The sequence below is a fragment of the Pectobacterium carotovorum genome (assembly GCA_016415585.1).
Lineage (GTDB): Bacteria > Pseudomonadota > Gammaproteobacteria > Enterobacterales > Enterobacteriaceae > Pectobacterium > Pectobacterium carotovorum_K.
The window spans coordinates 2,133,838-2,595,210 of sequence record CP066552.1 but is presented as its reverse complement, the minus strand read 5'-3'; the positions used below and the strand labels follow the sequence as shown (position 1 = coordinate 2,595,210).

The 461,373-nt window shown below is 51.9% G+C and carries 366 protein-coding genes, 2 tRNA genes, 15 pseudogenes and 1 other annotated feature (2 of these 384 cut by a window edge); of the genes and pseudogenes, 185 read left to right on the top strand and 198 right to left on the bottom strand.

Translation table 11 applies throughout. The features are described from left to right. On the bottom strand, positions 1-1,221 hold the 5' portion of the coding sequence (cls, locus tag JFY74_11365; GenBank protein QQG26744.1) for a cardiolipin synthase. Its footprint begins 240 nt before the window's first position; the window shows 1,221 of its 1,461 coding nt (coding positions 1-1,221); it begins with the start codon at positions 1,219-1,221; the stop codon falls past the left edge of the window. A 601-nt stretch (positions 1,222-1,822) separates the two neighbouring features. Here cls and JFY74_11360 point away from each other — a divergent pair. From JFY74_11360 to JFY74_11335, 6 genes are all read left to right on the top strand, one after another. Then, complete coding sequence (locus JFY74_11360) at positions 1,823-2,677, top strand: N-acetylmuramoyl-L-alanine amidase (GenBank protein QQG30525.1); 855 nt, start codon at positions 1,823-1,825, stop codon at positions 2,675-2,677. 404 nt (positions 2,678-3,081) lie between these two features. Continuing rightward, the gene (locus JFY74_11355; protein ID QQG26743.1) at positions 3,082-4,104 is read left to right on the top strand and encodes a methionine ABC transporter ATP-binding protein; all 1,023 of its coding nucleotides are present in this window, start codon (positions 3,082-3,084) and stop codon (positions 4,102-4,104) included. After that, a complete protein-coding gene (locus tag JFY74_11350) occupies positions 4,097-4,756 on the top strand; it encodes an ABC transporter permease (GenBank protein ID QQG26742.1) in 660 nt (219 codons plus the stop codon). Before JFY74_11355 ends, JFY74_11350 begins: the two co-directional genes overlap by 8 nt. A gap of 41 nt (positions 4,757-4,797) precedes the next feature. Further along, entirely contained in the window at positions 4,798-5,910 is a 1,113-nt protein-coding gene (gene menC, locus JFY74_11345; GenBank protein ID QQG26741.1) for an o-succinylbenzoate synthase, read from the top strand. A 277-nt stretch (positions 5,911-6,187) separates the two neighbouring features. Next, on the top strand, positions 6,188-6,997 hold the full coding sequence (locus JFY74_11340; GenBank protein ID QQG26740.1) for a metal ABC transporter substrate-binding protein: 810 nt from the start codon (positions 6,188-6,190) through the stop codon (positions 6,995-6,997). A 193-nt stretch (positions 6,998-7,190) separates the two neighbouring features. Further along, positions 7,191-7,481 (top strand): lipoprotein, encoded by a 291-nt coding sequence (locus tag JFY74_11335; protein QQG26739.1) that lies wholly within the window; start codon positions 7,191-7,193, stop codon positions 7,479-7,481. Positions 7,482-7,657: 176 nt separating this feature from the next. Here the strand turns inward: JFY74_11335 and JFY74_11330 are convergent, their stop codons facing one another. Beyond that, complete coding sequence (locus JFY74_11330; protein ID QQG26738.1) at positions 7,658-9,058, bottom strand: M20 family metallopeptidase; 1,401 nt, start codon at positions 9,056-9,058, stop codon at positions 7,658-7,660. Between the two features lie 143 nt (positions 9,059-9,201). On the opposite strand from JFY74_11330, the gene JFY74_11325 reads away from it, so the two are divergent. Further along, positions 9,202-10,134, top strand: a complete 933-nt coding sequence (locus JFY74_11325) for a LysR family transcriptional regulator (GenBank protein ID QQG30524.1) — start codon at positions 9,202-9,204, stop codon at positions 10,132-10,134. Between the two features lie 126 nt (positions 10,135-10,260). On the opposite strand, the gene sctU is transcribed toward JFY74_11325, so the two are convergent. From sctU to sctW, 11 genes are read right to left on the bottom strand one after another with little or no spacing between them, the layout of a single operon-like run. Beyond that, the gene (gene sctU / locus JFY74_11320; GenBank protein QQG26737.1) at positions 10,261-11,340 is read right to left on the bottom strand and encodes a type III secretion system export apparatus subunit SctU; all 1,080 of its coding nucleotides are present in this window, start codon (positions 11,338-11,340) and stop codon (positions 10,261-10,263) included. A gap of 10 nt (positions 11,341-11,350) precedes the next feature. Further along, positions 11,351-12,154, bottom strand: a complete 804-nt coding sequence (sctT, locus tag JFY74_11315) for a type III secretion system export apparatus subunit SctT (protein QQG26736.1) — start codon at positions 12,152-12,154, stop codon at positions 11,351-11,353. Between the two features lie 6 nt (positions 12,155-12,160). Beyond that, positions 12,161-12,421, bottom strand: a complete 261-nt coding sequence (gene sctS / locus JFY74_11310) for a type III secretion system export apparatus subunit SctS (protein QQG26735.1) — start codon at positions 12,419-12,421, stop codon at positions 12,161-12,163. 7 nt (positions 12,422-12,428) lie between these two features. Continuing rightward, the gene (sctR, locus tag JFY74_11305) at positions 12,429-13,082 is read right to left on the bottom strand and encodes a type III secretion system export apparatus subunit SctR (protein ID QQG26734.1); all 654 of its coding nucleotides are present in this window, start codon (positions 13,080-13,082) and stop codon (positions 12,429-12,431) included. Next, entirely contained in the window at positions 13,079-14,233 is a 1,155-nt protein-coding gene (gene sctQ, locus JFY74_11300; protein QQG26733.1) for a type III secretion system cytoplasmic ring protein SctQ, read from the bottom strand. The genes sctR and sctQ overlap by 4 nt, the downstream gene beginning before the upstream one ends. Next, entirely contained in the window at positions 14,230-14,763 is a 534-nt protein-coding gene (locus tag JFY74_11295; protein ID QQG26732.1) for a type III secretion protein, read from the bottom strand. The genes sctQ and JFY74_11295 overlap by 4 nt, the downstream gene beginning before the upstream one ends. Beyond that, complete coding sequence (locus tag JFY74_11290; protein ID QQG26731.1) at positions 14,760-15,197, bottom strand: type III secretion protein; 438 nt, start codon at positions 15,195-15,197, stop codon at positions 14,760-14,762. The genes JFY74_11295 and JFY74_11290 overlap by 4 nt, the downstream gene beginning before the upstream one ends. Continuing rightward, on the bottom strand, positions 15,187-16,554 hold the full coding sequence (gene sctN, locus JFY74_11285) for a type III secretion system ATPase SctN (GenBank protein QQG26730.1): 1,368 nt from the start codon (positions 16,552-16,554) through the stop codon (positions 15,187-15,189). The genes JFY74_11290 and sctN overlap by 11 nt, the downstream gene beginning before the upstream one ends. Then, the gene (locus JFY74_11280; GenBank protein ID QQG26729.1) at positions 16,554-17,489 is read right to left on the bottom strand and encodes an EscD/YscD/HrpQ family type III secretion system inner membrane ring protein; all 936 of its coding nucleotides are present in this window, start codon (positions 17,487-17,489) and stop codon (positions 16,554-16,556) included. The genes sctN and JFY74_11280 overlap by 1 nt, the downstream gene beginning before the upstream one ends. A gap of 8 nt (positions 17,490-17,497) precedes the next feature. Continuing rightward, positions 17,498-19,600: a type III secretion system export apparatus subunit SctV gene (gene sctV / locus JFY74_11275; protein QQG26728.1), complete on the bottom strand. Its 2,103-nt coding sequence runs from the start codon at positions 19,598-19,600 to the stop codon at positions 17,498-17,500. Next, on the bottom strand, positions 19,597-20,805 hold the full coding sequence (gene sctW / locus JFY74_11270; protein QQG26727.1) for a type III secretion system gatekeeper subunit SctW: 1,209 nt from the start codon (positions 20,803-20,805) through the stop codon (positions 19,597-19,599). Before sctW ends, sctV begins: the two co-directional genes overlap by 4 nt. A 328-nt stretch (positions 20,806-21,133) precedes the next feature. Here sctW and JFY74_11265 point away from each other — a divergent pair, with 328 nt between their 5' ends. The 4 genes from JFY74_11265 to JFY74_11250 all read left to right on the top strand — a co-directional run bounded on the left by JFY74_11265 (position 21,134) and on the right by JFY74_11250 (position 25,522). Beyond that, the gene (locus JFY74_11265; GenBank protein ID QQG26726.1) at positions 21,134-21,679 is read left to right on the top strand and encodes an RNA polymerase sigma factor; all 546 of its coding nucleotides are present in this window, start codon (positions 21,134-21,136) and stop codon (positions 21,677-21,679) included. Positions 21,680-21,920: 241 nt separating this feature from the next. After that, positions 21,921-23,390 carry a PAS domain S-box protein gene (locus JFY74_11260; protein QQG26725.1) on the top strand — a complete coding sequence of 490 codons (1,470 nt, stop codon included), beginning with the start codon at positions 21,921-21,923 and terminating at the stop codon, positions 23,388-23,390. A gap of 36 nt (positions 23,391-23,426) precedes the next feature. Then, on the top strand, positions 23,427-24,068 hold the full coding sequence (locus tag JFY74_11255) for a response regulator transcription factor (protein QQG26724.1): 642 nt from the start codon (positions 23,427-23,429) through the stop codon (positions 24,066-24,068). Between the two features lie 368 nt (positions 24,069-24,436). Further along, a complete protein-coding gene (locus JFY74_11250; protein QQG26723.1) occupies positions 24,437-25,522 on the top strand; it encodes a sigma-54-dependent Fis family transcriptional regulator in 1,086 nt (361 codons plus the stop codon). Positions 25,523-25,599: 77 nt separating this feature from the next. Here JFY74_11250 and JFY74_11245 read toward each other — a convergent pair whose 3' ends face one another. Further along, positions 25,600-27,180, bottom strand: coding sequence for an EAL domain-containing protein (locus JFY74_11245; protein QQG26722.1), 1,581 nt, complete (start codon positions 27,178-27,180; stop codon positions 25,600-25,602). A 345-nt stretch (positions 27,181-27,525) separates the two neighbouring features. On the opposite strand from JFY74_11245, the gene JFY74_11240 reads away from it, so the two are divergent. The 11 genes from JFY74_11240 to JFY74_11190 all read left to right on the top strand — a co-directional run bounded on the left by JFY74_11240 (position 27,526) and on the right by JFY74_11190 (position 34,840). After that, positions 27,526-27,732, top strand: a complete 207-nt coding sequence (locus JFY74_11240; protein QQG26721.1) for an Hrp pili protein HrpA — start codon at positions 27,526-27,528, stop codon at positions 27,730-27,732. 68 nt (positions 27,733-27,800) lie between these two features. Then, the gene (locus tag JFY74_11235) at positions 27,801-28,172 is read left to right on the top strand and encodes an EscI/YscI/HrpB family type III secretion system inner rod protein (GenBank protein QQG26720.1); all 372 of its coding nucleotides are present in this window, start codon (positions 27,801-27,803) and stop codon (positions 28,170-28,172) included. A 6-nt stretch (positions 28,173-28,178) separates the two neighbouring features. Beyond that, positions 28,179-28,946 (top strand): type III secretion inner membrane ring lipoprotein SctJ, encoded by a 768-nt coding sequence (gene sctJ, locus JFY74_11230; GenBank protein QQG26719.1) that lies wholly within the window; start codon positions 28,179-28,181, stop codon positions 28,944-28,946. Then, a complete protein-coding gene (locus JFY74_11225) occupies positions 28,943-29,572 on the top strand; it encodes a type III secretion protein (GenBank protein QQG26718.1) in 630 nt (209 codons plus the stop codon). The genes sctJ and JFY74_11225 overlap by 4 nt, the downstream gene beginning before the upstream one ends. A gap of 37 nt (positions 29,573-29,609) precedes the next feature. After that, positions 29,610-30,209 (top strand): type III secretion system stator protein SctL, encoded by a 600-nt coding sequence (sctL, locus tag JFY74_11220; GenBank protein ID QQG26717.1) that lies wholly within the window; start codon positions 29,610-29,612, stop codon positions 30,207-30,209. 146 nt (positions 30,210-30,355) lie between these two features. Beyond that, entirely contained in the window at positions 30,356-30,580 is a 225-nt protein-coding gene (locus tag JFY74_11215) for a type III secretion protein HrpF (protein ID QQG26716.1), read from the top strand. Beyond that, positions 30,567-31,001, top strand: coding sequence for a type III secretion protein (locus tag JFY74_11210; protein ID QQG26715.1), 435 nt, complete (start codon positions 30,567-30,569; stop codon positions 30,999-31,001). The genes JFY74_11215 and JFY74_11210 overlap by 14 nt, the downstream gene beginning before the upstream one ends. Beyond that, on the top strand, positions 30,994-33,063 hold the full coding sequence (gene sctC / locus JFY74_11205; GenBank protein QQG26714.1) for a type III secretion system outer membrane ring subunit SctC: 2,070 nt from the start codon (positions 30,994-30,996) through the stop codon (positions 33,061-33,063). Before JFY74_11210 ends, sctC begins: the two co-directional genes overlap by 8 nt. 27 nt (positions 33,064-33,090) lie before the next feature. Next, on the top strand, positions 33,091-33,282 hold the full coding sequence (locus JFY74_11200; GenBank protein QQG26713.1) for a type III secretion protein HrpT: 192 nt from the start codon (positions 33,091-33,093) through the stop codon (positions 33,280-33,282). Beyond that, a complete protein-coding gene (locus tag JFY74_11195) occupies positions 33,275-33,622 on the top strand; it encodes a type III secretion protein (GenBank protein ID QQG26712.1) in 348 nt (115 codons plus the stop codon). The genes JFY74_11200 and JFY74_11195 overlap by 8 nt, the downstream gene beginning before the upstream one ends. 141 nt (positions 33,623-33,763) lie before the next feature. Beyond that, complete coding sequence (locus JFY74_11190) at positions 33,764-34,840, top strand: type III secretion protein HrpN (protein ID QQG30523.1); 1,077 nt, start codon at positions 33,764-33,766, stop codon at positions 34,838-34,840. A 187-nt stretch (positions 34,841-35,027) separates the two neighbouring features. Here the strand turns inward: JFY74_11190 and JFY74_11185 are convergent, their stop codons facing one another. From JFY74_11185 to JFY74_11175, 3 genes are all read right to left on the bottom strand, one after another. Beyond that, positions 35,028-35,330, bottom strand: coding sequence for a hypothetical protein (locus tag JFY74_11185; protein ID QQG26711.1), 303 nt, complete (start codon positions 35,328-35,330; stop codon positions 35,028-35,030). A 289-nt stretch (positions 35,331-35,619) separates the two neighbouring features. Then, positions 35,620-35,943 carry a DNA-binding protein gene (locus JFY74_11180; protein QQG26710.1) on the bottom strand — a complete coding sequence of 108 codons (324 nt, stop codon included), beginning with the start codon at positions 35,941-35,943 and terminating at the stop codon, positions 35,620-35,622. Position 35,944: 1 nt separating this feature from the next. Further along, complete coding sequence (locus JFY74_11175; GenBank protein ID QQG26709.1) at positions 35,945-37,411, bottom strand: pectate lyase; 1,467 nt, start codon at positions 37,409-37,411, stop codon at positions 35,945-35,947. 180 nt (positions 37,412-37,591) lie between these two features. Here JFY74_11175 and JFY74_11170 point away from each other — a divergent pair, with 180 nt between their 5' ends. Both JFY74_11170 and JFY74_11165 read left to right on the top strand, forming a co-directional pair. Continuing rightward, the gene (locus tag JFY74_11170) at positions 37,592-42,475 is read left to right on the top strand and encodes an AvrE-family type 3 secretion system effector (GenBank protein QQG26708.1); all 4,884 of its coding nucleotides are present in this window, start codon (positions 37,592-37,594) and stop codon (positions 42,473-42,475) included. A gap of 35 nt (positions 42,476-42,510) precedes the next feature. Next, entirely contained in the window at positions 42,511-42,933 is a 423-nt protein-coding gene (locus tag JFY74_11165; protein QQG26707.1) for a CesT family type III secretion system chaperone, read from the top strand. Positions 42,934-42,953: 20 nt separating this feature from the next. Here the strand turns inward: JFY74_11165 and JFY74_11160 are convergent. Then, positions 42,954-43,037, bottom strand: a pseudogene (locus JFY74_11160) (GntR family transcriptional regulator). A 244-nt stretch (positions 43,038-43,281) separates the two neighbouring features. Here JFY74_11160 and JFY74_11155 point away from each other — a divergent pair. Then, positions 43,282-44,946 carry a ShlB/FhaC/HecB family hemolysin secretion/activation protein gene (locus JFY74_11155; GenBank protein QQG26706.1) on the top strand — a complete coding sequence of 555 codons (1,665 nt, stop codon included), beginning with the start codon at positions 43,282-43,284 and terminating at the stop codon, positions 44,944-44,946. Between the two features lie 69 nt (positions 44,947-45,015). Then, a pseudogene (locus JFY74_11150) lies at positions 45,016-61,584 on the top strand (hemagglutinin repeat-containing protein). A 951-nt stretch (positions 61,585-62,535) separates the two neighbouring features. On the opposite strand, the gene JFY74_11145 reads toward JFY74_11150, so the two are convergent. Next, positions 62,536-62,775 (bottom strand): type I toxin-antitoxin system SymE family toxin, encoded by a 240-nt coding sequence (locus JFY74_11145; protein QQG30522.1) that lies wholly within the window; start codon positions 62,773-62,775, stop codon positions 62,536-62,538. Between JFY74_11145 and JFY74_11140 the strand changes: the two genes are divergently transcribed. Together JFY74_11140 and JFY74_11135 are read left to right on the top strand one after the other, a co-directional pair. Then, complete coding sequence (locus tag JFY74_11140; protein QQG26705.1) at positions 62,738-64,360, top strand: VENN motif pre-toxin domain-containing protein; 1,623 nt, start codon at positions 62,738-62,740, stop codon at positions 64,358-64,360. The two genes, JFY74_11145 and JFY74_11140, sit on opposite strands and share 38 nt — an antisense overlap. Further along, positions 64,357-64,878: a DUF2247 family protein gene (locus JFY74_11135; GenBank protein ID QQG26704.1), complete on the top strand. Its 522-nt coding sequence runs from the start codon at positions 64,357-64,359 to the stop codon at positions 64,876-64,878. Before JFY74_11140 ends, JFY74_11135 begins: the two co-directional genes overlap by 4 nt. 46 nt (positions 64,879-64,924) lie before the next feature. On the opposite strand, the gene JFY74_11130 is transcribed toward JFY74_11135, so the two are convergent. Beyond that, complete coding sequence (locus JFY74_11130; protein ID QQG26703.1) at positions 64,925-65,149, bottom strand: type I toxin-antitoxin system SymE family toxin; 225 nt, start codon at positions 65,147-65,149, stop codon at positions 64,925-64,927. Between the two features lie 232 nt (positions 65,150-65,381). Between JFY74_11130 and JFY74_11125 the strand changes: the two are divergent. From JFY74_11125 to JFY74_11115, 3 genes and pseudogenes are all read left to right on the top strand, one after another. After that, positions 65,382-65,906, top strand: a pseudogene (locus tag JFY74_11125) (tyrosine-type recombinase/integrase). Positions 65,907-65,940: 34 nt separating this feature from the next. Further along, the gene (locus JFY74_11120; GenBank protein QQG26702.1) at positions 65,941-66,210 is read left to right on the top strand and encodes a type II toxin-antitoxin system ParD family antitoxin; all 270 of its coding nucleotides are present in this window, start codon (positions 65,941-65,943) and stop codon (positions 66,208-66,210) included. A gap of 67 nt (positions 66,211-66,277) precedes the next feature. Beyond that, positions 66,278-66,427, top strand: coding sequence for a type II toxin-antitoxin system RelE/ParE family toxin (locus JFY74_11115; GenBank protein QQG30521.1), 150 nt, complete (start codon positions 66,278-66,280; stop codon positions 66,425-66,427). 168 nt (positions 66,428-66,595) lie between these two features. On the opposite strand, the gene JFY74_11110 is transcribed toward JFY74_11115, so the two are convergent. The 3 genes from JFY74_11110 to JFY74_11100 form a co-directional block, all read right to left on the bottom strand. Next, entirely contained in the window at positions 66,596-67,705 is a 1,110-nt protein-coding gene (locus JFY74_11110; protein ID QQG26701.1) for a 4Fe-4S binding protein, read from the bottom strand. Between the two features lie 257 nt (positions 67,706-67,962). Then, a complete protein-coding gene (locus JFY74_11105; protein ID QQG26700.1) occupies positions 67,963-69,633 on the bottom strand; it encodes a Tar ligand binding domain-containing protein in 1,671 nt (556 codons plus the stop codon). 131 nt (positions 69,634-69,764) lie between these two features. Next, positions 69,765-70,061 carry a YciI family protein gene (locus tag JFY74_11100; protein QQG26699.1) on the bottom strand — a complete coding sequence of 99 codons (297 nt, stop codon included), beginning with the start codon at positions 70,059-70,061 and terminating at the stop codon, positions 69,765-69,767. A gap of 263 nt (positions 70,062-70,324) precedes the next feature. Here JFY74_11100 and tonB point away from each other — a divergent pair, with 263 nt between their 5' ends. Then, positions 70,325-71,083 (top strand): TonB system transport protein TonB, encoded by a 759-nt coding sequence (gene tonB / locus JFY74_11095; protein QQG26698.1) that lies wholly within the window; start codon positions 70,325-70,327, stop codon positions 71,081-71,083. Positions 71,084-71,239: 156 nt separating this feature from the next. Here tonB and yciA read toward each other — a convergent pair whose 3' ends face one another. From yciA to JFY74_11080, 3 genes are all read right to left on the bottom strand, one after another. Then, positions 71,240-71,662 (bottom strand): acyl-CoA thioester hydrolase YciA, encoded by a 423-nt coding sequence (yciA, locus tag JFY74_11090; GenBank protein ID QQG26697.1) that lies wholly within the window; start codon positions 71,660-71,662, stop codon positions 71,240-71,242. 19 nt (positions 71,663-71,681) lie between these two features. Then, positions 71,682-72,251 carry a septation protein A gene (locus JFY74_11085; protein ID QQG26696.1) on the bottom strand — a complete coding sequence of 190 codons (570 nt, stop codon included), beginning with the start codon at positions 72,249-72,251 and terminating at the stop codon, positions 71,682-71,684. 199 nt (positions 72,252-72,450) lie between these two features. Then, a complete protein-coding gene (locus JFY74_11080) occupies positions 72,451-73,203 on the bottom strand; it encodes a UPF0259 family protein (GenBank protein ID QQG26695.1) in 753 nt (250 codons plus the stop codon). 349 nt (positions 73,204-73,552) lie between these two features. On the opposite strand from JFY74_11080, the gene ompW reads away from it, so the two are divergent. Beyond that, the gene (gene ompW / locus JFY74_11075) at positions 73,553-74,185 is read left to right on the top strand and encodes an outer membrane protein OmpW (protein ID QQG26694.1); all 633 of its coding nucleotides are present in this window, start codon (positions 73,553-73,555) and stop codon (positions 74,183-74,185) included. A 134-nt stretch (positions 74,186-74,319) separates the two neighbouring features. Here ompW and JFY74_11070 read toward each other — a convergent pair whose 3' ends face one another. From JFY74_11070 to JFY74_11040, 7 genes are all read right to left on the bottom strand, one after another. After that, complete coding sequence (locus JFY74_11070) at positions 74,320-75,039, bottom strand: porin (protein ID QQG26693.1); 720 nt, start codon at positions 75,037-75,039, stop codon at positions 74,320-74,322. 386 nt (positions 75,040-75,425) lie between these two features. Beyond that, complete coding sequence (gene trpA / locus JFY74_11065) at positions 75,426-76,232, bottom strand: tryptophan synthase subunit alpha (GenBank protein QQG26692.1); 807 nt, start codon at positions 76,230-76,232, stop codon at positions 75,426-75,428. Next, positions 76,232-77,425 carry a tryptophan synthase subunit beta gene (gene trpB, locus JFY74_11060; protein QQG30519.1) on the bottom strand — a complete coding sequence of 398 codons (1,194 nt, stop codon included), beginning with the start codon at positions 77,423-77,425 and terminating at the stop codon, positions 76,232-76,234. The genes trpA and trpB overlap by 1 nt, the downstream gene beginning before the upstream one ends. 13 nt (positions 77,426-77,438) lie before the next feature. Continuing rightward, entirely contained in the window at positions 77,439-78,824 is a 1,386-nt protein-coding gene (trpCF, locus tag JFY74_11055) for a bifunctional indole-3-glycerol-phosphate synthase TrpC/phosphoribosylanthranilate isomerase TrpF (GenBank protein ID QQG26691.1), read from the bottom strand. 7 nt (positions 78,825-78,831) lie between these two features. Beyond that, entirely contained in the window at positions 78,832-79,830 is a 999-nt protein-coding gene (gene trpD / locus JFY74_11050) for an anthranilate phosphoribosyltransferase (protein QQG30520.1), read from the bottom strand. Between the two features lie 83 nt (positions 79,831-79,913). After that, on the bottom strand, positions 79,914-80,492 hold the full coding sequence (locus JFY74_11045) for a gamma-glutamyl-gamma-aminobutyrate hydrolase family protein (protein ID QQG26690.1): 579 nt from the start codon (positions 80,490-80,492) through the stop codon (positions 79,914-79,916). Further along, positions 80,492-82,054: an anthranilate synthase component 1 gene (locus JFY74_11040; GenBank protein ID QQG26689.1), complete on the bottom strand. Its 1,563-nt coding sequence runs from the start codon at positions 82,052-82,054 to the stop codon at positions 80,492-80,494. The genes JFY74_11045 and JFY74_11040 overlap by 1 nt, the downstream gene beginning before the upstream one ends. Before the next feature lie 32 nt (positions 82,055-82,086). Continuing rightward, positions 82,087-82,191 (bottom strand) — a sequence feature (Trp leader region). 241 nt (positions 82,192-82,432) lie between these two features. On the opposite strand from JFY74_11040, the gene JFY74_11035 reads away from it, so the two are divergent. The 3 genes from JFY74_11035 to rluB all read left to right on the top strand — a co-directional run bounded on the left by JFY74_11035 (position 82,433) and on the right by rluB (position 85,144). Continuing rightward, entirely contained in the window at positions 82,433-83,317 is an 885-nt protein-coding gene (locus tag JFY74_11035) for a PHP domain-containing protein (GenBank protein ID QQG26688.1), read from the top strand. 142 nt (positions 83,318-83,459) lie between these two features. Beyond that, positions 83,460-84,080, top strand: a complete 621-nt coding sequence (locus JFY74_11030; protein ID QQG26687.1) for a threonylcarbamoyl-AMP synthase — start codon at positions 83,460-83,462, stop codon at positions 84,078-84,080. Between the two features lie 179 nt (positions 84,081-84,259). Then, on the top strand, positions 84,260-85,144 hold the full coding sequence (rluB, locus tag JFY74_11025) for a 23S rRNA pseudouridine(2605) synthase RluB (GenBank protein ID QQG26686.1): 885 nt from the start codon (positions 84,260-84,262) through the stop codon (positions 85,142-85,144). Between the two features lie 80 nt (positions 85,145-85,224). Here the strand turns inward: rluB and cobO are convergent, their stop codons facing one another. Then, complete coding sequence (gene cobO / locus JFY74_11020; protein QQG26685.1) at positions 85,225-85,815, bottom strand: cob(I)yrinic acid a,c-diamide adenosyltransferase; 591 nt, start codon at positions 85,813-85,815, stop codon at positions 85,225-85,227. 18 nt (positions 85,816-85,833) lie between these two features. Beyond that, positions 85,834-86,595: a YciK family oxidoreductase gene (locus JFY74_11015; GenBank protein ID QQG26684.1), complete on the bottom strand. Its 762-nt coding sequence runs from the start codon at positions 86,593-86,595 to the stop codon at positions 85,834-85,836. Positions 86,596-86,953: 358 nt separating this feature from the next. On the opposite strand from JFY74_11015, the gene sohB reads away from it, so the two are divergent. Then, positions 86,954-88,000, top strand: a complete 1,047-nt coding sequence (sohB, locus tag JFY74_11010; protein ID QQG26683.1) for a protease SohB — start codon at positions 86,954-86,956, stop codon at positions 87,998-88,000. A 74-nt stretch (positions 88,001-88,074) separates the two neighbouring features. Here the strand turns inward: sohB and JFY74_11005 are convergent, their stop codons facing one another. Continuing rightward, entirely contained in the window at positions 88,075-88,344 is a 270-nt protein-coding gene (locus JFY74_11005; GenBank protein QQG26682.1) for a YciN family protein, read from the bottom strand. A 368-nt stretch (positions 88,345-88,712) separates the two neighbouring features. On the opposite strand from JFY74_11005, the gene topA reads away from it, so the two are divergent. The 5 genes from topA (at position 88,713) to JFY74_10980 (ending at position 94,772) form a co-directional block, all read left to right on the top strand. Then, complete coding sequence (gene topA / locus JFY74_11000; protein QQG26681.1) at positions 88,713-91,313, top strand: type I DNA topoisomerase; 2,601 nt, start codon at positions 88,713-88,715, stop codon at positions 91,311-91,313. A gap of 379 nt (positions 91,314-91,692) precedes the next feature. After that, the gene (gene cysB, locus JFY74_10995) at positions 91,693-92,667 is read left to right on the top strand and encodes an HTH-type transcriptional regulator CysB (protein ID QQG26680.1); all 975 of its coding nucleotides are present in this window, start codon (positions 91,693-91,695) and stop codon (positions 92,665-92,667) included. Between the two features lie 912 nt (positions 92,668-93,579). Beyond that, the gene (locus JFY74_10990; protein ID QQG26679.1) at positions 93,580-93,732 is read left to right on the top strand and encodes a hypothetical protein; all 153 of its coding nucleotides are present in this window, start codon (positions 93,580-93,582) and stop codon (positions 93,730-93,732) included. A 34-nt stretch (positions 93,733-93,766) separates the two neighbouring features. Then, complete coding sequence (locus tag JFY74_10985) at positions 93,767-94,105, top strand: 2Fe-2S iron-sulfur cluster binding domain-containing protein (GenBank protein ID QQG26678.1); 339 nt, start codon at positions 93,767-93,769, stop codon at positions 94,103-94,105. A 376-nt stretch (positions 94,106-94,481) separates the two neighbouring features. Continuing rightward, complete coding sequence (locus JFY74_10980; protein QQG26677.1) at positions 94,482-94,772, top strand: DUF333 domain-containing protein; 291 nt, start codon at positions 94,482-94,484, stop codon at positions 94,770-94,772. A 33-nt stretch (positions 94,773-94,805) separates the two neighbouring features. Here the strand turns inward: JFY74_10980 and JFY74_10975 are convergent, their stop codons facing one another. From JFY74_10975 to JFY74_10965, 3 genes are all read right to left on the bottom strand, one after another. Further along, on the bottom strand, positions 94,806-95,798 hold the full coding sequence (locus tag JFY74_10975; protein ID QQG26676.1) for a 2-hydroxyacid dehydrogenase: 993 nt from the start codon (positions 95,796-95,798) through the stop codon (positions 94,806-94,808). Positions 95,799-95,917: 119 nt separating this feature from the next. Continuing rightward, on the bottom strand, positions 95,918-97,471 hold the full coding sequence (locus JFY74_10970; GenBank protein QQG26675.1) for a PAS domain-containing protein: 1,554 nt from the start codon (positions 97,469-97,471) through the stop codon (positions 95,918-95,920). 495 nt (positions 97,472-97,966) lie between these two features. Next, positions 97,967-99,520, bottom strand: a complete 1,554-nt coding sequence (locus JFY74_10965; protein QQG26674.1) for a PAS domain-containing protein — start codon at positions 99,518-99,520, stop codon at positions 97,967-97,969. 372 nt (positions 99,521-99,892) lie between these two features. Between JFY74_10965 and JFY74_10960 the strand changes: the two genes are divergently transcribed. Continuing rightward, on the top strand, positions 99,893-102,484 hold the full coding sequence (locus JFY74_10960; GenBank protein ID QQG26673.1) for a YdbH family protein: 2,592 nt from the start codon (positions 99,893-99,895) through the stop codon (positions 102,482-102,484). 15 nt (positions 102,485-102,499) lie between these two features. Next, a complete protein-coding gene (locus JFY74_10955) occupies positions 102,500-102,733 on the top strand; it encodes a YnbE family lipoprotein (GenBank protein QQG26672.1) in 234 nt (77 codons plus the stop codon). A gap of 43 nt (positions 102,734-102,776) precedes the next feature. Here JFY74_10955 and JFY74_10950 read toward each other — a convergent pair whose 3' ends face one another. Continuing rightward, complete coding sequence (locus tag JFY74_10950; protein QQG26671.1) at positions 102,777-103,382, bottom strand: FMN-dependent NADH-azoreductase; 606 nt, start codon at positions 103,380-103,382, stop codon at positions 102,777-102,779. Between the two features lie 305 nt (positions 103,383-103,687). Between JFY74_10950 and hrpA the strand changes: the two genes are divergently transcribed. After that, complete coding sequence (hrpA, locus tag JFY74_10945; protein QQG26670.1) at positions 103,688-107,575, top strand: ATP-dependent RNA helicase HrpA; 3,888 nt, start codon at positions 103,688-103,690, stop codon at positions 107,573-107,575. Between the two features lie 385 nt (positions 107,576-107,960). Further along, positions 107,961-108,194 (top strand): hypothetical protein, encoded by a 234-nt coding sequence (locus tag JFY74_10940; protein QQG30518.1) that lies wholly within the window; start codon positions 107,961-107,963, stop codon positions 108,192-108,194. Positions 108,195-108,284: 90 nt separating this feature from the next. Here JFY74_10940 and JFY74_10935 read toward each other — a convergent pair whose 3' ends face one another. Continuing rightward, positions 108,285-109,139 (bottom strand): glycosyl transferase, encoded by an 855-nt coding sequence (locus JFY74_10935; GenBank protein QQG26669.1) that lies wholly within the window; start codon positions 109,137-109,139, stop codon positions 108,285-108,287. Between the two features lie 490 nt (positions 109,140-109,629). On the opposite strand from JFY74_10935, the pseudogene JFY74_10930 reads away from it, so the two are divergent. Further along, positions 109,630-109,837 (top strand): annotated as a pseudogene (locus JFY74_10930) (Tn3 family transposase). 102 nt (positions 109,838-109,939) lie between these two features. Here JFY74_10930 and JFY74_10925 read toward each other — a convergent pair. From JFY74_10925 to rstA, 5 genes are all read right to left on the bottom strand, one after another. Beyond that, complete coding sequence (locus JFY74_10925; protein ID QQG26668.1) at positions 109,940-111,721, bottom strand: sensor domain-containing phosphodiesterase; 1,782 nt, start codon at positions 111,719-111,721, stop codon at positions 109,940-109,942. 465 nt (positions 111,722-112,186) lie between these two features. Beyond that, positions 112,187-113,038, bottom strand: coding sequence for a serine protease (locus JFY74_10920; GenBank protein ID QQG26667.1), 852 nt, complete (start codon positions 113,036-113,038; stop codon positions 112,187-112,189). Positions 113,039-113,388: 350 nt separating this feature from the next. Next, the gene (gene asr, locus JFY74_10915; protein QQG30517.1) at positions 113,389-113,679 is read right to left on the bottom strand and encodes an acid resistance repetitive basic protein Asr; all 291 of its coding nucleotides are present in this window, start codon (positions 113,677-113,679) and stop codon (positions 113,389-113,391) included. Between the two features lie 178 nt (positions 113,680-113,857). Next, on the bottom strand, positions 113,858-115,171 hold the full coding sequence (gene rstB / locus JFY74_10910; protein ID QQG26666.1) for a two-component system sensor histidine kinase RstB: 1,314 nt from the start codon (positions 115,169-115,171) through the stop codon (positions 113,858-113,860). Then, positions 115,168-115,905 (bottom strand): two-component system response regulator RstA, encoded by a 738-nt coding sequence (gene rstA, locus JFY74_10905; GenBank protein QQG26665.1) that lies wholly within the window; start codon positions 115,903-115,905, stop codon positions 115,168-115,170. Before rstA ends, rstB begins: the two co-directional genes overlap by 4 nt. Before the next feature lie 217 nt (positions 115,906-116,122). On the opposite strand from rstA, the gene JFY74_10900 reads away from it, so the two are divergent. Continuing rightward, complete coding sequence (locus JFY74_10900) at positions 116,123-117,325, top strand: immunity 26/phosphotriesterase HocA family protein (GenBank protein ID QQG26664.1); 1,203 nt, start codon at positions 116,123-116,125, stop codon at positions 117,323-117,325. Between the two features lie 177 nt (positions 117,326-117,502). Here the strand turns inward: JFY74_10900 and folM are convergent, their stop codons facing one another. Continuing rightward, complete coding sequence (folM, locus tag JFY74_10895) at positions 117,503-118,225, bottom strand: dihydromonapterin reductase (protein QQG26663.1); 723 nt, start codon at positions 118,223-118,225, stop codon at positions 117,503-117,505. 852 nt (positions 118,226-119,077) lie between these two features. Between folM and JFY74_10890 the strand changes: the two genes are divergently transcribed. The 4 genes from JFY74_10890 (at position 119,078) to JFY74_10875 (ending at position 125,562) form a co-directional block, all read left to right on the top strand. Then, complete coding sequence (locus JFY74_10890; protein ID QQG26662.1) at positions 119,078-120,712, top strand: apolipoprotein A1/A4/E family protein; 1,635 nt, start codon at positions 119,078-119,080, stop codon at positions 120,710-120,712. A gap of 101 nt (positions 120,713-120,813) precedes the next feature. Beyond that, positions 120,814-122,649, top strand: a complete 1,836-nt coding sequence (locus JFY74_10885; protein QQG26661.1) for a hypothetical protein — start codon at positions 120,814-120,816, stop codon at positions 122,647-122,649. An 11-nt stretch (positions 122,650-122,660) separates the two neighbouring features. After that, a complete protein-coding gene (locus JFY74_10880; GenBank protein ID QQG26660.1) occupies positions 122,661-124,847 on the top strand; it encodes a hypothetical protein in 2,187 nt (728 codons plus the stop codon). A gap of 4 nt (positions 124,848-124,851) precedes the next feature. Then, positions 124,852-125,562, top strand: coding sequence for a hypothetical protein (locus tag JFY74_10875; GenBank protein ID QQG26659.1), 711 nt, complete (start codon positions 124,852-124,854; stop codon positions 125,560-125,562). A 72-nt stretch (positions 125,563-125,634) separates the two neighbouring features. Here JFY74_10875 and dauA read toward each other — a convergent pair whose 3' ends face one another. From dauA to JFY74_10860, 3 genes are all read right to left on the bottom strand, one after another. After that, entirely contained in the window at positions 125,635-127,344 is a 1,710-nt protein-coding gene (dauA, locus tag JFY74_10870; GenBank protein ID QQG26658.1) for a C4-dicarboxylic acid transporter DauA, read from the bottom strand. 163 nt (positions 127,345-127,507) lie between these two features. Continuing rightward, a complete protein-coding gene (chaA, locus tag JFY74_10865; GenBank protein ID QQG26657.1) occupies positions 127,508-128,608 on the bottom strand; it encodes a sodium-potassium/proton antiporter ChaA in 1,101 nt (366 codons plus the stop codon). A gap of 329 nt (positions 128,609-128,937) precedes the next feature. After that, positions 128,938-129,741, bottom strand: a complete 804-nt coding sequence (locus JFY74_10860; GenBank protein ID QQG26656.1) for a siderophore-interacting protein — start codon at positions 129,739-129,741, stop codon at positions 128,938-128,940. 440 nt (positions 129,742-130,181) lie between these two features. On the opposite strand from JFY74_10860, the gene JFY74_10855 reads away from it, so the two are divergent. Continuing rightward, positions 130,182-130,868, top strand: coding sequence for a gamma-glutamylcyclotransferase (locus JFY74_10855; GenBank protein QQG26655.1), 687 nt, complete (start codon positions 130,182-130,184; stop codon positions 130,866-130,868). Positions 130,869-130,944: 76 nt separating this feature from the next. On the opposite strand, the gene JFY74_10850 is transcribed toward JFY74_10855, so the two are convergent. The 4 genes from JFY74_10850 to narX form a co-directional block, all read right to left on the bottom strand. Next, positions 130,945-131,985, bottom strand: a complete 1,041-nt coding sequence (locus tag JFY74_10850) for a DUF481 domain-containing protein (protein ID QQG26654.1) — start codon at positions 131,983-131,985, stop codon at positions 130,945-130,947. 302 nt (positions 131,986-132,287) lie between these two features. Beyond that, positions 132,288-133,562 carry an acyltransferase gene (locus JFY74_10845; protein ID QQG26653.1) on the bottom strand — a complete coding sequence of 425 codons (1,275 nt, stop codon included), beginning with the start codon at positions 133,560-133,562 and terminating at the stop codon, positions 132,288-132,290. Positions 133,563-133,853: 291 nt separating this feature from the next. Further along, a complete protein-coding gene (narL, locus tag JFY74_10840) occupies positions 133,854-134,504 on the bottom strand; it encodes a two-component system response regulator NarL (protein QQG26652.1) in 651 nt (216 codons plus the stop codon). Then, complete coding sequence (narX, locus tag JFY74_10835; GenBank protein QQG30516.1) at positions 134,497-136,305, bottom strand: nitrate/nitrite two-component system sensor histidine kinase NarX; 1,809 nt, start codon at positions 136,303-136,305, stop codon at positions 134,497-134,499. The genes narL and narX overlap by 8 nt, the downstream gene beginning before the upstream one ends. A 336-nt stretch (positions 136,306-136,641) precedes the next feature. On the opposite strand from narX, the gene JFY74_10830 reads away from it, so the two are divergent. The 5 genes from JFY74_10830 to narI all read left to right on the top strand — a co-directional run bounded on the left by JFY74_10830 (position 136,642) and on the right by narI (position 145,504). Further along, positions 136,642-138,030 carry a NarK family nitrate/nitrite MFS transporter gene (locus tag JFY74_10830; GenBank protein QQG26651.1) on the top strand — a complete coding sequence of 463 codons (1,389 nt, stop codon included), beginning with the start codon at positions 136,642-136,644 and terminating at the stop codon, positions 138,028-138,030. Positions 138,031-138,746: 716 nt separating this feature from the next. Continuing rightward, positions 138,747-142,508, top strand: coding sequence for a nitrate reductase subunit alpha (locus JFY74_10825; protein QQG26650.1), 3,762 nt, complete (start codon positions 138,747-138,749; stop codon positions 142,506-142,508). Continuing rightward, positions 142,508-144,088, top strand: coding sequence for a nitrate reductase subunit beta (narH, locus tag JFY74_10820; protein QQG26649.1), 1,581 nt, complete (start codon positions 142,508-142,510; stop codon positions 144,086-144,088). The genes JFY74_10825 and narH overlap by 1 nt, the downstream gene beginning before the upstream one ends. Beyond that, the gene (gene narJ / locus JFY74_10815; GenBank protein QQG26648.1) at positions 144,081-144,800 is read left to right on the top strand and encodes a nitrate reductase molybdenum cofactor assembly chaperone; all 720 of its coding nucleotides are present in this window, start codon (positions 144,081-144,083) and stop codon (positions 144,798-144,800) included. Before narH ends, narJ begins: the two co-directional genes overlap by 8 nt. Positions 144,801-144,826: 26 nt before the next feature. Beyond that, a complete protein-coding gene (narI, locus tag JFY74_10810) occupies positions 144,827-145,504 on the top strand; it encodes a respiratory nitrate reductase subunit gamma (protein ID QQG30515.1) in 678 nt (225 codons plus the stop codon). A gap of 268 nt (positions 145,505-145,772) precedes the next feature. Here the strand turns inward: narI and JFY74_10805 are convergent, their stop codons facing one another. After that, entirely contained in the window at positions 145,773-146,645 is an 873-nt protein-coding gene (locus JFY74_10805) for an EamA family transporter (GenBank protein QQG26647.1), read from the bottom strand. A 62-nt stretch (positions 146,646-146,707) separates the two neighbouring features. On the opposite strand from JFY74_10805, the gene JFY74_10800 reads away from it, so the two are divergent. Further along, on the top strand, positions 146,708-147,235 hold the full coding sequence (locus JFY74_10800; GenBank protein ID QQG26646.1) for a MarR family transcriptional regulator: 528 nt from the start codon (positions 146,708-146,710) through the stop codon (positions 147,233-147,235). 479 nt (positions 147,236-147,714) lie between these two features. On the opposite strand, the gene JFY74_10795 is transcribed toward JFY74_10800, so the two are convergent. Next, positions 147,715-149,199 (bottom strand): PhoPQ-regulated protein, encoded by a 1,485-nt coding sequence (locus JFY74_10795; protein QQG26645.1) that lies wholly within the window; start codon positions 149,197-149,199, stop codon positions 147,715-147,717. Positions 149,200-149,754: 555 nt separating this feature from the next. On the opposite strand from JFY74_10795, the gene JFY74_10790 reads away from it, so the two are divergent. The 4 genes from JFY74_10790 to JFY74_10775 all read left to right on the top strand — a co-directional run bounded on the left by JFY74_10790 (position 149,755) and on the right by JFY74_10775 (position 154,622). After that, positions 149,755-150,042 (top strand): DUF2132 domain-containing protein, encoded by a 288-nt coding sequence (locus JFY74_10790; GenBank protein ID QQG26644.1) that lies wholly within the window; start codon positions 149,755-149,757, stop codon positions 150,040-150,042. 5 nt (positions 150,043-150,047) lie between these two features. Continuing rightward, positions 150,048-151,343, top strand: coding sequence for a glycoside hydrolase family 10 protein (locus JFY74_10785; GenBank protein QQG26643.1), 1,296 nt, complete (start codon positions 150,048-150,050; stop codon positions 151,341-151,343). A gap of 372 nt (positions 151,344-151,715) precedes the next feature. After that, positions 151,716-153,101 carry a diaminobutyrate--2-oxoglutarate transaminase gene (locus tag JFY74_10780; protein ID QQG26642.1) on the top strand — a complete coding sequence of 462 codons (1,386 nt, stop codon included), beginning with the start codon at positions 151,716-151,718 and terminating at the stop codon, positions 153,099-153,101. 9 nt (positions 153,102-153,110) lie between these two features. Next, positions 153,111-154,622: an aspartate aminotransferase family protein gene (locus tag JFY74_10775; protein ID QQG26641.1), complete on the top strand. Its 1,512-nt coding sequence runs from the start codon at positions 153,111-153,113 to the stop codon at positions 154,620-154,622. A gap of 148 nt (positions 154,623-154,770) precedes the next feature. Here the strand turns inward: JFY74_10775 and pptA are convergent, their stop codons facing one another. The 4 genes from pptA to JFY74_10755 form a co-directional block, all read right to left on the bottom strand. Continuing rightward, the gene (gene pptA / locus JFY74_10770) at positions 154,771-155,001 is read right to left on the bottom strand and encodes a tautomerase PptA (protein QQG26640.1); all 231 of its coding nucleotides are present in this window, start codon (positions 154,999-155,001) and stop codon (positions 154,771-154,773) included. A 741-nt stretch (positions 155,002-155,742) separates the two neighbouring features. Continuing rightward, on the bottom strand, positions 155,743-158,832 hold the full coding sequence (locus tag JFY74_10765) for an efflux RND transporter permease subunit (GenBank protein ID QQG26639.1): 3,090 nt from the start codon (positions 158,830-158,832) through the stop codon (positions 155,743-155,745). Further along, complete coding sequence (locus JFY74_10760) at positions 158,829-159,938, bottom strand: efflux RND transporter periplasmic adaptor subunit (protein QQG26638.1); 1,110 nt, start codon at positions 159,936-159,938, stop codon at positions 158,829-158,831. Before JFY74_10760 ends, JFY74_10765 begins: the two co-directional genes overlap by 4 nt. A gap of 75 nt (positions 159,939-160,013) precedes the next feature. After that, entirely contained in the window at positions 160,014-160,628 is a 615-nt protein-coding gene (locus tag JFY74_10755; GenBank protein QQG26637.1) for a TetR/AcrR family transcriptional regulator, read from the bottom strand. A gap of 89 nt (positions 160,629-160,717) precedes the next feature. Here JFY74_10755 and JFY74_10750 point away from each other — a divergent pair, with 89 nt between their 5' ends. The 8 genes and pseudogenes from JFY74_10750 (at position 160,718) to JFY74_10715 (ending at position 169,496) form a co-directional block, all read left to right on the top strand. After that, a complete protein-coding gene (locus JFY74_10750; protein ID QQG26636.1) occupies positions 160,718-162,175 on the top strand; it encodes an efflux transporter outer membrane subunit in 1,458 nt (485 codons plus the stop codon). Between the two features lie 59 nt (positions 162,176-162,234). Further along, positions 162,235-162,585 (top strand): annotated as a pseudogene (locus JFY74_10745) (Tn3 family transposase). A 277-nt stretch (positions 162,586-162,862) separates the two neighbouring features. Next, positions 162,863-164,038 (top strand): histidinol-phosphate aminotransferase family protein, encoded by a 1,176-nt coding sequence (locus JFY74_10740; GenBank protein ID QQG26635.1) that lies wholly within the window; start codon positions 162,863-162,865, stop codon positions 164,036-164,038. A gap of 204 nt (positions 164,039-164,242) precedes the next feature. Then, entirely contained in the window at positions 164,243-164,992 is a 750-nt protein-coding gene (gene ydfG, locus JFY74_10735) for a bifunctional NADP-dependent 3-hydroxy acid dehydrogenase/3-hydroxypropionate dehydrogenase YdfG (protein QQG26634.1), read from the top strand. Between the two features lie 323 nt (positions 164,993-165,315). Next, a complete protein-coding gene (locus JFY74_10730; protein ID QQG26633.1) occupies positions 165,316-167,652 on the top strand; it encodes a hypothetical protein in 2,337 nt (778 codons plus the stop codon). A 318-nt stretch (positions 167,653-167,970) separates the two neighbouring features. Continuing rightward, on the top strand, positions 167,971-168,321 hold the full coding sequence (locus tag JFY74_10725) for a DUF1283 family protein (GenBank protein QQG26632.1): 351 nt from the start codon (positions 167,971-167,973) through the stop codon (positions 168,319-168,321). A gap of 152 nt (positions 168,322-168,473) precedes the next feature. After that, positions 168,474-169,094: a hypothetical protein gene (locus JFY74_10720; GenBank protein QQG26631.1), complete on the top strand. Its 621-nt coding sequence runs from the start codon at positions 168,474-168,476 to the stop codon at positions 169,092-169,094. A 102-nt stretch (positions 169,095-169,196) separates the two neighbouring features. Further along, positions 169,197-169,496, top strand: coding sequence for a DUF1161 domain-containing protein (locus tag JFY74_10715; GenBank protein ID QQG26630.1), 300 nt, complete (start codon positions 169,197-169,199; stop codon positions 169,494-169,496). 62 nt (positions 169,497-169,558) lie between these two features. On the opposite strand, the gene JFY74_10710 is transcribed toward JFY74_10715, so the two are convergent. The 3 genes from JFY74_10710 to JFY74_10700 form a co-directional block, all read right to left on the bottom strand. Then, positions 169,559-171,046: an MFS transporter gene (locus tag JFY74_10710; protein ID QQG26629.1), complete on the bottom strand. Its 1,488-nt coding sequence runs from the start codon at positions 171,044-171,046 to the stop codon at positions 169,559-169,561. Between the two features lie 102 nt (positions 171,047-171,148). Further along, positions 171,149-171,814, bottom strand: a complete 666-nt coding sequence (gene bioD / locus JFY74_10705; GenBank protein QQG26628.1) for an ATP-dependent dethiobiotin synthetase BioD — start codon at positions 171,812-171,814, stop codon at positions 171,149-171,151. Positions 171,815-171,948: 134 nt separating this feature from the next. Continuing rightward, on the bottom strand, positions 171,949-173,166 hold the full coding sequence (locus tag JFY74_10700) for an ROK family protein (GenBank protein ID QQG26627.1): 1,218 nt from the start codon (positions 173,164-173,166) through the stop codon (positions 171,949-171,951). Between the two features lie 708 nt (positions 173,167-173,874). Here JFY74_10700 and JFY74_10695 point away from each other — a divergent pair. Next, positions 173,875-174,543, top strand: coding sequence for a hypothetical protein (locus JFY74_10695; protein ID QQG26626.1), 669 nt, complete (start codon positions 173,875-173,877; stop codon positions 174,541-174,543). A gap of 23 nt (positions 174,544-174,566) precedes the next feature. Here JFY74_10695 and JFY74_10690 read toward each other — a convergent pair whose 3' ends face one another. Continuing rightward, positions 174,567-175,463 (bottom strand): LysR family transcriptional regulator, encoded by an 897-nt coding sequence (locus JFY74_10690; protein ID QQG26625.1) that lies wholly within the window; start codon positions 175,461-175,463, stop codon positions 174,567-174,569. 114 nt (positions 175,464-175,577) lie between these two features. On the opposite strand from JFY74_10690, the gene JFY74_10685 reads away from it, so the two are divergent. Then, entirely contained in the window at positions 175,578-176,846 is a 1,269-nt protein-coding gene (locus tag JFY74_10685) for an MFS transporter (protein QQG26624.1), read from the top strand. Between the two features lie 136 nt (positions 176,847-176,982). On the opposite strand, the gene JFY74_10680 is transcribed toward JFY74_10685, so the two are convergent. Beyond that, positions 176,983-177,447: a hypothetical protein gene (locus tag JFY74_10680; GenBank protein ID QQG26623.1), complete on the bottom strand. Its 465-nt coding sequence runs from the start codon at positions 177,445-177,447 to the stop codon at positions 176,983-176,985. A gap of 294 nt (positions 177,448-177,741) precedes the next feature. Continuing rightward, positions 177,742-179,139: a class II fumarate hydratase gene (gene fumC, locus JFY74_10675; GenBank protein QQG26622.1), complete on the bottom strand. Its 1,398-nt coding sequence runs from the start codon at positions 179,137-179,139 to the stop codon at positions 177,742-177,744. A 239-nt stretch (positions 179,140-179,378) separates the two neighbouring features. Between fumC and manA the strand changes: the two genes are divergently transcribed. The 7 genes from manA (at position 179,379) to add (ending at position 192,277) form a co-directional block, all read left to right on the top strand. Continuing rightward, positions 179,379-180,551, top strand: a complete 1,173-nt coding sequence (gene manA, locus JFY74_10670; protein QQG26621.1) for a mannose-6-phosphate isomerase — start codon at positions 179,379-179,381, stop codon at positions 180,549-180,551. 88 nt (positions 180,552-180,639) lie between these two features. Then, a complete protein-coding gene (locus JFY74_10665) occupies positions 180,640-182,190 on the top strand; it encodes a YdgA family protein (GenBank protein QQG26620.1) in 1,551 nt (516 codons plus the stop codon). A 98-nt stretch (positions 182,191-182,288) separates the two neighbouring features. Continuing rightward, complete coding sequence (locus JFY74_10660) at positions 182,289-183,266, top strand: arsenic resistance protein (protein ID QQG26619.1); 978 nt, start codon at positions 182,289-182,291, stop codon at positions 183,264-183,266. Between the two features lie 332 nt (positions 183,267-183,598). Next, positions 183,599-185,014: a hypothetical protein gene (locus tag JFY74_10655; protein ID QQG26618.1), complete on the top strand. Its 1,416-nt coding sequence runs from the start codon at positions 183,599-183,601 to the stop codon at positions 185,012-185,014. 2 nt (positions 185,015-185,016) lie between these two features. After that, on the top strand, positions 185,017-188,004 hold the full coding sequence (locus JFY74_10650) for a virulence factor SrfB (GenBank protein QQG26617.1): 2,988 nt from the start codon (positions 185,017-185,019) through the stop codon (positions 188,002-188,004). Then, a complete protein-coding gene (locus JFY74_10645; protein ID QQG26616.1) occupies positions 188,001-190,463 on the top strand; it encodes a virulence factor in 2,463 nt (820 codons plus the stop codon). Before JFY74_10650 ends, JFY74_10645 begins: the two co-directional genes overlap by 4 nt. A gap of 797 nt (positions 190,464-191,260) precedes the next feature. Continuing rightward, positions 191,261-192,277: an adenosine deaminase gene (gene add, locus JFY74_10640; GenBank protein ID QQG26615.1), complete on the top strand. Its 1,017-nt coding sequence runs from the start codon at positions 191,261-191,263 to the stop codon at positions 192,275-192,277. A 178-nt stretch (positions 192,278-192,455) separates the two neighbouring features. Here the strand turns inward: add and JFY74_10635 are convergent, their stop codons facing one another. The 11 genes from JFY74_10635 to JFY74_10585 form a co-directional block, all read right to left on the bottom strand. Further along, positions 192,456-196,748 carry a hypothetical protein gene (locus tag JFY74_10635; GenBank protein ID QQG26614.1) on the bottom strand — a complete coding sequence of 1,431 codons (4,293 nt, stop codon included), beginning with the start codon at positions 196,746-196,748 and terminating at the stop codon, positions 192,456-192,458. Between the two features lie 333 nt (positions 196,749-197,081). Then, positions 197,082-198,071, bottom strand: coding sequence for a bile acid:sodium symporter (locus tag JFY74_10630; GenBank protein QQG26613.1), 990 nt, complete (start codon positions 198,069-198,071; stop codon positions 197,082-197,084). 116 nt (positions 198,072-198,187) lie between these two features. Then, positions 198,188-199,234, bottom strand: a complete 1,047-nt coding sequence (locus JFY74_10625; protein ID QQG26612.1) for an oxidoreductase — start codon at positions 199,232-199,234, stop codon at positions 198,188-198,190. Between the two features lie 258 nt (positions 199,235-199,492). Continuing rightward, positions 199,493-200,176 (bottom strand): porin family protein, encoded by a 684-nt coding sequence (locus JFY74_10620; protein QQG26611.1) that lies wholly within the window; start codon positions 200,174-200,176, stop codon positions 199,493-199,495. A gap of 30 nt (positions 200,177-200,206) precedes the next feature. Further along, complete coding sequence (locus tag JFY74_10615; protein ID QQG26610.1) at positions 200,207-200,704, bottom strand: heme-binding protein; 498 nt, start codon at positions 200,702-200,704, stop codon at positions 200,207-200,209. 130 nt (positions 200,705-200,834) lie between these two features. Next, a complete protein-coding gene (locus tag JFY74_10610; protein QQG26609.1) occupies positions 200,835-201,455 on the bottom strand; it encodes a response regulator transcription factor in 621 nt (206 codons plus the stop codon). After that, entirely contained in the window at positions 201,455-202,771 is a 1,317-nt protein-coding gene (locus JFY74_10605) for a sensor histidine kinase (GenBank protein ID QQG26608.1), read from the bottom strand. The genes JFY74_10610 and JFY74_10605 overlap by 1 nt, the downstream gene beginning before the upstream one ends. 238 nt (positions 202,772-203,009) lie before the next feature. After that, positions 203,010-203,942: an arabinose operon transcriptional regulator AraC gene (araC, locus tag JFY74_10600; protein QQG26607.1), complete on the bottom strand. Its 933-nt coding sequence runs from the start codon at positions 203,940-203,942 to the stop codon at positions 203,010-203,012. Between the two features lie 65 nt (positions 203,943-204,007). Continuing rightward, positions 204,008-204,994 (bottom strand): L-arabinose ABC transporter permease AraH, encoded by a 987-nt coding sequence (araH, locus tag JFY74_10595; GenBank protein ID QQG26606.1) that lies wholly within the window; start codon positions 204,992-204,994, stop codon positions 204,008-204,010. An 18-nt stretch (positions 204,995-205,012) separates the two neighbouring features. Continuing rightward, the gene (araG, locus tag JFY74_10590) at positions 205,013-206,536 is read right to left on the bottom strand and encodes an L-arabinose ABC transporter ATP-binding protein AraG (GenBank protein QQG26605.1); all 1,524 of its coding nucleotides are present in this window, start codon (positions 206,534-206,536) and stop codon (positions 205,013-205,015) included. Between the two features lie 111 nt (positions 206,537-206,647). After that, positions 206,648-207,631, bottom strand: a complete 984-nt coding sequence (locus tag JFY74_10585) for an arabinose ABC transporter substrate-binding protein (GenBank protein ID QQG26604.1) — start codon at positions 207,629-207,631, stop codon at positions 206,648-206,650. A gap of 372 nt (positions 207,632-208,003) precedes the next feature. Between JFY74_10585 and JFY74_10580 the strand changes: the two genes are divergently transcribed. The 12 genes from JFY74_10580 to JFY74_10525 all read left to right on the top strand — a co-directional run bounded on the left by JFY74_10580 (position 208,004) and on the right by JFY74_10525 (position 221,366). Further along, a complete protein-coding gene (locus JFY74_10580; protein QQG26603.1) occupies positions 208,004-209,689 on the top strand; it encodes a ribulokinase in 1,686 nt (561 codons plus the stop codon). Positions 209,690-209,726: 37 nt separating this feature from the next. Then, positions 209,727-211,229, top strand: coding sequence for an L-arabinose isomerase (araA, locus tag JFY74_10575; GenBank protein QQG26602.1), 1,503 nt, complete (start codon positions 209,727-209,729; stop codon positions 211,227-211,229). Between the two features lie 288 nt (positions 211,230-211,517). Beyond that, a complete protein-coding gene (ydgT, locus tag JFY74_10570; GenBank protein QQG26601.1) occupies positions 211,518-211,733 on the top strand; it encodes a transcription modulator YdgT in 216 nt (71 codons plus the stop codon). Positions 211,734-211,959: 226 nt separating this feature from the next. Next, on the top strand, positions 211,960-212,541 hold the full coding sequence (gene rsxA / locus JFY74_10565) for an electron transport complex subunit RsxA (protein QQG26600.1): 582 nt from the start codon (positions 211,960-211,962) through the stop codon (positions 212,539-212,541). Beyond that, positions 212,541-213,119, top strand: coding sequence for an electron transport complex subunit RsxB (gene rsxB / locus JFY74_10560; protein QQG26599.1), 579 nt, complete (start codon positions 212,541-212,543; stop codon positions 213,117-213,119). Before rsxA ends, rsxB begins: the two co-directional genes overlap by 1 nt. Next, positions 213,112-215,214 (top strand): electron transport complex subunit RsxC, encoded by a 2,103-nt coding sequence (gene rsxC / locus JFY74_10555; GenBank protein QQG26598.1) that lies wholly within the window; start codon positions 213,112-213,114, stop codon positions 215,212-215,214. The genes rsxB and rsxC overlap by 8 nt, the downstream gene beginning before the upstream one ends. Next, complete coding sequence (gene rsxD, locus JFY74_10550) at positions 215,215-216,270, top strand: electron transport complex subunit RsxD (GenBank protein QQG26597.1); 1,056 nt, start codon at positions 215,215-215,217, stop codon at positions 216,268-216,270. Positions 216,271-216,280: 10 nt separating this feature from the next. Then, complete coding sequence (gene rsxG / locus JFY74_10545) at positions 216,281-216,910, top strand: electron transport complex subunit RsxG (protein QQG26596.1); 630 nt, start codon at positions 216,281-216,283, stop codon at positions 216,908-216,910. Further along, positions 216,907-217,614: an electron transport complex subunit E gene (locus tag JFY74_10540; protein ID QQG26595.1), complete on the top strand. Its 708-nt coding sequence runs from the start codon at positions 216,907-216,909 to the stop codon at positions 217,612-217,614. The genes rsxG and JFY74_10540 overlap by 4 nt, the downstream gene beginning before the upstream one ends. Further along, a complete protein-coding gene (gene nth / locus JFY74_10535; protein ID QQG26594.1) occupies positions 217,611-218,246 on the top strand; it encodes an endonuclease III in 636 nt (211 codons plus the stop codon). The genes JFY74_10540 and nth overlap by 4 nt, the downstream gene beginning before the upstream one ends. A gap of 675 nt (positions 218,247-218,921) precedes the next feature. Next, entirely contained in the window at positions 218,922-220,439 is a 1,518-nt protein-coding gene (gene dtpA, locus JFY74_10530; protein ID QQG26593.1) for a dipeptide/tripeptide permease DtpA, read from the top strand. A gap of 273 nt (positions 220,440-220,712) precedes the next feature. Beyond that, positions 220,713-221,366 (top strand): hypothetical protein, encoded by a 654-nt coding sequence (locus JFY74_10525; protein ID QQG26592.1) that lies wholly within the window; start codon positions 220,713-220,715, stop codon positions 221,364-221,366. A gap of 471 nt (positions 221,367-221,837) precedes the next feature. Here JFY74_10525 and hisN read toward each other — a convergent pair whose 3' ends face one another. The 3 genes from hisN to ascF form a co-directional block, all read right to left on the bottom strand. Further along, the gene (gene hisN, locus JFY74_10520; GenBank protein ID QQG26591.1) at positions 221,838-222,638 is read right to left on the bottom strand and encodes a histidinol-phosphatase; all 801 of its coding nucleotides are present in this window, start codon (positions 222,636-222,638) and stop codon (positions 221,838-221,840) included. A gap of 224 nt (positions 222,639-222,862) precedes the next feature. Beyond that, positions 222,863-224,293 carry a 6-phospho-beta-glucosidase gene (locus JFY74_10515; protein ID QQG30408.1) on the bottom strand — a complete coding sequence of 477 codons (1,431 nt, stop codon included), beginning with the start codon at positions 224,291-224,293 and terminating at the stop codon, positions 222,863-222,865. A gap of 40 nt (positions 224,294-224,333) precedes the next feature. Further along, positions 224,334-225,794 carry a PTS cellobiose/arbutin/salicin transporter subunit IIBC gene (ascF, locus tag JFY74_10510; protein QQG30407.1) on the bottom strand — a complete coding sequence of 487 codons (1,461 nt, stop codon included), beginning with the start codon at positions 225,792-225,794 and terminating at the stop codon, positions 224,334-224,336. A gap of 390 nt (positions 225,795-226,184) precedes the next feature. On the opposite strand from ascF, the gene JFY74_10505 reads away from it, so the two are divergent. Then, positions 226,185-227,210 carry a LacI family DNA-binding transcriptional regulator gene (locus JFY74_10505; protein ID QQG30406.1) on the top strand — a complete coding sequence of 342 codons (1,026 nt, stop codon included), beginning with the start codon at positions 226,185-226,187 and terminating at the stop codon, positions 227,208-227,210. Positions 227,211-227,258: 48 nt separating this feature from the next. On the opposite strand, the gene JFY74_10500 is transcribed toward JFY74_10505, so the two are convergent. From JFY74_10500 to JFY74_10490, 3 genes are all read right to left on the bottom strand, one after another. Continuing rightward, complete coding sequence (locus tag JFY74_10500; GenBank protein ID QQG30405.1) at positions 227,259-229,211, bottom strand: autotransporter domain-containing protein; 1,953 nt, start codon at positions 229,209-229,211, stop codon at positions 227,259-227,261. 825 nt (positions 229,212-230,036) lie between these two features. After that, complete coding sequence (locus JFY74_10495) at positions 230,037-230,543, bottom strand: ClbS/DfsB family four-helix bundle protein (protein QQG30404.1); 507 nt, start codon at positions 230,541-230,543, stop codon at positions 230,037-230,039. A 79-nt stretch (positions 230,544-230,622) separates the two neighbouring features. Then, positions 230,623-231,603 (bottom strand): LLM class flavin-dependent oxidoreductase, encoded by a 981-nt coding sequence (locus JFY74_10490; GenBank protein ID QQG30403.1) that lies wholly within the window; start codon positions 231,601-231,603, stop codon positions 230,623-230,625. A gap of 293 nt (positions 231,604-231,896) precedes the next feature. On the opposite strand from JFY74_10490, the gene JFY74_10485 reads away from it, so the two are divergent. Next, positions 231,897-233,093, top strand: a complete 1,197-nt coding sequence (locus tag JFY74_10485; protein ID QQG30402.1) for a M20 peptidase aminoacylase family protein — start codon at positions 231,897-231,899, stop codon at positions 233,091-233,093. A gap of 197 nt (positions 233,094-233,290) precedes the next feature. On the opposite strand, the gene JFY74_10480 is transcribed toward JFY74_10485, so the two are convergent. Further along, positions 233,291-233,836: a flavin reductase gene (locus JFY74_10480; protein ID QQG30401.1), complete on the bottom strand. Its 546-nt coding sequence runs from the start codon at positions 233,834-233,836 to the stop codon at positions 233,291-233,293. A 320-nt stretch (positions 233,837-234,156) separates the two neighbouring features. Here JFY74_10480 and JFY74_10475 point away from each other — a divergent pair, with 320 nt between their 5' ends. The 6 genes from JFY74_10475 (at position 234,157) to JFY74_10450 (ending at position 240,001) form a co-directional block, all read left to right on the top strand. Further along, positions 234,157-235,485: an LLM class flavin-dependent oxidoreductase gene (locus JFY74_10475; protein ID QQG30400.1), complete on the top strand. Its 1,329-nt coding sequence runs from the start codon at positions 234,157-234,159 to the stop codon at positions 235,483-235,485. Positions 235,486-235,507: 22 nt separating this feature from the next. Continuing rightward, a complete protein-coding gene (locus JFY74_10470; GenBank protein ID QQG30399.1) occupies positions 235,508-236,443 on the top strand; it encodes an ABC transporter substrate-binding protein in 936 nt (311 codons plus the stop codon). A 74-nt stretch (positions 236,444-236,517) separates the two neighbouring features. Then, the gene (locus tag JFY74_10465) at positions 236,518-237,489 is read left to right on the top strand and encodes an ABC transporter substrate-binding protein (GenBank protein ID QQG30398.1); all 972 of its coding nucleotides are present in this window, start codon (positions 236,518-236,520) and stop codon (positions 237,487-237,489) included. An 86-nt stretch (positions 237,490-237,575) separates the two neighbouring features. Then, positions 237,576-238,130 (top strand): GNAT family N-acetyltransferase, encoded by a 555-nt coding sequence (locus JFY74_10460; GenBank protein QQG30397.1) that lies wholly within the window; start codon positions 237,576-237,578, stop codon positions 238,128-238,130. Positions 238,131-238,207: 77 nt separating this feature from the next. Continuing rightward, positions 238,208-239,152: an amino acid ABC transporter permease gene (locus JFY74_10455; GenBank protein QQG30396.1), complete on the top strand. Its 945-nt coding sequence runs from the start codon at positions 238,208-238,210 to the stop codon at positions 239,150-239,152. A gap of 24 nt (positions 239,153-239,176) precedes the next feature. Further along, positions 239,177-240,001: an amino acid ABC transporter ATP-binding protein gene (locus JFY74_10450; protein QQG30395.1), complete on the top strand. Its 825-nt coding sequence runs from the start codon at positions 239,177-239,179 to the stop codon at positions 239,999-240,001. A gap of 34 nt (positions 240,002-240,035) precedes the next feature. Here the strand turns inward: JFY74_10450 and arsC are convergent, their stop codons facing one another. The 12 genes from arsC to JFY74_10390 form a co-directional block, all read right to left on the bottom strand. Continuing rightward, the gene (gene arsC / locus JFY74_10445; GenBank protein QQG30394.1) at positions 240,036-240,461 is read right to left on the bottom strand and encodes a glutaredoxin-dependent arsenate reductase; all 426 of its coding nucleotides are present in this window, start codon (positions 240,459-240,461) and stop codon (positions 240,036-240,038) included. 12 nt (positions 240,462-240,473) lie between these two features. Beyond that, complete coding sequence (locus JFY74_10440) at positions 240,474-241,763, bottom strand: arsenic transporter (GenBank protein QQG30393.1); 1,290 nt, start codon at positions 241,761-241,763, stop codon at positions 240,474-240,476. Between the two features lie 46 nt (positions 241,764-241,809). Continuing rightward, a complete protein-coding gene (locus tag JFY74_10435; GenBank protein QQG30392.1) occupies positions 241,810-242,130 on the bottom strand; it encodes a metalloregulator ArsR/SmtB family transcription factor in 321 nt (106 codons plus the stop codon). Between the two features lie 94 nt (positions 242,131-242,224). Then, the gene (urtE, locus tag JFY74_10430) at positions 242,225-242,923 is read right to left on the bottom strand and encodes an urea ABC transporter ATP-binding subunit UrtE (GenBank protein ID QQG30391.1); all 699 of its coding nucleotides are present in this window, start codon (positions 242,921-242,923) and stop codon (positions 242,225-242,227) included. Between the two features lies 1 nt (position 242,924). Then, positions 242,925-243,713 carry an urea ABC transporter ATP-binding protein UrtD gene (gene urtD, locus JFY74_10425; GenBank protein ID QQG30513.1) on the bottom strand — a complete coding sequence of 263 codons (789 nt, stop codon included), beginning with the start codon at positions 243,711-243,713 and terminating at the stop codon, positions 242,925-242,927. A 61-nt stretch (positions 243,714-243,774) separates the two neighbouring features. Continuing rightward, a complete protein-coding gene (urtC, locus tag JFY74_10420; GenBank protein ID QQG30514.1) occupies positions 243,775-244,851 on the bottom strand; it encodes an urea ABC transporter permease subunit UrtC in 1,077 nt (358 codons plus the stop codon). Between the two features lie 11 nt (positions 244,852-244,862). Then, positions 244,863-246,449: an urea ABC transporter permease subunit UrtB gene (gene urtB, locus JFY74_10415; GenBank protein QQG30390.1), complete on the bottom strand. Its 1,587-nt coding sequence runs from the start codon at positions 246,447-246,449 to the stop codon at positions 244,863-244,865. A gap of 56 nt (positions 246,450-246,505) precedes the next feature. Further along, a complete protein-coding gene (urtA, locus tag JFY74_10410; GenBank protein QQG30389.1) occupies positions 246,506-247,774 on the bottom strand; it encodes an urea ABC transporter substrate-binding protein in 1,269 nt (422 codons plus the stop codon). Further along, complete coding sequence (locus JFY74_10405) at positions 247,771-248,544, bottom strand: GntR family transcriptional regulator (protein QQG30388.1); 774 nt, start codon at positions 248,542-248,544, stop codon at positions 247,771-247,773. Before JFY74_10405 ends, urtA begins: the two co-directional genes overlap by 4 nt. Positions 248,545-248,593: 49 nt before the next feature. Next, the gene (gene uca, locus JFY74_10400; GenBank protein ID QQG30387.1) at positions 248,594-252,208 is read right to left on the bottom strand and encodes an urea carboxylase; all 3,615 of its coding nucleotides are present in this window, start codon (positions 252,206-252,208) and stop codon (positions 248,594-248,596) included. Continuing rightward, positions 252,201-254,003 (bottom strand): allophanate hydrolase, encoded by a 1,803-nt coding sequence (gene atzF, locus JFY74_10395; GenBank protein QQG30386.1) that lies wholly within the window; start codon positions 254,001-254,003, stop codon positions 252,201-252,203. The genes uca (JFY74_10400) and atzF overlap by 8 nt, the downstream gene beginning before the upstream one ends. 191 nt (positions 254,004-254,194) lie before the next feature. After that, positions 254,195-255,202 carry a Gfo/Idh/MocA family oxidoreductase gene (locus JFY74_10390; protein ID QQG30385.1) on the bottom strand — a complete coding sequence of 336 codons (1,008 nt, stop codon included), beginning with the start codon at positions 255,200-255,202 and terminating at the stop codon, positions 254,195-254,197. A gap of 145 nt (positions 255,203-255,347) precedes the next feature. Here JFY74_10390 and JFY74_10385 point away from each other — a divergent pair, with 145 nt between their 5' ends. Further along, complete coding sequence (locus JFY74_10385) at positions 255,348-255,524, top strand: hypothetical protein (protein QQG30384.1); 177 nt, start codon at positions 255,348-255,350, stop codon at positions 255,522-255,524. A gap of 16 nt (positions 255,525-255,540) precedes the next feature. On the opposite strand, the pseudogene JFY74_10380 reads toward JFY74_10385, so the two are convergent. Next, positions 255,541-255,922: pseudogene (locus JFY74_10380) on the bottom strand (type III effector HrpK). 758 nt (positions 255,923-256,680) lie between these two features. Between JFY74_10380 and JFY74_10375 the strand changes: the two are divergent. From JFY74_10375 to JFY74_10365, 3 genes are all read left to right on the top strand, one after another. Next, a complete protein-coding gene (locus JFY74_10375; protein ID QQG30383.1) occupies positions 256,681-257,499 on the top strand; it encodes a porin in 819 nt (272 codons plus the stop codon). A gap of 131 nt (positions 257,500-257,630) precedes the next feature. Next, on the top strand, positions 257,631-258,383 hold the full coding sequence (locus JFY74_10370; protein QQG30382.1) for a porin: 753 nt from the start codon (positions 257,631-257,633) through the stop codon (positions 258,381-258,383). A gap of 110 nt (positions 258,384-258,493) precedes the next feature. Further along, positions 258,494-260,200: a pectate lyase gene (locus tag JFY74_10365; protein ID QQG30381.1), complete on the top strand. Its 1,707-nt coding sequence runs from the start codon at positions 258,494-258,496 to the stop codon at positions 260,198-260,200. A gap of 173 nt (positions 260,201-260,373) precedes the next feature. Here the strand turns inward: JFY74_10365 and JFY74_10360 are convergent, their stop codons facing one another. The 5 genes from JFY74_10360 to JFY74_10340 all read right to left on the bottom strand — a co-directional run bounded on the left by JFY74_10360 (position 260,374) and on the right by JFY74_10340 (position 266,910). Beyond that, positions 260,374-261,936, bottom strand: a complete 1,563-nt coding sequence (locus JFY74_10360; GenBank protein QQG30380.1) for a phosphatidylinositol-specific phospholipase C domain-containing protein — start codon at positions 261,934-261,936, stop codon at positions 260,374-260,376. 198 nt (positions 261,937-262,134) lie between these two features. Continuing rightward, the gene (locus tag JFY74_10355) at positions 262,135-262,824 is read right to left on the bottom strand and encodes a hypothetical protein (GenBank protein ID QQG30379.1); all 690 of its coding nucleotides are present in this window, start codon (positions 262,822-262,824) and stop codon (positions 262,135-262,137) included. A gap of 72 nt (positions 262,825-262,896) precedes the next feature. Continuing rightward, complete coding sequence (locus JFY74_10350; protein ID QQG30378.1) at positions 262,897-264,009, bottom strand: HBL/NHE enterotoxin family protein; 1,113 nt, start codon at positions 264,007-264,009, stop codon at positions 262,897-262,899. A 21-nt stretch (positions 264,010-264,030) separates the two neighbouring features. Beyond that, positions 264,031-265,089 (bottom strand): hypothetical protein, encoded by a 1,059-nt coding sequence (locus JFY74_10345; GenBank protein ID QQG30377.1) that lies wholly within the window; start codon positions 265,087-265,089, stop codon positions 264,031-264,033. A gap of 699 nt (positions 265,090-265,788) precedes the next feature. Then, positions 265,789-266,910, bottom strand: coding sequence for an extracellular solute-binding protein (locus JFY74_10340; protein QQG30376.1), 1,122 nt, complete (start codon positions 266,908-266,910; stop codon positions 265,789-265,791). A 723-nt stretch (positions 266,911-267,633) separates the two neighbouring features. Here JFY74_10340 and JFY74_10335 point away from each other — a divergent pair. Further along, positions 267,634-267,788: pseudogene (locus JFY74_10335) on the top strand (IS3 family transposase). 136 nt (positions 267,789-267,924) lie between these two features. Then, positions 267,925-268,440 (top strand): annotated as a pseudogene (locus tag JFY74_10330) (transposase). Between the two features lie 135 nt (positions 268,441-268,575). On the opposite strand, the gene JFY74_10325 reads toward JFY74_10330, so the two are convergent. From JFY74_10325 to icd, 3 genes are all read right to left on the bottom strand, one after another. Beyond that, positions 268,576-269,454 carry a cell envelope biogenesis protein OmpA gene (locus JFY74_10325; GenBank protein ID QQG30375.1) on the bottom strand — a complete coding sequence of 293 codons (879 nt, stop codon included), beginning with the start codon at positions 269,452-269,454 and terminating at the stop codon, positions 268,576-268,578. Positions 269,455-269,482: 28 nt separating this feature from the next. Then, positions 269,483-269,956, bottom strand: coding sequence for a phage holin family protein (locus JFY74_10320; protein ID QQG30374.1), 474 nt, complete (start codon positions 269,954-269,956; stop codon positions 269,483-269,485). A gap of 327 nt (positions 269,957-270,283) precedes the next feature. Then, a complete protein-coding gene (icd, locus tag JFY74_10315; GenBank protein QQG30373.1) occupies positions 270,284-271,537 on the bottom strand; it encodes an NADP-dependent isocitrate dehydrogenase in 1,254 nt (417 codons plus the stop codon). Between the two features lie 100 nt (positions 271,538-271,637). Here icd and rluE point away from each other — a divergent pair, with 100 nt between their 5' ends. From rluE to JFY74_10275, 8 genes are all read left to right on the top strand, one after another. Next, positions 271,638-272,294, top strand: a complete 657-nt coding sequence (gene rluE / locus JFY74_10310; GenBank protein ID QQG30372.1) for a 23S rRNA pseudouridine(2457) synthase RluE — start codon at positions 271,638-271,640, stop codon at positions 272,292-272,294. Then, complete coding sequence (locus tag JFY74_10305) at positions 272,287-272,733, top strand: NUDIX hydrolase (protein ID QQG30371.1); 447 nt, start codon at positions 272,287-272,289, stop codon at positions 272,731-272,733. Before rluE ends, JFY74_10305 begins: the two co-directional genes overlap by 8 nt. Positions 272,734-272,875: 142 nt before the next feature. After that, positions 272,876-273,982 (top strand): tRNA 2-thiouridine(34) synthase MnmA, encoded by a 1,107-nt coding sequence (gene mnmA / locus JFY74_10300; GenBank protein ID QQG30370.1) that lies wholly within the window; start codon positions 272,876-272,878, stop codon positions 273,980-273,982. 2 nt (positions 273,983-273,984) lie between these two features. Then, positions 273,985-274,623, top strand: a complete 639-nt coding sequence (gene hflD, locus JFY74_10295; protein QQG30369.1) for a high frequency lysogenization protein HflD — start codon at positions 273,985-273,987, stop codon at positions 274,621-274,623. Positions 274,624-274,752: 129 nt separating this feature from the next. Further along, on the top strand, positions 274,753-276,123 hold the full coding sequence (gene purB / locus JFY74_10290) for an adenylosuccinate lyase (protein QQG30368.1): 1,371 nt from the start codon (positions 274,753-274,755) through the stop codon (positions 276,121-276,123). 255 nt (positions 276,124-276,378) lie between these two features. Further along, positions 276,379-277,068 carry a two-component system response regulator PhoP gene (gene phoP, locus JFY74_10285; protein ID QQG30367.1) on the top strand — a complete coding sequence of 230 codons (690 nt, stop codon included), beginning with the start codon at positions 276,379-276,381 and terminating at the stop codon, positions 277,066-277,068. Further along, a complete protein-coding gene (phoQ, locus tag JFY74_10280) occupies positions 277,065-278,519 on the top strand; it encodes a two-component system sensor histidine kinase PhoQ (GenBank protein QQG30366.1) in 1,455 nt (484 codons plus the stop codon). The genes phoP and phoQ overlap by 4 nt, the downstream gene beginning before the upstream one ends. Positions 278,520-278,655: 136 nt before the next feature. Continuing rightward, complete coding sequence (locus JFY74_10275) at positions 278,656-279,777, top strand: cupin domain-containing protein (protein QQG30512.1); 1,122 nt, start codon at positions 278,656-278,658, stop codon at positions 279,775-279,777. A gap of 78 nt (positions 279,778-279,855) precedes the next feature. Here JFY74_10275 and pepT read toward each other — a convergent pair whose 3' ends face one another. After that, positions 279,856-281,088 (bottom strand): peptidase T, encoded by a 1,233-nt coding sequence (gene pepT, locus JFY74_10270; GenBank protein QQG30365.1) that lies wholly within the window; start codon positions 281,086-281,088, stop codon positions 279,856-279,858. Positions 281,089-281,458: 370 nt separating this feature from the next. On the opposite strand from pepT, the gene potA reads away from it, so the two are divergent. The 6 genes from potA (at position 281,459) to JFY74_10240 (ending at position 287,224) form a co-directional block, all read left to right on the top strand. Beyond that, positions 281,459-282,574 (top strand): spermidine/putrescine ABC transporter ATP-binding protein PotA, encoded by a 1,116-nt coding sequence (gene potA / locus JFY74_10265; GenBank protein QQG30364.1) that lies wholly within the window; start codon positions 281,459-281,461, stop codon positions 282,572-282,574. Beyond that, positions 282,558-283,418: a spermidine/putrescine ABC transporter permease PotB gene (gene potB, locus JFY74_10260; protein QQG30363.1), complete on the top strand. Its 861-nt coding sequence runs from the start codon at positions 282,558-282,560 to the stop codon at positions 283,416-283,418. The genes potA and potB overlap by 17 nt, the downstream gene beginning before the upstream one ends. Beyond that, positions 283,415-284,191 carry a spermidine/putrescine ABC transporter permease PotC gene (potC, locus tag JFY74_10255; GenBank protein ID QQG30362.1) on the top strand — a complete coding sequence of 259 codons (777 nt, stop codon included), beginning with the start codon at positions 283,415-283,417 and terminating at the stop codon, positions 284,189-284,191. Before potB ends, potC begins: the two co-directional genes overlap by 4 nt. Positions 284,192-284,424: 233 nt before the next feature. Next, a complete protein-coding gene (gene potD, locus JFY74_10250) occupies positions 284,425-285,468 on the top strand; it encodes a spermidine/putrescine ABC transporter substrate-binding protein PotD (protein QQG30361.1) in 1,044 nt (347 codons plus the stop codon). 212 nt (positions 285,469-285,680) lie between these two features. After that, positions 285,681-286,313, top strand: a complete 633-nt coding sequence (locus JFY74_10245; protein QQG30360.1) for a YbhB/YbcL family Raf kinase inhibitor-like protein — start codon at positions 285,681-285,683, stop codon at positions 286,311-286,313. A gap of 44 nt (positions 286,314-286,357) precedes the next feature. Further along, on the top strand, positions 286,358-287,224 hold the full coding sequence (locus JFY74_10240; protein QQG30359.1) for a helix-turn-helix transcriptional regulator: 867 nt from the start codon (positions 286,358-286,360) through the stop codon (positions 287,222-287,224). Positions 287,225-287,387: 163 nt separating this feature from the next. On the opposite strand, the gene prc is transcribed toward JFY74_10240, so the two are convergent. The 3 genes from prc to JFY74_10225 all read right to left on the bottom strand — a co-directional run bounded on the left by prc (position 287,388) and on the right by JFY74_10225 (position 290,772). Continuing rightward, on the bottom strand, positions 287,388-289,403 hold the full coding sequence (gene prc, locus JFY74_10235) for a carboxy terminal-processing peptidase (GenBank protein QQG30358.1): 2,016 nt from the start codon (positions 289,401-289,403) through the stop codon (positions 287,388-287,390). Positions 289,404-289,422: 19 nt separating this feature from the next. Further along, a complete protein-coding gene (gene proQ, locus JFY74_10230; GenBank protein QQG30357.1) occupies positions 289,423-290,181 on the bottom strand; it encodes an RNA chaperone ProQ in 759 nt (252 codons plus the stop codon). 84 nt (positions 290,182-290,265) lie between these two features. Continuing rightward, the gene (locus JFY74_10225; protein ID QQG30356.1) at positions 290,266-290,772 is read right to left on the bottom strand and encodes a GAF domain-containing protein; all 507 of its coding nucleotides are present in this window, start codon (positions 290,770-290,772) and stop codon (positions 290,266-290,268) included. 570 nt (positions 290,773-291,342) lie between these two features. On the opposite strand from JFY74_10225, the gene yebS reads away from it, so the two are divergent. The 4 genes from yebS (at position 291,343) to JFY74_10205 (ending at position 297,290) form a co-directional block, all read left to right on the top strand. Then, positions 291,343-292,620, top strand: coding sequence for a membrane integrity lipid transport subunit YebS (gene yebS / locus JFY74_10220; GenBank protein QQG30355.1), 1,278 nt, complete (start codon positions 291,343-291,345; stop codon positions 292,618-292,620). Then, positions 292,610-295,249: an MCE family protein gene (locus tag JFY74_10215; GenBank protein QQG30354.1), complete on the top strand. Its 2,640-nt coding sequence runs from the start codon at positions 292,610-292,612 to the stop codon at positions 295,247-295,249. The genes yebS and JFY74_10215 overlap by 11 nt, the downstream gene beginning before the upstream one ends. Positions 295,250-295,393: 144 nt before the next feature. Continuing rightward, positions 295,394-296,848 carry a 16S rRNA (cytosine(1407)-C(5))-methyltransferase RsmF gene (gene rsmF, locus JFY74_10210; protein ID QQG30353.1) on the top strand — a complete coding sequence of 485 codons (1,455 nt, stop codon included), beginning with the start codon at positions 295,394-295,396 and terminating at the stop codon, positions 296,846-296,848. A gap of 250 nt (positions 296,849-297,098) precedes the next feature. Continuing rightward, the gene (locus JFY74_10205) at positions 297,099-297,290 is read left to right on the top strand and encodes a YebW family protein (protein QQG30352.1); all 192 of its coding nucleotides are present in this window, start codon (positions 297,099-297,101) and stop codon (positions 297,288-297,290) included. A 19-nt stretch (positions 297,291-297,309) separates the two neighbouring features. On the opposite strand, the gene JFY74_10200 is transcribed toward JFY74_10205, so the two are convergent. After that, positions 297,310-298,005, bottom strand: a complete 696-nt coding sequence (locus tag JFY74_10200) for an extensin family protein (protein ID QQG30351.1) — start codon at positions 298,003-298,005, stop codon at positions 297,310-297,312. Between the two features lie 39 nt (positions 298,006-298,044). Next, positions 298,045-298,236 (bottom strand): annotated as a pseudogene (locus JFY74_10195) (lactate dehydrogenase). A gap of 285 nt (positions 298,237-298,521) precedes the next feature. Here JFY74_10195 and JFY74_10190 point away from each other — a divergent pair. After that, positions 298,522-299,004, top strand: a complete 483-nt coding sequence (locus tag JFY74_10190) for a hypothetical protein (GenBank protein QQG30350.1) — start codon at positions 298,522-298,524, stop codon at positions 299,002-299,004. Between the two features lie 141 nt (positions 299,005-299,145). Here JFY74_10190 and JFY74_10185 read toward each other — a convergent pair whose 3' ends face one another. The 4 genes and pseudogenes from JFY74_10185 to JFY74_10170 form a co-directional block, all read right to left on the bottom strand. Then, positions 299,146-299,814 carry a hypothetical protein gene (locus tag JFY74_10185; GenBank protein QQG30349.1) on the bottom strand — a complete coding sequence of 223 codons (669 nt, stop codon included), beginning with the start codon at positions 299,812-299,814 and terminating at the stop codon, positions 299,146-299,148. Between the two features lie 77 nt (positions 299,815-299,891). After that, complete coding sequence (locus JFY74_10180; GenBank protein QQG30348.1) at positions 299,892-300,323, bottom strand: hypothetical protein; 432 nt, start codon at positions 300,321-300,323, stop codon at positions 299,892-299,894. A gap of 87 nt (positions 300,324-300,410) precedes the next feature. Beyond that, a pseudogene (locus JFY74_10175) lies at positions 300,411-300,719 on the bottom strand (DUF1364 family protein). 5 nt (positions 300,720-300,724) lie between these two features. Beyond that, positions 300,725-300,992: pseudogene (locus JFY74_10170) on the bottom strand (DUF1367 family protein). A 165-nt stretch (positions 300,993-301,157) separates the two neighbouring features. Between JFY74_10170 and JFY74_10165 the strand changes: the two are divergent. Continuing rightward, a pseudogene (locus tag JFY74_10165) lies at positions 301,158-301,451 on the top strand (tyrosine-type recombinase/integrase). A 400-nt stretch (positions 301,452-301,851) separates the two neighbouring features. Here JFY74_10165 and JFY74_10160 read toward each other — a convergent pair. Next, positions 301,852-301,935 (bottom strand): annotated as a pseudogene (locus tag JFY74_10160) (IS5/IS1182 family transposase). Position 301,936: 1 nt separating this feature from the next. Between JFY74_10160 and JFY74_10155 the strand changes: the two are divergent. Further along, a pseudogene (locus JFY74_10155) lies at positions 301,937-302,131 on the top strand (IS630 family transposase). Between the two features lie 312 nt (positions 302,132-302,443). On the opposite strand, the gene zntB reads toward JFY74_10155, so the two are convergent. Further along, positions 302,444-303,427, bottom strand: a complete 984-nt coding sequence (zntB, locus tag JFY74_10150) for a zinc transporter ZntB (protein ID QQG30347.1) — start codon at positions 303,425-303,427, stop codon at positions 302,444-302,446. Between the two features lie 123 nt (positions 303,428-303,550). Continuing rightward, a complete protein-coding gene (locus JFY74_10145) occupies positions 303,551-305,167 on the bottom strand; it encodes a peptide ABC transporter substrate-binding protein (GenBank protein QQG30346.1) in 1,617 nt (538 codons plus the stop codon). Between the two features lie 165 nt (positions 305,168-305,332). Between JFY74_10145 and mpaA the strand changes: the two genes are divergently transcribed. The 4 genes from mpaA to JFY74_10125 all read left to right on the top strand — a co-directional run bounded on the left by mpaA (position 305,333) and on the right by JFY74_10125 (position 309,905). Then, complete coding sequence (mpaA, locus tag JFY74_10140) at positions 305,333-306,052, top strand: murein tripeptide amidase MpaA (protein ID QQG30345.1); 720 nt, start codon at positions 305,333-305,335, stop codon at positions 306,050-306,052. Positions 306,053-306,131: 79 nt separating this feature from the next. After that, the gene (gene tpx / locus JFY74_10135) at positions 306,132-306,635 is read left to right on the top strand and encodes a thiol peroxidase (GenBank protein QQG30344.1); all 504 of its coding nucleotides are present in this window, start codon (positions 306,132-306,134) and stop codon (positions 306,633-306,635) included. Positions 306,636-306,975: 340 nt separating this feature from the next. Beyond that, positions 306,976-307,758, top strand: coding sequence for a hypothetical protein (locus JFY74_10130; GenBank protein ID QQG30343.1), 783 nt, complete (start codon positions 306,976-306,978; stop codon positions 307,756-307,758). Between the two features lie 26 nt (positions 307,759-307,784). After that, entirely contained in the window at positions 307,785-309,905 is a 2,121-nt protein-coding gene (locus JFY74_10125; protein QQG30342.1) for a calcium-binding protein, read from the top strand. A 55-nt stretch (positions 309,906-309,960) separates the two neighbouring features. Here the strand turns inward: JFY74_10125 and tyrR are convergent, their stop codons facing one another. The 4 genes from tyrR to JFY74_10105 form a co-directional block, all read right to left on the bottom strand. Continuing rightward, the gene (gene tyrR, locus JFY74_10120; protein QQG30341.1) at positions 309,961-311,529 is read right to left on the bottom strand and encodes a transcriptional regulator TyrR; all 1,569 of its coding nucleotides are present in this window, start codon (positions 311,527-311,529) and stop codon (positions 309,961-309,963) included. Positions 311,530-311,665: 136 nt separating this feature from the next. Then, a complete protein-coding gene (locus JFY74_10115; GenBank protein ID QQG30511.1) occupies positions 311,666-313,168 on the bottom strand; it encodes a M20/M25/M40 family metallo-hydrolase in 1,503 nt (500 codons plus the stop codon). Positions 313,169-313,198: 30 nt separating this feature from the next. Further along, positions 313,199-314,242 carry a TIGR01620 family protein gene (locus JFY74_10110; GenBank protein ID QQG30340.1) on the bottom strand — a complete coding sequence of 348 codons (1,044 nt, stop codon included), beginning with the start codon at positions 314,240-314,242 and terminating at the stop codon, positions 313,199-313,201. Beyond that, entirely contained in the window at positions 314,239-315,636 is a 1,398-nt protein-coding gene (locus JFY74_10105; GenBank protein QQG30339.1) for a YcjX family protein, read from the bottom strand. The genes JFY74_10110 and JFY74_10105 overlap by 4 nt, the downstream gene beginning before the upstream one ends. A gap of 345 nt (positions 315,637-315,981) precedes the next feature. Between JFY74_10105 and JFY74_10100 the strand changes: the two genes are divergently transcribed. From JFY74_10100 to JFY74_10065, 8 genes and pseudogenes are all read left to right on the top strand, one after another. Beyond that, positions 315,982-317,724: a ShlB/FhaC/HecB family hemolysin secretion/activation protein gene (locus tag JFY74_10100; GenBank protein QQG30338.1), complete on the top strand. Its 1,743-nt coding sequence runs from the start codon at positions 315,982-315,984 to the stop codon at positions 317,722-317,724. An 11-nt stretch (positions 317,725-317,735) separates the two neighbouring features. Next, entirely contained in the window at positions 317,736-318,251 is a 516-nt protein-coding gene (locus JFY74_10095) for a toxin-activating lysine-acyltransferase (GenBank protein ID QQG30337.1), read from the top strand. 27 nt (positions 318,252-318,278) lie between these two features. Next, positions 318,279-325,058, top strand: a pseudogene (locus JFY74_10090) (hemagglutinin repeat-containing protein). 633 nt (positions 325,059-325,691) lie between these two features. After that, positions 325,692-325,949 (top strand): hypothetical protein, encoded by a 258-nt coding sequence (locus tag JFY74_10085; GenBank protein QQG30336.1) that lies wholly within the window; start codon positions 325,692-325,694, stop codon positions 325,947-325,949. Positions 325,950-326,008: 59 nt separating this feature from the next. Then, positions 326,009-326,494 (top strand): hypothetical protein, encoded by a 486-nt coding sequence (locus tag JFY74_10080; GenBank protein ID QQG30510.1) that lies wholly within the window; start codon positions 326,009-326,011, stop codon positions 326,492-326,494. 41 nt (positions 326,495-326,535) lie between these two features. Beyond that, entirely contained in the window at positions 326,536-326,865 is a 330-nt protein-coding gene (locus JFY74_10075; protein QQG30335.1) for a hypothetical protein, read from the top strand. A 48-nt stretch (positions 326,866-326,913) separates the two neighbouring features. Next, the gene (locus tag JFY74_10070; GenBank protein ID QQG30334.1) at positions 326,914-327,396 is read left to right on the top strand and encodes a hypothetical protein; all 483 of its coding nucleotides are present in this window, start codon (positions 326,914-326,916) and stop codon (positions 327,394-327,396) included. A gap of 208 nt (positions 327,397-327,604) precedes the next feature. Next, complete coding sequence (locus tag JFY74_10065; GenBank protein ID QQG30509.1) at positions 327,605-328,096, top strand: hypothetical protein; 492 nt, start codon at positions 327,605-327,607, stop codon at positions 328,094-328,096. Positions 328,097-328,188: 92 nt separating this feature from the next. On the opposite strand, the gene pspC is transcribed toward JFY74_10065, so the two are convergent. The 3 genes from pspC to pspA all read right to left on the bottom strand — a co-directional run bounded on the left by pspC (position 328,189) and on the right by pspA (position 329,526). Further along, a complete protein-coding gene (pspC, locus tag JFY74_10060; GenBank protein ID QQG30333.1) occupies positions 328,189-328,554 on the bottom strand; it encodes an envelope stress response membrane protein PspC in 366 nt (121 codons plus the stop codon). Beyond that, a complete protein-coding gene (pspB, locus tag JFY74_10055; protein QQG30332.1) occupies positions 328,554-328,778 on the bottom strand; it encodes an envelope stress response membrane protein PspB in 225 nt (74 codons plus the stop codon). The genes pspC and pspB overlap by 1 nt, the downstream gene beginning before the upstream one ends. 82 nt (positions 328,779-328,860) lie before the next feature. Continuing rightward, positions 328,861-329,526, bottom strand: coding sequence for a phage shock protein PspA (gene pspA, locus JFY74_10050; GenBank protein QQG30331.1), 666 nt, complete (start codon positions 329,524-329,526; stop codon positions 328,861-328,863). A 225-nt stretch (positions 329,527-329,751) separates the two neighbouring features. Here pspA and pspF point away from each other — a divergent pair, with 225 nt between their 5' ends. Continuing rightward, entirely contained in the window at positions 329,752-330,741 is a 990-nt protein-coding gene (gene pspF, locus JFY74_10045) for a phage shock protein operon transcriptional activator (GenBank protein QQG30330.1), read from the top strand. 71 nt (positions 330,742-330,812) lie between these two features. Here pspF and JFY74_10040 read toward each other — a convergent pair whose 3' ends face one another. Further along, entirely contained in the window at positions 330,813-332,339 is a 1,527-nt protein-coding gene (locus JFY74_10040; GenBank protein ID QQG30329.1) for a cellulase family glycosylhydrolase, read from the bottom strand. A gap of 536 nt (positions 332,340-332,875) precedes the next feature. On the opposite strand from JFY74_10040, the gene sapA reads away from it, so the two are divergent. From sapA to JFY74_10000, 8 genes are all read left to right on the top strand, one after another. Continuing rightward, positions 332,876-334,564, top strand: a complete 1,689-nt coding sequence (sapA, locus tag JFY74_10035; protein QQG30328.1) for a peptide ABC transporter substrate-binding protein SapA — start codon at positions 332,876-332,878, stop codon at positions 334,562-334,564. Then, positions 334,561-335,526: a peptide ABC transporter permease SapB gene (gene sapB / locus JFY74_10030; GenBank protein QQG30327.1), complete on the top strand. Its 966-nt coding sequence runs from the start codon at positions 334,561-334,563 to the stop codon at positions 335,524-335,526. Before sapA ends, sapB begins: the two co-directional genes overlap by 4 nt. Further along, positions 335,513-336,403, top strand: a complete 891-nt coding sequence (gene sapC, locus JFY74_10025) for a peptide ABC transporter permease SapC (protein ID QQG30326.1) — start codon at positions 335,513-335,515, stop codon at positions 336,401-336,403. Before sapB ends, sapC begins: the two co-directional genes overlap by 14 nt. A 16-nt stretch (positions 336,404-336,419) precedes the next feature. Beyond that, the gene (gene sapD, locus JFY74_10020) at positions 336,420-337,412 is read left to right on the top strand and encodes a peptide ABC transporter ATP-binding protein SapD (protein QQG30325.1); all 993 of its coding nucleotides are present in this window, start codon (positions 336,420-336,422) and stop codon (positions 337,410-337,412) included. After that, entirely contained in the window at positions 337,412-338,227 is an 816-nt protein-coding gene (gene sapF / locus JFY74_10015; protein ID QQG30324.1) for a peptide ABC transporter ATP-binding protein SapF, read from the top strand. The genes sapD and sapF overlap by 1 nt, the downstream gene beginning before the upstream one ends. A 212-nt stretch (positions 338,228-338,439) precedes the next feature. After that, complete coding sequence (fabI, locus tag JFY74_10010; GenBank protein QQG30323.1) at positions 338,440-339,228, top strand: enoyl-ACP reductase FabI; 789 nt, start codon at positions 338,440-338,442, stop codon at positions 339,226-339,228. Positions 339,229-339,537: 309 nt separating this feature from the next. Beyond that, complete coding sequence (locus JFY74_10005) at positions 339,538-340,089, top strand: inclusion body family protein (GenBank protein ID QQG30508.1); 552 nt, start codon at positions 339,538-339,540, stop codon at positions 340,087-340,089. A 395-nt stretch (positions 340,090-340,484) separates the two neighbouring features. After that, complete coding sequence (locus JFY74_10000) at positions 340,485-342,026, top strand: SpoVR family protein (protein ID QQG30322.1); 1,542 nt, start codon at positions 340,485-340,487, stop codon at positions 342,024-342,026. A gap of 87 nt (positions 342,027-342,113) precedes the next feature. Here the strand turns inward: JFY74_10000 and fadR are convergent, their stop codons facing one another. Next, positions 342,114-342,833, bottom strand: a complete 720-nt coding sequence (fadR, locus tag JFY74_09995; protein ID QQG30321.1) for a fatty acid metabolism transcriptional regulator FadR — start codon at positions 342,831-342,833, stop codon at positions 342,114-342,116. 230 nt (positions 342,834-343,063) lie between these two features. Here fadR and nhaB point away from each other — a divergent pair, with 230 nt between their 5' ends. Together nhaB and dsbB are read left to right on the top strand one after the other, a co-directional pair. After that, positions 343,064-344,644, top strand: a complete 1,581-nt coding sequence (gene nhaB, locus JFY74_09990; protein ID QQG30320.1) for a sodium/proton antiporter NhaB — start codon at positions 343,064-343,066, stop codon at positions 344,642-344,644. A 194-nt stretch (positions 344,645-344,838) separates the two neighbouring features. Then, positions 344,839-345,369: a disulfide bond formation protein DsbB gene (gene dsbB / locus JFY74_09985; protein ID QQG30319.1), complete on the top strand. Its 531-nt coding sequence runs from the start codon at positions 344,839-344,841 to the stop codon at positions 345,367-345,369. A 179-nt stretch (positions 345,370-345,548) separates the two neighbouring features. On the opposite strand, the gene JFY74_09980 is transcribed toward dsbB, so the two are convergent. Further along, entirely contained in the window at positions 345,549-345,746 is a 198-nt protein-coding gene (locus tag JFY74_09980) for a DNA polymerase III subunit theta (GenBank protein ID QQG30318.1), read from the bottom strand. Positions 345,747-346,066: 320 nt separating this feature from the next. On the opposite strand from JFY74_09980, the gene mgtS reads away from it, so the two are divergent. Further along, positions 346,067-346,162 carry a protein MgtS gene (mgtS, locus tag JFY74_09975; protein QQG30317.1) on the top strand — a complete coding sequence of 32 codons (96 nt, stop codon included), beginning with the start codon at positions 346,067-346,069 and terminating at the stop codon, positions 346,160-346,162. Positions 346,163-346,279: 117 nt separating this feature from the next. Here the strand turns inward: mgtS and JFY74_09970 are convergent, their stop codons facing one another. Beyond that, positions 346,280-346,726 (bottom strand): YcgN family cysteine cluster protein, encoded by a 447-nt coding sequence (locus tag JFY74_09970; protein ID QQG30316.1) that lies wholly within the window; start codon positions 346,724-346,726, stop codon positions 346,280-346,282. A gap of 117 nt (positions 346,727-346,843) precedes the next feature. Continuing rightward, the gene (locus tag JFY74_09965) at positions 346,844-347,500 is read right to left on the bottom strand and encodes a fumarylacetoacetate hydrolase family protein (protein QQG30315.1); all 657 of its coding nucleotides are present in this window, start codon (positions 347,498-347,500) and stop codon (positions 346,844-346,846) included. A 578-nt stretch (positions 347,501-348,078) separates the two neighbouring features. Between JFY74_09965 and JFY74_09960 the strand changes: the two genes are divergently transcribed. Further along, positions 348,079-348,621 carry an inclusion body family protein gene (locus JFY74_09960; GenBank protein QQG30314.1) on the top strand — a complete coding sequence of 181 codons (543 nt, stop codon included), beginning with the start codon at positions 348,079-348,081 and terminating at the stop codon, positions 348,619-348,621. A gap of 628 nt (positions 348,622-349,249) precedes the next feature. Beyond that, positions 349,250-349,807, top strand: coding sequence for an inclusion body family protein (locus JFY74_09955; protein ID QQG30313.1), 558 nt, complete (start codon positions 349,250-349,252; stop codon positions 349,805-349,807). A gap of 169 nt (positions 349,808-349,976) precedes the next feature. Here the strand turns inward: JFY74_09955 and JFY74_09950 are convergent, their stop codons facing one another. From JFY74_09950 to JFY74_09935, 4 genes are all read right to left on the bottom strand, one after another. Next, positions 349,977-350,957, bottom strand: coding sequence for an FAD:protein FMN transferase (locus tag JFY74_09950; protein ID QQG30312.1), 981 nt, complete (start codon positions 350,955-350,957; stop codon positions 349,977-349,979). A gap of 116 nt (positions 350,958-351,073) precedes the next feature. Next, a complete protein-coding gene (locus tag JFY74_09945) occupies positions 351,074-353,950 on the bottom strand; it encodes a flavocytochrome c (GenBank protein QQG30311.1) in 2,877 nt (958 codons plus the stop codon). A gap of 331 nt (positions 353,951-354,281) precedes the next feature. Next, entirely contained in the window at positions 354,282-356,648 is a 2,367-nt protein-coding gene (locus JFY74_09940; GenBank protein ID QQG30310.1) for a glycoside hydrolase family 31 protein, read from the bottom strand. A 33-nt stretch (positions 356,649-356,681) separates the two neighbouring features. Next, complete coding sequence (locus JFY74_09935) at positions 356,682-357,992, bottom strand: MFS transporter (protein QQG30309.1); 1,311 nt, start codon at positions 357,990-357,992, stop codon at positions 356,682-356,684. 320 nt (positions 357,993-358,312) lie between these two features. On the opposite strand from JFY74_09935, the gene JFY74_09930 reads away from it, so the two are divergent. Further along, entirely contained in the window at positions 358,313-359,383 is a 1,071-nt protein-coding gene (locus JFY74_09930; protein ID QQG30308.1) for a LacI family DNA-binding transcriptional regulator, read from the top strand. A gap of 144 nt (positions 359,384-359,527) precedes the next feature. Here JFY74_09930 and JFY74_09925 read toward each other — a convergent pair whose 3' ends face one another. Further along, the gene (locus JFY74_09925) at positions 359,528-360,424 is read right to left on the bottom strand and encodes a LysR family transcriptional regulator (GenBank protein QQG30307.1); all 897 of its coding nucleotides are present in this window, start codon (positions 360,422-360,424) and stop codon (positions 359,528-359,530) included. A gap of 184 nt (positions 360,425-360,608) precedes the next feature. Between JFY74_09925 and JFY74_09920 the strand changes: the two genes are divergently transcribed. The 3 genes from JFY74_09920 (at position 360,609) to JFY74_09910 (ending at position 366,066) form a co-directional block, all read left to right on the top strand. Next, the gene (locus tag JFY74_09920) at positions 360,609-362,921 is read left to right on the top strand and encodes an FdhF/YdeP family oxidoreductase (GenBank protein QQG30306.1); all 2,313 of its coding nucleotides are present in this window, start codon (positions 360,609-360,611) and stop codon (positions 362,919-362,921) included. A 236-nt stretch (positions 362,922-363,157) separates the two neighbouring features. After that, entirely contained in the window at positions 363,158-365,089 is a 1,932-nt protein-coding gene (locus tag JFY74_09915) for an exoribonuclease II (GenBank protein ID QQG30305.1), read from the top strand. Positions 365,090-365,148: 59 nt separating this feature from the next. After that, positions 365,149-366,066 carry an aldo/keto reductase gene (locus tag JFY74_09910; protein ID QQG30304.1) on the top strand — a complete coding sequence of 306 codons (918 nt, stop codon included), beginning with the start codon at positions 365,149-365,151 and terminating at the stop codon, positions 366,064-366,066. Positions 366,067-366,110: 44 nt separating this feature from the next. Here JFY74_09910 and JFY74_09905 read toward each other — a convergent pair whose 3' ends face one another. Beyond that, positions 366,111-366,614 (bottom strand): Lrp/AsnC family transcriptional regulator, encoded by a 504-nt coding sequence (locus tag JFY74_09905; protein ID QQG30303.1) that lies wholly within the window; start codon positions 366,612-366,614, stop codon positions 366,111-366,113. Positions 366,615-366,685: 71 nt separating this feature from the next. On the opposite strand from JFY74_09905, the gene JFY74_09900 reads away from it, so the two are divergent. After that, positions 366,686-367,867: an MFS transporter gene (locus JFY74_09900; GenBank protein ID QQG30302.1), complete on the top strand. Its 1,182-nt coding sequence runs from the start codon at positions 366,686-366,688 to the stop codon at positions 367,865-367,867. Positions 367,868-368,179: 312 nt separating this feature from the next. Beyond that, positions 368,180-370,243 carry a carbon starvation protein A gene (locus JFY74_09895; protein ID QQG30301.1) on the top strand — a complete coding sequence of 688 codons (2,064 nt, stop codon included), beginning with the start codon at positions 368,180-368,182 and terminating at the stop codon, positions 370,241-370,243. A gap of 183 nt (positions 370,244-370,426) precedes the next feature. Here the strand turns inward: JFY74_09895 and araD are convergent, their stop codons facing one another. Continuing rightward, positions 370,427-371,122, bottom strand: a complete 696-nt coding sequence (gene araD / locus JFY74_09890; protein ID QQG30300.1) for an L-ribulose-5-phosphate 4-epimerase — start codon at positions 371,120-371,122, stop codon at positions 370,427-370,429. A 334-nt stretch (positions 371,123-371,456) separates the two neighbouring features. On the opposite strand from araD, the gene osmB reads away from it, so the two are divergent. Beyond that, positions 371,457-371,672, top strand: a complete 216-nt coding sequence (osmB, locus tag JFY74_09885) for an osmotically-inducible lipoprotein OsmB (GenBank protein QQG30299.1) — start codon at positions 371,457-371,459, stop codon at positions 371,670-371,672. A 51-nt stretch (positions 371,673-371,723) separates the two neighbouring features. On the opposite strand, the gene yciH is transcribed toward osmB, so the two are convergent. The 4 genes from yciH to JFY74_09865 form a co-directional block, all read right to left on the bottom strand. Beyond that, positions 371,724-372,059, bottom strand: coding sequence for a stress response translation initiation inhibitor YciH (gene yciH / locus JFY74_09880; GenBank protein ID QQG30298.1), 336 nt, complete (start codon positions 372,057-372,059; stop codon positions 371,724-371,726). Further along, positions 372,056-372,799 carry an orotidine-5'-phosphate decarboxylase gene (gene pyrF / locus JFY74_09875; GenBank protein ID QQG30297.1) on the bottom strand — a complete coding sequence of 248 codons (744 nt, stop codon included), beginning with the start codon at positions 372,797-372,799 and terminating at the stop codon, positions 372,056-372,058. The genes yciH and pyrF overlap by 4 nt, the downstream gene beginning before the upstream one ends. Before the next feature lie 184 nt (positions 372,800-372,983). After that, complete coding sequence (gene lapB, locus JFY74_09870) at positions 372,984-374,153, bottom strand: lipopolysaccharide assembly protein LapB (protein QQG30296.1); 1,170 nt, start codon at positions 374,151-374,153, stop codon at positions 372,984-372,986. 12 nt (positions 374,154-374,165) lie between these two features. Next, positions 374,166-374,471, bottom strand: coding sequence for a LapA family protein (locus tag JFY74_09865; protein QQG30295.1), 306 nt, complete (start codon positions 374,469-374,471; stop codon positions 374,166-374,168). Between the two features lie 184 nt (positions 374,472-374,655). Here JFY74_09865 and JFY74_09860 point away from each other — a divergent pair, with 184 nt between their 5' ends. Continuing rightward, a complete protein-coding gene (locus tag JFY74_09860) occupies positions 374,656-375,600 on the top strand; it encodes a sugar-binding transcriptional regulator (protein ID QQG30294.1) in 945 nt (314 codons plus the stop codon). 80 nt (positions 375,601-375,680) lie between these two features. Here JFY74_09860 and JFY74_09855 read toward each other — a convergent pair whose 3' ends face one another. The 9 genes from JFY74_09855 to pgpB form a co-directional block, all read right to left on the bottom strand. Further along, complete coding sequence (locus JFY74_09855; protein QQG30293.1) at positions 375,681-376,679, bottom strand: sugar phosphate isomerase/epimerase; 999 nt, start codon at positions 376,677-376,679, stop codon at positions 375,681-375,683. A gap of 116 nt (positions 376,680-376,795) precedes the next feature. Next, a complete protein-coding gene (locus JFY74_09850; protein ID QQG30292.1) occupies positions 376,796-378,286 on the bottom strand; it encodes an FGGY-family carbohydrate kinase in 1,491 nt (496 codons plus the stop codon). 2 nt (positions 378,287-378,288) lie between these two features. Beyond that, positions 378,289-379,233: a transketolase family protein gene (locus JFY74_09845; protein ID QQG30291.1), complete on the bottom strand. Its 945-nt coding sequence runs from the start codon at positions 379,231-379,233 to the stop codon at positions 378,289-378,291. Further along, entirely contained in the window at positions 379,226-380,056 is an 831-nt protein-coding gene (locus JFY74_09840) for a transketolase (protein QQG30290.1), read from the bottom strand. Before JFY74_09840 ends, JFY74_09845 begins: the two co-directional genes overlap by 8 nt. A gap of 170 nt (positions 380,057-380,226) precedes the next feature. Beyond that, positions 380,227-381,324, bottom strand: a complete 1,098-nt coding sequence (locus JFY74_09835) for an ABC transporter permease (protein QQG30289.1) — start codon at positions 381,322-381,324, stop codon at positions 380,227-380,229. A gap of 1 nt (position 381,325) precedes the next feature. Then, entirely contained in the window at positions 381,326-382,879 is a 1,554-nt protein-coding gene (locus JFY74_09830) for a sugar ABC transporter ATP-binding protein (protein QQG30507.1), read from the bottom strand. After that, positions 382,879-383,511 (bottom strand): DUF2291 domain-containing protein, encoded by a 633-nt coding sequence (locus JFY74_09825; GenBank protein ID QQG30288.1) that lies wholly within the window; start codon positions 383,509-383,511, stop codon positions 382,879-382,881. Before JFY74_09825 ends, JFY74_09830 begins: the two co-directional genes overlap by 1 nt. Positions 383,512-383,555: 44 nt before the next feature. Beyond that, entirely contained in the window at positions 383,556-384,497 is a 942-nt protein-coding gene (locus JFY74_09820; GenBank protein QQG30287.1) for a D-ribose ABC transporter substrate-binding protein, read from the bottom strand. Positions 384,498-384,824: 327 nt separating this feature from the next. Continuing rightward, on the bottom strand, positions 384,825-385,601 hold the full coding sequence (pgpB, locus tag JFY74_09815; GenBank protein QQG30286.1) for a phosphatidylglycerophosphatase B: 777 nt from the start codon (positions 385,599-385,601) through the stop codon (positions 384,825-384,827). A gap of 313 nt (positions 385,602-385,914) precedes the next feature. Between pgpB and ribA the strand changes: the two genes are divergently transcribed. Continuing rightward, positions 385,915-386,508, top strand: a complete 594-nt coding sequence (gene ribA, locus JFY74_09810) for a GTP cyclohydrolase II (GenBank protein ID QQG30285.1) — start codon at positions 385,915-385,917, stop codon at positions 386,506-386,508. Between the two features lie 72 nt (positions 386,509-386,580). On the opposite strand, the gene JFY74_09805 is transcribed toward ribA, so the two are convergent. The 3 genes from JFY74_09805 to JFY74_09795 all read right to left on the bottom strand — a co-directional run bounded on the left by JFY74_09805 (position 386,581) and on the right by JFY74_09795 (position 392,779). Next, the gene (locus JFY74_09805; GenBank protein QQG30284.1) at positions 386,581-388,215 is read right to left on the bottom strand and encodes an oligopeptide ABC transporter substrate-binding protein OppA; all 1,635 of its coding nucleotides are present in this window, start codon (positions 388,213-388,215) and stop codon (positions 386,581-386,583) included. 304 nt (positions 388,216-388,519) lie between these two features. Continuing rightward, the gene (gene acnA / locus JFY74_09800) at positions 388,520-391,192 is read right to left on the bottom strand and encodes an aconitate hydratase AcnA (GenBank protein ID QQG30283.1); all 2,673 of its coding nucleotides are present in this window, start codon (positions 391,190-391,192) and stop codon (positions 388,520-388,522) included. Between the two features lie 288 nt (positions 391,193-391,480). Continuing rightward, positions 391,481-392,779 carry a dicarboxylate/amino acid:cation symporter gene (locus JFY74_09795; protein ID QQG30282.1) on the bottom strand — a complete coding sequence of 433 codons (1,299 nt, stop codon included), beginning with the start codon at positions 392,777-392,779 and terminating at the stop codon, positions 391,481-391,483. A gap of 854 nt (positions 392,780-393,633) precedes the next feature. Here JFY74_09795 and gstA point away from each other — a divergent pair. Beyond that, positions 393,634-394,242 carry a glutathione transferase GstA gene (gene gstA / locus JFY74_09790; GenBank protein ID QQG30281.1) on the top strand — a complete coding sequence of 203 codons (609 nt, stop codon included), beginning with the start codon at positions 393,634-393,636 and terminating at the stop codon, positions 394,240-394,242. 38 nt (positions 394,243-394,280) lie between these two features. On the opposite strand, the gene pdxY is transcribed toward gstA, so the two are convergent. The 5 genes from pdxY to anmK all read right to left on the bottom strand — a co-directional run bounded on the left by pdxY (position 394,281) and on the right by anmK (position 398,973). Beyond that, entirely contained in the window at positions 394,281-395,141 is an 861-nt protein-coding gene (gene pdxY, locus JFY74_09785; protein QQG30280.1) for a pyridoxal kinase PdxY, read from the bottom strand. 84 nt (positions 395,142-395,225) lie between these two features. Next, positions 395,226-396,503, bottom strand: coding sequence for a tyrosine--tRNA ligase (tyrS, locus tag JFY74_09780; protein QQG30279.1), 1,278 nt, complete (start codon positions 396,501-396,503; stop codon positions 395,226-395,228). Between the two features lie 153 nt (positions 396,504-396,656). Then, positions 396,657-397,310: a pyridoxamine 5'-phosphate oxidase gene (pdxH, locus tag JFY74_09775; GenBank protein ID QQG30506.1), complete on the bottom strand. Its 654-nt coding sequence runs from the start codon at positions 397,308-397,310 to the stop codon at positions 396,657-396,659. Positions 397,311-397,446: 136 nt separating this feature from the next. Continuing rightward, the gene (locus tag JFY74_09770) at positions 397,447-397,764 is read right to left on the bottom strand and encodes an MliC family protein (GenBank protein QQG30278.1); all 318 of its coding nucleotides are present in this window, start codon (positions 397,762-397,764) and stop codon (positions 397,447-397,449) included. Between the two features lie 96 nt (positions 397,765-397,860). Further along, positions 397,861-398,973, bottom strand: a complete 1,113-nt coding sequence (anmK, locus tag JFY74_09765; protein ID QQG30277.1) for an anhydro-N-acetylmuramic acid kinase — start codon at positions 398,971-398,973, stop codon at positions 397,861-397,863. Positions 398,974-399,317: 344 nt separating this feature from the next. On the opposite strand from anmK, the gene JFY74_09760 reads away from it, so the two are divergent. After that, positions 399,318-399,785 carry a glycine zipper 2TM domain-containing protein gene (locus tag JFY74_09760; protein QQG30276.1) on the top strand — a complete coding sequence of 156 codons (468 nt, stop codon included), beginning with the start codon at positions 399,318-399,320 and terminating at the stop codon, positions 399,783-399,785. 328 nt (positions 399,786-400,113) lie between these two features. Here JFY74_09760 and slyA read toward each other — a convergent pair whose 3' ends face one another. Together slyA and JFY74_09750 are read right to left on the bottom strand one after the other, a co-directional pair. After that, positions 400,114-400,551 (bottom strand): transcriptional regulator SlyA, encoded by a 438-nt coding sequence (slyA, locus tag JFY74_09755; GenBank protein QQG30275.1) that lies wholly within the window; start codon positions 400,549-400,551, stop codon positions 400,114-400,116. A 229-nt stretch (positions 400,552-400,780) separates the two neighbouring features. Further along, positions 400,781-401,020: a DUF1289 domain-containing protein gene (locus JFY74_09750; GenBank protein ID QQG30274.1), complete on the bottom strand. Its 240-nt coding sequence runs from the start codon at positions 401,018-401,020 to the stop codon at positions 400,781-400,783. A 276-nt stretch (positions 401,021-401,296) separates the two neighbouring features. Between JFY74_09750 and gloA the strand changes: the two genes are divergently transcribed. Both gloA and rnt read left to right on the top strand, forming a co-directional pair. After that, positions 401,297-401,704 carry a lactoylglutathione lyase gene (gloA, locus tag JFY74_09745; protein ID QQG30273.1) on the top strand — a complete coding sequence of 136 codons (408 nt, stop codon included), beginning with the start codon at positions 401,297-401,299 and terminating at the stop codon, positions 401,702-401,704. 146 nt (positions 401,705-401,850) lie between these two features. Next, positions 401,851-402,513 carry a ribonuclease T gene (gene rnt / locus JFY74_09740; protein QQG30272.1) on the top strand — a complete coding sequence of 221 codons (663 nt, stop codon included), beginning with the start codon at positions 401,851-401,853 and terminating at the stop codon, positions 402,511-402,513. 103 nt (positions 402,514-402,616) lie between these two features. Here rnt and JFY74_09735 read toward each other — a convergent pair whose 3' ends face one another. Continuing rightward, positions 402,617-402,967, bottom strand: coding sequence for a Grx4 family monothiol glutaredoxin (locus JFY74_09735; GenBank protein ID QQG30271.1), 351 nt, complete (start codon positions 402,965-402,967; stop codon positions 402,617-402,619). A gap of 341 nt (positions 402,968-403,308) precedes the next feature. Between JFY74_09735 and JFY74_09730 the strand changes: the two genes are divergently transcribed. After that, positions 403,309-404,160 (top strand): C40 family peptidase, encoded by an 852-nt coding sequence (locus tag JFY74_09730; GenBank protein ID QQG30270.1) that lies wholly within the window; start codon positions 403,309-403,311, stop codon positions 404,158-404,160. A gap of 217 nt (positions 404,161-404,377) precedes the next feature. On the opposite strand, the gene JFY74_09725 is transcribed toward JFY74_09730, so the two are convergent. Then, positions 404,378-404,467 carry a YnhF family membrane protein gene (locus JFY74_09725; protein QQG30269.1) on the bottom strand — a complete coding sequence of 30 codons (90 nt, stop codon included), beginning with the start codon at positions 404,465-404,467 and terminating at the stop codon, positions 404,378-404,380. 391 nt (positions 404,468-404,858) lie between these two features. Here JFY74_09725 and purR point away from each other — a divergent pair, with 391 nt between their 5' ends. After that, the gene (gene purR / locus JFY74_09720; protein QQG30268.1) at positions 404,859-405,884 is read left to right on the top strand and encodes an HTH-type transcriptional repressor PurR; all 1,026 of its coding nucleotides are present in this window, start codon (positions 404,859-404,861) and stop codon (positions 405,882-405,884) included. Positions 405,885-406,001: 117 nt separating this feature from the next. Here purR and JFY74_09715 read toward each other — a convergent pair whose 3' ends face one another. Further along, positions 406,002-406,637 (bottom strand): riboflavin synthase subunit alpha, encoded by a 636-nt coding sequence (locus tag JFY74_09715; protein ID QQG30267.1) that lies wholly within the window; start codon positions 406,635-406,637, stop codon positions 406,002-406,004. A gap of 242 nt (positions 406,638-406,879) precedes the next feature. On the opposite strand from JFY74_09715, the gene JFY74_09710 reads away from it, so the two are divergent. Both JFY74_09710 and JFY74_09705 read left to right on the top strand, forming a co-directional pair. Then, positions 406,880-408,253, top strand: coding sequence for an MATE family efflux transporter (locus JFY74_09710; protein ID QQG30266.1), 1,374 nt, complete (start codon positions 406,880-406,882; stop codon positions 408,251-408,253). 355 nt (positions 408,254-408,608) lie between these two features. Continuing rightward, positions 408,609-408,685, top strand: a tRNA-Val gene (locus tag JFY74_09705). Between the two features lie 210 nt (positions 408,686-408,895). On the opposite strand, the gene uca (JFY74_09700) is transcribed toward JFY74_09705, so the two are convergent. The 8 genes from uca (JFY74_09700) to JFY74_09665 form a co-directional block, all read right to left on the bottom strand. Beyond that, positions 408,896-412,501: an urea carboxylase gene (gene uca / locus JFY74_09700; protein ID QQG30265.1), complete on the bottom strand. Its 3,606-nt coding sequence runs from the start codon at positions 412,499-412,501 to the stop codon at positions 408,896-408,898. A 108-nt stretch (positions 412,502-412,609) separates the two neighbouring features. After that, positions 412,610-412,753 carry a hypothetical protein gene (locus JFY74_09695; protein ID QQG30264.1) on the bottom strand — a complete coding sequence of 48 codons (144 nt, stop codon included), beginning with the start codon at positions 412,751-412,753 and terminating at the stop codon, positions 412,610-412,612. Beyond that, a complete protein-coding gene (locus JFY74_09690) occupies positions 412,744-413,379 on the bottom strand; it encodes an urea carboxylase-associated family protein (protein ID QQG30263.1) in 636 nt (211 codons plus the stop codon). Before JFY74_09690 ends, JFY74_09695 begins: the two co-directional genes overlap by 10 nt. An 11-nt stretch (positions 413,380-413,390) precedes the next feature. Then, positions 413,391-414,137, bottom strand: a complete 747-nt coding sequence (locus JFY74_09685; GenBank protein QQG30262.1) for an urea carboxylase-associated family protein — start codon at positions 414,135-414,137, stop codon at positions 413,391-413,393. Positions 414,138-414,150: 13 nt separating this feature from the next. Next, positions 414,151-414,942, bottom strand: coding sequence for an ABC transporter ATP-binding protein (locus tag JFY74_09680; protein ID QQG30261.1), 792 nt, complete (start codon positions 414,940-414,942; stop codon positions 414,151-414,153). Next, positions 414,939-415,754 (bottom strand): ABC transporter permease subunit, encoded by an 816-nt coding sequence (locus JFY74_09675; protein ID QQG30260.1) that lies wholly within the window; start codon positions 415,752-415,754, stop codon positions 414,939-414,941. The genes JFY74_09680 and JFY74_09675 overlap by 4 nt, the downstream gene beginning before the upstream one ends. Positions 415,755-415,776: 22 nt before the next feature. Next, on the bottom strand, positions 415,777-416,835 hold the full coding sequence (locus tag JFY74_09670; GenBank protein ID QQG30259.1) for an ABC transporter substrate-binding protein: 1,059 nt from the start codon (positions 416,833-416,835) through the stop codon (positions 415,777-415,779). 366 nt (positions 416,836-417,201) lie between these two features. Further along, the gene (locus JFY74_09665) at positions 417,202-417,615 is read right to left on the bottom strand and encodes a MarR family transcriptional regulator (protein QQG30258.1); all 414 of its coding nucleotides are present in this window, start codon (positions 417,613-417,615) and stop codon (positions 417,202-417,204) included. Positions 417,616-417,696: 81 nt separating this feature from the next. Here JFY74_09665 and JFY74_09660 point away from each other — a divergent pair, with 81 nt between their 5' ends. Beyond that, complete coding sequence (locus JFY74_09660; GenBank protein QQG30257.1) at positions 417,697-417,960, top strand: DUF3861 domain-containing protein; 264 nt, start codon at positions 417,697-417,699, stop codon at positions 417,958-417,960. A 72-nt stretch (positions 417,961-418,032) separates the two neighbouring features. Here JFY74_09660 and katG read toward each other — a convergent pair whose 3' ends face one another. Both katG and JFY74_09650 read right to left on the bottom strand, forming a co-directional pair. Beyond that, positions 418,033-420,207, bottom strand: a complete 2,175-nt coding sequence (katG, locus tag JFY74_09655; GenBank protein ID QQG30256.1) for a catalase/peroxidase HPI — start codon at positions 420,205-420,207, stop codon at positions 418,033-418,035. A 443-nt stretch (positions 420,208-420,650) separates the two neighbouring features. Continuing rightward, positions 420,651-421,916: a metallophosphoesterase gene (locus JFY74_09650; protein QQG30255.1), complete on the bottom strand. Its 1,266-nt coding sequence runs from the start codon at positions 421,914-421,916 to the stop codon at positions 420,651-420,653. 79 nt (positions 421,917-421,995) lie between these two features. On the opposite strand from JFY74_09650, the gene JFY74_09645 reads away from it, so the two are divergent. After that, positions 421,996-422,769 carry a DeoR/GlpR transcriptional regulator gene (locus JFY74_09645; protein QQG30254.1) on the top strand — a complete coding sequence of 258 codons (774 nt, stop codon included), beginning with the start codon at positions 421,996-421,998 and terminating at the stop codon, positions 422,767-422,769. 33 nt (positions 422,770-422,802) lie between these two features. On the opposite strand, the gene JFY74_09640 is transcribed toward JFY74_09645, so the two are convergent. After that, positions 422,803-423,594, bottom strand: a complete 792-nt coding sequence (locus JFY74_09640; protein QQG30253.1) for a Cof-type HAD-IIB family hydrolase — start codon at positions 423,592-423,594, stop codon at positions 422,803-422,805. Between the two features lie 528 nt (positions 423,595-424,122). After that, a complete protein-coding gene (locus tag JFY74_09635) occupies positions 424,123-424,437 on the bottom strand; it encodes a multidrug efflux SMR transporter (protein QQG30252.1) in 315 nt (104 codons plus the stop codon). A gap of 478 nt (positions 424,438-424,915) precedes the next feature. On the opposite strand from JFY74_09635, the gene JFY74_09630 reads away from it, so the two are divergent. From JFY74_09630 to JFY74_09605, 6 genes are all read left to right on the top strand, one after another. Next, positions 424,916-426,211 carry a cation:dicarboxylase symporter family transporter gene (locus tag JFY74_09630; protein ID QQG30251.1) on the top strand — a complete coding sequence of 432 codons (1,296 nt, stop codon included), beginning with the start codon at positions 424,916-424,918 and terminating at the stop codon, positions 426,209-426,211. Positions 426,212-426,456: 245 nt separating this feature from the next. Next, positions 426,457-426,533, top strand: a tRNA-Val gene (locus JFY74_09625). 973 nt (positions 426,534-427,506) lie between these two features. After that, positions 427,507-428,493 (top strand): oxidoreductase, encoded by a 987-nt coding sequence (locus tag JFY74_09620; protein QQG30250.1) that lies wholly within the window; start codon positions 427,507-427,509, stop codon positions 428,491-428,493. Further along, entirely contained in the window at positions 428,490-428,903 is a 414-nt protein-coding gene (locus JFY74_09615) for a hypothetical protein (GenBank protein QQG30249.1), read from the top strand. Before JFY74_09620 ends, JFY74_09615 begins: the two co-directional genes overlap by 4 nt. Positions 428,904-429,043: 140 nt before the next feature. Beyond that, the gene (locus tag JFY74_09610) at positions 429,044-430,039 is read left to right on the top strand and encodes an NADP-dependent oxidoreductase (GenBank protein ID QQG30248.1); all 996 of its coding nucleotides are present in this window, start codon (positions 429,044-429,046) and stop codon (positions 430,037-430,039) included. A gap of 492 nt (positions 430,040-430,531) precedes the next feature. Further along, entirely contained in the window at positions 430,532-431,200 is a 669-nt protein-coding gene (locus JFY74_09605) for a hypothetical protein (protein QQG30247.1), read from the top strand. Between the two features lie 101 nt (positions 431,201-431,301). Here JFY74_09605 and narP read toward each other — a convergent pair whose 3' ends face one another. Beyond that, positions 431,302-431,934 (bottom strand): nitrate/nitrite response regulator protein NarP, encoded by a 633-nt coding sequence (gene narP, locus JFY74_09600; protein QQG30246.1) that lies wholly within the window; start codon positions 431,932-431,934, stop codon positions 431,302-431,304. A gap of 87 nt (positions 431,935-432,021) precedes the next feature. Next, entirely contained in the window at positions 432,022-433,740 is a 1,719-nt protein-coding gene (narQ, locus tag JFY74_09595; GenBank protein ID QQG30505.1) for a nitrate/nitrite two-component system sensor histidine kinase NarQ, read from the bottom strand. Positions 433,741-434,166: 426 nt separating this feature from the next. Between narQ and napF the strand changes: the two genes are divergently transcribed. From napF to napC, 7 genes are read left to right on the top strand one after another with little or no spacing between them, the layout of a single operon-like run. Next, positions 434,167-434,703, top strand: a complete 537-nt coding sequence (napF, locus tag JFY74_09590) for a ferredoxin-type protein NapF (protein QQG30245.1) — start codon at positions 434,167-434,169, stop codon at positions 434,701-434,703. Then, the gene (gene napD / locus JFY74_09585) at positions 434,700-435,020 is read left to right on the top strand and encodes a chaperone NapD (protein QQG30244.1); all 321 of its coding nucleotides are present in this window, start codon (positions 434,700-434,702) and stop codon (positions 435,018-435,020) included. Before napF ends, napD begins: the two co-directional genes overlap by 4 nt. Next, on the top strand, positions 435,017-437,503 hold the full coding sequence (napA, locus tag JFY74_09580; GenBank protein QQG30243.1) for a nitrate reductase catalytic subunit NapA: 2,487 nt from the start codon (positions 435,017-435,019) through the stop codon (positions 437,501-437,503). Before napD ends, napA begins: the two co-directional genes overlap by 4 nt. A 5-nt stretch (positions 437,504-437,508) precedes the next feature. After that, on the top strand, positions 437,509-438,201 hold the full coding sequence (napG, locus tag JFY74_09575) for a ferredoxin-type protein NapG (GenBank protein QQG30242.1): 693 nt from the start codon (positions 437,509-437,511) through the stop codon (positions 438,199-438,201). Next, positions 438,188-439,051, top strand: coding sequence for a quinol dehydrogenase ferredoxin subunit NapH (napH, locus tag JFY74_09570; protein QQG30241.1), 864 nt, complete (start codon positions 438,188-438,190; stop codon positions 439,049-439,051). The genes napG and napH overlap by 14 nt, the downstream gene beginning before the upstream one ends. Beyond that, on the top strand, positions 439,048-439,485 hold the full coding sequence (napB, locus tag JFY74_09565) for a nitrate reductase cytochrome c-type subunit (protein ID QQG30240.1): 438 nt from the start codon (positions 439,048-439,050) through the stop codon (positions 439,483-439,485). The genes napH and napB overlap by 4 nt, the downstream gene beginning before the upstream one ends. Positions 439,486-439,493: 8 nt before the next feature. Beyond that, positions 439,494-440,096, top strand: coding sequence for a cytochrome c-type protein NapC (gene napC / locus JFY74_09560; GenBank protein ID QQG30239.1), 603 nt, complete (start codon positions 439,494-439,496; stop codon positions 440,094-440,096). A gap of 609 nt (positions 440,097-440,705) precedes the next feature. Here the strand turns inward: napC and ccmI are convergent. From ccmI to bglF, 21 genes are all read right to left on the bottom strand, one after another. Continuing rightward, positions 440,706-441,575, bottom strand: coding sequence for a c-type cytochrome biogenesis protein CcmI (gene ccmI / locus JFY74_09555; GenBank protein ID QQG30238.1), 870 nt, complete (start codon positions 441,573-441,575; stop codon positions 440,706-440,708). Next, the gene (locus tag JFY74_09550) at positions 441,572-442,030 is read right to left on the bottom strand and encodes a cytochrome c-type biogenesis protein CcmH (GenBank protein QQG30237.1); all 459 of its coding nucleotides are present in this window, start codon (positions 442,028-442,030) and stop codon (positions 441,572-441,574) included. The genes ccmI and JFY74_09550 overlap by 4 nt, the downstream gene beginning before the upstream one ends. Then, a complete protein-coding gene (locus tag JFY74_09545; protein ID QQG30236.1) occupies positions 442,027-442,584 on the bottom strand; it encodes a DsbE family thiol:disulfide interchange protein in 558 nt (185 codons plus the stop codon). Before JFY74_09545 ends, JFY74_09550 begins: the two co-directional genes overlap by 4 nt. Continuing rightward, positions 442,581-444,536: a heme lyase CcmF/NrfE family subunit gene (locus JFY74_09540; GenBank protein ID QQG30235.1), complete on the bottom strand. Its 1,956-nt coding sequence runs from the start codon at positions 444,534-444,536 to the stop codon at positions 442,581-442,583. Before JFY74_09540 ends, JFY74_09545 begins: the two co-directional genes overlap by 4 nt. Beyond that, a complete protein-coding gene (gene ccmE / locus JFY74_09535) occupies positions 444,533-445,015 on the bottom strand; it encodes a cytochrome c maturation protein CcmE (protein ID QQG30234.1) in 483 nt (160 codons plus the stop codon). Before ccmE ends, JFY74_09540 begins: the two co-directional genes overlap by 4 nt. Further along, positions 445,012-445,233 (bottom strand): heme exporter protein CcmD, encoded by a 222-nt coding sequence (gene ccmD / locus JFY74_09530; GenBank protein QQG30233.1) that lies wholly within the window; start codon positions 445,231-445,233, stop codon positions 445,012-445,014. The genes ccmE and ccmD overlap by 4 nt, the downstream gene beginning before the upstream one ends. Beyond that, on the bottom strand, positions 445,230-445,970 hold the full coding sequence (locus JFY74_09525; GenBank protein ID QQG30232.1) for a heme ABC transporter permease: 741 nt from the start codon (positions 445,968-445,970) through the stop codon (positions 445,230-445,232). Before JFY74_09525 ends, ccmD begins: the two co-directional genes overlap by 4 nt. 68 nt (positions 445,971-446,038) lie before the next feature. Further along, on the bottom strand, positions 446,039-446,695 hold the full coding sequence (gene ccmB / locus JFY74_09520) for a heme exporter protein CcmB (protein ID QQG30231.1): 657 nt from the start codon (positions 446,693-446,695) through the stop codon (positions 446,039-446,041). Beyond that, positions 446,695-447,315, bottom strand: a complete 621-nt coding sequence (ccmA, locus tag JFY74_09515; GenBank protein QQG30230.1) for a cytochrome c biogenesis heme-transporting ATPase CcmA — start codon at positions 447,313-447,315, stop codon at positions 446,695-446,697. Before ccmA ends, ccmB begins: the two co-directional genes overlap by 1 nt. Before the next feature lie 372 nt (positions 447,316-447,687). Beyond that, entirely contained in the window at positions 447,688-448,548 is an 861-nt protein-coding gene (gene nrfG, locus JFY74_09510; GenBank protein ID QQG30229.1) for a heme lyase NrfEFG subunit NrfG, read from the bottom strand. Continuing rightward, on the bottom strand, positions 448,545-448,946 hold the full coding sequence (nrfF, locus tag JFY74_09505) for a heme lyase NrfEFG subunit NrfF (protein ID QQG30228.1): 402 nt from the start codon (positions 448,944-448,946) through the stop codon (positions 448,545-448,547). Before nrfF ends, nrfG begins: the two co-directional genes overlap by 4 nt. Then, positions 448,939-450,813 carry a heme lyase CcmF/NrfE family subunit gene (locus JFY74_09500; protein QQG30227.1) on the bottom strand — a complete coding sequence of 625 codons (1,875 nt, stop codon included), beginning with the start codon at positions 450,811-450,813 and terminating at the stop codon, positions 448,939-448,941. The genes nrfF and JFY74_09500 overlap by 8 nt, the downstream gene beginning before the upstream one ends. Positions 450,814-450,834: 21 nt before the next feature. Beyond that, positions 450,835-451,797, bottom strand: a complete 963-nt coding sequence (nrfD, locus tag JFY74_09495) for a cytochrome c nitrite reductase subunit NrfD (GenBank protein ID QQG30226.1) — start codon at positions 451,795-451,797, stop codon at positions 450,835-450,837. Then, a complete protein-coding gene (nrfC, locus tag JFY74_09490) occupies positions 451,794-452,465 on the bottom strand; it encodes a cytochrome c nitrite reductase Fe-S protein (protein QQG30225.1) in 672 nt (223 codons plus the stop codon). The genes nrfD and nrfC overlap by 4 nt, the downstream gene beginning before the upstream one ends. Beyond that, positions 452,462-453,031 carry a cytochrome c nitrite reductase pentaheme subunit gene (gene nrfB / locus JFY74_09485; protein ID QQG30224.1) on the bottom strand — a complete coding sequence of 190 codons (570 nt, stop codon included), beginning with the start codon at positions 453,029-453,031 and terminating at the stop codon, positions 452,462-452,464. The genes nrfC and nrfB overlap by 4 nt, the downstream gene beginning before the upstream one ends. Positions 453,032-453,079: 48 nt before the next feature. Next, the gene (gene nrfA, locus JFY74_09480; GenBank protein QQG30223.1) at positions 453,080-454,513 is read right to left on the bottom strand and encodes an ammonia-forming nitrite reductase cytochrome c552 subunit; all 1,434 of its coding nucleotides are present in this window, start codon (positions 454,511-454,513) and stop codon (positions 453,080-453,082) included. 439 nt (positions 454,514-454,952) lie between these two features. Next, a complete protein-coding gene (locus JFY74_09475; protein QQG30222.1) occupies positions 454,953-455,966 on the bottom strand; it encodes a nucleoside hydrolase in 1,014 nt (337 codons plus the stop codon). A 106-nt stretch (positions 455,967-456,072) separates the two neighbouring features. Next, a complete protein-coding gene (locus JFY74_09470) occupies positions 456,073-457,257 on the bottom strand; it encodes an esterase family protein (GenBank protein ID QQG30504.1) in 1,185 nt (394 codons plus the stop codon). 69 nt (positions 457,258-457,326) lie between these two features. Beyond that, positions 457,327-458,985: a carbohydrate porin gene (locus tag JFY74_09465; GenBank protein ID QQG30221.1), complete on the bottom strand. Its 1,659-nt coding sequence runs from the start codon at positions 458,983-458,985 to the stop codon at positions 457,327-457,329. Positions 458,986-459,238: 253 nt separating this feature from the next. Then, entirely contained in the window at positions 459,239-460,633 is a 1,395-nt protein-coding gene (locus tag JFY74_09460; protein QQG30220.1) for a glycoside hydrolase family 1 protein, read from the bottom strand. Between the two features lie 35 nt (positions 460,634-460,668). Then, positions 460,669-461,373: the 3' portion of a PTS beta-glucoside transporter subunit IIABC gene (bglF, locus tag JFY74_09455; protein ID QQG30219.1), read on the bottom strand. It continues 1,197 nt past the right edge of the window; the window shows 705 of its 1,902 coding nt (coding positions 1,198-1,902); its start codon lies off the right edge, out of view; the stop codon is at positions 460,669-460,671.

Here is a 461,373-nt window from a genome sequence, read left to right as displayed (position 1 = left end):
GCTTTTGGTGTGCAGCAGTCCGTCTTTGAATTGATAAATCTTTACGCCAGCGTCCAGCAGTTCCGTGAAGAAGGCGCGGCTGGCCCAACCGACTAACACGGAGTCATTCTTATGCGGAACAATAATGCTGACATCGACCCCGCGCTGGGCGGCGGTACAGATGGCGTGAAGTAGATCGTCGCTGGGTACGAAGTAGGGCGTCGTCATGATCAGCTGTTTACGTGCCGAATAGACGGACGTGAGCAGGGCCTGATGAATCATCTCTTCCGGGTAACCGGGACCGGAAGCAATAACCTGAATCGTGTGGCCACTCTCTTGTTCGAACGGCATGACGTTAACATCCGGCGGAGGCGGAAGCAGGCGCTTACCCGTTTCCATTTCCCAATCGCAGCAGTAAATAATTCCCAGAGTCGTTGCTACCGGGCCTTCAATACGCGCCATCAGGTCAATCCATTGCCCGACGCCTGCATCTTGTTTGAAGAAACGAGGATCGACCATATTCATACTACCGGTATAGGCAATACGGCTGTCGATCAGGATTATTTTACGGTGCTGCCGCAGATCCATGCGACGCAGGAAAGCACGGAACAGATTGACTTTCAGAGCTTCAACTACTTCTATACCCGCAGTGCGCATCAGTTTGGGATGATGCTGGCGGAAAAACTGTACGCTGCCGGCAGAGTCCAGCAGAATGCGGCAGTGTACCCCGCGCCGCGCCGCCGCGATAAGGGAAGACGTGACTTGTTCAACCAAGCCGCCGGGTTGCCAGATGTAAAACACCATTTCGATGTTGTTGCGGGCAAGTTCAATATCACGCAATAACGCTTTAATGGTGTCATCAAACGTGGTCAGCAGTTGTAACTGATTGCCTTTAACGCCGCCAACCCCCTGCCGCCTTTCACACAGCTGAAATAACGCGCTGGCGACCTCGCTGTTTTCCGTCGCGAAAATACGGCGATACTCTTTTAATTCGCGCAGCCATTTTGCTGTTGATGGCCACATTTTGCTGGCGCGTTCAGCCCGGCGTTTGCCAAGATGGAGTTCGCCAAATGAAAGGTAAGCGACAATACCGACAATTGGCAGAATATAAATCACCAGTAGCCAGGCCATTGCTGAAGGCACCGCCCGGCGCTTCATCAGAATACGCAAGGTCACACCTGCTATCAGCAGCCAGTAGCTAAAAACCAGTAACCAACTCATTACGGTATAAAATGTTGACATAAAAGCAGCATCGTTCCCTTCTGCAAAGAATTAACAAAGTGTACGCATAGATCTATAAAAGGGGAAATACCTTTCCTCTGAATAGAGTGCTGACCGTGGTAAAACGTAGGCGGGATGTTACTCGAGTCTGCTGAAAAAATACCATACGCTGAACTCGTCATACTTCAAGTTGCCTGTGCGTTGGCAACGCTACTCGGCACACCGGTGTGTGCCTCACCCCGTTGGCAACGCTACTCGGCACACCGGTGTGTGCCTCACCCCGTTGGGGCCGCTGCAAGTAGCGTTCAAACCTGCCTTTGGCTGGACAAATTCGTTCCCGCCGAATTTGTCCTTTCTTGCCGCCTGCCTGAAACGCGAATTATTTAGAGTATATGATTAAAATAAATGAAAAGCATGTTCGCATAACTATCAATTAATGCTTATTTCTGTAACTTATTTGCCTCTGGAAGATTTTACTTCTATACCAAGAGAGCCATAAATTAAAAAAACATGAAAAGAGGGCGATATAATGCCAATAAATAAAATTAGTGCTATTATTTCATGCAAAAATAATGCAAGAAATATTAAAGAGGGAAACATTAGTATCTTATCTAAGAATGAGATGGATGATATTGAAAAGAATATAGCGATAAGCAAGTTGGAAAGTGTTCGACAAGCAGCTGGCGATGTTAAGCTATCTACTCAACCGCTAAATATAGATTATAACTCATACCGATCTGTGAAAGGTTTCAATTCCCGAGTTCGTTTTATAGTTATGCACTACACCGCCTTAAATTTTAAGGACTCGATCAATGCGTTGACTGGAAATAATGTTAGCGCACATTACCTTGTGCCAGACCCGACCGATCGTTCTTATATTGATGATGGCTTCAACAGTATAAGAGTTTTTAATCTGGTTGATGAAAAAGAAAGAGCTTGGCATGCAGGGGACAGTTCATGGGCTAACCGTACAAATATAAATGATACATCAATTGGTATTGAGATAGTTAATTTGGCTTCTGATGATGGACATGGGAATATTACATATCCTTTGTTTAATACGAGCCAGATAGATGCCGTAATAGATCTAAGTTTAAATATCATCCAACGATATCCAGATATCACTCCTGTTAATATAGTCGGCCATTCGGATATTGCCCCTGGCCGTAAGAATGATCCCGGAGCGGCCTTCCCATGGGAAAAACTTTATAATAGCGGGATTGGGGCATGGTTTGAACAAAGTACTAAAGAGAAATATGAATCACAATTTCAGCAGGCAATGCCCTCAGATAGTGAAATTATTTTGAAGTTCAAGGAATATGGTTATGATGTTACAAATGCTGATTCAGAGAAAGGGCTACAAGATCTGGTTAGAGCTTTTCAACTTCATTTTCGCCAGTGCGATTACAGCGGGATTATCGACATTGAAACAACCGCTATTCTTTACGCGTTGGTAGAGAAATATTTTCATAAATAGCCATTTTATCGATAATTTGGCTTTTTCCCGCTTCCCTCAATTTTAAGGGAAGCGTGTTTAGTGCTGAATCAGGAAATAAAGGAAAATGCAGTAAGAAAGATATGATTTCTAAAAAAAAGAAAGGTGATTTGCTTTTTTTATCATTGACGCAAAGCTCATTTCTCTTTATTTTAAACAGACGATAATTTTTCAATATTTTATTGATTTATAAAGATTTAATCTGATTATAACAAAAATGGCAGCCACAAGTAGCCAGGTTATTCCTCAATAAAAAAGGCGTTTATCCTCGAAAGCTATACGACAACAAGAGAGAGGAGCCTTGCCCTTATATCAAACAGGCATACATTTGCGTATGCCGCGCTACATCACTTAAACAGTCGGCAACAGCAGGAGTGAGTCAGGTAATGATTCGGTTAGAAAACGTGAGCGTTGATTTTCCCGCCGGTAAAGAAGCACAGTCCAGGGCGGTAAACAACGTCAACCTGACCATTCAACAGGGTGAAGTTTTTGGGATTGTCGGCACCAGCGGCGCAGGAAAAAGCACGCTGCTGAGGACGATCAATTTGCTGCAACGCCCAACACAAGGGCGTGTATTTCTGAGCGATGCACTGATCAGCGATACTTCTGGCCGTGAGCTGCGCCAGCACCGGCAACGTATCGGGATGATATTCCAGCATTTTAATCTGATGCATACCCGTAATGTGTATGACAACGTGGCGTTCAGCCTGCGTGCCGCGGGTAAGAGTAAAGAAGAAATTGCATCGCGCGTGCCGGAAATTTTGGCGCTGGTCGGGTTGCAGGATAAAGGAACATCTTATCCAGCGCAGCTGAGCGGCGGGCAGAAACAGCGTGTGGGTATCGCCCGCGCCATTGCCAACCATCCCGAAGTACTGCTGTGTGATGAACCGACCTCCGCACTGGATTTGGAAACGTCGGCATCTATTCTGGCGTTATTGAAAAGTATCAATGTCCGGTTAGGTATTACGATCGTACTTATTTCCCACGAAATGAGCGTGATTAAAAGTATTTGTCAGCGCATGGCGGTGATGACGGGCGGAAATATTGTGGAAGAGGGCGACGTCTTTACGATCTTCTCTGCACCGCAGCACGCCTACACCAAACAGCTGGTTAGCCATACCAGTCCAGTCGAATTACCTAAACGCTTTAAGCTGAATAATAAAGGCGTTTTGCTGAAAATACTTTTCGCTGATAATTCGGTAGAACAACCGATATTATCCGACGTAGCTCAGCAGTTTCAGGTCTCGGTCAATATTCTGCACGGCAATATTGAATATATTAACGATCGCGCGCTGGGGCATATTATTGCTCAGATTTCATACCGTGACGATCCTGCGGCGGATAACTTAGCCGCGGCTATTGCTTATATTCGACAGAATACCTTTGGAGTGGAGGTCATCAATGACTGAGTTATTCGGTGAATTAATCTTCGCGTTCGGTGAAACCTTCACGATGGTGTGTATTTCAACGCTCTGTGCGGTGGTATTTGGCTTGCCGTTAGGTATCGCGATTTATGTAACCGATCGCCATTTATTCTGGCAGAACCGTTTTATCTATCTGATCTCCACCATTCTGGTGAATATCATCCGCTCGATCCCGTTTGTGATCCTGCTGGTGCTGCTGTTGCCATTAACGCAGCTACTGCTGGGGAACACTATAGGGCCGGTTGCGGCGGCGGTGCCGATGTCGGTTGCGGCGATTGCGTTTTATGCTCGTCTGGTGGATTCCGCGCTGCGTGAAGTCGATCCGGGCATTGTGGAAGCGGCTGAAGCTTTTGGCGCTAGCCCAACGCGCATCATTGCGACCGTGCTGTTACCGGAAGCGTTGGCAGGATTGCTACGCGGCCTGACGATTACGCTGGTCAGCCTGATTGGCTACTCGGCGATGGCCGGAATTGTTGGCGGCGGCGGTGTCGGCGATCTGGCGATCCGCTTCGGCTATTACCGCTATGAAACCGAAGTGATGGTGGTGACCGTGATTGCGCTGGTGGTGCTGGTACAGGTCGTGCAAACGCTGGGTGATAGGCTATCGCGTCGGGCGAATAAGCGCGAACGCCGCTAAACCACAGCAGGATAAGGTATTCAGGGCAGCAGAGAGATGTCATGAAAATAGACAAAATTGTATTAAGAAAAATGAAAATGGCGCTGAAAACGCCATTTACCACCAGCTTTGCGACGCAGACGGAGAAACACTTCTCCATCGCGGAAGTGCACGCTGGCGGGCAGATTGGTTACGGCGATTGCTCGGCCATTTCGCTGCCGTTTTATAACGAAGAAACCAACGTCACCGCCTGGCATATTATGCGTGACTTCCTGATCCCGATGATTAAACAGGCCGGGGATATTGAGCATCCATCACAGGTGCGCGATATTTTTGCCCCGGTAAAGCGTAATAACTGCGCCAAAGCGGCAATCGAAGGCGGTATTTGGGATGCTTACGCGAAGATAAAAGGCGTACCGCTACACCAATTACTGGGCGGCGTGCGGAATAACGTCGAAGCGGGAGTGAGTATTGGTATTCAGGACACGCCCGATCAATTAGTCAGCGTGGTCGATAATTTCCTGAACGAAGGCTACAAGCGCATCAAAATAAAGATCAAGCCGGGAAAAGATTACGACTATATTGCGGCATTGCGTCAGACGTTTGGTGATATCACGCTGATGGTGGATGCTAATTCCGCTTACACGCTGGACGATATCGATTTCTTTAAACGCATCGATAAATTCAATCTGCTGATGATCGAACAACCGCTGGCGCATGACGATATTATCGACCACCGCAAACTTCAGGCGGCGGTGAATACACCGATCTGTCTGGATGAAAGTATTGCGTCGGTAGAAGATGCCCGTAAGGCGATCGAGCTGGGCAGCGCCAAAATCATCAATATTAAAGTCGCGCGCGTGGGCGGTATTACTGAAACCAAGCTGATTCATGACTACTGTCAGGCCCACAATATTCCGGTGTGGTGCGGCGGTATGCTGGATACGGCGGTCGGTAAAGCGCACAACATTGCGGTGTCTACGTTGCCGAATTTTATCTACGCGCACGATATTCCGCCATCTTCCCGCTACTGGCATGAAGACTTCATGCTGCCGTTTGTCGAATTAGACAAAGACAGCTGTGTTGCGGTGCCAAATAAACCGGGAATCGGCTTCGATATTAACCCTGAACTGTACGAAAAATATTGCTACGGACAGGAAACCTTTTTGTTTTAACTGATTCTTTAATCAGAAACTTTAGTAAGAAGTGTGAGCAGTAAAACGTTATCCAACACCAGGGAATAACGTTATAAAAATAATGAGCGATGCCACGCAGGGCATAAGAGTATGGATTTAGGGAGAAACACGGTGATGAGGTTCCCGCAGGGATGCCTCGTACCGTGGTCGCTCCCGGTATCTCGATCTTAACCGTGGCTACAGACGCCTAACATAACGAAAATGCCGTTAGCAAAACGGCGAATACTGACTAAATCGGACAGACAGGAACGCGACGATGCGATTGAAAAAACTCATTCCACTCATGCTGGCATTGGGCATCTCTCAGGCTTACGCAGCAGATTCAGGCAAAGAAATCACCATCGGCGTCTCGCCGGGGCCGTATGGCGATATGGTCACGAAAGCGATCAAGCCGGAAATGGTGAAAAAAGGCTACGACGTAAAAGTGCGTGAATTCAGCGACTACATCCAGCCGAATCTGGCGCTGTCGAACAACAGTATCGATGCCAACCTGTTCCAAAACCGCCGCTATCTTGATCGTTTCAGCGCGGATAAAGGGCTGAAACTGGCAGAAGTGATCACCGTGCCGACGGCCAGCATGGGTTTTTACTCCAACAAAGTACGCTCGTTGGATGAGCTGAAAGCGGGCGATATCGTGACGCTGCCAAACGATCCATCAAACCTAGCGCGTTCACTGGATTTCCTGCAAAAATACGGCCTGATCAAGATCAATCCAGATATTACGCCGACCAAAGCCTCGCTGCGTGACATCACAGAAAACCCGAAAGGGCTGGTCTTTAAACCGCTGGAAGCCGCACAGCTACCGCGCGCGCTGGGCGGCGTAACCGGTTCGCTGATTAACGCCAACTTCGCGATTTCCGCTGGCCTGAACCTGTCTGACGCCATTCAACTGGATGTGCTGCCGGAAGATCTGAAAAACATGATCGTTGTGCGTGCGGAAGATGCCGACAAACCATTCGCTCAGGATCTGAAAGCGGCCGTTCAATCCCCAGAATTCGCCGCGTTCTTTGAGGACAAAAACTCCATGTTCCACGCGTTCCAGAAGCCGGAATGGATGAAGAAGTAACGCCTTTCAACTCGCCAGTGGCCTATTGCTCCTAGGTCGCTGGCTCCCTCACTTCAAACAAGTATCCGCGCGTAAATTCCCTCCCCGGCAACGTACAGTGCTAATGCAAATATAAAAAAGTTTAAAGTATTGTGATTTTTGGTATAAATGCCATTCTTTGTAAGAATTATTGACATAACACAACGAGGGTTCGATGAAAAAAATACTTTCTACAGCCGTATTGGCGCTGGTATTGACAGGATGTGCTCAACAAACCTTTACAGTAAAGAATGAGTCTGTTGCAACGCCTAAGCAGACAACAACCTCTCATTTCTTCGTCTCTGGGATTGGGCAGGAGAAAACGATTGATGCGGCGGCGATATGCGGCGGTTCTGATAAAGTGGTTCGCACTGAAACACAGGTGACTTTTGTTAATGGTTTACTTGGGTTGCTGACGCTCGGGATTTATACGCCTAGAGAAGCCCGCGTTTATTGCTCACTCTAAACTAAAGCCTATATTTAATAGAATATAAGGCTGTCTTGCGATAAAGCCATCTCCTATCGAGATGGCTTTCTCTCTCTGGTCCGTTGGTTGTTTAGAGGCCATTTGCCTCTTTTGTCGACATAATTTGACTTGTTTGCGACTCACACTGATATGTCGTTTGGTCACGACAGGGAGTGTTACGGTTGCTGAACCAACAGAGGGTTGCCTTGCTCCCCCAGTTCCCAGAATAGGCCAGTCATGATCGCTAACCCTTCTCGGGCGACGGATTTCAGCAGGTGTTCGTTGACCGCGTGCTGGCCGCATGCCGGATAGGAGTGGGGGATCCACAACGTCGGCAGGCCGAGGATATCGGCGAAAACGTCATTAGGCAGCGATCCGCCCAAATTCGGTAATAGCGCAGGCTGTTTACCGCTAATTTGCTGCATCAGTGCCAGCGTCCAGTTCACCAGCGGATCTTCTGGGTTAAAACGTGTCGCTGGAGACGTATTAAGTACCTCAACGCCCACCTGCGTAAAGCCGTGTTGGTCAAGGTGTTGACGCACATGTTGCACCAGATGCTGCCAGTCGGTGCCGACTACAAAACGCAGTTGGCAAATGGCGGTGGCATCAGCGGGAATCGCGTTCACTGGCTTGTGCGGATTGCCGGTAATGAACGACAGTACTTCCAGCGTATTCCAGCCAAATAGCCGTTCGGCAGGCGTGAGACCGTCTTCTCCCCAATTTTCATCAATCGCCGGATCGCCCTCGCTGCCTGCGGGGTCGATGGTGCTGAGAATTTCCCGCAGTGCGGGCGTTAACGGCGGTGGTAGTAGGGTATCGATTTTCATCCGCCCTTGTCCATCCACCAGACTCGCCACGGCGTTCGCCAACTGCGTACCCGGATTGCTCAGCAGCCCGCCCCAGTTGCCAGAGTGGTATGCCCGATCGCGTGCCTGGATGCGCAAACGGAAATTGATGCAGCCGCGAGAGCCGAGGAACAGCGTCGGACGTTCTGCGCTGAGGCGCGGCCCGTCGGAGGCGATAAAGATATCGGCGGCCAGCGCCTGTTTATGCTGGTGGCATAGGTCGGCAAGCCCCGGTGAACCAATTTCTTCGCCCATCTCGAACAGCAGTTTGCAGTTGAAGCCCAGACGCTGCCCACGAGCCTGAAATACCTGTTCCAACGCCATCAGATTGATACTGTGCTGGCCTTTGTTATCGGCGCTGCCGCGCCCGTACCAGCGGTCGCCTTCTTCCACCAATTCCCACGGTTTTAGCCCATCGCGCCAGTTTTCTTCATCACCGAAAACCACGTCGCCGTGGCCATAAGACAGCACGGTCGGCAGATTGGGATCTTCAATACGTTCGGCCAGCAGAAAAGGGGGATGACGTTCGTCCGACGAAGCAATCAGCCTTACGCTGAATCCCATCGCCTGCAATGCGGGCTGGATCTCGCCAGTCAGATAGCGGTTCAGCGCGGAATGGTTACCGACTTTTTGGCTCTCGCTAGCGTAGGCAATACGCCGGGCCAGCGTCTGTTTAAATTCTCCGCGATCGAAACGTTCACAGGCGATACGAATAAGGTCTGCGTTGGTCATGCCTTTCCTTGCTGGATAATGTGCCGAAGTTACCGATATTTAAAGAAAAAACGAGCTTTGCAACAATAATAAAAATTGCAATTAAGCTTTGCTTTTAATATAAACCTGCGAATCCCCCCGCGATGTCTGAAGGGAACGCCGCCATGCACAGCTCCGAGATTCGTTATTTTCTAGTGGTTGCCACCACTGGTTCGCTCAGCGCCGCCAGTCAGCACCTGTTTGTGGCCGTTTCTGCTATCAGCCGGCAAATCCAGCGGCTGGAAGAACGCATCGGCGTGCCGCTTTTCGAACGTCATGCGCGCGGCATGGTTCTGAATGATGCAGGGCGAATTCTGGAAAATCATGTGCGTAAGAGCATGATGGACATGGATGCCGCCGTGGCGGAGATTCAGGGGCTGAAAGCCAGCCGTCGTGCGCTGCTGCGCATCGGTTGCACGGAAGGGATGGCGTTTGATCTGCTGCCGACGCTATTTGCGCGTTTCCGCCAGCACGATCCGGATACCACCTTTGCGCTTAGAGTCGAGTCGGCGATGCAGGTGTCCCAGATGATTCGCAATGGTGAAGTGGATATCGCGCTCCAGTTTGCGCTGGCGCCCGAACAGGGCGTGAATGTGGAACTGGCGCTGCCTGCGCCGCTGATGCTGCTGATGTCTGACGATCACCCGCTGGCGCAGCAGTCTATTCAACTGGCGGATCTGCATCTTTTCCCGCTGGCCTTGCCGGAATCCTCGACCACGCTGCGGCAGTTGTTTGACCTCTCATGCCGCATGAACGGCACCTTTCTGGAACCGACGCTGTGCTGCAACAACTTCACCACGCTGTATTACTATGCGATGAGCACGCCGGGGGCGGTTACCGCCTGTAGCTTCTATTCCGTGATGTATAAATGCTTACAGCAACCGATGCGCTTGAAGCCGCTGAACATCAAGCAGCTTGACCAACGCTCGCTTCAGATTCAAACGCTGGCAGGCAAAGCGCATGCGCCGCAGCAGCAGGCTTTCCTTGATTTTATGATGGCGGAGCTGCGTCAGGGAGAAGCGTATTATCTGAGCCAGATCGCTACCGATGCGGTTTGATGCGGTTCATTGCTGTCGCTGATTAGGAGAAACACGGGGATGAGGTTCCCGCAGGGATGCCTCGCCCCGTGGTCGCTCCGGGTATCTCGATCTTTCCGCGAGCGATTTTACGTCTTTGTTTTACCTTCATTCCATCTCGATAATGTCGCGTTTTTGCTCGTCTTCGAGCTGTCGCAGGACGCGATACACCTGCGCGACGGCTTGAAGCGTTTCGCGCGGAATGTAATGACCCTCCGGCGTGGTGCGATACAGCGTACGGGTCAGCCAGATGAAACGAATCACCGGAATGTCCGCTTTTTGCGCCTGCGCGATGAGATCGCGTGCGGCTTGGTTTTCTCCCTTAAACAAGATGCGCGGTAACGGCGTTTTACCGGGGCGATAGTAGAGCCCCACCGCATAGTGCGTCGGGTTGACCAGCAGCATATCGGCGCCTTCTATGTTGGCTTTGGGACGCGGGGCGGCAGGCTCGTTCATTAGTTCGTGCGCCAGCGATTTGCGGTGGCCTTTCATATGCGGATCGCCTTCGGAATCCTTGTGTTCGTTGCGTAAATCCTCGTGGCTCATCCGCTGCTGCTTGAGAAAGAAATACTTTTGCAGGCCGAAATCCAGTGCGGACAGCACCAGCAACGCTGTCAGCGTGGTGCGGGCAATGCGCGTGAGCAGGGCTTTCACCCCTTGCCAGAAGCCGTGTAGATCGCCATAGGATAATTCGACCAGCGCTTCCAGCTCCGGCACCACCACTTTATAAAAGACTGTACCAATCACCACCGCCTTCAGAATATTGGTCAGCATTTCTACCAGCTTGCGCATCGAAAACATCTGCTTAAACTGGTTGATCGGGTTCAGGCGGTTGAGATCGAGCTTCAGCGCTTCGGGTGCAAACAGTGGACCATACTGGAGCCAGCCGCCGACCACGCGCAGCAGCACGGCAATGGCGGCGGCTAACAGGCAGAGCGTACCGGCCAGCACAGCGGCATCGTGGAACACCTCTTTCGCCACCTGCGCAAACGGGGCATCCAGCCGTTGCAGCGGCAGTTGCACCAGCGTTTGCAGTTTCCCCATCGTGCTGTCTGCCAGCGCCAATACGCATTCCAGCAGGCCGACGCAAATCAGCAACTTGGGCACATCCTGACTTTGCCCGACTTCCCCTTTACGGCGCGCGTCTTCGAGTTTTTTCTCTGTGGGCTCTTCCGTTTTCTCACTCATCAGCTCCGCCTTATTCGCTGTTCGATGCCGTAAAAATCAGCGGGAGCAGGTGTTTGAGATCCGGCAGTCCCTGAAGTCTGTGGTCGCCTAAATATTGCAATATGGGCAGGTAGATGATGAAAAAGGCCATCCCGACCAGACACTTGGCTGGAATAGCGAGGACGAACACCTGAAGCTGCGGGCTATACAGGCTGAGTAACGCAATGCTGAATTCCAACAGCAACAGCAGCGCGACCAGCGGCCCGGCGTACACCACCAGATGAGTGAAGGTGTCGGCCAGCAGGCTGAGATAGACCTCAAACCCTTGTTCGCCCGGCGCGGGCAGCCAGGACAGCACCGGCCAGATCTGGTAGCTGTCCCAAATCAACTGCGTTAGCCCTTTCAGGCCGATACCGATAATCAACAGCAGAATCAGCGTCTGTTTCAGCAGATGGCCGAGCGGCGTGGCATCCGAGCCCAGCGCGGGGTTGAGCTGGCCGCCCATGAGTGCGCCGCGCTGGTTATCGAACAGGGCACCGACGGATTCAAAAAGCCAGAATGGCATAGCCAAAATCAACGCAATGAGAATCCCGACAAGGATCTCTTTCAGCAACAGGCCGGGCAGCATCGGCCAGGACAGCGGCGTCAGCAGAAGCTGCTGTTGCACGATGGGGGCGGGCAGCAGCGTCAGGGAAATCACCACGGCGTTACGTGTCATGCCTTTCAGCACGTTGAGTGAAAAAACCGGCACCAGAATAAAGCAGGGATACAGCCGGGCGATGCCGAGCGTAATGGCGATGATAAAATCGTAAACGTGCTGAATGGTGGCGATCATGCGGATTTATACCCCGGTGTGCGCAATCATGTTGAATGCGGTGATAGCTAACTGCATCAGCTCTACGCCAATCCAGCGCCCGCAGAGCGCCAGCGCCAGCCCGACGGAAATCAGTTTGACGGCAAAGGGCAGCGTCTGGTCCTGCAACTGCATCACTGCTTGTAGCAGCGAAATCAGCACGCCGACGATCACTGCAACCAGCAGCGGCGGCGCAGAGAGCAGCACGACCATCACCATGGCCTGACGGAAAAGCGTGATTATTTCCATCGCGGCCTCACAGGTAGCTGTAAAACAGGCCGTCCAGCAACCGCGTCCAGCCGTTAACCAGCACGAACAGCAGCAGCTTTAACGGCAGCGAGAGCGTCATTGGCGCGACCATCTGCATCCCCAGTGCCAGCAGCACGTTTGAGACAATGAGGTCGATGACGATAAACGGGATATAGATCAGGAAGCCGATTTTGAACCCAGCTTGTAACTCCGACAGCACGAAAGCCGGGATCACCAACAGCAGATTCTGCGTATTCACCTTTTCGGATAGCGACGCAGGCCACATTTGCAGGCTGTTCTCATGCAAGTGGGTGAGGATATCCGGGTCAACGTTGCGTGACATAAACGTTTGCAGCGGCTCCAGCCCGTAGGTCACGCTGGTCTGAAGCGACGTGATGTCGGTCATATCCAGCGGCTTTTCCTGCACGCGTTTGCTGATGTCCTGAAACACCGGTGCCATGACAAATAGCGTTGCCGCGAGCGCGATACCGTACAGCGCCATGTTGGGCGGCACTTGTTGCACCCCGATGGCGTTGCGGGTAATCAGCAGCACAATCGCAATCTTTAGAAAGCAGGTGCAGACAATCATCATCAGCGGAATCAGGGAAAGGGCGCCCAGAAAGAGCGCAAACATCAACGGATCGAACGCGCCGGAGGTCATGGTGCCAGCTCCGGTTCGGCGGCGTATTCTTCGTCCGCTATCGGCAGTTCGTGCGCGGGTGCGGAAAAGCACTGGGTAATCTGTAGCCCTAGTCGGCCTTCCACATCGACCAGATCGCCGCTCGCTAGGGCGATATCACCGTGATACAGCCAGGCTTGCCCCGGCACCACGTCGCGCAGCGTCAGCACGCTACCGCTGGCAAGATGCTGCAATTTCGCCAGCGTCATCGTCAGGCTGCCACAGCGAATATGTAAGGTGACTGGCAGCGGCGGTAAGTTTTCGGTGACGTTGTCACTCGTTGGCGTGTATTCAAGCGCTGACGCATCTGAGTGGGGAGCGGCTAGCATCGTGTCGGTAGCGGGCATTGAGACAGTCTCCATGTCGGTAACGGTAAAGGTGTAAGGGGCGAGCGCCGTGAGCTGTAGCGTACCGCGCAGGCGCAGCGTGCCGGATGACAACGTTCCCTCGCCGGAAGGGGTAAACCACGGGCGGTTGGGCAGAATAAGATCGCCAGTACGCAAACGGCGTAACGCGGACAGCGGCAGCACGGCATCAGCCAGCGTGAGCGGGATAGCAATAGTCATTCCTGCGGGTAGCGCACGGCGTTGGTGGTGCCAGTCGGCACGAGAAAACAGCGCCAGCCAGACGGCATCAGCAGCCTGCATCCGGCTGCATACGGTTATGCCGTTCCAGCTCACGCTGAGCCAGGCAGCATTGTGATTCTGCTCTGTTGAATCCTGTTCTTTCTGCCCACTTTCTTGCTGAGGAAGGCCCAGCGGATAGATTTCCCCGACCAGCGCTCGCAGCACGGGGTTAAGCGACTGGTTGTAGAGCGTCCAGTACCATTCCTGTGCCGCGTCATCGTCTTCTGTTAGGGGCAGCAGCGGGCAATCCGACAGCAGGCTGAGTACAGGAAACGGATCGGCCAGTGAGACATGGCCGATATCGCTCCGCCAACGGCTTGCCTGTGTGGTGAACGAGTCCTCTGCCTGCCCGGGTGCATTCGCCAGTTGAAGGTGCAGGCGGCCAGCCCGTCCGTCGCGGGTAAACGGCAGGGATAGTCCAGTGGTCAGCACCGATCGGATGCGGGCGTGCTGCGCGCACAGGGTCGGCAGCGTCAGCGGTCTGATGTGCTGTAGATTCGGATTCATCGCTCACACTCTCTGGCGTCAAAACGCAGATTTATCGGGCAGTCCAGCGCGCTGGAGAGCGAATGACGGCAGGCTTCACGCCGATCTTTCAACTGGTGGTAGCTTTCCCGGCTGAAACGCAGAGAAATATCCCAGCCGCGCGGCACCAGCGTGGCTAGCCGCGCATCGATATCGCCCAACTGCGGCAGTTGCAGGCTGAAGGCAAACGGCGGGGCGCAGATGTTGTCCATCGCCTCAATCAGCTCACATTGCAGTGGCTGCCACTGTGACGGTGTCACGTTTTGTGGGCTGTCCGGCGCCTCACTCTGCAACGGCGGTGGGGCGTTGATGGGGCCGCCTGGCGCTAAGGCGAAAGGCGCTTCCTGATAGAACGCGTCTTCAAAGCCGTCTGAAAAGGTGAAGGCCTCCCAGAAATCCCTCTGGTGTGGATCGTGCTGTGAATCATCCGCGCGTGAGGATTTGCCGTGCAGCGCGGCCTGCGCGTTCTGCGTCGCCTTGGATTCGGGGGACGCAATCTGTCGGTTATTCATACGTGCTCCTGAGGTAACGTAAGCAGATATTCCAGCTTCTCCACTGCTTTCTGGCATTGGCGAGTGGCGTCTCGGGCGTGATCCACCTGACGCTGCTGGTCGTGGTGTTGCTGCTGTGTGGCCTGCACCTGCTGCGTTTCTGTCGCTATCTCGCTGAGTAAGCGCTGTTCGGCGGCAAGGCGCGTTTTCAGGTTTTCCAGCGTTTGGCATTGCCCCTGGGTTTCTCGGGCAAACTGGTCGCGCTGCGTCTGGCTGGCTTGTTGCAGCGCCTCGACCTGCTGTTGATGATGGCGTTGCTGTTCCGCAATTCGGAGCAACTGCTTTTCTTCCTGCCGCTGCTGATGCTCGCTGCGGCTTAAGCGCTGGCGGCGTATCGGCATCAGCAGGTTCAACACGGTCTGTAACTCTGCATCGCGTTCGGTGTTATGGGGCATAGCGGCTGACTCCGGCGAGCTGTTGTTGAATCACGCCATACGGCATCGGTTCACGCATCGACTGACGCAGAAACTGCGTGATTTCTGCCTGAGCGTTGACGGCGGAATCGGTCAACACGTCATGGCCGGGTTGGTATTCGCCGAGACGGATCAGCATCTCGACCTGCTTGTAAGCTGCCATCAGTCGCCGTACGCCGCCCGCGTTGCGAGTGTGATCGGTATCCACGACGTTACTCATGGTACGGCTCAGGCTGGCCAGCACGTCGATAGCCGGATAGTGCCCCTGTTCAGCCAGTCGTCGGGCGAGCACGATGTGCCCGTCGATCAGCGAACGCACTTCGTCGGCGACCGGATCGTTCATGGAGTCCTGCTCGATCAGCACGGAATAGAGCGCGGTGATGGCACCGTCTTCCGTTTGTCCGGCGCGCTCGACCAGACGCGGCAGCAGCGTATAGACTGACGGCGGTAGCCCGCCGCGCCCCTGCGGTTCCCCGAGCGCTAGACCGATTTCACGCTGGGCGCGGGCGAAACGCGTCAGGGAATCAATAATCAGCAGCACCTGACGGCCTTCGGCACGGTAAGCCTCGGCGATGGCGGTGGCGGTGAACGCCGCGCGGGCGCGTTCCATGCTGCTGCGGTCGGAGGTGGAACACACCAGCACGGTGCGGCTGCGCAGTTCATCGTCCAGCTCGTGATCGAGAAATTCACGCAATTCGCGACCACGTTCGCCAATCAGCCCGAAAACGATGGCGTCGCACGGCGTATTACGCGCCAGCTCGGCCAGCAGCGTGGTTTTACCGCAGCCCGCACCGGCGAAAATGCCGACGCGCTGCCCCTGACCGATAGTTAGCAGGCCATCGACGGCGCGTAATCCGGTGGGGAGCGGCTGGCTGATGCGCGGTCGGGAGGTCGGCGGCGGGGCATCGCCCAGCACCGGCTGCGTGCGTCCCGTGGCATGGCCCGGCTCGACAAATGCGCTCTCGCCGCCGTCTTCCAATGCTCGCCCAAACCCGTCCAGCACGCTGCCCAGCAAACGATCCGACACCTGAATGCAGTGCGGCTGATACAGCGGCGTCACGGCGGCACCCTGAGCGATGCCGTCCAGCGCACCGAGCGCGGAGAGAAAGGTGTTGTCCGGGCTGAACCCTACGACTTCGGCCATCATCTGGCTGTCGTCCTGGCGGGCTACCCAGCACAGATCGCCAATACGCGCCTGCGGCAGGCTGCACTCCAGCAAAATGCCGCTGACGGCCATGACGCGGCCTTTTTTCTCCACGGGCGCGTAGTTCGCCAGATGCTGGCGCTGCTGTGCGACCCACTGGTCGAGCAGCGGAAAAGAAGAAGGTTGTGTCTGCATTACCAGTTCACCGTTATCTGTTGTCTGCCGCTGAATTCAATCTGGTGCTCATCAATTCTCACCAGACGCAGGTTGTCTACCTCATCGCCGATGAAAAAGCGCTGGCCGTCCGCCGTGACGACGTTGGCGCGCGACCCGCTGGTCACCTGAACGATCTGAAACGGCAGTTGCTCCGTTTTCAGCTGCGTGCGGTTATCCACGGACAGCGCGGTTCTATAACGTTGGTGGAGTTGAGCGAGCATCCGTTCCAGCTTTTTTTGATCGTCCGGCGTGACTTGCCCGGTGAGCGTGAGGCGATCTTGATACGCCGCCACTTTCACGGCCGTGCTCAGTTCTCGCTCCTGCAACATAATGCGCAGCGTGCTTTCCAGCTGTGGCAATGTGCCGAGCGGCTTACGGGTATCCTGCGGCGACGGAGCGGCGGGCATCGCGACGCTCTCCTGTAGCTGCCAACTGCCGACCATCACCAGCAGCAACGCGCCAAGCAGCAGATAGCTGGCTTTAGCCCACAGCGGTAGGCGTGTCGAGGGTGCGGGTGTAGGAAGCGGCGCAGCGGTATGAACGGGTGTGTCGTCGATGGGCATATCCGCTGGGGGAACGTGATCTTCCGCCGTCGGAGGGGCTTCGTTATCGTCAGGCCAAGGGGTATCGGCCGCCACAATGCAGAGCCAAATCTGCCCCAGCGCAAACGGCGTGCCTAGCGGCAGAGCGTCAATCTGCTCGACGGTATGGCCTTCCGCATTACACAACGCGCCATCCTGTGCGCTGAGCGCCCAGCCGTCAGCGGTCTTCTCCAACTGGCTGTGATACGGCGCAATGCCGGGATCGTAAAGCACGAGATCGGCGTCATCGGCTGCACCAATGCGCCAGGCGTTTCCGCAGAGCGGCAGCGCCGCACCGCGATGTAAACCAGTCAGCACGCGTAATTCAAACATGATGTTTCCTATGCGCTAAAGGGATCGGGGGAGTCGTACAGATCGAGACGTCCAATGACGTTGATCGACAGGGTGGATTCCAGTTCGGTGAAGGACAGCACCGGAACGTGGTGAAATTCGTCCTGCAACAGCGTGCGCAGCGGGCTGCGTAAATCCTGTGCCACCAGCACCAGACTGCGCTGCGATGAGAGCGGCGGAAACGCCTGCCGCAGCTGACCGAGCAGCGTGGAGGCGTAGTCCTGCGTCAGGGCGAAGAAAGTTTCGTTCTGCGTCTGGCGCAGCGCATCGCGCAGCAGCTCTTCGCTTTCCGGTGTCAGCAGCCAGACGGAAAGGTTGTTTTCGTCGCTGTACTGGTGGCAGATTTGCGATTTAAGCGCTAGACGCACGTAGTCGGTCAGCGCCAGCGTGTCCCGTTCGTGCTGGCCGACTTCAATCAGCGCCTCGGCGATGGGGCGCACCGACCGCAGGGGGACACGTTCGGAAGCCAGCCGTTGCAGCACGCTGGCAAAACGCGAGAGTGGCATGATGCGCTGAAGCTCCTGCGCCAGTTCCGGCTGTTCGCTCTCCAGCCAGGCCAGAATGGATTTGGTTTCCTGCAAACCAATAAACTGTGAACCGGTGCGGTGAATGGCCTGTTCCATGCGCGCCAGAATCAGCTCATCTGACGTCCAGCGCGGCACGTCGTCGGGCTGCTGCGCGACATGTGCCAGCGGCAGCCAGAGCCACTGACTTTCATCCCGTAGCGTGGGGCCGGGCGTGGCGAGGGCGGCATCAGTCGGTTCGACGGCACCGCTGGCAACGGCCAACTGGTCGGTGACAAACGTGGCTTTAACGTAGGGAATCTCGTAGACGCAAAACTGAAATTCATCTTCCGCTAGCCGATCGCTGAATTCGATATCAAAGGACGGCAGCGTAAAGCCAAAACGATAGACCAGCTTGTTACGCAGGCGGCGGATATTCTGTACCAGCGCCGTCGCCGTTGGCTGCCCTTGCCAGACCGGATGAAACAGCAGCAAATAGGCGCGCGTGGGGTTGAAGCGCCGCAGATCCTGATAGCCGTTCTGTTCAGCGGGCATATTGTCCGCTTCCAACTGGTTGGCATCGAGTTGGCCCTGTTGTTTGATGCGCCAGAGCTGAAACAGACCGCTGCCGAGTGAGGCCAGACTGATGGCGACAAACACTAGCGTCGGCATTCCCGGCAGCAGCGCAAAGCCAAACATGCCGATGGAGGAGATGATCCACGCTTTGGGCTGGCTGGTGAGCTGTTCGGCAATTTCGCGGCCAATATTGGCATCCACTTTTTGCCCGTCGGCTGAGACGCGCGTGATGATCATCCCGGCGGTCAGCGAGATCAGCAGGGCCGGAATCTGGGCGATCAGACCGTCGCCGATGGTCAAGACTGAGTAGACGTGCATCGCATCGGAGGCGGCCATGTTGTGTTGCAACACGCCGATGGCGAAGCCGCCGATCATGTTGATGAACACGATCACCAGCGACGCAATGGCATCGCCTTTAACGAACTTCATCGCGCCGTCCATCGCCCCGAATAGCTGGCTTTCTTTTGCCAGATTTTCCCGCCGCTGCCGTGCCTGATGGGCTTCGATTAATCCGGCACGCAGATCGCTGTCGATGGACATCTGTTTACCGGGCATCGCATCAAGCGTGAAGCGCGCTGCCACCTCGGCCACGCGCTCGGAGCCTTTGGTGATCACCAGAAAGTTCACCACCGTCAGAATAAGGAAAATCACCAGACCGACCGCCAGATTCCCGCCCACCACGTAGTTACCGAAGGCTTCGACGATATGGCCACCGTCCTGCTGGAGCAAAATCTGGCGGGTGGTGGAAATGGAGATCGCCAGCCGGAACATGGTGGTCAGCAGCAGCACCGCCGGAAACGTCGAGAAAGCTAGCGGCTTGGGCAGATACATTGCCAGCACGATCAGCAGGGAAGAGACGCAGATATTGAGCGCGATCAGCACATCGATCAGTCCGGTGGGCAGCGGGATGATCATCATGAAGACGATGGACATCACGATGACCGCGCCAACGACCTCCGAACGCTGCATCGCGCTCAGCGCAATGCGGTTCAGCCAGATAATTAACAAATTCATGGCTGCTCCTTATCCGAGTCGCGTGCATCCTGTTTGTGCCGCGATGCGGTATCACGCTGCGTCAGTTCATCATGCTGAGTGCTTTTGGCCTGCTGTTTTTCATATTGAGCGATATCGCCAATCATGCCGCGTATCAGTTGGATCGCCGTTTGCCGGTTTTTACTGTCTCGCCACAGCGGATGCGGCAGGTCGCTGACGAGCGGTAGCAGGGCGCTGAAAAACATCGCCTGATGTTGCACCTGCGTACCGGCCACTTCCCGCCCGAGATTATGCAGGTCGCGGGCATAGGCACCGTTGGCGCTCAGGCCAATCAGGCGGCGGGTTAGCTCCACGGCACCGAGCGTAAAGGCGGGCACTTTGTTCGCTAGCCGAGTGAGCAGCGTCTGGCTGGATGACAGCGTATGGCTCAGGTGGCGGGAATCGTTGAGGTTGCTCAGCATTTTGCTGAGTACGGCTTTCGAAATCGACGGCGTCAGCGAGGCAATATCCGCCGCCAGCGCCCGCTGCAACGTGCGCAGCCCAATGGAAAAGGTCGCGGCGTCAAAGCGTTCCAGCAGGGAATCCAGCAGCGCGCTGGCCGACTGCTGATGTACGATTTTTTGGTAGTACAGCTCGCGCATCGCCTGTTTTTGTTCCGGCTGAGTGCTGAACAGCGCAATGGCCGTTGCCGTATTCAAACCGGCTCGGACTTCCGGCCCTTTCTCCTGATGCAACTGCTGTAGCGCACTTTCTGCCGCCGCCGTCAGCTCGGGCTGTTGGGGAGACTGCTGCTGGATGTGGCGCAGCAGGATATCCCCACGCGCCGGATCGTTGCCTGCGGCTTCCAGCACCGCTTCAAGCGACGGCGAACCTTGCTGCATCAGCAGATCGCGCAGGCGGCTCAGTTGCTGATCGAGCGTACTTTGCGACGGATTTTCCAGCATCCTGAACAATTCGGTCAGTTTCTCAATCCGTTCGACATTGGCGGTCGCGCGCGCGTCCGGTTGCTGGGCGATGTGGCGCCGATTCAGCGATTTGCTTCTTCGCTCAGCTTGCTCGCCAAATGCCATCGCCACTTCCTCCATCGAGGTGGATAACGGCGAACCGGGGGAAGCATGGTGAGAACTTGTCTGCTGCACCGCGGCCTGTGGCACGGGATCGTCATCCACGACGACTGGGCGCGGCAGGGCGCTGTTGGGGGGAAGGACAGTCGGCATTTTGATCATGATGTCATCCTGAATAAATCGACTACGTGTCGTGGTGTGAACGTGCAGCGGTATGAATGTATTGCTGTGTGGACGTAGAAAAGGATGGGTTCCCCGACGTGAAGTCATCGGAGCAGGCCGAATTTGATGGCGGATTGAATTAAATGTCGTTTTACTGATTGCAAGAACTTGCAATTTCACGCCGCTGACGTTGGCAACAAGTGGCGTGATAAAAAGCAAAGTGAAAAATAACTGATTAAAAATCAGTGTGATAAAAATTATTCCGGGCTGGCACAAGGCTTGCTCTTCCGTTTTTGCCAAATGGGGCACAACAACGGAGAGTCAGCAAATGGAAATGTCTACCCTGAAACACATCGAACAGACCCCTTCGCTTTACCCAGCGTTATCTGTCGATTGGGAACAGGTGTTTCGTCAACACGGAAAGAAATTGCATAACTTTATCCGCAAGCGCGTCAGCAACCGTGACGACGTGGAGGATTTACAGCAAATGACCTATCTGGAAGTGCTCAAACATCAGGATAAATTTGCGGGAGCATCGCGGCCGGAAACGTGGGTATTCGGTATTGCCCTCAACCTGGTTCGCAATTATTTCAAGCAGGCACGCCAGCGCGCTCAGGAAATGGGCGATGAGATGCTGGAACATATCGCGATAGATCTCGATCCCGGCGCTATCACCGAAAGCCAGCGGGCATTGAAACGCGCGATGGATGCCATCGTCTCACTGCCTGAAGATACCCGTCAGATGCTGATGCAATTGCTGGATACCGATGCCAGCTATCAGGATCTCGCGTTGCAGTTGGAGATCCCGATCGGTACGGTGCGGTCGCGGCTGTCTCGTGCCCGAAGTGTGATTCGTCAGGCCGTAGAATCCTGACGGCATTTCACGGGACGAAAGGACGCGCCTGCACCCGCCGTTTTTCACTGACTGAGGTGGTAACCGCTTTATTTAATGATGGCGGTTGCCGTTCAGTTCGTGGTCGCACGCCGTGATATCAGGTCGCATTGATGCCGTTGCAGGGTTCCCTGTCCATCTTCTGGAATGTTGAGACGCCGTATTGCGCTACCTGCACGGCGGGTGGCTGCACAACAGTCTTAATTCAAATAAGGAGATGGCAATGATGTTCACCCAACCCTTTCGTTCCGATGAGAAAACCAAAGCCCCCGAGCTTGAACTGGTGGATTTTGCATTTGGCCGCATCAAGGACGCGATTTATATCGTCAATGAAGATCAGCGTTTTTGTTACGTCAATGAAGCAGCCAGCCAGACGCTGGGCTACAGCATTACGGAATTTATGCATTTGAGCGTTGCCGATATCGATCCCGACTGGGTCGCTGAGCATAGCTCGCCCGACTGGTTTCAGAAGTACGCATCGGGCGTCGGCACCACGTTTGAAACCAGGCACCTTACCCGCAATGGCATGGCGATTCCGGTCGAGGTCAATCTCACGCATTTCCAACACAGAGGACGTAGCTACAACATGTGTGTAGTCAGAGATATCAGGGAACGTAGACATATTGAACAGTTGGCTTACGCGCGAGAACAGGAATTTCGCGCGCTGGTTGAGAACACGCCGGATTTGATTATCCGCTTCGATGCCAACCTGAATTGCCTGTACGCCAACCCCGCCAGTCTGAAACATCTGGATTTCACCATAGAGCAACTTCGGGGTCGTATGATTACGGAACTGATGCCCGGTGTGGGCTGTGCGATCCGCATGGAACAGCTGGTGCGGCTGGTTGTCGATACCCGCAGCAGTGCGGAAGGCGAAGTCATGGAAGAACTGGGGAGAGGTGAGCAACGGCATCACCATATTCACCATATTCGCTGCGTGCCCGAGTTCGATCAGCACGGCGCGCTGGTGTCCATTCTGACCGTCGGACGGGACATTACGGCGATTCGCTATGCGGAGAAGAAACTGGCCGATTCGCACATGCAACTACGTTTATTGGCGCGCCAGCGTGAGATTTCACGCGAAGAAGAGCGTAAGCATATCGCTCAGGAAATTCACGATGAGCTGGGGCAGCACCTGACCACGATTCGCATGAGCCTGTCGCTCATGCGTATGTGTTTTGCCAAGGAAAACCCAGAGATGCAGGCGCATTTGCAAAAGCTGATGCAGCTGGCGGACCAAACGATCCAGGTGGTGCGCAACGTTTCGACCCGGCTCAGGCCGAATGTACTGAATATGGGGCTGACGCCTGCACTGGAATGGCTGTGCGACGAATTTAACCGGCATTACAGCGCAACCTGTCTGCTGCGAACGTTGGGAGAACCGTTGGCGCTTAATGACGAAAGCACCACGGCGGCCTTCCGCGTCGCGCAGGAGTCGTTGACTAACGTGGCGCGCTACGCCGCCGCCACACAGGTAATCATTACGCTGGATAACCAGCCGGACTGCGTGGTGCTGTGCACCAAGGACAACGGCAAAGGTTTTGATTCTCGCGCTAAAAATAAAAATGCCTTTGGACTCATGAGCATGAAAGAGCGTGGACGGATGCTGGGAGGTGAAGTGGTTATTGAAAGCGCGCCCGGCAAAGGCACGTTGGTGCAGCTAACGTTTCCTAAAAATGGCTATACCCGCTAACGGCGGGATAAGAATAACAAAAGGAAGAGATGAGCGATGGGCAAACCAATACGTTTAATGATCGCCGACGATCACGTCATCATGCGGGAAGGGCTCAAGCAGATCTTTGCGTTGGATGACTCGCTGAGCGTCGTCGCCGAAGCGGGAAATGGCGCACAGGTGCTGGCGCAGCTGCGCAGCGTGACGCCCGATTTACTGCTGCTGGATATGTCGATGCCCGGTATCAGCGGTGAAGCGCTGATTTCACGCGTGGTGGCGCAATATCCGCGTCTGCCGATTCTGGTGCTCAGCATGTACAGCGAAGCGCAAATTGCGCAGCATGCGCTGAAGAGTGGTGCCAGAGGTTACATCACCAAAGATAAAGACCCGGAAGCGCTGCTAGCAGCGATCCGACGCGTGGCACAGGGCGCTCGCTATATCGACCACACGATTGCCGAGCAACTGGTGTTTTCCAACTACGCGGAGGGCGGCAGAGCCGAGCATGATGTGCTGACGGCCAGAGAGCACCAAATCATGATTATGTTTGCGCAGGGGATGGGCATCAACGCCATCGCCAATGAGTTGGCCATCAGCAACAAAACGGTCAGCACCCACAAGGCACGTCTGATGGAGAAAATGCAGTTCAGCACCAACGTGGAAATTGTGAAGTATGTCGTTAGCAAGAAGCTGATTCCCTAGCGATGGGAATACGCTGTGCGAAAAACAACAGATAAAAGGGATTCAACAGTCGGTGAATCCCTTTTGCTGAAGCTTACGCTTTCCTTACGACATCTTTTCGTTTTCCTGCTAATTGTTTAGGAAGGTAACGGACTGTTTTTGCTTATGTTGATCTTTTTTTGTAGGTATTTCCCTACAAATTCCTCTGGAATTCCTACCTGATGTTCAGCGATGCCTGATGGTTTCATTATTCAATGGCGGTAATGCTTATCATCGTTCTACTGGAGATGCATTGGCCTGCGTTATGCGGAGAAACGCGACAGATGCACGGTAGGGCACCACGTTATGGAAGGCAGTCAGTTAGCCCGTCTGGGCTTCAGGAGTAGTTAATGAGTTATTATTACCGTCAGGACAGACAGCACGCTTCTTCATTAGCGCATTCGTTATCAGAGCATTCACCATTAGCGCCTTCATCATTAGAAAAGCCCTCATTAGAAAAAGCTCGGTCATCAGTAGACTATTTCCCGCCATCGTCGGGACATTCCACACACACAGCAGAGGATATTCATTCATCGCTCTCGCCCATCATCAATGTTATTGCGCCTCTCAATGTCGATATCGTTCTCGAAGGTGAAACTGGCACAGGGAAAGACACACTGGCGAACCGCATTCATCAACTTTCTCGATGCAGTGGCCCTCTGGTCGCGGTGAACTGTGCGGCCGTGCCGGAAAATCTGGCTGAAAGCGAACTGTTTGGTGTGGTCTCGGGCGCTTATACCGGCGCAAATCGTTCCCGCGCTGGCTATCTGGAAAGTGCGGACAAGGGAATTCTGTTTCTGGATGAGATCGACAGTATGCCTATGACGCTGCAGGCCAAGATGCTGCGCGTGTTGGAAAGCCGTGGTGTAAAGCGACTGGGAAGCACCCAGTTCACGCCTGTTGATATGCGCGTGATTGTGGCGACGCAAACGCCGCTGCTGCAACTGGTGGAAAAAGGGCTGTTTCGCCGCGATCTTTATTTCCGTCTGGATACGGTAAAGATTCAACTGCCGACGCTGCGTTCCCGCAGCGATCTTATTCTGCCGCTATTTCAGCGTTTTAGTCAGGAAGCGGCAGTACGCCTGAAAATGACGCTGCCGCCGATGACGGCGGACATTGACGAACAGCTGCTGACCCACAGCTGGCCGGGCAATATCCGCGAGTTGAAAGCTGCGGCGGATCGCTGGGCGCTGGGGCTGTCGCCTTTGGCTGAAATTCAGCCGCTGCTGCACCCGCGTCCTTTGCAACTGAAAGACCGCTTAAAGCGGATTGAAAAATTTCTGATTCAGGATGCGCTGCGCCGCCACGACCACTGTATTGACGATGTGATCGTGGAACTGGGGATCCCCAAGCGGACGCTCTATCACCGCCTGAAAGTGCTGAACGTGACGGCGCGAGAAATGTGCTCAGGGGGCGGAGAAGCCTGTCAGGCATGAGGGCTGAAGATGGCAGGTCTGTTTTGGGGGAGAGGCCTGCCTTCAGGTTACACCGTTTCTATTTACATCGTTTCTGTCTACACCGTTTCTATCGGCGGACACAGATAGTGACGGATGTCCGGTAAATCGTGCAATGCCACCGCCTTACTGAAATACCATCCTTGCATAATCGCCGACGGGCACTGTTGCAGGATGTAGGCGGCTTGCTCGCGCGTTTCCACCCCTTCGATGATCACCGGGACGTCGAGTTTTTTGATCAGAGTAAATAACAGATCGGCCATGGCGGCATTAACCGTGCCTGTGCCGATGGCGTCGACAAAAATCTTGTCGATCTTGATCATATCGAACGGTAAGTGGCTCAGATAATCGAGGTTGGAGTAGCCCGTGCCGAAATCATCAAGCGCGACCTTATAGCCCGAATGTCGTAAGGCCTCAAGGCCGTCTGCCAGCGTCTTATGGGATGTACTCGACCGCTCGGTGAGTTCCAACATAATACGTGTTCTGTCTATCCCCAGTTCGTCACACATTTGCTGTAGGAAGTGATGATAATCGGGCGAAATAATGTCGGAGACGGACAGGTTAATGCTGAGAAGAAAAGGCGTTTCCTGCGTGAGGTACGGCTGCATATCATGCAGCGCCTGACGCGTAATGATGCGGGTTAGCTCGGCTGAGTACCCCATTTTTTCTGCGATGCCGATGAAAAACTCTGGCGATACGTTTTCACCCCGCTCGTTTTTCCAACGCGCTAGCGCCTCTACGCCAATAATGGCGCGCTGTGGCAGGCTGATTAGCGGCTGATAATGCACCTGAAACCGCTGGTGTTTGATTGCACGTTTTAGCTGTGATGGCAAAGCATGGTGCCGATCGTCGTAGAGCTGATAGGACAGCGTAAAACTGGCACCGACTAGCGCACCGACAAAAAACAGCAAAGCGATGATATACCACGGACGATATAGGATTCCTGCGGAATCCAACTGAGCCAGTACACAGATATTCACATTCGACGCGCAGAAAAACGTCTGCCGTTTTCCCATGGCCAGCCATGAATTATCCTGATGTTGCGTCTTCTTGAATGCAGGGAGATCGATGTTGCCAAACGTTTGATAGACGTGATCCAGATTATGCGTTGTCAACATGGCGCTGTAGTCGGCGGGCGGCTGAATAAAATGGCGGAATGCGGCGGCGGCGGTGATGGTGACCACACCGTTGAGGCTTGCCATATCTGCGGTAATTCGCGGGTCAATCACATCTTTCATTGCCGTCCACAGCTGTACGCCATCGGGGGTCGTCAGGTTCGGTGGCAGCAGATAAATCGGTGGGTTAAGGATTCCCCAGCCTGCTGAACAGATAAGATAGTTGTCTTTGATACGCCCAATATCCCGCAGATAAACAGAATAAAAAGAGATCAGGCGCAATTCTTTCAGATCGGCACTGGAGCACGGGGTGTTACCCAGCGTCAGCACTCGGTTAATCGTTTCCCGACCTTCATGAGCGACGTCGGTTCCCTGCTTGAGCACTTCCTGGCTGTAGTTCAGCAGTTGTGTTTGCTCCAGCCTAGCTAGAATCCCTTGCCCAATAAACAGAGCCAGCAATGCGCTGCCAAATGAAATCAAAACAAGTCTGAGCCACAATCCGGTGTTGGTAGTTAAGGTGAGCATAGCGACCATTTGGCAGCGTGACGGGAATAGTACGGCATGGGTTCAGGTATCGCCTCCTTGCCAGTTGCACAGCATAAAAACGTTTCTGAAAATCAGAAACAACGTACGGCCTTTCGGTAAGGTAATAACGCTTTCTATTATTCTAAAAGAAAATCCATCATGACTAACGGTCGGAAACACAGATAAAACTAGGCTAGTTCTTCCTCTCGAATGACATTACAGAAAGAATTTCCTTTTAGTTGGAACTCACTGACCCGCTCTCCCACTTAATGAATGAACAAGATGACTGTATGTACAGCATGACAGTTCACTACCGTAAACATTCATTATATTTGGAGATATATCATGGCTTTAGGACTTTCTCAGGTTGCATCTCAGGCGGCTTCTCAGACTCTGGATACCGCGATGGCCGGTTCTTTGACCCGTGCTGCGGGCGCTCAGGCACAGAAAATTGCGCTGGATACGGAAAACTCCATTCTGGATGGTCAGATGGATTCCGCGTCCAAATCACTGAACTCCGGGCAGAAAGCGGCGAAAGCCATCCAGTTCTGATCGTGATGCAACGAGCCGGAGCTTTGCTCCGGCTTTATTTTTATCCCGTCCGCGATGGAATTCACACCATGAAAATCAACCACGCTACTACGCTGCCCCTGCCGGGGGATGCTCCGCTGGCGGACAACGGTACGTCTTTTTCCTCTTCCGCCACCAATCAGGATGTGTCCTGGTTTAGCGCGGCGCTGTCGTCAGCACCGATGACGGCAGAAAGCGGCAACAGCCAGTGGCTGGGCGCACTGGCGGAAAAATCTCAGGGATTGAACGGCGTTTTTAAATCCGCCGAACGCGATGTAAGCCAGTCGATGCGCTCCAATAATCCAAAGGATGTACTGGATGCGACCCGAACGCTGTCGTCGTTCTATCTGGAAAGTCTGCTGAGCGCCAAACTGGTGGCGAAAAGTGTACAAAGTCTGGAAAAACTCACCAACTTACAGTAGCGGCCTATGAAAATCGATAAGCGAGTGTTTCTTCTGCTGATCGGGCTATTGACCGGCTGCGGCGAGCCGATTGAGCTGAATCGTGGGCTGTCGGAGAACGATGCCAACGAAGCGATTTCGATGCTTGGCCGCTATCAGATCGGCGCGGAGAAACGGGTGGATAAAACTGGCGTCACGCTGGTGATCGATGCAAAAAACATGGAACGTGCCGTCAATATTCTGAATGCGGCGGGTTTACCGAAGCAATCGCGTACCAATCTGGGCGAGGTCTTTCAGAAAAGCGGTGTGATCTCGACGCCGCTGGAAGAGCGCGCCCGCTATATCTACGCTCTGTCGCAGGAAGTGGAGGCGACGCTGGCGCAGATCGACGGCGTGCTGGTGGCGCGGGTGCATGTGGTGCTGCCCGAACGTATTGCTCCCGGCGAGCCGGTTCAGCCAGCCTCGGCGGCGGTGTTTATCAAATACCGTGCCGAGCTGGAGCCCGATGGGATGGAGCAGCGCATCCGTCGTATGGTCGCCAGCAGCATTCCCGGTCTGTCTGGCAAGGATGATAAAGAACTGGCGATCGTCTTTGTTCCGGCAGAACCGTATCAGGACACGATCCCCGTGGTTACGCTGGGGCCGTTTACGCTCACGCCGGATGAGATGCGGCGCTGGCAGTGGAGCACTGGGCTATTTGGCCTAATGCTAGCTGGGCTATTAGGCTGGTGCATTGGTGCGCCTTACCTACGACAATGGCAGCAGAAAAAAGCGAAGGAAGTATCGTCACCATGACCATACAAGCGCAACGCCAACGGCATGAGTCGGGCGACCTCACACCGCTTGCCTGGCTGACCTGGTGGGTAGAGGATTGCTTGTTACAAGCTGATCCCAGTTGGTGGGTCGGGAAGGTGAGGTTGCCCGACTCGCCGCTGCGCCGCGACTGGCTGCATGTGAACACGGTGCAGCTTCATCGTCATTTTTCTCTGCCGTCTGTGTTGCCGCCGGATCCGCTGGCTTCACTGATGCAAATGGGGGCGCTGGATACGGCGCAGCGGGAAACGGTATTGCGGCTGATGGCGCGGGTGTGTCAGCCCGTACGCAATCCTGATCGCTCGGACGCGGAAGGCATATGGTGCGAGCGGCTGGCAAAGGCGCTGCGGCCGGGCTTATGGCTACCGTCAGCGGTCACCTTTTCTGCCTTATCGTCGACGCCAACTGCCACGAGCTATCAGGATGCGCTGACGCTGCTGCGCATTCGCTATGGTGAAACGTGCTGGCCGCGTCTGCGGCTACTTTTTCCTCGCGATTGGCCCGGTGACTGGGAACATCCTTGCCATGTCTCGACGATGTCATTGCCCGCCGCCCGGCTGAATGCACTGTGCGATGCTCTGATTTGGAAGGCATCGACCCCCACATAACCTTCCTTATTTCTATTCATTTTGCTAAGGACGAAGCATGCTGACGACGAAGACGTTTGCGACATTACCCGGCGCGAGTCGGGATGAAACGGTGATTATTCCGGCGGAGCGCGTCGCGGCGCATCGTCGCAGTCGGACACTCTGGGAAGAGGCCAATGCGCAGGCCGAGACGATTGTGGCGCAGGCGCACGACCGTGCCCGAACGCTCTGTGAGCAGGCGGTGGAACACGCAGAAGCGGAATTCTGGCAGCAGGCAAACGCGCTATTACAGGGTGTTCGACAAGACCGAATGGATCTGGAAAAGATCATGATTACGCAAGCCGGACAGCTGCTGCGCGATGCGCTGGCGCAGTTGCTGGATAAAACGCCTGCACCGTCGCGTCATCACGCTTTATTACGGCAACTGCTGAAGCAACAGCAGGGAGAGAGCCGGGGAACGCTGTACTGCCATCCCGCCCAGCTTGCCGATGTGCAGCACTGGCTGGATGCCCATGCGCATCTTGAGTGGCGTCTCGCCAGCGATGACACGCTGGATAGCGATGCTATGAAGCTGATTACGGCGCATGGCGTGATGTCGCTGAGCTGGCGGCAGGCGACGGCGCAGCTCATTCCTCCTGAGTATCCCGCCGCGATGTGAAATCACTGCCTGCTAATGGGAACTGCACGCCGGGATTAACCACTCACTATTGAGTCAATGACGAGAACGTTTAGGTAACGGCCAAAACGTCAGGTCAACGACCCAAACCGTGTTGTGAGGAAATTACCCTATGAGGAGAGCGTGCTATGTCCCTTAACCCCATTCAGCGTCGCCTTGACGCGCACCTGGTCGATTCGCAGCAACAGCTGGATGATATTGCGTTGAATGTTGCCGAAGGCGGAGCCAGTCAGGCAGACAGTTATGCCTTTTTTGAAGCTAGCATGGATTATTCCAACGCCAGCTGGGCGGTCGGGCAACTGTTGAGCGTGAAACACGGCTTGGCAAAGGCCATCATCAATGACTTCAACTGAGTTGGCCGCGATGCTGGAGCGTTGGCTAAACGGCGGGACGCCGACGTTACAGTTGGACATTGACGGCGGCGCGGTGGCACTTGTGCGGCAGTCGTTGGGTGTAGCGTGCAGCGCGGCCATTCCGCTGCGCGCGTTGCCAGATGAACCGATGCTGGCGCGCGCATTACAGCTATCCGATGCCGCCCACGCCCAGTTTCAGGATGACACCGCCATACTGTCGCTTTCACCGCAGGATGAACAGTTCTGGCTCTGGATGCGGCCAGATGCCGATGATGTTATGCAACTGTGCCGCAGCCTGGAAACCTTACTTAACCAACGGGACGTCTGGCTGAGCCTGCTTACGCCGCGTGCGAAAACGCCCGTTTCCGCGCCACTGAATCTGAACACGCTGGCTTTTTTGCAAGGAGAACGACATGCGTAAGGGACTGATACGTCATCGATCGTATAGCATTTTTCTGGCGGTCTATCGCTGGTTTTGCTGGGCGGTAGTGCTGATGGGGATTATCCCGGTGAACGGGATGATTTCACTGGCGCATGCCGCCACACCAGCCGACTGGAACAAGGGCGCGTATGCCTATTCTGCTGAGCAAACGCCGCTGTCTGCGATTTTGACGGATTTTGCCAACAGCCACGGCGTGGATTTGGTGCTGGGCAATATTGCGGACAATGAGGTTACGGCGAAAATTCGGGCGGATAACCCCGCGCTGTTTCTCGACAGGCTGGCACTGGAGCACCGTTTTCAGTGGTTTGTGTATAACAATGCGCTGTATGTCAGCCCGCAGGATGAACAGGCGTCGGTGCGTCTGGAAATCTCCCCCGATGCCGCCCCCGATATCAAACAGGCGCTCAGCGGTATCGGGCTGCTCGATGCACGCTTCGGCTGGGGGGAATTGCCGGAAGAGGGCGTGGTGCTGGTCACCGGTCCGCAGGCATATATCGATCTGATCCGTAATTTCAGCCAGCAGCGGGAAAAGCAGGACGAACGGCGCAAGGTGATGATTTTTCCGTTGCGCTATGCCTCGGTATCTGACCGGACGCTGCAATATCGCGATCAGAAGGTTACGATTCCCGGCGTCGCGACTATTCTCAATGAGTTGATGGATGGTCAGCGTGCGGCACCGGCGGGCGCATCCGGCCCGGTGCCCGTGCAGCCAGATAACGGCATGGAAGCGATGCGGGACAGTACGCGTTCGCTGATGACCCGGCTGGCAACGCGTAACAACCCTGGTCGCAACGGTGAGGCATCAGGCCGCGTGACGCTGAGCGGCAAGATTTCCGCCGATGTGCGTAATAACGCGCTGTTGATTCGGGATGATGAAAAACGCCGGGCGGAGTACCAGCAGCTCGTCGAGCATATCGACGTACCGCAAAATCTGGTCAACATTGATGCCATTATTCTGGATGTGGATCGGACCGCCCTGTCGCGGCTGGAAGCGAACTGGCAGGCACAGCTCGGCAATGTGAGCGCGGGCAGCACGATGATGATGGGGCGGAGTACCCTGTTTGTCAGCGATTTCAAACGCTTCTTCGCCGATATTCAGGCGCTGGAAGGAGAAGGAACAGCCTCCATCGTTGCGAATCCTTCCGTGCTGACGCTGGAAAATCAGCCCGCGATTGTCGATTTCAGCCGGACAGCATTTATCACGGCAACGGGCGAGCGCGTCGCGGACATTCAGCCTGTAACGGCGGGAACCAGCCTGCAAGTGACGCCGCGTGTGATCGGCGAAGGCACGCAGCGCAGCATCCAACTGGTTATCGACATCGAAGACGGTCAGGTGGAGACGGGGCGTGAAGGTGAGGCCTCCGGTGTGAAACGCGGCACCGTCAGCACGCAGGCGCTGATTGGTGAAAACCGCGCGCTGGTGTTGGGCGGTTTTCATGTTGAAGAAAGCGGTGACCGCGATCGTCGCATTCCGATCCTCGGAGATATCCCGCTGCTGGGACAACTGTTTACCTCGACGCGTCATGAAGTCTCGCGCCGTGAGCGCCTGTTTATCCTGACGCCGCATCTGGTCGGCGATCAAACCGATCCCACGCGCTATGTTTCCTCCGCCAATCGCCAGCAGTTGAACGGTGCGATGAACCGCGTCGCACAACGCAACGGTAAAACGGATCTCTACAGCCTGATTGAAGGCGCATTTCGCGATCTTGCCAGCCGCCAGCTTCCCGCCGGATTTCAGGCCGACAGCAAAGGTGCGCGATTGGGAGAGGTGTGCCGCTCGCAGTCGGGCCTGATATACGACAGTTCGCGCTATCAGTGGTACGGCAACGGTCAGGTACGCCTGAGCGTCGGCGTCGTGCGTAACGGCGGCACACAGCCGCAGCGTTTTGATGAAGCCGCCTGTGCCAGTAGCCGCACGTTAGCGGTGGCCGTGTGGCCGAAAACGACGCTGGCACCGGGGGAGTCCAGCGAGGTGTTCCTGGCGTTGCAGCCCGCGCTGACGCCCCAGCCAGCCCGACGTAACCTGCTGACATCTCAGTAGCGATCTCAATTAAAACAGGAAATTGTCATGAATCATAAAGCACTATCCGTCGCGCTGATCGCACTCCTGCTGAGCGCCTGCACTGCCCCGCGGCAGGTCGCCAACTGTGCCTCGGTGACCTGTCGTCCGCAGCCGGAAACGCGGCAATTAATCATCTGGTGGCAGCCCGATTTGCGTAGCGGCCCGGCGGATTACAGCAGGGTCAGCGTGGATGAGTGAGCCAGCGGCGGTATTCGACAATCAGCATGACTTTCTCGCGGCGCAGGAAACGGCGCCGGCCGCTTGTTGGACGGTACAACCGGGCGTCACGCTGTGGTTTACGGCCGTGTCGGCGCGGCAGGCGACACTCACCTTAACGCTGGCTCCCGCGCGACATTACCCCGGAATGCTGCGGCAAATTTTACAACGCCGCTTTCTGGAGGCTGACGCGCTGTTTGCTATTAGCTTGAGCCTGGATGAACAGCAACATCTGCGGTTATGTCGCGCGTTATCCATATTGACTGACTCGGTTGCGGCAATCGATGAACTGTGGCGTTTGGCCGGTCTGCCGCCGCGCTGAACCGTGAAAAAATCATGCGTTTTCGTGCATAAGACGGGAACTGAGTACGCAAGGAAATCACTTAATGGGGGAGTGTCACAATCACGCGGGCTGACCGCACATCATTGGCGCTTTCATAACCCATTTATTCATTGAGGAAACATTATGCTTAATTCTCTTGGTGGCGGAGCTTCTCTGCAAATCACGATCAAAGCGGGTGGTAACGGCGGTTTATTTCCATCTCAGTCTTCACAAAATGGCGGATCGCCATCGCAGTCGGCGTTTGGTGGCCAGCGTAGCAACATCGCAGAACAGCTGTCCGATATCATGACGACCATGATGTTCATGGGCAGCATGATGGGCGGCGGCATGAGCGGTGGCCTTGGGGGTTTAGGCAGCAGCCTGGGCGGACTCGGTGGTGGTTTGCTGGGTGGTGGACTGGGGGGCGGTCTCGGCAGTAGTCTTGGTAGTGGACTGGGCAGTGCGCTCGGCGGCGGATTAGGCGGTGCGCTGGGTGCTGGCATGAATGCTATGAATCCATCGGCCATGATGGGTAGCCTGTTGTTTAGCGCGCTGGAAGATCTGCTGGGCGGTGGGATGTCGCAGCAGCAGCAGGGTGGGCTTTTCGGCAACAAACAGCCGTCGTCGCCGGAAATTTCTGCCTATACCCAAGGCGTTAACGATGCGCTGTCCGCAATTCTGGGCAACGGCCTGAGCCAGACGAAAGGGCAAACGTCACCGCTGCAATTGGGTAATAACGGTCTGCAAGGCTTGAGCGGCGCGGGTGCGTTTAATCAGCTGGGTAGCACGCTGGGGATGAGCGTCGGGCAAAAAGCCGGTTTGCAGGAGTTGAACAACATCAGTACGCACAATGACAGCCCGACGCGTTACTTCGTCGATAAAGAAGACCGTAAGATGGCGAAAGAGATTGGTCAGTTTATGGATCAATATCCTGAAGTCTTCGGCAAGCCGGAATACCAGAAAGATAACTGGCAGACGGCGAAGCAGGATGACAAATCTTGGGCTAAAGCGCTGAGCAAACCGGATGATGACGGCATGACCAAGGGCAGCATGGATAAATTCATGAAGGCGGTTGGCATGATCAAGAGCGCGGTAGCGGGTGATACCGGCAACACTAACCTGCACGCTCGCGGCAACGGCGGCGCGTCGCTGGGTATTGATGCAGCGATGATCGGCGACCGTATCGTCAATATGGGGTTGAAGAAGCTCGCGGATTAAATGGAAAGTGACTGGGCTGGGGAGAAACCCGGCCCTGATTATTGATGAACCCCGCGTATTTATTTTACTCGGGGTTCTTTTTTATTTATAGCAAATGCTGGTGTCGAACGTAATGTTCGTTATCAGGCTACAGCGATTAATACCAAATCCTACATGCCATTGCCTGTTTTTTATTTATAACGAATGGTTATTCATCTTCGGAGTTTTTCCGATCTCTGTACCAAGAATCGATGTCTGGATATCCTGCGTAGTACATGTTGTGTAGTTGTCGTTTGCATTCATCAATAGCCTTCTGTGAAGACAAAATAAGGACATCAGACTGATTGGGGGAAGAGATTTGTACCGCATGATGATTGTTGTGAACGGGGACACTTTTATATCCGTACGCGCCTGCTGAACCGGAAAGTAAATTATGCAGAGCATAAATATACTCCACATCATCATTCTCATTATTGAGCCATTCATCAATATTGTTGGTCGAGTTTTTCAACGCTATTTTCTCCATAAAATGACAACAGATAAACCTTTCTTATGCCAGAACAGTGACTGGCAAGGTGTATTCTCACGCATTCCTGATTGTTTTACGGGGTTCTGTTGATAACTGAAAGGCGTTCTGAGCTAAGCTGTTCGCCGCTGCCTGCAGCGTAAATGTCGCTATTATTTTGCGTGATGCAAAAGACTATAACCTCTGATTTATCGTGCTGCATTAGGCTTGCGGCAAAAAAAGCCAGCACAGGTTTCCCAGGCTGGCTTTTCCCCGGTGCGGTATGGCGCACGTATTACAGTTGACGCACCGCAATAAAACGATCGGCGATCAGGCGGGCGACCCAGAACGAGGTCTGTGCCACGTCGCTATGTAGCCCGTTCTTCGTATGGATGTCGGCCTGATGCAGGAAATCCTGCTCCAGCGAGTCCACAAAGGCATCGAACTCGAACTCACCCCGTCGCAGCGATCCTGACTGGCTGAGTACCGTGTTCAACTGTGTTCTCACTAAATGGATCGCCTGCGTGAACGATTCACGTTGCGCCGGCGTAATGTATCCGCCTTGTCTGGCAAGATCCGCCCAGCGTGTCGGTGCGGGAGAGGTCATCGTGTTTGGCATCTTACTTCACCTGTAAGTTGGCGGAATCCGGCACTTTGTAGTGATTATTGACGTTCGTCAGGTTGATATTGCTGCCTTTGACGTTCAACCCTTCACTGTCGCTTTTCACAAATGAGAACTTGCCGTTTTCTGCGTCAATGTTGCTCAGGTTCAAGTTCCAGTTACCTTGTTGCCCACCGTTGGTGCGGACAAACGTACCGAAATCTTTCGCTTTGAAATTATCGATGGTCAGGTTGGCATCCGCGTTCAACTGGAAAATCTTATCGGAAGCGCCCTGAGCGCTACTGTTGGTGATTTCAACGTTGGCAGGCTTACCAGTATTGGATTTCACCGTCAGCGCATCTTCACCTACGTTGGTCCAATGCACGTTATCAATTTTGGCATCGCCGCGCACGTGTACGCCATCTGCCGCATTGTCACCAAACACCACGTTTTTCAGCGTTGCGCCCGGAGCCAGCTCAAATACCGGCTTCTGGCCTTCAGCCTGACCGCCGTCGCCTAACTTGCTGCCTGCGGTAAAGGTTTTACCACCGCCGTCAAAGACTTCGCCGGGGCCGACTTTTATAGTGTCATTTACCACGGTGGCATCACCGCTGGCCTTTGGGAATGCCACTGGGCCAGCACCTGCTGTTGACGTCGTGGGGGATGCCGCCGAACCGCCATCAACGCCAGTTGGGGCGGCTGTTAGTGGAGCAGACGCGCCGCCGCCGCTACCCCCAACGGGTGAAGACGGCGCTGATGGTGCAGCAGGTGAACCCCCACCGCCAGCAGACGGTGCGGCAGGCGAGCCACCGCCGGATGAAGCCTGCGGTGCACCCACAGACGGCGATCCGCCACCTTGTGACTGTCCTTTTTCTTGCGGCTGGCCGAATTCACCTTTCTGTGAATCCATCAGATTGCCGATCAATTCCAGCAGCGCTTTTAGCAGATCGTTACCGCTCAGTTGGCCACCGCCGTCTGCCGTTGGGCTAATCGCATTATCTAATGCGCTGCCTGCCGAATCTTGCAGTAGAGAACGGCTCAGATCTTCTGGGTTCTGTGTACCGCCTGCGCCACCCGTGCCGGATGAACCTGTCAGCGGTGAGGCACCGCCGTTGCCGCCTGCCGCGCCCGACGAGCCGGAAGAGAGTGGATTACCCGCTTCCTGACCATTTTTGCCCTGAATCAGCGTTTCCAGCAGTTTCATCAGCATATCGGCAGGGCTGCCGTTTTGCCCTAACGCCGAGCTACCGCCGTTGCCCGCACCGCCCTGGCCCAGCGGGCTGCCATCGGTTGAGGATGGCGTATTGCCCTGTGCATTAGGCAAGAGCGCGCTAAGCAATGTGCCCAGCGCCTCCATGAGCTGGCTATCCTGCTGTGCAGAGCGTTGCGAAGCCCCGCTGTTGCTGCCCGAAAGCGGGGAATTAAGACCTGTCGATGACAGTCCTGCGCCGGGTTGTATGCTGAGCGTAATCGTCATATCGGCCATAACATTTCCTTAAAAGTGAAGTGAATAGTGATGAGTCATTAACAGGCTTACGTCTGTTGTGTATTAAGTGAGGGAAGGTGTGATGTGGTTCCCAATCGGGGAAGCGAAAGATGTCGGGAACCAGAAGGGGAAACTGACCACTTAACCGACACGATCACTTCATCATCCTTGGAACCTGTTATGCAGAAAATCCAGCATGTTCAGCCCGGTCTATCCACGTCGGAAATTGCACCTGCCACGTTAGCGAAAACATCGTTATCGCAGGGCACTAGCACCAGCGCGAGCCAGAAAGGTGCGCAGTCCCTGATTCAGCAAGGTTTGCATGATAAAAACAAACCGCCCGAGCTGGAGCAGGGAAATGGCAGTTCAGTGAAGAGCCAGGACTCGCGCTCGACTACCTTGCGCGAGCTCTTTTCATCGGAAGGTGTGAGTCAGGGGTTACCGCGCGCGCCGCGTGATTCGCTGGCATCGGGCGGACCGATCCAGAGCCTGCCGCGTTTTGCCTCCACCGAAGCTGCTGAGATCAAAATAAGCGGCAATCATACCTCTACAGCAGCCGCGAAATCCGATATTACGCTGGACAGCCACGGTAAACTTCAGTTCGGCAAAGGCTTGCCGGAAGCCTTGACCACGCTGCTACAACAGACCATTGGGAAGAATAGCCAGCCGTTCGTGGCCCACCATGAACATCAGGATGCGCAGCAGCACGCGCTAGCCGACAAATCAGGGCGGCTGTTCGTGATTCAAAGTGATGACAATCAACATATTGCGCTTCACAGCAGCGGCCGTAGCGCGATGCCTGCGGGCAAACTGAGTGCAAGTAACGTACAGCTGGAGTCCACGCCGGAACGTATTGCTCTGAAAACAACCGCTGGCGAATCTACGAGTGTGCCGCTATCCGGACGCATGAACCACGAGCTGTTAACTGGTGTCCACCGACAGCCCGATTCAGCGTCAGGCGCGGGTGAGCAACTGCGTCTTCATGACGGCAAGCTCTTTGCGTTGAATACCGAGTTTGGCGTCTGGCAGCAAAGCAGCGATGTCGCCCACAGCCAGTTATCCCGGCAGGGGGATGGTCAGCTGTATGCCGTCAAAGACGACCACACGTTGAGCAATTTGTCGTCGGGGACGGCGTCATCAACCTTCAGCGATAAAATTACGGCGTTTTCTGCCAATCAGAACGGGCAATCTGCCGTGCTGACCGAGCAGGATCACCTTACGCAGTTGCATCTGATGAGCACGCTGGATGCCACGCCGCAGCCGGTGGCTCTTAAGCTGGAAAATGGCGATCCCGTGTTTGCGAAAGCGGTGAGCTTAACCGCTGAACACCTGCTGATTGCCGATAATGACGGCAAACTTTACCACGCACCGCTACCAAAGGCGGGCGAACCGCACGCCACATTGACTCCGGCCAGCACGCCGGAACTGAATGCGGTGCTGGGCGACGACCATCGTATTACCGGATTTGCCCACGATGAACATGGCCAGACGCAGGCGCTTGCCACCGATCGTCAGGGACAAAAGCACGTCGCACCTCTGGGGCAAAATGGGCTGTCGCCAACGCCGGGGTGGAACCTGAGCGACAGTCTGGTGGTGGATAATAAACTGGGGCTGACCACGGCAGCGCCCGAGGCGAAAGACACCTTAGATCTGGGACGACTGGGGCAGATCGGTCTACAGGACGGCAAAGTCCATTTTTACAACGGCAATACCAAAAGCTGGGAGGCATCCAGCGTTGAAGCCAGCCAGCTCAAGCGCGGGCTGGACAATCAGGCTTACACGCTAAAAGACGGTGAAATCAAGCCTCTGTCCATTAACCAGAAGTCAGACACGTTTACGCACGGCGACAACACCGTGTTTGCGCTGCCGCAGGTGCGTATGACGCCGTCTGCGGGCACCGCGCTCCCTGGCATCGACAAGGACGATGGCGTCTCGGCGATGGCAGTGATCAACCGTAATAAATTTATTGCCGTCGATAAGCAGGGCGATCTGCATTTCCACCAGATCAAGCCGGGAACGGATAAGCTCGCAGCGCCACCGCTGGTGCTGCCTAAAAATGGCTTGGCCGGTGAGATACAAGACATCGCGCTGGATCACCAGCAGACGCTCTTTGCCCTGAATAAAGACGGACAGCTTTTCCAACTGCCGAAAACCGACTGGCAAAATGCGGCGAATCACGACAGTGCACAATGGCAGCCGGTGAAGACGCCGGTAGAAGGCAAAGTGAGTTCGTTGGGCACGGACGCACAGCATCATTTGCAGGTTGCGCATGACGACCATGAATTACACACCCAGCAAGGGAACGCGTGGAAAACAACCGTGCCAAAAGGGGAGGCGCCGTTACCCGCAGAGCCTCGTGACGCAGAAACGGTGTTTGGCCGACTGGATGTGGCGACAAAGGGAATGAAGATACCGTTAACCGGGGTAACGGTTAAAGCCGATGTTCAGGTTTTGGGTAAAACGGGTGAAGAGTCGCAGCAGGTTAAAAGCAAACTGTCAGATCTGCTGCGAGCCCATCTGGTCTCATTCACCTTAGACGTGCCGCGGCCATTAAAAACCTTTGCCGACCATGTGCAGCATCAGGTCAGCGGGCGTGAAGGCTTGAAGCCTGTTTATGACATGCAAACCGAATTACTGAAAAAGCTGGATGCCACAACGAGCCAGCCGCAGGGCGCGGCGATGGATCTGGCGAGTAAGCTAGACAAGCTGGATCTGGGGGAAAAAGGGAAACCGCTGATGAACCTGCTAAAACAGTTCCATACCGAACTGGAAAGCAGCTCGGCCAAAGCGGCGCTGCTGATCGGCAGGCAGCAGGGCGTAGTGAACGATAACGGCGTGATGAACACGGAAGGCAAGCCTGCCAGCCTGCATAGCAGAGAAAAAGATCTGGCTCCGGTGCTGCTGGCGGCGATGGAAAGCCATCCGTCATCGAAAACGAGTACCGCTGCGACACTGCTAAAAACCTTCGTAGACAGTAAAACGCCAATAGCCCAAAAGCCGAACAGCGAAGCGTTTGGGCAGCAGCGGGATACCAGCGATGCACTGTCACTGGCGAAAACGCGGTTGGTGCTGGATACCCTGGCGCTGGGGGACTTGCATAAGCTGACGGATCGAATCGGTGCGCTATCCGGCACGTCGCCGGGTGAGGCGGCACTGGCATCGATGATGAAGGAACTTAATGCGATGCGGCAGGGAGATTACGGCGAAAACCCGGTGAAGAAGATGACCGACATGGGGTTCACCAATCATAAGTCGCTGGAGGCGGATTACGATTCGGTTAAAACCTTTATGAAAGCGTTCAGGAAAGAAGACAACGCCGTCAGCGTAACCTCAAAAACCGTGATGCAGGCGGCCAGCCAGACGGACATGATCGATAAAATGAAGTCGACCGTGCTGTCGCTGGATAGCAACGAAAGCATTGCCTTTAACCGAACCTATGGCGGCGGGGCATCCATGTCGTTTGTGGTCAGCGGCACACCGTTGCCTTTCCCTCCGGTGCCGGGCGGCGGCGTCAGCGGCGAACGAAATTACAACCTGAGCTTTTCCCGTGGTGAAAACGGCATCAATGTCGCTTTCGAGCGTTCGGGCGGCATTACCGGGAAAGTGAGCTATTCCGGCGGATATGACGTCAGCGAGTATCTGACAGGAAAAACCTCGGCGCAGATGACACAAAACATTAACAGTAAACATAGTTTTGCACCGGATGTCCGTGCCTCCTTCGGTGTATCCGCCAGCCTGCAGGTCGCACAGCAAAACGCCCTGAACTTTACCCTTAGTGAAGAAGAGCTACCCGGATTTATTGACGGCCTGTCGAGCGGTACCATCAACCCGCTTGCCCTGTTGGATAAAGGGGAACAGCACAGCGTGAAGGCGGGTAAAACGGTCAGCTTCAATCTGGATGGTAATGCAGCGCTGGAACTGCGCGCCGGCATCAACCTGACGGAAAAAGGCGCAGCACCAACCAGCGCCACGTTACGCGGGTCGGTTGGCGTGACGGCGAGTGCCAATGTGCTGTCTGCCACCCGTTCCTCCAGCGTCGCGCAAGGCGAGAAATCCACCACCTATACGGAATCCGACAACCGCCTGCGCTTCATGAATCAGGCTGCGATGGGGGCAAACGCGACGCTCAGCGCCGGAGCCGCCAGAACCACGCCTGAGGGCACTGTCCCGTTCTTCACCTCGGCCAGCATCGGGGTGAATGTGGCGGCAGACTCGCGTACTAACCAATCAATTAGTCTGGGTATGAAGAAAGCCGAGCCGCTGGAGAAAAAGGATATCGACGCGCTGACTAAAACGCTGAACTCTGCCTTTAATGATCCGGCCAGTCAGCTCTTAATCGACGGTGTGAAAAAGATGGCTGAGCCGGACGACCAGCTCGCCATCCTGAATACACATTTTGCGGATAAAACGGCAAAAACCGACGATCAGCATCAGGGATTGATGAATTTGCAAAAACTGAACGTGCGGCAGGATGTCGCACAGCGCGACGGCGCGACGCTGGATAGCGTCAAGCACACGACGTCCTACACCAATCTCAGCAAACTGACGGAAAACGGGCTGTTTCAGGTCATCGGCAACCATTTGTTCTCTTCGTTGCCGCCGAGCAATGCCGATCGTATCAATCAACTGATCGCGGACAACCCAGCGCTGAAGGACATCGTGAGCCGCTTGCAGGATAACGACAGAGCTTCGGTGACAGTCTCGCTGGAACTGAAAGACGATGTGCGGGAAAAGATCGAGAAGGGCATTCAGAACAAGACGCACGGTAAGGATGACGTCATCGCGCTGTTCAAAGACGGCAATAATTTGCGACTCGCCAGCATTGAAGTCTCGAAGGCGGTGAAGAAGAGCGAAGGGTTCAATACTCCGGCGGTCATCATCAACGCGTCAAGCAGCGCGGGCGTCAGTATGAATAAACTGCTCGGCAACGTCAGCTTTAGCTACGGACAGGATCAAACCGTGCCGCAAAGTTACAAACTGAGCGGCGAGATTGCAAAAGCCAATCCTGCTACCGCTAACGCGTTGCAGCAGCTCCAGCAGGAAGGCCTACAGCTTAACGGTTAATTGTCAATAACATGCGGTGATTACAGGAGAACAGGATGACACCCACACAACAGCATATTACTCGGCTATTACGCCATTACGGTGCGCTCAGCCGTACTCAGTTGGGCTTGCAGGACGGCATCTGCGCGCTACGCGAACCTGACGGTCAGGAGGCAGTGGTGTTGGAAGTCCCTGCCAGCAGCGGCGTGCTGCTATTACACAGCGATGTGATGCGCTTTCAGGGGGAGGTTAGCACGGCGGTGTATCAGTTCATGCTGATGCTTAACTTTGAAATGGCGGCGATGAAAGGCTGCTGGCTGGCGCTGGATGAGAATGCGACGCTGCGTTTGTGCACTCAGCACACCGCAGAATCGCTGGACGAACCGAGCTTTACTGCGCTGCTGCCTGCCTTTATCAGCCAGGCCAAAGAGACCCGACTGTTGATTCGCGGCTTATTACCACGGTTCATCGCGGCGTAACGTGATTGAGCCACGGCACGCTATTGGTCGATGGCAATAAAAGCCAGCATCGTTTCGCTGCCATCCAGAATGCCGGATTGGGTGGTCTGCTGAGCGGCGCTGGCTTGGCACTGCGCATCAACGAAGCGATGGGGCGGTGTTTCTTGGGGGAATCGACAAGGAAAGGTCATGGAATACGCAGTATTGTATAACGAGGTGTAACAGACCTAAAATTATTGGTTAAGGAAATATTTAATCGCGACTTAACGCAAATCCATTGTCATAAAAATCATATATTACCTGACATATTGAGCTTGGTAATTAACGGTTCTACTATGCCAAAAAAACTATTATCTCAGGGATGAAACCATGCGTGGTTTTTTCAGGCTGATGCTTATCACGCCTGCGCTATTTTCTTATACCGTATTTTCCGCGCCACTTAATCCGGCAGACAGAATTGATATTCAGCAGCGGCAAGCCGAGGTGATCGATCAATCTCGGCAGCAGCGCGATTCCTTATTGCAATTAAATCAAACACAAGCAACGATAAGTTCAAGCGGTGGAAGTGATGCCGGACACTGCTTTTTCATTAAGGATATTCATTATCACAATAGCTCCCTGCTGCGTGAAAAAGATAAAAATAAGTTAAATAAAGATTATATTAATCGTTGCCTTAATGTTAACGATATAAATAAGCTGATTCATGATGTCAGTAATTGGTATATCGAGCGGGGGTATATCACTAGCCGAGCCTTTATTGCTGAACAAGATCTTTCTGGCGGTGTATTGCAGATCGATATTCTGGAAGGTCGCCTCGAATCTATTAATATTAATAATCAATCGACGTGGGCATTAAAACAGGTTTTTCCGGGGTTGGAAGGTGACATTCTCAATCTTCGGGATATTGAGCAGGGCATGGAACAGCTCAACCGCATGCCGACGCAGCAGGTAAGCATCGAAATTCAGCCCGGCAGCCAGCCTGGCTATTCCATCGTGAACCTTACCAGTAAAAAACAAATTCCGCTGACGGCAAACATCGGTTTTGATAATAGCGGACAGAAAAGTACCGGAGAACGGCAGCTCAGCGGCGGCCTGTGGGCGGATAACGTGCTGGGGCTGGCCGACCAGTGGTTTGTCAACGGCGGGCACAGCAGCGAGTTTCGCGATAGTCGCAATGTCGAGAGCTTACAGGCGGGCGTGTCGCTGCCCTATGGTTACTGGACGCTCAGCTACGACTACTCCCAAAGCCGTTATCGCAACGATTTCATCAACCGGGATTTTGTCTGGCATTCAACCGGCGACAGCCAGACGCACCGCGCCACGCTGTCACGCGTGGTGTTTCGCAACGGCGACATGAAAACCAGCCTCTCGGCGGGCCTGTCGCACCGTATCGGAAAGAACTACCTCAACGATGTCCTGCTGCAATCCAGCAGCCGTAAACTCAGCAGCGCGATTATCGGCATCAACCACAGCCAGAAACTGTGGGGCGGGCTGGCGACGCTCAACCCGGCTTACAGCAGAGGAACGCGCTGGTTCGGCGCGGAAAGCGATGAAGGGAAATCTGATGATGCGCTGCGCGCCGAATTTAACAAGGTGACGCTGGCGGCTAGCTACTACTACCCGATTGCTGACAACCTTCATTATCTCACCAACGTCTACGGCCAGTATTCACCGCAGCGCCTGTATGGCAGCGAACAGGTAACGCTGGGCGGTGAAACCTCCGTGCGCGGTTTCAAAGAGCAGTATCTCTCAGGCAATCGCGGCGGCTACTGGCGCAATGAAGTCAACTGGCGAGCGGCGCAGTTGCCGCTATTGGGCAGTGTCACCCTGACGGCAGCGGTCGACGGCGGGCACCTCTTCTCGCATCAGGCGGACAGTGAATCGGCGGGTACGCTCTGGGGAGCCGCGGTAGGCGTGGGTGTCGCAAACCAATATCTATCACAACAAATCACGGTTGGCTGGCCGTTGGCACATCCCGACTGGCTACAACCGGATAGCGCCGTGGTGTATTACCGCGTTGGGCTTTCTTTTTAATATTCTTTTTCAATTAGTTGTTTTCAATTTTCGTTGTTTATTGTGAGTCGTTAAGACCGGGGATCAGGGATGAAACCAGTAAAAACCACACAGCGCCTGCTGGCGTATACGCTGATCCACCTTATTGCGTTTCAGCCGCTGCTGCCGGCGATGGCCGCGGGCGTGCAGGTCGCGACGGGCAATACCGCGCTGGATCAGGCTGGCAACGGCGTCCCGGTCATCAATATCGCCACGCCAAACAGCGCAGGGATCTCCCACAACCAGTACCGCGATTTTAACGTCGACAAACCGGGCCTGATCCTGAATAACGGCACGGAACAGCTCAATCCGACCCAGCTCGGTGGGCTGATCCAAAACAACCCCAATCTGAAGGGCAAGGCTGCCGACGCCATCATCAACGAAGTGGTCTCCACCAACCGCAGTACGCTGGCGGGCTACCTGGAAGTCGGTGGTAAGCAGGCCAGCGTGATTGTTGCCAACCCGAACGGCATTACCTGCGACGGCTGCGGTTTTATCAACACCCCGCAGGTGACGCTGACCACCGGAAAACCGCAGTTGGACGCGCAGGGAAATCTGCAGCATATCGACGTGAAGCGCGGCGATATCACGCTGACCGGTCAGGGTCTGGACGCGAGCAAGAGTGATTACCTCAGCCTGATAGCCCGCACCGCGCAGATTGATGCCGGGCTGAATGCCAACGATACCCGGATTGTGCTAGGGGCCAATCAGGTTGATGCGACGGGCAAGGTGACGGCACAGGCGGCGGACAGCGGTGTGGCTGGCAGTAATGTGAAAGTCGCGCTGGATACGGGCGCACTGGGTGGCATGTACACCAACCGCATCAAGCTGGTGTCCAGTGAGAAAGGCGTGGGCGTTAACGTCGGCAATCTGAGCGCGCGCAGCGGCGATATCACGCTGTCGGCGAACGGTAAACTCAGCCTAGGCGATGCGGTAGCACAGGGCACGATTCAGGCCGACGCGGACACGCTGGCGCTGCGGGGCAAACAGCAGGCGGGAGAGGCCCTGACGCTGAAAGCCAGACAGGACATCACGTTGCAGGACGCGACGCTGCGTGCTGGACAAAATATCGAGCTGGCATCGGGTGGCGGACTGAAAGCGCAAAACAGCGTCATCAGTGCCGGTGTCGATGCGCAGGGCAAGGTCAAGTCAGCGAATCAATTATCGATAAACAGTGACAGTGTCACTCTTAATGCTACCCAGCTTGCCGCGGGCAAAATGACGGTCGATGCAGGGCAATCGCTGCAGCAGGATGCGCAAAGCGGCCTCAAGGCGGATTCGGTGCTTGAGATGCGCGGGGACACCGTGTCGCTGGCAGGCAGCGCGGGTGCTGAAGACGTGCGACTGGAGGCGAAGACCCTTAGCGGCGCAGGCAGTGCGCAATTTCAGGCGAAGAACAACGCCACGGTGCGCGTGACACAGCAGGGCGACTGGCAGGGGAGCCTGACCGCCGGTAATGCGCTGGCCGTTGACGGCGGACGTCTGGTACAGCGCGGCACGCTGGCAGGGAAGAGCCTCACGCTGACGCTGGATACGCTGGACAACCGCGGCGATATCGCCGCGCTGCAGGAACTGACGTTCAGCGGCAACGCGTTGACGAACAGCGGCACGCTGGCGGCGGCCGAACGGTTGACGGCTAACGCGCAGCGCCTGGACAACAGCGGATTACTCAGCGCCCGGAACGAGGTGAAACTTGAACTGCAAACGGTGCTGAACAATCAGGGCAACATTCTGACCGATAATCAGCTGTTTTTGCTGGCCGACCACCTCACCAACGGTGGCACATTGAAGGCTGCGACGCTGACTGCGCAGGCCACCCGGTTCACCAGTCAGGGCGACGTCACGGCAAACGCACTTGACCTGACCAGCCAGACGACCGAAAACCACGGCGTTATCAACGCCCAACAGATGCTGGCGCTGCACGGTGGCAGTCTGGTGAACCGCGGCACGCTCAGCGCGGGTGAAAAACTGGCGCTGACGCTGGGCGACTCGCTGGATAACCGCGGCCTGATGCAGTCCGGTCACATCCTGCAGGTTACCGCTGACCGTCTCAGCAATGACGGTACGCTTACGGCCCCCGCCTTACAGCTGCACACCGGCACGCTCGCCAATCAGGGCACGCTGCAGGCCGACCACGCGCTGCAGCTTGACGCCACGCGCTCACTGACGCAATCCGCTCGCGGCACGCTGCTGGCGGGCACCGACCTGACGGTGAACGCGGGGCAGGTGGAGACCGATGGCGCGATTCAGGCGCAGCAGTTCCTGCTCAATGCCGAGCGCTGGCTTCATGCGGGCAAAACCAGCCTGACCGGCGACGGACAGATTACCGCTACGCAACTGGACAACCGCGGCAGCCTGCTGGCCACCGGAAACTGGACGATTAACAGCAATACCGCCAGCCAGGCCGGGGTGTTGCAGGGCCATGCACTGGCTATTCAGGCGATGACCCTCACCAGCAGCGGGCAGGCACAGGCGCTCGGCACGGTGAACCTGACTGTCGCTGATACCTTTACCAATAGCGGCGACTGGCTCAGCGGGGAGGCGCTGCGCCTTCAGGCCGGGAAGGCCGAGAACCGGGGCTCGCTGCAGGCGTTAACCCTGACGGCAGACGGTGGGTCTCTCAACAACCGCGGCACGATGAGCGGTATCAATAACCTGTCGCTTTTCCTGAGCGGCAGTCTGGATAACGCTGGTACGCTGCAGGGCAACCTGCTTCGTGCGGAAGCGGCACGCCTTACTAATCAGGGCACGCTTCACGGTAGCGATGCGCTGGCGCTGGCGATAACCGGTAACCTGTCGAATCAGGGTGAGCTGCTGAGCGAGGGCGACAGCACCACATCGGCACACCGGGTTGATAATCAGGGGACCTTGCAGGCGAAAAATGTCGCGTTGCAGGTGAATGAACTGGATAACACGGGGAAAATCCTTGGCGTGTCCTCGCTGGCGCTGACGGCCACCGACAGGCTCATCAACCGGCAAGCGGGGAAACTACTGTCTCAGGGCGTAGCGACGTTAACGGCGGCGGAGGCCGTCAATGCCGGAGAGTGGCAGGCGAAAACCCTGACGCTGGCGGCAGAGAATCTGACCAATGACGGCCAGATCCAGGGGGATGAATCCTTATCTCTGACGCTGCCCACCACTGACGGAAAGGGCACATTGGTTAACCGTGGCACCGTGACGACAGGCGGGGACGCCACGTTGTTCGCGCGCCTGATGGATAACCAGGGCACGCTGTCCAGCCTGGGGCGCACTGAACTGGCTGGCGCGTCGCTGATTAACGACGGCCGTCTGGTGGCGGCAACAGGGCTGACGCTGCACGGCGACTATCAGGGCCGCGGCCTGCTGAATACGGCGGGTACGCTGACACTGCACGGCGACACGCTGGTGAATCACGGGCACTGGGAAAGCCGGGCGCTGTCCCTGCAAGGCCTGACGTTGACCAATCAGGGGACGGTGCTGGGCAATACGGTCGCGATGTCCGTGGAGCACCTGTTTAACCACGGCGACATCACCGGTGTCGATACACTAACGCTGTCGCTCGGCGACAACCTTTACAATACCGGCGCGTTGCGTAGTCGTGCGCTGGGTGTCACGGCAACCGATCTCGATAATCGGGGGGGCATCGTCGGGACGGACGCTTTGCAGCTCACGCTCACTGGTCAGTTGGAGAATGCGGGGGGGATCAGCGGCAGCAACACGCTGGCGGTGACGGCTGGCGACGTCAACCAGCGCGAGAAAGGCACGCTGGAGGGGAAAAACGTCACGCTGGACGCCGCCTCACTGGTCAATCAGGGCAAGATGCTGGGCGTGGATGCGCTGACGCTCGCCATCGTGGGCACGGTCACGAACAGAGGTAATGTGCTGACGCAGGGCAACGGCACGGTTACCGCCCGGCAGGTGGACAATAGCGGTCTGGTGCAGGCCGGGTCCCTCTTGGTTGACGCGGATGAGATCACCAACGCCGGGCAGTTGCTGGGGATGGCGGCGCTGTCCATAACGGCGCAAAACGGGCTGATCAATCAACAAAACGGGACACTGTTTACGCAGGGCGCGGCGGTGTTACAGGCCGCTCGGGCAGAGAACCACGGCGAGTGGCGGGCAGATAACCTGATGCTGCAGGCGGCCAGTTTCACCAACGTGGGACGGGTTCAGGCCGAAGGCGATATCGACATCACGGTCGCGCCTGCGAGCGCTGCGCGCCAGCACGCACTCCTACCGATGGCGCTATCACTGGCGGCAGATGTTCAGCAACTCAACGCGTCATCTTCACGTCAGAGCGGCGGAGCAACAGACGGTGTGCTGGACAACCGCGGCACACTGGTATCTGGAGGCGACACGCAGCTGCGCGCGACGCAGATAACCCATCAGGGCTCACTCGCCAGTAACGGCGCGGCAACCCTTATCGGCGAGACGGTGGAGAATGCCGGAACCGTGCTGGCCGTCACCTCGCTGTCATTGGCGGGCAATTATCAGGGCAGTGGGACGCTGCAGACGGACGGGGCGCTGGACTGGTCCGGCACCACGCTCACCAACCGCGGGCGCTGGCAGGCGAACGCTATCCAACTGCAAGGGCACGCGCTGGAGAATCAGGGCACGCTGCTGGGGCAACGGACAGCGATTACGGCTGACACCTTGTTTAACGGCGGCGAGATTGCCGGCATTGATGCACTGCAACTGACCCTTGCTGACCGCCTGACCAATCAGGGCCAGCTTTATGGCGCGACGCTGGGGCTGTCGGCGACTGACCTGTCCAATCAGGGCGAGATCTCCGGTGACGTGCTGCACCTGACGCTGCAGGAGACGGTGCGCAATAGCGGCCTGATGAGCGGCAGTCAGCGGGTGCAACTTGAGGCGAGTCAGGTCGAACAATTAGGTTCGCTCGAAAGCCGCCAACTACATGTGCAGGCGGGTGCGCTGGACAATCAGGGCACGATGCTGGGCGCGGATGCGCTGACGCTGGCGATCCACACCACGGCGCGTAACAGCGGAAAATGGCTGAGTCAGGGCGACAGCACGCTGACCGCCAACCGACTGGAAAACAGCGGACAATGGCAGGCGAAGACGCTGACGCTGACGGCGGATGACGTCGAGAATACCGGCCAACTGCTGGGACTGTCGGCGCTGACGCTGACGGCGAGAAATACGCTGAGCAATACGCAAACCGGCACGCTGCTCACGCAGGGCCTGGCGGTGCTGAATGCGGCCGAGGTGAGCAACGAAGGCGAATGGCAGGCGGACAGCCTGACGCTGGACGCACAGCAACTGACCAACGTCGGCCATATTCAGGGCGACAAATCACTGAAGATGACGCTGGCAAACGGCGACGTCACCAATCAGGGGACGCTGTGGAGCAAGCTCGGCACTATTGCTGCCCGTACGCTGACCAACGAAGGCACCCTCACCGGCGTTGACGGTCTTCAACTGACGCTGGATGACGCCTTAACCAATCAGGGCACGCTGAACAGCTATCAGCTGACCGCACAGGCCGACAGACTGGACAACCGCGGGAAAATCAACGGCCTCGACCGCCTTGAACTGACAACCGGCAACAGCCTCACCAACCGTGGCACGCTGTACGGGGCGGCAGTGACGCTGAACGCCAGCGACCTGACCAACCACGGCACGCTCACTGGTGTCGACAGCCTGTCTCTGGGGCTGAATGGGACGCTGAATAATACGCGTGACATCGGCAGTAACGCGCTGACCCTCAAGGCCAAGGACGTCGTCAATCAGGGCACCCTGACGGGCGTGAACGGGCTGACGCTGGATCTCGGCAATCAGCTTGATAATCAGGGCGCGCTGAACAGCCAGGCGCTGACCATTGCCGCCCGCGATGTGAACAACGGCGGACAGCTGAACGGCACACGCGACCTGCAGCTGACACTGGACGGTACGTTGACCAACACTGGCGATCTCACCAGCCAGCGGACACATATCACCGCGGCGGACGTGCTCAACCACGGTCAGATGCTGGGCTCGGATGATCTGCAATTCGATCTGCGTAATAAACTGGATAACCGCGGGCTTATCAGCGGCAGCACCACGCTGGGCGTGGTGGCGAACCATATCGACCAGCAGGGCACGCTGGAAGCCCGTAAGCTGAAGGTGGACGCGCAGACGCTGGATAATCAGGGCAAAATGCTGGGCGTGGATGCACTGACGCTGGCGATTGCGGGAACGGCACGCAATCAGGGTAAATGGCTGAGTCAGGGCACCAGCACGCTGACGGCAGATCAGGTTGAGAATCACGGGCAGTGGCAGGCGGGCGATATCACGCTGCAGGCTGCTGACCTGACCAACAGCGGGCAGATTTTTGGTATCAATGCGTTGTCATTGACCGCCGCCAACGGCCTGACGAATCAGCAGAATGGGAAACTCCTGTCGCAGGGTATTGCGGTATTGCGTGCGGCGACGGTGGCAAACGACGGCAACGCGCAGGCGGACCGCCTGACGTTTGAAGCCCAGCAACTGACCAACCGCGGGCGCATTCAGGGTGACAACGGGTTAGCCATCGCGCTGGATCGTACCAACCCCGCCAGCCGGTTAACCAATCAGGGCACGCTGCTCTCCGGCGGCGACAGCTGGCTGAGCGCCAGCCAGCTCGACAATCAGGGCACCGTGTCCGGCGTGGGTAAGCTTACGCTCGACAGCGGTGCGATAAACAATGCGGGCAGCGTGATTGCTGACGGGACGCTGACGCTTGACGGCGACTATCAGGGCACGGGCCTGTTGCATACCGCCGACACCCTGACGTTACGCGGCAATCAGTTGCGCAATAGCGGACGCTGGGAAAGCCGGGCGCTGGCGCTGAACGGTGGTGCGTTCAACAACACCGGCACGGTTATCGGTGAGCGTGGCATCACGCTGGAACTGCGCGATGGCCTGACGGTCGGCGGCACCGGCCAACTACTGACTAACGGTGAGTTATCAGCACGGGCGGGAGCGGTCACTAACGACGGATTCTGGCAGGGCAACACGCTGGCGCTGACGGCGGATGACGTCGGGAATGCCGGACGGCTACTGGGACTGTCGGCGCTGTCGCTGACGGCGAAAAATAAATTGACCAATGCGCAAACCGGCAAGCTGCTCACGCAGGGCGTGGCGGTGCTGAACGCGGCCGAGGCGAGCAACGAGGGCGAGTGGCAGGCGGACAGCCTGACGCTGGACGCACAGCAACTGACCAACGTCGGCCATATTCAGGGCGATACCTCGCTGAAGGCGACGCTGGCAAACGGCGAATTACACAATAAGGGCACGCTGTGGAGCAAGCTCGCCACGGTTGCTGCCCGTACGCTGACCAACGAAGGCACCCTCACCGGCGTTGACGGTCTTCAACTGACGCTGGATGACGCGTTAACCAATCAGGGCACGCTGAACAGCCATCAACTGGCCGCACAGGCCGACAGACTGGACAACCGCGGGAAAATCAACGGCCTCGACCGTCTTGAACTGACAACCAGCAACAGCCTCACCAACCGCGGCACGCTGTACGGGGCGGCGGTGACGCTGAACGCCAGCGATCTGACCAACCACGGCACGCTCACTGGTGTCGACAGCCTGTCTCTGGGGCTGAACGGGACACTGAATAATACGCGTGACATCGGCAGTAACGCGCTGACGCTCAAGGCCAGAGATGTATTCAATCAGGGCACCCTGACGGGCGTGAACGGGCTGATGCTGGATCTCGGCAATCATCTTGATAATCAGGGCGCGCTGAACAGCCACGCGCTTGCCATTACTGCCAATGCCGTGACCAACGGTGGGCTGCTTAACGGTACGCGTAGCCTGCAGTTAACGCTGGGCGGCACCCTGACCAACACTGGTGACCTCACCAGCCAGCGGACAGGTATCACCGCTGAGGACGTGCTGAACCACGGGCAGATACAGGGTTCAGACGATCTGCAACTGAATGTGCGCAACACGCTGGATAACCGCGGACTTATCAGCGGCAGCACCACGCTGGGCGTGGTGGCGAACCATATCGACCAGCAGGGCACGCTGGAAGCGCGGGCGCTGAAGGTGGACGCCCAGACGCTGGATAATCAGGGCAAGATGCTGGGCGTGGATGCACTGACGCTGGCGATTACCGGTACGGCCCGCAATCAGGGCCACTGGCTGAGTCAGGGCAGCAGTACGCTGACGGCGGATCAGGTGGACAATCAGGGGCAGTGGCAGGCGGGCGACATCACGCTGCAGGCGGCTGACCTGACCAACCGTGGACAGATTTTTGGCCTCAATGCCTTGTCATTGACCGCCGCCAACGGCCTGACGAATCAGCAGAATGGGAAACTCCTGTCGCAGGGACTGGCTGTTTTACGCGCGGCGAGCGTGACAAACGACGGCGATGCGCAGGCAGACCGCCTGACATTTGATGCGCAGCAGTTGACCAACCGCGGGCGGATGCAGGGGGATAAAGGATTAACGATCGCGTTGGATCGCGCTAATCCGGTCAGCCTTCTCACCAATCAGGGGACGCTGCTCTCTGGCGGCGACACACAACTGAGCGCCAGCCTGCTCGACAATCAGGGCACCGTGTCCGGCGTGGGTAAGCTGACGCTCGACAGTGGTGCGATAAACAATGCGGGCAGCGTGATTGCTGACGGGGCGCTGACGCTTGACGGCGACTATCAGGGCACGGGTCTGCTGCATACTGCCGATACGCTGACGCTGCGCGGCAACCAGCTGCGCAATAGCGGGCGCTGGGAAAGCCGGGCGCTGGCGCTGGACGGCGGCGCGTTCAACAACACCGGCACGGTTATCGGTGAGCGTGGCATCACGCTGGGACTGCGTGACGGTCTGACGGTCGGCAGCACCGGCCAACTACTGACTAACGGTGCCCTGCAGGCGCAGGCAGGCACGGTCACGAATGACGGGTTCTGGCAGGGCAATACGCTGGCGCTGACGGCGAACAACCTGACAAATGGCGGGTCGCTGCTCGGTCAGGACGGGCTGCGTCTTGATTTACTGAACACCTATCAGGGAAGCGCCCTGTCTCGTTTGCTGAGCGATGGTGACACCGTTATCACGGCCGCCCACCTGACGCAGAGCGGTGAGATAGTCGCGGGTACGCTGAATCTGACCACCGGCACGTTGGATAATGGCGGGCGCGTGCTGGGCAGCAACGGCCTGACGGTCACAAACCGGGATGAACTGATTAACCGTGCCGGGGCGGAACTGCTGACCAACGGCGCGGGCCATCTCGACAGCGGCACGCTGAGCAATGCCGGTACGCTACAGGCTAACGACCTGCAACTACGCGCCCGTGAGATTGACAATCAGGGCCGCATTCAGGGCACCGACGCGCTGCGCCTGCTCGACGTGCTGCGCTATGTCGGCGATAAAAACAGCCAGTTGCTCAGCAAAGGGGCGGCCACGCTCCAGGCTAAACAGGCAGATAACGCTGGGTTATGGCAGGCGGGTACGCTGACGCTGAACGGCGATACATTCAGCAATAGCGGTACCGTCGCGGGGCTGAACAGTCTGTCGCTCAACGGCGACCAGTTACGTAATCAGGGAGAGCTGTTCTCGCAGGGCGCGGTGACGTTAACCGGCACGATGCTGGAGAACGGCGGCACGCTGACGGGCGTCGGTGGCTTTACGCTGCAGCTCACCGATCGCGTCGATAATCTGGCCACGGGGCGATTACTCAGCGGTGGTGTGGGCGAACTCACGACCGGCGCGCTGAGTAATCAGGGGCTGTGGCAATCGGACGAGTTACGGCTGACCGCCCGCGATCTCGATCAGCAGGGCCATCTGCTGGGCGTGCAGCGCGGGACGCTGCAGCTGACCGGTGCCTATCAGGGCGCGCAGGGCAGCCAACTGGTTAGCGGCGGTCAACTGAACCTGACGGCGCATGACATCACTAACCGTGGACAGATGCAGGGCCGCACGTTGACGCTGGGTGCCGATGAACTCACTAATCACGGTACTTTGCGTGGCGATAGTGCGCTTAACACCACCGTCGCCGGCCAGTTCAGCAATGCTGCGCAGGCGCGTTTAAGCAGTGATGGCTCGCTGAGCGTGCAGGCGGCCGCGTTGAATAATCAGGGCGACATCAACGCCGCGACCACTACGCTGACGGGGAGCATCATCACCAACGGCGGTACGGTACAGGGCACCGCCGCGCTGCAACTGGATGGAAAAGAGAAGATTGTCAACCAGCAGGCGGGGCAGTTGCTGTCTGACGGCACCACCACGCTGAACGCGGCGACGGTGGACAATCACGGCTGGCTGCAGGGGCGCGGGCTGGCTGTGAACACGGCGCAGTTGACCCAGCAGGGCAGCCTGATGGCGCAAGATAAGCTGACGCTGAACATTCCGCAGTGGGTGAATCACGGGCTGGTGCAGGCCGGTGAACTGGAGATTATCGCCGACGAGCTGGACAACCACGGCACGCTGCTGGGGCTGACACAGCTGGCGCTGCAGACGCAGCGTCTGACTAACCGTCAGGGTGCGAAACTCTACAGCGCACAGGATCTGCGCCTCAAGACTAATGAACTGCAGCAGGACGGGCAACTGGTGGCGCTGGGCAACCTGAGCGCCGAACTCACCGGGCCGCTGACCTTCACGCAAACCATGGCCGCCGGGCAACAGCTGACGCTGAATGTGGCGGGCGACCTCGACCAGCGCGGGACGTTACAGGGACAATCCGTCCAGTTGAGCAGCACCGGCACGCTGACGAATCAGGGCAATATTCTGGCGGGCGGCGGCGAGTTGCGTGTCAGCGCAAAAGACATCGTACAGCTGGAGGCGGGCAGCATTCAGGCGGGGGGGAACCTGACGCTGATAAGCGACAATACGCTGAATAATAAAGGGCTGATTGGCACCACCGGTGACCTGCTGGTGCAGGCGGGAGGCTTGTTACATAACAGCAGCATGCTGTATGCGGGCGGCAATATGCGCCTGCTGTCGGATTCCCTGACCAACGTGTTCGGCACCATTCTGGCGGGCAACAGCCTGTGGGTGCAACGTGATACACAGGGTAACGCCAGCACGTCGCTGCTCAACAGCTCCGGCACGATTGAAACCCAATCCGGCGATATCACCATTAATACCGGTACGTTGACTAACCAGCGGGAAGGACTGGTGGTGACGGAAACTGAGTTGGCTGGAGATTCGGTGCCTGATTGGGCAGGGAAAACAACGGTGAATATTCCGATCGAGTGGTTTAAACCAGAGGAGTATGGAATAGTAGAAAGGGAGAGATGTTCCTCTCATGGTGAAAATGGAACTGATACTTGCAGAGTATCTTATTCCTATGTTCCATATGAAAAATCTGATATTCAAAGAGTATCAATTACTAATAAATTGATTGAGATAAATGCTGAAGGAAATACAGGTAAAATCAACTCTGGATATAATTTATCAATATTTTCTTTTGTGCTAATAAATCAGGCGTCAGTAATTTCGGCTAAAAAAAATATTGATTTACATGGTGGTGATTTCAATAATAAATCATATCAATCTGGTAGCGTGAATGAATATTTAACCTACATTTATCAACGTAGTAATAGAAATCCAATAATGATGCCTTATATCAGCGCTGAGGCTCGTAAAAAGGCAAACCCATATATCCAATATGGATTATCAGGCACCCCAGTAACCGAAAAAACCGTTGGCGAAAGCTATAACGCATTAATTCAGGCGGGCGGCACCATTACCGCCGATTTCAAACAAGATATCAGTAATACTACATTACAGCCGGGCAGCGGCGGGTTTATGCCTGCCTCCACCAAGCCGGTGCTGGATGCCATCACCACGCTGTCACCGTTGCAGAAGCAGACCACACGTCAGTTGGCCAGCCAGGATTCGTCGTTTAACGCGGGTGCGGTAGACGTCACCAAAGCAGCGAGCGGACAAGCGGCGCTGGCAGGCAATGCCGCAGGGGTGACTGCGACGGGCAAAACGGTGACGGTAACGCAGCAGGTAGGCACTGCATTGCAAACCGGCGCACAGGCGGACAACATCACAACGGCGATCGCGGCTCCGACTGCCACAGGGCCGTTGACGCTGAATACCGGCGACGCCGTGGTGTTATCGCCTTCGACTTCCGGTCACGTGAACAATCCTGATGCGGTCACGCTGACGCAGCAGGTGGGCACCGCGCTGCAAGCGGGCGCACAGGCGGAGAACATCACAGCGGTGATTGCGGCGCCGAATACCACCGGGCCGCTGACGCTGAATACCGGCGACGCCGTGGTGCTACAGCCTTCTGCTTCCGGTCACGTCAGCAACCCTGATACCATTGCGCTGTCGTCGACAGGCCAACGGCCTGATGCTGGGAATAGCCTGACGCCGGTTAACGTGGACAACACGGTGACTGGCGTAACGATAGCGGGCACGGTAGGTAGCCCCGCCACTCTGACCACACCGGGCATGGCGGCGATTGACGCACCGAAGCCGGCGGTCAGTGCAGACACTCTGCCGGGCGGCGCTACGCCTTCTGCGCCACAACTTCTTTCTGCCACAGACCTGCTGAGCGCCATCGGCAACGGGCTGCAAAACCTGAGCACCAACCCGCTTGCCGATTATCCGCTGCCGACGAGCAATAACGGGCTGCTGGTTGTCGATCCGAATGCGGACAGTCGTTACCTGATCCACACCAACCCGAAACTGGAACAGCTGGGGCAGGTGGATAACGCGCTGTTCAGCGATCTGCAAACGCTGCTGGGGCAGCAGCCGTCAACGGTGGTGCCTGTCGAGACGCGCTCACAGTGGACGCAGGCCGATAGGGTGCTGGGGTCGTCCTATCTGCTGGATAAACTGAATCTGGATGCAGACCACGATTATCGCTTCCTCGGGGATGCGGAGTTTGATACCCGCTACATCAGCCAGGCGGTGCTGAAACAGAGCGGGCAGCGTCACCTGAATGGCACCGGCTCCGATCTGGAACAAATGCAGAAGCTGCTCGATAACGCGGCCGCGGCGCAGAAAGGCATGAACCTGCAACTGGGCGTCAGCCTGACGCCGGATCAGGTCGCGAACCTCAGTCAGAGCATGGTCTGGTGGGAAAATATCGAGGTCAACGGGCAAACCGTGCTGGCACCGAAGCTGTATCTGGCGCAGGCGGATAAAAGCAACCTGCAGGGCAGCGCGATTGTCGCGAACAAAGTTGAACTGAACGCGGGCGGCAGCGTCACCAACAGCGGCACGCTCAAGGCCGTTGAATTGCTGGCGATCGCCAGCGGCGACAAGATTGATAACCACGAAGGCGGCTTGATCAAATCAGACGGCGGCCTGAATCTGGTGGCGCTCAACAATATCACCAACAGCGGCAGCCGGATTGAAGGCAGCACGCTGCAGCTCGCCAGCATCAACGGCGACATCATCAACCGAACCGAAAGCCGCAACTTCCAGACCGCACAGCCGACGGCTTCACGCAGCGGCACCGGATCGCTGGTCTTCACTGAACTGGGCAAAACCGCCGAGATCGTCGCGGGCAACAGCCTGACGCTCAGCGCGGGCAAGGATATCCGCAACGTGGCGGCTACGCTCAATGCCGGACAGGACATGGCGCTGAACGCCAAAGGCAATGTCGCGATTGAGGCGCTGACGCTGACCAATAACCGCGTGGATATCGGCTGGGGCAGCAGTAATACCGCGCTGAATACCTCTGTTGCAGGCAGCACCGTCAATGCCGGCGGTGCGCTGAGCGCGGTGGCGGGTCAGGATATTCAGATCGATGCCAGTTCGCTTTCCGGCGGTACGGCGCTGACGCTGGCGGCGGGTAATGATATTCGTCTGACCGCACAGGACACGCTGAAAGAGACGCTGTATCAGGGCGGCAGTACCGCGCAGCGCCGTACGCAGGAGGTGGCAAACAGCCAACTCCTGAGCGGGGGCGATCTGAATCTGGTGGCCGGACGAGATGTGCTGTCGGAAGCGGCCAGCCTGAACGCCAAAGGCAATGCGACACTGGCGGCCGGACGCGATCTCAACCTGCTGTCTGAAACGGAAGAAACCTACAGCGGCAACTGGTGGAACCGTCACGCCGACTGGCAGCAGAATATCACCCAGCAGAGCACCGAGTTAACGGCGGGCAAAGGCCTGAATTTGCAGGCGGGCAGAGATATCAACCTGCAGGCAGCACAGGGCGTGGCGAGCGGCGCGGTGACGGCGCAGGCGGGCAACAACATCAATCTGCTGTCGGCGACGGAAACGCAGCACACCTTCTTTGAAGAAACCACGGTCAAGAAGAAGCGGTTTTCGAAGACGGTGACGCATACCCTGCGGGAAACGTTGCAGACCAATGAAAAAGGCAGTCTGCTGTCGGGTGACAGTGTCACGATGGCGGCCAATCAGGATATCAACCTGCAAGGCTCCTCCGTGGTCGGTGACAAACAGGTCACGCTGCTGGCGAATAATGACGTCAACACCGCTGCCAGCGTAGAGAACTACCAGAACTATGAAGAGTACAGCAAGAAAAAAAGCGGCTTGTTCAGCGGTGGCGGCATTGGCTTTACCATCGGTTCAACCTCGACCAGCCAGAAACTGCGCGATCAGGCGGCGACACAAAGTCAAAGCATCAGCACCCTTGGCAGCACGACCGATTCGGTGACGGTGAAGGCCGGGAACGATGTCACGATCAGCGGCACCGATATGGTGGCCGGAAAAGACATCCTCCTGCAAGGCAATAATGTCACCCTCGATCCGGGCTATGACACGCGCAAACAACAGCAGGAGTTTGAGCAGAAAACCGCGGGTCTGACCGTGGCGCTGTCTGGCGTGGTGGGTTCGGCGCTCAACAGCGCGGTGCAGAGCATTCAGGCGGCAAAAAGTGAAAGTGATGGCCGACTGGCGCTGCTGCAGGGCATGAAAGCCGGGCTGTCTGGGTATCAGGCCTATCAGGGCAGCCAGTCCGAGCTGAACAACAAGGGGGAAGCGTCTTTTGTCGGCGTCAGTATTTCGCTCGGGGCGCAAAACTCACGCTCCAGCCAGACCAGCGAGCAGAAACAGAGCTTTGGTTCGACGCTGAATGCGGCGGGAGATATTGGTATCGAATCGCGTACCGGAGATATCACGGTCGCAGGCAGCCAGCTTAAGGCGGGCGGCGACGTCATGATGAACGCGGCGCAGGATATTCACCTGCTCTCAGCCCGTAACAGCGAGGAGCTCAGTGGTAAAAACAGCAGCAGCGGCGGGAATATTGGCATCAGCCTGGGACTGAGTAACGGGAGTGCGGGGCTCAGCATTTTCGCCAACGTTAATGCGGCGAAAGGGCGGGAAACCGGTACGGGCAATAGCTGGTCAGAAACGACGGTGGATGCGGGTAACCATGTCACGCTGAAAAGCGAACGTGATACGCGACTGATTGGCGCGCAGGTGAACGGCGAGCGTATTGATGTCGATACCGGACGCAATCTGCTGCTGCAAAGTCAGCAGGATAGCGACCGGTATGATTCTAAACAGGTTAGTGGCTCAGCGGGCGGTAGTTTTACCTGGGGCGGCGGGGGCGGTAGCGGCTATATCAGCCTCAGTAAAGACAAGATGCACAGCAATTATGACAGTGTGCAACAACAGACAGGGCTCTTTGCGGGTAAAGACGGATTTGGTATAAAAACCGGTGAGCACACCCAGCTTGACGCCGCGGTAATTGGCTCCACCGCCAGCGCAGAGAAAAATCGGCTGGAAACGGGGACGCTGGGTTGGAGCGGGCTCAACAACAAAGCCGAATTCAAGGTGGAGCACAGCGGCGCAGGTTTTAGCGCCAGTCCATCGATGAGCGGTAGCCTGCTCTCAACGCTGGCGATGAACGTGCCGTCGGCGCTGATGTCGCTGGGTAATAGCGGCAATGCTGCCAGCACCACCTATGCTGCGGTGAGCGACGGCACCTTGTTGTTGCGGGATACGGCGAAACAGGTGCAGGATATCACTACGCTGAGCCGTGACGTTGAGCATGCGAACAACGCGCTCAGCCCGATCTTTAACAAAGAGAAAGAGCAGAAACGCCTGAAACAGGCGCAGCTGATTGGTGAAATCGGCGCGCAGGTGATGGATATCGTACGTACGGAAGGCGAGCTGAAAGCGCAGAAAGCCGCAGAAGCCAAGGGCGACGCCAAAGTCAACCGTCCGCAGGACGGTGATTCGGCGCAGGAATGGGAGGCCTATAAAAAGGCGCTGACGGAATCGCCGACCTACAAAGCCGAGATGCAGAAATACGGCACGGGTAGCGATTTCCAACGAGCGGCACAGGCGGCGACGGCGGCGATTCAGGCACTGGCGGGTGGGGACATCCAGAAAGCGATTGCCAGTGGTGCATCGCCGTATCTGGCACAGTTGGTGAAAGATGTCACGATACCGAAGGATGAAAGCAAAATCACGGCGTCGGATATCGCGGCCAACGCGATGGCGCACGCGGTGGTGGGCGCTGTTGTCGCCCAACTGTCAGGTCAGGATGCGGCTGCGGGGGCGATTGGTGCCTCCAGCGGTGAACTGATCGCCCGCGCTATCATGGCCGATCAATACCCCGGCAAGACGGCGAACGACCTGACGGAAGAGGAAAAACAGTCAGTCAGCGCCCTCTCCACGCTGGCCTCTGGGTTGGTATCCGGTCTGGCAGGCAACAGCACGGCGTCTGCCGCCAGCGGCGCGCAGTCTGGGCGTAATGCGGTGGAGAATAACTTCTTCGGCCCAAATGGCATGCCAAAAGGAATGACTGACGTTGGCATGTCGATGACATCGTTGTACACCAATACCAACTTGCTGGATGAAAACGGTAACGTGCTGAATCCAATAACGGAAGAAGAACGTCAGTATGCGATGCACAAATTGATCACAGGTACGATACCTGAAGGGCAGGATCCTGTCCGAGGACTTTTAATCGCGTGGGGAGCTGGAGCATCTGTGGTTGTCGCGCCGGTATTTTTACCCAGTATGTTGAGTGCTGGCACAATAATTGGCGGCGGAGCCATTAGTGGTACAGCAAATATTAGTAATCAATTAATGGGAAATGGTTCATTTAGCTATACCGATGCGCTGATTGCGACGGGGGCTGGGGCAGTCACACAAGGCAGGGGATTCTGGTTTACAGAAGTTGTGAGTGTTGGCGGTGCTTACGCAGGAGCAAAATTGCAGAATAAAGATCCGTTGACGGCATCCATCGCGGCGGGGATTGGTACGGCGATTGGTGCTGCTGGCGGTAAACTAATAACCTATGGTAATAAGCTAAATCCTATTGTTTCAGATAGAGCTGCGGAATCCGTAGGAGCGGTAGTCGGTGCTTTGAGTTCAGAAGCAGCGACTTCTGAGGCCGAGAACCAAGTAAAGGCAATCAGGAATAATCAAAATGGCAAATAAAGTAGGGATTAAAACTCTTTTGGTTCTAATCACGTCATTCACTGTACTCATTGCTTTAACTATGCTTCTTATTAGATTAGGTATCGCATCTGTATTCTTTCTTAAGGATGGCTTTTTTTACTTTTCGTGGCAGAACGTAGTTATTGACTCTGCTAGAAAAGGCCTATCTGGGGGAGTTCCCTTAGGGATAGGAATCTGGCTTATGTCCCGGCTCAAAGCGAATAAATAAAATACATTCAAAGATCTCGGAACCACCGGGATCATCATTCGTGGTGATCAAAACCTTAGTTCAGTCTCAATGACCAGTCTGCTGTGTTCAACAGTGATAGTGACCCGCGTATCGGTCCCAAATCCCGCGGCTTCCAGCCAGTGGTCAGTAAGGTGCAGGCTGGGGCTGCGGCTGTAATAGCGCGTCATATCATTGCGGTCGGCGTGACGGCGGCTGACATAGCCAGACCCAAAGTACTGCGATGGCACCTTGTTGTTGCGGGATACGGCGAAGCAGGTGCAGGATATCACTACGCTGAGCCGTGACGTTGAACACGCGAACAACGCGCTCAGTCCGATCTTTAACAAAGAGAAAGAGCAGAAACGCCTGAAACAGGCGCAGCTGATTGGTGAAATCGGCGCGCAGGTGATGGATATCGTGCGCACGGAAGGAGAGCTGAAAGCGCAGAAAGCCGCAGAAGCCAAGGGTGACTCCAAAGTCAAACGTCCGGAGGACGGTGATTCGGTCGCGATGTGGGAGGACTATAAAAAGACGCTGACAGAATCGCCGACCTACAAAGCCGAGATGCAGAAATACGGCACGGGCAGTGACTTCCAGCGAGCGGCACAGGCAGCGACGGCGGCGATTCAGGCACTGGCGGGCGGGGACATCCAGAAAGCGATTGCCAGTGGTGCATCACCGTATCTGGCACAGTTGGTGAAAGATGTCACGATACCGAAGGATGAAAGCAAAATCACGGCGTCGGATATCGCAGCCAATGCGATGGCGCACGCGGTGGTGGGGGCTGTGGTCGCCCAGCTGTCAGGTCAGGATGCGGCTGCGGGGGCGATGGGTGCCTCCAGCGGTGAACTGATCGCCCGTGCGATCATGGCTAAAGTATATCCTGGCAAGACGACGAACGACCTGACGGAAGAAGAAAAACAGTCGGTCAGCGCACTTTCCACGCTGGCCTCTGGGCTGGCAAGCAACAGCACGGCGTCTGCCGCCAGCGGCGCGCAGTCTGGGCGTAATGCGGTGGAGAATAATGCGCTGAGTGGAGATAAAGCCCGTCAGTCAGTAAAAGAGAGTGCGGAATGGTGGAAAAATCAGGTACGTGACAAGCTGGGTGAAGGGACAGCCTCTTCAGTTGCGAATGGTATTATTAATGCCATTGCAGATAGCGGAGATGCAACGTTAGGTTCAGCGGATTACGTTGCTGATGCAGCAATGGCGCTGGCCTCTTGCGCAGCGGGTGACGGTTATTGTAGTACGGCGTTGAATGATCTATCAGGGAAGAATCAGGCGGTAGCAGACTCAGTGAAAGCCCTGATGAAGAGCGAAACCTGGTCAGCGGTGGCCGATACGATCAAGCAAGCATCAGAGGGAAATCAGGCTGCGTTGGAAGCGACGGGTGGAATGCTTGCCGGAATTATGTTGCCGGGTAAGAAAGTGCCGGGTGTTGCCGCTGATATAGGAAAAGTCGAATCAGTTAGCGGAAATATTATTAAAAATGATATTTTAGATAACCCAAGAGTGGGAGTTGGCGAAAAAGGTAGCGGTAGTGGAAATAAAGTAGACCAACTGCCTAATAAAGTTGTTACGGATATTGATGGAAAAGAGATCTCTATTTATCCAGATAAAATTAAACCAACGGCTACTCAGGAATTTCCTTCTGTTCCTAAGTCACATGGTTTTAGTGATATTGTAGATAATTATGCGGACTCAGCCGTTAAAACGTCGTTGAATAACGGTGCAACTCTCTATCAGTTAGAAGGTAGCTTAAATGGTGTGCCAGGACGATTTGAGTGGATCCTAGATCCCAAATTAGGTGGAGTTAGTCACCGAATGTTTGTTTCCGGTGGCACAGTTAATGGAGTACCGTCAAAACCATGACAGATAAACTATTTTTAATGGCCAACCAGATGAAGCTGGTCGATTGGGGGATGATTTTCCTTGGTGCTTGCGGGATAGTATCAGGCAAGCTATCTGCTTCAGAAATTAGCAGTTTTGCATGTAATGAACTTGCAAAAACCGATGGCGTGAAAGATATTTTATTGACGGCAATATCTGAAGTGGCTTTTTGTTCTGAGATTACTGATGAGATGATGGATTACTTAAGATTTATATGTGATGAAGAAAATATAGATCTCAAGTTATCCAGCAGGAAATGGAGATACCTTGCGCTATGCCTAACGATGCAGGAATTGCCTGGTGACTGTGTATATGGTCTTCTAAAACTGAATGAGTTTTGGCGATTATGGGGAGAGGATGCAGAAACGCCAAATATAATACAAGGTGTTGGAAATAACATATCACCTACAGAATATTATACTGATGAACAATATAAATTAGTCATTAAGCATCATCAAGAATGGCTGAAAAAAGAAAATCAGGAACTGCTAAATGATTAAAGAGATCCCGGCTTCTAAAACAAGCCGGGATTTTTGTTTTTATCGGTCAGAACCTTAGCTCAGTCTCAATCACCAGCCGCCCGCGCTCAACAGTGACGATAACGGACCGTCCGGTATTAAAACCGAGTTCTTCCAGCCACTTGCCGCTGAGTTTAAGCTGTGGGCTGGGCGGTTTTTTACCGCCGTTGGGGGCGTAACCGACAGTGTAATGCCGTTGTGGCTCTTTTACTTCAGTTGCGCGGGGTTCTGACTTAGAATCGCGTTCAGCCATGATTAACTACCTCACTTAGTGGGTTATGGTGAGCGACCTGACAGTGTTCCCGCACTGGCGGGTCGAGCTAAAATTACGGTTAACTCGGTGTCTTACGTGTGAAACGGTTGGCATCGTGCTTGAGGATCAATGACTCCAGCAGCACTCTGGCCACTTCCTTCTCTTCAGATGAGAACTGACTCACTGCCTCAAACTGCAAGCGCAGCTCATCGTCGGGGTTGCGTTCAGCTTGGAGCTGCCGAAGCTGGATGTCTACAGCGTGGACACCTCAAGAAAACAGGGCAAGGGGAGGAAAGACCGTACCGTTCCCATTGGCAAGCGGGCATTACGTGCAGGCGGTGAGGCCGCAACTGCTGGTCAGTCCGGACATCAGGGCGTTGTTCGTGGCGCTGGACGGGGTAGAAGGTCTGACGGCGAACGGTATCACCCACACGGTAGGCCACTACATCCGGGCATCGGGACTCGCGCCGTGGGGAAGCTGCCACCTGTTCCGTCATGCGATGGCGACGCAGATGCTGGAGAATGGGGCGGATATCCGCGGATACAGGCGATGCTGGGTCATGCGAGTATCGAATCCACGCAGCTTTACACGCAGGTCTCAATCCGTGCGCTGTCAGCGGTGCATGCGAGTGCGAACCCGGCAGAGCGGGAGGCAGAGGAAGAAAGCGGGTTACTGGCTGGCTTGATAGCAGAAGAGGAGGCACATCAGAAAGAAGGGGGTGACGGAACGGGAGAGGAAGAAAATACTAATAGATAATAATAGATATTATCTTGTGTGGTTGGAGGAAATGATGGCAACCAGTATCGCGTTAAGTCCTTACTTCGAGCAATTTATCCGTGAACAAATCGAAAGTGGTCGTTACAACAATGTCAGCGAGGTTATCCGTGCAGGGTTGCGGGCACTGGAGGAGCGAGAGCAGCAGATAAAGCTTGATGCGCTACGGACGGCGGTCGAGTTGGGTGTAAACAACGGAAAGGGCAAGGATGCCGAAGCGGTGTTCGGGCGTCTGTCGCAGAAATACCGACACATGGCAGAAGGTGATAACGCGGAATTAAACTGACCGTATCACCGCTGGCAGAGCAAGATAATCCGGTACGAGCACTACGCTTTACCGTGAGCGTCCGGAGCTGGGGCAATCCATCCGAAGTTGTGCCTATGGACGTTATCTTATCCTATACGGCACGACGGATGTGGAAGTGAGGATCGAGCGTGTCCTGCACGGTGCGCGTGATATCGATAGTCTGTTCTCTGAATCGCTGAACGACCACAAAAGTTAGCCAGTTTTCTGTAAGCGCGCAGGGCAAACGCTAACCCAAGCCGTTCTCTGTACTTAACGTAGCACCCGTTCTTCCGCTTCCACAGTGTCGCCGCTGCTATGATGTAGCGCGGTTGCAGGCGGTAAAGTCCCTGCGGGGCGGTAGCGTGCCGAACTGGTCCTTTTTTCTTTATGGATGACCAATACTTCGGTAGTCGGGAATGAGCCGGAAATACATGTGTTCGGGAATTGGACTGTCCCAGCCGCCGATGTACATCGCGAAGCCGATCATGCCGAAAAGGATGCCAAGCACCAGCGCCGTCATCGCAATACCGGACAGCGCAGTTTGTCTCCATAGCGGTTTGGGTGTTTCGCTGCCTTTTGTCTGTAAACCTGAGGGTGGCGTAAGCGAAAAATGAAGCGTTGATGCCACCGGGCAAGATTCGATGCAGGTCATGCAGGCTGTACATTCCGCCGTTCTCACCTGAATGAGCTTATCCACTGGGATGTTAGATGGGCAGGCTTTAGCGCACTTGCCGCAATCGATACAACTGGTGGCGTTGCGACGAATCTTGAAGGGAGACAGCAGTGAAAACATCCCCAATAGTGCACCGTAAGGGCATAGATAACGGCACCAGAAATGGTGGACGAACAGACTGGCAAACGTGAAGATAAAAACGCAGACCAGTGTAATGGTGCCAATATTACGGAAGAAACCCAGCATCTTGACGTCGGCGATCAGGCCATAGGGCGACATCTGGAACATATAAATGTCCTGTGCTGGCATTGATAAGGCGATATAGAGGAAAAAGCTTAATAATAAGTATTTCAGGCTGCGCAGCGGAATATCCAGCCACTTAGGAAGAATGAAGTGACGGCCAAATATTTTTTTTCCCAATGCACCTACCCACTCGGAAATCGTGCCGATAGGGCACAGCCAGGAACAGAATGATTTCTTCAGCAACAGGCTGATAAAAATAAATGCGACAAGTAATAGCATTGACGCAAGGTGGATAGGAGGAAAATGGCCCGTTTCCCATGTGAATTTAATGTTCATCAATCCAGCAATTGGTAGCCAACCCTCAATACCGCCAGGTCTCGATACATAAAGGCTCGTGCCGCCAGTTTCAAAGTAGCGCACCCAAAAATAGAAAGTGATGCCGATATAAACGTTGATCGCCAGTAGCAGAATTTGCATCGATCTGCGCCAGGTCAGTGTGTTGCGCCTGTCATTCCAGGGAAGTTTACCACCAGTGGTTCCGGGGCGACGTTGCCACCGTTTTCTTGCTTTCTCACTCATTGATCTTAATTGCCCCAATTCATTTTTTCACTTGGCGCTTTCAATACACCGAAGGGATCGTGGGGCAACGGTATCATGCTCAGAATGGTTAAAAATTGATTTATGCATTATAAATACATGTTTATTTTCAGAAGAGGAAAAATAGCATAGCATTCATTACTGTGGTGTAAGTAGCCTTGCGAATATCCAGCGGGTGCACTGAAAGTATTAACATACTTTCAGTGCACCCGCTGGTTTTTGCTGATTTCGGGTATTCCTTATCCCATCACTGGAATGCGCTGCGTCATCTCTCTCTGGTCAAGAATCAGATTATCAGCCTCTTTCGAGGGTAGGATAAACAGTGACACGGAGGTATTTAAGCGTTCCGTTTGTTCCAAGAGTGAGGAGAAGGTGTGCGCAGAGGCTTCAACTTGCCCTGCATTTTCTCTGACGGTATCGTTCAGCGTGCTGAGGCGGGCGGTGACTTCATGAATGCTTTCGTTCTGCTGGTGCGATATTTCCGAGATTTCGCTCAGAAACGTGCCGGTGCCCTTTGCCGTCTGAATGATGTTATGCAGGCTGTCATTCAATTTGTTAACCAGTCGTGTTCCGGTGGTTACGCTATTGTCTGAATCACGAATCAGCACATTAATATTTTGTGCAGAATGGCTGCTTTGCGAAGCCAACGTACCGACTTCCCGTGCGACAACGGCAAAGCCTCGTCCCATCGTCCCAGCTCGAGCCGCTTCAATGGCGGCGTTCAACGACAAAATGTGCGTCTGGAACGCCACGTTTTCTATCATCCCAATGGCTTCTGTCATCTCACGCGTTCTACTTGCAATATCTGACATCGCTGCTTTGACGTCATTCATCATCGTCTCACCCTGTGCGGCGATCTTGCTGGTATCTTCCGCGTGCAAATTAGCCTGTTGAGTATGCTGGGTATTTTGTTCCAGATGCTGGCTAAGCTGAATAATATGTTCTGTGGTGACTTTGAGCTCGTGGGATTGGCGGTTTGCCTGTTCGGAAAGCCGATGGTTATCTGTCGCGACCCGATCAACCTGCGTCACCATGTGGTCAACGCCCTGACGAACCTGATTGACCAAGGTCACCAGACCTTCCTGCATTTGAATGACGCTGGTATTAAGCTGTTCAACTTCGCGTGTACCGCGCGTCTTTGTACTGACCGAATGCGAAAGGTCACCCGCGGCGATCAGTTTTAAATGAGCGATGATGTGCGTCAGCGGACGAATAATGATCCGACTCACGCCAATCCACACGGCGATGGCGATAACCAACAAGAGACCCAGAACCGTAATGAAAATTGTTTTTGCGTTATCGAGAGAGGATAAAAATTGTTGGCCATGCTGTTTTTGCAACGCATCGGTGTCTTGCAAATAGTGTGAATACTTCTGGGTAAAATCGCTTTGATAGGCCTGTACCGGAACGGCAAAGAAAATATCGATCTGATTGGTGGTTTTTATTCCCTCGGCTAGCTCGACGAGCCCAGAATAAAGCTGGCTGTAGCTCTTTTTCAAATCCACAAAAGCCGTCGTGTCTGCTTCAGGTGTCGTAGATGTTTCCAGTTGCTGGTAATGCGCTTGTGCCTGTTTGAGAGACACTTCGGCCTCATCCATCAGGCTGTGCCAGCTACCTTCAGATCCGGTTTCTTTGTCTACCAACAGATAAATGCCCGCGCGGTTGAGCTTGTCGCTGGCATTCATCACTTCCATTCGCGCTTTATCCATTAATGCTTGTTGCTGGCGAAGGCTCTCGTTAGCGGAAATATCCTGCCGAACCTGAGTCATCGTTTGATAAATGACGCCGACGGAAACCAATTGCAGTAAAGAAAATAACCCAATGATCAATAACAATCCGGAGAGAATACTGAGGCGATGACGGCGGCGGATAGTAGCAACTCCGTTTCGCAAAATCGCAGGCATTAACATGATTGCTGACCCTCTGTAAATGAATAGCGGTCAAACTATCACTGTTAAATGACTAAAATATTTCAGCTTTTGGCAGGGAGGTAAGGGGTCATAATTTTCTGGTGCAATCATGACCTATATCAAGGAAACCCTTAAAACACTTTTTTAAATGGCTTCACACTGATGTGTTTATAGACGCCCGCCGCGAGGTAAGGATCGGCGTTAGCCCATGCCGTTGCCTCATCCAGCGATGTGAATTCGGCGATAATCACGGAGCCGCTAAAGCCAGCCTGACCGGGATCGTCGCTGTCGATCGCAGGTAACGGGCCCGCAGTAATCAGTCGGCCCTGATCGCGTAATGCCTGTAAACGGGCAAGATGGTCCGGCCGGACCGACAGGCGTTTTGCTAATGAATCAACATTATCTTCAGCATAAATGACGTAGAGCATAGCGACCTCACAGGTGGGAAGGTACCCTTTTTCGTTTTGGGGCCGGGGTTGAGACCCAGCGGTCAAACGCTATCGGGCAAGAGAAACGTGTTTCTACCATCATACGTGATGTTGTTTGAAGACAATAGTGCGAGGACAATAGGTTGATTTGTCAGAGTAATCCCCCCACGATTTCTGTTTTTTTAACAATTCCACGGGTTGTTATTGAATATGATTGCTATTTGCATTTAAACTTGGGCGGCATAAGAGGATAAAGACAGACTATGCCGCAAAAAAAGTTCTTTTTGACCCGCCGTTACTCATGGCCATTCATACTTTCAGTCGGTTTTCACGGTTCACTGATTGCAGGTTTGCTGTACGCATCATTTAATAATTCAATCGAATTACCGCAGGAATCTAAGCCCATCAGCGTTGTGATGGTGAACCCTGCGGCCTATGAAGCGGCACCTGCTGCTAAATCTGCCCCTGAGCCAGAGCCGGTTAAGCAACCCGAACCTGAGCCGGAACCGATTCCAGAACCGGAGCCATTGCCGCAGCCGGTTCCTATGCCATTACCTGAACCAAAGCCCAAGCCGCCGAAACCTAAACCGGAGCCTAAGCCGGTGAAGAAGGTTGAGCAACCGAAGCCGGTTAAACGTGAACCGACCGTTGAAAAACAGCCGCCTTCGCCGTTTACCAGCACAGAGCCAACGCGCAATGTGACGAATGCGCCAGTGAAGCAGGCTCCAGCACCCGCAGCAAGCACGCAGTCAAGCGGGCCACGTCCGTTGAGTCGCGCACAGCCTCAGTATCCGGCTCGTGCGTTTTCCCTGCGTGTTGAAGGGCGGGTGAAAATGCAGTTTGATGTGGATGAGTCTGGGCGCGTTGACAACGTGCGCGTGCTTTCTGCTGAGCCACGTAATATGTTCGAGCGTGATATCAAACAGGCCATGCGTAAATGGCGTTATGAAGCGGGTAAACCGGGAAAAGATTTGGTTGTGACCATCGTCTTTAAAATTGACGGCGGGGCGGCAGTCGAATAATTCACGCCGATATGAAAAAGAAACGGGGCGCTATCTGTGTAGATAGCGCCCCGTTTTCGTTATGTCTTTATATCTGGTAACGATATATCTGGTAACAATGCATCCGATAATAATTTAGGCACTTGCGCCAGCGAATGCTGAGTCTGATGCCAGACGTTACTCGCTTGGCGTGAAGTTGCTTTTACCAGCAGGCAGTTCACGCGGATGGCCTTCTTCATCTACGGCGACGTAGGTGAATAATGCTTCGGTAGCCCGATAGCGCTGACCAATCGGCTCAGAGGAGACTTTCTTCACCCACACTTCAACATTGACGTTGATAGAGCTACGGCCAGTACGTAAACAACGTGCATAGCAGCAAACCACATCGCCGACGGCGACAGGTTTCAAGAATGACATCCCATCAACCCGTACGGTAACGACACGTCCCTCGGCAATTTCTTTCGCCAAAATCGCGCCGCCGATGTCCATTTGCGACATCAGCCAGCCGCCAAAAATATCCCCGTTCGCATTGGTATCGGCTGGCATTGCCAGCGTGCGGAGAACCAGTTCGCCCTGTGGTAACACGTTTTGTGTGCTCATTGTGTCTATCTCGCTTTGGCTATTGCTGCTGTTCGCTTTTTTCTTCTTCTGACTTTTCCTGATCGTTAGGCAAGTGACGATAGATATAAACGCCACAAATCAGCGTAAACAGCAGCGTCACACCGGTCAGACCAAAGACTTTGAAATTAACCCAAACGTTTTGCGGTAACCAGAAAGCAATATAGATGTTAACCAGTCCACACACCAGAAAGAACATGGCCCAGGCGAAATTCAGTTTCCCCCAGACGGGTTGCGGCAAGGTTAACTCTTTACCCAGCATTTTCTGAATCAGGGTTTGTTTCATTACAAACTGGCTAACCAGCAGGGCAATGGCGAACAAGCCGTAGATGATGGTGACTTTCCACTTGATAAACAGGTCGTTATGGAACACCAGCGTTAGCGAACCGAAAACGACGACCATGGCAAAGGTGACCAGCGTCATTTTCTCTATTTTACGATACATCACCCAGGTGACCACGAGTGACAGCGCCGTTGCCGCAATCAGTGCACCCGATGCGATATAGATGTCATAAAGTTTATAGGCCGCAAAAAAAACGACCAACGGTATAAAATCAAGAAGTTGCTTCATTATGTCAATCCATCACTCAACAGTGTCGTAATCATAACCCGCGAGAGTTATCCGATAGCTCATACCATTATCCTTTATTGTGGAACACCATTCCCGAGATATTGTAATAATTTGCAGAAAATTACGATTGGGTAGATAGCGAACGGGGGTTTGGCAGAACTTATGCCACCAGAGCGGTGGCATAGGCAAAGGGCGGTAATTAGGCGCGCAGCAGCATATAAAGGCGGAACAGATAAATGAGCAGGATCGCGGAGATCAGGTTGCCCAAGCCGTTCAGAACCACGCCGAGCACGGTCGGTGAGGAAATCGGTAACTTCGACACGATCAGCAAAATAGCGATTTTAGCCAGTAGCCACATCACGATGGCAGGTGCGGTTGCACGCAGGTTGCCGTAAGCCAGTTTGGTACTCACTTTAATCGCATTGAAAATCCCGCTTTTTTCCGTAACGACAATCACGGGTGACAAACTCAGCGCAATAGCGAGCAGCACGCCAGGAATGACCAGAAGCATCATGCCAAGCTGGATGAGCAGGGTGCACAGCAAGATCAGGATAAGCAGACGCAGTAAAAAGGGGGCAGAGGCACCAATCGCGCGCAGTGCACTGGTGCGCTGTCCGTCAGAAACCAGCTGGATCAGCATCAGAACCCCGCCCGTCAGCAGCGCATTGCCCACTAACGCAGCAAAGGTGCCTGCTGCCGACATTTTCAGTAACACGGTTTGTTGTTCCGGCGTCATCTGCTGAATCATATCCATCAAGCCAGCTTCGACAGAAGATGACAGATCGCTGCTGGAACTGCTCAGAATCCGTAACTCGTCTCCAGAAGGCGATAGTGCATGATTCAGTATGACAGTAATGAATGCCGTCAACAGTGACATCATTAAGATGCTGATGAACTGGTTGCGGGTGAAATTCATTGTGTCACGGTACAACGTGTTAGCCGTGATAGGCATGCAGGCTCCTTGGAAAAGATAAATCGACAGAGAGAACTTAACTCCCAATTGTAACCTGTTAATTCGCGCTGTGGCACCCCGTCAACGATGCAATGCTGCTTTTCCCTTCACTAAGAAGTCAGCATGACTTGGTTACCAAGAGTGGTTTTCCTTGCCTGCGGTGGCGTATTTTATGCATTGGCGTCATTCTTGATCTGGATCAATTCCATGAATTTTAATCAGTTAGTGATAAATGCTTCAGTTCAATTTGGGCGTAAAATCTTTAAAAGATGTGATCTGGCTTAAAACAAGAATACCCACTTAGGGGTATATTTCGCTCGAAATTTAAACCCTATAAATGGAGTGGGTAATGAAAAAGACATCTTTCTTATTGTTGGCAGCGGCGCTCATGCCTGCATTGGCACAGGCTCATCAAGCGGGTGATTTCATTGTTCGTGCGGGTTCGGCAACGGTGCGCCCTGTCGAAAGCTCGGACAATGTGCTGGGGCTGGGGGAGTTTCAGGTTAATAACAATACTCAATTAGGCCTCACCTTCAGTTATATGGTGACGGATAATATCGGCGTTGAATTACTCGCCGCCACGCCGTTCAAACATAAAGTCGGAACACCTGGTACCGGAACGATTGCGGAAGTGAAACACCTGCCGCCGTCACTGGTTGCGCAGTACTATTTTGGTGATGCTCAAGATAAATTACGTCCTTACTTAGGCGTTGGCCTGAATTACACCCTGTTCTTCGATGAGAAATTTAATGATACGGGTAAAGGGGCTGGGTTGAGCGATTTGAGCCTGAAAAACTCCTGGGGTGTTGCGGCACAAGCGGGCTTGGATTACAACCTGGATAAAAATTGGTTGGTAAATATGTCCGTGTGGTGGATGGATATCGATACGGATGTGAAATTTAAAGCCGGTAACGATCAGCAAAGTATCCATACGAAGATTGACCCGTGGGCATTTATGTTTGGTGTCGGTTATCGTTTCTGATTGCTAGCTTAATTTCTCTCAACGAATAAAAAAACGGCGAAGTAAATAGCTTCGCCGTTTTTATAGACAGGAAATAACAAACCAATAAAGAGAACGCTATTTTATTACAGCAATTATCTAAATGGCGTTAGCCATTAGAAATTGTATTGAACACCAACGCGGTAGCGAGTTTGACGCTCGTCAGTAGTTTTGCTACCAGAAACGTTACCGACTTGAACGTAAGGTGTCCAATTTTTGTCGAATTTATAAGCCAGCTTAACATCGTGGGTCATGTCATAGTTCTCGTTGTCAGCGAGGTAGCCAACAGAACCGGCTTTAGTTTTCTTGTCGTATTCAAATTCGTATTCAATGACAAAATTCGCTGGCAGTTTGTAACCCAATGTACTGGTGATTGTGTAGCCTTTCATATCAGAAGGGGCTGAAGTACCAATGCTGTCACTTTTGCGCAGGTAGGATGCACGGTAGCGCAGGCCATAGTACAGAGAATCTGTGATGTTGGCTGTGCCTTTGATATAAGGACGATAGTTGTTGTCTTTTGAAGAGGAAACCATATTTAAGCCAGCTTCCAAACCAAAGGTTTTATCGAATTTGTACAGGTAGCTAGCGGTGACTTCGGTACCGGTGCTGACCGTTTCGTTAAACGGTTTATTTGGTGTCTTGTCGTTATCAGATTGACCCCATTTAGCTTCCATGGACAAGCCAAAGCCGTTGTCAAAACGGTGTGACATCAGCAGGCGATCTTTATGATCGTTCTTTGCTGTATCTTTCATTTCGTGACGATAGTCAATCGTCACAGCCATGGAGCTTAAGCTGATTAAGGAGGTTACCACCATCGTCAATATTTTAACTTTCATTTTATTATCCCAAGTCAAAGAGAATTATTATTTAAAAACGCGCTGCCACTTTTGTTCAGCGGTTCCATTCTATTTATTATTTCTTACAGTAATGTGAACAAGATCGTTAAAAAGAGATAATTTTAAATGATCTCAGTTCTGTGATTTTCTTCGTGTTTTACTGGAAGGATTTATGCAATTTAAAAAATAAATAGTTACTTGGTTTATTTCTTTGTGATGGGTTTTAATAATTATTTCAATTTGAAAATATTTCTTACAATTATAATAAATTAGACATTAAATAATAATTGCGGATATTTCATTTTAATTAAATAGGAAATATTTTGAAACACTATTAGGCGCGCGATAGAACTTGCGTTAAGCACAAATCGCGCGCCTGAAAAGTGTTATGAACGCGTAGCGGCTTTCATTTCACTCACAAAGGCGTGTAACTCGGACAGCATCACATCAGGCTGGTTCAGATTTTTTTCGATAATCCGTACGATCGCGGAGCCAGAAATAGCCCCCGCTGCGCCTGAGGCTAACGTTTCCCGCACTTGGGCAGGATCGGAGATGCCAAATCCTTGCAAAGGCGGGGCAGCATGATATGCGTTCAGTTTGGCAACCAGATGATTCAGCGGCAGCTGTGCGCGCTTTTCTGCCCCGGTTACACCTGCGCGTGACACTAAATAGGTATAGCCGCGGCCATAAGAGGCGATCTCGCGCAGCAGTTCATCGTCAGCATTGGGCGGACAGATAAAAATGGGGGCAATGCCGTGTCGAAGCGCAGCCGTACGGAATGGGGCTGACTCCACCACTGGCACATCTGCCACCAAAACTGAATCGACGCCAACCTGCGCACAGCGCTGATAAAATTCATCAATGCCGTTGCTGAAGACCAGATTGGCATACATCAGCAGGCCAATCGGGATTTCCGGGTATTTCTGGCGAATCGTCGCCAGCATTTCAAAGCATTGGTCTGGTGTGACGCCTGCGGCAAAGGCGCGCAGATTGGCGTCCTGAATGGTCGGGCCATCCGCCAACGGGTCAGAGAAGGGCACGCCCAGCTCCAACGCATCGGCACCGGCGGCAATCAGCGTGTCGATAATTTTCAGGGATTGCCCGGGAGAGGGATCGCCCAGCGTAACAAATGGAACGAACGCGCCTTCTTTTTTCTCTGACAGACGGTTAAATAACTGTTGATAGCGCTCCATTAGATTTCTCCCCGATCTTTCAAAATATCGTGCACGGTAAAGATGTCTTTATCTCCACGGCCGGACAGGTTGACCACCAGCAGTTGCTCTTTTTCCGGTTCCGCTTTAATCATCTTCAAGGCGTGTGCCAGCGCGTGGGAAGATTCCAGCGCGGGTATAATCCCTTCACCGCGGCAGAGCGCTTTGAAGGCATCCAGCGCTTCGTCATCAGTAATCGAGACATAGTCAGCGCGGCCGATGCTGTTCAGGTAGGCGTGCTGCGGCCCTACGGACGGGAAATCCAGCCCGGCGGAAATCGAGTAGGACTCTTCAATTTGCCCGTCAGACGTTTGCATCATTGGAGACTTCATGCCGAAATAGATACCGAGGCGACCATGTTTTAACGGCGCGCCGTGCTGCCCGGATTCAATGCCCAAGCCGCCAGGCTCAATGCCGATCAGGCGGACGTCAGTATCATCGATGAAATCAGCAAACATCCCAATCGCGTTAGAGCCACCGCCGACGCAGGCGAGTACCGCATCCGGCAAGCGACCTTCTTTTTCCAGAATCTGCGCTTTGGTTTCCTCACCAATCATGCGTTGAAACTCGCGCACGATAGTCGGGTAAGGGTGCGGGCCTGCCGCCGTTCCCAGAAGATAGTGTGCGGTCTCATAGCTGCCAGACCAGTCACGTAGTGCTTCGTTGCAGGCATCTTTCAGCGTAGAAGAACCGCTGTGAACCGGAATCACGTCTGCCCCCATCAGACGCATGCGGAAGACGTTCGGCGACTGGCGCTCAACGTCTTTTGCACCCATATAAACGCGGCATTTCAGGCCAAGCAGGGCGCAAGCCAGCGCCGTCGCGACACCGTGTTGGCCTGCGCCCGTTTCGGCGATGATTTCGCTTTTACCCATGCGCTTAGCCAGTAGAGCCTGTCCGAGCACCTGATTGGTTTTGTGCGCACCGCCGTGCAGTAAATCTTCACGTTTCAGGTACAGCCTGGTTTTCGTCCCCGCGGTCAGGTTTTTACACAAGGTTAACGCTGTTGGGCGACCCGCATAATTTTTCAGCAGATCGGTAAATTCGGCCTGAAATTCAGGATCTTTCTGTGCACTGACGAAAGCCTCTTCCAGCTGGCGTAGCGCCGGGATGAGGATCTGCGGAACAAACTGTCCGCCGAATTCACCGAAGTAAGGATTGAGTAATGTCATAATTTTCCCGTCTGTTTTAGTGTTGCGGCTGACGTAATGTCGCAAAAACCGCAGCAATTTTATGTGAGTCTTTTTTTCCCGGTTCGCTTTCGACCCCGGAATTGAAATCCAGTCCTGCGCAACCTTGCTGTGCCGCTAGTGCACAATTATCGCTATTCAGGCCACCGGCCAACAGCACGTTATCCAATGACTGATTTGCCAGCAGCGACCAATTAAAGGTTTTACCGCTGCCGCCCTGACCGTTGTCAAACACGTAGCGTTCGACGTGGGTAAGGCTGCGCTCTGGCAGCACATCCCCGATGCTCAGCGCTTTCCAAATCTGGCAGGTCGCTGGTAATTGCTGACGTAACCGGTCGATGGTCTGTTGATCTTCATCACCGTGCAGTTGAACGGCCGCTAACCCTAACTGCGTTGTGATAGCAACGATGTGTTCGACGGGCGCATTGCGGAAAACACCGACATAGCGCAGTGGGGCGCCTGTCATAACGTCGGCGGCTTGTTTGGCGTCAACATAACGTGGAGAACTGGCGACGAAGATTAATCCGCCGTAGAGCGCACCCGCTTGATAGGCTGCCTGTGCATCTGCGGCGCGCGTCAGGCCGCAGACCTTGTTTTCTCCCAAAATAGCGTTCTCACCGAGAATAATGCGGCGTACTGCGTCGTTCAGATCCGGCTCGGACATCAGTGAACTGCCGATCAGGAAGCCCTGAGCAAACGCGCTGAGTTCACGAATCTGCGCCTGGCAGTTGATACCGGATTCACTGATCACAGTTACGCCTGCGGGCAGACGCGGCGCAAGCATCCGGGTTCGGTTGAGGTCAATGGAGAGATCGCGCAGGTCGCGGTTGTTGATCCCGACGACGCGCGCTTCGAGCTGAATGGCCCGCAGTAGCTCCTCTTCGTTGCTGACTTCCGTTAACACGCCCAGCTTCAGGCTGTGCGCTACCTCGGCCAGTTGCTGGTACTGCTCATCGTCCAGCACGGACAACATCAGCAAAATGGCATCGGCCTGATAGTAACGCGCCAGATAGATCTGGTAAGGCGAAATAATAAAGTCTTTGCACAACACCGGCTGGTGTACTGCCGCGCTAACCTGCGGCAGGAAAGCAAAATCGCCCTGAAAATACTTCTCGTCGGTTAAAACGGAAATAGCAGACGCGTAATCTTTATAGACCCGAGCTATCGCTACCGGGTCGAAATCATCGCGAATCAATCCTTTCGACGGTGAAGCCTTTTTGCATTCCAGAATAAAGGCGGGTTTATCCTGTTTTAGTGCCTGATAAAAGTCGCGCTGGCTGGGAATGATCTCATGCTGAAAAGAGGCCAGCGGCTGTGCTTTTTCTCGTTCCGCAACCCAGAGCGCTTTATCACGCACAATTTTATGTAATACGGTTTCCTGCATGGTTCCATTATCCTCTGGCGGACAGGGCGATAACGCGCTGATAAGCCTGTCCACTATGAATGACTTCAAGCGCCTGTTGCGCATTCTGGCGCAGATCTTCTTGTCCGAACAATCTCAGGAGCAGCGCAACGTTGGCGGCAACCGCAGCAGCGTGTGCGCGTTCACCTTTACCTTGTAGCAGCGACGCGAGAATGTCACGATTTTCTTCTGGCGTACCGCCTTGTAATGCCGATAGCGGATACGCATCCAGACCGAAATCGCGGTGCGTCAGTTCGTAGGTTTCGATCTCGCCATTGTTTAACTCGGCAACCTGCGTGGGTGCATGAAGCGCGACTTCATCCATCCCGCCGCCGTGTACGACCGCAGCACGCTGGTAGCCCAGCACCTTCAACGTTTCGGCGATAGGGCGAACCAATTCGGGGCTATACACGCCAATCAGCGCCAGCGGTGGGCGTGCTGGGTTAACCAATGGCCCCAGCACGTTGAAGACGGTGCGGGTTTTGAGCTGCTGGCGCACCGGCATGGCATGACGGAAGCCCAGATGGTATTGCGGAGCAAACAGGAAACACACGCCCAGATCGTCCAGCGCCTGACGGGAATCCTGCGCGCTCATATCCAGCTTAATGCCGAAAGCGGAGAGCAAGTCTGAGGAACCGGAGCGGCTGGATACGCTGCGGTTGCCGTGCTTGGCGATTTTCAGGCCACAGCTAGCAGCAACGAAGGCACTGGCCGTCGAAATGTTGATGCTGTTGGTACCGTCACCGCCCGTACCGACGATATCGGCAAATAAATAGTCAGGGCGCGGGAACGGCTGCGCATCGGCCAGCAAGGCCGTGGCGGCACCGGCGATCTCATCGGGATGCTCGCCGCGCACTTTCATGCTAATCAGCGCCGCTGCCAATTGGCTGGCTTCCAGTTCACCGCAGATAATGGCACCAAACAGCGCCTGGCTTTCCTGACGGCTGATGCTTTCCGCACGGTATAATTTTTCCAGTATGTGTTGCATGGTCATGACATCCTGAGCAGTAGACGGTTCCCGGGTCTTAGAAGACTCTTGCGTAGAAGACAGTTGCATAATCGTATCCCTCGTTAAGCGAGCGCCCAGTCCAGCGTTTGTTCCAGCAGTCGAGCGCCGTGTGTGGTCAGGATCGATTCAGGATGGAATTGAAAACCGCAGATGCGATCCGCATCGTTGCGCACGGCCATGACCATCGTGTTGAAGTGTGCGTTAACGGTCAGCGTTGAAGGAATGTTGCTGCCGACCAACGAGTGGTAGCGGGCAACGGGCAATGGATGCGGTAAACCGCTAAACATACCGCTGGCATCGTGGTCGATGGCAGACGCTTTGCCGTGCAGGATTTCACCCGCCTGACCGACATGGCCGCCGTAGGCTTCCACGATGGCCTGATGGCCGAGGCAAATACCGATAATCGGCAGCTGACCGCGTAAACGTTGCAGCAGTTCAGGCATACAACCCGCTTCGGCTGGCGTACCGGGGCCGGGGGAGAGCATCAGGATCGGTTTTTCCATTTGCTGTAACCGCGCGATGATGACGTCGGCAGGCAGATGGTTACGGTAAATCACGACCTGATGACCGCTTGCACGCAGTTGATCCACCAGGTTGTAGGTGAATGAATCGATATTATCGAGCAGCAGGATGTCGGCCATCAGAAAATCTCCTTTGCATGGTGCGCACTAGCAATGGCTCGCAGTACGGCCCGGGCTTTATTACGCGTTTCGTCGGCTTCGGCCTGAGGGTTAGAATCCAGAACCACGCCCGCACCGGCCTGAACGGTGGCAATACCGTCTTCGACATAGGCGGAACGAATGACGATGCAGGTGTCCAGATCGCCGTGCGCGGTGAAGTAGCCGACTGCGCCGCCGTAGCTGCCGCGCCGGGTTTTCTCACTTTCGGCAATCAGCTGCATGGCCCGGACTTTCGGTGCGCCGCTCAGAGTGCCCATATTCATGCAGGCGCGGTAGGCGTGCAGCACATCTAAATCTTCACGCAGTGTGCCCACCACGCGGGAGACCAGATGCATCACAAAGGAATAGCGGTCAACTTTGGTCAGGTCAGCAACGTAACGGCTGCCTGGTTGGCAAATACGGGCCAGATCGTTACGGGCTAAATCTACCAGCATCAAATGCTCAGCCAGCTCTTTATGGTCGGTACGCATTTCTAGTTCAATGCGGCTATCGAGATCGCGATCCAGCGAGCCATCGGCACGGCGACCGCGCGGGCGGGTACCAGCAATGGGGTAGATTTCGATTTGGCGGCTGTCGGCATCGTATTTCAGCGAGCTTTCCGGCGAGGCACCAAACAGCGTGAAATCCTGATCCTGCATGTAAAACATGTAAGGACTGGGATTGCTATCCTTCAGTGTTTGGTAGGCGGCCAGCGGTGAAGGACACGGCAGTGAGAAACGGCGTGACGGCACGACCTGGAAAATTTCACCAATACGGATGGCTTCTTGCATCTGGCTGACGACGTCACCGAAAGCCTCATCGCTCTGGTTGCAGCTCAGCGTCATGTCTTCGATGGGCTGGCGCGGCAGCGCAGGCGCTGGCTGGGTGAGCTGAATTTGCAGCTGTTCCAGACGCTGTTGCAGACGCTGCTTTTCGCTCTGGTTCGACGTAAACAGGCTGGCTTGCAGAGCGGTCACGCGTTTTTGGTGGTCAAGCACCAGCAGCGTTTCTGCCAGATAGAAGCAAAAATCCGGGCAACGCTGCTGCTGGCTCAGAGCGGGGAGTTCTTCAAACCCAGCGACCAAATCGTAGGCGAACAGGCCGCCGAGGAACATGGCTTCACGCTCGTCTGTCGGGCAGGTGACCAGCGTCAGAATCTGGCGTAAGGCATCAAACACGGACAGCGAGCGCAGGCGAGCATCTTCGTCCTGCATCGCATCTGCCAGCGGGAAGGCGAGCTCACGGCCATTCGGACGCGGCTGATTGGTAATTTCTACTGGTAGCGCGGCATCCAGAAGCGGCAGAAGGCTGGCGCCGTTTGCCGTGAGTGCCTGAATGGATACGTGCTGGCCCAGTGCGGTGATGCGCAGCGCGCTATCTACAATCAACAGGCTTTTCAGGTTTTCCTTGCTGTCGATTTCAGCCGACTCTAACAGCAACGTTGCAGGTCTGGCACCGCAGAGCTGATGGAAGATGGCACTGGGGTCGTTACGATAAACGGCCTCGGTACGCAGCAGTTCCAGTTTAGGTTGTGTTGTTTGCATTCTTACTACCCGTCTAATGTTGTGCCCATCAAATAAAAAAGCCCGCTTAGTTAAGCGGGCCTGGGAATATCTGCATGTGTGATAACAGCAATGCGTGATTAGTCCACCCGCGAGAGGGAAGAGCGCCACCAACCATACTTCGTCATTTTCTGCGTTGCCATTATCATCGTCTCGCTATCTGTTGCTGAACATTTTTTGGTACGGACCGATATTTATTACGGACCAATATTGGTGCACCGAACTTGCGTACTAGTTAACTGGTTCGTCGGTGAAATGTCAACACCTTCAATATGATTATTTTATTACTCGGAAAAACGGCGGGCATTACCATTTGCTTCCTATTAATGGCATCATGCGGCTTTCGCATTATTCTTGTTAATGGATAGGCTTGTGCCAGAAGATTCTCAACCGATATCGTCATTTCCACTTTATGATTTGCATAGCCATACCACAGCGTCTGATGGCCTTTTAACGCCGACAGCACTGGTCAGTCGGGCAGTAGACATGCGGGTGAGTGTGCTGGCTATTACCGATCACGACACGACGGCTGGGCTTGACGAAGCGCAGCAGGCGATTGCACAACAAGGGCTGCCGCTGAGATTGATTCCCGGCGTGGAGATCTCCACGCTGTGGGAAAATCATGAGATCCATATTGTCGGGTTGGGCATGGATATTGCGCATCCAGCGTTAACGGGTTTGCTGCAACAGCAGGCAGAGTGTCGGCAGAGTCGGGCGGAACAGATTGCGGCTCGGCTGGAAAAAAACCGTATTCCCGATGCGCTGGCTGGCGCACAGCGTCTGGCGACCGGAGGGCAGATTACGCGGGCGCATTTTGCGCGTTATCTGATCGAACTGGGCATCGCGGCGAATATGAATCAGGTGTTCAAGAAATATCTGGCGAAAGGCAAAATCGGTTACGTGCCACCGCAGTGGTGCACTATCCCGCAAGCGATCGAGGCGATTCATCAATCTGGTGGTGTGTCGGTGTTGGCGCATCCGGGGCGCTACGATTTGACGGCCAAATGGCTAAAGCGCCTATTAGCGACGTTTGCAGAAAGCGGCGGGATCGCAATGGAAGTGGCGCAATGCCAACAGGCCCCGGATGAACGTACGCAGTTGGGGCGCTATGCGCGTGACTTCAACCTGATGGCGTCGCAAGGATCGGATTTCCACCTGCCGTGCGCCTGGATTGAGCTGGGCCGCAAGCTGTGGCTGCCTGCCGATGTCGAGCCAGTCTGGCACCATCCCGTATTGGTCGACTAGCGGTGCAGCATTGCGTAGTGGCATCGCTATCTCATGAAATAACAATCTTTTACCATCAACACGTTCTATAATAACGCTATTGCACGATGACGCGGGTTGGAATGCACAACGCCGCGAAATGTCAGACGTATGAGGTAGGGTTATGAGCCAGTTTTTCTATATTCACCCACAGAATCCGCAGCCGCGATTGATCAATCAATCGGTGGAATTTTTGCATAAGGGTGGGGTGATTGTTTATCCAACGGATTCCGGTTACGCGTTGGGCTGCATGTTGGGCGAAAAGAACGCGCTGGAACGCATCTGCCGGATTCGCGATCTGGGTAGCGATCATAACTTCACGCTGATGTGTCGCGATCTGTCCGAACTGTCGACGTATGCCCATGTTGATAACTCGGCTTTCCGGTTGATTAAAAATAATACGCCCGGTAATTACACGTTTATTCTGAAAGCGACGAAAGAGGTTCCTCGCCGCTTAATGAATGAAAAGCGTAAAACCATCGGCCTGCGCGTGCCGTCCAATCCTATCGCACTGGAGTTGCTGGCTGCGCTGAATGAACCGTTGATGTCGACAACGCTGATGTTGCCGGGAAATGATTTCGCCGAATCCGATCCAGAAGAAATTCAGGAAAGATTGGGAAAACAGGTGGATTTGGTTATTCACGGTGGTTCGCTGGGTCAACAGCCGACGACGGTTATTGACTTGACAGAGTCCGTGCCGCGCGTCGCCCGTGAAGGCACCGGTGATGTCACACCGTTCCTATAAGCGCTGCGACAGGGCTGTAACAATGAGAATACAAATGGCGCGAAGATCGGTATAATCGCGCCAGCATTGAATACGATGAACGATTTTTACGTACACATTATTTTTACGTAACTTGTTGAATTTTATCAGCAGTTATGACTCCCCCCGACGCCTGGGAAGGCGACACTAGAGGTTGCTCAATGAGCGAAAAGTTACAAAAAGTTCTGGCGCGTGCCGGACATGGCTCACGCCGCGAAATTGAAGTTATCATTCAGGCTGGACGCGTCAGCGTTGACGGTAAGATTGCCACTCTGGGCGATCGCGTTGAAGTGACGAAAGCCACCAAAATCCGTATTGATGGCCATGTGGTTACCGTTAAGGAAACCGAAGAGTCTGTGTGCCGCGTACTGATGTACTATAAACCGGAAGGTGAACTGTGCACGCGTAACGATCCTGATGGTCGCCCGACGGTATTTGACCGTCTGCCAAAAATTCAGGGTTCTCGCTGGGTTGCGGTAGGGCGTCTGGACGTGAACACCTCCGGCCTGCTGCTGTTCACGACCGACGGTGAGTTAGCGAACCGCCTGATGCACCCCAGCCGCGAGGTTGAGCGCGAATACGCCGTGCGTGTCTTCGGTGAAGTTGACGACGAAAAGATCAAACAGCTGAGCAAAGGCGTACAGCTGGAAGACGGTCCGGCATCATTCCGCACTATCCGCTATCAGGGCGGTGAAGGTCTGAACCAGTGGTATAACGTGACGCTGACCGAAGGGCGCAACCGTGAAGTTCGCCGTCTGTGGGAAGCGGTTGGCGTGCAGGTTAGCCGCCTGATTCGCGTGCGCTACGGCGACATTACGCTGCCGAAAGGCATTCCACGCGGTGGCTGGACAGAAATGCCGCTGGAACAACTGAACTATCTACGTGAATTAGTGCAGCTTCCGGCAGAAACAGTATCGAAACTGCCAGTTGAGCGCGAGCGCCGCCGGGTGAAGGCAAATCAGATCCGTCGTGCGGTAAAACGTCACAGCCAGATCAACAGTGCTCCGGCACGCCGTACTTCGCCAAAACCTAAGCGCAACGGGTAATACGTTATCCTTACGCTTCACGGGCAGCTTTCGCTGCCCGTTTTCATTTCGCTTTGCTTATCATCAATGAAAACTAATGACTACCAGTCAATACCTTGCTGTGCCTGAATCCCGCTATCAAACGCGTGTTTTACCGGACGCATTTCCGTCACGGTATCCGCCATTTCCAGCAAGTCACGATGGCAACCTCGTCCGGTAATAATGACCGTCTGCCCGGCAGGGCGCTGATTCAAGGCAGTGACAACGTCACTTAAATCCAGATAATCATAGCTAATCATATACGTCAGTTCGTCCAATACGACGAGGTCGAGCTGTGGATCGGCCAGCATACGTTTGCCATGCTGCCAGACGTGTTGTGCCGCTTCGGTATCTGTCTGGCGATTCTGCGTATCCCAGGTAAAGCCTGTCGCCATGACCTGAAATTCCACGCCGTGCTGTTGCAGCAGATTCTTCTCACCGTTTGGCCATTCGCCTTTAATAAACTGGATCACGCCTGCCTGCAATCCGTGGCCTATCGCTCGCGTGACGGTGCCAAAAGCCGCCGTGGTTTTTCCTTTCCCGTTACCAGTGAAGACGATCAGGATACCGCGCGTTTCATTCGCGGCGGCAATACGGGCGTCGACCTTTTCTTTCAGGCGCTGTTGGCGTTGCTGGTGGCGTTCATCGCTCATCGTGCGTGCTCTTCTTTATTATTCGGCTGGACCGGCTTTTCTGCCCGGCTGTGCATCAAAACTCATCCCCGTCTTACGGCGGCTGTCATCGCCCATCAGATAGAGATACAGCGGCATAATATCCGCTGGCGTTTTCAGTCTCATCGGATCTTCGTTAGGGAAGGCTGACGCACGCATTCCTGTACGCGTTCCGCCGGGGTTAATACAGTTCACCCGCAGATTTTGTGAACGATATTCTTCAGCCAGCACTTGCATCAGGCCTTCCGTCGCGAACTTGGAGACGGAATAGGCTCCCCAGCCGGCGCGACCTTCGCGACCCACGCTGGAACTGGTGAAAACCAGAGAAGAGCAAGGTGATTTCAATAACAGCGGCAGCAGCGCCTGCGTCAGCATAAAGGTCGCGTTGACGTTGACCTGCATAACCTGATGCCAGATCTCTGGCGTTTGCTGCACGATAGGGGTGATTTCCCCGAGCAACCCGGCGTTGTGGAGAACGCCATCGAGGTGCGGCACAACCTGCGCCAGTTCGTCAGCCAGTTGAAAGCACTGCGCGGAGGATAAGGCCAGCATATCGCAGACCACAACGTGCGCAGACGTACCGTGTTCTTGCTCGATCTGCTGTTTAACCGACTGAAGTTTACTTTCTGTTCGTCCTAATAAAATAACGTGTGCGCCGTAGCGAGCGTAGGTCAGCGCGGCTTCCCGGCCAATGCCGTCGCCAGCACCGGTGACCAGAATGATACGGTTTTGCAGTAAATCGATTTTAGGCTGGTAATGCACAATGAATTCCTCTTACCGTGGCGCAAAACAGCCACGTTTCAGATATATAGACCTGCCATCGCGTATACGGCATGGCGAGATGCGTCGGTCGTGCCACTCGGAACGTCAGATAACGGCGCATCCGGGCAGGGTGAATGGGGGTGTTATGCCTCAAATATCGACTGTTTTCAATGAGACTGCCTCTATTTATCCCCGTGCTGTTGTAAAAAGCAGCAGTAGGCGTAAAAACCACAGGAATAACATCGCCATATTGCGTGCCATCAGTTAGGTTATAGGAAGGGAATGGCGCACGACGTCAACGCCATGGTTGGTGAATAAACCAACATTAATTAATACGCAGTCAATGAGGACGGTGTTTGTGGAATTACTTTCTCTGTACGGTTTATTCCTGGCTAAGGTACTCACCATCGTGGTGGCTATTGGTGCGTTAGTCGTTTTGGCATTCGGGATGACGCAGCGTAAGCGTCCACATAAAGGTGAGTTGCAGGTCACGAATCTGGGTGAACAATATCAGGAAATGCAGCGCGAAATGCAGACTGCCTGTATGAGCGACACCGAGCGTAAGCTGTTATCCAAACAAGAAAAGAAGAAAGAAAAAGAAACCGCGAAGCAAGATAAACAGCGTGCCAAGCGCGGCGAAGAGAAAAGTGTCAAACCGTGCCTGTACGTACTCGATTTCAACGGCAGTATGGATGCGGGCGAAGTCAGTTCGCTGCGTGAAGAGATCTCCGCCGTACTCGCCGTGGCGAAACCGAAAGATGAAGTATTGCTGCGTCTGGAAAGTCCCGGCGGTGTGGTTCACGGCTATGGATTGGCGGCCTCGCAGTTGCAGCGTCTGCGTCAGGGCGGCGTGCGGTTGACGGTTTCGGTGGATAAAGTGGCTGCCAGCGGCGGATATATGATGGCCTGTGTGGCTGACCGCATCGTAGCGGCACCGTTTGCGATTGTAGGGTCTATTGGCGTTGTGGCACAAATTCCCAACTTCCACCGTTTGCTGAAAAACAAAGACATTGATGTTGAGCTGCACACCGCGGGTGAATTCAAACGTACGCTGACGCTGTTTGGTGAGAACACCGAACAAGGCCGTGAGAAATTCCGTGAAGACCTGAATGTCACACACACGCTGTTTAAGGATTTTGTGCAGCAGATGCGTCCCTCGCTGGATATTGATTCTGTTGCGACGGGAGAGCATTGGTTTGGCACACAGGCGAAAGATTTAGGGTTGGTTGATTCTATCGGCACCAGTGACGATCTGCTGATTGCTGAAATGGCCAGTCATGAAGTATTAAGCGTTCGCTATACGCGCCGTAAACGCTTGTTGGATCGTCTGACTGGCAGCGCAGGGGATACCGCCGAACGAATGATGATGCGTTGGTGGCAGCGTGGTTCGAAGCCTTTGCTGTAATCGCCAATCACTAAGGCATAATGCTCAAATGCCCGCGAATTTTGCGGGCATTTGCATTTAATCAATTAATGTATTTAATCGATCAAATCGTATTTTTCGGATAAAACATGCGCAAGATGTTTGAACATATTAAATACAGCGGTGCTTTTTAAGGTTGGCATTCCATTCTCATCGAGAAAAAATTCACCGCGAAAAACCAGCACACCGTTTTTTTGTTCTACGCTATCAGCCACCATGCCATGTAAATAGTCATCGTGATGTTTAATGATGTCGTTGGCTTCAACTAATAAGCTCTGGCGCTCAATAGGACGCTTTTCTTCGTTAACCTGATGTTCAGGTGACATGATTGTTACTCCTGTACTCGCCCTTGAAAAGGGGGTAGTTGCACTTATCAGCAATGCTGTTTCGAAAATCAACGCAGCTATTTCAAAAACCGACACCGTTATCATCAAAAGCTGCATCAAGAGAAAGGGTACTGCGATACGGTTTCAGCGTAAAGCGTAGATTATGAGGCAAATGGGCTACATTTTAGGGGCTTACCTGCCGATACTTAGTGTGACAGGAAGCGGACAAAACAGGATTGCCATGCTAATTAGGTTGCGTGGCGATATTTATCAGGTAGAGTGTGGGATTTTGCGCAGTCAGTAGAATCCGCTCTGAATGCCCCGAAAAATATCTGATTTTCAGAAGAATTCAGCAGGTAATAGTACATATGGGTAAAGCTCTCGTTATCGTCGAGTCCCCGGCAAAAGCCAAAACGATCAATAAGTATTTAGGCAATGACTACGTGGTGAAGTCCAGCGTCGGTCATGTGCGCGATCTGCCGACGAGTGGCTCAGTCAGTAAAAAGAGCGCGGACTCAACGACTAAAGATAAAACGAAAAAGAAAGTCAAAAAGGATGAGAAATCCGCGCTAGTTAATCGTATGGGCGTCGACCCTTATCATGGCTGGAAAGCCAACTACGAAATACTGCCGGGTAAGGAGAAGGTTGTCTCCGAATTAAAAACGCTGGCGGAAAATGCCGACCACATCTATCTCGCAACCGACCTTGACCGCGAAGGGGAAGCCATTGCCTGGCACCTACGGGAAATCATTGGTGGTGACGATCAGCGTTTCAGCCGCGTGGTGTTTAACGAAATAACGAAAAATGCCATTAAACAGGCATTTGAAAAACCAGACACGTTGAATATTGACCGCGTGAATGCCCAGCAGGCGCGCCGGTTTATGGATCGCGTGGTGGGTTACATGGTTTCCCCGCTGCTGTGGAAAAAAATTGCCCGTGGTCTGTCCGCGGGGCGCGTGCAGTCAGTTGCGGTACGTCTGATTGTCGATCGCGAGCGTGAAATTAAAGCGTTCGTGCCGGAAGAATATTGGGAACTGCACGCTGATTTGCTGGCAGGCAGCGATATTCAACTGCAAATGCAGGTGACGCACCATAACAGCAAGCCGTTTAAACCGGTTAATAAAGAACAAACGCATGCGGCAGTCAGTCTGCTTGAGAACGCGCGCTATGTGGTTGCCGATCGTGAAGATAAACCGACCAGCAGCAAACCGGGCGCGCCGTTCATCACGTCAACGTTACAACAGGCTGCCAGTACACGCCTTGGTTTTGGCGTGAAAAAGACCATGATGATGGCGCAGCGCCTGTATGAAGCGGGCTATATTACCTACATGCGTACTGACTCAACGAACCTGAGCCAGGATGCCTTGTCGATGGTGCGTGGTTATATCGGAGAAGAATTCGGTAAGCGCTATCTGCCTGAATCGGCGAACCTTTACAGCAGTAAAGAAAACTCGCAGGAAGCGCACGAAGCGATTCGTCCTTCCGATGTCGGCGTGTTAGCTGACAACCTGAAAGATATGGAAGCCGATGCGCAGAAGCTGTATCAGCTAATTTGGCGTCAGTTCGTCGCCTGTCAAATGACACCAGCGCAATATGATTCCACTACGTTAATCGTGGAAGCGGCCGATTATCAACTGCGTGCCAAAGGCCGAACGCTGCGTTTCGATGGCTGGACGAAAGTCATGCCTGCCCTGCGTAAAAATGATGAAGATCGCACGTTACCAACCGTGGCGGTGGGCGAGCCGTTGTCGTTGCAGAAACTGCTGCCAGGGCAACACTTTACCAAACCACCTGCGCGTTATAGCGATGCCTCTCTGGTTAAAGAGCTGGAAAAACGTGGGATTGGTCGTCCGTCTACCTACGCGTCTATTATTTCAACCATTCAGGATCGCGGCTACGTTCGAGTGGAGAACCGCCGTTTCTATGCAGAGAAAATGGGGGAAATCGTTACCGATCGACTGGAAGAAAACTTCCGCGAACTGATGAATTACGATTTTACCGCACGGATGGAAAGCCGCCTCGATCAGGTCGCCAATAATCAGGCGGAATGGAAAGCGGTATTGGATGAATTCTTCAACGAATTTAGCCAGCAGTTGGAAAAGGCAGAACAGGATCCTGAAGAAGGCGGTATGCGTCCCAATGCAATGGTGTTAACCAGCATTGACTGCCCAACCTGCTCTCGTCAAATGGGTATCCGTACTGCCAGTACCGGCGTGTTTCTGGGCTGTTCTGGCTATGCACTGTCGCCGAAAGAGCGCTGTAAAACCACGATCAACCTGATACCTGAAGCCGAAGTGCTGAACGTGTTAGAGGGGGACGAAGCTGAAACTAACGCGTTGCGTGCCCGCCGCCGCTGTGAAAAGTGTGGTACGGCGATGGACAGCTATCTGATTGATAATCAGCGTAAGCTGCACGTTTGCGGGAATAACCCAGCCTGTGACGGATATGAGATCGAAGCTGGTGAGTTCCGCATCAAGGGCTATGATGGCCCGATTGTTGAGTGCGAAAAATGTGGCTCCGAGATGCATCTCAAAATGGGACGCTTCGGTAAATACATGGCGTGCACCAGCGAGACATGTAGCAACACGCGTAAGATCCTGCGTAATGGCGATGTGGCGCCACCGAAAGAAGATCCGGTGCCGTTGCCTGAGCTGCCTTGCGAGAAGTCTGATGCCTATTTCGTATTGCGTGATGGCGCGGCAGGGGTCTTTCTTGCGGCCAATACGTTCCCGAAATCTCGCGAAACGCGGGCACCGCTGGTAGAAGAACTGGCGCGATTCAAAGATCGTTTACCGGAAAAACTGCGCTATCTGGCGGATGCGCCGATAGTCGATAAAGATGGCAATAAGACGCAGGTACGTTTCAGCCGTAAGACTAAACAGCAATATGTCTCGTCAGAGAAAGACGGCAAGGCAACGGGTTGGTCAGCGTTTTATATTGATGGCAAATGGGTTGAAGGGAAGAAGTAACCTCTTTCTGTCACCCCGCGCATAACCCGGTTATGTGTAAGACATCGCTAAATCAAGCCAGCCGCAAGGCTGGCTTTTTCGATCGCGGAAAATCTCCAGATAAAACAGGTGCATGAAGATTGTTCTGCGGTAGCATGAGGATTGTTGATCCGTGATAGAGAATCATGCGGTTTACCTCGGTGATAATCGCACGCACCGCGTTCTTTATCGCTGCCGCCACGCAAAAATGGTTATATAAAAATAATTTTTATGATTAAATGACATTAATTGATGGAAATATGCGCCAGACGGTTAAGACGCAATCAAATCAATAAAACGGAACGTCGTCAGAACGTCGTGAGATGCCACGCGCACACTTCAATTGGGAATGGGATAAATTATGAAACTACAACAGCTTCGTTATATTGTTGAAGTTGTTAATCACAACCTGAATGTATCTTCTACCGCAGAAGGGTTGTACACCTCCCAGCCGGGGATCAGTAAACAGGTCCGCATGCTGGAGGATGAGTTGGGCATTCAGATTTTTGCCCGTAGTGGAAAACACCTGACACAGGTGACGCCAGCCGGACAGGAAGTCATCCGCATTGCACGTGAAGTGTTGTCGAAAGTCGATGCTATCAAAGCGGTCGCTGGAGAACATACCTATCCCGATAAAGGGTCGCTGTACGTGGCGACTACCCACACGCAGGCGCGCTACGCGCTGCCAAGCGTCATTAAAGGCTTCATCGATCGCTATCCTCGCGTGTCGCTGCACATGCATCAGGGCTCGCCGACGCAGATTGCTGAGGCCGTTGCGAAAGGATCTGCGGATTTTGCTATTGCGACTGAAGCTTTGCATCTGTACGACGATTTGATCATGTTGCCGTGCTATCACTGGAATCGCGCGGTGGTAGTAAAACCGGATCACCCGCTGGCGTCCAAAACCGATATCTCCATCGAAGAACTGGCCGCTTATCCTATCGTCACCTATACCTTTGGTTTTACGGGGCGCTCCGAACTGGATACCGCGTTTAACCGCGCTGGCCTCACGCCACGTATCGTCTTTACCGCAACGGATGCCGATGTGATTAAGACCTACGTGCGTTTAGGGTTGGGTGTCGGGGTGATTGCGAATATGGCGGTCGATCCGCAGACGGAAACCGATCTGGTGACCATCAACGCGAACAGCATCTTCAGCTACAGCACGACGAAAATTGGCTTCCGTCGCAGCACGTTCCTGCGCAGCTACATGTACGATTTCATCCAGCGATTTGCCCCGCACTTAACGCGTGATGTCGTCGATTCTGCCGTGGCGCTGCGTTCGAATGATGAAATTGAAGCGATGTTTAAAGATGTCTCATTACCCGTGAAATAATGCTACTGATGCAGCATTTGTTGTTATGAAATGAAAACTCCAGCGTATGTCTGGAGTTTTCATTTATATAGCCGTCGGGCTTCAAGCTATTATTTTTTTACGGTAAACCTCTTCAATTTTAGTAATGCGCGCATCGCCGCTCAGCGGCTTATAAATATGAATTTTGACAATTTTTAGTGGTGCTTCTGGTGACGTTACCGTACCTTTGGTCAGGAACGAGTAGTTCACCTGTGTTGCAACAAATAGCGGCGTATAAGCCACACCCACTAAATGTACGGTAGATTTAAAAGTGATTGATCAGCATCATTCAAATCACGGAAAGCAGTCCATCCACCAGCAAGTTGATCTGACATTATTTCACCTCATTTAATTTGATTGATAATCTATCGCTGTATTGCCCTGTTAATATATTCACAGGTCAGTGAAATGAGACTAGGTGATTTAATTTTCTTTAGCAAGGAGGAACGCAATTCTCTTTATATGAATAATGTGAGACCATATCAAAAAAATAAAATAATAATATTTATTATATTTTCAGTGAGTAATGTGTTTAAAGATAAAGCTTATAATCATTGAAATGATCATATGTGTAATTATATATTTTGATATAAATATCAAAAAGCTTATGCAGCAAGCCATCGACTAACCACGTTACGTTCTGAGCGCGGTTTCTTTTCCCCCTCCTCATGATATTGCCATCGAAGACTGTCGTACATTTTTGCCGCCGCTTACTCGCCCGGTAATACAAACCGAGTTGTATTCAGTGTGGGCCAGCAACCGTCTGATTAGTAAAGTTCTTTAAAATAACAAAATAGGTATTAAACGTAATATATCTCTCTCGCTGTGACAGCTGTCATTGGCTGAGTAGAAATGTCCACCATGCTCACGAATCAATTTAATAAAGAGGGAATAATGGAAAAAGAAAGCAATGAACGTTTGAAAAATGAATATATGTCAGAAGACATGAGTAAAAAAGAGGAGGCCGTTGATAAAGAAAATCGCGCCGATGACTCAAATAAAAGACGCCCTGGATGTAATCGCGAGAAGTGTTTTTGCGCACGATGAAGTAAATGTCAATATCTGAAAAAGGATAAAAGTGATGGGATATACTTATACAATTATAGATTTAACCACAGGGGCTGAAATTCAGGCTCCTAATGATGTTTGCATTTTGGATTCACTCGAAGAGGCTGGTGTTGATTCACCTTATTCATGCCGTGCTGGATCATGCTCTTCATGTGCTGCACTACTTATTACCGGTATCGTTGATCAATCAGATGGTTCGTTTCTAAGCGATGAGCAGAAAGTTAGATTTATATTAACCTGTTCAGCATATCCTCAAAGTAACTGTATTATTCGAACAGGGGTAGAATGGCTCCTGGGAGATGAAGAAAAAGCGGACAAAGTCTTCTTTGAAGACTGGCAGAGGTGGAACTGATTCCGGCTTTTTTAAGCTTGGATCTTTAAAATGGCAAAATATGTTCCCTTCATAAAGAAGGGAACATTATCAAAACATGTGGCGTTCCCCAGAACGGCACGCTGTAAAAAATTATGTATATCGACTCTCCCATAAACGCTGCCCAAAACGGGTGTCCAACTTTTGGGGACAGACCATAATGCTTGTGCTTTATCGTTGCCCCACTTCCTATGTAACCCACCATTTCCTTGATCTTTTCCCCGTTTATCCGCATTGAGCCCTGTGTTGTCGGAGCGAGGTGTGATAGATATAGTCCTCGTCTGAAAAGTCTATCCAGTAGGTGTTGATGCCAAACGTGGTGTCAGAACCTTCGCTCCACCCGATCCGAGGCCAAAACATGAAATTATTGCCATGGCTATGTACTGCCGCTGCGCTTCTGCTGGCGGGATGCAGTAATCATAGTGAGAACGCTGCCGCTACCCAGCAAAACACCACGCAAAATGATGACACAAGCACGGTGGTGTTGCTGAAAAGCAGTTCGCCGGTTGACGTCAACTGTACGCTGATTGGTGGAACGATGGCGATCTCCCGGCAGCTTGATGGTGCGAGCGTGGGGGCCTGTCAGTTAGCCAACGGTAAGCGTTGTAGCGAACAATCACTGATGAATGGAAGTTGTCCGGCAGGGTGAGTGTTGCGGCAGTTAGTACTGCCGCAGGAAAACTTAAGATGTAACCAGATTTACACAAGACGCGTTCTGGCTGATGTCTTTGAGGTTTTGTAGCGTAGTTTGGGAAATGCTGATTAGTGCTTCTTCCGTCAGGAACGCCTGATGCCCAGTGAACAGTACGTTGTGGCACGCGGATAAGCGGCGGAAGATGTCGTCCTGAATCACATCGTTGGATTTATCGGCGAAGAAGAGATCGCGCTCGTTTTCATAAACGTCCATGCCCAGCGCGCCAATTTTCTGTTGCTTCAACGCGTCGATAGCGGCCTGCGAGTCGATCAGTCCACCACGGCTGGTATTGACGATCATGACGCCGTTTTTCATTTGTGCAAAGGCCGCCTGATTCAGCAGGTGGTGATTCTCCGGCGTCAGTGGACAGTGCAGGGAGATAACGTCCGCGTTGGCGTACAGCGTTTTTAGATCGACATACTCTGCCCCTAATTCCAAGGCCTGCGGGTTTGGGTAGGGATCGAAGGCCAGCAGCCGCATCCCGAAGCCTTTCAGAATGCGCATCGTGGCGATGCCAATTTTTCCGGTGCCAATAATGCCCGCCGTCCGGTTGTGCATATTGAAGCCAATCAACCCTTCCAGAGAGAAGTTCGCGTCGCGAGTACGCTGATAGGCGCGGTGAATGCGGCGGTTAAGCGTCAGCATCAGGCCGACGGCGTGTTCGGCGACAGCCTCAGGGGAATACGCGGGAACGCGTACTACGCTGATACCCAGCTCCTTAGCGGCTTCCAAATCGACATTGTTAAAGCCCGCACAGCGCAGCGCGAGCGTTTTAATGCCCAACGCTGCCAGTTCGGTCAACACTTCGCGTCCACCGTCATCGTTTACAAAGATGCAGACGGCCTGACAGCCCGCGGCGGTTTTCGCGGTGCGCGATGTCAGCATGAAATCAAAAAACTCCAGCTCATAGCCAAACTGCTGATTGACCTGCTCCAGATATTTACGGTCATACTGCTTAGTGCTGTAAATTGCCAGTTTCATTGATAGTTTCTCCGAAAAATCCTTAGGTTAAGCTATCAGAAAATCGGGCGGTGACAAACCGTTACCTGACTGACAGTAACGGTTTGAAATTGAGAGGCAATAATAGCGTAAGACCGATTTTAGCGAGACGTACTGAAAACCGACACGGCTTCGGACATCGTGGAGATCTGCTGTTCCAGACTGTTAATGGCAGAACTGGAGTGCGTAGCCAAAATGGTGTTCTGGCGCGTCAATTCATCAATGTTGTTCACCGCAGAATTAATCTGCCCCAGTCCTTGCGATTGCTCTTGTGTCGCTAGGCTGATTTGATTCACAAGCTGCGAGACCTGCTGTACCTGAGCCAGAATGTTGTTCATTGACTGACTGGTATGGTTGACCAATTTATCGCTGGTGTGAATGTTCGCGATTGTGGCATCGATAATCGCTGCGATGTCTTTTGCGGCAGCGGCGCTACGCTGCGCCAGAATACGGACTTCCCCCGCGACCACGGCGAAACTCCTGCCCTGTTCTCCGGCGTGAGCGGCCTCTACTGCCGCGTTAAGTGCCAGAATGTTGGTCTGGAACGCCAGATTATCCAGCACGCTGATGATGTCGGTGATCTCTTTGCTGGAACGGGTCATGGTCGCCATGGTATCGGTTACCTGATTAACCGCTTTCTCTCCGGCATTGACAGCCTGATTGGCATCATTCGCACAACGCGTTGCTAACTGTGTGGCAGACGCATTACTTTGGATCGTCGCCGTCAGTTCTTCCATTGATGATGCGGTGGATTGTAAGCTTTGCGCGGTATCTTCACAGCGCTGGCTGAGTGTGTAATTCCCAGAAGCAATCTCGCCGCAGGCGTTTCGTAGTTCAGCCAGCTTGCCGTTAACATCATCGACAAACGTGCGGAAATTCATGCCGGATTGGTTGACGGCGCGTAATAACATGCCAACTTCGTCCACGCGATTAAGTTGAAACGAGTTATCCGCCTGCCCAGATGCGGAATTAATAGCCTGGCGTAGAATCTTTTCCAGTGGTTTTGCCAGATGTTGAACTAATAATTCACTGGTTATTGCCGCGCCAGCGAGTAGTGCCAGAACAAAAGTTAATAGCGGTGTGGTGAGTGGAAGGGTAGCCAATAATAAAAGAAGCGCAAATAGCATGAAAAGGAAAACGTAGCTTCTTATCCGCCACCGTATGGGGATGACGGTAAATAAGCTAAGAAGTTTTAGCGGCCCTTTATAAATCACTAGTCCCTGAAAGAGCCGACGGTTTTTTAATTTATTCTCGTTCATTTGGTGGTAAAGCGCTTCTGCTTGCCGAATCTCTTCCTGTGAAACGCGGGTTCTCACCGACATATATCCTGTGATTTTCCCTTCCTTCATCAGCGGCGTCGTACTGGCTTTTACCCAATAATAGTCGCCACTCTTGCGGCGATTCTTGACGACGGCCGTCCAGATTTTACCTGCCTTCAGCGTTGCCCACATGTCGGCAAACGCCAGTGGGGGCATGTCCGGGTGGCGCACGATATTGTGAGGTTGGTGGAGAATTTCCTCAAAGTCGTAACCACTGGCATCAATAAAATCGTCATTGGCATAAGTGATATGGCTATCGGTAGTGGTAACCGACATTAGCTTTGCTTTTTCATCTAATAAATACTGAATATCACTGACTGGAAAATTCTTACGCATTTATTGATCCTTTTAGTATAAGCAAGCATATCCCCGTCATACTTCAAGCTGCTTGTGCGTTGGCTGCCCTTACTCACCCCAGTCACTTACCTGTGTAAGCTCCCGGGGATTCGCTCAGTTGCCGCCTTCACGCAACTCGAATTATTTAGGGTATAGATGTGATGTTTTTAGATCCATTAGCTAACTGAAAAGCGATTAATGCTATTTAATTAACGGCAATCTTCACGAAATACTTAGCGAGTAGACTTATATATTCTGACTAGTTCCGTCCGTTATTTTTTCTTTAGGAAACCGTTATTTTTTCTTCAGGAAAGTCGTTGCCTAGCCCGACTCGCTGCAAGAGCCTACGCCAGTGACCAAAAAACATTCATTTGCTAAGTATATTATGACTCTGCGAATTTGCACGGTGGGCAATGCAGGTTGAAGTACGGGAAAAATGGCGAGGGGATAAGGCGACGGACGCCCTGATATGAGCGTCCGTGAAGATGAGATTAACTAGCGGGAAAGACTAAAGACAGAAGCTGCTTGTACCATACTTGAGATCTGCTGTTGCAGGTGATCGGTGGCCGAATGTGACTGACTTGCCAGTGCAGTATTCTGATGTGTGAGCTCATCGATGCGGTTTACCGCTTCATTAATTTGATCCAGTCCCTGAGATTGCTCCTGCGTTGCGAGGCTGATCTCATTCATCAAATTGGTGACGTGCTGAACCTGCAGCAGAATATTGCTCATGGATTTATGCGTGTGTGAAACCTGCTGTTCGCCGGTACGAATACTATTCAGCGTTTCATCAATAATGGTCGAGATATCGCTGGAAGAGGAGGCGCTGCGCTGCGCCAACGAACGCACTTCACTGGCGACCACCGCAAAGCTCTTACCCTGTTCTCCGGCATGGGCAGCTTCAACAGCCGCGTTCACGGCCAGAATATTGGTCTGGAACGCGAGATTATCCATCACGCTGACGATATCCGTAATCCGTTCGCTGGAACGGGTGATCGTCTCCATCGTATCAGAGACCTGACTGACAGCCTGCTCACCAGAGTTCACCGCCTGATTCACATCCTGCGTATAGAGTGAGGCCTGAAGCGAGGCTTCCGCATTACTTTTTATTGTTGCAGTAAGCTGTTCCACGGAGGCGGCGGTTTGTTGCAGGCTCTCTTCCGTTTCCTCGCAGCACTGTGCCAACGTATGGTTGCCTTGCGCGATTTCATTACAGGCGTTTTTCAGCTCGCTCAGATTGGTGTTCACATCGTCCACAAAGGTGCGGAAATTCATACCGGACTGGTTTACCGCGCGCATTAACATGCCAATTTCATCCACGCGATTAAGCTGCGTCAGGTTGTCCGCCTGTCCGGCAGCGGAACGCATGGCCTGAGCCAGAATTTGCTCAATAGGACGGGCAACATGGTGCACCAGAAGCTCGCCACTGACAAAACAACAGGCGATGAGCAGTGGAAAGAGTACGGAGGCCAATGCCGTTCCCGCCAGCAGAGAATAGGCGGCGATGAGCGGAATCAGGCTAAAGAGTAGAAAATAGCTGCGGATGCGCCAGCGTAATGGCATGGTTTTAAAAAGACTCAGGATGCGCAATGGCCCGGTATAAATAAGCAGGCCATGATGGAAGGTGCGATATTTCAGTTTACCTTCGTTTGCACTGGCATAGAGTCCCTCAGCCTGACGAATCTCTTCGGGTGAGGCGGCGGTCCGCACAGACATATAACCGGCAATTTCACCGCCTTTTCTCAGCGGCGTGGTGCTGGATTTTACCCAGTAATGGTCGCCATTTTTGCACCGATTTTTCACAATCCCCGTCCAGATATTGCCCGCGCGCAGCGTTTTCCACATATCCGCGAAGGCGGCTGGTGGCATATCCGGGTGTCGGATAAGATTATGGGGCTGCCCCATCAGCTCATCAGTGGTATAGCCGCTGACATCAATAAAATCTTTGTTTGCGTAGGTAATATGGCTTTCTGGCGTGGTGACCGACATGAGTCTGGTTTTTTCAGAAAGAGGGAGCTGGCGGTCGGTTACAGGGGTGTTATTACGCATAAAGCAGTCCTTGATATGCTGTGTCCGAATACTGATTTAACATGAGGCATACCCACGACAATGAATCAGCGGATAGCGGTAATGGTTCAGGTTGCTCATTGCTTTTTTTAAGGCGGTCGGGCAGAAGGAGATAATCCTGATATCCACCCGTAAACGCTTTGTTCATGATGAGATAACGTGATTCATTATAAAATATAACCTCAATTAAACATTTTACCACGAAAGGGTAATGAGTACGTATGCACAATAGTAGTAAATGTGAGTTGAATAGGATTGTTTGTTAACAAAAAGAGCGATTTATGAATGAATAATCGGCGGAGTCATACAGGATGAATTTTTACCGCTATTGAACAGGATGCTTAACTCGCGCTAATGATTAAAAAACGTGCACTTTCAATTGCTTTCCTGTTCGCCGTATTGCTGTTTCTTTCCTGGCGAACACTGTCGCAGTGGCTACCGCACCTTGCCAACATCTGGCTCCCGACGGAGATGTCTTTGACCGTGGATGGGACACCTGGCTGGCAGGGCGGTGGGCTGCATAGCGCGGGATTCCGTCTTACGGCCGGGGAGTGCACGCTCGTTGACGTACGGAATATGACGCTGCGTTGGCATAGCTGGCGATGGCATGTCGATATTGATGCCGTGACGTTAAACAGCGACTGCTTGCAGCATGTGCCCGCAAGCAGCAGCACCGAGCCAGCGATGCTGCTGGCGCAATGGCAGCAGCGATTGCCTGCTGCCGATATTCAGGTGAAGACGTTTACGCTACAGCCTTGGCAGGATTATGCCGGGCAGGTGCGACTCAGCAGCGACGGCAAGCGGCAACAAACGCTGGATTATCAGGGCGATCAACTGGCGTTTAAGGCAGAACTGAACGATAAGCGTCTGACCTTGCATGAGAGCATGCTCGCAACGCCGGCGGGGTTCGTTCGCCTGCAAGTCAGTGGTGAAATGGAACTGGCCGATACGCTGGATGCTGCACCGGTGCAGGGGCGGCTCACCGGAAAACTGGATTCAGGGCAAACGCCGGATCCGCTTTCGCTCCTGCTGGACTGGCATCATCAAGCGGGTGAGCTGGCACTGAATGCGGCGAATGATGATACGCCACTGATATCGCTGCCGTGGCAACTGACGGATGAGATTATTCAGGTGACTAACGGCGTCTGGCGTTGGCCTTATGCCGATCAGCCACTCTCAGGGCAGGTTGCCATAACATTACAGCACTGGCGACAAGGGCTGGATGCCACCACGATTAACGCGCGCTTGAATATGCTGACGCAAGGGCATAATGGCAAGGCGAACGCCGTGCTGGTGTTGGGGCCGGGCAACATCGGCCTGCTCAACAGCGAATTGCGCTTTCAGCTTACCGGGCAGGCGAACTTACCCGCGCTCTCCCTGACGGCGACGCTCCCGGGGGTATTGCAGGGCTCGATTCTCAATCCCGAACTCGCACTTTTACCGGGGGCACTGCTGCGTGCCTGGGGAAAGCCTGCGCCGCAAATTTATCTTGAAGAAGCACGCTGGCCGCTGGCGGGTGTCCGAGTCAGTACGGCGGGCGTGAATGGACGACTACAGGCGATTGTGAAGGCACGGGAAGAATATTGGGGGCGCTTTAGCCTGCACCTTGACGGTCAGGCACAGGATTTCTGGCCGGATCAAGGGCAGTGGCAATGGCGTTATTGGGGCAACGGTCATCTGCCACCGCTCAAAGGGCAGTGGGATGTGGCCGGTCGAGGCCAGTGGCAGGATACTCTGATTGAAGTCAGCCAACTGTCGAGCGGCTTGGATCAGTTGGGCTACGGCATTGTGACGGTGCACCAGCCCCGGCTGACCATTACTGAGCCGATCCGTTGGCAGCGAGCCTGTTCCGGTGAACATTTTCAAGGCGCGCTGCAACTGGCCTCCGAACGGGCACACTTCAGCAACGGGGGCTACTTGCCGCCTTCGTTGCTAACGCTGGCGATGCAGGGGCATAGCCCAGATGATTTCCAACTACAGGGGCAGCTACAGGCTGAAGATATCGGGCCGGTCAGGCTGCGTGGCCGCTGGGATGGTGAACGACTGCGTGGTGGCGCGTGGTGGCCGACACAGCCGCTTAAGGTGTTTCAGCCTCTGCTTTCCCCGCTGTTGAAAATGAACATTCGCGCCGGACAGTTTTACGCGCAGGCGGCATTTTCCGCTGCACGTAAAGAAGGATTCAGCGCGGGCGGACATTGGGTCGTGAAAAATGGCGGACTGTGGCTACAGGATGGTGAAGTTAGCGGCGTCAGCTTTGTCCTGCCTTACCGTTTGAAAGATCAGCGCTGGCAGTTGGGCGTCAAGCAGCCTGTCGCGCTACGAATTGACGTGTTGGATAACCTGTTTCGGATGAGCAATATCCGCGTCGATCTCCAGGGTTTTTACCCGTACAGTGAACGACAGCCGCTGGTTATGTCTCAGGCCGACATGGACGTATTAGATGGGCATATTGGGCTGTCCACGCTGCGTTGGCCACAGCGAGAACCCGCGCTATTCACCGTGAAGAGCGTGGATCTCAGCGAGCTAATGACGGTGCTGAAGCAAAAGCAGTTTGCCCTGTCTGGGCGCGTGAGCGGCACGCTTCCGCTGAATTTTAATCACCCGACCACGCTGATTGAAGGCGGACGAATTACCAATGATGGTTTCCTGACGCTGCGGTTGGATAACCAACTGGCCGATGAGCTAGCGAGTAAAAATCTGGCAGGTGGGGCGGCGATTGGCTGGCTGCGCTATCTGGAGATTGGGCGTTCCTATGCCACGCTTGACCTGACTAATCAGGGCGAACTGACATTGACGTCGCAGGTGCAGGGGAAAAACCCGCAGCTCAGCGCGAAACGTCAGGTGATTCTTAACTATCGCCATCAGGAGAATATCTTCCAGCTATGGCGCAGCTTGCGTTTTGGCGATAACTTGCGGGATACGCTGGAGCAGCAGGCCAATGAATAAATTCAAGGTAGAACAATGAACAAGTGCGAGACATTGCTGGTGGTAGGTTGCACGGTCACTTTCCTGACGGGGTGTGTGCCGCGTATCGAAGTGGCTGCGCCCAAAGAGCCGATCACCATCAATATGAACGTGAAGATCGAGCATGAGATTCACATCAAGGCGGATAAAGAGGCGACGCAACTGCTGGAAAGATCGGATAATGCGGCTGGCGATGAGATAAAGAAAAGCGCGCCGGAAGGCGCGCAATAGTCAAGCCAAGTAAACCAATGGCAAGGTCGGTAATGATGAATCTTTATGCGGTAACTAACTGGGACAGCTGAGTTTTCGCCGTTTCGGTGGCTTTCTGTGCCACATCTGGGCCGTAGCCATAACCTTCTGCAAACACGAACTCAAGGTCAGTCAGACCGAGGAAGCCCAGGAATACACGCAGGTACGGTTCCAGCAGATCGGTTGGTGTGCCTTTATGGATGCCACCACGGCTGGTTAATACGATAGCGCGTTTACCTTTCACCAAACCTTCTGGACCCTGTTCGGTGTAGCGGAACGTTACGCCCGCGCGCGCCACCAGGTCGAAGTAGTTCTTCAACTGGGTCGGAATGTTGAAGTTATACATTGGTGCAGCGATCACGATAACGTCATGTGCTTGCAGTTCGGCGATCAGCTCGTCGGACAGTTTCAGGGCTTCCTGTTGACGAGGAGTCAGGGCGGCATCGGAAGGACGCAGCGCGCCAACTAATTCGCCATCAAGAACCGGAATCGGTTGAGCGGCAAGGTCGCGGACGGTGATACTGTCGTTTGGATGTGCAGACTGCCACTCGGCGGTGAAGTGGTCGGCCAGTTGGTTTGACTGAGAATAACCTGCCAGAATGCTTGATTTCAGAACCAATACTTTGCTCATTGCCAATTCCTTTAGTGATTGAAGTGGGCGACAACATAACGCCCTTTGATGCGTCACATCTTATGCGGTGCTCTGGAAAGTGAAAAGTGCAAATATTCGAGGTCTTTATTCGATTTTTTTGAATAAGACGATGTTTGACTAAGACCGGGCCGGGGCGATTAGAGCCGTCTATGACAATGTGCTACTATCCACGGCTTAAAAATTCAGTACCTTAAAATCAGGTTAGGCTCCATTGAGCCAGATTCGGCGGCGAGCATCGCCCCGGCAGAGACAAGAATTAGAGAAAACGATTAAGGAAGAGCAACGTGAAATCACCTCTCAGTGCATTATCTACGCAGTTAAGTGAGCTAATGCTTCGCGATCGGCAACGCCTGCGCCGCCGTTTACAGGGCGCGGCGAAGGTCAACAGCCCGCAGGCTCAGGCGGCGATCGCTCAGGAAATTGAGGGGGAAATCGCCGCCGCGCGCCAGAAAGTCGAAAACCGACGGGCAAGCTGTCCGGCGATTCACTATCCTGAACAGCTTCCTGTTAGCCAGAAAAAAGACGAGATACTGGAGGCGCTGCGTCATCATCAGGTGATTATCGTCGCCGGTGAGACGGGATCGGGTAAGACCACGCAGCTACCGAAAATCTGCCTCGAACTGGGGCGCGGGGTGCACGGCCTGATCGGCCACACGCAGCCGCGTCGTTTGGCAGCCAGAACCGTTGCTGACCGCATTGCTGCCGAACTGGAAACGCCGCTGGGTGGCAGCGTAGGTTATAAAGTCCGGTTTAACGATCAGGTCGGTGACAATACGCTGGTCAAATTGATGACCGACGGTATTCTGCTGGCTGAAATTCAACAGGATCGCCTGTTGATGCAGTACGACACGCTGATTATCGATGAGGCGCACGAACGCAGCCTGAATATCGATTTCATCATGGGCTATTTGCGCCAGCTGCTGCCAAAGCGTCCTGACTTAAAAGTGATTATTACGTCGGCCACCATCGATCCGCAGCGCTTCTCTCGCCACTTTAATAACGCGCCGATCATTGAAGTGTCCGGCCGGACCTACCCGGTCGATGTGCGGTATCGCCCCGTGGTGGAAGACGCTGATGACAGCGAACGCGATCAGCTACAGGCGATTTTTGATGCGGTCGATGAACTGACGCGCGAAGGGCCGGGGGATATTCTGGTCTTCATGAGCGGTGAACGTGAAATTCGCGATACGGCAGAGGCGTTGACCCGTCTGGACTTGCCGCATACCGAGATCCTCCCGCTGTACGCGCGCCTGTCGAATCAGGAACAGAACCGCGTCTTTCAGTCACATCACGGCCGCCGCATTGTGTTGGCGACCAACGTGGCGGAAACCTCGCTCACCGTGCCGGGGATTCGCTATGTGATCGACCCCGGTACCGCGCGCATCAGCCGCTACAGTTTCCGCACCAAGGTACAGCGTCTGCCGATTGAACCCGTCTCGCAGGCGTCGGCGAATCAGCGTAAAGGACGCTGTGGCCGTGTCGCCGCTGGGGTGTGTATCCGTCTCTATTCTGAACAGGATTTCCTGTCGCGGCCTGAATTTACCGATCCCGAAATTCTTCGCACCAATCTGGCTTCCGTTATTCTGCAAATGACGTCGTTGGGGCTAGGCGATATCGCCGCGTTCCCGTTTGTTGAAGCGCCGGATAAGCGCAATATTCAGGACGGCGTGCGGTTGCTGGAAGAGTTAGGCGCGATTAATCTGGCCGAGAACGGGCATTATCGCCTGACGCCGCAGGGGCAACAGCTGGCGCAATTGCCGATCGATCCGCGTTTGGCGCGAATGGTGCTGGAAGCGCGTAAAACCGGCTGTGTGCGTGAAGTGATGATCATCACCGCTGCGCTGTCGATTCAGGATCCACGCGAAAGGCCGATGGATAAGAAGCAGGCATCGGATGAGAAACACCGTCGTTTTGCCGATAAAGACTCCGATTTTCTGGCTTTCGTCAATCTGTGGGATTACCTGCGTGACCAGCAAAAGGCGCTGTCTTCCAGCCAGTTCCGCCGCCAATGCCGCACGGATTTCCTTAACTATCTGCGCGTGCGTGAATGGCAGGATATCTACACGCAGCTGCGTCAGGTGGTGAAAGAATTGGGGCTGCCGGTCAACAGTGAACCGGCCGATTACCTGAGTATTCACTGCGCGCTGCTCACCGGCTTGTTGTCGCATGTCGGGCAGAAAGATATTGAAAAACAGGAGTTCAGCGGCGCGCGTAACGCACGGTTTGCGATTTTCCCAGGTTCTGGGCTATTCAAAAAGCCGCCTAAGTGGACGATGGTCGCTGAACTGGTGGAAACCAGCCGCCTGTGGGGACGCATTGCCGCGCGTATTGAACCCGAATGGATCGAGCCGCTAGCTCAGCATCTGATTAAGCGGAGCTACAGCGATCCTCACTGGGAGAAAGCGCAGGGCACGGTGATGGCGCAGGAGAAGGTGACGCTATTCGGGCTGCCGATTGTCGCGGCGCGCAAGGTGAACTACAGCCAAATCGATCCGACGCTGGCGCGTGAGATGTTCATCCGCCACGCGCTGGTGGAAGGTGACTGGCAAACGCATCACGCCTTTTTCCGTGCCAACCTCAAACTGTTGGCGGAAGTGGAAGATCTCGAGCATAAATCGCGCCGCCGCGACATTCTGGTGGATGACGAGACGCTGTTTGCTTTCTACGATCAGCGCTTGCCGCACGATGTGGTGTCGTCACGTCATTTTGATACATGGTGGAAAGCCGCCAGCCGGGATAATGCTGACCTGCTTAATTTTGAAAAGAGCATGTTGATTAAAGACGGCGCGGAAAAGGTGAGCGCGCTGGACTACCCGAACTTCTGGCATCAAGGCAGCCTGAAATTACGCTTGTCCTATCAGTTTGAACCGGGTGCAGATGCGGATGGCGTCACGGTACATATTCCGCTGCCTATTCTCAATCAGGTGCGTGAAGAGGGCTTTGAGTGGCAGATTCCCGGTGTGCGCCGCGAACTGACGATCGCGCTGATTAAGTCATTGCCTAAGCCGTTACGTCGTAACTTTGTTCCCGCGCCGAACTATGCCGAAGCGTTTCTGGCCCGTACTACGCCATTAGAGAAAGGACTCTTAGATGCGCTGGAACGTGAGTTGAGGCTGATGACGGGCGTCACGGTACCGCGTGAGGCGTGGCAGTGGGATCAGGTGCCCGATCATCTGAAAATCACATTCCGCGTTATCGATGAGAAGAATCGGACGCAGCGCGAAGGCAAAGACCTGAATGCGTTGAAAGATCAGCTTAAGGATAAAGTGCAGCAAACGCTGTCATCCGTAGTGGATGACGGGCTGGAGCAGCGCGGCCTGCACGTCTGGAGCTTTGGTTCGCTGCCGGACTGTTATGAGCAGAAGCGGGGCGGCTACTCGGTCAAAGCCTATCCTGCATTGGTGGATGAAAAGGATAGCGTGGCGATTCGCCTGTTCGACACACCGCATCAGCAGCAGCAGGTCATGCGGCAAGGGCTGCGCCGTCTGTTACTGCTAAACATTCCGTCGCCGATCAAATATCTGCATGAAAAACTGCCGAACAAGGCGAAACTTGGCCTCTATTTCAACCCGTACGGAAAGGTGTTGGATCTCATCGATGACTGCATCGCTTGCGCAGTGGATAAGCTGATTGAATCATCCGGTGGTCCCGTCTGGCAGGAAGAGGCCTTCCAGCAACTGCATGAAAAAGTGCGTGCGGAGCTGAATGATACGGTGGTTGATATCGCCAAGCAGGTTGAGCAAATCCTGACGGCGGTCTTCACCATTAACAAGCGTCTAAAAGGGCGTGTAGATATGGCGATGGCGCTGGCGTTAAGTGATATCAAGAGCCAGATGAACGGTCTGGTGTTTCGCGGTTTTGTGACCGAAAACGGCTGGCAGCGCCTGCCGGACGTGCTGCGCTATTTGCACGCGATAGAGCGCCGTTTGGAGAAACTGGCGCAGGATGTTCACCGCGATCGGGCGCAGATGCTGAGAGTGGAGCAGGTTCAACAGACCTGGCAGCAGTGGTGGAATAAGCTGCCTGCGGAACGACGTGACGACGACGACGTGAAAGCGGTGCGCTGGATGCTTGAAGAACTGCGCGTCAGCTACTTTGCCCAGCAGCTAGGGACGCCATTTCCGATTTCGGATAAGCGCGTCTTGCAGGCGATGGAGCAGGTTGAAGGGTAATATCGCTCGTATAACATCAGGTCGGTGGCGTGTGCTGCCGACCGCTTGCTGTCATCGATTTGTTTTAGGGATTTGAGGTTCACTCGTGTAAAAAATCACGTTAAGCAATTAACTATCTGAAAAAATTAGTTTTATGGGAGGAGATCCCAACGAAATGAGAACTTATGCTAAGCGCATTTCTCGAACATATTTGGAGATAATAAAGGAAGACCGATTTTGTTTACTCTTTTAATTGATGCCAGTATCGCCTATAGGCAGCACATTCTGCTGAACGGTCAAAAGCAGCAATGAATGCGTTGATTTAATCGGACAGGGGATAATGGCAATTTCGGTTTAGGCATAAAGGCCTTATCTGTGATAGAATACCCTCCGTGAGAAATTAATGATGAAATCAGAAGACACCCTCGATTGGTACCCTGCTCAATTGCCTCCAGTGAAAATCATCCTTGGTGAAGCCGTGCTGGCTGTTGGCAAACAGGGCAGAGCGATTAACACCCGGACGCTGCTTGAATATCTGCAGGTGATGCAGGAAAAGCAAAAAAGAAGAGATAATAAAGTTGCGATGCAGACCGCAATTGATGTGCTCAGAGACAATCAACGTATTAACGGCAGACTTTAATTGGTTTCAGGATCAGCAATGCGAAAATTTACTCTAGCCCCTTTTTCCAGTCACTTACAGTGACTGGTTGCAATGAGATAAAGACTCTCGCTATAGTATAGCGCTAATGGCCGACGGTTTAATACTGCGTTCAAGTATACTGAGAATGTCGCTATCTATATTTTCATCAAATTTTCTGGCAAACAGATTATTACTGTTTATTAGCATCTCTGAATCATCCGTCAGAAAATCACGAGGGCGCAATTTAATATCACTTGACTCAATCCAGTCAATTTCTCTTTTGTCATCGTAATTTATCCTCGGTTTAAATGTGGTATTCATCAATACCGTCTGAAAGAAACCTTCATCCGCAATTAATGTATTACGGTAAAATTCTTTAAAAACCTCCAATTCTGGACTATAAGTAATAAATTCGCAAAAATCCTTACTTAGTATCATCCACTGATTACCTATATATGGTGTAACCCCTTTTAAAAATTCTCTTTTCGATGTAGTAGATATTACTAACTCACCATTTACTTCCTCTACATAATCTTTTATTCTATGCATAGTTTCAGGTCTGATAAAGTTTTGATTGACTACTTTTATAAATTCGCAGCAGTCAAATGAACTAAGATATTCCATTATAAAATCCTGATTTTTTAATGGGAAATCTTGACCGCTTAAATTTATAAAGTAATCCCATGTTGCGCCGCTGGTTACAAGTTTTTCAATACCACGCAACTGGGCATCTACCAAACTGTACCCACCCCATATTGCTTCTTTGCTTTCTAATACTGAAGCATTTTTATAATCACGCAAAAACAAAGATATTTCATCAAAAAGTTTTTTTCCTGCACGTTTATCCACATGTATCACATAATGATTCTTTTTATGATAGATCGATTTGAATAACCGTTTGAATTGGTTTGGATAGCGGTGGATCAAAATAAAATATGCAATCATATTAAACGACCTAAGAATTTCAACTCAAAACACTTATAAAAATGCACCTAAAATATTAGTGCGTGAGAGTGAAATTCATTAAATTAAAATATTATTAACTATAAATAATGCGTAATAGTTACTCTTGGTTAATGGAATTAACCACTTCCTATATTCATTTCATTATCAGATAGTTAATTGTCATTTTTTACACCTCAGTTAAATCTGTGATAGTGAAAATGATATAAATCATTACTAATCTTCTTCACCTCGAAAATAATATCCACAGTGAGGGCAAAGCATCGTTATATTTTTTCTTAATTTATGCATGCTCTGTTGAGCTATACGAGAACATTTAGGACATGTGACATCTACTGATTTGTCACGAAACATCTTAAAGCTATCAAAGATAGACATATCTTTTATCCAGCAGAGACGTTGAATTCCAGTGTACTCTTAAATTTTTCAGATAGCTCATTTTTGTTCTATTTAAGTCTCTTTAGGCGAAAATATCGATGATGAGGATTACCGACGCCGGATACTCACTCAGCTCAATTGGGGAGAAGGACGTCATGCTGTGGCTCGGACTATTTGCTACGGACAACGTAGTGAGATCAGAAAACTCCTGAGGAGGAGCAACTTGAAAGATTATCGCCGCTGATGCATAGCCGTATAAATATGCTGGGCATTATACGTTTTCGTTACCGGAAGATACTTAAAAGGGCGAACTAAGATCATTGAATGTCAATAAAAAAACAATGAATTAACCTCTTAGCGTGGTTTTTACATCATTGAACCTCGAACCCCTTTTAACGATGATGCTATTGAGATGACACACGTGATACGTGGTCATGCAACCAGGTGGTGAACGCATCTGGAGGGATAGGTCGGGAAAAATAGTAACCCTGAACCTCATCACAGCCAAAACTGGCCAGATAGTCGAGTGTTTCCTTATTTTCCACCCCTTCCGCGAGCACAATGTAATTCAGTTTGTGCAGCATGCTGATAATCGATTCCACAATGACGCGGCTTTTGTGGTCAGTTTTTATATCTTTAATCAGCGATTTATCCAGCTTTATCACGGTAGAGGGAATATTGCGTAGATAGCTCAAATTGCTATATCCCGTGCCGAAATCATCGAGGGCGATAGTAAACCCAAGCTGTTGCAGCGTTTGGATAGTGGCGAGTGTTTCTGTGCTTTCGATGATTTCCTGTGTCTCTACACATTCGATGTCAATGTCCTGAGGGGTAAGGCCGTGGTTCTCCAGAATGGTGATAAGGCGCGGAATGAAGTCATTCTCGGAAAAATTTCTGGCAGAAACGTTAATAGACACCGGAAAGTTCAACCCCTCCTGACGCCACTGCTTCACCTGACATGCCGCTTCTCGGGTGACCCAGTCCGTTAACGGGCGCATTAGCGTCGTCCCTTCCGCTAGCGGGATAAACTGGTCGGGATAAATTTCACCTAATTCGGGATGATGCCAGCGAATCAGCGCTTCGGCACCAATAACGGTGTTGGTTTTGATGCTTAATTTCGGCTGATAAACCAAGTAGAGACCAGGCTTATTGTTCTGTAGCACGTCAGCCAGCTCATTGAGCAAGGTAAAGGCGAGTTGCTGCGCCTTATCGGCTTCATGGTTATAAGCAAATTGGCGGATATTTTTGGTGATGGCGGCGCGCAGTGCGCTCATCGATTCACGCAGGATCCGTTGCGGCTCTTTGGCCGGGATCTGAAATTCGGTATAGCCAACGAAAAGCTCAAGTTTGAGTGGGATATGGCTGGTGATACTTTCATGAATTCGTTCGGCACAGGCGTCAAGTTCCGCCAGAACCTGCTCTTTCTTGTCGGCTTTCACCAGCAAGGCGAAACGCCCAACGGCGGCACAGTAAATGTTGTCTGGTGAATTTAAACTGAGACGCAGGAAGACACCGATATCTTTCAACAGGCCTTCTACGGTCGGCATACCCAGCGCACATCCCATTTCATAAGCATAAGAAATGTCGATGGTATCAATCAGAATAAGCAGGTAACTCTCATGAATGTCGGTAATGTGGCTGATGTCATCAATCAGGCGTTGGCGGTTGGGTAGCAGCGTTACCGCATCAATCAGCCCAATGGCATTGCGGTATTCCATTAACACCATCGCAATCGCGGCTAAATCATGCAGTAGACGTAGTTGAATCTTACTGAACATACGTGGAACATAATCGATGACGCAGAGCGTACCGATAGAGTAACCCTCTTTGGTTTTAAGCGGTACGCCAGCGTAAAAACGGATAAACGGTTTGCCCGTTACGTAAGGACTATCGTTAAAACGCTCGTCCTGAATGGCATCGGGGCAGACAAAGGACTGACCCGTTTGTACGGTAAAATGGTCGAATGAACCAATTTTGTCCATATCATCCAGAGGAAAATGGTTTTTCGCTTTAACATGCAGAGATTTGGATCCGGTTAGCGTCACGAGTGCTGTAGGGGTTTCGAGCAGTTGGCAGGCCATTTTCGTGAGCTTATGGAGAATATCATCTTGAGATATATCGGTTTTTTTTAGTTCGTCGAGAGTCTGCATGCGTTTTTTTTCGTCATGGCTCAGATGTTTTAACATGTAGACTCTTCCTTTCCGCAATAATAATCGCGACAACATCAATTTAATTTAACGGCGACACAATAACATAGAGGCTAAAAATTGAGGTAACTTATTATACCACCGTTATCTTTCCCTTAAGCCACTGACTTTTTTGTCTTAAGCCGTGTTTTTGGTTTTCAATGCGTTGCATGAATTTATGATGTTCCCCATTAGCTGTGAGAAAAGATAATCGATTCAGCTGAGAAAATGCTCTGCAAATAAATTGGAATCTAATTATAAAAACGGCATCTTCCATAAGATGAAAATAAAATCCTGATAATTGGCACCTCCACGTAGGGTGCCAATATGGATAATCAACCTATATCTCTGATAAGAATAGAACAGATATTTTTTTATACCATGAAGTGGGTGGGAAGTGGTTAGCGTCAGGCGAACCCTGAACAACGGTGTCCGCCTGACGGTGGGGCTTTTGTGTAGTGGGCGTTAGCGTTGTGTTGGTGAGCTTGGCGTTGGCGAGCTTTGTTTTGCCAATGTTTCCAACTGCTGACGAATGGCAGTAACGGAAACGGCGCGATTATCGGCCTGGCCGCGTTCACTGGCATCGGGAGCGGAGCTTTGAATGCCCATGAGTACCCAACCTGTGGCTGAATTCAGCATTAGCGGAGAGCCGCTATCGCCAGGTAGCGTGTCGCACTGGTGTGCCATAACGGCGGAGTGAACCCAGCCGGTGATCAAGCAGTTTTGATGGCGATAAAGCGCCTCCTGATGATCCTCTGGGTAACCGGCTTGAGTGACGCGCTGGGCGTTGTCCTTCAAAGCCTGCATCAATTCCTGACGACTGCCTTGCCAGAGTGGAAGTGGGCGGATTCCGGGCGGCGTTTGCTTTAACCGAATCAGGGCGTAATCCAACGGTGCTGCGGAAGGAGGAACAATCCATCCCTCGCCGTCGGCTTTCAGTTTTTTTGCGAGCGTTTTATTCGCCAGCGCTTCAATTTCTGTCGTTTCATAACGCCAGCCGTTTTCTGTTGCCAGAAAGCGCAGCGCGACGGGGTTATCTATCTCGCCCTTCGGTGGCGCAACCACGCAATGCCCGGCTGTCAGTGCCAGATGTGGGGAAATCAGCGTTGCGGTACAGAGGTTGCCGCTGGCGGTTTCCAACTGCCCAATCGCTTGCCACGGCCAGACCGCTGTATCAGGAACGATATCCCGATCGTCATGATTGAAAAATAAGATTTGTTGCTGCTTCTGCGCGGTGGTGTCTGTTGGTGAGGATTTTGCCCAACTGAGCGGAGCGATAAATAATAATGAACATAACAACCAGGCTGGTATGCGCATGTTGTGAATAAGCCTTATGATAAAAGTCATCTTGAGGTGCTAAATATAGCGCGTTGAATTAACTATAGATGTATTTGTTGGTGAGGGACTTGATTTTGACGGTCAATACAGTCTGATACAAAAACTCTGCTGATTAAAGAAAAAAACTCAGGGTGATAACGCCACAGAGTAGAACAAGAGATAACATAATCTCAAATGAATAACGCCGTATCATTCTCCTGTCCCTCTATGAAATAAATACCCAGTAGGCCGGGTGTTTGATGGTTGTGTCCTATCGCGGTAAGTCCTTTAGCGCCGTTGCTTACTCCAAGTCACGCCTTCCCAGTGGGGAAGGCGTGTACGATTGTCGATTATGCTGCTGGCGTGGTGGTAGCTGGTTTTGCAGTTTTCGCTTTTTTCACGTGTTTCTTGGCAGCTTGCGCTTTCTGTACAGGGGCTGGTTTAGCTTTCTTCACGTGTTTTTTAGCAGCCTGTGCTTTCTGCGCAGGAGCGGGTTTAGCTTTCTTCACCGATTTTTTATGGTGAACGACTTTAGCCGGAGCAGAAGGTTGCATTGGTGCGTTGGTTACGGTATCCGCGGCAAACGCTACAGAGGACAGACCCAGTGCAGCACCTGCGATCATAACTAATACTTTATTCATCATCATTTCCTCATTGTCTCATTCACGTTTCGTAGCCCTCAGTTGGGCTGGTAGAGAGAGAATAGGAGAAACAGAGGGCGGCTTCAGTGAGTGATTGGTTTCGGCGTGTAACCTAATGTACAAGCCAGCAAAAGTGGGAAAGACAGGGAGAAGCGGCGGAATTACCGCCGTCTCAGTGCTAGTGCTGAATGACGATTGCGGCCTGCGTTGTTGCGGTTTTTACCGGCCAGCAAAAACGGAAACGGGCTCCGCCGAGTGGGCTGTCATCCACGGTAATGCTGCCGTCGTAAGCCCGGGCGATAGCATGAACAATCGCCAGCCCCAGCCCACATCCGCCGCTGCTGTTCTCGATACCCGCTTCCAGACGGACAAACGGTTCAAACACGCTTTCCCGGCTGTCGGGTGGAATACCGGAGCCGTCATCTTCGACTTGCAGACACGCGATGTGCTCTGCGTCGGACGTCAGGCTGATGTGCAGTTGGTTATGGCAGAAGCGTAGTCCATTACCGATCAGGTTATTCAGAACCCGCTCCATCAGGCGCAAATCGAGCGCGCCAATCTGTGCTGAATGGGGGATTTCCAACGAAATGTGCTTATCAGGGTGGATCAGACGGAAATCGTCAACTTTTGCCTGTAGCCACGAAGGAATATCAATATTGGCAAGATGTAATGTCACCTGTGGGCGGTCGAGTCTGGCATACGTCAGCAGTTCGTCAATCAGCGCTTCAAGTTGACCAATATCCCGGTTTAACGCCTGCTGCTCGTCTTCCGTCAGATTGTCGCTCATGGCCAGTCGATAGCGCAGTCTGACCAACGGCGTACGCAGTTCGTGCGCAATATTGTCAATCAGTTGTTTTTTACTGCTGATGAGCTGATTCAGGTTATCCGCCATCCGGTTAAAGGCGACGCCGAGCCGGAACAGGCTTGAGGTACTATCGAAGTGGATGCGTTCCTCCAGATGACCATTCCCTAGACGCTGTGCTGCATTCTCCAGTTTGAGCATGGCCTGCCAGTGTGGCCGCATCCACAAGAAAACCGGCAACGCGAGTGACAGCCCGATGAGCATCACCAGTAGCAAATCCAGCAGCCGCATTTCATGTAGGAAGAACAAATAAGGAATCGGGCCGACGGCGAGAACGTAATGGCTGCGGGGAATGCGTTGGATAAACGTGTATTCATCATCCAGTGCGATAATTTCCCCCTGATTCAAACGCTGTCGATTCTTGGGGCTCAGAGCATATTTGCTCACGGGTTCGATATGCAGTTTGAACGACAGATTTAAATCGAGTTGGCTGATGGTCTTATGCCATTCGCGGGGGGGGATCGCGCGTAGCTCGTTACGAATGAGATAGAGCGAGCTTTTCATCAGATCATCCATGGACTGACGCCCGGCGCGTTCGGCTGTGACTTTATAGACCAGCCCGACCAGTAGCGTCATGACGACAAAGCAAGCGAACAGCAATAGAAAAAACTGGACGAACAGCTTTCTCATAGCGTGACACTCTCCCAGGTATTGGGGGCGAACAGATAGCCTTTATTGCGCACCGTTTTGATACGAAACGGTTCCAATGGGTTGTCGTACAATTTTTTACGCAGGCGGGAAATCGCGACGTCAATACTGCGATCCATGCCGTCATAGGTTACCCCGCGCAGGTTTTTCAGCAGCGCATCCCGATCCATGATGTGGCCTGCATGGGTCGCCAACTGCCAGAGTAGATCGAAATCCGCAGTGGATAACACGATGTGCTCTTGCCCTAATGTCACTTCCCGATTGACGGGATCGATGCAGAGCAGGCCGAAGTGCAGTGATTTATGCACTTGTAACGCGGTGGGCGCGGCTGTTTCTGGCACGGCTTGGGGGACTGTGGTGTATTGTCGCAAATGCAGGCGCAAACGGGCGAGCAAAACGGCGGGCGGCGTGGTTTTCAGAATGTAATCATCAGCACCCATTTCCAGCGCCAGAATATGATTCATATCGCTGTCCAGCGAGGTCAGCAGCACTATCGGGCCGCTGTACTGTGGCCGCAATTCCCGACAGATGGTCATGCCGTCTTTGCCGGGCAGCATAATGTCCAACAGCACAAGGTCAGGCTGCTGTTGTTCAATAAAGGCCAATGCCCGATCGCCTCGAGCCTCAACCTGAACATCAATGTCATGCTTGCCGAGGTAGGCCGCGATCAATTTTCCGACCTCGGTATCATCTTCTATAAAAACAATCTTATGCATGGTATCTACGTCATCCCCATCTTGTTGCTGATAGCATAGCTTGATGATAGGTGATAAACGAGAGATGAAGCGTAAATGGGTGTTAAGTGTTTGTTTATCTGTCCGAATTAGATAAGCTGCAACGCGTACTTTTTTAGGCAAGATTGTGCCTGACTCTCGCTGTTTACCGAAAATGGCGACGACATATCACTGATGATTCCACAGGGAACCGCTGAAGATGAAACCGATTGAACAGATAAACAGCTGGATGCAGGAAGCCTTACGTCCTTACTTCGGGCTGGAACCGTTGTCGTCTGAATGGGATATTATCACCGTGCGTAACGACTATTTCATCTGCTTCGATGGCGACACGGTCCGTAAGCGCATTACCGCCACCGAGTTAAATTATCAGGAAGAAGACGTCATTATTCACACGCGCGAACGTGACGTTATTTTGCCGAGAACCGCGCGCGGTAAAGAAAAGAAGCTGACGTACACCAGCGTTTCCAGCGTGATGGCCGATGGCATTGTGTTTTCTGCGGGCGTCAGAACGCTGAACTCGGGAAGCTACGGTTATATCAACGCCAGCAATTACCGCAACTCAATCGGACTACCGTTGCCAGAATGCCGTCATTTGACCACTAAAGAAGAGATTGTCGACTGGCTGCGATCTTATCGCGAGCGATTGCCGGCGGATTATGCGCACAAACTGGAACGGTTGATGAGTGCGAAAAACCAGCAGCATAAAACGGTTCCGGGCGATATCTTTCGGGTCGAAATAGATTTGCATACCGATGGCTATGTTCTGGTGATTGGTAACCTGCGTCAGATGCAAAAGGACGAACTGTTTGCTGAACACAGCATCTGGAATGATGTGATGACGATGCCGCTGTTTGTTCGACCTTATCTGCTTCGCACAACCGAGCGTAATCTCCCTCTGTCGGAGATCGTGGCATCACCCTTGTCTGAAAAGTGCTCGATTGTTATGGATCACTCGTTTCTGCGCGGTAACTATGAGTATGTGGGATCGAAAACGTTGTCGGAAGACGACATTCTGTTCCCGGTTGGCTATGGCCCAAGCATCAGCGCACAGAAAAGTGGCTATCGCCTGTCATGGGGACCGTGTTCGATCGAGAAAGCCAGTCAGGATACCGCTTTTAAAGCTGGGCGCAGCTATATGAACAATGGGGCTTATAGCAGCGTATCAGCCGAATGCTTTGCCGGTAACGGTTTCCCTGACTACGATAAAACGTTGCACAAACCGGCACATCGTGAAGCGTGGGAACGGGCATTGGCCGAGTTTGGTTTTCCACCTGATACGACCTACGATGCCTTCGCCCAGCGTACTGGCGGGCTGACGCGTGCAGCCTACCTGACGTATGTCGCTAGCAATAAAGCGTACCAGCGTAAGGCGCGAGTGAAGAAAAAAGAGACGAAATAATTCCCGCCATCTCATTGCATGCGCTTTCGGGGGCGTGCATGCCAGTGGGACGGTTCGTTAATGAAAGATTTGGACAACAAGAATAAAGAAAAAAATTATACGTAATCTGCTCACTCATTAAATATATGGGGAAAAAGAAATGGTGTAAGTACCCCGCCATTTCTGTGGTGTGGGGCTTTAGCGCAAAGCCCGACCGCCATCAACCCCCAACGTTTTTCCAGTGACGTAGTTACTGCTGAACAGATAATCCACCAGTCGGACAATTTCCTCTTCACCAGGGGCAATTTTCATCAAGGACTTGTCCAGCGCCTGTTGACGATATCCCTCGTCATCTTGCTCCTTAAATGTGATTAAACTGGGGGCAATGGCGTTTACCTTTACTTCCGGTGCCAGTTTGCGGGCAAAGGAACGCGTCATGTTATCCAGCGCCGCCTTACTGGCAGCATAGGCGATGTGTTTCTCGCTACCTTTTTCTACTACGTAATCCGTCAGATGAATAATGTCGGCACCTGCGATACCTTGCCCACGCAGGCAAGATTCCAACAGTTGATTGAGTAAATAGGGCGTATAGACGTGAATTTGTAGCATATCGGCCAGCGTTTGTTCTGGCGGTGTCGCGGGGCTTTCTGGCTCCCAGCGGCTGGCATTGTGAATGATGGCGCGCAGCTGCGGCGTAAGCGACTGGATTTGCTCCGCAAACGCATAGAGGTTTTCCGTGGTGGAAAAATCGGCGGTCAGGCAAATAGCACCGTTTTGCTGTAGCGCCTCTAGTTCGGGATAAGGCGTGCGATAGCTGATGATGACAGGAATCGACTGAGCCATAAACGAACGCGCCAGTGCCAGCCCAATACGCCGTGCGCCGCCGGTGATTAACACGGGAGCGGAAGAAAAAGTTGCCACAATTAGGTCTCCTCAACACGTTAGTCGAAAGTGGGAACCATGACAATATACCTGAATTAACCACTCTATTCGTCATTCTCCAAATTGCATGTACATTAGCTGTGTACGCGTGAGACTCGCCCCTTTGGCTCCGCTGTGAGCAGTGTGCACTTACCTGAGTATGCTCATCGAGATTTACTTCCTTGCCGCCATAATGAAGCTTTAATTTATACCCATCAGGATAGTGCGCAGCAAACTACTACCGAAGAGGAGAAAAGGAAATATAGAAAAGCCTGCTCTCCATGTGAGCCATGTTGTTTGAACGACACGGATTATTTAGCGGCGCTGTGCAGTTTCATAGATTCGTATCTGCCTATTAATGGCGTTTAGCGCACTCTTGATATTTAGCTGTCGGCCATTTATCACGTTGATTTTTATTCGTATATGGTTACGATATTCTTCTGTATTAATGATGGTTTAAAGTTCAATAAATATAAAAAAGGGGGGCTGTGATGAGAGATTATATTTTCGTATTAAATAATTCAGTTCCTCAAGATGTAGTCAATGCTGGTTGTTATGTTTATGCCTCAATCGGAAGGTCATTTCTCTGAATTGATTCTGTTTGCGGATAATATTGATGGTGATAATGCAAAGAATTCGACGTTATTCTATAATAATAAGCAGCCCCACTATTATTATAGAATAACTTTTAGTTTTCAGAAGTGGCCAAAATATAGGTATATGGTTATCTTGGTGCCTTTCTTAATATTGATGATATTTTCCAGTATTATAGCGCTATAGCGGCAGTAGTAGATAATGATAGTGTTGCTTTTAATTGATTATTTTGGCATAAATTAACGTGAGGAAATATACATGGCTAACAATAGCAAATGGTCGGTGACCAATGAAACTAATAAATCGGTTAATGCAATTAGTTCTTTTGATACAAGTGATTCACCGTCGATGGAAATGATCTATCAAGCATCATTAAGCTATTTGGAGACGTCTGGGAGTGATAATCAAATTGCAGCAAATAGTACGACCGATGTTATGCTTGATACCGACAATCTGATTTATGATGTGGTGTTTTCTCTACCATCGAATGGCTTTCCGGTGGCGGATACAAGCGCGAGCCTACCATTAACTTCGACTTCGGATGTCTATCCTCCTTATAGCATAGCTAGTGATGCACTCGATGCAATGGAAAATACCTATAAATTCTATCAATATATTCAAGCATACCCTACTTCCAATACTGCAACCAACTTCATTAGTGCTTTGAAAAGTCAGCAGAATAATGGTACGCAGACCCAGCCTCCGGCAGAGAATGCTATTGATACTTTCTTTCAGGGAACAAAGCAATTCAAAAATTGTACTTCAGTGACTTATGCAAGTGTTCAGAGTTATATAGGAACTTTTGCTGGCACTTCTGTAGGCTTTAATCCTTCTTATACTTTCTATATGTATCAATCAACATCTGATGATGTGGTGGCCAATGGTCAGGTTATATTTAATTTAAATAATTTAAAAGTGCCATTTGATTTGACTGATAATAATGGTGGTTACAGTATTTTTTATACCGACTCAAGTGGTAAAAATACGAGTCTGACTTACAATAAAGGTCAGTTTGTTTCTGATGTTAATGCAGATTTTCCATCTATTTGTTTGGTCATAAGTTGGGTGTCAAGCAATCAAATTAACAATGGTAATAATTCACCGGATAGCGTAATTCCAATGATGTCAGGGACGATAAATGGAAATCAATCCTGTGGTACGAAAGATAAAAAAGATCTTAGTACGAAAAGCTCAACTAGTTTTTCGACTATTTTTGATTACATAAGTAACAGTGTTGGCTTGTTAATGGGGGTGCACTTTGTTTATGAACTTACTTGGGGTAAACGGAAAGCCAGGCTGGCTAAAGAAAGAGAAAATCAAGAAAAAGAGTTAACAAAAGAGCAGAATGAAGAGATTAATAATAAGTTAGACTCGATTTCTGAACAAATCGCTAAAAACAACCAAGATGTGGCTGATAGAGCACAGTCAGATATTAAGTTTGATAGCGATCTTGATTCTGCTGGCAAAAATATGCAAGCTGCTGCTGATGAGCTGTCATTTCAGCAGCAACGAACTGTTTTACAGGGGCAGATCGATGAATATAGTAACCAGCTTGATAAAATTGCTCAATATGGTGTGAACGATGAAATAGAGGACGTGGCTCAGAAATTACGTTCTGCATCAGAAGAGTTAGCTAATGCTTCAACGCTTCCTGAAATAAAAGAAGTAAGCTCAAGCCTTGAAATTACTTTCAATGAAATAGATTCGAGCCTGAAGTCCATCGTTCAGAATTTAGGTGATGATATTAGTTCGGAAACAATAGATGAAATAAATGCCTCCAATGAAAATCTGAATGATTTGAAAGAACAGCAAGAAGCCATGAACGAGAGACAAGCTGATGAAGAGAGCGGTGATTCTCCTGAAGGACCAGATTTCGATATGAGTGTAATGTGATTCTATTGGAAAGAGAAATGTTTTTCTCTTTCCTTTTCTCCTTTTTTATTTTGTCGGTGTTTTTATTATATATTTAAGGTGGCCATAAAACAGGGGGTGCGATGTCATCTAATAACTTTGTCAATATAAAAAACATGCTTCCATCAAATATTATTGTTTATTCAACAATGGATGCGAAGCCATCTAGCTCAGATAATCTTTCTCCTGAGGATTTAGATCAGATTTATACTAAAACTGGCACGGTTCCTGGGAATGGTTCTGCCAATATTAATATCGAGGCTTTAGTTGCTCGCTTGGTCATTGTCAGAGAAGAAGACCAGTTCCCCGTTGCCCTGTGGGTGCCTGATATCCTTGCGCCTAGTGGAACGCAGACATTTACCGTCACAACGGATATGCAGAATGCTTCTAATCAGGCTTTTGCTTTTTATCAGCAATATACCGCGCAACCTTACTCTCCAACTGCGTTGCAATTTAATGAAATTCTGCTTAATCCAGATAATATTCTGACGCTTAATACACAAATAGAAAATTTTTTCGATAACACACAATATAAAGGCTGTACCTATAATGCTTTTTCGATAGTGACTTTCTGGGCATTAAATTCTCTTTATGCTTGGCCAGGTAAATATTACCTTTATCAAAGCAATAATGATTATGGATTTGTGTTCCCTGATGAGCTTAGTGCGACGGTTGTTATTGCTGATGGTCAGGCAATGTACCAACCGGCGAATGGCTCATCTGAACAAGTACTATCCTATGTAAATGGTAACTTAACAACGAGCGGTGCGACGAAAACTTCTGGCATTGATCTCAGAGGTATTTATCGTGAAATGGCGTGGGAAGGAAAGCCTGATACATTTGGTATGTACTGGCTGGGCACGAATAATGGCAATAAAATTATCGCTCAAACTTATACCGGTCCAACTATTCCCTGGTGGGTTATCTCCTATGATCTAACCTATACCGCCTATCTTGGCTTTCAGGTTTATATGATGGTTGATATGGCTGTCACTATTATGAAAGCGATACCCGGCGGTATGAAATCTCTGGTGAATCAGTCTCAGTCTCTCTACAACAAAATTGCCAATCGGTTTCAAACCAGTAATGAATCCGCCAGTTTTGAGCCGGATGACGCAGAAGATATCGACCCGATTAATGTTGATGTCGATATCGATATCGATGTTGACACGGACATTGACGTGGATACGGATATTGATGTGGTGCAGGACACGGATATTGACGTGGATATCGATGTGGATATTGATGTTGATGTGGTATTTGTCGATGTCGATATAGATGTCGATATAGATGCGGATGTTGACGTGGATGTGGATGTGGATACCGATCAGGATACGAATATTGATGTTGATACGGATACCAGCGTTGATACCGATGTTGATGTGCCTTCCGGTACTGTCGATTCTTCGCTTACCAAAATTGGCAATTGGATAATCAATAAAGGTTTCCAAGCTCTGGCAAAAAATCTGGCCATTATGTTCGCTTTTCAGAGTGCAAGTAAGTTACTTGGTGTTTGGCGTAAAGCAGGTGAAGAAAGCCTCTATAACCAGGCGCCCCAACAAGCCTCATCAACGGGCATGTTGGTTAACTATATGTTCAATGGCAACAACTCAGTAGAAACACGCTGGAAAACATTTGCAGATTGGGTTCAGCAAGGGAATCCAACGGTAGATGAGCAAAATATGCTCGTCGCTAACATTCTAATGACGAAGAACGCTGCGGAAGATTCAGCACTCAAAAATTGGACATGGCCGGAATCCAGCATCGATGATGTCGTCAACCAAATGGTCAATGCGGGTTCGGGGAGCGACCAATATCAGGGTTACATCCTATTATCTAAAGCGACATATGACGATCAATGCCTGCCTATCAAGGTCGCATGTGGTGTCGTCATTCGTTATTTGAAAAAAATTTCCTGAGGAACATGTCTATGCTCGATATTCATCAATCAAAACGTTATCCCCAAAAAGAAGAACGGACACAGGCATGGGAAGATCTAGCTCAGGATATCGCTAAAGCAAATGTGCATAATGGTGGCGTGGTGGCGGGAGGAGCCCCTGGAAAGCTGACTATCATTGGTTCTGGGATCGAGGCAGTGAGTTTTAGTCGTCAGGATGAGAACTTTATTAACACGGCGGACTATGTTTTTTATTGCGTCGCCGATCCTGCCACCGTGGTTTGGATTAAAGAACAGCGGCCTGATGCGTTTGATCTTTATGTCTTCTACGATGACAGTAAGCCCCGCTATGCCACTTACATGCAAATGACCGAGGCCATGTTGCATCACGTTCGCCGTGGTAAGCATGTTGTTGGTATTTATTACGGACACCCTGGCATTTTTGTTTTGTCTACGCACCGAGCTATACAAATTGCACGCAAAGAGGGTCATACCGCTTTCATGCGCCCGGGTATCAGTGCGCTTGACTGTCTGTGTGCCGATCTGGGGGTTGATCCCAGTTCACCTGGCTTACAGACCTATGAAGCGAGTGACATGATGATCCGAGATAAACAACCTGATACCGCAGCACATGTTGTGTTGTGGCAGGTGGGGTTGATCGGTGAACTTGGCTATCGGCGGCTTGGCTATCTCAACAACAACTTCATTCTACTCGTTGACTATCTGAAAGCGTTTTATGGTGAAGATCATACCCTCATTAATTACGTAGCATCGCGCTACCCCGGGATTCCACCAACGATTGAACAATACTGTATTCGTGATTTGTACGACCCAAGTATTCAACAGAAAGTCACCGGCATTTCGACCTTTTACCTGCCGCCAAAAGATATTCGTCCGATTAATCCTGAACGTGCTATCCAGCTGGGCCTTCTGAAACCAGGTCATAAGCCGCTCAATCCTTCCAGCCCGCTGCGCAAAATTGCCGAATATTCTAAAAAAGAGAAACGTGCACTTGACGCACTTGTCGATTTCAAAGTCCCTGCAGGTTACAAATGGCAGGAAGATACCTTAGCGGCGCGCTTTATTGTTGAATTGTTGCAAAACCCCGATTTGCTCAAGCGTTATGAGGCAAACTCATTTGATGCGCTCAGCACCCCCCCTTTTCAAGGAATGGGGGAGCGAGAAATGAAGTTGATGGCGAGCAAAGACCCTGGCATGGTGCAGATTGCAGCAAAAGGTCTCCATAAACGTTCGGCAGGGAACAGAGCGCTACTGGACGATATTGTCCGTCACCCACGCATTGCGCGTCGTATTATAAAAACAAAAAAAATTTCTCAACTCCATGATTTATTTGAACACTATGGCGTGTCTTATAACGAATTACCTCATGATGCGGCACGTGCTGGGCAGCGAACGGCATATGTTTGGAGTGGGATCTATTACGATGCGAATACCCGAACGGTGATATGTATGCTGGCGCCGTTTTCTGGTCATAACAAGATTGCTTTGTATATTAATGGGGACGTGGTACATCGTGCTGATTTCCATAATGGTTGTTTGAGTTGGAAAGCTGGTGGGGGCAACCAGACGGAGGGGATGTTTCGTTTTGCGCGAACCGCTCGGCATCGTACTGTCGCTGTCGGCAGTATTTCCGCAAACGGAAGAGCAGGGTATGCAGGAGGGCGGATTGACGCTGTCGCTCTGATGCCATTTACGGCATCGACAGCAACGCTTGTTGAGCGAGAGGCTATCATGATTGAGCAAATGGCTGACACGTTCATTGGTGCATATTCCTTAAGAAGAAAACAATACGGAACGAGCCAAATCCTGGAAGCCCGTGTAGAAGAGGGTACACTGCTTTTGGATGATAAGCCTATGCTGCTTAGTCGTCGTGAGGGAAACAGTATTATATGGCAGGGTAAGAACACTATCGGGCGATTAACATTTGTTTTTGATCCCTTATCAGGAACGCACCATTGCTTTGGTGTTGATGAAAATGGCAGTAGACTCATCGGAATGAAAAAGTTGGCTGATGGTGTTGTATTGCGGCCAGTGCCTTGGTTTGAGTTAGGTGTACCTGATGCAGAGGCTCGCTACATTACTCAGTTTGCACGTCTTGGGGAGGAGAGCGGTGGCATTCTGTTCTGGGCAAATTGGCAGAAAATTGTGCAGAGTAATCTGGCAATCGTAAAGCTGGTCACGTTGTTAGAAAAGGAGTGAGGCCATGATGAATGGTGTGCTTGACTCGCAAGGCTACCAGGGTGATAAAAAGTTGATGATCCTTCGTTACGACACGCGAGCATTTCCGTTTGCGTGGGCCTTCAGGAAGGAAGCATTTTTTGGCTTGTCGCTTTCGCGGCTGCATGAACATTGCATTCGATCCCATGAAAAAAAAGGGCGTGCTGCGCGCCTTTCTACGGAGGATATGACCTATTTACGTAATCGGATGCGTGCCGTTCCTGAGAATGGGCTATTCTATTTGTTATATCATCGTTTTATAAAAAGCCTTATTGCTTATCATTTCGGCGGGAAAATTATCTATACCGAGCATCCAGAAATGCGTGTCCATCTGGCTGGATTACCGGCCTGTAGCGCATGGCATACGGATGCACAGGTCACAGGTCGCTATGATCAGGTTAACGTTTGGATGCCGTTTGTTGATACCAATGAAAGCTGCTGCCTGTGGGTTGAAACCGATTATGGTCGCAAAGATTTTCGGCCGATTCTTGTTCGCTATGGTGAAGCGTTAATTTTTGATGGAAGCTGTCTAAACCACGGCACGGTAAAAAATGATAGTGATGTTACCCGAGTGAGTCTGGATTTTCGGTTTACCGTGAAAAATCGGCCACTCCCCGTGTTCTTTGAACAACTGATTGCCGAACGCCCCTTAGAGCTATCTGCACGTGCTCCCTCGCTCTACTCCGTCACGGGGTAATCTCCATCCCGGCCATGGGTTACTCTGGATTGTCATGAGCAAATGTCGTTCTGCCCATGACATCATTTGGATTTATTTCATGCTGCGTTGTGCCGTCGTCGCCTCAATCGCCTGCGCTAATGAACCGTAGAAGCTGAGCCGTCCTTCAATCGGATGAACCTTCGCCCGCGCCAGCGTTTTTAGCGGCTGGAACGGAATGTCGGTGATGATGAGCTGTTTACCTTCAGGCAGCGTTTCGCTAAAGCGCAGGAACGCATTGAGTCCGCCTGCATCCAGTACCGGCACCGCATCCCACTGTAAGATGATATTTTGATAGCCTTCGCTGCGCACGGTCAGTTCGTTGAAGATGCGCTCCGCCGCGGCAAAAAACAGCGGGCCGTTAACGCGCAGCACCAGATGATCCGGGATTTTGGTGTCCGGCAGTTCGCTCAGCCGGGTCATCTGCGCGATGCGACGCATGAAGAGCAGGGATGCCAGCACGATACCGACGGTAATCGCGATCACCATATCGAACAGCACGGTCAGCGACATACAGAGCAGCATCACGATAATGTCGTCTTTCGGTCCGTGGCGCAGCAAATCCACTACTTTGTGCGCTTCACTCATGTTCCAGGCGACAATCAACAACAGCGACGCCATTGCCGCCAGCGGCAGATAAGACAGCCACGGCGCCAGTATCAGCAACGCCAGTAACACCAGCAGTGCATGAATCACCGCGGAGATCGGCGAGTTTGCTCCTGCGCGCACGTTGGCTGCGGAGCGGGCAATCGCTGCGGTCGCGGTAATGCCGCCAAAGAACGGTGCGATGATGTTACCGAAGCCCTGACCCATCAGCTCTGCATTAGAATTGTGTTTTTTGCCCGTCATCCCGTCCAGCACAACGGCGCACAGCAGCGACTCAATTGCCCCCAGCATCGCCATCGAGAACGCCGCAGGCAGCAGAGCAGAAATGCTTTGCCAATCCAGCGTCATCGTCTTCCCATCCGGTGACGGAATATCCCACGGCAGAATGAGCTGCGGCAGGATAGGCGGAATCCCTTGCCCTTGCGAACCGTCCGCCAGCATATAGCTGAATCGGGAACCGATGGTGGCCACATTTTCACCAAGCAGCGACATGATCCCCATCACCGCGACGCCTGCCAGCAGCGCAGGCAAGTGGCCGGGCAGGCGAATACCGAGTCTGGGCCAGACGATAAGAACCAGAAGCGTCGTTGCACCAATCAATGTATCCGCAAGATGTAGGGTCGGCAGCGATTGCACCAACGCAGCCACTTTTTCGACGTAATGTTCCGGCACTACTGCCATTTGTAAGCCGAAAAAATCTTTGATTTGCATGGTGCCGATGGTGATAGCGATCCCGGAGGTAAACCCCAGCGTCACCGAAAGCGGAATATATTCAATCAAACGACCGAAGCGGCAGAGCCCCATCAGCAGCAGAAAGACGCCAGACAGCAAGGTGGCAACCAGCAGACCGGATAGTCCGAACTGTTGCGACACCGGATACAAAATGACGACGAAGGCGGCCGTCGGGCCTGAGATGCTGTAGCGTGAGCCGCCGCTGACGGCGATGACAATCCCGGCAATGGCTGACGTATACAGTCCGTACTGCGGAGGAACGCCACTGGCAATGGCCAGTGCCATCGCCAGTGGTATGGCGATAATGCCGACGGTCACGCCAGCGATAATGTCATGGGTAAAACGTTGCAGCGTATATTTTTCGCGCCAGCACGCATCGATCAGCGCGCTGAACGGCCTGACGCCGTTAATTCCGTGCGTTTTCATCTAAGCAGAAACCAAAGTAAGGAAGTAAATCAATATGGCGGGCCTGCCGGTCCGTCGACGACAGCCTTACGATACGCCGGACGCGCTCAGAAGATCCAGATATACATCAAGAGAAGTGAGTTTTGGTGAGGCCGACGCGGCGAAAACCGCGTCGGCAGGGGAATTATAGCGTGATGGTGATCAGATAGGCGGCAAAGAGCGCCAGATGCGCGCTGCCGCTCAACACATTGGTTCTACCGGTAGAGAACGTAATGTGGCACAGCACCAGTACCGACAGCATCACCACAATGTGTGGCATATCCAAACCGAAATTCAGCGTGCGACCGGTCAACATGGCGATGATCGTAACGGTAGGGACCGTCAGTGAAATGGTTGCCAGCACGGAACCGAAAAACAGGTTCATGGCGCGCTGCACCTGATTTTTCAGAACGGCGCGAATCGCTCCCAGCCCTTCAGGAGAGAGGATTAATAACGCGACCAGGAAGCCCGTAAACTGCGTCGGCGCGTTCATTTCTGTCAGCAGCGTTTCCAGCGGCATGGAGTTCGTCTTGGTGACCGCGATAACAGCAACCAGGTGAACCAGCAGCCAGGCAGTGTGCCACAGTGAACTGTGCGCGGACGGTTTACCGTGGTGTGGATCGTCACCGTCCCCTTCGTCTTCATGCTCATACACAAACAGGCTTTGGTGCGTGCGCGTTTGAATCAACAGGAACACGCCGTACATCGCCGCAGAAATAGCGGCAACAATGAGCGATTGCGCTACGCTAAAATTACCACCGGGCAAGGCGCTGGGGAAAACCAGCACAATCACGGCCAATGGGAAGATCGCCATCAGGTACTGCTTGATGCCGCTGAGGTTGACGTACTGTGTGGCGAATTTACGGCCGCCGAGTAAGAGAGCGAAACCGACCAGACCGCCAGTGACAATCACGATAATGGAATAGAGGGTGTCACGCATCAGATCCGGACCCGCGTCACCGGTTGCCATCAGCGCAGAAATCAGGCTGACTTCCAGAATGACGACGGACAGGCTGAGGATCAATGAACCGTAGGGTTCACCCAGACGGTGTGCGAGTACGTCGGCGTGGCGTACTACGCTGAAGGCGCTGAACAGTATCCCGGCTAGCGCGATGGCGTTGATGCCAAGAATGGCGACAAAATTTTGTGAAGTGCCCCACATGTAGAGCACGGCCAGCGCAATAACCGGAAAAATGAGTGAGTATTCGTGATGGCGAGTTTTGACCACCTCAGCATGAGACTTCATTGCGGGAGTTCTCCTTATCCAGAGGAATGATACGGCAAAATATCCCCGTCATATTTCAAGCCCGCCTACTGGCAGCTCAAACTATTTAGGGCATAAAGCAATTTATTGAGGTCGCAAACCCCTTTATTAAAGACGTAGAACAACAATAAACAGCAAAAGGTTACTAAAAAGTAGTTATAACGTAATAAAACGAACAATATGATAACAGATTGTCATGTTGGTGCGGGATGTTTTACGGATTTTTACGCTTTGCGCTTAAATTCACATGAAAAGGGGAGAATCTGCGTGTCTTCTCCCTATCATGATAATATCAAATGTATTTTTTGTGGTTATTCGTCAGGATTATCCATGATATCGTGACGTTTATGATGATAATCCTCTTCATTTAACCCTTCTCGCCAATAAGGCACGGCATACATCTGATTTCGTTCACACCCGCGTTCGCGACGCACGTGGCGACGAAGCTGAACTACGATACGATCCTCACCCGCTAACCAGTAAAACGCATTTTCAGCCGACGGAAGTGACTGAAACTGCTGCAAAAATACATCGGTCACGTCCGTTCCGCCGATAATCCAATGTAGCTGAAGCTGTGCTGGTTTAGCGATATCAAGTTTATCAGCCTCGCTGTCGACACGGATTACCGCATGTCCCGTGGCGTCATCAGGCAGGTTCTCCAGCAGCGCCATGAGCGCAGGGAACGATGACGGATCAGCGGCCAGATAATAAGCGGCCGCTGGCGGCAGCATCGGAAGTGGGCCGCCGGGTTGTGAAATACCGACCCAGTCGCCGGGCTTTGCCTGACGGGCAAAGGTGACGGCAGGCCCGGCGTGTTCATGCAGCGCGAAAACCATATCCAGTTCCGCCTCTTCCGGGCGCAGGGCACGGACGCTATAGGTGCGAACGATGGGGCGGGCTTCGCCTTCTGGCCAGATCGGGCCGCGTTCGCCAATTGCGGGCAGAGCCGGTTTTTGCTGTCCTGCCTGAGGCAAAAAGAGCTTGATGTGTGCACCGTATCGCTCGGTCGGATAATCGCGCAACGCGTCGTGATGGAACGTAATGCAGCGTAAATGAGGGGAAATATCGTGGATGTGTTTAACCTGAACTAAAACAGGCTGACGCGGCGTTGCCATTCAGTGTCTCCGTGGATAGTCGATTCCAAATTAAGGATGATAATAACACGAGATGATAATTATTATCATTTGATGTCTGCCCGTTATTATTCTTGTCGTAGTGGATACTTTTTATTGAAGTCGAGAGCTTTCACGTCAAGCATACGGCTTTCGTCAGGTTCCTGACGTCACAAAAATGAGGTTTGTATCAGGAATACGTCAAGTCTGACGGCGAGTTGCCGATTAGTTGATATAAAAGCTGAATCTTGTGTGACTGAAACATTATCACGAACTTTTTCAGTTTTTGTGACTAGTATCAAACTTGATCGCAAAGCCATAAATGAATAACCTCAGGGTTGATAGTGTTGTAAAATTAAGCAGATGAAGCAGTTAGGTTTTTACACGCAGGGCGAGAGCCGATCTGACGAGCAGCAAAAGAGTAAGGTTGGGGGTAGTCAGTAGTGTTAACACGCGATTTTTTGCAGAAAGCAGATTGTAGAACGTCTTTTGGTTGTATTGAAGAAACCTTACTGCTCACCCCGCAACAGCGGGCTGACTCGTTGGACAGGACGCTGGCGCTCCGGCCAAATAGCTGTCCTGTCTGGGTATTTGGCTACGGTTCGCTTATGTGGAATCCGGTTTTTGACGCCGAAGAAACCTGTCTGGCCACGTTGGCAGGGTGGCAGCGTGCCTTTTGTCTGCGCCTGACCATCGGTCGCGGCACGGTAACGCAGCCGGGGCGGATGCTGGCGCTGAAGCCCGGTGGGCAAACGACGGGGTTGGCTTTCCGACTGCCGGAAACCTCATTGCGTGAAGATCTGGAGCTGTTGTGGAAGCGTGAAATGCTGACGGGATGCTATCGTCCGCTCTGGTGCGAACTGCATCGCAAGAACGGTGCACCGCTGACAGCGCTGGTGTTTGTTTCCGAACCGGAACATCCCCTCAACGAAAATGATACCTGCATTCAGAGCGTTGCCCCGCTGATTGCGCGCGCGAGCGGTCCACTCGGCACCAATGCGCAATATCTGTTTGCACTCGAGCAAGAGCTGAAGAATCACGGAACGGAAGACGAAAGCGTGAGCGAACTGGCGCAGCGGGTGCGTATCCTGCAACAGTCGTGTTCTGCGGCGGCAGGGAACGGGCAATAACGGCGCGCCCGACGAGCGTGAGCGTTGAGGTGAACGACGGGTCGCCGTTCACCCTGAGACGTATGAAGCGACCGAATTACCAGCCGACGCCAACACCCATGGTGTACAGCGTGTCGTCAACATTCCCCTGATTATTTTCGATACGGGTACGTGACACTTTCATCGTCATAGAAGACCAGTCGGTCAGCTTGAAGCGCAGGCCTGCATCCGCCCTCAGGTAGATTGGTGCAGTGCCGTCAAATGAGCGCCCCAATTCACCGTTGGTGAATGCTTCAACCGATTTGCTGAACATATAGCGGTTGTACGCCCACTTTATGCCGCCAGAGTAGAAGTCATCATCACCCTGATCGCGGTACACGAAAGTTTGGGAGTTGACGAGTGAAGTCAGAGAGAACGCGCCTAAGTCGTTATCCCAGAACTGATAACCGGGACCGAGACCGAAGGAACGGTTGATTTTAATGCTTTCAATCCAGTCGCGTTTGTACTGATAACGACCCTGCCAGAACCAGTTCTCATCCACGAATTTATCCAGCGCATATTCGCCAGCCGCATTCTTGGTACTCTCGACTTTATCCTCTTTCGCCAAATGGTAACTGGCATCAAGATTGTGTCGCCACGTATCGTGACGCGCTTTGGTATTCAGCGTCACATCGTAGTTGTCGGTTTCTGTCGAACTTTTCTTGTGCGACATGCCAGCGTCAATGTTGCCTTTCCAGGCTAAATCGGTCACCAGTGGCTTCTGCGCGACGATGGACGTGATTTCGGAAAGTGGCAAGGTTTGTGGGCCAGCGGCTTCGTTAGCCAGCGATGGATTCGCGACGATGGCGCGGTTTTCGCCCGCTTTGATCGTCGGATACAGCACGCCTTTTTCGTAGCGTTCGCCTTGAATCACCAGACCATGGTCGGATTCAAAGGTTTTCACCTTATCCCAGGCTACAGAAATAGAGCCAGCATAATCGGTGTTGATAAAGAGTTTACCGCCGTCAAGCAGCGTGATTTTCCCTGTGAGCTGGTCGCCGTTGGTCAGCCAAATGGTGTCAGCGCGGCTCTGTGTAATGCCAGCAGAGAGGGCGACAACCAAGCTGAGGGAAGAGATTGCATGTTTGGATAGTGTCATTATTGCCAAGTAAACCGTAGTGACAGGTATTGAGATGTCCGTCAAAGACAAAGACGTACAGCCGATGATAACGAACCGGTTTAGTCCGGAACGGCAAACATTAACAGGAATCGTAGTGATGCTCTACCCGAAAACGAAAATTGATTAGAATGTAAATAGTTATAAAAGTGGCTATTGATGATTAACAGCTATAACGCGATATCTGTCACATTTTTGGCTAGCGGAAAGGGGATGAGTCGTGCGGGTATGAGGCTCTCTGACCCTGCTTGTTTCAGGTCAGAGAGCGTGAGCGATAGATGACGCTATGCGGTGCGCTGCGTGCGGGAAGTGTTGTTGCTCAGGAAACGCGCGGTCAGGAACGTCCTTACGCGGAACACGATCCGTTCCTGGAAGAGAACACAAAGCGTCACGGTGCTGAGCAGGAAAATGACATAGCCCGTTATGGACAGCTGCACCTGACCTGCTGCGGTAATGCACTGATCCCAATCGCTGAAGCAAGCCATCGGATTACCGCGCACCAACTGTTCCAGCGTACGGAACAGATTAAAGAGCGGAACGTGTAGCGCAAAGATAGACAGCGAGGCTGCTCCCAGTCGGGGCGACCAGTGCCGCAGCCATTCACTGTTAGGCTCACGTGCCAGCGCACTGAGACAAACCAGACCGACCTGAGCCGGCAGAAGCAAGCCGTTGTGCAGCAAGAAGTACCAATAGGCTTCGCCTTTTGTGAACAGCCAGGTAGCGACAAGGAAATTCACACCGATAAAGAGGGCGAGTGCGTAGCGCTGGCCTTTGGTCAGCGGTGAGCGTTCTTTCTGACGATAATGGCGGAACAGCGCATAGCCCAATATCCCGGCCAGGAATTCCGGCAGGCGGAAGATCGGCCCACGCTGCAACAGCCCGGTGTACGGCATACCGAACTGCTGTTGCCAGATCACCCAAATCGGCGGCAGGAGATATAGCAAGCAGACTATCCCCATCCACAACCACGGATGACGACTATTCAACAGACGTGGAGCCAGCAGTGGGAATGCCAGATAGAAAAAGAACAGTGTAGAAAGCGACCATAACGGGGCATTGAACGTCAGGAAGTAGGGGTTCCATGCCTGCAACATCAGTACCTGCAATAACCCGTTGAACGCCAGTTGTGCATTCGTCATGTAATGTCGCAGCGTTTCGGGGTCAGTTGCGGGATCGTTGGTGTCATAAATGACGAAACGCGCGCTGGCAACTTGTCCTTCCGGCGGCACGGCCAGCCACTGCATCAGCGTGACAACGGCAATCGACGACAGCAGAGCAATGATATGGATGGGATAAAGATTAAAGAAGCGTTTGGCCCAGAACTGGCGAACAGGTTCACGCAGACGTCCGTCTTTGATATAGACATGCGCGAGCAAAAAGCCAGACAGGACAAAGAACGTGCTGGTCGCGAAGAACCCCATGCTGGTGAGTTCGCTCAAGAACGGAATGCGTTCACGCTGTGGGTATACGTGGACTGTGTGATAAATCATCACGTAGCAGCCGAGCAAAAATCGTAACCATTCCAGACCGATAAACCGCTCCTTACTGACCTTTTTCATGTTGTTCCTCAACGTTAAACTCGGTGTAAAAGCCGAAAAATGCGATTACGGTCTAGTTTAGACGAGAGCAACGTCACATTAATTAGGATAATGGCTATAAATGCTGGTGTTGTTTAGCAATCGTTTAGATTTGGCGGGGTGTTTGGTGGTATTTACAACAATTATTTTCATCAGCGCTGTTTTCATTAACTACGGCGGCATCCTCGCTCACGCGAGGATAATCTTGGACAGAAGGGCGCCAGAGCACCTTACCCGTACCGCTGACAATCGCGGTATCTTGTGACGATGTAATTAAATCACTTTTTCTTGTAATACCCAGACAGCCGCTTCAACCCGTGATTTTAACTTCATTTTTTTCAACAAGTGTTTGACGTGAACCTTAACGGTACTTTCGGTAATCGTGAGCTTGCGGGCGATCACTTTATTGGACAACCCCTGGGCTAGCAGCTTCAGAATATCGCGTTCGCGCGGCGTGAGCAGTTGAATGTCTCGGTCACTGCTGTGGCGGCTTTCGCGCAGGCTGGCGGCCAGAATTGGCGTCAATGTTTCACTCAGCACCATTTTCCCTGACGCAGCCTGATGAAGCGCAGCCAGTAAATCTTCCGGCTCCATATCTTTCAGCAGGTAACCATCGGCACCATTTTTCAAGGCATTGACCACATCGTCTTCATGGTTGGATACGCTAAAGACGACAATGCGGCCAGACAGCGATTTTTCCCGCAGACGATTCAAGGTTTCCAAGCCATTCATGCCGGGCATGTTCAAATCGAGCAGAATCAAATCCGGGTCCAGCTGTTCCGCTAGCTCGACGCCCTGTTCGCCGTGACTGGCTTCACCGGCCACCTGTAATTCTGGGTCCATGCTGATGAGTTGCTTAACACCATTCCGCAACATGGGATGGTCGTCAATCAGCAGTAGGGTGGCGGCATCTTCGTTAATCATGAGTTTCTCCTGTTAATGGCAGCCAGTGACGGTATTCGGAGAGGAAGTTGACATTGACTTCAGTGCCCCCCGACGGCCGGCGTCGAACAATGCATTCGCCGTGCAAACCCCGTGCACGGTCGCGCATGATAATAAGTCCATAGTGGTTGGCGCGACTGGCATCATCAGGGATACCGATGCCATTGTCGGCTACGCTGAGTTCGATGTAGCCCTGACGCAGTTGCAGCGTGATATCGACCTGTGTGGCCTGCGCGTGTTTATAAATATTGCTCAGCGCTTCACGCACAATTTGCAGGACGTGAATGCCTTGATGAGCGGAGACCGACTGCGGCGGCAGGCGGTAATGTAATTCGATAGGGTACCCAAGCCGCTTGCTGAATTCATCGACCGACGCCTGCAGCGCGGCAAGTAAACCGGATTCCGACAGTTTCAGCCGGAACGTCGTCAGCAGCTCACGTAGTTGGCGATAGGCAGTATTCAACTCTTCCCGCATTTCCGTCAGCAACTGCTGCGACGCGGGTGGCAAATCGCCGCCCTGCATTTGCAGGCAGCTTACCTGAATTTTCAGGCAGGAGAGGGACTGGGCGATAGAGTCGTGCAGTTCGCGGGCAATCGTGGCGCGTTCTTCCATGAGCATCAACTGCTGCTGATGGTTCGATTGACGCTCCAGCGCCAGCGTGCTGGTCAACTGCTCCAGTAAGGTATTCAGTAACTGATTCTGATCGCGGCTCAGCACGGTGTTGCCCGGCAGTGTGGCTAACACGACGCCATATTGCCCGTGTTTATCGTGCAGATCCCAGCAGTGAGACTCGCCCGGCAGTTCTTCTCGCTTTGCCTGCATACCGCAGCTCTGACAGCTGTTATCCGGGCAGTGATCCGGCTGCGACTGGCTACTATCGCTAAACTGGTGAAATTGTTCCTGATTATTATCTTCATACAGCCGCAGTTGAATATTGCGCAGCGGGGTCAGAGACGGCAGTTCGTTCAGGATCGGCATCAGTCGGCTACACAGCGGTGCCCCGGTATGCAGGCGTCGACTGGCGCGATAAAGGAAAGAAAGCAGATCGTTTTTCTGTTGCAGGTCGGCTGTTTTCTCGGCGACGCGCAGTTCCAGGCTGTGGTACATGGCGGAAAGTTCATCCGACATGCTGTTCAGCACCTGTCCCAGCGTGCTCATTTCATCATGGCCGTTGATGGCAACGCGCTGGGTGAAATCGCCTTGCCCGATAGCTTGTCCCATTGCAACCAGACGTCGCCACGGCCCCAACAGGCGGCGACGCAGGTAAAAGAACGTCGTGACCAGCAGAATAAACATGATACCGATGAAGATGCGCTGCACCAGCGTGACCATCCTCAACCGCTGTTCGGTTTTATGATCGATGGCGGAAACCAGATCGTCGAGCTGTTTCACGAAGCGGGCGACATCCGCTGAGGCATCCGCGGAGTGCGTTGCCTGCCGCAAATGCGGTTGCAGGTTTTCCAGCCAGAAAACGCGCAGTTCAGTGAATTGTTCGCTGAGCCCTTCCCGTCGTACTGCCTGCTGTAGGTCACTGCTGATTTCGTCTTCTTCCAGTTCTCGCAGGTAAATTTCATTCTCGACAGAGAGCGGCACCATCGAGAGCAGGCGGTAACTCTGCATACGCAGCGAACCCGCTTTATTAATGGCGTGCGCGTTCCCTTGGATGCTTTGAGACATCCAACTGGAAACCGACATACCTGCAATACCCAGCAAACCGAGTAGCAGCATCAATAAGGCAACCTGATTGACGAGCGACAGCGGCAGCAGGAAACGTTTCAACATAATAAAGCGACCTCTGCTGGAGGAGTAGAAAACCAGTACCGAGAAGGATAACCCTTTTGGCATTTTTCCCGATCCTACATGATAACCCCATACCCACTAGTGAGTACCACCGAATATCCATGCCATGAAAGGGGATATGACAGTAAGAAAAAATAGAGATATAACAGCTTGAATTATCGTTGCTTATTTTTCTATTTTTATTACTCATTAAGGAGTGTGGTTATTTTTATTCGGTTTTTTTACCTGACAGTGCGTTGATTTGCATCAACTTTACCTGCGGTGTAATCCCTAATGTTGCGCCTTAATTCTACCGCGTTTTTATTTATCGAGGTTTTTATGACGCAGCCTTCATCACCCGAAAAAGTATCGCAAAGCACGCTGATAAGGGAATGGAATCCTGAAGATACAAAATTCTGGCAATCTGGCGGACAACGGATAGCACAGCGTAATCTTTGGATCTCTGTACCCTGCCTGCTGTTGTCGTTTTGTGTCTGGATGATTTTCAGTACCGTAGCCGTTAACCTAAACAAGGTCGGATTTAGTTTTACCACAGACCAGTTATTTTTGCTTACTGCGCTGCCTTCCGTCTCCGGCGCGCTGTTGCGCGTCCCTTACTCCTTCGTTATCCCCATGGTTGGCGGTCGCCGTTGGACGACGTTAAGTACCATCATTCTGGTTATCCCGTGTATCTGGCTCGGGTTTGCCGTACAAAATCCGCAGACGCCTTACAGCGTTTTCGTCACAATTTCTCTGATGTGTGGCTTCGCGGGCGCTAATTTCGCGTCCAGCATGGCGAACATCAGCTTCTTCTTCCCAAAATCACGTCAGGGCAGTGCGTTAGGCATTAACGGCGGACTGGGCAACCTCGGCGTGAGCGTGATGCAGTTGCTGGTGCCAGTGGTGATTTTCCTGCCGATTCTGGGATTCTCTGGCAATGGCGTTGTGCAACCTGATGGCAACCAGATTTGGCTGCATCATGCCGCCTGGATGTGGGTACCATTTTTGGTTATTGCTGCAACCGCTGCCTGGTTTGGTATGAACGATCTGTCGACGGCCAATGCGTCGATACGCAAGCAGTTGCCGGTTTTGAAGCAAATGCACCTGTGGGTACTCAGCTTCCTGTATCTGTCCACATTTGGCTCATTTATCGGTTTTTCGGCAGGCTTCGGCATGCTGTCCAGAACGCAGTTCCCAGACATCGTGATTCTGTACTATGCGTTCTTTGGGCCGCTGCTGGGGGCGTTGGCGCGTCCGGTTGGCGGAATGCTGTCTGACCGCTTTGGCGGTGTAAAAGTTACGCTGATTAACTTCATCCTGATGACGATGTTCTCGGTGCTGTTGTTCCTGTCTCTGCCGAGTGCGAACTCTGCGGGTTCATTCGGAATGTTCTTTGGCATTTTCATGATGCTGTTCCTGACGGCCGGTCTGGGTAGCGGGTCCACGTTCCAAATGATCGCCGTGATTTTCCGTAAATTAACGGCAGATCGCGTGAAAACACAGGGTGGAAGTGATGCGGATGCGCAGCGTGCGGCCGCCACGGATACCGCAGCAGCGCTGGGCTTTATCTCAGCCATTGGTGCTATCGGCGGCTTCTTCATTCCTCAGGCCTTCGGAATGTCGCTTGAGTTAACGGGTTCACCCACCGGTGCGATGAAGGTGTTTGTGGTGTGCTACGTCGTGTGCGTATTGGTGACTTGGCTGTTCTATGCCAGAAAGCAACGCTAAGCGTTGAGTTGACTTGCTTCATTCCTCCCAACTGCCTCCTAGCTACATTTTTATGCCGGCTAAGAGGCGGTTTCGTGCGCTATTAACACTGTTATTTTCATGCTACTCCATAGCGTGCGCCCGACAAAGAGCGCTCAATTGCCGCGCTCCTTGACCTCTGGCTTGTTGGCGCTAATTGTGTCGCTACGCGATACCTTCGGCGTTCGTGACTGCTATTCGGGCCACCCGTGACGCGTTCCCGACGTGGCACGGATTTTCGCCGCTTCCATGCGGCTCACCCGGCAGTCACGCTCACCTCAGCACAATTCTTACGCCGGAAAAAATAAGGACAGAACATTCTGTGATCTTGGGGCTTATCCCCATACTAAAACGTCCATATGTCATCTCTCTTGTTCGAGCAATTTTTCGTCGCCTCCCGACTACTACCTCTAAATAGTCGTGTGTATGAATTCAGTATAAGCACAAAACGAATGGTTTTATTTTTATCTTTTAAAATCATTTAATTACGTAATTTTTTCATAATAATTCTTTGGTGGTAGTTGGCGGTGTACTCCGTTTTTCACAGGGTGACACTCTTGATCGTTATCAAGTTTGGCAACGCGGTTGCTGGATACCCTAGCGCCAACTTGAGCGATGTGTCGTAAGCAAAAACAGATGTCTGCTACGAGCATTTCATAACGACAGGGGCCAGCAGGCTTCGCAGCAGGAGAGTCCGGATGAGCAAATTCCTTGACCGGTTACGTTACTTCAAACAACTGGCCGAACCGTTTTCTGATGGTCATGGCCAGACCCTCAATACCAATCGTGACTGGGAAGACGGCTATCGCAGTCGCTGGCAGCATGACAAAATCGTACGTTCTACCCACGGGGTAAACTGTACCGGTTCATGCAGTTGGAAGATTTATGTGAAAAACGGTCTGGTAACGTGGGAAACGCAGCAGACTGACTACCCGCGTACCCGCCCGGACCTGCCTAACCATGAACCTCGCGGCTGCCCGCGCGGTGCCAGCTATTCCTGGTATCTCTACAGCGCTAACCGCCTGAAATACCCGATGATGCGTAAGCGCCTGATGAAACTGTGGCGTGAAGCGAAACTGACGCACAGCGATCCGGTTGATGCCTGGGCGTCCATCGTCAATGACCCCGAAAAAACCCAATACTACAAACAAATTCGCGGCCGTGGTGGTTTCGTTCGTTCTGACTGGAACGAAGTTAACGAGCTGATTGCTGCCTCTAACGTTTACACCGCCAAAACCTATGGCCCAGACCGCGTGATCGGTTTCTCACCGATTCCTGCAATGTCGATGGTGTCCTACGCGGCGGGTGCGCGTTACCTTTCTCTGCTCGGCGGCGTGTGTCTGAGCTTCTACGACTGGTACTGTGACTTACCACCGGCGTCACCCATGACCTGGGGTGAGCAGACTGACGTACCGGAATCGGCAGACTGGTATAACTCCTCTTACATCATTGCCTGGGGCTCTAACGTTCCGCAAACCCGTACGCCAGATGCCCACTTCTTTACGGAAGTTCGCTACAAAGGCACCAAAACCGTTGCGGTCACGCCGGACTACGCTGAAATCGCCAAGCTGTGCGACCACTGGCTGAACCCGAAACAAGGTACCGACAGCGCCATGGCGCTGGCAATGGGCCACGTTATTCTGAAAGAGTTCCACCTCGACAAACCGAGCCAGTATTTCAGCGAGTACGTTCGTCAATACACGGACTTACCGATGCTGGTGCTGCTGGAGCCGCGTGAAGATGGCTACTACGCGGCGGGTCGTATGCTGCGTGCCTCCGATCTGGTGGACAACCTCGGCCAAGACAACAACCCGCAGTGGAAAACCATCGCGATTGACGATGAAAGCGGCAACCTGACGGCTCCGCAAGGGTCGATCGGCTACCGTTGGGGCGATCAGGGCAAATGGAACCTGGAACAACGCGACGGCGTGAGCGGAGAAGAAGTGAAGCTGCGCTTGAGCCTGTTGGGGTCGCACGACGATGTGGTTGATGTCGGCTTCCCGTATTTTGGCGGCGCGGTCAGCGAACATTTCAACAACGTTGCGCTAGAAGAAATCCTGCTGCACAAACTGCCGGTTAAGCGCCTGACGCTGGCTGACGGTAGCGAAGCGCTGGTTGCCTGCGTGTATGACCTGACAATGGCGAACTACGGCCTGGATCGTGGTCTGGGCGACGACAACTGCGCGCGCGATTACGACGATGTGAAAGCGTACAGCCCAGCCTGGGCTGAGAAAATTACGGGCGTTTCTCGTCAGAACATCATCCGCATTGCGCGTGAATTTGCGGATAACGCCGATAAAACGCACGGTCGTTCCATGATCATCGTCGGTGCCGGTATCAACCACTGGTATCACATGGACATGAACTACCGCGGCATCATCAACATGCTGGTCTTCTGCGGCTGTGTCGGTCAGAGCGGTGGCGGTTGGGCGCACTACGTCGGACAAGAAAAACTGCGTCCGCAAACCGGTTGGACGCCGTTGGCGTTTGGCCTGGACTGGCAGCGTCCGCCTCGTCACATGAACAGTACGTCGTTCTTCTATAACCATTCCAGCCAGTGGCGTTATGAAACCGTCGCGCCGCAGGAATTGCTGTCACCGCTGGCGGATAAATCCCGCTTTACTGGCAGCATGATTGACTTCAACGTGCGTGCCGAACGTATGGGCTGGCTGCCATCTGCACCGCAGTTGAACGTTAACCCGCTGGATATCGCAGAAAAAGCGCGTGCCGCCGGTGTCACGCCGCAGGAATATACCGTTGCCGCGTTGAAATCAGGCGAAATCAAATTTGCCGCTGAACAGCCAGATAGCCCGCAAAACTACCCGCGCAACCTGTTCATCTGGCGTTCTAACCTGCTGGGTTCCTCCGGTAAAGGCCACGAATACATGCTGAAGTACCTTCTGGGTACGGAGCACGGTATTCAAGGGCAAGATTTGGGCACGGCGGGCAGCGTGAAGCCGGAAGAAGTGGAATGGCGCGATCAAGGCGTTGAAGGCAAACTGGATCTGGTGGTGACGCTTGATTTCCGTATGTCCAGCACCTGCCTGTATTCCGACATCGTCCTGCCAACGGCAACCTGGTACGAAAAAGACGACATGAATACCTCGGATATGCATCCGTTTATTCACCCGTTGTCTGCGGCTGTCGATCCGGCGTGGGATTCCAAAAGCGACTGGGAAATCTACAAAGGTATCGCGAAAACCTTCTCCCGCGTCTGTCAGGGACACCTTGGTCAGGAAACCGATCTGGTTACCTTGCCAATCCAACACGATTCCCCAGCAGAAATGGCGCAGCCGTTCGGCGTGGATGACTGGAAAAAAGGCGAATGCGATTTGATTCCGGGCAAAACTGCACCCCACCTGATGATGGTGGAGCGCGATTACCCGAACCTGTACGAGCGTTTCACCTCGCTTGGTCCGTTGATGGACAAGCTGGGCAACGGCGGTAAAGGCATCGGTTGGAACACACAGACCGAAGTCGATTTCCTGAAAAAACTGAACTACACCAAGGCTGACGGTGCGGCGGCAGGTCGTCCGAAGATTGAAACGGCGATCGATGCGGCAGAAGTGATTCTGTCTCTGGCCCCGGAAACCAATGGTCAGGTGGCCGTGAAGGCGTGGGAAGCGCTGAGCAAATTCACCGGTCGTGACCACACGCATCTGGCACTGAATAAAGAAGACGAGAAAATTCGCTTCCGCGATATTCAGGCGCAGCCGCGCAAGATCATCTCCAGCCCGACCTGGTCTGGTTTGGAAGACGAACACGTTTCCTATAACGCCTGTTATACCAACGTTCATGAGCTGATTCCGTGGCGTACGCTGTCTGGCCGCCAACAGCTGTATCAAGACCATGAGTGGATGCGTGCCTTCGGTGAAAGCCTGTTGGTATACCGTCCGCCGGTTGATACCCGTGCGGCTGAGCCGGTGATGAATAAGAAGCCTAACGGCAACCCGGAAAAACCACTGAACTTCCTGACGCCGCACCAGAAATGGGGCATTCACTCCACGTATAGCGACAACCTGTTGATGCTGACGCTGGGTCGCGGTGGTCCGATTATCTGGCTGAGCGAAGACGATGCCAGCGATTTGGGTATTGCGGATAACGACTGGGTAGAAGCGTTTAACGCCAACGGTGCGCTGACGGCGCGTGCGGTTATCAGCCAGCGTGTGCCAGCGGGAATGACCATGATGTACCACGCGCAGGAACGCATTATTAACCTGCCGGGATCGGAAATTACCCAGCAGCGCGGCGGTATTCACAACTCGGTAACCCGTATCACGCCGAAACCGACCCATATGATCGGCGGCTATGCCCAATTGGCTTATGGCTTTAACTACTACGGCACCGTCGGGTCAAACCGTGATGAGTTCGTCGTGGTTCGTAAAATGAAACGCATCGACTGGCTGGATGATGAAGGCCAGGACTATGTACAGAAAGCGGTACAGCAGGAGAAAGCCTGATGAAAATTCGTTCACAAGTGGGCATGGTGCTGAATCTGGACAAATGCATCGGCTGTCACACCTGCTCCGTTAGCTGTAAAAACGTCTGGACCAGCCGTGAAGGGATGGAATACGCCTGGTTCAACAACGTCGAAACCAAACCGGGCGTGGGTTATCCCCATGCCTGGGAAGATCAGGAAAAATGGAAGGGCGGCTGGATCCGTAAAATCAGCGGCAAGCTCGAACCGCGTATGGGTAACCGCATCAGCGTGTTGTCCAAAATCTTTGCTAACCCAGATGTACCGGAAATCGACGACTACTATGAGCCGTTCGACTACGACTACCAGAATCTGCGTAAAGCGCCGGAAGGCAAGCATCAGCCTGTCGCCCGTCCGCGCTCGCTGATTACCGGTCAGCGGATGAAGAAAATCGAGAACGGCCCGAACTGGGAAGACGATCTGGGTGGTGAATTCAGCAAACGCTCCAAGGATAAGAACTTCGATCCTGTCCATTTCAACGAAATGCAGAAAGAGATGTACGGCCAGTTCGAAAACACGTTCATGATGTATTTGCCGCGTCTGTGCGAGCACTGCCTGAACCCAGCGTGTGTGGCGACCTGTCCGAGCGGCGCGATCTACAAACGCGGCGAAGACGGCATCGTCCTGATCGATCAGGACAAGTGTCGCGGCTGGCGTATGTGTTTGACCGGTTGCCCGTACAAGAAGATCTACTTCAACTGGAAGAGCGGCAAATCAGAAAAATGTATTTTCTGCTACCCGCGTATCGAAAGCGGTCAACCGACACTCTGTTCAGAAACCTGCGTCGGACGTATCCGCTATCTGGGCGTATTGCTCTATGATGCAGACCGCATCGAGCAAGCGGCTTCTGTGGAAAACGAGAAAGATCTGTACCAGAGCCAACTGAATGTGTTCCTTGACCCGCACGACCCGAAAGTCATTGAACAAGCGCTGAAAGATGGCATTCCAAACAGCGTCATTGAAGCGGCACAACAGTCGCCGGTGTACAAAATGGCGATGGACTGGAAGCTGGCGCTGCCGCTGCACCCAGAATACCGCACGCTGCCGATGGTGTGGTACGTGCCGCCGTTGTCACCGATTCAGTCTGCCGCGGATGCGGGTCAATTGGCGCACACTGGCGTATTGCCGGACGTCGAAAGCCTGCGTATCCCGGTGCAATATCTGGCGAACCTGCTGACCGCAGGCGATACCGAGCCCGTATTGCTGGCGCTGAAACGTATGCTGGCGATGCGTCACTACAAACGTGCAGAAACCGTAGAAGGCAAAATTGATGCCAGCGCGCTGGAGCAGGTTGGGCTGACTGAAGCGCAGGCGCAGGAAATGTACCGCTATCTGGCGATTGCGAACTACGAAGACCGTTTCGTGATTCCATCAAGCCATCGTGAGCTGGCGCGTGAAGCATTCCCAGAAAGCAAAGGCTGCGGCTTCAGCTTTGGCGATGGTTGCCACGGTAGCGATACCAAATTCAATCTGTTCAACAGCAAACGTATTGATGCCATCGATGTCAGCAGCAAAACGCGTGACATGAACAGCAAAATCATGCGGGAGACGAACCATGATTAGCCTGCGGATTATTGCCCGCCTGCTGGACTATCCCGATAGCGAGCTGTGGGAAAACCGGGCTGAGTTGATCGAAGCGGTAGAGCAGGCTGATGCTTTACCGCTGCGTGAGAGTCATCAGCTCATGCAGTTCATCAACACGCTGTGCGCGCAGGATCTGTTGGACAAACAGGCGGAGTATAGCGGCCTGTTTGACCGCGGTCGGGCGACCTCGCTGCTGCTGTTCGAACACGTTCACGGTGAGTCTCGCGATCGTGGTCAGGCGATGGTCGATCTCATGCAGCAATATCAGGATGCCGGTCTGGCGCTGGATTGCCGTGAGCTGCCGGACTACCTGCCGCTGTATCTTGAGTACCTGTCTCGTCTGGAGCCCGCGCAGAGTCGCACGGGTTTACTCGACATCGCGCCGATTCTGGCGTTGATTGGCGCGCGTTTACAGCAGCGTGACAGCAGCTATGCCACGCTGTTCGATCTGCTGTTGGCGTTGTCCGGTAGCGACCTGAAAAGTGACGATGTCACACATCAGGTGGCTGACGAAGCGCGTGACGACACGCCGCAGGCGCTGGATGCCGTGTGGGAAGAGGAACAGGTTAAGTTCCTCGGCGAAGAAGGCTGCGCATCGGCCCAACAAACGCAACACCAACGCCGCTTCGCTGGCGCGGTGGTGCCGCAATATCTGAATCTTGACGCGACATCGGCGGGAGGGCAACGCTAATGAGTGCAATCACGAACTCTTCATTTATCAACTTCAGTAATGTGTTCTTTTTTGACATCTATCCCTACTTGGCGATGGCTATTTTCCTGATTGGCAGTTGGCTGCGTTATGACTACGGCCAGTACAGCTGGCGCGCAGGTTCGAGCCAAATGCTGGATAAGAAAGGGATGCGTCTGGCGTCTAACCTGTTCCATCTGGGGATTCTGGGCGTCTTTGCCGGGCACTTCCTCGGTATGTTGACGCCGCACTGGATGTACGAAGCCTTCCTGCCAATGGATGTAAAACAGAAAATGGCGATGTTCGGCGGTGGTGCGGCAGGTCTGCTGACGTTTGTCGGTGGCGTGCTGCTGTTAAAACGCCGTCTGACCAACCCACGCATTCGTGCCACGTCCAGCGTTGGCGACATTCTCATTCTGTCTCTGCTGGTGATTCAGGCGGGTTTGGGTCTACTGACCATCCCGTTCTCTGCACAGCATATGGACGGCAGTGAAATGCTAAAACTGGTCGGTTGGGCGCAGAGCGTGGCGTTCTTCCAGGGTGGAGCATCTGAGCATCTGGCGGGTGTTGCGCTGATCTTTAAGCTGCACATCGTGTTGGGTCTGACGCTGTTCGTTCTGTTCCCGTTCTGCCGTCTGGTTCACATCTGGAGCGCACCGGTCGAGTATCTGACGCGTCGCTACCAGTTAGTGCGTAACCGTCGCTAAGTATGATAGAAAATAAGGCTTGCTGATGAAGTACGTGAAGCGGGGATAATGGATAGATCGTAAAGACGCTGCAAGTACCTCCCTGTAAGCTCGAGCCGCGCCATCCCTGGCGCGGACGCTTTACTCTTCTATTCCATTACCCCGTTTTCGTTTTACAAATAGATCAGTCATCAATTTAAAACAGCGGCGTTATGATAACGCTGCTGTTTTAATCGTTTCCTTTTTATCTTTCCCCGCCAACAACGATCGTCATCGGCAGCTCAGTCGATTACTTGCTTCGCGCCGTCGTCCATTGCACGGCGAAGACGCTGGCTAAGACGATCGCCAAACCCAGAAACGCCGTACCGGTCATCGACTGTGAAAGTAACGCCCAGCCCAGCACGACGGCAGTTAACGGACTCAATAATCCCAATGACGCAACGGCAATTGTCGGCAGACGGGTTATGCCACGAAACCACAGCCCATAAGAGATCACAGCACCAGCCAAGCAGAGATAGATATAGGCGGCGTATTGCGACAGCGTTAACGCAGGTAGAGGCGCATCGACTACCCACGCGACGGGGGCCAGCATCAACCCACCGATAAAGAGTTGCCAGCCGGTCAGCGGCAGTACGGGCAAATCAAGTTGCCAGCGACGCGTTAACCAGACTCCCGTCGCCATACAGACCGCACCCAGCAGAGCGGCCGCGACGCCCACGGGCTCAAATGTCGTCTGCGGCGACAGCAGTAAAATAGCCATGCCGCCCACACCGATGATCGCTGACCACAGCGTAGCCAGTCTGGGCGCACGATGATCCACTACCCAGACTAACACCATGACCAACAGCGGCTGGATCGCGCCAAGTACCGCAGCCAGCCCGCCAGGTAAACGGTAAGCGGCGACGAACAGCAGAGCCTGAAAAACGCCGATATTCAGGGCGCTGAGTACGACCACTCGCCACCAGTCTTGCCGGGCGGGAAAACGGCGAGTGAATAAGAGCAGTAGCAGACCCGCAGGCAGCACGCGGATAAGCGCCGCCGTAAAGGGACGATCCGGTGGCAGAATTTCTGATGTCACAATGTAGGTAGATCCCCAAATCGCGGGAGCCAGCGCCGTGAGTATGACGTCACGCCAATAGTGTGGTGAGGATGTAGTGTTCATGACTTTACCTTCAATTCAAGATATCATGATAGTGTTGATTAATTACCTTGAAGTCAAGATAAATGAAAAATCAAACCAGCGAACGCGAATACGATGCGGTAGATGCCATCCTTGAACAGTGGCGGCGCGAACGGCCCGATCTGGATGCCAGCCCCATGGGACCGATTGGACGCCTCAGACGATGTGCTGTACTCATGGATCAGCATCTGGAATCCTGTTTCTCCAGATTCGAGCTGAGCGGTTGGGAGTTTGATATGCTTGCCACGCTGCGGCGTGCTGGTGCACCACATTGCCTTAGTCCGACGGAGCTGTTCTCTGCGCTGATGGTGACGTCAGGCACCATGACTCACCGACTCAAACGTCTTGAAACCCGCGGATTTATCGAACGCGTGCAGAATGAACAGGATGCACGCAGTATGCTCGTGCAACTCACTAGCACGGGGCTTGAACTGATTAATTGCGCGGTTGAAGCACACATTGAGAATGAGCGTCAGGTGTTATCGGTGCTGCCTGCCGAGGTTCTGGCTGCGCTTGACGCTAATCTTGCGATACTGTTGCGAGGGTTGGATAATCATTCTGGGCGTACTTAGCGGGTTATCAACGCGGAAAGGCAATCGCGCATACTGCGAAAATCCGTTCGGTGTATTTGTATGCGAAGGAGTAGGGGCGGGTGTTTAATGGTTTTGTTAGGTGGCTCCGCAGCGGAAAACATTTTTTCTGTCTGTTCTGTGCTTGAGGAATTTTTATGTAAACCTGATCCGCATGATTTCTTTGAAACCTTGTTCAACGATTTAAGCGGCTGATGGTCGAAGACAAGAGAACGTATCAGCGATAACGGATGAAGCCAATCACGCTGGCCAGAACGCCAGATTCAGTCTCCTTGCCCATTGGTTCGCATAATGTACGACTCGTTATGTTGAAAACGATGCCGTCAGAAAGCTTGTGTGTAGAAATTCCCATGAATATATCTGTCCTTTTAGACTTAACGTGAGCGAAGCGTCAACATGACAACATGTAAACCCGGCAGCTATTGCCGCCGGGTTTACAGACGTGAATTGTGGCTGTGACATTACTGCTTCACTGATGCGGGATTCAGTCCCCGGCCAGGAAGAGTCTGACAGACAGCCCCTGTCGACGGCGGCGCTGTTTCCGGATATTTTTCGTCCGGCGTGATGTACACCTGTGTTGTGGCAACATACCCGTCGCTGAAGGTTGCTTCAACGTAGGTCGCCTGCCATCCGCCGTCCGGGGTTGTCAGCGGAATACTGAGTATCTCGCCGCCTGCCGGACTGACGGGAGCTGAACTGTATTTAACATCGCACGCATAGCGAAAATCCCTTGCCGCTGGGTTCTTTGCTGTCCACTGTAAAACTGTTGCAGGCTTCTCTGAAAAACTGACCATCAGTTCTTTTCCCCCATTTCCGCTGCCCTGTACTTTTTCTGTAATTTCAGGCAGCTTTTGCTTCCCCTGAAAACGGTTAACAAAAGTGATCAGCGACTGCTCCGCAACAGACAAAATTCCGTTATGTGTGGAGTTAGGTACAACCCGCAGGGACTTTGAGCCGGGTAACAGGTCATAATAAAAATGACTGTTGTCAGGTACATAGAAATCATCACCGCTGGCATTAATAATATATTTATCAATTTTCAGGCGGTCACCCATATCGGTATTCAGATAAGTCAGAGGATCTTCAAGCGTCATCAGGCTTGCAAATTCATCCGTACCAATCTGCTGGTCAACGCCCTGTTTATAATACGGATAAAAGGCTACTGGCCAGTTTTTTCCGTATGACTGATACATGTGTTCAAGAGACTTTTTAGTATCCAGCAGATCCACAACGAAAGGAACAACGGCATCGACGTCTGGGTCCGACAGCGCTGTCAGCCACGCGGCCCAGCCGCGTTTGGAGGCTCCGGTGACAATAAATTTAGTAATATTCTGTTGTGCCAGTTCTTTCTTCGCCAGCCTGAAGGCCTGCGATACCGACGCCGCCATAGGGATATGAAGGGACGCGTTCTGGTATTTCCGAGTATCACCGATAAACAGTTTCCAGGAATATGCCACGCTGTCATCTTCACCCAGAGGTGTTGTAACTCCCTGATAACTTAGCACCTGATTAGGAACGTTACTGACGGATATAACAACAGTTCGTGTGGCAACCGCAATACGTGAAAGTTCTTCCTCACTGAAGTTTGTGGGCACCACAGGGCTGCCTGAGTCATTATTGTTGCTGCCGTTATTGATAACAACAAGCGCATTTTTCTCTCTGGCTGAATCAGGAATATAGATATGCACCTCGTTCTGCCAGCGTTCCGGGGAAACGACGCCTTGTGGAGACCACACCTGTGAATTCAGGTTATATTTCTGCAGTATAACCCCGGGGAGTTGTTGTTTTTCCAGGAGAGAATAATCGAGAGGAAGTGACGCAAGTGATATCCGGTAATCAGAAATGACATGCGTCAGATTGATATTTTTATTGTTTTCACCCGCAGACAACGCCAAACAACTAGGCGAGATAAACAGCATCGCCATATATAATGTTCTAACTTTCATCAAGAAACTCCTTTTAGAAGGTAAAAAACGCATTCATCATAGGCCACTAACCATCATGGTCATCAGCTTTATTACTGCATGTTAACCTTCGGCCTTATCCCGCAAACGAATAACAGTTTGTCGTGATGTGCCGAATTCCCTTGCAACGGCACCGATGCTTACCCCTGCGTTAAGACTGCAGTTGTCATGGTTTAAACTCGTCGCTTAGTTTAGTGCATTATAGGCAAAAAAGAGTTTTGCGGATGCGGGGAGAAGATTTACTCAGTAGAACGGCCAGTTCCTGCCATTCCTTCCATTGGTGCGCATAATGTATATTATGTTAAATATTGTTTAATGCACAATTACTTCACGAACCAGTCCTCACCACTGAAAATCATGTACGTTGATCGGGATCGCTGACAAGTCATAAGGCCATGTGCCAAGAAATGCATGCTGGTTCATTTCCAATGCGATCGTGTCGCGGCTTGAATCATTGCTGGCCGACCTACTTTCTTGTAACCTTCCCCCTGTTACAGGCTCAATCTGAATAAATATCTAAAACTACCCGGACGTTACATGACAGCTCATACTTCTAAAGATCCTTTGCATGGCGTAACACTTGAAATGCAAGTCAATGCGCTGGTTGCCCGTTTTGGCTGGGTTGAGTTGGGTAAACGGATCAACATCAATTGCTTTAAAAGCGATCCAAGCGTTAAATCCAGTTTAAAGTTTCTGCGTCGGACACCCTGGGCGCGTACCGAAGTTGAAGCACTGTACCTTGATTCTCTGGACGGTTCCGCTCCCGTAAAACCAGATGATAGCGCCGTTGATCCTTGGGCTAATAGCCGCAGAAATAAGAGCTAACCAACGTGAAAAAGCCGGTCGTACTTATTACTGCTGCGCTTCTACTTGTCGGTTGCGCGTCTAAACCACCGAGTTCGCTTGTCACCCCGCTTCCTCCTGCTACACAGCCGCTTCCGGCGAAATCTCAGCAGAATAAGGAACCCATGCGCGGTGTTTGGCTGGCGACAGTCTCCCGCTTGGATTGGCCGCCGATGGCATCCGTCAATGCCAGCAGCCCTGCTAGCCGCATAACTCAACAGCAAGACGCGCTGAAAGGCAAGCTGGATAAATTGAAAAATCTTGGTATCAATACCGTATTTTTCCAGGTTAAGCCTGATGGTACCGCGCTCTGGCCCTCTAAAATATTGCCCTGGTCAGATACGTTAACGGGCAATATTGGTGAGGAGCCGGGCTACGATCCGCTACAGTTCATGCTGGATGAAGCGCACAAACGCGGTATGAAAGTCCATGCCTGGTTTAATCCCTATCGCGTCTCCGTTAACACTAAATCTGCAACCGTGACGGAACTCAATCGCACCCTGTCGCAAAATCCTGCCAGCGTATTTGTGTTGCATCGTGACTGGATTCGCACGGCAGGCGATCGCTTTGTGCTCGACCCAGGTATCCCAGAAGCGCGAAGCTGGATCACCAGTATCGTGGCCGAAGTCGTGGCGCATTACCCTATTGATGGTGTGCAGTTCGATGATTACTTCTATGCCGAATCATCCGGCTCGATGCTTAACGATGGTGAGACTTTTAAGAAATATGGTCAGGGATTTGGCTCAAAGGCGGACTGGAGGCGGCACAATACGCAGTTATTGATTGAGCAGGTGTCGCGCACTATCAAGCAGCTGAAACCCGAGGTTGAATTCGGTGTAAGTCCCGCAGGCGTGTGGCGCAACCGGTCACACGATGCGGCAGGCTCCGACACGCGAGGCGCTGCGGCCTATGATGAGGCTTATGCCGATACTCGGCAATGGGTGCAACAAGGGATGCTGGATTACATCGCTCCACAAATATACTGGCCTTTCGCGCGCGATGCGGCTCGCTACGATGTATTGGCAAAATGGTGGGCAGATGTGGTGAAGCCGACAAAAACGCGCCTTTATATTGGCGTTGCGCTATATAAAGTGGGTGAACCTTCAAAGAATGAGCCGGACTGGACAATAAATGGCGGCGTGCCAGAGCTGAAAAAGCAGCTCGATTTGAACGATTCTATGCCGCAAATTAACGGTACGATTCTGTTCAGAGAGAACTATCTCAATCAGCCACAGACTCAGGAAGCGGTTAATTATCTCAGAAATCGCTGGAACCCGATTTAACCGGGCGCTAACCCGCACTACGTCTACGCCTTTCTCTATTTTTTGCCTACTATTTATTGGGTAAATGTAACCCTAGCTAAAAGTGCTATTTACTCCGCTCGTTACCACCTTTTCAGCGTAAAAATTCTGTCAGATGAGGATTTTTTTTGCTTATTTAATAAGCATGTAAGATGGTCGTGGCATCATGATGAGTAATCAATCATTCAACTAATTGATTTTTATGTGAAAAAATAAAAGTTTCGAAACGAAATAAATCATTGAGTCGGTGACTGAAAAACCCTATATTGACCGCGTTTTTCTTATAGCAGTTGCATGCTTAATTCATTTATTCAACTGTGGTGTCCCAATAACCTCCACGGTTGTAGGAGAGATATGATGACGGATAAAGTCCGTATTGACAGTTTAGGTGCGAATTCATTAAACGGAAACAATGAAACCTATTTGGCAAGACAAGCTGAATTTGAATCGAACGTGAGGAGTTATCCACGCAAATTGCCTCTGGCAATGGCGAAAGCCGAAGGCGTGTGGATCACCGATGTTGAGAATAATCAATATCTTGATTGTCTGGCCGGGGCGGGAACGCTGGCGCTTGGACATAACCATCCTGACGTGCTGCAAAGCATCCAACGTGTCATTACTAGCGGCTTGCCGTTACATACACTTGATCTGACAACGCCGTTGAAAGATCAGTTCTCCGAATATCTGCTTTCCTTATTGCCTGGTCAGGGCAAAGAGTACTGCCTCCAATTTACCGGCCCTTCTGGCGCCGATGCGGTCGAAGCTGCGCTGAAACTGGCAAAAAAATACACCGGTCGTGCTGGTGTGATCAGTTTCTCCGGTGGCTACCACGGCATGACGCATGGCGCGCTGTCGGTAACGGGTAACCTGTCACCGAAAGAAGCGGTCGACGGTATGATGCCTGAAGTCCAGTTTATGCCTTATCCGCATGAGTACCGCTGCCCGCTGGGCATTGGCGGTGAAGCGGGTGTGAAAGCATTAACCTACTACTTTGAAAACCTGATCAATGACGTTGAGAGTGGCGTGCGCAAACCAGCAGCGGTCATTCTGGAAGCGGTTCAGGGTGAAGGCGGCGTTAACCCGGCACCCGTCGAGTGGTTGCAACGCATCCGTAAAGTGACGCAGGAACACGGCATCCTGCTGATCATCGACGAAGTGCAGGCGGGCTTTGCTCGTACTGGTAAATTCTTCGCCTTTGAACACGCTGGCATTGAGCCAGATATCATCGTGATGTCTAAAGCAGTGGGGGGCGGCTTGCCATTAGCCGTTCTGGGTATCAAAAAGCAGTTCGATGCCTGGGCTCCGGGTCACCATACCGGTACCTTCCGCGGTAACCAACTGGCAATGGCAACTGGCCTGACGACGCTGAAGCACCTCAAAGACAATCAGGTAGCCAATAAAGTCGCTGAGCAAGGTGAATGGCTGAAAGCCAAACTGGCTGAGCTGCAAAAACGTTATCCGGTGATCGGCCACATTCGCGGTCTGGGATTAATGATCGGGATTGAGATTGTTAAGCCTAATGAAGCGCAGGATCACATGGGTTGCTACCCGGCTGACGGCGAGCTGTCTGCCCTGTTGCAGAAAAAATGCTTTGAAACGGGCCTGATTTTGGAGCGTGGTGGCCGTCATGGTTGCGTTCTGCGTCTGCTGCCTTCCCTGTTGATCAGCAATGCTGAATTGGAAATCTTCCTGGATAAATTTGAAAACGCCCTGCTGTCTGCTGGCGTGAAGCCAGTCTGAGTGGAGCGAATGACCACGATGTCCCAATTAGTGGAAACAGAAGCAGTGGAAACAAAAATCAACCCGATTCTGGCCTCCTCGGCACAAAGCATTGAGGCCTATCAGGATGCGATTACGCAAAGTAGCCAAGCCGTCATGCAGTGGCTGCAACAGCCTGAGATGTATCAGGGGAAAACTGTTGCTGAACTGCGTGAGCGCATCACGCTGGATTTTAATCCTCAGGGCCTGGGTAACCAGGCCGCTATTGAGCGTGCGATTGAGTACTTTTTGAAAGACAGCCTGTCGGTGCATCATCCGCAGTGCGTCGCTCACCTGCACTGCCCGAGTTTGGTGGTCAGTCAGGCAGCGGAAGTCTTGATTAATGCCACGAACCAGAGCATGGACTCTTGGGATCAAAGCCCGTCTGCGACCATCATCGAGATGAAGCTGATTGAGTGGCTGCGCACTCAGGTAGGCTACCAGTCTGGTGACGCTGGCGTGTTCACCAGTGGTGGCACCCAGAGTAACCTGATGGGTTTGATGCTGGCGCGTGATGCCTTCTTTGCCCGTCAGGGACATTCGATCCAGCAAGATGGATTGGTTGGTAACCTGAAGAAAATTAAAGTGTTCTGTTCTGAAAATGCCCATTTCTCGGTGCAAAAGAACATGGCTTTACTGGGTCTGGGTTATCAATGCGTTACGCTGGTGAAAACCGATCGCTTCGCGCGGATGGATCTGAATGATTTAGCGGAGAAAATGGCGCTGGCCAAGGCTAACGGCGAGCAGATTCTGGCGATTGTGGCGACGGCAGGTACCACTGATGCCGGTGCGATCGATCCTCTGCGGGCGATTGCAACACTGGCGGCAGAACATCAGATTTGGGTACACGTTGATGCAGCTTGGGGCGGTGCACTGCTGTTGTCCGAGAAGTATCGCGATTATCTGGACGGCATTGAGTTGGTGGATTCCATCACGTTGGATTTCCACAAACAATTCTTCCAGACCATCAGCTGCGGCGCTTTCTTGCTGAAAGAAGCTCGTCACTATGAACTGATGCGCTATCAAGCGGCTTACCTGAACTCTGAGTTCGATGAAGCACAGGGCGTCCCTAATCTGGTGTCGAAATCATTGCAGACGACGCGCCGTTTTGATGCGCTGAAACTGTGGATGGGTCTGGAAGCATTAGGCCAACAGCAGTACGCCGCGATCATCGATCACGGCGTCACGCTGGCGCAACAGGTTGCCCAGTATGTGGATGAACATGCCTCACTGGAATTGGTGATGCAGCCACAGCTGGCAAGCGTACTGTTCCGTTTCCGTCCGCAACAGCTGGCGACAGTGGATGATGCGACTATCGCTTTGCTGAACCAACGCATTGGCGATGCACTGCTGGAATCAGGTCGTGCCAACGTAGGCGTCACCGAATTTAACGGTGTTACCTGCCTGAAACTGACGTTGCTGAACCCAACGGTCAGCCTGGACGATGTCAAAGTCCTGCTGGATCTGGTTGAAAGCACGGCACAGCCTCTGCTGACCGCGTAATCCCCCTGCTTTACCGCATGGTAAAAAGCCGATAACACTTAACAGGTTATCGGCTTTTTATTGCTTATAACCCGTGGTGGTCAACCCGCTCCGCTACAGTGGAAAACGTTTCGGAGCAGGCAAATTAATCCATCAGGATGCGGGCGAATTAATACGAGTATCCCGGTTTTTTCGCCAACGTATCCAACTGCGGTTTGATGAATGGATCGTAAACGTCATCTTTCCAGCGCTCTGGCTGAATTTCGTTAAACGCCACAGAAAGCGAGTCGTCGGAAGAACCGAAGTGCTTCTTCAGAACCGTAGCAAGATCTTCCGCGACAACTTTCTTCTCTTCTTCAGACAGGTTTCTTGGGAAGTGTTTGACATCAATATGAGGCATGAAATTGTCCTTTTCAGTGATGAAACAGCACGTTGGTTAAGATAGCTAGTTAGTCAAGATAACCAGTGTTCATGAAGACGGCAATAGGATAGTTCGCCTGATGATAAACAATCCGCTTGAGATAAATTGGCCTAAATTCATCGAAGTGTGTCATTCAGGCCACTGTTGGCGACCGATCCGTTACTGAAATCGCCGCAAAAGGCCTACGGCAATTCAGACTATCTCCGCTTTCTGGCCATGCCTACAGCGATAGCCCTGGCGATAAACCCTTTGTACCGAGTTAGAGCCGTGTGCAGTCTGCTTTTCCCGATATCTTTGAACGATTGTACGCTGCGGTAGAAGCCGACAATCAGGAAACGTGATGTCCCTACTCGGGGTCAGTTTGGATATCGAAAATTATTGTACGTTAAGGTTGTTTTTTGTACTCCTGGGCTGCGGTCAGTAAGATTGACCACGTTGACAGGCAGCTTTGAGCGATGAGCGGAAGTTCGCAGTTTTCTTACAGCCAGATGGGAGTATCACTACTTCGCCGTTTATTAATAAAATGGGAGCAGGTCACCGTTGCGCTCATGGTCACGGATAGCGCACCCGTAAGTGTTTCACCCTCGAACAAATCGTGCGCGATGGCAAGAGCCAGAACTGTGGCGGATACAGGAAAACCACAGACCATCGCCCTGTGACAATGATCTGAGGTGGGACTAAACGGAAATTATACGCTTCAGCCAATGACTCCGGGTCGGCTTACGTTAATGACAGCTTTTCATTCTGCTGTGTACTAGCAGGACGTATCTTGAACCAGATGGCATACATAGCAGGCAGGAACACCAGCGTGATGATAGTGCCACCAAAGGTCCCGCCAATCAGGGTATAGGCCAGCGTTCCCCAGAACACCGAGTGCGTGAGCGGGATAAACGCCAGAATGGCGGCCATCGCCGTCAGCAACACAGGCCGCGCTCGTTGCACCGTCGCCTCCACCACCGCATCGAATTGTGCCAGCCCTGCCTGTTCGTTGTGATGGATCTGCCCTATCAGGATCAAGGTGTTACGCATCAGGATGCCCGACAGCGCAATCAGTCCTACCAGAGCATTAATGCCAAACGGCTGGTTAAACACAAGCAGCGTTGGCACTACCCCAATAAGCCCCAGCGGGGCAGTGAGGAATACCATAACCATCGCCGACATCGACCGCACCTGCAGGATAATAATCAACAGCGTCATGGCGATCATGACAGGGAACAGCGGTGCCATTGCTTTGGTCGCTTTCGCTGATTCTTCAATCGGCCCGGCCTGCTCAATGCGGTATCCTGCCGGAAGTGTATCAATTACAGGCTGTAGCTCTTTCATAACTGCCGTGGACACGTCCGGTGGTTGCAGATTTTCGGCAATGTCTCCCCGCACGGTAATGGTCGGCGTACGATCGCGACGGCGCAGGACAGGATCTTCCATTTGAATCTCAACCTCCCCTATCTGCGACAGCGGAATGCGCTGGCCAGAAGCCCCCCCTAAGGTAAAGCCCGCTATTTTTGCCGGATCGAGACGGATATCCCCCGCCGCGCGCCCCATGACCTGTACCGAACGAATATCTTCACGCACTGCGGTGATAGGAACGCCTGAAAGCAGGAACTGAAGCTGCTGCGCGACCGCATTCGATGTCAACCCCACCGCCTGTAGACGGTCCTGATTGAGGGTGAAATGCAACGCTGGCACCCGCGGCCCCCAGTCGGTGTTGACGGTTCTCATCATCGGGCTGGCCTGCATCACCTTTTCGACCTTGTCTGCGATTTCGCGCAGTATGGTGGGATCCGGCCCCATGACCCGGTAAGCCACCGGATAGGGTGAATACGGACCAAACACCAGTTGGGTTACACGCAAGCGCGCCTCAGGTGCCAGGCCGCTGGCCGCCGCTTCACGCAGTCTGAACTTGAGCGCCTCGCGCGATTCCTCGCTGTCCGTCAGCACGACAATTTTCGCAAACGACGGATCGGGCAGCTCAGGTGCCATGGCCAGATAGAAGCGCGGCGACCCCTGCCCGATATAGGACGTAATGATTTTTGCCTCTTTCTGCTTTCTCAGCCAGGCTTCGATTTTCTCCGTGGTGACACTGGTCTGCTCAATAGAAGTGCCATAAGGCATCTGCACTTCAACCAGTACCTCCGGGCGGTCGGAGGTAGGGAAAAATTGTTTTTTCACCAGCCCCATGCCGAGTATAGTGATCGTAAAGACGGCAATAACGGTACCGGCAACTATCCACTTGCGCGCAATGACGCGGGTCAGTACCCAGCGAAAACGGTTGTAATGACGGGTGTTGTAAATAGCCGCATGCCCGCCCTCCACAGTTTTTATTTTCGGCAGCATTTTTACGCCCAGATAAGGCGTAAAGACCACCGCCACAATCCAGGAAGCAATCAGGGCTATACCGACAATCCAGAACATGTTGCTGGTGTATTCGCCGGCTGTGGACTGGGCAAAACCGTTGGGCATGAATCCGACGGCGGTGACCAGCGTGCCTGCCAGCATCGGGGCCGCCGTATGGCTCCAGGCATAGGCCGAGGCTTTGATGCGGTCGTAGCCTTCTTCCATTTTCACCACCATCATTTCAATGGCGATGATGGCATCATCGACCAGCAACCCGAGCGCCAGGATCAACGAGCCCAGGGTAATACGGTCAAAGTTTTTGCCGGAAGCCTCCATCACTACAAAGACAATCGCCAGCGTCAGTGGCACCGCTGCCGCAACCACCACGCCCACACGCCATCCCATACTGACGAAGCACACCACCATCACTACCAGCAGCGCGACAAAGAATTTGATCATGAACTCGTCAACGGCGGAGCTGATGTTGACTGACTGATCGGTGACTTTGGTCAGGATCATGCCCAGGGGCATGCCCTCATTGATGTTGGCCGTTTCCGCATCCAGCGCCTTACCCAAATCCAGACCATTCCAGCCGTCCCGCATAACGATGCCCAGCAGCAGCGCCGGTTCACCCTGATTGCGGATCAGGAGGGTAGCAGGATCTTCGTAGCCTCGTTCAACGGTTGCCACGTCAGAAAGCTGCAAATTTCTGCCCTGTACCACGATAGGGGTTTCGCGGATTTTCTCCAGTTTGTCAAAGGCACCGTCCAGGCGGATAAAGACCTGCGGTCCTTTGGTGTCAATCGAACCGGCGGGCGTCAGTACGTTCTGGTTGTTGAGGGCTGAGAAAATATCCTGAGGGGAAATGCCCAGCGTGGCCAGTCGGTCATGCGAGAACGAGACATAGATACGTTCAGCCTGCTCGCCGATGATATTGACCTTCTTGACCCCTGGCACATGTAAAAGACGTTGGCGTAACGATTCCGCATCGCGTACCAGCAGCCGCTGTGGCTCTCCTTTCGCCTTCAGCGCAAAAAGTGCAAAGGTCACATCAGAGAATTCATCATTGACCATCGGCCCGATGACGCCTGCTGGCAGGTTTTTGACCTCATCGCCCAGCTTTTTACGCGCCTGATAGAACTCTTCCTGCACCTGTGAGGGCGGCGTGCTGTCCTGCAGCGACAGCATGGTAAAAGCCAGACCGGGACGGGTGTAGGTTTCACTACGGTCATACCACTTGAGCTCCTGCATACGCTTTTCAAGCGGTTCGGCAACCTGATCCTGCATCTCCTGCGCGGTAGCGCCCGGCCAGGCAGAAATAATCGTCATCTGCTTGACCGTAAACGGTGGGTCTTCAGCCCGTCCCAGTTCAAAAAACGAGAGAATGCCCGCAACCGTAATCAGGATAATAAGGAACAGTGTGATTGAGCGCTCACGCACGGCGAGGGCTGAAAGATTGAATCGCCCCCCGCTCATGGCTGGCTCCCGGCGACGCTGGCATCGCTTAGTGCGACCATGCGTACGGCCTCACCGTCATGCAGCAGATGCGCCCCCAGGGCGACCACCTGCTCTCCCGGCTTAAGAGAACCTGTCACCATCGCCGAATCGTCACCCAATCCCTGCACCTGCACGGGCCGCCATGACACTTTGGCGGGTTTACCAGAAATCACCCAGACACCCGGCCCTTTGCCAGGATCATAGATGGCCGCTAAAGGTACCTGCATCACCTGGCCCGGTAATTTATCGTCTGAAATATGCAGCGTAACGGTGGATCCCAGCGGAGCATTCGCCAGTACTCCCTCTAGCACATATCTCGCCTCGAAGGTGCGGGTTAGCGGATCTGCTGCATCGGACAGGAGCCGCAGTTTCGCAGAGACAGTCTGTTTACCGGTACCGTACAACGTTGCTTCGCCCTCGCTTCCGGCTGCCGGGCGTAACGTCTCAGGCAACTGCACGATGGCCTCGCGCTGCCCTGCTCTGGCCAGCCGGACCACCGGCTGCCCGGCACTGACAACCTGACCGGGTTCAGCCAGCGTATCCATGACCACGCCGTCGGCGTCAGCCAGCAGCACGGCGTAGCCCGTGGCGTTTTGCGCCACATTGGCCTGGGCCTGAGCCGCACTGAGTTCCGCTTTGGCCGTATCGGCGGCGGCCTTTATCTGATCGTAGGCCGATGCCGACACTGCGCCTGCAGCGACCAGACCGCGATAGCGCACCTCGTCATCAGTCGCTTGTCTTGCACGGGCCCGTGCCGCCGCGACGGTCTGTTGCTGAGCCTGTGCCTGCAGACTCAGGTCAACCGGATCCAGACGCATCAATGGCTGACCGCGTTTAACGGTCTGGCCGGTATCGACCAGGCGTTCAAGGATTTTGCCCTGCACTCTGAAACCGAGGTCGCTTTGAATCCGGGCGACAACAACGCCGGTAAATGCGCGGGAGGCATCGGCAGCACTCACCACGGTCGCAGACCTGACCAGAGGAGGCTGAGTACGGGGATCGTCGGTGCCGGAAGAGTCGCCGCAGGCCACAAGGGCAAGCGGCAACAGGCAAACAGCAAAGGTGGCAGGATTAAGCCTGAGCATGGGTTCCCTTAATTGAATTAGCAGGACAGTAACCGCATTCTCAGACTAGTGACCAATAATGTCAATAGTCACTATTCAGGGTGACAGACTTCTCAGTATCAGTGAGGACAGGAGCGCCGCAGCCGCCGGTGCCGTTTCCAGATTGTATTGCAACTGTACCGGACTGATGTAAGGCCGCATGACCAGATATATCGCGTGCGCCGCCTCATCCAGCGGCGTTTTTCGTTCAAACTCGCCCGCCTGCCGCCCTTCAACAATGATTTGTTCAATCAGTGTTCTCAGACGCTCTTCATGAGCCTCTGCCGACGGCCACTTATCCCGCGCCGCCACGGCAGCAATGTCATAAAGCTTGCGATCGTGAAAAAACAAATCACTGCCGGCTTCAGTCAGTGCCCTGAATAAACGCCGCAACTTTTCGGAGGCCGACGGGGCATCTGCAATCGCTGAATTGACAATCGCCATGATCATCGCCAGCCGGTTAGTGCAGATCACCTCGCCGATCGCCTGCTTGGAATCGAAAAATTTATAGATGTAGGATTTTGAAAACCCTATTGATTTAGCCAGTTCTGACACTGTGGTTTTCTCGTAACCAAAATGCCCGAAATGCTCTGTGGCAGCGTCAACGACCTGATCACGCACACTGTGATCTGATGGCCCCCTTGGGGGATGTACATTTATGTGTTTAGTCATTTTTCCAGCTTAGCTCAATGAGCCCTGATTGACAACGAGTGACCATTTGGTAATGTAGTCACACTTCAAAACTGACTCAAGGAATATCAATGTTCCCCCTCCGTACTCTTGCACTGGTGGTGAGCAGCGCCTTACTGGCGGGTTGCGCCGTCGGGCCGGATTATCATCGCCCGGATGCCCCCCTTCCTGAACGCTATCAGGCACAGTCTGCCGTCCAGCAGAGAAGCGCCTCCAGACCCGCCAGTTTTGCCGTCTGGTGGGACGGCTTCGGCGATCCCCTGTTAAGTCAGTACGTTACCGACGCCCTCGCGCAGAATCTCGATCTCGCACAGGCCACCGCCCGCATGGCCCAGTCACGCGCCGGACTGGGCGCGGCCACAGCAGCGCTGTTACCTTCAGGGAACGTCAGCGGGCAAGCGGCACGCGCGTATCAGTCGGCCGAAACCCCGCTGGGTCAGGTTCTCAGCGCAACGCCGGATTATAATCGCTACGGCAATAGCTATGAAACCGATCTCAACGCAAGCTGGGAGATTGACGTATTTGGGGGGCTGCGACGCGGGCGTCAGGCTGCACTGGCTGACTATCAGGCTTCCGAAGCGGGCGTCGCCGCAACCCGTCTTGCCGTCGCGGCTCAGACTGCCGATACCTATATCACCCTGCGCGGATTACAAACCCGGCTGTCCATCGCGGAGAAACAGGTCAGTACGCAGCAGGAGCTGCTGGAAAAGGTACAACTCCTGAACGCTAAAGGACTGGCTCCGGCGTATCAGGTTCGCCAGACCGAAGGGGAACTGGCGCAGGTTCAGGCAACCGTACCGGTTCTCCGTACCGGGCTTGATGCGGCGATGAATGCATTAGATGTCATGCTCGGCACGCCTCCCGGCACCCATCGCAGTCAGTTAGCGTTGCCGGGTGCCATACCGCAGGCTCCGCAGATAACCTCAACGGGCACACCTGCCGACCTGTTGCGCCGCAGACCCGATATTATCGTGGCGGAGCGCCATCTCGCGGCGTCGAGTGCACGTATCGGCGTGGCGGTCAGTGAGTATTATCCGAAGTTTTCACTCAGTGCCCTGCTCGGCAGCGCGACGGCTGTGTCGGGCGACAACCTGTTCTCCGGCGGTGCCAGCCAGTCGGCAGCCGTGCTGGGACTGCGCTGGCGGCTCTTCGATTTTGGTCGCATCAACGCCCAGATAGATCAGGCGAAAGGTCAGGAAGCCGAAGCGCTCGCGGCCTATCGCCTGTCGGTATTACGCGCCACCGAAGACGTCGAAAATGCTTTCTCCGCCCTGGTCAATCGTGAAACACAGGCCGCCACGCTGACCCGCGGTGAAACCGCCCTGGCCAGCGCCCGCCAGTCATCTTTTATCGCTTACCGGCAGGGAACGGCAAGCCTGATGGACGTCCTGCACAACGATGAAACCCTGTTACAGGCTTCCGACGCCAGGGCGCAGGCGCAGACAGAATCTGCGCGCGCGGCTGTTGCTACGTTCAGGGCGCTAGGCGGAGGCTGGCAGCCAACAGAAACAAACACCAGGGCACCGTAAGCTGCAGCGAAGATTCACATTCTAATTGCTGACTGATAACCGGGGGACAGATGAAAAGAGGAGAAGCGCGTAACGCGCTGGCGCGTGCGGTATTCCTGCACCGGCTGGGTGAAATCAGGGATCGAAAACCGGAAAATCAGAGCTATCGCGCCAGTGGACTGACGTTGCTGACGGCAGCGATCTCGCTGTGGAATACCGTCTATATGGAAAGAGCGGTCGATGCCCTGAAGCGTAAAGGGCTGAAGATCAACGAGCAACTACTGTCGCATTTGTCGCCGTTAGGCTGGGAGCACATCAATCTGACAGGCGATTATATCTGGAAAAGCAACCGGATACTGTCTTCCGGTAAGTTTCGTCGGCTGAGGCCAGCTAAAGTAGAAAGGTCAAAAAACAACCTTAACGTACAATAATGTTCGATATCCAAACTGACCCCTACTCTCTCATCGAGGGCAAATGCATCATTCCATGCATCATGTGCATAACTAATTCATATCTCTCGATTTAATCACCCAGTGAATAAATCAATTTTTTACCTTTGATCAGTGCGTCAGAAAAGGCGAAATTTCCCGTCATACGGGCATACTTGTCGACCCCTTTGACAGGGGATTAGAAGCTACTCAATGCGATAAATTGGCGTACTTTATGCTTCAGCTCTCTTGCCATTATGCAACTAAGGAGAGTGTTTTGATGAATTTTTTAATCAATGAAAGCGACGTTTTAAACCCGAAACGCAGAGCATTATTAAAACTTTCTGGCGTCCTGCTGGGGATGGCGGCGGTAACAACAGGGTTAAGCTCGCGAGTTTTTGCCGAGACACAGCCTGAGCGCGCAGCCTTTACCGCACCATCGGCCGATAACCCAATCCGCATTAATTTCAATGAAAACCCACTGGGTATGTCACCCAAGGCGCAGGCTGCTGCACGCGATGCCGTCGTGAAAGCTAATCGCTACGCAAAGAATGAGATTTTGATGCTTGGCAACAAACTGGCGGCACATCATCAGGTTGGCGCACCTTCTATTTTGCTGACGGCTGGTTCATCCGAAGGCATCCGGGCAGCAATCGAAGCCTATGCGTCGCTAGATGCACAGCTGGTCATTCCGGAGTTAACCTACGGTGACGGCGAGCATTTTGCCAAAATTGCCGGAATTAAAGTCACGAAAGTCAAAATGCTCGATAACTGGGCGTTCGATATTGAAGGGCTAAAAGCGGCCGTTGCCAGTTACAGCGGCCCTTCCATCGTTTATCTGGTCAACCCCAACAACCCAACGGGTACAATTATACCTGCGGACTTAATCGAACCGTGGATTGCCAGCAAGCCTGCCAATACGATGTTTATTGTCGATGAGGCCTACGCCGAGTTCGTCAATGACCCGCGTTTTCGCTCTATTTCGCCGATGATTACTCAGGGTGCAGAGAACATTATTCTGCTCAAAACCTTCTCAAAAATACATGGTATGCGCGTTGGGTATGCCGTCGCGCATCCAACTGTGATTGCGTTGATGGGAAAATATGTGGCGGGCGAAAAAATCAACTTTAGCGGCGTGGATGCTGCATTGGCGTCGATGAACGATTCGGCATTTATTACCTACAGCAAGAAGAGTAATGATGTGTCGCACCAAATCCTGTTGAAGGCATTGGATGACCTGAAATTGCCTTACTTATCGTCGGAGGGAAATTTTGTTTTCCACCAATTGGTCGTGCCGCTCAAGGATTACCAAAAGCATATGGCAGATGCGAGCGTACTGATCGGTCGTGCATTTCCGCCTGCGGATAACTGGTGTCGTATTTCACTGGGTACACCGCAGGAAATGCAGTGGGTTGCGGACATCATGCGCGAATTCCGTAACAAAAACTGTATTTAATTCTCCGTCATTCCGCTCTTGTCACACCGCGTTAGTGCGACATCCGCCCCTTGATCAGAGGGGCGATACTTCCAAACTGCATTGTTGAAACTGGAGTAACGCTTGACCCACGGGGAATTGCACGGCTAAATGATCGCATGCCTTTCATTATTTATATTGATATCAGGCACAAGCAGAATATGAAAACGGTCAGGGAGAAAGAGCATGATTATTTTTGTTACCGGTGCAACCGCTGGGTTTGGTGAGTCAATTACGCGTAAATTTATTAGCGCAGGCCATAAAGTGATCGCGACGGGTCGCCGCCAGGAACGTCTGGATGCGCTGAAGGCGGAACTGGGCGATGCGCTGTATCCGTTAAAACTGGATGTGCGCGACCGTCAGGCGATTGAACAGGCCGTTGCCACCCTGCCTGCCGAATGGCGGACGATTGATGTGCTGGTGAACAACGCCGGACTGGCGCTGGGTCTTGAGCCTGCGCATAAAGCATCGGTAGATGATTGGGAAAATATGATCGATACCAACAACAAAGGGCTGGTGTTCATGACGCGCGCGCTGCTGCCAGCCATGGTGGAGCGTAATATCGGTCATGTCATCAACATCGGTTCTACCGCAGGAAACTGGCCTTATGCGGGCGGTAACGTGTACGGTGCCAGCAAGGCGTTCGTACAGCAGTTTAGCCTGGGATTACGTGCCGATCTGTCTGGCACCCAAATCCGCGTAACGAATATCGAACCGGGTCTGGTCGGTGGAACCGAGTTCTCGGCCGTGCGTTTCAAAGGTAATGACGACAAAGTCAGTAAAACCTATGACAACACAACGCCGCTGACGGCTGAAGATGTGTCTGAAGCTGTTTTCTGGGTTGCCACGTTGCCAGCACACGTCAACATCAACACGCTGGAAATGATGCCAGTCAGCCAATCTTTTGCTGGGCTAAGCGTACATCGCGAAAGTTGATAACCACCAGATACGAGAATTAAGGGCATGAACGCGGTTTCATGCCTTTCTCTGTCGGTTTATCATTCTTAGCCTAATCTAATAGCTTCGCATAATTGCTACAGCCTGCAGAAACTGACATCTCTGCCTGTGCGGGTTTAGTGCGCTTAATCACTGGAAAAAATATCAAGTTTCATTTTTTATTTTGAACCTCATAACGTTCCCAGTAAGAAAGATTTTTTTATAGAAGAAATACTATTTTTAATAAGCAAGAATCCCTCATGAAGTTAGAAACAAAAAATTGTAACTTACATGTGTAACTAAAACATTAGATGTGGATAAATATGCCAAAAATATTACCAAATTATAATCAACAACGACAAGCTATAGGAAATCATGCAAACTGGCTGGAAAGAAAATATGGGGATAACCAAACACTACATTCACTCGTTAAAAAAATGGCTATGCAGCCAGGGCGCCATGCCGATAATAGAAACAGACAGGACACTACACACGCTGCATTACAATTATTTTCTATTCTTAGTTCCGTGCAAAACAGCACGGTAACGCCTTCATCCCCCTTCAGAAAAGAAGGTGATTTGACAGTTAAAGAGCGAATATTTCCCCCTGATAACATGCTGCAAAAAATAGCTAAAAATAACGTTAGCCTATCATCAGTTACAAATACTATACCTACTATAGGCGGCGGGGGAAATATTAGCAACGATACAGCGTTGATACGACTACCACGCCATGCCATAATCGCCCCTAAAAACATGAAACATCCTTTTCCTCTTAGAATCAGGGAACTTTCAAAAATTTTAAATTTTTCCTGTATAAACGACCTACGTAGTTTATCTTTCCCGCAGGTTTTATCTTTCCTGCAAAATTTAACTTTCCCACAGGTAGTACGCCATATTGGTAAAACCCTCAGAAAACCAACCGAAGAACTCACTGATTTAATTAATAAAATAACTGGTATTGAAAAATCAGGCTGTGTATTACCAAATGAATTTAAAGAAATAAAATACATTGTCGAAAAAATTGATGAAGCTATATCACTTCTAGTTGTTCTTATTCCCGGGGGGAAACATTTCGCCATTGCACAAAATATTGTAGGGCCGCTTCTTGAACTCGCTGCTAATGATTTAGAGGGGAAGGAAACTCCTCCTGAGGAAATAAGTTCTATAATACAGAAAATTATGCAGCAGGCTAAATTCAGCATTATGGAAGTCAGCCGTACGGAAAAAATGAGTCTTAGTATGGAACCGACAGCAGGAAAAAAAATTGGTTTACCTATATTTCATATCAAAAATGGTGTTAATCATATTGATGTGGAAATCAAGGGGAAAGTTTTAAGCACCCCTATCAAAGAGCACAATAGACGTTTTTTTGCTCTAGTTCCTGGAGTGGCAGAAGGTGATGTACAGAAGTATCAAGTTTACTTTAACCATTTTGCAAACAAATGGGAGACGACAGGAAATGGTAAATTTAACCGTTTCAGTAAGCAGGAACGACAGGTTGCACAAAAGTTTTCCATTGGAACGCGTTATCGCTGCTCTTCTGGTATAACGGATAAAACAAAGATATATAGAGCTAATAATAAATTTTCTTCCTATCCTAAAAAATTGAGAGTCATCGAAGTGTATGGTCATCTGGTTCCATATCGGCATGACTCTGCAACAGGCAAATCATTTATCTACGATGCTTCAAAGACTCATAGTGATACTTATGAAGTTGTACTAGCCGAAAATGAATGGCATCTGAAGGCTCCTCTCAAAAAGACAATTAAGGTTGAATCCCTTTATTGCCCTGAATATGATAAGAATCTTAACGTTGCTGTTGTCAGAAAGGTAAAAGGACGAGAAATACTGGCTCAAATAAATATTGATGCCGGTTTTTTTTGGGGCAAGAAATTTTATCGTAATGAAGAAAATAATCTTGAAATCTTGCCAGTTCAGAAAAATAAATCTTTACAAAGGCCAAAAGAGGAAAGAGAGAATGAAATGATTGAAGAAACAGGTTGTATTAGAAAAAAAAGAGGGGCTAATTTGGGTAAGTTTTGCTCGCCATATGATTCCTCCAGTAATAATATAGATTTTGATGATATTAACACTCTAAATATAATTGCTAAAGGAAGCATTGGCACAGTGTATGACATAGGAAATGGATATATTGTAAAAAAATATAAAGGTTATTTCGATAAAAATAACCGTTCAAGAATCCAATCCGCGAAAAATAATGTAAAAGGTTTCAATCGGTACTATGGGCCTAACTCTGCCACCATAATGATTACTCAGCATGCAAATGAAAAATCATCAGTTGCAACAAAATTAATAAAAATTGAAGGGGTTCCATTAAGCGAAGTTAGCGTGGTTTCAGATAAAGAAATACTAAATGCCATGTCGATAAGCATAAAAAAAAATCCACACGAAACCCTTTCCAATTACCTAAGGGACAAAGGAATTGTTCATCATGATATTAATAAAGGTAATATTATATATAACCTTGATCAGGGTTTTTCTGTCATAGATTTTGATTCCGCACACATTTACCCAGAGGGTGAAAAGACTAGCCAATCGCATGCAGATATGATGAAAAATAAATTTTTATCTGTCTTCAAAGATACGGAAAGGGATATAAGGAACCGACTACGAGAACTGGATAGATTAGAGAAATGAATACGCAACAATCTATTGAGCTCTTGAGTACTTAATAGCAGAAATGTGGTCTTCTGATACTGACAGCGTTGTCTTGGTTTTAGCTAATACCATGTTTTTACTATGCAACAGCTATGGGGTAACCAACGGATCGGCCGATTATAGTACCATTGAAGCGAAGGATGTATACTTCTCTCTAATAGGCAACCTTTGGTTTTGCACGAAGCATGAAGGTTACAGGGAACAGCGGTCGCTTTTTGTTGTCTATCGCTTGCCGTGCGCTTTATCGTTCTGCAGCATCGGCGTTTGTTTTTATCATTCGTTCTGTCAAGGTGAAACATGAACCACTACTCTTTTTCCTCTTTGATTCGGGCCTTCATCCCGCTTTCTCTGGTTATCGTTTCCGCGGCCTGGCAGCCTACCGCACTGGCTGATACGCGCCATATCATTGTCGATTCCGGCGACAGCGCGTTATCAAAAGAAACGGCGCGTCAAAGCAAGGAGCAATGGGATTCAACGCGTTCACTGCGTAATAAAGTGAACAACCGCGTTGAGAAAGAATTCGATAAAACTGAAAAAGCCATTGATGGGCGTGAAAAATGCAACGCCAGCTACAACGTCAATGCTTACTGGGAAAACACCACCGATCGCTGCCTCGATCGTCGTACTGGTCGCCCGGTTGCCCCCTGATACTTTACCCATGCCGGAAGGCGTGGGTTTCCCCTTTTTTCTTTGTAGTGCAGCAAATTAGCCTGTATCCGAAGGTGACATCACCGTTACACTCAACGATTATCGCTATATCGTAGCAACACACATTTTTATCCAAAATGGAGTGCATCAGGATGAATATGGATTTAGCTCGATTATTTTCACGTCCTTTTCACATAAAACTGTGGGGCCTGCTCATGATGTGCTTGTTGGTCAGTTCATGCGCAAGCACGTATCCAGAAACGGACAACATCACGCATATCGCCAATAACAACGGGACACTTATCGCTGAGTCCAATACCTACGTTTACAAATTCTCCGACGCAAGAACGCAAAAGGAGTATCGGGACTATTATGCGTTTTATCGCGATTATAAAGACATCATCACGGGTGTGAGGGTCGACTTTTCTCTCCGTAATAATGGTCAAGTCTATGCAAGCTATAAAAACATGATTGATACTCGCCGATTGACCAAAGAGCAGAAAATCGATTTACGTGAGCTCTACGCGGCACAGATTCCCACGACGATGGGAAAAGGCGAAGTGACGTTTAGCGCGCAAGGCACGTTCAGTAAGAAAAAAGGGTCACTGGTCAGCCCGACAGAAAATGGACACTTGCCGCAGCCCATCCCCGTTGTGATCAATAACAGCGATAACTCCGACAAAGAGGTGCTACTTGCTCCTCTCATGGTTCCGGCAGTTATCCTTTTCCCACTATTTATGATGTATGGCTGCGCCACTGGGCCCTGCGTTTAGCTTTCTCCGGCCATCAGCAATGGCCGGGTTTCGCGGCTTTTTCGCGTTATCGTCATCGTTTGATATACTCAAAGAGACTTTTTCAGAGAAAAGGATCAAAAGATGAAAAAAACCGTTATTTTTGGTGCCGCGTTATTCTTGGTTGCTCCGTTGGCTGCACAGGCATCTTGCGAAAGCGTGAAAGCGGATATTACCCAGAAAATCATCGCCAATGGCGTACCAGAATCTGGTTTTACGCTGGATATCGTCCCGAACGATCAGGTGAATCAGGCCGGTGGTCAGGTGGTTGGTCACTGCGAGAGTGATTCTCACAAGATTGTTTACACCCGCCATGCTGAGGGCGACGTCAATACGGAAAGTGCGCCAGTGCCAACAGAAGGCCAGCCGACGACCACGCCGTAGCCCTTCCTCTAGATGTTCTAGCATAGATGTTCAAAAGGCGCTTTCGCGCCTTTTCTTTTGCCTTATTTTTGTCTGGTTTCAGCCTGCCCCGGCCGCTGGCTTGCTGGGATCATTCTGGCGGAAAGCAGCGTGATGGCCGCGATGAGTGCCGAAACGATAAATACCCCGTGGATTGACGAGGCGACTTGCGATGCCAGCGTATCGAGCTGGTTTACGCTCAGCAGGATGCGCTTAGCCGGATCCATGAGCGTCTGGAGTGGATCGCTTACTTCCGGCAATCGCCAGTGCAGACTGATGTTCAGCGTGGCACCAAGGATTGCCGTTCCCAACGCGGAACCCAGCATACGGGTAAACATGGCAGAGGCCGTTGCGATGCCGCGAATGGAGTAGTCCACCGAGTTTTGTATCGATACCAAAAACGTGGTGCTACTCAGCCCCATTCCTGAGCCGATCAAAAATGCTGCGAGCCGTGCCCACATGAGATTACTGTCCGGCTGAACGGTCAGAAGCGTCAGGCTGCCGATAAGTAGCACAATACCGCCGAGCATTGCCGTAAACCGGTAAGACGTCCACAGCATTAACCGCCCGCTTAGCGTGCTGGCCAGCGGCCAGCCAATCGACATCATCGCCAGTATACTGCCTGCTTCCAGCGGTGTTTTACCCATTACGCCCTGAATAAACGTCGGCAAAAAGGCGCTCACGCCCATCATGGCTGCCCCGACGACTAACCCGCCGAGGTTACCGGCGATAATGACCCGATTGCGCCACAGCGCCAGCGGAAACAGCGGCTCCGGCGTACGCTTTTCCTGTCGAACCAGCAGAATGCTGCCCACGGCGGAAATCGCAAGCAGCGGGATCACCCAGTAGCCAAACACCTCAGCCTGTAGCAGCGCCATCAGTAAACTGGCGACGGATACGATCAGATAAAACGCCCCCATCCAGTCCAACTGATGCTGGCGCACGGTATTCATCGTTGGCAGATAACGAGCCAGCAGGAAGATGGAGAACAGCCCAATCGGCACGTTAACCCAGAAGACCAAAGCCCAGTTGAAGTGTTGCACGATAAACGCCCCCAACAGCGGGCCGATAATCGCGGAAAAGCCCCACACGCTGGACAAATAGCCCTGTATTTTGGGGCGTTCGGTTGAGCTGTAAACATCAGCAACAATAGTGAAGGCAATCGGAGTAATCGCGCCCGCCCCCAGTCCTTGCAAGGTGCGGAAGACAATCAGCCAGCCCATCTGCGTCGAAAATCCGCACAGAATCGACCCCAGCAGGAACACGATCATGCCGAAGAAGAATATCTTTTTGCGGCCATACAGATCGGCCAATCGGCCATAAATTGGAATACTGATCGACTGCGTCAGCAAATAACCCGCAAAGACCCAGCCCAATAGGGAAAACCCGCCTAAATCTGCGATGATGGTGGGTAGCGCGGTGGCGACAATCGTCACTTCAATCGCAGCCGTGAACATGGCCAACATACAGGCAATTAAAATCCAATGGCGATGCGGGACAGGTATTTGTTTCTGGTTATTCTCTGTTTTCATTATATTTTCAGGATAAGAAGAAAAACTGCCAGTGAGTATAACAGGTGGCGTGCCGGAGAAAATTTATTCCCGCAGAGAAGCGGGAATAGAAGATGAAAGAAATTAGTAGCTGACGGCAGAAAGATCGATATAAGACGAGAGATCCCGCTGCTCAGCGCGTGGCAAGTAAGGCAGTTCGCCCAGTTGTGGTGCCGGAATTTTTTTCCGCAGAACGTGAATGATTTCTGCGTAATTAGCCAGCCCGGGGTTAATACGGTTAGCGACCCAACCAACCAGCGGTAAACCATCATTGATGATCGCCTGTGCCGTCAGCAGCGCATGGCTGATACAACCCAGTTTGATGCCAACAACCAGCACAACAGGCAGCTGTTCCTGCACCACCCATTCGGAATACGGACGCAGATCATTCATGACAGTCCGCCATCCGCCCGTGCCTTCAACGACTACAATATCAGCGGTTTCGCCCATGTGACGCAGGCCTTGCGTCATCGTGCAGTAATCAATGGTTCCTTCACTGGCGCTGATTTCATCTTCTCGGAGTGCGATGGGGTTAACCATGTTATAGGGCAATTCTAGCGTGGAGGCGGCTTGTAGCAGCAGTGCATCTTTATTACGCAGCCCCGCTTCCGTCTCTTCGCACCCTTTTGCTATCGGTTTGTAGCCCGCAACCGATTTGCCTGCCAGCGCCAGTTTTTGCAGTAGCGCCTTGGATACCACTGTTTTGCCAACGGCGGTATCAGTACCAGTGACAAAAATACGTTTCAACATGGGATAACTCCAGACCACCTGAATACCAAAAAAACAAGCACAGCCAAAATGCTTTCCAAGCATGAAAGTCTAGGCTATGCCTCATCCAGGCAGTTTGCGTTAGCGCAATGTTTTGGTGCTCTACGTCTTTATGGTTACCCCTGTAGCAGTTTAACCAGCAGCGATCCGTTATAAAGCGCGTCTTTTACCAGTGCGGCACCAGGCATCGTGCCCTGATTGTAGAACTGGGTTGCTTCCACCTGAATGTTGTGGCTATAGGGTGGAAATGATTGCTGTTGAATACAGCCTAAAATGGCGGGGTGTAGAATGCTGGCAGCTTTATTCAGAGGGGATCCCACCAGAATTTTATCGGGGTTGAAGAGGTTCACCATGATGGCGACAATGCGGCCTACGTTATGACCGACATCATTAATGATATCTTTGGCTAACTGATCGCCCTTGAGCGCGGCGTCACACAGGCTCTCAACGCTAAGCGGTGAGCCGTGCAGAAGCGAACTCATTGAAGTATTCATACGTTGCTGTGCCAGCTCCAGCATGTTTTCCGTGCTGGCGACGTTTTCCAGACAGCCGTGATTGCCGCAATAGCAACGTTTTCCATAAGGATCGACCTGTGTGTGCCCGATTTCGACCAGATTCCGGCTTCCTGCATGCAGAATGCGTCCGCCGGTAATCACGCCTGCACCGACGTTATGATCGATCACCACCTGAATTACATTTTGGCAATCGCGTGATGCGCCGTATAGCGCTTCGGCCATCGTCCATGCGCAGATATCATGCTGCAAATACACCGGCAACCCCGTACGCTGTTCCAGTGCCGAGCCAATCGCCATTTCCTCAACGTCGTAAAACGGCATCCGGTGAATAATACCTTTGCTGGCATCAATCATCCCCGGTGCGGTGATCGCGATGGCGGTTAGTCGCTCCAACCGTTTTTGATGACGAATAAAAAATAGGTCGATCTCATTCAAAATACGATCAAGCAGCGGCTGCGGCGCTTCTGCGGGAAGTGGGATGTCTTCTTCTACAACCAGTTTACTGCTGAGATCGCGCAGCGCCAATAACAGGGTATTGTGGCTGATGCGTGCAGAAAGATAGTGCCAGGCTTCTGTATCCAGAATCAGGCCGATAGCGGGACGCCCCCTGCTGCCCACATCCTGATATTCAGTTTCCTGTACCAGATGGGCTTCCAGCAGTTCGCGGACGATTTTGGTAATACTGGCAGGCGCGAGCTGAGTGCGTTTAGACAGTTCGATACGTGATATCGGGCCGTACTTATCGATCAGCCGATACGCCGCTCCGGCATTCATTTGTTTGATTTGATCGATGTGTCCTGGTTGACCGTCGGCTATCACAAACCTAGCTCCTACTCATTATATACCCGTCATACTTCAAGCTGCATGTACGTTGGCTACGTTACTCGCTCCACTTGCGTGGACCTTGCCCCGTTGGGGCCGCTGCAAGCAGCGTTCAAATCTGCCTCTGGCAGATTTGTCAGTCACCCGAATCACTTACCTGAGTAAGCTCATCGGGATGAGGGAGAGACATCCTGTCTCTCACCGAAGGCCAGCCGTTGGCTGGTCAAATTCGTTCCCGACGAATTTGTCCTTCCCTTACCGCGTTACGATGCTCATGACTGAGCATCGCCTAAAGGGCTAACGCTTCGCGTTGTTCAAAACGAATACGTTTTGTCCTGCACCCCGGAGGATCTTGGGTATAATGGGCACTGCTGTTGAAAAATTCATCTTTACTACCGCTGCATGACTATTTTTCACGCTGCAAAATAAAAAAACTGCGGGTATGGTGGGGCTTTTCACTAAAGCCGTCAAATATTTGATTCGTTATGTGACATCTCTCACATATTGAAAATATTCTCTTCTCAATATCCGTGAGACATTGCCGTCTATGCCCTACTTCGTAGTAGTCACCCTATAGCCACTTGGCGCGTTGCGAATACTCTTCAATGAAGAGCGAATTATAATAGATACATTAAAAGCCAATGGTTACCATTGATTTTTAATAATTTCCCCAATCCAGAATAGCCGAAAATTTAAAATATTATTATGAAGATCAGTTACACAAAAATACCAACTATCATGAATGTCAACAAATCCACACCTGATAATGGAGTGAAAAAAACATTATTTGGGTTTTTATCCCATTTTAGCAGGGCGAAAAATGTCAATGTCAATGTCAATGTCAATAAACAACCTGCAAAAGTTGCAAAAGTTTTTTCAAACAATCACAACTCAGAGCATCGCTGCATACAACAAACGGGATATGTAAGTCATTTTGGTCCTAGGCAAGAACCGGCTATCTTTATACATGGTTCTTCAGAGGGTAAATTTGCATACTACAAAGGAAATACGGTAAACCATAAAGACATCGAAGGGAATGACCCTTATATTAGTTTAAACGCAACTGAATTTGTCGCTCGCATTAAAAAAGATTTTGGCTTAGACTTACACAGTAATGGAGATAGAAATGCGAAACCATTGCATTTAATTTCCTGCTATTCGGGTGGAGTAAGCCGAGATACATTAGCAGCTGCAATGTCAATTGCAACAAATAGACAAATAATATGCTATGGAAACAAAGAGCCCGTTTTTATGCGTAATGGTTTAAAGAATAACATGGATGAAGATGTCTATATACATGGTGAATATTCAAAGAAAGCATTACCTGAAGTTCGTCATACTCCATACAACATGATAGGGAGTATGAGAAAATAACGTAGGAAAGACGGTTTTAGTTGTTACTTTTCCAGCATCAGCGACATCAGTACTTTCGCAGCAGCACTTTGCGGCTGATGTCGTGCCGTCACCAACCAAACTTCCGTTGTGGCGTCCTCTTCTTCCAGCAGCAAATATTTCACGCCATCGACCCGAATACGCAAAAACGACGCAGGCAAGATGGACACGCCTAATCCCGCGGATACCAACCCAACGATGGTCATCGCCTCGCCCACTTCTTGCGTAATATAGGGGCTGATGCCATAGCGTTTCAGCAGCGTCAGCGTATCATCATACAGCGCGGTTCCAACCGCACGGGAGAAGAAAACAAACGGTTCATTCGCCAGCTGTGTAATGCTGATGGCACGCCCTGCGTCCTGCTGCGCTAACGGATGGGACTCCTGCACGACGGCAATCAGCGGTTCACTCAGCAGCAACTGATGATCCAATGCGTCTGGCAACGGGTTGTTGCGCATAATGCCGATATCAAGCTTACCGTTCAGCAGCGGTTCAATTTGCTGTTTGGTATTAAGCTCCATCATCTGAATATGCACTTCCGGGTAGATTTGGCGAAAACGCAGCAGGCTGCTGGAGATCTTTTTGATAAACGGCGCGGACGACGTAAAACCAATCGTTAATTCCCCAATTTCGCCGCGTTGAATGCGAGATGCGCGTTCGGCCGCTTGATCAACTTGGCTGATAATTGACCAGGCTTCTTTCAGGAACATCTTGCCAGCTGGTGTTAGCTGGACATTACGGTTGTTACGTGCCAGAAGCTTTGCCCCCACCTGCTCCTCCAAAATTTGAATCTGCTGGCTCAGTGGCGGCTGGGAAATGCGTAATCTTTCTGCGGCTCGGCCAAAATGCAGCTCTTCAGCGACCGCAATAAAATAGCGAAGGTGGCGTAATTCAATATTCATATTTTAAACGTATCAATCATGATTATTAATATATTATACAAAACAATATCACTCTTCTATGATCGCTCCATTGTTGTTTTACGCCTGATTTACCTTTTCTGGTAAGGAATTATTGTGAGTAATCTGCCATCTTCTGCACCAAATGGCTGGCCTATTTCTACAGCCGACGATGCGGATGATATTGCCCCTAAGTCTTCTGGTAAAACGCCTTATATCACGCGTGGTACGCCGCAATTTATGCGCGTCACGCTGGCGCTGTTTTCTGCTGGTTTAGCGACGTTTGCCCTGCTGTATTGTGTTCAGCCGCTGCTGCCGGTGCTATCTCAGGATTTCGGTATTTCGCCAGCGACCAGCAGCCTGTCGCTTTCCGTATCGACCGTGATGCTGGCGTTTGGGCTACTGTTCACTGGCCCACTCTCCGACACGATCGGTCGTAAGAATGTGATGGTTGTGTCCTTAATGCTGGCTGCAATTTGCACCATCATTTGCGCATTTATGACCAGTTGGAACGGCGTGTTGATTATGCGAGCGATGATGGGCCTGTCGTTAAGCGGTGTTGCGGCCGTCGCCATGAGCTACCTGAGTGAAGAAATTCACCCCAGCGTGCTGGCGTTTTCGATGGGGTTATATATCAGCGGAAACTCGATTGGCGGCATGAGCGGACGTCTGGTTAGTGGCGTTTTAACGGATTATTTCCCGTGGCGGGTTGCTATCGGCACGATCGGCGTACTGGCGCTCATTGCGGCGATCACGTTCTGGCGTATTCTACCCGAATCACGGCATTTTCGTCCCGGTTCACTGCGCCCGAAAACACTGCTGCTGAATAGCAAACTGCACTGGCGCGATTCAGGTTTACCGCTGCTGTTCCTTGAGGGATTTTTACTGATGGGCGCGTTCGTTACCCTGTTTAACTACATTGGGTATCGGTTGCTGGCTTCGCCTTATTTACTCAGTCAAGCAGTGGTTGGCTTACTTTCCATTGTCTATCTCACAGGGAGTTATAGTTCGCCAAAAGCCGGTGCATTAACGGCTCGCTACGGACGCGGCCCGGTGCTGAGTATTGCGATCCTTTTGATGCTAGCAGGACTGGGAATGACGGCACTGAGCCCGCTATTCTCGATCTTTGGCGGGATGATGCTCTTTACCGCCGGCTTCTTCGCCGCTCACTCGGTAGCCAGCAGTTGGATTGGCCAACGGGCGCGGCGCGCAAAAGGTCAGGCGTCATCAATGTATCTCTTTTCTTACTATCTGGGTTCAAGTCTGGCCGGCACGCTGGGGGGATTCTTCTGGCACGCGTTTGGGTGGATGGGTATCACCGTCTTTTTGAGCGCACTCTTACTGCTCGCGCTGGGAGTGAGTCTGATGCTTAAAAAACGCCTTTAAACGCCCTTCTTACCGGAGTTTACCTACATTCAGGTAAACTCCGCGCTACTCTCTTTATCTTTTACGCTCTCATGGCCTATGACCCTCATAAACTCGCTTACATAGCGCCCTCTACTTTACCGTCAACATAAAAAAATCAATATTTGTAGTCGCTTATCTCAATAGTTAATATTTTCCGAATATCAAACGGAGGTAAATTAAAATCTTTTTTAATTTGATATGCAAAATCGTCTTTATTTAATCGTAAGTAAGAGATTTTTTTACCATTAATGTCTTTGTTATCTACGGTGTTCCCTTTGTAATATAAAAAATTATTATCTCTATCTTTAGATATGATAAGCGCAGGTTCCTGACTGCAACCGAAATGACTCTCATACCTTGTCTTTGTTATGATTCCATTTTTCGAATCATAATTATTTGAAAATACCTTTACAACTTCAGATGGCTTTGTATTGAATTTTATATTGTAATTTCTATTTTTTATTTTAAAAAGTCTTGATAATAAACCACATGATTCTTTTTTATTACTTTCTGGGAGGGATTTAGTGTTAATAACTACAGATTTTTGAGAATGACTAACTGATGCTGATAAATTATTCATAATTTTATTCTCAATACGCTTATTAAATGAACTTAATTATAACTGAAAGGAAAAATAAAAATATCATAATTCGCGATTTTCCTTTATGTTAACTAACAATTAATTGATGCTGAAAAATAATTCATATTTATATTCGTATTTTACTAAATGGTCTATCGTTCGTAAGCACAAACCGAAAGCGGCCGAACTTCGCCTGCTGATACCACATTTGCATCGGTATACCGATGCTCCAGAATGAAAAAGCCTGCTGATAAACACCAGCAGGCTGCGGGATAACGCGCTAATACCGCGCCATTACTTTTTCAGGCTACCAACCATCTCTTCCGGTCGAACCCACTCATCAAACTGCGTTTCCGTCAGATAGTTCAGTTTGAGCGCAGCGGCCTTCAGGGTCAGCCCTTCTTTGTGCGCTTTTTTGGCAATTTCCGCCGCTTTGTCATAACCGATATGCGTGTTCAGCGCAGTCACCAGCATCAGAGATTCGTTCAGCAGTTGAGTGATACGATCGTGGTTTGGCTCGATCCCTACCGCACAGTGCTCATCAAAACTCTTCATACCATCAGCCAGCAGGCGAATCGATTGCAGGAAGTTATGAATCACCATAGGACGATACACATTCAGCTCAAAATTACCGGACGCACCGCCGATGTTCACCGCGACATCGTTACCCATTACCTGACAACACAACATAGTCAGCGCTTCACATTGCGTTGGATTGACCTTGCCCGGCATGATGGAGCTGCCCGGTTCGTTTTCAGGAATACTCAGTTCACCGATGCCACAGCGCGGGCCAGACGCCAGCCAGCGCACGTCATTGGCGATTTTCATCAACGATGCCGCCAGTCCTTTCAAGGCACCGTGTCCGTGAACCAGCGCATCACAGGTTGCCAGTGCTTCGAACTTATTCGGTGACGTTATAAACGGCTGGCCAGTCAATTTCGCCAGTTCTGCTGCCACGCGCACCGCATATTCGGGATGCGTATTTAGCCCTGTACCGACCGCAGTACCACCCAGCGCCAGCTCACAAATGTGCGGGACACTGTTTTCGATATGCTTCAGGTTATGCTGCAACATTGCGGCCCAGCCTGAAATTTCCTGCCCCAGCGTCAGCGGCGTGGCATCCTGTAAATGCGTACGACCGATCTTGACGATATCCTTAAACTGCTCAGCCTTCGACGCCAGCGTGGCGTGCAGCGCTTTCAACTCAGGAATCAGGTGTTCGTTGATCGCGACTACAGCTGCGACGTGCATCGCCGTCGGGAAGACGTCGTTAGAACTCTGACTTTTGTTGACATCATCATTGGGGTGAACCAGCCGATTGTTGCCCCGCTCTCCCCCCAGCAGTTCACTGGCACGGTTCGCCAACACCTCGTTCATATTCATATTGCTTTGCGTGCCAGACCCCGTCTGCCAGATTGCTAACGGGAACTCTCCGGCATGCTGGCCTGCCAACACTTCGTCCGCCGCCTGAATAATCGCATTTCCCCGATCGGCAGGCAGAAGCGTGAGATCCATGTTGACGCGGGCTGCCGCTCGCTTGGTTTGTGCCAGCGCATAAATCAGCGCACGGGGCATTTTCTCTTCAGAAATACGGAAGTGTTCCAGCGATCGTTGCGTTTGTGCGCCCCATAACCGTTCAGCAGGAACATCAATCGGTCCCATTGAGTCTTTTTCACTACGCGTCGTGCTCATTACCTTTCCTCCTTAAAATACACATTCAACTAGTAGAAGACATCGAATCACATCGCTGGGCCTATTCTGATAACACTCACTGGCCTTATCGCGCTTATTGGTCCACTAACACTGTCTGGTATCGCGCTACATAAAACATTACCATGAAGCGAAGAAGATGCAGTGTATTCATAATCACTCAGGTAATTAACAGCCAGCATCACAGAAATTAACAATTAATGTAATAGCAGGGAGCCGACATGCAAAAAATGCTCAATTGCGTCCAGCACTACGCCTGGGGCAGCAAGCACGCCTTAAATGAGCTATATGGCATTGATAACCCTAACGATTTACCGATGGCAGAACTTTGGATGGGCGCCCATCCTAAAAGCAGTTCGGCGATTATTGATGAAAAAGGCAACACCCGCAGCCTGCGAGACGTGATTGCAGAAGACGCGACCGCCCATCTTGGCGCAACGATCGCGCAACGTTTTGGCGAATTGCCCTTTTTGTTTAAGGTCTTGTGCGCGGAACAGCCGCTTTCCATTCAGGTTCACCCCAGTAAATCATCGGCAGAACAAGGCTTTGCGAAAGAGAATGCCGCGAGTATCCCGCTGGATGCGGCCGAAAGAAACTACAAAGACGCCAACCACAAACCGGAATTGGTCTACGCATTAACGCCCTTTCAAGCCATGAATGGGTTCCGAGAATTATCTGAAATTGTGCAGTTGCTGGAGCCGGTTGCCGGTGCACATCCGTCAATCACCGCGTTTTTACAACAGCCCGACGCGAAGAATCTCGCCATGCTGTTCACTAACCTGCTGAGTATGGAAGGTGAGCAAAAATCGCGCGCGCTCGGCGTCTTGAAGGCCGCGCTCAATAGCCAAAATGACGAACCTTGGGCGACCATCCGTGCGATCACACAACACTATTCCGACGACAGCGGATTGTTCTCTCCGCTGCTGCTGAACGTCATTACGCTGCAACCCGGCGAAGCCATGTTCCTGTTTGCGCAAACGCCGCATGCTTATCTGAAAGGCGTGGCATTAGAAGTCATGGCGAATTCGGATAACGTGCTGCGTGCTGGGTTAACGCCGAAATACATTGATATTCCAGAGCTATTGGATAATGTCATGTTCGAAGCCAAACCCGCAAACCAGTTGCTGACGACACCACACCGACAGGGTAATGAACTCAGCTTCCCGATTCCTGTTGAGGATTTTGCTTTTTCGCTGCACGAACTGAGCCAAAGCCCACAGACGCTCAGCCAGAACAGTGCCGCCATTGTATTTTGTATTGACGGCGATGCCGTCCTGCAAAAAAATGAGCAGCGGCTCTCGCTACGTCCGGGAGAGTCCTGCTTCATTTCAGCCAGTGAGTCACCGATAACGGTTGAGGGACAGGGGCGTCTCGCTCGCGTATTTAACCGATAACTTGTTCCATACGCAGCAGTTATCTCTGGGTAAGCTGCCAGCGTTTCGCGTTGAAAACGCGCATTTTTTTACTAAAGGATGAATAAAAATGAAGAAGTCGTTAGTCGCCGTAGGCGTTATTGTTGCTCTGGGTGCAGTCTGGACCGGCGCCTCCTGGTACACCGGCAAACAGATGGCTCAGCAAATTGATGGTTTTACCGATACGCTGAATACCAAGCTCAAGCAAGCCTACCCGAACGCGGGCCTGAAAGTGGTCTATCGCGACTACCAGGGCGGCATTTTCAGCAGTACCCTGGCCTATGTTTTACAGACAGACGGCACAGCAAAAGGGGCGCAGTTCCTTGCGCCTGGCGAAGAACTGGTCTTCAACGAAACCGTGTATCACGGGCCGTTCCCGCTAGCACAGCTCAAGAAATTCAACCTCGCTCCGGCGATGGCATCTGTCCATACCGAGTTGGCCAACACACCCGCCATCAAAGCCTGGTTTGAGCTGACGAAAGATAAGCCGTTCTTTACGGCCGAAACTCGCGTCGCTTACAGCGGTGATACGCAGTCACTCGTTACGCTGGCCCCTATCGACCATCAGACACCAGAACAGAAATTTTCCTTCAGCGGCGCGCAAGCCGTGGTGGATATCGGACACGACCTGCGCAGCAGCAAGCTGGATACCACCATCAGCAGCGTGAAGATGGAAAGGAAAAATGCCTGGGGTCAAACAGAGAACGTCGATCTCACCGATTTCTCCATCAAAGGCACCAATCAAAAAGGCAAATTCGATCTGGATTTAGGCGATGGTAATCTGTCCTTCAAAGCGATGACGTTTACCGTAGAAGGTGGCGAGCCCGTTACGTTGAACGATTTCTCCCTGAAAAGTAGCGCAACGGAAGACGACAAGAATCTGGCAGGCAAAATGGCCGTGACGCTGGGATCGTTAATCATCGGCGACCGCAATCTGGGCTCTGGTAACGTCAGCATGTCCATTTCACAGCTTGATGGCGCGGGCACCAAACAGTTCCTCACCGCCTATCAGGAAAAAGTGCAGAAACTGTTGCAGGATCCGGCCGCTATCGATCCTGACGCTTATCAGCAGGATGTCGCCATGTCTGTTCTGCAATATCTGCCACAGTTGCTGAAAGGCAACCCGAGCATTGCGATTTCCCCGATCAGTTGGAAAAACAGCAAGGGTGAAGGCACGTTCACGCTGGCGCTGGATTTAACCGACCCGTTGCAGAGCACAGATAAAGCGAACGATGCCACCCTGTCGGATGAAGAAAAAATTATTCGTCAGTCGGTCAAAAAACTCGATGCCAAACTCAATGTTCCGCTTGATATGCTGGCAGAGCTAATGATACAAGCAGCACCGAAACCGGCGAACGATGAAGAGCAAAAGCAGCTCGCTGACATGGCGAAACAACAGGTTGAAATGATGGCCCAGATTGGTGAGGGTAACCAACTGAGCGTCACAAAAGACAACGCCATTACCAGTTCACTGCACTATGCCGATGGTCAAATTGATTTCAACGGCAACAAAATAGCGCTGGCTGATTTCATCGCACCGTATTTCTCCGTTCCAACGGAACAAGGTGAAGAGTCTCTGCCTGGCGCACAGGAAGAACCCGTCACACCTCCGGCGCAATAAGTCAGCACATCGTATGACGTGCTAAAACACACGGTGGCCGCACTTGCCGCCACCGTTTTTCCTGCCCTACCTCTCCAGTTTGATTTTGAGATAACACCATGTCCGCGTTGAAGCCCTTCATGGAAGCCCATCAGGCCGCGATCTATTTTGTTGCCGTGATCGCGGCAGTGGCAGCAGCTCTGGCGCTGCCGGGGACAGAGCAACTGGATGTCGTGATTAATCCGGCGCTGGCGCTGATGTTGTTTGTCACGTTTCTGCAAGTGCCGCTGACCACCATCGGAAAAAGCATCACTCAAGTCAGATTCATCGGCGCGTTGCTGACTGCCAACTTCATCGTGATACCCTTGCTGGTCGCGGCGCTGTTGCCCTTTCTCCCCGCCGATCCACTGGTGAAGCTGGGCATCATATTGGTGTTACTCGCACCCTGTATTGACTACGTAGTGACATTTGCATATCTGGGTCGGGCCGATGCCGCCCGCCTGTTGGCCGCAACGCCTATTTTACTGTTGCTGCAAATGCTGGTCTTGCCCTTCTACCTGACGCTATTTCTCGGCCACGACGCCACCGGACTCATCGCCTTTGCGCCCTTTATCGATGCCTTTATCTGGCTGATTGCCGTGCCTTTAGCGCTGGCCGCGCTTCTGCAATCGCTAGCGGCGCGGCGACGCACGATGGCAAAATTTGCGGATACATTAGGCTATCTTCCCGTTCCGGCTACTGCCCTGGTGCTGTTTATCGTCGTTGCTGCGGTCATTCCCCAACTGCGCACCACTTGGGCGTCGGTGTTACTCGCAGTGCCGTTTTACCTGCTCTTCGCGCTGCTGGCACCGCTGCTCGGCTGGTTCACTGGTCGTGCGTTCCGGTTGGATTCAGCTGGCGGGCGCGCCGTGGCCTTTAGCGCCAGCACGCGCAATTCTCTGGTTATTCTGCCGCTGGCGTTGGCAATTCCGGGCGCACTGCCGCTACTGCCTGCCGTGATCGTCAGCCAAACGTTAATAGAATTGCTCAGTGAACTCATTTATATCCGGGTAATCCCTAAGTTGAACGCGCCGGAAATAGAACAAAGAAACCAATAACAGATTATTTTTTCTCAATAAAACGGGCTACATCCAACTGTAGCCCTCACTGCCTTGGGGGAGGCTGACGTCGCACAGTGTCCCTCGTTTCTGTCCGATCGCATTTGAAAAGGTATGCATCCTTTTTGTTAGTATTTTCATCACATTATCTGGACGTCATCTGCTGCACATGCGTAAAATTCCCGTTTCCCACTTTTTCTATTGCCCAAATATTTGTTAGTTTTATCACTTCTTTAAGCGTTTGATTCGCCATCATTCGCACTACAGTATACCCTGTCGCAGATTACATTCTCTTTTCTGCTTTAGGCATCATTACAAAAGGTCTCTTTTGCGTGGCAAAATTATTTTTACGTAGTGGAAGTTTGGATGATTTTCTGGCGCTGGGCGAGAACGGACAGCCAGTTTACGCATCGGCACTTCAATTGCGGGAAACGTTACGTCTCAGAAAACAACAGCAGATTGCCGATTGTCTGGCGATTCCCCAACCCAACGAGCATGGCGATCGTATTGACTGGTATTCGCCAGTTGACGGCAAAGTCACCTCTTGGATTGCCGCCAGCGAAGAAGAACGAGAAAAGGCGCTGGCGTTACTGGAAACCTATCAAACCGCAGTCGCTGACATCAGCCAGCGTGCGCAAAATGCAGAAAAAGCCGGGCAGAAACTTTTCGGTGTCCTGCTGGCAAAAGCGATACAGTTCCCTGGAGCGAACCACGTTTATCTGGTTGATGGCAAACCCGTCTTAACGTTCTGGGGCTTCGTCAATCTCGATAAAAAATCTCGGCTTGATGCATTGGACTGCCTGCGATCGGTCATCAAGGAAACGGAACCGCTTTTTGTTGCACCCGCCCCCGTTGCAAGCGCACCCACACTGCCGTTGGTCGATCCCGTTCCCGAGCCGGAACCACAGCCTATCGTTCAGCCCGAACCTGTCGATGCAACGCCTGCACCTGTTGCCGCTGCGGCAGCCGTGCCTGTTCGCCCACCGTTCTTCCGCCTGTGGTGGCTGCTACCTGCTGCCGCACTGTTAGCGATTTTGTCATTGCAAATACGTGGCTGCGTGTCAGGACAAGACGACAAGCCGACCTCCGATGTAGCCGCGACGGTCAAACCAGAAAAACGCGCCCTGCCTTCTTCTACGCCGGCTGAACCAGCGCCACAGCAAGAAAGCACGCCTGTTCCACCTGTCGCAGAAAAAGAGGTTGTGAAAACCGCTGAGCCATCAGTCGCTACGGCACCGGTTGCTGCTGCGCCTGTAGTAGACGCGGTAAAACCGGAAGCACCTGCGGTCACGGAACCAAAAGAGCCTGTTGCGCCGCCGGCTGAACCCGTTGCCGAGCCAGTGCCAGCGATTCCTGCGGGCAAAGATGATCTCGTCATGCCAGCCGACGCGGTGAAAATCGGTTCCATCAAATTTCTGAACGGCAACTGGCGCGTCATTGTTGATAGCAAAGCGCCGATTACCGGCAGGCCGCCTAGCCTGCGCTACCAGATTCAAAATGGAAAAGGCACGGCACGCATCACTCATGGTGACGGTGTCACGTGTCGCGCTAACGTTGAGGCAGGATTAATGAGCTCTGGCAATCTGATCATCAACAGTCGTTCCGGCGCCCGCTGCTCTGATAATTCTCGTTTCCAAATGCCGGAATTGGTCTGTAAACAAGGTGCCTCCGGCGCTGCGGCAGAGTGTATTGGTCGCTATGACGAAAACACCGTTTTCCCGATGACGATAAAGCGCGAGAGTAAATAATCATGCTGGCGACGATTACCGATTATAAACAACGCATTACGTTGATTCAGGACAGCGGAATTCAGTTTTTGGATTTTGCCTTAAAGCCGCAGTTTTCGGCTGAGCAGCCTAACCGCTATGTGCGTAAAAGTGCCAACGGCCCTCTGCTGCACCTGCTGTATGATGAACAGTCGGATAAATTCCTGCTGCCTTCTGCCACCGGGATGCCGCCGGAAGTGGTGAAGCCTGAGCTGAGCATTTCGCTTGAGCAATCGCTGAAGCTGCTGGAGAACATTTGGCTGCCGCTGCCCTTCTTCCGCTTTAACCCGCCGCGCACCTTCATGGGCGGGCCGGATAACTGGGCGCGGATGCAAATTCTTGCGTTGGATACACCCGATCAGGACGGCAATACGCACCGTATTTGTCTGGCGTTCGATACCAAAACCTACCCGGAAGGCCACGAGTACGAGTCGCTGGCACCTAATGCCAATGACATCAAAACCGGCGGGAGTTTCGCGCTGGCTTATCACAGCGACGAACTAGGTGAATTCCTTGATGAAACCTGGGTCGACGGCTGGCTGCGCGAAGTCTTTGCTCAGCGGGTTAAAGCGCTGGAAAGCCGTGACAGCCACGATATAAAAGTGGCACTCAGAGGGTTTGAATATCAGGCACATTACCTGAATGTGTTGGATATGCTGGGCAACCAGCTCGAAATACCGGAAATTCGGATCAATACCAGCACGCTGCAGGAACCCGCTGTCAACGTTGACCTGATTTTAGACGTCGGTAACTCGCACACCTGCGGCATTTTAGTTGAGGACCATGCAGACGAAAGCAACGGTCTGAAACAGACCTATGAACTGCAGTTGCGCGATCTGAGCGAGCCACATTATCTGTACAACGAACTGTTTGAGAGCCGCGTTGAGTTTTCACAGGCGAAGTTCGGTAAAGACAACTTCTCCGTAGAAAGCGGACGCGATGACGCGTTCATCTGGCCGTCAATCACCCGCGTCGGGCGCGAAGCCAGCCACATGGCGCTGCTGCGTCAGGGAACGGAAGGATCGAGCGGTATTTCCAGCCCGCGCCGCTACCTGTGGGATGAAGAAAGCTATGCGCCAGGCTGGCGTTTCAGCCAGACGGATGCCCATTCGCAAACCGAACCGCTAGCGACAGCCATGCCGTTGACCATCATGCTGAATGATGAAGGTCAGCCGCTCTACAACCAGCCGCTGGAAGAGCGTTTACCGGTGTTTTCACCGCACTACAGCCGCAGTTCGATCATGACCTTCATGCTCTCTGAACTGCTGGCCCAGGCGCTGATGCAGATAAACAGCGCCGCACAGCGCTTGAAGATGATCCACAGCAGCGCGCCACGCCAGTTGCGAAATATCATTCTGACCCTGCCTTCCGCAATGCCGAAACCCGAGCGTGAAATTTTCCGCCGCCGCATGCATGAAGCGATCGCGCTGGTCTGGAAAGCGATGGACTGGCACCCGATGGATGAGGATTTCACCACGGCAGCCGACAAGCAACTGAGTCGGGTTCCGGTGCCTGACGTGCAAATCGAATGGGATGAAGCCACATGCGGGCAAATGGTTTACCTGTATAACGAAGCGCAGGTGAACTTTGGCGGCCGTGCAGAAGATTTCTTCGCCAGCATGGCGCGTCCGGATAAAGAGCTCGATGAGGGCGAACCCGAGGGCAAAACGCTGCGCATTGCCTCAATCGACATCGGTGGCGGCACCACCGACCTCGCGATTACGCAATATCTGCTCGATGACGGCGTTGGCAACAACGTTAAAATCATTCCCCGCCTGCTGTTCCGTGAAGGCTTTAAGGTCGCGGGTGACGATATCTTGCTGGATGTGATTCAGCTTTACATCCTCCCCGCGCTACAGGCCGCGCTGAAAACCGCCGGAATGGCCAGCCCGGATGCGCTGATGGCGAAGCTGTTCGGCAATGAAGGCCGTATGGACGCACAGCTCACGCTGCGTCAGCAGGTCACGCTACAGGTCTTCATCCCAATTGGTCGCGCGATTCTTGAAGCCTATGAGCGCTTTGATCCGTTGGACACCAGCGCCGAGATCGAATCGACCTTCGGCGAATTGCTGGAACAGGCACCAACGGAAAAAGTGCTGGAATACATCAATACGGAAGTGCAGCGCGAGCTACCGGTCAGCGACAAGGTCTTCGATATTTTGCAAGTGCCGCTGATTCTCAAACTGAGCAAGCTGCACGGCGAATTCCTGTCTAACAAGATGAACATCACGCAGAATCTGCGCCTGATGTCTGAAGTGGTGTCGCTGTATTCGTGCGATGTGCTGCTGCTGACCGGTCGCCCTTCGCGTTTCCCCGGTATTCAGGCGCTGTTCCGCCACCTGCAACCGCTGCCGATTAACCGGATGCTGTCGCTGGATGGCTATCACACCAACGACTGGTATCCGTTTAACAAACGCGGGCGCATCGATAACCCGAAATCCACTGCCGCCGTCGGCGCGATGCTGTGCCTGCTAGCGCTCGATCTGCGCCTGCCGGGCTTTTACTTTAAGGTTGGTGATTTCCAGCCTTATTCCACAGTGCGCTACCTCGGCATGATGGACAGCAGCAACGCGCTGACGCTGGATAACGTTTACTACAGCGATATCGATCTGGATGCGCCGGATTTTGAGCTTGATCCGAAACTCAGTTTCCAGGTGCGTGGCTCACTCTGCCTTGGCTTCCGCCAGTTGGACAACGAGCGCTGGCCTGCGTCCTCACTTTATATGCTCTCAATCGTCGATCAGGATTTGGCGCGTAAAGTCGTCGGCAACAGTAAGCTGCGTGTCCGGCTGGCCGTAACGAAAAGCGACGATCAAGACAGCCCCGAACGCTTTGAGATTGCCGATGCGGTGCTGGAAGACGGCACCCGCGTTCCACCACAGCATTTACGACTCAAATTGAACACATTATCCGCTAACGGTTCAGGTGCGACCCATTATTGGATCGATAGTGGGAGTGTATTTAAAAAATGAAACGATTAACGCCCAAACAGCTCTCTACACGACTTCACGGCCAGCTACAGGCCGTCGCGCAAGGTGTTGAACAGGCCATCGACTGGGTTGAAAGTACCCGCCAGAACGCCCCGCGTCTGGATATCGAAGCCGACCGTCTGATCGTCAAACTGCGCCGTAATCACAATAAAGCGCAGCACCTGTCCGACGTGGCGCAGAAAGAGATCGCCATCGGCTTTTTTGGCCTGTCTCAGGCGGGGAAATCCTATCTGATCGCATCGCTGGCCGGGGGCGAAAACGGCAAGCTGGAAACCGCTTTTGAAGGGCAACAGCTGGATTTTATCGATCACATTAATCCGTCCGATCGCGCAACCGCGCTCGTCACGCGCTTTAGCCGGCAGTCGGGCGTGAAGAACAAATCATTTCCCGTTCAGCTGCAACTGCTCAGCGAACTGGATATCGGCAAGATCATGGCCAACGCGTTTTTAAACGATCTCAATCAAGAGACCACGTTTGAAGAGTTGGACGAGCGCCATATTGCCGAACACATTAAAACGCTGTTGATGCACCGTCAGCCAGAACCCGTTGAAGGGATGAGCCGCGATGAAGTCGTCGAACTCTGGGACTATCTCGCGCGTCACGATGTTAAACGGCAAAAACAGCTGGAAGCCCATTTCTGGCCAGTTGCGATTGAATTAGCGCCTTATCTCACCGTTGACGATCGCGCCCAACTCTTTTCCGTACTATGGGGCGAGCTGAATTCGCTGACCACCACCTATCGTCATTTCAGCCACACGCTGCAACATCTGGCCGGTACGCGTAAGCTGTTAGCGCCGCTGCGGATACTGGTGGATGATGAGTTAAATCCGGCAGACGGTCTGATCGACGGTTCTGCGCTGGAACGCTTGCACAGCGCCGACGATCCCGGCGTGCTGGTGCGGCCGGTTCAGAATGGCCGTGCAGGGAAAACGACGGAGCTTTCGCTGGCTGAGTTAACGATGCTGACGGCGGAGCTGCTTATCCCGCTGCATTTGCCGCCTAAGGAAGCGCTGTTCGAGCAGGTTGATGTGCTGGATTTCCCCGGTTTTGGTGAGATCCGTGAAACGCAGGATGAACCATCAGTAAAACGTCAAAATACACAGCATCCACTGGCGCACACGCTATTGCGGGCGAAACGCGCCTATCTGCTGGAGCGCTATACCGATAATCAGGAAATGAACGTACTGATGGTATGCAGCGCAGCAGGCAACCGCGCCGACGTTAAAGTGGTCGGCAAGGCGCTGGATCATTGGGTTAAACAAACGCAGGGCGAAAATGCGCAGGTTCGTAGTCACCGTAAACCGGGGTTGATTTGGGCGGTTACCCGCCACGATCGACGTATTACGCACGGGAAAAACTATGATGCCGCAGTACAGCGCTATGTGGGTAATCCGGGCGACGCTTGGGGAACGATGCTAGCGATGGATAAACGCGGTGTAGCACGCATGGCAACGTGGCTGGGCGCGGAAGTGCACCGGGAAGTAAAACTAGGACGCATTGGCGAACAGCTTAGCGAGCTTCAACGTGAACTCAGCGATAACCTGCTGGGCAACTGGTATCTACCCGTTGATGTTGACGATCCGGCAGAAAAACAGCGCATCGCAGAGACCTTGCTCAAATCGCTCCAGACCCGCACCGGCGTGCACGGAGAGCTGCTGGAACGGCTTCTACCTTCGCGTGATGAGCTGCGCCGTTTATATCTGCAACAGAAAGGGGCAAGCTATGGCGGTTTCCACGCCGATGCCGAAGACCTTTCTGCCCCGTCGGTCAATAGCGATCCTTTTGGTATCGGGATCGAAATCGATCTGTTTGCCGATGAACCGATCGCGATCGATCAGCCTGCACCACCGATGTTGACGATCGACCACAGTTATGAGGCAGATTACGCACACGGCGTTTATCGTTACTGGATTAACTATCTACGTGGCCTGCCGGAAAATGCCCCACTTCTCGATTTGCTAAACGTGCCGAAAGCGACGATCGAGATGCTGGTCGAAGAATTGATTACCGGCAGCATCCGTTTGCGGATCGAAGAGGCGCTGGTCGATATGCTAGTCGATGGTGAACAACTGGGCATCAACCGCGAGAATAAAGCTGACCGTCAGGTTTCGCGTGTGCTAACCATTCTCGGTGACTTCGTTGCCTGGCTCGGCTTCCAGCAGCTTGATGAATCCTTGCGCCCTGCCAGCCGCATTAATCGTGGTCATAAAATTTTCGCTAAACCCGAAAAACAGACGGTCAGCTTTGGGGCTTCACAGCGCTTAACCAAGCTATCGCTGACGCCCACCAACAACACGGCGTTTTATATCTATGACTGGCTGGTTGGCCTGAATGAGATGATTATCCAGAATGCAGGTTACTCCGCTGCACGAGAAGTCAGCGCGGAACAGCGCGAACAGCTGGGCACCATTCTGGCGTTGATTAAACCCGCTGAGAAATAGCGTCCCCCCCGCTGTCGATTCAAGAAAAATGGCGTAACATTGTTACTGGTTTGTGCGCCATATTTTCTTTTTTCTGCACAATACAAGGTTTGGAGGACAAATCAATTAATTTTAAGACTGGCATTAGTTAACTATTGGCGAAGAGAGATACATAGCGTAAATATATAATACTCTCTTTGTGATTTTTAGAACAAAAAAATATCATACCCATTAACATTTCAATATTTATATTGATAGATATCGTATGCTGATTTAATTTCCCCTATAAATATTTAAATAATCAAACATAACCATGTCGAAATAAAAGATATGGGAAATTCAAACCCCATTCTAAATTGAATGGCTATCCGATTTTTTATTAAATAAATAATATAAAAACCAAAGACTTTATTTATCAACGTTCGGATTTATTGATATTAAATTATAAAACATGCTATTAAAATGTCAGTGACAGAAAAAAATGAAAATATTGAAGCAAGGGATAATATCAGGAATGAACGAATATCAAGTCAGTTTACCGTCCTAAGTTGAAAATTTGCAATAACCTTACCACATTTGATGGTGACCGACTTACAACTTTGCCGCTTTCTTAGAAAAAACATCTACCACTCGTTCCGGCAGGGGCTGGAATTTAGACTGTTGAACCGAAAAAGAGGGATACAGAAAGTTAGGTAATTCCAGCGCAGAACTCAGTAATTATACCGAAAACCTGAATTTCAGCGATAATAATTGGCTATTTACCACGATTTCTTTTTATACTGCGCCATATGAAAAACAAGTAGCCAGGCAATAATATTATGATTGATTTACTCCTACCATTAACGGATATACACCGCCATTTGGATGGTAATATCCGCGTTCAGAGTATTCTGGAGCTCGGACACCAGTACGATGTAGCATTACCTGCCCACGATCTTGAAACGCTTCGTCCTCACGTTCAGGTCACCAAGAATGAACCTGACCTTGTGAGCTTTTTACAAAAACTCGACTGGGGCGTGGCTGTGCTCGGTTCACTGGACGCCTGTCGTCGTGTCGCTTATGAGAACGTTGAAGATGCAGTGAAAGCCGGGTTAGATTACGCCGAACTGCGTTTCTCTCCCTATTATATGGCGATGAATCATAAACTTCCGGTTGCTGGCGTGGTGGAAGCGGTAATCGACGGCATTACTGCGGGTTGCCGTGATTTCGGTACCGACATCCGCCTGATTGGCATCATGAGCCGGACATTCGGCACTGAAGCCTGCCAGCAAGAGCTGGATGCCCTACTGTCCCAGCGTGACCACATCGTCGCAATCGATCTGGCTGGCAATGAGCTAGGGCATCCTGGCGCTCTATTCGTTTCCCACTTCCGACAGGCTCGTGATGCTGGTTGGCACATTACGGTTCACGCGGGTGAAGCAGCTGGGCCGGAAAGTATCTGGCAGGCGATCAATCATCTGGGCGCAGAGCGCATCGGACATGGCGTAACCGCCATTATCGATCCTCGCCTGATGACGCATATGGCTGAGCATGGAATCGGCATTGAATCCTGCCTGACCTCTAACATTCAAACCAGTACAGTGGAATCTCTGGATAAACATCCTCTGATCCACTTCCTGCGTTATGACATTCCCGCCACCATCAACACCGACGATCCTGCAGTTCAAGGTATCGAGATCCGTCATGAATATGAGGTCGCCGCACCACTTGCTGGCCTGACAGTGGTTGAAACCCGCAAAGCACAGGAAAACGGCCTGAACATTGCGTTTATCAGCGAGCAGGAAAAGCAGCAACTGCGTGAAAAGGTTCTGCGTAAACGCGGTGCCGTGGAGTAGCGTCAAACCGATAGCGCACGAAAAAACGGCTAACCCTTGTTAGCCGTTTAGATGAAGGCAATTCATATTTTAATAGCGAAAAGATTTAAAGCACCTGAATTTCCTCGCCTGTCAAAATAAATATATCGTTCGTTTCCGTACGGTCGGGCTAAGTTTCAGCCCAGGCCGTGGCACTTATTTAAAGCTCGGAAATCTCTCTGACCATAATGGCTACCGTATCAGGGTTATTCAACAACAATAGTCCCTTAAGATAGGGATCTTTTTTAAAGATGAGTTGAAGATTATGAGACGTTACCAAATTGTCGATCAGAAATTCACGATATGCGGGATGACTTGAGAGATAAATTTTACTTAAATCAATAAATTTTTTATCCATAATATCCCTCGCTATATTCATTTCCAATTGTACGATAGCATTTTTAATCGGTACAAGATTACCAGAGTTATCGGTCTTGATATAAGCATAATCGTGTTTATCCCCCGTCGCATGCGCTGCTTCGTGGATAATGGTATCTTTAATCAGGTTAATATAGTATTTTTTTTCATTCACATTTTCTATTGGATTAGAAATAGTACTAAAATGTTCAGGGATAATAAATGCATTGAGTATTATTCTATCAAGAGGATCGCTAGGCATCGTAACTCCAGCAACTACGCCTCCCTCCATACCGACATTCTCTCTAACATCCCTAACTGCCAAAAGGATATTCTCAGAACTTTTCTCATTTAAAACAGTGCTAATTCGTTCTATTTTTTTATTTATCGTTTTTAAAAAAAATTCGACAGCTTTTTTTCCCGAGATACCCACGTTATTGATAATATAATCACGAACCTTACTTTCTTTTTTGGAAATTGATAATTTTAATGCGCTAATTGCGTCTTTTAAAGCTGTATTACAAACATCAGTAATTGTATTAAACTCTTTTTTTTCCATAGCAGAGCCAAGCGTCAACAATGTTACCTCTCCATTACCAGGAAAATGTTTTCCCATCTCTGAATTCATTACATCATTAACATGATTTAGTGGATAAATAATTTTCTTCCCGCTTTTATTAAAAAGTTTTTCTACCTCTGGAATTTCTTTATAACTTTCCAACCTAGAAGGCAATTTTTCAAAATCATTAAAAGTAATTTTTTTTCCGTTAAAAATATTACTCTGCCATTTTAGCAACTTATTTGATACTTCTGGGGTTATACCCAAAATTAACTCTTGTGCCTCTGAAGGCATGCTCATAAGAAGCTCTTCGGAATCATATTTCTTTACAAGACAAACATCTGCAATAGCAACAGATTCATCAATCTCTCCATTTTCTTTTTTACCACGAATATATATATAAGCTGGGGCTATTTCTGATGAACTATGCGGGGCATCAATAGCATGAAAATAAAGATTATCTTTGTAAAGAAAATATAATTCATGTTCCGATCCTTTCTTTTTATATATTGATGCCATGCCGTCCAATGGTTCAAGTATTTCTTCTGGATTGTCTATTTTGACAGCATGTTCTTTATTTATTTTCAGTCTGTTTTTTAACATTGTAGATTGAGAATAAGGTAAATCACATAAAGGAATAACTTGTCTCTTAGAAAGACAACTTCTATTTTTAGATTCTTTATATTCATGAGCGCCATTTTTAGTTAGGCTCTTTTGCAAATAATATGTATTACTTCTATCATTTTTATATACTACGACAGATTGCCCCATGTATTTATCATCACCGAGATGATAAGCATCATATCCCATCTTTCTTACCTTAACGAGAGAATTTCCTATATTAAAATAGTCTTCGTTTTCAAAATTAATTGCACCAGAGATTCTTGTAGAATGTGACATCTCTTTTATATTTTCATTATTTATGTCTTGTAACAATCCAGTGTCAAATGTTTTAATTTCATTTATTATGGTCTCATCTAAAAAAACTCCGTTCTCAAAAACTTTTGATTGATGATCTATAATTTCCACTCTACTCATGGAAATAATACCATCTTCTCTTCTTCTTACATGGTATTCCCCACCAACCTTATTAGATTTATAATTCGCAAGAGGCAATATATCTAAATCGCCCTCAATATACGATGATCCTGAATTGTCCATTTTCAACAAAAAATATTGATTGTCTATTTTTAAATAATGATTCCCCTCGCTGTCAAATTGAATATCCCTCCCTAATGTCATTGGGCTAACATCACCATGTTTTATATTCTTACTAACTAACTTATTTTTAACATATTCATTTTCTTTTATATATCCTACAATAGCTTCATCCAAGGCTGGTGATGTTTCCCCCTCAAATCTCCACCGTCCACCGTTAAAAACAATTGGAATTAAATGCTCGCCATCTATTTTATTTATATTTTTTTGTACTAAATATCTATAATCACGATCGTTAAATTTAATTTCTTTAACACTCGTAAATTTAATTCCCCTCTCTGTTATAAGAAGAGGGACAAATAACCCATCTTTATTGGCTAAAATCAATGCGTCATTATAAAATTCTGGTGAGCTGTTTTTTATATACGTAATTTCTGATTTATCACCAAGAGCTTTATAGGCATTAGTAATCATTTTATTAATTCTAAAATCAAATTCATGATCAGCCTTTATTACCCAATGATCCGTATAATCTAGGAAATTTTTATCATTTTTATCAAAAAAATGACCATATTTTTGAACAACCTCAACTAATTTAGGTGGCTGTTCGGTTTCAATATATATTTTGCCATTTTTAATTTTAATCCCCTCTAACATTTCTTCTATTTCTTTTACCTCCTCCCCTTTTTCTATTTGTTCAATATGAGATGTAGGTAAAGTTAAAAAAAGCCCAACAAATAACGAATTCATCTCGTCTAAAAGACCTTCCACACTATCTATGTTTATATTTTTCTTATCGATTTGATCAGCAATCAGATTAATTAAATATGCTGCTACTTTACTTCCAGCAAGTAAATTTGCGTAAACAACATTAGTTGAGAATAAAAAATTCATGAATGATTCTATTCCACTTGCAATTTTAAAGATAGTACCGTCATCTTCGCATCCTTTACTTAAGTAACCATACTTAAAAGCGATACTTCCCTCATTAATTACGCTGGCAATAGGACTCATCAATGTCCTGCTTACAACTCTCATTTTATCTGTAAAAGTCAAATTCTCTCTTTCATCATAACATTCTAAAAGATATTCAATTTTCACATCATCAATTTCAGTAGTACTTTCTTTATCTACATGTTCATTATTTTTTGGCAAGTTAACTCTTTTATTTATGTGCACAAATACATTATTTGAGTTATTTTTATTCGTCAACATCCATTCATTTTTATTATTACTTTTATTCAATATTTCTTCCCTTTTTTTTTTGTATGGAAATATATCATCTTGTTTATCAAAATTCGCCACAAAAGTATCTACAAAAACCATATCCTCTTTACCAACATTAGCTGCAATACGCCATAAACCACCCAACACATCTTCTTTCAAAAAATATGCATCCTCATTTGAAATAAGCTTATCTTCTTTCCATTTTATTATAAAACGTTCTAGTCTACGTATATATAACATAAGAAATCTTATGTTTTTTTCTTCGACTGTTCTGTCTTGACTTAAATCAAAATAATCAGCCAACTCATTGTAAATAGTGTGGAGTTCACTTCTAATTTTTTCACAACGCATTGGTTGTAAAATAACATCAATAATATTTTTCTTGATAAGCGAATTATCAATGAAAAGTTCTTTAATATTTCGCTTAGATCGATTCTCGTTTGCACTACCCAAATAATCAACAGTACTATACTTAAGGTCTGGAGTAGGGGGAGTATTTATTATTTTCGGATTTTTTTCATATTCCTCATTTGAAATATCACAAAATTTTAAAGATTTCACTGTCGAAACATCAGTCAATTTATCAATTTCTCTATACTGGTCACTATATCCATTACCTGCATCAGTGCTGTTATACTGGTCATAAAATGGAGGCATGGGCGGTGTCATTTTTGTCGCTATAACGTCACTCACATCGGTGCTTGTACTGTTATTTTTCCGCGCAAAGTACATAGTGGCGCTCCCCGCAGCCCCCCCTAAAAGTAGACCTCCGACAATGGCCTGTTTAGGGGTTAAACGAATACGACACGCTTGTCTGTCGCTGCTTGAATTTGCTTGTGTGATATTTTCACAATTTTTCATTATTTGTTTGCCTTGTAGGCAAACTTTATCGAGCTCTGCGAGTTCTACGTCCTCCTCTTTGCGTAATGATGGTGCCAGGGATGGAAATATCTTCCTCAGATTTGATATAAACCCACCATGATGCTGGGTGTTTTTATTGGTTTTTGTACAAACTGAAAACTGTTCGGATGAAGATGATATTGATGAAATAGCGTTATTCGACAGGCAAGTTTGTTCTTCTTTATCATTTGGAGAAGAATATTGATAACTTTCGCCGATCAAAGGCCGGTGGCTATTGTTAGGTTCAAGCATAATTAAAGACGCCTTTATAAAATTAGAGTAATGGTTTACGTTAATTTATTATTCATATAGAAAATAGTGTTGCTTTATCAAAATCTTTATCGTCAAGGACAAGATAGATATAAAGTGGAAGTGAGTCTATAGAAAAGAGTAAAGTGAGGATTAAAATCATCGTTTATTGATAACAACACAATGCCGTATATTATTATCGATTTTTACCTAGGGAAATATTACGCTAATTTTTAGTGTAGGCAAAAAATTCAAAAATTCGCAATCAAATACCTGCAATCAAAACGCGGCTGCAGAGCAGCCGCAATGATAAACACTATTCTCACCCGAGCGCGCTTAACATTTTTTTTCGTTCAACTGGTTTTCAGATCTCGCATAACGCTGTGCCAACGCAGCGCAGACCATCAGTTGAATTTGGTGGAAAATCATCAGCGGCAGCACCATCGCACCGACAGCCGCGGCAGGGAATAGCACGTTTGCCATTGGAATCCCATTCGCCAAGCTTTTCTTCGAACCGCAGAACACGATGGTGATTTCATCGGCCGTGTTAAAACCCATCTTACGTGCAACCAGCGTATTCACCACCAGCACCATCGCCAGAAGCACTATCGAACAACCGACGACGGCGAGTAATGACCAGACGTTGATCTGCCCCCAAATCCCCTGCACAACCGCCTCGCTAAAGGCGACATACACCACCAAAAGAATCGATGACCGGTCAGTAATATTAATCAGCTTACGGTGACGTTCAACCCACTTGGCAATCAACGGGCGAGACAGATGCCCTATCACGAAAGGCACCATTAACTGCATGATAATAGAGCCAATAGCATGCAGCGTATCCGTTTCTCCCCCTTGAGTATGCATCAGCAAACCGACCAGAATCGGCGAGAGAAACACGCCCAAAATACTGGATGCCGAGGCACTACAAATCGCCGCAGCGACGTTACCTCCGGCCATTGAGGTATAAGCAATGGCCGACTGCACCGTAGCCGGTAGCGCACACAGATAGAGGAACCCCAGATACAAGGTCGGCGTCAGCACCACGGGCGACAGCATACTCATGCCCATTCCCAGCAGCGGAAACAGAATAAACGTGCTGGCAAATACTACCAGATGCAAACGCCAGTGCCCCATGCCAGTAGTAATCGCTTCGCGCGATAGCTTCGCTCCGTGCATAAAGAACAGCAGAGCAATCGCCGCAGTTGTCAGATGCTCAAAGAAAACCTTCACGGAGCCTTCAGCAGGAAGAATCGACGCTGTCACCACCACGAGAATCAGAACCAATAAAAATTTATCAATGCGTAATCGTTGTAACCACCCCATACCCGACACCTTTCTCCTGGCTTGTTATTAGCCGAATGAACACCCTAACAAGACGGGCGATTTAAAATCGCCCGTTTAAACAAACCATTAACTATCTGGAATAAAACACGCTAAATCTAGCTATTTTTCACCGTGACAGCTTTTTTCTGCTCGTGGGAAAGTAGCCCTAGTTCGATCAGTTCCATCACCTGAATCGCCTGATGCACGCTGACGGGGTTGTCGCCTTTACCGAGCAGCGCATCGCGCACGGCAGCATAGTAAGCCGGATAATTACCCGGAATCGTGGCGATCGTTTGCTCCGCCGTTATGCCATCACGCGACAGTGTCAACACGCCATCGTGCTTATCCTGTCCCCAGCCAGCCAGCGGTGGGCGTTCGCCCGTTTTCAGGCGATCTTCCTGTGGGTCAAGACCGTATTTTACAAAGCTGCCGCGTGTGCCATGCACGGTATAGCGGGCAGAAGCCGCCGCCGCCAGCATGCTGGCGTGCAGGACAACCCGACGTTGCGGGTAAATCAGCGTCGCGTGGAAATAATCTATTGCCTTACTCCCAGGTCTCAACCGTGCCATATCCACCTGAATCGCCACCGGCAAGCCAAACAGCTCCAGCGCTTGATCCAACAAGTGCGGCCCAAGATCGTACCAAATCCCGCTCCCTTCACTGCCGTCTTCACGCCAGCGCTGGCGGACCTCGGGGCGGAAGCGATCGAAATGTGACTCCATATACACCACATTTCCTAACGTTCCCGCCGCCAGCAGCTGTTTCAGCGTCAGAAAATCACTGTCCCAACGGCGGTTATGGAAAACAGAAAGCATTTTTCCGACGCGGTCGGCTATAGCGCCCAAATCGTATGCTTGTGACAACGTCACCGTAAAAGGTTTATCGACGACGACATGCTTGCCCGCTTCCAGCGCCTGCTTCGCCAGCGGGAAGTGTGTATCATTGGGGGTAGGAATGACTATGAGGTCAATATCGGGATCGTTAAATAACGCCTGAGGGTCTTTCTCTACTCGCAGATTTGCCCAATCTGCATGCACTTTTTCAGCACTGCTGCTGGACACTGCCACCAGTTCCATACCTGCCGTCCCTGCAATTAACGGCGCGTGGAATGTCTTACTGGCATAGCCATACCCCAGCAGCCCAACACGAATGGTCTCACTCATAACAAACTCTCTTAGCTTATTTTGCTCTGTGATTTCTCACTCAGTATATACCTGTCATCTACCAGAGTGCAGTAAGCGAGTACCATTCAAAATTTTGTCATACTTGTCACTTAACAGAAACATCAGCGTAATGAAGGGTCAACACGCTATCGAGCGCAATATTCTATTTTAGTTGAATTTTTGGTTAATTTTATGAAGATCCCCCGTTTTAAAAAGCGGGGGATTTAGGCGACATGCAGCTCCAAGCATTTAACTTATTTAGAACAGATAACGCGCACCCAAAGTGAATTCATTGGACACCAGACGCGCTTTCATTTGTTCGTCTTTCAAGCCTCGAGCATTGGTAAAGTTGTTGTAGCCGCTTTCGATTTTTCCCATATCAACATAGCGATAACCCAAGTCGATATTAAGATTTTCCAACAGTGCATAGCTAGCCCCCGCACCGATGGCATAGGTGAGGCTGCTATTAGTATTAGAGGCATATTCACGCGCCGTCGTTCCTTGCCAGCCGCCAGCTTTGATTTTACTGACGCCAAGCCCCAGCGTGCCATACAGAGAAATATGATAGCCTAATGAATAATCACGGTAGACATTGAACATCATGCGTTCGACATCGGTTTGCAAGTGATTAAAACTGCTAGAGAACATGGTGGAACCGCTGGTGTATTCTGTTTTTTGCTTAAAAACATACTCTGCCTCTGTTCGCCAACCATTGCCGAACTGATACCCTGCTGCAATGGCAGCTGTGCCCAAATGTTCCTTTTCCTCACCGCTAACAAACTGCCCGACACCAGGACGGCTGCTCGTATCCATTTCTTTAGCCCGCTGTTCGATCTGCAAATATTTCGCCGTAGCGTAATAACCGGCAGGGAAATCGTCAGCCATGACACTGCCAGAGACTAAGATCGGCAGGCATGCCAGTAAAACAGATTTACTATTCATTTATTTCTCGCTAAGAAAAAGTGATCACTATTAATCGGCATTTAGATCGTTCTGATTATTTTTCAATGCATCGAGCGCACACTGTTGATCCAAATTCCCGCCAGGTGCACCACCCACACCAATCGCGCCGATGGTTTCCTCGCCCAATTTCACCGGTACTCCACCAGCCAGCAGCAAAAATCCTGGGATATCACGTAAGTTGGCTGCACCCGCGTTAGCCTGTGCGCTCTTCATGGCATTTTCAGTGGTATTGCGGATTGTGAGCGCGGTAAATGCTTTCAACCGGCTAGCCTCCACAGTATGTGGGCCAGCGTTGTCCATTCGTTTGATAACCAGAGGAACACCAGCGCGATCGACGACGGTCACAGCGACATTATAATTATTCGCGCCGCATGCCTGAATAGCGCTTTGCGCTAGCTTATTTGCCACATCAAAGGAAAGATTTTTTTGGGTTAGAATACCGCTGGCCACGCTGGAGAATGACGTCATACCACCGATTAAAATGGCTACTGAAATTATGCGTTTCATTTGAGTCTTATCCTTAATTTATTCCTTACGGGAACTAAGGATAATAAAAGTCAAAACTTCAACAGACCATTGGTAAAACCACCCATCAAGCTAGGTGGTTTTACCTAAATAACACCCTATTCTGGCAACCTTATTGCTTTTTTAGCAACGCAAGTTCCCCATAGAGACTCATCAATTTAGGCAGTGAATTAACCTCAAGTTTGGCAAATAGATTAGCGCGATGCGCCTCGATAGTTCGCGGTGAAAGCGAAAAGTTCCGCGCAATCTCTTTACTTGAGCACCCCTGCATACTCAGTTCAAAGACGTCATTCTCACGGGTAGTCAATGTGGCGAGCCGATTTTGCATCAATTGCAATTTTTGCAATTGCCTCTGTAATTTCTCTTGCTGTTCCAATGCACACCCAACGACGTCAAACAGTAAATCCGCATCAATCGGTTTGGTTAGAAACTCGAAAGCCCCACTTTTGAAGGCCCGTCTACAGAGATCAACATTGGCGTGGCCTGTCATGATAATCACTGGAATTTCCAGTCCCTGCTGTTTCCATTCATCAAACAGCGCAAGCCCTGTTTTACCAGACATCCTGATGTCCAGTAACATGCAACCCGTTAGCACATGTAATTCCCCCGCGCTCTGCAGGAAGGATTGGGCATTGTCATAAGTTTTCGTCATCCAACCAACAGTACCTAATAGCACGCTAAGCGAGGAACGGATCTCCGGTTCATCATCAATCAAATGGATATACTGTGTCATCATCGCTCCTGAGAAGATATCGGCAACCAGATCTTGAAGCAAGCACCCTGTCCCGTATTGGAGGCCTCTATAGTACCGTTAAGGCGCTGTACTAACGCGTCTGTCAGAGCCATCCCCAGCCCGATTCCGTTGGCACGCGTAGTGAAAAATGGCATGAACACCTGTTGCAAAGCTTGCTCTGATAACCCAATGCCGCCGTCAGTAATGGTTAATGTTATGCCGCTACCTGTTGCACCAGCTTCTAATGTGATCCAAGCCGTGCAGGGGCTGTTACTGAGTTGTGCTTGTAGCGCATTATTGACAATGTTGTGTAAAATTTGTTCTATCCACAGCGGAGGGGCAAACAGCACAGGTAGGTTATCTGGGATGCAGCAACTGATTTTAACCTTTGCGCTACGAATCTCATTGTCCAACAACATCAGTACGCGAACCCAAAGCCGACTCAGCGAAACAGGCTGATAGTCGGCCTGCTCACTGGTCAACTTCTGGCGAAATTGCTGTAGCAACGAATCCGTGCGTTTAATTTGTACTACAGCGGATTCGAGCAACTGTGGCAATGATTTAGTGCGCTGTTGCTGCAATAAGCGTAAAGCTGTCTGGTTATAGCTTAAAATAGCAGTGAGGGGTTGATTAAGCTCATGGACAATACCAGCGGTTAGCTCTCCCAGAGTATTCAGTCGTGTTAGTTCAGTATAATGAGCACGTAAATCAGCAATATCCCGCCGACGTTTATTCGCATAGTATTGGCCGACTAAGTACAGCCCCCCTCCCCAAAACAGCGCAGGGGACGCAATAACAATCCAAGGCAGTACCGCCCAGTTAGGATTATCGCCTACCACGAGCATAAATGGCTGAGACTGGCTGGCAATAACCTTATTCCACTGCCAATAATACGGATGGTTCGCTACGCCCCGTTCGAATAATGGCTTGTTGTTCCACAGTATGGCCAAATGACAGAACGCATTTTTTCCCGCAATATCTCCGATCAGGCTATTAAGATCGATCAACAACGACTGGTTATCGGCATTGATCCAGTAGCGTCCATTTTGCTCGATGACGATCGGGCGCCGCGGCTCAATATTTGAGTGTGGCCGCCAGCGAATGATTTGTGGAAAAATATTCTGCACTTCCCAGCCGTGCCGACTTACTGACAAAAGCGGCATAATCGCGTCATGCTGCGATAATTTCACCGTGACATCGTGGTAAATAATGTGGAAATCGTTACTTTTCTCTTCGTATTGCAGATGCAAAGAATAGGCTATCACTCCGCAGCTAGACAGCAGAGTGAGCAGTAACCAGCCTATAATTTTGCACATACCTAATCTGTATCCTGCGCTACATTTGATGTTCTGGCATGGCGTCAGCACTAGGGGTTATAAGATGAGAGGTGAAACATCAATACAGCATAGCGAGCAGCCACCACGAAGCTCTTACTCATGTAGTTCCCCTTAGCTTATTTTATTTTGTCGTTTCTGACTTCAGTATATATCCGTCATCCGCCAGATTACGGGGAGTAACAACAGCCAGAGGGGATTTGTCTCGTTTTTTGATATATCAGTCGCTTATCACATTCAGTATTCGCTCTCCCCACGTTCCTGGCAGCGTTTTGGCCGCCGGATAGTTGATTTCACTGCTGCGACGACGGAAATCGCTGGGGCTGACGCCGACCCGTTTACGGAACACGCGTGAGAAATACAGCTGGTCGTCATACCCCACCACGCGGCCAATGATGGCGATAGATTCCTGCGTTGTCTGCAATAATAGCTTGGCGCGAATCACGCGCTGATCTTCACGCCAGCGTAGAATATTAATACCCACCTGCTCACGGAACAGATGCGCCAGCCGCGACGGCGACAGGCAAACGTGCCGCGCCACTTCATCAATACGCAGTTCTCCGGCCAGATTGCTGGTAATAAACTGGCAGGCCTCTATCACACGCGGATCCATGATCTTCTGCGGGCTTTGCGGATCTTCTTCCATCGCGCGGAGCAACAGACGCTCCAGCAGATTCATACCCAACTCTTCGGAAAAACGACGTCCGGAACGCTGCGTCTGCTCGATATTGGCAAATAGCCTGTCGAATTCCAGCAGCAGTTGGTTATTCGGCAGGCTCATGCGACCAATGCCGCTGCTTTTGGTATGCCATTCCAGCCAGTCGGCCCAGTAGGCGCGCGGACGAAAATAGACCCAGCGGTGATACCAGCAATCGCTGCTCGGCGATCGACCATAAAAATGCTTCGATTTCGGCGGGAACAACAGCAGGTCACCGGGATTACAGAAAAAGGTCTCATCACCATCAAAGACCTGACCTTGTCCTTTCATGGTGAGGTTAATGATGTAGCCTTTCATCCCATCGGGACGATCGATAAAGAAGTCGAGCGGCCCTTCTGCCAGAATCGGCGTCAGACCTGCCACAAGGTAAGCGTTGAACGAATATCCCGGCAGCAGCGGATTAGGCTGAGATTCATGCGCCATACGGTGATACATCGAGCCTCCGGTACACGCTAATTATGAGAGAAAGCGGCAGAGTTATTCATCTGCCGCACAGGGATTTATACCGTTTTCTTCGCCAGCTGTTTGTAGCGGTCAAAGATAACCGCCGCCAGCAGAATCAGACCGCGCACCACATACTGGGCAAACGGCGAGATATTCAGCAGGTTCATCGCGTTCTCCACCGTACCCAAAATCAGCACGCCAGCCACCACGTAGGAAATTTTACCAATCCCGCCTTTCAGCGACACACCGCCCAGCACACAGGCAGAAATCACGATCAGCTCATACCCGATGGAGGTCATCGGTTGGCCGCTGGTCATGCGCGATGCCAGAATGATCCCTGCCGCCGCCGATACCAGACCGGACAAGGCGAAAATGATGATCTTGGTACGTACAACTGGCACCCCGGCCAGACGCGCCGCCTCTTCATTGCCCCCAATCGCCAGCGTATTACGGCCAAAGGTGGTTTTGTTCAGCAACAGGCCAAACAGAATCATGCAGCCGATAGTGATCCAGATTGGCGCGGGCAAACCCAGCCAGTTGGCATAGCCCAGTTCGAAGAAGCGTTCGTCTTCAATCCCTACCGCTTTACCATCGGAAATGATGTATGCCAGACCACGCGCAATCTGCATCGTCGCCAGCGTGGTGATCAGCGCGTTAATCTTCAAACGGGCAATCACGAAACCGTTGAGCAAGCCGAACGCCACGCCCAGCAGCAGCCCGGCACTGACGCCGATCCACAGGCTTTCACTGATATTGATCACCACCGCCGTCGCCACGCCAGCACAGGCAATGATAGACGCGACCGACAGGTCAAAGTCACCGGAAGCCAGACAGAACAGCATCCCGCAGGCCACCATGCCGGACATGGAGATCGCCAGCCCCAGCCCTTTCATATTGATAAATGAGGCGAAGTTCGGGACGAAAATCGCGCAGCCAAGAAACAGCACGGCAAACACCACCAGCATGCCGTAGTTATCCCAAATGCGGGATAATCCCGCGCCGTTTTTCTTTTTTTCTGAGGTTGCAGACGTAACCGTTGACATTATTTTGCTCCTTCGCGGTCAAGCAACCGCAGATTCGATATCGGGGGTTCGTAACATAGCCAGACTGAGCACCTGCTGCTCTGTGGCATCGGCGTGCAGCAATTCGCCGGAAACGGCACCTTCGCGCATGACGATAATCCGGTCGGCCAGCCCAAGCACTTCTGGTAAATCGCTGGAGGCAAACAGCACCGCGATCCCCTGATTCGCCAGTTCATAGATGACATGATAAATTTCGTGCTTCGCGCCGACGTCGATGCCGCGCGTAGGTTCATCGAGCAAAATGACCTTCATCTCTTCGGACAGCCAGCGGCCAAGAATGGCTTTCTGCTGGTTTCCCCCGGAAAGATTCATAATCAGCTGTTCATCGGACGGCGTTTTGATGTTCAACGCCGCAATGCGCTTCGAGGCGTTATCCGCCTCCCACTGATTATTAATAATAAAACCGGCTTTCAGGCTCTTGCGCCTTGCGCTGATATTGATGTTGTCACGCACCGAGTGCACCGGAATGATGCCGTCCGCCTTGCGATCTTCCGGGCAAAGCATCACGCCCTGGCGAATCGCATCAATCGGAGAATTCACCACCAGCGGTTTGCCATCCAACAGCACCTGGCCGCTGGTGATTTTGGTCGCGCCAAACAGCCCTTTCATCAGTTCGCTGCGGCCAGCCCCCACCAGACCAAATAGCCCGACAATTTCCCCCTGCTTCACGTTCAGGGAAACCGTGGATTTCACGCCCGGCGCTTTTACGTCTTTCAGCGTCAAACGCGCTTCGCCATGCGGACGCGGCGTATAGCCATAGATATCCCCCAGGTTACGCCCTACCATCGCCTGTACCAGCGACTCATGGTTCACCTGCTGCATATCGTCGAACGTGCGCACATAGCGGCCATCTTTAAACACGGTAATGGCATCGCTCAGCGCAAAAATTTCTTCCATCCGGTGCGAAACGTACAAAATGACCCGGCCTTCACTGCGCAATTCCGTAATCACGCGGAAAAGCTGCTCGATTTCACGGGCAGACAGCGAACTGGTCGGCTCATCAAAAGCAATAATTTTGGCATTACGGGCCAGCGCCTTGGCGATTTCTACCATCTGCCACTGCCCGATAGACAGGTATTTCAGCGGGGTATCAGGATCGATATCCAATCCCAAATGCTGCAACTGAAGTTTGGCTTCATAGCGCAGCAGCGAATAGTTCACCATGCCGTATTTATGCGGTAGTTGACCTAAATAGATGTTCTCGGCGACCGTCATTTCCGGCACCAGATGCAGTTCCTGATAAATGATGGCAACGCCCGCATTCAGGGCATCCATCGTGTTGTTAAACTGCACGGGCTTGCCCTGAATATGAATTTCGCCCGCTGACGGTGAATAGTTACCGCTCAGGATCTTTAACAGCGTCGACTTGCCCGCTCCGTTTTCCCCCATCAATGCATGGATCTGGCCGGCATGGCAGGAAAAACTGATATCCGAAAGCGCCTTAACACCGGGAAATTCTTTACCAATCCCATGAAACGACAAATAGGGTGACTGTGCTGTCATGTCTGTTTCCTCATAACGATGCAGGTAGAGCGCGGATAACGTCGATCAGGATAACTTCGACCAGCGTCATGCCGATCGGCGTTATCCGCGTCTTGACGAAATCAGGCGTGATTACATCAGGCCTTTTTTCTCCAGTTCGACCTTAAAGTTGTCACGAGTGATCAGCACCACGTCGGTCACTTCGGTGAATTTCTCAGGCTCCACGCCTTTGGTGACCCAGTCATTCAGCATCTGGATACTCTTGTAACCGTGAATATCCGGGCTCGGCAGCAGTGAACCAAAGAAGCCTGTTGCCTTATCTTTGGACAACTCGCTGACTGCATCCACGCCGTTGATACCGATCCCAATCACGTTTTCCGCTTTAAAGCCCTGACCTTCCGTTGCGCGTACGCCACCCAGCACGGTGTTGTCGTTCATGCCGATAATCAGCCAGTTTTTCACGCCAGGATGCTGAACCAGCATGGAGTTAGCGGCATCAAACGCACCGGGGATATCGTTAGATTTGGTCGGTACTTTGTAGATCTGTTTTTCCGGGAATCCTGCGGTTTTCAGCGCGTCCATGGAGCCAGTCGTACGGCGACGTGCGGTGTCCAGCTCATCAGCGGTAATCGCCATCACGGCGGTTTCCTCTACTTTCCAGCCGCGTTTGTTCATTTCTTTATACAGCTCCTGCCCCTGACGCTCGCCAATTTTGGTGGCCGCCATCATCACCAACGGCACGGTATCCATCGGCTGGCCTTTGGCATTCACGAACTGGTCATCAACCGCGATCACTTTCAGATCGTAGCTGCGCGCTTTCGCCATAATCGCTGGCCCCAACTTCGGATCCGGCGTACAGATAACGAAACCTTTCGCGCCACTGGCCGCCAGACTGTCGATCGCATTTAGGGTTTTTTCACCATCGGGAACCGCGATTTTTATCACATCAAAACCAAGGTCTTTTCCTGCTTTATCAGCGAATTTCCATTCTGTCTGGAACCAGGGTTCTTCCGGCTGTTTAACCAGAAAGCCCAGCTTTAAGTTCTCTGCCATAGCTGATTGTGACATAACAGCAGCCAACCCGATTGCTGCCAGCGCCTTAGTGAATTTATGCATGATGTTCTCCGGTGTAATTATCTTTTCATTCGTCAGCAACGCTGAAACGAGTTCGAGTTCCTGGTAGGGTATTTCCGGTCTGGATAAAGGAAAAACACAGACTTAGCACGATTCCTTTACTCAGTAGCATTCAGACGCTTTATGTTTTAGTCGTTATTCCCGGCAAGAATGTAGAGCTTTATCACAGTCCGGAACAATGACAGGTTTGTGCATACATTTAGCGAATTTAACCAATCATTAACCTTTGACCCGCTTCACAAAATGGCTGCTGGCGACAGAAAAATACATACTTCCAGCTAACCGCTCCTCACCACCTCTCGTTATCCCTGCCATCGTAAACAGCAACGATCTGGGATTAATGAGGAGCAAAGCATGAGTGCGGGTGCTATTACGATTGGTCTCGACTTCGGCAGTGATTCGGTACGCGCCTTAGCCGTTGACTGCCAAAGCGGGCAAGAGCTGGAAACAGAAGTGGTCTACTATCCCCGCTGGCGCGAGGGGAAATATTGTCAGCCTGCCAACAATCAGTTCCGACACCATCCGCTGGACTACATCGAATCGCTGGAGCAGGCGGTTAAGGTCGTGGTTTCCCGCCTGACGGACGAACAGCGGCAGAGCATCATCGGTATTGGCGTGGATTCAACCGGGTCAACCCCCGCGCCGATTGATGAGCAAGGTCAGATCCTGGCGCTACGCCCCGAGTTTGCCGACAACCCCAATGCGATGTTCGTGCTGTGGAAAGACCACACGGCAATAGAAGAAGCAGAAGCCATCAACGCGCTGTGCCGGAGCGGCCAGTTCCCGGATTACACTCGTTATATCGGCGGCGTTTACTCGTCTGAGTGGTTCTGGGCCAAGATCCTGCATGTCTCGCGCGACGATAAAGCTGTGCGTCAGGCCGCCGTTTCCTGGATCGAACTGTGTGACTGGGTGCCCGCCCTGCTTTCCGGCACGCAAGCACCTGCTGATATTCGCCGTGGCCGGTGCAGCGCCGGACACAAATCACTCTGGCACCCGAGCTGGGGCGGATTGCCGCCGAAAGACTTCTTGCACGCACTCGATCCCTGCTTGACCGAGACATTACAGTACCCGCTGTTTACCGATACCTGGACCGCCGAACAGCCAGTCGGCACCATCACCGCCGAGTGGGCACAGCGGCTCGGCATCCCCGAAACGGTCATTCTGGCGGGCGGCGCGTTTGACTGTCACGTTGGCACCGTCGGCGCGGGCGCACAGCCTTATACGCTGGTCAAAGTGATTGGCACTTCTACCTGCGACATTCTGATCGCCGACGACGCACGCATTGCCGATCGCACCATCGCTGGTATCTGTGGGCAAGTCGACGGCAGCGTTGTTCCCGGTTATATCGGTCTCGAAGCCGGGCAGTCCGCTTTTGGTGATATGTACGCCTGGTTTGGACGGCTGCTGGGCTGGTCGTTGCAGGAAGCAGCGAAAGACCATCCTGAACTCAAAACGTCATTACAGGCGATGGAAGCCAAACTGCTGGAGCGACTGACCCACAGTTGGGCAGAGAACCCCACGTTGGATCACCTGCCGGTCGTGCTGGACTGGTTCAACGGTCGCAGAACGCCGTTCGCCAATCAGCGACTCAAAGGCGTGATTACCGATCTCAATCTGGGTACCGATGCCCCCACGCTGTTCGGCGGTTTCATTGCTGCGACGGCCTTTGGCGCACGCGCGATTATGGAGTGCTTTGAAGATCAGGGCGTTCCCGTCGAGAACGTGCTGGCGCTGGGCGGCATCGCGCGGAAATCCCCCGTCATCATGCAAGTGTGTACCGACGTGATGAATCGTCCTTTGCAGATCGTCGCCTCCGATCAGTGCTGTGCACTTGGCGCGGCGATCTTTGCCGCCGTCGCCGCTGGCGTTCACGGCGATATCCCAACGGCACAGCAGCATATGGCCAGTGGCATAGAGCGCACCTTAATGCCGGACAGCCAGCGCGTTGCCCGTTATCAGCAGCTTTATGCGCGCTATCAGCAGTGGTGCCGCCTTGCGGAACCGGCCTATAGCCCAGCGTCTACGGCAAAAAACTAATTTTTATCCCTCTGGGGATCACGTTACAGGAGTCATCATGGATCATTTTAAGCAGCTTGAAGTCTGGTTCGTCATCGGTAGCCAGCATCTCTACGGGCCGGAAACGTTACGTCAGGTAAAAGAGAACGCAGAAAAAGTCGTCGCCGGATTGAATCAACAGGCCAACCTGCCGGTTAAACTGGTGCTGAAACCGCTGGTGAAAACGCCGGACGAAATTCTGGCGCTGTGTCGCGATGCCAACTATCAGGATAACTGTATCGGCCTGCTGACCTGGCTGCATACCTTCTCTCCAGCCAAAATGTGGATCGGCGGCCTGAGCGTACTCAGTAAACCGCTGCTGCAATTCCACACCCAGTTCAATGCCGAAGTGCCGTGGGACACCATGGACATGGATTTCATGAACCTGAACCAGACTGCACACGGTGGACGCGAATTTGGCTTCATCGGCGCACGGATGCGGCAGGCGCATCAGGTCATTGTCGGTCACTGGCAGGATAAGAACGCGCATGTGCGCATCGGTAAGTGGATGCGGGTTGCCGCCGCTATTCAGGAAAGTAAGCAACTGAAGGTAGCACGCTTTGGGGACAACATGCGTGAAGTCGCCGTCACCGAAGGCGATAAAGTCGGCGCGCAGATCCAGTTCGGTTATTCCGTCAGCGCCTGGGGTCTGGGCGATTTAACCGCCGTCGTCGATGCCGTATCCAAAGGCGATATTGATGCCTTGGTAGAAGAGTATGAGGCTAGCTACCAATTGACAGACGCGGTGAAACTCAATGGTGCCAACCGCCAAAACCTGCTGGATGCCGCCCAGATCGAACTCGGAATGAAACGCTTTCTGGAACAAGGTGGTTATCACGCGTTCACCACCGACTTTGAAAACCTGTACGGGTTGAAACAGCTGCCGGGGCTGGCAGTACAGCGTCTAATGCAGCAAGGCTACGGTTTTGGTGGCGAAGGCGACTGGAAAACCGCCGCGCTGCTGCGCATTATGAAAGTGATGGCGGGCGGGCTGTCGGGCGGTACGTCCTTCATGGAGGACTACACCTATAACTTCCAGAACGGTAACGATCTGGTCGTCGGTTCCCACATGCTGGAAGTGTGTCCGACGATTGCAAAAGAGCAGAAACCGATTCTGGATGCGCAATACCTAGGCATTGGCGGAAAAGCCGACCCTGCCCGTTTGATTTTCTCAACGCCGGCTGGGCCGTCCCTCAACGCCAGCGTGATCGACATGGGCGACCGTTTCAGAATGCTGGTTAATCTGGTCGATACCATCGAACAGCCGCGCCCGCTGCCGAAACTGCCGGTTGCCCGTGCCATCTGGAAAGCGCAGCCGTCACTGGAAGTGGCGGCCGAAGCCTGGATTCTGGCTGGCGGTGCGCACCACACCGTCTTTAGTCAGGCGTTGGATCTCGAACACATGCGGCTCTACGCCGAGATGCAGAACATTGAACTGCTGGTGATCGACAACGACACCCGGCTCCACAGCTTCAAAGATGCCCTGCGCTGGAACGACGTGTACTACAAACTTTTTAGTTGATAGACACGATCATTAGGGGCAAATTATGCATTAATCATCTGCATACAATCTGCCCCTCTTACCGTTCTCTAGCCCTCAAAACCTTTCCTCTCTTCTGATTCTCACCTCACCGCCTGATACCTGATGTTGCCTTAAAATCAGCAATTTTTCTCCTGTCAACTCATCATTCATCATCTTCTTTCGTTTGTTAATAACAAATAAACGTACTTTTTCCAGCGCCCTCTAGACAGGCTTTCTTGCTTGCATATAATTAATCGCCTCAGCCACATAACTATTAGATTAATTACCATGACCGCTCATGACTATTTGCTTAAATTCAGAAAAGTCAGCTCAACAGAAAGTCTTGAAAAACTCTTTGACCACCTCAATTATTCTCTGACAGATAGTAAGGAAATCATCAATATGTATCGTGCAGCGGATCATCGGCGGGCTGAGTTAGCATCCGGCGGGCGCTTGTTCGACCTCGGCTGCGTGCCAAAATCCGTCTGGCATCACGTACTATAGTTATCAATAATCACCTGTGAAAAAAGAATAGTTATGCAATAATTTCCTTTCGAGCTATTACTCAGAACGCGCCGCACGCTGTTGTATGATAGCTCAGCCCGTCCCTTATTAAGAGAATCTGATCTTCTTATCCTAGAAGGGGACAGCGATAACCCTACTTTGAGTATGTTGTCGAAAGCCTAACAATGCCTGATAATGATTCGGTTTTTTTTTTCTAGGCACTGTAATGACCGAATACGCATTGCTCTTTGTTAGCATCCTTCTGGTAAATAATTTCGTCTTAGTGAAGTTTCTTGGGCTGTGCCCCTTTATGGGCGTGTCCAAAAAGCTGGAGACGGCGATTGGCATGGGCATGGCGACCACGTTCGTCATGACTGTCGGCTCCATGTTCTCGTGGTTGGTCAACGAATTTATTCTCGTTCCGCTCGATATTCTCTATTTGCGCACCATGGCGTTTATTCTGGTGCTCGCCGTGGTGGTGCAGTTTTCCGAGATGTTCGTGCGCAAAGTCAGCCCTGAGCTATATCGCCTGCTGGGGATCTTCCTGCCGCTGATTACGACCAACTGTGCGGTGCTTGGCGTCGTTCTGCTCAACATCAATCTGTCACACGGTTTCCTGCAATCGACGATTTATGGTTTCGGCGGCGCGGCGGGCTTCTCGCTGGTGATGGTGCTGTTTGCAGCCATTCGGGAACGTCTTGCCGTGTCGGATATTCCCGCGCCCTTCCGAGGCTCGTCTATCGCACTGATCACCGCGGGTCTTATGTCGCTGGCGTTTATGGGCTTTACCGGACTGGTGAAATTCTGATGATCGCTATCTGGATCGCCATTGCAGCACTAAGCGTACTCGCGCTGGCATTCGGCCTGGTGTTGGGTTACGCCTCCCGTCGGTTTGAAGTCGAAAACGATCCGATCGTGGAAGAAGTGGAAGCCATGCTGCCGCAAAGCCAGTGCGGTCAGTGCGGTTACCCTGGCTGTCGGCCTTATGCCGAAGCAGTCGCGCTGAATGGTGAAAGTATTAATAAATGCGGCCCCGGCGGCGAAGCAATGATGCTGAAGCTTGCTGAAAAGCTCAACGTCGATCCGCAGCCGCTAGAAGGCGACGCCGATGTTCAAGCCCCCGCACGCCATGTTGCCTGGATCGATGAAAGCAACTGCATCGGCTGCACCAAGTGCATTCAGGCCTGTCCGGTTGATGCCATCATCGGCAGTACCAAAGCGGTACACACCGTCGTCAGCGATTTGTGCACCGGCTGCGATCTCTGCGTCTCCCCTTGCCCGACGGACTGTATCGAATTACGTCCTATCGCGCCGACTCCCGCTAACTGGAAATGGGATCTCGATACGATTCCAGTACGCGTTATTCAAGTAGAACGACATGCTTAAGCTGTTTTCCGCCTTTAAAAAAGACAGAATCTGGGATTTCGACGGAGGCATTCATCCGCCGGAAATGAAGACGCAGTCCAGCCAGACGCCACTGCGCCAGATTCCGCTGCCAGAACAGTTCATTATTCCGCTCAAGCAGCATCTTGGCCCAGAAGGCGAGATTTGTGTCAGCGTCGGCGATAAAGTCCTGCGCGGTCAACCATTGACGCGGGGAAAAGGCCGCACCTTGCCCGTTCACGCACCGACGTCGGGAACGGTGAATGCGATTCGCCAGCACACGACGGCGCACCCTTCGGGTCTGTCAGAGCTCAGTATCATCATTGTGCCGGATGGCGACGATCGCTGGTGCGAGCGCCAGACTTTTACGGATTATCGCGCACAGAGCACCGACACCCTGCTTGCCCATCTGCATCAGGCTGGCATTGCGGGCTTAGGCGGTGCAGGTTTCCCTACCGCGGCCAAGTTACAAGGCGGGATGCGCGGGATTGAAACCCTGATTATCAACGGCGCAGAGTGTGAACCCTATATCACCGCCGACGATCGACTCATGCAGGAGTGCGCCGAGGAGATTATTCAGGGCGTCGAGATTTTGTCGTTTCTGTTGCAGCCGAAACGCATTCTAATTGGTATCGAAGATAACAAACCGGAAGCTATCAGCGTCCTGCGGCTGGCCTTGGGTAAGCGCAGCGATATGCATCTGCGGGTCATCCCAACCAAATATCCGTCAGGCGGTGCCAAGCAGCTCACCAAGATTCTAACCGGCAAAGAAGTCCCGTTTGGTAAACACTCCGCCGCCATTGGCGTGTTGATGCAGAACGTCGGCACGGCCTTTGCTATCAAACGTGCCGTGATCGACGGCGAACCGCTCACCGAACGCGTGGTGACGCTGACCGGTGAGGCACTGCGTCAGCCCGGCAATGTCTGGGCTCGACTGGGGACACCGGTACGTCACCTGCTCAAACAGGGCGGCTTCCACGTCAATAAGCAGCCGATGGTAGTGATGGGTGGTCCGCTGATGGGCTTTACCCTGCCGTCACTGGATGTCCCTATCGTCAAAATCAGCAACTGCCTGCTCGCACCGTCACATACGGAAATGGAGCCGGTTGCCGAAGAACAATCCTGTATTCGCTGTAGCAAATGTGCCGATGCCTGTCCGGCGGGACTCTTACCGCAGCAGCTTTACTGGTTCAGCCGTGGGCAGGAACACGAAAAAGCCCGCAATCACCATCTTTTTGACTGCATCGAGTGTGGTGCCTGTGCTTACGTCTGCCCCAGCAATATTCCGCTGGTACAGTATTACCGTCAGGAAAAGGCCGAAATTCGGGCCATCGACGAAGAGGCACAGCGTGCCGCGCAAGCCAAAGTACGTTTTGATGCTAAACAGGCCCGTCTGGAACGAGAAAAAGCCGCTCGAGAATTGCGCCATAAACAGGCTGCGGCTGGCGTATCCACCACGGATAAAGATGCCGTTCAGGCGGCGCTGGAACGTGTACGTCGTAAGCAAACCGCCGCAACAGAGGTCGGTTCGTCGATCACGGTAATCCCCGATGCAGAGCCAGATAACAGCGCTGCTATCGCCGCGCGTGCTGCCCGCAAAGCCCTAATACGTGAAGAACAGCTGCGTGAAGAACGGGCACGTGAAAAACAGGCGCAGCAGGAAACGCCTGCGGCCAATGTTCCTTCTGCCGAGCTTGACGACCCACGCAAAGCGGCGGTAGCCGCCGCTCTTGCACGCGTTAAAGCCCGTAAAGCCGCGCAGCAATCTGTAACAAATACGGAAGAACCGGTTTTATCGGCTCCCCCTGACGTGGTGGCAGAACCGATTGCCGTTGTTGAAGTACAAGAGCCAGAAGATCCACGTAAGGCTGCCGTGGCTGCCGCTATCGCGCGCGTTAAAGCCCGTAAAGCAGCGCAGCAGCCTGCAACAAACACGGAGGAGCCTGTTCCGTCGGCTGTCCCTGACGCGGTGGCAGAACCCGTCGCCGTCGTTGAAGTACAAGAGCCGGAAGATCCGCGTAAGGCTGCTGTGGCTGCCGCTATCGCTCGCGTTAAAGCCCGTAAAGCCGCGCAGGCATCGTCATATCAAGAGGAATAAATGGCTTTTAGAATTGCGAGTTCACCGTTCACACATAACCAGCAGCGCACGCAACGCATCATGCTGCTGGTCATTCTGGCCTGTCTGCCGGGTATGCTGGCGCAGTATTACTTCTTTGGCTACGGTAACCTGATTCAGGTCGGGCTGGCATCCGCCACTGCGCTTATCGCAGAAGGCGTGACATTGTCACTGAGAAAATTCGCCGTACGCACCACGCTGGCTGATAATTCCGCCCTACTGACCGCCGTGCTGCTCGGTATCAGCCTGCCGCCGCTAGCCCCCTGGTGGATGGTGGTCATGGCAACTGTCTTCGCTATCATTATCGCCAAACAGCTGTATGGCGGTTTAGGGCAAAACCCGTTTAACCCCGCGATGATTGGCTATGTGGTGCTGCTGATCTCTTTCCCTGTCCAGATGACAAGCTGGCTGCCGCCTGTGCCGCTGCAAACCATTGCCGTCGATTTCCATGATGCGCTAGTGATCATCTTTACCGGAAACACGCCTGACGGGCACACCATACAGCAGTTGATACACAATGTTGATGGCGTCAGTCAGGCCACCCCGCTGGATACGTTTAAAACCAGCCTGCGCTCAGGCCAAACGCCGCAGGACATTCTGCAACAGCCGATGTTTGCCCAATCGCTGTCCGGTATCGGCTGGCAGTGGGTGAATATCGGTTTTCTCATCGGCGGACTGTTTTTGCTGATGCGCGGCACCATTCGCTGGCATATTCCGGTCAGTTTCCTGCTGTCGCTAATGTTCTGCGCCGCGCTAAGCTGGATCATCGCGCCGGAGAAATTTGCGCCACCGCTGCTACACCTGCTGTCCGGTGCCACTATGCTTGGCGCATTTTTCATTGCAACCGATCCCGTTACCGCGTCAACCACGAACCGGGGTCGTCTGATTTTCGGGGCGCTGATTGGGTTACTGGTCTGGTTGATTCGTACCTACGGTGGCTACCCAGATGGCGTCGCGTTTGCCGTTCTGCTGGCAAATATCACCGTGCCGCTGATCGACTATTACACCAAGCCGCGCGCTTACGGCCATCATCGCTAAGGAGCAGACCATGTTTACCACTATGCGCCGCCACGCGATGACACTGGCTCTGTTTGCGGCATTCACGACGGCAATTACAGCCATCGTGAATATGTTAACGGAACCCACAATTTCGCATCAGGCGATGCTGCAACAAAAGATGCTGTTGGATCAGGTCGTTCCCGCCGAGTTATACAATAGTGACATTCAGAAAGAGTGTTACGTTGTCACTAATCCAGCATTGGGGTCGTCAGCACCGCACCGCGTTTTCATCGCTCGTCAGAATGGTGAACCGGTCGCCGCCGCACTGGAAAGTACCGCGCCGGATGGTTATTCTGGAGCGATTCGGCTGCTGGTTGGTGCCGATTTTCACGGTAAGGTACTCGGCGTCCGTGTCACCGAGCATCATGAAACACCGGGGCTGGGTGATAAAATCGAAGTGCGGATTTCTGACTGGATCACTCGGTTTACTGGGCTAATGGTACAGGGCGAGCATGACGCCCGCTGGGCAGTGAAAAAGGAAGGCGGAATGTTTGATCAATTTACCGGCGCAACCATTACGCCACGCGCCGTTATTAATAGCGTAAAACGCAGCGCCCTTTACCTGCAAACGCTGCCATCACAAATCAATACGCTGTCCGCCTGTGGAGAGAACCAATGAGTCAAACCAAAGCACTTTTCGTTGAAGGGTTATGGAAAAACAACTCAGCACTGGTTCAATTGCTGGGCCTGTGTCCCCTGCTGGCTGTGTCATCAACCGCGACTAACGCGCTGGGATTAGGGCTGGCAACCACGCTGGTTCTCACCTGTACCAACATGGCTGTCTCCGCGCTACGCCGCTGGGTACCTGCGGAAATTCGTATTCCCATTTACGTCATGATCATTGCTTCGGTGGTCAGTACCGTGCAGATGTTGATCAACGCCTATGCCTACGGGTTATATCAGTCGCTAGGGATTTTTATTCCGCTGATCGTGACGAACTGTATCGTTATCGGTCGGGCAGAAGCCTTTGCTTCCAAGAATGCGGTTTTCCCTTCCGCTATCGACGGTCTGGCAATGGGGTTAGGAGCAACCAGCGCACTGGTGGTACTCGGTTCTTTGCGTGAGATTCTGGGTAACGGTACGCTATTCGACGGCGCGGATTTGCTGCTAGGCAGTTGGGCTAAGGTTCTCCGCATTGAAGTGGTTCATCTCGATTCCCCGTTCTTGCTGGCGATGCTACCACCAGGTGCCTTTATCGGTCTGGGACTGTTGCTGGCAGCGAAATATTTGATCGATGAGAAAATGAAACAACGCCGAACCCGTGCTGCTGTTGCCGAAGGAAAAACGGCATCGGTGACGGGTGCCGTAGGGGAATCGCTGTGAACAAGGCCAAGCGAATTGAGATCTTAACGCGTCTGCGCGCCAACAATCCCCATCCGACGACGGAGTTAAATTTCAGCACGCCATTTGAGCTGCTCATCGCCGTACTGCTTTCCGCACAGGCAACCGATGTCAGCGTCAATAAAGCAACTGCAAAGCTCTACCCTGTCGCCAACACGCCGGAAGCCCTGCTTGAACTCGGTGTAGACGGTGTTAAAGGCTACATCAAGACGATTGGCCTGTTTAACAGCAAAGCAGAAAACGTCATCAAGACCTGCCGTTTACTGCTGGAAAAACATCAGGGACAAGTTCCAGAAGATCGCGCGGCGCTGGAGGCCTTACCCGGCGTAGGACGGAAAACGGCAAATGTGGTTCTGAATACCGCGTTTGGCTGGCCGACGATTGCCGTTGATACCCATATCTTTCGCGTCAGTAACCGTACAGGGTTTGCTCCGGGTAAAAATGTCGAACAGGTAGAGGAAAAACTGCTGAAAGTCGTTCCGGCAGAATTTAAAGTCGACTGCCATCATTGGTTAATTCTGCATGGTCGTTACACCTGTATTGCCCGTAAACCGCGCTGTGGCTCCTGCCTGATTGAGGATTTATGTGAATTTGGCGAGAAGGTCGACGCCTAATCTGCTGTGGTCTGGAGCGCCAGACCTTCCTTTCTGTTATCCACACTCCGCCTTGTCTTGCGCTCTCTCACTCTCAACGTGACCCGCGTGTTCTCTGCATTTTATTGCTCAGGCAACTCTGCTCTCTGGCGATTTATTCGATGCGTTGTAGCGTATTCTTCTACTAAAAAACCTGTATAAAAATACAAGTAACCACTATTTAAGGCTAATAAATTATTTTTAATAGAAAATTTAGTGATTGAAAGTCACCTCCCGTGATTATGTCGTATTTTATTTTATTGTACGCATTTGATGTATTTTTATACTCACTGCATATCTAGTGATATGCAAAAGATTAAACCGCATATTCATTCATAATTAATGATATTGTCTTGGTTTCAATAAAAAAGCAGATTATATCCCTTTTTGAAAAACCGAATACGAAAAACCGAGATAATCATTCAAAGCGAAAGAGAGTTATGAAATTAAACTCTGCATAACATTTAATTTATGGTTTTATCCCGCCACAAAAACCACTTGTAACAAAATATTTAAAATAACTTGTCTATCCGTAAAATCACGTCACTATAGCGCCGTTTTTACTCCCCATAGCTCGTCAAAAGAGGTTGCAGTTTTACTGCTTCACTTTTGTTATTTTCTCGTTAAAAAACGAGATAAGTAAAATTAGAGGTCTTTGTGTCAACAGCAAACAACAACAGCGAATCCCCCGAAAGCGTCAGCATGAACGCATTCAAACAGCCAAAAGCGTTTTATCTCATCTTTAGCATCGAACTGTGGGAACGTTTTGGTTACTACGGTTTGCAAGGCATCATGGCAGTTTATCTGGTCAAAATGCTGGGCATGTCCGAAACCGACTCCATTACCCTCTTCTCCTCATTCAGCGCGCTGGTCTACGGTTTCGTTGCCATTGGCGGCTGGTTGGGCGATAAAGTCCTCGGTACTAAACGTGTGATCGTGCTGGGTGCCATCGTGCTGGCATTTGGCTACACCATGATTGCCTACTCAGGCCACAGCGTGACATGGGTCTATATCGGCATGGCAACCATCGCCGTCGGTAGTGGGTTGTTTAAGGCGAACCCATCAGCCCTGTTGTCTACCTGCTACGATAAAGATGATCCGCGTCTGGATGGTGCCTTCACCATGTACTATATGTCGGTGAACATCGGTTCCTTCTTCTCAATGCTGGCAACACCATGGCTAGCAGCCCACTATGGCTGGAGCGTAGCCTTTTCCTTGAGCGTGGTCGGCATGATTCTGACACTGGTTAACTTCATGTTCTGTCGGAAATGGGTCAGTGCACACGGTTCTCATGTTGATTTCCAACCGATCAATTTGTCAAAGCTGGCAATGACCCTCGTCGGTATTGTCGCACTAGTCATATTATCAACCTGGCTGCTACATAATCAGGACATTGCTCGTTGGATTCTGACGCTGATTTCGCTGGTCGTTATTGCTATTTTCACCAAAGAGATATGTGCGGTAAACGGCGCTCAACGCAGGAAAATGATCGTTGCACTTCTGTTAATGCTGGAAGCGGTTATCTTCTTTGTATTGTATAGCCAAATGCCAACCTCGCTGAATTTCTTTGCTATTCGCAACGTTGAACACTCCATTTTAGGCTTTACCTTTGAGCCAGAGCAGTATCAGGCGCTCAACCCGTTCTGGATTATGGTTGCCAGCCCGATTCTGGCGGCGGTTTACAACAAAATGGGCGACCAATTGCCGATGGCGCACAAATTTGCGATTGGTATGGCGTTGTGCTCCGGCGCATTTCTGGTGCTGCCGTGGGGTGCCAGCATGGCAAACGACCAGGGTATCGTGTCCGTCAACTGGCTGATTCTCTGCTACGGCTTGCAGAGCATCGGGGAGTTAATGATTTCAGGTCTGGGTCTGGCCATGGTCGCTCAACTGGTGCCACAGCGTCTGATGGGCTTCATTATGGGTGCCTGGTTCCTGACATCAGCCGGAGCTGCGATTATCGCAGGCTACGTCGCGAATATGATGGCCGTGCCTGAGAACGTCGTAGACCCGCACGCGTCTCTTGAGATTTATAGCAATGTCTTCATGCAGATTGGGATTGTAACGGGCGTCATCGCCGTTCTGATGCTGCTGACCGCGCCGAAACTGACGCGTATGACGCAGGATGTCGAGGATACCTCTACGGATGTCGTCACAACCCCCGCCTCTATCTGATAACCAGTCTAAACACCTCACTCAAATGATAATGATAGAAAGCCAGATAGTGTCTGGCTTTCAGACTGCTGAGACAGGGTACTGTCTCACTGCGTTGTATGTTTTGGGTATACTCTACTATTAAATAATCAGAATTTTATATTATTTTCTATTTGAAAAGGTTATTTTTAATGTGTTTTAGAGACATGATAGAGTATTAAAAAGGATCGAGGGTAAATATTTTACATGGAAAAATTAAACCAACTATGATTTATTTTATATAAGGATAAAACAATGTTATCAGTCCAGTTCAATTATTCTTTACCGCAAATTTTAAATCAGCCAGCTCATATTGTAGACTCTATTACTTCGCCTCCGAGTAACGTTTCTCAAAATATAAGAAGCATTCGAAATACTGACATCCATTGTGTAAATGTTTCTCACATGGATACGTCATATGATCATATACCTCATGGTCGTGGACGGAAACTCGAAAGCATAAAAACCTCCTTTAAAAACAACATAAAATCATTAAAAAAACACCATATAAGCATCAATACAAAAACTTATACTCAATTAGGCCCGTCAGGGCAGAAAGAAATAGAAAAAGCTATAGATAAAAGATACCTATCTTTTGAGAATGGCCCCTGGGTTGGAAAAAAAGATGAGAGCGCTTTACGTTTTAATCTTCCAAAATATAAAGGTAATTTCAGAGTCGAACTTGCGCATAGAAATAATTTGAATATGAATACCGATTCTATGTATGAATTTCAGATGAGAGCAAGTTATGCAGCACGTAATGTGATTTTTTTTCAGGTAAAAGAGAGTGGCGGTGATATGAAGACCAATGGCCGAGGAAGGCCTCCAGTATCTCTTCATCTAAAGAATGAGAAAGAAATACATATTGCAATTAACTCGGAAAATGGGAATGTATTTAAAAAAAAATAGCGAATCTTATTTGCCCTCAAGAATGGTATAAATTCAAAATCAGGATAGTCTGGAACAGAAACCATCCGAGTATTCAGGTGGCTGTTAATGGGAAAAATGTGTTTGAGACAAATGTTTCATTTGGCGCACATAATTCTAAAAGCCATTATAGCAAATTTGGTATATATATTCCTCAACAGAAAAACGAAAAAGGGGTGGAAGATACATCACTTCTATTTGATAACATTAAAGAAACTCATCGTACTTTCAACCATAAGACTCGCCACAATAAGTTTAATAAACCATGATTTATTAAATAACAGTATCACGCTATGTATTATTTATGGCGCACGATTAAGAATGTTTTCTGAGTTTACATGCTGTTATTGTGAACTGGGCAAGTCCATTGTCACTTAATTTGATCCAAAATTTGCGCTGATTGCGAGTCGAAATAATTTCGATCGAGTGCCACTACAATTAACAAACCAGCAGCTATGGTCGCGTTCCGTTCAGAATGGCTAACACCTGTTGGTGCAGATCCGGGTTACCGGTTGCGACCACCGTGCCGCCCGCTTCCGCTCGTTGTCCGTTGAGATTGGTAATGATGCCGCCCGCCTGCTCAATAATCGGGATCAGCGCAACAATGTCGTAGGGCTGCAATGCAAATTCTACGCAGATATCAATCTGGCCTGCTGCTAGCATCGCCATCGCATAACACTCGCCGCCGTAGCGCGTCATGAGCGTGCTTTCTGCTAGATCTGCGAAGCAAACCGCGGGGTGCATAGCCAGCACTTCCGGGGCGGTGGTGTGAAGAATCGCCTGTTCGAGCGACACACCTTTGCGCGTGCTTAAACGCTTTTCTCCCTGCCGATCGCTACGCCAGGCTTGTGAACCATCGGCCCAGAAACGCTCTCCGGTGAACGGCTGGCTCATCATCCCCATCACGGCACGTTCATGGTGCAGCAGGCCGATGAGCGTTCCCCACACGGGTAAACCACATAAGAAAGGCCGGGTTCCATCAACCGGATCCAAGACCCAACGCACTGGGCCTTCCCCGCTCAGGCCAAATTCTTCGCCCATAATCGCGTGATCGGGGTAATGACGCGTGATGTGCTCACGGATGACCCGCTCAGCCTCTCGGTCAGCTTCCGTGACCGGATCAAAACGAAAACCCTCTTTCGGCTTCGTATCAATTTGGTTTGCGGTAAGGGCTCGAAAACGCGGTAACGTTTCCTGACTGGCCAGCGTGGCGAGTTCATCAAAAAAGGCAATATCGGGAAGCGACTGACTCATGGTGTTTTACCTTCCTATCGCGTTGGCATGATGACATCGTTGGGCATTGACGATGATAAGCTGCGATGCTCACCATAGCTCGATTATGCGTTATTTATTCGCTCGATTATGCACAAAGTAGTAGACCACCACAATTCACATTCTTCGCATTGTTGGAAAAAAATAGCCCCCAAACGTCTCCGTCAGGGGGCTATCGTAGGAATCGCTGAACAACCTTATTGCCTTTAGTTCAGATCAGATCCGTTGCTGGCGATGACCTTTTTATACCAATAGAACGATTTCTTTTTCTTTCTGGCTAACGTCCCTTCGCCTCGGTCGTCGCGATCGACGTAGATGAAACCATAGCGTTTGCTCATTTCACCGGTAGAAGCAGCGACCAGATCGATGCAGCCCCATGAGGTATAGCCGATGACGGGAATACCGTCACCAATCGCATCCGCCATCGCGCTGATGTGTTCGCGCAGGTAGCTGATGCGATAGTCATCATCAATCTCGCCCTGTGCGTTAATCTCATCCTTCGCACCTAGCCCGTTTTCTACCAAAAACAGCGGCTTCTGGTAGCGGTCATACATCATGTTCATGGTGATACGTAGACCCAGCGGATCGATTCCCCAGCCCCATTCACTTGCCTTGATATGCGGGTTCTTTAACGATTTAACGATATTCGCCGCGCTGCTATTCTGCTCATTCATATCCGCTGAAGCACAGCGGGAGGCGTAATAGCTGAAGGACACAAAATCCACCGTGTTCTTGAGAATCTCATCATCGCCCGGCTCTGACGCAATCGTGATGCCCTTCTCTTTAAACAAACGCCCGGTATACGCCGGATAGGTGCCGCGTGCCTGCACATCAATAAAGAACAGATTCTCTCGATCTTTATTCAGCGCCGCCCAGACATCTTCCGGTTTGCACGACCACGGATAGAAATTGCCGCCAGCCAGCATGCAGCCGACCTGATTTTCCGGGTTAACCTCATGCGCAATTTTCGTCGCCAGCGCGCTCGCCACCAGTTCATGGTGCGCAGCCTGGTATTTCACCTGCTCCTGATTTTCCCCGTCGGCAAACACCAGTCCCGCGCCAGAAAACGGACTATGCAGCAAGATATTGATTTCATTGAACGTCAACCAGTATTTTACCAGCCCGTCGAAGGCTTCAAAACAGGTTCGGGCATAGCGGGCGAAGAACTCCACCATTTTCCGGTTACGCCATGAGCCGTACTCGGTGACCAAATGCATCGGCACATCGAAATGGCACAGCGTCACCAGCGGCTCAATGTTGTACTTCCTGCACTCGGCAAACACATCGCGATAAAAGGCGATGCCGTCCGCGTTGGGCGTCAGCTCATCCCCGTTCGGATAGAGACGGCTCCAGGCGATAGAGGTACGGAACACCGTGAACCCCATTTCCGCCATCAGCGCGATATCTTCCTTATAGCGATGGTAGAAATCGATCGCCTGATGGCTGGGATAAAACTCATCCTCACGCAACGCAAAGCGCGGTTCTTGCCCTAGTTTTACCGGCAGACGATTCACACCGTGGGGAATCATATCCACCGTCGTCAGCCCTTTACCGCCTTCAAGGTACGCGCCTTCTGCCTGATTGGCCGCAATCGCGCCCCCCCATAAGAACCCATTGGGAAATGTTGATGCAGACATACGCTCTTCTCCTTCGTACTTCAGCTAATTAGTGCTTCATTTAATTCGTGTTCACTGCGTGCGGCGGCGCGGAAACCTTGTCGCCCTGTACGCGTTTCTCTTTCGGTTGTTCTTCTACCGGGATGTCTTCAAAGCCCAGCAGCAAGGTGACAAAGAAGGAAATCACGACAGATAGAAGCATGACGCCGAATACCCAGGCAATGCTCATCGGATTGGTCGGATCGAAGAACTGCACGCTGGTAAACAGCCCCGGCGAGGCCATTGAATGGCTTGCCAGACCGCCGATACCGGCAACGGCACCACAGATAAAACCGGTGATTAAACAGGCGATCAGCGGACGCTTCAGACGCAAAGCCACACCGTACAGCGCAGGTTCAGAAATCCCAGCAACAATGGCCGATGCCGCCGCAGCCAGCGCCGTCTGGCGCAGTTCCGGGTTTTTGGTACGCCAGGCGACCGCCAGTGAAGAGCCACCCAGCGACAGGTTTGCACCGATTTCAGACGGCATCACCATGCCTTCTTTGCCCGTCTCGGCGATGGTTTGAATGATAGTCGGAGTAAACACACGGTGCATACCGGTCATCACCAGCAGCGGCCAGATAGCGCCCATGATGGCAACGGACAACCAGCCCAGATAATCATGCACGGTGTACACCACCGCAGAAATTCCGCTACCAATCCAGACCCCAATCGGGCCGATCAGCATGATGGCAATCGGAGAAGCAATCAGCACGATTAACATCGGCTTCAGGAAGTTTTTGGTCACCGCTGGCGTAATGCGGTCTACCCATTTTTCAATGTAAGACAGAATCCAGGTCATACACAGCGCCGGAATCACGGTGTAGGTATACTTCACCGCCGTGACGGTCAGCCCCATAAACACCACCTGCTGACCCTGCGCCGCTTTTGCCATCAGATCGATAAACGTCGGATGCACCAGCACCCCAGCGATAGCAATCGCCAGCGACATGTTGGTTTTGAATTTTACCGCAGCAGACGCCGCCACCATGATCGGCAGGAAGAAGAACGCGCCGTCGCCAATCACGTTCAGAATCGTTATCGTCGATGCGCCCTTCTCAAACAACCCGGTCATATCGAGGATCATGGCAAGCAATTTCACCATCGAGCCGCCGATAATTGCCGGAATGAGCGGTGACATCGTGCCAATCAGCGCATCCAGAATTCCCGCGCCGATGCGTCGCAGCGTAATTTTATTGTTCACTGGTACGGCTTTTTCAGCCTCCGCGCCTTCCGGCAGCAGTTTCACCACTTCGGCGTAGGCCTGAGAAACGGTGTTGCCGATGATGACCTGACACTGGTTATCATTTTTCACGACACCCAACACGCCGCTTATCGCCTTCAATTCGGCCACATTCGCCGCATCATTATCTTTCAGCACAAAGCGCAGACGGGTCATACAGTGCGTCACGGCGGCGATGTTATCAGCACCACCGATGGCATCGACGATCGAACGGGATACAGCCGCATAATTCTTTGACATGGATAGACAATCTCTCGTAATCGCGCACGCTACATCCAATTCAACACACCGCTCAACGAGTCCGAAACGGGAATATCACTTGATGCACGCACATTTATTATTCAATTTCATACAGTTATGAAAGTATTCATGCCGGTATCCCTGCTCCATGCAACGTGATGAAACCCCGATGGGTAACCGGTTCCACATGATAGTGTTTATATATGAATGTAATTTCAATAGATTAATTGTTAATATTTTACTTATGTGACCACGATCGCCATAGAAATGTGATCCTTCTCTCGATCGCACTCGCATTCATCCCCTTGCGGCCAACACACAGGCAACTTGACGTATGACGGAGATAAAGTGTGTAAAATGAGGGGAGTACTCAACGTCTCAGGATGTCTCATGTCGACAATGCAGGAAGTGGCGAAGAAAGCAGGCGTATCAAAAGCGACGGTGTCGCGCGTGCTATCGGGCAAAGGCTATACCAGTGAAGAAACCAAAACGCTGGTTTATCAGGCCATTGAGGAGACGGGATATCGGCCCAATTTACTGGCACGGAATCTGGCGACCAGCAAATCAGCCTGTATTGGTTTGGTGGTGACCAACACACTCTATAACGGCAGCTATTTTAACGAACTGCTGTCACAGGCCGCCAAGAAACTGGAAGACAACGGGCGTCAGTTGATTCTGGTCGATGGCAAACACAGCGCTGATGAAGAAAGAGCCGCGATTCAATTCCTGCTGGGGTTACGCTGTGATGCGATCATCATCTATCCCCGTTTTCTCAACGTGGATGAAATGGACGACATCATCGAGAAGCACAAGCAGCCGATCATGGTGGTCAACCGTAAACTGCGTAAACACCAGAGCCACTGCATCTGCTGCGATCACAAAGGTTCCAGCTATAACGCCACACAGCATCTGATCGCACGCGGCCATAGAGATATCGCTTTTATCACCGGTTCGCTGGATTCGCCGACGGCTATCGAACGCCTTTCCGGCTATAAAGATGCCCTGACGGCAGCCAATATTGCAGTACGGGACGAGCTGATTGTGAGAGGAAAATGGACACCGCGCAGCGGTTCGCTCGCCATTAACGTCCTGCGCGATAACCGGGTATCGTTCAGCGCCGTTCTCGCCAGCAATGACGATATGGCGATTGGCGCGATAAAAGCGCTGGATGAGGCTGGCGTTGCCGTACCGCACGACGTTTCTGTCGTCGGGTTCGACGATATTCCCACCGCCCCGTTTTTGAAACCGTCGCTCTCCAGCGTCAAAGATCCGGTGAGCGATATGATCAACGAAGTGATTAACCGCCTGATCGCGATGCTGGACGGCGGTTATTTCTCGAAAGAAAATCTGTTCTTGTCGGAGTTACAGGTCAGAGATTCCATTCAGAACGGGCCGTACGGTAATCAGTCCGTTTGAATCTGCTACGGGGTCATTTCAGACCCCGTTTTTCACGGCAACACAGACTTAGAATTGCCATTGTACGCCCACGCTGTAGCGCGTTTGATCGCCATCCCGATGACCGAAACGGCTACCAACTTCGGAATACAGATTGAGATTTTCTGCTGCAAGCCACTGTACGCCGACCGTCGCCTGACCAAAATTCTTATCCTGTTCCCCTACCGCAATGCGGCGGTTTGCGCCATCGATGCGATCTTTCACCGTAAAGCTGGAATCAAGCCCATCGGCCAATTCACGCACCCACGCCACTGTGGCATAAGGTTGCAGCGACATTTTATTGCTGAATGCCATATTGCCACGCACGCGCCAGCCCAGAGTGGCTTCCAGCGAATCAACATCCTGTTTTTCATACCGTACGCTAGTCCGCAAGTTGCCTTTATCATCAAACGCATTGATGCGATAACGTGCGTAATCCAGCCCAACAACTGGGCCGGTACGCAAGTCACCCAGCGGGAAATCATAGCCGCCGGTGACGCGAGCACCGATGAACTGCGCTTCGGTGTTACCATCCAGCGTGTTGTCCAACAGAACCGGGCCACCCGCAGATTGCAGATAAACCGAACGGCGTGACGCAATCGCCGCCCGACCCGCAGTCACTTCGCTGCCCAGCCAGGCTGGCCCGCCCTGATTCAGCAAACCGTAGACGCCAGCTTGCCAGGTATCGCTTTCAATATGACCATTCCGTTCAAGTTTATCTTTACTACGCAGCAGGCTCAGACTGCCACCAATCGTGACACCGTCACGTAATTGATAATCCACCAGTGCATAAGCCATCGCTTGACGAGAGCGCTGCTGCGGTGCGCGGTCAAAACCGTTTGACGGCATCACATCGCCCTCAACCCCAATCGCGGTATCCAACGTGCCCGCGCGGCGAGGGGTATTTTGCAGCAGCAACCAGCGTTGATTATGCAAATCACTTAGTGACTGGCGTTGACGTTTCAGGCTCTCTTCCATCGCCTGCTGCATCGCAGCGGCGGAATACGCCGAATGCAGTAAATCGGTATTGGAGATTTCCAGCAACAGCCGTGTCACGAGCCGCGAAACATCTCGCAGGCGCTGCTCGACACGTTCCTGACCCAGCACGCTGGTCAGAAAGGCCTCGTTATCAACGGTAGGGTCATGCCATGTCGCGCCACCCGGCACCGCAGGATTTGTGGTTTGTGTATAGCCGTCCTGATCGCCAATATCCCAGTTGGTCGCCTCCATATAGAGCACAGGAATATCAAACGCTTCATTAAAGCTATCGCCGTCGCTACAGCAGCCGGTTCCTGCAGGATAACTCGCATTCAGTCCTGGATTGGTGAACAGTTCGATACCCAGTTCGTTCGCAATACGCAGCGTCTGTTGACGCAGGTTGGCTAACTCAGGATTCGCCGCGCTGTTATCGCCGGCGTGGGCGTAGAGTTTGTCACCGGTAATCATGCTGTCCATGTTAATCATGGCCTTAAGGCCGCCCGCGGTTCCCTGAGCGATCAATTCATTAACCATCGCGCGCGAGCCGCGCAGCCCTTCCTCTTCCGCGCCAAAAGCGGCAAAGACCAGCGTTTTTTCCGTCTGAATACCGCTAAAATTACGTGCCACTTCCGTCAGGATGGCGGCACCAGATGCGTTGTCGTCTAGACCTTGCAGCGTTGGCCGCCCGAAGAAGGTATCAAAGTGCGCGCCAGTAATAATGTATTCACTGCTCAGTCCAGTATGATAAGCCAGTACGTTTTGTGACGAACGCGTCGTACCACCTGCCGTCCAGGAAAAATCCTGCCTGACCGTGGTATAGCCAGACGCCATACGCTGCGTCATCCAGTCCGCCGCACCAGCAAAATTTGCCGTACCGCGATAGCGCCCCGGATAATCATTAATGAGCGTATCCACTGTCTCTTTCGCATAATCACCGTAATCATAAGCCCAGGCCGGTACACATAAACACACCATCCCTACCGCCACTGCCACTTGCTTAAACATGCACACCACTCCCTTTTCTCATTATTAACATTGGCTATTCTCGCCATTTATCATTCTTAACAACGACGCCAGAGGAACTTTATCCAAATCATGTCTTTGTTAAAGAAAGAAAAATAGCAGCAATATTCATTCCAATGCTATGGCACAGAAGGAAATATGATGAAATATGTCAATAAGCGACAAGATGAAAATGAGTGTTCGTAACCGTGTAGTATTGATTAATCATAGGGTTAAGCATGAATGGCATCGGGTACGGGTAAGTGACTAACAGGGAAGGAAAAAGGATGGAAATGCAGCGAGTTTGGGGAGGATACGTTGATGAAGACGCTTTTATGAAAATAAAAAAGGCAACCTACGCACCGAAAACGATCGTTTACAGTACGTGATTGCCCATTTTTATCCGCTTGATACCGTCTTAAACGTAAACATTAAGCTGGTTATTTGCCGTTGGGCGATTAACCCCATCGGCTATGGGTGGCTTAAAGACCGACCCGCTATTGTCGTACGTCATCCGGGTTCGGGTAGACGCGTCCTGATTAGGGTAACCAGACAGCTGAGACGAGCGGGAAATGCCCTGAACATGATCAGGTTTGTCAGGCATTGAGCTATATGACACTGGATAAACTAGGTTGAGACCAATCATTTTTCTTCCCCCTATTCATCTTCTCTGCCAGTAAAATTTATCTTGCTTATTACTGAGTATAGAACAATCAAGCAGGGGGAATATGTAAGGTTTTGTCTGAAAAAACACCGCTGGTGCGCCACTGACAAAGTGAAAGAGAAGACAAACAATCAGCGCTATCTTTTTTATTTTTTATCAGTGAGTTACTTGTTTTTCTCCCACGCGCGCAGCCGTCCAGCCGCATTTTTATAAGGCGAGGCAGTGTTAAACTGAATCATCCGACCACGCGTCCACTTACCGTACCAACATTCACCATAGAGCTGTGCATCGGTATAGCGCTCCACCAGCGCGATAAGCGCCCGTTTATTCGCGACAAGCCGTGCGACCAGTTCAGACCAATCGGTAATATGAGCGAAGTCCTGATAGAATTTTTGCGCGAGTAAACCAAGCTGATTCCACTGGTAACCCGTCTCGGGGAAATCGATGGGGTTACCCTGCTCTTCGTCCTCATGCCATTTCAGCACCAGATTGCCCCAACCCAGCAAATACGCCACCAGATTGGCCGCACTCATCTGCGTTCCCTGCGCATGCCCTGCCATTTCCGGCGAGAATGCGCGATCGGCGGGAACGGCCTCGATTCGCTTCATTAACAGCACAAACTGACTGTTGATTGCCTTGATCAAGGCTTCCTTGCTTTCTGGTACCGCCATCATCTCCCCCCGACTATTCTGCTATACAGAATCAGGTTACCGATCAAACGGCAGCACCGCCTTGTCATCGCTCACGTTTTCAGCGCTGTGCCAGCAGCCGAATCGATGCCTCACGCTCGCGGGGCGACGTCACGGGCGTATGGATGATGAACTCGTCCACGCCAAAGCGCTGATGGTAGCTTTCCAGACGCTGATGGATATGCTCCGGCGTACCGTAAAGCACATTGCGCGGCTCCTGCACGATACGGAAATCCGTCGCGCCCGCCTGCCGAACGAAGTTATCGGCCTGCTCCTGGCTGCCTACCGTCAGCGGCGGCTTGTTCTCAATGTAAACTTTATAGTTATGCTGCGTGCTGGCCAGCGCCTCCGCATCCTCATGACGTTCAGCGGCAATCACCGACAGTGACAGCAGCGTCTGAGCGCTGGCGGGCTTCAACTCCCGATAGCTCAGGAGAGACTCCGTCAGCAGCGTTTCACTCGCGTTAATGAACCCGGCGAACACAAAATTCCAGCCCAGTGAGGCCGCTAACCGCGCGCTCTCCTGACTGGCACCCAGCAGAAAGCGCTGTGGCGTCTGTTCAGGTAATGGCGTCGCGTTCAGGCGTTCGGCCGTCTCGTCATGACTATCGAGAAAGCGGTTTAGCTGATGTAGCTTCTCCGTAAAGGCAACCCGCTGCGTCTCACCGATTTCCTGCTGTAGCGCCAGCGTCGCCAGCGGCAGCCCGCCCGGTGCTTTGCCGATCCCCAAATCCACACGCCCACCCGCCAGTGCGCTGATCACATGGAAATTCTCCGCAACTTTATACGGACTGTAATGCTGCAACATCACGCCGCCGGAGCCAATACGCAGCGTTGTGGTGTGCGCCAGTAGCCAGGTGATCAAGACCTCGGGAGACGATCCCGCCAATTCATCGGAATTATGATGCTCGGAAACCCAAAAGCGATGATAGCCAAGCGCTTCCGCCACTTTCGCCAGCGACACGGTTTGCGCCAACGCCTGCGCCGCGCTCATTCCTTCGGCGATGGGGCTTTGATCTAATAAACTGAGCTTATATCCCACGATGTTTCCTTATTTTCAGCGGCTATTCGTTAGCGTGCTAGCGCTATTCACAGCAATAAATAGTCATAAAAAAAACAACAGTCATAGCGAAAAACAGAATAAGAAGAATGTTGCATAAAGGTGTAAAAAATAAATATTAATAACAGAATTTGTTAGCAGAAATATTCATAATAAATAAATACAAAAAAGCGCCATCATAAAAAGACATGAAATATAACCAGATGGTATTTATCCATTGCGTTTCTATCGGCTACCTTTAGCATGTTTAAGTTTTGTTAAGGAGGTGTATTGATATGGCTGAATCTATCCCCTGTTGTGATACGTCATTTGAGCAACAGTTAATTAACTGGCGACGGCACTTGCATCAGTACCCGGAATTGTCCAATCAGGAACACCAAACCACCGCGCACATTACCCGCTGGCTACAAGAGAAAGACATCCGCCTGTTGCCCCTTGCCTTAACCACGGGCGTCGTTGCCGAAATCGGTCACGGCAGCGGCCCGACGATTGCGCTGCGGGCCGATATTGATGCGCTGCCGATTGAAGAGTTAGTCGATGTGCCGTTTCGCTCTCAGCACGCGGGCGTCATGCATGCCTGTGGCCATGACTTCCACACCGCCGTGATGCTGGGTGCTGCCTGTTTGTTGAAAAAACGCGAATCTGTCTTACCGGGTAAAGTCAGGCTGTTTTTCCAACCCGCAGAAGAGGTCTCGACTGGTGCCAAACAGTTCATCCGCGCTGGCGCGCTCGCCGATGTCGCCGCTGTTTTCGGCCTGCACAACGCGCCTGAACTCCCCGCAGGCACCTTCGCTACACGCAGCGGCCCGTTTTATGCCAACGTGGATCGCTTCGCCATTCACATTACAGGCAAAGGCGCACACGCGGCCAAACCCGAACAGGGTATCGACAGCATCGTCACCGCCTGCAATATCGTCAATGCGCTGCAAACGCTGCCCAGCCGTAGCTTCAGCTCGCTGGAATCGCTGGTCATCAGCGTCACGCGTATTCAGGGCGGCAACACCTGGAACGTCCTGCCGCAAACGGTAGAGTTGGAAGGGACAGTTCGTACCTACAATGCCGCGATTCGCGCGGAGATACCGGAACGAATAGAGCAGTTGATTGGCGGCATCGCCCTTGCGCTGGGTGCAAAAGCGGAACTGAAATGGTATCCCGGCCCGCCTGCGGTTGTGAACACCAGTGAATGGGCCGATTTCAGCAAGCAAATTGCCCGAGACGCGGGCTATCAGGTAGAAAACGCCGAGCTGCAAATGAGCGGAGAGGACTTTGCGCTGTATCTTCAGGACGTACCGGGCACGTTCGTCAGCATTGGTTCAAACAGCGAATTTGGTTTGCACCATCCTCAGTTCAACCCAGATGAAAGCGCGATTGCGCCAGCCTCTCGCTATTTCGCACAGTTAGCGGAAGCGGCACTGCATCGCCTGAGTACCACGAAAATCACCTCACCACAGGCCGCACTGTCTTCATCGTAATATTTTGATCTACAAATACAATCATCTACAAACACAATCACCTCCGCACGATCAATTCGGCGGAGGTGTATTGATTATATTAATCCGATATTAGGAGAGACACGGGGATGAGGTTCCCGCAGGGACGCCTCACCCCGTGGTTGCTCCGGGTATCTCGATCGTCAAACGATCGGGATTAGGTGAGAAAGCGGTATGGGTTAACCCCGAACAGCATGATAACGACGGGAAAAATACACCAGACCATCAGTGCTTTCGCCCTGCTTAATCGCTAATACCCGGCAAATAAAGATATCGTGCGTCGCCGCGCTCACCACCTCTTCAACCTGACAGTCAAACGCTACCAGCGCGTCCCGCAACACCGGTGAACCCGTGTGTAACACGTCCCACTCCGCCGCTGCAAACCGTTCTTCGGTAGACGACGGGCTCCCAAACAGCGACGACAGCGCTTCATGATGGGCCGCCAGCGTATTGATGCACAAATGCGTATTCGCCTGAAACGTGGGATACACCGACGAACCGCGATTTAGACACACCAGCAGCGTGCCCGGCGAATCACTGACGCTGGACACGGCGGACGCCGTAAAACCAGCCTTACCTGCCGGGCCATCCGTCGTAACGACATTGACCGCCGCGCTCAGCCTTGCCATCGCATCACGAAACGCCTGCCGGTCAACCGTGGCAACCGCCGCAGAGAGAATCGCGTCATTCGCGGTGACGTGTCGTTCAGCTATCAAATCAGACATTAAATACTTCCTTTAGATACGGCGAGAAACATGATTATTAACATCATACTAACAAAACAAGTCATATCATAATCTGAAATTTTTGAATTTCATTATCCATTTTTGTTGTTTTACATCACGCCTCGCCTCATCAATAGTGAAAACACGCTATTAACGTCTTATTAACCTTTCATTGAATACGTGAATGCCTATTGATGGCTTGTTTATTGGCTGACGGTTTATTGATGGACTGTTTTCACTTTCATGGAAGTTCGTTTAATTAACAATAAGTACGCTCAATTAATAATAAGCACATTCAATTAATAAAAAGGTTTCTGACAATGAGTAAAAAACAAACATCTGCAAATCGACAATTAAGACTGGGTTTAATATTACAGGGCGCAGCGGGAAATATGTCCGCATGGCGGCATAAAAACGTCGTACCCGACGCCAGCATTAATTTTGGCTTTGTTTTGGATGCGGTAAAAAAAGCCGAACAAGGGAAATTTGATTTTGTCTTCGTGGCAGACGGCCTGTATATCAATGAAAAATCTATCCCCCACTTTCTCAATCGCTTTGAACCGCTGACACTGCTGTCCGCGCTGGCTACCGTCACCACACATATTGGCCTGGTTGGCACACTCTCGACGTCGTATTCCGAACCGTTTACCACCGCCCGGCAGTTCGCCAGCCTCGACCATCTCAGCAACGGCCGCGCAGGCTGGAACGTGGTGACATCGCCGCTGGAAGGATCGGCGAAAAACTTTTCCCGTCAACAGCACCCGGAACACGCACTGCGCTACCGTATTGCCGATGAGTTCCTTCAGGTGGCGAAAGGCCTGTGGGATTCCTGGGAAGACGATGCCTTTATTCGTGACAAAGCCAGCGGACAATTCTTCGATCCTGAGAAGCTGCACACGCTGAATCATCAGGGAGAATTTTTCTCGGTACAGGGGCCGCTGAATATTGGCCGATCCGCGCAAGGTCGCCCAATTGTGTTTCAGGCTGGCGCGTCTGAAGACGGGCAAAAATTGGCCGCCAAACACGCCGATGCCATCTTCACCCATCAACACACGCTGGAAGACTCACAGCGCTATTACCGCGAAGTGAAACAGAAGCTGGAAGAAAACGGTCGCCGAGCCGATCAATTGCACGTCTTCCAGGGCGTCAGCGTGATTGTCGGTAATGATGCAGAAGACGTAGAGCGCCAGTATCAGGAAACCGCGCAGTTGGTGACGATTGAGGATGCTCTCAATTATCTGGGACGCTATTTTGAACACTATGACTTCTCACAGCACCCGCTGGATGAGCCTTTCCCCGATATCGGCGATCTAGGGAAAAACAGTTTCCGCAGCACCACCGATGAAATCAAACGCAACGCGCAGGAAAAAGGCTTAACGCTACGGCAGGTCGCGCTGGAGGCGGCATCACCGCGTCCTGTATTCAGCGGCACGCCTGAGCAGGTAGCGGATGGTTTACAGCTCTGGTTTGAAAACGGTGCGGCCGACGGCTTCATCATTCAGGGCGGCACGCCGGATACGCTCAACCACTTTGTCGATCGCGTCGTTCCTCTGCTACAACAGCGCGGCCTGTTCCGTCAGGAATATCCCAGCTACACACTGCGGGAAAATCTGGCGCTGGATTATCCGGTGAATCAATTCACGCGCTAGTTCGCGCAACAGGAGATTCACTGTGAAGCGTTCCCCTTTTATCACGGTAACCCGCGTGGCGGCACTATTGAGTGCCACGCTGGTGGCAAACGTGCAGGCGCAAGACGCGGGATTCGTTAGCCGTATCGATCTGAAGGCCAACCAAACGCCTATTCGTACTGATAAAAATGCTGAGGCCATCGCGCAGATTCCGGCTCATTTCAAATTCGTCACGCCGGGTAAGCTGACGATTGCCGTCTCGGCGCTCAGCTCACCGCCGCTGTCGCTGCTGGCTGACGACAACAAAACGCTTATCGGCAGCGATGCCGATATTGCGCGACTGGTAGCCGACGGCCTCGGGCTGGAGCTAAAACTGGTGCCCGCCTCTTGGGAAGACTGGCCGCTGGGCATCACGGCAGGGAAATACGACGCCGCCATTTTTAATATCGCGGTGACGAAACTGCGCAAAGAGAAGTTCGACTTCGCCACGTATCGCATTGATACGCTGGGTTTCTACGTGAAATCGACCAGCAAGATTACGTCAATTAACAAGCCCGAAGACGTCGCTGGTCTGAAAGTGATTGTCGGCTCCGGCACCAATCAGGAAAACATTCTGCTGGGCTGGGATCGGCAAAACCGCGCCAGTGGCCTACCTCCCGTACAGCCCGTTTACGTCACCGACGATGCCGCCGCCAACCTAAGCATCCAGTCCGGACGCGTCGATGCGTTTTTCGGCCCCCATTCTATCGGGGCTTATAAAGCGGCGCTGACGGGCAAGACACGCATGGTAGGTAAAGGCCCGACGGTCGCTTACGTCGCAGTCACCACGCAGAAAGGCAACGGTTTGGCACAGCCAATCAGCACCGCCATCAATGGCGCGATCCACAACGGCAGTTACGCACAGGTTCTGGATCGCTGGGGTGAAGACGATGAAAAAATCACGCAATCCGTGGTGAACCCGCCGGGTATCGGCGATTAAGTAAACGCGACACATTCACAAAAGTGACGGTGTCACGAAAACCATTATAAATAGTCACCTGCAAGGGAAAAAAAATGCAAAAAGAGATCGCATATTCATCCAACTCACATCGCATGCGTCCATCGCGTTTGACAAGGCTACTGACGGGATCGCTGCTGCTCGGGACGCTGTCTGTCACGACCGGCGCACAGGCAGCCATCGACCTGAAAGCCAACCAACAGCCGATCCATGCACCGAAAAATGCGGAGGCGATTGCGCAGATCCCGACTGACTTTACATTCGTTACGCCGGGTAAATTCACCGTCGCCATCGCCGCGCTGGGGTCGTCACCGCCGCTGGCGTTTCTGGCCGACGACAACAAAACCGTGGTGGGCAGCGAGCCGGATATCGCCCGGCTGGTGGCCGACAGTCTCGGGCTGGAACTGAACATCGTTCAAACCTCGTGGGAAGACTGGCCGCTCGGCGTGGCCTCCGGTAAGTATGATGCCGCCATCATCAACATTACCGTCACCAAAGCGCGCAAGGAAAAGTTCGATTTCGCCACCTACCGCATCGACTCGCTCGGCTTCTACGTGAAATCCACCAGTAAGATTCAGTCCATTAAAGAAGCGAAGGACATCACCGGGTTGAAGATTATTGTCGGCTCCGGCACCAATCAGGAAGCGGTGCTGCTGGCGTGGGATAAACAGAATCGCGCTAACGGCCTGCCCGCTTTTCAGCCGGTTTATGTCACGGATGATGCCGCTGCCAACCTGAGCCTGCAATCCGGCCGTTCCGATGCCTATTTCGGCCCCAACGTGATCGGTGCCTACAAAGCAGAGCTGACGGGCAAAGTTAAGCATGTCGGTACGGTCAACGGCGGTTATCCCAACGTCGCCCATATCGCGGTCACCACGCGCAAAGGCAGCGGGCTGGTACAGCCGATTAACACCGCGCTGAACGGCGTAATTAAAAGCGGCGAATACGACAAAGTGCTGAACCGCTGGGGCGAAAGTATCGAACGCATCGATCGTTCAGAAATCAATCCGCCAGGGCTGGGCGATTAATACCGCTCAATGGCTATCGGGACCGCCATGAGCGACACGTCATGGTTACCGATAGCCCGTATACGCTAATGAATCAGGAGTACCCCATGTCCGACGACATTTTCATTGTTACCCAGCCCGAGGATCCCAGCGTGGCCCCGATTATCGACGGCCTGTTCGCGGAATATGAACAGCGCTATGGCGATTTTTTTGGTGAGCGGGAAAGCGATCCACCGGGCATCTACCAGCAGCCGCACGGTATTTTTATTGCGCTGCTGCGTCAGGGCGTACCGATTGCCACCGGTGCGTTTAAACGCTACGACAGCACCACTGCCGAAATTAAGCGGGTATGGACGGATAACTCGCTGCGCCGTCAGGGGCTCGCGGGGAAAGTGATGCAAGAGCTGGAACAACACGCACGGCGATTAGGCTACCAGCATTTTTTCCTGACGACCGGTTTCCGCCAGCCTGAAGCGGTGAGTTTATATCTGAGCCACGGGTATACCCCTCAGTTCGATATCACCGTCGATCCGGTGACCTACAGCATTCCACCTTACGACGGGCGTTTACCGTTTAAGAAAGCCCTGTTCGCCACGGCGACGCCACAGATTGCACGGCAAACGGAAGTCGAGCTTATCACCCGCCATTTGAAAGTGTGTTGACCCTTGCACACGGTAATAGCCCTATGCACTAACAACAAAACGCTATTTTTCAGCATCACATTCAACGGGTATCGATCATGACGCAATCTCTACACACGTCTTCTCAACAACCACCGCTGAGCCAGACACAGGAACCGCCGTTGAACATTGTTCCCGCGCGTTACCCTTTTCGCTTTGCCGGTGCGCTGTTTTCGCTATTTATTTTTGCCGGAATTATTCAGTCAATCGCGCTAAACCCGCGCTGGGAGTGGTCGGTCTTTGCCGAGTGGTTTTTTAATCCGGTGATCCTTGCCGGACTGGGACAAACGCTGCTGTTGACCGCGCTGGGTACGTTGTTCAGTATTTTTTTCGGCACCGCGCTAGCGCTGGCCCGGCTTTCGCCGTCTTATCTGCTTTCCACGCTGTCGTGGCTGTATATCTGGCTGTTCCGATCGCTGCCGCTGATTCTGGTGCTGATCATTCTGTACAATTTCTCGTACCTCTATGACGAACTGGCGCTGGGGATTCCCTTCACCTCCATCGTCTTCCTGAAATATCCGACGATTGATCTTCTGGATCAATTTTCCGTTGCCGTACTTGGCCTGACGCTGGTGCAATCCGCGTATACGGCGGAGATTATTCGCGGCGGTATTCTTGGCGTGGACGCGGGTCAGTTTGAAGCCTCCGCGGCGCTCGGCCTGCCCAGCGGTCGCCGCACCGTACGCATCATTCTGCCGCAGGCGCTGCGTTCGATTCTGCCCACCGGTTTTAACGAGATCATCAGCCTCGCTAAAGGTACCTCAATTGTCTACGTGCTGGCGCTGCCGGAACTGTTTTACACCGTTCAGGTCATCTACAACCGTACGCAGCAGGTCATTCCGCTGCTGATGGTCGCCACCATCTGGTATCTGCTGATCACCACGGTGCTATCCGTCGTCCAATACTACGTGGAACGCTATGTGTCCCGCGGTGCGGTGCGTGAAATGCCGCTAACACCGCGCCAGAAACTCGTCCGTTTCCTGACGCGCAAGCGCGCACGTTAACCCCCCAGATTCTGGAGATTCACCATGTCTGAAGCTATCGATTATTTTGCTCATGCCCGCACCACCGCCCAGCCACAGGCAGAAAATGCACTTGGGCTGATCGAAATCCGTAATGTAGCGAAACATTTCGGTCAGCATAAAGCGCTGGAGGATATCAATCTGACGCTGGCTCCCGGCTCCGTCACCGTGATCCTTGGCCCGTCCGGCTCAGGGAAATCCACGCTGCTGCGCACCATTAACCATCTTGAACGCGTAGACGAAGGATTTATCCGCATCGACGGCGATTACATCGGCTACCGTCGCAAAGGGAATACGCTCTATGAGTTAAAAGAAAAGGAAGTGCTACGCCAGCGCATCAACGTCGGATATGTATTCCAGAATTTTAATCTGTTCCCCCACCTTTCCGTGTTGGAAAACATCATTGAAGCCCCGCTGGCGCATAAGCTGTATTCGCGTCAGGAAGCGGAAGATATTGCCTTTACTCTGCTGGAAAGCGTCGGCCTGCGCCATAAAGCACAGTCTTATCCCCGTCACCTTTCTGGCGGCCAGCAACAGCGCGTCGCCATCGCTCGCGCGCTGGCACTTAAGCCGAAAGTGATGCTGTTTGATGAACCGACGTCCGCGCTCGATCCCGAACTGGTTGGGGAAGTGTTGGATGTCATCAAATCACTGGCCCAATCTGGTGTGACGCTGGTTGTCGTCACACATGAAATCGGCTTTGCGCGCGAAGTCGCTGACCGCGTCGTATTTATGGTAGACGGGAAAATTGTCGAAAGCGGCGATTCCTGGCAGGTGCTGAACCATCCTCGCCACCCGCGAACGATCAACTTTTTGAATAAGGTGCTGTGAGAAAACGCATTGAGCCAGATGACCCCTTCTGGCTCTATTTCACGCGTTGACCCAATTTATCAGTGATTTTTTCACCATCTTCTTTGGTGAATTCGCCTCGCTGCGGATCGGGGAGAATATCCAGCACCTGCTCTGATGGACGACATAGTCGGGTTCCCAACGGAGTAACGACAATCGGACGGTTTATCAGGATCGGATATTGCAACATGAAATCAATGAGCTGTTCGTCAGTAAATCTTTCTTCAGCAAGCCCCAGTTGTGTGTAAGGTTCTACGTTCTTGCGCAGCAAGGTACGAACCGTCATTCCCATGTCGCCAATCAGTGTGACCAATTCATCACGCGAAGGCGGCGTATCAAGATAGTAAATAATCGTGGGTTCTGCGCCGCTATTACGGATCATCTCCAGCGTATTACGCGAAGTGCCGCAGTCGGGGTTGTGGTAAATCGTTATTTTGCTCATATCAATATCTCATTACAACGTGATGGATAGCCGCAGCGCCAGCGCAACCAGCGTGACAAGCAGCACAGGCAGTGTCATGACAATTCCGATACGGAAATAGTATCCCCAACCGATCGTCATGTTTTTCTGTGATAACACATGTAACCAAAGCAGTGTCGCTAGGCTGCCAATAGGCGTAATTTTGGGTCCTAAATCGCAACCAATGACGTTGGCATAAATCATTGCGTCTTTAACAACACCAGATGCGGTGCTGCCGTCGATAGATAAGGCACCAATCAACACGGTGGGCATATTGTTCATGATTGAGGAAAGCAGCGCGGCCATAAAGCCAGTGCCAAGTGTGGCAGTCCACAGTCCTTTCTCCGCAAACAGATTCAGAATACTGGAAAGATATTCCGTTAACCCCGCGTTGCGCAGGCCATAGACCACTAAATACATACCGAGTGAGAAAATTACGATCTGCCATGGCGCACCACGCAGTACCTTACCCGTATTGATGGCATGACCTTTTTTTGCCACTGCGAGCAGAATAGTTGCGCCCACGGCCGCAATAGCACTGACGGGAATCCCCAAAGGTTCGAGGACGAAAAATCCGGTAAGCAGAAGCACCAAAACAATCCAACCCGCTCTGAACGTTGCCAGATCCTTAATGGCACTTGCCGGTACTTTTAACCGAGATACGTCGTAGGTTGCAGGGATATCCTTGCGAAAAAACAGGTGTAACATAATCAACGTCGCGATAATCGCTGCAATATCGACGGGAACCATAACCGATGCATATTCAGCAAACCCAAGGTTGAAAAAATCGGCAGACACAATGTTAACCAGATTAGAAACAATCAGCGGCAGGCTAGCCGTATCAGCAATAAACCCAGCAGCCATAACAAACGCCAACGTCGTACCTTTACTGAACCCCAAAGCCAACAGCATCGCAATCACAATCGGCGTGAGGATCAGCGCGGCGCCGTCGTTGGCAAACAACGCAGAAACGGCAGCGCCCAGTAAGACAATCCAGGTAAACAGCAGACGCCCGCGCCCGTTTCCCCATCGAGATACGTGCAGTGCCGCCCATTCAAAAAATCCTGACTCATCAAGCAGCAGGCTGATGATAATCACCGCAATAAACGTCGCCGTCGCGTTCCAGACAATATTCCAAACAACCGGAATATCGCTGAGGTGAATAACCCCGCAGAACAGCGCGAATACGGCCCCGATGCTGGCACTCCATCCGATACTGAGACCTCTGGGTTGCCAAATCACCAGGATCAAGGTCAGTAAAAATATGATTCCTGCCAATAACATTTCAAACCTCATCATATATGGAAAAAAGAATATACTCCTTCCTATTTCAGCATGAAGAAGAAGCAGATTTAGCCAGACACCGACGCACGTCATCACGCAGGCATTGCCATGCGGTATGAATCGTTTCTGCAGCCCAGGCAGGCATGTGTGGAGACAATCGATAATGAATCCATTTTCCTTCACGGCGGTCTAGAACCAAACCTGACTCACGTAATATCGCCATATGGCGGGAAATTTTAGGCTGAGATTCCGTAGTCGCAGTACAGATATCACAGACGCACAATTCTCCCGCTTCTCTAAGCAGCAAGATGATGGATAGCCGAGTATCATCGGAAAGGATTTTGAAAAGTTGGACGGGCTGTAACATTTTTGGTCCCAACGCACTCAAGATACACATATGATAATTCATATATGTTAACTTTGAAATCACCCAATGGAAAATACAGTAAGGCAAACACGAATCAAATCGCCACCAGCCCTCGCACGCCGTCCTGTTCCATCGTTTCACCCCGTCCGCGCTGGATGATTTCCCCGCGTGACATCACCAGATAGCTGTCGGCCAGCTCGGCGGCGAAGTCGTAAAATTGCTCGACCAGCAGAATTGCCATATCGCCACGCTGTGCCAGTTGGCGAATCACTGCCCCGATCTCTTTAATCACCGACGGCTGTATGCCTTCGGTTGGCTCATCCAGAATCAGCAACTGTGGTTTACAGGCCAGCGCACGACCAATCGCCAATTGCTGCTGTTGCCCGCCGGACAAATCGCCGCCGCGCCGCTGTTTCATCTCATCCAGCACGGGGAAAAGCTGGTAGATCTCATCCGGCACCTGCCGCGCCTGTTTTCCCGGAAAGCGCGATAGTCCCATCAACAGGTTTTCTTCCACCGTCAACCGAGGAAAAATCTCCCGCCCCTGTGGCACGTAGGCAATGCCAGACTGCACGCGCTGATAGGGTTTGCGCGAGTTAATCGCTTCACCCTGCCAGCGAATTGTGCCGGACTTCGCGGGAATCAGCCCCATCAGGCATTTCAGCAGCGTAGTTTTCCCGACGCCGTTGCGCCCTAGCAGACAGGTAATCTCGCCGGGTTTCACCTCAAATGACAGGCCGCGCAAGATGTGGCTGCCGCCGTAATATTGATTCAGTTCAGCAATCTCTAACATGTTAGCGCCCCAGATAAACGTCAATCACCTGTTCATTCGCCTGTACCTCGCGCAGCGATCCTTCCGCCAGCACCTGCCCCTGATGCAGCACGGTGACACGGTCGGCGATGCTCTCGACAAAGCCCATGTCGTGCTCCACGACCATCAGCGAGTGTTTGCCAGCCAGACTGCGGAACAGCTCGGCGGTATAGGCCGTTTCTGCGTCCGTCATCCCGGCGGCGGGTTCATCGAGCAGCAGCAGATGCGGCTCCTGTACCAGTAACATGCCGATTTCCAGAAACTGCTTTTGCCCATGTGATAACAGCCCTGCGGGCCGTTGCCGTTCGTGGCCTAGCCGCAGCAGCGCCAACGTGTCGTCAATCCGGTCACGCTGCTCGCTGTTCAGTCTGGCACGCAGGCTTGCCCACACTGATTTGTCAGTTTTCAGTGCGATTTCAAGGTTTTCAAACACCGTCAGCGCTTCAAACACCGTCGGCTTTTGGAATTTTCGGCCTATTCCCGCACGCGCGATATCTACCGGCGATAGCGTCGTCAGGTCGGTATACTGATCGTAAAACGCTTTGCCGCTATCCGGTCGCGTTTTACCAGTGATGACATCCATCAGCGTGGTTTTCCCTGCGCCGTTTGGGCCAATGATGCAACGCAATTCCCCGACACCAATCTGCAACGAGAGATCGGTGAGCGCACGGAAACCATCAAAGCTCACGTTAATCTTGTCGAGTTGCAGTATCGGATCGGTCTGATGCCGATGGCGATCCGACGGATGCGGCTGCGCGAACTTTGGCTCCATCAATACGGGCTGAGTCGCGACGGTTTGTGCAGGCGCGGGAACCGATGGCCCAGATAAAGACTCAGTCATGTTTCTTCCTCGTCAGCAATCCAATCACGCCACGCGGCAAAAACAGCGTGACGAGAATAAACATCAGCCCCAAAAAGAACAGCCAGTATTCGGGAAAGGCCACGGTAAACCAGCTTTTCGCACCGTTGACGATCCCTGCGCCGAGCAGCGGCCCGACCAGCGTCCCACGCCCACCCAGCGCCACCCAAATAGCGGCTTCGATGGAATTGGTCGGCGACATTTCGCCCGGATTGATGATGCCGACCTGCGGCACATACAGCGCCCCCGCCAGCCCGCACAGCACGGCGGAAAGTGTCCAAACAAACAGTTTGAAGCCTTTCGGATCGTAGCCGCAGAACATCAGACGGTTTTCCGCATCACGTACCGCCGTCAGCACGCGACCAAATTTACTGCGCGCCAGCGCAAATCCCACGAGCAAGCTGGCGATCAACAGCAGCACGGTAGCGACAAATAGCCCAATGCGCGTACCGGTGGCCGTAATAGGGAAACCCAGCAGCGTCGTAAAGCCGGTAAACCCGTTATTGCCGCCAAAGCCGGTTTCGTTACGGAAGAACAGCAGCATCCCGGCGTAGGTCAGTGCCTGCGTCATGATCGAGAAATACACGCCTTTGATTTTGGAGCGGAACGCAAACCAGCCGAACACAAACGCCAGCACGCCCGGTACCAGCACAATCAGGCACAGCGCCCAGACGAAATACTGGGTTCCCGCCCAGAACCACGGTAGTTCCGTCCACGACAGAAATGACATAAATGCAGGCATTCCCTCACCCGCCGCCTGCCGCATCAGGTACATACCCATCGCGTAGCCGCCCAGCGCGAAAAACAGGCCGTGACCGAGCGACAGCAGCCCGGCATAGCCCCACACCAGATCCAACGCAACGGCGACAATCGCATAGCACAGGATTTTGCCGATCAGCGTCAGCGTATAAGTGGAGATCGCCAGAGGATCCTCTGCGGGCAACAGCGCGAGAAACGGCAGGATCAGCAAGGCCAGAAACGCGATCGACCCCAGGCCAAGCATGAGTCGCGGTGCGCGCTGCGTCAGGGTTATCGTCATGGGTTGCGTAATAGATTGCGTCATCAGTCAATCACCCGTCCTTTGAATGCAAACAGCCCCTGTGGCCGTTTCTGAATAAACAGCACGATCAGTACCAGAATGACGATTTTACCCAGCACCGCGCCAATCTGCGGTTCGAGCACTTTGTTGAGAATGCCAAGGCTGAATGCAGCGACCACCGTCCCTGCAAGCTGCCCGACGCCGCCCAGTACGACGACAAGGAATGAATCGATGATGTAGCCCTGTCCCAGCTCCGGCCCGACATTGCCCAGTTGCGACAGCGCTACGCCGCCCAAACCAGCGATGCCGGAGCCCAGCCCGAAGGCCAGCATATCAACGCGGCCGGTCGGCACGCCGCAACAGTCCGCCATCGCCCGGTTTTGCGTCACTGCCCGCACATTCATGCCAAGGCGGGTTTTATTGAGGAGTAACCAGGTGAGCAGCAGCACGCCGAGGACGAACACAATCACCGCGATGCGGTTATACGGCAGCACCAGATTTGGCAGCAGGCGCAGCCCGCCAGACAGCCATGCGGGATTGGCGACTTCCAGATTTTGGGTACCGAACAGCATACGCACCAGTTGGATCAGCATCAGGCTGATACCCCAGGTCGCCAGCAGCGTTTCCAGCGGGCGGCCGTAAAGATGACGAATCACCGTGCGTTCCAGCACCATACCGACGCCAGCGGTGATAAAGAAGGCAACAGGCAGCGCCAGCAGCGGATAATACGCCAGCCAGCTCGGCGCATGCTGGCACAGCGACTGCACCAACCAGGTTGCGTACGCGCCCAGCATCAACATTTCGCCGTGCGCCATGTTGATAACGCCAAGTAGCCCATAGGTGATCGCCAGACCCAGCGCCGCCAGCAACAGGATTGACCCGAGCGACAGCCCGGTAAACGCCTGCCCCAGCAGATCGCCGACGATCAAACTTTGCTTAATCTGATCCAGACTCTCCGCCGCCGCCGCCCGCACGCCGGTATCCGGTTCGTTCTGCATCTGCGTTAACGGCTGTAAGCGCGCCTGCATCTGCGGATCGCCGGTCTGCCCTAAGCGTTTGACCGCCTCAAGGCGCACCCGCGGGTTGGGATCGCTCAATTGCCGATTCGCAATAGCGATATTCAGCGCCTCATGTACCTGCGCATCTTTCTCTACGTTAAGGAGCTGTACCAACAGCGGCAGCTGTTCCGCACTGCTGTCGCTTTGTAGCTGCCGTACCGCATTCAGGCGCGTTGCGGCGTCATCGCTGACGAGTTGATGCGCGGCCAGCGCGGTAGCAACCAGACCGCGCAGGCGGTTATTCATAAACAGTTTTTTGGTCGCACCAACCGGTTCCGCGTTCCCGTCCAGCGGCGTTAATGTGCCCTGCACATCCCTAAACGGCTGCTGGTTCCGATCGAGCACCACCGATTCATCGCGCAGCGCCTGTAAAAGCAGCAAGCGTGCGGGTTCTGGCGCGGCGGCCCATTGTTGCAGCAGTTCAGCCTGCTGCGTGCGGCTGGCGGCGGCGAAATCGGTCGCAGGCCCGGCCTGTACCAGCAGCGGAAACATCAGACACAGCGACAGCACAAACGTAGATAATCGATGACTCATCATCGCAATGTCCGCCATATAAGAGAGGGAGTATCCCCGTCCGATATGCTGGACGGGGCGTGTAGAGACGACGTTTACTGTGCTGCTTTTATTGGATGATCGGGCTTCTTATCGTTACCGGCGATGTACGGGCTCCACGGCTGGGCACGAACCGGCTTATCGGTTTGCCAGACCACGTTGAACTGACCGTTTTCCTCAATTTCGCCAATCATCACCGGCTTGTGCAGGTGGTGGTTGGTCTTGTCCATCGTCAGCGTAAAGCCATCCGGTGCGGCAAAGGTCTGGCCGGCCATCGCGGCGCGCACTTTATCCACGTCCGTAGTACCCGCTTTCTCTACCGCCTGCGCCCACATATGAATGCCGACATAGGTCGCTTCCATCGGATCGTTAGTCACCACCGTGCCCGCGTTCGGCAGGTTTTTCGCTTTGGCATAGGCTTTGTAGGCTTCCACGAAGTCGGCATTGGTGGGGTTATCTACCGACTCAAAGTAGTTCCACGCGGCTAAATGCCCGACCAGCGGTTTGGTGTCGATCCCGCGCAGTTCCTCTTCACCGACAGAGAACGCGACAACCGGCACGTCGGTCGCTTTGATTCCCTGATTCGCCAGCTCTTTATAGAACGGTACGTTGGAATCGCCGTTGATGGTGGAAACCACCGCCGTCTTGCCGCCCGTCGAGAACTTCTTGATGTTGGAAACGATGGTCTGATAATCACTGTGGCCAAACGGCGTATAGACTTCCTCGATATCTTTGTCCTGCACGCCTTTCGAATGCAGGAACGCGCGCAGGATCTTGTTGGCGGTACGCGGATACACATAGTCAGTACCCAACAGGAAGAAACGCTTCGCCGCCCCACCGTCTTCGCTTATCAGATATTCCACGGCTGGGATCGCCTGCTGATTCGGTGCCGCGCCGGTGTAGAACACGTTCGGCGACATCTCTTCGCCTTCATACTGCACCGGATAGAACAGCAGCCCGTTTAACTCTTCAAACACCGGCAGAACCGATTTACGCGATACCGATGTCCAGCAGCCGAACACCACCGCCGCTTTGTCCTGCGTCAGCAGTTGACGCGCCTTCTCGGCAAATAGCGGCCAGTTCGAGGCCGGATCGACCACCACCGGTTCCAGTTTTTTACCCAACACGCCGCCTTTGGCGTTGATTTCATCAATGGTCATCAGCGCCACATCCTTCAGCGGCGTTTCCGAAATCGCCATCGTGCCGGACAGCGAATGCATAATGCCGACTTTGATGGTGTCCGCCGCCTGCACACTCCAGGTCAACCCCATACCAACCACTGTCGCAGAAAGCGCAAAAACTTTTAGCAATGAACGTCTTTTCATTTATTAGCCCTTAAGTCGTGTTGAGTGAGAATGGAATCGTGTGATGCGTCAGGTGAAACAGATGCGGTTGAAACAGATTGAGGCCGCGCCTGTTGTAGCATATGTAAGGTGATCTTTCTGACTTCGGCCTTACTGACGGCGATGTGGTCGGTCAGAATGCGCTGCGCCTCCTCAGTGTGCTGTTGCAATATCGCCAGCAAAATGCGGGCATGTTCTTTATAGGTCGCGTCAATACGATCCTCGCGGGTGAAATCGAGGCGGCGAATAATGCGGATTTTCTCCGTCAGTTCGCTATGAACCCGTGCCATTTCGCTGTTGCCTGCCGCCATCACCAGCCCACGGTGAAACCCTTCGTCGTAGCGGGAGACGATCTTGCCGTCGTCCAGACGCGGTTCCTCAATCCAGAAGCGTTTTAGATCCGCCAATAGCTCGGCGCAGCGCCCCGGCGGCATCCCGCACAGCCGCCGAATAGCTTCGCGCTCCAGCACGATGCGGAAGTCATACAGTTCCTCGAAATATTCGAAATCAAACGGACGGACCTGCCAGCCGCTGCGGAAATAGACTTCGACATAGCCTTCTCGCTCCAGCCAGAACAGCGCCTGACGCACTGGCGTACGGCTGACCGACATCCGTTCGGCAATTTCATTTTCACTAAAGCGGTCGCCCGGCATCAGGCGAAAGTCGAAAATGTCGTTTTTCAGCGTTTGATACACCCGCTCCGCCAGCGCTTCCGGGCGATCTTTGCTGCTCTTTTGTGTGCCTGTTCGCATCGTTTTCTCCGCCTCGCCGTTGATTCAGCTTGTCCTTTTATTCCAGTCTCTATTCCAACCACAGCAAGGCATCACCGGGGCTGACCGGTCGCCCCGGCTGGCAGCCGATGCGTTTCACCCGACCAGACTGCGGCGCGCTAATCGTCAGCTCCATCTTCATGGCTTCGACGATAATCAGCGGCTGTCCGGCTTCGATGGCATCCCCCACGTTCACCAGCACTTTCCAGATGTTGCCGTTCATATCCGCGCTGACCTGAAACGCGTCTTCGTCGCTCTCTACAGGAGCGGCAGAAACCACTTCCTGCGGCGTGCTGTCATCTTCCTGCTGCCACAACGCTACTTCCGTTTCAAACGCCGAGGCCTGACGCTGGCGGAACGCGGTAATATCGTCGGCCTGCTCCGTCAGAAAACGCGAGTGTTCAGCAAAATCAAACTCGGTTTCTTCGATGCGGATCGCCGCGCGTCCTTCGCGGAAGTCATCGCGCAGCGCCGTCAGTTCGGCTTCGCTGACCGGATAAAACCGCACCTGATCGAAGAAGCGCAGCAGCCACGGTTCACCCGCGATGAATTGATCGTTTTTGAGGAATTTGTTCCAGATAGGCAGCGTGCGCCCCACCAGTTGATAGCCGCCCGGCGAGTCCATGCCATAGATGCACATGTACATCCCGCCAATACCCACCGTGCCTTCGGCAGTGAAGGTGCGTGCAGGGTTGTATTTGGAACTCAGCAGACGGTGGCGCGGATCGACCGGCACCGCACAAGGCGCGCCAAGATAAACATCACCCAATCCCAGAATCAGATAGCTGGCATCGAAAATGATGTCGCGCACGTCATCACGGCGTGGTAACCCGTTAATGCGCTGAATGAAATCGACGTTATTCGGCAGCCAGGGCGCGCTCGCACGTACGGTCTCGCGGTAGCGTTCCACCGCGCCGAGCGTGGCGCGGTCTTCAAACGCCATCGGTAAATAGACGATGCGCGACGGCACTTTCATCTGGCTTACGTCGCCAAGCTGACGTTCCAGATGAAGCAGCACGTCCAACAGCGACCGCTGGCGGATAATTCGGCTGTCGTAGCGCACTTGTAGCGAACGCACGCCGGGCGACAGTTCTTCTATTCCCGCCGTCTCAGCAGCGCGGATCGCCACCATCAGCAGATGAATACGCAGCCGCAACGCCAGATCCAGCACGTTATCGCCGTATTCGATCAGAATGTAGTTATCTCCCGCCTGACGATACACGGCGGCTGGAGTGGTCGCCGTAGCGGGTACCGCAGCCAGCACCGTGGCGGAGCCGAATGCCGTTGTCGCCAGCGAGGGAACGTCAAACGCAGGGGCATGCGCCGTACCCAGCGTAGAAACGCAGTCAGACTGCGCCTTTTCCAGCGCCAGCGCTTCATCCGCGCTGATCGGGTGGAAACGAATACGATCGCCCGGCTTAACCTGACCAACTTTCCACAGCTCCGCTTTGGCAATGGTGACCGGGCAGACAAACCCGCCCAGACTCGGCCCGTCCCGCGTGAGGATCACTGGGAAGTCACCGGTAAAATTCACGGCGCCAATTGCGTATTCACAGTCGTGAACGTTGGAAGGATGCAGACCCGCCTCGCCGCCGTTCGCCCGCGTCCAGGTGGGTTTTGGCCCCACCAGACGCACGCCGAGTCGGTTCGAGTTGTAATGCACCTGCCATTCCGCCGCGAAAAATTCATCAATCGCCGCGTGGGTAAAGAAATCCGGCGCGCCGTGCGGGCCGTAGAGCACGCCAATGCGCCATTCGTTGCCATACTGCGGAATCAGCGCGGCGTCCACGGCCTGCGGTGCACTCACAGGCGCGGGTGTGGTGCAGGCGGGCAAGTCGGGTTGAGAAATCGCCAGCATATCTGCCACGCGCAGCGTTCGTCCGGCGTGGCCGCCAAATTCCCCGAGCGCGAAGGTCGAACGACTGCCGAGATACTGCGGCACATCAATACCGTTACGCACCGCCAGATAGGTGCGACAGCCGGACTGCGCGCGCCCCAGCGTCAGCGTTTGTCCGGCCTTTACCGTCAGCGGCTGCCAGTATGGCACCATTTCGCCATCCAGCGTCGCCGGACAATCAGCCCCCGTCAGCGCAATCACCGCCTCGTGGTGGAAACGCAGCGTCGGGCCTTGCAACGTAAACTCCAGCCCTGCCGCAGCTTCATCGTTGCCGACGATACGGTTTGCCAGACGGAATGCGAAATCATCCATCGGGCCAGACGGCGGCACGCCGATATCCCAATAGCCGAGGCGTCCGGGATAGTCCTGCACGCTGCTCCAGGTACCGGGCTGAATCACTTCAATCACCGAGGCAGATGGCGTAAAACTGTCGAGCATCCGCGTCCACACGGTTCCATTACGGAACGCATCGGTAGCGATAATCTGGCGCAGGTAATCAAGGTTAGTGGCAATACCGTGCAAACGCGTGGCATTCAACGCTTGTTGCATCTTCTCCAGCGCCAGTTCACGGGTTTCCGCGTGAACGATCAGCTTGGCGATCATCGGATCGTAATACGCCGACACCTCGGTGCCGGTGCTCACCCAGCCATCAACCCGCACGTCATCGGGAAACGCGACTTCGGTCAGCACGCCGGGGCTAGGCTGAAAGTTTTTCAGCGGATCTTCCACATAAATACGCACCTCAATCGCGGCGCCATGCGGAGCCTGCATCAGTTGCGCCCAGTCCAATGGTTCATCCGCCGCGACGCGCAGCATGCATTCGACCAAATCCAGCCCGGTGACGCACTCCGTCACCGGATGTTCAACCTGTAAACGGGTATTCACTTCGAGGAAAAAGAACGCATCGCGCTCGGCGTCGTAGATATATTCCACCGTTCCCGCGCTGCGATAGCTGACCAGTTCGCCCAGCTTCACGGCGGAGGCCAGCAGCGCCGCGCGCGTGGCGGCTGGCAAATGGGGGGCGGGTGTTTCTTCCACGACCTTCTGGTTGCGCCGCTGCAATGAGCAGTCGCGTTCGCCCAGCGCGACCACGCGACCTTTACCATCGCCAAAAATCTGCACTTCGACGTGACGCGCCCGATCGATGCAACGTTCAAGAAAGACACCTGCATCGCTGAAGAACTGTTCGCCCAAACGACGCACGCTCTCCCACGCAGCGCGTAACGCCACCGAATCTGAACAGCGCGTCAGACCAATGCCGCCACCTCCGGCAGTGCTTTTGAGCATTATCGGATAGCCGATGTCTTCGGCGGCGGCCAGCGCGTCCTCCAACGAGGCCAGCAGCGGCGTTCCCGGCGTCATCGGCACACCAGCGGCAGCGGCTAATTCACGGGCACGGTGTTTCAGGCCAAACTCGCCAATTTGCTGCGCGGTTGGCCCGACAAACGCGATGCCCGCCTTTTCACAGGCGGCGGCAAACGGCAAGCTCTCTGACAGAAAGCCGTAGCCCGGCCAGACAGCCTCGGCCCCTGTCTGCTGTGCGGCAGCCAGTACCTTATCGATACACAGATAGCTGTCGCTGGCCTTCTCGCCGCCAATCGGTATGGCGATGTCTGCGTCTTTCACATGCTGCGCGTTTTTATCCGCATCGGAATACATCGCCACGCTGGTTATTCCCAGACGTTTCAGAGTGCGTATGGCGCGACAGGCAATTTCGCCGCGGTTAGCGATCAGCACGGTCTTAAACATGGGATACCTCCTGACGGGCAAGCCAGTGACGCCAGCCGCCGAATTCGGTGATATCCACGGCATCGCTCAGCGCAGCCGGTTCGCAGATAAAGCCTTTCACCTGTCGCCCGTCGATTAACGTCAGCGTACCCATGCCTAACGGCGCGGGAATTTCTGCGACAAACTCACCAAAGCGTGCCAGCGGGATGTCCCACAGTTCGACGATAATCGCCGCGCCGTCGGTGCTTTTCGCTAAACCGGGCTTGGCCGGTTGCGTGTTTGCCAGTGCATAAAGGCGATAGTTCTCCGACGTGCGCGTCTCTTCTACCCGCACGGCATCGCGGCGGGTCAGTTGGTGATTGAGCGGCATGCCCGTCAGGTGTGCGCCAACAACGGCGAGGCGAACGTGCAATGCCGAAGGCAGCAAAGTGCCTGATACGGCGGGCAGCGCTTTTCCCGTTGCGCCCAGCGTGAGCGCTAATTGCGCCTGCCAGCGCAGGCCGAAGCTGGCTAATGCGCGGTCGTGCCAGGCGGGCGCAATCAACGTGATCCCTGCCGGTAAACCATCAGTACGGAAAGGGGCTGGTAGCGCCAGCGCCGAGAGATCGGCCAGATTGGTAAAGTTGGTGTAAGTGCCCAACTGGGAGTTGTAGCGCACCGGTTCCTGCTTCATCGCCTCACGCGTGTGGATCGTCGGCGAGGTCGGCACGACTAACGCATCGAACGACGCCAGCGTCTGCTGAATCTGTCGCGCCAGTTCGGCACGCAGGTACTCCGCTTTAAAGGCCTCTACCGCGCTGAAACGCTCGCCGCTCGCCACAATGCCGTGCACCACCGGATCCATGTTTTCTGGCTGCTGTAGCATGTCGCCCACCGCAACCGTGCGTTCTGCCACCCAAGGGCCTTGATAAAGCTGATCGGCTAGCTGCGTGAAGATACTGAAATCGATGGGGTGCAGCGTCGCGCCCGTCGCTTCTAATTCGACCAGCGCCTGCTGCCATGCCGCCTGTGCGACAGCGTCGGCAAAAAAGGTCGGGTCGCTGGGGATAGCAAAGCGCGGCTTCGCTGGCAGCGCCGCAGGCGCACTGGCGGGATGACAGCGCGAGTAGGCATCCGTCTCATCGTACCCGCCAGCCAGTTCGGCGACGGTAAACGCATCCTCGACGGTCAGCGCAAACACGGAAATCGTGTCATTCAGGCGACAGGCCGGTACGACACCGCTTGCTGATAGCCACCCTTTCGTCGGCTTCAGGCCGACAATATTGTTAAATCCAGCGGGAACGCGCCCCGATCCGGCAGTATCCGTTCCCAGCGCAAAAGCAACCAGCCCACGCGCCAGCACCGAAGCCGATCCCGAACTGGAACCCCCGCTGATGTATTCGGCGTTAAAGGTATTCGGCACCACACCAAACGGCGAGCGCGTGCCGACCAGACCAGTCGCAAACTGATCGAGGTTGGTTTTGCCTACGACAATCGCCCCTGCCGCTTTCAGTTTGGCAACGGCAGTCGCATCCTTATCAGCCAGATAGGTAAAGGCCGGACACGCCGCGCTCGTCGGTAAGCCCGCGACATCAATATTGTCTTTGACGGCAAAGGGAACGCCGAACAGCGGTAGCGCGTCTGGGTTTTTACGATACTGAGGCAATAGCGCCGCGATCTGCGCCTGAAGGTGTTCAGGTGTCGCCAGCGCGATCCAAGCCGGATCGTCCGGCGACAAGCTGGCGAGCAGCGCGCCCAGTGTCTCGCCCACGCGATCGGCCTGCTGTTGGTAATGCTGTTTCCATTCCTGAAGCGTGAGTCCTGTCATTCTTGGCATGATGTGAATCCCATCTGGTATACAAGATTGAATTCACTAAAGCGAAAACCATGCCAGCTTTTACCCTGTTGATTTTTATGAGATTAGACTGAAGTGCTCAATTTTCATGCACAAAAAGGGAACAACCGTGCGCCATCGCAGAGCACGGTTGCAAAAAAGAGTGGGTCATTGATATACGGATAATACTACTCTCAGGCGATCTTTTTCGCGTCCTGCTGCGCCAAAATTGACAGTTCTGTCGCCTTGAAGATATGCGCTTGCGACATCGCGATTTCGGTACGCTCACGGCAGTCACGAAGAAAATCTGGGAAAAAGGGGCGTTCGACGCTGCCTGCGGGGGTGAAGCGCTGTTCGCCCTTGCCATTCACCAAATAAACGACGTTGCTTTCTCCGCGCGTTAGATCGACATATTTCCTGATTTCGATATAGCCTTCCGTACCCAGTATCGTCAGACGACCGTCGCCCCAGACGCTCAAGCCATCTGGCGTAAACCAGTCACAGCGGAAATAGCCGGTTGCCCCATTGTCGCCCAACAGCATAGCATCGCCAAAATCCTCAAACTCTGGCTGGTGCGGGTGGTGATAATTCGCCGTTTGGCTGGTCACCACTCGCGCGTTGGTATTGCCGGTAAAATAGAGAAACTGTTCAATCTGGTGAATACCGATATCGCAGAGGATCCCACCGTACTGACGCTTCTGATAAAACCAGTCAGGCCGCGCGCCGCGTTCACGGTGTGGGCCAACGCCGATTGTCTGAATCACTCGCCCGATTTCGCCCCGTTGCACCAGTTCACCGGCAAACAGCGCGCTATCCACATTGATTCGTTCATTAAAGTACACGGCAAACTTGCGGCCGGTTTCCGCTACCCGACGTTGGACGGCATCCAACTGCTCCAACGTGGTCAGCGGCGGTTTGGCGGTGAAGAAATCTTTGCCAGCATCCAACGCGCGCAGCGCCAGTTCGGCTCGGTCGCTGGGAATGGCGGCACAGGCAATAAGATCGATAGACGCGTCGGCAATCAGTTGTTCCGCAGAGTCAGCAAAAGGGACGGAGGGGAAAAGAGAGATGAATTTTTCCCGACGATTAATATCGGACTCGAACACGCCAACCAGTTCCGCGCCCGCATCAACCAGCTGCCGACACATGTCATAAATGTGGTTGTGCGCTAATCCAATCGCTGCAAATCGCCTCTTTTTCATCTTCACTTCCGCCGATACCGTCATGCCGAACGATTACAATAAGGCGGAAACCGAGCGGACTAAAGACAAAAGCCGCGTAACGCGTTAGAATTTTTCCTGTTTTTTTAACATATCCACATTTTCCGCAACGTAACTAAAGATAACCATGAAAAGAAAACGTATCCTGATCCCCCTTATCATTCTGATCCTGTTTGTGCTCTATCTGAATCGCGATGCGTTAAATCCGCTTGCGCCGGACTGTAAAAACCTCCCGGCGAATCAACCCAAACCGGAAGAGTGTAAAAAACCCGTGAAAGAAGTTGCACCTGGTTTTGAAATTTAGCTAACGTATCAGCATGGAGTGGGCGGTTTAGTGCTTTTGCCGCCTTTTCGCGTTCATTTTCAGGCAGATCGCTCAATAGTGCCGACCATGTCTCCAATGCCCTGCCGTTACTGTGCGCCGAACTATCGATCGCCTGAAGATCGACGGGCGGTTTGGGTTCCGCAATGAGTGAACGGTCTGCAACGTTCGGCACCGCAGGCAAAACACGAATGAGTGCCGTCGTAGTGCGTTCAGTGGAAACTCGGCGATGCCTCGCCAAAATCGATTGAACGCGAGCCTGACCGCATCGCTGGCGATACGCCCTGCTGTCCACCCGGCCGACTCGCCTCGGTATTATGCTGTGCAGCCGAAGACGCGGCACTTCCCCAACGGCTTCCGCCCTCAATACGATTGATCATTCACGTCCCCATTCTGCTGTTGTCAGGCTTAACAAACGGATCTCCCGCATCATCCGAACACAGAAAGGCCTGCAAATTTGCCGATCGCGGTATGAGTGGAGATGAGTGGCGTAAAACTACGATAAGTTCCTGACAATATTCAGGGGCATTTGATAGTGATTGGCGGCTTATTCATTTTTTATGGAAATCGCTTTCCACAGAATATTCTCGGAATGATGGCGGGAATAAGTCAGATAACAGATTAACGGTTGTTCAATCACATATCATTATCATCACTAACGTTCAAGAGATACTTCCTATGGCCTGACAACCCTGATCTCCGCCACACCTATTCCTGACTCTTACAATAATCAGACGAAATGATTACAAAAAATTTCAAAGAGTAACCAAATGTGTGATCAACATAAATGAAACAACGTTTTCTTTTCACCATAATGCCACTCACCCTAATTATCAAGTCTACTGATAATTAGATGAACCAGTAAATCTCGGGAATTATCAACATTCACTCATCAGCATAAGCCATTTCGCTGATTGAAATACTCATCAGCCACGTCGTATATAAGGAGTCATCGATGCATTGATAGCGAGCTGATTTACCCAGGGAAAAAGCCCTGCCTGACATTATAAATGGCGTCATCATCATTTCTGGTGATTCTATTTTTACGCCCAAAAAATGACATCCACTGTCTGGTTTTAAAGATAGAGACTGCGCTCGTCAATAATATTATTTATTCATCAAAAAAGAGAAAGATAGAATGAAAGTATACACACGTAACCTACTCATCGTTTGTGCCGGATTCACACCTTTCCTCACTCAGGCAGAAACCGACGGCAAAACCACTTTCCAATATGAACATAATTGGAAGACAGAAGACCGCCGCCACTCAGACTCCATTAAGCTCATTCATAAGAAAACCAACGGCTGGTCGTACGAAGTCAAATTCAGTACGTCAGCAGGCGGGAACAGCAACTACGACGTTGCCTATGATGACATGCAGGGCGGCTCTGGCGGCATGGTGATCGGGAAGGACTTCAAGCTAAGCAAGGCCGCCACCTTAACGCCTAGTTTTGAATTCTCCATCGGCAATGCCACCATGATGTATCAACCGGGGCTGAAATATAACTACCGCATTAACAGCGACTGGTCTACTTATGGCCGCTACCGCTATGAATATAAAAAGCCCTCTCGCAGCTCACGCTATTCGACTATTTCCACCTCTGACAAATATGGTTACGCAGGGGAATCTTATTTATCAAAATCCGACACTGGTCGTCATCGTCTGGATGCAGGGGTAACGTATTCTGGCTTGGATAATATTAACCTGACTTACGTCTTTAACTACTACATCGGTGATAACACCACAAAATCGTATAAATATAGCAAGGGTGAATTCACAGAAAGAGAATACGCGGTTTACGATAATGGGAAAACGGATTATGAACATCAGTTCAAAGTTCAATATAAGTTAAACAAACAGCTAACTCCTTACATTGAGTATGATGATATTAGCCAATCCAGCACATCATCAAGCCGTCAAGGGAAAATCAAAGTTGGTTTCAACTACGTTTTCTAAGAAACACAGAATTTTATAAAGGAAATATGCCGTATTTCCTACCATGTTGGTGAAAAAATGAATTCATGAATGAATTTTGTCTATCAGCGCACAGTTTTCATAATTAACGATCAATATTAATGGTGCCCATAATGAAAAAACGCTACCTTGTGGCCGGTATTCTCTTTGCCCAAATTTATGCTATTTCCGCGTCAGCCTCTGATACCAAACTCAGCTATGAACATAGCTGGGGAACCATGAATCGCTATCACGGTGATGAAATTGGTATGCGGCATTTTATGGATAACGGCCTGTACGTTGGCGTTGAGTTGAATTTTTATAATAAGAATAAAGATCTGACCATCGATGATGTCGTCTCGAATTCTTATGCTTTTTATACCGGCTATGCCTACAGCTTAACGCCTGAATTAACCCTGACGCCTAATCTGGAAGCGCGCTTCTATTCCGGCGGCACCAGCGGTGAAGGCACTGTAGGCGACATCGGCGCTAGCCAGAGTTCCGGCGCCCGCTATACGCCAGGTTTGAAACTGACCTGGGCGGTTACTGATAAGACGGATCTTCATGCGCAATATCGCTACGACCTCAGAAAAATCACCCGCAGCAAACGTACCAGCACGGATGATGACACTCACCGTCACCGCTATGAAGCGGGCGTTGCCTACAAAGGTTTCGACAATTTCACGCTGGTGTACACCGCTTACTACTATCACGCGGATTACGTGCTGCAAAACAACAAAAAACATGACTATCAACAGGATTTCGACGTGGCTTACACCATCAACGACAACTGGACAGCCCACGTTGGCGTTGAAGATGTCGCCAGCGGGCGCGATGTGAAATCGCGTGAAGGGAAAGGAAAGGTCGGCTTCACCTATACGTTCTAACAACGACTTACCTTTCTAAAACAGCTTACTGTTGCACCATATTTCTCGGGGATCCTGTTCATCAAGCGGGATCCCTTTATTACAAGCATGAATCATCACAGGTAAATAAAATGAAAAAATTTGCGCTGTCGCTCCTTGCGGGTCTGGTCGCTTTACAGGCCAGCGCCGCGACGCCTGACCGCCTCACCATCGTCAATCAGTATGTGGATAACGTGCTGACCAAAGCCGGCGACCACTATCACGGCCAGTCGCCCACGCCATTACTTGCTGATGGTGTCGATCCTCGCACAGGCAAACAGATGGAGTGGATCTTCCCCGATGGTCGCCACGCCGTGTTATCCAACTTTTCCGCACAGCAGAACCTGATGCGCGTGCTGGTCGGGCTCAGTAACCTGAGCGGCAACCCCAGCTATAAGCAACGTGCCGAAGCGATTGTGAAATACCATTTTCAACATTATCAGGATGAGAGCGGCCTGCTGATTTGGGGCGGCCACCGTTTTGTGGATCTAAAAACGCTGCAACCGGAAGGCCCCAGCGAAAAAGAGATGGTGCATGAGCTGAAAAATGCCTATCCCTACTACGATTTGATGTTCAGCGTCGATAAAGACGCAACCGCACGCTTTATTCGCGGTTTCTGGAATGCGCACGTTTATGACTGGAAGATTATGGAAACCAGTCGCCACGGTAAATACGGGCAAAAAATAGGTGCGCTCTGGCAAAGTCCGTTTGAGCAACAGCCGCCCTTCTTCGCCACCAAAGGCCTCAGCTTCCTGAATGCGGGGAACGATCTGATCTATTCCGCATCACTGCTGTACAAATACAATAAAGAAGACGGCGCGCTGGTCTGGGCAAAACGTCTGGCACAGCAGTACGTGCTGCCACGGGATAAAGCGACCGGACTCGGCGTGTATCAGTTTACGCAGGCGCTGAAGCGCGATGAAACTACCGACGATGCCGATACGCATTCCAAATACGGCGATCGCGCCCAGCGTCAGTTTGGCCCAGAATTCGGCCCCACTGCGCTGGAAGGCAATATGATGCTGAAAGGACGCACCAGCACAATCTATTCCGAAAATGCGCTCATGCAGCTCCAGTTGGGTAAAGATTTAGGGGCGGAAGGCAAAGAACTGCTAACGTGGACAACCGATGGCCTGAAAGCCTTTGCCAAATATGCCTACAATGAGTCAGATAACACATTCCGTCCGATGCTGGCTAACGGCAAAGATCTTTCCAACTACGTTCTGCCGCGTGATGGTTACTACGGCAAAAAAGGTACCGTGATCAAGCCTTATCCTGCGGATAATTCATTCCTGCTTTCCTATGCTCGCGCCTATACCGTGTTACCAGACGCCGAGCTGTGGCGTGTCGCACGCGGCATCGCTCGCGCACAGGGGTTAGGTGAGTTAGGTTCAGCACCGGGTAAAGACGTTAAAGTGGATCTCGCCACCAAGAACAACGATCCTTACGCTCTGTTCGCGCTGCTGGATCTGTATCAGGCTAGCAGAGTGAAAGACTATCTGTCGCTGGCGGAAAAAATAGGCGATAACATTATCAGCACGCGTTATCAAAACGGCTTCTTTATGGCCGAGCCCGACAGACAATATGCCGATGTCGATACCATCGAGCCTTATGCCCTGTTAGCGCTGGAAGCGGCAGTGCGCAATCAGCCACAGTCCATTGCACCGTTCCTGAATGGTGCCGGCTTCACCGAGGGTGGCTACCGTATGGAAGATGGCTCAACTCGCGTGTCCACTCGCGATAACGAGATTTTCCTGTTGAACGTTGGCGAAACCTTGAAACCCAACAACAAGAAATAAGCGTTAATCCTCAACATGCCAATGGTGGTTCGCTGCCATTGGCAACTTACTCATAAAATTGGACACGGTAACTACCTTGAAAGTTATCGATACCAGGTATCCCCGTCGAATTTTCAGCTCTCTATTACTATTTTTGGTTGCCTACAATTCAAATTATTTAGGGTATATATTTATCACAGCTTAAAATAGGCTTGTTTGACTAAATTTCCTGGGTGCCAACAAGCTGTTTTACGACGATTACCACCATCATTTAATGATGTCGCATAAAAATATTCAGCATACCGTCTATTTTTTATAATAAACATATCACCCACTCTAGATATATACCACATGCATGCATCATCAATTTCATTCTGAACTCCAGGTATCCAACTGCATACAGATCTTCTATTATCTGTAACATAATAACTTGCGTACATAAACTCTTTATAGAATGTATTGAATAAATAAACACCTTCATCTGCCTGTATGACTTTCCACCTTCCCTGTGAGACTTGCTGTCCTACTGTTTCCCAACCAACAATCTTTCTCATATTATTAGCATTATTTTTTACAACATCATCAAGTAATGATGAGGCGTAAATATAATTATTATATTCCGTGTTATATATATCAATCAAGTTTGCATTGTTAATGATTGTATGATCGTTAAATTTAACTATCGCATGAACAATATATTTACAGTTATCGGGAAAATCCATCGGAATTATTCCCAAGTAAGGAGTGTCATTAATAGTAAGTTCCGAGTTTATACCAACACCATCCATTAAATACGTATATATTGATTCATTTATATAGTTAGATAACTTGAAATTTGTTTCAAAAATGTCACTGGTTGGATTTATACTCAAGAAAGTAACGAATGTAACATCATCTACCTTTTTATTGGTTGATGTTGCTAAAACCAAATGTGATTCGATTTTTTTGATTTTTTCATTTGGATAGTTAGTGAAGATCTCACCATCACTGTAATCCTCTATCTTCATCTGGTCCCATTGAAGTCCATCTAATCCATTAACTCGAGAAACGATTACCATTTTCTTTCTAACATCGACTAATTTGGGTGTTCTACTCTGTTGCCATATATATTGCTCATACCCTCTAATATTAGAATTAAAGCAATCTCTGAATTCAGAGTCGGTAACTCCACGATAGCTGTTATATTCTTTCTGTATAGATAACAGTATTGTTTCCAATGGATGTTTCTCTAAAAAAATCTTACAAATTGATAGTACATCAGTCAATTTTATGTTTAAATCATATTCTCCATGATACATCCAAATTATACAATCGCTACTGTTCTTGATGCTACAACGAAGATCTAAAAATCGAATACCATTATTAAGTTGGTCTTCTATGCTCCAATTCTGGGTTCTCACCCATCCTTTTTTTACAGCGTTAGTATATGTGTATGTACAACTGTCGTGAGTTCCTGGTATCGACATCTTATTTAATGATGTATTATCTGGAATACTAGACATCCAATCTGTTAGACCCAGATTAAATCCTCCTAAAAATTTCCAATTTGCATTGTTTTCAGGTTTTGTCGGGAAATAGCGATAACCAACTGATGGATTCCCTGAACTCAAAAACTGAAAATAGTACCTATATTCCGGATAATAATAGATATCGCCAAAAAAACCTGCCTCATTCCACATTTTGGGATTTTGATATGAACCTCTTGGATAAATTCCTATGGCACTACATTGAATATTTTGTTTTTCATTATTATTCATTTTTTACCTTTTTATATTATTCTTGAACTCATTAAACGTCTGAAATTACATCTATTTATTGGAGAAGAAACTAATTGGTAAGGTTTTGTGTGCATCACTATTTAAAAAATTTAAACGGTAAGACTAAACCCTAAGAGAACTAAAAACCGCCCAACTTCTGCTATGTTCCTTACCATGCTTGTCAAAGCAGATAGAAAATCAGCTATCCAGTTGATCAATAAAAGATATTATCTCTACAAGATCGGCGTCATCATTATTTATATCATCTTTCATGTTTTCTATTTTTGCATTGAGCGGGGTAAGTATTTGGTTAATATCAATGATATTAACCACGGTTCCATCCAAAATCTTTTCCGTAAAATTCAATCGATTTATCAAATAACCATCACAAAGCCATTCCTCATAAGAATCCGGCCCCATACAAGCCATAATATATACACTAGGATCCATAATAAATGGTGATGAAGAAGGTGCTGACTTAACACAGCCTTCATATTTTTTCGTAAGCAAGTCATATTCATAATTAAGTTTATTAAGTTCTGATTTTATATCTGAAACCCCATGGGTGAGCTCCACTCTAATATCTTTAAGCTTACTATCACATAAATTTATAATGGGGATTTGTTCTTGACAAAACGTCAGAACATAAGATAACAAATTATTATAAACATCCTTTGATCTGTTTTTTTTGTACTCCGAAATTAAATTATTTGAATTGTTTATGAAGTAGATTAATTTGTTAGGCAATGCATTAAGCAAAGGAAATTGATTGATATTATAATCTAAAATCACCATATATGTACCAATATCAGAAAACATTATCTTCAACGAGTATTCTTTCCATTGCTCACAATACTCTTTTAGGCTATTTATTGTATTTCCTGGCATAACTCCCCCATTAATAAATGGATAGTATTAAGTAAGCACCAACATACACGGTGCTTACTTATTAAAATATTATTATGCGGCAGATGCTTTCGTTGCTTGTTCTAACTGGTCAGAAACAGAGGTTGTTTTATCTGTTGTCGGTTGAACTTGCATATACTGGCTTTTAAGAAGCTTAGCAGATTCTTCTATCGGTTGATTCGCCGATTTATAAGCAATAAGATGTTCTGTGAAACTCTCATCACTATCAGCATCGTTAAGATTTTTGTTTAGAATTTCAAGATTTGATGCCAAATCAGTCCATTGCTTTGAGATGTCAACCAGCGCTGTGGCCGCATCATTTGCGTGCTGAACTAAGCTTAGTAGTTGACCATTTACCGCTGTGGCTTGGGAGCTTTCTTGCTTCAAGCTATAGATTTCAGCTAGAAGTGTATTTTTTTGTTTATAGCAGTCAACCAGCGAAATAGTTGATGCTGCCTCCCCTGCAATGCTAGTCCCCACCACTCCCACACCTACCACAATAGCTGCGGTTGCCGCCCCTCCCGTAAATACCTCTGTCGCTGCACCAACACAAACCAAGACTGCACCACCAAGGATGCCGATTGCACTCAGAACTGATCCAGCAGTTAATTCATTAATTCTTTTATCAAGATCGGCGACCTGATTATTCAAATCGGTTATTTCACCTTTGTCTCCCGTAACAGCCGCTTGTACCTTATCGTTAGCACCAGAAAAATCACCAGACGATTTGGTAATATTTTCTCTGAAATCATCACATTGCTTTTTATAGTCTTCAGACTGATTCTGATATACTCCGCATTTTTTATGGATGCTATTTATAGATTCTACAACATCCTCTCTAGCAATAGAGTTGGGATAGAGTTTAATCGTCTCATCCGTGCGGTTAAAAACATCTAAAAGATTGTTCAAAGTGACTAAACATTGATTTTGGACGTTATTTATATAATCATTCGCATGATTGATGGCATCAGCTAAACTATCATTTAGATCTTTCTGTAAACTTTTTAAATGAGGATCAGCACTAAAATCAAATTTAGGCTGCTCGGTTAAGGCTAAACAATAACCGTTTACAATTAGAGCACTACTGACTTGATTATTACTATCGTTAATCTGCTGATCTGCTCTTTGACGCATATCAACGTATTGTAAAACGTGTTGAGTTTTCATATATTTATCCTTTTGTTTAATTTAGTTATTACTTATGTACATTTGATCACTGACATATTTTGCATAAACACTTAAATCAGCCCATAATTTAGATAATGCATTAGAATCACTCTCACTCATATTTAACAAACTATCTTTTAGATCACTATACTTAGAGTAAACATCCAACCACGCTTTTTCTGTATCCTCAGCCTTTGGATGAATCTCTTTATAATAATTATTAAAATCATTTGACTGTAACTCAATCGTTGTTGCCATAGCTATGGCTGCATTTTCCTTTGCAAGGGTTTGGTATAATCTGTCTAATTCAACAATATTTTCATTTATATCATCAAATATTTTTTTAACCTCGACCTCATCAGATCCAATATCTGCAATTATTTTTATATCGTCTGTCGGATCTTTTTTTAGCCCGTTCTCCCCTCTGGAAAGATTACGTTTTTCCACGCTATTATCTTTCATTTTTTTATTTGCCTGAAGTGGCATAACGGCATCTTTCAAATATTTAACGACTATCTTACTAATGTTTTTTCCAATGTCTTTATTTATTTCTAGTATTTTGTCAAGATCTTCTGACATTTTTTCCTGACACTTTTTAATCTCCGCCCTTGTTTTTTCTATTCCGTCAGAACCTTGTAATTCAGATATTCTATTTTGAATGTTATTAGAAAAAAAATTCGTAATATCACTATAATCATTATCAAATTCAGCTGTAACGGTGACAGAGCTCTCGTAGATATCATTGATTTTCTTTATAATAGATGATGCTAATTTAGCGTCATCAGCGATACACTGAAAACCGATTGATATATAATTACTGTTAATTCTAATTAACTGAAGAAAACTTGAAACTTTAGAATAAGAAATATTATTAAAATCATGAGCATAATTTTTAAATGAACTCTGCGTAAATATCAGAGAATTTTTTAAATTCAGATCAGTTACGTAAAGATCCACATTCTCTTGCTCTTCAATCAACAAAGATTGCTTGGTGTTCTTTATTGTCTTACTCATTAACGAAAAAATCGCATTTTTAACCGACTCAAAATCTAAGTCAATAAGATTATTATCTTCACTCATTTCATTCACCATAAACATGATTAAGCATTACCAGAAGGATAAATGCATTAATAATTTCACTGCTATTTATTTATTTTGATTTAATTCTTTTGATAATGGATATTTGAAAGTTCGATATATCTCCTTTAGCCATGAGCTAACCATGAATCAACCCCAGCCCCATATCAGCCACTTTTATTTTACGGAAAAATAAAAACCAACATCCCTAGAGACATTAGTTTCGATTAAATGAGAATGCTTCTGGATATTACCAAACATGGTGAATTAATCAATAGAGCAATAAGACATTTGCTAAATTTTAGGTACAATTATAATGAGGCTGCTAAGTGAAGTGATTTATTAACCGTAAATAGCTTTGAATACTCTGCGGATAATCAAATAAATTAAATGGCCTGTAGCAGTTAATAACTTCATCCTTAACTGTAGTTTCTCGAAAAATCAATAGGTGCTGGCTTCAATCTGCTTGAGAATGGTGATGGTCTGGCACCAGTAAAGCAGGATCTTTTCATAAAGAATCTCCTGTATTCAGATTACGAGAAAGTTCCACTTATAAACACTCTGCTTTTTCGGGGGGATTCCCTCCCCAGCTTTACCATTCACAGAACGAGAGCACCATAACAAAGTGTGATGTTATGCTTATACATAGTGCAATGCTGACCACTATTAATGTGATCAGCATAGGTTAAAGGTTCTCAAGTGCTAGTTAACCAGAGGCACCTCTGGGTTCACACCAAGCCAGCCCGGCGTGGGTTCGCCTTTCGCTTCACCGACATACAGGCTCATCTGTGCGCGGAAGCGCTCGACCGCACCGCGATCGTACATGAAATCAGCAAATGCCTGCGGACGAGTGTTACGGTATTCCCAGATATGTTTGTAACCTACTGGCGGCTCAACGTCGGTGCGCACCGACCACATACGCGAGACCTGAGTCTGCGTTTGCGGATCCAGCACCCAGCTCAGGTACAGCTTGGCACTTTCCGGGTGTTTCGCCTGTTTGAAGATGGCGGCACGTTGCGCCCAGGAGACAAAAGGATCGGACTTCGGCAGCACAAAGCGGGTCACAGCATCGGCTGCTGGCACAAGTGCACCGGAACTGGTAAAGGTCGCGCTGTATTTTCCTGTCGCGATTTCAGCGCCGGGCACGTTGGTGCCGCGCACATAGACGGGATCCTGCTCCTGCAATTTTTTCACAAAATCCCAGCCGTATTTATCCACGACCAGCTTGTACCAGAACAGTACCGCATCGTCGTCGTTCGGATAAGCCAGAATCAAATTGCCTCTCAGGTTGGGACGAAGGTAGTCATTAACTTCACGCGGCCAGGATTTTTCATCCAGAAGCTGGGTATTGACCAAATTACTGAATGCGATGACATAGGCACCGGTCCAGGCACCATCTGCATCACGAAATTCCGGATAAATTTTGTCCCAGCCACGCGCTTTGTAGTTCAGTAGCACACCTTCTTTTTTCCAGCGTGGGAAATTCTGCACCGTTTGCAGTTGCACCACATCAGGAATCAGGGTGCCAGTCGCCAGTTGGTTATCAATACGGGCGTCATGGTATTTGCTGTAATCGACAATCACATTCAGTTTCATGCCGGGAAAACGTGTCTCAAACGCCCGCTTGAAACCAGCCTGCTGTGACTGCACGTCGCCACCAGCATAAACGGTAACCGTACCGCCTTCTCTCAACGCACTCTGATAGATTTGATCCAGCGAGCGCGTCTCAATTTCAACGCCCGCCTGACTTTGCCCGACGCTGAGCCCGGCCATCATGGCCAGCATCAGCACTGTTTTCTTCAGGTACTTCCCAGTGTATTGCATTGTGATTTCCTTCACTTAATGAATAAAACCCGTACCGACAAACGACAGATAGCAGCCGTTAAAACGGCAACGGTCTAACCAGCGGATCGCGAATAAGCGATCCGCTGGATTGGATCGACGATAGGCGATAGGCGATCGTCAAAAGTAAAATCAGAACAAAAGCGCATGAGCCTTCGTCGCTATACATCCTGTTTTTCAAGGCTAAAATCCCTATTCCTACTAGGGATTTTAGCCTCTATTTTACAGGATTAAATAACAACGTATACGAAGAAAAAAAGAACAATATAGTTAAAAATATTGAATGGATAAATCATTGTATTCAGTTCAGTCACGGGATAGATGAAAACATAGGTGGGATATTATTTACCTTATAAATAATTTTAATTTAAATAGTATTATTCGGTAATAATTAAATTTGTAATGACAGCCTAAATTATTACGCATAATTTATTTTTCACCTACACTTTATTTGCAACGTAATACATTTGTGATAGCTGAATTTAATACAGAATCAAACTATTTAATAGGAATATATTTAATTTCAACTCCATTTTTAAAGATAAAAAGATATCTCCTGATGATATAAAAAGCTAGCCAAAGTCTCCTGACAGGTCATATCAGAACACTGGCGCAGAAATGTACTCCGCCCCGGAAGTACAGGATGCACTAAACAGCGCCCCTCAATCTTGTAGTGGCACAGTAAATTTGGCCACCTGATTAAGTTACGCAGGTAAGGACGAGGCCCGGCGACAAATCGGCGGTTATATCCTGAATTACTACAATAGCGTCAGACCTCATCATTACAACGGGGGCTAACACCGGAAGAATCAGAGAACAGATACCATTCTTACTGTAAAACTGTGGCCAGTATTACTTGACCACTACAGAACGACTCTGCTCCGACTGAACAGAAAGGGGGAGCACTGGTTCAGAAGACAGGAACTGAAGGCCAGTAATAAACCGGAATATCTCGGGCCGGGTACATTCGCCCGTGCAGAGTATTCCCGTTGTGACGGTCATTTTTACCTGCATAAAAAAGAGGCGAAAGGCAGAAAGCATCACCATGCCCGCTGCCGTATTAAGCGTAAGTCGCAGGAGCGCGACGGGCGCTCAGCAGCTAAAGACCCCTGGCTTATTTTCAGCAGTACAGATGAATTTAAGCCGCGTGAAGTGATGAAAATTTACAGCCGCAGAATGCAGATTGAACAGAATTTTCGTGACGAGAAAAGCGAACGCTTTGGTTTTGGTCTGCGTGCCAGTCACAGTGGTACGGTAGGACGCCTGTTGGTACTGAGTCTGCTCGCGACGCTGGCAACAGCAGTTCTCTGGCTTTTGGGCTATGAAGCTGAAAATAAAGGACTACACCTGAAATATCAGGCCAACAGCATCAAATCGCGGCGGGTAATCTCGTATATGACGTTAGCGGAGAATGTCCTGCGACACTCTCCGCTAATGTTAAGACGAACGGTGTTGAACACCGTTCTTAACCACCTCGCCAAAACCTATCGAAGTATGGTGTTGGTTTATTAGCGCTGATTTTGTGGGGATCCCTCAGCCAGTAACCCCTTCAAATAATCTTTATCAGTTTTTATAAGCGATCCCGAATATTTGAAAAAATTAATGTAGCATTATCACAGGCACTCAGTGAATGCCTGCTGTAATGCCTTATTTGATAACTGAGTTATCGATAGTCCTAATGGCTGTGCCATCTTGCTGCTTAATGATGTTTAAGTGGATGTTATCAGATTTACGCGCTGCCAAGACGTTAATATCTTTTTCATCATCACAATTGAAATCACCTTGTAGCGATAATGCCATAGCCTTCAAAGAGTCATCGGTAGAGAAAGGGACATACGACACAACGTTATCTTTATTAATGATTTTGACGCCTACTGCTCCAGTGACATCATTCTGATACAGATTGTAAACCTTGCCGTTGCGTGAGTCGGTGTCGACAAATACTTCAGTGCCGAGTGCTTTAGCACTCGTAATAACAATAGAATCAATATCTGAACCGGCTGACCCTGTATAGGATGATAGGCTCGTGTCTACGATTTTTAGATAGGCAAATGAATCTTCTGTCGAATCAATAACGTCAACATCATAGCCAATAACTGAACCACGAGTTGCGACGATACTGTCCGGCTCAGGATTGATCTCAGTAAATACCGCAGTAGCCTTGATCCATAAATTGCCATCATTAGAAACATAAGCATCCCATGATTCGTAAATCCCAACTTCATAAATATAAAAATCAGCGTCTGCTGTGCCACTTTTCTTAATAGCGTACGGAGCAAAACCGACAACCATACTGCCTGCTGAACCAAGAGATAATGACGCATTACCGATACTGTAAACAGTAGGCTCCCCCAAAACCCGCTCTGGCACTTTACGATTTGAGTCTACATTTTTCCCTGGAGTATAACTGATGACCTCTGTAGCAAAACCAACTGCATTGCCTGGGATATCAGGATAGCCTTTATAGGTCTCGGCAAATGCTGAAACCGAAAACAGGCACATTAACGCAATAGCGTATTTTTTCATTTCACTTCCTCTTGATAAAAGATCCCCACTATTGCGAGGAATAAATGGATTCCGTTCTACGTATTCCAGAAAGCTGATTGTTAGCTTGATCAATTGCCGTCAATAGCGGATCAATCCAATAAACAACCTGCGCATATGCCAGTCTGCAACCGGTGGCAGTGGAACCAATACCGGCTGAGTCAGTTCCGTTGGTAATGGAATGCATTGCGCTGGCACGTAAACGGTACGTGTAGCCAAGCAACCGCTCAGTAACATCATCGCTAACGCACTGACGACCGACCGGGTCACATTTGATAATTGTCCTGTAAACAGTCTGCGTTTCATCTGAATTCACTTTAATATTTGTGCTGTGCTGTGCTGTGCTGATCTGATGGGCAATTTCATTGTGGACGTCGTGATATTCCAGAGCGAAAATCACCGCTAGTGTGAAAACTCCGTATAACACCGCCTCCAACATTATTTTTCTCCAACAACCGCCCGTATACGCAACGCGTATCAACAAAAATACTGACTTCTACATTCAAAAAGTCAGAGATAAAAGCGGATCGATATGGGATTAGGGAACTGAGCCAACCTTTCACGAACAGCGATTTCTTTCAGAAAGGCTTTATCGCGATCGAGGGATCGACACTCAGAAACTACCAGGTCACAGATCGAGGAAAATGACTGACAAATATAACGATGACAGAGGTAAGGATTAGGTGATTATCGGCACAAAACTAGCCTAGTTATTGAACGGTTTTGGGGAAACATTTTGGGGAAAGGTTTTTAACACAAAAAATAAGGGGCCAATCGAGGCCCCTATTGTTAACCCATGCTTAACACTGGATTACATGTTATCGATGATGTCTTGCGCAAACTCACTACATTTCCGTAGTTTAGCGCCTTCCATCAGACGTTCGAAATCGTAAGTCACGGTCTTGTTCTTGATCGCGCCTTCAACGCCCTTAACAATCAGGTCAGCCGCTTCGAACCATTGCAGGTGACGCAGCATCATTTCAGCAGACAGAATCACAGAACCTGGGTTCACTTTATCCTGACCTGCATATTTCGGTGCCGTACCGTGCGTGGCTTCAAACAGTGCACATTCGTCACCGATGTTCGCGCCCGGTGCGATACCGATACCGCCAACCTGTGCCGCCAGGGCATCAGAAATGTAGTCACCGTTCAGGTTCATACAGGCGATCACATCGTATTCAGCAGGACGCAGCAGGATTTGTTGCAGGAATGCATCGGCGATCACGTCTTTTACCACGATCTCTTTGCCGGTGTTCGGATTCTTGATTTTCACCCACGGGCCACCATCGATCAGCTCACCGCCGAATTCTTCACGCGCCAACTGGTAACCCCAGTCTTTGAACGCGCCTTCGGTGAATTTCATAATGTTGCCTTTGTGTACCAGCGTGACGGAATCACGGTCGTTGGTGATCGCGTATTCGATAGCGGCGCGAACCAGACGTTTGGTACCTTCTTCGGAACACGGCTTCACGCCGATACCGCACTGCTCAGGGAAACGGATTTTACTAACACCCATTTCTTCACGCAGGAATTTGATCACTTTGTCTGCTTCAGCAGAACCCGCTTTCCACTCGATACCTGCATAGATGTCTTCGGCGTTTTCGCGGAAGATTACCATGTCGGTCAGCTCAGGCTGTTTAACCGGGCTAGGTGTACCTTCGTAGTAGCGTACCGGACGCAGGCAAACATACAGATCCAACTGTTGGCGCAGTGCAACGTTCAGAGAACGAATACCACCGCCGACTGGCGTTGTCAGCGGGCCCTTAATCGCCACACGATATTCACGAATCAAATCCAGCGTTTCTTCCGGCAGCCAGACATCTTTACCGTAGACCTGCGTGGATTTTTCACCCGTGTAGATCTCCATCCAGGAAATCGTGCGCTTGCCTTGATAGGCTTTCTTCACGGCGGCGTCAACGACGTTGATCATGGCTGGCGTTACATCGATACCGATGCCGTCACCTTCGATAAACGGAATGACCGGGTTGTTTGGAACAACCAGTTTACCTTGAGCATCAACCGTGATTTTCTGACCTTCTGTCGGTACAACTACTTTGCTTTCCATTAACCTCTCCTTCGAGCGCAATTTTGTTAATGACTTGTAAGATACGTGTCAATACTACTTGAATATTTAGCCCGCGCCAATCGCAAACCATTTGAGTATAATGCTTTTGTTATCCGCGACTATAAAGATGATGAATAAATTCTCTGTTAAAAATCACAAAGTTAAACGATTCAGCTCACAGCCAGCGAGAAAAAGGCCGCCTGACAACGCGCCGCGCCGCATCGTTTTGTTCAATAAACCCTTCGATGTGCTACCGCAATTCACTGATGAAGCCGGGCGTCGCACGCTGAAAGATTATATTCCGATTAGCGGTATTTATGCCGCCGGGCGTCTGGATCGCGACAGTGAAGGCCTGATGATTCTCACCAATGACGGCAAGCTTCAGGCACAGCTAACCCAGCCAACGAAGAAAGCGGCCAAAATTTACTATGTGCAGGTCGAAGGTATTCCTGACGCCGCCGCACTGACGTGCTTTCGTACGGGCCTGGACCTGAATGACGGTAAAACGCTGCCCGCAGGAGCGGAGATCGTACCGGAACCCAGCTGGCTGTGGCCGCGTAATCCGCCCATACGCGAGCGTAAAAGCATTCCAGACTGCTGGTTAAAAATCACGCTGCATGAAGGTCGTAATCGGCAAGTCCGTCGTATGACAGCGAATATCGGGTATCCTACATTGCGTCTGATTCGATACGGTATGGCCAATCAGACCGTAGAAAACCTGTTACCCGGAGAATGGAAGGAGATAACGGATGTTTAAACCTCATGTGACAGTCGCCTGTGTGGTACAGGCCGAAAACCATTTTCTGGTCGTCGAAGAGTTAATTAACGATAAATTATTGTGGAACCAGCCCGCGGGCCATCTGGAAGCTGACGAGACGTTGATTCAGGCGGCAAGCCGTGAATTGTGGGAAGAAACGGGCATTCAAGCCACGCCGCAAAGCTTCTTGCGTCTGCACCAATGGATCGCGCCCGACAGCACACCGTTTCTGCGCTTTTGCTTCGCGCTCGATTTGCCTACGCGGGTCGAAACTCAGCCGTACGACAACGATATCGAATGCTGCCGCTGGCTGACCGCCGAGGAAATTCTGCATTCGCGCCAGCTTCGTTCACCGCTGGTGGCCGAAAGTATTCGCTGCTATCAGCAGCCAGAGCGCTATTCGTTAACCGTATTGGGTGCGTTCAACTGGCCTTTTTAGACAGAAGTCTGTTTTAAACCTGCCGCGAATGGACTGACTACTTAACGGCAGGAATAGCGATGCAGCCCTCGGCTCAACATGCTAAAATATGCCGCTTGTTTTCGCATCAATGCGTCAGTAAATTTCAGTTCGTGAGACTCCCATGCCAGATAACAGCCAGAAAAAAGTGATTGTCGGTATGTCCGGCGGTGTTGACTCCTCCGTTTCCGCTTACCTGTTACAGCAACAGGGCTATCATGTTGAAGGCCTGTTCATGAAGAACTGGGAAGAGGATGACGACACAGAATATTGCTCAGCGGCCACCGATCTTGCCGATGCGCAGGCCGTTTGCGACAAGCTGGGTATCGAATTACATACCGTCAACTTTGCCGCTGAATATTGGGACAACGTTTTTGAACTCTTCCTTGAAGAATACAAAGCGGGCCGTACCCCCAACCCCGATATCCTGTGCAATAAAGAAATCAAATTCAAAGCCTTCCTGGAATTCGCCGCTGAAGATCTCGGCGCAGACTACATCGCGACAGGCCACTATGTCCGTCGTCACGACGTTGACGGTAAAAGCCGTTTGCTACGCGGCATGGACGGCAACAAAGACCAGAGCTATTTTCTTTATACGCTGAGCCACGAACAGATCGCACAAAGTCTGTTCCCGGTCGGCGAGCTGGAAAAACCGCAGGTGCGTAAAATTGCCGAAGAGCTGGAACTGGCAACCGCGAAAAAAAAAGACTCTACCGGTATTTGCTTCATCGGTGAGCGCAAATTCACCGATTTTCTGGCGCGCTACCTGCCCGCACAGCCGGGTCCGATTCTGTCCGTCGATGACAACAAACCGATGGGGCAGCATCAGGGGCTGATGTACCACACGCTGGGGCAACGCAAAGGTCTGGGTATTGGCGGCGTCAAAGATGGCGGCGAAGATCCTTGGTACGTGGTGGATAAAGATGTCGCCAACAACATTCTGTATGTCGCGCAGGGCCACGAACACCCTCGCCTGATGTCGTACGGTTTAATCGCACAGCAGTTACACTGGGTCGATCGTCAGCCGCTCACCGCTGAATTACGTTGTACGGTGAAAACTCGTTATCGTCAGGCAGATATCCCCTGCACCGTCACGCCACTTGGCGACGATCGCATTACCGTGCGTTTTGATGAGCCCGTCGCAGCCGTGACTCCGGGCCAATCTGCCGTGTTTTATCTGGACGAGGTTTGCCTTGGCGGCGGCATCATCGAAGAACGCTTACAGGAGTAACCGTGGCTAAGAACTATTATGAAATCACGCTAGCGCTAGCGGGCATTTGTCAGTCGGCACACTTAGTCCAACAGTTGGCCCATACAGGGAACTGTAATAACGATGTGCTACATACCTCGCTGAACAGCGTTTTGAATCTCAATCCGGCGTCTACGCTAGCCGTTTACAGTAATGACGAGCAGAACCTGAAAGTTGGGCTGGAAACGCTGCTCGGCATTCTGAATAGCAGCAGCAATAAAGGCGCGGGTGCAGAGCTATCACGCTACGCTTTCAGCCTGATTGCGTTAGAACGCAAGCTGAATGCAAAGTCTGCCGCGCTTGACGAATTGGGCAAACGCATCGGGCAATTGGAGCGTCAACTGGAGCATTTCGAGCTGCTTTCCGAGACGATTGTGAGTGCGCTGGCCGCGATTTATGTGGATGTCATCAGTACGCTGGGGCCACGTATTCAGGTTACCGGTTCGCCGGAAGTGCTGAAAAACAGTCAGGTGCAGGCTAAAGTGCGAGCCGCGCTGCTGGCCGGTATCCGCTCTACGGTTCTCTGGCAACAGATTGGCGGCGGACGCTTGCAGTTGATGTTCTCACGCAGCCAGTTGGTCAAAGAAGCGAAACAGATATTGGCGCGTTGCCCATCCGTTTGATGGTATTCTTGCCGCTATGATCGACGCTGGTGTGAGTAACGCCAGCGTCACGAAATTGATTATTGTTAATAATTCATTGTCCTTATCGAAATTAATCGTTATTGAAACCAATCTCAGGAGTTGCTTGCGATGGAATTATCCTCACTGACCGCCGTTTCCCCTATTGATGGACGCTACGGCGATAAAGTCAGCACGTTGCGCACCATTTTCAGCGAATTCGGTTTGCTGAAATTCCGTGTGCAGGTTGAAGTACGTTGGCTGCAAAAACTGGCAGCCTGTGCAGAGATCCAGGAAGTTCCTGCATTTGATGCTGACGCAAACGCTTTCCTTGATAAAATTGTCGCCGAATTCAGTGAAGAAGATGCGGCTCGCATTAAAACTATCGAGCGTACCACCAACCACGACGTGAAAGCCGTTGAGTACTTCCTGAAAGAAAAAGTGGCCGCGATTCCGGCGCTGCACGCCGTCAACGAGTTCATCCACTTTGCCTGTACGTCAGAAGACATCAATAACCTGTCTCACGCGCTGATGCTGGATACTGCTCGCCGCGACGTCATCCTGCCGCATTGGCGTCAAATCATTGATGTGCTGAAAACGCTGGCACAGGAATATCGCGATATCCCGCTGCTTTCCCGTACACACGGCCAGCCCGCCACACCATCCACTATTGGTAAAGAGTTCGCTAACGTGGCTTACCGTATGGAGCGCCAATATCGCCAACTGCAACAGGTTGAGATTCTGGGTAAAATTAATGGTGCCGTCGGTAACTATAACGCCCATCTGGCTGCCTATCCGGAAGTAGACTGGCATCAGTTCAGCGAAAGTTTTGTCACGTCACTGGGTATTAACTGGAACCCGTACACCACGCAGATCGAACCGCACGATTATATCGCTGAGCTGTTCGACTGCATCGCGCGCTTCAACACGATCCTGATCGACTTTGACCGTGATATTTGGGGCTACATCGCGCTGAACCACTTCAAACAGAAAACCATTGCAGGCGAAATCGGTTCCTCAACCATGCCGCATAAGGTTAACCCGATTGATTTCGAAAACTCGGAAGGTAACCTGGGTCTGGCAAACGCCGTGCTGGCGCATCTGGCTAGCAAACTGCCAGTGTCTCGCTGGCAGCGTGACCTCACCGACTCTACCGTACTGCGCAATTTGGGCGTGGGTGTAGGCTATGCACTGATTGCGTATCAGGCCACGATGAAGGGTATTAGCAAACTGGAAGTGAACCGCGATCGTCTGGCTGACGAACTGGATCACAACTGGGAAGTATTGGCAGAACCCATCCAGACTGTGATGCGCCGCTACGGGATCGAAAAGCCGTACGAGAAGCTGAAAGAACTGACTCGCGGCAAACGCGTTGATGCTGCCGGCATTCAAGAATTTATCGACGGTCTGGCATTACCAGAAGCGGAAAAAATGCGCCTGAAAGCCATGACCCCAGGTAACTATATCGGCCGCGCTATCGAAATGGTTGATGACCTGAAATAACCGTTATCAAGCCCTATCAATACTTCTCTCTGGCGGGGGTCCTTACCCGCCAGTTCTTAGACACATTAACAATTACCTCTCATTTTCACACCGTTTACATTCGGTTTACTCTCTCTGTGGATAATCCAGCGGATAAAATAGACTATTCTCCTTGTATATAACTATTATATACACGGCGAGGAATGCGGAAAAGATATGGTGTAATGAAATCGTTACGATAAACATCACCATTTCTATTCGACAGAGGATATAGCGATGCGGATTTTGGTCGTTGAAGATAATGTATTATTGCGCCACCATTTAACCGTTCAGATGAACGAAATGGGGCATCAGGTTGACGCAGCGTCTGACGCAAAAGAGGCCGATTATTTTTTGAATGAAAATATGCCGGACATCGCCATTGTCGACCTCGGGTTGCCCGATGAAGACGGCATGAGTATGATCCGCCGCTGGCGCGCCCGTCAGGTCAAACTCCCAATTCTGGTACTGACAGCCCGTGAAGGTTGGCAGGACAAGGTGGCGGTGCTGGAAGCGGGGGCAGACGATTACGTGACCAAGCCCTTCCATATGGAAGAAGTCGTGGCGCGCCTGCAGGCACTGATGCGGCGCAACAGCGGGCTGGCATCGCAAGTCATCAGCCTGCCGCCCTTTGAGATCGACTTATCGCGCCGCGAGCTGGTAATCCACGGCGGTCCAATCAAACTCACCGCGTTTGAATACACGATTATCGAGACGTTAATTCGCAACAAAGGAAAAGTCGTCAGCAAAGAGTCGCTGATGTTGCAGCTGTATCCGGATGCAGAACTGCGGGAAAGCCACACCATCGATGTGCTGATGGGACGACTACGCAAGAAAATTCAGCAGGCAGAGGCACCAGATGTCATCACTACCATACGCGGGCAAGGATATCGCTTTGATATAGATACCCCTTCAGGATCAGTATGAGCGATAGGAAGCTACCCTTCTCGCTTCGTATTCGTTTTTTATTAGCGACAGCAGCCATTGTACTGGCACTGTCGCTAGCTTATGGCATCGTTGCTATTATCGGCTATAGCATCAACTTTGATAAAACTTCATTCCGTTTACTGCGCGGTGAAAGTAACCTCTACTACAGTCTTGCACAGTGGCGCGATAACCAGTTGACTATCGTCACGCCCCCCGACATTGACATCAATTTCCCCACGCTGGTGCTGATATACGATGAGCATGGCAATATGCTTTGGCGCGAAAAACATGTTCCCGAGCTGGAAGCACTAATCAAGCCGGAGTGGCTGAATAAGACGGCCTATCACGAACTGGATACCGATACGAATACCAGCAGCGCAGTATTAACGGGTAACACCTTACTACTGGGTAGCCTGCGAGCGCTGAATGGCACGCAGAGCAATGCGTTAACGCACTCCATCGCCGTGAACGTTTATCCAAAAACCGCTCATCTCCCCTCGATCACCATTGTTGTCGTCGATCGCATTCCGCAGGAGCTGCAGCAGGAAGACGTGGTGTGGGAATGGTTCAGCTATGTGTTGATCGCCAACCTTCTGCTGGTACTTCCCCTGCTGTGGCTGGGCGCTCACTGGAGCCTACGTCCTATTCAGCATCTGGTAAAACAGATCGCCGAGCTGGAAAAAGGGACGCGCGATCAACTGGATGAAAACCCGCCGCGCGAATTGTTCAGCCTGGTAAAAAACCTGAATATTCTTCTGAATAACGAACGCCAGCGCTACCATAAGTACCGCACAACGCTCACCGATCTCACACACAGTTTAAAAACACCACTGGCAGTTTTACAGACCACGTTACGTGCGCTGCGAACCGGTAAAGAGATCACTATCGATCAGGCCGAGCCCATTATGCTGTCGCAGATCAGCCGTATCTCGCAGCAGATTGGCTATTATTTGCACCGCGCCTACGTGCGTTCTGAGCACAATTTACTGATACGTGAAGTGCACTCGGTCCCGGCGATGCTAGATGGCCTGTGTTCCGCATTAAACAAGGTATATCAGCGTAAGGGCGTAGTACTGACGCTCGATATTCCGCCTGAGCTGACCTTCGTGGGCGAGAAGAATGATTTTATGGAAGTGCTGGGTAATATTCTTGATAACGCCTGTAAGTACTGCCTAGAGTTTGTCGAAGTCAGCGTGCAATACTCCGATCACAAACTGCACCTGATTATCGATGACGACGGTCCCGGCATCCACGAAAGTAAACGTGAAATCATTTTCCTTCGTGGACAGCGCGCCGACCGTATGCGTCCCGGACAAGGTATCGGACTTGCCGTCGCCGTCGAAATTATCGAACAGTATCAGGGCGAGATCCTTATCAGCGACAGCGCTCTGGGTGGTGCTCGAGTCGAAGCCATTTTCTCCCGCCAGAACCTTAGCCAGAATGAGGGGTGAAAGACAGTACAGCGCGCGATGCTTCCGCTATACTTATCGCAAAAATACTGATTGTTTTAAAATACTGATTGTTCCAAGAAAAATCATGTCTTCAAGAACAGTCATTTCCTCAAAAAACAAGTTTCTGGAAAACAGTATGGACTATCAGCTCAATCTCGACTGGCAGGATTTTTTAGCGAACTACTGGCAAAAGCGTCCGCTCCTGATTAAAGGTGGTTTCACACATTTTATCGACCCGATTTCACCCGACGAACTCGCTGGCTTGGCGTTGGAAAATGAGGTTGATAGCCGTCTGGTCAGCTATCAGAACGGACGCTGGCAGGTAAGCCACGGCCCTTTCGAGAGCTACGATCATCTGGGGGAAAGCAACTGGTCGCTGTTGGTGCAGGCCGTCGATCACTGGCATGAGCCCTCTTCAGCTTTGATGCAGCCCTTTCGACAGTTGCCGGACTGGCGTACCGATGATTTGATGATTTCATTTTCCGTTCCCGGTGGTGGCGTAGGGCCACATCTGGATCAGTATGATGTTTTCATCATTCAGGGTACGGGGCGTCGCCGCTGGCGCATCGGTGAAAAAATACCGATGAAGCAGCACTGCCCGCATCCCGACCTGCTTCAGGTCGATCCGTTTGACGCCATTATTGATGAAGAGCTGGAGCCGGGTGATATCGTCTATATTCCACCGGGTTTCCCGCACGAAGGCTATTCGCTGGAGAACTCGCTGAACTACTCGGTGGGTTTCCGCGCGCCGAATGCTCGCGAGTTGGTGAGCGGCTTTGCGGATTATGTGCTTTCCCGTGAGCTCGGCAGCTATCGCTACAGCGATCCTGATGTACCATCCCGCGATCATATCGCCAGCGTACTGCCGCAAGAGCTGGATGCGCTGCAAAAAATGATGTTGGATTTGGTGCAGCAGCCGGAGCATTTCCAGAACTGGTTTGGCGAATTTATTTCCCAGTCCCGTCACGAGCTCGATCTCTCACCGCCGGAGCCGCCTTATCAGGCTGGCGAAGTGTATGAATATCTGCAACAGGGTGAACCACTGCGTCGTTTAGGTGGCCTGCGTGTCATCTGCGTTGGCGATAGCTGCTTCGTTAACGGGGAAAAAGTGAACAGCACGCACAAGGCAGCGCTGTTTGCGCTGGCTGAGCACCCTGCTATTGGTGCAGAACAGTTGGGCGATGCACTGGAAGATCCCTCTTTCCTCGCGCAGCTTACGGTGCTGATTAATAGCGGTTACTGGTACTTCGCGGATTAAGACCAATCTTGAATACGGGTTAGTACAAAGATAAGGCGGGAATGTCCCGCCTTATTCATCTCTGCAAAATGGAAACACTTACGGCTTCGCGCGCAGCGCCGTCAGTTCAGCAATACGCATAATCACAGACACCGCCTTCTCCATGCCTTCCAACGTGACAAATTCATGTTTGCCATGATAGTTGTAGCCGCCGGTAAACAGATTTGGGCACGGTAGCCCTTGAAATGACAGGTGTGCGCCGTCGGTGCCGCCGCGAATCGGCTTCATATTCGGCTCAATGTCACAATCCCGCATCGCCTGCTGCGCCAACGCAATAATGTGCGGATGCTGCTCAACCTGCTCACGCATGTTGTAATAGGTATCGGTAATCGTGACTTCAATATAGCAATCTGGGTGCAGCCCCGCGCCGACCTTTTCCGCAATATCCAGCATCGTCTGTTTACGCTGTTCAAAGCCGTTGCGGTCAAAATCCCGGACGATGTAATGCAAGTCTGCGCGTTCCACAGAGCCTTTCATGGTGTGAAGGTGGTAGAACCCCTGATAGCCGTCCGTCTGCTCCGGCGATTGACTCTCCGGCACATGCTGGTGATAGCGCGAGGCTAGCGTCAGCGCGTTCACCATCACGCCTTTGGCGCTACCGGGATGCACATTGTTGCCCACGATTTTCACCTGAACCGACGCGGCATTAAAATTCTCATACTCCAACTCGCCGACACCACCGCCATCCACGGTATAGGCCCACTGTGCGTTAAACGCTTTGACATCAAAAAACTGAGCGCCCTTGCCAATTTCTTCATCAGGCGTAAAGGCAACGCGAATATCGCCGTGCGGGAGCTGGCTTTTCTTCAAACGCACCAGCGCGGTCATAATTTCCGCGATCCCCGCTTTATCATCCGCTCCCAGCAGCGTTTTGCCGTCTGTGGTAATCAGCGTGTGCCCCAGTAGCTGGTGTAACACCGGGAACATCACGGGTGACAGCACTTCATCCCCCACGCCCAAAGCAATATCGCCGCCGCGGTAGTTTTCCAGAATCTGCGGATTAACATTCTTGCCGCTAAAATCCGGTGATGTATCCATATGCGAAATAAAGCCGATGGCCGGAACGGGCCAGGCAACGTTTGCCGGAAGCGTCGCCATCAGACAGCCCTGCTTGCTCAGCGCGACTTGCTCAAATCCCAGTTCGAGCAGTTCCTGCTGCAACGCACGCGCCAGTTTCAACTGACCGTCGGTGCTCGGCACCTGCCGAACGCCGGATTTAGACTGCGTATCAAACGAAACGTAATTCAAAAATCTGTCGAGTAATTTATCCATCTTATTTATACCCCCTGAACCCTGAAAGGCATTATGGATAGGGCTACCCCGGTAGATATTGCGTCAGGTCAGTTTTTTCCCGATTTAACAAACCGGCAGACCAGAATTCAGGCCAAAAAGCAGCGACCGTGTCACGAAGAACCTCTAAATCAGGTAACAATCAGGAAACATACACCCTAATTCATTGGCTGAATCACCCTCATTCGTTCACCAATCGGCAGTAAGTGGGTCACACAAGTTGGCGTCAGGCAGCGTTTCCCGTAAAATGCCGCCCTTAACTGCGCACGCTGGCTGAAAGGTGATAACCCTTGGTACGATCGCAACGGAGATACCGTTGATCGGCCAAATCAGGACATAGAGCTATATCTTAATGAAAGAAAACTCCCTGACTGTGCCGGTCGTTGAATTGCTCAACGTCCATAAAGGCTTTGATGGCAAAGACATCATTTCACATTTTAATCTCACCATTAATAACGGTGAGTTTCTGACGATCCTCGGGCCATCCGGCTGCGGCAAAACCACTGTACTACGCTTGATTGCCGGTCTGGAAACGGTCGATAGCGGCAACGTCATGCTGGAAAAGCAGGACATTACCCATCAGCCTGCTGAACAGCGACACGTTAATACCGTATTTCAAAGTTACGCCCTGTTTCCTCATCTCAGCGTGTTTGAGAACGTGGCATTCGGCCTGCGCATGCAGAAAACACCCGCCGAAGAGATTGCGCCACGCGTGATTGAGGCGCTGAAAATGGTGCAACTGGAAGAGCTGGCGCAGCGTCGCCCGCACCAGTTGTCCGGTGGTCAGCAACAGCGCGTTGCCATCGCCCGCGCCGTCGTCAATCAGCCGAAGGTTCTGCTGCTGGATGAATCCTTGTCTGCGCTCGATTATAAGCTGCGCAAGCAGATGCAGAACGAATTGAAAGCGTTGCAACGTAAGCTGGGTATCACCTTTATTTTCGTCACGCACGATCAGGAAGAAGCACTGACCATGTCTGACCGCATCGTAGTGATGCGAGATGGACGCATCGAGCAAGACGGCACACCGCGTGAAATCTACGAAGAGCCAAAAAATCTGTTCGTCGCCAGCTTTATTGGTGAAATCAATATCTTTGATGCCGTGGTGCTGGAGCTGTTGGACGAACAGCGGGTGCGCGCTCAGGTCGAAGGCCACGAATGCGTTATCACCGTCAGCTTTCCGGTCAACGTCGGCCAACACCTCAACGTACTGCTGCGACCGGAAGATTTACGCGTCGAAGAACTTGGCGACGGCATGCAGGCGGAAGGCATGGTGGGCTACGTGCGCGAGCGCAACTATAAAGGCATGACGCTGGAATCCAACATTGAGCTGGAAAACGGCAAGATGGTCATGGTCAACGAGTTTTTTAACGAAGACGATCCCGACTTCGACCATTCGCTCAACCAGAAAGTAGACGTCACTTGGGTGGAAAGTTGGGAGGTAGTCCTGCACGATGAAGAAGTCGCGTAAACGCTTTCAAAACACCATTATTACACTCATCGTTGCCTGGCTGGTGCTGTTTGTTTTCCTGCCCAATTTGATGATCATCGGAACCAGTTTTCTGACGCGCGATGACACCCATTTCGTCAGCCTGGTCTTTACGCTGGAAAACTATACGCGACTGGCCGATCCGCTTTATGCTTCTGTGCTGCTGCATTCGCTGAACATGGCGGTTATCGCCACGCTCTGCTGTCTGCTGCTCGGCTATCCGTTCGCCTTTATTCTGGCACGTTTACCGAAAAAAATTCAGCCGCTGATGCTGTTTCTGCTGATTGTGCCGTTTTGGACCAACTCGCTAATCCGCATTTACGGGCTAAAAATTTTTCTGAGTACACGCGGACATCTGAATGAGTTTCTGCTCTGGACGGGCCTTATCGATACGCCGCTGCGGATTATGTATACCTCTGAAGCGGTGATTCTCGGTCTGATTTACATCCTGCTGCCGTTCATGGTGCTACCGCTCTACTCCAGCATTGAAAAACTCGATAAATCCTACCTTGAAGCCGCACGCGATCTGGGTGCCAATAAGTGGCAAACCTTCATGCGCGTCGTCATCCCGCTGACCATGCCGGGGATTATCGCCGGCTGCCTGCTGGTGCTGCTGCCTGCCATGGGCTTATTCTTTGTTGCCGATCTGATGGGCGGTGCCAAGAATTTGCTGATCGGTAACGTTATTAAAAGCCAGTTCCTCAATATCCGCGACTGGCCGTTTGGTGCCGCCACCAGCATCTGCCTGACGCTGGTCATGGGCGTGCTGCTCTTTATCTATTACCGCACGGCCCGCCTGCTGAATAAAAAAGGAGAGCTGGAATGACCGGACGCTTAATCCGCGGTGGATTTATGTCCATCATTTACGCTTACCTGTACATCCCGATCGTTATTCTGATCGTGAACTCGTTTAATCAGGCGCGTTTCGGCATCAACTGGCAGGGATTTACACTAGACTGGTATCGGCTGCTGATAAACAACGACAGCCTGCTCCAGGCCGCACAGCACTCACTGACGATGGCCGTTTTTTCCGCGACGTTCGCCACGCTGATTGGCTCCCTGACGGCCGTCGCGCTGTATCGCTACCGCTTTCGCGGCAAACCTTTTGTCGGCGGCATGCTGTTCGTGGTGATGATGTCGCCGGATATCGTGATGGCGATTTCACTGCTGGTGCTCTTCATGCTGCTGGGCATATCGCTCGGATTCTGGTCGCTGCTGTTTTCCCACATTACTTTCTGCCTGCCGTTTGTGGTGGTGACCGTCTATTCGCGCCTGAAAGGCTTTGACGTAAGGATGCTGGAAGCCGCGCGCGATTTGGGTGCTAGCGAAGTGATTATTCTGCGCAAAATCATTCTGCCGCTGGCCATGCCGGCCGTGGCCGCCAGTTGGCTGCTCAGCTTTACGCTGTCGATGGATGACGTGGTGGTGTCCTCGTTTGTCACCGGGCCCGCGTATGAGATTCTACCGTTGAAGATTTACTCGATGGTGAAGGTCGGCGTCTCTCCTGAAGTCAACGCGCTGGCAACGATTTTGCTGATTCTGTCGCTCGTGCTGGTGCTCAGTAGCCAGCTGATTTTACGCGACCGCACCGGAAAGTAAGGTGGCGGCAAGCACGATAAATATCGTTTTTTCATATCTGCTTGTAAGGACCTATTCCAGTAGGCGTTATTGGTGCAGCCAGTTTGGACACGGACAGCGCACAGAAACCAGAGCGTACACGTAGTACGTGAGGATTTCGAGCACTGCCCTGGTTCAAAATGGCAAACAAAATAGCCTAATGGGATAGGTTCCAGGCGGGTATTTCCTTTGGGACTCGTAAGGAGGTAAACATAATGAAAAAGTGGCCACACCTACTGGCAGCCTGCGCAATGGCGTTTGGCATCAGCACCGCCAACGCCAACGACAGCAAAACGCTCTATTTCTACAACTGGACCGAATACGTGCCGCCAGGCCTGTTGGAACAGTTCACTAAAGAAACGGGCATCAAGGTGATTTACTCCACCTATGAATCCAACGAGAGTATGTACGCCAAGCTGAAGACCTATAAGGATGGCGCTTACGATTTGGTCGTGCCTTCAACCTATTTCATCTCTAAGATGAGCAAAGAAGGCATGCTGCAAAAGATTGATACCAGCAAGCTCAGCAATTTCCATAATCTCGATCCGAACCTGTTGCACAAATCTTTCGACCCAAATAACGACTACTCCATTCCCTATATTTGGGGCGCAACGGCGATTGGTATTAATCATGAAATGATTGACCCTGCCAGCGTCACCCGTTGGGCCGACCTGTGGGATACCAAGTACAAAAACAGCCTGCTGCTGACGGACGACGCGCGCGAGGTGTTCCAAATCGCCCTGCGTAAACTGGGTTACTCCGCGAATACCACCGACCCCAAAGAGATTGAGGCGGCCTATAAAGAGCTGCAAGCCCTGATGCCGAACGTGCTGACGTTCAACTCAGACAATCCCGGCAACCCGTTCATCGAAGGTGAAGTCAATTTGGGTATGGTGTGGAACGGTTCTGCCTACGTGGCACGTCAGGCAGGTACACCGCTGGATGTCATTTGGCCCAAAGAAGGCGGTATCTTCTGGATGGACAGTCTGGCGATTCCGGCCAACGCCAAAAACGTTGACGGCGCGATGAAGCTGATCGACTTCCTGCTGCGCCCGGAAGTAGCAGCACAGGTCGCGGAAACCATCGGCTATCCAACACCGAATCTGGCAGCGAAAAAATTACTGCCGCCGGAGGTTTCAGGGGACAAAACACTGTACCCAGATGATGAAACCATCGCGAAAGGCGAATGGCAGAACGACGTCGGCAGCGCCAGCACGCTGTATGAAACCTACTTCCAGCAGTTAAAAGCGGGTCGTTAATCGCGCACGCTATCGCGATGCAGATCGGCTAACTCACGGCGGCTTCCCTTATCGGAAGCCGTTTTTTTCATATCGATTAGCGAGCAATAATATCTCAAACCCATCAAATTGACAGCTAAAAGCATTATCCTGACGGCATTAGGAAAATAATTGCGCTCAGCTTCTTCTATAATGATTCCACACCCACCGGAATCACGATAAGGAGCACCACCATGCTGCAACTCTCCAGCCACAGTTTTCAGGACGGCGAAACTATCCCGGGCGAATTTGCCTTTGCCGTACCGGACGCAACTAGCCACATTGCGCTGTCTTCTAACCACAATCCCCATCTTGCCTGGCACGGCGCGCCCGAAGGGACACAGTCTTTCGTATTGATCTGCCACGACCCGGATGTACCCAGCCGCGGTGACGATGTGAATCAGGAAGGCCGCGAAGTGAGCGCCTCTCTGCCGCGTGTCGATTTCTACCATTGGCTATTGCTCGATATTCCAGCCAGCGTCAATGAAATTCCTGCCGCCTCTCATTCCACTGGCATCACGCCACGTGGGAAAGCAGGCCCGGATGCACCGACAGGGCTCCGACACGGCATCAATGATTACACCGCCTGGTTCGCCAGCGATGAGCAGATGAATGGCACCTACTATGGTTATGATGGCCCTTGCCCACCGTGGAACGATGCGATCGTCCACCATTACATCTTCACTCTCTACGCTATCGCGACGCCTGTTTTAGCAATAGAAGGTGAGCTTAATGGAGCGAATGTCCGCGCTGCGCTGGCTAGCGCGCCAGTATTGGCAGAAGCGACACTCACCGGGCTGTATACGCTGAATCCCGCATTGTTGTGATAACAATAAGTTATGATAATGACTTGTTATAAGAATGGCTGGCTATGAGCGTGACCGCTTTACGCCCCGCTTCTCCGTCTCTCATTGTAGAGACGGACTGGCGATTGCCATCAGGCCAGCCGCTGCAACGGTATGGCCTGTGCGCACTCGCTCAGCCCCACTTGCGTACACCGCAGCAGACAACGTGTTTCCATTTCTATGAGGCCACACTTCTGCTGGTTCTTTCTGGCCAATTAACCATTCTTGAGCAGGATACAGCGACGGTTATCGACACATCGTCTCAGCTCTGCCTGATTACACCTGACGCAAGTGCCGATTTGACGAAAATGCCCGGTGGTCACGACTCCGCTTTCCGGTCAATCTTTCTGACATTTTCGCCCACGCTTTTGGCGCGTTTTTATCATCGCTATCCTGATGAATGCGTTCCGACTTATCCTCCGCGCCCCTTCACTACTCTCGCACTGGATGACGATCTCACCCACACATTGCAGTATCTGGTTGAGGGAATTACGAGCAACGTACTTAATGAATCGCGTCTCGAACTGCGGCTGATGGATATGCTGCTTGTGCTGTCGGAACGGGGATACCGCTTTGGCGTACCGCCACAGCCCGGCGTTACCGCTCAGCTACGTACGCTTATCAGCGAAGAGCCGGAGCGCCACTGGACCGCGCAGTCTGCGGGGCGACGACTGGCGATGAGCGAAGCCACGCTGCGCCGGAGGTTATCCGCCGAGCAGACACGCTTTGAAGTGCTGTTGCTGGAGACGCGCATGCAACACGCGATGATGCTGGTACAGACGACATCATGGAGTATGCAGCGTCTGGCCGAAGCCTGCGGGTATAAATCCTCAGCGCGTTTTTCCGAACGGTTTAAAAACCGTTTTGGCTGTTCGCCAACCAAGATCCGTTAATCCGTCATTGACGGTACAGCGCGATCATCCTGTAACACTCAACAACAACCATCGTCAAAAATAACGATCAGGTTCAAAAAAAAGCGCCCTGTTGGAATAAACCCACAAGGCGCTTGATGATCTCAGATGATCAGAACGATTTTAGCGTATTACTTTTTACGCTTTACTCTTTCTGTTCCTGTGCCAAATCGTTAGCGATTTTCACCGTTTCATCCAGATAAGGATCGGGTGCCTGATAGTCCTTCGGCAGATCTTCCAGCGATTTGAGCAGTTTTTTACCTTCTCTCGCCAGTCGATCGTTAATCCGCTTCAGACGCATCGCTTCATCATCGTCATTCTCTTTCTCGCGCTGGGCAAGATTGAGCGACACGAGGTTGCGCTTATCCTTCATCGCGTTGTAGCGGGCAATATCCTGCGCCACATACTGGAATTCAGGATCTTTGGCGATACGCTCCTGATGATGTTCGTTCAGTTTGCTAATCAGTGCCTTCAGATCGCCGCTCTTCGTGTAGTTGGCTGCTTTGATGCTGTCCCACGGTAGCGCGTTGTCTTCAAACTTCTCACCGGTATCTACCGTTTCCGTGCCGGTTGGCATCATCACGTCAGGCGTCACGCCTTTCATCTGCGTGCTGCCGCCGTCAATACGATAGAATTTCTGAATCGTATATTGCACGGAACCCAGCGCTGGCCAGTCAGGACGCAGCATCTGATCGTAAATCCGATTCAGCGAGCGATACTGCTGCACAGTGCCTTTACCAAACGTCGGTTCACCCACGATCAAAGCACGGCCATAATCCTGCATTGCCGCGGCGAAGATCTCAGAAGCGGAAGCACTGAAGCGGTCTACCAGCACCACCAGTGGGCCTTTGTAATACACAATGCCGTCGGTGTCGCTGTCTTCGCGCACTTTGCCATTGTTATCACGCACCTGAACCACCGGGCCGCCAGGGATAAACAGACCAGAAAGCCCTACCGCTTCCGTCAGCGCGCCGCCGCCGTTAGTTCGTAAGTCAATCACAATGCTGCTGACGTTCTGTTTTTCCAGCTTCTGGAGCTGAACTTTCACGTCATCCGTCAGGCCGACATAGAAACCGGGGATATCCAGCACGCCGACTTTATCCTTGCCGACCGTCTTGACGGACATTTTAACCGCCCGGTCTTCAAGGCGAATGCGTTCACGCGTCAGCGTGACAATGCGGGTTTTCGTCCCCTTGCCAGCAGGCAGGATTTCCAGACGTACCTTGCTGCCTTTCGGCCCTTTAATCAGCGCAACGACATCATCCAGACGCCAGCCGATAACATCCACCATCGGTTTGCCGTTTTGGCCTACACCAACCACGCGGTCACCAACGGTAATGCTTTTGCTTTTCGCTGCCGGACCACCGGGCACCATGGAATTGATCATGGTGTAGTCGTCATCCATCTGCAGCACCGCACCAATTCCTTCGAGCGGCAGGCTCATTTCGGTATTGAATTGCTCGGTGTTACGCGGTGACAGGTAGCTGGTGTGCGGGTCAATTTCACGCGCAAAGGCGTTCATGACGAGTTGGAAAACATCTTCGCTGTTGCTCTGCGCCAGACGACGAATCGCAAACTGGTAACGCTTGGTCAGCGTCTCTTTGATGTCTTTATCATCTTTACCGGTCAGCTTCAGGCTGAGCCAGTCATATCTTACCTTGGCATCCCACAGGCGGTTAAGTTCACCCACGTTCTGCGGCCAAGGGGCTTTGCTGCGATCGAGTTCAAACGTCTCATTGCCCGTCAGATCGACCGATTTATCCAGCAGCGACAGTGCATATTGAAAACGCTCAAACCGACGCTTCTGCGCCAGATTGTACAACGCGTACGGAACATCCAGTTGACCGGATTTCAGCGCGTCGCCCAACTGGGCTTTTTGCCCGGAAAATTGTGCCACATCAGAGGCCAACAGCACGTTGTGGCTGTAGTCCAGCATATTGAGGTAGCGGTTAAAAATTTTCTCAGAGAACTGCGCATCCAGCATAAACTGGCGATAGTGCGAACGCAGGAAACGTGAGGCCACCCTGTCGCTAACGGTAGCATGTTGAGGTTCCTGATGTAGCTGAGGAATCTGTTCAACACGCGTAATGTTTTCATTTGCAAAACTAGAGCCCGCCAGCAGTAAGCCTGCGATGGCGGTTATTCTGACTAAGTTGTTCATGCCCAGGTTGGCCTCCGTATCAGAACTGCAAGTGTTCTGCGCGTACAATCATTGCCAATCCAGAAGCCAATTGTACTCTGACTTCGCCTTTGGCAATTTCAAGCACGGTGGCATCCATGGCGTCTTTGCCGGCTCTGACTTTGATTTCCTGACCGATTTGCAGTTTGGAAACATCCGTAACCGCTACCCGTTGAGGCTCATTACTGGCAGGCTTTGCCTGACGAGATTGAGCATTAGCGGATTGCGGAGAAGAGGACTGCGATTGGCCGGAAGAAGGCTGACGTGGTTTACGTGGTGCGCTGTTTTGGGATCCACGGTTTTGGGATGCATTGTTTGAAGCATCACGGCGCGGCGCACGTTTCTGAGCGGGACGAGGGGTACGCGCTGCTTCTGCCGATTCTCCGGCCGCTTCACGTTTTTTCGCCTGTTGCTCAGCACGCTGAGCCTGAACTCGTGCTTTAGCTTCTTCCAACTGCTTACGAGCATGATCGACATGCTGCTGTTCCAACTCACCGCATGGGTTACCATCCAGATCGACACGTTGAGCACCCAATTTTACACCGTACAAATATCGCCAGCTTGAAGTGTACAGACGCAGCGCAGAGCGTAATTGCGTCTTACTGACGTTATCGGACTCCGGCACACGCTCAATAAGATCCTGAAAAATACCGATCTTTAACGGACGAGTTTCACCTTCAGTGGTGAAACAAAGCGGGAACCGCTCTGCCAAAAAGGCAATGACTTCTTTACTACTGTTCAACTTAGGTTGATTTTCCATGAAATTTCCTGATTACAACGGGTTTGCCAACCGGCGCAGGCATGAACAGGCGTCATTATAATGACGCCATCGGCAATTGCCACGTTAACCTTGTCTCAACGTGAGAGAATTGATGAATGTCATCACATCGCTCGCTTCCAGTTGAGCACAAAGTACGCTCACCACGGCCTTCAGCCCTTCTTCATCATCCGCGTCAAAACGCTGATAAAGGGTACTGTCAATATCCAGAACGCCAATCGGTTGCCCGTTAACGACAAGCGGTAGCACAATTTCAGCATTACTCGCGGCATCACAGGCGATATGACCAGGGAACGCATGGACATCATCCACGCGCTGAATGCGATTTTCAGCTATTGCCGCACCGCATACACCTTTGCCAACCGGAATACGCACACAAGCAACCTTGCCCTGAAACGGTCCCAGAAAAAGCGTGTCGTTATCCAACAGGTAAAACCCTGCCCAGTTAACCCCATCCAAACGCTCAAACAGCAGTGCACTGCTGTTTGATAAAATCGTAATAAAACGGTTTTCATCCGCGATAAGCGATGACATATCGCGAATGAGATCCTGATAAAATTCTGGTTTATTCATAACGTATATCGTTGTCTTTTCAAAACAGTGCGAACCATTCCCGCACAGACTGCATTAGCATCGGTTACAGAATGCCATAAGATTAGCGCCTTCGCGCGAAGAATCATCCGCTTTACTGTAACGCTGTCGTGCATATCGTGCTATTTCCACCGACAAAATAATATCGGGTAGAGATCAGAACCTTATTATGAATTTATCATTCGTTAAGCCTTCAGTTACACTAAATCTACCCTAAATAATTCGAGCTTCAGGACAAGCGTTAACGTTTGAACACCACAGAGCGTTAGCCCCTTAGGGCTAGGCCTATTTATAAGCTTTGTTACGAGGCCCGTCGTTGGTAAGAGACAGGATGTTTCTCATTTCATCCCGAGGGGGCTTACTCAGATAAGTATTCGGGTGAGTGACAAATCAGTCAGGCAGATTGAACGCGGCTTACAGTGACCCCACGGAGCAAAAGCCGAGTAATGCAACCAATACACATGCAACTTGATGTATGGCGGGTATAGCAGTGAACACACTATCCATCATGAATATAACGGAACCCAACACCTTCACCGGATCGCAGGAAAGATGAAAATACATAATATAGCCAGCCCTGCGCCGTTTCCCTCTCCGCGACCGCCGTTAATCGATGGCGCGAAAAGTGCGGTATCCACCCTAGATCGCTACCATCGCTGTCCGGAATGCGATGCCTTTTTTGCACTGCCGCCGTTGAAGCGCAACCAGACAGCGAATTGTCCACGTTGCGATGCCAAAGTTAGTTCAGGCAGAGACTGGCCCATATCCAGGCTAGCAGCGATGGCCGTTGCCATGCTGGTACTCATGCCGTTTGCCTTCACTGAACCGTTGATTAGCATTCGCCTGCTGGGCGTCACCATTAATGCCAGCCTGTTTGAAGGCATTTGGCAAATCACTCGTCAGGGGCATCCGCTCACAGCAAGTATGGTCGCCTTCTGCACTGTAGGCGCACCGCTTACGCTCGTTTTTTCTCTGCTCTACCTGTTTTTTGCTCCCCGAATCGGGATGAACCTGCGTCCCATCCTGCTCATGCTAGAACGGCTAAAAGAGTGGATGATGTTGGATATCTATCTGGTCGGCATGGCCGTTGCCGCAATCAAAGTCCGAGAATTCGCGGATGTTCAGGCAGGAATCGGGCTGGTCGCCTTTCTGGCGCTGATGATCTTAAGCCTGCTGACGCTGATTCACTTAAATACCGACCAGCTTTGGCAACGGTTTTATCCGCGCATGAGGCCGTTGATTTCGCCGGATCGCTATCGAATCTGTCTGTCCTGCCATTTCACCAGTTCGCCAGACAATCGGGAGCGCTGCCCTCGTTGCCATATTCCGCTTCGCTTACGCCAGCGGCACAGCCTGCAAAAATCCTGGGCAGCACTGATTGCTTCCATCATTTTACTGTTTCCCGCTAACCTATTGCCCATATCAATTATTTATGTCAACGGCGCACGCACGGAAGACACGATTTTCTCCGGTATTCTTTCGCTCGCGTCAGGCAATGTTCCGGTCGCGCTGGTGGTCTTTATCGCCAGTATTCTGGTGCCGTTTACTAAGGTTATTGTGCTTTTCGGGCTGCTGGTGAGTATCCATCTCCGATCGGAAGGCAACATAATGATGCGCATGAAGATGCTGCGCGTTATCCGTTGGATCGGCCGCTGGTCCATGCTCGATTTATTCGTGATTGCCCTGACAATGTCGCTCGTCAACCGCGATCAACTCCTCGCTTTCACCATGGGGCCTGCTGCTTTTTACTTTGGCGCAGCGGTGATTCTCACTATCCTTGCCGTTGAATGGCTGGATAGCCGACTGATGTGGAATAACAATGCAAGATAATACGTCCAGTACACCAACCGAAGCTACCGTGAAAAGCAAGCGTCGCCTGTCGCCGTTTTGGCTGCTGCCGCTGATTGCGCTGATGATTGCTGGTTGGCTGATTTACACCAACCAACAGGAACGAGGCGCAACGGTCACCATCGATTTTGTCTCCGCTGACGGCATTGTCGCCGGGCGTACGCCCGTGCGCTATCAGGGCGTTGAAGTCGGCACCGTGCAAAATATCAAGCTGAGTGAAGATCTGCGCACCATACAGGTCGAAGCCAGTATCAAAAGCGATATGAAGGAAGCGTTACGCAGCGGCACGCAGTTCTGGCTGGTTACCCCGAAAGCGTCTCTCGCTGGCGTTTCTGGGCTGGATGCACTGGTGGGCGGTAACTACATCGGGATGATGCCCGGTTCTGGCGAGCCGCAAGAGCACTTTTCTGCACTGGATACACAACCCAAATACCGCGTGAATACCGGAGAACTGCTGATTCATCTCCATGCGGACGATCTGGGTTCACTGAATACCGGCTCACTGGTTTACTACCGTAAAATTCCAGTAGGGAAAGTCTACGATTACACGGTTTCTCAGGATCGCCGCGGTGTGATGATTGACGTGCTGGTGGAACGCCGCTTTACCCATCTGGTGAAGAAGAACAGCCGCTTCTGGAATGTGTCCGGCTTTAATGCCGACATCAGCGTCAGCGGCGCAAAAATTGAGATGGAAAATCTGGCGGCGTTGGTGAACGGTGCGATCGCGTTCGATTCGCCGGAAGAGAGCGAGGATGCCGGTGCCGAGCAATCCTACCGCCTCTACCCCGATCTGGCACAGAGCCAGCGCGGTGTGAAAATTACGCTGGATTTACCTTCTGGCGACAGCCTATCCGAAGGCCGCACCCCGCTGATGTATCAGGGACTGGAAGTCGGCACTCTGAGTAAAATCACGCTGAGCCCAGACGATGGCAAGGTCAGCGGGGAGCTCATCATCGATCCTTCCGTGGTTTCGCTGATGCGGGAAGGCACACGTATCGAACTCAGTAAACCTCAGCTTTCGCTCAGCGATCTGAATGTTTCACGTCTGCTGAGCGGCCCAACGCTGACGCTCATTCCCGGTGAAGGCGAACCACGCCAGCATTTTGACGTGCTGGATAGCGGACAACAGCAGCTCACCCAGCCCGGCGCGCTTTCTATTCAGCTCACAGCCGCACAAAGCTATGGCATTGATAGCGGTCAACCCGTGCTGTTGCACGGCGTGCAGGTCGGTCAGGTCGTGAAGCGCACGCTGGACGAACAAGGTGTCAGCTTCCTTTTGGTGATCGAGCCACGATATCGCCAGCTATTACACCGCGACAGCAAATTCATCGTTAACAGCCGCGTGAATGTGAAGATGGGGCTGGATGGGATTCAAGTGCTGGGTGCCAGCGCGCAAGAATGGGTAAGCGGCGGTATTCAGGTTTTACCGGGCAGCAAAGGTGACGTTCAGGCTCGCTATCCGCTGTTCAGCGATCTCGAAAAAGCCGAGGAAGGCATTCGCGGTGCCACGCCTTCTCCGACTCTCACCTTAGTGACCGACAGCCTGCCGGATATTCAGGATGGATCCATCGTGCTGTACCGTAAGTTCCAGGTCGGCGAAATCATGCGGGTACGGCCGAAGGCGGATACCTTTGAGGTTGAGGTTTATATTCGCCCTGAACACCGCAAACTGCTGACGGAAAACAGCGTGTTCTGGGCAGAAGGCGGGGCTCGTGTGCAGTTGAATACGTCGGGCCTGACCGTGCAAGCCTCCCCGCTGAACCGAGCGCTTAAAGGTGCGATCAGTTTTGATAATCTGGAAGGTGCACCGGAAATTAAAGGCGGTAAACGCGTCCTCTACAACAACGAAACGGCGGCGCGCGCCGTGGGGAGCCGCATCATTCTACGTACCTACGATGCCAGCAAACTCGCGCCGGGCATGCCGATCCGCTATCTGGGAATCGATATCGGTCAGTTGGATTCGCTGAAGTTGTCCGATCAGCGTAACGAAGTGCTGGTGCAGGCCGTACTCTACCCTGAATATGTGCGTAATTTCGCTCGCTCCGGGACACGTTTTTCCGTCGTTACGCCAGAAATTTCCGCCGCTGGTGTGAATCATCTGGAAACGCTATTCCAGCCTTATATCAACGTCGAGCCGGGTAACGGCAGCGTAACGCGCAATTTTGAGCTGCAACAGGCCACTATCTCCGACTCTCGCTATCAGGACGGCTTGAATATCAGCGTTGATGCGCCAGAAGCAGGCGCATTGCAGGTCGGTACGCCAGTGCTGTTCCGCGGTATTGAAGTCGGTACGGTAACTGGGCTGTCGCTGGGCACGCTTTCGGATCGTATCGCCGTGTCGCTGCGCATCAGCAAACGCTATCAGCATCTGGTACGCGACAATTCCGTCTTCTGGCTGGCTTCGGGTTACAACCTGGAATTCGGCCTGACGGGGGGCGTCATCAAGAGCGGAACCTTCCAGCAGTTCATTCGCGGCGGTATCGCGTTTGCCACGCCACCCAGCACGCCGCTCGCCCCCAAAGCACAGGAAGGAAAACATTTCCTGCTGAGGAACGAAGAGCCCAAAGAGTGGCGGCAATGGGGTACGGCGATTCCGACACCGAATAATTAACCTCACCACCGGACAGGGCAGCGATCGTTGCCCTGTCGTTTTCACGCGTCGCTTTGCCGTTTTCACATGATGTATGAAGGATCCGTGCTACACTTCGCCGCTTCTTCCCCTCGTTTTACTGAATAACCTGTACGGAACCACGCCGTGGCAAAATTTACCCCAGCCAACCTGCCTGCTGAATTTCTCGACACCATGCGGGACATCATGCCTTCATCGCTTTCGATGGAGGATTTTATTGCCGCCTGCCAGCGTCCGCTGCGTCGGAGCATCCGCGTGAATACGTTAAAAATCAGCGTCGATGCCTTTCTTCAGCTCGTGCAACCCTATGGCTGGCAACTTGAGCCGATTCCCTGGTGTCAGGAAGGTTTCTGGCTGCTGAATGCAGAAGAAGAAAATACGCGGCTAGGCAATACGCTGGAGCACCTGAGCGGACTGCTTTATATTCAGGAAGCCAGCTCCATGCTGCCCGTCAGCGCCCTGTTCCATCGTAACGATGCGCTTGAAACGGTTTTGGACGTCGCGGCTGCGCCGGGCTCCAAGACAACGCAGATTGCGGCGAGACTGAATAATGAAGGGGCTATCATCGCCAATGAGTATTCAGCCAGCCGGGTAAAAGTGTTGCATGCCAACATCAGCCGCTGCGGCGTCAGCAATACCGCGATTACACACTTCGACGGGCGGGTTTTCGGCGCGGCACTGCCGGAGTATTTTGATGCGATTCTGCTGGATGCCCCATGTTCGGGTGAAGGCGTGGTGCGTAAGGATCCGGCGGCGATGAGCCACTGGTCGCAAGAGAGCATTACCGATATTGCTGCCACACAGCGCGACCTGATTCTGAGCGCGTTTCATGCTCTGAAGCCCAGCGGCGTGATGATTTACTCTACCTGTACGCTGAATAGGCACGAAAACCAGCAGGTCTGCCATTGGCTACAGGCGCAGTTTCCTGATGCATGCGAATTTGAATCGTTACACGATCTCTTCGCCGACGCCGAACGCGCCACAACGGAAGAAGGCTTCCTGCACGTCTTCCCACAGATTTATGACAGCGAAGGCTTCTTTGTTGCCCGCTTACGGAAAACCGCCAGCGTGCCGCCCCTGCCGCGTCCGGGTTATAAAGTCGGTAAATTTCCATTTTCTCCGGTTGCCCCCAAAGAGGCTGCGTTACTCGCACAGGCAGCAGGTAAACAGGGTATTCACTGGGATGATACGTTACTTCAACTGTGGCAGCGTGATAGCGAAATCTGGCTCTTCCCTGCGGCGCTAACTTCCGCTTTCGGCAATATCAAATTCTCACGTATTGGCATTAAGCTTGCTGAACGCTTCCCTAAAGGTTTCCGCTGGCAGCATGAAGCGGTTGTCGCGCTGGCCGATCCGAATGCAGACAATGCCTACGCGCTGACCGATCGCATCGCCTGCGAGTGGTTTCAAGGTAAAGACAGTTATCCGGAACCGCTTCCTGCTGCGGATGAGCTGATTTTAACCTACCAGAACACATCTGTCGGTCTGGCAAAACGCATCAGCAGCCGGATAAAAAACAGCCTGCCGCGCGACTTAGTGCGGGATGGCGCAGCCTCCGCCCAGCCTCTTTCTAAAGAATAAATGCGGTTTCTACATCAGGTGGCGATAAAACCACCTGATGAACCGCCCATTCTCTCTTTCCTCACTGATTTTCATCTACAATTATTCCGACGTATATACCCTAAATAATTCGAGTTTCAGGAAGGCGGCAAGAGAGGGAATCCCGATGAGCTTACTCAGGTAAGTGATTCGGGTGACTGAACGCAGCCAACGCACATGCAACTTGAAGTATGACGGGTATAGAGAAAATCGGTAATGTCTGGAGAACAGCATGTTTGCGTTAGTGATATTTGTTTGTTATCTCGGGCATGGCTGTGACGACTTGGTCGTTGGTGCCTACAACACCGAAGCGCAATGTCTGCAAGCGATGGATGAACAGCGCCTGCGCCGCGCGGGTTGCTTCCCCATTGAAGAGTATATTGATGGCTTCTGGATCCCCGCCCAGGAGTACGCTGATTTTTAGTTTTCCCGCCTGAGTATTCTCATCGACACACACCAAAACCGCGCATGCCAAAATGAAAGTGATTAGCGTGTGCGGCATTGTATTCCGGCCCCAGCGAGTTACCGAAAAAACGACAGCTTTCCCTGAATGTGTTACGCAAGTAGCTGCCGCGATCGTCCGCTTCTGACCACTGATTCAGGACGCTAATCTGCCGACCGTCAGAGAGACGAAAAGCAGCAATATCCCATGCGTCCGCCGTCGCATGCTCGCTCAAACGTCCTTCCGGTCGGTGATAAACATTTCGACAGGCATAGCTGCCCATATGGTCGATGCGCGCTAGCGACGTGCCAAGCGACTGCGCCTGCGGCACCGCAATTTGCGAAACAAACATAGTGCTACTCAGCGCCAACGGACAACTGGCAAGAAAACTGGAACTGAGCCTGACCGTACCAAAGCCTTGTATCTGCACGGGTGACGCGACCGGACATTGTCCATTGATGTCATTGGCCTCGGAGAATCGCAGACGCCCGCTCTCCTGCGCCTGCTTTAACACGGTCAAACAGGCTTCAGGATCGTTGGCGACAGACTTCATTTTTAGCCGGGTAATAAACGTAGGCGGGTCATCGACGGACAGCGGAGAAAGGGGATCATAGCCGGGCGGGAGTTGACGTTGGATCCAGGGTGCCAGAGCGACTAACGCCCCCAGTATCACCACAACGATTACCCATCCCCGCATCAGCCCCGTCTCCCGATTATTGTCTTCTCCTGAATAATATTATGCTATTAACGCGAATTCGGCCGGATTCATCCCCAAAGCGATCCCCGCCTCCACGATTTTCTGCCACTCCTGATCGGACAAATCAATACCATCAGCGTTACGTTGCGCCTGCGAAATACGTTCCGGTTCACCAGCGATTAAAATAGGCTGTGTCGGATCGGGAGCCGTTGAATAGAGAACATAGTCCAGTCTCGTATTATTTTTGGGTTCATCCCAAAACAAGCCTCACTACCACACTATGGAGCCACTATCGGGGCACCGTTCCCAATTTTGTGCTCGCCTGCCGATGCCTCTCCCTCCGGTTGTGAATAGAATATAAGCAAATCAAGTGATATACCAATCAGTGCGATTGCTTTAACCATCTGGTGAAGGATCCCCTCAAGCAGTACCATCCCAGCATTGTAAGACGTACACAGACGGCTGACATATAGGGTTGCCTGCTTATCGGGCGTAAACAATATGGATTTTATTTAAATGAAAAAGACATCGCGTTTTCTTCTGGCGCTTGCCGGATTATTGGTTTCCGTTACTGCTTATTCCGCAACGCTCTCTCCAACTCATCCGGAGGAAACTCGGATACCGGCCATCAAACTGATCAATACGCCAGACAATCACTCGGCCTTCGTAACAGGCAGTGTTCCCGCTCTGGAAAAAATTACCGCGCAAAAATTTTGGCTTAGTAATTCCACTGAAGCCTGGGAGATGAACGTTCACCCGGCACCGCGCAAACAATATGTCATCACGCTGAAAGGCACGTTGAAATTTCGGGTCAGCGATGGTTCCACTTTTCTGCTTTCTCCTGGGACTGTCTTGATTGCCGCCGATACGCAGGGGGAAGGGCATAGTTGGGAGATGGTTGAAGGTACCGAGTGGGTCAGGATTTATATTCCGATTGTGGAAGATAGCGATTATTTCACCCCCAGTTCATCGGTTGCAGTGCCACCTAAAACACACTAATTCTTCACAACAAATGGGCGGCAGATCTCTGTCGCCATCTATTGACGAAGCAAGAATACGTAGCGAACAAGGTACACGGCACACAACGCGGGTTTCCAGCTTGGCTTTAGTACCAATAGTATTTAGGGCGTTGATTGAGTTCTATTTCTTAGCCGCCATGACCTTGCCTGCTAGTTCAGCAATAGAATTGACACCATCTAATACCGCTGGAATATTGTCACTACTCATCTGAATAGGATTGAATATTAATTTTTCAAAATCGCTTGGAAACCCAATGATTTTTCCGATACTATCTCCATCAATAAATATTTTCTTAGCCACTTCATTATTGCTCAGTCTAATAATTTTATCGAAATGTTCATTTTTTTGCTTCATGTAGTTTCTGATAAATTCACAAGAGGCAATGCGATGTTCTATTTGAACCAATTGTGTCTTGAACGATTTCACCTCAACATATGCAACTCTTGAAAAATAAAACAAAATAATTTCGAAGGCAATGATAGGTAAAGAATAAAAAATAGCACTTTGTAAGTTAAAGCTAACTAACTGCATATAATATTCGTAATGTGTCCAATCGCATATTTTCATGATAACAGGTGCTATAACATGAATAATAATTGATATAGAAAGAACAACCAGTGGAGTATATATTGCACGCTGCATTAATTTGTCATATCTTTTATTTCCCTCAGTCAATTGACACAATATCCTATCTTTTATTTTCACAAAAGTTTTTGTAAAAACATTAATTTGCGCTGTTGATTCCAAATTATTCAGAACTCTTTCTAGTTTTTCAACCTCACGCTGCAAATTCTTAGCTCTCTTGATTTGAGATGCTAAATCATTTACAACTTTTTCATTTTTAATGACTAAATCATAAGCAGTATCTATTTTTTTCCATCTAAAAAAAACTTAGCACTTTTAAAGAAAAAATCAATCTTGTAGGCTTCATAGCCGATATTTGATTCAGGCAAGAAAAAACTACAAACATAATCCACATGAGACTTATCTGGCCCAACAAATTCATTAATATAATCATAACCACTCCAGAATGAGACCTCCACATAAATGTTTAATATGTTCTTTAAAAACTCATCTATTATTTCACTGGGTATTTCACCTTTAGTTGATGCCTTTAACCTTTCAAGAGAATCATCATTTAATAATTTTTTATTTAAAAGATGGATGTTATATCTTGCATTCTTATTTAAATTAATTTTATCTTTAGAGTAAAGTCTAAAGAAATTTGCAGAAAGACATACAAACAATGATTCTTTTTTATCATCAAACAAACTCTCATTATATGTGGTATTCGTCAATTGATTAGCTTAGAAATATTTTGAAATAATATCATTTCTAATAGAATAAATATTATCATCATCAAATTTATTTTCATTACTCATTATTTAAATCCATTCTAGTTTAAGTAGCAATCTATTTTTTAATGTCAAATACAACGCCTGCAACAAAGCTTCTGCTCCCTCCCCCACCAGTCATATGGCATACGCCCATTAATCACATCATGGCAAAACGAACAACCCTATACTGCAGAAGTCATCACCTTTATACCCCATACCGTGTGTAGGGCTCGGAAGATGACACAATACCGTCGTTTCTGGATTGCCGTTAAAGATGCCAGAGATCTGCAACGTACAAGCCTACCCTCGGGCAGACTCACGTAACGCTTTGTTTCTGAAAGCAGGAGATTTTCTTATCATAATCAAAAGTTCATCAGTTGGCTAACGGCTTGTTCCATTTCATATTGATCAGCAAAATACTGGCTCAACGTCTCATTCCAGATTACGCCAAATACGCCGCGGTAAACCTTGTCGAACTTCTCTTGCCCCATGTTGACGAATGCTATGCTTAAGCGTGCCACCATAAGGATTAGGTGCCAGATCGTAAAATCTGGCTCTTACCATGGCGTGATTCAAGTAAGTATCTTTGGTTTTAACTACCTCTGGGTCAAAACAGCGCTTAAGCTGTGCCGTTGCCCCATCAACATAGTGACCAGCTTTCGGAATACGCCACTCAGTGCCGCCCGTACGAACCAGCTCAGGAACTTTAAAATTGACGCTATCGCCGTCGCCGGAGCCAAAAAGTGCAGCGGCATCACGTCATGACCTTTGATCACGCGCATTGTTGCAACCTGATGCCGTAATGCCAGCAAGACCGATTACATGATTAGCGCTGGCATTAGAAAAAATAACCAACTCGGAACAGTTGAGCTCAATGGGCTAACAAAAGGATTTGTTAAAGCAAGAAAAACATCGGGGATTGAATTAGATGAGAAGCCGCCGACGTTTCATGAAATAAGAAGTCTGGCTGGCAGATTGTATGAGAAGGAACGAGGAAAGAAATTTGCTCAGAAGTTATTGGGGCATAAATCAGCAAAAATGACGGAAAAATATCTGGATACGAGAGGGAAAGATTACGTCTATTTATAAAAGGCCGCATATCGAATTTCGTGGATTTTTCGTGCATTTTCGTGGTCTCTGAAAATAAAACCTTAAAAAACAATAGGTAAAAAAAAGACCGAATACGATTCCTGTATTCGGTCTAGAGAAATGGCTCTTGGGAGAGCCGTGCGCTAAAAGTTGGCATTTATACAAGCTGTACTAGCCCTGTACACTTAAGCTTAGCCAACTTCTTCGCATTTTCCAGCCTCAACCCACTCGCAATCATCACAAATGGAACATATTTCACACTTAATATTAGCCATAAATAAATAACTATTTAACATCAATAGGTAAATCAGCCACTTCATGGTTTAGCGGTCTGGCTAGCACAGGTGAGATGTGCAGAGCTTGATAAGCATATACTGGTGGCGTTCAGGGCGTTCCACTAGCAGCCCGTCCTTAGCACAAAAAATATGGCATCCATAGCCGCACGGCTATCGACGTGTTTACGGTGCCTTCCCTGCAGATAATGAAAATATTATCTGGTTGGGGTCTTGCACAGCGGTACTGGGAAAGTCAGTTATGTGGGCGGTAGCAGCAAAGGTTCTTCATTATTTATCAATATGTTGAAGCACCTGGAAAGCCGATACAGACGAGCCAAAACCATCACAGTGATTGTCGATAATTACATCATTCACAAAAGTCATGAAACGCTACGTTGGTTAAAGAACAACTCGAAGTAATGCCAAAGGCATGTGGCAACGTCGCTCAGGACAAAACAGGAAAGAGTAAGATCGAAGGGCAAAAAAAAGCCGACAAAACTGTCGGCATGGTGTGAATCAATTGTGCTATGCAGTAATTCAAAAAAGGAAGTAAGACAATATGGAGCGCAACGCCCATCGCTTGACGTTGCATTCACCTGCGGGAATGATAGTGCCGCACAACAGGGTAAAAAATGTTGATATTGCTCAATTTACGCGTGGTTTTTTAGCTGTTCACGGCAGTTTGTGATTATCTGCGCACCCGTTCGCTGCGAGTCGTTATAGCCATTTACTGCGTTTTAACCACCATGCAACGCCGCCCACCAATATCACCAACATCAGGCAGAACGTGAAAAAACCAAACGGCGCATCGCCGCCGGGAATTCCCCCTAAGTTGACGCCAAATAAGCCGGTTAAAAACGTCGTTGGCAGAAAAACCATCGCCAAAAGCGACATCGTATAAGTGCGGCGGTTCATCGCTTCGGTCATCAGCGCGGTGATTTCATCCGAAAGCACCGTGGTGCGCGCAATGCTGGCATCCAAATCCTCTAATCCGCGCCCTAACCGATCGGCAATCTCTTGCATTCTACGGCGATCGTCATCCTGTATCCAGGGAAGCTTCTCGCCGGAAATGCGGGAGAAAACATCACGCTGTGGCGTCATATAACGGCGTAACACGATAAGCTGTTTGCGAATCAGCGCCAGCTCACCGCGCGGAGGAATTTTTTGCTCCAGCAAATCCTCCTCCAGATCGATGATTTTCTCATGCAAATCATCAATAAACTCGCTGGTGTGATCGGTCAATGATTCCGCAATGGAAACCAGCCAGCTTCCGCTGTCCGTCGGGCCATTGCCTTCCTTCAGGTCGGTAAGAATTTCGTCGATAGCCAGAATCTTACGACGTCGGGTAGAAATAATCAGCTTGTCGGTAATGAACACCCGAACCGCCACCAGTTGATCTGGCCGCGCATTGGCATTCAGGTTAATGCTGCGCAGCGTGATCAGCGTACCTTCCCCCAAACGCGTGACTCTGGGGCGAGCGCTCTCCCCCGCCAACGCATTGCGTACGCTATCCGGCACCAGCGTCGTTTTATTCAGCCAACGCACGCTGGCGGGCAAGGTAGAATCTAGGTGTAGCCAGCAGGGTTTCTCGCTGTTAACCACATCCTGCTCGCCAATCGGAGTCACGCCCCCCTTTCCATCCAACTGATACGCATGAACCGCACCGCTGTGTTGCAACTCTTTTCCTGCCAAGGATTCCACGTTTTGCCTCCAACGGCCTTTACTATCAGGTCTTTTGCTATCAGTTTTGCACGCTACCGGCCGGAGTGACCATCACGATCGCTCCGGCTTTATCGACACATCATTCGATGGATTAATACGGTACTAATGCTTTTCGATATAAAGCATGTGGCTGTATGCCACGTCTTCGGGATTAGTAATGGGATAGCCTTTCACCCACGGTTTGATCAGGCGTCCGTTGGTATATTGATAGATCGGTGCAATCGGTGCCTCATCCATCAATATCTGCTCTGCGCGATTGTAATCCGCATTCAGCGCCTGTGGGTTAGTCTGGTTGCCAGCTTCATCCAGCACGCGATCGTAATTCGCATTTTTAAAACGCGCGATATTGCCGCTATGGTGCGATGCCAGCAGTGAGAGGAATGTCGACGGCTCGTTGTAGTCCCCCACCCAAGAGGCGCGTACAACATCAAAATTGCCGCTATTGCGGCTGTCGATGTAGGTTTGCCACTCTTGATTGGACAGACGGACGTCAACGCCCAGCGTTTTCTTCCACATGGACGCCACAGCAATCGCGATCTTCTGATGGCTCTCCGATGTGTTGTACAGTAGCGACAATTTCAGCGGATTATTTGAGCCATAGCCTGCGGCCGCCATCAGCGCTTTTGCCTGCGCATCCAGTTCATCCTGCGAATATTGCTGTAACAGGCTTTCCGTCGGTTTGAAGCCTGCCGTAACATCCGGCGTGAAATGCCAGGCTGGTTTTTCCCCTGTGCCCAGAACTTTTTCGGCAATCACTTTACGGTCAATGGCATAAGACAACGCTTTCCGTACACGAACATCATTGGTCGGCGCACGTTGCGTGTTAAACGCATAGTAATACGTGCCAAGCTGATCGGGTGTATAAACCTGACCGGGTAAGTCTTTTAGCAGCTTTTGGTACAAATTTTTAGGAAATGACTCGGTGATATCGATATCCCCAGACAGATAGCGTTTTGTCGCATTCGATTCCTGATTGATGGGAACAAAGGTCACTTTCGTCAGGCGTGTGTTGGCGTTATCCCAATAATATTGATTCTGCGTGAGCACCAGCTTCTCATTCACGACGCGATGATCCAGCTTAAACGCGCCATTCCCGACCAGATTTCCCGGCTTCGTCCAGTCGTTTCCGAATTTTTCTACCGTAGCTTGATGTACCGGGAACAAGCTAAAATTCGCCGTAAGGCTAACAAAATAAGGTACAGGCTTACTCAGTTGCACTTTCAGCGTGTGATCATTGACGGCCGTCACGCCAAGCTGATCGACTGGCAGCTTGCCCGCAAGAATCTGCTCGGCGTTCTGAATCCCCGCAAGTCGGGCAAACCAGGCGAATGACGAGCTGTTTTCAGGCGTGACCAAACGACGCCAGCTGTAGACAAAATCGTTTGCCGTAACGGGTTCACCGTTAGACCAGCGGGCATTATCTCGCAGGGTAAAGATAAACGTGCGGTTATCGGTCGTCTGCCAACGCAGCGCTACGCCAGGGACGATGTTACCCTTGGCATCCTGATTGACCAGCCCTTCAAACAGATCGCGCGCCACCTGCGCTTCCATCAACCCCACCGCTTTTATCGGATCGAGAGAAGCTGGTTCATCTTTAATGTGGCGGACGATTTCCTGTTTCTCAGCCAGAACTGTTCCCGCTGGAACCTGCGCCGCGACAGCATTGCCCGTCATGGCCGCCATCAACGCGGCATAAAATGCAGAATATCCATAGTGCATGATGATTTGACCCGAAAGCATAATGAATTGATTAAACAATATAATAGTCAGAAATTGTCGCAGTCATCCAGCGATCCCACCTCAATTTGTCAGCTTGCATCGCGGTTTGCGTCTCTGAGCCGATTTTTTTATGATGAAACGTATAGGTAATCACAGGGCGACATCATGGAAAATACAATCATTCCTCTTCTGGCTCGCCAGCAACGCGGTAATTTGCCTTCGCTGGGTGAACCTTACGGGAAATCTCTGCTGGGCGCACCGCTACTGTATTTCCCAGCCGAATTAGCGCCATCGGAAAGTGGGCTGATTATTGCCGGAACACACGGCGATGAAACCGCGGCGGTTGTGGCGCTTTCCTGCGCGCTTCGTACCCTTTTTTCAGGGCAGCGCCGCCATCATGTGATTCTTGCGGTGAACCCGGATGGCTGTCAGTTGGGCCTGCGTGCCAACGCTAACGGTGTCGATCTCAATCGCAATTTTCCGGCCAGCAACTGGCAGGCGGGAAAAACGGTGTATCGCTGGAATAGTGCCGCAGATGAACGCGATGTCGAGTTATCTACAGGGGAAGCCGCAGGTTCAGAACCGGAAACAAAAGACCTTTGTGCGCTGATTGAGAAACTTAATCCTCACTGGGTTGTCTCTTTTCATGAGCCACTCGCCTGCATTGAAGATCCGCAAAGTTCCGAATTGGGTCGATGGTTGGCACAACAGTGCGAGCTGCCACTCGTTTCGAGTGTCGGTTACGACACACCCGGCTCTTTCGGAAGCTGGTGCGCCGATCGATCGCTTCATTGCATTACCGCTGAGCTTCCGCCTATCTCGGCAGATGCCGCCAGCGAATGCTACTTGAAAGCGATGGTGGCATTGCTAAGCCAGCAATTTTAATCGTAATTTTTATACCAATGTTGCTAATGTTGCCCTAAACTGAGCAGCGTGTTAATCACCTGTAATTAAGGACGCAAACATGTCACAGAACGTACATTTTCAAGGCAATCCTGAGCCAGTAGCAGGGTCATTCCCAGCCAAAGGAAGCAAAGCCCCAGCATTTACTCTGGTGGCTAAAGATCTGTCCGATACCCCGCTGAGCAACTATGCTGGCAAGCGCAAAATCCTGAATATTTTCCCAAGCATCGATACCGGTGTTTGTGCCGCGTCCGTGCGCAAATTCAACCAACTGGGTTCTGAACTGGATAACACCGTTGTTCTGTGTATCTCTTCCGATCTGCCGTTCGCGCAGTCCCGTTTTTGCGGTGCGGAAGGTCTGAACAACGTCGTTGTACTGTCTACCCTGCGTGGCGGTGAGTTCAAAGAGAGCTATGGCGTTGCTATCGCCGACGGCGCGCTGAAAGGTCTGACCGCTCGCGCGGTTGTCGTACTGGATGAAAACGACAACGTGCTGCACAGCGAACTGGTGAACGAAATCACCACTGAACCAGACTACGACGCAGCACTGGCTGTTCTGAAATAAGCGATACTGGCATTACGTGAAAAACGGCTGCGCAAGCAGCCGTTTTGTTATTTGATATCGGTCTATTAACCATAAATATAATCGAGTTACTCTGTTAATTATTCCATCTCATTCAATCATGAATTTTTATTAATGTTTCTTGTATCATTATCATGATATGAATATATCGATTATGCGATAGCTCTTCTATTTCATATGGTTTTTCTCGCCAAATTTTAATGTCTCGTGCCATTAGTAATAGACACTGTATTTTGTATGGAATAATGATTAGTGAAGACAGAATGCAGTGCTGACATGGCTGACACTGACATGCGATGACTATTCAAAGGAATGATGACAGTTGAGAATATTATTACTTCCTCTTCAAATAGCCGCTTTATTTTCTGGCCTTGCTTTTAGCCAGAACAGTGAGGCGTCATTCACGTTTGATCCACAAAAGTGCCACGTCCCTGACCCTGAGGGCAAAGCCTATGTTGCCTTGCGGGATACGATATTCCATATCTCTATCGATCAACTCAGTATCCTGCACGACCCTGTTTTACGCGATGGAGAAACCCTGCCACTCCCGCCCGATCCTAGCGAGCCTCTCGGGTGTAAAGGCAATCCACTAAGCCAGCAAAGTTTATTGTTCAGCCGCAATTTCAACGGAAAGCTGGGAGATCGTCCTGACTGGCCCAAAGCCTGGCCGTTACGAAAATTTCAGCTATTCAGTTCAACGCCGAGCCATTGGGGACTTCATCTAGACGAGCGCCATGACAAGATGTGTGAAAATCGCTTAAAACAGACAGGTCTGGTTCCCAACATGACGGCCTGTTTATTTGAGAAGAACCCTGCACGCCCGGATCGATATGACGTGGAGGAGGCAGGAAGTTGGCTGATTGATCCTGAGGTATATTCTGCTCCGTTTAATAAGAGACTCGCTATTTTTTGTATGTTTGCCATTTCAGGAGGAACCGACTGCGAAGTCGGCTATAAAATTTTCCCTACGGTGAACCTTCACTATGAATTTAACCCCAAGGATTTTCCGCTGACTGAGGTTATTAACTTTGATAAATATCTGAGAGCCGAACTAGAACAGGCCGTGGTTAAAGATTACCCATGGAAGAAAAGCCCCCCTAATTGAACCTTATATAATATGGAGATGGATATATGGCAATTACCTATGAATATCATTACGGAAATGGCGGGTTCATTCTATCTGAGCCACAACAGAAAGAGCTTAGAACATTACTTGATAAACAGCTAACTCAATCTGGCACAGGAGCGAAATCGCTCGCTGTTCCGCTATATGATAAAATCCTCAGTTATCTTCCTGAACCTAGCATAAATGTAGGTGAATATTTTAAGGTCTATACTTGGTTACAGGGTGCGCGTGAAGTCAATAATGACTCAAGCGTATATTCCGTTTTCATTAGGAATTATACCAAGATACAGTATGAATTACGTTATGGAGAACTGAACGAACTCGAGTTAAGCATACTTAACAATAAAATCGATGAGGCATCAAACAATATAGGATTTGAATTGGTTAGAAATATACTTAACCACAATGGCTTACTTCCCGGATTAGAAGGACTAGGTGTATTAGATGGTGCTGAAGCTGCCAGAAAGGTATTTCAAGGTGACATCTATCCAAAAGGTGACTTTACGGGCTGGGCTGGCACAATGCTTTTCCCTTTCTTGGGTTATGATCGGTTTTATGAGGAGTGGTTATTAACCACAGAAGAAATTAATGCAGAAATCCGTACGGGGAGTGGTATTGTCGATCGCATCATAAAAGAGCATAGCGGCACTTATGACTTGATTGCCGCATTGCAGGCTAACCAGGAAACCATTGATAGTTATAATTTACTAGAATCTATTTATGCCGTTATTCGCAGTTTTGAAAATGTCGATAAATCACAGCAAGAGATTATCGAACAAACCAATAATTTTATTAGCACAGCCTACGCGCTGCCAGCCGATCATCCGTTCTTAGCCGGTAATAAATTACCTTATGATAAAGTCTTATTTCAAACTACAAATTTAGGATTCTCATCTGGTAGTCAAGGCGATGATGATTATAAGGATTTTTGGATAGGTGACAGAGCAAACTATCTTAATTACATCGTGCATGCAGGTATAGGAAATGACAACATCCTTGGTGTCCCTACGACTTATTTAGGTCTAATTCCTGGCAGTGCGATGATTGATGGTGGGCCAGGTTACGACACATTATCCTATCATGCGACTCGTGATGGTGGAGATAACGTAGTCCCCCTTAAACTCAGTATTAGCTTTGAGAAAATAGATAGCTCTTTATACAACTGGAGATTCTCTATCGATAAATCACCCTCTGAAGGATATAGTATTTATAAAGGGCATGATTATGCTTATAGCGTAGAGAAAGTCGAAGGGACAAATAACTCTGACACGATTATCATAAAAGAACTCCCTATATCTAATGAAAATATCATCGTGGACTTATTAGAGTCTAAGACTGGATATGGCGATACGATTGACCTTTCCCATATAAATCATGGCGTAGAACTTTCATTAGTCGGTAATGAAGTGGTCTTTCCCTTTGAAGGTGAGGGTAACGGATCCCTGACAATCAGGAATATAGAGAACATTATTGGCACATCATTTGATGATATATTATACGGTAATGGTGACAGTAATATTATTGTTGGTGGAAGAGGTGATAATATTATTTACGGTAACGGAGGGGCGGATAAATTTGTTATCACTCAAGGCGTAAATACCATAAAAGATGCCGATAGTGATGATAAACTTTACATTAATCTCTCTTCTATAAATCAGTTAACTAACCAAAGAGATCTCGGCATAGAATTAAAAGGTGGATTTATTATTCGTAGTAGCTCCCCCAACCCCGGAGGAGAAGTAATACTTCAAGACGGTGATACCGCTGTGTTTTATCCTGCGATCCCTAATCCGATGAATTTTTCGCCTGCGCTTGGAGGAAGCAGAAATATGATTGATGACACGTTGGGCGATCAATTCATTGTTCGCTACACCTTGTCAGGGACGACACTCTTCGTATCGGCTTCTTTTGCTAAGTTGGATCCCGCAGAAGCCATTATTGAAAACTATGATGCTGGCGATCTGGGACTGAAATTTAAATCGCTTGTTGTTCCTAACTATTCTAATGCGGCAGCTTCACATGCCGGTAATATGGAGCAGTTAGTTGACCAATACGTTCAATTACACTCAGAGATGATTACAGATCGTTTCACTCTCCCTACCTCTTCTGATTTATGGTATGCCTGAGACTGATATCCTTCTAATCATAACAAAACGGCTGCGCAAGCAGCCGTTTTGTTATTTACTCCTCGTCATCCCCCGACGATTTGCGTTGGCTGAGCCCATATTCCCGCAGTTTGTTGGCTATCGCCGTGTGCGATACCCCTAAGCGTTTCGCCAGTTTGCGTGTGCTTGGATAGGATTGATAAAGGCGGGTCAGCACGGAGCGCTCGAAGCGCTTGTTGATGTCGTCCAGCGAGCCATCAAGCAGAGTTTCATCTTGCGGCGCATCAATCGAAAACGCCGGGAGATCGATGTCCTGCATATGCAGTTCGTTGCCTTCCAACTGCGTTAGCGCTCGGTAAATGGTATTCCTCAACTGCCGAACGTTACCCGGCCAGCCGTACTGCGGCAGGAAATGTTCCACATCTGCGGCCAATTTGGGACGCGAAACCCCCTGTTCGTCGGCAAAGCGCGCCACGAAAAGCTCGGCCAGCGGCATAATATCCGCCGGACGTTCGCGCAGCGGCGGTAACATCAGCGTGAGTACATTGAGGCGATAATAAAGATCCTCCCGGAACTCACCGCGCTGCACCAGCTCCAATAAATTTTTCTTGGTCGCGCAAATCACTCGCACATCGACATGGACTTCGTGATCTTCACCGACGCGGCGGAATGTTCCGTCATTCAGGAAACGCAGCAATTTGGTCTGCATCTGTGCCGACATTTCACCAACTTCATCCAGCAGAACCGAACCACCGTTCGCCTGTTCGAAGAAGCCTTTCTTGCCTTCCTGCGCATTGAGATACGCGCCGGGCGCATGGCCGAACAGTTCGCTCTCCATCACGTCATCGGGTAACGCCGCGCAGTTCAGCGCCAGGAAAGGATTTTTGCCACGCGGCCCGCGCAGGTGGCAGGCACGCGCCAGCATATCTTTGCCCGTCCCCGTGTCACCCACGATCAGCAGCGGCGCGTCCAGCATTGCTAATTTGCGCGCCTGCTCAACCACCTGACGCATTTTCGGACTCACCGCCACGATATGATCGAATTCATTTTCATCGTTCACGGCGAGATTCTGCAACTGTCGGCCCATACGAGCGGCCGATTTCAGCATCACCAGCGCGCCCGCCGTTGCCACTTTCCCGGCATCATCTTCCAGACGGACTGGCGTCATTTCCAGCAAGAAATCCTGACCGCGAAGCACCACACGCTCCGCCACGACGGCGCTACTCTTCTCCAGCCAACTGGCGAAATTGAAACCGGGGATCATGCTGCCAATCGTCAAGTCGCTGATGGTCTCTGCCGATTGTTCAAACAGCGCCAGCGCCGCGGGGTTAAACAGCTCCAGCTTTCCTTTCATATCCAGCGAGAATACAGGTTCAGGCATCGATTCCAACAGCGCATTCAACGCCCGGTGCTCGCGCTCAGACGGCATGAATGCCACGGTACGCACATCGCTGACGCTGTCAATACGGCGGATTTCCGTCATCAGCAGACGGAAATCATCAAAATCGAGGGTGGCAAAATTGAGGTAGATACGACCAATAGACGCAATTTCAATGCCGCGTAAATCAATATTGCGTGACGCAAGTAGATCTAACAGTTCACGGACCATACCAATGCGGTCTTCACAAATCACTTCCAGATGCATCAACGGCTACCTTCTTCAAGAGACACGATATGGCTATTGCTACTGATAATACCCTTTCGTTTGCACCGGATGAAGTAAGGTGGCAGCAAAAGTTGACACATCTGTACGTTTTTTCCACGTCAATGACGAAACGGGGTTAAGACAGCGGCGTCGTTGCCATCGCCACAATGGTTCGAATGCCTTCCAGATAGTTACCGAGGCGTAAATTCTCATCAAAACTATGCTGATTATTGTCGGCATTCACCAGAGGAACGATGACGTAAGGCACTTTCAATACGCTGACCGCGCCGCTCATCGGCAGTGTCCCGCCCATCATTCGATTCTTCTCCGGTGCGATGCCGCGCGGTGCGGTTGTAGTCGCAACCGCCCAGTGCCCCAGCAGGGAATCGATCTCGGTTCTGGCCGCATAGGCGCTGCTCGGATAAGCCGTCAGGCTAAGGGAAATAAGATGCGGATACTGCTCGCGTTCGGCCTGCGTAGGCGCTTCACCGGCAATGATATGAAAGCCTTTGCTGGCGATATACTGGCGTAACAGCGCATACATATCATCCGGTGGCGTCTCCGGCACGGTGCGAATATTCACGCTGGCCGTCGCGGTTGACGGAATCGCGTTCGAGGCCTTTTTGCCCGTGTCGCCCGCTTTAATGCCGAGAATATCCAGCGAAGGATATTGCACCGCCTCTGCCGCATTGCTGGCGACCTTCTCTAACTGAGCAACACCAAAGCGTTTCTCCAGCGAACCCGAGGGCGGCGCGGTCTCTGCGACTTGTTTTTTATCGTTCTCGCTAAGCGTGACACGGTCATAGTAACCGGGGATCGTGACCTTACCGTCCGCATCTTTCATGCTAGCTAACAGCGTGGCCAAATTTTGCACCGGATTGGGAATGACATTGCCATAACCGCCGCTGTGCGCCGCCGCGTTCGCACCGAAAACCGTCATATCGATCTGGATTGACCCACGATTACCAAAGTTGATGCCAGGACGATTGCTGGACGGCATCGCGCCGTCGTAAATCACCATACCGTCACTTTTCAGCAGCGTCAGATTGTCAGCCATGACCGTCGTCAGACCGGGCGAACCTTTTTCCTCTTCAGAATCCAGCAGCACTTTGATGTTGACCGCAGGCTCAACGCCCTTATCTTTCATGGCGTCCATGGCGGCGAGAAACATCACGATCGGCCCTTTATCATCGGCCGATGCACGAGCAAAGAGGCGCCATTCTGGATTGATATCCCCTTTCAGAAGGCGTGACTCAGACAGCGTCTGCCATTTGCCCGCAGCGTCTTTTTCTTTCAGTACAGGCTGCCACGGCGGCGTTTGCCACTCGGACGGATTCACGGGCTGTCCGTCAAAATGCATGTAGAACAAGATAGTTTTACGATCGGCTTTTGGCGTGCCCAGCTCAGCATAAACCAGCGGCTTATCACCATTTGCCAGCTGTTGCGTGGTGAAGCCACGCTTCTGAAAAGCCTTTTCCAGCCAGTCGGCATTACGCTGGATATCCGCAGGCACGGCAGCATCATTTGGCAACGTGAGTAATTCGAGATATTCAGGGAAGCTATTTTGCGCGTAACGTTCCGCATCGGCGGGTGCCAGTACCAGCTGTGCGCTGGCAGGTAAGCAACGATAAACGACGATGGCACACTACCTGCACCATCGTCTTCACCCCTAACGCCCTTTTTGCAGCGTTTCTTTCACCTGACCAATCAGTTCGCGGCGGAAATCACCGAGGCGCGGTTTGTCATCCAGCCACGGCAGCGGGCGACACAGTTCCATCGCTTTGATGCCCAGACGTGCGGTCAGCAGGCCTGCGCCAATGCCCTGCGCGGCGCGGGTTGATAGCCGAGCGGCAAGATCCTGCGACATCCAGTCCATGCCAATCTCTCGCACCAGCTCCGATGCACCAGCAAACGCGATATTGACCAGCACCAGACGGAACAGGCGAATACGGCTGAAATAGCCGAGTTCGATGCCGTACAGCGCGGCAATACGATTAATCAGACGTAGGTTACGCCAGGCAATAAAGGCCATATCCACCAGCGCCAGCGGGCTGACGGCGATCATCAAGGTGGATTCTGCCGCCGAGCGGCTGATCTCACGCCGTGCCTGTGTATCCAGTGCGGGCTGAACCAGACGCGCATAAAGCTCCAGCACTTCGCGGTCGTTGTGGGTTTCATGGAGCGAAGCCTGCCAACGCTGTATCGTCGGATGGCCGCTATCCAATCCCGCCTGCCGTGCCAGTTTTTCACAAAATTCGCGCCCACGCCCCACGCCGTGGCTGTGCAGCAAATCGCGAGCCACATCGCGCTCTTCCGCACGTTCTCTCAAGCGATAAAGCCGCCGCCACTCGACAGCCAGCGAACCGACGCCCGCCGCCACAATCAGGCTGCCTGCGGTAATACCGCCCAGCGCAATCCAGTCCTGCTGCACCCAGGCGTTATGCAGCGACTGCACGCCCTGCGCCAGCGCGCTGACGCCAAACAGCCCGATCCCCGCCATCACCATACGCCGCCACAGGCTGCGCTTCGGCCGCAGCGCCGCACTGATCACCTCTTCCGCCGCGCCTTCTTCCGGTACTTCTTCTTCGCGGCTGATAGGAGAAAACGGTGTGCCGCTCTGCTCATCAAATGCCAACCCGGCACGCAACTGCGGCTGTGGCTCTTGCGGTGAGACGTCATCGAACGTGACGCGGGGTTTCAGTGGCTCGTTCATCGCAATTTATCCTTTAACAGAAAGTCCATGACCGTATCCAACCGGATATGCGGCAACGGCGTGTCTACCGTCATTTCTCGCGGACGAAATTGATCGAAGTGGAAGCCCTGCGTTTGCCAGAATGCCGCGCCCGGCAAACGCGCAGGCACTTCACCGGGGTAGACCGTCAATGGTTGACCGTCGCTGAGTCGATGCCCTTTCAGCGCCGGAATTTTCTGACCCTGATGATCGACTACCCCGCTCTGCGTTGACTGGATCGACGCAATGCCTTCACAGCGCATATCGATGCCTTCAAACGCGGCGTTCTGCCACGCTTCCTGCACCAGTTGCTGAAGCAACGACACCAGATTGGCGTGCTGGTCAGCGGTAATGTGATCCGCTTTACTCGCCGCAAACATCAGCTTGTCGATGCAAGGCGAGAACAAACGCCGGAACAGCGTACGCTTCCCGTAATGAAAGCTTTGCATCAGTTGGGTCAGCGCCAGCCGCATATCGTTAAACGCATGAATGCCGCTATTGAGCGGTTGCAGGCAATCGACCAGAACAATCTGCCGATCGAAACGCACAAAGTGATCCTTATAAAATCCTTTGACGACCGACTGACAGTAATAATCAAAACGCTTACGCAGCATGCCGATGTTAGTTTTCTCATCCGCCTGCGCCAGCTTAGCCTCACCAATATTATTCACCTGCGGCCAAGGGAAGAATTGTAGCACCGGCGCGCCCGCCAGATCGCCCGGCAGCACAAATCGACCCGGCTGAATAAAGTGCAGCCCTTCCTGTTTGCAACGGTGCAAATAGTCGGTGTAGGCCTGTGCCACCTCGGCAAGCAGGTTTTCATCGGCCGAGGCCAACGGATCGATTTTCTCACACAACGCCAGCCAAGGTTTTGCCCACTCGATGCGCCCCCCTTGCAGCAAGCCGCTCATCTGCTGCGACCAGCTTAGATAGGTCTGATCCAGCAGCGGCAGATCCAACAACCACTCGCCGGGGTAATCGACAATTTCCAGATAGAGCGTCGAGGTGTCTTTGAAATGACGCAGCAACGAATCCTTGGAGCGATAGCGCAGCGCCAGACGGATCTCACTCACGCCGCGCGTCGGCGTCGGCCAATCCGGCGGGGAACCATACAGCGCCGCCATGCCTTCATCATAGGCAAAACGCGGCACACCCAGATCGCGCTGCGGCACGCGTTTCACACCCAGCAAACGCTCTTCGCGCACGGGGGAAAACATCGGCAAATGTGCACCGCTGTGGGTATTCAATAATTGATTGACGAACGCGGTGATAAACGCGGTTTTGCCACTGCGGCTCAACCCGGTGACGGCAAGACGCAGGTGGCGATCCACGCCGCGATTGACCAGAGAGTTAATTTCGTTCTGTAGTCGATTCATCGAATGAACCATCACTCCTTTGGTTGAGAGATATTCTGTTAAGAACTGTATGTCGTTGAAAACGATATATCGCTGAGAGATAGATATATCGTATCAATATAATAAAATCAGACAAACACCTCACTCACGTCGACATAAATTCAACCGTGCTCACCTATCTCATACCGTATTTTTACCGCCAAAATGTAAAGAAACGATAATTTTAAGACAACTCTTAGCAAGCAATAGGACAACTCTTAGCAAACAAATTGTTAACGTATATAACCTGAAATTGTACCAAGTAACCAATTGTTTCTGGAAACGAATGGTGTCCCAATAACAATTAATAATTCAGGTTAATTAATTATGCTATGGAATGCGTCGTTCACTGACGGGTATCAACCTGCGCGTCTCAGCCAGCTTGCGCTATTTATTTTATTGACCACCTCAGCAAGCAGCTGGGCGGCAGATAATAATCTGACGCCTCTTGCCGCACCGGACCGGGTGGATGAACAGCTAAATATCAACCAGCAGGATCGCCAGCGTGCGATGCAACAGCAATTAGCGCCACAAACGCCCGATGTGCGTTTGCAGGCTCCCTCTTCATTCTTTACTAAGCTGCAATTTCCTCAGGAACAACAGTGCTTTACGCTGTATCACATTATCCTGACCGGCAAAGAAGATTTCCCCTCCTGGCTACGTATCCCGCTGCAACAGCTGGCCGATCAGGGTAAAGGTCAGTGCCTGGGCGCACAGGGTGTCAACCTGCTGATGAGCGCACTGCAAAACCGTCTGATCGACCATGGCTACGTCACCGCGCGCGTGATGGCACCACCGCAAAACCTGAAAACCGGCACCCTGCATCTCACCCTGATTCCAGGCAAAACGCGCCAGATCACATTGACCAAAGAGAGCGATCGCTACGTGAGCCTCTGGAGCGCCCTTCCAGCGCGTGAAGGCGAACTGCTGGATCTGCGTGATATCGAGCAGGGGCTGGAAAACCTGCAGCGCGTGCCAACCGTACAGGCAGAAATGGCGATTGTTCCAGGCGAACAGCCAGGCGAAAGCGACATTAATGTGACCTGGAAACAGGAAAAAATGTGGCGTCTCGGCGCGACGCTCGATGACTCCGGCACCGAAACCACCGGTCGTTATCAAGGCGGCCTGACGCTGTATATCGACAATCCCTTCGCGCTCAGCGATCTATTCTACATTTCCGGCAACCATGACCTTGAATCCGGCAGCGAAAAAGGCAGCAAGAACTACATGCTGCACTACTCTGTGCCGTTCGGTTACTGGATGGCGGGCGTCACCGCCAGCGGCTACGACTACAACCAGAATGTGGCGGGCGCGTATGAAGACTACAACTACAGCGGCAACAGCAAAAACCTTAACTTCCAGCTGAGCCGGGTGCTGTACCGCAGCGGCAGTCAGAAAACCTCGATGAGCTATGAAATTTTGACGCGCGAATCACAGAACTTCGTCAACGATACCGAAGTGGATGTGCAGCGGCGTAAAACCAGCGCCTGGCGTCTGGGCCTGCAACACCGCCACTACTTCGGTGCCACCACGCTTGATGCCGCAGTGAGCTACCAGCGCGGCACTCGCTGGTTCGGCGCTATTCCGGCGCAGGAAGAGTATTTCGATGAAGGTACCGCGCTGGCGAAAATTATCCAGCTGAATGCACAACTCGATGTGCCGTTTACGCTGGGCAATCAGACCTTCCGCTACAACGTACAGTATCTGCGCCAGATCAACCACACCAAACTAACGCCTCAAGATCAACTGTCGATTGGTAACCGCTGGACCGTGCGCGGCTTTGACGGTGAACGCACCCTGACGGCCGACAACGGCTGGTTCGTGCGCAACGATCTGGCCTGGCGCACGCCGCTGCCCAATCAGGAACTGTATCTCGGCGCTGACTACGGCGAAGTTGACGGCTCGCGTGATTACCTCGCCGGAAAACATCTGGCGGGCGGCGTCCTTGGCCTGCGCGGCAACGCCTTTAACACGGGCTACGACCTGTTTGTCGGTGTGCCGTTCTCCAAACCGGAAGGTTTCCACACCAGCCCGGTCACCCTCGGTTTCAACCTCAGCTGGCAGTACTAAGGAGGCGCGTGATGAAGATTCCTGTTAATGGCTATCAGTTAACCGCCCCGCTGCTCGGCGGTCAGTTCAGCGAAGCGGAAGCGCTTGGCGCGGCGGTCTGGCTGTGGATGCATTCGGAACAGCACCGCGATATTCCGCTCAGTGTGCTGCCGACGTTGCTGTTGCCCGCCATCAAACATCAGCAGTTTGTTATCGCCAGCCGCGATGATAAGCCCCTGTTTTTCCTTAGCTGGGCGTGGATGGATGAAGAAGCGGAACAGCGCTACCTCACCGGCCCCGGCATTCTGGTGCAGCCGCAGGACTGGACCAGCGGCAACCGCCTGTGGTTCCGCGACTGGGTCGCGCCATTCGGCGATCAACAGGCGTTTCGCCGCATCGTCGGCGGCACGCTGTTTCCCCACTTATGTGGCCGGGCGCTGTACCACAAAGGGGCGGAACGCGGACAACGGGTACTGCAATTCCGTGGCGATGACGTCACACAACAACAATTCAGACTCTGGCAGCAGAACACGCCGCTGGTTGCTTAACATCACTTTTAGCAGGGATAACTTTCCGTGAATAAGAACCTCTATCGCATCATTTTCAACAAGGCTCGCGGCCTGTTAATGGTGGTTTCCGAAATCAATCGCGGCCAGGGTAAAAGCGGCGCAAACGGCGTCGGCCATACGCTGAGCCAGCTGATTGCCCGGATGAAGCCCACCGCCTTCCTGACCATGACCGCACTCGGTCTGGTCACGCTCGCGCCACAGGCGCTGGCGGCAGGGATTGTTGCCGACAAAAGCGCCCCAGGCGGCCAGCAGCCGAATGTCATGCAGAGCGCCAACGGCACGCCGCAGGTCAATATCCAGACGCCGAGCGCGGGTGGTGTTTCGCACAACAAATACACCCAGTTTGACGTCGATAACAAAGGTGCCATCCTCAATAACTCGCATAAGCAAGTACAGACCCAGATGGGTGGCTGGGTGGCGGGTAACCCATGGCTGGCGAAAGGCGAAGCCAAAATCATTCTTAACGAGGTCAATTCGCGTGACCCAAGCAAGCTGAATGGCTACGTCGAAGTCGCAGGCCGTAAGGCGCAGGTGGTCATTGCCAACCCGGCGGGCATCAGTTGCGATGGTTGTGGCTTCATTAACGCCAACCGCGCCACCCTGACCACCGGCACGCCGCAGATGACCAACGGCGAACTGCGCGGCTACCGCGTGGGCAATGGTGAGATCGTGGTTGAAGGCGCTGGCATGGACAGCAGCCGGCAAGACTACACCGATCTGATTGCCCGCACCGTGAAAGTGAATGCCGGTATCTGGGCGAAAGATATGACCGTCACCACCGGTAAAAACGAAGTGGCCGCCGATAACAATAGGGTTGTCGATAACAATAGCGTTGTCGATAACAACAGCGCCACCGCCAGCACTACAGCGGAGAGCGACAGCAGCGACGTCAAGCCGACGCTGGCGATCGACGTCGCCCAACTGGGCGGCATGTATGCCGGTAAAATCCGTCTGGTGGCGACCGAGCAAGGGGTCGGCGTCAGCAACAAAGGCACACTCGGTACGCAGGCGGGTGATATCACCATTAACGCTAATGGCGACATCGTTAACAGCGGCACCGTCAATGCCGGACAGGACCTGCTGCTGGGCGGTAAAAAAGTCGATAACAGCGGCACCCTGTTTGCCCAGCGCGACCATAGCACCACCGCCAGTGACGAGGTGACCAACAGCGGCCTGATCGCCGCCAAAGGCAACACCCGTGTGCGCGGCGCCACCATCCGCAACAGCAAAGGCGCAGCCATCGCCGGAGGGATGAAAACCGATGGCACGCTGGCCGACAGCGGCAATCTGACACTCGCCAGCGACGGCAAACTGACCAGCCAGGGTCAGACGCTGGCCGGTGGCGATCTGAACGCCAGCGCCAGCCAGATTGATCTCAGCGGCAGCGATACCGCCGCGCATCACGCCACGCTGACCAGCAGCAGCGATATCATCACCGACGACGCGCAGTTGCTGGCAAGTGGCGACTTGAAACTCTCTGCTGCCGGTAAACTCAGCAACGATCGTGGCGTCATTAACGCCAATGCGCTACAGGTCAGTACGCCAGTTATCAGCAACCGTGGCGGACAGTTACTGCAAAGCGGCGACCGCGATCTGCAACTCAGCAGCAACAGCATTAATAACCAGAATGGCCGCATCGCGGCCAATGCCAAAAAATTCAGCGTACAGAGCGCCAGCCTGAATAACCAGAGCGGCACCATCATGGCGGCCGGTTCTGGCTCGCTGGATGTTGCGGCCAGCAATGAACTGAATAATCAGAACGGTACGCTGGCCGCCGCCAGCGATCTGGCCATCGCCACGCCGGTGTTGCACAACAATCTGGGGCAGATCTCCGCCAATAAACAGCTGACACTCGATGAGCAAAACACCAGCGCCCTCTCCCGCGCCGCAGCCACCAGCAACGATCTGCGTATCAGCAATGAAGGGGGTCGTCTGGTGGCAGGTCAGCAGCTGATCTTCCGCGGTCGCGAGATTCATGGCAGCGGTGAAATTCTGTCGCTTGGTGATATGGATCTCAGCTTCGCGGACGGCTTCAGTAACAACAATAAAACGCTGGCGAACGGCGATCTGACGCTGAATGTAAACAATAGTCTGATCAATACAGCGCTGCTTGGCGCAGGCGGTAAGCTGAATGTGCAGGCCAGCAACATCGACAACCAAGTAACAGGCGAACTGAGCGCGCAGCAGACCACGCTGAACGCCAGCGATACGCTGAGCAACCGTGGCCTGATCGACGGCGTGCTGACCCGCATCAATGCCAGCACCGTGAATAATATCGGCACCGGCCGTATTTATGGCGACGGCCTGGCGATCAACGCCGCGACGCTGAATAATCTGGCGGAAAATAACAGCGGCGCCACCATCGCGGCGCGCCAGCGTCTGGATCTGGGCATCGGTACGCTGAATAACCGCGACCACTCCCTGATCTACAGCAATGGTGATATAGCCATCGGCGGCGTGCTGGATGCGGACATGCTGGCGACCGGCAAAGCGGGTGAAATCAACAACCACAGCTCGACTATCGAATCGGTAGGCAATATGGCGCTCAGCTTCACCGCGCTGAACAATATCAACGACAATTTTGTAACCCACTTCGTACAGCTGTCACAGAAGCAGAAAAATGAGTATATGGTGGTCGACCTGAATAATGGCGTTCACTATAGCCCTGACGACTACAACATCAGTTTCTACAAAAATGAAGTGCGTCATATCTGTATTGAAGGTGTGGTGTGTGGCCGTGACCACTATTATCAGTACAGCTACACCGAAACGGTGCGCGAAGAACAGATCGCACAGAGCGATCCAGCGAAAATTATCGCAGGCGGCCAGATCTCACTCGTCGGCGATAAGCTCCTGAACGACAAGAGCCAGATTATTGCTGGCGGCAGCCTGCTGACCGCCGTCAAAGAACTGGTGAACACCGAAGTCACCAGTCAGAAACTGACGGAAAAAGTCGGACAGGTGATTGAGTGGGATCGTATTCATAAGAAAGGCACTGACAGCCAGAAAGCCAGAGCGTCCGCCTATACTCCACCAACGGAAATTCAGTCCATCAGCCTCAGCCCGAGCGTGATGAAGGAGAATACCCAGGCGACCAGCAGCGCGCCATCGCTGGCGGATTATGCCGCACAGCGCGTGGAAGTGGCCGGACAGAACACCGATGTGATTCGTTCCATGACGCCGGACGCTTCCCTGCCAACCGGCAGCCTGTTCACTACCCTGCCGGACGCCATCAGCAGCTATCTGATCGAAACCGATCCACGTTTCACCAATCAGAGAACCTGGCTGAGTTCCGACTATATGCTGAGACAGTTGCAAGCCGATCCGTCGATTACGCAAAAACGTCTCGGCGATGGCTTCTACGAGCAGCGTCTGGTGCGTGAGCAGATTGTTGAGTTGGTCAGTCAGCGTTATCTGGCCGATTACACCAGCGATGAAGATCAATACAAAGGCCTGATGGAAGCGGGCGTCAGCTTCGCGAAAAAATTCAGCCTAGTACCGGGCGTGGCGCTCACCGCCGAGCAGATGAAACAGATCACTCAGGATATGGTGTGGCTGGTGGCGCAGGATGTGAAGATGCCGGATGGCACCACCCAGAATGTGCTGGTACCGCAGGTGTATGCACAGGTGCAGCAAGGCGATATGGACGGCAGCGGCGCACTGCTGGCGGGTAAGAACGTCAGCATCGGCATCAGCGGCGGCATGCTGAACAGCGGTCGCATCAGCGCCACCCAACTGGTCAGCATTTCCGGCGACGATATCGTCAATGTGGGCGGCATCATCGCTGGTAAATCCGTGTCGCTGCAGGCGACCAACGACATCACCAATACCGGTGGCACGATACGTGCGACCGATACCCTGCTGGCGCTGGCCGGACGTGATATCACCGTCGCCAGCGAGACCAACCACGCCGAGAGCCAGAACGGCAGCAACCGCTTCAGCCGTGACAACATCGATCGCGTGGCGGGCATGTATGTACAGGGTGACGACGGCAAACTGCTGCTGCAGGCAGGCCGTGATGTCAATCTACAGGCCGCGCAGGTGGTTAGCTCCGGTGAAAACAGTCAGACGCAGATCGCCGCTACCCGCGATATCAACATGACCACCATTACCACCGGCAGCAGCGACAAGGTGGTATGGGATAAAGATAACCACGTCACGCAGAGGCTGACTCAGGTTCAGGGCAGTGACGTCACCAGCGACGGCAATATCACGCTGAATGCCGGCAATAATATTAACGCTCAGGCGGCGAAACTGAATGCCGATCGGCAGCTTGCGCTGACGGCCACCAATGATATCAACCTCGGCAGCGCCAGCAGTCAGGAATATCTCGATATGAACTCCAAGGTGAAAGGTTCCGGCTTCCTGTCGAAACGCACCACCACCACCCGCGCCGGTTACGATGCCACGCTGGCGAACGGCAGTAGCTTGGGCGGGGAAAATATCTCCCTCACTGCGGGTAACAACCTGAATATCACCGGCAGCGATGTGGCGGCGGATCGGGATCTGGCATTGCGTGCCGGGAATGACCTCAATGTCACGGCGGCTGAAGAGAGCCGCGACAGCTGGTCGATGAAGAAAACCACCAAGTCAGGCCTAATGAGCAGCGGCGGCATTGGCTTCTTTGTCGGCTCGATCAAAGAGAGTTCGACCTCCGATACCGCGGCGCTGACCCACAACAACAGCACGCTGGGCAGCGTCGATGGCGATACCAGCCTGGTGGCGGGCAATCATATTGCCGTGCAGGGTTCTGACGTGATCGCCGGTAACGACATCAATATGGTGGCGAACAATATCACCATTGATGCCGCGAATAACCAGAGCACCACCGACACCACTTACGAGCGCAAACAGACGGGTCTGACGTTGGCGCTGTCCGGCGCGATTGGCAGCGCGATCAATACCGCTTACACCAGCGCGAAAGCCGCCGATGAGCAGCAGGATGGCCGTATGGCATCGCTGCAGAAGCTGAAATCCGGTCTGGCAGGCGTACAGGCCGCTCAGGCGGCGGTACTGGCATCGCAGAACGCCACCGACCAAAACGCCATTGGTGTCAGCCTGTCGCTGAGCACCTCGAAGTCGAAGAGCAAGAGCCACAGCGAAGCAGTCAACGCCTCTGGCAGCACCGTGCAGGCGGGCAACAACATCAACCTGGTGGCGACCGGTTCAGAGAATGGCGCCGATGGCGATCTGACCATCGGCGGCAGCCAGCTGAAAGCAGGCAACGATGTGCTGCTGTCGGCAAACCGCGATATCAACCTGCTGTCAGCGCAGAATACCCAGTTGCAGACCGGCAAGAACAGCAGCAGCGGCGGCGGCGTGGGCATCAGCATCGGTGCGGGCCAGGGCGGTGCAGGAATCAGCGTGTTTGCCAACGCCAGTAAAGGTTCCGGTAACGAGAATGGCGATGGCCTGACACATACTGAAACCACCGTCGACGCCGGTAATAAGCTGACGGTCAACAGCGGGCGTGACACCACCCTGCGCGGCGCACAGCTGAGTGCCGATCAGGTAGTCGCCAATGTCGGCCGTAACCTGACGTTGCAGAGTGAGCAGGACGTTAACAACTACGACTCGAAGCAGAAGAACAGCTCAGCAGGCGCCAGCTTTACCTTTGGCAGCATGACAGGCAGCGTCAGCGCCAACGTGGCGAAGGATAAAATCCACAGCACCTATAACAGTGTGCAGGAACAAACCGGCATCTTCGCGGGTGACGGCGGCTTCGATATCAACGTCGGTAACCATACGCAGTTGGACGGCGCCGTGATTGGCAGCACCGCCAGCGAAGATAAAAACCGTCTCAGTACTGGCACGCTGGGCTTCAGCAATATCGACAACAGTGCAGCGTTTGAAGTATCGCACAGCAGCGTTGGTATCAGCACTGGCGGGCTGGGCGCACAGGATCTGCTGAAAAACGCCGTGCAGAATCTGGCAGCCAATGGCCTGGGAGCGGGTGGCAGCGATGGGAATGCTTCCGGTACGACTTATGCTGCCGTTTCTCCAGGATCGCTGATTATCCGAGATCAGGCGAACCAACAGCAGGATGTCAGCGAACTAAGCCGCGATGTCGAGCATGCTAACCAAAGTATCAGCCCAATCTTCGATAAAGCGAAGGAACAGCAGCGCCTAAGCCGATTGCGATTGATTGGTGATATCGCGAATCAGGCTGTCGATATTACCCTGACTCAAGGCCAGATTCAGGCGAACAATGCGGGAATTAAAGAAGCTGGGGAGTGGGATGGTAAAGAAAAGCGTGATGTTTACTGGAATCGAGTCAAAAACACAGAAGCTTATAAAAGCGTGAGTGACCAGTATAAGGCAGGGGGTGATCTTGACCGTGGAGTTCGAGCTGCTGCGGCTGCAATTACTGCTCTGGCTGGTGGAGACCCTGCGAAAGCGCTGGCCGCAGGAGCTGCGCCTTATATGGCTGGAGTAGTAAAAGGCATGACAGTAGGTTTTGATGAAGACCCTACTGCCGGTCAAATTGCGGCAAATGCCATTGGACATGCTGTATTAGGCGGTGTGGTTGCGGAATTGTCAGGAACAAATGCTGCTGCAGGCGCCATAGGCGCGACGAGTGGAGAACTCGCTGCACGTGCTATTCGTGAATATTTATACCCTGGTATTAAAACGGAAGATCTCAAACCAGAAGAGCGCACTAAGATTAGCAATCTGGCATCACTGGCAGGAGCCCTTGCTGGCGGGCTCAGCACGGATACTTCTTCTGGTGTTATCACTGCACATGATTCCAGTAAAAATGCAGTGGACAACAATGATTTGTTAAGCCCTGGTATGATGTCCTGGGGTTCTGGTGCGGTGTCACTCGCCAAATATGAGATTGAGCAGGGTAAAACACCTGAGCAGGTCAGTGAATCACTACGCATCTACAACAGAGGCACCCTTTCCGAGAATCAGGATCCGGTAAGAGGATTATTGCAAGCCTGGGGCTTCTTTATGGTTAATGCCCTGACACTCGGTGGAGGTAGTACAGTGACAGGTGGAGCAATCACAGTCAATGGACTCATCGGTGGTGCAGCCAATATTAATAACCAGGTAATAACGATGAAACCGGGTGAAAAAATAAGTTACACCGATGCTTTAATTGCTACAGGCGTCAGCGCCGTCACCACTGGGAAGAGCTTTCTGGCAACCCAGGTTTGGGGGATGAGCGGAGCCTATGTTGGCAGTAAAATTAAGGGTGATCAAGATTCTACTGGGGCTGTTACTGGCGCTGGTGTCGGTAACGTTGCCGGTGCCACTACGTCGACCATTATCAGTGGCGCAGCGGGTACGAAATTGCCGAAACCTGCAGCGGATATGCTGGGAAGTACTTTTGGATCCGCTGTTTCTGAGGGGACCGGGACAGTAATCCAGAAAGCAATTGATAAGAAACCACAGGATCAACAAGGAAAATAAGCCGTGAGTACAAAAAAACCTCGCTTTAGTACACTTTTCTTTCTGATGGGAGGCTGCTTCCTGGCGCTCTCCTGCACGGTGGCACTTGTCTATTTTGGGGTATGGCTCTACTACCAGTTTATCCTGCAAATGCCATCAGGTATGCAATGGCAACCGTTACTGACTAAGGCTCTGCGAATTGGCATCGCTTCAGGGCCAGTCATTGGCCTGGGTGTCTGGATACATATGCGCATGGAATACAGTAAAGGAGATAAACGGTGAAACGGTTGCTGCGTTCTGCGAACGCAGCGGTCATTCTGACCGCTGCAGGCTGTGCCTTTATTCCAGACCATACTTTTTTCGTCCCCCCACCTCAAAGTGCTCATGCCCCATGGCTGAGGATTGTCGATAACACTGAGCAAACCAGCCTTTATCAAATGCTCAATGGTGAAAGCAAAGGTGGACTAATACGCTCCAGTGAGTGGGTATTACAGAATACAGTGGATCGGGGGATGCCAAAAGTTGCCGGAGAGAAATACAATATTGACTACTACGAAACGCAACTCATTGCAGGTGCAGAAACCGAAGTCGTCAATGTTTACGTTGAAGGTAAGCATACCTGCCTTGTGGATACTTATTTCACGCCGGAAGAAGGGAAGCTTTATCAGTTCCAACTGGAAACCGATACATTGCGGTTCCGCTGTCGCGTTCATGCCAGTGAAATCGTGAAAGACAGTAATGGTATGTGGCAGTTGAAGCCATTAAGTACGGTACGTTACACAGCTAGGGCAGACAGTGGCTGGCATCCGATGCACAGTGGCATTTAATTTTTAAATATCAAAACATAGTTGTACTGGATAAAAACTAGGTGCCTGAATTTGGCACCGTTTTCACTTGGTTTGCGATGGACAAACACGGCAGAATCGCCGTTATGGTAAATAACTGCTTTGGCAATTTACCTGATGCCCTTCTTGCAATCGCTGATGCTGAATCATTACTCGATCAACTAAATGATTACTTATGGGAAGAATCACAGATGTTTAGTTTTTACTCGAGAAATAAGGGAAGAAATACAACTTCTTATCTCTATCCTGCATCAAAATTCAGCCATATTCAGAACAGACAACAGGTTGAACAGTGGATTGATAATCACAAAATCAACGATCTATTTCCCAGAATGCATCGCGAAAAGCCATAGATTACAGTTCACATCCCATTGCGCATAAAATCATAAAAAGGTTTCATCATGATATTACAACTGCGTGACAGCCCTGTTCTGATGAAGTTTGTTTATCTTCTTTCAACCGAGCTTAAATCTAACCCTGAATATGTCATGCAGGTGCAACGATTAACGCTGGATCAATCGAAACCGTTTATGGGACTCAAAGGGACACATGGTCTTTTTGGTTCCAAAGAGTGGTGGAGTAGCATTGAACAGGGAAAAATGCGTTTACTGCACCGATCTGGCACGATCACAAGAACCTATGTAGCAGGACAAGATCCCTCTCCAGTAGATAATTGTTTCAGTTTGCTGCTGGATGATAGCTCTGTCATTGAAGAAAGCATTTATAGCCATATCGATGATGAAGATAAAAAGCTGTTCCGCCTGGGAGCCAGGGTGGATATCGTTTATGCACTTGATGAACTTAAGAGAGCATCAGCCAACGGCGATAAATGCTATTCTGATATCGTGCTGGAAATAGCGATTTCTTTACAACCAATTAAATGATAACGAAATACGCTAATTAAAATAATGACGCCTTTATAATATTGCACTCCCCACCTCTGGTGGGGAGCTGTTAGTCTTAAAAAAACTGAGCGCAGCGTTACTGTAAAATACTCATTACTTTTCAAACCCATTAGGAATGAAACAAGTGAAAAAGTTACTGCGAAATAATCTGGCAATGATAACACTCCTCTCTTCAGGCTGTTCGATTATGCCAAACAACTCTTTTTTCATTCCGCCCCATGAAACCAATAACTCCCCGTGGGTACGTATCGTAGATAACACAGAACAGACGAGTATTTACCAGACGTTAAACGGCAAACGCACTGGCGGTCTTATTCGTTCCAGTGAATGGGTATTACAAAATACCCAAGATCGTGGAATGCCAAAAATATCCGGAGAGAAATACGATATTGACTACTACGAAGCACCATTAGTGCCCGATGTTGAAACAGCAATTATCAACGTTTATGTTGAAAGCAAATACACCTGCCTTATTACCACCCGCTTTATTCCGGAAAAAGGCAAAAAATATGAATTCCAGCTGGAGACCGATACGCTGCATTATCAATGTCGTGCGATTGCCAGCGAAATCGTGCAGGACAGCAATGGCCAGTGGCAGCGCATACCACTGCAAAACGTGCGCTACAGCGCGAAAGAAGGAAATGGCTGGCATCCAATGCACAGTGGGATCGGATCATAGAGATTGCAGCGAAAAAACAGCGCGACATTATCCACTCTCGACTCAAGTCGTACGGTGGATAATGTCAGCGAAAGAGTATAACCGATGACAAATTACAGGTGACGAAAGCGGTTTTGGACGCCAAACGTATCCGAGGTGACATAGCGTTCAATGTTGCGCAGGCGCTGTTCGCTGGCCTGCAACGTCGCATCGGCTTCATTTAGCAATTGGCTAGGGGTACGAGCCGTCTTTTCATCCTCAAATCCCATTCCTGCCGGAGCCGGATCGAGCATAAAGGTCAGGATGATGTAAGCCACCACGGTGAAAAAGAACAGGCCGAAAAATATCGACAGCACCGTAATCAGCCGTACGAGCTTCACTGGCACGTCAAAATAACGTGCTAAACCAGCGCAAACCCCTTTCAGCATACCTTCTTCCGGTAAACGGTATAATTTTTTACCTGACCACGTATTTTTCATTACGATTTTCTCCAGTCTGGGTGTTCTGCATCCAGAATGTCTTCCAGTGCCCTGATACGCTCACGCATGCGGTTAGACTCTTCCGTTAAGCGTGTCAGACGTTGCATATCGTTTTGTCCCAGTTGAGCACTGTTTTTACGCTGACTGTAATGTAGCCAAATCCATATCGGTGCCACAAACAACATGAAAATGGTCAGCGGAATGGCAAGAAACAACGCACTCATTGTGTCTCCTTAGTTATTATTTACACGCCCTATGGCGGCTGCCGTTTTCTAACGACAGCCATCCGATGGCGTTTACGCTTTATTACTCTGCTGGCTTAACTTTAGCTTTAAGTGCCGCCAGCTGCGCGCTGATTTCATCGTCCGCTTTCAGCTCGGCAAACTGCTGATCCAGCGATTTTTGTTTCCCCAGCCCGTGGCTTTCCGCCTCCGCCTCCATCGTGTCGATACGACGTTCGAACTGATCGAAACGCGCCATGGCTTCGTCCAGCTTACCGCTATCCAATTGGCGGCGCACATCACGTGACGATGCCGCAGCCTGATGGCGCAGTGTCAGCGCCTGCTGGCGGGCACGGGTTTCGCTCAATTTGTTTTCCAGCTCGCCGATTTCACGCTTCATGCGCTCCAGCGTTTCATCCACGCTTTCGGCTTCATGCTGCAACATCGCGATCAGGTCAGTCAGCTTCTGCTTTTCAATCAGCGCCGCACGGGCCAGATCGTCTTTATCTTTGCGTAGCGCCAGCTCGGCTTTTTCCTGCCACTGATCTTGCTGACCGTGCGCTTGTTCAATACGGCGGGCAATCTGTTTCTTTTCTGCCAGCGCCCGCGCCGAGGTTGAACGTACTTCAACCAGCGTATCTTCCATTTCCTGAATCATCAGCCGCACCAATTTCTGCGGATCTTCAGCTTTATCCAGCAATGAATTGATGTTGGCGTTCACGATGTCGGCAAAACGAGAAAAAATACCCATAATTACATCCTCTTCATGATTTCCAGCGTCTGATTACGCCTGATTTATCACCGGGACCAGCCGAGCCAGTCGCGATCTCCCTATAGGTATATCAATAAGCATGCCAACTTTTAATTTTATTTAACTCACTGAAAATAAAAGAATAGATAACTTTGATTATTTTTCCCTTTCCGTTAGATTAGTCAAATACGCTAATAGTTAGTAAAAATAACACGGAGGGACATCATGCTTCAGGAAAAAGAGAACCTGCTCGGCGAAGCCAACAGCTTTTTGGAGGTACTGGAACAGGTGTCGCAACTGGCGCAGTTGAATAAGCCTGTGCTGGTGATCGGTGAACGCGGCACCGGTAAAGAGCTGATCGCCAGTCGTCTACATTATCTTTCTCCACGTTGGCAAGGGCCGTTCGTTTCGCTGAATTGCGCTGCACTCAACGAAAATTTGCTTGATTCCGAGCTGTTTGGTCATGAAGCGGGTGCATTTACTGGGGCGCAGAAGCGTCATCTCGGACGTTTTGAACGCGCCGACGGTGGAACGTTGTTTTTGGATGAACTGGCTACTGCGCCGATGCTGGTGCAGGAAAAATTACTGCGAGTGATCGAATACGGCATGCTGGAACGTGTCGGCGGCCGAGATCAGCTACAGGTTGATGTGCGTCTGGTATGCGCGACCAATGACGATCTGCCTGCGCTTGCCGCCAGCGGTAAATTCCGCGCGGACCTGCTCGACCGTTTGGCCTTTGACGTTGTCCAGCTCCCGCCGCTGCGTGAACGCCAACAGGACATCATGTTGCTGGCAGATAACTTTGCGATTCAGATGTGCCGCGAATTGCATCTGCCGCTCTTTCCCGGTTTTACGCCAGCCGCACGCGAGACGCTGCTGAATTACGGCTGGCCGGGCAATATTCGTGAGCTGAAAAACGTGGTTGAACGTTCGGTGTACCGCCACGGCGACAGCGAGCAACCTCTCGATGCCATCATTCTGAACCCCTTCCGCCGAACTCCCGCTGTTCAGGAAACGCCATCGCGTACGGTAATCGGCCAGCCGGATTTACCGCTGGAGATGAAACCGTGGCTGTTGGAACAAGAGAAAGGCTTGATCGAACGGGCATTGAATCAGGCAAAGTTTAACCAGCGTAAGGCTGCTGAACTGCTGGGATTAACCTATCACCAACTGCGTGGATTGCTAAAGAAACACGATATTGTGGTGAATGAGTAAGAGGCGGGAAAGAAAATGCGGGCGAATTAACGCCCGCAGAGGAAATGGATTAATAGGTTAACAGCACGCGATTACGGCTCCGTTCCCCATACCAGCGTGCCTTTATCGTGCACGGTGATCTTATCCCAGTTAGCGTAGCTCGTGACGTTAGCGCCGTATGAATAGTCGTTGGTTTCATTCACATTGCTCCAGTCACCGGCGTGGATACGCACCTGCACTTCACCGGTTTCCGCGCCCGGCTGAAGGGAGCCAGCTCCGCTGCTGAAGGTCACCAGAACATAGCGATTAGCCTTATCGGTGCTGGCGGCTGGCGTCCCCGTGCTGGTCACGATATTGTTAGGGCCGACGTTCGCCCAGTCAACAAAGAGGTTCGCGCCAGGTTTGCCATCATCATGGAAGTAGTAGCGTACTTGCAGATCGCTCAGTTTGATCGGCGTACTGCCGGTATTTTTGATGTTGACGGCCATACGAATCGCATCATCGGACGGGTTGTTATCCACATTACGATATTGCAGCACGACGTCACCCGTTGTTCCATTACCTGGGTTAGTCGGCTCCGTTGGCGTGGTCGGGGTAGTCGGCGTATCGCCATTACTCAGATCCGCACCTGCACGAATCTGCTCTCTGACAAATTTGCCTGACGTCGACAGGTTCTGCTCCGTCCAGCCGCCTGATTTGCTCGCCCCCGGTGCCAGCGCGGCGGACGCCTCTGACTTATCGGTAAGCGACCAGTTCACCCAGCTTACGCCACGGTTATTCAGGAAATCGATCCAAGTCTGCGATTCAGGTAGGAACGGCCCACCGTTGCCGGACGCATCGCTGGTGCCCCACTCGCTGACAAAAATCGCTGCGCCGCGACTTTGCGCATAGTCAATACGATCGCGCAGGAACTGCCCGTGCGTACCCGCATAGAAATGCAGCGCGTACATCGTATTCGGATCGGGCAGCTGATTATCCGCTGCATCGTGGATATCCTGACTCCAGGTGCCCGTACCGACGATGATAAGGTTATCGGGATCTTTGCTACGGATGGTGTCAGTCACTTCCAGCGCATAAGGCCGAATCTGCCCGTTCCATGTCACGCCACCGTTTGGCTCATTGGCGATTTCATAAATCACGTTCGGCGAGCTGCCATACAGCCCAGCCATTTCGGCAAAGAAGGTTTTTGCCTGTGCTTTATAAATATTGGGATCGTTATCCGACAAGATATGCCAGTCGATGATGATGTAAACGCCGAGGCTTTGCGCCGCCGCAACGGCCTCTTTTACCTTATTGGCGAGGGAGGGATTGGAAATATAGCCATCCGCCGCCGTGTACATGGCGACGCGGAATACGTTAATCCCCCAGTCATCACGCAGCCACTTCATCGAGTCCTTGTTGACATAGTCACCAAACCACTGCAAACCGTGCGAACTGACCCCTCTCAGCTGCACCCTTTTCCCCTGTTCATCCACCAGTCGCCCGTTTTCGATGGACAGCTGACCATGCGTTTCTACTGGCGTGGCGGATAATGCTGAAAAACTGAGTGACATCCCCAGCACCGTTGTTACCACACCTAACGTCAATTTCCTGACGATTTGATTCCTTCTCATCCACATATTCCTTATCTCCATTGTGAACCCACATGATCTTGGGTATAGGCATGATAAGGGAGATTTTTGTTCCCGCAAACAATTTAGGAAATATCCCAACCATATTGATTTTATTAATTATTTACAGGGAAATAGAAAGCAAGGTAAGTATCTAACGAGGTCATTTTTCAGGCAAAAAAAAGCCAGCACGTCGGCTGGCTAAAATAATACTGGAAGCAATGTGAGCAATGTCGTGCTCTCCTTCAGTGCCTGCGAGAAGCCACTGCTGAAGTGCGAAAATGATGATAATACTTATCAATATCATTTGTAAAGCACTTTGTTGAGAATTTTTCTCATTACCATGCTGATTATGGGGTTCCTGTCATCGCAATCCACAGAAAAAATGCCGTTCAGAATACGATTATTTCTGCCAATAACCTCTCCACTGACACATCTGATGCCTTAAGCGGTTGGAAAGTCGCCAGACGCGCATAACAAGAGTGGGGAGGATGCCAAGAGTGCGATACACTCTGTATATAACCGTCTTGACTGAAAAATCCCGTATGTTCGGAAAAACCTGTTTCGCACTGGCACTCACCTGGCTGGCTTTGCCTGCACTGGCTGCACCACCGTCCGTGCCAACGCCGCCTGCTCCGCTGGAAAATATTCGCCAGAGCGGTTTTGTCTATTGCGTCAATGATGTCCTGAACACGTTTAACCCGCAGATGGCGCGCAGCGGTGTCACCATTGATACGCTGGCGGCGCAGCTTTACGATCGCCTGCTGGATGTCGATCCTTATACCTATCGTCTGATGCCAGAACTGGCTCAGCGTTGGGAAGTCTTGGACAACGGTTCGACATACCGTTTCTACCTGCGCCGCGATGTGCCGTTTCAGCACACCGCCTGGTTCAGCCCAACCCGCAATATGAACGCTGACGACGTGATATTCAGCTTCCAGCGCATGCTGGACGAAAAACACCCGTATCATGATGTCAACGGCAGCGAATATCCCTACTTCGACAGTCTGCAATTCGCCGATTCGGTGCAAAGTATCCGCAAGTTGGGCGAATACAGCATTGAGATCCGGCTCAACAGCCCGGACGCCTCTTTCCTCTGGCATCTCGCCACACACTACGCGCCGATTCTGTCCGCAGAATACGCGCAACGCCTGACGAAAGAAGACAAGAAAGAGCTACTGGATCGCGAACCGGTCGGCACCGGCCCTTATCTGCTCAATGAATACCGCAACGGGCAATATATCCGGTTGACGCGCAACAGTGATTATTGGCGCGGCCTGCCACGCATGCGGCAGGTAGTTGTCGATCTCGGTTCCGGCGGTACGGGTCGCTTATCCAAACTGCTGACAGGCGAATGTGATGTCCTCGCCTATCCGGCAGCCAGTCAGTTGACGATCCTGCGTAACGACCCGCGCCTGCGTCTCTCGCTACGCCCCGGCATGAACGTCGCCTATCTGGCCTTCAACGTGCGTAAACCGCCGTTGGACGACCGCCGCGTGCGGGAAGCCATCGCACTGGCGATCAATAACGACAGGCTGATGCAGTCGATCTATTACGGCACGGCGGAAACGGCGGCGTCTATTTTGCCTCGTGCTTCGTGGGCGTACGACAATGAATCGCAGGTTACGGAATATAATCCGAAGAAAGCGCGGCAAATCTTGCAGGAACTGGGGCTGACTAACCTAAACTTGCGCCTGTGGGTACCCAGTGCCTCACAATCCTATAACCCCAGCCCGTTGAAAACGGCAGAACTTTTACAGGCCGATCTGGCGCAAATTGGCGTCACCGTGACCATCGTTCCGGTGGAAGGCCGTTTTCAGGAAGCGCGGCTGATGGAGCTCAGCCACGATTTAACGCTGGCAGGCTGGGCAACGGACAGTAACGATCCAGACAGCTTTTTCCGGCCGTTGCTAAGTTGCGCTGCTATTCGCTCCCAGAGCAACTACGCGCACTGGTGCGATCCCACTTTTGATGAAGTGCTGCAAAACGCGCTCTCGTCACAGCAGCTTTCTAAGCGGATTGACTATTATCAGCAGGCACAGCGTATTCTGGCAGAACAATTACCCGTTCTGCCGCTGGCGTCGTCATTACGGCTGCTGGCCTACCGCTATGACATGAAAGGGCTGGTATTGAGTCCCTTCGGCAATGCCTCGTTCGCGGGCGTCTTCCGCGAGGACCAACAGCCGCAGCAGAAGCCTTCTGCACCGGAAACCGTGGAGGAAGCACAGCCGTGATTATCTTTACCTTGCGACGTCTGGTGTTACTGATTGTGACCTTGTCACTGCTGACGCTGGTTGGCTTTAGCCTCAGTTATTACACGCCTAACGCACCGCTCAACGGCGCAGCGCTGTTTGATGCCTATCACTTTTACCTCACCAGTCTGCTTCAGGGGGATTTCGGTCGCTCCAGTATTAACGGACAGGCCATCAGCGAATTGCTGAAAGAAGTGTTCCCGGCCACGATTGAACTTTGTCTGCTGGCGTTTGCGCTCTCGCTGCTGGTCGGCATTCCACTGGGGATTACCGCCGGCGTAATGCAGAATCGCGGCGCGGACATTGTAATTAGCACGCTGGCGCTCATCGGCTTTTCCCTACCGGTGTTCTGGCTGGCGCTACTGTTGACGCTCTTCTTCTCGCTGCACCTCGGTTGGCTGCCAGTTTCAGGCCGTTTCGACCTGCTCTATCAGGTAAAAACCGTCACCGGATTTGCGCTGATTGACGCTTGGCTGTCAGATTCGCCACATCGCGGTGAAATGATCGTCAGCGCCATCCGCCACCTGATTCTGCCGATTACCGTGCTGGCTGTCGGGCCGACGACTGAAGTGATTCGCCTGATGCGCGTCAGCACTACGGAAATTATCAGCAAAAACTACATTAAAGCGGCAGCCACCCGCGGACTGTCGCGCTTTACGATCATTCGCCGCCACCTGATTCATAACGCGCTGCCGCCGATCATTCCCAAATTGGGATTACAATTTTCCACCATGCTGACGCTGACGATGATTACCGAAGTGGTCTTTAACTGGCCGGGTATCGGTCGCTGGCTGGTGAATGCCATTCGTCAGCAGGATTTTGCTGCAATTTCTGCGGGCGTGATGGTGGTCGGTGCAATGGTCATCACAGTTAACATCCTGTCCGATATTTGGGGTGCCATGGCAAATCCGTTGAAACACAAGGAATGGTATGCCCTACGATAACGTTTATAGCGAAAAGCGGCTGCCTAGCCGACTAGGCGATACCTGGCGGGCATTCCACCAGGATATGCTGGCGATGATCGGGCTATACGGCTTTCTGATCCTGATCGGTCTGTGCCTGTTCGGCAAATTTCTCGTACCTTATGAAGTTGACCAGCAATTCTTGGGCTATCAGTTGCTGCCTCCTTCCTGGTCTCACTACGGTGAAGTCTCGTTCTTTCTCGGCACCGACGATTTAGGTCGCGACCAGCTAAGCCGCCTGCTGAGCGGTGCAGCACCGACCGTCGGCGCCTCGCTCATCGTCACCTACGCGGCAGCGCTATGCGGCATCGTGTTGGGCGTTTTTGCGGGCGTCACACGCGGGCTGCGCTCTGCGATGCTCAACCATATTCTGGATACGCTGCTGTCTATTCCGTCGCTGCTGCTGGCGATTGTAGTCATCGCCTTTATCGGCCCTAAGCTCGAACACGCGATGCTCGCCGTCTGGCTGGCGCTGTTGCCGCGTATGGTGCGCACCATCTACAACGCTGTGCACGATGAAATGGACAAAGAGTACGTGATCGCTGCCCGCCTCGACGGCGCTTCCACGCTTTATCTGGTCTGGTTCGTCGTGCTGCCAAACATCGCTGCGTTGCTGGTCTCCGAATTTACCCGCGCGTTGTCGATCGCCATTCTGGATATCGCCGCACTGGGTTTTCTCGATTTGGGCGCGCAGTTACCGACAACCGAATGGGGTGCCCTGCTTGGCAACTCGCTGGAGCTGGTTTATGCCGCACCGTGGACCGTGATGCTGCCCGGCGCAGCTATCGCACTGAGCGTGTTAATCGTCAACCTGCTGGGCGACGGCATCCGCCGCGCGCTCGTCGCGGAAACGGAATAAGAGGCGACGACTCCCTATGCCATTACTTGATATCCGTAACCTGACGATTGAATTTCTGACCGCAGACGGCGCAGTAAAAGCCGTCGACCGCGTCAGTATGACGCTGAGCGAAGGGGAAATTCGCGGGCTGGTGGGCGAATCCGGCTCCGGTAAAAGCCTGATTGCTAAAGCCATCTGCGGGATCACCAAAGAAAACTGGCGCGTAACCGCCGATCGCTTCCGCTTCGATGACATCGACCTGCTGCAACTGTCGTCGCGCGAGCGACGTAAGCTGGTCGGCCATAACGTCTCCATGATTTTCCAGGAGCCGCAATCCTGTCTCGATCCGTCCGAAAGTGTCGGTAAGCAACTGGTGCAGGCGATTCCCGGCTGGACGTATAAAGGCCGCTGGTGGCAGCGGTTTAACTGGCGCAAGCGCCGCGCGATCGAACTGCTGCACCGCGTCGGGATTAAAGATCACAAAGACATTATGGGCAGCTATCCCTATGAGCTAAGCGACGGCGAGTGTCAGAAAGTGATGATTGCCATCGCGCTAGCGAACCAGCCGCGCCTGCTGATTGCCGATGAACCAACCAACGCCATGGAATCGACCACGCAGGCACAGATTTTCCGCCTGCTGTCGCGCCTGAACCAGAACAATAACACCACGATTCTGCTCATCAGCCATGACCTGCAAACCATGAGCAAATGGGCTGATCGGATTAACGTGCTCTATTGCGGTCAAACGGTGGAAAGCGCTACCAGTGAAGATTTGATCACCGCGCCGCATCATCCTTATACGCAGGCGCTGATTCGCGCAATGCCCGATTTCGGCCGCTCGCTGCCGCACAAAAGCCGGTTAAACACCCTGAACGGTGCGATTCCCTCGCTGGAACACCTGCCGATTGGCTGCCGGCTCGGCCCACGTTGCCCTTATTCACAAAAGCAGTGTATGCAAACGCCGCCGCTGCTCTCCGTTAAGAACCACTTATATGCCTGCCACTTTCCGCTCAACATGGAGGAACCGTGATGGTTGAGATGCTGCTTGAAGCCCGCAACCTGACCAAGACGTTTCGCTATCGGACTGGGCTGTTCCGTCGTCAGCATGTTGAGGCGGTGAAATCCGTCAGCTTTACGCTGCGTGAACGGCAAACGCTCGCCATCATCGGCGAGAACGGATCAGGGAAATCAACGCTGGCTAAAATGCTGTCGGGCATGATCGCGCCGACGTCCGGCGAGCTGGTTATCGATGACCATCCGCTGCACTACGGCGATTACCGCTATCGCAGCCAGCGCATCCGCATGATCTTTCAGGATGCGAGCAATGCGCTCAATCCGCGCCAGCGCATCGGGCAACTGCTGGATGTCCCGCTGCGACTGAATACCGACCTCAGCGCCGAAGCGCGTGAAAGAGCGATTAACCAAGCGCTGCATCAGGTTGGGCTACGTCCCGATCACGCCTATTACTATCCGCATGCGCTCGCGCCGGGGCAAAAACAGCGCGTCGGTCTGGCGCGTGCCCTGATCCTGCAACCGAAAGTGATTGTCGCCGATGAGGCACTGGCGTCACTGGATATGTCTATGCGGTCACAGATTATTAATCTGATGCTGGAACTACAGGAAAAGCACGGTATCTCTTATATTTACGTGACGCAGCATCTGGGCATGATGAAACACATCAGCGACCAGATTCTGGTGATGCAGGCAGGCGAAGTGGTCGAACGCGGCAGTACCGCCGATGTGTTGTCCACCCCGCTACATGACCTGACGAAACGTTTGATTGCCAGCCACTTCGGCGAAGCGCTCAGCGCCGACGCCTGGCGACGCGACGGCGCACAACGTTAATCTCCGCGCACCACGGCAGCATCCCCGCGACGGCCACAGGACTGTGGAAAAAGGGGGATACTGCTCGGAGTACCCCTACCGTCCCCAACATGGTAGAATCGCGCGGTTTATTCATCTCGGCCGTCACTTGCCGCGTACGTTTACGGGCACACTTACTGTTTACACGCACAAAAGTGGCGATCGCAGCAACAATGATCACAAGGATTACTGCTATGGGTTTTCTTACCGGTAAGCGCATTCTGGTAACAGGTGTTGCCAGCAACCGTTCTATTGCCTACGGTATTGCACAAGCAATGCAACGCGAAGGTGCCGAACTGGCCTTCACGTATCAGAACGACAAATTGAAAGCACGCGTTGAAGGCTTTGCCAGCGAACTGGGTTCCAGCATCGTTCTGCCGTGTGATGTCGCTGAAGATGCCAGCATCGAAGCACTGTTTACCGAACTGGCTAACGTATGGCCGAACTTTGATGGCTTCGTGCACTCCATTGCTTACGCACCGGGCGACCAACTGGACGGTGACTACGTTGATGCCGTTACCCGTGAAGGTTTCAGCATTTCTCACGATATCAGCTCTTACAGCTTCGTCGCGATGGCGAAAGCCTGCCGTAAGATGCTGAACCCGAACTCTGCGCTGGTTACCCTGTCCTACCTGGGTGCTGAGCGTGCTATCCCTAACTACAACGTGATGGGTCTGGCAAAAGCGTCTCTGGAAGCGAACGTACGTTACATGGCGAATGCCATGGGTGCTCAGGGCGTGCGCGTCAACGCCATCTCTGCGGGCCCGATTCGTACACTGGCCGCCTCCGGCATCAAAGACTTCAAGAAAATGCTGTCGCACTGCGAAGCCGTTACGCCAATCCGCCGTGTCGTTACCATTGAAGATGTGGGCAACTCTGCCGCGTTCCTGTGTTCCGATCTGGCTGCCGGTATCTCCGGTGAAGTTCTGCACGTCGACGGTGGTTTCAGCATCGCCGCCATGAACGAGTTGGAACTGAAATAAGTCATCAAAAGTAGCCTATCTCGGATAGGCTACTTTTTTATTTAAAAGATATAATTGCTTAAATTAACATATAAAATAATAATCATTAATATTTAAATACCCTAGATATAATAATTTAAGAAAGTAACCTCAATTAAATAATGACCAAAATAAAAAAATAAAAAAAATTTATTCTTGTAAAAACAAAATAACAAACTATGATAAAAATCTAGCGATTCATATATGCTCTCAGAAAAAAACCATAGCATGCGATTATTATTGCATAAAATATTATTTAGCGTGAACAAGTGAGGTTATCCCATGAGTGAAATTAATCCTAATGATACTAGATCAAGCCATAATGTTATTAATGTTACTGTTGTTATAGATACTGACTTTATTATTAATAAATTTATCGGAAGAAACCCCAGTCAGGATCAAAAGAAACCAACCCAAATTGGTCATGAATATTCTTACATGGTAGCAACCAATAAATCTGTCATTAAAGGTTCTGGTACGGCAGATCTTAATATAAAAGCCAATGTAGGGGATGTCATTCGTTGGACCGGAGTCTCAGAATCCAATAACTTTGATTCCAGTGTTTTAATTTATGATTTACCAAAATTTGGCGGCACAGATGTGTTTACAGATGCAGCATTCAAAATGTATACGAAAAAATCCATGTTACCGAAACCAGGCTCAACTGGCCCTTTCCCTGTAAAATTCGAGGAACAATCTAATTGGTTTATTCAAGCTGATATTACTAAAGCAGGGACTGAAAAATACCAAGTACAATTTGGGGTATATTACCGTCCTGAAGGTGGAGAACAGAAACTTTTTGGTTACTTCCAATGGGACCCGACTATTACTGTATCTAATTAAAAAATTACATCTAGTGGAATAAATGGCTAATGAATTTTAACCATTTATTCCTATACTTTAAATAGTCTCTTTTACCGAAAAATCATTATCAAGAAATTCAAGTGTATAATATTGCCAAGAAGAAAATAAATACGAATTAGTTTTGCATCTTAGTGATGCCAAGCAGGCTATCGTGATTAGCAGAAAGATGTCTGCAACCTAACGCCGCAAACTAACTATCATGAGAGGGCATAACCTCAGTGTTCTTTCTCCAGCAACACGCTCAATTCGTCAATTGCCGCGTTTCCAAAGCTCAGCTATAACTAAATGAACCACGATGATTTTTTGACAGGAGCCAGCGGGAAGGCAGTAAACGAAATCTCATGTATAGGCTTGTTATGGTAAGGGGCGCGCTGATGGCTATATCGACGGATAATCAGGTAAAAAAAACACTTCGCCTGAGTGATGGACCGGACTGGACGTTTGAGTTATTGCAGGTTTACCTCGATGAAATCGATCGGGTGGCCAAGTCGTATCGTCTGGCGACCTATCCTCATCAGATTGAAGTCATCACTTCAGAACAAATGATGGATGCCTATTCCAGTATAGGCATGCCGATCAACTATTCCCACTGGTCGTTCGGGAAGAAGTTTATCGAAACCGAACAGCGTTACAAACACGGGCAGCAGGGGCTGGCATACGAAATCGTCATTAACTCCGATCCCTGTATCGCGTATTTGATGGAAGAAAACACGCTGCCAATGCAGGCGCTGGTCATGGCACATGCCTGCTACGGACACAACTCATTCTTCAAAGGTAATTACTTGTTCCGCAGTTGGACCGACGCCAGTTCTATTGTCGATTACCTGCTGTTTGCCCGGCAGTATATTGCGCAATGCGAAGAGCGTTATGGCGTAGACGAGGTGGAACATCTGTTAGATTCTTGCCATGCGCTGATGAATTACGGCGTTGATCGCTACAAGCGTCCGCAAAAAATTTCGCTCGAAGAGGAAAAATCCCGCCAGAAAAGCCGTGAGGCCTATCTGCAAAGCCAGGTGAATGACCTCTGGAAGACATTACCACGACGCGAACAGGGTGCCGCACCAGAACAAGCGAGACGCTTCCCGCAAGAACCGCAGGAAAACCTACTCTATTTCATGGAGAAAAATGCACCACTACTGGAGCCTTGGCAGCGAGAGGTTCTGCGCATCGTGCGTAAAGTCAGCCAGTACTTCTATCCGCAGAAGCAGACTCAGGTGATGAATGAAGGCTGGGCCACCTTCTGGCACTACACCATCCTGAACCATCTCTATGATGAAGGCCGGGTCTCTGAGCGTTTCATGCTGGAATTCCTGCACAGCCACACTAATGTGATTTATCAGCCGCCGTATAACAGTCCATATTACAGCGGCATCAATCCTTATGCGCTGGGCTTCGCCATGTTTCAGGACATCAAACGTATTTGTCAGTCACCGACCGACGAAGACCGCTACTGGTTTCCCGATATTGCCGGTAAAAATTGGCTCGATACACTGCATTTTGCGATGCAGAACTTCAAAGACGAGAGTTTCATCAGCCAGTTCCTGTCGCCTAAATTGATGCGTGACTTCCGGCTATTTACCGTGCTGGACGATGATCGAAACAATTATCTGGAAATTGCCGCGATTCACGACGAAGAAGGCTACCGCCTGATTCGGCAGGAACTGTCGGCACAGTACAACCTGAGCCATCTGGAGCCGAACATTCAGGTCTGGAATGTGGATTTACGCGGTAACCGAGCACTGACGTTACGCTATGTACCGCATAACCGCGCCCCGCTGGATAAAAGTAGCCAGGAAGTGTTGAAGCACGTCCATCGTCTGTGGGGGTTTGACGTCTATCTGGAACAGACTAATGTGGATGGCAGTATTGAACTGCTTGAACGCTGCCCGCCGCGTAACGGGGCAACATCCACATAGCGAAACGGCTACATGACTAAAGACAAAGGGGATTCAGGTTGTTACCTGAATCCCCTTTCATATTTTCATCATGACGCGGTATGAGTCTTAGCGGCGTACTTCTGCGATATCCCGCGGGATAGCACTCTGCATACTGTGCCAGATCGCGCCGCTTTCTTTACCGTAATGTCTGACGACATCCATCACCTGATCGTAGAGCTCTTCGCTACGCAACGCTTCCAACCGACCGTAAAAATTCACCGCCAGCTTGCGGGCTTCCGGATTGGAAAAATAGTAGCGCCCTACGCGGATATATAGCCCTTTCAGACCGTTCAGGATCAGACCATAAATCGGATTGCCAGAGGCAAAAGCCAAACCACGGAACACGTTGTAGTCAAGCTGCGCAAAAGCTTCTGCGCTATCGTCTACCGCGCTTGCCTGAGTTAATACATCACGCACTTTTTCCGGGTTATGGCGTAACGCCGTCCGAATAAAAATAGCGGCGATGTTGGTGCGCACGGCCAGCAGGTTATCGATCAGTTGCGGCACGCTATCGTGATCGAGTCGCGCCAGCGTTTCCAGAATATTGAGCCCCGAGGTTTCCCAAAAATTGTTAATTTTTGTGGGTTTCCCGTGCTGTATCGTCAACCAGCCATCACGGGCTAAGCGCTGAAGTACCTCACGCAGGGTAGTACGTGTCACGCCGATCAGTTCGGAAAGCTCTCTTTCCGCGGGCAAAATAGAGCCAGGAGGAAAGCGGTTATTCCATATACTTTCGATAATGTATTCTTCCGCGAATCCAGCCGGACTTTGCGCCTTTATAACCATGTGTTTGATAATCCGTAGCGGTGATTGCCGAAAAAAGCCAAGTCATAATACCAGACGAAAGAATCATGATATAGCGCCGCACTCGGGCACCGAACCATTTCAATGAAAAATTGTGACTGCAAACCGCCCTCTTGCGGCGTAGAACGGTAGACTTCTGCCCGTTTGTAAAGTTTTTACGATATGATAAAAACCATCAAACTATTCTAACGAATAAGGATTCCTCTTCCATTATGAGCGGCATGCCCCTCCACCGTGCGCTATTAAAAAATTTCCTCGGATACGCGCCAGACTGGTACAAATTGACTATTTTTTGCTTCTTGCTGCTTAATCCGCTGCTGTTCTATTTTGTCAGCCCGTTTTGGGCCGGTTGGTTACTCGTCGTGGAGTTTATTTTTACGCTAGGTATGGCGCTGAAATGTTACCCATTACAGCCTGGCGGCCTGCTGGTGCTACAAGCGATATTTATCGGTATGACCAGCCCGCAACAGGTGTGGCATGAAGTCACCGGGAATATTGAAGTCCTCATGCTGCTGGTGTTTATGGTAGCTGGCATTTATTTCATGAAGCAGCTGTTGCTCTTTGTGTTTACCAAATTGTTGCTGCGCATTCATTCCAAAACGCTGCTATCACTTGCTTTTTGTGTTGCCGCTGCCTTCCTTTCCGCCTTCCTTGATGCATTGACCGTGATTGCTGTTGTTATCAGCGTCGCTATCGGATTTTATGGGATCTACCATCGCTTCGTATCCCAACAGGGTGAAAACGAAGCCGATATCAGCGATGACAGCGCATTGAACAGTGAAGAGCATCACCGTACGCTGGAGCAATTTCGGGCATTCCTGCGCAGCCTGCTCATGCATTCTGGCGTCGGTACTGCTCTGGGTGGCGTAATGACAATGGTTGGCGAACCTCAGAACCTGATTATCGCAAAAAGCGCAGGTTGGGATTTCGTCAGCTTCTTCCTGCGAATGTCACCCGTGACCGTCCCGGTGTTTATTTGCGGTATCCTGACCTGCGTACTGGTTGAGCGTTTTAAACTCTTCGGCTACGGCGTCAACCTGCCAGATAATGTGCGTCGTGTACTTGAAGATTACGATCGGGACATGACAGAAAAGCGCACACAGCAAGATAACACGCGCCTAATCGTGCAGGCGGTGATTGGCGTCTGGCTCATTGTTGCACTGGCGTTTCATCTGGCGGAGGTTGGGCTGATTGGCCTTTCTGTGATTATCATGGCCACAACGTTCTGCGGCGTGACGGAAGAACATGCCATCGGTAAAGCCTTTCAGGATGCCATGCCGTTTACCGCACTGTTGACAGTCTTCTTTGCCATCGTCGCCGTCATTATCGAGCAGCAGTTGTTCTCGCCGATTATCCATTACGTCCTTCAATCTTCTGAGAGTGCGCAACTGACGCAGTTTTATCTGTTCAATGGCCTGCTATCATCAATATCGGATAACGTCTTCGTTGGCTCGGTTTATATTAACGAAGCGCGTAATGCATTTGAGAATGGACACATCTCGCTGCCCCAGTTCGAACTGCTTGCGGTAGCGATCAATACTGGCACCAACCTACCTTCCGTCGCCACGCCGAATGGGCAAGCCGCGTTCCTATTCTTGCTGACTTCCGCTCTGGCACCGCTTATCCGCCTGTCTTACGGGCGCATGGTGATCATGGCGCTACCTTATACCATTGTGATGACGCTGGTCGGTTTGCTTTGCGTTGAGTTCACGCTCGTGCCGTTCACCGATTTTTTGATGAATAAACAATGGATTTCTTTGCCAGACTTGACCATATCGGGCAGTCACTCATAATCACGATCGTGTATAGTCATCACGGTGGCGACAATTTCCGTCTTGATGACGTTATCAATACGCTTTTCGTCGCCACATAATGATAGAAAAGCATCAAATAAACATATCGTTACGTTTTGCACAGTGAAATGATGGCAGTGAAGCCAGAACGGTTTACACTGCTGCTTTAATCATGTTTAGCATGGAATATTTTTATGTTGCGATTTCTTAATCGTTGCTCACGCGGGCGTGGTGCGTGGCTGCTGCTGGCGTTTACTGCTTTAGCGTTGGAATTGACTGCGCTCTATTTTCAGCACGTTATGCTATTAAAACCGTGCGTGCTGTGTATCTACCAGCGCTGCGCGCTGTGGGGCGTGTTCGCAGCAGGTATTGTTGGTGCCATGGCGCCATCAACTCCGTTGCGTTACCCCGCTATCGCGCTATGGATATACAGTTCTTACGAAGGGCTTAGGCTGGCATGGAAACACACGGATATTTTGTTAAATCCGTCGCCGTTTAATACCTGTGACTTCTTTGTCAGCTTCCCGTCCTGGTTACCTTTGGACAAATGGCTACCCGCCATTTTCAATGCAACAGGGGATTGCTCAGAGCGTCAGTGGTCATTTCTTTCTATGGAAATGCCGCAATGGCTACTTGGCATCTTCGCCGCTTATCTGTTGATTGCCGTGCTAGTGCTGATCGCCCAGCCTTTTCGTCCCAAGCGTCGCGATCTCTTCAGCCGTTAATGATATACCCTAAATAATTCGAGTCTCAGGACAAACGTTAACGTTTGAACAACGCAAAGCGTTGGCCTAACGAGCCAACGCTTTGCAATTTGAAGTATGACGGATATAAATCGAAAAGCCCGACAAGGTTGTCGGGCTTTTCGTAACCGTTTCTACGCCTCACTGGTTTGCGCCCATCGTCACTGCTGCGGCCTGTAGATATCGCGATAATGGCCTAATCGTTCGTTAAAAAAAGGCCTTTTTTCCTGCGGAATTCTTCGTGATATTTCATCTGCGTCGATCTTTTTTTCCTGACTTTCCATAAAAGCAATGGTGGAGGCAGCAAAGTCTGTGTACTGCTCGCTGTACTCAAGAATAATTTTCTCAAAGTTAATCACATACTCTCCCTCCTGCTGGTTACGTGGCTCTAAAATTATACAACACGTCACGATTTATGCCGGAGAAGGCAGCATGATTCGCACAATGAACAAGAAAAGTGTGAAGTGGAAGGCAAAAAACAGATGAGCATTCCCGCTTCGGCAGTGAAGTGTGGCGTGGTGTTTTTTACCTCAACGATATGTAAACCACGCCCCGTTTTCTGAGCGTTTTTTCTTCATGAACATATCCCCCATGTCTATAGTACATACCGCAGGTCAACGATGACTTTTCACCCTATGAGGTATTTCTATCGCAATTAATCTACTCAGGAGAAACAACCATGTTAGGCAGTATCAAAGTCTTCATCGCCGTATTAGGCGGCCTTCTTTTTCTCAGCTTTCTGGCTGCATACCTAAGCCCCAGATGGGATGACTGATGAACACCGACTCTCCCCCCGATAAAAAGCCCCTCTTCTGAGTGATTAAGATTGAGGGGCTTCTTGTTTTAACCAGTAAACAGTTTCAACCAGACAACCGCCCACACCGAACAATAACTATCGCGCCCATTCGGGTTTGTTAAAAATATGATCCTGCCAGTCCACCACCTCACTCTCGCTTACGGCGATATGACGCACGGAGATGCGCTCACGGTGCATTGCCGTTTTAGTACCGCATACCAGCGGATGCCATTGCGGTAAACCTTCACGTTCATGAATCAGGCGATAAGCACAGGTCGCTGGTAGCCAGTTAAACGTCAGCAGGTTTTCACGCGTCAGCTTGATGCAGTCCGGCTCATACTCGAAGCGTTTCTCATAGTTACGGCACTGGCAGCTTTTAATATTCAGTTGATTGCAGGCGACGTTGGTAAAGTAAATTTCCTCAGTATCCTCATCAATCAGTTTATGCAAACAGCACTGACCGCAGCCATCGCACAGCGATTCCCATTCATCGTCAGACATCTCAGATAACGTTTTTTGCTGCCAAAAAGGGCGTTCAGTCATTTTTCTTCCGGTTACTTTGTATTGTGAAAAATCTGTATTGTGAAAAAGAGGTGTGATTCTGGCAGGTTGCGGCGGGGAGGTTTTGCTGCCCGTCGTTCAACACGGGCAGTCGGGGCGTTAGATAATACGCGTGCTCAACGTCCGATCATTCACCGTAATCGTCAACATATCGCCTGACAGGATCGGACCGACCCCTTTCGGCGTACCCGTTAAAATAATATCGCCCGCGCGCAACGTAAAGAAACGGCTCATATAGGCAATCAGCGGCAGAATCGGTGTAATCATATCACGCGTATTGCCCTGCTGGCGCACTTCATCGTTCACTTTTACACCCAGCTCGATTTGCTGCGGATCGCCAAACTCGGCAACCGGAATAAAACCGGAGATCGGGCAGGAGCCGTCAAACGCTTTGGCTTTTTCCCACGGTTGACCCACTTTTTTGAATTCAGACTGCAAATCACGCAATGTCAGATCCAGCGCCACGCCATAACCCGCAATCGCCCGGGCGACGCGCTCTTCATTCGCCTGCGTCAACGGCGTACCGATTAGCACAGCCAGCTCAACCTCGTGGTGAACCGATCCCAGCTTTTTGGGGATGGCAACAGGCTGACATAAGTCACACAGTGCGGTTTCAGGCTTGATGAATAAAACTGGCTCACTCGGGGTCGCACTGCCCATTTCTTTGATGTGTTCTGAGTAGTTACTTCCGACGCAAACGACTTTATTTACTGGAAAATCAAGCAGCGCGCCCTGCCAGTCTCTGTGTTGATACATAGGTATTCTCCTGCCCTGTCTGTTGGATTATCGCTGTTTTCGTGGCACAGAACACGTCCAAAAAAACAGCTATAAGAACACAATGGCGCAAAACCATCGTTATATCACCGCAGCAGAGGTTACCCCAATAGATTTCAGGAGAGCAAGGCTGATAGGCTTTAATGCCGACAAAATGTCATTTTTCATCGAATTCATCGATAAGCTCCACTTCAGCATGAGCGACAGGCCAAAATATTAGGAGACTGATCACGTAGACAGTGAACATTAATGCAGGGTATGAGATAATCTAAAGAACGAACATTATATACGAGGATAAACCAACCGGAAGCACCACACTATTTTTACCCACACCAAGAAATAATTCTTGTTAGAAATAATCACTCTGTATTTTTAGTTCATTGAAATAAAACCTTCACCACCAAAATCAAATCATTATTTATTAAAAATAAATTCATTTATTATGCAAAAAAAAAAAGCTCATCTATCATTTAATCGTAGGTGTAGTGAAATTGTATTAATGTAAAAACAATATACATTAATAATCATTAGCTTTATTATTAAAAACAAATGAGGTAAACATGAGTACTCCCCCACGTTCAAGTCATCATATTATTAATATAAATACTATTTTTGACACAGAGGCCATCCGTAACGATAAAAATATAAAAACCAGTGATAAAATGGAAAATCCGATAGTAATTGAAAATAAAAGCCTTGCTTATATGGTAGTAACAGGAGATTTCGCTCTCGAGGGTTCTGGAACCGGCAATCTCAAAATAAAAGCGAATATCGATGACATTATTCGTTGGTTTGCCATGTCCGAGTCATCTAACGCAGACTCGAGTGTTTTAATCTATAATATATCTAAAAAATCAGGCGCTGACACATTCACAGCTCCGACTTATAACAAAAGAAAACGTACTTCAGTGGTGCCGGGCTCAACTAAACCACTTCCCGCATCTTTTGTTGCACAAGAACACTGGTATATGCAGTCAACAGTGAGGGATAAAGGACAAGAAGAGTATTACATTCAATTCGCATTATACAGTAGACCAGAGAGTAATGATCCAAAACTTTACTCCTATTTCCAAATAGCGGCATCAATCAATGTCCTTAGCTAAATAAGAATCTTATCTTTTCGCTTTATTGTAAAACACCTCCTCCTGCGGTGAAGCCAGTCAGTTGCTTAACTGACTGGCTTTGTTATATTTTTCTGCCTTTCTTTTACCACTCGGGGAAGGTCACCCCCCTTACAAACAATCTGGCTTATCAATTGTTCAGCCAGCGCACACTCGCCCTCTTTCATTGTTCCAAAGGCAGCTGCTCAACTTCACCTAACAGCCCCCTTTACCTGAGAATAGTCTACCCGGAACAGACCTGTATCGTTCTCCGGCATATCTAGTGTACGACGCCAGACAACACCATCCCTCCCCCCGAATGACTTAAGCAAGGCCATCGGATTCTCTCTCTTGTTGCTTGTCTGGAATTCAAATTATTTAGAGTGTAAATTAAAAATAAATTATATTTAAAAAAATCATTATAAGAAAAACAATAATAAAATCACCCGATGAATAATGAAAACCCTAGCTAATAAATCTAAAAAATAATCTTGCGTTGTTATTGTAAAAACCAAATAACACAACTAGTATCAATAACAGGGTAAGTTAACTCTTCCCTTAATATATTCACCACCTGCGGCGCAACATATATTTTCAAAATTATTGTTAATTATTTAAAAAAGGATACCTTATGAGTAACATCACACCACGTAACTCAAGCAATAACGTTATCAATATTATAGTTATTATTGATACAGATAGTGTTATCAATGATTTTCCATTTGATTCTGCTAGTCGAGATGAAAAACATCCAAAGGCGATCGCTCACAAATACGCATACATGGTTGCACCGGGTCAGTCTACTATATCAGGAAGTGGAACAAGCGACCTCAATGTTAAAGCAAATCGCGATGATGTTATTCGCTGGACAGGCATGTCAGAATCAGCTAACTCAGACTCAAGTGTTTTAGTTTATGGGTTACCTAAATATGCAGGAAACACTGTTTTTGCCGGTCTTGAGTTCATTAATAGCGCTCGTGTAGAATCAGAACCAAGTCCAACCAATAGCACCTCAGCACTCCCTGTTACATTCGTTGAACGAAAACATTGGTATGCTCAGGCAATTGTAAATGACTTAGGAACAGAGCATTACCAAGTACAATTTGCGTTATACTATAGACCACACGGCGGAAATCAAGAACTCTATGGTTACTTCCAGTGGGACCCGACAATTACAGTCAAAGAGTAATTATATAATTAGTTAGATAATACAATGGCTCAATATCATCATTGAGCCATTGTATTTTAAATACCTTTATTGATTAACTATATTCGAAAGCACCAACACGCACATCATTAATCTATTGCACTCAGTTTTCACTCTCTGGAAACTGATTTTCATTAGTCATCATTCGCGTTTACATGATGCTTCCGACGTGAACTAAATAGCTATCATCTAGCAAATCAAACACATAATGCCGCTGAGAAGAAAAGATAATCTCTCGCGCTTTTGTCACAAAGATCGCTTCGATATCCGGCTGGTGTTGTAGAAAGGTAATGCCTGCGCTGACGCCCATACCATAAAGCAACGTGGTGTAGATATCGCCGTCGAGAGAGTCGTTCGAGATAACGGTGACGCTGTGCAGTTCATTATCCAGCGGATAACCCGTCCGAGGATCGAGAATATGATGATAGATATGGTCATCCACGGTAAAAAAGCGTTCATAGACGCCGGATGTCACCACGGATTTGTTCTTCACCTTAATAATGCCCAGCAGGCTATCACGATCCGCGAAAGGCTTCTGTAACCCGACGCTCCATAGCCCTTGTTCATCCGTCAACGCGCTGCCGATAGCGAGCACGTTTCCCCCCAGATTGATCAACGCATCCTGAATCGCATGTTGATGCAGGACGTCTCGGACGATATCGGCGATATAGCCTTTCGCAATCGCGCCCAGGTCGATCTCCATTCCCGCGCTTTCTAGCATCACGGCGCAGTCCTGCTCTCTGAGAATAATGCGCTCGGGATGCGTTAATGCCAGCGCCCGTTGTATCGATTCGCTGTCAGGCACCGTGCTGCCGCTAAAACCGATTTTCCATAGTTTCACGACGGGGCCAATCGCGACGTTAAAGCCGCTGTTTTCAATCAGACTCACCGCTTTGGCGCGCTTAATCAACTCAAAGACAACTGGACTGACCGAAACGTATCCTCTCCCCGCCGCATGGTTGATGCTCATCACTTCTGACTGCGCTCGATTAACGGTTAGCAAGTCTTCAAGCTGCTTGATGCGTTGGAAAACCTGCCTGACCGCGGTTTCATCATGGACAAACAGTTTGAGCAGAATGGGGCTGCCCATCAGGTGAACGGAATAGGCGTAAGCGTTATCGACAGAAGGCATACGGTGACTCCCATGATCGAATGGCGGTACAGAGAGGAAACGGTCGGAAAAATCGCGAGCGCCCTTTCAGATGCCCGCCATTAGCACTACTCTTTTATCACGTTCTTTTCTATCACTTACTCGGCTACCAGCATCGGCTGATTTTCAGCCGTTTTCGCCACAGCTTTCGCAAACTTTGCCTTGCGCGCCTTCGTCGGAAAAGCATCGGAACGACGCGGTGCCCGCGCATAGGCCGCTGCCTGAATCCCCGCCTGAATACCGAAGATAATGATATCCGCTACGGCGTTGCCGCCAATGCGGTTCGCCCCGTGGATCCCGCCAACCACTTCCCCTGCGGCATAAGCCCCAGAGATCGTCTCTTTATGGCGATTCAGCACTTCCGCTTTTTCGTTAATGGTCACGCCGCCCATCGTATGATGCACGCCCGGTGCCACTTTAATCGCGTAGTAAGGTGCCTGATTCAGCGGATCACGCATCCCCGTGGTACGACCAAAATCTTCATCGTGTTTACCGGCAATAAAGGCATTGTAACGTTCGAACGTGGCGTGCAGCGCCGCTGGCGGCATATTGAGCTTGTCAGCCAGTTCAGCAACGCTACCCGCACTGACGGTCAGCCCCTGTGCGACATACTCTTCGACCGCCCGATTGCGGTTTCTGACCTGCTCGTCGAACAGGATGTACGCGCATTCTTCCGGCAGGTTGACGATGGCGGACGAAACGTTATCCCGCGTCTCCATTTCGTTAAAGAAACGCTCCCCGCGCTGCGACACCAGAATAGCCCCGCCGCCGCGAATGGATTCGGAGATCAGATAAGAGGTTGTCTGTTCAACCGTCGGATGGGTTTGAATTTCCCCCATGTCCACCGTATCCGCGCCGATCTGTTCCAGCAGACGAATGCCGCCGCCCGTGGCGCCTTTGTGGTTGGTGGTGACGAAGCCTTTCAGGTCTGGGCGGTATGACTCCACCATCGCCTGATTGGCACTAAAACCGCCCGTGGCGACAATCACCGTTTTTGTCGCAATCAGGCTCGCTTCCTGCTCCTCATTGACGACTCTGACGGCACTAACCTTGCCTTTCTCCTGCACAATTTCAGTTACCGACGTTTCCAGCAGCACCTCAATATTGTATTTATTGAGGTTCTTAATCAGCCCGCTGACCAGATAGCCGCCCACCGCTGCGCCGTTAGCAGGGCGATGCGTTCTGTCAACGCTCATACCACCCGTCGTGGTGATGTCGCTCAGTTCAATCTCGTGCTGCGCCAGCCAGTTGATCGCGTCAGGCGCATGATCGACGAAGTATTGCACCAGTGCGGGATTGTTCTTCTGTTTGCCGCTTTTCAGCGTTTCGTCATAGAACAGCGCCTGGCTATCTTCGATACCTTTATTTTGTTGGAAGACGGTTCCCGCCGCGTTCATACCGGCAGAGGCCTTGATGGTATTGCCGCCGATGACTGGCATCTTTTCAATGACGATAACGCGCGCGCCCTCTTCGCTAGCTTGAATCGCTGCCGCCAGCCCCGCGCCACCGCTGCCAATCACCACCACATCCGCTTCGCGACGCGCGTCTGGGTTACCGCCGTCGGCAATAATGGCGTCTTTGCTCGATTTCACCATCGCCTTGGTAACGGCTTTTTTAATGGCTTCACTCTGCGCCGTTGCGCCCGTTACGGCATCAACGTGGGGGCTATTGGTATCCAGAATGCGTTCGCGGATAATTTCAAAACTGATTTTCAGTGAATCATCAATCTCGCTATTCTCCAGCGCAATATCGGCGACCCGATTCTGCTCAAAATGGATAGCAATTCGCAGCTCGCCACATTCATCCTGAACATTTTCCTGATAAATCCCGGATTTAAATTTTTTACCGGTTAAATTCACGTCCCGAATCATGGCTTCAACCAATGAAAAGCGCCACAGCGGTTCAGGGATCGTTAATGCTTCACGTTTATCGCTGGCAATATAAAGATCGAGTTTTTCCTGCTCGGCAATGCGATCTGTCCAGTCTGGATAAGCAATACAGGCTCTGCCGACGGCAATCAGGTCATAACCATTTTCCAGCGCCGCATCCGCGTCTGCCTGATTGACAATATCCCCTACGCCAATCACCGGAACTGCCGCTAATGTCACGGAACGGCGGGCAACATATTTCTTAATCAGCGGGGTCGGGTCGTTTGTTTCGATAATGGACGAGCGCAGAATATTTCCCATAGAGAAATGAACATAATCCAGCCCACGCGCCGCCAATTTTTCCAGCAGATAGAGAGAATCATCAAAATGAATACCCGGTTCTTCGATCTCTTCCGGCGAGAAACGATAACCGATGATGAACGAAGGATCGGCGTATTTACCCGCGACCTCGTGGGTGATATCCAACACTGCCAGCGGGAAGGCCGCGCGTTTGTCACGGCTGCCACCCCATTTATCTGAGCGCTGATTAGAGTGGGGAGAATAGAATTGCTGAATAAGGTAAGTGTTCGCACCGTGAATTTCCACACCATCGAAGCCCGCCTGAATGGCGCGATGGACGGCATCGCCAAACTTGCCGATCATGGCGTCAACCTCATCGCCCGACAGGGCAACAGGAACGATGGCTCCCGCACGCGGCGCGGCAATCGCGCTCGGGGCAACCGGCGTCGCACCACCGATAAAACGGGGTTCGACCATACGGCCGCCGTGATAAATTTGCAGGATCGCCGTCGACCCTTTTTCTTTAATCGCCGTCGCTATTTTGGTCAGTCCGCCAATTTTGTCGTCGTTGTCTATCCCTATCGCGCCGGGAAAGGCCAACCCTTTGTCATCAATAAAACAGCATTCCACAATCACGGTGCCGATACTGCCTGCTCTAGCCTGATAATATTCCACCAGCTCTTTGGTCACGCTCCCATCGTAAAAACCGCTACAGGTGGTCATAGGTGCCATCAGTACCCGGTTTTTCAGCATCGCGCCGTTGGGAAGAGTAAAAGCAGCAAATAAATCATGGTGACTATTCTTCATAATGAATACTCCACTTAAAATAAAATCTTGTTCGAAAAGGCCATGTTTTCTTTTAATCATTAATTCTTCTGGCTGATAATTTGCGAACTTATTACTTACCAAGTATCTATTTTTTTTGATGTTATAAAATGTTTTCTTAGTATTTAAACTATTTTGTAGATCCGCTTTTATTAAGGGTATTGGCACAACTCTTTTTTATATTTAATATTCCATTCACTTCATTAACATCTTCTTATCCTTAAAATAACCAATCGGATATTATTTATATTCTGCATAACAAAAAAAACGCCTCAGCAATAAGACCGAGGCGCTACAGGAAGAAATAGGATAACTATTGGTGTTGATAGGTCGTCGTGCGGACACCGTTAATGTACAGCTGGCGCTGCTCGCCCGCTGGCAGGCGCAGCGTCGCGTGCCGCCAGGCGGGCTGATATCGCCCTTCCGATGTGAACGTCACGTCAATGCGCTGGCTATCCGCACGGATTTCCCAGCGTAGCCACAGCGCGTTTCCTTCACGCCATTGCCACGTCTCACCATCATCTTCAAACAGCAGCCCGCGATCTGTACCGCCAGCGACAGGCGGAAAGAGCAGGAATTCACGCTGATCGTCTTCATGCGGGCTGACGTGCGCCGTTCGCCCCGACAACGGAATCATTGCGCCCGCTCTGACCAACAGCGGGAGACGTTCCAACGGCGCATCCAGCACGATCGTCTGTCCACCGCTGAACCATTGGCCGGAATAAAAATCGTACCAGCCCGATGTGTTCGCAGGCAGGTACACCTCACGCTGGCGCTGCCCTTGCTCGACCACGCTGGCGACCAGAATGTCTCGCCCCAGCATGAAATCGTCGGTTTCTTCCAGCGTCGCGCTGTCATGCTCGTGGTCGAGGAACGTCGGGCGCAGCATCAGTTCATCGTCCGCGCTGGCCTGCCACAGCAAGGTATAAAAATACGGCAGTAGACGGTAGCGCAGCGCAATGGCACTGCGTATCGCGGGCGTTACCGCAGGATACATCCACGGTTCATTTACCGTCTGGTCGTCATTCCAGGAGTGAATGGTGAAACGCGGGTGCATCACGCCGTTCTGAACCCAGCGCACAAAAAGTTCGGCATCCGGTTTGTCGCCCGAAAATCCGCCGACGTCGTGCCCGACATTAAACAGGCCGGACAGGCTCATCCCGATTCCCATCCGCGTGTTGTAACGCAGCGTCTGCCAGTTGGTGCGGTTATCACCGCTCCAGGTCTGCACATAGCGCTGCATTCCCGCACAGCCGGAACGAGAGATCAGATAAGGCCGCAGCGTCGGGGCAAAGCGCTGCTGCGCCTCCAGCGAAGCGCGCATCATCAACAGCGGCATCAGCGGGCGAATGTGTTTGATCGCCATCGTTTCGCCGAATCCGTGGCAGCGGGCTTCACCATCCCAGACTTCATACTCGTTATTGTCATTCCATGTCGAATCAATCCCTTTATCCAGCAACTGCCGGGTGACGTTCTCCTGCCACCATGCCACCGTTGCCGGATTGGTGAAATCAAGGTGCGAACCTTCATCGTCCCAAAAGCTGGAACGTTCTGGTACATCGGATTCAGAATCACGGATAAACAGCCCCTGCGCCGACACCTCGTCGTATTTCGGGTGATCTTGCAGTAAACAGGGTTTGATATTGGCCGCCAGTTTGAGGCCCGCCTCGTGGAAAGCCTGCGACATCACCTCCGGCTGGGGGACTTTGTCGTAGTTCCAGTTAAATACATAGCGCTTATTGTTGATCGACGTGTAGCCCGACGAGAGTTGGAACGAATCACACGGGATATGATGTTCTCGGCACAGCGCGATAAATTTCATCAGCTGCTGCTGCGCATCGGGCGCATCGGTGTAATGCATGGTGGAACCGCTGTAGCCCAGACTCCATTTAGGCCCGAAGAGCGTTTTCCCCGTCAGCCGAACGAACGCTTTCGTGACATCCAACACCCGCGGCCCGATGAACAGGTAATAATCGAGATCGCCCGCCTCCGCCTGATAGCGCCGATAAGCCAGATGGTAATTATCGATTTCATTGCCGAGATCGAGCCAGGTCGTGCTCAGGTTATCGTAAAACAGGCCGAAGCTGACATCGTCGCGCCGAGTAATGGTAAAGGGAACATGCTTATACAGCGGATCGGTGCTCGCCGCGTTGTAGCCCATCGCGTCCAGATTGCGGAACTCAAACCGGCGTCCGGTACGTTCAAGGTTGCCCGCTTTTTCACCCAGCCCGTAATAGCGCTCAGTCGGGAAACGGCGCTGATAGTGCGCAACGTCATCACCGTGTGGGTTGAGCAGATAGGCGCTGGTGGGGCGATCGGCGGCAAACGGCTGCCATTCGCCCTGTTCATCGCAATATTCCCACGCCAGCCACAGCGGTTGATGAATCGTAATACGCATCCGCGCGGTGCTGATACGCAGCGCATCGTCCAACTGTTCCAGTGAGAATCCCGGCAGGCTGAAACCGTCACTACTTTCGCGGCTGCGCCCCTGCCAGGGGACATCCTGCTGCGGCGCGATGCTCCAGGTGCGATTGAGCTTCAGTTCGCCATGCTGTTTAACCAGCACGCGGGCCAACATCGGTTCCAGCACATACAGGCGAAACACATGTTTGTCGTCCACCAACAGTTCAACATGGTCGGCGCTCTGATGGCGGAACACCCAATTTTTCAACGTTTTCATACAGCGTCCTTTTCAGGAAAAAATAAATGCGCGTTATGCCTGCGACCGCGTTTTCCCACGACGTTCAGCAATAAATGCGATCAGGAAGATGGCACCGATCAGATCGAAGAACCCCATCGCGACAAACAGCGGGTTGAACCCGATTTTGTCGGCGGTGACGCCAATCAACAGCGAGAACAGGAAGCTGGCAATCCAGGCAAATGAACCACGCATCCCGTTCACCGTTGCCATCTGCCCTTTATCGAACGATTCCACCACCAGTGCGCTCAACATGCAGGAAATCACCTGATGGCCAAATCCACCGATGGAAATCAGTAGAATCGCCACCCACGGATCTTTACTGACGGCAACCAGCGCCAGCGATAGCATCAGAAACGCACCCGTGACCGAACTCGCCACAATCGAGTTAACGCGCGAGCAGCCGAACCAGCGAACGTAGAGCCGGGTGAGGTAGCCGCTGGCGATGCTGCCGAGATCGGCGGCAAGAAACGGTAGCCACGCGAACATCGCGATTTGTTTCAGATCCATACCGCGTTCATTCGCCAGATAGAGCGGCACCCAAAAACTGAGCACGGCCCACGCGGGCTCCGCCATAAATGCTGGAATCGCGATACCGTAAAAGCGTTTGTTTTTTGAGACGGTTTTCAGCGCGGTGAAGAAAGGCAGTTTGACCGGAGGCGCCTCGTTGTCCTGACGGATAAAATCCAGTTCCTCGCGGCTTAAATTCGGGTGATCTTCGGGGTTGTGATAGAACAGCCACCACAGCGCCACCCACAGCAGCGCCAATCCACCGGTGAACATAAACGCGCCTTGCCAGCCCAGATAGGCGTGCGCCACAACGATAATCGGCGGTGCCAGCATCGCACCGATGGAAAAGCCAACACCGGCCCAACCTGCCGCAATCGGTCGCTCCTTTTTAGGGAACCACTCGCCCAGCGTTTTGGCATTCGCCGGTGTCGCTGCCGCTTCGGACGCGCCCATAAAGAAGCGCAAGATCGCCAGGTGCAGCCAGCTTCCCGCGCCCGCGTGGAAGATGCACATCAGCGCCCAGATCACCGCGCAGATCATAAAGCCCATTTTCAGACCGATAGCATCGATCAGCCAGCCGCAAATCGGCTGAAAAATGGTATACGCCAGCTGGAATGCACCGACGATCCAGGAATATTGCTCGGTGGTGATGCCCATGCTGGTTTTCAGTTCTGGTGCCAGAATACCCAGCGAATTACGGGTGATGTAATTCACGGTAACGCCGAGCAGGAACAGGCTCAGCACCCACCAGCGCAGATTTCTGAATGTCCGTTTACCTTTGGTAGCGATGGAGGACGAATTGATGTCGAAACTCATGGTGACTCCTTTACAGGAAAGTAGGGTTACATTGGTCTGATATCTCGGCGGCATTTTTGTATTTATAGCCTATCGAGTAATCAAACCATTTTCATATCATTGTATTTATTGAGTTAAATCCTTTTTTATTGCATCTAATCATTGAAATTGGTTTACCAAAATGAGAGTAGAACAATTGAAAATCGTGAAACACTCACTTTTTTGAAAACATTTTCATGTTATGGTCAAAATCAAGACAAAAAACGGTCTATAGCGCCTGAAAATAGGTAATAGATAACAATGAAAATTTTGTCATTTTCGAAAGTGAACGGGATCACAAAATGAAAGGAAACCTGAAGATACGCGAAATTGCGCAGCGGACGGGCTACTCGATCAGTACAGTCTCACGCGTGTTGTCTGGTCAGTCCAATACCAGCGAGCAGGCAAAAGCGGACATTCTCAACTGCGCCCGCCAGTGCGGCGTACTGGCCGATCTCGCCAACGGCCGCCTGCTCTTGAATGGACTCACTATTTTCGCCCCGCCGCGCGCGTTTGATATTCGGTCCGACATCTTCTATCACAAGGTGGTACAGAGCATCATTGATGCCCTGAAGCCACACGATGTACGGGTGCGCTACTGCGGGCTGGAGGAAAATGACAGCGATGCGGCGCTATTTTTAGACAAAATGCACGATCCGGCCACGGAAGCGGCGCTGCTGATCGGCATCGACGATCCCTATATTCATGCGCTGGCAGCGGACAGCGGTAAGCCCTGCATATTGATTAACTGCATTGACCGCAAGATGCGCTTACCGGGTGTGGCCCCCGCACACCGGCTGATTGGCGAGTTCTCCGCCCACTATCTCTTTGAACAAGGTCACCATAACGTATTGACGCTGCTGTGCCTGCGTCGCTACACGATGGAGCTGCGTCTGGATGGGATTCGGGATGCCTATCAGCACCATAATCTGCCGTTTTCTAGCGAGAACAACTTGCTGGCGCTGGATAATTTCAGCGCGGCAGACGCAGAACAGGCGATGACGGCCTTTTTAGCCCGCTGCCCGCGAGATAAATGGCCTACGGCGATTTTGGCAGGCGGTGATTTCATCGCGGTTGGGGTGGTGAATGCGCTGCATAAGGCGGGATTACGCGTACCGCAGGACGTCTCGGTGATGAGCATGGATGGATTCAACCTCTCGGCTATTCACGACGTGCCGCTCACGTCGGTACATGTGCCGCGTGAGGCGCTGGGCGAAGAGGCGATAAGGCTGCTGCAATATCGTCTAATCCGCCCCGAAGCCCCGGTTGGCAACCTGCTACTAAACGGTACGCTGGTGGTTCACCAGTCTGTCAGGCGACTGCGCGCCAGTAAATCGGTTGTACCGGTACAGGACGAAAGCCTTTACGACTAAGAACCTATCCCAGTAGGCGTTATTGGTGCAGTCAGTTTGGACGCGGACAGCGCGCAGAAACCGGAGCGTACACGTAGTACGTGAGGATTTCGAGCACTGCCCAGGTTCAAAATGGCAAATGAAATAGCCCTAATGGGATAGGTTCTAAGCCTGCAACCACGCCTGCGCCGCATCAAAGAAGTTCTGCGCCAGCGGCGTTGCTCGGCCAGCTTGTGCAACAACGACGGCAGCGCGGCGGCGCATTGGCGGAAACAGCAGCGGTCGCAATTTTAACGCGGGCGTCATGTCTGGGATCAGGCTGCCGTGAGGCACAATGCCGCACCCAAGCCCGACATAGGTGCTTTGGATCAGTTGCAGGACGGAAGCGCTTTCCACCTTAACCCACGGCGAAACCCCCATTTCGCGGAAATGGCTATCGAGATAGCGACGGAAATAGCGGCTGGCCTCCGCCAGACAGAGCGGAACCTCAGAAAGCGCATCGAGAGGCAGCGGCGTCTCTCCCACCAGCTGTGGGAAATAGTGCGGATGGAACAAGAGATCAACGCCCTGCTCCTTCAGCGGCGACGCCTGAAAGTGCAGTTCCTGTAGCGTAGAGAATTCAAAAAAGCCAATGCCGACATCCACCGAATGCGCATTTAACGCTTCCAGCAGTTGATCCGCACTGAACAGCGAGATCTGAAAATCCAGCTGCGGGTAAACCTTGTTCACCGCCGCCAGCAGGCTCGACAGCGCGATACTGCTTTGCGGCACTGTGCCGATGCGCAATACGCCGCTCACGCCACGTTTCAGCGACGCGACTTCCAGCTTCAGTCCCTGATAAACCGAGACGATTTCCCGCGCCCAAGCCAGCACGCGCTCACCTTCGGCGGTAAAGCCTTCAAAATTGTTACCCCGATTGATTAACGCCAGATCCAGCTCTCGCTCCAGATTTTTCAACCGCATGGAGAGCGTGGGCTGACTGACAAAACTGGCTTCCGCTGCCCGGCCAAAATGGCGCTCTTTCTCCAGATTGCACAGGTATTGCAGTTGCTTAATATCCATCGTCAGGCTCGATCGTCAGACACAGTAGTGGGTAAGTCCCGAGTATACCATCGATAAACCGCCTCTATCCCACCATAGCCGCATTTGATTAGACGCGATCGCTGGCGGCACCTAAACTTCCCTTAAGAGCAAATATTTAAAATCTTGTTCACATAAAAAAAACATTATCACCTGCGGAACGTATATGAAATTCAAACCATCCATCAAGCCATACCGCAATGCGGCTGGCGGCTGGGGCTCGTTGGAAGCCACCACGCGTTTTGTTCTCGACAGCAAGCAAGCGCTGAAAAATATCCGAAACTTGTTGAGGGTCAATAAATCGAAAGGATTTGACTGCCCCGGCTGTGCCTGGGGTGATGACAACAGCAGCACGTTCAGTTTCTGTGAAAACGGCGCGAAAGCGGTCAGTTGGGAGGCAACGCGCAAAGCGGTCGATCTGGATTTTTTCGCCGCTCACAGCGTCACGACGCTACGTCAGCAAAGTAACTATTTCCTTGAGTATCAGGGCCGCTTAACCCACCCGATGCGCTACGACCGTGCCAGCGATCGCTATGTCCCTATCAGTTGGGACGCGGCGTTTGCGCTGATCGCTCACCATATCGGTAACATGGCACACCCTAATCAGGTGGAACTTTATACGTCTGGGCGTGCCAGCAATGAAGCCTCTTATCTGTATCAGCTTTTTGGTCGCATGCTGGGCACCAACAATTTCCCTGACTGCTCGAACATGTGCCATGAAGCTAGCGGAATCGGTCTGAAACAGAGTATCGGCGTGGGTAAAGGCACGATCCGGCTGGATGATTTCGAACACGCTGACGCAATTTTCGTCTTCGGACAGAACCCCGGCACCAATCACCCGCGTATGCTGCATAGCCTACGCCACGCCGCCGATCGCGGCGCGCACGTCGTCTCGTTTAATACGCTACGCGAGCGCGGTCTGGAGCGTTTTGCCAATCCGCAGAATCCACTGGAGTTGCTCACGCCGCTGTCTGGCACCATTAGCGAAACCTACCTGCAACCCAATCTGGGTGGCGATATGGCTGCCGTGCGCGGGATGGTAAAAGCCCTGCTGGAAACGCATCGCCAGCGCCTGTCTGCCGGGGACGCCGGTTTATTCGATCAGGATTTCCTGTCCACGCATACCCAGCAGGTGGACGACTACCTTACTGTGGTTGATGCCACAAGCTGGCAGAAAATTGAACAGCAGTCCGGCCTGAGCGAAGCTCAATTGCGCTATGTCGCAGCGATTTATCAGCAGTCGCCGCGTGTAATTTGCACCTGGGCGATGGGGATTACCCAGCACAAACACTCTGTCGCCACCGTGCGGGAAATCGTGAACCTGCAACTGCTGTTCGGGCAATTGGGAAAACCGGGTGCGGGGCTGTGTCCAGTACGCGGCCATAGTAATGTGCAGGGCAACCGTACCATGGGGATCGACGAGAAACCGACGGCCGCCTTCCTCGATCGTCTGGCTGAACATTATGACTTCACGCCGCCTTATGCCGCAGGTCACAACACGGTAGAAGCGCTGGAAGCGATGCTGCGCGACGAGATAAAAGTGCTGATCGCGCTGGGCGGTAACCTCGCCGCCGCTGCACCCGATTCGGCCCGTACCGAAGAAGCGCTCAGCCGCTGCGATCTGACCGTACACATCAGTACCAAGCTCAACCGCAGCCATCTGATTACTGGCAAAGTCGATGCATTGATTCTGCCGACGCTCGGCCGTACCGATCTCGATATGCAGGCTAGCGGTGCGCAGTTTATTACCGTCGAAGACTCCTTCAGCATGGTGCACGCGTCACAGGGCGTCGGTCAGCCGCTTTCGCCATTGCAGCGCTCGGAAACAGCGATTGTTGCAGGGATTGCCAATGCGGTACTCGGTCATGAAAAGCTCGACTGGTTGGCGCTGGCGGACGATTACTCACGTATCCGCGACCATATCGCCGCCACCCTTCCCGGATTTACGGATTTCAATGCCAACTGCGACCTGCCGGGCGGATTCTATCTCGGTAACGCTGCCGCTGAACTGCACTTCAATACGCCCAACGGGAAAGCGCAATTCAGCCATGCCGCGCTGCCCGACACGCTGTTTCCGCAGCTACAAGGCAGCGACGTGCCTTTTACCCTGCAAACCCTACGTTCACACGATCAGTACAACACCACGATTTATGGTCTGGATGACCGCTATCGCGGCGTCTATGGTCAGCGGGAAGTGCTATTCATGCACCCGGATGACATCAGCGCGCTGGGGCTGGAAGACGGCGATAGGGTCGATATCGAAACGCTGTGGAACGACGGCATTACCCGCATCGTCAACGGCTTCAAGCTGGTGAGCTACGCGATTCCGCGCGGTAATCTGGCCGCCTATTATCCCGAAACCAACCCGCTGGTGCCGCTGTCCAGCTTTGGGGATGAAACGCACACGCCGACCTCTAAATCCGTGCCGGTTAGCGTTCGTCGTAGTACGCAAGCCGAGTCTCTGCTGCGTATCGCTTAAGAATCTGTCCACTAGGCGGCAATTCATCACATCAACTACTCTGCCGTGCTGTGAGATCAATCGCGTGCACGGCAGGTGGATAAATTCGAATCAGCGTTGACTTTACTCAGATTTATCCGCGCTTCTGCTACCGACCTGCGCCTACGTCACCCCCGATTATTCTTGCCGCCAGCACCCGATTCGAGTAAAACTGTGAACTGCTAATTGGGCTACTCACAACCGTATTTCTGGACGCTATGTTTCAAGATAATCCGCTGCTTGCACAGCTAAAACAGCAACTTCACTCTCAGACACCGCGTGTTGAAGGTGTCGTCAAAGGTACCGATAAAGGATTCGGCTTCCTTGAAGCCGACGGACAAAAAAGCTATTTCATTCCCCCTCCACATATGAAAAAAGTAATGCACGGTGACCGGATTACCGCCACCCTGCATACGGAAAAAGAGCGGGAAATTGTCGAGCCAGAAACGCTGATCGAACCCTTCCTTACCCGATTTGTTGGGCGCATCCATAAAAAAGACGATCGTTTATCCATTACGCCTGACCATCCGCTGCTGAAAGATGCCATCCCTTGCCGCGCCGCACGCGATGTCACACACGATTTTCAGGAAGGCGATTGGGCCGTAGCCGAAATGCGCCGTCACCCGTTGAAGGGCGACCGTGGATTTCATGCGGAACTGACGCAGTACATCACCACGGGCGATGACCCGCTGGTACCGTGGTGGGTGACATTGTCACGCCATAATCTGGAGCGCTCAGCCCCAGAGGTTGAAACGACTGAGCGCCATGACGGCGAACTCGTCCGTGAAGATCTCACCGCACTGAGCTTTGTCACTATCGACAGCGCGAGCACTGAAGATATGGACGATGCGTTGTACGTGCAGGACAACGGGGATGGTTCGCTGCAATTAACCATCGCCATTGCCGATCCAACCGCGTATGTCACGGCGGGTAGCGAGCTGGATAAGATTGCACGCCAGCGCGCCTTCACCAACTATCTGCCCGGCTTCAACATTCCGATGCTGCCGCGCCCGCTGTCGGACGATATCTGTTCCCTGCGCCCGGACGAGCGTCGCCCTGTTCTTGCCTGCCGCGTGACAATTGCCGCCGACGGTGCGCTGGGTGACATTCACTTCTTTGCCGCCTGGATCGAGTCCAAAGCCAAATTAGCCTATGACAATGTCTCTGACTGGCTGGAAAATCAAGGCGAATGGCAGCCGCAAAACGACGCGATTGCCGAACAAATTCGTTTGCTGCATCGCCTCTGTCTGGCACGCAGCGACTGGCGCACCACCCATGCACTGGTATTTAAAGATCGCCCAGATTACCGCTTCCTGCTGGGTGAAAAAGGCGACGTGTTGGATATCGTGGTTGAACATCGCCGTATCGCCAACCGTATCGTTGAAGAATCCATGATTGCGGCCAACGTCTGTGCGGCCATTGTGCTGCGCGATAAGCTGGGCTTCGGCATCTATAACGTGCATAACGGCTTCGATCCTGCCTCGATTGAACAAGCAGTTGCCGTATTGGATACCCACGGCGTTCAGGCCGATGCGCAAGTGCTGTTGACGCTGGAGGGCTTCTGCACGCTGCGCCGCGAGCTGGATGCCCAGCCGACACAGTTTCTGGACAGCCGCATTCGCCGCTTCCAATCTTTCGCAGAAGTCAGCACCACGCCGGGACCGCACTTCGGTCTGGGGCTGGAAGCCTACGCCACCTGGACATCGCCGATCCGTAAATACGGCGATATGGTGAACCACCGTTTGTTGAAAGCGGTTATCACCGGACAGGCCGCGGAAAAACCGCAGGACGACGTCACGGTTCAGTTGGCAGAACGCCGCCGCCTTAATCGTATGGCTGAGCGCGACGTCGGTGACTGGCTGTACGCCCGCTACCTCAAAGATAAAGCCGGTACGGATAGTCGCTTCAATGCGGAAATCATTGACGTTACACGCGGTGGCCTGCGCGTTCGCTTGCTGGATAACGGCGCAGTGGCATTTATCCCGTCCTCCTTTATCCACGCCGTACGCGATGAGCTGGTGTGCAGTCAGGAAATGGGCACCCTGTCAGTGAAAGGCGACGTGGTTTATCGTCAGGGGGATACGCTGGACGTCGTCATTGCTGAAGTTCGTCTGGAAACCCGCAGCATCGTGGCAAAAACTGCCGCCTAAGTGCCATGCCGCCGAGTCATCTCGGCGGACGTGCAACCCTCATCACAGGAGTGTTCCCGATGAAGAAAATGACAATCGGTACATCCGCAATACAGGCTTCCAACATTGCGTTGGGCTGTATGCGAATGGCGAAGAAAAGCACGAGTGAAGCAGCCGACATCCTCAATGCCTCCGTCGAGGCAGGCATCGATTTCTTCGATCACGCTGATATCTATGGCTCAGGTTTGTCGGAAGAGATTTTCGCCGCCGGTTTACAGAAGACCGCCATCCGCCGGGAATCAATTTTTCTGCAGTCCAAATGTGGCATTCGTCAGGGCTTTTTTGACTTCTCGAAGGCGCACATCATCACGTCCGTCGAAGGGAGTTTGCAGCGTTTAAAAACAGACTATCTCGATACGCTCCTGCTGCACCGCCCAGACACGCTGTTTGAACCCGATGAAGTCGCCGCCGCCTTTGATGAACTGGAAAGCAGCGGAAAAGTGCGCCATTTCGGCGTCAGTAATCAGAATCCGTTGCAGATTGAGCTGCTGAAGCAATCCGTACGCCAGCCGCTGATCGCCAATCAGTTGCAGTTCAGCATCATGCACACGGGCATGATTGATGCCGGATTTAACGTGAATATGACGAATCCAGCATCGGTGAATCACGATGGCGCGATTCTGGAATACAGCCGCCTGAATACGATGACGATTCAGGCCTGGTCGCCCTTCCAGTACGGTTTTTTTGATGGTGTATTCCTCGATAACGAGAAATTCCCCAAACTGAACGCCACTCTTGATCGCCTCGCTGAGCAGCATCGCGTCACCAATACTGCGATCGCCACTGCGTGGATCTTGCGTCACCCCGCCGCGATGCAGGTGATTATTGGCACCATGAGCCCGGAACGTATCCGTGACATCGCAGCGGCGTCTACCCTGTCGCTCAGCCGCGAAGAATGGTACGAAATTTACCGCGCCGCCGAGAACGTTCTGCCTTAAGACGCGTGTTGCACAGCCCCTGCGTCTCTGGCAACAGGGACGCGTTACAAACTAGGGTCAGGGCCACGTTCAACGAAGGTCGACAGAACGATATAACTACGCGTGCTGTCGACACCTTCAATCTCTTGTAGCTTACCCAACAGTTCCTCTAACCCTTCGGTATCTCGGGTGCGCACCTTGAGCATGACGCAGCTATCGCCAGCAACGGTATGAAACTCCTCAATTTCCGGTAAATCGCTCAATATCAATAAACGCTTGGTACTCAAGACACTCTTTGTGTTTACCAGAACAAAGGTTAATAAGGTTCGACCGACCTTACAGCCATCAATCTTTGCAATGGTGGCTTTGATGACCCCGTCCTTCTTTAGCCGCTTGACTCGCTCATGCACGGACGGCGCGGAAAGATGCAGCGCTTCTCCTAAATCGGCATAGCTCCGACTGCTGTCGGCTGAAAGAAGGGCTAATATTTTTCGGTCCACCTCATCCAGTTTTGCTGGGATATGCTTTTCTTGCCTAAGCGCATTCGTTTTTTCTGTTTCATTAGCCATTTTATTTCCTCACCCTAATACCATTAGGCATAATTTAGCACATGCAAAAATTGTCAGACATAGGGGATATCATGCCTATTGCTTTATGGGCCCTGGTTATTGGTGCCTTTGGGATTGGAACAACGGAATTCATCATCGCAGGTCTCTTGCCTGCCATAGCAACGGATTACGGGGTGACGATCCCCGTGGCGGCGTATATGGCAACCAGCTACGCGCTTGGGGTTTTTGTGGGGGCGCCGGTACTCATTATTTTGGGTTCCCGGTTACCCAAAAAAACCATGCTTGTTTTTCTTGCCGGGATCTTTGTTCTGGGGAATCTGGTCACCGCCCTCGCGCCGTCCATCGGTATCGCTATCGTCGGGCGAGTGATCACGTCTCTGACGCACGGGGCATTCTTCGGCATTGGCTCTGTACTCGCCGCTGAAATGGTGCCCAAAGAGAAGCGCGTCAGTGCTATCGCGTTTATGTTCTCCGGCCTTACGGTTGCTAACCTTATTGGCGTGCCAGTGGGAACCTGGATTAGCCATCAATTTTCCTGGCAAGCGACGTTCTACGCCATCACGGTTATTGGTGTAGCCACGGCGATCGGCGTACTGGTGCTTATCCCTTCGACCGCCAAACCCAAAACCCAACATATCGGGCATGAGTTTGCCGCATTCGGAAACTCAAAAGTATTGCTGTCCATGGGCATCACCATCCTTGGGCCCGCCGCCTTCTTTACCTCAATTACGTATATCGCGCCCATGATGACGGAAGTGGCGCACTTTTCAGAGGGATCGATTACCTGGCTTTTGATGGTATTTGGTTTGGGCTTGTTCGTTGGGAATTGGCTGGGCGGCCGTTTCGCTGACAGAGCGTTAATGCCCATGTTGTATATCACGCTGTTTGGACAGGCTGCCATTTTGTTTATCTTCCACTTGACGGCCAGCAGCCAGATTGCCTCGGTATTGTGCATCTTCCTTATGGCGGCGTTTGGATTTGCGACCGTCTCTCCTATTCAAAAGCTGGTGATGGACAAAGCAAGGGCCGCCGGTGCGCCAACGCTGGCTTCAGCGGTCAATATTGGTCTCTTTAATCTTGGTAATGCCCTCGGTGCCTGGGTGGGTGGGAGCGTTATCGCCAGTGGATTCGGCTTCACTGCGCCAAACTGGGCTGGCGGGATCCTGTCACTCAGTGCGCTGATTCTTGCCATCGCGGTTGGTGTGGTCGATAAACGCAGCAGTCACCTGACTGAATCTCTGGAATGCCATTGATGAGATAGGCGTAGCATGCAGAAGTGCGCGGGTTATGTCACCGCGCATTTTTAACGATGATTATCTGCATCGGTTCCCTTCATCACACGCTGAAACCGATCGTTTATCAGGCAGTTCCGTCTGGTTTTTATTGCACCTATTTTTACCGCGTTAGCACGTTAACCCTTGTTTACTCTTTAAGTTTCTTTACAGAAATTCACGTTCGCTCACATTTTCTCATCCATTCCCTTCTCTTCGCCATTAAACCCACTATTGTTAAATTGCATTAACACCTGCGCTATACCTTTTCTGAATAACGAAGGAGCCGTTGTTATGAGTAACGTAAAGAGCATTGTGATCTGGCTGCTAGTCGGCCTGGCGGGCGCCTTTTCGTTCGCCACGCTGGCGCTAAGCCGCGGTGAACACGTCAATGCCGTGTGGTTGGTTATCGCTGCGGTATCGTGTTACAGCATCGCCTATCGGTTTTACAGCCTGTTTATCGCCAAAAAAGTGTTTGAGCTCGACGATCGCCGACTGACACCGGCGGAACGTCATAACGACGGTCTGGATTACGTTCCCACCAATAAATGGGTACTGTTCGGCCACCACTTTGCCGCCATCGCCGGGGCCGGGCCGCTGGTCGGGCCGATTCTCGCCGCACAGATGGGCTTCCTACCCGGTACGATCTGGATTCTGGTCGGCGTGATGCTGGCGGGTGCCGTGCAGGATTTTCTGGTGCTGTTTATCTCAACCCGCCGAGACGGTCGTTCTCTGGGTGAGATGGCAAAACAGGAGCTGGGCACGTTCGCGGGTATTATCACGATGCTCGGTGCGCTGGGCGTGATGATCATCATTCTCTCGGCGCTGGCGCTGGTCGTCGTTAAGGCGCTGGCAGAAAGTCCGTGGGGATTGTTCACGATTGCCGCCACCATCCCTATCGCGCTCTTCATGGGCGTTTACATGCGCTTTTTACGCCCGGGCAAAATCGCTGAAGTGTCCATCATCGGCTTTGTGCTGATGATGCTGGCGATTGTCTACGGCGGCAACATCGCTGTACACCCTTACTGGGGGCCGTTTTTCACGCTGAAAGGGACGTCACTCACCTGGGTATTGGTGATTTACGGCTTCGTGGCATCCGTCCTGCCCGTCTGGCTGCTGCTGGCACCGCGTGATTATCTCTCTACGTTCCTGAAAATCGGGGTTATTGTCGGGCTGGCCTTCGGTATTGTATTCGCGATGCCGGAAATGAAAATGCCTGCCGTTTCTCGTTTTATTGACGGCAGCGGCCCGGTCTTCTCGGGTACGCTGTTCCCCTTCCTGTTTATCACCATCGCCTGCGGCGCGATTTCCGGCTTCCACGCACTGGTTTCCAGCGGCACCACGCCGAAGTTGATTGAACGAGAAAGTCATATCCGCTTCATCGGCTATGGTGCCATGCTGATGGAATCCTTCGTGGCGATTATGGCGCTGATTTGTGCCTCGGTTATCGAACCGGGTATCTACTTCGCCATGAACTCACCCGCCGCCTTGATCGGCACCACGGTTGAGAGCGCCTCGTTAGCCATCAATAACTGGGGATTTGTGATTACCCCGCAGGAATTGAGTGCCATTGCCAATGACGTTGGCGAAGCCTCTATTCTTTCCCGCGCCGGTGGTGCACCGACCTTCGCGGTCGGTATGGCCTACATCATCACGGAAATCTTTAACAGCCGGGCGATGATGGCATTCTGGTATCACTTCGCGATTCTGTTTGAAGCGTTGTTCATTCTGACCGCCGTTGACGCCGGGACGCGCGCCTGTCGCTTCATGGTGCAGGATCTGGTCGGTATCGCGATTCCAAGACTGGCTAACAGCCACTCCTGGCTGGGGAATCTTGCCGGTACGACCGTTGCCGTCTCCGGCTGGGGATTCTTCGTCTATCAGGGTGTGATCGACCCGCTGGGCGGTATCAACACGCTCTGGCCGCTGTTCGGTATCGGTAACCAGATGCTGGCCTCGATGGCGTTGATTCTCGGCACCGTGGTGTTGTTTAAGATGAAGAAACAGCGCTATGCGTGGGTGACTATCGTGCCTACCATCTGGCTGTTTATTACATCGATGACGGCGGGTTGGCAGAAAATTTTCCATGAAAAACCGAGTATCGGCTTTCTGGCTCAGGCGAAACGCTTCGCGGCGGGTATTGAACAGAATACGCTGATCGCACCGGCCAAATCGATTAAAGACATGGAAACCATTGTCTTCAGTAACCAGATCAACGCCGCGCTGTGCGGGTTCTTCATGCTGGTGGCTGTGACAATGCTGATATCCGCCTTCTTCGTCATTCGTCGTGCGATGAATAGCGATGTCCCAACGGCAAAAGAGAGCCCAATTGTCTTACGAGACGGCGCTCAGCCTTAAACACCATCGGCGTTTATCACTCAATCCCTCCCTCGCGGAGGGATTTTTTATGGCCGCCCCCTTACGGATTTAGCACGGAACTCGTGCCGTTCAGGAGCGAGGTCATCAAGCCCCACAAATAACAATAGCGCCGTATTTGCGGCGCTATGTGACTTAAAGGTAACGTGAAGGAATCGCTGCGGTTTATTGTCCGTAATAGGCGTTCTTGCCGTGCTTGCGTAAATAGTGTTTATCCAACAGCGTTTGCTGCATCTCGCCCAGTTGAGGCGTCAACTGGCGCGAGAAAATCCCCATGTAGGCAAGCTCTTCCAGAACAACGGCGTTGTGCACCGCGTTGTCTGCATCTTTCCCCCAGGCGAAGGGGCCATGTGAGTTAACCAATACGGCAGGAACATCCACCGGAGAAATGCCACACTGGCGGAAGGTTTCGACGATCACCCTTCCCGTTTCCCACTCATAGCGACCGTTGATTTCCCCGTCCGTCATCAGACGTGTGCAGGGAATCGGGCCATAAAAATAGTCCGCATGCGTTGTTCCCCAAGCGGGGATATCTTTACCGGCTTGCGCCCAGATCGTGGCATGGCGGGAATGGGTATGCACAATACCGCCGATATCGGCAAATTCCAGATACAGCACGCGGTGGGTATCGGTATCTGACGACGGTTTCTTCGTCCCCTCCACCACCTTGCCACTTTCCAGCTCAACCACAACCATGTCCTCCAGCGTCATGGCAGAATACTCCACGCCGGAAGGCTTGATCACCATCAGGCCGCGCTGTCGATCCACCGCGCTGACATTTCCCCAGGTAAACGTCACCAGATTGTGCTGCGGCAAGGCCAGATTGGCTTCCAACACCTGTTTTTTTAGCGTTTCTAACATAACAGCCTCCCCTCGGCGCGATAACACCATTCTCGCGGCCTGACGAGTTCGTCGCTATGGGCTAAATCGCTAAAGACCTAGCGGTGTTCTGCTATGGGAAAAAGAAAGAGACACCCCACAGATTTGGTTAAAAAACAGCCAAACTTATCAATTGTTGCTATCGTTAACATAACGCAGGGGAATTAAGATTTTTTACCTGTTGCCGTTTTTCCCGATGATTATACTTGTCATCAAGCGGTAAAAGGCTCGATTTCTTTATTTAATACCGCAAAAAGTACGTTGTTCGATATTTCCTCACAAGAAACGTGAGACCAAGAGCAGAAAGGGGAAAAAGATGAAATTAAACAAACGTTTTGCAACAGCCGCTCTGGCAATTACGCTTGCTGTAACGCTTGCAGGCTGTTCAAACATGTCCAAACGTGACCGTAATACCGCGATTGGTGCCGGTGCGGGTGCAGTAGGTGGGGCTATCTTAACGGATGGCGGAACATTAGGAACACTGGGCGGTGCGGCTATCGGCGGGCTGATTGGTCGTCAGGTCGATAAATAACGAATTTGTGGGCAGCAGGTTAACGGGAGTAAACCTGCTGCTTTATATGCTTTAGCCGCCAGCCAGCTTAACCTTCATGCCTTTCGCTTCCAGCAGCTGTTTTAGCAGGTCGCGCTTATCTCCCTGGATTTCTATCACGCCGTCTTTCACTGAACCACCGCAGCCACATTTTTTCTTCAATTCAGCCGCCAGCTTATCCAGCGCAGCATCGGCAAGATCGAGGCCGCTAATCAGGCAGACACCTTTTCCTTTGCGCCCACTCGTCTGACGCTGGATACGCACGATGCCGTCGCCTTTTGGCCGAACTACTTGTTCTTCTTCCGGCTTAATACGCCCGGTTTCCGTGGAGTAAACCAGTTGGCTATTTTCGTCACGACGCATGTTCATGATGCCGCACCGTTTAACAATGACGCGCGAATCTCACGCAGTGTCTGTGCGGGGTCCGCTGATTGGGTGATCGGACGTCCAATCACCATGTAATCCACACCCGCCTGCTGTGCCTGAATCGGCGTCATGATGCGGCGCTGATCGCCAACGTCACTGCCTGCGGGACGAATTCCCGGCGTGACCAACTTAAATGCCTGCCCGCATACCTGCTTCAACCGCTGCGCTTCATGCGCGGAACACACCACGCCATCCAGCCCGCTGTTATGCGTTAGCACGGCCAGCTTTTCCGCCTGCTCTGCCGGGCTAAGCGTAATGCCGAGCCCGCGCAGATCGTCTTCGTCCATGCTGGTTAACACGGTTACGGCAATCAGCAGCGGTGCCTCTTTACCAAACGGCACCAGCGCCTCTTTCGCCGCCGTCATCATGCGCGAACCGCCGCTGGCGTGGACATTCACCATCCACACGCCAAGATCGGCGGCGGCCGCAACGGCGTGAGCGACAGTGTTCGGAATATCATGGAATTTCAGATCGAGAAACACATCAAAGCCGCGCTGTTGTAGCGTCTGCACGAACTGTGGGCCGAATAAGGTAAACATCTCTTTGCCTACCTTCAAACGGCAGTCCTGCGGATCGATACGGTCAACAAACGACAGCGCCGCCTGCTGATTGGCATAGTCCAGTGCGACCACAATCGGGGATGATACCGTTTGATTCTTTTGCTGTAGATTCTCGTTTTTCATTCGTCACCCAGTCTATTGCGAAGCTAAAATTCCCGCCGCATTCTACATGCCCCGCCCCTGAAATCCCAGCCGCCTGAAGACCAATGGCGTTAAAGAAGCCTGCTGAAACGGAAATCACACACAATCACTAGTATGTTGTAACTAAAATACGTTAAAGAACATCCGTGCGATACCGAGTGAGACGTTACTGGCCGTCGAGCCCACGGATTGGCTTTACGCTGGCCCAGGTGCGGCAGGAAGGACATTGCCAATAGAGTGATTGTGACGTGAAGCCACATTTACGGCAGCTGTAGCGGGGTTTGGTGCGAATCTGTTCGCCCACCATGTCGCGCAATCCCTGAAGATTTTCTTTTGTTCGTCCGTCTTCCGCTTCATGCAGGTGAAAATCCATCAGGCGATGGAACACACGCATCGTGGGGTGGCGTTGAAGCTGGCGGTTAATATAAGCCTGTGCAACTTCGGCTCCCTCTTCTCTTTCGAGGATGTCGACCAGCATCAATTCGGCCGTCGCACCGGTATTTTCTTCTACGCAGCGTCTAAGGAAATTCGCCCAATCCAAAGGCTGATCTAAATGCTGATAGCACTCTTGCAGCATCGGCAGCGTTTCGCTAACCAGCTCTTTATCCTGATCGAGAACCTGTCGCAGGGCCTCCACGGCACGCGAATAATCCTGCTGCGCCATGTAGATGCGTCCCATCATGATAGACGCACGGGCGCATTGACTGTCCGCCGTCGCCCCTTTTTTCAGGAGAGTTAGCGCCTTATCCAGATCGTCGCTGCCCATCGCCAACAGCGCCAATTCACAGTAAAAATGCGCGATGTCCACGCGAAGCTGGTCTTTTCCCATCTTGACCAGTTTTTCCGCCACATCGATTGCCGTCGGCCAATCGCTGGTCGCCTGATAGATCTGTAAAAGTTGCTGCAAGGCACTGCGCTGAAAATCTTCTTCATCCACCAACTGGTTGAAACTTTCTTCAGCGCGGTCATACAGACCGGCGGCCATGTAGTCACGGCCCAGCTGTTGCACCGCCAGCAGACGTTGTTCAAAGGTTAACGATGCGCTTTCAGTCAGCGCCTGATGGATGCGAATCGCACGGTCAACTTCGCCGCGCGAACGGAACAGGTTACCGAGCGTGAGGTGGGCTTCAAAGGTGTTGCTGTCATCCTTGAGCATGTCGAGGAACAGTTCCACCGCCTTATCTTGCTGATTGGACAACAGGAAGTTAACCCCGGTGACATATTCACGGGACAGGCGGTTGGATTCCTGCTCTTTGTCCTGCTGCGCACTTCTGCGCCCCATGTACCAGCCGTACGCGGCGGCCACGGGCAGCAACAGAAACAGCAGTTCTAACATAGAGAGAATTCCTTAGTGGGTGGCCGTCTGCACTGGCGTCACATTCTCCTCGGTAGAGGTAGAAAGCTGTTGTTCCAGACGCTTGATTTTACGTTGTGCACGGCCAAGCGCAATGCGCTGACGCAGATAAAACAGACCACAGATAACCCAGCCAAGAGCAAAACCCAAGGCAAACAGCGTGGCGAGCAGTGTGGAGATACGATACTCCCCCTGTGCCAGCAGGTAGTTAAATGTCACAACCTGATCGTTGTGCGCACCCAGTGTGACAGAAATGATGAATATCGCCAGCACGAGTAAAAAAATCAGCAAATATTTCACATTGTCCTTCCTGTGATATCCATTAACCGGATGAATTATGCCAAATTTTGGCGAAAAGCCCCATTAAATTACCATGTCCGGCGCAGACAGGGAAATCAAGAACCGCGCTCCACTGCCGTCTACGCTTGTTATTTATTCTGTGCTGAATAAAAATGACAGCAGCAAGCCAGCAAGGGGAAAAGTCATGTCAAAGCAGGACGAACAGCGATTATTGGTCAAGATCGCTACGCTCTATTATAGCGAAGGGATGAAACAAGCAGAAATTGCCGCCTCACTTCATCTCTCACAGTCTTTTGTCTCCCGCGCTATCACGCGCTGTGTTAAAGAAGGTGTGGTCAAAATCAGCGTAATTCAACCCCCGAACATGTTCATGGGGCTGGAAGCGGCGGTTCAGAAGCGCTACGGCATCGATCAGGCTATCGTGGTGGATGTCGCCGATAACGCCACGCTGGCACAAATCAAGCAGGCGATTGGCTCTGCTGCCGCACACTATGTCCAAACCAGTATCCGCCCTGACGATCTGGTCGGTATCTCGTCCTGGAGCAGCACGCTGCGGGCGATGGTGGACAGCCTGCATCCACAAAGCGTCAAGGCGCAGGGCGTCATCCAATTGTTAGGTGGCGTTGGGCCGAACGGCAACGTGCAAGCGACGATCCTGACGCAAACCTTAGCCAATCAGCTCAGTTGCCCCGCCTACCTCTTGCCCGCGCAGAGTATCGAACGATCGGTGGAAGATCGCGCCCGTTTGGTGACCAGCGATGAGGTTTCCAGCGTGGTTGATAAGTTCAGCGAGGTGAGTCTGGCGCTTGTCGGTATTGGCGTACTGGAACCGTCGCAGCTGCTGAAAAACTCCGGCAACTATTATCACGAAGCGATGTTGCAACAGCTCGCCGAACGCGGTGCCGTCGGGGATTTATGCCTGCATTACTACAACGCGGAAGGCGAACCAGTGCTACAGGACGATGAAGATCCGGTGATTGGTATGGCGTTGCCACAGCTGCGTCAGTGTCCACGCGTGGTGGCGCTGGCGGGCGGTATCGAGAAAAGTGCAGCTATTCGCGGCGCGCTAACGGGACACTACGTTGATGTGTTGATTACCGATCGATTAACCGCCAAGACGCTGATCTAATTCGTTTATCACTAGCGGTTAGCGGTAATGTCAGACGCAGAATGATTCCCCTGCTCTGCGCCTGACGAACGGTGGTGGGATTACTCGCTAACGTTAATGGATGACAGCAGCGCATCCTGCACAATCCGCTGCGCCTGTAACGGGTTTTGTGCTTCCTGTGCCGCCTGAAGCGCCGGGATATCCAGCTTCTCTAGCGCGCGATAGATGTGTTTCAGGAAGCGGATAGACAGCTGTGCCGCCTCAACGTGGTTCTCACGGAACGGGAACTGATCGAGCTGCCAGACGCCCTGCCAGTTGTTGATTTTCAGCACGTAGAAGAATTCGAAGATCTCGGTCATATGCACGGTGCCAACCACCAGATCGTCATCCCAGCCGCGCAGGTTATCGTTCACATCCATGCCGAACAGCCGGCCGCGATCGATAATCAACTGGGCAGAATCGGCTGGGGATTCGCCGCCATACAGCGCATGCCCGAAGTCCAGCAGCACGCCCACGTTATCCAACCCGATATCCTCAATGCCCAGCAGCGTTCGCGCAGCAGAATCCCAGGTCATTTTCACGCGCGGTTCACGCGGCTTGTACTCGATAGCGAATTTCACATCAGGGTTAGCGCCAGCCAGATCGCGCATGCCATCAACCGCCAGCTTCCACAGGTTTTTATGGCTGACCTGGAATGGATAATCCCAGCCATCCTGACCCGGCCAGACTTTGACGTAATTCGCACCCAGTTCACGCACAATACCGGCAGATTCGTGCATTAATTCAAACGCCGCCGCTCGAGCCGCCGGATCGGGATTGGTAAACGCACCGCGCGACCATTTTTGCAGATAAATTTCCGGCGTGATGCCAATCGCCTTCAGTCCCGCATCTTTCAGCGCATCTTTCACTTCACTGAGCGTCACGCCCGGCGTGAAGGGATAAGGCAAGTCGACATAAGAAAGTTCGCCAACCTCTTTCGCCGCTTTGATCTGATCGATCGTGCTCAATGCTGGGCCGTAACCGTCAACAGCATAGCGGTCGATATAATTCGCAAAATGCCACAAACCGGCACCAAATTCTGGATAGGTATACGTTGCCATAAAAGTCACCTCATTGATTTGTAATGGTGTTGAGCTGCTTATCTTTTCTTTCGTATCGGATAGGTTCTTACTGCTAACATTTTTTACTGCTAAAAATGTCTTACGGTTAAAAATGGTTATGGCTCAGGCCGCAGACGCGCACGCGCCACCGCCGTTCGCCACTGTTGATAGCTTTCCAAAATGGCGTGGTTTGTCGTCGACGGCTCGATGATCTCAACTTCTCTGGGCAACGCGGCAATCTGTTCGCTGTGTTCCCACCACCCCAGCATTTTTCCGCCCAGATAAGCGGCACCCAGCGCCGACACTTCCGCGTTATGGTTGCGAATCAATGGGCGTTGCAAGAGATCGGCCTGAAACTGCATCAGCCAGCGGTTTTGTGTCGCGCCGCCGTCGACGCGCAGCGCGGGTAACGCGGCCTGCGACGCCTGCTCCATCGCGAAAAAGACATCGGCAATCTGATACGCGATAGCTTCCAGCCCAGCACGGGCGATGATGGCGGGTGTGGTGGCATCGCATAGGCCGCACAGCAGGCCACGCGCTTGCACATCCCAATAAGGCGCGCCCAGCCCAGATAACGCAGGAACAAAGAAAACGTCCTGATTAGACTCAGCACTGAGCGCCAGTTCGGTCAGTTGCGTAACAGAAGGGATGCCCAGCATCTGACCAATCCAGGCAAATCCCGACCCCGTGTGGGTAATGTTGCCTTCCAGTGCGTAGCGCACTTCACCATCGTGCCAGGCAATCGTGGTGCTAAGCCCTTCAGCCTGTTGATGTGGCGTGTTGATGGTGGTCATCAGCGACGAACCGGTGCCGTATGTCGCCTTGATTTCACCGCTTTGAGTAATGCCCTGACCGTACAGCGCTGCATGGGAATCACCAATCAACGCCACAATCGGTACACCAGCGGCAAGTCCACTGATGCCCGTCACGCCGGTGTGACCGTGTAACGCCGAGGACGGCGTGACGGCGGGCAGACAGACGCTGGGAATGCCGAACAGCGCCAGCAGATCCTCATCCCAGCAGCCACGGTGGATATTAAACAACTGGGTTCTCGCCGCGTTGGAATAGTCGGTGGAATACGCTCGCCCGCCGCTAAACTGCCAGTTAAGCCAGCAATCCACCGTTCCGATGCACAGTTCCCCCTGCATCGCGCGGGATACGCCGTCCGGCAATTCCGCCAGCATGGCATGAAGTTTGGCGGCGGGAAAAAGTGGATCAACCTGTAGCCCGGTGCGGGATTCAATCAGGCGCGCCTCCGCACTGCCCTGCAAGGCCTGACAGAATTTCTCCGCGCGACGATCTTGCCAACTGACCAACGGCGTCAGCGGCTTTCCGGTTCGCCTGTCCCAAATCAGCACCGACTCGCGCTGATTACTGATCGCCACCCCCACCACCTGAACCCGGTGTAATGACGACAGGCAGGCTTCTGCCGCCTGACAAACCGCACGCCAGATCGCCATCGCATCCTGCTCGGCTCTGCCCGGCTGCGGGTGCGTCACCTGCAAAGCGACCGCCGCTTTAGCCAGAATGCGCCCCCGCTCATCGACGGCAATCGCTTTAGCGTTCGTCGTCCCTTCATCGATTGCCAAAATAACTGGCGTAAACATCATCAGCCTCCCGGGCAAAGACGCAGTGCCGCGTTGACAATGCCCGTCGCGTCCAGCCCGTGATGCGCTCGCATCGCGCTCCGATCGGCGGCAATCGCGTATTGACCATCGGGAATTCCCAACCGCACAAGAGGAATTCCGCTGCCCGCTTCCGCCAGCACTTCCGCTACCAGACTGCCTGCACCGCCGTTGACGTTATGTTCCTCGACTGTGATGACTCGAGGTGTTTCACTCAGAATTTCAAGCAATTGCTGAGTATTGCACGGGCGGATAGAGGAAAGATTAACCACCGTAGCGGAAAGTCCTTTTTCTGCTAATAATTCAGCAGCCATCACAATTTCATGCACGGTCGACCCCAGCCCGACCAGCGTGATATCGCGACCTTTGCGCAGCACATCGATCTGCCCCGGCACAAAGCGGTACTGCTCATCGTGCAAGGCAGGCAGCGGTTTCCCATCAAGGCGGATATAGACTGGCCCCTGATGTTCAAGCGCATAATCGATAATCTGACGGCACTCTTCCGGGCTGGACGGCGCGTAGATCTCAATATTGCCAAACCCTCTCAGCACCGCGATGTCGTCAATACTGTGGTGCGTGCTGGCGAGCGGACCATAGCTACAGCCCGCATTCAGCCCAAACAGTTTGACGTTGCTGTTGTTGTAACAGACGTCGACTTTGAGCTGTTCATTCGCGCGGGAGATCAAAAACGGGGCTGCGTTACAGGTCACTGCAATCTTGCCACCGATAGACAGCCCTACCGCCGTCCCCACCATGGTTTGTTCTGCAATCCCCACGTTGACAATACGGTCAGGAAAACGCTGTATGAAAGGCGAAATCTTCGCCGTTGAGCTTGAATCCGCCAACACCGGGACTAAATCAATCCCCTGTTCGACGGCCTTAATGAACTGCTCGACCATGACGGTTGCCAGATGTTCTGCGTTACTCATCTTTTAATTCCTCCAGCGCCAGTGCAATTTCCTCGCCTTTCGGCACCCGGTGATGCCATTCAGCCCGCCCCTGAATAAACGACACGCCCGCGCCTTTCTCCGTATTCGCAATCACCACGTTCGGCTTGCCGTTGCGCGGCAGATTCTCCAGCGTTTCGACCACTGAACGCATGTCATTGCCCGCGCATTCCGTGACCGCTAAACCAAAAGCCTGCCACTTCTCCGCCAGCGGATCGGTGTTCATGATGGAACTCGTCGGCCCTGCCAGTTGCAGCTTGTTCTTGTCATTGATGATGATCAGGTTATCCAGTTGGTAATGCGCTGCCGCTAGCGCCGCTTCCCAGTTGCTGCCTTCCGCCAGCTCACCATCGCCCGTCAGAACGAACACCCGGCGCGGGCTGTTATCGCGCTTCGCCGCCAGCGCAATACCGACGGCAACCGGCAGCCCGTGCCCCAGCGCACCGGTGTTCAGTTCAATCCCCGGCGTCTTGTGCTTAACCGGATGCCCCGGCAAATGCGAATCGGGGTGCTGATAGGTTGCCAGCCACGCTTCTGGGAAATAGCCCGCTTCCGCCAGGCAGCAGTAATAGCCGCCAACCGCATGGCCTTTTGACTGGATGTAAATATCCCGCTGCGGATCCTGAAGGCGCTCCGGCGCACAGTTAAGAATGCGAAAATACAGCGCCGTCAGAATCTCAACCTGTGACAGATCGGCGCCCGTGTGCCCGCCAGCCGGGCTATTGGCATTCAGATGAATAATGCGGCGACGAATGGCGCGGGCTTTGTGCGTCAGCGCCTCCACCGACAATGCGTACGGATTCATACTTCACCTCGCTTGAATTTTTACTCAAAAACGAATATTTATTCACATCAAATCAAAAAAAATTGCGTTCAAATCGGGCCTCGGTATACCTACCGACATCAATCCCGCCGCGACTCAACGCCCCGTGCTAGTTACGCTTAATTAACCACGTGCCTGTGTACCTTCATTAACTAGGTTCCTTCCGCCGCGGCCTTTTGTGACACAATGGCGGCCTTGTGCTGCATCCGGTTTTGCATCTGGTCGATAATCACCGCCACAATGATGACGATACCTTTAATCACCATCTGCCAGAATTCACTCACGCCCATCATCACCAGCCCGTCGGCAAGAATCCCGATAACAAACGCGCCAATCAGCGTGCCCAGAATCGTGCCGCGCCCGCCCGCCAATGACGTTCCGCCGAGTACCACGGCAGCGATCGCGTTCATTTCAAAGGCGGTGCCGGTTGCCGGATGGCTGGCGACCAGTTGAGAGGACACCACGATGCCCGCGATAGCCGCACAGAAGCCGGAAATGGTGTAGACCCAGACTTTGACCTGACGCACTTTGACGCCGGAAAGTTCAGCGGCACGTTCGTTGTCACCAATGGCATAGACATGACGGCCGAACGGCAGGCGGCGCGCCACGTAGGCAATCACCACGGCCAGCACCAGCATCAGCCAGATAGCCAGCGGTAGCCCCAGGATCGTAGCGGAGCCAATCAGCTCAAAGCCGGTGTTGCCCAATTGCGGGTTACCGCCCAAGCCGGGGAACGTCTCCCCGCCGGAAATCAGCATTGATGCCCCACGCACGATGTACATCGTCCCGAGCGTGCAAATAAAAGGCGCAACGTTATACCGCGTGATGATCCAACCGTTGATAGCCCCGATGAGCGCGCCAATCAGCAGCACGACAGGCACGATGACCCACACGCTGGGGAAAATCGCGACGCCGAACATCGGCAGCACAATTCCCTGAGTAATCATGTAGCCCGCCACCATGCCGCACAGCCCCAGCGTGGCGCCGATCGACAGATCAATCCCCGCGGTGATGATGACAAACGTGATCCCCAGCGCCAGAAACGCATTGATGGCAATGTGCTTCACCATGATGATCAGGCTACCCGTCGCCAAAAACCCGGGCACCGTGAAGGCAAAGAACCCCAAAATCAGGAACAGCGCGATAAACGTGCGCAGCCTGAGAATCAATAGCAGGATGCTCTCTCGTGAGCGTACAAACTTACCCGGTGATAGCGCGCCTGACGCCGCCGGAAGGTGAGTCGTTTTCATGTCAGAACCCTTGTGCACTTGCCGAAACCAATGCCGACTCGCTGGCCGCTTGACGCGAAATATTCGCCGTCAGTTTGCCATTCGACATCACCAAAATGCGGTCCGATACCGCCATAATTTCTTTCAGATCCGAGGTAGAAAACAGCACGCCGATGCCCTGTTCGGACAGCCCAACCATCATTTCAAACACATCGGCCTTGGCACCGACATCAATGCCCCGCGTTGGCTCGTCCAGTAACAGCACTTTGGGGCTGGTCAGCAACGAGCGACCAATCACCACTTTTTGCTGGTTGCCACCGCTGAGTGCCTGAATTTCGACGTCGGGCGAAGACACTTTGATCGCCAACTGTCCAATCGTGCTGGCAACCACTTCCTGCTCCTGGCGCTGGAAGATCGCCATGCCGTATGTCAGCCGCCGCCACAGGCTGGCGATGGTGAGATTGGAGGCCACTGATGAGAGTGGAAAGATGCCGGTTTTTTTGCGATCTTCCGGCACCAGACTCATGCCCATACGAATGCGCTGCGCGGTAGAAAGACGCGGATTCACCGGTTTGCTATCGAGATAAATCTTGCCCAGATAATCATTCTGAATACCCAGCAGACACTCAAAGAGTTCGGTGCGTCCCGCGCCCATCAGCCCGTAAATGCCGACAATTTCCCCTTCACGCACCATCAGCGACACATCATTAACCACCTGATGCCCGGCATCGTTGAGACTGGTAAGGTGTTCCGCTTCCAATATCGGCGCGCCGAACGTTCTGCCCGGATGCAGGAAGCTGGTGACAGGGTCACCGCCGAGCATTTCCCGCACGATCCACAGCACGTCGATATCGCTGACCGCAGCTTCCGCCTGAAAACACCCGTCGCGCAGGATGGTGATGTAGTCACCAATCGCCATCAGCTCTTCCAGCCGGTGCGAAATGTAGATGATGGAAACATTCTGTCGAGTCAGCTCGCGGATCACGCGAAACAGAATCTCTACTTCGGTTTTGCTTAGCGCGGAGGTCGGTTCGTCCAGAATCAGAATGTCAGCCTGATCCGCTAGCGCTTTAGCAATTTCCACCAATTGTTGCTGGCCGACTTTCAGGCTGGCGACTTCGGTGCGCGGCGAAATATCCTGATCGAGACGCGCCATCAATTCCGCCGCAATACGCTCCTGCGCCAGATAATCGATAGGCGCAACGCCCTTTTGCAGCTCCCGTCCCAGGAAGATGTTCTCCGCCACGCTCAGGTTCTCGGACAGGTTAAGTTCCTGATGCACCATGCCGATGCCTTTCGCTGCCGCATCGCGGGTATCTGCTATACGTACCGCTTCGCCATTCAGCAAAATCTGGCCGGAGGTCGGCTGCTGCACGCCGGCCAGAATCTTCATCAGCGTCGATTTACCCGCCCCGTTTTCACCAATGATCACGTTGACCTTGCCGCGATAAACGTTGTAATCGACGTTATCCAGTGCTTTGGTGCCGGGAAACAGCATGGTGATGCCGCGGGTCGCCATGACGATATCGGGTCGGTTCACTGCGTTTGGCTGTAGCAAGACGTCTGGTTTTTCCATCATTTCGCCCCTCCGCTACGCGTTTCGGTCAGGTTTAACGTCATCGGTACCGCCTCGCTGATGCCCTGTTTGGTCACCACCAGCGCCGCCAGGACGTTAACGGGCTTACCCTGCATGCCCGCATCCAGCTCCGGCAACGATGCCAGTGCTTTGTTATTCAGCGCGCGGGCCAGTTGGGCAAACTGAACCTGATTTTTGAAGTCATCAAAGCGAATAAACCCAGCGGCATCGCGGATGGCATTGCCTTTAACGATGGGCCCTAATTGAAGCGTGACGGCGTCACCTTGCACATCAAGCATCAATTTCCCTTCACGACTTTCCCGATCAATCCCACTGACCGTGCCCTGAAGCCGTGCGTAGACAGCTTTACGCGCTGAATCCTCCAGTGCTGCCTGCGTTTGCTTAACCTCATCCCAGGACAATGCCTGCTGCTGCGCTGCTGGCAACAGCTGTGGCTGCCACAGCGCTGTCGCGATGTTCTCTGGCGTCATGGTGCTATAGCCCGGCACAGAAGCTGGGTCGACCGGAATGATCGGCTTACCGTTCTCATCCAGATCGACCACCGTACAGGCGGATAGCAGCAAGGCGCAGAGCCCAACCCAGCAGGCGCGATATCGTTCATCGAACAGCATAACGACTCCTCTATCAGCAGGAGCTTACGCTCCTGTCGCCTTAATTACGGTTTCAACGCAAAGGTGTTGAGTTTGGTCGCGTTAGATTCGTCGATCAGAATGCAGTCCATCAGCTGTTTTTCTTCGTGCTGTGCCTTGCCGTTCTTCAGGTAGTAATCCGCCTGTTCAACTGCCATCTGCGCCTGTTGCCAGCCGGGTTGCAGCACCGTGGCCTTGATATTGCCTTTATTGATAATGGAATCACGCACGTAGTCGCTGCCGTCAAAGCCCACCACAATCACGTCGTGACGCCCCGCCGCTTTCAGCGCCGCTTCGGCCCCCAGCGCCATGGTGTCGTTGCCGGAAATCACGCCGGTGATATCAGGGTTTGCCTGCAAGATGGCTTCCATACGGGTAAAGGCTTCCGTCTGGCTCCAGTTCGCCGTTTGTCTGGCGACTCGCTTCATGTCGCTATATTGGTCGATCACATCGTGGTAGCCCTGAGAACGGACGTGCGCATTGGTGTCTGACTCGCGGCCAATCAGCTCGACGTACTTGCCTTTCTGCCCCATTAGCTCGACGAATTTCTCCGCACCGAGCTGCGCGCCCTGATAGTTATTGGAAACGATCTGCGCCACGGCCACGCCGGTTTCATTGATTTCCCGGTCGATCAGGAAAGCGGGAATACCGGCGGCTTTCGCCTTTTTCAACGGGCCAATGGTGGCATCGGCCCCGGCATTATCCAGAATGATGGCTTTCGCCTTACGGGCAATGGCGGTTTCAATCAGTTGATTTTGTTTGCTGACGTCATCGTCATGCGACGCCACCAGCGTGGTGTAGCCAAGTTCGATAGCTTTGGTTCTGGCGCCTTCGGCTTCCGCTTTAAAAAACGGGTTGTCGTGTGAAGGGGTAATAATGGCGATCAACCCGTTATCTGCGGCAAACGCACCGGCAGAAAAGGAAAACATGATAGCCAGCAGGGAGGATTTCAGACGGTAAGGTTTCATTGTTATTCTCCTGTTTGAATATATATTCAATATTGAATTAACATTCAAATGGAGTTTTACAACCAACCGAAAAATTGTCCAACAGCAAAAACAGGAATAGCGAAGCAGCTCACAAATTGTTTACATTTTGCGCGAGGCGATAGCGGTGAGAATCGAGAAGAAACAGAGACAGGAGAAATTTTTAACGTTGCGTCAGCAACGGCCCACAGGGTGACGGACAAGAAGTTCCGACATAAAAAATGCGGATGACGAATGCCATCCGCAGGGTACGTGCTACAGGGGATTATCTATGGCGTACAACCTACAACGGGAACAATAACTCAAGGGCTACGAGGATTTATTTTCGGCGGCATCCTCCTCCGCCTGCTCTTTGATTTCTTCATACTGGAGCGAGAGCGGGCCGCACCAACGCTGTGCCAGCCAACTGGCCACCACCACCAGCAGCCAGCTAATTAACGTCGCCACCACCAAATCCTGCGGCCAATGCATGCCAAGTACCAGACGGCTGCCCATCACGCCGCTGGCCCACAGCATCAGGATCACCACCGTTTTATAATGCCGACGCGCCCACAGCAGCCCAACGCCCAGCAGCGCCCAGGTTGCGGCAAACATGGTGTGACCAGAAGGGAAAGCAAAGCCAGTTTCAAACTGCCAGTGGCTGCGCAGCCACTGTGGAATCTGCGTTTGGTCCTGCAATTGCGTTTTCACCAGTTCCGAACGCTCCTTGCGCGGCAGCGAGTAGAAATAGCTATCGTCCACCTGATGATTTTTCTCCAGCCAGACGACATAGGGCCGTGATTCCTGTACCCACTCTTTAATCACCGATTTGATTCCCTGCCCAATCAGCACCGTAATCGCCATGATGACCAGTAGACCGAGCGCGGGCTTAAGACGAAAACGCAGGCACCAGAGAAACCAGAGACTTAGCACGATGCTGGTCAGAATGCCCCACGGCGATGTCACCGTTTCTGTAATCCAGAAGAGTACGCGTAACCAGAGTCCGTCGTACTCCGGTTGCCACTGCCAACCGCTCATCCAGATAATCATGGGCATAATCAGTAATAGCGCGGCACCAATGGTAGTTCGTTTGGCAATTTCGTACATAGTCTCTTCCCATAATGCAGATAGTTTCTTCCCATAATTCAGTATGATGCTTTGCAACAAAACTTTCACAATTCTATCAAAAAATCCGACACTGACTGTCAGTATGGCGTAAAATAGCGCTCAGTTCTGTCAACGAACCTGAAACCAGACGGCGGTAAGGCCACGTTGTAATTCAATTTTTGTGATGTTCTTAAGCAGGCTTTTTTGCTGGTCAAGCGCGATAGGCAGCAGTAGGATTCGCCTCAGCACTTTTGTTTTGGGACACAGCGTTTTTGGACACAGCTTTTTGGATAAAGATTTTTTGGAGAAAAGTATGCAGCTAAAACGGGTGGCGGAAGCCAAGTTACCCACCCCGTGGGGCGATTTTCTGATGGTGGGTTTTGAAGAAATCGCCACGGGTCACGATCACCTTGCATTGGTCTATGGTGATATTTCCGGTTCAGTTCCCGTACTTGCTCGCGTGCATTCCGAGTGCCTGACAGGAGATGCCTTGTTTAGCCTGCGCTGTGACTGTGGTTTCCAGCTTGAGGCCGCCTTGGGCCACATCGCCGAAGAAGGTCGCGGCGTGCTGTTATACCATCGTCAGGAAGGCCGTAATATCGGGTTGCTCAATAAAATCCGCGCTTATGCGTTGCAGGACCTGGGTGCCGATACGGTAGAAGCTAACCATCAGCTTGGGTTCGCCGCCGACGAGCGTGATTTCACGCTGTGCGCTGACATGTTCAAGCTGCTGGATGTTGATGAAGTTCGCCTGCTGACCAATAACCCGCAGAAAGTGAAAATACTCAACGAAGCAGGCATTAATATCGTTGAGCGCGTGCCATTAATCGTCGGGCGCAACCCGAAGAATGAGAACTATCTGGCGACCAAAGCCGCCAAAATGGGGCACCTGCTGGATATGAAGTAACGATCCCGTTTCGCGTCAGGATCGTTTCTTTCAATGCTCACAGCCGGTTTTTAACCGGCTGTTTTATTGGGATCAGTGCTTGAGGATGTACATATCTTGCGTGTAATAATCACCACGCACGTTGGGGGAAAAACCACCGATGTAGGTCTTAACCATCTGCGGCTGGACATAGTAGTAGATGGGCAGTAATGGAACATTGCTATCTAAAATATCCGAGGCCTGTTGATAAATCGCCTCTTTCTCCTGCTTATCCTTCACCGTCAGCGCTTTTTTCAACAACGCATCATACTGTGCATTACTGAATTTACCGTTGTTGTTGCTGTCATTCGTTTCCAGCGTATTCAAGAACGTACTGGCTTCATTGTAATCCCCCGTCCAGGACTGTCTGACCACCTCAAAGTTACCGGTACGTACGGTATCCAGCATCGTTTTCCATTCCTGATTTTGCAGCGTCACTTCCAACCCAAGATTCTTTTTCCACATTGAACTGGCGGCAATCGCCACGCGTAAATGCGATTCGGAGGTGTTGTAAAGCAGGTTGAGTTTCAGCGGATGCTTGTCATCAAACCCAGCCTCTTTCAACAGTTTCTTCGCTTCCTCATTACGCTGTTGCTGTGTCCAGTTTGCCCACTCAGGCTCCTTGCGCTGGAAGCCGCTTACATTTTTGGGAATCAAGCTGTAAGCGGGTGTCTGCCCCATACCGAGTACGTTGTTTGCGATGATATTTTTATCCAAACTGAGATCCAGTGCGCGGCGGACACGTGGGTCGTCAAAAGGGGCTTTTTTCATATTGAAGCGATAGAAATAGGTAGCCAGCAGCGGCGAGACTTTCACCTCCTGTGGATACTCTTTTTTCAGCGATGCAAATTGAACTGGCGACAGCAGCCCCGTGATGTCAATCTCGCCGGATTTATAGCGATTCAGCTCCGCCGCCTGCGAGCTGATCGGCAGATACGTCATTTTGTTAATGACGGTATGCGCATTATCCCAATACTGGCTATTGCGCTTGCCGACGATACGTTCGTTAACCACCCATTCGCTGAGCGTATAGGGGCCGCTGCTGACGAAATTTCCGACCTGCGTCCAGTTATCAGGGTGTTTTTCGAGAACCGCTTTCGGCAGCGGGACCAGAATATGGTACGCCGACATTTCCAGGAAATACGACAGCGGGTGTTCCAGCGTGACCTCAACCGTGTGGCTATCCAGCGCTTTCACGCCCAGCGAATCCGGCGCTTTCTTGCCCGCCAGAATATCCGCCGCGTTCTTCACATACATACTGGCAACGTAGGTGCCGTAAGGCGACAGTGTTTTAGGGTCGCTAAGGCGTCGCCAGCTGTAAACCACATCGTCAGCAGTAATTGGTGAACCATCGGACCATTTGGCATCAGGCCGCAGGTGGAATGTCCACACCGTATTGTCTTTATTATCCCAGCGCTCGGCCAATCGCGGCTGAATGGTACCGTCATCGCCCACACGTACCAGATTATCGAAGAAGTCATTGATAATGTGACCTTCGACATCGCTTTCCACCTTATGCGGGTCCAACGAGGCAGGTTCTGACCCATTGCCTCGCACCAGCTCTTGCTTTTCCGCCAGCGCAGTCCCTGCAGGAACCTGTGCCGCAAAAGCCGATGTCATCGCCCCTGTTGCACACAGCGTGAGAAGCAGCAGCGAATGTTTAAAGCGTTTTTTGATCAACTCATTCATATAACCTCCTGTTATATCTCTGTCATCCTTCAAGCTACATTGGCAATAGTGCCTCGCTCGTCTCGTCTGGAGCTTGCTCATGGAAAGTCCACGCGGCACCGAGTAAAGACGACGGCGTGTTGTCTTGCAACCTGAACGATGAGGACATGGCTGGGCAATAATTTTTACTTATTCCCCATGTAGTTAGCATCACTACAACCTAACCATAATTCGCCTGAGGATACGAGAGTTTAATGTGGGAAAACGTGCGCTGGTGCGGAGGAAAGCATGCACCAGCGCGGCAGGGCTCAGAGAGAAAGTAGTGCTACAGCATATTGCGGATAACGTAGTGCAGAATGCCGTCGTTCTGGTAGTAGGTCAGTTCGTTTCGGGTGTCGATGCGGCAGCGGGTCTTGATCGTCTGCGTATTGCCATCAGCATCAGTGATGCTCACCTCGACCGTTGCCCCCGGCGTCAGCTGATTTAATCCCGTAATTGAAATCTGCTCGTCCCCGGTGAGTTTCAGCGTTTTACGCGTCACGCCGTCAGGAAATTCCAGCGGCAGAATCCCCATCCCGATCAGGTTAGAACGGTGAATACGTTCGAACGATTCGGCAATCACCACGCGAACCCCCAGCAAGCGCGGGCCTTTCGCGGCCCAGTCACGGCTGGAGCCGGAGCCGTACTCTTTCCCGGCAAACAGCGCCAGCGGGACATTGTCGTCCTTGTAGCGCATCGCCGCATCATAGATCGTCATCTCATTCTGCGACGGGATATGGCGGGTATAGCCGCCCTCTTTACCGGGCACCATTTCATTACGGATACGGATGTTGGCAAACGTCCCGCGCATCATCACTTCGTGGTTACCGCGCCGTGAACCATAAGAGTTGAATTCCGCCGTTTCGACGCCGCGCTCCAGCAAATATTTTCCTGCCGGACTATCGCGCTTGATGTTACCTGCCGGTGAGATATGGTCAGTAGTGACCGAATCGCCCAGCATCGCCAGAATGCGCGCATTGTGGATATCCTGAATCGGCTCGGGCTCTTTCCCCATATCCAGGAAGAAAGGCGTCTGGCGGATATAGGTCGATTCTTCCGGCCATTGATAGGTAGGATTGTCGTCGACCTCGATATCTTGCCACTCCTGCGTGCCTTCAAACACGGCGGCATACTGTTTGTGGAACATGCCCGCGCTGACGTTCAATACTGCATCCGCCACCGCTTTGGTCGACGGCCAGATATCTTTCAGGTAGACGGCTTTCCCGTCACGATCTTCACCCAACGGTTCTTGCGTCAGATCGACGTTCATATTCCCCGCCAGCGCGTACGCGACCACCAGCGGCGGCGACGCCAGCCAGTTCGTCTTCACCAGAGGATGAATACGGCCTTCAAAGTTGCGGTTGCCTGACAGCACGGCGCCGACTGTCAGATCGCCTTCTTTTATCGCCGCTTCAATCGCATCCGGCAGCGGGCCGGAGTTACCGATACAGGTAGTACAGCCGTAGCCCACCAGATTGAACCCCAGTTCGTCGAGGAACGGCGTCAATCCCGCTTTGGCATAGTAATCCGTTACAACCCGCGAGCCCGGTGCCAGCGAGGTCTTAACCCACGGCTTGGTTTTCAGACCGCGCTCGACGGCATTTTTTGCCAGCAGTCCGGCCGTCATCAGCACGCTCGGGTTGGAGGTATTGGTGCAGGACGTGATCGCGGCGATCACGACGGCACCCTGCTGTAAACGGTGCGTTTCGCCTTCCAGCGTGAATTCTTCATAGTCCGAACGGTTTTTCACCGTGCTAACTTCCAGTTCCCGGCTGGCTTTAAAGGCTTCTGGCACGCCAGCTAAAGGCACACGATCCTGCGGGCGTTTCGGCCCTGCCAGACTGGTTTCCACCGTCGCCAAATCCAGTGCAAGCTGGCTGGTAAATACCGGTTCATCACCCGCATTACGCCACAGCCCCTGCTGCTTACTGTAGGCTTCCACCAGCGCAATTTGTTCTTCTGCACGGTTGGTCAAGCGCATGTAATCCAGCGTGATTTGGTCGATAGGGAAGAAGCCACAGGTGGCACCATATTCCGGTGCCATGTTGGCGATGGTCGCACGATCCGCCAGCGGCAGCGAATCCAATCCATCACCGTAAAATTCCACAAACTTACCGACCACACCGTGTTTACGCAGCATCTGCGTAACCGTCAGTACCAGATCGGTTGCCGTGATCCCTTCGCGCATCTTACCGCTTAGCTTGACGCCGACCACGTCAGGGATCAGCATCGAAACAGGCTGCCCCAGCATCGCTGCCTCAGCCTCTATCCCGCCGACGCCCCAGCCGAGCACGCCTAAACCGTTAATCATCGTGGTATGCGAATCGGTTCCTACTAGCGTATCAGGATAAGCAAACTGTTTGTCGCCCTGCTTTTCGTACCAGATGGCCTTGGCGAGATACTCCAGATTCACCTGATGGCAAATCCCGGTTCCCGGTGGCACGACGCTAAAGTAGCTAAAGGCATTTTGTCCCCAGCGCAAAAACTCATAACGCTCACGGTTACGCGCCATTTCGAGCTGCGTGTTATCCGTGAGCGCCTGGCGATCGCCGAAGTGGTCAACCGTCACCGAGTGGTCGATAACCAGATCGACTGGCGACAGTGGGTTAACCTTATTCACATCGCCGCCCAGCCGTTTCACCGCCGCTCGCATTGCCGCCAGATCGACCACGGCAGGCACGCCGGTAAAGTCCTGCATCAACACACGCGCGGGACGATAGGCAATTTCCCGGTCAACGTGACCCGTTTTCAACCAGTCCACGACCGCCTGAAGATCGTCCTGCTCTACCGTGTCGCCGTCCTGATGACGCAATAAATTCTCCAGTAGCACCTTGAGCGACTTCGGTAATTTATCGATGTTGCCAAGCGTTTTCGCCGCCTTCGGCAGGCTGTAATAATGGTAAATCTGCTTCTGTACCGTCAGTGTGTCCAGACAAGTGTTGCGAAGGTGTGATGACATGCTTCCTCCCAAATTAACTTGCTATTCGTTATTCTGCATCGGGCGATTGATTAATGAATAACCAGCCTGAGCTTGCGGTCTTATTTAAAGATAACACAAACAAAAAATAACGTTTTTGCAACAAGACCATATGAACGCAGCGATAGCCGTTATCTATTGAAAAGAGGCAAATCAGAATAAACGCGAGTAGAATGGAAAACAGTCACGGTAACGTATGGCAGAAAGCGAGGAGAGGAAAGAAAAACGGCCCGAAGGCCGTCTGTCTCAGTGCATTAACCTGACGTTAATTTAGACATTGCCGGCTGCCATCACAGGTGCTTCTTCGTCGGCATGGTCTTGCTCTTCCAGATCATGGTTTCGTTCCAGTTTAGCAACAACAGCGGTCGCCATACCGTTACCAATCACATTGGTCGCCGTGCGGCCCATATCCAGGAACTGATCGATACCAATAATCAGTAAAATGCCCGCTTCGGGTAAGCTGAACATCGGTAAGGTGGCAGCGACCACCACGACCGCGGCACGTGCCACGCCGGCCATACCTTTACTGGTGATCATCAGCGTCAGCAAAATCAGGGTCTGCTCCGTCAGGCTTAAATGGATATTGTAAGCCTGCGCGATAAACAGAATGGCGAAAGCCTGATAGATCATGGAGCCGACAAGGTTAAAGGAATACCCCAACGGGAGTACAAAGCTGGTGATTTTTTTGGGAACGCCGAATTCGCTCAGCGCTTCCATCGTTTTCGGGTAAGCCGCTTCGCTACTGGCGGTGGCAAATGCCAGCATACTGGGTTCGCGCAGCAGTTTGATCAGGCCCCAGGTTGCTTTCTTACCGAGGAACAGCGCGCCAGCCCCGAACATAAGTCCCCATAGCAACGCCAGCCCAAGGTAGAACTCGCCAATCACCTTGCCAAAGTCGAGGAGCAGCCCTAGGCCTTCGGTCGTAATAGACGACGCCAGCGAGGAAAATACTGCAAGAGGCGCCAACCGCATGACATAGTCCGTCACTCGGAACATCACTTTCGCCAGTTCCTCTATCATCGATTCCATCGTGACGGCATGTTTATTCTGGCCTTTCACAAAAGCCAGCGCGGAACCGAAGAACATAGAGAACACCAAAATCTGCAATATTTCGTTATTCGCCATCGCTTCGACGATGCTGCGTGGAAATATATGGGCAATGAAACTTTTCAGTGTAAATCCACCGGTATTCACACCGGTCTCTACCGCTATTGGCGTACTGGGAATGGCGAGATTCATTCCAACGCCTGGCTCGAAGATATTGGCTAACATCATGCCAATAAAAAGGGAAACCACGGAAGAACAAATAAACCACACCATCGCCTTCAGCCCTATTCGGCCGACAGAAGAAGAATTCCCCATGCTAGCAAGGCCGGAGACCAATGTGGCGAAGACCAATGGCGCAATGATCATTTTTATCAGGCGCAGAAAAACATCGGTCACTAAATTAAAGTAGGATACGACCTCTTTGGCTTCCTGCGCCGTTAATAAAGCATGACAGGCCCCGCCGACAATAATCCCAAGAAGAATAGCCAAGGCTATAAAAAACAATAACCTGTTCTTTTTCATAGTAACCTCATGATAATGAATAGAATCAGACAATACGCATTATTAGCAAACATGAGCTGCCTAACGCACTGGCGTAAGCAACTTATGGCTTATCCGATTTTTTTCGGCGTATTCTCTGTGTCTTGATGTGATGATAATAGTTACTCGGGAAGCATATTGACTTTTCTATCCGTGATGGAAGAAATGTCGACGAGACGTAACGTATAATTTGAAATATCGCCATGCATTAATATTGCGTACGCGCTACGGAAACCTTTTGACATAACTACCCCTCCTTTATTACATGCGATAAATAAAGGGGTAGTGTAATCAACTTCACTTTGAAATAGTTCCCCTTCATACCTTTTCCTATTTTTCTTTTAAATATCCATTAGACGCTAACCATGGGGAATAACTTAAATCGACGGTATCATGAAAAATACGAAATCAGTCACTAATGAAATTTTTCTTATCAAGAGATTTAGTAATGATTAATTAACCGCTATAAATCATGCGTCGAAAAACGCCTCCCAGACCTATCCTTTCTCCCCTCTGCCTATCGCGCCCAGAAGTTGTCCTCACAATCCGTAACGCTGCTGTTTCTACCCCAGCCAAAAGCGGCCTAGGTCACATGCTATATAGCTTTATCAATCGTCTTCGTTAAAATCAGCAAGATCACCCCGGAATGACGTATAAAAATTTGGTTTTGCACCGCAAAAATCGCCAAAATTTCACGCGGAAATCATACATAAGGAGTATTTTGCAAGAGGCCTCACACTCTCCCGTTACGTTTTGTTGTAAAAAAACGACATGTCGTTATTCAACAATCATCAGCGCATGTGTTGATGGAAAAATAATAATAGGAAGGGGTTTCCATGAAACTGTTTTACAAAGCTGAAAGCAGTTCTCTTTTTACACACATTGTTTTGATCGAATCCAAATTGGAATTCAAGCTGGAGAAGGTCAATCTGCGCACGAAAAAGACAGAGCGTGGCACCGACTATACGTTCATCAACCCGAAAGGGATGGTGCCCGCGTTAGAGCTAGATGACGGGTCTGTTCTGACTGAAGGTGTCGCTATCGCCGAGTACATTGCCGATCTGGTTCCACACTGTAACCTTATCGCTCCTACCGGCAGCATGGCGCGCTACCATACACTCGAATGGCTGAATTACATCTCTGCGGAACTGCACAAAACGTTTACGCCGCTCTTCCGTCCTGGTACGCCGGAAACGTATAAAGAGCTACTGATGGAGTATTTGCAGGTCAAATTCCGTTATATCAATCTGGTGTTAAGTGAACAGAACTATCTGGTCGCCAACCGCTTCAGTATCGCCGATGCGTATCTGTTTACCGTAATGCGCTGGGCGCAGTCGCTAAAACTGGATATGTTCCGCTACCCTGCGCTGGCGGCTTACCTCGACCATATTGCCGAGCGCCCTTCCGTCGTTACCGCGCTTAAGGTTGAAAGGTTGAAAGGCTAACATGCAATAACGCCCCGGTATTCGGGGCGTTATACGTTTTACGACAGGCGAATCGCCTGGAAGTGATGACGCGGATTAGCAATCCCATCCTGAGCCGCAACCAGCTGTAGCTCATACTCATTCATCTCTTTCGTCACCAGCATGACTTCATAGACCGCCGCCGTGGTGTGCTCCAAGGCTTTATCCAACGCTACACCCTTCAGCAAGTTCACCAACAGTAATCCACTGGTCAAATCGCCCACGCCTACTGGTTGACGTTCAAACTCTACCAGCGGGCGGCTGATGTGCCAGGCATCCGTCGGCGTCACCAGCAGCATTTCAAAGCTATCTTCACGCGTGGCCGCTCGGCTAAGGTGCTTCACCAGAACGATTTTTGGCCCTTTTGCACACAGCGCACGCGCAGTCTCTACGGCTTCCGTCACGTTATGCACGGTACAACCGCCCAGCAGTTCCAGTTCAGGCAGATTCGGCGCAATAATGTCGGCCGCTAGCAGCGACTGCTGGCAGTGGAAATCAGACACGCCGGGCGCAACGATACAACCTTTCTCCGGCGTACCCATCACTGGATCGCAAAAATACAGCGCATCAGGATTAGCCGCTTTCACCTGACGAACAATACCCAGAATATGTTCCCCTTGCTCGGCGGAGCCGATATAGCCGCTCAACACCGCATTACAGGTCTTCAGTTTGTCGATGTTCGCAATTCCCTGCACCACGTCGGTCAGGTGGCTGGCTGGCATCACACACCCCGTCCAGTGACCGTATTGGGTATGGTTAGAGAACTGCACCGTATTCAACGGCCAAACGTTTGCGCCCATCCGACGCATCGGAAACTCTGCCGCGCTGTTACCGGCATGACCAAAAACGACATGTGATTGGATGGAAAGTATATTTTTCATTAGCTATGACTCAAATCCTTGCCAGCGCCTGTGCGCCTCAACTTACAAGAAGAAAGGGAGCTGACGCTCCCTTATCGGTGATGCTTATGCTTTCCAGCAGATCAGGCAGTAGTGCTTTTTGCCACGACGCAGCAAGGTGTAGCGATCAAACAGACGGTCGGAATCGCTGAAAGTGTATTCAGGATCGGCCTGTTTTTCGCCGTTAATGGTTACCGCATTCGAAGCGATCATCGTACGGGCCTGACCGCGTGACGGTACTAGCTCAGCACTGACCAGCGCCTGTTGTAAATCAGCACCGTTTTCCAGTTCGATAATCGGCATACCATCCTGCGCCAACTGCGCAAAATCGTCCTGTGTCATATCCTGCAATGCGCCAGAGAATAGGCTTTGTGTAATACGACGAGCCGCTTCCAGACCCGCTTCACCGTGCACCATACGGGTCACTTCTTCCGCCAGCACGTACTGCGCGCGTGGAGCCTTGCCGCTGTTTTTGTCTTCTTCTTCCAGCGCATCGATGTCTTCGAGGCTCATGAACGTGAAGAATTTCAGGAAGCGGTACACATCGGCATCTGCCGTGTTGATCCAGAATTGGTAGAATTTGTAAGGACTGGTCTTGCTGGCATCTAACCAGATTGCGCCGCCTTCCGTTTTACCGAATTTCGTCCCATCAGATTTGGTGATCAGCGGTACGGTCAAACCGTAAACCTGTTTCTGGTTCATGCGGCGCGTCAAGTCGATACCGGACGTGATATTACCCCATTGGTCAGAGCCACCGATTTGCAGTTCGACATCATGCTGCTTGTTCAGCGAGGCAAAGTCGTATCCCTGCAACAGGTTGTAAGAAAACTCGGTGAACGAAATACCGACGTCATCACGGTTTAAACGCTGTTTGACGGCTTCTTTGCTAATCATCTGATTAACGGAGAAGTGTTTGCCGATATCACGCAGGAAATCCAACACGTTCATATTGCCGAACCAATCGTAGTTATTGGCGGCGATCGCGCTGTTTTTGCCGCAGTCAAAATCCAGGAATGGAGAAACCTGACGACGAATTTTCTCTACCCACTCACCCACGGTTTCAGCCGTGTTCAGCTTACGCTCGGTGGCTTTAAAGCTTGGGTCACCGATCAGCCCCGTGGCACCGCCAACCAGCGCAACCGGCTTGTGGCCAGACAGTTGGAAACGTTTCAGGCAGAGCAGCGGCACCAGATGCCCCAAATGCAAGCTGTCGGCGGTGGGATCAAAACCGCAATACAGTGCAATTGGCCCTTGCGCCAGCCGCTCTGCTAACGCTTCCTCATCCGTCACCTGGGCAATCAAGCCCCGCTCTTGCAATTGTTTAATCAGGTTACTACTCGCCATCGATAACTCCATTTTTATAAAAATAGGCCGTTACGTTCCCATTAGGTTTACGCACAATGCCGTGAGAGATGCGCAATGCTCAGTCAACGCGAAACCTCATAGGATAAAGTGCTGATGATAGGAGCGCCAGCGTTTAACACGGATATTTCGCGATTAAGGCGCTAAACGATCGATCTGCCAGCCCTCGTCCTGCCGCTGGTAGAAAAATCGGTCATGCAGGCGGTGTTCGCCGCCCTGCCAAAACTCGACAGAATCGATAACGACGCGGAAGCCGCCCCAGAAGCTCGGCAAAGGCACTTCGCCATTCTGGAATTTTTGCTTCAACTCCAAAAATTTGCTTTCCAGCACGCCACGCGCTGAAATCCGGCTGGACTGCTTTGATACCCACGCGCCAATCTGGCTGTCTTTCGGGCGGCTGTGGAAATATTTCAGCACCTCAAGCGCTGGCAGCTTCTCTACGCGTCCCAGCACGATTACCTGCCGCTCCAGCATATGCCAAGGGAACAGCAGACTGATACGTGGATTGTTTTCCAGATGATGGGCTTTGCGGCTGCCCATATTGGTATAAAACACCATGCCTTTCTCATCATAGTGTTTCAGCAGAACGATACGCTGGTAAGGCTGCCCATATTCATCCACGGTCGCGACGGACATCGCGGTAGGATCGGCCAGTTTCGCGTCGCAGGCCTGCTTCAGCCAGCGTTCAAATAAATCCAGTGGATTAGCGGGAAGATCGCTACGGCGAAGCCCGCCACGCGTGTATTCACGGCGGATGTCGGCGATATCGGCGGGTTGAATAAGAGGCATACCGTCAGAGGGGGAACGTTCCTGAGTCATAATATCCTGCTGTCGCAATGTCGGGCCAGAAGCGGGCGAAAATCCCATTTTGCTCCCGTACCCGAAAAATCGCAATCGGCAGTAACACCGCGACCGTGCGACGTAGTTACCTCGGTGCCAACACGCAGTCGTCTATGATAACCCGTTCACCACGTTGGATAAATGCGTGATCGCCTTTGCTCCAGAATGTGTAGGTGTCATTGCTGTATCGAACGCCAGAAGCAGATACCACCTGAGGGAGAGTCAGACGTTCGCCGTCCAGCAGGAAACTCACCTGCGAAGGCGTTTCGCCGCTCTGCTGTAGCGTCACAGTTAGCGGCATCATGCCACATTGATAATGCAGCGTTTCCACCATCTGTTTATGGTCCAAATAGCTGCATCCACTCAGCAGAATGAGCGCTGTCCCCGTCAGCAATCGTTTCATTTTTTCTCCTGTCATTCTTGTCGATGGCGGCAACTAACGCTGCCGCGCATTTAAGTTTAACAAGAGGACAACCATGAGTCTCTCGGCAAAATCTGATTAATCTACGTTGACCGGATAAATCGCGCCTAACACCGTTTTCTGGCTCGCTCCCGTGACGGAAGGCAGATTGCCTGGCAGTCCCGATAGTGTACGTGATGCCAGCCAGGCGAAGGCTAGCGCTTCCATATCATCGCCGCTCACGCCACATTCATCCGTCGTGCTGACTTCGATGCCCGGCAGCAGTGCCGAAAGACGCGCCATAATAAGCGGATTACGTGCGCCACCGCCACAAACCAGTAAGCGTTCGCATCCACCGACCAACAGCGCCTGTTCAGCAATGCTCATAGCCGTTAACTCAACCAGCGTCGCCTGAACATCCTGCGGCGCTATCGGCGGCAGGCCAACCAGCATTCTTTCCAGCCAGCCCAGATTGAAATACTCACGTCCGGTGCTTTTGGGCGCTCGCAACGCAAAATAAGGATCGGTCAACATTCGGCGTAGCAATAGCGGATTTATCTGACCGCTCATCGCCCACACGGCATCTTTATCATACGGTTGCGCGCAGTGCCGCCAGATCCAAGTATCCAACAGCATATTCCCGGGGCCTGTATCATAGCCGCGCACGGGCGCCCCCGGCACCAGCAAAGACAGATTGGCGATGCCTCCAATGTTGAGCACGATACGTCGTTCGACAGGATGCAGCAGCAAGGCATGGTGAAATGATGGCACCAGTGGAGCACCCTGCCCGCCATAAGCCAAATCACGGCGGCGAAAATCCCCCACGGTCGTAATGCCCGTCAATGCAGCTACACGGTTATTATCACCTATCTGCAACGTGCAGGGTGTATCACCCGTGGGTTCATGCCAGACAGTCTGCCCGTGACAGCCAATCGCCGTAATATCCTGAGCCCCCAATTCCGTCTCTTTAAGCAGAGCCAGCACGGCCTCAGCAAACAAGATACCCAAACGTGTATCCAACTGCCCCAGCGCCGATAGCGTCACCGCCTGCCCCTGACACATCCCCAGGATGGCCATTCTGATGTCATGCGGTATCGGGTGGCAGTAGCTGGCCTGTTGAGCAACCGTATGTTCATCAATCGCGGCGAGCACAACATCCACACCATCCAGGCTGGTGCCGGACATTACGCCAATATATCTGCCTGACTTCATTATATAGCCTTTGATCCTGTGGGATAAAAAGAGAATACTATTAACAATTGTTAAGTCGAAAATAAAAGTAGCACGTTAACACGCTGAATTATTAAATTTTTTGTGTTTTTGCAACACGGGTTAGGTTTTAACCAAAAATGAGCTTTTGACAAAATTTGCTACAAAAAACTTCCTCGTGCGATTTACTTCTCTGTTTATATGCAATTTAAGCGCACTATTATATTCTGAAAAAAAGAGTAAAAAGAGTGGCATGCTATACTGAGCCAGACCATAATTTATGGGTATAACACTGCGTCGGCCAAGGCTGAGCCAGCCCGACATATTCGCGATTAAGGAGTTGTATTATGATGAAGCGTTTGCTTGTGGTTACCCTTGCTGGTGTCACGCTGGCTGGTTGTGCTAATACCAGTACGCTTTCAGGTGATGTTTACAGCGCATCCGAAGCTAAACAAGTGCAGACCGTGACCTACGGTACGATTGTTTCTATGCGTCCGGTTCAAATTCAGGCGGGAGAAGATTCTAACGTGATCGGTGCGCTAGGTGGTGCTGTTCTGGGTGGTTTCCTGGGTAACACTATCGGTGGTGGCTCTGGCCGTAGTCTGGCAACGGCAGCTGGCGCGGTAGCTGGTGGTGTAGCGGGGCAAAGCGCAACCAGCGCACTGAACCGTACACAAGGTGTAGAGCTAGAAATCCGTCGAGATGACGGCAGTACCATTATGGTAGTACAGAAACAAGGTGATACGAAATTCAGCGCAGGTCAACGCGTCGCTATGGCTAGCAATGGCCGCAGCATCACCGTTTCTCCACGCTAGTGCTGTGCGACGATCGCTGCAGCCTGCGGCGATCGTCACAACGAATAATCAACTCCCAGAATAAATGACTAATAACAGATATCGATATACCCGTCATACTTCAAGCCGCATATGCGTTGGCTACGCTACTCGCCACACTGGGGTCGTTGTAAGCAACGTTCAAATCTGCCTTTGGCAGATTTGTCATTCACCCGAATCACTTACCTGAGTAAGCTCATCGGGATTCTCTCTCTTGCCGCCTTCCTGCAACTCGAACTATTTGGGGTATATACTAGCCATAATTCAAATTGCTGGGATTTAATTCTCTCTATGCATAGCCCCGATTCAGCTACGCTTGGTTTTCATGCAATGCCAATATATTTTTCTCAAGACGTGCAACCAGTAGCGCTAATTCATCAACCTGCTCAGGCGTAATACCAAATAATACTTCATTACGTGTATGACTTATTACACCAGTGACAGCCTGTATGATCGGCTCAGCTGATTCTGTCAACATAATACGTTTTGCTCGACGATCGTGCTCACAAACGTGGCGAGTAATTAACCCTTTCTCTTCAAGCTGATCCAGCGTCCGAACCAACGAAGGTTGTTCAATACCTATCGCCTTGGCCAGCTGAATTTGCGACTGCCCCGGTGGCAAATGGTATATATTATGCAAAGTAACCCAATGCGTTTGAGTCAATTCGAGCGGTTTTAAACGATGATCGACCAGTGCACGCCATACACGCACAAGACGAGCTAAATCAGATCCTAATGGCAGTTCCATCATCTTTCCTTATTGTTAGCACGCTAAATTATATCCCTGGATGGCAATCAACTCTGATTTATAAAAAATAAAAAAATAGTTTTATTATTGTATAAAATAGATCCTTCTCGGAAGGCGGCTTTATCAAATAGATATCTTTTAGAAATGCTCTCCCATTTATTCCATTTAAGCGAACATGTTAGCGTTTGTTAAGAAAATTCCTGCGTAAATAGAGCGCTTAAAAAAACATCTAAAAAAACGATAACTGACTAGATTCTTCAGGTATATCCGGTCTATCCGAACGTTGTAACCGTTTCATTCTCTGCTGGCACAGGCGCAGTATATCCTGTTTCTGCATATCACTCATTTTATCCCAACTGAAACGTTCATTACGGTTACGAAAGCAACCGCGACAATATCCGCGTTCATCTGCCTGACAAATACCACGACATGGATTAAGAACGGCAAAGAGTTCAAGTTGCTCTGGCACCTTATCCCCCCGCTACAACTCTCTTTATTGAAGCCCCATTCTTTAGTGCTGGCAAGCCAAATAGACAACCAAGTAAATAATAATTGTAATAACTGATTATTTTTACACATAAGGTACATCTATATCAACCCGGCACACCATTCATCCTTTCTTACAATATGTTTTAACACAAACCTTATCGCAGTGCCGCATTTTTAGCATCATCCGAATGGCTTAGACTCGATAGCGCCACAACGCTATACTTCCTTCTTTGTTGCACTTTTTAACGAGGACACTATGCGTTTACTTCACACCATGCTGCGTGTTAGCGATTTACAACGTTCTATCGATTTCTATACCCAAATCTTGGGAATGCGCGTGTTGCGCACCAGCGAGAATACCGAATACAAATACACATTGGCTTTCGTCGGCTATACCGAAGAGAGTGAAGGTGCTGTTATCGAACTGACTTACAACTGGGGCGTCGACAGCTACGATTTGGGCAACGCCTATGGCCATATTGCGCTGGGTGTTGACGATGTTGCCGCAACCTGTGAGCGCATCCGCAAAGCAGGTGGCAATGTAACGCGCGAAGCAGGTCCGGTCAAAGGCGGTACGACAGTTATCGCATTCATCGAAGATCCAGACGGTTATAAAATCGAGTTGATCGAGAATGCCCACGCTGGTAACGGCATCGGTCACTAATCCCCCGCATTCTGCAGGTGCTATATAGGCGCCTGCTCTCCCCCTTTTTTTGCTATCTCCGTCGTTTGAAACGCAACGGGCATGCTGCATCTCCGGCCAAAATTTGCAATAATGTGTGCTGCGTTTTGCTAATAATTAAGAGACAAATGGCTGATAAAAGTGTTCTGAGCGGCCGTTTTCGTGGGTTTTACCCGGTAGTGATTGATGTTGAAACCGCCGGATTTAATGCGAAAACTAATGCCTTGCTGGAAGTTGCTGCGGTAACATTAAAAATGGATCAAGACGGCTGGTTACAGCCAGATGAAACGCTACATTTTCATGTCGAACCGTTCGAAGACGCGATTCTGGAACCCGCCGCACTGGCATTTAACGGTATTGACCCCACCAACCCACTACGTGGCGCGGTGAGCGAATACGATGCACTGCATGAAATTTTCAAAGTCGTGCGTAAAGGGATCAAAGATCAGAGTTGCAACCGCGCGATTATCGTAGCGCATAATGCCACCTTCGATCACAGTTTCATGATGGCAGCAGCCGAGCGCTGTAGCCTGAAACGTAATCCCTTCCACCCTTTCGCCACATTCGATACCGCCGCACTCAGCGGGTTAGTGTTAGGCCAAACGGTTCTTGCTAAAGCCTGTATTACTGCCGGTATTGCGTTTGATTCCAGCCAGGCGCACTCCGCGCTGTATGATACCAACCAGACGGCATTGCTGTTCTGTGAGTTGGTTAACCGCTGGAAACGTCTGGGCGGATGGCCAATTGCACTGGAAGAAAATTCGCTGGAAGACGCGTCAGCCGAAGACTGAAAAGGCTGAGATCAAAAAACGGGTGCCATAAAGGCACCCGTTGGAAGGATTTACGCTCGCATCGTAACAACATTTGACATCGTCATTACGCCAAACGAAAGCATTACTCTTGATCGGCCTGCTGCGCTTTGTATTTGTCTGCAGTCTCTTTGATCAGCGGTTGCAGTTCACCGCGCTGAAACATTTCAACCACGATATCACAACCGCCAATCAGCTCACCGTCAACCCACAGCTGTGGGAATGTCGGCCAGTTCGCGTATTTCGGCAGTTCAGCACGAATGTCTGGGTTCTGCAAAATATCAACATACGCAAAACGTTCGCCACAGGCAGACAACGCCTGAACAGTCTGTGCGGAAAAGCCGCAGCTTGGCAATTTCGGGGAGCCTTTCATGTACAGCAGAATCGGGTTTTCAGCAATTTGGCGCTGAATTTTTTCAATTGTCGGTGTCGTCATCTTCTTGCTTCCTTAATTCTATAGGATGGCTAACGTCCAAAACGCTAGCCATGAGCCGCCGTCAGAGGTGCTACGACAGCGACATTGACTCAGTGATATTGTACCGATGCCACTAGCCACAAAAAAACGCCATTTTTTGTAGGGTTATTTTTTCTTGAAAGCATTCATCATTGATGAAATCAACGCCAGAAAACGCTGATAAATCAATCGAAAAAATAACTATTAACGTTTTTTCACTATTCTGTATGAATAAAGCGACCATGCCCACTTTTTTATGGCGTCGTTTTCAGGAATACTGTGAGGATTGAGCGAGTTAAGGATTATGTTCGGTCACTTTTATTATGCGCTTATTTATTACTCTTTTTATATTATTTTTCAGCAACCTATCCCTGAACGTGGTTCAGGCTGCGCCGTCTACCCCGCATTCTGCGCCGAAGAAAAGCGCCGTGGCAGAAACGAATAAGAAAAACCGTCAAACAAAGGGTAATGCTAAATCACCGACACCGATCAAAAGCAAAAAACCAGAACCTACCGCAGTCAGCAATAAAACCAAATCCCGTACCGCGAGCAAAGCGACAGAAAAAAAACCGTCACGGACGCAAAACAGCACGCCTGCGCTAGTGAAAAAAAATCTTAAAAAGCTGAAGCCTGAAGAAGAGAAACAAACAACGGCACAGGCCAGAGTCAAAACCGGGTTGAAGAAGACGGCACTCAAAAGCAAAGTGGAGAAAAATCCAGCGCCGACAGAAAAAGGAATGGCGCTAAGCGCAGCACATAAAAAACGCTATCAACATGCCAAAACGACCGCAATGAATAAGTTGATGAGCCAGATTGGTAAGCCTTACCACTGGGGCGGTTCCTCTCCCTTTACCGGATTCGACTGTAGCGGACTGGTTTATTACGCCTACAAAGATGTCGTTAAGATCCAAATTCCACGCACCGCAAACGAAATGTATCACCTGCGTGACGCCGCTCCGATTAAAAAGAGCGAGCTGGAAAGTGGCGATCTGGTCTTCTTCCGCATCAATAACCGTGGCGCAGCCGATCACGTCGGGGTTTATCTGGGTGAAGGGAAATTTATCCAGTCGCCGCGTACAGGCTCAGATATTCGTATCAGCAAGCTGAGTGAAGATTATTGGCAGGAGCACTACGTTGGCGCGCGTCGTGTAGTGACACCGCAGACGATTCGTTAAGAACAGATTATATCTCTTGTATACCCTAAATAATTCGAGTTTCAGGAAGGCGGCAAGCGAAGGAATCCCGATGAGCTTACTCAAGTAAGTGATTCGGGTGACTGAACGAAGCCAACGCACATGCAACTTGAAGTATGACGGGTATAAAAGCGATTCAGACACGTTTTATGCATCATCAACGTGTCTGAATACCTAACCGCATAAAATCATCGATCGGCTAGTTCAGTACCGCTGTAAAACTAAACACGATGATCACAGCCAGCGAACCAATGGTTGTCAGCAAAGACATCTTCAGATCTGTATCCATAAAATACTCCTTCAATTAGCGAACAAATTTTATCTGAAAGCTTTATCTGAAAAGACACCACCCTTCACAGCCGAATCCGTTTAGGTAGTTAAAGCCACAAATAATAGGGTTATTACGATTCTTTCATAATTCTAGCGAAAAATCTCGGACCAATGCATCACTAATAGTATAAATTAGCCCTTTCACTTTCATGATAAATCGGACACAATCCGCTGTTTATGAAAGCGCTGCGTATCAGTCGAAAAACGTCAACCCAGATCCCTTCGGTATAACATTCGGCATTCTCCTTCTGAAATCCTGTTTTTTAGCTTAGAAGAAGAACATTAAACGTAGGCAAACGATTAACAATATACTTACGTCTGTAACAGGTAAGTTCAGGAGTCATTTTTAGATGGCAACGATTAAAGATGTGGCAAAACGTGCTGGCGTTTCCACCACAACCGTATCGCACGTGATCAATAAAACACGTTTCGTCGCCGAAGAGACTAAGGCAGCCGTCAGGGCGGCAATCAAAGAATTGCACTATTCACCCAGCGCCGTCGCTCGCAGCCTCAAAGTTAATCACACTAAATCTATCGGGTTGCTGGCCACATCCAGCGAAGCCCCCTATTTTGCCGAAATCATTGAAGCCGTTGAAAACAGCTGCTATGCCAAAGGCTACACGCTGGTGCTGTGTAATTCGCATAACGACATCGGCAAGCAGCGCGCCTATCTTTCCATGCTGGCGCAAAAACGCGTCGACGGCCTGTTGGTGATGTGCGCCGAATACCCGCCTGAGCTGTTGTCGATGTTGGAAGATTATCGCAGCATTCCGATGGTCGTTATGGACTGGGGACAGATGCACAGCGATTTTACCGATACGATTATCGATAACGCCTTTGAAGGCGGTTATATGGCAGGCCGCTACCTGATTGAACGCGGTCATCGCGATATCGGTGCCATCCCCGGCACTCAAGAACGCAACACTGGCAGTGGACGCTACCTCGGTTTTTTAAAAGCACTGAAGGAAGCCGACATCACCGTACGCGATGAATGGGTGGTTCGGGGCGATTTCGAACCCGAATCCGGGTACAAAGCCATGCACCAGATTCTCGCACAGAAACAGCGTCCAACGGCCGTCTTCTGCGGCGGCGATATTATGGCGATGGGGGCTATCTGCGCGGCTGATGAACTGGGTCTGCGCGTACCGCAGGACATTTCGGTGATCGGTTATGACAACGTGCGCCACGCGCGTTTCTTTACACCGGCGTTGACCACCATCCATCAACCGAAAGAGCGGCTGGGGCAATCCGCCTTTGCGATGTTGCTGGATCGTATTACCAGTAAGCGGGAAGATGCACACGTCATTGAAGTACACCCGACGCTGATTGAACGGCGCTCGGTGGCAGACGGCCCCTACCTCGACTATCGCCGCTAACTACAGCAAGTCTGAGCAGGAATAAAATTAAAGTGGGCTGTAGATTGCGCGTCGGCAGAAAAGGGATACCGGACGGTAAAGATGCCGTCCGGTATCCTAGGATGTACAATGTAGGAATTACTCTTCGTTGGCGAGTTCGCTCGCCTGCTTGCTAGCCAACACGCGCTCGACGGTATCCACCACGGCCTGTGTCTGCGGGTCGATTTCAATATTGATGCGATTCCTCAGACGTTTCTGCCCCAGCGTGGTACGGTTCAGCGTTTCTGGAATTAAATGCACGCAGAAGCGCCCGCGGGTGACTTCCCCCACCGTCAGGCTGATGCCATCAATTCCAACAAAGCCTTTATGCAACACGTATTTCATCAGCGCTTCATCAGCTAGGCGGAACCAAATCTGATGGTTATTCTCTGAAACCTGAATCTTAACCACTTCCGCCGTACACATGATGTGGCCCGACATAACGTGTCCACCGATCTCATCACCGAATTTCGCGGCCCGCTCAATATTGACGACATCGCCTTCATGAATATCGCCCAGATTCGTTAATCGCAGCGTTTCCTTCATGAGATCAAAACTGACACGATCGCCGTCAATGGCGGTTACCGTCAGGCAGCAGCCATTGTGCGCCACCGATGCACCGGGCACGAGCCCAGGAAGCAGCTCGGGTGGGAGTTGGACAATGTGCGTGCGAAAGTTGGATTTTTCTTCAATCGACACCACCGGCGCGGTGCCCTGAACAATACCGGTAAACATGCGGTTTGCCTCTTAAAAACAAAGAAATGACTCTGTGCAGTGTGCCCGATATTTCACGGAAAACCAAACCGGAATGCCATATACCACATTGCTATCGAAACTGTAGCGTAACAAAAAGAATATATTCTCTTCCATGCTGGTTTACTTTCGTTAAGCCGTTACAATAACGCTCTCTTTATCCCGATCTGTTTTTCATATCTGAATTATTAATTCCGCAGTCAAATCATTCAAGGAAGGTATCCGTGCAACAGTATCTGACAGAAGCGCGTAAATTATCGGCGCTTGCTGTTCCTGTCATTATTGCGCAAGTGTCCCAAACGTCGATGGGTGTGGTTGACACCATCATGGCCGGTGCTTATAGCGCCACCGATATGGCCGCTGTCGCGGTGGGAACCTCAATCTGGCTCCCCGCCATTCTTTTTGGTCATGGCCTGCTACTGGCGTTAACGCCCGTTGTCGCACAGCTCAACGGTTCCGGCCGTCGCGAGCGTATTTCTCATCAGGTGCGACAATCTTTTTTCCTCGCTGCCATCATTTCGGTGCTGACGATGCTGGTGCTGTATCAGGGGGAATACGCGATTAACCTGATGAGCGACGGTTCGCCTGAACTGGCTGCGAAAGCCATCGGCTATCTGCACGCGTTGCTGTGGGGCGTGCCCGGCTATCTGTTCTATCAGGTTTTGCGCTGCCAGTGTGAAGGGCTGTCCAAAACCTACCCCGGCATGATGATTGGATTCATCGGGCTATTAATCAACATCCCGATTAACTACATATTCATCCACGGTAAATTTGGTATGCCCGAACTGGGCGGAGTTGGTTGCGGCGTCGCCACCGCGTCGGTTTACTGGATCATGATGCTGCTGATGATGCTCTATACCCGACGTGCCTCCTGGCTACGCGATATCCGTCTTCATCGCCCGGCATTCCGGCCAGATTTTGCCGTGCTGAAGCGCCTGTTTGGCCTCGGTTTACCCATCGCGCTAGCGCTGCTTTTTGAAGTCACGCTGTTTGCCGTGGTTGCCCTACTGGTGTTACCACTGGGTGTTGTCGATGTCGCAGGTCACCAAATTGCCCTGAACTTCAGTTCGCTGATGTTCGTCCTTCCGCTCTCGGTGGGCGTCGCTACCACCATTCGCGTCGGACATCGATTAGGGGAAGGTTCGGTTGAGAACGCCCGCATTGCCGCGCACACGGGTATCATGGCTGGCGTAGCGTTAGCCTGCTGCACGGCAATCTTCACCACGTTGCTGCGTGAACCCATTGCCCTGCTCTACAATCAGGACCCGCTCGTGGTGGCGATGGCCTCTCAACTCATGCTATTGGCTGCCGTTTATCAAATTTCCGATGCCGTTCAGGTCATCGGCACCGGCGTATTGCGCGGCTATAAAGATACCCGTTCAATTTTCTATATTACCTTTGTCGCCTATTGGGTATTGGGATTACCGAGCGGTTACCTGCTGGCGTTGACCGATGTCATCGTGCCACGCATGGGGCCTGCGGGCTTCTGGTGTGGTTTTATCATTGGCCTGACGGCGGCAGCGGTGATGATGGTAACGCGAATTCGTTTTCTTCAGCGTCAACCCGCCGCACGAATTTTAGCGCGCGCCGCCCGCTAGATAACGTTTCATCCAGTTTTATACCCTAAATAATTCGAGTTGCGTGACAAAACGTTAGCGTTTTGAACAACGCAAAGCGTTGGCCCTTTAGGGCAAGGCCCATTTATGAGCCTTGTAACGCAGCAACCGAACGAATCCCCAGGAGCTTACTCAAGTAAGTGACTGGGGTGAGTAAGGGCAGCCAACGCACAAGCAGCTTGAAGAATTACGGGTAACGTCGAAAAAAACGACGAAATGGATACAACCCCAGCAATCACACTGGCAAGAGCACAAAATTGCATTTTTCCTCTTGCCAGTTTTCCCCTTGCTCGCTACTATTCGCCTCGCTGTCAGACAGGCAGCACGGTATCTCAATGCGTTCATAGCTCAGTTGGTTAGAGCACCACCTTGACATGGTGGGGGTCGTTGGTTCGAGTCCAATTGAACGCACCATTCCTTATTTTGCCCTTCAAATTCATTCTTCTTTGTTGTCCTTTATACCCGATTAGTACTGCCATTATCAGGGTAGCTAGCATCTTATATCAGCCAATTAGCACCGCGTCTGTATTAACAGGCCAGAGGCTATTTATTCCTCCAGCCTGCATTTTCAGAATCGTTGATTCGCCAATCACCTCATTGTTAAGTCTATACAACAAGGCACTGTTATTCCGCCTGCGCCTCGATCACCACCACGCACTGCCCTGCACGAACGGACGCGCCGGGCTGGCAGCGAATCTCCCGCACCGTGCCGTGCTGCGGCGACACAATCGGGATTTCCATTTTCATGGATTCGAGAATCATCAGCGTTTCCCCCTCTGCCACCGTTTTGCCGACTTCCGTCGTCACCTGCCAGAGATTGCCGGAAATCGAGCTTTCAACGCCAACCTGTCCCGGCAGGATCGGTGCTTCGCTCGCCTCTTCAATCACCACGTCCACGCTATCCGTTACCGATTGACCGGCAATACGCCAGCGCTCACGCTCTGCCTCAAACGCCGCCCGCTGACGCACGCGGAATGCTTCAATTTCTTCCGCTTCCCGCGACAGGAAATCCTGATAGGCGTTTAACGCCAATTCACTTTGCTCGATCCGTAGCGGGTAGCGCCCTAGCGGGAAATCCCGTCGAATGGATAACAATTCGTCAGCCGATACCGGATAGAAGCGAATTTGGTCAAAGAAGCGCAGCAGCCACGGTTTGCCGTCAAATGCGCCAACGCCGCGATAGCGATCCCACATTTGCAGCGTGCGTCCGACAAACTGGTAACCGCCCGGCCCTTCCATGCCGTAAACGCACAGGTAAGCGCCGCCGATGCCCACTGAGTTTTCCGCCGTCCAGGTACGCGCCGGGTTATATTTGGTGGTGACTAAACGGTGGCGCGGATCCAGCGGCGTTGCCACCGGTGCGCCGAGGTAAACGTCGCCCAACCCCATCACCAGATAGCTGGCGTCAAAGACGGTACGGTAAACCTCATCAAGATTATCCAGTTCGTTAATACGGCGGATAAACTCAAGGTTGCTCGGGCACCAGGGCGCATCGCTGCGTACCGTGGTCATGTATTTTTGAATCGCCAACTGGCAAGCGGGATCGTCCCAAGACAGCGGCAGATAAACCACTCGTGAGGGCACCGTCAGATTTTGCTGGGTGCAAACGTCCTGCCATAGCGTGGAAAGCATATCCAACAAATGCTGTAACGAAAGTACTTCAGGGCGATAGTGCACCTGCAACGAACGAATGCCCGGCGTCACATCAATAATGCCATCGAGCGTCTGTTTCTCCAGCGCCAGCATCAGCGCATGGATGCGGAAACGTAGCGCGACATCCAGCTCCGCCGCGCCCACTTCCAACAGCAAATGGGTATCACCGGACAGCCGTGCAACCAGCCGCTTGTCCGCCTCACCGCTATCCAACTCCACCGGAGAAATCAGCCCGGCAGGCGACCAGTCGACAGCGATCGGGGCAAGCTGTTCCACCTCCGCATGACGTGCCTGCGCCAGTGCGCGCGCTGTCGGGAGATCGACAGGAATAAAGCGCACACGGTCGCCCGCAGTAAGCTGCCCCAGCGCCCACAGGTCAGCTTCGATTATCGTTACCGGACAGACGAATCCACCGAGACTCGGGCCATCCGGCCCCAGAATAACTGGCATATCGCCGGTGAAATCCACCGCGCCAATGGCATACGGGTTGTCGTGAATATTCGAAGGATGCAGCCCGGCTTCTCCACCGCTATCACGAACCCACTCTGGTTTCGGCCCAATCAGGCGCACACCCGTGCGGCTGGAGTTAAAATGCACTTCCCACTCGGTGGTGAGGAACGTTTCCATATAGGCAGGCGTGAAATAATCCGGTGCTGCATGCGGGCCGTAAATCACACGTAGTTCACGCACCGTAGACAATGTGGTGCGCAACGCATCCGGCAGGCAATCGCCGGTGCGTCTGTCCGTCAGCGGCGCAAGGTGCAAGACGTCACCCGCCCGCAGCGCCCTGCCCGCATGGCCGCCAAATTGCCCCAGCGTGAAGGTGCTTTTACTGCCGAGATAATCCGGCACATCGAACCCGCCACGTAGGCAAAGATAGCTGCGTACTCCATGCGCATTCGCCGCACCTAACCGCAGCGTAGCACCCGCCGGTATCGCAAATACGCTATCCATCGGCACAGATTGACCATCCAGTTCGATAGCCATAGCCGCACCAGTAACCGCTGCCACAGCGTCCGTATTAAAACGCAGTGTCGGCCCGTTCATCGTGACTTCCAGCGCCGCCATTCCCGCCGGATTCCCCACCAGACGGTTGCCTAAACGCAGCGCGCGATCGTCCATCGGACCCGACGGCGGCACACCGACCGCCCAGTAGCCGAGACGCCCGGGATAATCCTGTACGGTGGTCTGCGTGCCAGCACTCACCACTTCGCAAGTTGTCGCATTGTAGACCAACGTATCCAGACAGCGTGTCCACGGCTGACCGCTGGCAAACGGCTCTGCCGCCAAAATCTGACGCAAATAGTCACGGTTGTGTTCAACGCCATAGAGTCGCGTGTCCGCCAGCGCTCGATCCAATCCGACTATCGCCTGCTCGCGGGTCGGCGCGCAGGCGATGATCTTAGCCAGCATCGGGTCGAAAAACGGGGGAATCTCGCACCCGGCCGTCACCCACGTATCGATGCGCAGGCTCTGTCCTTCTGACTCGGGAAACACGACTTCCGTCAATAATCCCGGTGACGGCTGGAACTGCTTGCCCGGATCTTCAGCATACAGACGCGCCTGAATCGCATGACCCTGAGGGTTCAGTCCGGCTGCCAACTCATGCAGCGGTGGCAGATCGCCTGCGGCCAGTTCGATCATCCAGCGCACCAGATCCACACCCCAGACCTGTTCCGTTACGCCGTGCTCGACCTGTAGGCGCGTATTGACTTCAAGAAAGTAAAAACGGTCCGTCACGCTGTCATACACGAATTCCACCGTTCCGGCACTGCGGTAATTCACCGCCTGTGCCAGACTGATTGCCGCAGCACACAGCGCATCGGCAACGCCATCTGGCAGATTGGGCGCGGGCGTTTCTTCAATCACTTTCTGGTTACGGCGCTGTACCGAACAGTCCCGAACCCCCAGCGCCAACACGTCGCCCTGCCCGTCACCAAAAATCTGTACCTCCAGATGCCGGGCGCGTTCGATATACTTTTCGATGAAAACGCCTGCGTCGCTGAAGTTGTTCTGTCCCAAACGCTTTACCGTTTCAAACGCGTCAGACAGTTCTGTGGTGCTATAGCAGACGCGCATCCCGATTCCACCGCCACCCGCCGTGCTTTTAAGCATGACCGGATAGCCGATCGCTTCCGCCGCCCGAAGGGCTGCATCAATATTTTCCAGCAGCTCGGTGCCTTCCAGCAGCGGCACGTTGTGCTGCTTCGCCAACGCGCGCGCCGTATGTTTTAAGCCGAATACCCGTAGCTGCTGCGGCGTCGGCCCAACAAAGGCAATCTGTGCCGCTTCGCAGGCTTCGGCAAACGCCGCATTCTCGGACAGAAAACCATAGCCGGGATGAATCGCTTGTGCGCCGCTGCGCTGCGCCGCAGAGAGAATTTTTTCTACATCCAGATAGGTATGAGCCGCCGCGCCCTCTCCCAGACTAAGGGCTTCATCGGCGTCCTGAATATGCAGGCTACTGATATCGGCATCAGAATAAACCGCGACGCCACGGACGTTCATCTCTCGCAACGAACGTAGAATACGGCACGCAATCGCGCCACGGTTGGCAATCAGAAGTTTGTCGAACATACGCTAGACTCATGCAAGAGCGGGTCGTCCCGCCAAAATGCGATCCGCATGATGGTCGTCCATCGCGGTAAATGTCATAGGGTGCAGAGACCTGCTACCACGCTGGAATCACGGGGTTTTATCAGACGGAGAGCGGCTCGACGGCGGCATAAAATAGCGATTTGCCCTTGCCTCCAGCGCGCTCACCAGCCACGTTTTCACCCGCTGCCAGCGCGTACGTTTTTCATCGCCTCGATCCGGCATCAGTTCCATATCAGCACCTCAGCGGGCGTCGGATTCCAGCCGTTGCACGGGTTATTCAGCTGCGGACAGTTGGAAATCAGCACAATGACATCCGCTTCGGCGCGCAGCTCCACGTATTTCCCCGGCGCGGAAATACCGTCCTCAAAGGTCAGTCCGCCTTCCGCCGTCACCGGCACGTTCATGAAGAAGTTGATGTTCGCGCCGATGTCCTTTTTGTTCAGGCGACCATCGTGCAGGCAGGCGCAGAGAAAGTTGTCGCGGCAGCTATGCATGTAGCGCCGATCAAGCGCATAGCGCACGGTGTTGCTTTCCTGTGCACAGGCTCCGCCCAGCGTGTCATGGCGACCGCAGGTGTCGGCGACAATCGTCAGCAGCGGATTGCCAAGATTGGAGTACAGCACGCTGCCCGTCGTCAGGTAGACGCTATTCTGGCGGTGCAGCGTACGTTGTGGATCGTAGCGTTCACGCGGATCATTGACGCGATAAAACAGCGTATCCACCGCCTGATTGCCTTCCAGATCCAGCAGTCGCAGCGTCTGCCCCTGCTTCACCTCAAACAGATAGGGTTCTCCGGCAGGAATCACATGGCGGAATACCGCGTCCTCGGCCGTTTTATTGCTGGCAATTAATGTCATGTCCGGCCTCCTTACAGGCAAAAGCGTTCGGTATTGTGAAACGCGCGTGCATTTTCCTCACGGAACGCACGGCAGTACGCAGCGACATCCTCGCCTTCCGCCCGACTCCATGTGAGCGCAATCGGGCGCGGCGCATAGGTCGGGTTAGGATCCATCGGGTGTTGCAAGGCGGTCAGCACCACCAGCGTATCCATCGGCGCATACAGCTCGATGTAGTTTCCCGCCTGAGAATGATTAGTATGAAAATGGAATTGCCCTTGCGCATCCACGGTGATTTTGCTGAACAGGTTGATGGTCATCAGCAGATCTTGCAGATTGAGATTCCATTTCCCCATCTCGACCAGCAGGTTATCCATGCCATTACGGAAAAAACCGTTGCGCAATTCCTGATAACGCCCCTGCCCGTATTTCTCCTGCACTTCCTGCGCATTGAGCACGCCGCCGAAGCTGTCGTGCCAGCCGCAGGTGTCGGTAATGATTGCCGCCAGCACGCGTCCCATATCGGAATAGAGACAGTGCCCAGCCGTTAATTTGGCGGTATGTTGCCCTTTCAGGGTATCCGGCAGGTTCAGGCGTTCGCTGGGCTGGTGCGCGTTAAACAGCAGCAGGCCAACATTGCCGCCGCCTTCCACATCTTCGATACGCAGAATCTGTCCACGCTTGAGAATGAAAGAGGTATGTCCTCCGCCCGGCACGATTTCTTCATCAAACGTTGTTCGGCCTGTCGATGTGTTTGTCGATGTCTGTATCGCTGTCATAACCGAAAGCTCCTCAAATAGGGGATGTCGCCGCGCTGACTACAGGAGGCACTAGCGTCAGCGCACGCTGGCGCGTAGCGAGACGCTCCTGATTAAGCGGGATGTCATAGGTAATACGTGCGCCATAGGCTTCCGGCGCATGCGGGTCGACTCGCACTTTGTCGAACACCAGCAAACGCGTGCCGAGATGGAAACCTTCCGGCAAATCGTGGGTGACCATAAAGACCGTTAAGCGGGTTTCTCGCCACAGCTCCAGCAGCAGCGTGTGCATATCGCCGCGAATACCTGGGTCCAGCGCCCCAAAGGGTTCATCGAGCAGCAGGATGCGCGGCTGGACAATAAACGCCTGCGCAATCGCAAGCCGTTGCTGCATGCCGCCAGAAAGTTGGTTGGGGTATTTGTGCATGGAATGTCCCAGCCCGACGCGCTCCAGCATCCGCGCGGCATTGTCTCGCGCCGCCTGTTTGCGCTGTCCAAACAACCTGCCGAGCCAAGGGGAACGCGGGATCTCCAGCCCAATCACCACGTTTTCCAGCACGGTCAAATGTGGGAAAACCGAATACCGCTGAAACACCACACCGCGACTGGCATCCGGTTCAGCGGGCAGCCGCTTCCCTTCGAGCCGCACTTCACCGCGGCTGGGCGTTTCTTGCCCCAGCAGCAGGCGCAGAAAGGTGGATTTACCGCAGCCGGATGCCCCAACCATCGTGCAAAACTCCCCTTCCTCAACGTTCAGGTTGAGCCGTTCCAGCACGACGTGGTCGCCGTATTCCTGCCAGATATTATCGATCTCGATAAAACTCATGCTTTGCTTTCCTCTGACCACGGGAACCAGCGACGATGCAGCCACCGCAGCGCCATATCCATGAGCCATGCCAGCAGCGTGATCCACACGACGTAAGGCAGAATCACATCCATCGCCAGATAGCGGCGTACCAAAAAGATGCGGTAGCCCAACCCTGCCGTTGCCGAAATCGCTTCGGCAGAAATCAGGAACAGCCACGCCGCGCCCAGCAGCAGCCGCAGTGAAATCAACAGCCGCGACAGTAGCTGCGGCAGGATGACCCGCAGCACCACGACCCAACTGTTCGCCCCCAGCGTCTGCGCTTTAATCAACGTTTCCTGCGGTATGTTGCGAGCGCGCTGTTCGAGGTCGCGCGCCAGCATCGGCGTAACCCCAATCACGATCAGCATCACTTTCGAGAGTTCATCCAGCCCGAAAACGATGAAGAGAATGGGCAAAATCGCCAGCGGCGGGATCATCGACAGTACGGTCATCAGCGGCGAGAGTGACGCGCGAAACAGCGGGAAAGCCCCGGCCGCAATCCCGAACAGCAGGCTCAACAGGCTGGCGATCCCCAGCCCCAGCGCGAGACGCACCAGACTGGCCTGCGTATCCAGCCAGAACAGGTAATCGCCGCTGCGTTTGTCCTCGGTCAGTGCCATGCGCTGAATCGCCTCGGCCATTTGCCCGAGGCTCGGCAGAAGTTTGTCATTGGGGTTAGCCTCCAGCCGCAATGCCGACCCGATGAGGTACAGCACCAGCAGCACGACAAACGGCAGCAGGACCAGCAACAGCCGTCCGCCGCGGCTGGGGTAGCGATTGATCAAGCGCACGATAGTCTCTCCAGTTTGCGGGTCAGAGTTTGTTCTCTGCGGCCAGGCGCACGAAGGTGTCGTCAAAGCGCAGTTTCACATTGGCGCTGTCACCCTGTGTGATCTGTCCGGGGAACGTCATACCGATAAAATCTGCGCTCTGTGCGCCAGTGCCGAGTAGCCCTTTGTCGAAGGAGAAATCCGCGACGCGCTTCATGGTGTTAGGGAGATCCGGGCTGGTCAGAAACGCCAGATTGTCCTGTGGGGAATAAAACAGATGGGTGGTTTTTAACTGCGCCTGATAGCCCGCTAAATCGGTGCCAGAGGCGGCAGCCATTGACTCCAACGCGGGTTTATCGCCTGCCTTCATCAGCGTCATCATTTCAAACCAGGCACCGGCCAGCGCTTTGCCCAACGCCGGATTGTCCTGTAACGTTTGGGTATTCACGACCATCATGTCGATCAGTTCGCCGGGGATCTGCCCGGACTGAAAGACTTCCGTGGTGTCCGGCTGGCTTTTGATTGCAGAAAGCTGGGGGTTCCAGGCGACGGCAGCCTGCACGCTGCGGGTGGCAAAGGCGGCGACAATATCGGCATCCGACGTGTTGACGACCGTGACATCCCGCTCACGCAATCCGGCCTTTTCCAGACCGCGTACCAGCAGGTAATGCGAGACAGAGAGTTCAGGCAGGTTAACCTTCATCCCACGCAAATCGCTCAGCGTTTTCCCTTTGCCTTTGAGCACGATGCCATCGTTGCCTGCGGAGAAACTGCCGAGCAACAGCGCCGTGGTATCCACACCGCCCGCAGCCGGAATCGTCAGGGCATCCATGTTGGTCATCGTGCAACCGTCAAATTGCCCGGCGGTATATTGATTGATCGACTCGACGTAGTCATTAAGCTGCGTGACCTTAATCTTGATGCCGTACTTGTCGGCCCATTTATCGATAATGCCTTGCGTGCCGATGAATCCCCACGGCATCCATCCGGCATAGATCGTCCAGCACACGTTGAATTGCGTTTTAGGCGCAGCCTGAGAAGGGAAGCTCAGCAACGCTGAGAGACTGAGGACGCAAACGCCCAGTAAACGAGATAGGTTCATGCCAGACCTCCGGTTGAGTAGGAAAAAAGCGGGAACAGCGCGACACCATGGGTGTTGCTGTCTCCCGGGCTTTTGTCCCGCCGTGTAACCTCAACTGGAGGTCGCCAGCTCTCGGACCAGACATCCATAGGGTATGGATCGGAACCCTAGCCAGCTATTCAGGTTGTTCAGCGCCATGCGTGGTGCTGTCCCGAATAGAGAAAAGCAAAATACGTGCCAGTACCGAAAAGCCCAGTACTGCTGTCGTTTCTATAGATAATCTATGGAGAATGATGTGGGGAAGCACACCGCTATCGCGCGATCTCGGTGCAGTAGCACAGCAAATGCGCTTCACGGCAGTGCAGAGCGCATTGCCGGATGCAGAACTTAGTGTGCAGAACGGCTCGCCGCCATTTTTTCCAACAGCGCACTAAACGTGGCTTGTTCATCAGGGGATAACGCCTGAAGCATCTGCGCCTCAATCTGCTTTTCCTGATGCAGAAAAACCTGTGTAAACGCGACACCCTTATCGGACAAACTGAGCCACACGCTGCGGCCGTCATCCGGGTTATCGATCTTGCGGACATAATCACGTTTGACCAGCTCCGCGACCATGCGGGTGATCTGAGCCTTATCCCGACAGACCCTTTTCGCCAGTGACTGAGGCGTAATGCGCCCTTCCATCGCGATGATCTTACATAAGCGGACATGCACCACATCCAGGCTGATGTCATGCGCCTTCATCTGTTCCTGCATCTGTGCCTTATAGCTTTCTAATAAGGCAAAAAGGGGTTTCATCATACTTTATTGACTCAGTCAACCAATGATCATATAGTTGATTTTATCAACTATCCATCACGAGTTCAATTTACCGAGGTCACAATGGGAAACGTCTATCAGATTACGGTGGAAGAAAAAGCCGAGCCGCAGCGTACGCTGTCGTTTGAATACTCAATTCACGATGATTTGTTCAAAATTCTGGAAAAAGTCGATGGCAAAATGGACATGACGCCGGAACAGACTCAGGCCTTTATTGTGGGGTTGAAGCTATTTAGTGAAGTGATGATGCAGAATAGAAAGCACCCGCTGTTTAAGGAATTCGCCGCCCCGTTCAGAGAATTTATGCTTAATCTCAAGAAGCAGTGATCTGCACAGGGTCGCGCAGCAAAAATGATGCTCCCCGCGCCGTGAAAACACCGGCGTGGGGAGCGTAACGTCTTACTCTGCCAGATCGAAGCGATCCGCATTCATCACTTTCACCCAGGCTGCGACAAAGTCATTCACAAACTTCTCTTTGCTGTCGTCCTGTGCGTAAACCTCAGCGTAGGCGCGCAGAATGGAATTGGAGCCAAAGACCAGATCCAGACGCGTCGCGGTCCATTTGACTTCACCCGTTTTACGATCGCGGATTTCATACAGGTCTTTACGGTACGGCTTCCACGTGTATTTCATATCGGTCAGGTTGACAAAGAAATCATTCGTCAGCGCTCCTTCACGATTCGTAAATACGCCGTGTTTGGTGCCACCGTAGTTGGTCCCCAGAACACGCAGGCCGCCAACCAGCACGGTCATCTCTTTCGCCGTCAGCCCCATCAGTTGGGTACGATCGAGCATCAGCTCTTCCACGCTCACGGCATAGTCTTTCTTCAGCCAGTTACGGTAGCCATCGTGAATAGGTTCAAGGACGTCAAAAGACTCTGCATCGGTCAGGGCATCGGTGGTGTCGCCACGTCCCGGTGCAAAAGGCACGGTTACCTGCACACCAGCCGCTTTCGCCGCTTTCTCAATCCCCACATTACCCGCCAGCACAATGGTATCGGCCACGCTGGCGCCCGTTGCGGCGGCAATACTTTCCAGAACGACTAACACACGCGCCAGACGTTCAGGTTCGTTCCCTACCCAGTCTTTCTGCGGGGCAAGGCGAATACGCGCGCCGTTGGCACCGCCGCGCATATCAGAACCACGGAATGTACGGGCGCTATCCCAGGCGGTTGCGACCAGTTCACTGATGGAAAGGCTACTTTCTGCAATGCGTGCTTTGACAACATCAACATCATAGTCGGTACGGCCAGCCGGAACCGGATCCTGCCACAGTAAATCTTCCTGCGGCACATCTGGCCCGATGTAACGCGCTTTTGGCCCCATATCGCGGTGCGTCAGTTTGAACCACGCACGGGCAAACACTTCGGAGAAGTAGGCCTGATCCTGATAGAAACGCTCGGAAATCTTGCGATATTCCGGGTCAACTTTCAGCGCCATGTCGGCATCGGTCATCATCGGGTTGTAGCGGATAGACGGGTCTTCAACATCAACCGGCTTGTCTTCTTCTTTAATGCTGACGGGTTCCCACTGCGATGCACCGGCTGGGCTCTTTCTCAGTTCCCATTCGTGATTCAACAGCATGTGGAAGAAACCGTTATCCCATTGCGTCGGATGCGTGGTCCAGGCACCTTCCAGCCCGCTGGTGACGGTATAGCGCCCTTTGCCCGATCCCGTTGGGTTATGCCAGCCGAGACCTTGCTCTTCCACATCCGCACTTTCTGGTGCCGCACCCAGCAGGCTGGCATCGCCATTACCGTGAGTTTTACCCACCGTGTGCCCGCCCGCCGTCAGCGCAACGGTTTCTTCATCATTCATAGCCATACGGGAGAACGTCACGCGCATATCCTGAGCGGTACGCAGCGGATCGGGATTGCCATCAACGCCTTCTGGGTTAACGTAAATCAGCCCCATCTGTACGGCCGCCAGCGGATTTTCCAGCGAGGTGCGATCGTCGCTGCCATAACGTCCTGTGCTCTTCGCCAGCCACTCTTTTTCCGAGCCCCAGTAGGTATCTTTTTCCGGGTGCCAGATGTCTTCACGACCAAAGGCGAAGCCAAATGTTTTCAGCCCCATGGATTCATACGCGATATTGCCCGCCAGAATAATCAGATCCGCCCAGCTGAGCTTATTGCCATATTTTCTTTTGATGGGCCACAGTAAACGGCGCGCTTTATCGAGGCTGACGTTATCCGGCCAGGAGTTAAGCGGCGCGAAGCGCTGGTTACCGGTTCCGCCACCGCCGCGACCGTCGGTCGTACGGTAGGAGCCCGCCGAGTGCCAGGCCATACGAATCATCAGGCCGCCATAGTGACCCCAGTCCGCTGGCCACCACTCCTGGCTATCGGTCATCAGTGCGTGCAGATCTTTTTTGAGGGCATCGACATCAAGGGTTTTGAGGGCGTCGCGGTAGCTGAAATCGCTGCCTAACGGGTTGGTCTTGGTATCATGCTGATGAAGAATGTCGAGATTGAGGGCATTTGGCCACCAGTCGGTGTTTGATGAGCCAGTAGAAGTATTTCCGCCGTGCATAACCGGACACTTGCCGGCTGGTTTCGTTTTATTCTCGTCCATCGTTATCTCCCAGTATGTTGCATTGCCTTAATCGCTGCGCAAGAAGGTGGGGTCGTTCTCCGATAGCCTTGCCTTATGGCAGCGGATCACGTCATCGATTCCTTCTTCTTGATGCAAGACAGTGCCAGAGTCTCCCTATAATTTATAATTGTATATGCTAACTTCTGCGATAGCTTAACCTGATGAAAAGCGGCTCAATCGCACATTTTTCCTATCTGCATCAATAATCTCGCCGATAGAACAGCTTGCGATAATGAGCCTGCTTGTCATGTGTGGTGCTAATCGTTTAAGGATCGAGATACCGGGGGCGACCACGGTGTGAGGTATCCCTGCGGGAGCCTCATCATCGTGTTTCCCCCTAAATCCATGCTTAAGTGACCGGTATTAACTTGTAATAGAGGCGTTTTCAGAGAACTCGCGGGGATTTCGCTCCTCCCAAAAAACTATAGCGACGGCGAACGGAGTATGAACTGAGTAATTTCGGCTCGTTTCCCTAAGCGGATCGGAAAACCGTTCCACAGGCCCGCGCCATTGCTCACGTACAGATGCATGCCATCCACGTCATAGCTGCCGGACACATAGCCTTCATTCGCCAGTTGCGTCACCCAATGCATACCCAGTACTTGGCCGCCATGCGTATGGCCAGAGAGTTGTAAATCCGCTCCGGCACGCGCATTCTCTTTCGCCCCCGTTGGCCGATGGCTGAGCAGAACGACAGCGGTATCTGGCGAAATCCCGCTGAGCGCAGCAGCAGTATCCGGCAGCAGTTGTTGAAAATCAGCGGCGGTGCGATCGGTGATCCCTGCCAGCACAAACGCAGCATTATCGCGACCAATCGACACATTTTCATTGAGCAACATACGTAAGCCCAGCGCATTCAGTCGCTGCACCCACTGCGTATATTCCACGTAATATTCATGGTTGCCCACGATGGCAAACACGCCGTGTGGCGCGGTCAGGTTACGCAGCGGTTCCATATCATCGTGACGGGCACTGACGGTGCCGTCGGCCAGATCGCCAGTAATCACCGTCAGATCGGGCTTAAGCGCGTTGGTTTTTGCCACCACCGCCTCCATCCAGGGGCGCTGTAACAGGCGGCTGGCATGTAAATCCGTTAACTGCACCAGTCGGAAACCATCCAATGCAGGCGGCAGTTGCTTCAGCTCAACTTCAACCGTGCGGACTTCCGGAACACGCACGGCTTCCCAAACGCCAATCGCCGCCAGCCCCATCGCCACAACGGCCATTCCACCACGCAGCACCATATTGTTCAGCAGAATCTGTCCAACCGAACGGGATAACAGACGCCCTACGATGCCGAGCAGATCGACGGCCAACAGCAGGAACGCAGATATCAGCAGCGCGCCAAACGCCCATCCCAGAAACATCAGGACAAACGCGGGCACTTCCGGCGACGCCATCGTGCCAAAAAAGGTGCGCGTAATCAGATGATGCTGCGAAGCCAGCAGCACTAACACCGCCAGCATGCGCTTTACGGGCACACCGACACGCAAGCGCCAGACCAGACGCCAGATAACATAGAGGGCGATGAGCCCGGTAATGACATGAAACACGGCTATTTTTCTCTCTTTATCAGTGATGTCTGTATATTGACGCGTAAATTTTACACCATGACGCACACATTGCAGATCAACGCGGTAGAGGTGTTGTGTTGCCACAAGGTGCAGATTAACATGGCGCAATTCCATGCTGTACACATCATTGACCAGAATGAAGCCTGCTCGCTGGCGGCAGGTTGTGCATCATCTTGATTAACCAAGGACATTTATGTTCGATTACACCGACTTTCCCGAGCAACGGCAATCCAAAATCAGGCAAATCCTCAGCGAGGAAGGCAAAGTCGTCTGCGCCCAGCTCTCACGTGAATTGAACGTATCCGAGCACACCATACGGCGTGATCTGAAGGAACTGGCGCAATCCGGTGCCTGCAAGCGCGTCTACGGCGGTGCGGTCAGTATGCCGCCAGAGGTGATTGATTTTGCCAGCCGAGCCACTATCGATGCCGCCCAGAAAGATCGCATTGCTCAGGCCGTCATCCCGCTGATAAAGCCCAACAGCTGCGTCTTCTTTGACACCGGCACCACCAATTTGGCGGTGGCGAAACAGATCCCGGCTGGCCTGAAGTTTACCGCCGTGTGTAATTCGCCCATTATCGCGGCAGAGCTGATGCAGTATCCGGAGGTAGAAGTGATTTTTCTTGGCGGAAGGATTCAAAAAGAGGTCGGCGGCGCGATTGGCATCGATACGCTCAGGCAGCTAGAGAAGATGTATTTCGATCAATGCCTGTTAGGAGGCTGTGCCTTTGATGCCAATGAAGGCCTGACCGTTTTTGAATATGACGATGCCGAATTCAAAAAATGTCTGGTGACCCGCAGCAGCGAAGTGATCGTTGCTCTGACCGCCAATAAGATCTCCGCACTAACGCGCTATCGTGTAGCGGCATGTGATGAAATCACAACGCTGGTAACCGATGATGAAATCTCTCCTGCCTGCCAGAGCGTATTAAGTGAAAAAAATCTCGATGTGATTATTGCCCGATAATGCGACAGTAGCCCTAGCGGCTGCCGGCTCACTTCATGAAAGCAGCAGCTTTATCGTTCTCAATACCCCATCGTCGTCATTGCTGCGGGCAATAAAATTCGCCGCAGCTTTGGTTTCCTCAAACGCATTGCGCATCGCAAAGCTATAAGCCGCACGGCTCATTAGCTCAATATCATTGTAACCATCGCCGAACACCATTGTTTCATCGGGTGTAATCGCCAATTTATCCTGAAGGATTTCGACGGTGTGTCCTTTATGTACGCCAACGTTGGCAATATCGATCCAGGACGCTTCGGAAACCACGATATAAACATGGTCGTGAAACGCATCAAGGTACTTCGCCGTCTCGTGACAGTGCCCTTCTGGGTCATAAACCGTGATTTTCACAAAGTCATCGGTCACGGCAGCAAAACTGGATATCAGCGTCACGTTGGTGTACGACTTTTTCACCTTTTCCAGTAAGGCTGGGCTAATCGTTTCCTTCACCATCGCACCATGTGGGGTACAACCGATGACCACATGCCGATCGTCTACGCTTTCCAGCACGCCAATCAGGCTCAAGGCAAGACGGTTTTTGATGAGCGACTGGTAAACGTAATTTCCCTGATGCTTGATGCGCGTCGCGCTGTCGCCCAGAATCCAGATATCTTTCGCTGCATCGCCAAAAAGCGCCTCAACCCGCTCGCACTGTTTGCCTGTGCAGACAGCAAACCGCACATCCTTCTCTTTCATTAGCGCATAAACGTCGGCAAACAAGGCTCTGTTGTAGTCGCCATCGCTGTGAAGAAACGTGCCGTCCAGATCGGTAATTACCAACTTGATCATTCCACTCCCCTTTCAGATTGTACGTACACAGATAGCCGCGAGTCAGGCCGTCACCTGCCTGAACCAAGAGATATCGCCTTTGTGCGGTGTGTTAGATGACTGACGTGATGATTAACCGCCAATGCTCGATTTAGCTCGATAACGTAGTGAACTCACTAAAATGAGCATAACACGGACAAAAATAATCAATTTTCGTCAATTTTATTGAAATATTACGCGAGAACAAGCATAGCATTTATTGACAATACGCAACAAGAAGCAAAATCAATCAATAATGAGCAATAAAGGGAAAGAGAGAAAAGCAGTGGCAGAGTCGCGGTAAAGATGGCTCCGCCACACGCCAGAGGTTCACATAAAGATACGTCTGACGTTCAAACGCAATGCGTTATTCAAAAACTATACCCTAAATAATTCGAGTTGCGTGAAGGCGGCAACCGCGCGAATCCCCAGGAGCTTACTCAGGTAAGTGACTGGGGTGAGTAAGGGCAGCCAACGCACAAGCAGCTTGAAGTATGACGGGTATATACGTTATGAAGATAGCTTCATCATGACCAAGCCGCTGACGATCAACAGCGCAGCAATAATCCTCATCGCATTTGCGGGTTCATTCAGGAAGACCAATCCCACCACAAATGCCCCCACCGCACCAATTCCCGTCCAGATAGTGTAGGCCGTGCCCAGAGGGAGAGATTTCATCGCCATGGATAACAGCGCAAAGCTGATAATCATGGCAACAATCGTGACAGCTGATGCGCCTATTTTCGTGAAGCCATCAGACAGCTTCATGCTGTAAGACCAGACAATTTCAAATAGACCGGCGAGCGCTAATAGAAACCAGGCCATACCCAGTTCTCCTTAAACAGTGAATGTGGGTCGTCCCGTGAATCCTTTTCGCGTCAGAGGTCGTCCCCTGCCAGGATGATATGCCGCGATACGATAACGTTGCGCTATCAGGGAGTAAAGCCAGTACGTTCTTTGCGTCCCAGCGGTGTTCTCTTCACTTTAGAAAGAGAAGTGTCAGAACCATTATGCGGTTCGCAACACTTAAATATCCAACCGAGATCATGTTATTCACATTTCATTAAACCCCACCGTTGACAACGCTGCAGCTACGCCATATTCATATGTACGGACAAGTAAAAATGTCCGTACATATAAGAATATAACATTGGCTACAAAACACGACTTCTGAGGCAGGTTGTCTTGTTAGAAATCAAAAAAATCTTGTTAGTTCATGTCGTTAGAGACATTCACTGCATGATAGCGAGTTTTGCTGGTTCAGCCTTTATCCGTACTGTTTAACCTACAAGAGATCAACACTATGTCGACAAAAACACCTGTCTGGAAAGGTCTGACATTTCAGGTTCTGGCGGCGATGGCACTGGGTATCGCCCTCGGTTTTGCCGCGCCGGAATTGGCAGCAAAGTTTAAAATACTCGGTGACATCTTTCTGAAACTCATCAAGACCGCCGTCGCGCCACTCATCTTTTTCACGGTGGTACATGGCATCGCATCCGCTGGGGATATTAAGAAAGTGGGAAAAATCGGCGTGCGCGCGCTGATCTATTTTGAACTGGTTTCTACATTCGCCCTCGCTCTCGGCCTCGGCTGGGCAAATCTCATTGATATCGGTTCAGGCATTCACGCCGGGAATATCAGCCAAACGGCCACCGCCGCCGTTGACTCTGCAATAGCAAAAGGCCACATGCCTACAACCACAATGGATTTTATCTACGGCATTTTCCCCGATAACTTCATTGGAGCCTTCGCTGGCGGGCAGCTCTTACAAGTGCTGGTGATCTCACTGATTTTTGGTTTCGCTTTGCTTGCTCTTCCCCATGAAAAACGCAGCGTGATTGAAAATGGCATGAACCGCATATCGGAATGCTTCTTCGAGTTCATCAATTTAATCATGAAATTAGCCCCGATTGGTGCATTCGGTTCCGTCGCATATGCCGTGGGAAGTAACGGCAGTAGCGTGCTGCTATCTCTGCTGAATCTGGTGTTAATGTTTTATGCCGCTGTCGCATTTTTCATCATCGTTATCCTGGGTAGCATCTGTCGATTTGCAGGCTTCAGCCTCACCCGCTTTCTTAAATACATCCGCGATGAGATCGTGATTGTGCTGGGCACGGCCTCGTCCGAAAGTGCGCTACCTCAGCTGCTGCAGAAATTAGAGCGTTTCGGTTGTTCACGGCAGAGCGTAGGGCTGATTCTCCCGACAGGCTATGAATTTAATCTCGACGGAACGAGTATTTACATGTCGATGTGTACGCTGTTTATCGCCAATGCCTATGGTGTAGACCTGAGCTGGCAGCAGCAAATGGGCATTTTACTCATCATGCTGGTGACCTCAAAAGGAGCCGCGGCCGTCTCTGGCGGCAGCTTCGTGGTATTCGCCGCAACGGTGGCAACGGTGGGTAACCTGCCGATAGAAGGACTAGCGTTAATTTTCGGTGTCTATCGCTTTATGTCTATGGCGATCGCGTTATGCAACACCATCGGAAACAGCGTGGCCACTATCGTGGTAGCAAAATGGTGTGGGGAATATTCACCTCAGCCAGACAATACGCAAGAAAGCACGCACCTTGCTCAGGAAACCCGCCCTGCGAGCTAATATCCAGCCAGCAGCAGGCAGAAACTGAGGATTACAGACATCAGCCATGACGATCCAGCGGCGTTCTGGCTGAATAATTAACCTCAAGACACGAATTCGGCTAAACATTCGACACTTGAAAGAGGATGATAAACAAAGCGCTTGCCACCAACGTCAGAGCCGTCCATAATAGCGCCCATTCCAAACGCTGGAATGAAGAAAAGCATTCTAATCAAAACGTTATTGATTAAGATGTTATCTCCTGTACGACCGTAGCTCAGTTGGTTAGAGCACCACCTTGACATGGTGGGGGTCGGTGGTTCGAGTCCACTCGGTCGTACCAATTCATGTTCTGCAATATTACCCTACGCCCGTAGGTTAATGAATGTGAATTGAAATTTCCCTTACTCGTATCCTGTTAAATTCATCAAAACTCATTCGAATTTAGTGTACTTACCCCTATTTTAAGCCCGAACTCAGCTCTGAATCCTAATCAGGAATGACAATGCTGCGACCGATACATGGGCGAGTATGCCAAGCGTGGCTGCGCACATTTCCCAGCAATCGGACACGTATCGCCCTGCCCCGTCCAGCCAGTAAGAGCTTAAGACCATCGGCAAACAGGGTCTTGACCTCATCAGACTGCTGGGCACATCCACACACACGCAGCCACTTCCACGCTCACGATACCGGGTGGAGGCTTCTTTGGCGATGTGCATACGATTGGCCTGTGCCTTGTGCCCCTCATTTCAAACACCTTTTTTGTCTTATAACAATAGTTACATGCCTACACATATTAATGTCATTCATAATCAAAAATCTTGACGAAATAAATGATGACCATCATTATAAAAACCAGATTATTTTCTATAAGAGATGATAAATCATGGCTGGCTGCTTAGTTTTTGTCGGAAGAGCATCTTGAAAACATCGAGAACGGTTGTCCCATAGCAGCACTCGGTTCAGAAATGCCACGTCAAGCGCCCGAAGTGCGGCACGCTGCCACCTGCCAATTTACACAATCCCGACGCCGTCACGATTAGCACTTTCAAGACGCATACATCACGATGGCAAACATTAACCACTTGTCGGGTTATATCGATCCAAAGCTGCAAAAAAATTGCAATTTCTTCGCCGATTCGCACCAGCCAGTGTACTGGGGTCAGGGATCCGCAAGGAGCTGCAACTTGATGTGAAGAAGTCTTCGTAAATCAATGCATGCCAGTCATGCCGGCTGGTTTGAGCCCAGACAGGCTATATTTCCCTTGCTGGGTAGATGCACGACATAACCCAACGAATGTGAATTGGAGAAAAAAATGACGTTCAAAGCACTGCTTGCTACCAAAACTGGCGATATAGCCTCAACCCATCTCGTCAACTTCAAAGATGAAGATCTCATGCCTGGCGATGTTATCGTCTCCGTTGAGTATTCTACAGTAAATTACAAGGATGCCTTGGCCGTCACTGGCCGCAGCCCCATCATCCGTCATTACCCGCTCATTCCTGGCATCGATTTCGCCGGTATTGTCGAGCGCTCAAGCTATCCGGGCATTACCGTTGGCGACCGTGTGCTGGTCAATGGTTGGGGATTGAGCCAAACCCACCACGGCGGCTTTGCGCAGAAAGCACAAGTGCCCGGCGACTGGTTGATCAAGATCCCTGACGTATTTTCGACCAAAGATGCCATGGCCATCGGTACTGCTGGTTATACCGCAGCGCTATCCGTGCTGGCACTGGAACACGGCGGTCTGACGCCCGATCGCGGCGACATTCTGGTGACGGGTGCCAATGGCGGCGCAGGCTCGATAGCCATCGCGCTGCTCTCCGATCTGGGCTACCGCGTGGTCGCTTCCACCGGGCGTCCTGAGGAAGCGGATTACCTGCACAGCCTTGGCGCCGCCGAAATCATTGATCGCAGCACGCTATCTGAGCCTGGTACACCAATCGGCAAAGAATGCTGGGCTGGCGTCATCGATTCAGTCGGCAGCCATACTCTGGCCAATGCTTTAGCACAAACCCAGTATCGTGGGGTAGTCACTGCCTTCGGTCTGGCTCAGGGTACAGACTTGCCTGCGTCCGTATTCCCCTTCATTCTGCGTAACGTCACCCTTGCAGGTATTGATTCGGTCAACGCGCCCCAGTCCGCGCGTTTGCAGGCGTGGGCGCATCTTGCCCGCAATTTGAATCTGGACAAACTGGCGCATACCACGCAGGTGATCGGTCTGGCCGATGTGCCCGTCATCGCCGAACGCGTACTGGAAGGCAAGGTGCGTGGGCGCACCGTTGTGGACGTGAACGCATGAGTATTCACACCGCCTCTCGCAGCTTCCGCTATCTGTCCATCCTATCGGCGCTGCTGTTCTTTGCGCTGGCTGCGATCTGGTTATTCACTCCCGCAACGCTACTCGCCAACTGGGGCGTCGCCTTCGGTGGCGGTGTCGAAGGTCTGATCGGCCGCCGTGCTGCACCGCTATATGCCGGTATCGGGGTCATGCTTTTTGCCCTGAGAAATGCGCCACCTTCCGCCGGGCGAACGGCCGCAGTCGCGGGCTTCATCACGGCCTGCCTGCTGCTGGCGTTGCTGGGTGCTGTGGAGTGGGCCGCAGGACGGGTTAATGCGGGCATCATGTCGGCAATTGTGGTCGAAATCGTTCTGCCGCTGGCCTTTGTGCTTGCCATTCGTGCTGAACGGAAGAGCCTACCGCGCCGCTAGGCAGGCATCAACACCGCGCCGTTAGACGGGCATCAACACCGCGCCGTTAGGCGGGCATCAACATAGTAGGGATGCACCGTCGGGCGTTGTCCCTACTTCAACCGTTATTCCTCTTTCAACAGGTAAAGGGCTACATCACCATGAAGGCATTTTTCATCAATCGCTACAAGGACACGGGCCAGATTGGTCAATTGCCCGACCCCGAGGTGGGGCACAACGACGTATTAGTGCAGGTGCACGCCGCCAGCATCAACCTGCTGGATGCCAAGATTCGCAAAGGGGAATTCAAGCTCATTCTGCCCTATCGCCTTCCGTTGGTGTTGGGCAATGATCTCGCTGGTGTGGTCGTGGACGTCGGTCGCAATGTCCGTCAGTTCAAGGCTGGCGACACCGTTTATGCTCGCCCCCCAGAGGATCGCATCGGCAGCTTTGCCGAGCTGATTGCCGTGAAAGAGGACGCACTGGCGCTCAAGCCGACCAACCTCGACATGGAACAAGCGGCCTCCATCCCGCTGGTTGCCCTGACGGCCTGGCAGGTGCTGGTCGAGACCGCACAACTGAAGCAAGGTCAAAAGGTGCTGATTCATGCTGGTTCGGGCGGCGTAGGCACTATCGCCATCCAGCTTGCTAAACACCTCGGTGCGTTTGTCGCGACCACCACCAGCACCAGCAATGTCGAATGGGTGAAAAATCTGGGTGCCGATGTTGTGATCGACTACAAAACGCAAGCGTTCGAAAATGTGCTGAAGGACTACGATGTTGTCCTCAACAGTCTGGGCAACGACGTACTCGAAAAATCACTTCAGGTACTCAAACCCGGCGGCCGACTCATCTCTATCTCTGGGCCGCCGACACCTGCCTTCGCCGAGCAGCAAGGGCTGTCCTGGTTCCTGAAACAGGTATTACGCCTATTGAGCCGACGCATCCGCCAGAAAGCCAACAAACACGGTGTGCGCTATGACTTCGTTTTCATGCGCGCAAACGGCAACCAGCTACGGGAAATCACTGCGCTGATTGAATCCGGTGCAATCAAACCCGTCATCGATCGTACTTTCCCACTGGCATCTACCGCAGAGGCACTGGCTTATGCCGAGCAGGGAAGATCGAAAGGCAAAGTCACCATCAGTATTCGATAGCTCGCTGGTGCTGAATAGAGGAAGACGTTTCACTCACGGGAACACGGTGATGTGCTGGTGTGATACCCAATGTGCCCTTAGATGGCTCTGATCGGACAGGCCAACGGAGGCCGCTACATCGGCGGCACCGTGGGCCGAAGCGCACAGTTGTTTCACGGCATTCAGGTGCACAACATTAAGACAAGCGTGGAGAGGAAGGCGATAAGCCGCACTAAACAATGGATTCAATCGAACGGGGCTAAGCACGCCAGCAAATCCTGCTCATCACGTCAGACAGCGCGAAATTTCAACACGCCCATAGGTAACATCCAAATAACCTACAGATAACTTAGGGCGCAAAGATTCCTCCGCCACGCGTCTTCACGCATTTTTATTCTAGCGAATGATCCGCCTAAATGATAAATTAACTCGCTGATTTTAGTCAGTTAAAAACTGTTAGCAGACGGATTCTGCCTCGCAACAAAGATAAAAATAATCACATCAGGAATGTAAATGAAACCATTCATTAAAGTTACAATGCCTTTACTTGCGCTTTCCGCCGCATTTTCGTCTCATGCCGCAGAGACCATCTCGCCAACGGCCGTATCCGATCTTTATATTAAGACTCTGGTCAACCATGACGATCAGGCTATTCGTCAGCTAAATGATTACCTTCGCCCCGACCGTCTGCGTTCAGGCCGAAGTGCCGACTATGCAAACGCGGCTGAACTGAAAGAAGCCGATAAAGCCTTTCCTGGTGAAATAGCCGAAATGGCGCAGGCCTTGTTTCCAGAACCGCTTAGAGAAGGACTCAGATCGCCTCTGGAAAGCTTGATGACGACCGTGCAGCAGGCCAGACAAAAATCCGAATGCAAATCCCTGTCAGCTGGCGAGCCAGAAAAGGACAGTAACGGCATACTAACCACTCAGGTAACATTTGAGTGCGTTCTGGTGAAAACGAATGAAACCTGGGCGGAAGGTGTGCAGCGGCTGGCAAAAAGCAATTGCAGCGCCTCACAGTGCAGCAGTGAACTGAAAAAACTACAGGATGCTTACTCAGCGCCCGTCAGTTTTACCTATCAGGGAACCTTTTCACTGAGCAAAGTGCCTCAAGATAAAGACAAGGCATGGCGCAATGATTTCGCCAGGGAGACGTTTGACGAAATGCTAAGCCAGTTCTGAGCCTGAGACCTCCAGCCCCTTTGGGGTAGAGGTTACATCGTTTAAGACACGTAAATCGTTTTTTTCGGCGGGCGACAATCCGCCGTTAACGAGCAGCGGCCTTACTGGCCGCGAGTCTCCAGATACAACACCGTGGCGGCGACGCGGGATCGTACGTTGAGTTTGCGTAGCATGTTGCGGATATGCACTTTTACCGTCTCTTCTGAGATATACAGCACACTCGCAATTTGCTTGTTGGATAATCCAGAGGCCACTTCCTGTAGCACATCCAGTTCGCGCTCCGTCAATACGGTAAAGGGCGACGGCGTGTCCTGTATGGCGATACGGTGGCGCAGCACGTCCCGCACCTGCTCACTGAAGGCATCACCGTTACGAATCGCATCCAGCAAGTGTTCTGGAGCGCTGTCTTTAAGCAGATAGCCATCGGCACCTGCGTCCATTAGCGCATAAATATCGCTCGGCGCATCGGAGACCGTCAGCACAATGACGCGGGCGCAGATCCCATCGCGCCGCAGCGCGTGAAGCGTATCCAACCCGCTCAATCCTTTCATGTTGAGATCGAGCAAGATGATATCGGGTGAATCCCGATTCGCGAGGCTCAGCGCCTCCATGCCGTTGCTGGCTTCCCCGATCACATCAAAAATGGCATCGGTTGCCAGTAACTGACGGATTCCCCGGCGCATAAGCGGATGATCGTCAACGATCAGCACGCGATAAGATGGTTTTTCTGACATGCCCAGCCCCAATGTAATATGGATCTTATTATTTTTTATTTATGATTTATCCCTGTCATCTTTCAAGTTACGTGTATGCCGCTCGAATTATTCAGGGTAGAGATTGTTCGTGTTGTCGCGTTCACGCGCGGTCGTCGGCGTCGAAAAACAGACGCTAACCTGCGTTCCCCCTTCAGGGTGGAGGCCAATAGATAACTTTCCTCCTAACCGTTCGGCGCGCTCCTGCATAATATTTAAACCATAATGTCCTGCGGGTTCCTCCTGATTGATAATGCCGCAGCCGTCATCACGAATATCAACACAGTAACGCCCATCTGGCTGCGTATGACAGTTGACGGTAATCGTCGTCGCCTGCGCGTGTTTAATGGCGTTCAGCACCGCTTCACGGATGATTTGCAGCAAGTGAACCTGCTGTGATGCATCCAGCGCCTGCGTAGGAATACGGCAATCGATCTCAATCGTCGCTGGCGTCTGCGCTCTTAGCGGCTCAATCATCTCCTGCATCGCCGCCGGCAAATCGGCCTGTTGCAGCGTCAGCCGGAAGGTTCCCAGCAGCTCCCGCAGTTGGCGATAAGCATCGCTTAACGCCTGTTCAAAATCTGTGATGATCTGCCGGGCCTGCGCATTTTCTTCCGATACTGCACGCTTTAATAACGCCATCTGGATATTCAGATAAGACAGCACCTGAGCCAGTGAGTCATGCAGTTCACGCGCGATGGTGGCGCGCTCTTCCATCAGTAACAGCTGCTGGTAGTGCTTCTGCGCCTGATTGAAATAGAGCCCGCGACCCAGCATATTAGCGACACTTTCCATCAGCTGCGCCGACGGCTGCTGCGCTGATGCCTGCCACCGCAGCTGTCCAAACTCGACCTCTTGCAAACGGATCGGCAATGCCCGCCACGCGATCTGCTCATCCGGCTGGCCTTCACACAACCGCCAGTTCTCCCCGACCCGCATTTCCAGACAAACGACCGTTTCATAGCGGTGAACAATTTGCAGAATCTGCTGAAAGCAATGCCTGTCGATCGTGCTGACATTCATCGCCTGAGAGCAGTTGTACAGCACCTTCAGCATGCGGTTCACTTCCTGCAAGCGCAGCGTTTTCTGCCGAACCTTATCTTCCAGAGAGCGATAAAGTTTTTGTAATTCGTCAGTCATGCTACTGAAGGTTTGCGCCAGTAATCCCAACTCGTTAGGCAGATTGACGTCCAGCCGCGAATGGGTAAAACGCCCTTTCTCGATGGACGAACAGGCCGCCATCAGCTTATTTAACGGCACGACCACCTGACGACGAATGCGGCGCAGCGTAAAGAAGATCAGTATATAGATAGTGATCGAGCCAATTATTGATGTCACAACGACTATCATCATCTTGCGTTCGGAATAGTGCTGCAACGCCAGCACAAAGAGATCGATCTGCGTGACATAGCGAACAATATTGTCCTGATACCACACCCGATCCCCCGCATTCAGGCGCTCATCCATCGTTTTCCAACTCTGTAACAGCGCCGCATAACGATCGCGCACATCGCGCGGTACATACCAGCGATCCAACAGGTGAAAAACCGGGGAATCCAGCGTTTGCGCATAGAGGCGGCGATGCGGTTCTAACGCGGCACGATCGCCCTGTAGGTCATATCCCATGCGATAGCTTTGCATACGCATCGATCCGGCAACGTTGATCGCTTCCGCATCGCGTAAACCGCTGGCTAACGTCAACAGCGCAATACCCGTCGTCAGAAATGAAAGCAGGGCGATATAAAAAAACGCGCGCGCCAGACTGGTAGAAACAGGACGTTTAACCATCACGACGAATAATCCTCTTTGGCATCATACAGACTCTAATACCCTAAATAATTCGAGTTGCGGGAAGGCGGCAAGAGAATGAGTCCCGATGAGCTTACTCAGGTAAGTGATTCGGGTGACAAATCTGCCGGGAGCAGATTTGAACGCTGCTTGCAGCGGCCCTTCAGGGCGAGGCCCACGACGGGCCGAGTATTTAAACGCAGCCAACGCACATGCAGCTTGAAGTATGACGGGTATTTACTATCACGATCCCCACTAGCTCCCGCAAGCCAATGAGACGCGAATCCCACATAAGCTTGATCCGGCACCACCATTTACCTCTAAAGGGTGATTATCGCATACAGCCTAAGAGGAATAGTGTAACCCCTACAAAAACAGCGTGTTTTCTATTGGATATTTCATTGCGTGCCAGAGCGACAAACTGCCATGACTAACCTCTCCCGACGTTCCTTACTGACTGGTGGCTTACAGCGTGCAGATAACACGCTGCGTCCGCCGTGGAGCGGTGCGGAAAGTCATTTTCTAAGCCAGTGCACGCGCTGCAACGTCTGCGTTGATGCCTGCGGCGCGGGGATTATCCAACGTGGTTCAGGCGGCTTTCCCACTGTCGATTTCCAACACGGTGAATGCACATTCTGCTACGACTGTGCTCGCGCGTGTCCAGAAGCGCTGTTCGCGGAGAGTCACACCTCGCCGTGGGAATACCACCTGACGATCCAAGGTGCCTGTTTATCACTGCATCAGGTGGAATGCCGCAGCTGTCAGGATGCGTGTGAAACAGGCGCGATACGATTTCGCCCCACCATTGGGCGCGTTGCTGCACCGTCCATCGACGACGACGCCTGTACCACCTGCGGTGCCTGCATTTCCGGCTGCCCTGTCGGCGCCATATCGATGAAAAAAATCACAGCGGGATATCACACCGCGCCAGCGCGTCTGCCGACGCAACAGGAAAACCGATGAGCACAGTCTGGCATGTTTGCAGTGTAGTAGTTCACGTCAACACGGCGCAGATGGCAGCCGTTGGCGAGGCGTTAGCGACGCAACCCAATTTGGAAGTGGGTGCCAGCGATAGCGATACCGGAAAAATGGTCGTGGTATTGGAGTCAGATTCAGAAGACACGCTGTTAAAACAAATAGCGTCAATACGCGAGCTTACAGGCGTACTGGCGGTTTCGCTGGTTTATCACCAGCTTGATGAACCGTCTTTTGATGAACAATCTTTTGCTTTCGATGAACAACCTCTTGATCAACAAGCTCAGGGTGAGGAAATACTATGAAACTCAGTCGACGACACTTTATGAAGGCGAACGCGGTCGCAGCGGCAGCCGCGGTAGCAGGCATCACCATACCCACCGCGGTTCGTGCCGTGACCGAACAGTCGGATGCTATCCACTGGGATAAAGCTCCTTGCCGTTTCTGTGGCGTAGGATGCGGTGTGCTGGTGGGGACGCAAAATGGCCGCATCGTCGCCAGTCAGGGCGATCCCGAAGCACCGGTTAACCGTGGATTAAACTGCATCAAGGGCTATTTCCTGCCAAAAATCATGTACGGACAGGATCGCCTGACCCAACCTTTGCTCCGCATGCGTGACGGCAAATTCGATAAAGAAGGCGAATTCACCCCAATCTCCTGGGATCAGGCATTTGACATCATGGCGGAGAAATTCAAAACCGCACTGAAGGAGAAAGGCCCGAACGCGATAGGCATGTTTGGCTCTGGGCAATCAACCATTTGGGAAGGCTATGCGGCCGCCAAACTGTTCAAAGCGGGCTTCCGCTCCAACAATATTGACCCCAACGCGCGTCACTGTATGGCATCGGCGGTTGTCGGCTTTATGCGTACCTTCGGTATGGATGAACCGATGGGCTGCTACGACGATATCGAGCAGACCGATGCGTTTGTCCTGTGGGGCTCTAACATGGCGGAGATGCACCCGATTCTCTGGTCGCGCATCACCGACCGCCGCCTGTCGAACAGCAATGTCACGGTCGCCGTGCTGTCCACCTACCAGCACCGCAGTTTTGAGCTGGCGGATAACGGCATGGTGTTTACGCCGCAAACCGATCTGGCCATTCTCAACTACATCGCCAACTACATTATTCAAAACAATGCGGTGAATGAGGCTTTCTTTACCCGCCACGTCAACCTGCGCCGAGGCGTGACCGATATCGGTTATGGCCTGCGTCCGACGCATCCGTTGGAAAAAGCGGCGAAAAATCCGGGTTCCGATGCATCTGAACCGATGAGTTTTGAAGAGTACAAAGCCTTTGTCGCCGACTACACGCTGGAAAAAACGGTCGCGCTCAGCGGCGTTCCCGCCGATCAGTTGGAAGCGCTGGCAAAACTCTACGCCGATCCGAAGAAGAAAGTGATCTCCTACTGGACGATGGGCTTTAACCAGCACACGCGTGGCGTCTGGGCGAACAATCTGGTTTATAACATCCACCTGCTGACGGGCAAGATCTCTCAGCCGGGCTGCGGGCCGTTCTCGTTAACCGGGCAACCTTCTGCCTGCGGCACCGCGCGTGAAGTCGGCACCTTCGCCCACCGCCTGCCAGCAGACATGGTGGTAACCAACGAAAAACACCGCGCGATGGCGGAAAAGCTGTGGCAATTACCGACAGGCACGATTCCTGAAAAGATCGGCTTACACGCCGTCGCACAGGATCGGGCGCTGAAAGACGGCACGCTGAATGCCTATTGGGTGATGTGCAACAACAACATGCAGGCCGGCCCGAACATCAATCAGGAGCGTATGCCGGGCTGGCGCGATCCGCGTAACTTCATCGTCGTTTCCGATCCCTACCCGACGATCAGCGCCTTGTCCGCTGACCTGATTTTGCCTACCGCAATGTGGGTGGAAAAAGAAGGTGCCTACGGCAATGCCGAGCGCCGGACGCAGTTCTGGCGTCAGCAGGTTAAAGCGCCGGGCGAGTCAAAATCGGATCTGTGGCAGATGGTGAGCTTTGCCAAACGCTTCGCCATCGAGGAAGTGTGGCCGGAAGAACTTCTGGCGCAGAAACCGGCTTATCGCGGCAAGACACTCTACGACGTGCTGTTTGCTAACGATGTCACCACGCGCTTCCCGCTCAGCGAATTAGCGGAAAACCAGTTGAATGATGAATCTCGCGACTTCGGTTTTTACCTGCAAAAAGGCCTGTTTGAAGAATACGCCGCGTTTGGCCGTGGGCACGGTCACGACCTGGCGCCGTTCGATACCTACCACAAGGTTCGCGGACTGCGCTGGCCGGTCGTTGACGGCAAGGAAACACAGTGGCGTTACAGCGAAGGGCACGATCCTTACGTCAAAGCGGGAGAAGCCTACCGTTTCTACGGCAAACCGGATGGCAAGGCGGTTATTTTTGCGCTGCCGTACGAGCCTGCCGCAGAAGCGCCGGACGACGAATACGATCTCTGGCTCTCCACCGGCCGCGTACTGGAACACTGGCATACCGGCAGCATGACGCGTCGCGTACCGGAATTGCACCGCGCCTTCCCCGAGGCCGTGCTATTTATGCACCCGCAGGATGCCAAAGCGCGCGATCTACGTCGCGGTGAGAAAGTCCGTATTATCTCGCGCCGTGGTGAAGTCGTCTCGATTGTTGAGACACGCGGTCGTAATAAGCCACCGCGTGGGCTGGTCTATATGCCGTTCTTCGATGCCGCACAGATGACCAACGTCCTGACGCTGGATGCGACCGATCCGCTGTCGAAAGAAGCGGACTTTAAGAAGTGTGCCGTCAAGCTGGCTAAGGTGTAACGCGCATGGCACGCCCGGAGAATTCATCACCCGCTCGCCGTCGCTTTCTGCGTGACGCCGTCCGCGCCGTTGCTGGCTTATCAGCAGCGGTGACGGTTCTCGGCATTCAGCAGCGACGCGCTCAGGCAGACGTACTCCGGCTACGGCCGCCGGGTGCGCTGTCTGAGGCGGCGTTTTCCGGTGCCTGCATACGCTGTGGCCAATGTGTTCAGGCCTGTCCGTACGACACGCTGAAACTGGCGACGCTGGTCTCCGGCTCCGCAGCCGGTAGCCCTTACTTTGTCGCACGCGATATTCCGTGTGAGATGTGTGAGGACATTCCCTGCGTGGTCGCTTGCCCCAGCGGTGCATTACAGCCGTTGAACGCTATTGATGACGCCCGCATGGGATTAGCGGTGCTGCTCGATCAGGAAAACTGCCTGAACTATCAGGGGTTACGCTGCGATGTCTGCTATCGCGTCTGCCCCCTCATCGATAGCGCCATCACGCTGGAGCCAGAGCGCAATGCCCGAACCGGAAAACATGCCCGTTTTCTGCCGACGGTGCATAGCGATGTCTGTACCGGCTGTGGCAAATGTGAAAAAGCCTGTGTGCTGGAGCAGCCAGCGATAAAGGTCTTGCCGCGCGCGCTGGCAAAAGGCGAGCTCGGACACCACTACCGTTTCAGTTGGCTGGAGGCACGCGATGGCAAACCGTAAGCAAGACGCCGGACGAGAAGCTCAGGCGAAAAAAGGCTGGTGGCGTAGCCACCGCTGGCTGGTATTGCGTCGGCTGACACAGTCTCTGGTGCTGCTCATGTTCCTCAGCGGCCCGCTGTTAGGCTTCTGGATCCTGCGCGGTAATTACAGCGCCAGCCGCTTGCTCGACACCGTACCACTTAGCGATCCGCTGATGGTGTTGCAAAGTTTGGCTAGCGGTCATCTGCCTGCCGCCCTCGCGCTGGTCGGTGCGCTGATTATCACGCTGAGCTATGCGCTGGCAGGCAAGCGCGTGTTCTGTAGCTGGGTCTGTCCCGTAAATCCGCTCACCGATTTAGCCTCCTGGCTGCGTCGCCGTTTCGGCATCACCGCCTCGGCGACGATCCCCCGCAATCTGCGCTATCTGCTGCTGATTATGATCGTGGCAGGGAGTGCACTGACGGGCGGGCTGCTGTGGGAATGGGTCAACCCTGTTTCACTGATGGGTCGCGGGATAATTTTCGGGTTTGGTGCAGGTATCTGGCTGCTGCTGGCGCTATTTCTGTTTGATTTATTGGTCGTGGAACACGGCTGGTGTGGTCACCTTTGTCCAACAGGTGCGCTGTATGGCGCGCTTGGCAGCAAAGGCGCACTGGTTGTAGATGCCGCCGAGCGTGAACGCTGTACGCGCTGCATGGACTGCTTTCATGTCTGTCCAGAGCCACAGGTACTTCGCGCGCCCTTGCTCGATAAACACAGTCCGGTACAGGTTACTGACCGAGACTGCATAACATGCGGACGCTGTATTGATGTCTGCGCTGAAGACGTTTTTAAAATAACCCTTAGATGGAAACCGGGAGCAAAGTCATGAAAAGCCTGAGAATGGGATGGTTTCGCTGGATCACCGCCCTGGCGATAATGGGCAGTGCAATCGCTACTGCACAGGTAGATTTGAGCCAATCGCCAGAAGTCGCCGCGACACAGCCGGGAAATAGCCGGATGCCGAAGCAGCAGGAGCGTATGGCGCTCAACTATGTCAACCAGCCACCGATGATCCCGCATAGCGTGGATGGCTATCAGGTCACCCCGACCTTTAACCGTTGCCTACAGTGCCACGGCGTGGAGAGCTATCGTTCCACCAGCGCCCCCCGCGTCAGCCCAACCCATTTTGTTGACAGAGACGGCAAAGTGCTGAGCAATGTCGCACCTGCACGCCATTTCTGCCTGCAATGCCACGTGCCGCAAGCGGACAGTTCGCCGATTACCGGTAACACGTTCGCCCCTTCTAAAGGCTTTGGACAGTGAGGTTTGCTATGAAACAACCAGGAAAAGTGGGACGGTTGTTACGCCAGCTGTGGCAATGGTGGCGTCGTCCGAGTCGGCTGGCGCTGGGAACATTGCTCATTATCGGCTTCGCGGGCGGTATTTTCTTTCTGGCGACATCCCAGAAAGGCATGGAAATGAGCAACAGCGAGGCGTTCTGCATCAGCTGTCATGAAATGCGCAATACCGTGTATCAGGAATATATGGAAACCGCGCACTACAGCAACCGCAGCGGCGTACGCGCTACCTGCCCGGATTGCCACGTTCCGCATGAATTTGTGCCGAAAATGGTGCGTAAGATTCAGGCCAGTAAAGAGCTGTACGGCAAAATAATGGGCACGATTGATACGCCACAAAAGTTTGAAGCACACCGGCTGACGATGGCGCAGAGCGAATGGCGGCGCATGAAAAATAACAATTCTCAGGAATGCCGCAACTGCCACAACGTTGACTACATGGACTTCTCAGGGCAAAAAACAGTCGCGGCGGAAAAACACAGCGAAGCGATAAAGCTCGGTCAAACCTGTATTGATTGCCACAAAGGCATCGCCCACAAACTGCCGGACATGCACGGCGTCAAAAGCGGGTTATAACCCGCACCTCTTCGTCACACTCGGGACGGCGTATGCCGTCCTCAACACAAGCGGAAGCATCCGCCCTTCCCTAGTCTGATTATCGTATTTTTGTGAATACCGTGAGAGTTTCGTGCGCAATAAGTAGTGAGATCTTCTGCAACTCGCGTCGCACGCGCCCGACGCGGGGCGGTTAAAGCCGCTCTCAGTACAGACGGAAACATCCGCCCCAAAATAACAATGAACGAAGTTCAGTCTTTTGATTTTATGGGATTGGTTCGCGTAAAAAAATCGCGCAGAGGTGTACATGACCGCCGGATGAGCGGCATGGACGCCGCGAAAGCCTGCGCCGCGTCGGGAGCGCGTCGCAGGCAGTCCGAACAGCGGGCATAAACACCGACGGCACCGCGAAGCGGCGCGATTTAACGCGAAAAGCCAGGGGTCACGGGGCGACGGCAACTGAGCCGCCCCGTGTCGGGCGCGTGCTGCAACGGTTGCAGAAAAAACCGTGGGTAATGCGCACGAAACCTTCACCGTAACAACAGAAACAACAGAAACAACAGAAACAACAGAAACAACAAAAGGGCGATATATCGCCCTTCTGCTATTGATGATGAAGATAAAAAAGGATTATTTCCCCGTGGTAGCCTGCACCGACATTGACGCTTTCGCCTGTGCCACGCTGCGTTCAATGACCGCTCGGCGCGTGTCGTTTTGCGGTAACAGCTTCAACATGGCTTCCCAGGCGTTAATCGCGTCCTGATAGCGCTGGGCTTCATAGGCATTGAAAGCCAATAGGCTCAGTACACGCACATTGGTCGAGCCGGAATTCATCAGTTCACGCAGCATGTCACCACCACGCTGGCTATCACGCGGGTTGGTGGATCGTGATAGCAGATCGGCATAGTCCAGCGCCAGATCCGTATTCTTCGGATCGAGTTGGAACGCCTTGGCAAACGCCTGCACGGACATGTCGTAGTTATTCAGCAAGCCTGCAATACGCCCCAGCATCCACCAGTCTTGTGGATTGTCTGGCTGCGTTTCCAACTGGCTACGCAATCCAAGACCGAGACGCGCGACGTCTTCAATAGTCAGTGGTTCGGCATCAGGATCCAGCGCTCGCTTCATCAGGTCCGGCGTTAACGCCACAACCTGCTGCAATTCCTGTACCCGATTAACCGCGGAAGTCTTCCAAAATACGCCGAGGCTGACAATGGCCAGCAACAGCGCGCCCGGCAGCAAAACCCAGCTGTTCAGCGGACGCTGTTGTGCCTTCTCACTGCCGGGAATGTCCTGCAATAGCGTATACTGGAGTTCCTCAACCAGTTGAGCACGTTCCTGCTCATTGGCGACATCCACCGTAAGCTCACGCAGACGATCGCGATACAGCGCCTGATTGATCGCATCGCGATCGTATTCGCCCCGTGACGACCACGGCGCAAGCAGCAGCGCGGAAAGCGCAATCAGCGATAGCACAATGGTTGCGGTCAGTAACATCATTCGGATTTCCCCTCACGTTCCAACAGCGTCTGCAAGCGCTTCTTATCCTGTTCGCTCATCGGTTCTTTGGCGCTTCTGATGCGGCGGGCACGCCGAATAATCCCCCATGATCCCACAGCCAGAAACAGCGCGGGCAGGAGCCACAGCAGAACCGTAAAAGGCGTGATCGGCGGTTCATACGTCACAAAATAGCCGTAACGATCCACCATATAATCGACAACCTGCTCTTTCGTTTGTCCCTGCTGCATCAGTTCATACACTTTCTGCCGCATATCCGAAGCAATCATCGAATTGGAATCGGCAATACTGTTGTTCTGGCATTTCGGGCAGCGCAACTGCATCGTCAACTCACGAAACTGTTGCTCCTGCGTGTCGTTGTCAAAACGCAATACCTCGGAGGACGCCAGCACGCTGAACGACAGCAGCAGTGCGCTAAGGAAGCCAATCACTCTCATGCGCCGCCCTCCTTACTGTATTTGTCCCACAGCGGTTGCAGCGTTTCTTGCCACACCTGCATGTTGAGATCGCCCGCGTGACGATAGCGAATGATGCCTTTCCCGTCGATCAGGAACGTTTCCGGCGCGCCATACACGCCCAAATCCAGCCCCAACATACCGTCGCCATCAAATAAGCTCATCGCATAGGGGTTGCCTAGCGTCTTCAGCCATTCGACCGCTTTGGGGCGTTCATCTTTATAATTCATGCCCACGACGCGAATCCCCTGCGCCGCCAGCGTGTTGAGAAACTGGTGCTCGGCACGGCACGTCGGGCACCAGGTCGCCCAAACGTTCAGCAGCAGCGGTTTGCCATCGCTCAGCTCAGATTGGCTATAAACCTTTCCCGCCTGATCCAGCGATTCAAGACGAAACGCGGGAATCGGTTTGCCAATCAAGGCTGACTCCAGCCGCATGGGATCGTCGCCGTCGCTGTTACGCACCAGTTGCCACAGCAAGGCAACGGCCAGCAGTAAAAACAGGACAAGCGGGATTAACAGAATCTTACGACTCATGATGATGTCCCCCGGACCGCGCGACGCAGGCGATAGCGAGGATCGAACATGCATAGGATGCCGCCTAACGCCATCAGCCCCCCGCCGTACCAAATCCAGCGGATAAACGGTTTGTAATACAACCGCACCGCCCAGCTCCCGTCATCCAGCTTTTCACCCAAGGCCGCATAGAGATCGCGCGTCACACCCGCATCAATGGCGGCTTCCGTCATGATCGCGCCACTGGTGTTGTAGAAGCGTTTTTCCGCCTTCAAGACCGCTTCCGGCTTGCCGTTGTGCGTCACCTCAATCGTCCCTTTCGCGCTTTGCCAGTTCGGCCCCACGACATCACGCACGCCTTGAAACGTAAAACGGTAATCGTGGATCGCGATGCTGTCGCCCGCCCGCATCCGTACATCGCGCTCAACGCTATAATTCTGGCTGAAGGCGATGCCTACCACCGTCACTGCCAGCCCAATATGACCGCACACCATGCCCCACTGGCTCAGTGAAAGCGTCGTCAAACCACGCAGCAGACCATGACGACGGGTGGAGCTGGCATGCAGCTCGTACACCGTTAAGAAGAACACCCACAGCGCCATCGACAGGCCGACCACCGTCATGGCAACAACGGAATCCTGTAACAGCCACGGCAGTAGCAGCGACAGCGCGGCGGTCACGGCCAGCGCAATCAGCAGCAGCTTACGCAGCTTTTGCGGCTCGTCGCGCCGCCAGCGAACCAGCGGCCCCACGCCCAGCAGTAAGGCAAACGGTGCCATTAGCAGGGTAAACATGGTGTTAAAGAACGGCGCACCGATCGAAATGCTGCCTAAACCCAACTGCTTATGCACCAGCGGCAGCAGCGTTCCCAGCAGCACGACGAGCGTGGCCGCCATCAGGATCAGGTTATTGCCGAGCAGGAAAGTCTCACGCGACCAGAGCGAATTCGTTACCCGCGCCCGTACCCGGTTACCTTTGATGGCAAACAGCAGCAAAGAACCGCCGATAACAATGACCAGAAACGCGAGAATAAACATGCCGCGCGCCGGATCGGAGGCAAACGCATGCACCGACACCAATACACCGGAACGCACCAGAAACGTTCCCAACAGGCAGAGCGAGAACGCGCCGATGGCCAGCAACACCGTCCAGGCCTTGAAACTGCCGCGTTTTTCGGTGACTGACAGCGAATGCAGCAGCGCCGTGCCCACCAGCCACGGCATCAATGACGCATTCTCCACTGGATCCCAGAACCACCAGCCGCCCCAGCCGAGTTCGTAATACGCCCAGCCCGAACCGAGCACGATACCCAGCGTCAGGAACGACCAGGCCGCCTGCGTCCACGGTCGGGACCAGCGAGCCCATGCGCTGTCCAGTCGCTCAGCCAGCAGCGAGGCGACCGCAAACGCAAACGCCACGGAAAACCCGACATAGCCCATGTAAAGCAGCGGAGGGTGGAAAATTAACCCGACATCCTGCAACAGCGGATTGAGATCGCGTCCGTCAATCGGATAGTCCGGTAGCGTGCGCGTAAAGGGATTCGACGTCAGGATGATGAACAGCAAGAAGCCGACATTAATCATCCCCATGACGGCCAGCACGCGGGCGACCGCATCCAGCGACATCCCCCGACTGAATACCGCCACGGCGAAGGTCCAGCCGCTCATCAGCAGCACCCAGAGCAGCAGCGATCCTTCATGTGCGCCCCACGCTGCCGCCACGCGATACCATATCGGCAGCGCGCGGTTCGAGTTATTGGCTACGTAGAGGACGGTGAAATCATTGATCACCAGCGCATGCACCAACACGAGGAAAGACGCCAAAATGCATGCAAACAGCGCCCAGGCAAGCGGACGCGCCAACGTCATCAGACGAGTATCCTGACGCGATGCGCCCCACAGCGGATACACGCTGAGCAACAGCGCAACGCCTAGCGCCAGACAGAGCAGATAATTGCCCACTTCAGGCATCATAACCGTTTACCCTCTGTGGCCGCCGCCGGTGCATGGCCATGCTGTCCTTCCATCGCCGCTTTGATTTCGGGTGGAGTGTAGTTTTCATCATGTCGGGCAAGCACTTCTTTTGCCATGATGTGATCGTCGGTATCCAAAATGCCCTGCGCCACCACCCCTTGCCCCTCGCGGAACAGATCCGGCAGCATCCCGTTATAGGTCACATCCACTGAACCCTGCGCATCATAAACGGTGAAGCGGACTTCCAGACTTTGGCTGTCGCGGCGCACGCTGCCCGGCATCACCATGCCGCCGACGCGTAAACGCTGCCCAATCGCCGGTTTTTCCTGCGTTTCGTTCTTGCCATAAAGAATTTCACTGGGCGTATAAAAGAGATCGATATTTGAGCTCAATGCATAGAGCGTCAGCGCTATCGTCACTACCGCACCGCAGACCACGGCCACGATGGCATAGAGGCGGGTTTTACGCGGCGTACTCATTGCACCACCTCCATCGTTTCCGACTGGCGGGCCGTATTCTTACGCTGCTCGCGCGCCTGCTGGCGGCGGATATCACTCAGCAATGCGCGGCGACTTAACAGGGTATGACCAACCAATGCGCTCAGCGGTAACAGCGTTAGCACCACTGCCAGCCACACGTAAAAGGCATAGCCGCCCATCGCAAAGAAATCTTGCCAACTTGTGAAAGCGATGTTCATCGTGCTATTCCTCCTTTATTAAGCAGCGCAGCCACCCAGGGCGCGCGGCGCTGCTGCACCAGTATCAAGTTACGCAAGCGCATGAGTGACAACGTCACGAATAAGCTCATAAATCCTAACATCATGATTCGCAGCGGGAGACGCATGGCGGGATCGATCGTTTTCTGCATTTTTGTCGATCCCTGATGCAGGGTGTTCCACCACTCGACCGAGAAATGGATGATGGGTAAATTCACCACGCCAACCAGCACCAGAATGGCCGCCGCACGACCGGCAAGACGGCGATCGTCAAAGGCGTTGTAGAGCGCGATGATGCCCACGTACAGAAACAGCAGAACGAGTTCCGACGTCAGACGCGCATCCCACACCCACCAGGTCCCCCACATCGGTTTGCCCCAGGTGGCGCCTGTCGTCAGCGCAATAAAGGTAAACACCGCGCCGACCGGTGCCATCGCCGCCACGGCCAGCTCCGCCGTTTTTGACTGCCGAATCATCCCGATAAGCGCACATATCGCCATCACCGCATAGACGCCCATCGACCACACGGCCGCTGGCACGTGCAGGTACATGATGCGATACCCTTGCCCTTGCTGATAATCCGCAGGCGCAAACCCAAATCCCAGCAGACAACCGCCAATCAGCAACGCGGCGCTGATCAAGGCAACCCAGGGGATAAGCCTGCCGCAAAGGCCATAAAGGCGATCCGGCTGCGTAAGCTGATAGTTTTTTTTCAACATAATCGTGTGCTCACTTTGCGTAAAACTCATCCCAATGGGACGATGAAGGCGATCCTGAGATCGGAAAATTATTGTATGCTCACCCGCAACGCCGCCGCCGTGGCAAACGGGCTCAGGGTGGCGCTACCCGCCAGAAAGGCACCGAGGATGGCCAGATACCCACCGACTGGCAGTTGCATCATCGCGGCCTCGACCGCCGCCGTCGCAAATATCAACAGCGGTATGGTGAGCGGCAAAACCAGCAGGCTTAACAACACGCCGCTGCGGCGCAGCCCGACCGTTAATCCCGCGCCAATAGCACCCAGAAAACTGAGCGTTGGCGTGCAGAGCAACAGCGTTAACGCCATCACCCACCAGCCGTGGCTGTCCAGCCCAAACAACAGTGCCGCCAGCGGAGAAAGCAGTAACAGCGGCAGCCCGCTGACCATCCAGTGCACCACCACTTTCGCCAACACCACTAACGGCAGCGGCAAAGGCAACAGCGTCAGCTGTTCCAGCGAGCCATCCTGATAGTCATCGCGGAAAAGGCGATCCATCCCCAGCAGCGAAGCGAGCAACGCCGCCACCCACACCACGCCGGGTGCCACGCGCATCAATAGCTGCGGCTCTGGTCCAATAGCCAGGGGAAATAAGATGATGACGATCAGGAAGAACCACAGAGGGTTAAGAATTTCCGCGTTATTGCGCAACGCAACGCGCAGTTCTCGAGCAATCAGCCGCCGCATTATGGAGTTCCCTCACTCGGCGTAAGCTGGATACAACGAATATCCTGAGCGAACGGACGCAGCGGCTGATGGGTGGTTAAAATGATGATGCCGCCACGCGCAATATGGTGTTCCATACGCTGTGTCAGCATTTCGACGCCCGCCACATCAAGCGCGGTCAGCGGTTCATCCAGAACCCACAGCGGGACGTCGGTGAGCCACAAACGCGCCAGCGCGACACGACGCTGTTGTCCCGCCGAAAGACGCGCTACGGGTACATCTTCATAGCCAGCCAGCCCGACGGCGGCCAACGCTTGCCAGAGTGCATCCTGATCCTGTTGCGGATAGAAAAAGCGCAGGTTCTCTTCACCCGTCAGGACACTTTTTATGCCCGGCTGATGGCCTAACCACAGAAGCTGCTGATTAAACTGCTCGCGCATACGGTTGATGCGTTGCCCTTGCCAGCAGATCTCCCCCGATTCAGGCGTCGCCAGACCGCTTAAAATGCGCAATAGCGATGTTTTGCCCACCCCGTTGGCACCGGCAATCTGCACCATTTCTCCCGCGCTGGCCGTAAACGACAACGCGCTGAACAGCACATGCTCATCGCGTATGCAAACCACATCGCGCGCTTCTAACATCGGGGTGTACTCCTACTTTCTAATGCCATATACCCTTGGGTATAGAATAACATGGTGCCTTTACTCCCCCTCTTGGGGGCCGTAACCCTAAAGAGTTAATCTTTTTTATTGAGATCAATAAAATCGGTGATTCCGGTTATTTCTGTCATCGAGTCGTATCGAAAACCACGCCGACACGCTTAAACCGGAAATATATTGGGCATATTTTTATGCAGCCGCCGAGACTGTTTCGTGCGCCACAAGACCTTCATTTCATGCTCCCGCTTAGCACGCGCCCGACGCAGGGCGGCTCAATCGCCGTCGCCCTGCGAACCCTGGCTTACCGGATAACAGGCGCGACCAAAAGCCCGCTAAAGCAAAACGTATCACGCACTATTTCTGGCTATTCTTCAGCAGCATTGCCGTGTTGATCGCCTCGATCAACTGGACGCGATTAACCCGTGGGCTGTACGTGTCCAGTAAGCGCTGCCAAATCGTAATCGCGCGTGCATAATCGGCCTTCAAAAACGCATCGGATGCCAGCAGCATCAGCGCCGTCACTTCATTGGCATCCAGCGCCAGCGCTTTATCAACCATCTCTTGCATCGGCGGTGTGACGGCCTGACCGGCCTGGTAATACAGCACCGTTGCCAATGCCGAATACAGCTCAGCACTGTCACCCTTCAGCGCAATCGCCTGCCGATAAGCGCGTAACGCGTTGTCATACGCGTTACGGTAAAGATAATATTCACCCAGCTCAGCCCAGAGGACGCTGTTGCCCGGCGTTTTACGAATGTTGTCCTGCAAGGCAGTAAGCTGTTTTTCCTGCTGTTGCGCGTCGCTAAAATCGTGTAGCGGATCGGCAAGTCGCTGGCGTTCTGTCTGAACCAGCGCAGCACGCGGGCTTAGCATGTAGAACGTCGCACTGCCCAATAAGATAACGATGACCGCAGCCACAACGGCAATGGCGGGCATTGGGCGCTGCGCAGAAGAAGAGGATGAGGCTAACGGCAGATCGTGGGACAGCTCTCGACCCAGCATCTTTGCCTCATGCTCGGACAGATGCTTTCCTGCCTGTTCACACTGAAAATGCCAGATGCGCTCCGCTAAACGCTGTAGCTTGCCATCCCCCTCCGACTGACGCAGGGGCAGTAGCGGCCATAGTAGCCCGGCCGCCAGAACGACAATCGCGACGGCGACGAACACCATACTCAATAGGTTCAGGTCCAACAGGCTCACGCTTAACAGGCTCATGGGCGCGCCCCTCGATTCTGCCGCCGCATCACCCGCCACGCGATAACCACAATCGCTAACAGCAAAAGCAGCGGCGTGAGCCAAAGGATGCCGGTTTGCATTTTCATTGGCGGGTTGTACTGAACAAAGTCGCCATAGCGTTGATTCATAAACGCCATAATTTCTGACCTGTCCTTGCCCTGCTCCACCATAGAAAAGACCTCATGACGCATACTCACCGCCACGGGCGAATTCGATTCCAGCAGACTCTGGTTCTGGCATTGTGGGCAGCGTAATTCGCCAGCAATCGCCATCGCAGCCTGACGCTGCGCCTGACTGGAAAACGCCCAGGTATCGACCACCTGAGCCTGTACAGAAAAAGCCAGCAGCATGAAAAGGAGCGCAATGTATTTACTCATAGGCCCTTCTCCCCCTGAACCACCCCAGCAGCGCGCCCGCGACCATCAGTAGGCCGCCGCCCCACACCCAGCGAACACCGGTTTGCACATAGAAACGCATGGCATAGCGGTTTTCGCCGGTTTTCTCTCCCATCACGGCATACCATTCTCTGATTGGCCCCCAGGCAATGCCCGGCTCAACCATCTGCTGTTTACGTGCGTTGTAATAACGACGTTCCGGCATGATGCGGGCGATCGGTGAGTCGCCACGATAAATCGCAATCACGGCCTGCTCGGCGGTGTAATTCTGCGCCGCCACTAACTCCAGCTGTAAAAATCGGAAATGGTAGTCGCCCAGCGAGACCTGTTCTCCCTGACCCACATTGGCGCTGATTTCCTGCTTGCTGCCCGCAGAGAACACAATCCCCAGGGCAAAGAGCGCCACGCCCGTATGCGCGAGCAGGGCAGGAAGCTGCTGACGTATCGCCGACAGCGGCTGTAACCACTGCGCGGCCATGACCCAGCCGATCAGACCTGCAGCCAGTGCGACGGCGTACCCATGCGACCATAAGACCAGCGCGGTGATGACACCGACAGCCAGCGTCACTTCGAAACGCCGGACAGGCCATCGTGCGCTGCGTTTCCAGTAGCCTCCCGCCGCTACCCCGATGAGCAACAGCATCAGGCCACCGAAGGGCAAGAGCACTCGGTTAAAATAGGGCGCGCCCACGGAGATTTTCCCCCAGCCCGCCAACCCATAGATCATTGGGTAAAGCGTGCCAAGTAATACCACCAGCGCCACGGCACTGAATAACAGCAACACCAGCAGTATCGCCATTTCCCGCGACCAGCCGGAGAAGCGGGCAGCAGAATGGACAAGCTGAGCCCACCAGCCATAAACCGCTAGCGCAGCCATACTCAAGCAGGCAAACAGGATAAATAGAGGTACCGCACGGTCATGTTCGAGAGCGAATGCATGAACCGACACCAATATCCCGGAGCGCACAATCAGCGTGCCCAACAGACATAAAATGAATGTCAGCAACGCCAATATCAGCGACCAATGGCGAAAGATGCCGCGCATGCGGGTGACAGACAGGCTGTGCAGTAATGCGCTGGCCGTAAGCCACGGGAGCAGCGAGGCGTTCTCTACCGGATCCCAGAACCACCATCCTCCCCAGCCCAGTTCGTTATAGGCCCACCACGATCCGAGGATGATTCCTAGCGTCAACAGGCTCCAGGCGGGCAGCGTCCAGCGCCAACAAATCCAGGCGGCGGGTGCAGTAAACTCACCGTGAATCAGGGCGGCTAACGCCAGCGCCGCACTCACAGTTAACCCGCCATAGCCCAGATAGAGCAACGGCGGATGAAGAATAAGGCCAATGTGTTGCAACATGGGGTTGAGATCCCTTCCCGCCACCGCAGGCGGGAAGAGACGTACAAAGGGATCGGAGAAAAAGACAATGAACACCATCAGCGCAGTCGCGATCACGGCCAGCATCGCCAGCGTCAGCGGAAACAGATCGCTCTCCGCCTTACGATAGCGACAGGCGAACACGGCACTCCAGCCGGTTAAACATAACAGCCACAGCAGCAGCGATCCTTCATGCCCGCCCCAAACCGCCGCAATTTTTAGCCCCAGCGGTAAATCACGATGGCTATGCTGGGCGACGTAATTAACAGAAAAATCATCCTGTACCACGCTCAGCGTCAGCGCAATAAACGCAAACAACACAAGACCAAACAGTACCAACGTCCAGCACCGCGCCAGTCGGTAAGTGCCCGACCAGCGCAGGGAGTAGCCTGAAAATGTCAGCAACGCCGTCGCCACACCGACGCAAACCGCCAGCGACAGCGCGACATACCCAAATTCTGGCAATAACAACATTAACAGGCCTCTTGCTAGGAATTAGACAACGGTTAACTGCCCCGCATAGAGGATAAAGAAGCGCAGTAACAATACGCCCACCAGACTCATACCGCAGACCGCCAGCACGCCATAAGGTGAATGCTGTCGGTTAGCCCATGACTTGAGCAGCAAGGGAAGGATTAATCCAATCCCTACCACGCCCAGCCAGAACCACACGGCCCAGAACCCACCGCCCACGGCAGCCACCAGCGCCCGCTGCTTCCCATCGTCCCCTAAAGCAAGACCGATAAAGAACGCAAACAGCAAGAAGATTTCTAGCCACACGACCGGCGTTTCGACACGGTGTACAAAGTGCGCTTCTTCGCTATGCGGATTGCGGCGATAGCGGCAAGCCATGGCGATCAGCGCGACTGCGGCACCGGAGGACACCCCCGAAAACAGGAATAGCGCCGGTAAGATCGGGTTATTCAGCAGCGGATAGGTCTTCAGCGCGGAGAGTAAAAACCCGGTATAAGCCCCTAACATCACCGCCAGCAGTAACATCACGATATCCAGCGATTTCTGCATCGGTGCCAGCCAGCCGAGCACCTTGGGAAGCATGATCAGCTTCGGCAACCAGCGCTGTTGCAGCACGATAACCTGCTCGCTGAAAATGTTGACCAACCAGACCGCCAGCGCCGCCATATAGACCTGAAACAGCATGACCCCAACTGACATCACCGAGGTAAAGCTGTAATGGAACATGAGCTTCCAGAACGTCCAGGGGCGCGTCAGGTGGAAAACCAGAATCAGCAATCCCAGAATGATGGTGCACGGTGCAAGAATCAGCGTGGTGCGCATTAGCGTACTGTCGGCGGTTGCCTGTTCGGGGTGGTAGCGTCGCAGTAAGACCGACAGCGTCACCAGCCCCGCAGAAATGCCCACCAGGAACAGGTAAATCGCAATCGGCCAGTCCCAGACTAACGAAGCAAAATGGAATGCGCTTGAAGACACGGGCGTCATTGATGAACCTCCCCGTATTTAAACGGTACGCGATAAACCTTAGGACGAGTGCCGAGCGCGATTTTGTAGCGATACGTCGGCTGTTGACGAAGCAGGCGGGAAATCTCGCTATCAGGATCGTCAAGGTTGCCGAACGTCAGCGCGTTCGTCGGACAAGACAACACACAGGCGGGCAGTTTTCCGGCTTTCAGGTTGGTCTTGCGGCAAAAGTCGCACTTGTCCGCCGTTTTCGTCTTCGGATGAATAAAGCGCACCTGATAAGGACAGGCAGCAATACAGTATTGGCACCCTACGCACAGATCGGGATTCACATCCACAATGCCGTTTGTCGCATCACGATACGACGCCCCGGTCGGACACACATCAACACAAGGCGCATGATCACAGTGCTGACAGGAGTGACGGAAAAAGCGGTATTTCACGTCTGGGAAGGTCCCAATCGGTTCGCTGCGAACGATCGTCAAGCGTGATACGCCTTCCGGCACCTGATTGACTTCCCGGCAGGCATCCATGCACGCCGTACAGCCGATACAGAGCGATTCATCGTGGACCATGCCGTAGCGGACGCCGTTGATATTCAGCGTCTGTGCGACAACCTGCCCCGCCGTACTGGTGATGGCAATGAGCCCCCCCATACGGGCAAGAAATTGACGGCGAGAGCAACTCATGGCTGCCTCTTATTACCCAGATGAACTGAGGCTGGGTTGAAGTCTGGGTTATTGCGCTGATCGCTATGGCAATCCACGCACAGTTTGATGCGGCTCTTGTCGTTCAGCGTCTGCATACTATCCTGCGTGGGGTGCAACTGGTGGCAACTGGCACAAGCCACTTTCGCGACATGCACATCGTGTGGCCAAAACGATTTCTGCAACTGTTCCGGCGTATGACATGACATACAGACGCTGTTTTGTTCTTCCACCTTATACATCGGGAAGTTAAAGCGCATGACATCTCTAACGCCTTCGCGGTGCATCGGCGATGGCTTGCCGTGGCAGTTTGTGCAGGTCAGCTGTTTCTGGTTATGCGGGTTGACGGCGGAGGCATGTTTGCCCTGCATGCCATCCTCTTCCGGTTTATGGCACTGTAGACACGCCTCATCGGGATTGCGCTGCGGCATGACTTCCCAGCGCTCTCCTTTTTCCGCCTGAGGTGCGGGCTGCGTCAGCCCTGGCAATGCCCAAAGCATGCCTGATACCAGCACCCCGGCAGTCAATAACGAACGTAATACGCTCATATCCACTCCACTTTATGATCGCCCGCGTCCACGGGCGATGAGGGGTTATTAGTTCAGTCGTCCAGCTTTGCGCGCTTGTTCATCCCACTGCAGCACTACCGTGTTCAGGAAATCCTGTTTTTCGGCTTTGATTTGCTGCATGTTGAGCCCAATCGCCTGCTGCGCTTTCTCTTTCGTCGAGATATCCGGCAGCTTGACTTCCCCTGTCACCCCTTTTTGTGCCAACAGACGCACCAGTTTGGTTCTCGCCTCGGCGGATTTACTCAGCGAGGTGCCAAGCATCCGTAAGCCTTCATCCGGTGCATGCATGTGAATACCGTGAGAGGCAACCGCCAGATCCCAGCGCCATTGCGCATGGCGAATATCCATCAGAATCGGCTGCATTTCTGCTTCGGTTGCACCGGCATCCCAGGCCGCTTTAGCCTCAAAGTGCGCGTGAACCAATTGCTCTTCTGCTTTCAGTTTTAAGTCCTGAATAGCCGTTTTGCGTTCAGCAACAACCGCCTGCATCGCCGCTTTATCCTGCGTGTGGCAATTGGTACAGGTTTCGCCGTAATTGTCGAAAGGGTTGCCGATCTTGTGATCGGTATACAGCTTGCCGTCCGCGTTTTTCACTTTCGGCATATGGCAGTCGATACAGGTCACGTTGTTTTTACCGTGAATACCAATGCTCCAGGTTTCATATTCTGGATGTTGGGCTTTCAGCATCGGCGCGCGGGAAAGGGAATTGGTCCAGTCGGAGAAGGAAATCGCGTCATAGTATTTTTCCATGTCTTCGACTTTTGTGCCGTTATCCCATGGGAATTTCACCGCTTTGTCTTTACCGGAGAAATAATACTCAACGTGGCATTGCCCACAGACCATCGATTGCTGCCCAAATCGGCTGGTTTGATCAAACGGTTTGCCAATGGCTTCCATTGCGCGCTCTGCGTAAGGACGGGACAGCGTCAGCGCCGGTTTGCCCTGAGCAAAATCTGGGGACGCGGTATCATGGCAGTCCGCACAGCCGAGATCGTTAGTAATCTCCGGCCCGCCTCGCGCCCACTTGCCTTTGAAGTAGCCGTCCTCACCTTCCTTTTGGATCAAGCGGGCGACATCCGGGCTTTTACAACTCCAGCACGCCATCGGCAGAGGGCCATCTTCTGCCGTCTTTGGTGCACCGGTACGCAGCGTTTCACGCACGTCCGTTATGGCGTAGGCATGGCCGCGCGGCTTGTTATAGTCTCTGGAGAAGGGATAACCCGCCCAGAGGACCACCATCATGGGGTCTTCTGCCAACGCATCATGACGTTCAGACTGTTCAGTGGTCGCTTTCCACGAGTTGAACTGATCGGGGTGTTGATTGGTGAATACGGCGTTTCTTGCTTCTATCGGGGCGGGTGGTGGTGACACCGGAGCATCAGCGGAATAGGCTGGCATCATTAGAAAGAGACTGGCTACCATGCCCCACAGATAGGAGATTGACGTGCTTATCCTGACCATGCGTTTGTGTCCACATTAAGCCGCCTACTGGCGGTCATTTTCGTTATCTATTTGACAGAAACCACAACAACTGTCGTGACATTACTCGCACTATGAATAACAAAAAGATGCATTCAAAATATTGTTTTTGATCAAAGGTAAAGAAAAGTAATGAATCGTATCGAAAGTTATATGAGGATTGTCTCAGTCACGGAGGGGGCATCGCAGAATATGGCAAGGGGCTTAAACACGGGGGACTTAAAAATTAAGCACTTAGAAACCGGGTGTTTAAGGATCAAGACAGGTGGCGCGAGCACTGGGATGACGCGCCAATCTTGGCAGTTCATCCCAGTGCATTTGCTGATACAGCGCGGCGTTTTGCCCGATAGAGCACATCAGAAGCTAAATAAGTGGGGCTTAAGTGAAAAATAGCGCCCCACAGTATGCCCTTCCGAGATTTTTATTTCCCTTGACCATAGGCCAACGCCAGCTTGGCGTAGAAATCTTCCAGCGTGAAGCGGGCATCAACGGCGTTATACACTCGAATCTGGCGCGCATTGTCCTGCGGTGCATAGGTCAGGTCGTCGTTTAACTGCGGCGCGTTAACCAGCGTGTAGTGATATTCATGGTCATCCAGCAGCAGAGAAACCGAGGGATTATCACCCAATACCCAGACTTCGCTTTTCGGCCAGGGAACGTCCTTGATGGTTTCGGAAATCGCACGGTTAAACTCGATCAGTTGCTGCCACAGATACTCCCCGACTTTCCCCTGCGGCTTAACGCGTACGGCAAGCTCAGACAGCGAGACGCGCACGGACATATAAACATTATGCGGCACCTGCCACAACGGCACCTGAGACTTGAATACGCTGTTCGCCGCGACCGGATCGTTAAACATATTGTATTCCCAACCGCCTTTCGGATAAGGCATACCGCCAATCCACACCACCGTCATTTTGCTGGCGATCGTCGGTTCAGCCTGTAGCGCGGCAGCGATATCCGTAATCGGCCCCATGACTAATACAAACAGCGGATGCGAATCGTCTTTTAACGCTTCCTTGATCAGCATCTGCGCCCCTTCACTCAACGCAGGCGCGCCACCGTCGGCTTTCAGCGCCTGCGTCGCACCGCGATAAACGAGGATGTCCGTTTTTCCCATCACCGTCATCAGGCGTTGAAGCTCATGGTAGCTTTCCATCATGCTATTTTCGCCATCACGTTTCATCAACGGCGCAGTACGGGAGTAATGGGCGGCAATCAGCCCTTTTACCTGCATCGTTGGCGTCAACACCGCATGGGCAACGGCAAAATCATCGTCAGCCTCGTTTTTCGCATCGGCGCTGATAATGACGCGGATCTGTTTATGATCGGCTACATCAAAAGGTGAAGTTTGAGCCTGCGCAGTGAACGCGCTGAGGAACGGCAATGCCACGATCAGCATGGCAAACCGGGAAAAGTACCTGTGAATAGACATGATTATCCTTAACGGTGCTTGGCAATCGTTGATATGGCAGCCCAGCGATTCAGGCTGCCATCAGAGAAAGCAGGCATGCCACGACGCAGCCCGCAGCATGAAGACGCTATTTAAAAAGCTTCTGAACAAACTCGCTGTAGGCCGGTCGCCAGACATCCATTTCATGACCGAGGTTCGGATAATGGCGGTAGTCAAACCGGATATTTTTCTGCTCCAGTACGGTTTTCAGGCCCGCAATATCCTTACCGGTGATGTTGTCGGTTTCACCAATCACTACCGTGAAGTTCTTCAGTTGCTGATTGATCTGCTCCGGTCGTTCAAGCTGTGCAGCAACGGCCGTGTTCGGCACCGTTTCGGTGGTCACGCCGCTGAACGTTGCCAGCCAGCCGAAGTGATCCAGGTGGCTCATGCCGGATACCAGTGCCTGATAGCCGCCCTGAGACAGCCCGGCCAGCGCCCTGCCGTTCGCATCCTGACGGACGTTAAAGCGTTTGCCGATCTCGGGGATAATGTCATGGATGAGTTCCCTGTCCGCCGCTAACGCATTGCGCGGATAGAACACCTTACGGCGCTCCTGCGGTGGATAGTCTTCCGGGATGATGCCGGGAGCGTCCGTTTCCGTATCAGGAATGACGACCAGCATCGGCTCAATCTTTTTCTCCGCCAGCAGGTTATCCATCATCTGTGGTATCCGCCCCTGCACCACGGCCGATGCGCCCGTGTCACCAAAGCCGTGGTAGAAATACAGCACTGGCAACGGTTTTGACGATTCGCTATAGCCCGGCGGCGTCCAGACATAGACCTGACGCTCTGATTTCAATGCTTTCGAGTGATAGGTCAGCGTTCTTAGCTCACCGTGTGGGACCTGACGCACATCCAGAATGCTCCCCGGCACCAGAATCAAACTGGTATTTACCTGACGCTGTGGTTTAGTCAACGCCGTGCCGGTATCGATGGTGCGGAAGCCATCCACGCTGAAAAAATATTCATACAGGTTCGGTGCCAGCGCTGACGTTTTGAACGACCATACGCCAGATTCATCTTTCGTCATCGCATGGGATACAATGCTATCGGGCGTCGAACCGGTAAAAACACTGACCTGCTTCGCCGTTGGCGCAAACAGGCGGAAAGTGATACTGCTATCCGCGTTCACCGCCGTGACATACTGGCTTACGGGGACGGTTGCCGCGGGCATAACCGGAAAATCGGCAGGTAGCGCGAATACATGCATTGAAGCGCAGGCAAACAGACTTGTTGCCAGTATCGACACTGTTCGATTCTTTAAATTTATCAGCATATTGTTGTTCCATCTTAAAGAATGGCAGGCATTGCAGCCTGCAATATTTGCAGTAATACGTTGTTACCACCACACCTCAGCTTGAACACCAACGATAAACTGAGATTTATTTTTATCATCCGAGAATTTGTAGCCCGAAATCTCATTATCCAGAATATTTAAGTAAGTACCGTAGAAACGAATTTCCGGTCTGGAGTTCAGGATGCTGGTATCAACTTTCAGCGCATGATAAAGCGTGGTTTTATAACCAGACTCGCGGAAATTCACACCGGCTTGATTGGTATTTTTCTGCGTAAACCAGCCTAGCTCCACGCCAGTTTGGTTATAGTTATCCCAAATATAGGCGGGACGAATAACGGTACGGATACTTTCGAAATCGCTGTGCGCACCCGTTTCATAGCTATAAATATCATTACCCCAGGAGTACACCAACGCATTAGCCATGATGACGTTGTCATGCAAATACATTTCACCTTGTGAAATTACGCGAAACGCATTACCGCCCGTGTGATCGCCATAATAGTTTTTACCCTGTCCAATTGACGGATTACCGTCATTGTAACGGGCAAACCCACTAGCGATAGAGTTATTCGCTGACTGCAACGTAAATTCGTTAAATCCACCGCGTGCATCCAGCTTCTGTTTGACGATTGCCGTCGCCAGATAGCTGTCCTTCATTTTGAAGTATTCATTATTGCTTTCGTTATGTTTCTGGCTATCGTTCTTATTTGCCATCACATACTTACCAATCAATGTTAGCGCACCGTCTTCCCACAATGGTAGGTTTTTATACCGAACCTCCATCGTGTTGGTATTCATTTTGGTTTTATCTGCATCTCTACCGATATTAGGATCTGCATATTCTCTGGAGTAAACGTTAACATCTTCACGCGTCAACGCGAGATCTAATTTCCCCGGCCCCGCGTTCATATTCTCTATCCCCACGCCCGCACCGGCATAAACGCGATCGCTTTTCCAGTCCAGCATTTGAATTTCATAAACAGGCAGGACATGCTTCCCGACCCAGAAATCGGCTTCTGGTGCAAAAGGCAGGAAGCCGTTTGTTGTCAGGTACAAATCGGAAAACTGAAGGACGTTCTCATTACCCGTATTATCACCAAACCAGCCCGCGCTGTATTGCTGTCCAACGTTTCCGTCGAGTTTAACCACGGCGTGTGCCGTCTTGCCGTCTTTGTTATAAACGCGCTGGGTGAGAAGAAGATCGAACCAACCAGAATGTTCATTACCAAAACGACCTAAAGAACCAATGGCATAGGACTCCGGTGAACCATTCGTCCCGGTTGCCCAACCGGAACGTAAATAACCGGTATAGGAGAAACCGATGTCATCTTTAACGTATTTGCTAATTTCATCCAACGTTAGCGGTTTTTGCTGTGTATTTGCAGCCGTGACAACATCAACCGAGCTTGCCGCAGAGGCGGCTGCCGTATGGTTAGCCGGAGAGCTGTCAACGGATGCAACAGCCCGTGTTTTATCTTTCGCCGTTGAGTTTACGGCGACTTGGGTTTTATTCTCTGCGATCGTCTTATATTCGCGCAGCTCTTTTTTGGTTGACTGCAATTCGGCTTTGTTTGCCGCCAGTTCTTTCTCCAATAGCTCCAATCTTTCTTCTACGGTCAATTTCGCGGCCATAGCACCATTAGACAAAAATACTGACGACATCAGTAATACCATCATCTTTACAGGGAATTTTTTACGCATATTATTATCCGAGTAGGGTACATTTTTAAATTGGAAACAACATGCCTTCGACGCTAGCCGAAAGCCCGTCTATTTATAAAAGTTTGTAAAACCCAAATGACCGTTTATATGATTTAATGGCTAGTCAACACCCTCCCGTTTCATTTTATTTTCCTGCCATCTTTCCCATGGGTAGTAAAAAAGAGAGTTCGCATTCATTCCAGAATTTGTTTTCCTAAGAATGAATGCGTAAATAACGTAGCGATACGCTGATTTATTTCAACGTTTCTCCGTTAGAGGAAATAACGTCTTTATACCAGTAGAAACTTTTCTTACGTCGGCGTTCTAATGTACCGTTCCCTTCATCATCACGGTCGACATAAATGAAGCCGTAGCGTTTCGACATTTCGGCTTTTGACGCACTAACCAGATCGATAGGGCCCCAGCAGGTGTAACCCATAACCTCAACGCCATCTTCTAATGCTTCACCCACTTGATACAGGTGATCGTTCAGGTATTTGATGCGATAGTCATCGTTAATGCTGCCATCGTTCTCAAGTTTGTCTTTGGCACCCAAACCGTTTTCCACAATGAACAGCGGCTTTTGGTAGCGGTCATACAGATAGTTCAGCAAATAGCGCAGTCCTTCCGGGTCGATCTGCCAGCCCCACTCAGAGCTTTCCAGATGCGGGTTAGGCACCATATTCAAAATATTGCCGCGGGCTTTCAGGTTCACTTCTTCATCAGTAGTCACGCAGCCCGTCATGTAATAGCTGAAAGAAATGAAATCGATGGTTTCTTTCAGCGACTGACGATCGTCTTCCGTTACTGTCAGCGTAATACCGTGCTGTGCAAAGAAGCGCTTCATGTACGCTGGGTAGTATCCTCGGGTTTGTACATCACCGAAGAACAGCCAGTCGCGGTTCTGCTGCATAGTTTCCAACACATCGCCCGGCTTACAGGTCAGCGGATACATCATCGCGCCCAGCAGCATGTTACCGATTTTGGCATCAGGGATAAGTTGATGGCAGGCTTTTACTGCTTTGGCGCTCGCAACCAACTGATGGTGAATCGCCTGATAAACTGCCTGTTTATCGCTTTCAGTGGGTAGTCCGACTCCCGTAAACGGTGCATGCAGCGCACAGTTAATTTCATTGAACGTCAGCCAGTATTTCACTTTGTCTTTATAGCGCTGGAATACCGTGCGGGCGTAGCGCTCGAAGAACGTAATCGTTTCACGGCTTCCCCAGCCGCCGTAATTCTTCACCAGACCGTACGGCATTTCATAGTGGGACAGCGTCACCAACGGCTGAATGCCATACTTTGCCATTTCATCAAACAGGCGATCGTAAAACGCCAGTCCTGCCTCATTCGGCTGGGCTTCATCGCCTTGCGGGAAAATGCGTGTCCAGGCAATCGAGATTCTCAGGCATTTGAAGCCCATTTCAGCAAAGAGCGCGATATCTTCGGGATAGCGGTGATAAAAATCGATCGCCGTGTCTTTAATGCCGCTGTCGCCCGGCGTACGCGTGACGATCTCGCCAAAAATACCCTGTGGCTGCAAATCGGACGTTGATAGCCCTTTTCCGTCCGTTAAATACGCACCTTCAACCTGATTGGCAGCGATCGCGCCGCCCCACAAGAATTCTTTCGGAAACTGATGGCTCATCTTTTCTCCTCCCAATTGGGTCATAAATTTCAATGTCAGCGGATTAACGTCAACAACGCGCCCTGTTCCTGCACGGTGTTTCCGGCAGTAGGCAGAACATCAACGTAATCTTCGCTATTGGTGATAATGACGGGCGTTGTCGTGTCATAGCCGGCTTTCTCAATCGCCTGATAATCAAACTCCACCAGAAGATCGCCCTGCTTCACGACATCGCCGGTCTTAATGTGAGCAGTGAAATACTGACCATCCAATTTCACCGTATCGATACCGACGTGAATGAGCACCTCAGCACCGTTTTCAGACTCCAGTCCGATGGCATGATTGGTCTTGAACAGCGAGGCAACCGTCCCATTCACCGGTGAAACCACGCGTCCGGCCTGCGGTTTAATCGCGATGCCTTTTCCCATTAATCCACTGGCGAACGTTTCATCACCGACCTGCTCAAGTGGCAGCACCGTTCCCTCAATCGGGCTGTTTATTTCTTGCTTACGCGTTGCATCGTTCTGGTTCTGCGTGGCTTGCGGTGCCGCCGTAGGCGCGTTTACTGCTGGCGCATTCTCTTGCGGCGGAATCCCAAATGCCCAGGTCGCTACCGCAGCGAAGGTGAAGGCGATGGCCGTACCAATAATGGCAGCCCAGACCGAGTTATCGACACCAGTAGGTGGGATAACCTGCGTAAAGGTGAAGATGCTCGGGAAGCCGAAGGAATAAATGGTGGTATGGAAATATCCCAGAACACC

What these genes read in the sequence shown, in the direction of transcription:
- JFY74_10650 (QQG26617.1), top strand. Translation starts at nt 185,017, where the DNA reads ATGCTGGCGACGATTACCGATTATAAACAACGCATTACGTTGATTCAG.
- JFY74_11180 (QQG26710.1), bottom strand. Translation starts at nt 35,943, where the DNA reads ATGCCAAACACGATGACCTCTCCCGCACCGACACGCTGGGCGGATCTT.
- JFY74_11235 (QQG26720.1), top strand. Translation starts at nt 27,801, where the DNA reads ATGAAAATCAACCACGCTACTACGCTGCCCCTGCCGGGGGATGCTCCG.
- fumC (QQG26622.1), bottom strand. Translation starts at nt 179,139, where the DNA reads ATGAGCACGACGCGTAGTGAAAAAGACTCAATGGGACCGATTGATGTT.
- prc (QQG30358.1), bottom strand. Translation starts at nt 289,403, where the DNA reads ATGAACAACTTAGTCAGAATAACCGCCATCGCAGGCTTACTGCTGGCG.
- sapA (QQG30328.1), top strand. Translation starts at nt 332,876, where the DNA reads ATGTTCGGAAAAACCTGTTTCGCACTGGCACTCACCTGGCTGGCTTTG.
- JFY74_09545 (QQG30236.1), bottom strand. Translation starts at nt 442,584, where the DNA reads ATGAGTCGTAAGATTCTGTTAATCCCGCTTGTCCTGTTTTTACTGCTG.
- sctW (QQG26727.1), bottom strand. Translation starts at nt 20,805, where the DNA reads ATGATCAAAATGCCGACTGTCCTTCCCCCCAACAGCGCCCTGCCGCGC.
- JFY74_10845 (QQG26653.1), bottom strand. Translation starts at nt 133,562, where the DNA reads ATGAAAAAGGTCAGTAAGGAGCGGTTTATCGGTCTGGAATGGTTACGA.
- JFY74_09725 (QQG30269.1), bottom strand. Translation starts at nt 404,467, where the DNA reads ATGGATACAGATCTGAAGATGTCTTTGCTGACAACCATTGGTTCGCTG.
- JFY74_10900 (QQG26664.1), top strand. Translation starts at nt 116,123, where the DNA reads ATGAAACCGATTGAACAGATAAACAGCTGGATGCAGGAAGCCTTACGT.
- JFY74_10605 (QQG26608.1), bottom strand. Translation starts at nt 202,771, where the DNA reads ATGTGCAAAATTATAGGCTGGTTACTGCTCACTCTGCTGTCTAGCTGC.
- JFY74_09920 (QQG30306.1), top strand. Translation starts at nt 360,609, where the DNA reads ATGAAATTCAAACCATCCATCAAGCCATACCGCAATGCGGCTGGCGGC.
- JFY74_09970 (QQG30316.1), bottom strand. Translation starts at nt 346,726, where the DNA reads ATGACTGAACGCCCTTTTTGGCAGCAAAAAACGTTATCTGAGATGTCT.
- JFY74_10095 (QQG30337.1), top strand. Translation starts at nt 317,736, where the DNA reads ATGAAGATTCCTGTTAATGGCTATCAGTTAACCGCCCCGCTGCTCGGC.
- JFY74_10935 (QQG26669.1), bottom strand. Translation starts at nt 109,139, where the DNA reads ATGATTGCATATTTTATTTTGATCCACCGCTATCCAAACCAATTCAAA.
- potA (QQG30364.1), top strand. Translation starts at nt 281,459, where the DNA reads ATGAAAGAAAACTCCCTGACTGTGCCGGTCGTTGAATTGCTCAACGTC.
- tonB (QQG26698.1), top strand. Translation starts at nt 70,325, where the DNA reads ATGCCGCAAAAAAAGTTCTTTTTGACCCGCCGTTACTCATGGCCATTC.
- JFY74_10390 (QQG30385.1), bottom strand. Translation starts at nt 255,202, where the DNA reads ATGAAAAAGAGGCGATTTGCAGCGATTGGATTAGCGCACAACCACATT.
- sctN (QQG26730.1), bottom strand. Translation starts at nt 16,554, where the DNA reads ATGCAGACACAACCTTCTTCTTTTCCGCTGCTCGACCAGTGGGTCGCA.
- JFY74_10645 (QQG26616.1), top strand. Translation starts at nt 188,001, where the DNA reads ATGAAACGATTAACGCCCAAACAGCTCTCTACACGACTTCACGGCCAG.
- JFY74_11215 (QQG26716.1), top strand. Translation starts at nt 30,356, where the DNA reads ATGTCCCTTAACCCCATTCAGCGTCGCCTTGACGCGCACCTGGTCGAT.
- JFY74_10730 (QQG26633.1), top strand. Translation starts at nt 165,316, where the DNA reads ATGCCAAAAATATTACCAAATTATAATCAACAACGACAAGCTATAGGA.
- JFY74_11265 (QQG26726.1), top strand. Translation starts at nt 21,134, where the DNA reads ATGGAAATGTCTACCCTGAAACACATCGAACAGACCCCTTCGCTTTAC.
- JFY74_09620 (QQG30250.1), top strand. Translation starts at nt 427,507, where the DNA reads ATGACGTTCAAAGCACTGCTTGCTACCAAAACTGGCGATATAGCCTCA.
- nrfF (QQG30228.1), bottom strand. Translation starts at nt 448,946, where the DNA reads ATGAGTAAATACATTGCGCTCCTTTTCATGCTGCTGGCTTTTTCTGTA.
- JFY74_10385 (QQG30384.1), top strand. Translation starts at nt 255,348, where the DNA reads ATGAAAAGAAAACGTATCCTGATCCCCCTTATCATTCTGATCCTGTTT.
- narH (QQG26649.1), top strand. Translation starts at nt 142,508, where the DNA reads ATGAAAATTCGTTCACAAGTGGGCATGGTGCTGAATCTGGACAAATGC.
- JFY74_10950 (QQG26671.1), bottom strand. Translation starts at nt 103,382, where the DNA reads ATGAGCAAAGTATTGGTTCTGAAATCAAGCATTCTGGCAGGTTATTCT.
- JFY74_09660 (QQG30257.1), top strand. Translation starts at nt 417,697, where the DNA reads ATGGGAAACGTCTATCAGATTACGGTGGAAGAAAAAGCCGAGCCGCAG.
- purR (QQG30268.1), top strand. Translation starts at nt 404,859, where the DNA reads ATGGCAACGATTAAAGATGTGGCAAAACGTGCTGGCGTTTCCACCACA.
- JFY74_09820 (QQG30287.1), bottom strand. Translation starts at nt 384,497, where the DNA reads ATGAAACCTTACCGTCTGAAATCCTCCCTGCTGGCTATCATGTTTTCC.
- JFY74_10805 (QQG26647.1), bottom strand. Translation starts at nt 146,645, where the DNA reads ATGAACACTACATCCTCACCACACTATTGGCGTGACGTCATACTCACG.
- pspB (QQG30332.1), bottom strand. Translation starts at nt 328,778, where the DNA reads ATGAGTGCGTTGTTTCTTGCCATTCCGCTGACCATTTTCATGTTGTTT.
- JFY74_10525 (QQG26592.1), top strand. Translation starts at nt 220,713, where the DNA reads ATGTTATCAGTCCAGTTCAATTATTCTTTACCGCAAATTTTAAATCAG.
- arsC (QQG30394.1), bottom strand. Translation starts at nt 240,461, where the DNA reads ATGAGCAAAATAACGATTTACCACAACCCCGACTGCGGCACTTCGCGT.
- JFY74_10405 (QQG30388.1), bottom strand. Translation starts at nt 248,544, where the DNA reads ATGCGAACAGGCACACAAAAGAGCAGCAAAGATCGCCCGGAAGCGCTG.
- JFY74_11290 (QQG26731.1), bottom strand. Translation starts at nt 15,197, where the DNA reads ATGCCCCATAACACCGAACGCGATGCAGAGTTACAGACCGTGTTGAAC.
- JFY74_09610 (QQG30248.1), top strand. Translation starts at nt 429,044, where the DNA reads ATGAAGGCATTTTTCATCAATCGCTACAAGGACACGGGCCAGATTGGT.
- JFY74_09730 (QQG30270.1), top strand. Translation starts at nt 403,309, where the DNA reads ATGCGCTTATTTATTACTCTTTTTATATTATTTTTCAGCAACCTATCC.
- pdxH (QQG30506.1), bottom strand. Translation starts at nt 397,310, where the DNA reads ATGCCTCTTATTCAACCCGCCGATATCGCCGACATCCGCCGTGAATAC.
- araC (QQG26607.1), bottom strand. Translation starts at nt 203,942, where the DNA reads ATGTATCACCGTATGGCGCATGAATCTCAGCCTAATCCGCTGCTGCCG.
- urtD (QQG30513.1), bottom strand. Translation starts at nt 243,713, where the DNA reads ATGGAGCCAAAGTTCGCGCAGCCGCATCCGTCGGATCGCCATCGGCAT.
- JFY74_10775 (QQG26641.1), top strand. Translation starts at nt 153,111, where the DNA reads ATGACCACGATGTCCCAATTAGTGGAAACAGAAGCAGTGGAAACAAAA.
- rluE (QQG30372.1), top strand. Translation starts at nt 271,638, where the DNA reads ATGCTTTTGTTATCCGCGACTATAAAGATGATGAATAAATTCTCTGTT.
- JFY74_09915 (QQG30305.1), top strand. Translation starts at nt 363,158, where the DNA reads ATGTTTCAAGATAATCCGCTGCTTGCACAGCTAAAACAGCAACTTCAC.
- JFY74_10885 (QQG26661.1), top strand. Translation starts at nt 120,814, where the DNA reads ATGTCATCTAATAACTTTGTCAATATAAAAAACATGCTTCCATCAAAT.
- araH (QQG26606.1), bottom strand. Translation starts at nt 204,994, where the DNA reads ATGTCAACGGTTACGTCTGCAACCTCAGAAAAAAAGAAAAACGGCGCG.
- JFY74_11245 (QQG26722.1), bottom strand. Translation starts at nt 27,180, where the DNA reads ATGCTCACCTTAACTACCAACACCGGATTGTGGCTCAGACTTGTTTTG.
- JFY74_10985 (QQG26678.1), top strand. Translation starts at nt 93,767, where the DNA reads ATGGGATATACTTATACAATTATAGATTTAACCACAGGGGCTGAAATT.
- napC (QQG30239.1), top strand. Translation starts at nt 439,494, where the DNA reads ATGAAACAACCAGGAAAAGTGGGACGGTTGTTACGCCAGCTGTGGCAA.
- JFY74_10345 (QQG30377.1), bottom strand. Translation starts at nt 265,089, where the DNA reads ATGAGTGAAGATAATAATCTTATTGACTTAGATTTTGAGTCGGTTAAA.
- potC (QQG30362.1), top strand. Translation starts at nt 283,415, where the DNA reads ATGACCGGACGCTTAATCCGCGGTGGATTTATGTCCATCATTTACGCT.
- JFY74_10370 (QQG30382.1), top strand. Translation starts at nt 257,631, where the DNA reads ATGAAAAAACGCTACCTTGTGGCCGGTATTCTCTTTGCCCAAATTTAT.
- lapB (QQG30296.1), bottom strand. Translation starts at nt 374,153, where the DNA reads ATGTTAGAACTGCTGTTTCTGTTGCTGCCCGTGGCCGCCGCGTACGGC.
- nrfC (QQG30225.1), bottom strand. Translation starts at nt 452,465, where the DNA reads ATGAGTTGCTCTCGCCGTCAATTTCTTGCCCGTATGGGGGGGCTCATT.
- JFY74_10190 (QQG30350.1), top strand. Translation starts at nt 298,522, where the DNA reads ATGAAAAAGACATCGCGTTTTCTTCTGGCGCTTGCCGGATTATTGGTT.
- JFY74_09795 (QQG30282.1), bottom strand. Translation starts at nt 392,779, where the DNA reads ATGAAAAAGAACAGGTTATTGTTTTTTATAGCCTTGGCTATTCTTCTT.
- yebS (QQG30355.1), top strand. Translation starts at nt 291,343, where the DNA reads ATGAAAATACATAATATAGCCAGCCCTGCGCCGTTTCCCTCTCCGCGA.
- sapF (QQG30324.1), top strand. Translation starts at nt 337,412, where the DNA reads ATGGTTGAGATGCTGCTTGAAGCCCGCAACCTGACCAAGACGTTTCGC.
- JFY74_10780 (QQG26642.1), top strand. Translation starts at nt 151,716, where the DNA reads ATGATGACGGATAAAGTCCGTATTGACAGTTTAGGTGCGAATTCATTA.
- JFY74_11260 (QQG26725.1), top strand. Translation starts at nt 21,921, where the DNA reads ATGATGTTCACCCAACCCTTTCGTTCCGATGAGAAAACCAAAGCCCCC.
- JFY74_10720 (QQG26631.1), top strand. Translation starts at nt 168,474, where the DNA reads ATGAATATGGATTTAGCTCGATTATTTTCACGTCCTTTTCACATAAAA.
- JFY74_11130 (QQG26703.1), bottom strand. Translation starts at nt 65,149, where the DNA reads ATGGCTGAACGCGATTCTAAGTCAGAACCCCGCGCAACTGAAGTAAAA.
- JFY74_10110 (QQG30340.1), bottom strand. Translation starts at nt 314,242, where the DNA reads ATGAACGAGCCACTGAAACCCCGCGTCACGTTCGATGACGTCTCACCG.
- JFY74_10340 (QQG30376.1), bottom strand. Translation starts at nt 266,910, where the DNA reads ATGCAATACACTGGGAAGTACCTGAAGAAAACAGTGCTGATGCTGGCC.
- JFY74_10000 (QQG30322.1), top strand. Translation starts at nt 340,485, where the DNA reads ATGGCTATATCGACGGATAATCAGGTAAAAAAAACACTTCGCCTGAGT.
- JFY74_10715 (QQG26630.1), top strand. Translation starts at nt 169,197, where the DNA reads ATGAAAAAAACCGTTATTTTTGGTGCCGCGTTATTCTTGGTTGCTCCG.
- pgpB (QQG30286.1), bottom strand. Translation starts at nt 385,601, where the DNA reads ATGTACGAAATTGCCAAACGAACTACCATTGGTGCCGCGCTATTACTG.
- topA (QQG26681.1), top strand. Translation starts at nt 88,713, where the DNA reads ATGGGTAAAGCTCTCGTTATCGTCGAGTCCCCGGCAAAAGCCAAAACG.
- JFY74_10585 (QQG26604.1), bottom strand. Translation starts at nt 207,631, where the DNA reads ATGCATAAATTCACTAAGGCGCTGGCAGCAATCGGGTTGGCTGCTGTT.
- JFY74_10350 (QQG30378.1), bottom strand. Translation starts at nt 264,009, where the DNA reads ATGAAAACTCAACACGTTTTACAATACGTTGATATGCGTCAAAGAGCA.
- narP (QQG30246.1), bottom strand. Translation starts at nt 431,934, where the DNA reads ATGTCAGAAAAACCATCTTATCGCGTGCTGATCGTTGACGATCATCCG.
- JFY74_11225 (QQG26718.1), top strand. Translation starts at nt 28,943, where the DNA reads ATGACCATACAAGCGCAACGCCAACGGCATGAGTCGGGCGACCTCACA.
- urtE (QQG30391.1), bottom strand. Translation starts at nt 242,923, where the DNA reads ATGTTAGAGATTGCTGAACTGAATCAATATTACGGCGGCAGCCACATC.
- JFY74_09895 (QQG30301.1), top strand. Translation starts at nt 368,180, where the DNA reads ATGAGTAACGTAAAGAGCATTGTGATCTGGCTGCTAGTCGGCCTGGCG.
- JFY74_09665 (QQG30258.1), bottom strand. Translation starts at nt 417,615, where the DNA reads ATGATGAAACCCCTTTTTGCCTTATTAGAAAGCTATAAGGCACAGATG.
- JFY74_09475 (QQG30222.1), bottom strand. Translation starts at nt 455,966, where the DNA reads ATGTCTATTCACAGGTACTTTTCCCGGTTTGCCATGCTGATCGTGGCA.
- nrfG (QQG30229.1), bottom strand. Translation starts at nt 448,548, where the DNA reads ATGAGCCTGTTAAGCGTGAGCCTGTTGGACCTGAACCTATTGAGTATG.
- JFY74_09950 (QQG30312.1), bottom strand. Translation starts at nt 350,957, where the DNA reads ATGCCTTCTGTCGATAACGCTTACGCCTATTCCGTTCACCTGATGGGC.
- JFY74_11035 (QQG26688.1), top strand. Translation starts at nt 82,433, where the DNA reads ATGGATAGGCTTGTGCCAGAAGATTCTCAACCGATATCGTCATTTCCA.
- tyrS (QQG30279.1), bottom strand. Translation starts at nt 396,503, where the DNA reads ATGGCGAGTAGTAACCTGATTAAACAATTGCAAGAGCGGGGCTTGATT.
- ccmE (QQG30234.1), bottom strand. Translation starts at nt 445,015, where the DNA reads ATGAGTACGCCGCGTAAAACCCGCCTCTATGCCATCGTGGCCGTGGTC.
- ccmI (QQG30238.1), bottom strand. Translation starts at nt 441,575, where the DNA reads ATGATGTTACTGACCGCAACCATTGTGCTATCGCTGATTGCGCTTTCC.
- JFY74_09860 (QQG30294.1), top strand. Translation starts at nt 374,656, where the DNA reads ATGTCAAAGCAGGACGAACAGCGATTATTGGTCAAGATCGCTACGCTC.
- JFY74_10690 (QQG26625.1), bottom strand. Translation starts at nt 175,463, where the DNA reads ATGAATATTGAATTACGCCACCTTCGCTATTTTATTGCGGTCGCTGAA.
- JFY74_10990 (QQG26679.1), top strand. Translation starts at nt 93,580, where the DNA reads ATGGAAAAAGAAAGCAATGAACGTTTGAAAAATGAATATATGTCAGAA.
- JFY74_09910 (QQG30304.1), top strand. Translation starts at nt 365,149, where the DNA reads ATGAAGAAAATGACAATCGGTACATCCGCAATACAGGCTTCCAACATT.
- napG (QQG30242.1), top strand. Translation starts at nt 437,509, where the DNA reads ATGGCACGCCCGGAGAATTCATCACCCGCTCGCCGTCGCTTTCTGCGT.
- JFY74_11105 (QQG26700.1), bottom strand. Translation starts at nt 69,633, where the DNA reads ATGTTAATGCCTGCGATTTTGCGAAACGGAGTTGCTACTATCCGCCGC.
- JFY74_10325 (QQG30375.1), bottom strand. Translation starts at nt 269,454, where the DNA reads ATGAAAAAATACGCTATTGCGTTAATGTGCCTGTTTTCGGTTTCAGCA.
- JFY74_11045 (QQG26690.1), bottom strand. Translation starts at nt 80,492, where the DNA reads ATGGCCGACATCCTGCTGCTCGATAATATCGATTCATTCACCTACAAC.
- narJ (QQG26648.1), top strand. Translation starts at nt 144,081, where the DNA reads ATGATTAGCCTGCGGATTATTGCCCGCCTGCTGGACTATCCCGATAGC.
- phoP (QQG30367.1), top strand. Translation starts at nt 276,379, where the DNA reads ATGCGGATTTTGGTCGTTGAAGATAATGTATTATTGCGCCACCATTTA.
- JFY74_10100 (QQG30338.1), top strand. Translation starts at nt 315,982, where the DNA reads ATGCTATGGAATGCGTCGTTCACTGACGGGTATCAACCTGCGCGTCTC.
- JFY74_09855 (QQG30293.1), bottom strand. Translation starts at nt 376,679, where the DNA reads ATGGCAACGTATACCTATCCAGAATTTGGTGCCGGTTTGTGGCATTTT.
- pepT (QQG30365.1), bottom strand. Translation starts at nt 281,088, where the DNA reads ATGGATAAATTACTCGACAGATTTTTGAATTACGTTTCGTTTGATACG.
- osmB (QQG30299.1), top strand. Translation starts at nt 371,457, where the DNA reads ATGAAATTAAACAAACGTTTTGCAACAGCCGCTCTGGCAATTACGCTT.
- JFY74_10355 (QQG30379.1), bottom strand. Translation starts at nt 262,824, where the DNA reads ATGCCAGGAAATACAATAAATAGCCTAAAAGAGTATTGTGAGCAATGG.
- JFY74_09500 (QQG30227.1), bottom strand. Translation starts at nt 450,813, where the DNA reads ATGTTGTTATTGCCAGAATTTGGGTATGTCGCGCTGTCGCTGGCGGTT.
- JFY74_10665 (QQG26620.1), top strand. Translation starts at nt 180,640, where the DNA reads ATGAAGAAGTCGTTAGTCGCCGTAGGCGTTATTGTTGCTCTGGGTGCA.
- cobO (QQG26685.1), bottom strand. Translation starts at nt 85,815, where the DNA reads ATGAGCGATGAACGCCACCAGCAACGCCAACAGCGCCTGAAAGAAAAG.
- JFY74_11360 (QQG30525.1), top strand. Translation starts at nt 1,823, where the DNA reads ATGGATGATATTGAAAAGAATATAGCGATAAGCAAGTTGGAAAGTGTT.
- JFY74_10725 (QQG26632.1), top strand. Translation starts at nt 167,971, where the DNA reads ATGAACCACTACTCTTTTTCCTCTTTGATTCGGGCCTTCATCCCGCTT.
- JFY74_11005 (QQG26682.1), bottom strand. Translation starts at nt 88,344, where the DNA reads ATGTCACCTGAACATCAGGTTAACGAAGAAAAGCGTCCTATTGAGCGC.
- JFY74_11120 (QQG26702.1), top strand. Translation starts at nt 65,941, where the DNA reads ATGGCAACCAGTATCGCGTTAAGTCCTTACTTCGAGCAATTTATCCGT.
- JFY74_11170 (QQG26708.1), top strand. Translation starts at nt 37,592, where the DNA reads ATGCAGAAAATCCAGCATGTTCAGCCCGGTCTATCCACGTCGGAAATT.
- JFY74_09690 (QQG30263.1), bottom strand. Translation starts at nt 413,379, where the DNA reads ATGACATTAATTGCCAGCAATAAAACGGCCGAGGACGCGGTATTCCGC.
- fabI (QQG30323.1), top strand. Translation starts at nt 338,440, where the DNA reads ATGGGTTTTCTTACCGGTAAGCGCATTCTGGTAACAGGTGTTGCCAGC.
- JFY74_09635 (QQG30252.1), bottom strand. Translation starts at nt 424,437, where the DNA reads ATGGCCTGGTTTCTATTAGCGCTCGCCGGTCTATTTGAAATTGTCTGG.
- tpx (QQG30344.1), top strand. Translation starts at nt 306,132, where the DNA reads ATGTCACAGAACGTACATTTTCAAGGCAATCCTGAGCCAGTAGCAGGG.
- rluB (QQG26686.1), top strand. Translation starts at nt 84,260, where the DNA reads ATGAGCGAAAAGTTACAAAAAGTTCTGGCGCGTGCCGGACATGGCTCA.
- rstA (QQG26665.1), bottom strand. Translation starts at nt 115,905, where the DNA reads ATGCATAAGATTGTTTTTATAGAAGATGATACCGAGGTCGGAAAATTG.
- pspF (QQG30330.1), top strand. Translation starts at nt 329,752, where the DNA reads ATGCTTCAGGAAAAAGAGAACCTGCTCGGCGAAGCCAACAGCTTTTTG.
- mnmA (QQG30370.1), top strand. Translation starts at nt 272,876, where the DNA reads ATGCCAGATAACAGCCAGAAAAAAGTGATTGTCGGTATGTCCGGCGGT.
- JFY74_10740 (QQG26635.1), top strand. Translation starts at nt 162,863, where the DNA reads ATGAATTTTTTAATCAATGAAAGCGACGTTTTAAACCCGAAACGCAGA.
- JFY74_10275 (QQG30512.1), top strand. Translation starts at nt 278,656, where the DNA reads ATGGACTATCAGCTCAATCTCGACTGGCAGGATTTTTTAGCGAACTAC.
- JFY74_11255 (QQG26724.1), top strand. Translation starts at nt 23,427, where the DNA reads ATGGGCAAACCAATACGTTTAATGATCGCCGACGATCACGTCATCATG.
- dsbB (QQG30319.1), top strand. Translation starts at nt 344,839, where the DNA reads ATGTTGCGATTTCTTAATCGTTGCTCACGCGGGCGTGGTGCGTGGCTG.
- JFY74_10475 (QQG30400.1), top strand. Translation starts at nt 234,157, where the DNA reads ATGAGTAAAAAACAAACATCTGCAAATCGACAATTAAGACTGGGTTTA.
- JFY74_09945 (QQG30311.1), bottom strand. Translation starts at nt 353,950, where the DNA reads ATGAAGAATAGTCACCATGATTTATTTGCTGCTTTTACTCTTCCCAAC.
- JFY74_09645 (QQG30254.1), top strand. Translation starts at nt 421,996, where the DNA reads ATGTTCGATTACACCGACTTTCCCGAGCAACGGCAATCCAAAATCAGG.
- JFY74_11355 (QQG26743.1), top strand. Translation starts at nt 3,082, where the DNA reads ATGATTCGGTTAGAAAACGTGAGCGTTGATTTTCCCGCCGGTAAAGAA.
- napA (QQG30243.1), top strand. Translation starts at nt 435,017, where the DNA reads ATGAAACTCAGTCGACGACACTTTATGAAGGCGAACGCGGTCGCAGCG.
- JFY74_10360 (QQG30380.1), bottom strand. Translation starts at nt 261,936, where the DNA reads ATGAATAATAATGAAAAACAAAATATTCAATGTAGTGCCATAGGAATT.
- JFY74_09935 (QQG30309.1), bottom strand. Translation starts at nt 357,992, where the DNA reads ATGAGTTTCGACATCAATTCGTCCTCCATCGCTACCAAAGGTAAACGG.
- rnt (QQG30272.1), top strand. Translation starts at nt 401,851, where the DNA reads ATGGCTGATAAAAGTGTTCTGAGCGGCCGTTTTCGTGGGTTTTACCCG.
- JFY74_09955 (QQG30313.1), top strand. Translation starts at nt 349,250, where the DNA reads ATGAGTAACATCACACCACGTAACTCAAGCAATAACGTTATCAATATT.
- JFY74_10800 (QQG26646.1), top strand. Translation starts at nt 146,708, where the DNA reads ATGAAAAATCAAACCAGCGAACGCGAATACGATGCGGTAGATGCCATC.
- napF (QQG30245.1), top strand. Translation starts at nt 434,167, where the DNA reads ATGACTAACCTCTCCCGACGTTCCTTACTGACTGGTGGCTTACAGCGT.
- JFY74_10540 (QQG26595.1), top strand. Translation starts at nt 216,907, where the DNA reads ATGAGTCAAACCAAAGCACTTTTCGTTGAAGGGTTATGGAAAAACAAC.
- JFY74_10515 (QQG30408.1), bottom strand. Translation starts at nt 224,293, where the DNA reads ATGTCTGCATCAACATTTCCCAATGGGTTCTTATGGGGGGGCGCGATT.
- rstB (QQG26666.1), bottom strand. Translation starts at nt 115,171, where the DNA reads ATGAGAAAGCTGTTCGTCCAGTTTTTTCTATTGCTGTTCGCTTGCTTT.
- narL (QQG26652.1), bottom strand. Translation starts at nt 134,504, where the DNA reads ATGATTAACGAAGATGCCGCCACCCTACTGCTGATTGACGACCATCCC.
- yciH (QQG30298.1), bottom strand. Translation starts at nt 372,059, where the DNA reads ATGAACATGCGTCGTGACGAAAATAGCCAACTGGTTTACTCCACGGAA.
- JFY74_10850 (QQG26654.1), bottom strand. Translation starts at nt 131,985, where the DNA reads ATGACACTATCCAAACATGCAATCTCTTCCCTCAGCTTGGTTGTCGCC.
- JFY74_10695 (QQG26626.1), top strand. Translation starts at nt 173,875, where the DNA reads ATGAAGATCAGTTACACAAAAATACCAACTATCATGAATGTCAACAAA.
- JFY74_09680 (QQG30261.1), bottom strand. Translation starts at nt 414,942, where the DNA reads ATGAGTTTTATCGAGATCGATAATATCTGGCAGGAATACGGCGACCAC.
- rsxC (QQG26598.1), top strand. Translation starts at nt 213,112, where the DNA reads ATGCTTAAGCTGTTTTCCGCCTTTAAAAAAGACAGAATCTGGGATTTC.
- trpD (QQG30520.1), bottom strand. Translation starts at nt 79,830, where the DNA reads ATGCAACACATACTGGAAAAATTATACCGTGCGGAAAGCATCAGCCGT.
- JFY74_09465 (QQG30221.1), bottom strand. Translation starts at nt 458,985, where the DNA reads ATGCGTAAAAAATTCCCTGTAAAGATGATGGTATTACTGATGTCGTCA.
- potB (QQG30363.1), top strand. Translation starts at nt 282,558, where the DNA reads ATGAAGAAGTCGCGTAAACGCTTTCAAAACACCATTATTACACTCATC.
- JFY74_11195 (QQG26712.1), top strand. Translation starts at nt 33,275, where the DNA reads ATGAGTGAGCCAGCGGCGGTATTCGACAATCAGCATGACTTTCTCGCG.
- menC (QQG26741.1), top strand. Translation starts at nt 4,798, where the DNA reads ATGAAAATAGACAAAATTGTATTAAGAAAAATGAAAATGGCGCTGAAA.
- JFY74_11200 (QQG26713.1), top strand. Translation starts at nt 33,091, where the DNA reads ATGAATCATAAAGCACTATCCGTCGCGCTGATCGCACTCCTGCTGAGC.
- narX (QQG30516.1), bottom strand. Translation starts at nt 136,305, where the DNA reads ATGTTGAAACGTTTCCTGCTGCCGCTGTCGCTCGTCAATCAGGTTGCC.
- pptA (QQG26640.1), bottom strand. Translation starts at nt 155,001, where the DNA reads ATGCCTCATATTGATGTCAAACACTTCCCAAGAAACCTGTCTGAAGAA.
- slyA (QQG30275.1), bottom strand. Translation starts at nt 400,551, where the DNA reads ATGGAACTGCCATTAGGATCTGATTTAGCTCGTCTTGTGCGTGTATGG.
- JFY74_11295 (QQG26732.1), bottom strand. Translation starts at nt 14,763, where the DNA reads ATGAATAACCGACAGATTGCGTCCCCCGAATCCAAGGCGACGCAGAAC.
- JFY74_09905 (QQG30303.1), bottom strand. Translation starts at nt 366,614, where the DNA reads ATGGCTAATGAAACAGAAAAAACGAATGCGCTTAGGCAAGAAAAGCAT.
- JFY74_10440 (QQG30393.1), bottom strand. Translation starts at nt 241,763, where the DNA reads ATGTTATTGGCAGGAATCATATTTTTACTGACCTTGATCCTGGTGATT.
- tyrR (QQG30341.1), bottom strand. Translation starts at nt 311,529, where the DNA reads ATGCATCTGGAAGTGATTTGTGAAGACCGCATTGGTATGGTCCGTGAA.
- acnA (QQG30283.1), bottom strand. Translation starts at nt 391,192, where the DNA reads ATGTCATCACACCTTCGCAACACTTGTCTGGACACACTGACGGTACAG.
- pspC (QQG30333.1), bottom strand. Translation starts at nt 328,554, where the DNA reads ATGAAAAATACGTGGTCAGGTAAAAAATTATACCGTTTACCGGAAGAA.
- JFY74_10450 (QQG30395.1), top strand. Translation starts at nt 239,177, where the DNA reads ATGTCTGAAGCTATCGATTATTTTGCTCATGCCCGCACCACCGCCCAG.
- nhaB (QQG30320.1), top strand. Translation starts at nt 343,064, where the DNA reads ATGAGCGGCATGCCCCTCCACCGTGCGCTATTAAAAAATTTCCTCGGA.
- ompW (QQG26694.1), top strand. Translation starts at nt 73,553, where the DNA reads ATGAAAAAGACATCTTTCTTATTGTTGGCAGCGGCGCTCATGCCTGCA.
- JFY74_10755 (QQG26637.1), bottom strand. Translation starts at nt 160,628, where the DNA reads ATGACTAAACACATAAATGTACATCCCCCAAGGGGGCCATCAGATCAC.
- JFY74_10790 (QQG26644.1), top strand. Translation starts at nt 149,755, where the DNA reads ATGACAGCTCATACTTCTAAAGATCCTTTGCATGGCGTAACACTTGAA.
- JFY74_10125 (QQG30342.1), top strand. Translation starts at nt 307,785, where the DNA reads ATGGCAATTACCTATGAATATCATTACGGAAATGGCGGGTTCATTCTA.
- cysB (QQG26680.1), top strand. Translation starts at nt 91,693, where the DNA reads ATGAAACTACAACAGCTTCGTTATATTGTTGAAGTTGTTAATCACAAC.
- JFY74_10375 (QQG30383.1), top strand. Translation starts at nt 256,681, where the DNA reads ATGAAAGTATACACACGTAACCTACTCATCGTTTGTGCCGGATTCACA.
- phoQ (QQG30366.1), top strand. Translation starts at nt 277,065, where the DNA reads ATGAGCGATAGGAAGCTACCCTTCTCGCTTCGTATTCGTTTTTTATTA.
- JFY74_09615 (QQG30249.1), top strand. Translation starts at nt 428,490, where the DNA reads ATGAGTATTCACACCGCCTCTCGCAGCTTCCGCTATCTGTCCATCCTA.
- JFY74_10970 (QQG26675.1), bottom strand. Translation starts at nt 97,471, where the DNA reads ATGCGTAAGAATTTTCCAGTCAGTGATATTCAGTATTTATTAGATGAA.
- JFY74_10500 (QQG30405.1), bottom strand. Translation starts at nt 229,211, where the DNA reads ATGTTTAAGCAAGTGGCAGTGGCGGTAGGGATGGTGTGTTTATGTGTA.
- JFY74_10860 (QQG26656.1), bottom strand. Translation starts at nt 129,741, where the DNA reads ATGGCAACGCCGCGTCAGCCTGTTTTAGTTCAGGTTAAACACATCCAC.
- JFY74_10825 (QQG26650.1), top strand. Translation starts at nt 138,747, where the DNA reads ATGAGCAAATTCCTTGACCGGTTACGTTACTTCAAACAACTGGCCGAA.
- JFY74_10635 (QQG26614.1), bottom strand. Translation starts at nt 196,748, where the DNA reads ATGCTTGAACCTAACAATAGCCACCGGCCTTTGATCGGCGAAAGTTAT.
- JFY74_10485 (QQG30402.1), top strand. Translation starts at nt 231,897, where the DNA reads ATGGCTGAATCTATCCCCTGTTGTGATACGTCATTTGAGCAACAGTTA.
- JFY74_10795 (QQG26645.1), bottom strand. Translation starts at nt 149,199, where the DNA reads ATGAAAGTTAGAACATTATATATGGCGATGCTGTTTATCTCGCCTAGT.
- JFY74_11085 (QQG26696.1), bottom strand. Translation starts at nt 72,251, where the DNA reads ATGAAGCAACTTCTTGATTTTATACCGTTGGTCGTTTTTTTTGCGGCC.
- asr (QQG30517.1), bottom strand. Translation starts at nt 113,679, where the DNA reads ATGAATAAAGTATTAGTTATGATCGCAGGTGCTGCACTGGGTCTGTCC.
- JFY74_11110 (QQG26701.1), bottom strand. Translation starts at nt 67,705, where the DNA reads ATGAGTGAGAAAGCAAGAAAACGGTGGCAACGTCGCCCCGGAACCACT.
- JFY74_11240 (QQG26721.1), top strand. Translation starts at nt 27,526, where the DNA reads ATGGCTTTAGGACTTTCTCAGGTTGCATCTCAGGCGGCTTCTCAGACT.
- JFY74_11070 (QQG26693.1), bottom strand. Translation starts at nt 75,039, where the DNA reads ATGAAAGTTAAAATATTGACGATGGTGGTAACCTCCTTAATCAGCTTA.
- JFY74_09840 (QQG30290.1), bottom strand. Translation starts at nt 380,056, where the DNA reads ATGAATCCGTACGCATTGTCGGTGGAGGCGCTGACGCACAAAGCCCGC.
- sctC (QQG26714.1), top strand. Translation starts at nt 30,994, where the DNA reads ATGCGTAAGGGACTGATACGTCATCGATCGTATAGCATTTTTCTGGCG.
- JFY74_11280 (QQG26729.1), bottom strand. Translation starts at nt 17,489, where the DNA reads ATGTTTGAATTACGCGTGCTGACTGGTTTACATCGCGGTGCGGCGCTG.
- JFY74_11340 (QQG26740.1), top strand. Translation starts at nt 6,188, where the DNA reads ATGCGATTGAAAAAACTCATTCCACTCATGCTGGCATTGGGCATCTCT.
- JFY74_09960 (QQG30314.1), top strand. Translation starts at nt 348,079, where the DNA reads ATGAGTACTCCCCCACGTTCAAGTCATCATATTATTAATATAAATACT.
- JFY74_09550 (QQG30237.1), bottom strand. Translation starts at nt 442,030, where the DNA reads ATGAGAGTGATTGGCTTCCTTAGCGCACTGCTGCTGTCGTTCAGCGTG.
- ascF (QQG30407.1), bottom strand. Translation starts at nt 225,794, where the DNA reads ATGTCAAAGAATTATGCGGCTGTATCCCGTTCGATCGTCGATGCCATC.
- purB (QQG30368.1), top strand. Translation starts at nt 274,753, where the DNA reads ATGGAATTATCCTCACTGACCGCCGTTTCCCCTATTGATGGACGCTAC.
- JFY74_11100 (QQG26699.1), bottom strand. Translation starts at nt 70,061, where the DNA reads ATGCTCTACGTCATTTATGCTGAAGATAATGTTGATTCATTAGCAAAA.
- JFY74_10365 (QQG30381.1), top strand. Translation starts at nt 258,494, where the DNA reads ATGAAAAAATTTGCGCTGTCGCTCCTTGCGGGTCTGGTCGCTTTACAG.
- rsxD (QQG26597.1), top strand. Translation starts at nt 215,215, where the DNA reads ATGGCTTTTAGAATTGCGAGTTCACCGTTCACACATAACCAGCAGCGC.
- fadR (QQG30321.1), bottom strand. Translation starts at nt 342,833, where the DNA reads ATGGTTATAAAGGCGCAAAGTCCGGCTGGATTCGCGGAAGAATACATT.
- JFY74_10245 (QQG30360.1), top strand. Translation starts at nt 285,681, where the DNA reads ATGCTGCAACTCTCCAGCCACAGTTTTCAGGACGGCGAAACTATCCCG.
- JFY74_09805 (QQG30284.1), bottom strand. Translation starts at nt 388,215, where the DNA reads ATGAATGAGTTGATCAAAAAACGCTTTAAACATTCGCTGCTGCTTCTC.
- mpaA (QQG30345.1), top strand. Translation starts at nt 305,333, where the DNA reads ATGGAAAATACAATCATTCCTCTTCTGGCTCGCCAGCAACGCGGTAAT.
- gloA (QQG30273.1), top strand. Translation starts at nt 401,297, where the DNA reads ATGCGTTTACTTCACACCATGCTGCGTGTTAGCGATTTACAACGTTCT.
- JFY74_10105 (QQG30339.1), bottom strand. Translation starts at nt 315,636, where the DNA reads ATGAATCGACTACAGAACGAAATTAACTCTCTGGTCAATCGCGGCGTG.
- potD (QQG30361.1), top strand. Translation starts at nt 284,425, where the DNA reads ATGAAAAAGTGGCCACACCTACTGGCAGCCTGCGCAATGGCGTTTGGC.
- JFY74_10960 (QQG26673.1), top strand. Translation starts at nt 99,893, where the DNA reads ATGATTAAAAAACGTGCACTTTCAATTGCTTTCCTGTTCGCCGTATTG.
- JFY74_11165 (QQG26707.1), top strand. Translation starts at nt 42,511, where the DNA reads ATGACACCCACACAACAGCATATTACTCGGCTATTACGCCATTACGGT.
- trpCF (QQG26691.1), bottom strand. Translation starts at nt 78,824, where the DNA reads ATGCAGGAAACCGTATTACATAAAATTGTGCGTGATAAAGCGCTCTGG.
- JFY74_10875 (QQG26659.1), top strand. Translation starts at nt 124,852, where the DNA reads ATGATGAATGGTGTGCTTGACTCGCAAGGCTACCAGGGTGATAAAAAG.
- rsxA (QQG26600.1), top strand. Translation starts at nt 211,960, where the DNA reads ATGACCGAATACGCATTGCTCTTTGTTAGCATCCTTCTGGTAAATAAT.
- JFY74_09900 (QQG30302.1), top strand. Translation starts at nt 366,686, where the DNA reads ATGCCTATTGCTTTATGGGCCCTGGTTATTGGTGCCTTTGGGATTGGA.
- JFY74_10760 (QQG26638.1), bottom strand. Translation starts at nt 159,938, where the DNA reads ATGCTCAGGCTTAATCCTGCCACCTTTGCTGTTTGCCTGTTGCCGCTT.
- rsxB (QQG26599.1), top strand. Translation starts at nt 212,541, where the DNA reads ATGATCGCTATCTGGATCGCCATTGCAGCACTAAGCGTACTCGCGCTG.
- ccmD (QQG30233.1), bottom strand. Translation starts at nt 445,233, where the DNA reads ATGAACATCGCTTTCACAAGTTGGCAAGATTTCTTTGCGATGGGCGGC.
- narQ (QQG30505.1), bottom strand. Translation starts at nt 433,740, where the DNA reads ATGGTTAAACGTCCTGTTTCTACCAGTCTGGCGCGCGCGTTTTTTTAT.
- JFY74_09685 (QQG30262.1), bottom strand. Translation starts at nt 414,137, where the DNA reads ATGACAGCGATACAGACATCGACAAACACATCGACAGGCCGAACAACG.
- JFY74_10610 (QQG26609.1), bottom strand. Translation starts at nt 201,455, where the DNA reads ATGACACAGTATATCCATTTGATTGATGATGAACCGGAGATCCGTTCC.
- sapC (QQG30326.1), top strand. Translation starts at nt 335,513, where the DNA reads ATGCCCTACGATAACGTTTATAGCGAAAAGCGGCTGCCTAGCCGACTA.
- katG (QQG30256.1), bottom strand. Translation starts at nt 420,207, where the DNA reads ATGGACGAGAATAAAACGAAACCAGCCGGCAAGTGTCCGGTTATGCAC.
- JFY74_10630 (QQG26613.1), bottom strand. Translation starts at nt 198,071, where the DNA reads ATGGGGTGGTTACAACGATTACGCATTGATAAATTTTTATTGGTTCTG.
- dauA (QQG26658.1), bottom strand. Translation starts at nt 127,344, where the DNA reads ATGAAAACGCACGGAATTAACGGCGTCAGGCCGTTCAGCGCGCTGATC.
- JFY74_10980 (QQG26677.1), top strand. Translation starts at nt 94,482, where the DNA reads ATGAAATTATTGCCATGGCTATGTACTGCCGCTGCGCTTCTGCTGGCG.
- napD (QQG30244.1), top strand. Translation starts at nt 434,700, where the DNA reads ATGAGCACAGTCTGGCATGTTTGCAGTGTAGTAGTTCACGTCAACACG.
- JFY74_10455 (QQG30396.1), top strand. Translation starts at nt 238,208, where the DNA reads ATGACGCAATCTCTACACACGTCTTCTCAACAACCACCGCTGAGCCAG.
- JFY74_10615 (QQG26610.1), bottom strand. Translation starts at nt 200,704, where the DNA reads ATGAAACGCATAATTTCAGTAGCCATTTTAATCGGTGGTATGACGTCA.
- ydgT (QQG26601.1), top strand. Translation starts at nt 211,518, where the DNA reads ATGACCGCTCATGACTATTTGCTTAAATTCAGAAAAGTCAGCTCAACA.
- JFY74_10625 (QQG26612.1), bottom strand. Translation starts at nt 199,234, where the DNA reads ATGAGTGAGACCATTCGTGTTGGGCTGCTGGGGTATGGCTATGCCAGT.
- JFY74_11330 (QQG26738.1), bottom strand. Translation starts at nt 9,058, where the DNA reads ATGACCAACGCAGACCTTATTCGTATCGCCTGTGAACGTTTCGATCGC.
- JFY74_11135 (QQG26704.1), top strand. Translation starts at nt 64,357, where the DNA reads ATGACAGATAAACTATTTTTAATGGCCAACCAGATGAAGCTGGTCGAT.
- pdxY (QQG30280.1), bottom strand. Translation starts at nt 395,141, where the DNA reads ATGAAAAATATACTTTCCATCCAATCACATGTCGTTTTTGGTCATGCC.
- JFY74_09830 (QQG30507.1), bottom strand. Translation starts at nt 382,879, where the DNA reads ATGGAAAAACCAGACGTCTTGCTACAGCCAAACGCAGTGAACCGACCC.
- JFY74_10305 (QQG30371.1), top strand. Translation starts at nt 272,287, where the DNA reads ATGTTTAAACCTCATGTGACAGTCGCCTGTGTGGTACAGGCCGAAAAC.
- uca (QQG30387.1), bottom strand. Translation starts at nt 252,208, where the DNA reads ATGTTTAAGACCGTGCTGATCGCTAACCGCGGCGAAATTGCCTGTCGC.
- sctS (QQG26735.1), bottom strand. Translation starts at nt 12,421, where the DNA reads ATGGAAATAATCACGCTTTTCCGTCAGGCCATGGTGATGGTCGTGCTG.
- JFY74_09640 (QQG30253.1), bottom strand. Translation starts at nt 423,594, where the DNA reads ATGATCAAGTTGGTAATTACCGATCTGGACGGCACGTTTCTTCACAGC.
- sctQ (QQG26733.1), bottom strand. Translation starts at nt 14,233, where the DNA reads ATGAATCCGAATCTACAGCACATCAGACCGCTGACGCTGCCGACCCTG.
- JFY74_11175 (QQG26709.1), bottom strand. Translation starts at nt 37,411, where the DNA reads ATGGCCGATATGACGATTACGCTCAGCATACAACCCGGCGCAGGACTG.
- JFY74_10880 (QQG26660.1), top strand. Translation starts at nt 122,661, where the DNA reads ATGCTCGATATTCATCAATCAAAACGTTATCCCCAAAAAGAAGAACGG.
- sctJ (QQG26719.1), top strand. Translation starts at nt 28,179, where the DNA reads ATGAAAATCGATAAGCGAGTGTTTCTTCTGCTGATCGGGCTATTGACC.
- bioD (QQG26628.1), bottom strand. Translation starts at nt 171,814, where the DNA reads ATGTTGAAACGTATTTTTGTCACTGGTACTGATACCGCCGTTGGCAAA.
- JFY74_09715 (QQG30267.1), bottom strand. Translation starts at nt 406,637, where the DNA reads ATGTTTACCGGTATTGTTCAGGGCACCGCGCCGGTGGTGTCGATTGAA.
- sctV (QQG26728.1), bottom strand. Translation starts at nt 19,600, where the DNA reads ATGAATTTGTTAATTATCTGGCTGAACCGCATTGCGCTGAGCGCGATG.
- JFY74_09605 (QQG30247.1), top strand. Translation starts at nt 430,532, where the DNA reads ATGAAACCATTCATTAAAGTTACAATGCCTTTACTTGCGCTTTCCGCC.
- JFY74_10065 (QQG30509.1), top strand. Translation starts at nt 327,605, where the DNA reads ATGCCAAACAACTCTTTTTTCATTCCGCCCCATGAAACCAATAACTCC.
- hisN (QQG26591.1), bottom strand. Translation starts at nt 222,638, where the DNA reads ATGAGTCAGTCGCTTCCCGATATTGCCTTTTTTGATGAACTCGCCACG.
- trpA (QQG26692.1), bottom strand. Translation starts at nt 76,232, where the DNA reads ATGGAGCGCTATCAACAGTTATTTAACCGTCTGTCAGAGAAAAAAGAA.
- proQ (QQG30357.1), bottom strand. Translation starts at nt 290,181, where the DNA reads ATGGAAAATCAACCTAAGTTGAACAGTAGTAAAGAAGTCATTGCCTTT.
- JFY74_10040 (QQG30329.1), bottom strand. Translation starts at nt 332,339, where the DNA reads ATGTGGATGAGAAGGAATCAAATCGTCAGGAAATTGACGTTAGGTGTG.
- araA (QQG26602.1), top strand. Translation starts at nt 209,727, where the DNA reads ATGGATCATTTTAAGCAGCTTGAAGTCTGGTTCGTCATCGGTAGCCAG.
- JFY74_10620 (QQG26611.1), bottom strand. Translation starts at nt 200,176, where the DNA reads ATGAATAGTAAATCTGTTTTACTGGCATGCCTGCCGATCTTAGTCTCT.
- urtA (QQG30389.1), bottom strand. Translation starts at nt 247,774, where the DNA reads ATGAAAAGACGTTCATTGCTAAAAGTTTTTGCGCTTTCTGCGACAGTG.
- JFY74_10505 (QQG30406.1), top strand. Translation starts at nt 226,185, where the DNA reads ATGTCGACAATGCAGGAAGTGGCGAAGAAAGCAGGCGTATCAAAAGCG.
- JFY74_10070 (QQG30334.1), top strand. Translation starts at nt 326,914, where the DNA reads ATGATATTACAACTGCGTGACAGCCCTGTTCTGATGAAGTTTGTTTAT.
- rsxG (QQG26596.1), top strand. Translation starts at nt 216,281, where the DNA reads ATGTTTACCACTATGCGCCGCCACGCGATGACACTGGCTCTGTTTGCG.
- sapD (QQG30325.1), top strand. Translation starts at nt 336,420, where the DNA reads ATGCCATTACTTGATATCCGTAACCTGACGATTGAATTTCTGACCGCA.
- JFY74_09540 (QQG30235.1), bottom strand. Translation starts at nt 444,536, where the DNA reads ATGATGCCTGAAGTGGGCAATTATCTGCTCTGTCTGGCGCTAGGCGTT.
- JFY74_09925 (QQG30307.1), bottom strand. Translation starts at nt 360,424, where the DNA reads ATGGATATTAAGCAACTGCAATACCTGTGCAATCTGGAGAAAGAGCGC.
- JFY74_10975 (QQG26676.1), bottom strand. Translation starts at nt 95,798, where the DNA reads ATGAAACTGGCAATTTACAGCACTAAGCAGTATGACCGTAAATATCTG.
- uca (QQG30265.1), bottom strand. Translation starts at nt 412,501, where the DNA reads ATGTTCGACAAACTTCTGATTGCCAACCGTGGCGCGATTGCGTGCCGT.
- sctU (QQG26737.1), bottom strand. Translation starts at nt 11,340, where the DNA reads ATGAGTGAGAAAACGGAAGAGCCCACAGAGAAAAAACTCGAAGACGCG.
- JFY74_10925 (QQG26668.1), bottom strand. Translation starts at nt 111,721, where the DNA reads ATGTTAAAACATCTGAGCCATGACGAAAAAAAACGCATGCAGACTCTC.
- JFY74_10940 (QQG30518.1), top strand. Translation starts at nt 107,961, where the DNA reads ATGAAATCAGAAGACACCCTCGATTGGTACCCTGCTCAATTGCCTCCA.
- mgtS (QQG30317.1), top strand. Translation starts at nt 346,067, where the DNA reads ATGTTAGGCAGTATCAAAGTCTTCATCGCCGTATTAGGCGGCCTTCTT.
- add (QQG26615.1), top strand. Translation starts at nt 191,261, where the DNA reads ATGATTGATTTACTCCTACCATTAACGGATATACACCGCCATTTGGAT.
- JFY74_10890 (QQG26662.1), top strand. Translation starts at nt 119,078, where the DNA reads ATGGCTAACAATAGCAAATGGTCGGTGACCAATGAAACTAATAAATCG.
- JFY74_10955 (QQG26672.1), top strand. Translation starts at nt 102,500, where the DNA reads ATGAACAAGTGCGAGACATTGCTGGTGGTAGGTTGCACGGTCACTTTC.
- sctR (QQG26734.1), bottom strand. Translation starts at nt 13,082, where the DNA reads ATGACCTCCGGCGCGTTCGATCCGTTGATGTTTGCGCTCTTTCTGGGC.
- JFY74_10200 (QQG30351.1), bottom strand. Translation starts at nt 298,005, where the DNA reads ATGCGGGGATGGGTAATCGTTGTGGTGATACTGGGGGCGTTAGTCGCT.
- JFY74_10240 (QQG30359.1), top strand. Translation starts at nt 286,358, where the DNA reads ATGAGCGTGACCGCTTTACGCCCCGCTTCTCCGTCTCTCATTGTAGAG.
- JFY74_09930 (QQG30308.1), top strand. Translation starts at nt 358,313, where the DNA reads ATGAAAGGAAACCTGAAGATACGCGAAATTGCGCAGCGGACGGGCTAC.
- ccmB (QQG30231.1), bottom strand. Translation starts at nt 446,695, where the DNA reads ATGCGGCGGCTGATTGCTCGAGAACTGCGCGTTGCGTTGCGCAATAAC.
- JFY74_09965 (QQG30315.1), bottom strand. Translation starts at nt 347,500, where the DNA reads ATGTATCAACACAGAGACTGGCAGGGCGCGCTGCTTGATTTTCCAGTA.
- nrfA (QQG30223.1), bottom strand. Translation starts at nt 454,513, where the DNA reads ATGGTCAGGATAAGCACGTCAATCTCCTATCTGTGGGGCATGGTAGCC.
- JFY74_10920 (QQG26667.1), bottom strand. Translation starts at nt 113,038, where the DNA reads ATGCGCATACCAGCCTGGTTGTTATGTTCATTATTATTTATCGCTCCG.
- araG (QQG26605.1), bottom strand. Translation starts at nt 206,536, where the DNA reads ATGACAGCACAGTCACCCTATTTGTCGTTTCATGGGATTGGTAAAGAA.
- JFY74_11040 (QQG26689.1), bottom strand. Translation starts at nt 82,054, where the DNA reads ATGCAAACAACACAACCTAAACTGGAACTGCTGCGTACCGAGGCCGTT.
- ccmA (QQG30230.1), bottom strand. Translation starts at nt 447,315, where the DNA reads ATGTTAGAAGCGCGCGATGTGGTTTGCATACGCGATGAGCATGTGCTG.
- ribA (QQG30285.1), top strand. Translation starts at nt 385,915, where the DNA reads ATGCAGCTAAAACGGGTGGCGGAAGCCAAGTTACCCACCCCGTGGGGC.
- nrfD (QQG30226.1), bottom strand. Translation starts at nt 451,797, where the DNA reads ATGACGCCCGTGTCTTCAAGCGCATTCCATTTTGCTTCGTTAGTCTGG.
- JFY74_10765 (QQG26639.1), bottom strand. Translation starts at nt 158,832, where the DNA reads ATGAGCGGGGGGCGATTCAATCTTTCAGCCCTCGCCGTGCGTGAGCGC.
- JFY74_11080 (QQG26695.1), bottom strand. Translation starts at nt 73,203, where the DNA reads ATGCCTATCACGGCTAACACGTTGTACCGTGACACAATGAATTTCACC.
- JFY74_10965 (QQG26674.1), bottom strand. Translation starts at nt 99,520, where the DNA reads ATGCGTAATAACACCCCTGTAACCGACCGCCAGCTCCCTCTTTCTGAA.
- JFY74_10830 (QQG26651.1), top strand. Translation starts at nt 136,642, where the DNA reads ATGACGCAGCCTTCATCACCCGAAAAAGTATCGCAAAGCACGCTGATA.
- nrfB (QQG30224.1), bottom strand. Translation starts at nt 453,031, where the DNA reads ATGAGCGTATTACGTTCGTTATTGACTGCCGGGGTGCTGGTATCAGGC.
- JFY74_09735 (QQG30271.1), bottom strand. Translation starts at nt 402,967, where the DNA reads ATGACGACACCGACAATTGAAAAAATTCAGCGCCAAATTGCTGAAAAC.
- JFY74_11210 (QQG26715.1), top strand. Translation starts at nt 30,567, where the DNA reads ATGACTTCAACTGAGTTGGCCGCGATGCTGGAGCGTTGGCTAAACGGC.
- napH (QQG30241.1), top strand. Translation starts at nt 438,188, where the DNA reads ATGGCAAACCGTAAGCAAGACGCCGGACGAGAAGCTCAGGCGAAAAAA.
- JFY74_10435 (QQG30392.1), bottom strand. Translation starts at nt 242,130, where the DNA reads ATGTTACAGCCCGTCCAACTTTTCAAAATCCTTTCCGATGATACTCGG.
- pyrF (QQG30297.1), bottom strand. Translation starts at nt 372,799, where the DNA reads ATGAAAAACGAGAATCTACAGCAAAAGAATCAAACGGTATCATCCCCG.
- ydfG (QQG26634.1), top strand. Translation starts at nt 164,243, where the DNA reads ATGATTATTTTTGTTACCGGTGCAACCGCTGGGTTTGGTGAGTCAATT.
- JFY74_11335 (QQG26739.1), top strand. Translation starts at nt 7,191, where the DNA reads ATGAAAAAAATACTTTCTACAGCCGTATTGGCGCTGGTATTGACAGGA.
- pspA (QQG30331.1), bottom strand. Translation starts at nt 329,526, where the DNA reads ATGGGTATTTTTTCTCGTTTTGCCGACATCGTGAACGCCAACATCAAT.
- JFY74_10145 (QQG30346.1), bottom strand. Translation starts at nt 305,167, where the DNA reads ATGCACTATGGATATTCTGCATTTTATGCCGCGTTGATGGCGGCCATG.
- gstA (QQG30281.1), top strand. Translation starts at nt 393,634, where the DNA reads ATGAAACTGTTTTACAAAGCTGAAAGCAGTTCTCTTTTTACACACATT.
- JFY74_11155 (QQG26706.1), top strand. Translation starts at nt 43,282, where the DNA reads ATGCGTGGTTTTTTCAGGCTGATGCTTATCACGCCTGCGCTATTTTCT.
- JFY74_11350 (QQG26742.1), top strand. Translation starts at nt 4,097, where the DNA reads ATGACTGAGTTATTCGGTGAATTAATCTTCGCGTTCGGTGAAACCTTC.
- urtB (QQG30390.1), bottom strand. Translation starts at nt 246,449, where the DNA reads ATGGCGGACATTGCGATGATGAGTCATCGATTATCTACGTTTGTGCTG.
- JFY74_10460 (QQG30397.1), top strand. Translation starts at nt 237,576, where the DNA reads ATGTCCGACGACATTTTCATTGTTACCCAGCCCGAGGATCCCAGCGTG.
- JFY74_09825 (QQG30288.1), bottom strand. Translation starts at nt 383,511, where the DNA reads ATGCTGTTCGATGAACGATATCGCGCCTGCTGGGTTGGGCTCTGCGCC.
- anmK (QQG30277.1), bottom strand. Translation starts at nt 398,973, where the DNA reads ATGAAGTCAGGCAGATATATTGGCGTAATGTCCGGCACCAGCCTGGAT.
- JFY74_10465 (QQG30398.1), top strand. Translation starts at nt 236,518, where the DNA reads ATGCAAAAAGAGATCGCATATTCATCCAACTCACATCGCATGCGTCCA.
- chaA (QQG26657.1), bottom strand. Translation starts at nt 128,608, where the DNA reads ATGAAGTCTCATGCTGAGGTGGTCAAAACTCGCCATCACGAATACTCA.
- JFY74_09460 (QQG30220.1), bottom strand. Translation starts at nt 460,633, where the DNA reads ATGAGCCATCAGTTTCCGAAAGAATTCTTGTGGGGCGGCGCGATCGCT.
- JFY74_10225 (QQG30356.1), bottom strand. Translation starts at nt 290,772, where the DNA reads ATGAATAAACCAGAATTTTATCAGGATCTCATTCGCGATATGTCATCG.
- JFY74_11250 (QQG26723.1), top strand. Translation starts at nt 24,437, where the DNA reads ATGAGTTATTATTACCGTCAGGACAGACAGCACGCTTCTTCATTAGCG.
- JFY74_10495 (QQG30404.1), bottom strand. Translation starts at nt 230,543, where the DNA reads ATGGCGGTACCAGAAAGCAAGGAAGCCTTGATCAAGGCAATCAACAGT.
- JFY74_09760 (QQG30276.1), top strand. Translation starts at nt 399,318, where the DNA reads ATGATGAAGCGTTTGCTTGTGGTTACCCTTGCTGGTGTCACGCTGGCT.
- JFY74_09650 (QQG30255.1), bottom strand. Translation starts at nt 421,916, where the DNA reads ATGGAATTGCGCCATGTTAATCTGCACCTTGTGGCAACACAACACCTC.
- icd (QQG30373.1), bottom strand. Translation starts at nt 271,537, where the DNA reads ATGGAAAGCAAAGTAGTTGTACCGACAGAAGGTCAGAAAATCACGGTT.
- JFY74_10480 (QQG30401.1), bottom strand. Translation starts at nt 233,836, where the DNA reads ATGTCTGATTTGATAGCTGAACGACACGTCACCGCGAATGACGCGATT.
- atzF (QQG30386.1), bottom strand. Translation starts at nt 254,003, where the DNA reads ATGCCAAGAATGACAGGACTCACGCTTCAGGAATGGAAACAGCATTAC.
- JFY74_10680 (QQG26623.1), bottom strand. Translation starts at nt 177,447, where the DNA reads ATGAATAATTTATCAGCATCAGTTAGTCATTCTCAAAAATCTGTAGTT.
- JFY74_09695 (QQG30264.1), bottom strand. Translation starts at nt 412,753, where the DNA reads ATGGAACTGATGCCGGATCGAGGCGATGAAAAACGTACGCGCTGGCAG.
- JFY74_09670 (QQG30259.1), bottom strand. Translation starts at nt 416,835, where the DNA reads ATGAACCTATCTCGTTTACTGGGCGTTTGCGTCCTCAGTCTCTCAGCG.
- sctT (QQG26736.1), bottom strand. Translation starts at nt 12,154, where the DNA reads ATGATCGCCACCATTCAGCACGTTTACGATTTTATCATCGCCATTACG.
- yciA (QQG26697.1), bottom strand. Translation starts at nt 71,662, where the DNA reads ATGAGCACACAAAACGTGTTACCACAGGGCGAACTGGTTCTCCGCACG.
- JFY74_10205 (QQG30352.1), top strand. Translation starts at nt 297,099, where the DNA reads ATGTTTGCGTTAGTGATATTTGTTTGTTATCTCGGGCATGGCTGTGAC.
- JFY74_10710 (QQG26629.1), bottom strand. Translation starts at nt 171,046, where the DNA reads ATGAAAACAGAGAATAACCAGAAACAAATACCTGTCCCGCATCGCCAT.
- JFY74_09845 (QQG30291.1), bottom strand. Translation starts at nt 379,233, where the DNA reads ATGAGTAACGCAGAACATCTGGCAACCGTCATGGTCGAGCAGTTCATT.
- araD (QQG30300.1), bottom strand. Translation starts at nt 371,122, where the DNA reads ATGTTAGAAACGCTAAAAAAACAGGTGTTGGAAGCCAATCTGGCCTTG.
- JFY74_09525 (QQG30232.1), bottom strand. Translation starts at nt 445,970, where the DNA reads ATGTTGAAAAAAAACTATCAGCTTACGCAGCCGGATCGCCTTTATGGC.
- JFY74_11325 (QQG30524.1), top strand. Translation starts at nt 9,202, where the DNA reads ATGCACAGCTCCGAGATTCGTTATTTTCTAGTGGTTGCCACCACTGGT.
- JFY74_10215 (QQG30354.1), top strand. Translation starts at nt 292,610, where the DNA reads ATGCAAGATAATACGTCCAGTACACCAACCGAAGCTACCGTGAAAAGC.
- napB (QQG30240.1), top strand. Translation starts at nt 439,048, where the DNA reads ATGAAAAGCCTGAGAATGGGATGGTTTCGCTGGATCACCGCCCTGGCG.
- JFY74_09940 (QQG30310.1), bottom strand. Translation starts at nt 356,648, where the DNA reads ATGAAAACGTTGAAAAATTGGGTGTTCCGCCATCAGAGCGCCGACCAT.
- JFY74_10580 (QQG26603.1), top strand. Translation starts at nt 208,004, where the DNA reads ATGAGTGCGGGTGCTATTACGATTGGTCTCGACTTCGGCAGTGATTCG.
- sctL (QQG26717.1), top strand. Translation starts at nt 29,610, where the DNA reads ATGCTGACGACGAAGACGTTTGCGACATTACCCGGCGCGAGTCGGGAT.
- JFY74_10660 (QQG26619.1), top strand. Translation starts at nt 182,289, where the DNA reads ATGTCCGCGTTGAAGCCCTTCATGGAAGCCCATCAGGCCGCGATCTAT.
- manA (QQG26621.1), top strand. Translation starts at nt 179,379, where the DNA reads ATGCAAAAAATGCTCAATTGCGTCCAGCACTACGCCTGGGGCAGCAAG.
- JFY74_09835 (QQG30289.1), bottom strand. Translation starts at nt 381,324, where the DNA reads ATGAAAACGACTCACCTTCCGGCGGCGTCAGGCGCGCTATCACCGGGT.
- JFY74_09630 (QQG30251.1), top strand. Translation starts at nt 424,916, where the DNA reads ATGTCGACAAAAACACCTGTCTGGAAAGGTCTGACATTTCAGGTTCTG.
- JFY74_10750 (QQG26636.1), top strand. Translation starts at nt 160,718, where the DNA reads ATGTTCCCCCTCCGTACTCTTGCACTGGTGGTGAGCAGCGCCTTACTG.
- JFY74_09770 (QQG30278.1), bottom strand. Translation starts at nt 397,764, where the DNA reads ATGAAACGATTGCTGACGGGGACAGCGCTCATTCTGCTGAGTGGATGC.
- JFY74_11030 (QQG26687.1), top strand. Translation starts at nt 83,460, where the DNA reads ATGAGCCAGTTTTTCTATATTCACCCACAGAATCCGCAGCCGCGATTG.
- JFY74_09850 (QQG30292.1), bottom strand. Translation starts at nt 378,286, where the DNA reads ATGTTTACGCCAGTTATTTTGGCAATCGATGAAGGGACGACGAACGCT.